The sequence below is a fragment of the Chryseobacterium glaciei genome (genome assembly GCF_001648155.1).
In the GTDB taxonomy this organism is placed as follows: domain Bacteria; phylum Bacteroidota; class Bacteroidia; order Flavobacteriales; family Weeksellaceae; genus Chryseobacterium; species Chryseobacterium glaciei.
Window position 1 is genome coordinate 3677060 of the sequence record NZ_CP015199.1, and the last position, 461373, is coordinate 4138432.

Annotated in this window: 416 protein-coding genes, 6 tRNA genes, 2 pseudogenes and 1 riboswitch (2 of these 425 only partly in view); of the genes and pseudogenes, 252 read left to right on the forward strand and 172 right to left on the reverse strand. The window is 33.4% G+C overall.

The window, feature by feature from the left end; all coding sequences use genetic code 11:
- From vgrG to A0O34_RS16600, 8 genes are all read left to right on the forward strand, one after another.
- Positions 1-292: the final stretch of a type VI secretion system tip protein VgrG gene (vgrG, locus tag A0O34_RS16565; protein WP_066757049.1), read on the forward strand. 1454 nt of this gene lie to the left of the window's left edge; only the last 292 of its 1746 coding nucleotides appear in the window; its start codon lies beyond the left edge, outside the window; it ends in the stop codon at positions 290-292.
- 2 nt (positions 293-294) lie between these two features.
- On the forward strand, positions 295-585 hold the full coding sequence (locus A0O34_RS16570; RefSeq protein ID WP_066757051.1) for a PAAR domain-containing protein: 291 nt from the start codon (positions 295-297) through the stop codon (positions 583-585).
- A gap of 146 nt (positions 586-731) precedes the next feature.
- Entirely contained in the window at positions 732-1142 is a 411-nt protein-coding gene (locus tag A0O34_RS16575; RefSeq protein ID WP_066757053.1) for a GPW/gp25 family protein, read from the forward strand.
- 88 nt (positions 1143-1230) lie between these two features.
- Positions 1231-4284 carry a baseplate J/gp47 family protein gene (locus A0O34_RS16580; protein WP_066757055.1) on the forward strand — a complete coding sequence of 1018 codons (3054 nt, stop codon included), beginning with the start codon at positions 1231-1233 and terminating at the stop codon, positions 4282-4284.
- Positions 4285-4309: 25 nt separating this feature from the next.
- On the forward strand, positions 4310-7117 hold the full coding sequence (locus tag A0O34_RS16585; RefSeq protein WP_066757057.1) for a hypothetical protein: 2808 nt from the start codon (positions 4310-4312) through the stop codon (positions 7115-7117).
- A gap of 13 nt (positions 7118-7130) precedes the next feature.
- Entirely contained in the window at positions 7131-10106 is a 2976-nt protein-coding gene (locus tag A0O34_RS16590; RefSeq protein ID WP_066757060.1) for a PKD domain-containing protein, read from the forward strand.
- 275 nt (positions 10107-10381) lie between these two features.
- Positions 10382-12850: a PKD domain-containing protein gene (locus A0O34_RS16595; RefSeq protein WP_157886047.1), complete on the forward strand. Its 2469-nt coding sequence runs from the start codon at positions 10382-10384 to the stop codon at positions 12848-12850.
- Between the two features lie 109 nt (positions 12851-12959).
- Positions 12960-13919, forward strand: a complete 960-nt coding sequence (locus tag A0O34_RS16600; RefSeq protein ID WP_066757068.1) for a hypothetical protein — start codon at positions 12960-12962, stop codon at positions 13917-13919.
- Positions 13920-13991: 72 nt separating this feature from the next.
- Here A0O34_RS16600 and A0O34_RS16605 read toward each other — a convergent pair whose 3' ends face one another.
- Positions 13992-14654 (reverse strand): S24 family peptidase, encoded by a 663-nt coding sequence (locus tag A0O34_RS16605; RefSeq protein WP_066757071.1) that lies wholly within the window; start codon positions 14652-14654, stop codon positions 13992-13994.
- 1321 nt (positions 14655-15975) lie between these two features.
- On the opposite strand from A0O34_RS16605, the gene A0O34_RS22395 reads away from it, so the two are divergent.
- From A0O34_RS22395 to A0O34_RS16715, 23 genes are all read left to right on the forward strand, one after another.
- A complete protein-coding gene (locus A0O34_RS22395; protein ID WP_157886048.1) occupies positions 15976-16137 on the forward strand; it encodes a hypothetical protein in 162 nt (53 codons plus the stop codon).
- Positions 16138-16197: 60 nt separating this feature from the next.
- The gene (locus A0O34_RS16610; RefSeq protein ID WP_066757074.1) at positions 16198-16575 is read left to right on the forward strand and encodes a hypothetical protein; all 378 of its coding nucleotides are present in this window, start codon (positions 16198-16200) and stop codon (positions 16573-16575) included.
- A gap of 324 nt (positions 16576-16899) precedes the next feature.
- Positions 16900-20196: a hypothetical protein gene (locus A0O34_RS16615; RefSeq protein ID WP_066757077.1), complete on the forward strand. Its 3297-nt coding sequence runs from the start codon at positions 16900-16902 to the stop codon at positions 20194-20196.
- Positions 20156-21001, forward strand: coding sequence for a hypothetical protein (locus tag A0O34_RS16620; RefSeq protein WP_066757080.1), 846 nt, complete (start codon positions 20156-20158; stop codon positions 20999-21001). The genes A0O34_RS16615 and A0O34_RS16620 overlap by 41 nt, the downstream gene beginning before the upstream one ends.
- A gap of 254 nt (positions 21002-21255) precedes the next feature.
- Positions 21256-21546, forward strand: coding sequence for a transposase (locus A0O34_RS22815; protein WP_066757083.1), 291 nt, complete (start codon positions 21256-21258; stop codon positions 21544-21546).
- A gap of 11 nt (positions 21547-21557) precedes the next feature.
- On the forward strand, positions 21558-22025 hold the full coding sequence (locus A0O34_RS22820; RefSeq protein WP_418219376.1) for an IS3 family transposase: 468 nt from the start codon (positions 21558-21560) through the stop codon (positions 22023-22025).
- A gap of 48 nt (positions 22026-22073) precedes the next feature.
- Positions 22074-22427 (forward strand): integrase core domain-containing protein, encoded by a 354-nt coding sequence (locus A0O34_RS22825; protein ID WP_418219359.1) that lies wholly within the window; start codon positions 22074-22076, stop codon positions 22425-22427.
- Between the two features lie 255 nt (positions 22428-22682).
- Positions 22683-23093, forward strand: a complete 411-nt coding sequence (locus tag A0O34_RS16635) for a 5-fold beta-flower protein (RefSeq protein ID WP_066757086.1) — start codon at positions 22683-22685, stop codon at positions 23091-23093.
- 334 nt (positions 23094-23427) lie between these two features.
- Positions 23428-25281: a hypothetical protein gene (locus A0O34_RS16640; RefSeq protein ID WP_066757089.1), complete on the forward strand. Its 1854-nt coding sequence runs from the start codon at positions 23428-23430 to the stop codon at positions 25279-25281.
- A gap of 422 nt (positions 25282-25703) precedes the next feature.
- Complete coding sequence (locus tag A0O34_RS16645) at positions 25704-26558, forward strand: hypothetical protein (protein WP_066757093.1); 855 nt, start codon at positions 25704-25706, stop codon at positions 26556-26558.
- Between the two features lie 474 nt (positions 26559-27032).
- Positions 27033-28856 (forward strand): hypothetical protein, encoded by a 1824-nt coding sequence (locus tag A0O34_RS16650; protein WP_066757096.1) that lies wholly within the window; start codon positions 27033-27035, stop codon positions 28854-28856.
- Between the two features lie 225 nt (positions 28857-29081).
- The gene (locus tag A0O34_RS16655) at positions 29082-29423 is read left to right on the forward strand and encodes a hypothetical protein (RefSeq protein WP_066757099.1); all 342 of its coding nucleotides are present in this window, start codon (positions 29082-29084) and stop codon (positions 29421-29423) included.
- A 239-nt stretch (positions 29424-29662) separates the two neighbouring features.
- Positions 29663-30406, forward strand: coding sequence for a hypothetical protein (locus A0O34_RS16660; protein WP_066757105.1), 744 nt, complete (start codon positions 29663-29665; stop codon positions 30404-30406).
- A 169-nt stretch (positions 30407-30575) separates the two neighbouring features.
- Positions 30576-32078: a hypothetical protein gene (locus A0O34_RS16670; protein ID WP_066757108.1), complete on the forward strand. Its 1503-nt coding sequence runs from the start codon at positions 30576-30578 to the stop codon at positions 32076-32078.
- A gap of 685 nt (positions 32079-32763) precedes the next feature.
- The gene (locus A0O34_RS16675; protein WP_082891182.1) at positions 32764-34080 is read left to right on the forward strand and encodes an ATP-binding protein; all 1317 of its coding nucleotides are present in this window, start codon (positions 32764-32766) and stop codon (positions 34078-34080) included.
- Between the two features lie 162 nt (positions 34081-34242).
- Positions 34243-34812: a hypothetical protein gene (locus A0O34_RS16680; protein WP_066757109.1), complete on the forward strand. Its 570-nt coding sequence runs from the start codon at positions 34243-34245 to the stop codon at positions 34810-34812.
- Positions 34809-35249, forward strand: coding sequence for a lysozyme (locus A0O34_RS16685; protein WP_066757111.1), 441 nt, complete (start codon positions 34809-34811; stop codon positions 35247-35249). The genes A0O34_RS16680 and A0O34_RS16685 overlap by 4 nt, the downstream gene beginning before the upstream one ends.
- A gap of 193 nt (positions 35250-35442) precedes the next feature.
- On the forward strand, positions 35443-36300 hold the full coding sequence (locus A0O34_RS16690; RefSeq protein WP_066757114.1) for a hypothetical protein: 858 nt from the start codon (positions 35443-35445) through the stop codon (positions 36298-36300).
- Between the two features lie 2 nt (positions 36301-36302).
- Positions 36303-37721 (forward strand): phage tail protein, encoded by a 1419-nt coding sequence (locus A0O34_RS16695; RefSeq protein ID WP_066757117.1) that lies wholly within the window; start codon positions 36303-36305, stop codon positions 37719-37721.
- 2 nt (positions 37722-37723) lie between these two features.
- The gene (locus A0O34_RS16700) at positions 37724-41662 is read left to right on the forward strand and encodes a hypothetical protein (protein ID WP_066757119.1); all 3939 of its coding nucleotides are present in this window, start codon (positions 37724-37726) and stop codon (positions 41660-41662) included.
- Between the two features lie 872 nt (positions 41663-42534).
- Entirely contained in the window at positions 42535-43383 is an 849-nt protein-coding gene (locus A0O34_RS16705; RefSeq protein WP_066757122.1) for a hypothetical protein, read from the forward strand.
- A gap of 14 nt (positions 43384-43397) precedes the next feature.
- The gene (locus A0O34_RS16710) at positions 43398-44417 is read left to right on the forward strand and encodes a hypothetical protein (RefSeq protein ID WP_066757123.1); all 1020 of its coding nucleotides are present in this window, start codon (positions 43398-43400) and stop codon (positions 44415-44417) included.
- A gap of 512 nt (positions 44418-44929) precedes the next feature.
- Entirely contained in the window at positions 44930-47920 is a 2991-nt protein-coding gene (locus tag A0O34_RS16715) for a pyocin knob domain-containing protein (protein WP_157886049.1), read from the forward strand.
- A gap of 313 nt (positions 47921-48233) precedes the next feature.
- On the opposite strand, the gene A0O34_RS16720 is transcribed toward A0O34_RS16715, so the two are convergent.
- The 5 genes from A0O34_RS16720 to A0O34_RS16740 all read right to left on the reverse strand — a co-directional run bounded on the left by A0O34_RS16720 (position 48234) and on the right by A0O34_RS16740 (position 54467).
- A complete protein-coding gene (locus A0O34_RS16720; RefSeq protein WP_066757128.1) occupies positions 48234-48773 on the reverse strand; it encodes a DUF3575 domain-containing protein in 540 nt (179 codons plus the stop codon).
- Positions 48774-48862: 89 nt separating this feature from the next.
- The gene (locus A0O34_RS16725; RefSeq protein ID WP_066757131.1) at positions 48863-49999 is read right to left on the reverse strand and encodes a helix-turn-helix domain-containing protein; all 1137 of its coding nucleotides are present in this window, start codon (positions 49997-49999) and stop codon (positions 48863-48865) included.
- Between the two features lie 291 nt (positions 50000-50290).
- A complete protein-coding gene (locus A0O34_RS16730; protein ID WP_066757134.1) occupies positions 50291-51727 on the reverse strand; it encodes a serine hydrolase domain-containing protein in 1437 nt (478 codons plus the stop codon).
- Positions 51728-51732: 5 nt separating this feature from the next.
- Positions 51733-53229 (reverse strand): serine hydrolase domain-containing protein, encoded by a 1497-nt coding sequence (locus A0O34_RS16735; RefSeq protein WP_066757137.1) that lies wholly within the window; start codon positions 53227-53229, stop codon positions 51733-51735.
- A gap of 101 nt (positions 53230-53330) precedes the next feature.
- Entirely contained in the window at positions 53331-54467 is a 1137-nt protein-coding gene (locus tag A0O34_RS16740; RefSeq protein WP_066757140.1) for a helix-turn-helix domain-containing protein, read from the reverse strand.
- Positions 54468-55090: 623 nt separating this feature from the next.
- Between A0O34_RS16740 and A0O34_RS16745 the strand changes: the two genes are divergently transcribed.
- The 7 genes from A0O34_RS16745 (at position 55091) to A0O34_RS16775 (ending at position 64645) form a co-directional block, all read left to right on the forward strand.
- Positions 55091-57595, forward strand: a complete 2505-nt coding sequence (locus A0O34_RS16745) for a PIG-L family deacetylase (RefSeq protein WP_066757142.1) — start codon at positions 55091-55093, stop codon at positions 57593-57595.
- A 100-nt stretch (positions 57596-57695) separates the two neighbouring features.
- A complete protein-coding gene (locus tag A0O34_RS16750; protein ID WP_066757145.1) occupies positions 57696-59387 on the forward strand; it encodes a sodium:solute symporter family protein in 1692 nt (563 codons plus the stop codon).
- 35 nt (positions 59388-59422) lie between these two features.
- Positions 59423-59941, forward strand: a complete 519-nt coding sequence (locus A0O34_RS16755) for a DUF2911 domain-containing protein (RefSeq protein WP_066759782.1) — start codon at positions 59423-59425, stop codon at positions 59939-59941.
- A 241-nt stretch (positions 59942-60182) separates the two neighbouring features.
- Positions 60183-61064: an AraC family transcriptional regulator gene (locus A0O34_RS16760; protein ID WP_066757147.1), complete on the forward strand. Its 882-nt coding sequence runs from the start codon at positions 60183-60185 to the stop codon at positions 61062-61064.
- A 60-nt stretch (positions 61065-61124) separates the two neighbouring features.
- On the forward strand, positions 61125-61931 hold the full coding sequence (locus A0O34_RS16765; RefSeq protein WP_066757148.1) for an inositol monophosphatase family protein: 807 nt from the start codon (positions 61125-61127) through the stop codon (positions 61929-61931).
- Between the two features lies 1 nt (position 61932).
- Positions 61933-62559 carry an NAD(P)-dependent oxidoreductase gene (locus tag A0O34_RS16770; protein ID WP_066757150.1) on the forward strand — a complete coding sequence of 209 codons (627 nt, stop codon included), beginning with the start codon at positions 61933-61935 and terminating at the stop codon, positions 62557-62559.
- Positions 62560-63082: 523 nt separating this feature from the next.
- Positions 63083-64645 carry an autotransporter outer membrane beta-barrel domain-containing protein gene (locus A0O34_RS16775; protein ID WP_066757152.1) on the forward strand — a complete coding sequence of 521 codons (1563 nt, stop codon included), beginning with the start codon at positions 63083-63085 and terminating at the stop codon, positions 64643-64645.
- A 96-nt stretch (positions 64646-64741) separates the two neighbouring features.
- Here A0O34_RS16775 and A0O34_RS16780 read toward each other — a convergent pair whose 3' ends face one another.
- On the reverse strand, positions 64742-66346 hold the full coding sequence (locus tag A0O34_RS16780; RefSeq protein ID WP_066757158.1) for a helix-turn-helix domain-containing protein: 1605 nt from the start codon (positions 66344-66346) through the stop codon (positions 64742-64744).
- A gap of 517 nt (positions 66347-66863) precedes the next feature.
- On the opposite strand from A0O34_RS16780, the gene A0O34_RS16785 reads away from it, so the two are divergent.
- Positions 66864-68177 (forward strand): RCC1 domain-containing protein, encoded by a 1314-nt coding sequence (locus A0O34_RS16785; protein WP_066757159.1) that lies wholly within the window; start codon positions 66864-66866, stop codon positions 68175-68177.
- A gap of 84 nt (positions 68178-68261) precedes the next feature.
- Here A0O34_RS16785 and A0O34_RS16790 read toward each other — a convergent pair whose 3' ends face one another.
- Positions 68262-69191, reverse strand: coding sequence for an IS1595 family transposase (locus tag A0O34_RS16790; RefSeq protein WP_066750472.1), 930 nt, complete (start codon positions 69189-69191; stop codon positions 68262-68264).
- A 487-nt stretch (positions 69192-69678) separates the two neighbouring features.
- Between A0O34_RS16790 and A0O34_RS16795 the strand changes: the two genes are divergently transcribed.
- Together A0O34_RS16795 and A0O34_RS16800 are read left to right on the forward strand one after the other, a co-directional pair.
- Entirely contained in the window at positions 69679-70440 is a 762-nt protein-coding gene (locus A0O34_RS16795; protein ID WP_066750474.1) for a T9SS type A sorting domain-containing protein, read from the forward strand.
- 124 nt (positions 70441-70564) lie between these two features.
- Positions 70565-70954, forward strand: coding sequence for a hypothetical protein (locus A0O34_RS16800; RefSeq protein ID WP_066750477.1), 390 nt, complete (start codon positions 70565-70567; stop codon positions 70952-70954).
- Between the two features lie 17 nt (positions 70955-70971).
- Here the strand turns inward: A0O34_RS16800 and A0O34_RS16805 are convergent, their stop codons facing one another.
- On the reverse strand, positions 70972-71172 hold the full coding sequence (locus A0O34_RS16805) for a hypothetical protein (RefSeq protein ID WP_066750480.1): 201 nt from the start codon (positions 71170-71172) through the stop codon (positions 70972-70974).
- A gap of 72 nt (positions 71173-71244) precedes the next feature.
- Between A0O34_RS16805 and A0O34_RS22830 the strand changes: the two genes are divergently transcribed.
- Positions 71245-71406, forward strand: coding sequence for a T9SS type A sorting domain-containing protein (locus tag A0O34_RS22830; protein ID WP_082891184.1), 162 nt, complete (start codon positions 71245-71247; stop codon positions 71404-71406).
- A 104-nt stretch (positions 71407-71510) separates the two neighbouring features.
- Here the strand turns inward: A0O34_RS22830 and A0O34_RS16810 are convergent, their stop codons facing one another.
- Entirely contained in the window at positions 71511-72140 is a 630-nt protein-coding gene (locus A0O34_RS16810) for a helix-turn-helix domain-containing protein (protein WP_066757161.1), read from the reverse strand.
- 638 nt (positions 72141-72778) lie between these two features.
- Here A0O34_RS16810 and A0O34_RS16815 point away from each other — a divergent pair.
- Both A0O34_RS16815 and A0O34_RS22400 read left to right on the forward strand, forming a co-directional pair.
- Complete coding sequence (locus A0O34_RS16815; protein ID WP_066757165.1) at positions 72779-73393, forward strand: helix-turn-helix domain-containing protein; 615 nt, start codon at positions 72779-72781, stop codon at positions 73391-73393.
- A gap of 312 nt (positions 73394-73705) precedes the next feature.
- The gene (locus A0O34_RS22400; RefSeq protein WP_157886050.1) at positions 73706-73882 is read left to right on the forward strand and encodes a hypothetical protein; all 177 of its coding nucleotides are present in this window, start codon (positions 73706-73708) and stop codon (positions 73880-73882) included.
- 561 nt (positions 73883-74443) lie between these two features.
- Here A0O34_RS22400 and ligD read toward each other — a convergent pair.
- Complete coding sequence (gene ligD, locus A0O34_RS16825) at positions 74444-75046, reverse strand: non-homologous end-joining DNA ligase LigD (RefSeq protein WP_082891185.1); 603 nt, start codon at positions 75044-75046, stop codon at positions 74444-74446.
- A 104-nt stretch (positions 75047-75150) separates the two neighbouring features.
- On the opposite strand from ligD, the gene A0O34_RS16830 reads away from it, so the two are divergent.
- Positions 75151-75906 (forward strand): recombinase family protein, encoded by a 756-nt coding sequence (locus A0O34_RS16830; protein WP_082891186.1) that lies wholly within the window; start codon positions 75151-75153, stop codon positions 75904-75906.
- 180 nt (positions 75907-76086) lie between these two features.
- Positions 76087-76395 (forward strand): hypothetical protein, encoded by a 309-nt coding sequence (locus tag A0O34_RS22140; RefSeq protein WP_082891187.1) that lies wholly within the window; start codon positions 76087-76089, stop codon positions 76393-76395.
- Here A0O34_RS22140 and A0O34_RS16835 read toward each other — a convergent pair.
- A tRNA-Arg gene (locus A0O34_RS16835) sits at positions 76361-76434 on the reverse strand. The genes A0O34_RS22140 and A0O34_RS16835 overlap by 35 nt on opposite strands.
- A 59-nt stretch (positions 76435-76493) precedes the next feature.
- On the opposite strand from A0O34_RS16835, the gene A0O34_RS16840 reads away from it, so the two are divergent.
- From A0O34_RS16840 to A0O34_RS16850, 3 genes are read left to right on the forward strand one after another with little or no spacing between them, the layout of a single operon-like run.
- Complete coding sequence (locus tag A0O34_RS16840; protein ID WP_066757174.1) at positions 76494-77540, forward strand: ABC transporter substrate-binding protein; 1047 nt, start codon at positions 76494-76496, stop codon at positions 77538-77540.
- Positions 77541-77582: 42 nt separating this feature from the next.
- Positions 77583-78227, forward strand: a complete 645-nt coding sequence (gene mtgA / locus A0O34_RS16845) for a monofunctional biosynthetic peptidoglycan transglycosylase (RefSeq protein WP_066757177.1) — start codon at positions 77583-77585, stop codon at positions 78225-78227.
- Positions 78228-78240: 13 nt separating this feature from the next.
- Positions 78241-80271 carry a recombinase gene (locus tag A0O34_RS16850; protein WP_066757180.1) on the forward strand — a complete coding sequence of 677 codons (2031 nt, stop codon included), beginning with the start codon at positions 78241-78243 and terminating at the stop codon, positions 80269-80271.
- On the opposite strand, the gene A0O34_RS16855 is transcribed toward A0O34_RS16850, so the two are convergent.
- Genes A0O34_RS16855 through A0O34_RS16865 form a run of 3 tightly spaced genes read right to left on the reverse strand, consistent with a single transcriptional unit; the run spans position 80249 to position 82383 of the window.
- Positions 80249-80542 (reverse strand): hypothetical protein, encoded by a 294-nt coding sequence (locus A0O34_RS16855; protein ID WP_066757183.1) that lies wholly within the window; start codon positions 80540-80542, stop codon positions 80249-80251. The two genes, A0O34_RS16850 and A0O34_RS16855, sit on opposite strands and share 23 nt — an antisense overlap.
- A gap of 2 nt (positions 80543-80544) precedes the next feature.
- Positions 80545-81624, reverse strand: coding sequence for a DNA replication/repair protein RecF (recF, locus tag A0O34_RS16860; protein ID WP_066757185.1), 1080 nt, complete (start codon positions 81622-81624; stop codon positions 80545-80547).
- A 3-nt stretch (positions 81625-81627) separates the two neighbouring features.
- Positions 81628-82383 (reverse strand): UbiA prenyltransferase family protein, encoded by a 756-nt coding sequence (locus tag A0O34_RS16865; protein WP_066757187.1) that lies wholly within the window; start codon positions 82381-82383, stop codon positions 81628-81630.
- Between the two features lie 19 nt (positions 82384-82402).
- Between A0O34_RS16865 and A0O34_RS16870 the strand changes: the two genes are divergently transcribed.
- The 17 genes from A0O34_RS16870 (at position 82403) to A0O34_RS16950 (ending at position 100953) form a co-directional block, all read left to right on the forward strand.
- Positions 82403-88285: an alpha-2-macroglobulin family protein gene (locus tag A0O34_RS16870; RefSeq protein WP_066757190.1), complete on the forward strand. Its 5883-nt coding sequence runs from the start codon at positions 82403-82405 to the stop codon at positions 88283-88285.
- Positions 88286-88329: 44 nt separating this feature from the next.
- Positions 88330-88818, forward strand: coding sequence for a serine protease inhibitor ecotin (eco, locus tag A0O34_RS16875; protein WP_082891188.1), 489 nt, complete (start codon positions 88330-88332; stop codon positions 88816-88818).
- 483 nt (positions 88819-89301) lie between these two features.
- Positions 89302-89757, forward strand: coding sequence for a DUF1569 domain-containing protein (locus tag A0O34_RS16880; protein ID WP_066757196.1), 456 nt, complete (start codon positions 89302-89304; stop codon positions 89755-89757).
- A 20-nt stretch (positions 89758-89777) separates the two neighbouring features.
- Positions 89778-90248 (forward strand): hypothetical protein, encoded by a 471-nt coding sequence (locus tag A0O34_RS16885; RefSeq protein ID WP_066757198.1) that lies wholly within the window; start codon positions 89778-89780, stop codon positions 90246-90248.
- A 2-nt stretch (positions 90249-90250) separates the two neighbouring features.
- Positions 90251-90673 carry a hypothetical protein gene (locus tag A0O34_RS16890; protein ID WP_066757201.1) on the forward strand — a complete coding sequence of 141 codons (423 nt, stop codon included), beginning with the start codon at positions 90251-90253 and terminating at the stop codon, positions 90671-90673.
- Positions 90674-90675: 2 nt separating this feature from the next.
- A complete protein-coding gene (locus tag A0O34_RS16895; protein WP_066757204.1) occupies positions 90676-91047 on the forward strand; it encodes a VOC family protein in 372 nt (123 codons plus the stop codon).
- Between the two features lie 18 nt (positions 91048-91065).
- Positions 91066-91602, forward strand: coding sequence for an SRPBCC family protein (locus tag A0O34_RS16900; RefSeq protein ID WP_066757207.1), 537 nt, complete (start codon positions 91066-91068; stop codon positions 91600-91602).
- 158 nt (positions 91603-91760) lie between these two features.
- Entirely contained in the window at positions 91761-92210 is a 450-nt protein-coding gene (locus A0O34_RS16905; protein WP_066757210.1) for a VOC family protein, read from the forward strand.
- A gap of 382 nt (positions 92211-92592) precedes the next feature.
- On the forward strand, positions 92593-93267 hold the full coding sequence (locus tag A0O34_RS16910; RefSeq protein WP_066757213.1) for a DUF2490 domain-containing protein: 675 nt from the start codon (positions 92593-92595) through the stop codon (positions 93265-93267).
- 23 nt (positions 93268-93290) lie between these two features.
- Positions 93291-94295 carry a bestrophin family protein gene (locus A0O34_RS16915; protein WP_066757215.1) on the forward strand — a complete coding sequence of 335 codons (1005 nt, stop codon included), beginning with the start codon at positions 93291-93293 and terminating at the stop codon, positions 94293-94295.
- A gap of 178 nt (positions 94296-94473) precedes the next feature.
- The gene (locus tag A0O34_RS16920) at positions 94474-96084 is read left to right on the forward strand and encodes a Na+/H+ antiporter (RefSeq protein ID WP_066757219.1); all 1611 of its coding nucleotides are present in this window, start codon (positions 94474-94476) and stop codon (positions 96082-96084) included.
- An 18-nt stretch (positions 96085-96102) separates the two neighbouring features.
- Entirely contained in the window at positions 96103-96528 is a 426-nt protein-coding gene (locus A0O34_RS16925) for an SRPBCC family protein (RefSeq protein ID WP_066757222.1), read from the forward strand.
- Between the two features lie 127 nt (positions 96529-96655).
- On the forward strand, positions 96656-97678 hold the full coding sequence (locus A0O34_RS16930; protein WP_066757225.1) for a glutaminyl-peptide cyclotransferase: 1023 nt from the start codon (positions 96656-96658) through the stop codon (positions 97676-97678).
- A gap of 145 nt (positions 97679-97823) precedes the next feature.
- Positions 97824-98849 (forward strand): glutaminyl-peptide cyclotransferase, encoded by a 1026-nt coding sequence (locus tag A0O34_RS16935; RefSeq protein WP_066757228.1) that lies wholly within the window; start codon positions 97824-97826, stop codon positions 98847-98849.
- 88 nt (positions 98850-98937) lie between these two features.
- Positions 98938-99861 carry a hypothetical protein gene (locus A0O34_RS16940; RefSeq protein WP_082891189.1) on the forward strand — a complete coding sequence of 308 codons (924 nt, stop codon included), beginning with the start codon at positions 98938-98940 and terminating at the stop codon, positions 99859-99861.
- 39 nt (positions 99862-99900) lie between these two features.
- Complete coding sequence (locus A0O34_RS16945; RefSeq protein ID WP_066757234.1) at positions 99901-100515, forward strand: deoxynucleoside kinase; 615 nt, start codon at positions 99901-99903, stop codon at positions 100513-100515.
- 87 nt (positions 100516-100602) lie between these two features.
- Positions 100603-100953, forward strand: coding sequence for an ArsC/Spx/MgsR family protein (locus tag A0O34_RS16950; RefSeq protein ID WP_066757237.1), 351 nt, complete (start codon positions 100603-100605; stop codon positions 100951-100953).
- Positions 100954-101013: 60 nt separating this feature from the next.
- On the opposite strand, the gene A0O34_RS16955 is transcribed toward A0O34_RS16950, so the two are convergent.
- Positions 101014-101319, reverse strand: a complete 306-nt coding sequence (locus tag A0O34_RS16955; protein WP_066757241.1) for a DUF493 family protein — start codon at positions 101317-101319, stop codon at positions 101014-101016.
- 42 nt (positions 101320-101361) lie between these two features.
- Positions 101362-102033: a DUF4197 family protein gene (locus tag A0O34_RS16960; protein WP_066757244.1), complete on the reverse strand. Its 672-nt coding sequence runs from the start codon at positions 102031-102033 to the stop codon at positions 101362-101364.
- A gap of 376 nt (positions 102034-102409) precedes the next feature.
- Here A0O34_RS16960 and A0O34_RS16965 point away from each other — a divergent pair, with 376 nt between their 5' ends.
- The 6 genes from A0O34_RS16965 (at position 102410) to A0O34_RS16990 (ending at position 112185) form a co-directional block, all read left to right on the forward strand.
- The gene (locus A0O34_RS16965; protein ID WP_082891190.1) at positions 102410-105244 is read left to right on the forward strand and encodes a SusC/RagA family TonB-linked outer membrane protein; all 2835 of its coding nucleotides are present in this window, start codon (positions 102410-102412) and stop codon (positions 105242-105244) included.
- 10 nt (positions 105245-105254) lie between these two features.
- The gene (locus A0O34_RS16970; RefSeq protein WP_066757250.1) at positions 105255-106676 is read left to right on the forward strand and encodes a RagB/SusD family nutrient uptake outer membrane protein; all 1422 of its coding nucleotides are present in this window, start codon (positions 105255-105257) and stop codon (positions 106674-106676) included.
- Between the two features lie 75 nt (positions 106677-106751).
- Complete coding sequence (locus tag A0O34_RS16975; RefSeq protein WP_066757253.1) at positions 106752-108140, forward strand: glucoamylase family protein; 1389 nt, start codon at positions 106752-106754, stop codon at positions 108138-108140.
- 209 nt (positions 108141-108349) lie between these two features.
- Complete coding sequence (locus tag A0O34_RS16980) at positions 108350-109057, forward strand: carboxylesterase family protein (RefSeq protein ID WP_066757256.1); 708 nt, start codon at positions 108350-108352, stop codon at positions 109055-109057.
- Positions 109058-109343: 286 nt separating this feature from the next.
- Positions 109344-111671, forward strand: a complete 2328-nt coding sequence (gene bglX / locus A0O34_RS16985; protein ID WP_066757259.1) for a beta-glucosidase BglX — start codon at positions 109344-109346, stop codon at positions 111669-111671.
- Between the two features lie 112 nt (positions 111672-111783).
- Positions 111784-112185 carry a hypothetical protein gene (locus A0O34_RS16990; RefSeq protein WP_066757262.1) on the forward strand — a complete coding sequence of 134 codons (402 nt, stop codon included), beginning with the start codon at positions 111784-111786 and terminating at the stop codon, positions 112183-112185.
- Between the two features lie 424 nt (positions 112186-112609).
- Here the strand turns inward: A0O34_RS16990 and A0O34_RS16995 are convergent, their stop codons facing one another.
- Both A0O34_RS16995 and A0O34_RS17000 read right to left on the reverse strand, forming a co-directional pair.
- On the reverse strand, positions 112610-113779 hold the full coding sequence (locus A0O34_RS16995; protein WP_066757265.1) for an iron-containing alcohol dehydrogenase: 1170 nt from the start codon (positions 113777-113779) through the stop codon (positions 112610-112612).
- Between the two features lie 67 nt (positions 113780-113846).
- Entirely contained in the window at positions 113847-114731 is an 885-nt protein-coding gene (locus A0O34_RS17000; protein WP_066757268.1) for an AraC family transcriptional regulator, read from the reverse strand.
- Between the two features lie 671 nt (positions 114732-115402).
- Between A0O34_RS17000 and purB the strand changes: the two genes are divergently transcribed.
- The 6 genes from purB (at position 115403) to A0O34_RS17030 (ending at position 123952) form a co-directional block, all read left to right on the forward strand.
- A complete protein-coding gene (purB, locus tag A0O34_RS17005) occupies positions 115403-116830 on the forward strand; it encodes an adenylosuccinate lyase (protein ID WP_066757272.1) in 1428 nt (475 codons plus the stop codon).
- A gap of 43 nt (positions 116831-116873) precedes the next feature.
- Positions 116874-117902: a hypothetical protein gene (locus tag A0O34_RS17010; RefSeq protein WP_066757274.1), complete on the forward strand. Its 1029-nt coding sequence runs from the start codon at positions 116874-116876 to the stop codon at positions 117900-117902.
- 20 nt (positions 117903-117922) lie between these two features.
- Complete coding sequence (locus A0O34_RS17015) at positions 117923-118882, forward strand: WG repeat-containing protein (protein WP_066757277.1); 960 nt, start codon at positions 117923-117925, stop codon at positions 118880-118882.
- Positions 118883-119053: 171 nt separating this feature from the next.
- Positions 119054-122749: a phosphoribosylformylglycinamidine synthase gene (locus A0O34_RS17020; RefSeq protein ID WP_066757280.1), complete on the forward strand. Its 3696-nt coding sequence runs from the start codon at positions 119054-119056 to the stop codon at positions 122747-122749.
- Positions 122727-123143 (forward strand): barstar family protein, encoded by a 417-nt coding sequence (locus A0O34_RS17025; RefSeq protein WP_066757282.1) that lies wholly within the window; start codon positions 122727-122729, stop codon positions 123141-123143. The genes A0O34_RS17020 and A0O34_RS17025 overlap by 23 nt, the downstream gene beginning before the upstream one ends.
- A 173-nt stretch (positions 123144-123316) precedes the next feature.
- Positions 123317-123952: an SGNH/GDSL hydrolase family protein gene (locus tag A0O34_RS17030; RefSeq protein ID WP_082891191.1), complete on the forward strand. Its 636-nt coding sequence runs from the start codon at positions 123317-123319 to the stop codon at positions 123950-123952.
- A gap of 111 nt (positions 123953-124063) precedes the next feature.
- On the opposite strand, the gene A0O34_RS17035 is transcribed toward A0O34_RS17030, so the two are convergent.
- Positions 124064-124420, reverse strand: coding sequence for a diacylglycerol kinase family protein (locus A0O34_RS17035; RefSeq protein ID WP_066757284.1), 357 nt, complete (start codon positions 124418-124420; stop codon positions 124064-124066).
- A gap of 196 nt (positions 124421-124616) precedes the next feature.
- Between A0O34_RS17035 and dnaN the strand changes: the two genes are divergently transcribed.
- The 3 genes from dnaN (at position 124617) to A0O34_RS17050 (ending at position 129292) form a co-directional block, all read left to right on the forward strand.
- A complete protein-coding gene (gene dnaN / locus A0O34_RS17040; protein WP_066757286.1) occupies positions 124617-125747 on the forward strand; it encodes a DNA polymerase III subunit beta in 1131 nt (376 codons plus the stop codon).
- A 420-nt stretch (positions 125748-126167) separates the two neighbouring features.
- On the forward strand, positions 126168-128570 hold the full coding sequence (gene pheT, locus A0O34_RS17045) for a phenylalanine--tRNA ligase subunit beta (RefSeq protein ID WP_066757289.1): 2403 nt from the start codon (positions 126168-126170) through the stop codon (positions 128568-128570).
- A gap of 311 nt (positions 128571-128881) precedes the next feature.
- The gene (locus A0O34_RS17050) at positions 128882-129292 is read left to right on the forward strand and encodes an META domain-containing protein (protein WP_066759786.1); all 411 of its coding nucleotides are present in this window, start codon (positions 128882-128884) and stop codon (positions 129290-129292) included.
- A gap of 49 nt (positions 129293-129341) precedes the next feature.
- Here A0O34_RS17050 and A0O34_RS17055 read toward each other — a convergent pair whose 3' ends face one another.
- The 7 genes from A0O34_RS17055 to A0O34_RS17085 all read right to left on the reverse strand — a co-directional run bounded on the left by A0O34_RS17055 (position 129342) and on the right by A0O34_RS17085 (position 136400).
- Entirely contained in the window at positions 129342-129581 is a 240-nt protein-coding gene (locus tag A0O34_RS17055; RefSeq protein WP_007845674.1) for a hypothetical protein, read from the reverse strand.
- Positions 129582-129618: 37 nt separating this feature from the next.
- On the reverse strand, positions 129619-130935 hold the full coding sequence (locus tag A0O34_RS17060) for a glycosyltransferase family protein (protein WP_066757292.1): 1317 nt from the start codon (positions 130933-130935) through the stop codon (positions 129619-129621).
- A gap of 75 nt (positions 130936-131010) precedes the next feature.
- Entirely contained in the window at positions 131011-131901 is an 891-nt protein-coding gene (locus tag A0O34_RS17065) for a 3-hydroxybutyryl-CoA dehydrogenase (protein WP_185097288.1), read from the reverse strand.
- Positions 131902-131914: 13 nt separating this feature from the next.
- A complete protein-coding gene (locus A0O34_RS17070) occupies positions 131915-132325 on the reverse strand; it encodes a hypothetical protein (RefSeq protein ID WP_066757298.1) in 411 nt (136 codons plus the stop codon).
- 122 nt (positions 132326-132447) lie between these two features.
- Positions 132448-133326, reverse strand: a complete 879-nt coding sequence (gene bla-A / locus A0O34_RS17075) for a CGA/CIA family class A beta-lactamase (protein ID WP_066757300.1) — start codon at positions 133324-133326, stop codon at positions 132448-132450.
- A gap of 62 nt (positions 133327-133388) precedes the next feature.
- A complete protein-coding gene (locus A0O34_RS17080; RefSeq protein WP_066757303.1) occupies positions 133389-135119 on the reverse strand; it encodes a cellulase family glycosylhydrolase in 1731 nt (576 codons plus the stop codon).
- A 318-nt stretch (positions 135120-135437) separates the two neighbouring features.
- Positions 135438-136400, reverse strand: coding sequence for a Gfo/Idh/MocA family protein (locus A0O34_RS17085; protein ID WP_066757305.1), 963 nt, complete (start codon positions 136398-136400; stop codon positions 135438-135440).
- A 134-nt stretch (positions 136401-136534) separates the two neighbouring features.
- Here A0O34_RS17085 and A0O34_RS17090 point away from each other — a divergent pair, with 134 nt between their 5' ends.
- The gene (locus A0O34_RS17090) at positions 136535-137188 is read left to right on the forward strand and encodes a protein-L-isoaspartate(D-aspartate) O-methyltransferase (RefSeq protein ID WP_066759791.1); all 654 of its coding nucleotides are present in this window, start codon (positions 136535-136537) and stop codon (positions 137186-137188) included.
- 190 nt (positions 137189-137378) lie between these two features.
- Here the strand turns inward: A0O34_RS17090 and A0O34_RS17095 are convergent, their stop codons facing one another.
- Both A0O34_RS17095 and A0O34_RS17100 read right to left on the reverse strand, forming a co-directional pair.
- The gene (locus tag A0O34_RS17095; protein WP_066757306.1) at positions 137379-138203 is read right to left on the reverse strand and encodes an SDR family oxidoreductase; all 825 of its coding nucleotides are present in this window, start codon (positions 138201-138203) and stop codon (positions 137379-137381) included.
- A gap of 37 nt (positions 138204-138240) precedes the next feature.
- The gene (locus A0O34_RS17100) at positions 138241-139221 is read right to left on the reverse strand and encodes a 3-oxoacyl-ACP synthase III family protein (protein WP_066759794.1); all 981 of its coding nucleotides are present in this window, start codon (positions 139219-139221) and stop codon (positions 138241-138243) included.
- A 414-nt stretch (positions 139222-139635) separates the two neighbouring features.
- Between A0O34_RS17100 and A0O34_RS17105 the strand changes: the two genes are divergently transcribed.
- On the forward strand, positions 139636-140610 hold the full coding sequence (locus tag A0O34_RS17105) for a 2-hydroxyacid dehydrogenase (protein WP_066757307.1): 975 nt from the start codon (positions 139636-139638) through the stop codon (positions 140608-140610).
- 38 nt (positions 140611-140648) lie between these two features.
- Here A0O34_RS17105 and A0O34_RS17110 read toward each other — a convergent pair whose 3' ends face one another.
- Together A0O34_RS17110 and A0O34_RS17115 are read right to left on the reverse strand one after the other, a co-directional pair.
- Positions 140649-141041 carry a hypothetical protein gene (locus A0O34_RS17110; RefSeq protein WP_066757308.1) on the reverse strand — a complete coding sequence of 131 codons (393 nt, stop codon included), beginning with the start codon at positions 141039-141041 and terminating at the stop codon, positions 140649-140651.
- Positions 141028-141573 carry an RNA polymerase sigma factor gene (locus tag A0O34_RS17115; RefSeq protein ID WP_066757310.1) on the reverse strand — a complete coding sequence of 182 codons (546 nt, stop codon included), beginning with the start codon at positions 141571-141573 and terminating at the stop codon, positions 141028-141030. Before A0O34_RS17115 ends, A0O34_RS17110 begins: the two co-directional genes overlap by 14 nt.
- A 107-nt stretch (positions 141574-141680) precedes the next feature.
- On the opposite strand from A0O34_RS17115, the gene A0O34_RS17120 reads away from it, so the two are divergent.
- The 6 genes from A0O34_RS17120 (at position 141681) to A0O34_RS17145 (ending at position 151842) form a co-directional block, all read left to right on the forward strand.
- Positions 141681-142013: a DUF6249 domain-containing protein gene (locus A0O34_RS17120; RefSeq protein ID WP_066757312.1), complete on the forward strand. Its 333-nt coding sequence runs from the start codon at positions 141681-141683 to the stop codon at positions 142011-142013.
- 95 nt (positions 142014-142108) lie between these two features.
- Complete coding sequence (locus tag A0O34_RS17125; RefSeq protein WP_066757314.1) at positions 142109-144256, forward strand: outer membrane beta-barrel family protein; 2148 nt, start codon at positions 142109-142111, stop codon at positions 144254-144256.
- A gap of 87 nt (positions 144257-144343) precedes the next feature.
- A complete protein-coding gene (locus tag A0O34_RS17130) occupies positions 144344-144637 on the forward strand; it encodes a hypothetical protein (protein WP_066757316.1) in 294 nt (97 codons plus the stop codon).
- Between the two features lie 184 nt (positions 144638-144821).
- On the forward strand, positions 144822-149021 hold the full coding sequence (locus tag A0O34_RS17135; protein WP_066757319.1) for a T9SS type B sorting domain-containing protein: 4200 nt from the start codon (positions 144822-144824) through the stop codon (positions 149019-149021).
- 242 nt (positions 149022-149263) lie between these two features.
- Positions 149264-149734 carry a hypothetical protein gene (locus A0O34_RS17140; RefSeq protein ID WP_066757321.1) on the forward strand — a complete coding sequence of 157 codons (471 nt, stop codon included), beginning with the start codon at positions 149264-149266 and terminating at the stop codon, positions 149732-149734.
- 122 nt (positions 149735-149856) lie between these two features.
- A complete protein-coding gene (locus A0O34_RS17145) occupies positions 149857-151842 on the forward strand; it encodes a urocanate hydratase (RefSeq protein ID WP_066757323.1) in 1986 nt (661 codons plus the stop codon).
- Between the two features lie 75 nt (positions 151843-151917).
- Here A0O34_RS17145 and A0O34_RS17150 read toward each other — a convergent pair whose 3' ends face one another.
- Positions 151918-153213 (reverse strand): M48 family metalloprotease, encoded by a 1296-nt coding sequence (locus tag A0O34_RS17150; RefSeq protein WP_066757325.1) that lies wholly within the window; start codon positions 153211-153213, stop codon positions 151918-151920.
- 220 nt (positions 153214-153433) lie between these two features.
- Between A0O34_RS17150 and A0O34_RS17155 the strand changes: the two genes are divergently transcribed.
- The 4 genes from A0O34_RS17155 (at position 153434) to A0O34_RS17170 (ending at position 156002) form a co-directional block, all read left to right on the forward strand.
- A complete protein-coding gene (locus A0O34_RS17155; RefSeq protein WP_066757328.1) occupies positions 153434-153775 on the forward strand; it encodes a hypothetical protein in 342 nt (113 codons plus the stop codon).
- On the forward strand, positions 153759-154058 hold the full coding sequence (locus A0O34_RS17160) for a type II toxin-antitoxin system RelE/ParE family toxin (protein WP_066757331.1): 300 nt from the start codon (positions 153759-153761) through the stop codon (positions 154056-154058). Before A0O34_RS17155 ends, A0O34_RS17160 begins: the two co-directional genes overlap by 17 nt.
- A 27-nt stretch (positions 154059-154085) precedes the next feature.
- Positions 154086-155099, forward strand: coding sequence for a cytochrome-c peroxidase (locus tag A0O34_RS17165; RefSeq protein WP_228394304.1), 1014 nt, complete (start codon positions 154086-154088; stop codon positions 155097-155099).
- 144 nt (positions 155100-155243) lie between these two features.
- Entirely contained in the window at positions 155244-156002 is a 759-nt protein-coding gene (locus A0O34_RS17170) for a Rossmann-fold NAD(P)-binding domain-containing protein (protein ID WP_066757337.1), read from the forward strand.
- 79 nt (positions 156003-156081) lie between these two features.
- On the opposite strand, the gene A0O34_RS17175 is transcribed toward A0O34_RS17170, so the two are convergent.
- Entirely contained in the window at positions 156082-157089 is a 1008-nt protein-coding gene (locus A0O34_RS17175) for a CBS domain-containing protein (RefSeq protein WP_066757340.1), read from the reverse strand.
- A gap of 271 nt (positions 157090-157360) precedes the next feature.
- Here A0O34_RS17175 and A0O34_RS17180 point away from each other — a divergent pair, with 271 nt between their 5' ends.
- Both A0O34_RS17180 and A0O34_RS17185 read left to right on the forward strand, forming a co-directional pair.
- The gene (locus tag A0O34_RS17180; RefSeq protein ID WP_066757342.1) at positions 157361-158299 is read left to right on the forward strand and encodes a tetratricopeptide repeat protein; all 939 of its coding nucleotides are present in this window, start codon (positions 157361-157363) and stop codon (positions 158297-158299) included.
- A gap of 66 nt (positions 158300-158365) precedes the next feature.
- Complete coding sequence (locus A0O34_RS17185) at positions 158366-158971, forward strand: TonB-dependent receptor plug domain-containing protein (protein WP_066757343.1); 606 nt, start codon at positions 158366-158368, stop codon at positions 158969-158971.
- A 67-nt stretch (positions 158972-159038) separates the two neighbouring features.
- Here the strand turns inward: A0O34_RS17185 and tpx (A0O34_RS17190) are convergent, their stop codons facing one another.
- Positions 159039-159608 carry a thiol peroxidase gene (tpx, locus tag A0O34_RS17190; RefSeq protein ID WP_082891263.1) on the reverse strand — a complete coding sequence of 190 codons (570 nt, stop codon included), beginning with the start codon at positions 159606-159608 and terminating at the stop codon, positions 159039-159041.
- Positions 159609-159932: 324 nt separating this feature from the next.
- Here tpx (A0O34_RS17190) and A0O34_RS17195 point away from each other — a divergent pair, with 324 nt between their 5' ends.
- The 3 genes from A0O34_RS17195 to A0O34_RS17205 all read left to right on the forward strand — a co-directional run bounded on the left by A0O34_RS17195 (position 159933) and on the right by A0O34_RS17205 (position 162904).
- Entirely contained in the window at positions 159933-161561 is a 1629-nt protein-coding gene (locus A0O34_RS17195; RefSeq protein ID WP_066757345.1) for an NADP-dependent glyceraldehyde-3-phosphate dehydrogenase, read from the forward strand.
- A 160-nt stretch (positions 161562-161721) separates the two neighbouring features.
- Positions 161722-162216 carry an RNA polymerase sigma factor gene (locus tag A0O34_RS17200; RefSeq protein ID WP_066757354.1) on the forward strand — a complete coding sequence of 165 codons (495 nt, stop codon included), beginning with the start codon at positions 161722-161724 and terminating at the stop codon, positions 162214-162216.
- Between the two features lie 85 nt (positions 162217-162301).
- Positions 162302-162904: a hypothetical protein gene (locus tag A0O34_RS17205; RefSeq protein ID WP_066757358.1), complete on the forward strand. Its 603-nt coding sequence runs from the start codon at positions 162302-162304 to the stop codon at positions 162902-162904.
- Between the two features lie 42 nt (positions 162905-162946).
- Here the strand turns inward: A0O34_RS17205 and A0O34_RS17210 are convergent, their stop codons facing one another.
- Complete coding sequence (locus A0O34_RS17210; protein WP_066757360.1) at positions 162947-164443, reverse strand: S41 family peptidase; 1497 nt, start codon at positions 164441-164443, stop codon at positions 162947-162949.
- 175 nt (positions 164444-164618) lie between these two features.
- Here A0O34_RS17210 and A0O34_RS17215 point away from each other — a divergent pair, with 175 nt between their 5' ends.
- The gene (locus A0O34_RS17215) at positions 164619-165716 is read left to right on the forward strand and encodes an MBL fold metallo-hydrolase (protein ID WP_066757365.1); all 1098 of its coding nucleotides are present in this window, start codon (positions 164619-164621) and stop codon (positions 165714-165716) included.
- A gap of 1 nt (position 165717) precedes the next feature.
- Here A0O34_RS17215 and A0O34_RS17220 read toward each other — a convergent pair whose 3' ends face one another.
- Entirely contained in the window at positions 165718-166056 is a 339-nt protein-coding gene (locus A0O34_RS17220; protein WP_228394305.1) for a GNAT family N-acetyltransferase, read from the reverse strand.
- A 289-nt stretch (positions 166057-166345) separates the two neighbouring features.
- Between A0O34_RS17220 and A0O34_RS17225 the strand changes: the two genes are divergently transcribed.
- The 4 genes from A0O34_RS17225 (at position 166346) to A0O34_RS17240 (ending at position 170058) form a co-directional block, all read left to right on the forward strand.
- A complete protein-coding gene (locus tag A0O34_RS17225; RefSeq protein ID WP_066757367.1) occupies positions 166346-166771 on the forward strand; it encodes a hypothetical protein in 426 nt (141 codons plus the stop codon).
- A 256-nt stretch (positions 166772-167027) separates the two neighbouring features.
- A complete protein-coding gene (locus tag A0O34_RS17230) occupies positions 167028-167933 on the forward strand; it encodes a helix-turn-helix domain-containing protein (RefSeq protein ID WP_066757370.1) in 906 nt (301 codons plus the stop codon).
- Between the two features lie 88 nt (positions 167934-168021).
- A complete protein-coding gene (locus A0O34_RS17235; protein ID WP_066757372.1) occupies positions 168022-169023 on the forward strand; it encodes an aldo/keto reductase in 1002 nt (333 codons plus the stop codon).
- Positions 169024-169065: 42 nt separating this feature from the next.
- Complete coding sequence (locus tag A0O34_RS17240) at positions 169066-170058, forward strand: MBL fold metallo-hydrolase (protein ID WP_066757376.1); 993 nt, start codon at positions 169066-169068, stop codon at positions 170056-170058.
- Positions 170059-170184: 126 nt separating this feature from the next.
- Here the strand turns inward: A0O34_RS17240 and A0O34_RS17250 are convergent, their stop codons facing one another.
- The 7 genes from A0O34_RS17250 to A0O34_RS17280 form a co-directional block, all read right to left on the reverse strand.
- Complete coding sequence (locus A0O34_RS17250) at positions 170185-170577, reverse strand: DoxX family protein (RefSeq protein ID WP_066757382.1); 393 nt, start codon at positions 170575-170577, stop codon at positions 170185-170187.
- A 225-nt stretch (positions 170578-170802) separates the two neighbouring features.
- On the reverse strand, positions 170803-171576 hold the full coding sequence (locus A0O34_RS17255; RefSeq protein WP_066757385.1) for a DUF1223 domain-containing protein: 774 nt from the start codon (positions 171574-171576) through the stop codon (positions 170803-170805).
- Positions 171577-171693: 117 nt separating this feature from the next.
- A complete protein-coding gene (locus tag A0O34_RS17260; protein ID WP_066757387.1) occupies positions 171694-172461 on the reverse strand; it encodes a LytR/AlgR family response regulator transcription factor in 768 nt (255 codons plus the stop codon).
- Positions 172442-173458 (reverse strand): sensor histidine kinase, encoded by a 1017-nt coding sequence (locus A0O34_RS17265; protein ID WP_066757388.1) that lies wholly within the window; start codon positions 173456-173458, stop codon positions 172442-172444. Before A0O34_RS17265 ends, A0O34_RS17260 begins: the two co-directional genes overlap by 20 nt.
- Before the next feature lie 152 nt (positions 173459-173610).
- Positions 173611-174051 (reverse strand): hypothetical protein, encoded by a 441-nt coding sequence (locus tag A0O34_RS17270; RefSeq protein WP_066757390.1) that lies wholly within the window; start codon positions 174049-174051, stop codon positions 173611-173613.
- Positions 174051-175034, reverse strand: a complete 984-nt coding sequence (locus tag A0O34_RS17275; protein WP_066757393.1) for a heme-binding domain-containing protein — start codon at positions 175032-175034, stop codon at positions 174051-174053. Before A0O34_RS17275 ends, A0O34_RS17270 begins: the two co-directional genes overlap by 1 nt.
- A 191-nt stretch (positions 175035-175225) precedes the next feature.
- On the reverse strand, positions 175226-175972 hold the full coding sequence (locus A0O34_RS17280; RefSeq protein WP_066757395.1) for an SDR family oxidoreductase: 747 nt from the start codon (positions 175970-175972) through the stop codon (positions 175226-175228).
- 103 nt (positions 175973-176075) lie between these two features.
- On the opposite strand from A0O34_RS17280, the gene A0O34_RS17285 reads away from it, so the two are divergent.
- Positions 176076-176414 carry a winged helix-turn-helix transcriptional regulator gene (locus A0O34_RS17285; RefSeq protein WP_066757398.1) on the forward strand — a complete coding sequence of 113 codons (339 nt, stop codon included), beginning with the start codon at positions 176076-176078 and terminating at the stop codon, positions 176412-176414.
- 270 nt (positions 176415-176684) lie between these two features.
- Here A0O34_RS17285 and A0O34_RS17290 read toward each other — a convergent pair whose 3' ends face one another.
- A complete protein-coding gene (locus A0O34_RS17290) occupies positions 176685-178904 on the reverse strand; it encodes an NADP-dependent isocitrate dehydrogenase (RefSeq protein ID WP_066757400.1) in 2220 nt (739 codons plus the stop codon).
- Between the two features lie 168 nt (positions 178905-179072).
- Between A0O34_RS17290 and tpx (A0O34_RS17295) the strand changes: the two genes are divergently transcribed.
- The 21 genes from tpx (A0O34_RS17295) (at position 179073) to A0O34_RS17395 (ending at position 195854) form a co-directional block, all read left to right on the forward strand.
- Positions 179073-179570, forward strand: a complete 498-nt coding sequence (gene tpx, locus A0O34_RS17295) for a thiol peroxidase (RefSeq protein ID WP_066757403.1) — start codon at positions 179073-179075, stop codon at positions 179568-179570.
- A 172-nt stretch (positions 179571-179742) separates the two neighbouring features.
- Entirely contained in the window at positions 179743-181254 is a 1512-nt protein-coding gene (locus A0O34_RS17300) for a T9SS type A sorting domain-containing protein (protein ID WP_066757406.1), read from the forward strand.
- 60 nt (positions 181255-181314) lie between these two features.
- Positions 181315-181704, forward strand: a complete 390-nt coding sequence (locus tag A0O34_RS17305; protein WP_066757409.1) for a glyoxalase superfamily protein — start codon at positions 181315-181317, stop codon at positions 181702-181704.
- Positions 181705-181844: 140 nt separating this feature from the next.
- Entirely contained in the window at positions 181845-183056 is a 1212-nt protein-coding gene (locus A0O34_RS17310) for a DUF763 domain-containing protein (RefSeq protein ID WP_066757412.1), read from the forward strand.
- 288 nt (positions 183057-183344) lie between these two features.
- Entirely contained in the window at positions 183345-183935 is a 591-nt protein-coding gene (locus A0O34_RS17315) for a Crp/Fnr family transcriptional regulator (protein ID WP_066757414.1), read from the forward strand.
- Positions 183936-184011: 76 nt separating this feature from the next.
- Positions 184012-184419, forward strand: a complete 408-nt coding sequence (locus tag A0O34_RS17320; protein ID WP_066757416.1) for a VOC family protein — start codon at positions 184012-184014, stop codon at positions 184417-184419.
- 130 nt (positions 184420-184549) lie between these two features.
- Positions 184550-185074 carry a DinB family protein gene (locus A0O34_RS17325; protein ID WP_066759800.1) on the forward strand — a complete coding sequence of 175 codons (525 nt, stop codon included), beginning with the start codon at positions 184550-184552 and terminating at the stop codon, positions 185072-185074.
- A 2-nt stretch (positions 185075-185076) separates the two neighbouring features.
- A complete protein-coding gene (locus A0O34_RS17330) occupies positions 185077-185853 on the forward strand; it encodes an alpha/beta fold hydrolase (protein ID WP_066757418.1) in 777 nt (258 codons plus the stop codon).
- 251 nt (positions 185854-186104) lie between these two features.
- Entirely contained in the window at positions 186105-186536 is a 432-nt protein-coding gene (locus A0O34_RS17335) for a VOC family protein (protein WP_066757420.1), read from the forward strand.
- A gap of 78 nt (positions 186537-186614) precedes the next feature.
- Positions 186615-187028: an SRPBCC family protein gene (locus A0O34_RS17340; RefSeq protein ID WP_066757422.1), complete on the forward strand. Its 414-nt coding sequence runs from the start codon at positions 186615-186617 to the stop codon at positions 187026-187028.
- Positions 187029-187063: 35 nt separating this feature from the next.
- Positions 187064-187300 (forward strand): helix-hairpin-helix domain-containing protein, encoded by a 237-nt coding sequence (locus A0O34_RS17345; RefSeq protein ID WP_228394306.1) that lies wholly within the window; start codon positions 187064-187066, stop codon positions 187298-187300.
- A gap of 126 nt (positions 187301-187426) precedes the next feature.
- Positions 187427-188293, forward strand: coding sequence for a VOC family protein (locus A0O34_RS17350; protein ID WP_066757425.1), 867 nt, complete (start codon positions 187427-187429; stop codon positions 188291-188293).
- A gap of 46 nt (positions 188294-188339) precedes the next feature.
- Entirely contained in the window at positions 188340-189194 is an 855-nt protein-coding gene (locus A0O34_RS17355) for a VOC family protein (protein WP_066757428.1), read from the forward strand.
- A gap of 64 nt (positions 189195-189258) precedes the next feature.
- Positions 189259-189687, forward strand: a complete 429-nt coding sequence (locus tag A0O34_RS17360; RefSeq protein ID WP_066757431.1) for an SRPBCC family protein — start codon at positions 189259-189261, stop codon at positions 189685-189687.
- A 131-nt stretch (positions 189688-189818) separates the two neighbouring features.
- On the forward strand, positions 189819-190268 hold the full coding sequence (locus A0O34_RS17365) for an SRPBCC family protein (protein WP_066759807.1): 450 nt from the start codon (positions 189819-189821) through the stop codon (positions 190266-190268).
- Positions 190269-190404: 136 nt separating this feature from the next.
- Positions 190405-190863 carry a DoxX family protein gene (locus A0O34_RS17370; RefSeq protein WP_066757434.1) on the forward strand — a complete coding sequence of 153 codons (459 nt, stop codon included), beginning with the start codon at positions 190405-190407 and terminating at the stop codon, positions 190861-190863.
- Between the two features lie 176 nt (positions 190864-191039).
- A complete protein-coding gene (locus A0O34_RS17375) occupies positions 191040-193043 on the forward strand; it encodes an alpha/beta hydrolase family protein (protein ID WP_066757438.1) in 2004 nt (667 codons plus the stop codon).
- Positions 193044-193341: 298 nt separating this feature from the next.
- Positions 193342-193896 (forward strand): RNA polymerase sigma factor, encoded by a 555-nt coding sequence (locus tag A0O34_RS17380; protein ID WP_228394307.1) that lies wholly within the window; start codon positions 193342-193344, stop codon positions 193894-193896.
- Between the two features lie 13 nt (positions 193897-193909).
- Positions 193910-194257 (forward strand): hypothetical protein, encoded by a 348-nt coding sequence (locus A0O34_RS17385; RefSeq protein ID WP_066757441.1) that lies wholly within the window; start codon positions 193910-193912, stop codon positions 194255-194257.
- 88 nt (positions 194258-194345) lie between these two features.
- On the forward strand, positions 194346-194618 hold the full coding sequence (locus A0O34_RS17390; RefSeq protein WP_066757442.1) for a hypothetical protein: 273 nt from the start codon (positions 194346-194348) through the stop codon (positions 194616-194618).
- 588 nt (positions 194619-195206) lie between these two features.
- Positions 195207-195854 (forward strand): DnaJ domain-containing protein, encoded by a 648-nt coding sequence (locus A0O34_RS17395; protein WP_066757443.1) that lies wholly within the window; start codon positions 195207-195209, stop codon positions 195852-195854.
- A 258-nt stretch (positions 195855-196112) separates the two neighbouring features.
- Here the strand turns inward: A0O34_RS17395 and A0O34_RS17400 are convergent, their stop codons facing one another.
- Positions 196113-197294, reverse strand: a complete 1182-nt coding sequence (locus A0O34_RS17400; protein WP_066757445.1) for a DcaP family trimeric outer membrane transporter — start codon at positions 197292-197294, stop codon at positions 196113-196115.
- Positions 197295-197795: 501 nt separating this feature from the next.
- Here A0O34_RS17400 and gcvP point away from each other — a divergent pair.
- Positions 197796-200654: an aminomethyl-transferring glycine dehydrogenase gene (gcvP, locus tag A0O34_RS17405; protein WP_066757446.1), complete on the forward strand. Its 2859-nt coding sequence runs from the start codon at positions 197796-197798 to the stop codon at positions 200652-200654.
- 83 nt (positions 200655-200737) lie between these two features.
- Here gcvP and A0O34_RS17410 read toward each other — a convergent pair whose 3' ends face one another.
- The 3 genes from A0O34_RS17410 to A0O34_RS17420 all read right to left on the reverse strand — a co-directional run bounded on the left by A0O34_RS17410 (position 200738) and on the right by A0O34_RS17420 (position 203841).
- Positions 200738-201157: a DUF1801 domain-containing protein gene (locus A0O34_RS17410; protein WP_066757448.1), complete on the reverse strand. Its 420-nt coding sequence runs from the start codon at positions 201155-201157 to the stop codon at positions 200738-200740.
- A gap of 65 nt (positions 201158-201222) precedes the next feature.
- On the reverse strand, positions 201223-202962 hold the full coding sequence (locus A0O34_RS17415; RefSeq protein ID WP_066757449.1) for an AIPR family protein: 1740 nt from the start codon (positions 202960-202962) through the stop codon (positions 201223-201225).
- A 123-nt stretch (positions 202963-203085) separates the two neighbouring features.
- On the reverse strand, positions 203086-203841 hold the full coding sequence (locus A0O34_RS17420; RefSeq protein WP_066757451.1) for an AAA family ATPase: 756 nt from the start codon (positions 203839-203841) through the stop codon (positions 203086-203088).
- An 837-nt stretch (positions 203842-204678) separates the two neighbouring features.
- On the opposite strand from A0O34_RS17420, the gene A0O34_RS17425 reads away from it, so the two are divergent.
- Positions 204679-205014 (forward strand): DMT family transporter, encoded by a 336-nt coding sequence (locus A0O34_RS17425; protein ID WP_066757452.1) that lies wholly within the window; start codon positions 204679-204681, stop codon positions 205012-205014.
- A 216-nt stretch (positions 205015-205230) separates the two neighbouring features.
- Here A0O34_RS17425 and A0O34_RS17430 read toward each other — a convergent pair whose 3' ends face one another.
- The 3 genes from A0O34_RS17430 to A0O34_RS17440 form a co-directional block, all read right to left on the reverse strand.
- A complete protein-coding gene (locus A0O34_RS17430; RefSeq protein ID WP_228394308.1) occupies positions 205231-205815 on the reverse strand; it encodes a DapH/DapD/GlmU-related protein in 585 nt (194 codons plus the stop codon).
- Between the two features lie 125 nt (positions 205816-205940).
- Positions 205941-206921 (reverse strand): hypothetical protein, encoded by a 981-nt coding sequence (locus tag A0O34_RS17435; RefSeq protein ID WP_066757458.1) that lies wholly within the window; start codon positions 206919-206921, stop codon positions 205941-205943.
- A gap of 2 nt (positions 206922-206923) precedes the next feature.
- Complete coding sequence (locus tag A0O34_RS17440) at positions 206924-207352, reverse strand: hypothetical protein (RefSeq protein ID WP_066757461.1); 429 nt, start codon at positions 207350-207352, stop codon at positions 206924-206926.
- A 331-nt stretch (positions 207353-207683) separates the two neighbouring features.
- Here A0O34_RS17440 and A0O34_RS17445 point away from each other — a divergent pair, with 331 nt between their 5' ends.
- Positions 207684-208616, forward strand: a complete 933-nt coding sequence (locus A0O34_RS17445; RefSeq protein ID WP_228394309.1) for a sensor histidine kinase — start codon at positions 207684-207686, stop codon at positions 208614-208616.
- On the forward strand, positions 208613-209341 hold the full coding sequence (locus A0O34_RS17450; RefSeq protein WP_066757467.1) for a LytR/AlgR family response regulator transcription factor: 729 nt from the start codon (positions 208613-208615) through the stop codon (positions 209339-209341). The genes A0O34_RS17445 and A0O34_RS17450 overlap by 4 nt, the downstream gene beginning before the upstream one ends.
- 106 nt (positions 209342-209447) lie before the next feature.
- On the opposite strand, the gene A0O34_RS17455 is transcribed toward A0O34_RS17450, so the two are convergent.
- From A0O34_RS17455 to A0O34_RS17465, 3 genes are all read right to left on the reverse strand, one after another.
- Positions 209448-210074 (reverse strand): class I SAM-dependent methyltransferase, encoded by a 627-nt coding sequence (locus tag A0O34_RS17455; RefSeq protein WP_066757471.1) that lies wholly within the window; start codon positions 210072-210074, stop codon positions 209448-209450.
- Positions 210075-210133: 59 nt separating this feature from the next.
- On the reverse strand, positions 210134-210868 hold the full coding sequence (locus A0O34_RS17460) for a DNA-formamidopyrimidine glycosylase family protein (RefSeq protein WP_066757476.1): 735 nt from the start codon (positions 210866-210868) through the stop codon (positions 210134-210136).
- Between the two features lie 77 nt (positions 210869-210945).
- A complete protein-coding gene (locus A0O34_RS17465) occupies positions 210946-211488 on the reverse strand; it encodes a hypothetical protein (protein WP_066757478.1) in 543 nt (180 codons plus the stop codon).
- Between the two features lie 167 nt (positions 211489-211655).
- Between A0O34_RS17465 and A0O34_RS17470 the strand changes: the two genes are divergently transcribed.
- Positions 211656-213011 (forward strand): deoxyguanosinetriphosphate triphosphohydrolase, encoded by a 1356-nt coding sequence (locus A0O34_RS17470; RefSeq protein ID WP_066757480.1) that lies wholly within the window; start codon positions 211656-211658, stop codon positions 213009-213011.
- A gap of 6 nt (positions 213012-213017) precedes the next feature.
- On the opposite strand, the gene A0O34_RS17475 is transcribed toward A0O34_RS17470, so the two are convergent.
- The 6 genes from A0O34_RS17475 to A0O34_RS17500 all read right to left on the reverse strand — a co-directional run bounded on the left by A0O34_RS17475 (position 213018) and on the right by A0O34_RS17500 (position 217152).
- Positions 213018-214094, reverse strand: a complete 1077-nt coding sequence (locus A0O34_RS17475; protein ID WP_066757483.1) for an NAD(P)H-dependent flavin oxidoreductase — start codon at positions 214092-214094, stop codon at positions 213018-213020.
- Between the two features lie 31 nt (positions 214095-214125).
- On the reverse strand, positions 214126-214578 hold the full coding sequence (locus A0O34_RS17480; protein WP_066757486.1) for a nuclear transport factor 2 family protein: 453 nt from the start codon (positions 214576-214578) through the stop codon (positions 214126-214128).
- Between the two features lie 2 nt (positions 214579-214580).
- Positions 214581-215312, reverse strand: coding sequence for an SDR family NAD(P)-dependent oxidoreductase (locus tag A0O34_RS17485; protein WP_066757490.1), 732 nt, complete (start codon positions 215310-215312; stop codon positions 214581-214583).
- Between the two features lie 7 nt (positions 215313-215319).
- Entirely contained in the window at positions 215320-215538 is a 219-nt protein-coding gene (locus A0O34_RS17490; RefSeq protein WP_066757493.1) for a tautomerase family protein, read from the reverse strand.
- A 252-nt stretch (positions 215539-215790) separates the two neighbouring features.
- Positions 215791-216324, reverse strand: a complete 534-nt coding sequence (locus A0O34_RS17495; protein WP_066757496.1) for a YceI family protein — start codon at positions 216322-216324, stop codon at positions 215791-215793.
- Between the two features lie 255 nt (positions 216325-216579).
- Entirely contained in the window at positions 216580-217152 is a 573-nt protein-coding gene (locus A0O34_RS17500) for a Crp/Fnr family transcriptional regulator (protein WP_066757499.1), read from the reverse strand.
- Between the two features lie 165 nt (positions 217153-217317).
- Here A0O34_RS17500 and A0O34_RS17505 point away from each other — a divergent pair, with 165 nt between their 5' ends.
- Positions 217318-218250 carry an SPFH domain-containing protein gene (locus A0O34_RS17505; RefSeq protein ID WP_066757502.1) on the forward strand — a complete coding sequence of 311 codons (933 nt, stop codon included), beginning with the start codon at positions 217318-217320 and terminating at the stop codon, positions 218248-218250.
- A 54-nt stretch (positions 218251-218304) separates the two neighbouring features.
- Here A0O34_RS17505 and A0O34_RS17510 read toward each other — a convergent pair whose 3' ends face one another.
- Complete coding sequence (locus A0O34_RS17510; RefSeq protein ID WP_066757505.1) at positions 218305-218652, reverse strand: DUF4377 domain-containing protein; 348 nt, start codon at positions 218650-218652, stop codon at positions 218305-218307.
- Between the two features lie 143 nt (positions 218653-218795).
- Here A0O34_RS17510 and A0O34_RS17515 point away from each other — a divergent pair, with 143 nt between their 5' ends.
- Positions 218796-220817: a DUF3857 domain-containing protein gene (locus tag A0O34_RS17515; RefSeq protein WP_066757509.1), complete on the forward strand. Its 2022-nt coding sequence runs from the start codon at positions 218796-218798 to the stop codon at positions 220815-220817.
- A 264-nt stretch (positions 220818-221081) separates the two neighbouring features.
- On the opposite strand, the gene A0O34_RS17520 is transcribed toward A0O34_RS17515, so the two are convergent.
- Together A0O34_RS17520 and A0O34_RS17525 are read right to left on the reverse strand one after the other, a co-directional pair.
- Positions 221082-221420 (reverse strand): Mpo1-like protein, encoded by a 339-nt coding sequence (locus A0O34_RS17520; RefSeq protein ID WP_066757512.1) that lies wholly within the window; start codon positions 221418-221420, stop codon positions 221082-221084.
- Between the two features lie 141 nt (positions 221421-221561).
- On the reverse strand, positions 221562-223232 hold the full coding sequence (locus A0O34_RS17525; RefSeq protein WP_066757515.1) for an APC family permease: 1671 nt from the start codon (positions 223230-223232) through the stop codon (positions 221562-221564).
- Between the two features lie 250 nt (positions 223233-223482).
- On the opposite strand from A0O34_RS17525, the gene A0O34_RS17530 reads away from it, so the two are divergent.
- The 3 genes from A0O34_RS17530 (at position 223483) to A0O34_RS17540 (ending at position 228421) form a co-directional block, all read left to right on the forward strand.
- Entirely contained in the window at positions 223483-226446 is a 2964-nt protein-coding gene (locus tag A0O34_RS17530) for a tetratricopeptide repeat protein (protein WP_066757517.1), read from the forward strand.
- A gap of 66 nt (positions 226447-226512) precedes the next feature.
- The gene (locus A0O34_RS17535; protein WP_066757520.1) at positions 226513-228270 is read left to right on the forward strand and encodes a TonB-dependent receptor; all 1758 of its coding nucleotides are present in this window, start codon (positions 226513-226515) and stop codon (positions 228268-228270) included.
- A 77-nt stretch (positions 228271-228347) separates the two neighbouring features.
- Positions 228348-228421: transfer RNA gene (locus A0O34_RS17540), tRNA-Arg, on the forward strand.
- Between the two features lie 320 nt (positions 228422-228741).
- Here A0O34_RS17540 and A0O34_RS22145 read toward each other — a convergent pair.
- Positions 228742-228897: a recombinase family protein gene (locus A0O34_RS22145; protein WP_082891192.1), complete on the reverse strand. Its 156-nt coding sequence runs from the start codon at positions 228895-228897 to the stop codon at positions 228742-228744.
- 52 nt (positions 228898-228949) lie between these two features.
- Complete coding sequence (locus A0O34_RS17550; protein WP_066757526.1) at positions 228950-229168, reverse strand: hypothetical protein; 219 nt, start codon at positions 229166-229168, stop codon at positions 228950-228952.
- A 137-nt stretch (positions 229169-229305) separates the two neighbouring features.
- Between A0O34_RS17550 and A0O34_RS22405 the strand changes: the two genes are divergently transcribed.
- The 17 genes from A0O34_RS22405 (at position 229306) to A0O34_RS17630 (ending at position 243251) form a co-directional block, all read left to right on the forward strand.
- On the forward strand, positions 229306-229479 hold the full coding sequence (locus A0O34_RS22405) for a hypothetical protein (protein ID WP_157886051.1): 174 nt from the start codon (positions 229306-229308) through the stop codon (positions 229477-229479).
- A 241-nt stretch (positions 229480-229720) separates the two neighbouring features.
- Positions 229721-230275, forward strand: coding sequence for a LemA family protein (locus A0O34_RS17555; RefSeq protein ID WP_082891193.1), 555 nt, complete (start codon positions 229721-229723; stop codon positions 230273-230275).
- Positions 230276-230284: 9 nt separating this feature from the next.
- Positions 230285-231427 carry a glycosyltransferase gene (locus A0O34_RS17560; RefSeq protein ID WP_066757529.1) on the forward strand — a complete coding sequence of 381 codons (1143 nt, stop codon included), beginning with the start codon at positions 230285-230287 and terminating at the stop codon, positions 231425-231427.
- Positions 231428-231430: 3 nt separating this feature from the next.
- Positions 231431-232345, forward strand: coding sequence for a hypothetical protein (locus A0O34_RS17565; protein WP_066757532.1), 915 nt, complete (start codon positions 231431-231433; stop codon positions 232343-232345).
- Positions 232346-232355: 10 nt separating this feature from the next.
- On the forward strand, positions 232356-232727 hold the full coding sequence (locus A0O34_RS17570; RefSeq protein ID WP_066757537.1) for a hypothetical protein: 372 nt from the start codon (positions 232356-232358) through the stop codon (positions 232725-232727).
- A gap of 5 nt (positions 232728-232732) precedes the next feature.
- Entirely contained in the window at positions 232733-233836 is a 1104-nt protein-coding gene (locus A0O34_RS17575) for a glycosyltransferase family 4 protein (RefSeq protein ID WP_066757540.1), read from the forward strand.
- On the forward strand, positions 233833-234444 hold the full coding sequence (locus A0O34_RS17580; RefSeq protein WP_066757542.1) for a hypothetical protein: 612 nt from the start codon (positions 233833-233835) through the stop codon (positions 234442-234444). Before A0O34_RS17575 ends, A0O34_RS17580 begins: the two co-directional genes overlap by 4 nt.
- A complete protein-coding gene (locus tag A0O34_RS17585; protein ID WP_066757543.1) occupies positions 234441-235253 on the forward strand; it encodes a hypothetical protein in 813 nt (270 codons plus the stop codon). Before A0O34_RS17580 ends, A0O34_RS17585 begins: the two co-directional genes overlap by 4 nt.
- A 547-nt stretch (positions 235254-235800) precedes the next feature.
- The gene (locus A0O34_RS17590; RefSeq protein ID WP_157886052.1) at positions 235801-236337 is read left to right on the forward strand and encodes a hypothetical protein; all 537 of its coding nucleotides are present in this window, start codon (positions 235801-235803) and stop codon (positions 236335-236337) included.
- A gap of 130 nt (positions 236338-236467) precedes the next feature.
- Entirely contained in the window at positions 236468-237055 is a 588-nt protein-coding gene (locus A0O34_RS17595; protein WP_228394386.1) for a GLPGLI family protein, read from the forward strand.
- 60 nt (positions 237056-237115) lie between these two features.
- Positions 237116-237580: a hypothetical protein gene (locus A0O34_RS17600; protein WP_066757552.1), complete on the forward strand. Its 465-nt coding sequence runs from the start codon at positions 237116-237118 to the stop codon at positions 237578-237580.
- A gap of 38 nt (positions 237581-237618) precedes the next feature.
- On the forward strand, positions 237619-238203 hold the full coding sequence (locus A0O34_RS17605) for a DUF7822 domain-containing protein (protein ID WP_066757555.1): 585 nt from the start codon (positions 237619-237621) through the stop codon (positions 238201-238203).
- Positions 238204-238321: 118 nt separating this feature from the next.
- Entirely contained in the window at positions 238322-239092 is a 771-nt protein-coding gene (locus A0O34_RS17610) for a hypothetical protein (RefSeq protein ID WP_066757558.1), read from the forward strand.
- Positions 239093-239226: 134 nt separating this feature from the next.
- A complete protein-coding gene (locus tag A0O34_RS17615) occupies positions 239227-240597 on the forward strand; it encodes a hypothetical protein (RefSeq protein WP_066757563.1) in 1371 nt (456 codons plus the stop codon).
- Positions 240598-240716: 119 nt separating this feature from the next.
- Entirely contained in the window at positions 240717-241871 is a 1155-nt protein-coding gene (locus A0O34_RS17620; RefSeq protein ID WP_066757566.1) for an immunity 26/phosphotriesterase HocA family protein, read from the forward strand.
- 68 nt (positions 241872-241939) lie between these two features.
- Complete coding sequence (locus A0O34_RS17625; RefSeq protein ID WP_066757569.1) at positions 241940-242614, forward strand: hypothetical protein; 675 nt, start codon at positions 241940-241942, stop codon at positions 242612-242614.
- 49 nt (positions 242615-242663) lie between these two features.
- Entirely contained in the window at positions 242664-243251 is a 588-nt protein-coding gene (locus A0O34_RS17630) for a hypothetical protein (RefSeq protein WP_066757573.1), read from the forward strand.
- A gap of 190 nt (positions 243252-243441) precedes the next feature.
- On the opposite strand, the gene A0O34_RS17635 is transcribed toward A0O34_RS17630, so the two are convergent.
- The 7 genes from A0O34_RS17635 to A0O34_RS17665 all read right to left on the reverse strand — a co-directional run bounded on the left by A0O34_RS17635 (position 243442) and on the right by A0O34_RS17665 (position 248422).
- On the reverse strand, positions 243442-244071 hold the full coding sequence (locus A0O34_RS17635) for a hypothetical protein (protein WP_066757576.1): 630 nt from the start codon (positions 244069-244071) through the stop codon (positions 243442-243444).
- 155 nt (positions 244072-244226) lie between these two features.
- Positions 244227-244592 carry a hypothetical protein gene (locus A0O34_RS17640; protein WP_066757580.1) on the reverse strand — a complete coding sequence of 122 codons (366 nt, stop codon included), beginning with the start codon at positions 244590-244592 and terminating at the stop codon, positions 244227-244229.
- Positions 244593-244632: 40 nt separating this feature from the next.
- Positions 244633-245250, reverse strand: coding sequence for a hypothetical protein (locus A0O34_RS17645; protein WP_066757583.1), 618 nt, complete (start codon positions 245248-245250; stop codon positions 244633-244635).
- A gap of 7 nt (positions 245251-245257) precedes the next feature.
- Positions 245258-246445 carry a hypothetical protein gene (locus A0O34_RS17650; RefSeq protein WP_066757585.1) on the reverse strand — a complete coding sequence of 396 codons (1188 nt, stop codon included), beginning with the start codon at positions 246443-246445 and terminating at the stop codon, positions 245258-245260.
- Positions 246446-246459: 14 nt separating this feature from the next.
- Positions 246460-246699, reverse strand: a complete 240-nt coding sequence (locus A0O34_RS17655; RefSeq protein ID WP_066757588.1) for a hypothetical protein — start codon at positions 246697-246699, stop codon at positions 246460-246462.
- Positions 246700-246709: 10 nt separating this feature from the next.
- Positions 246710-247711: an SPFH domain-containing protein gene (locus tag A0O34_RS17660; RefSeq protein ID WP_066757590.1), complete on the reverse strand. Its 1002-nt coding sequence runs from the start codon at positions 247709-247711 to the stop codon at positions 246710-246712.
- A 156-nt stretch (positions 247712-247867) separates the two neighbouring features.
- The gene (locus tag A0O34_RS17665; RefSeq protein WP_066757592.1) at positions 247868-248422 is read right to left on the reverse strand and encodes a hypothetical protein; all 555 of its coding nucleotides are present in this window, start codon (positions 248420-248422) and stop codon (positions 247868-247870) included.
- A 328-nt stretch (positions 248423-248750) separates the two neighbouring features.
- Here A0O34_RS17665 and A0O34_RS17670 point away from each other — a divergent pair, with 328 nt between their 5' ends.
- Both A0O34_RS17670 and A0O34_RS17675 read left to right on the forward strand, forming a co-directional pair.
- Complete coding sequence (locus A0O34_RS17670) at positions 248751-249191, forward strand: hypothetical protein (protein ID WP_066757594.1); 441 nt, start codon at positions 248751-248753, stop codon at positions 249189-249191.
- A 42-nt stretch (positions 249192-249233) separates the two neighbouring features.
- Positions 249234-249854 carry a hypothetical protein gene (locus A0O34_RS17675; RefSeq protein ID WP_066757605.1) on the forward strand — a complete coding sequence of 207 codons (621 nt, stop codon included), beginning with the start codon at positions 249234-249236 and terminating at the stop codon, positions 249852-249854.
- 119 nt (positions 249855-249973) lie between these two features.
- Here the strand turns inward: A0O34_RS17675 and A0O34_RS17680 are convergent, their stop codons facing one another.
- From A0O34_RS17680 to A0O34_RS17690, 3 genes are all read right to left on the reverse strand, one after another.
- A complete protein-coding gene (locus A0O34_RS17680) occupies positions 249974-250777 on the reverse strand; it encodes a helix-turn-helix domain-containing protein (RefSeq protein WP_066757608.1) in 804 nt (267 codons plus the stop codon).
- Positions 250778-251567: 790 nt separating this feature from the next.
- Positions 251568-252260 carry a siderophore-interacting protein gene (locus tag A0O34_RS17685; RefSeq protein WP_157886054.1) on the reverse strand — a complete coding sequence of 231 codons (693 nt, stop codon included), beginning with the start codon at positions 252258-252260 and terminating at the stop codon, positions 251568-251570.
- A gap of 111 nt (positions 252261-252371) precedes the next feature.
- Positions 252372-252713 carry a helix-turn-helix domain-containing protein gene (locus A0O34_RS17690; protein WP_066757613.1) on the reverse strand — a complete coding sequence of 114 codons (342 nt, stop codon included), beginning with the start codon at positions 252711-252713 and terminating at the stop codon, positions 252372-252374.
- A gap of 222 nt (positions 252714-252935) precedes the next feature.
- On the opposite strand from A0O34_RS17690, the gene A0O34_RS17695 reads away from it, so the two are divergent.
- The 6 genes from A0O34_RS17695 to A0O34_RS17720 all read left to right on the forward strand — a co-directional run bounded on the left by A0O34_RS17695 (position 252936) and on the right by A0O34_RS17720 (position 257320).
- On the forward strand, positions 252936-253175 hold the full coding sequence (locus A0O34_RS17695) for a hypothetical protein (protein ID WP_066757618.1): 240 nt from the start codon (positions 252936-252938) through the stop codon (positions 253173-253175).
- 241 nt (positions 253176-253416) lie between these two features.
- The gene (locus A0O34_RS17700) at positions 253417-254397 is read left to right on the forward strand and encodes a DUF5700 domain-containing putative Zn-dependent protease (protein WP_157886055.1); all 981 of its coding nucleotides are present in this window, start codon (positions 253417-253419) and stop codon (positions 254395-254397) included.
- 353 nt (positions 254398-254750) lie between these two features.
- Positions 254751-255311, forward strand: coding sequence for a Crp/Fnr family transcriptional regulator (locus tag A0O34_RS17705; protein WP_066757623.1), 561 nt, complete (start codon positions 254751-254753; stop codon positions 255309-255311).
- 67 nt (positions 255312-255378) lie between these two features.
- A complete protein-coding gene (locus tag A0O34_RS17710) occupies positions 255379-256092 on the forward strand; it encodes a dihydrofolate reductase family protein (RefSeq protein ID WP_082891195.1) in 714 nt (237 codons plus the stop codon).
- A gap of 31 nt (positions 256093-256123) precedes the next feature.
- A complete protein-coding gene (locus A0O34_RS17715) occupies positions 256124-256987 on the forward strand; it encodes an SDR family oxidoreductase (protein ID WP_066757625.1) in 864 nt (287 codons plus the stop codon).
- A 6-nt stretch (positions 256988-256993) separates the two neighbouring features.
- Positions 256994-257320, forward strand: a complete 327-nt coding sequence (locus tag A0O34_RS17720) for a DMT family transporter (protein ID WP_066757628.1) — start codon at positions 256994-256996, stop codon at positions 257318-257320.
- A gap of 597 nt (positions 257321-257917) precedes the next feature.
- On the opposite strand, the gene A0O34_RS17725 is transcribed toward A0O34_RS17720, so the two are convergent.
- The 4 genes from A0O34_RS17725 to A0O34_RS17735 all read right to left on the reverse strand — a co-directional run bounded on the left by A0O34_RS17725 (position 257918) and on the right by A0O34_RS17735 (position 260393).
- Positions 257918-258781: a helix-turn-helix domain-containing protein gene (locus A0O34_RS17725; protein ID WP_228394311.1), complete on the reverse strand. Its 864-nt coding sequence runs from the start codon at positions 258779-258781 to the stop codon at positions 257918-257920.
- Positions 258782-258987: 206 nt separating this feature from the next.
- A complete protein-coding gene (locus A0O34_RS17730; RefSeq protein ID WP_066757634.1) occupies positions 258988-259755 on the reverse strand; it encodes an SDR family oxidoreductase in 768 nt (255 codons plus the stop codon).
- Positions 259756-259783: 28 nt separating this feature from the next.
- Entirely contained in the window at positions 259784-259882 is a 99-nt protein-coding gene (locus A0O34_RS22835; RefSeq protein ID WP_418219360.1) for a DUF1569 domain-containing protein, read from the reverse strand.
- 34 nt (positions 259883-259916) lie between these two features.
- Complete coding sequence (locus A0O34_RS17735) at positions 259917-260393, reverse strand: hypothetical protein (protein WP_066757637.1); 477 nt, start codon at positions 260391-260393, stop codon at positions 259917-259919.
- Between the two features lie 576 nt (positions 260394-260969).
- Between A0O34_RS17735 and A0O34_RS17740 the strand changes: the two genes are divergently transcribed.
- Positions 260970-262028, forward strand: a complete 1059-nt coding sequence (locus tag A0O34_RS17740) for a 3-oxoacyl-ACP synthase III family protein (protein ID WP_066757640.1) — start codon at positions 260970-260972, stop codon at positions 262026-262028.
- Positions 262029-262171: 143 nt separating this feature from the next.
- Here the strand turns inward: A0O34_RS17740 and A0O34_RS17745 are convergent, their stop codons facing one another.
- From A0O34_RS17745 to A0O34_RS17815, 17 genes and pseudogenes are all read right to left on the reverse strand, one after another.
- A complete protein-coding gene (locus A0O34_RS17745) occupies positions 262172-262363 on the reverse strand; it encodes a cold-shock protein (RefSeq protein ID WP_045495811.1) in 192 nt (63 codons plus the stop codon).
- A 93-nt stretch (positions 262364-262456) separates the two neighbouring features.
- Positions 262457-262648 carry a cold-shock protein gene (locus A0O34_RS17750; protein ID WP_045495811.1) on the reverse strand — a complete coding sequence of 64 codons (192 nt, stop codon included), beginning with the start codon at positions 262646-262648 and terminating at the stop codon, positions 262457-262459.
- Positions 262649-262743: 95 nt separating this feature from the next.
- On the reverse strand, positions 262744-262935 hold the full coding sequence (locus A0O34_RS17755) for a cold-shock protein (protein ID WP_066757643.1): 192 nt from the start codon (positions 262933-262935) through the stop codon (positions 262744-262746).
- Between the two features lie 591 nt (positions 262936-263526).
- Positions 263527-264525 carry an NADP-dependent oxidoreductase gene (locus tag A0O34_RS17760; protein ID WP_066757646.1) on the reverse strand — a complete coding sequence of 333 codons (999 nt, stop codon included), beginning with the start codon at positions 264523-264525 and terminating at the stop codon, positions 263527-263529.
- Position 264526: 1 nt separating this feature from the next.
- Entirely contained in the window at positions 264527-265294 is a 768-nt protein-coding gene (locus tag A0O34_RS17765; protein ID WP_066759810.1) for an SDR family oxidoreductase, read from the reverse strand.
- A gap of 303 nt (positions 265295-265597) precedes the next feature.
- Positions 265598-265765, reverse strand: a complete 168-nt coding sequence (locus tag A0O34_RS22840) for an oxidoreductase (protein ID WP_157886057.1) — start codon at positions 265763-265765, stop codon at positions 265598-265600.
- Between the two features lie 80 nt (positions 265766-265845).
- Entirely contained in the window at positions 265846-266436 is a 591-nt protein-coding gene (locus A0O34_RS17770; RefSeq protein WP_066757649.1) for a TetR/AcrR family transcriptional regulator, read from the reverse strand.
- Between the two features lie 282 nt (positions 266437-266718).
- A pseudogene (locus A0O34_RS22845) lies at positions 266719-266928 on the reverse strand (IS3 family transposase); the annotation flags it as partial.
- Between the two features lie 32 nt (positions 266929-266960).
- Positions 266961-267368 (reverse strand): DDE-type integrase/transposase/recombinase, encoded by a 408-nt coding sequence (locus A0O34_RS22155; RefSeq protein ID WP_082891197.1) that lies wholly within the window; start codon positions 267366-267368, stop codon positions 266961-266963.
- Complete coding sequence (locus tag A0O34_RS17780; protein WP_066757651.1) at positions 267316-268419, reverse strand: metallophosphoesterase; 1104 nt, start codon at positions 268417-268419, stop codon at positions 267316-267318. Before A0O34_RS17780 ends, A0O34_RS22155 begins: the two co-directional genes overlap by 53 nt.
- 15 nt (positions 268420-268434) lie before the next feature.
- On the reverse strand, positions 268435-270168 hold the full coding sequence (locus A0O34_RS17785; protein ID WP_066759811.1) for a RagB/SusD family nutrient uptake outer membrane protein: 1734 nt from the start codon (positions 270166-270168) through the stop codon (positions 268435-268437).
- An 11-nt stretch (positions 270169-270179) separates the two neighbouring features.
- Positions 270180-273302: a SusC/RagA family TonB-linked outer membrane protein gene (locus A0O34_RS17790; RefSeq protein WP_082891199.1), complete on the reverse strand. Its 3123-nt coding sequence runs from the start codon at positions 273300-273302 to the stop codon at positions 270180-270182.
- Between the two features lie 87 nt (positions 273303-273389).
- Positions 273390-274220, reverse strand: coding sequence for a FecR family protein (locus tag A0O34_RS17795; protein WP_066757652.1), 831 nt, complete (start codon positions 274218-274220; stop codon positions 273390-273392).
- 83 nt (positions 274221-274303) lie between these two features.
- On the reverse strand, positions 274304-274876 hold the full coding sequence (locus A0O34_RS17800; RefSeq protein ID WP_082891200.1) for an RNA polymerase sigma factor: 573 nt from the start codon (positions 274874-274876) through the stop codon (positions 274304-274306).
- Between the two features lie 111 nt (positions 274877-274987).
- Positions 274988-275473, reverse strand: a complete 486-nt coding sequence (locus A0O34_RS17805) for a hypothetical protein (protein WP_066757656.1) — start codon at positions 275471-275473, stop codon at positions 274988-274990.
- Positions 275474-275569: 96 nt separating this feature from the next.
- Entirely contained in the window at positions 275570-276886 is a 1317-nt protein-coding gene (locus tag A0O34_RS17810; RefSeq protein WP_066757658.1) for a sensor histidine kinase, read from the reverse strand.
- Entirely contained in the window at positions 276887-278230 is a 1344-nt protein-coding gene (locus A0O34_RS17815) for a sigma-54-dependent transcriptional regulator (RefSeq protein WP_066757661.1), read from the reverse strand. It lies immediately after the preceding gene.
- Positions 278231-278505: 275 nt separating this feature from the next.
- Between A0O34_RS17815 and A0O34_RS17820 the strand changes: the two genes are divergently transcribed.
- The 11 genes from A0O34_RS17820 (at position 278506) to A0O34_RS17870 (ending at position 293067) form a co-directional block, all read left to right on the forward strand.
- Entirely contained in the window at positions 278506-279747 is a 1242-nt protein-coding gene (locus A0O34_RS17820) for an efflux RND transporter periplasmic adaptor subunit (RefSeq protein WP_066757664.1), read from the forward strand.
- A gap of 45 nt (positions 279748-279792) precedes the next feature.
- On the forward strand, positions 279793-280518 hold the full coding sequence (locus A0O34_RS17825) for an ABC transporter ATP-binding protein (protein ID WP_066757667.1): 726 nt from the start codon (positions 279793-279795) through the stop codon (positions 280516-280518).
- A 102-nt stretch (positions 280519-280620) separates the two neighbouring features.
- A complete protein-coding gene (locus A0O34_RS17830) occupies positions 280621-283035 on the forward strand; it encodes an ABC transporter permease (RefSeq protein WP_066757670.1) in 2415 nt (804 codons plus the stop codon).
- Between the two features lie 58 nt (positions 283036-283093).
- Positions 283094-284380 carry a TolC family protein gene (locus A0O34_RS17835; RefSeq protein ID WP_066757673.1) on the forward strand — a complete coding sequence of 429 codons (1287 nt, stop codon included), beginning with the start codon at positions 283094-283096 and terminating at the stop codon, positions 284378-284380.
- Positions 284381-284604: 224 nt separating this feature from the next.
- Entirely contained in the window at positions 284605-285735 is a 1131-nt protein-coding gene (locus tag A0O34_RS17840) for an alpha/beta hydrolase-fold protein (RefSeq protein ID WP_066757676.1), read from the forward strand.
- Between the two features lie 99 nt (positions 285736-285834).
- Entirely contained in the window at positions 285835-286644 is an 810-nt protein-coding gene (locus A0O34_RS17845; RefSeq protein WP_066757678.1) for an AraC family transcriptional regulator, read from the forward strand.
- A 76-nt stretch (positions 286645-286720) separates the two neighbouring features.
- On the forward strand, positions 286721-288397 hold the full coding sequence (locus A0O34_RS17850; protein ID WP_066757681.1) for an alpha/beta hydrolase-fold protein: 1677 nt from the start codon (positions 286721-286723) through the stop codon (positions 288395-288397).
- A gap of 278 nt (positions 288398-288675) precedes the next feature.
- Positions 288676-290094 (forward strand): NADP-dependent phosphogluconate dehydrogenase, encoded by a 1419-nt coding sequence (gene gndA / locus A0O34_RS17855; RefSeq protein ID WP_066757684.1) that lies wholly within the window; start codon positions 288676-288678, stop codon positions 290092-290094.
- Positions 290095-290106: 12 nt separating this feature from the next.
- Positions 290107-291585, forward strand: a complete 1479-nt coding sequence (gene zwf / locus A0O34_RS17860) for a glucose-6-phosphate dehydrogenase (RefSeq protein WP_066757687.1) — start codon at positions 290107-290109, stop codon at positions 291583-291585.
- A 26-nt stretch (positions 291586-291611) separates the two neighbouring features.
- Positions 291612-292322 (forward strand): 6-phosphogluconolactonase, encoded by a 711-nt coding sequence (gene pgl, locus A0O34_RS17865; protein ID WP_066757690.1) that lies wholly within the window; start codon positions 291612-291614, stop codon positions 292320-292322.
- A gap of 238 nt (positions 292323-292560) precedes the next feature.
- A complete protein-coding gene (locus A0O34_RS17870) occupies positions 292561-293067 on the forward strand; it encodes a RidA family protein (RefSeq protein ID WP_228394312.1) in 507 nt (168 codons plus the stop codon).
- Positions 293068-293132: 65 nt separating this feature from the next.
- Here A0O34_RS17870 and A0O34_RS17875 read toward each other — a convergent pair whose 3' ends face one another.
- From A0O34_RS17875 to A0O34_RS17885, 3 genes are all read right to left on the reverse strand, one after another.
- Positions 293133-293540: a VOC family protein gene (locus A0O34_RS17875; RefSeq protein ID WP_066757696.1), complete on the reverse strand. Its 408-nt coding sequence runs from the start codon at positions 293538-293540 to the stop codon at positions 293133-293135.
- A gap of 66 nt (positions 293541-293606) precedes the next feature.
- Positions 293607-294455: a universal stress protein gene (locus tag A0O34_RS17880; protein ID WP_066757700.1), complete on the reverse strand. Its 849-nt coding sequence runs from the start codon at positions 294453-294455 to the stop codon at positions 293607-293609.
- Positions 294456-294477: 22 nt separating this feature from the next.
- Positions 294478-294927, reverse strand: coding sequence for a MarR family winged helix-turn-helix transcriptional regulator (locus tag A0O34_RS17885; protein WP_066757703.1), 450 nt, complete (start codon positions 294925-294927; stop codon positions 294478-294480).
- Positions 294928-295624: 697 nt separating this feature from the next.
- Between A0O34_RS17885 and A0O34_RS17890 the strand changes: the two genes are divergently transcribed.
- From A0O34_RS17890 to A0O34_RS17905, 4 genes are all read left to right on the forward strand, one after another.
- Entirely contained in the window at positions 295625-297079 is a 1455-nt protein-coding gene (locus A0O34_RS17890) for a hypothetical protein (protein ID WP_066757705.1), read from the forward strand.
- 67 nt (positions 297080-297146) lie between these two features.
- Positions 297147-297686: a hypothetical protein gene (locus A0O34_RS17895; RefSeq protein ID WP_066757709.1), complete on the forward strand. Its 540-nt coding sequence runs from the start codon at positions 297147-297149 to the stop codon at positions 297684-297686.
- A gap of 100 nt (positions 297687-297786) precedes the next feature.
- A complete protein-coding gene (locus A0O34_RS17900) occupies positions 297787-298161 on the forward strand; it encodes a hypothetical protein (RefSeq protein WP_066757714.1) in 375 nt (124 codons plus the stop codon).
- A gap of 146 nt (positions 298162-298307) precedes the next feature.
- A complete protein-coding gene (locus A0O34_RS17905) occupies positions 298308-300152 on the forward strand; it encodes a chloride channel protein (protein ID WP_066757717.1) in 1845 nt (614 codons plus the stop codon).
- A gap of 94 nt (positions 300153-300246) precedes the next feature.
- Here A0O34_RS17905 and A0O34_RS17910 read toward each other — a convergent pair whose 3' ends face one another.
- The 3 genes from A0O34_RS17910 to A0O34_RS17920 all read right to left on the reverse strand — a co-directional run bounded on the left by A0O34_RS17910 (position 300247) and on the right by A0O34_RS17920 (position 306100).
- Positions 300247-301452, reverse strand: a complete 1206-nt coding sequence (locus A0O34_RS17910) for an MFS transporter (RefSeq protein WP_066759814.1) — start codon at positions 301450-301452, stop codon at positions 300247-300249.
- Positions 301453-301545: 93 nt separating this feature from the next.
- The gene (locus A0O34_RS17915) at positions 301546-302460 is read right to left on the reverse strand and encodes a helix-turn-helix domain-containing protein (protein WP_066757719.1); all 915 of its coding nucleotides are present in this window, start codon (positions 302458-302460) and stop codon (positions 301546-301548) included.
- Between the two features lie 298 nt (positions 302461-302758).
- Entirely contained in the window at positions 302759-306100 is a 3342-nt protein-coding gene (locus A0O34_RS17920; protein WP_066757720.1) for a DEAD/DEAH box helicase, read from the reverse strand.
- Between the two features lie 267 nt (positions 306101-306367).
- On the opposite strand from A0O34_RS17920, the gene A0O34_RS17925 reads away from it, so the two are divergent.
- Together A0O34_RS17925 and A0O34_RS22720 are read left to right on the forward strand one after the other, a co-directional pair.
- Complete coding sequence (locus A0O34_RS17925) at positions 306368-306544, forward strand: histone H1 (protein WP_054509314.1); 177 nt, start codon at positions 306368-306370, stop codon at positions 306542-306544.
- A gap of 433 nt (positions 306545-306977) precedes the next feature.
- A pseudogene (locus tag A0O34_RS22720) lies at positions 306978-308548 on the forward strand (M20/M25/M40 family metallo-hydrolase).
- Positions 308549-308563: 15 nt separating this feature from the next.
- On the opposite strand, the gene A0O34_RS17935 reads toward A0O34_RS22720, so the two are convergent.
- The 4 genes from A0O34_RS17935 to A0O34_RS17950 form a co-directional block, all read right to left on the reverse strand.
- Positions 308564-309142: an RDD family protein gene (locus A0O34_RS17935; protein ID WP_066757722.1), complete on the reverse strand. Its 579-nt coding sequence runs from the start codon at positions 309140-309142 to the stop codon at positions 308564-308566.
- A 64-nt stretch (positions 309143-309206) separates the two neighbouring features.
- Positions 309207-309842, reverse strand: a complete 636-nt coding sequence (locus A0O34_RS17940; protein ID WP_066757724.1) for an HAD family hydrolase — start codon at positions 309840-309842, stop codon at positions 309207-309209.
- A 56-nt stretch (positions 309843-309898) separates the two neighbouring features.
- On the reverse strand, positions 309899-312022 hold the full coding sequence (locus A0O34_RS17945) for a Tex family protein (protein WP_066757728.1): 2124 nt from the start codon (positions 312020-312022) through the stop codon (positions 309899-309901).
- A 130-nt stretch (positions 312023-312152) separates the two neighbouring features.
- Positions 312153-314552 (reverse strand): TonB-dependent receptor plug domain-containing protein, encoded by a 2400-nt coding sequence (locus A0O34_RS17950; RefSeq protein WP_066757731.1) that lies wholly within the window; start codon positions 314550-314552, stop codon positions 312153-312155.
- Between the two features lie 320 nt (positions 314553-314872).
- Between A0O34_RS17950 and A0O34_RS17955 the strand changes: the two genes are divergently transcribed.
- Positions 314873-315550: a YceI family protein gene (locus A0O34_RS17955; protein ID WP_066757734.1), complete on the forward strand. Its 678-nt coding sequence runs from the start codon at positions 314873-314875 to the stop codon at positions 315548-315550.
- 124 nt (positions 315551-315674) lie between these two features.
- Here A0O34_RS17955 and A0O34_RS17960 read toward each other — a convergent pair whose 3' ends face one another.
- Positions 315675-316031: a hypothetical protein gene (locus A0O34_RS17960; protein WP_066757738.1), complete on the reverse strand. Its 357-nt coding sequence runs from the start codon at positions 316029-316031 to the stop codon at positions 315675-315677.
- 72 nt (positions 316032-316103) lie between these two features.
- Between A0O34_RS17960 and A0O34_RS17965 the strand changes: the two genes are divergently transcribed.
- The 3 genes from A0O34_RS17965 to A0O34_RS17975 all read left to right on the forward strand — a co-directional run bounded on the left by A0O34_RS17965 (position 316104) and on the right by A0O34_RS17975 (position 320186).
- Positions 316104-316373 (forward strand): DUF1294 domain-containing protein, encoded by a 270-nt coding sequence (locus tag A0O34_RS17965; RefSeq protein WP_082891202.1) that lies wholly within the window; start codon positions 316104-316106, stop codon positions 316371-316373.
- A gap of 173 nt (positions 316374-316546) precedes the next feature.
- Entirely contained in the window at positions 316547-318355 is a 1809-nt protein-coding gene (gene typA / locus A0O34_RS17970) for a translational GTPase TypA (protein WP_066757745.1), read from the forward strand.
- Between the two features lie 220 nt (positions 318356-318575).
- Positions 318576-320186, forward strand: a complete 1611-nt coding sequence (locus tag A0O34_RS17975; RefSeq protein WP_066757747.1) for a glycoside hydrolase family 10-like protein — start codon at positions 318576-318578, stop codon at positions 320184-320186.
- Between the two features lie 84 nt (positions 320187-320270).
- Here the strand turns inward: A0O34_RS17975 and A0O34_RS22850 are convergent, their stop codons facing one another.
- Positions 320271-320444, reverse strand: a complete 174-nt coding sequence (locus A0O34_RS22850) for a bacteriocin-like protein (protein ID WP_418219361.1) — start codon at positions 320442-320444, stop codon at positions 320271-320273.
- 206 nt (positions 320445-320650) lie between these two features.
- On the opposite strand from A0O34_RS22850, the gene A0O34_RS17980 reads away from it, so the two are divergent.
- The 3 genes from A0O34_RS17980 to A0O34_RS17990 all read left to right on the forward strand — a co-directional run bounded on the left by A0O34_RS17980 (position 320651) and on the right by A0O34_RS17990 (position 323589).
- Positions 320651-321202, forward strand: a complete 552-nt coding sequence (locus tag A0O34_RS17980) for a ferritin (protein WP_066757751.1) — start codon at positions 320651-320653, stop codon at positions 321200-321202.
- 143 nt (positions 321203-321345) lie between these two features.
- Positions 321346-322437, forward strand: coding sequence for a redox-regulated ATPase YchF (ychF, locus tag A0O34_RS17985; protein ID WP_066757756.1), 1092 nt, complete (start codon positions 321346-321348; stop codon positions 322435-322437).
- Between the two features lie 90 nt (positions 322438-322527).
- Positions 322528-323589, forward strand: a complete 1062-nt coding sequence (locus tag A0O34_RS17990) for a hypothetical protein (RefSeq protein WP_066757765.1) — start codon at positions 322528-322530, stop codon at positions 323587-323589.
- A 57-nt stretch (positions 323590-323646) separates the two neighbouring features.
- Here the strand turns inward: A0O34_RS17990 and A0O34_RS22425 are convergent, their stop codons facing one another.
- Positions 323647-323805, reverse strand: coding sequence for a bacteriocin (locus tag A0O34_RS22425; RefSeq protein ID WP_157886058.1), 159 nt, complete (start codon positions 323803-323805; stop codon positions 323647-323649).
- 281 nt (positions 323806-324086) lie between these two features.
- Here A0O34_RS22425 and A0O34_RS17995 point away from each other — a divergent pair, with 281 nt between their 5' ends.
- Both A0O34_RS17995 and A0O34_RS18000 read left to right on the forward strand, forming a co-directional pair.
- Positions 324087-325025: a helix-turn-helix domain-containing protein gene (locus A0O34_RS17995; protein WP_066757767.1), complete on the forward strand. Its 939-nt coding sequence runs from the start codon at positions 324087-324089 to the stop codon at positions 325023-325025.
- Positions 325026-325112: 87 nt separating this feature from the next.
- Entirely contained in the window at positions 325113-325877 is a 765-nt protein-coding gene (locus tag A0O34_RS18000) for an SDR family NAD(P)-dependent oxidoreductase (RefSeq protein ID WP_066757769.1), read from the forward strand.
- 105 nt (positions 325878-325982) lie between these two features.
- On the opposite strand, the gene A0O34_RS18005 is transcribed toward A0O34_RS18000, so the two are convergent.
- From A0O34_RS18005 to A0O34_RS18025, 5 genes are all read right to left on the reverse strand, one after another.
- Complete coding sequence (locus A0O34_RS18005; RefSeq protein WP_066757770.1) at positions 325983-327131, reverse strand: methionine aminotransferase; 1149 nt, start codon at positions 327129-327131, stop codon at positions 325983-325985.
- A gap of 134 nt (positions 327132-327265) precedes the next feature.
- Positions 327266-327883, reverse strand: coding sequence for a hypothetical protein (locus A0O34_RS18010; protein WP_157886059.1), 618 nt, complete (start codon positions 327881-327883; stop codon positions 327266-327268).
- A gap of 43 nt (positions 327884-327926) precedes the next feature.
- Positions 327927-328637: a hypothetical protein gene (locus A0O34_RS18015; protein ID WP_066757773.1), complete on the reverse strand. Its 711-nt coding sequence runs from the start codon at positions 328635-328637 to the stop codon at positions 327927-327929.
- A 224-nt stretch (positions 328638-328861) separates the two neighbouring features.
- Complete coding sequence (locus A0O34_RS18020) at positions 328862-330022, reverse strand: T9SS type A sorting domain-containing protein (protein ID WP_066757779.1); 1161 nt, start codon at positions 330020-330022, stop codon at positions 328862-328864.
- Positions 330023-330149: 127 nt separating this feature from the next.
- Entirely contained in the window at positions 330150-330866 is a 717-nt protein-coding gene (locus A0O34_RS18025) for a LytR/AlgR family response regulator transcription factor (RefSeq protein WP_066757781.1), read from the reverse strand.
- A 274-nt stretch (positions 330867-331140) separates the two neighbouring features.
- Here A0O34_RS18025 and A0O34_RS18030 point away from each other — a divergent pair, with 274 nt between their 5' ends.
- The 5 genes from A0O34_RS18030 to A0O34_RS18050 all read left to right on the forward strand — a co-directional run bounded on the left by A0O34_RS18030 (position 331141) and on the right by A0O34_RS18050 (position 337400).
- Complete coding sequence (locus A0O34_RS18030; RefSeq protein WP_066757789.1) at positions 331141-333027, forward strand: DNA topoisomerase IV subunit B; 1887 nt, start codon at positions 331141-331143, stop codon at positions 333025-333027.
- 138 nt (positions 333028-333165) lie between these two features.
- Positions 333166-333615: a hypothetical protein gene (locus A0O34_RS18035; protein ID WP_228394314.1), complete on the forward strand. Its 450-nt coding sequence runs from the start codon at positions 333166-333168 to the stop codon at positions 333613-333615.
- A complete protein-coding gene (locus A0O34_RS18040; RefSeq protein ID WP_066757794.1) occupies positions 333593-336178 on the forward strand; it encodes a DNA gyrase/topoisomerase IV subunit A in 2586 nt (861 codons plus the stop codon). Before A0O34_RS18035 ends, A0O34_RS18040 begins: the two co-directional genes overlap by 23 nt.
- Before the next feature lie 13 nt (positions 336179-336191).
- Positions 336192-336752, forward strand: a complete 561-nt coding sequence (locus A0O34_RS18045; RefSeq protein WP_066757797.1) for a hypothetical protein — start codon at positions 336192-336194, stop codon at positions 336750-336752.
- 6 nt (positions 336753-336758) lie between these two features.
- Complete coding sequence (locus A0O34_RS18050) at positions 336759-337400, forward strand: rhomboid family intramembrane serine protease (protein ID WP_066757800.1); 642 nt, start codon at positions 336759-336761, stop codon at positions 337398-337400.
- A 128-nt stretch (positions 337401-337528) separates the two neighbouring features.
- On the opposite strand, the gene A0O34_RS18055 is transcribed toward A0O34_RS18050, so the two are convergent.
- Positions 337529-340030: a pectate lyase family protein gene (locus A0O34_RS18055; RefSeq protein ID WP_066757802.1), complete on the reverse strand. Its 2502-nt coding sequence runs from the start codon at positions 340028-340030 to the stop codon at positions 337529-337531.
- 390 nt (positions 340031-340420) lie between these two features.
- Here A0O34_RS18055 and rhaM point away from each other — a divergent pair, with 390 nt between their 5' ends.
- Positions 340421-340738 (forward strand): L-rhamnose mutarotase, encoded by a 318-nt coding sequence (gene rhaM / locus A0O34_RS18060; protein WP_066757805.1) that lies wholly within the window; start codon positions 340421-340423, stop codon positions 340736-340738.
- Positions 340739-340784: 46 nt separating this feature from the next.
- Here the strand turns inward: rhaM and prmC are convergent, their stop codons facing one another.
- The 4 genes from prmC to A0O34_RS18080 are packed head-to-tail and all read right to left on the reverse strand — an operon-like array spanning position 340785 to position 343733.
- Positions 340785-341636, reverse strand: coding sequence for a peptide chain release factor N(5)-glutamine methyltransferase (prmC, locus tag A0O34_RS18065; protein ID WP_066757808.1), 852 nt, complete (start codon positions 341634-341636; stop codon positions 340785-340787).
- Positions 341636-342394 carry a peroxide stress protein YaaA gene (gene yaaA / locus A0O34_RS18070; protein ID WP_066759815.1) on the reverse strand — a complete coding sequence of 253 codons (759 nt, stop codon included), beginning with the start codon at positions 342392-342394 and terminating at the stop codon, positions 341636-341638. The genes prmC and yaaA overlap by 1 nt, the downstream gene beginning before the upstream one ends.
- Before the next feature lie 4 nt (positions 342395-342398).
- A complete protein-coding gene (locus A0O34_RS18075; RefSeq protein WP_066757814.1) occupies positions 342399-343100 on the reverse strand; it encodes a CPBP family intramembrane glutamic endopeptidase in 702 nt (233 codons plus the stop codon).
- Between the two features lie 21 nt (positions 343101-343121).
- Positions 343122-343733, reverse strand: coding sequence for an L-threonylcarbamoyladenylate synthase (locus tag A0O34_RS18080; RefSeq protein ID WP_066757817.1), 612 nt, complete (start codon positions 343731-343733; stop codon positions 343122-343124).
- Positions 343734-343834: 101 nt separating this feature from the next.
- Between A0O34_RS18080 and A0O34_RS18085 the strand changes: the two genes are divergently transcribed.
- From A0O34_RS18085 to A0O34_RS18105, 5 genes are all read left to right on the forward strand, one after another.
- A tRNA-Met gene (locus tag A0O34_RS18085) sits at positions 343835-343907 on the forward strand.
- A gap of 41 nt (positions 343908-343948) precedes the next feature.
- Positions 343949-344021: transfer RNA gene (locus A0O34_RS18090), tRNA-Met, on the forward strand.
- Positions 344022-344062: 41 nt separating this feature from the next.
- Positions 344063-344135, forward strand: a tRNA-Met gene (locus tag A0O34_RS18095).
- A 41-nt stretch (positions 344136-344176) separates the two neighbouring features.
- Positions 344177-344249 (forward strand) — tRNA-Met (locus tag A0O34_RS18100).
- 136 nt (positions 344250-344385) lie between these two features.
- A complete protein-coding gene (locus A0O34_RS18105; RefSeq protein ID WP_157886060.1) occupies positions 344386-344958 on the forward strand; it encodes a hypothetical protein in 573 nt (190 codons plus the stop codon).
- Between the two features lie 53 nt (positions 344959-345011).
- On the opposite strand, the gene A0O34_RS18110 is transcribed toward A0O34_RS18105, so the two are convergent.
- On the reverse strand, positions 345012-345593 hold the full coding sequence (locus A0O34_RS18110) for a hypothetical protein (RefSeq protein WP_066757821.1): 582 nt from the start codon (positions 345591-345593) through the stop codon (positions 345012-345014).
- Positions 345594-345931: 338 nt separating this feature from the next.
- Between A0O34_RS18110 and A0O34_RS18115 the strand changes: the two genes are divergently transcribed.
- The 4 genes from A0O34_RS18115 to A0O34_RS18130 all read left to right on the forward strand — a co-directional run bounded on the left by A0O34_RS18115 (position 345932) and on the right by A0O34_RS18130 (position 350276).
- Entirely contained in the window at positions 345932-346297 is a 366-nt protein-coding gene (locus A0O34_RS18115; RefSeq protein ID WP_066759816.1) for a BlaI/MecI/CopY family transcriptional regulator, read from the forward strand.
- Between the two features lie 2 nt (positions 346298-346299).
- On the forward strand, positions 346300-348186 hold the full coding sequence (locus tag A0O34_RS18120) for a M56 family metallopeptidase (RefSeq protein ID WP_066757827.1): 1887 nt from the start codon (positions 346300-346302) through the stop codon (positions 348184-348186).
- 59 nt (positions 348187-348245) lie between these two features.
- Positions 348246-349133, forward strand: coding sequence for a GLPGLI family protein (locus tag A0O34_RS18125; RefSeq protein ID WP_066757829.1), 888 nt, complete (start codon positions 348246-348248; stop codon positions 349131-349133).
- Between the two features lie 294 nt (positions 349134-349427).
- Positions 349428-350276 carry a GLPGLI family protein gene (locus A0O34_RS18130; protein ID WP_066757831.1) on the forward strand — a complete coding sequence of 283 codons (849 nt, stop codon included), beginning with the start codon at positions 349428-349430 and terminating at the stop codon, positions 350274-350276.
- Positions 350277-350333: 57 nt separating this feature from the next.
- Here the strand turns inward: A0O34_RS18130 and fsa are convergent, their stop codons facing one another.
- Complete coding sequence (gene fsa / locus A0O34_RS18135; protein WP_066757833.1) at positions 350334-350987, reverse strand: fructose-6-phosphate aldolase; 654 nt, start codon at positions 350985-350987, stop codon at positions 350334-350336.
- A 248-nt stretch (positions 350988-351235) separates the two neighbouring features.
- Between fsa and A0O34_RS18140 the strand changes: the two genes are divergently transcribed.
- A complete protein-coding gene (locus A0O34_RS18140; protein ID WP_066759817.1) occupies positions 351236-351721 on the forward strand; it encodes a YdeI/OmpD-associated family protein in 486 nt (161 codons plus the stop codon).
- A 46-nt stretch (positions 351722-351767) separates the two neighbouring features.
- On the opposite strand, the gene A0O34_RS18145 is transcribed toward A0O34_RS18140, so the two are convergent.
- Entirely contained in the window at positions 351768-352328 is a 561-nt protein-coding gene (locus A0O34_RS18145) for a tetratricopeptide repeat protein (protein WP_066757835.1), read from the reverse strand.
- A gap of 196 nt (positions 352329-352524) precedes the next feature.
- Between A0O34_RS18145 and pepE the strand changes: the two genes are divergently transcribed.
- The 3 genes from pepE to A0O34_RS18160 all read left to right on the forward strand — a co-directional run bounded on the left by pepE (position 352525) and on the right by A0O34_RS18160 (position 356069).
- Positions 352525-353217, forward strand: coding sequence for a dipeptidase PepE (pepE, locus tag A0O34_RS18150; protein ID WP_066757837.1), 693 nt, complete (start codon positions 352525-352527; stop codon positions 353215-353217).
- 159 nt (positions 353218-353376) lie between these two features.
- Positions 353377-354750 carry a D-alanyl-D-alanine carboxypeptidase/D-alanyl-D-alanine endopeptidase gene (dacB, locus tag A0O34_RS18155; protein WP_066757842.1) on the forward strand — a complete coding sequence of 458 codons (1374 nt, stop codon included), beginning with the start codon at positions 353377-353379 and terminating at the stop codon, positions 354748-354750.
- Between the two features lie 161 nt (positions 354751-354911).
- Positions 354912-356069 carry a sensor histidine kinase gene (locus tag A0O34_RS18160; protein ID WP_228394387.1) on the forward strand — a complete coding sequence of 386 codons (1158 nt, stop codon included), beginning with the start codon at positions 354912-354914 and terminating at the stop codon, positions 356067-356069.
- A 156-nt stretch (positions 356070-356225) separates the two neighbouring features.
- Here A0O34_RS18160 and A0O34_RS18165 read toward each other — a convergent pair whose 3' ends face one another.
- From A0O34_RS18165 to A0O34_RS18185, 5 genes are all read right to left on the reverse strand, one after another.
- Positions 356226-358082, reverse strand: coding sequence for a M61 family metallopeptidase (locus A0O34_RS18165; protein ID WP_066757846.1), 1857 nt, complete (start codon positions 358080-358082; stop codon positions 356226-356228).
- Positions 358083-358366: 284 nt separating this feature from the next.
- Positions 358367-359998, reverse strand: a complete 1632-nt coding sequence (locus A0O34_RS18170) for a M1 family metallopeptidase (protein ID WP_066757847.1) — start codon at positions 359996-359998, stop codon at positions 358367-358369.
- Positions 359999-360375: 377 nt separating this feature from the next.
- Positions 360376-360879 (reverse strand): MepB family protein, encoded by a 504-nt coding sequence (locus A0O34_RS18175; protein ID WP_066757850.1) that lies wholly within the window; start codon positions 360877-360879, stop codon positions 360376-360378.
- Positions 360880-360979: 100 nt separating this feature from the next.
- Positions 360980-361807, reverse strand: coding sequence for a twin-arginine translocase subunit TatC (gene tatC / locus A0O34_RS18180; protein ID WP_185097267.1), 828 nt, complete (start codon positions 361805-361807; stop codon positions 360980-360982).
- Positions 361808-361963: 156 nt separating this feature from the next.
- The gene (locus A0O34_RS18185; protein ID WP_066757853.1) at positions 361964-362923 is read right to left on the reverse strand and encodes a KpsF/GutQ family sugar-phosphate isomerase; all 960 of its coding nucleotides are present in this window, start codon (positions 362921-362923) and stop codon (positions 361964-361966) included.
- Between the two features lie 161 nt (positions 362924-363084).
- On the opposite strand from A0O34_RS18185, the gene recQ reads away from it, so the two are divergent.
- The 7 genes from recQ (at position 363085) to A0O34_RS18220 (ending at position 370760) form a co-directional block, all read left to right on the forward strand.
- Positions 363085-365289, forward strand: a complete 2205-nt coding sequence (gene recQ / locus A0O34_RS18190; RefSeq protein ID WP_066757856.1) for a DNA helicase RecQ — start codon at positions 363085-363087, stop codon at positions 365287-365289.
- Between the two features lie 39 nt (positions 365290-365328).
- On the forward strand, positions 365329-366414 hold the full coding sequence (locus A0O34_RS18195; protein WP_066757860.1) for a glycosyltransferase: 1086 nt from the start codon (positions 365329-365331) through the stop codon (positions 366412-366414).
- An 82-nt stretch (positions 366415-366496) separates the two neighbouring features.
- Positions 366497-366847 carry a hypothetical protein gene (locus A0O34_RS18200; RefSeq protein ID WP_066757864.1) on the forward strand — a complete coding sequence of 117 codons (351 nt, stop codon included), beginning with the start codon at positions 366497-366499 and terminating at the stop codon, positions 366845-366847.
- 65 nt (positions 366848-366912) lie between these two features.
- Positions 366913-367239 carry a hypothetical protein gene (locus A0O34_RS18205; RefSeq protein WP_066757868.1) on the forward strand — a complete coding sequence of 109 codons (327 nt, stop codon included), beginning with the start codon at positions 366913-366915 and terminating at the stop codon, positions 367237-367239.
- Between the two features lie 134 nt (positions 367240-367373).
- On the forward strand, positions 367374-368777 hold the full coding sequence (gene lpdA / locus A0O34_RS18210) for a dihydrolipoyl dehydrogenase (RefSeq protein ID WP_066757870.1): 1404 nt from the start codon (positions 367374-367376) through the stop codon (positions 368775-368777).
- A 103-nt stretch (positions 368778-368880) separates the two neighbouring features.
- On the forward strand, positions 368881-369744 hold the full coding sequence (locus A0O34_RS18215) for a DUF4476 domain-containing protein (protein WP_066759820.1): 864 nt from the start codon (positions 368881-368883) through the stop codon (positions 369742-369744).
- 191 nt (positions 369745-369935) lie between these two features.
- Positions 369936-370760: a CvfB family protein gene (locus tag A0O34_RS18220; protein ID WP_066757873.1), complete on the forward strand. Its 825-nt coding sequence runs from the start codon at positions 369936-369938 to the stop codon at positions 370758-370760.
- Positions 370761-370796: 36 nt separating this feature from the next.
- Here A0O34_RS18220 and A0O34_RS18225 read toward each other — a convergent pair whose 3' ends face one another.
- Positions 370797-371846 carry a tetratricopeptide repeat protein gene (locus tag A0O34_RS18225; RefSeq protein WP_157886061.1) on the reverse strand — a complete coding sequence of 350 codons (1050 nt, stop codon included), beginning with the start codon at positions 371844-371846 and terminating at the stop codon, positions 370797-370799.
- 78 nt (positions 371847-371924) lie between these two features.
- Positions 371925-375839, reverse strand: coding sequence for a DUF7948 domain-containing protein (locus A0O34_RS18230; protein WP_066757882.1), 3915 nt, complete (start codon positions 375837-375839; stop codon positions 371925-371927).
- Between the two features lie 182 nt (positions 375840-376021).
- On the opposite strand from A0O34_RS18230, the gene A0O34_RS18235 reads away from it, so the two are divergent.
- The 4 genes from A0O34_RS18235 to A0O34_RS18250 all read left to right on the forward strand — a co-directional run bounded on the left by A0O34_RS18235 (position 376022) and on the right by A0O34_RS18250 (position 382317).
- The gene (locus A0O34_RS18235) at positions 376022-376615 is read left to right on the forward strand and encodes a TetR/AcrR family transcriptional regulator (RefSeq protein ID WP_066757885.1); all 594 of its coding nucleotides are present in this window, start codon (positions 376022-376024) and stop codon (positions 376613-376615) included.
- A gap of 85 nt (positions 376616-376700) precedes the next feature.
- Entirely contained in the window at positions 376701-378053 is a 1353-nt protein-coding gene (locus A0O34_RS18240) for a TolC family protein (RefSeq protein WP_066757888.1), read from the forward strand.
- Positions 378054-378062: 9 nt separating this feature from the next.
- On the forward strand, positions 378063-379124 hold the full coding sequence (locus A0O34_RS18245) for an efflux RND transporter periplasmic adaptor subunit (RefSeq protein ID WP_066757891.1): 1062 nt from the start codon (positions 378063-378065) through the stop codon (positions 379122-379124).
- A 4-nt stretch (positions 379125-379128) separates the two neighbouring features.
- Positions 379129-382317: an efflux RND transporter permease subunit gene (locus tag A0O34_RS18250; RefSeq protein ID WP_066757903.1), complete on the forward strand. Its 3189-nt coding sequence runs from the start codon at positions 379129-379131 to the stop codon at positions 382315-382317.
- 431 nt (positions 382318-382748) lie between these two features.
- On the opposite strand, the gene A0O34_RS18255 is transcribed toward A0O34_RS18250, so the two are convergent.
- The 4 genes from A0O34_RS18255 to metE all read right to left on the reverse strand — a co-directional run bounded on the left by A0O34_RS18255 (position 382749) and on the right by metE (position 387085).
- Positions 382749-383195 carry a KTSC domain-containing protein gene (locus A0O34_RS18255; protein WP_066757909.1) on the reverse strand — a complete coding sequence of 149 codons (447 nt, stop codon included), beginning with the start codon at positions 383193-383195 and terminating at the stop codon, positions 382749-382751.
- A 104-nt stretch (positions 383196-383299) separates the two neighbouring features.
- Positions 383300-383632: a hypothetical protein gene (locus tag A0O34_RS18260; RefSeq protein WP_066757910.1), complete on the reverse strand. Its 333-nt coding sequence runs from the start codon at positions 383630-383632 to the stop codon at positions 383300-383302.
- Positions 383629-384654: a DUF4365 and DUF1817 domain-containing protein gene (locus A0O34_RS18265; RefSeq protein WP_066757913.1), complete on the reverse strand. Its 1026-nt coding sequence runs from the start codon at positions 384652-384654 to the stop codon at positions 383629-383631. The genes A0O34_RS18260 and A0O34_RS18265 overlap by 4 nt, the downstream gene beginning before the upstream one ends.
- Before the next feature lie 115 nt (positions 384655-384769).
- Entirely contained in the window at positions 384770-387085 is a 2316-nt protein-coding gene (metE, locus tag A0O34_RS18270) for a 5-methyltetrahydropteroyltriglutamate--homocysteine S-methyltransferase (protein ID WP_066757914.1), read from the reverse strand.
- A 416-nt stretch (positions 387086-387501) separates the two neighbouring features.
- Positions 387502-387686, reverse strand: a riboswitch (cobalamin riboswitch).
- Positions 387687-387840: 154 nt separating this feature from the next.
- On the opposite strand from metE, the gene A0O34_RS18275 reads away from it, so the two are divergent.
- Complete coding sequence (locus A0O34_RS18275; RefSeq protein ID WP_066757916.1) at positions 387841-388302, forward strand: Lrp/AsnC family transcriptional regulator; 462 nt, start codon at positions 387841-387843, stop codon at positions 388300-388302.
- Between the two features lie 6 nt (positions 388303-388308).
- On the opposite strand, the gene A0O34_RS18280 is transcribed toward A0O34_RS18275, so the two are convergent.
- The 10 genes from A0O34_RS18280 to A0O34_RS18325 all read right to left on the reverse strand — a co-directional run bounded on the left by A0O34_RS18280 (position 388309) and on the right by A0O34_RS18325 (position 394947).
- Positions 388309-388731, reverse strand: a complete 423-nt coding sequence (locus A0O34_RS18280; protein WP_066757918.1) for a hypothetical protein — start codon at positions 388729-388731, stop codon at positions 388309-388311.
- A gap of 32 nt (positions 388732-388763) precedes the next feature.
- Positions 388764-389294 carry a Crp/Fnr family transcriptional regulator gene (locus tag A0O34_RS18285; RefSeq protein WP_066757921.1) on the reverse strand — a complete coding sequence of 177 codons (531 nt, stop codon included), beginning with the start codon at positions 389292-389294 and terminating at the stop codon, positions 388764-388766.
- Between the two features lie 81 nt (positions 389295-389375).
- A complete protein-coding gene (locus tag A0O34_RS18290) occupies positions 389376-389759 on the reverse strand; it encodes a VOC family protein (RefSeq protein WP_066757924.1) in 384 nt (127 codons plus the stop codon).
- Positions 389760-389860: 101 nt separating this feature from the next.
- Positions 389861-390625, reverse strand: a complete 765-nt coding sequence (locus A0O34_RS18295; RefSeq protein WP_066757925.1) for a hypothetical protein — start codon at positions 390623-390625, stop codon at positions 389861-389863.
- Positions 390626-391210: 585 nt separating this feature from the next.
- Entirely contained in the window at positions 391211-391816 is a 606-nt protein-coding gene (locus A0O34_RS18300) for a hypothetical protein (RefSeq protein WP_066757926.1), read from the reverse strand.
- Positions 391817-391830: 14 nt separating this feature from the next.
- Positions 391831-392412 carry a GDP-mannose pyrophosphatase NudK gene (gene nudK, locus A0O34_RS18305; protein ID WP_066757927.1) on the reverse strand — a complete coding sequence of 194 codons (582 nt, stop codon included), beginning with the start codon at positions 392410-392412 and terminating at the stop codon, positions 391831-391833.
- Positions 392413-392466: 54 nt separating this feature from the next.
- Entirely contained in the window at positions 392467-393039 is a 573-nt protein-coding gene (locus A0O34_RS18310; protein WP_157886062.1) for a hypothetical protein, read from the reverse strand.
- A 24-nt stretch (positions 393040-393063) separates the two neighbouring features.
- Positions 393064-393972 (reverse strand): TIGR01777 family oxidoreductase, encoded by a 909-nt coding sequence (locus A0O34_RS18315; RefSeq protein ID WP_066757939.1) that lies wholly within the window; start codon positions 393970-393972, stop codon positions 393064-393066.
- Between the two features lie 27 nt (positions 393973-393999).
- Positions 394000-394344 (reverse strand): hypothetical protein, encoded by a 345-nt coding sequence (locus A0O34_RS18320; RefSeq protein WP_066757949.1) that lies wholly within the window; start codon positions 394342-394344, stop codon positions 394000-394002.
- Positions 394345-394350: 6 nt separating this feature from the next.
- Positions 394351-394947: an HPP family protein gene (locus A0O34_RS18325; protein WP_066757951.1), complete on the reverse strand. Its 597-nt coding sequence runs from the start codon at positions 394945-394947 to the stop codon at positions 394351-394353.
- A 302-nt stretch (positions 394948-395249) separates the two neighbouring features.
- Here A0O34_RS18325 and A0O34_RS18330 point away from each other — a divergent pair, with 302 nt between their 5' ends.
- The 5 genes from A0O34_RS18330 (at position 395250) to hisS (ending at position 399348) form a co-directional block, all read left to right on the forward strand.
- Positions 395250-395954 carry a hypothetical protein gene (locus A0O34_RS18330; RefSeq protein ID WP_066757953.1) on the forward strand — a complete coding sequence of 235 codons (705 nt, stop codon included), beginning with the start codon at positions 395250-395252 and terminating at the stop codon, positions 395952-395954.
- Positions 395955-395991: 37 nt separating this feature from the next.
- The gene (locus A0O34_RS18335; RefSeq protein ID WP_066757955.1) at positions 395992-396714 is read left to right on the forward strand and encodes a hypothetical protein; all 723 of its coding nucleotides are present in this window, start codon (positions 395992-395994) and stop codon (positions 396712-396714) included.
- A gap of 321 nt (positions 396715-397035) precedes the next feature.
- On the forward strand, positions 397036-397368 hold the full coding sequence (locus A0O34_RS18340) for a single-stranded DNA-binding protein (protein ID WP_066757956.1): 333 nt from the start codon (positions 397036-397038) through the stop codon (positions 397366-397368).
- Positions 397369-397382: 14 nt separating this feature from the next.
- A complete protein-coding gene (locus tag A0O34_RS18345; protein ID WP_228394315.1) occupies positions 397383-397844 on the forward strand; it encodes an HRDC domain-containing protein in 462 nt (153 codons plus the stop codon).
- Between the two features lie 154 nt (positions 397845-397998).
- A complete protein-coding gene (gene hisS, locus A0O34_RS18350; RefSeq protein WP_066757960.1) occupies positions 397999-399348 on the forward strand; it encodes a histidine--tRNA ligase in 1350 nt (449 codons plus the stop codon).
- A 74-nt stretch (positions 399349-399422) separates the two neighbouring features.
- Here the strand turns inward: hisS and A0O34_RS18355 are convergent, their stop codons facing one another.
- A complete protein-coding gene (locus A0O34_RS18355; RefSeq protein WP_066757961.1) occupies positions 399423-400364 on the reverse strand; it encodes a ketopantoate reductase family protein in 942 nt (313 codons plus the stop codon).
- 151 nt (positions 400365-400515) lie between these two features.
- Between A0O34_RS18355 and A0O34_RS18360 the strand changes: the two genes are divergently transcribed.
- The 5 genes from A0O34_RS18360 to A0O34_RS18380 all read left to right on the forward strand — a co-directional run bounded on the left by A0O34_RS18360 (position 400516) and on the right by A0O34_RS18380 (position 404424).
- Positions 400516-401172 (forward strand): GNAT family N-acetyltransferase, encoded by a 657-nt coding sequence (locus A0O34_RS18360; protein ID WP_066757963.1) that lies wholly within the window; start codon positions 400516-400518, stop codon positions 401170-401172.
- 69 nt (positions 401173-401241) lie between these two features.
- Positions 401242-401781: a PH domain-containing protein gene (locus tag A0O34_RS18365; RefSeq protein ID WP_066757965.1), complete on the forward strand. Its 540-nt coding sequence runs from the start codon at positions 401242-401244 to the stop codon at positions 401779-401781.
- Positions 401782-401886: 105 nt separating this feature from the next.
- On the forward strand, positions 401887-402861 hold the full coding sequence (locus tag A0O34_RS18370; protein WP_082891204.1) for a PH domain-containing protein: 975 nt from the start codon (positions 401887-401889) through the stop codon (positions 402859-402861).
- A gap of 191 nt (positions 402862-403052) precedes the next feature.
- Entirely contained in the window at positions 403053-403592 is a 540-nt protein-coding gene (locus A0O34_RS18375; RefSeq protein ID WP_157886063.1) for a hypothetical protein, read from the forward strand.
- Positions 403593-403626: 34 nt separating this feature from the next.
- Entirely contained in the window at positions 403627-404424 is a 798-nt protein-coding gene (locus A0O34_RS18380; RefSeq protein WP_185097268.1) for a class I SAM-dependent methyltransferase, read from the forward strand.
- Positions 404425-404474: 50 nt separating this feature from the next.
- Here the strand turns inward: A0O34_RS18380 and A0O34_RS18385 are convergent, their stop codons facing one another.
- From A0O34_RS18385 to A0O34_RS18395, 3 genes are all read right to left on the reverse strand, one after another.
- The gene (locus tag A0O34_RS18385) at positions 404475-404711 is read right to left on the reverse strand and encodes a YtxH domain-containing protein (protein WP_066757985.1); all 237 of its coding nucleotides are present in this window, start codon (positions 404709-404711) and stop codon (positions 404475-404477) included.
- 105 nt (positions 404712-404816) lie between these two features.
- A complete protein-coding gene (locus tag A0O34_RS18390; protein ID WP_066757988.1) occupies positions 404817-405659 on the reverse strand; it encodes an isoaspartyl peptidase/L-asparaginase in 843 nt (280 codons plus the stop codon).
- Between the two features lie 577 nt (positions 405660-406236).
- A complete protein-coding gene (locus A0O34_RS18395) occupies positions 406237-407124 on the reverse strand; it encodes a cyanophycinase (protein ID WP_066759822.1) in 888 nt (295 codons plus the stop codon).
- 201 nt (positions 407125-407325) lie between these two features.
- On the opposite strand from A0O34_RS18395, the gene cphA reads away from it, so the two are divergent.
- Positions 407326-409953 (forward strand): cyanophycin synthetase, encoded by a 2628-nt coding sequence (gene cphA / locus A0O34_RS18400; protein ID WP_066759824.1) that lies wholly within the window; start codon positions 407326-407328, stop codon positions 409951-409953.
- A 94-nt stretch (positions 409954-410047) separates the two neighbouring features.
- Here the strand turns inward: cphA and A0O34_RS18405 are convergent, their stop codons facing one another.
- The 10 genes from A0O34_RS18405 to A0O34_RS18450 form a co-directional block, all read right to left on the reverse strand.
- Entirely contained in the window at positions 410048-410500 is a 453-nt protein-coding gene (locus A0O34_RS18405; protein ID WP_066757990.1) for a hypothetical protein, read from the reverse strand.
- Positions 410501-410523: 23 nt separating this feature from the next.
- On the reverse strand, positions 410524-411708 hold the full coding sequence (locus A0O34_RS18410; RefSeq protein ID WP_066757992.1) for a hypothetical protein: 1185 nt from the start codon (positions 411706-411708) through the stop codon (positions 410524-410526).
- 79 nt (positions 411709-411787) lie between these two features.
- Entirely contained in the window at positions 411788-412621 is an 834-nt protein-coding gene (locus tag A0O34_RS18415; protein WP_066757995.1) for a type 1 glutamine amidotransferase, read from the reverse strand.
- A gap of 35 nt (positions 412622-412656) precedes the next feature.
- Complete coding sequence (locus A0O34_RS18420) at positions 412657-413775, reverse strand: carboxylate-amine ligase (RefSeq protein WP_066757997.1); 1119 nt, start codon at positions 413773-413775, stop codon at positions 412657-412659.
- A 29-nt stretch (positions 413776-413804) separates the two neighbouring features.
- Complete coding sequence (locus tag A0O34_RS18425) at positions 413805-414758, reverse strand: ATP-grasp domain-containing protein (protein WP_066758000.1); 954 nt, start codon at positions 414756-414758, stop codon at positions 413805-413807.
- A 48-nt stretch (positions 414759-414806) separates the two neighbouring features.
- Complete coding sequence (locus tag A0O34_RS18430) at positions 414807-415520, reverse strand: alpha/beta hydrolase-fold protein (protein WP_066758001.1); 714 nt, start codon at positions 415518-415520, stop codon at positions 414807-414809.
- Positions 415521-415568: 48 nt separating this feature from the next.
- Positions 415569-415847 (reverse strand): hypothetical protein, encoded by a 279-nt coding sequence (locus A0O34_RS18435; protein WP_066758003.1) that lies wholly within the window; start codon positions 415845-415847, stop codon positions 415569-415571.
- 7 nt (positions 415848-415854) lie between these two features.
- Complete coding sequence (locus A0O34_RS18440) at positions 415855-417066, reverse strand: ATP-grasp domain-containing protein (protein ID WP_066758006.1); 1212 nt, start codon at positions 417064-417066, stop codon at positions 415855-415857.
- A 141-nt stretch (positions 417067-417207) separates the two neighbouring features.
- Positions 417208-418623, reverse strand: a complete 1416-nt coding sequence (locus tag A0O34_RS18445) for a leucyl aminopeptidase family protein (protein ID WP_066758013.1) — start codon at positions 418621-418623, stop codon at positions 417208-417210.
- 5 nt (positions 418624-418628) lie between these two features.
- The gene (locus tag A0O34_RS18450) at positions 418629-419750 is read right to left on the reverse strand and encodes an alpha/beta hydrolase (protein ID WP_066759826.1); all 1122 of its coding nucleotides are present in this window, start codon (positions 419748-419750) and stop codon (positions 418629-418631) included.
- A 212-nt stretch (positions 419751-419962) separates the two neighbouring features.
- Here A0O34_RS18450 and glgB point away from each other — a divergent pair, with 212 nt between their 5' ends.
- The 8 genes from glgB (at position 419963) to apaG (ending at position 431170) form a co-directional block, all read left to right on the forward strand.
- Positions 419963-421912 (forward strand): 1,4-alpha-glucan branching protein GlgB, encoded by a 1950-nt coding sequence (gene glgB, locus A0O34_RS18455; RefSeq protein WP_066758015.1) that lies wholly within the window; start codon positions 419963-419965, stop codon positions 421910-421912.
- A 10-nt stretch (positions 421913-421922) separates the two neighbouring features.
- A complete protein-coding gene (locus A0O34_RS18460; protein WP_066758021.1) occupies positions 421923-423329 on the forward strand; it encodes a glycogen synthase in 1407 nt (468 codons plus the stop codon).
- A gap of 3 nt (positions 423330-423332) precedes the next feature.
- A complete protein-coding gene (locus A0O34_RS18465) occupies positions 423333-423863 on the forward strand; it encodes an FEKKY domain-containing protein (RefSeq protein ID WP_066758024.1) in 531 nt (176 codons plus the stop codon).
- Between the two features lie 17 nt (positions 423864-423880).
- Positions 423881-425149, forward strand: coding sequence for a glucose-1-phosphate adenylyltransferase (locus A0O34_RS18470; RefSeq protein WP_066758027.1), 1269 nt, complete (start codon positions 423881-423883; stop codon positions 425147-425149).
- Between the two features lie 283 nt (positions 425150-425432).
- Positions 425433-426473 (forward strand): SRPBCC domain-containing protein, encoded by a 1041-nt coding sequence (locus A0O34_RS18475; protein WP_066758030.1) that lies wholly within the window; start codon positions 425433-425435, stop codon positions 426471-426473.
- Between the two features lie 123 nt (positions 426474-426596).
- Positions 426597-429413, forward strand: a complete 2817-nt coding sequence (locus A0O34_RS18480) for a 2-oxoglutarate dehydrogenase E1 component (RefSeq protein ID WP_066758034.1) — start codon at positions 426597-426599, stop codon at positions 429411-429413.
- A 40-nt stretch (positions 429414-429453) separates the two neighbouring features.
- On the forward strand, positions 429454-430701 hold the full coding sequence (gene odhB, locus A0O34_RS18485; protein WP_066758037.1) for a 2-oxoglutarate dehydrogenase complex dihydrolipoyllysine-residue succinyltransferase: 1248 nt from the start codon (positions 429454-429456) through the stop codon (positions 430699-430701).
- A 94-nt stretch (positions 430702-430795) separates the two neighbouring features.
- Positions 430796-431170, forward strand: coding sequence for a Co2+/Mg2+ efflux protein ApaG (apaG, locus tag A0O34_RS18490; protein ID WP_228394316.1), 375 nt, complete (start codon positions 430796-430798; stop codon positions 431168-431170).
- A gap of 209 nt (positions 431171-431379) precedes the next feature.
- On the opposite strand, the gene A0O34_RS18495 is transcribed toward apaG, so the two are convergent.
- From A0O34_RS18495 to A0O34_RS18505, 3 genes are all read right to left on the reverse strand, one after another.
- On the reverse strand, positions 431380-431934 hold the full coding sequence (locus A0O34_RS18495; RefSeq protein ID WP_066758043.1) for a 3'-5' exonuclease: 555 nt from the start codon (positions 431932-431934) through the stop codon (positions 431380-431382).
- Positions 431935-432164: 230 nt separating this feature from the next.
- The gene (locus A0O34_RS18500; RefSeq protein WP_066759828.1) at positions 432165-433133 is read right to left on the reverse strand and encodes a glycosyltransferase family 2 protein; all 969 of its coding nucleotides are present in this window, start codon (positions 433131-433133) and stop codon (positions 432165-432167) included.
- A 6-nt stretch (positions 433134-433139) separates the two neighbouring features.
- On the reverse strand, positions 433140-434024 hold the full coding sequence (locus tag A0O34_RS18505; protein ID WP_066758045.1) for a lysophospholipid acyltransferase family protein: 885 nt from the start codon (positions 434022-434024) through the stop codon (positions 433140-433142).
- A 133-nt stretch (positions 434025-434157) separates the two neighbouring features.
- Between A0O34_RS18505 and A0O34_RS18510 the strand changes: the two genes are divergently transcribed.
- On the forward strand, positions 434158-434649 hold the full coding sequence (locus A0O34_RS18510; RefSeq protein WP_228394388.1) for a thioredoxin family protein: 492 nt from the start codon (positions 434158-434160) through the stop codon (positions 434647-434649).
- Between the two features lie 37 nt (positions 434650-434686).
- On the opposite strand, the gene A0O34_RS18515 is transcribed toward A0O34_RS18510, so the two are convergent.
- The 4 genes from A0O34_RS18515 to A0O34_RS18530 all read right to left on the reverse strand — a co-directional run bounded on the left by A0O34_RS18515 (position 434687) and on the right by A0O34_RS18530 (position 440201).
- Positions 434687-436048, reverse strand: a complete 1362-nt coding sequence (locus A0O34_RS18515) for an aldehyde dehydrogenase (RefSeq protein ID WP_066758050.1) — start codon at positions 436046-436048, stop codon at positions 434687-434689.
- 42 nt (positions 436049-436090) lie between these two features.
- Complete coding sequence (locus A0O34_RS18520; RefSeq protein WP_066758053.1) at positions 436091-437653, reverse strand: MFS transporter; 1563 nt, start codon at positions 437651-437653, stop codon at positions 436091-436093.
- 238 nt (positions 437654-437891) lie between these two features.
- Complete coding sequence (locus A0O34_RS18525) at positions 437892-438938, reverse strand: HlyD family secretion protein (RefSeq protein ID WP_066758055.1); 1047 nt, start codon at positions 438936-438938, stop codon at positions 437892-437894.
- 6 nt (positions 438939-438944) lie between these two features.
- Positions 438945-440201, reverse strand: coding sequence for a TolC family protein (locus A0O34_RS18530; RefSeq protein WP_066758057.1), 1257 nt, complete (start codon positions 440199-440201; stop codon positions 438945-438947).
- 119 nt (positions 440202-440320) lie between these two features.
- Here A0O34_RS18530 and A0O34_RS18535 point away from each other — a divergent pair, with 119 nt between their 5' ends.
- Positions 440321-441220: a helix-turn-helix domain-containing protein gene (locus tag A0O34_RS18535; protein ID WP_228394317.1), complete on the forward strand. Its 900-nt coding sequence runs from the start codon at positions 440321-440323 to the stop codon at positions 441218-441220.
- 286 nt (positions 441221-441506) lie between these two features.
- On the opposite strand, the gene A0O34_RS18540 is transcribed toward A0O34_RS18535, so the two are convergent.
- The 7 genes from A0O34_RS18540 to A0O34_RS18570 all read right to left on the reverse strand — a co-directional run bounded on the left by A0O34_RS18540 (position 441507) and on the right by A0O34_RS18570 (position 448130).
- A complete protein-coding gene (locus A0O34_RS18540; protein ID WP_066758062.1) occupies positions 441507-442469 on the reverse strand; it encodes an IS110 family RNA-guided transposase in 963 nt (320 codons plus the stop codon).
- Positions 442470-442764: 295 nt separating this feature from the next.
- Positions 442765-443286, reverse strand: a complete 522-nt coding sequence (rplI, locus tag A0O34_RS18545) for a 50S ribosomal protein L9 (RefSeq protein WP_066758063.1) — start codon at positions 443284-443286, stop codon at positions 442765-442767.
- 175 nt (positions 443287-443461) lie between these two features.
- Complete coding sequence (gene rpsR, locus A0O34_RS18550) at positions 443462-443764, reverse strand: 30S ribosomal protein S18 (protein ID WP_027382072.1); 303 nt, start codon at positions 443762-443764, stop codon at positions 443462-443464.
- A gap of 29 nt (positions 443765-443793) precedes the next feature.
- Positions 443794-444135: a 30S ribosomal protein S6 gene (rpsF, locus tag A0O34_RS18555; RefSeq protein ID WP_066758064.1), complete on the reverse strand. Its 342-nt coding sequence runs from the start codon at positions 444133-444135 to the stop codon at positions 443794-443796.
- Positions 444136-444359: 224 nt separating this feature from the next.
- On the reverse strand, positions 444360-445712 hold the full coding sequence (locus tag A0O34_RS18560) for a chloride channel protein (RefSeq protein WP_066758065.1): 1353 nt from the start codon (positions 445710-445712) through the stop codon (positions 444360-444362).
- A gap of 216 nt (positions 445713-445928) precedes the next feature.
- Positions 445929-447239, reverse strand: coding sequence for a dihydrolipoamide acetyltransferase family protein (locus tag A0O34_RS18565; protein WP_066758067.1), 1311 nt, complete (start codon positions 447237-447239; stop codon positions 445929-445931).
- A gap of 63 nt (positions 447240-447302) precedes the next feature.
- Entirely contained in the window at positions 447303-448130 is an 828-nt protein-coding gene (locus A0O34_RS18570; RefSeq protein WP_066758070.1) for an SAM hydrolase/SAM-dependent halogenase family protein, read from the reverse strand.
- A 418-nt stretch (positions 448131-448548) separates the two neighbouring features.
- On the opposite strand from A0O34_RS18570, the gene A0O34_RS18575 reads away from it, so the two are divergent.
- From A0O34_RS18575 to A0O34_RS18595, 5 genes are all read left to right on the forward strand, one after another.
- Entirely contained in the window at positions 448549-449505 is a 957-nt protein-coding gene (locus tag A0O34_RS18575; protein ID WP_066758073.1) for a PhoH family protein, read from the forward strand.
- Between the two features lie 193 nt (positions 449506-449698).
- Positions 449699-450367, forward strand: a complete 669-nt coding sequence (locus A0O34_RS18580; RefSeq protein ID WP_066758076.1) for a porin family protein — start codon at positions 449699-449701, stop codon at positions 450365-450367.
- Between the two features lie 146 nt (positions 450368-450513).
- Complete coding sequence (locus A0O34_RS18585; RefSeq protein WP_066758078.1) at positions 450514-451023, forward strand: hypothetical protein; 510 nt, start codon at positions 450514-450516, stop codon at positions 451021-451023.
- A 209-nt stretch (positions 451024-451232) separates the two neighbouring features.
- On the forward strand, positions 451233-451889 hold the full coding sequence (locus A0O34_RS18590) for an outer membrane beta-barrel protein (RefSeq protein WP_066758081.1): 657 nt from the start codon (positions 451233-451235) through the stop codon (positions 451887-451889).
- Between the two features lie 87 nt (positions 451890-451976).
- Positions 451977-452621: an OmpW family outer membrane protein gene (locus A0O34_RS18595; RefSeq protein ID WP_066758083.1), complete on the forward strand. Its 645-nt coding sequence runs from the start codon at positions 451977-451979 to the stop codon at positions 452619-452621.
- 83 nt (positions 452622-452704) lie between these two features.
- Here A0O34_RS18595 and ffh read toward each other — a convergent pair whose 3' ends face one another.
- On the reverse strand, positions 452705-454063 hold the full coding sequence (ffh, locus tag A0O34_RS18600; RefSeq protein WP_066758088.1) for a signal recognition particle protein: 1359 nt from the start codon (positions 454061-454063) through the stop codon (positions 452705-452707).
- 460 nt (positions 454064-454523) lie between these two features.
- Here ffh and atpB point away from each other — a divergent pair, with 460 nt between their 5' ends.
- The 8 genes from atpB to A0O34_RS18645 form a co-directional block, all read left to right on the forward strand.
- Positions 454524-455660 (forward strand): F0F1 ATP synthase subunit A, encoded by a 1137-nt coding sequence (atpB, locus tag A0O34_RS18610; protein ID WP_066758092.1) that lies wholly within the window; start codon positions 454524-454526, stop codon positions 455658-455660.
- Between the two features lie 49 nt (positions 455661-455709).
- Complete coding sequence (locus A0O34_RS18615) at positions 455710-455928, forward strand: ATP synthase F0 subunit C (RefSeq protein ID WP_007844726.1); 219 nt, start codon at positions 455710-455712, stop codon at positions 455926-455928.
- Between the two features lie 98 nt (positions 455929-456026).
- Positions 456027-456521: a F0F1 ATP synthase subunit B gene (locus A0O34_RS18620; RefSeq protein ID WP_066758096.1), complete on the forward strand. Its 495-nt coding sequence runs from the start codon at positions 456027-456029 to the stop codon at positions 456519-456521.
- Between the two features lie 2 nt (positions 456522-456523).
- Positions 456524-457063 carry an ATP synthase F1 subunit delta gene (gene atpH, locus A0O34_RS18625; RefSeq protein WP_066758098.1) on the forward strand — a complete coding sequence of 180 codons (540 nt, stop codon included), beginning with the start codon at positions 456524-456526 and terminating at the stop codon, positions 457061-457063.
- Position 457064: 1 nt separating this feature from the next.
- Positions 457065-457496 (forward strand): hypothetical protein, encoded by a 432-nt coding sequence (locus A0O34_RS18630; protein WP_066758099.1) that lies wholly within the window; start codon positions 457065-457067, stop codon positions 457494-457496.
- A 19-nt stretch (positions 457497-457515) separates the two neighbouring features.
- A complete protein-coding gene (atpA, locus tag A0O34_RS18635; RefSeq protein ID WP_066758102.1) occupies positions 457516-459093 on the forward strand; it encodes a F0F1 ATP synthase subunit alpha in 1578 nt (525 codons plus the stop codon).
- Between the two features lie 85 nt (positions 459094-459178).
- On the forward strand, positions 459179-460048 hold the full coding sequence (gene atpG, locus A0O34_RS18640) for an ATP synthase F1 subunit gamma (RefSeq protein ID WP_066758104.1): 870 nt from the start codon (positions 459179-459181) through the stop codon (positions 460046-460048).
- A gap of 101 nt (positions 460049-460149) precedes the next feature.
- Positions 460150-461373, forward strand: the 5' portion of a protein-coding gene (locus A0O34_RS18645; RefSeq protein ID WP_066758107.1) for a hemolysin family protein. Its footprint extends 135 nt past the window's final position; 1224 of the gene's 1359 nt are visible here — the first part of the coding sequence; its start codon is at positions 460150-460152; its stop codon lies beyond the right edge, outside the window.

The following is a 461373-nucleotide window of genomic DNA, read 5'->3' on the forward strand; positions in this document are numbered from 1 at the left end:
GATTTCATACACGCTTGAAACTCCAAAAGGCAAAAAATTAATTGTAGATGAAGATGCAGACATCATTAAAATTGAAGATGAACATTCTAATATTCTTACGCTTAATAAAGACGGGATTAGTATAGAAAGTGGGAAAGACATCAAGATCAAAGCAAAAGGTGACATTACGATGGAAGGAACCAATATCAATGTAAAAGCATCTGCACAATTCAAAGCTGAAGGAAGTTCTGGCTCAGAGCTTAAATCAGGAGCAGTAACAGTCGTAAAAGGATCTCAAGTTAAAATTAATTAATCATGAAACCAGCAGCAAGAATTACAGACATGCATACTTGTCCTATGGTCACGGGAACTGTTCCACATGTAGGCGGCCCAATAATTCCGGCAGGAGAACCTACAGTACTTATTGGAGGAATGCCTGCAGCAAGAGTGGGAGACAAAGCAGTATGCACAGGTCCATTAGACACCATTGCATCAGGATCTTCAAGTGTTTTGATAGGCGGAAAACAAGCCGCAAGAATGGGAGATTCTACAGCGCATGGAGGGGTAATCACCGCAGGTGAAGCTACTGTTTTAATAGGCGGATGATATTTAAGGATAGGTTATGAGCCACCATTTAAATATGATCTAACTAAAACTAAAAATGTAAAACATCCATAACAAAACGGTTAGAACAACCAAAACTCTATGTTACAGATGCAAGATGTTACAATTAAATATAATACAAATAACGTATGAAAATAAATACAGATTTTTTAGGAATAGGCTGGAGTTTTCCGCCTGAGTTTAATGAGACTGAAGGAAAACTGTCAATGACCACCGATGTAGAAGACATCAATAATAGTCTTATTATTTTGTTGTCAACACGCCCGGGTGAACGTGTAATGTTCCCTGACTACGGATGCGATCTGCAGGAAATGCTCTTCAAACCTCTAGACTTAACGCTTATCACTCAAATGAAAGGAATCGTTGAGCGTGCTATTCTATATCATGAACCTAGAATAAACATTTTAAGTATTGAAATTGATACTCAGGAAGAACTTGAAGGAGAAGTTTTGATAGAAATTGACTACGAAGTAAGAAATACTAATACAAGAAGCAATATTGTTTTTCCTTTCTATAAAGGAGAAGCTACTGAAATATAATGAATTACGGGATGTCTGTAGCCATTTTGAATACTACCAAACATTACATAAGTATTGCATCTGACCATAGAAAGATAAATATAAACAAATGAAAAAAACAGATACATTTTCACATTATCGTGAAGGAAAATCACAAATGCAGCGCTTTTTAGCAGAATTAGATCCTAGCAATCTTGAATTACACGATTTCGATCTGTTTGATTGGCTATTATTCGCAAATAATTTTGCTAAGCGTGTAAACTACTTTGACAAAGATGATAATACAACACCACAAGGAAACTGGGGAAACTTCTTCTTGGGTGATGATACTGGTGATGCTGTTCCAAGAAGAGAAAGCGTTGAGTATAAAAGTATGAAAAAACAGGTTACAGATCTTATGTCCCAGTTTGAACAAGACAGCAATTTGACCCCACACCTGACATTATTTGTTTGCTTTTTAAAATTATTAGATTTCTCAAAAAAAGCCTTCAATAATTTAACGAAAAGGCATTTGGACTTCTATTATAATGAAATTCTCCAAATTGAAAAAAATGATGCCAAATCAGACAAAGCCTATGTGATTTTTGAATTGGCAAAAAAAGCAATTCAGGAGAAAATCCCTAGCGGTACATTGCTGGATGGTGATAAAGACGCAAATGGAAAAAAACGAATTTACAAAACAGGTGATGAGCTTATTGCCAATCAGGCAAAAGTAGTTGAAATCAAAAGTTTTTTAAACGATGTCGAAAAAAGAGAGCTGAAAATGGCTCCGGCAGCAAATACTGCAGACGGCATTGGTGATAAATTACCGGATGACAGCAACTATTGGTGGCCATTTGGATATAATTCTGATGAAACAGTTTCGAATAAATCTATTTACAAAGAACTTCCAAAAGCTAAACTAGGTTTTTCGGTGGCGTCATCATTATTTGATTTAAAAGAAGGTGAGCGAACAGTTACTCTTAGAATAGATTTTAATAAAAATTCGACTCAAAGATTACAGAATCTTTCAAAAACTGATATTGAAAATAATATCAAAGTGCTTTGTAGTGGTGAAAAAGAATGGTTATCGGGCATCGTTTTAAAATGTATTAGAAACGAAGAGCAAACATTAGAACTTTCTTTCACATTATCCAAAGATTTCCCGGCAGTCGTAAAATACGACAAGGAAGTATTGTTAGAAACATTTCAAACGGATTTTCCTGTTGTAAGGTTTATGATCGAAGGTGAAAAATACTACGATATTTATGAAGCTCTTTCAGAAAAATTAATAAAAAATATAGAAGTAGCAGTTGATGTAAAAGGAGTAAAATCGGTTCAGATAGAGAATGACAGTAGTACATTAAATTCAGAAAAACCTTATTATCCATTTACTGCTCAACCTATTAAAGGATCTAATTTTTATATCAAATGTCCTGAAATGTTTTCCAAAAAATGGCTAAATGCAGACATTACCATCAATTGGAAAAATACTCCGGAATCTATAAAAGATTTATACAATGGATATATCATTAAGCCTAATCAAAACATCAGTTTAAAAGATTTTGAAGGGTTAAAAACCTCATCAATTGTAGATTCTGATGCTTATTTTACAGCAGATACCGCATTGTTGGAAAAAGAAATCTGGCATGCTAAAGCGAATGATATTGATGTATTTAAAAAAGTAGATGGTGGGTATAAAACCCAATTTTCAATCAATAATACAAGTAATGAATCAGGCACAAGTGAGTCTATCCGGTTGACATTCAACCAATCATCATTACAGGATGTTTATCCTAAGCTGTATACACTGGCATTATCAAGTGATCCGAAAGTAGGAAAACTTATTCCGAACGAACCTTATATTCCTTTTGCTGAAGATATCGAACTGAATTACAGCGCCAAGGAAAATGCATACTCATATTTAAGTAAAGATGCTGATGGGGAAGCTTCAAAAAGTAAAGGAGTACAATTGTATCATGAAGATGCATTCGGACAATACGAAAAAGAAGTTGAAATTAAGAGTATTGTACCTGTACACCAAAATGGTGGTGAATTATACATCGGTTTGGAGGCGCTGCCACAAACGACAGTTTCACTATTAATCCAAATGCTGGAAGGAAGTGAAAATCCTTTGGTTGATACTTTCGAAGAAAAAGAGTTTATAGAATGGAATATTCTTTCAAATAATACTTGGATTGATTTGTCGGATTATATGTTGAAAAATGAAACCAGAAGATTTTTGGAATCAGGTATTGTAAAGTTCAACATTCCTAAAGATATCAACACCAACCATACAAGATTTACTAACGGATTGGTTTGGATCAGAGCGAAATCAAAAAGAAGTTATGATGCGGTTTGTAAAGTTCAGGGAATTTATACTCAGGCTGTTTTAGCAACATTCCAGAATCAGGATAACGATTTATCTCACTTAAATAACGGATTAGAAGCAAACACCATTAATAAGCTTATCACCAGAGTTCCTCAGGTAAAATCGGTTAGCCAGCCTTACAACTCGTTCGATGGTAAATATAAAGAAACAGATACAGAGTTTTACAGACGCGTAAGTGAGCGATTAAGACATAAAAATAGAGCCATTACGCAATGGGATTACGAACATTTGGTATTACAGGAATTCTCGGAAGTTTTCAAGGTAAAATGTTTAAATCATACTTCTGAAAAATCCTATATGGCTCCAGGCCATGTAACCCTTATGGTGGTACCGAATATTAAAAATAAAAATGCTTTTGACGTCTATCAACCTAGAGTAAGTAGAGCAAGTCTGAATAAAATTCAAAATTATGTGAATGAATTAAATACGATGCATGTTAACGCTCAAGTAATTAATCCAAATTATAAAGAAGCAAAAGTAGATACAAAGGTAAAATTCTTTGAACAGTATGATGAAACATTTTATACAAGACAACTAGACGAAGATATTAAAAAATATATATCGCCTTGGGCTTTTACAGATTCTAAAGATATTGATTTTAACGTGAAACTAAATGTAAATCAAATGATTAACTACTTAGAGCAACTGTATTATGTAGATTACATTGATGAAATAAAAATATTGGTGAATAATGTTTTACAAACACAATCATTAATCGAAGTAGATCCAAAATCAATTTTGGTATCTGCCAAACAACACAATGTTACTATTGCAGATCAAGTATGTATTTAATAACAAATAAGAAGAAAATATAATTATGTCAGAAAATAAGCATATTAGTATATCAAAAAATATAGAAACGGAGGATCAAACCGATTTTCATTTTCTACGCAGAACAGGTGTTGAGTACATAGAAAAGTTAGGAGGAAAACTCTGGACAGATTACAACTCTCATGATCCCGGTATTACCACTTTGGAAGTTTTAAGTTATGCCATCACAGATCTTGGTATGAGAATGAACTTAAACATGGAAGATATCTTGGCATCTGAAGACGAAAAGAAAGATATTCATACACAGTTTCTAAAGGCTACAGAAATTCTACCTTCAAGACCTTTGAACGAGGTTGACTACAGAAAGTTGTTTATAGATATCAACTTTAAGTCAGGTCATCAAAGACCAATCCGTAATTGTTGGTTGGTTCCTAAAACCGAAAAGTTATATGTTGACTGTAAAACCGGAAAATTAGACTTTAAACCTATTGGAGATAAGGTAAAAGATTTTGATGTAAAAGGAATGTATGATCTCTATGTAGATTATGCTGAAGATATTGATGTTGAGGATATTAATGGAAGAAAATGCGAGAAATCTAATGTCAATCTTAAAATATTAGACCGCTACCATACCAACAGAAGCCTTTGTGAAGATTTGGCTGAAATTAAAGAAGTCGAAACCCAAAAAGTGGCAGTGTGTGCCCGTATCGGACTTGTAAACAAAGCTGATGAAGAGCTTGTACACGCTAAAGTAACAAGAGCGATTAATAATTATTTGGCTCCGGAGGTTCATTTTTATTCACTAAAACAACTGCTTGATAAAGGTCAAACTACAGATGAAATTTTTGAAGGACCACTTTTAGATAATGGTTTTATTGATACTGAAGAACTTAAAAACAGCCAATTAAGAAGAGAGGTTCGTGTTTCGGATATCATCAGTGAACTTATGAAAATTGATGGTGTTAAAGAAATTCATGAAATTTCTATTACAGGTTGTGATAATGTCATCAAGCAAACAAACGACTGGTTGATCTGTATTGAAAAAGGTAAAAAACCTGAGCTATGCGAATTAAGTTCGTTCAGCTACAGTAAAGGTTCTCTTCCGTTAAATATCAATGATGCAAAAGTTCAGGAGTATTTAAAAACTCTTAAAAGAGAAGAAGAAGTATTGAGAGAAGATGCCAGACAAAATAAAGAATTGGTTTTACCACAAGGAACCTCATATGATATCGCAAACTATGCGACTATTTTAAATGAATTTCCGGATACTTATGGAGTCGGAATATCAGGAATTATAGGAAATCAAAACCCGGAGAGAGAAGCTTTAGCTAAACAATTAAAAGGTTATTTATTGTTTTTTGATCAAATCCTTGCAAGCTACTTTAAGCATCTTGAAAAAGTAAAAGAAGTTTTAAGTGTAAATGGGGATTTAAAGAGAACTTATTTTACACAAGCTCTTAAAAATATTAAAGGTTTTGATGAATTGGTTTCTAATTATGATGCCGAAAGTGATGATAAACTTACAGATTCATTGTACGAAGAGCTGGACAATAGTGTAGAACGTCGAAATGAAGTGTTAGATCATTTGATTTCTCGTTTTGCTGAAACATTTAGCGACTATACGTTCTTAATGAAATCATTGTACGGAAAATCTGCTGATGAAATTGTCTTAAGCAACAAAGAAAACTTCTTAAACGAGTATCAATCATTAAGTAAAGACCGAGGATTGGGCTACGATTATACATTAATTGGAGATTCAGATAATTGGAATACAGATAATATTTCCGGTGCACAGAAAAGAATTGCCCGTTTGTTGGGAATTAAAAATTATTCTCAGAGAAATTTATCTCAATCGCCAGTCTCAATCATTAAAACTGAAAACGGTGATGGTAAATATAGCTACACCTGGAAAATAAAAGATGCAACCAGCAGCAATATTGTTTTATCGTCTGTAAATACATACGAAATTGAATACGCTGCAACCAAAAATTTGAATGAAGCGATTTATCAAACCATTCAAATAGATCAGGAAGATCTTGAAAATGCATTAGAAACATTAGAAGAAGGTCAAGATTCTTATGATTTAATTGGAAATATACAAATTCGTTTTTCTGGAGGAGGTAATTATTATTTTGATATTGTAGATGATACAGATAAGAAAAATGTAATGGCTACTCATAAAAAGACCAATCCTTATCCGGATTTAAACACATTGAAAATCGGAATTAGGGAGACGGTGAAGTATTTTAAATATGATTTTACAGAAGAGGGTATTTTCCTTATTGAGCATTTGTTATTAAAACCAACAGCTAAAGATTATAAACTCATGGGTGGTATCGGCTGTATGGAGATTGGAGCAACTTTTAGAATATCATTTGACATTGAAGCAGATTATTCTATAACAGACCCGGTAAAGTATTCGGAAGCCCTCATGTCTTCTTGTGAAGAAGATTGCGAAACAGATGTTTTTGATCCTTACTCTTACCGTGTAAGCGTTGTTCTTCCTGGCTTTGCTTATCGTTTCCAGGATCCTGATTTCAGACGCTATGCCGAAACAGTTATCAGACAGGAAATTCCGGCTCATGTTTTAGCAAAAATTTGCTGGGTTGGAGATCGATTGAGCGAAAAACAAACAGCTCAAAACGACTTGTCTGAATTTGAAGTTGCTTTTAAAAAATACCTTTCAGATAAATCGAAAAACAATACAGCTAATTTAGGAAACAGCATTCAGGATTTACTGATCGCTCTTACCAATTTGAACAATATTTATCGACCGGGAAGACTCTTAGACTGTGCAATAGATGATAATGACGGCCTAGACGGAAAAATAATTTTAGGACAATCAAACATATAAAAATTGAAAAACAATGAATGCCAAATTAGATAATGTAACAACCCAATATAGAAAGTTCAACGTAAATCAAGCGTTAACAGAAGGGCAATTAAACGAATTTATAGACTATTTCGAAGATCAGGACAGGCTATCAAGAACTCGTCTGAGCGGCGTGGGTGTAGTATGTGGTTTTAGATCTGAGTACGTAGATTTTATCTTACAGCCTGAAGTTTCAAGGGAAAAAGAATCTAAACCTGGAGACTTAGATCTTGAAAATCCCCTTCAGACTATTATGATTACACAGGGTGCCGGGGTTACCACAGACGGAGACTTAATAACGCTGCGCCAAAAAGAAGATAGTCCTTCAGAAGTTACTATAGACTTCGAAGTTAAAAATTATAGATATTATAAAAATTATATTGATAAGGTCGGATATGAATATTTTCGTATTGGAGGTAATCAAATCCCTCTTGTGGAATTGTTTACAGAAAAGGAATTAAAAGCTGCCGGTGCTAATATTGCAGACTATAAACCAGTAAGCGACATCGGTAATATAAACGATAAAATTATAATTTTATATTTAGAAAGTTATTCAAACGAGGAGTCACCTTGTGAAGATGCTGATTGTGATAACACCGGAGCAGAGCAAGTGTCTAATCTTAAAGTGCTTTTAGCAGATTCAGCGTCTGTTTCAGCTCTTATTGCAAGAGGCGATGCAAAAGATACTATCTATAAGGCTCACAATGCTTATGAAGAACTTTTTGATCATTTACCTAAAGTAGAGGCAAAAAGAGTTATTCTGGATGCTGATACTACATCAGCGTCGAAATTAAAAACAAAATTTAGGGATGCTAGTGATGCGGTTGCAGAATTAAGCGATGGTTTTAATGCAATTGCAAGTAATTTTAACGTAAGTGTAAACCTTGGCGGGCAATCACTTACAGATAAATTGACTTCTTTATTGCTTCCGACAATACCGTCAAGATTAGAAGATTATCAATACCGATATGATTTGCTAAAAGATTTAGTAGATACATACAATGAGATTAAAGGCTTGATTTTACATCTAAATTTTGAGTGTTGTCCAGGGATAGCTTCATTCCCTAAACACCTTATGTTAGGGGCTGTCGGAACAACACTAGAATTAGGAAAATATGTGCCTTTCCGTCATGGTTTTTATAATTCACCTATAACCACAAATGATGATGAGAATTACGAAAAAGTAGTAATGCTTGCCAATCGTTTTGTACAGAAATTAAATGGATTTCAATCATACCTCGGACCTATTAAAATTACCCCTTCTAATCTTTATGTAAGATTGGGTGATAAAGCAATCCCGTACTACTACAATGTAGATAAACCATTATTGACTCAATGGAACTTTGAAAAAACAAAAACCGATAGAGAAACCTACAATTTAAGCTATCATACAACCAATTTGGCCGGAGAAAACTTTGTTCAAGATCCATTGAATTATAATATTGACAACAACGACTTCTACAGAGTTGAAGGTCATTTAGGATTACCTTACAAAACAGCCTTACAAAATATCAACGATCTGAAAACAAAATACGGATTAGCTTTTGATGTCATTGCGTTGGTTTTACAGAAAGGTGAAAAACCTGGTGGCGATGTTCCAAGAGAGAAAACGGTATCAATTGATGATTTAAGAAAACAATTGGTGTCGATTTCTAGTGACATCAGTAACAAAAAAAATGATTCACAAAGTACTTTACTAAACATATCTAAATTAGATGAAAAGTTAAGATTATTAAACCAGGCTGAATTCTCAAAAGAAGGATCGCCAGACGGTGTAAATGTTGTAAAACAAGATCCTAAAAAAGACGATGTTGTAAGCGAGCTTTTAAGCGAATTTTTAGAAAGAAAATCGGGCTTAGAGCATGTGGCTGGTGTAGAACCGGGTGGAACTTTTGTTTTAATTTACGAATCAGAAACAAATAACCAGGTTTTGGCAGATTTCTCATTGCCTTACTTATGTTGTTCTAAAAAAGAACCGGTCTCCCTTATATTGCCAAGCGCTAAGCTATGTCAAAAAGATGCTCCGATTGCTATGACAGTCATTCCGCCAAACGGAGAAGTAAAAGCATTTGTAAATGGTGTTCAGGTACCGGCAATTACACAATCTGCAGGTCAGAGTTACTTTGATCCAGGTTTAGTTACTTCAAGTTATTTGGAGCAGACAATTACCTTTACTGTTAATGATGATTTTGTAGAGACTCAAATGGTTGTACACAAAAATCCGGAAATCGTATCTGTATTATCTGGTACGGTAACTTATGAGGCTCCTACGACAAATCCGGATACAACAAATCCAGATGCAAAAGTTGAATTTGATGTAGTTGGAAACCTTGCAGGTTTTACGTTTACATGGAATTTTGATGATGGTACCCAGATCATACCTAACGAAGCACCGACTAATAAGAAAATTCATGTTTACAAACTAACTGCAGGGCAGGAAGATACTTTCAACCCAACACTTACGGTAACCAATAGTAACGGATGTAGTACGGTTTATAGATTAGCACCATTAAAGTTAACTGGACAATCTACGATTGCTTGTTTAACAGGTATGAGGATTCTTATTCAGTATATCCATGCAAAGGAAAATGGAAATCATACTTGTAATGCAGCAGTGTTTAATTTAAAAGGAAACGGATTAATTATAGGAGGTAATCCAAATGGAAATGTTTTCTTAAATAATGCGGGAGGCCCAGATGATAAACTGAATTATCCTGACAATTATCCACCAAATTATACAGGATTTGATAGAGCGAGTGAAATTATTATTAATCAGGATGAAGCACAGCAAATCGCAGCATTATCCCCAGACGGATTTATATCATTCTCTCTTGAATGTGCATTGGGTTACTGTCATACCGGGGTTGCCTGGACTCAGATATTCCTTGCTGATAGTCAGGTTCCGATTTATGATGATTATCCAGAGAATAATTTCTTATCAATTAACCCTTGTACAGGTGATACAAGATAATAATTCGATAAAGGAGAAATAGTTTAATAATAACTCCATAGGCAGAAATACTGTCTATGGAGTTTATTAAACTGTCTTAATAAATCATTAAAAAATTAACAATAATGAATAATCAATTAAGTAATATATCAACTCAATATCGCAAATTCAGTAAAGGACAATATATAGAACATACCCAGTTCAACGAGTTTTTGGATTTTTTTGAAGATCAGGACCGTTTGTCTAGATTGCTGCTGCAAGGAGTAGGTGTTGTATGTGGTCTCAAGCCAAATCTTATGTATACAAATAAGATTTTGAGTAGTATACAGCTTTCTCAGGGAGCAGCACTAACAACCGACGGCGATTTACTAACCTTGAATAATACAAGTGCGGTGAGTGGAGATTTGTATGTAAGTGATCTAAAAACCATTAACATAGAAAGTAAAAATTATACACATTTTAAAGTGTATGATAATTTTAAGGTAAAATATCCGTCATTTTATGATGATGACAAAAAACAGATTGAACTTTGGGAGTTAGCAACTGCTCAGGAAGCAAATTCTGATTTTCAACCCATTAGTAATCTTTCAGATGTAGAAAACAAATATTTGTTGCTGTATTTAGAGGATTACGAAAAAGAAGTTAAGCCTTGTAGAGGAGTTGATTGTGATAATCATGGAATCCAACAAATTAGAAATCTTAAAGTATTAGTTACCACGGCACAAGGAATTATTAATATTCTTGGAGATGATAGTGTTCTACCTCTACCGGATCCTATAGATGGTAGTATTACGCCAAATAGAAAAGATCGTATTCAGCCTCATCCTTTGTTTATAGAAGATATATTGAGAGCTGAAAAACAAGAGCGAGTTATTGTAGAACGACTTATTTTAGAGAAAGGAGTTGATGCAAAATTTTCTTCTTCTGATGTAAAAGGTTTGTACTCTGCTGCTTTAGAAACAAATAGTTATGGTGAGATTGTTTTTGAAAGAATCAATGCAATCTCTCAAATAATGGGACTTACAATTGTTGGCCATCAGGGCTTTAAAAGTGCATTAGAATATTGTCTTACACAGACAACAGGTTTTCAGTATGCTTATGATGTCGTAAAAGATTTAATGGATACCTATTTTGAAATTATAAAATTGCTTCCTAAATCCTTTACTAAAGGCTTTCCGGATTTGAATTCTTTTCCCAAACACATTATGCTTGGAAAATTGGTGTCGAATACCCAATTAGATTCATTTAGACATCAGTTTTATAATTCGCCTGTTTTAGATGATGAAAAAGCAACAGAAAGAGTTAAAGCATTAATTAATCGCTTTCATCAACAGGCGCAGAATTTTAGGTATTCCAGTAGTTTTGAAGATGAGGCGCAAATTAAAATCACTCCATCTCAAAAACTAAATCCTCTTAGTAATAAAGCGGTTCCTTTTTACTACCAGATTACAAAAGAACTTTTGAAAACGTGGAATTTTGATAAAACAAGCAATCGATCATTTGGAGATAATTTAGGATATGCTATCAATTTCTTTACCCCGAATACACAGATACAGGATGATTCTTTACATTTTAATATAGATAAAAATTCGTTTTATAATATAGAAGGACATCAGGGGATGGATTACCAAATGGCCTTTGAACAAATAAAGAAAATCAAAGATGAGCTGCAGCTTGGATTTGATATTATGGTTTTGTCTTTAGAGGATTTAGTAGATAATAAAGACCTTTATAAAGCGTACTTCAATGAATACTTAGAAAAACATCCTGGATTAGAACATAAACGTGGAGCTGAGCGAGGAGGTACGTTTGTCATTGTCTATGAATCATTAGAAAACCCAAAGGTTTTTGCGGATTTTTCACTTCCATACATCTGTTGTACACCAAAAATTGAAGCCGATTTAAGTTTGCCAAATACTGTTATTTGTGCTGAGGCTAGCCGTATACCTTTTAAAGTGCTTCCTCTAGGTGGTGTTGTAAAAGCTGTTGTCGATTCAGAATTGAATGGAGTAGAAATAATTGATGGAAAATATTTCTTTAATCCAAAATTAGTAAGCGATGATCTGCATGGTCAGGTAATTACCTTTACAGTAAACGGAAAGCCAACCAACTGTAGGATTAAAGTTATTGCAGAGCCTAAAGTAAAAGTGGTGGTTGATTATGTCTTCTATCCTGAAGGTAACTCAATAGCAACAACTGTAAACTTTATCGTTTCCGCAGAAAATGGACAAGATATTACGGACTATACGTATAGCTGGAATTTCTGGGATAATGATAGTTGGGTTACTCTGCAACCTGATTCTAAAGGATATGTTAAATATACTTTATACAATGTGGTTCCAACAAGAATTCCAACAATAAAGGTAAAAGTGAATGGTGGTGGATGTACTCAGGATATAGAGATAAGAGATTGGTATGATGTTCCTCTTGTGCCTTCTGTTGCAATAAAAAGTATCAGATTCTCAGATGTAAATTGTTGCCAATATACCATTCCTACTGTTACGGCTAAGGCAATGGGGCCTACAAGTGTTGGGTTAAAGGATGTTTTTTTTAAATTAAATGGCGAAGCTCAAGGGCCATCATCACTTATCTATTCATGGGCAAAATTAAAAGGTCCAATAGTAACGCTTACCGGAGTTAATACACTTGATCTTCAAGTTGATGATTTAGTGGTTGGAGAATATGAATTTCAACTTACAGCTGTGGATGTTGATAGCGGAGCATTTGCTAAATCTGACATATTGTTCGTAAACGTATATCGTTAAGGCTAATTAAAATTTTGTGTGATACATATTGTAAAGGGATGATTTGTAAACTAAAGAATCATCCCTTTTACATCAATTAACTAATAAAATAACAATAAAAAATAATATAATGGAAGCAGCAAAATGCAATGTTTTATTAAAACTAGAGTATGATTATACTCCTTCGGTTCCTATTACATCTTCAACTGCAGTCTATAAATATAGAATCAAAAATTCTATGAGTCCGTATACTGAACTTGCTAAGAACCCGGCACCCATGAGTGAAGAAGAGGTGTCTCTTCCTGACATTCAATCTGCCGGTGAATATGAGCTAAAAGTAGAATTAGCTGTAAATGGAGCTACTGATGAGGAAACATTTTTTTTTCAAGTAGACAAGTGTGATGTATCATTTTGTAAGGATCCGTCTATTGAAAAAGTATATTTGGGTGTGAATGATCAAATAATAATGGATTATACAGTAGATGAGACAGATCTTAATGCAGTAGAATATCAAATAGCTACAGATAGTCAATTTCATAATATTATTCATTTTAGGGTACTTTTAAAAAGTGATTACAAGCCCACTGAATATATTGAAATGAATGATGGAACCATTATTAATGAGACTAAATTATTCATTAGAGCAAGAAAACACTGTTCTCCATCTGGAGTTTCAGTTTGGTCAAATGTAGTTGAGTTTACATCTGGGAAATGGGGTAATCTGCCAGTTCTTTATCCTTTTGATTTTGCCTATTGTGTGTCGGGGAAATTTGAAGGTAAGGATCCAAGGGATATTGGTGAGGGCAGTATTTGTCAGTCAAGTAATAATCCATTTGCGAGAAAGGTATATCTTACTACACCTGTTCCTGAAATAGGGAGTTTTATTTATAATAGATACGTTACACCAGCAAGGCCTGCAGTAAAAGGAGATCTATTGGATTTTGATGGAGTAAATTCAGGTTTCAATGAATATGGACTAAGATGGATTAGATTTGAAAAAGATGGCATTAACCCAACTGTAATTTATGATGTAGAGCCAACCACTGGCGAAATTGTTAATATTTCTTTACGTTATAATTGTAATTTCTAATTCTACTCATCTAAAATAACTAATAAAATCCTCATTCATTGAGGATTTTATTCAGTCAAGCAGTTTTTTTAATTATCTTCTATTGTTTTTACGTCTTGTACTTATAATATTGAAAAGTTTCGCAACATCCTCCAAGTGGATTTCGAAATCATCGTAATATTCATTTAGAGAATGAAGGGTGATAATGCCTCTCTCAACATCGTGGTTGACGATTCTCTTTACCAAAATTCCCTTCTCTTTGTGAACGATTACAAAATCCCACTTGTCGTAATGCAGTTTGCTCATCCAATAATCTTGTCTGATGTTTCTGCATAAAATAATGTCGCCTTCCAGATAGCTTTCGTACGATCCGTTGTCCATGCTGTCTCCTTTTACTTCAAAACACATGTATTCGCCTCGGTGCTCTATATCGTCAGTAAAAGGAATCGTTGGTAAGCTTTCTATATACTCTTCATCTGCAAAACTATGTAAATAACCGGCTTGTGCATATTGATTTGCAAGCGGAACATTCATAATTTTTAAATTTGAAAAAACAACAGGAGATGCACTGTCATTTAGCTTCTTTTCTTGTTCCTCCAGTAAATTGGTTATAAAATAAGCAGTCGTTTCGGGTATTTTTCGTTCGCCTTTTTCCCAATATTGTACGGCTCTGGTGCCAACACCTATAGATTTTGCTATATCAGCCTGCTTCATTTTTAGTTTCTTTCGGATTTCTTTGAATTCTAAATAGTTCATTTTGATATGTTTACAGTTGTTTTTTAAAAATAAACGAAAAATATTCGCTTTTATATTTAATAATACGAACAATGTTCGTATATTTGTAATGTTGTTAAGATGGAACACTGCAAATGTACAAAATTATATTTATAATTTAATGTCATTTTGATATTTAAATGCTTTGTTTAAACTGTTTTGATTCTTATAATCAAAAAGTTAACAAATATTTTGTACAGAGTGAATTTTGAAATTAGATTTTATTTATTTTGTTTTATCCAGCGCTAATTAAAACGAAATGAATTTTTTAATCTAAAAAAATGCAAAAAATGCGTTTTTTAATTTTAATATTATAGCTTTTTGTGCATGTTGTATAATCTGATTAATGAAAAAAATGCGTTTATTTTTTTAAGAATAAAAAATAAACCAAAAAATGTAGACTAACACTACTGTTTAGCATATAAAATATCGATTAATTATAGCTATCAGTAAGATTGTTACTACATCCTAAAGGGAAAACAAATTTTGTGAAATAACCTCACTTATTTTTAAAGATAATTTAAAAGTAAAATACAGTATTGCGTTCTTTTACAACAAATTACGAGAAGTAAATGCCAGCTGTTTAATTGTTTATAAAACATAGATTTCTTATAAACATCAATAGAGTCATTTACGAAAAAGTAAAATTTAGAAGAAAGAAGCCGGGTATCATTTCTATTAGAAAATACCGGATATCAACTTCTGAAAAAATCAAAATTAAATAATCTAATTAGACATCCGTTTAAAGGCTTTAAGTAGGCCTTTAGGGTTTCTTATTGACCCAATTAAACATAAAAAATTTCAGAAACATGAAAGCTTGTCTAATTTAAAAATAAACTTTTAACCATAAAATAAACTTTTAACCACCAAATGAAACGTAGTAAAGAATTAGTAGAGAAAAGAAAAGATTTTGTGATTGACTATGTAAAACGTAATCAAGATAAACAGATGAAAGTGATTGTAACCGAGTTAACAGAAATGTTGTTTTTATCGGAAAGAACGATATATAACATTCTTCTTCAGAGTTAGTTTGAAAATAGTAAAACAAAATTCAGTTTTTGCATTTATAATGCCTTCAATAACTAACCCGATCATATTAATTAAAGAGGTTGTCCTAACATCTTTTTCAAATTTAAGTTTATACATAAAATACTAAGGTGAAACGGTTTTTGCTTTTTAGTTCTATTGTTTTAGGTGAAACATAAACCTGAAAAAAAGAAACCGTTTGACCTTGGATTGTTAGAGAAATCAATTTTAAAAGATTAAAAAAAAGCAATTGTTCATTTAATAAAACTTAGAAACCATGAAAAAAAAAGAAAAGAAAAAAAAGAAAGAAAAGAAAGAAAAACTGCAAAAGTCTAGCAAAGACATCAGTGATCTTATCGATGAATTAGCTTATGTAAATGAAAGTATTCAAAAAAGCAAAAGGTTTTTAGATGATATGTACATACTGGCTCAAGAATAATTAAACATTTAAAAGCTATGGAAAAATCAAAATTTTTAATAAATAATATATAGGAAAAAAATGAATCTGGATAGTATAAAAGCTCTATTAATCGGAACTGCAATTGCATTTTCAGGAGGATTATTAAGGGTGCTAGTTTCAATACAAAACAAAGAGAAAAAACAACCATGGGAGCACTTTGTCACATTAGCAATAGTAGTAATTGTTGGTCTTACAATGAGTTATTTAATGAATAGAGCCGAATTACACAACAAATGGTATTCAACAGGAGTATTATTTGTGCTTGGCTACGGCTATGATAAATTCTTGAAAATGATCACTACAAATCTGCCTAATTGGATTGATAAAGCAGTGAATCTTTTTATTGAAAACCGATATGGGGTAAAAACTAATAGACAAACTGATGAAGGAGAAGAGAAAAAAGACGATGTGCTTTAATAGAAAATTAAGTAATGAAAACTCTTCACTGCAACTACAGAATCCATCTCTTAAAAAGTAGATAATTCTCCTTAAAAAGAGTGAATTTTGAATATGAAAACCTGAAAACTCAAAAAACAAGAAAGCAAAAAATATAAGTGGCTCAGCATTACCTGTTTCTTATCACCAAGTTGAATAACCACTTCTAATTACTCAAATTCTTTAAAAAAAATCTACCCTACACGGTCTGATTTTTCACTTCAACAGGTATGTATAAAAGCGCAACAGTATGAGTTGCGCTTTGTATACTTTTTAAAATAATATGTAATTAAAAACACCAAGTCAATGAAAGCAGCAAAACCTGTAGAAAAAGACAATAAAGCCAACCAAAACCAAAGCAAAAAGCAAAAGCAAAAAGAGCCTATGGTTGTTCATCAATCTGAGGCAGAGGTGGCCGCTACACAAATACAAAAGACTGGCAGTCAGACTGTTGTGACCGGATCAGGAAATCCTAATAATAATTTGGTCGGTCGAAATGGTAGTAATCCAATGACTCAAACCATTTATGATCAAGGTTCAGAGATAATGTATGGAAGATTTCAGGAAAGCCTTAAACAAACCGGTGATGTCAACCATCCCGACACCAAAAAGGCTGAAAAAGATTATATGTCAACCAAAAATGTAAGTCAGGGACAAGATTATAATGACCATAAATCGGGAACTTCTCTGCCAAAGACTTCACAGGATGAGTCAACTAAAAGCAAAGCTGAAAGTCAAGAGGTCTTGTCTGAATTGATACCCGAATCAGGGGGACATGATAAAAAGAAGAAAAATGAAGGCAAAAACCAAAAGAGCAGCAATGAGAAAATAGAATCCCATTTGATTAAGATAGAACCCAATCAGCATTATGAAAATCAGTTGATATCCACGGACGAACAACTCGACCGATTTGCGGAGAACCAGATGAAACTTACTCGAAAGCTTAATTGGGGAAAATTAGGGGATGATTTTGTACAGAAACTTGTAAAAACAGGAGGTACTATCAATTATCAAATTTTGCTCAATAATGATATTGTAGCGAAAGAAATCGCCGATTTACCTGAAGAAAAGAAAAAGTTTTTACAAAATTCTGATACCAAATTACAAAGTCTTGTTTTGCTGGATTTACTTAAAGAACTCAGCCCTGCAGAAATGGCAGATTTTAAAAGCAAAACCACTGCCGAGAGTAGTAGTTCAAAAGATATTGAAAACTCTTTACGAAAGTATATACAAGATAGAAATCTACGGAAAAAAGAAAATGATCAAAGAGAATCTATCACAAGATCATTTACGGGTAGTAGTATGATAGAGGTATATCACAAGTATAAAACGTGTCAAAAATCACAGGGTGTAGTAGATGATTATCCCAAAAACAACAAGCATGAAGGAGCTGTACCTGATATTGTGTTAAAAGAAGCCCATAACGATTTTTATATTTTTGAGCAAGCAGCCAAAGCAATGGGATATACCACTAATGAGTTTATAAGTCTCATACACCAATATGAGGTTGCTTTCCGAAAAGAGACCATCCATATAGCTGAAGATGTGTTGCAAAAGTATCATCATACACTTTTTGAACAAAAAAAGAAATTACTTGAAGATGCTTTCTTAACCAATTTATTGGGAAAAATAAAAGCTTCTAAGGCTAAGGAAAGTTATAGAACAGCAAATGGTGCTAGTGCAGGAGCATCAGGTATGGCGTTTGCTGAAAAACCAACTGATAAAGAGCGTAGTTTTGGCCAAGAAATGAAAGCTCTTGCAATTTCGAAAGAAACAGAAGGAAACAATGCCATCGGTTCGCTTTCATCTACCACGCCGTTGGTACAAGACAATGGTTTCAATAAGGAAGGTTTTGCGAACGTAGAAACAAAACAAGAACTTCGCAATTTCTTGGCAAACTATATCAGCGATCAGGAAGCAAACATAGCAAGAATTATTAAAAACTTAAATGCCGACCAAGGTCTTTCGATCTATGGTTATGCAAGTTTACTTGAAAAATCAAAAGAACAACAAGGAATAGCTAAAGACAGTATTTTTGATTTAATAATAACTGATAAAGAAAGTGAAGAAAGTACTAAACATATTATAGAAGGATTATTAATAGGAGTTTTGGCAGTTGCATTAGGATTGCTTTCTTTTGGTACAGGAACAGTAGCATTATTATTAGCTGCAGGTAATTTTGCTTTAAGTGCTTATTTAACGTATGAAGAAATAGATAAATACCGTACACAGCTTGCTGCCTATAAAGTTGATATTTCACAAGATGAGCCAAGTGCTGTTTGGATAATTATTTCTGTTGTAGGTTCTGCCTTAGATGCTGCAGCTGTAGCAAAAATATCAAGTAAATTAGTAAAAGCAGGTAGAGTATTTGAAAAATCAAAGAATATAACCCAAACTAGAAAATTACTTACTGACGCGAACTTGGATCCTGCAACTCAGGAAAAAGTGATAAAGGCATTAAATGATGATTTGGCCAGAGCTAAGGCACTTGAGACTAAAATTCAGCAAAATACTGTAAAACAAGCAGAGCTAAAAGTTGACATAAAACAATCACTAAATAAAGCTCAAAAAAGTGCTTTTACAGTAAATACATTTGTAAATCCTGAGTTTGCCATCAAGCTACTACCGATAGCTGTTAAGTATGTAAAAAGTGGTGTGCTAAGCTTTGAAAAATTTTTATTTGAATTACAAGCTGCAAAAATAATTAAAGAAATAGAAAAATTATCGTCTGAAGAATTATCTTTGCTTAGAAAAACTTTTGAAGATGCAAAATCTTTAGCTAAAGAAAATGAGGAACTTGCTGATTTTGATATATCCACAATGCGGGAAATTGCCAAAAATGCAGGAGATATACATGCACAAAATATTATTAAAGGGCTTAAAGGAAAAAAAATACCACAAGATGAAATAGACCAGATAATTATACGCTGTAAATATATAGATGTCAAATTAGGGAATACACAAATGTCCGAAATAGTAGATAAATTAGCAAATAGTCATGGATTTAAAAATCCTGAAGATTTATTAGATATTTTACGTGTAGCCTTTGAAAAGCCTAATCTAAAAGGAAAAAAAATCTATGAATCTGCTGAAGTAATTAGTAAATCTACCAAAGATCTATTAAATGAATTGGAAACAGGATTGAAAGAACTAGATAAAGGACATGAGGTAATAATATCAAGAAAGATTAGGCCGGATGGTACTAGATCTGGATATGACAAATTAGAAAAAGGAGGTAATGAAATAGATGTATTAAATATTACTGAAAGAAGAATAATTGAAAGTAAACGTGTTATAGGTAGTGACGAACAAGTTAAAGTAAATATTAAAAGTATAATGGGAAAGTTCAATACGGAAACGCGACTAAGTACTGCAAATAAAGATTTATATCCAAATCATTTTGGTCAGATAAAAATTGATAATCCTAATAATTCATATTTTAATCTAAATAAGCAACAGTTTATTGATAAAATTAGACAAGACTTATTTCCTTACACATCTGTTCAAGGCGGGATTGAAAAAATAGAATTACAGAAGGCAATACAAGAATTAGAAGTTACAAATGGAAAAGGAACATTTAAAATTAATAAAGATGAATGGTAATAAAATAAATAATGTAAGTGAATATTGGAAATACATGGATTATGATGTTTCCTCATTCAAAATTAGCTGGAATACAAAAGAATCGCAAATGTTTTTGGAAGATAAGACCTCAGATTTTATTTGTTCATATATTCTTTTAACTTATAAGTATGGGATACTATTACCTCATAATATTACTGAATTAACTAACCTAAAACAGGTTGTTAATGAAATAAATGTTAAAAGTGATTCTATAGATTCTTCCATTTGGAAAAAGTTTAATTACTTATATGATTATAACAATAATTTGCTATATCACTCATTATTATTTGTTCAAAAGGAAAAAAATGAAAAAATTTTTGCAGAAAAAATTGTAAATGCAGATTTATTACTCACCTATGAGGATATTCTAAATATGAATGATAATTTTTACGCAGAGCCAACTACAATATTATTTTTTAAAAATTACTTTTTTCTTACATTTAATGCTGATACTTTTTTTGATGAACTTTCTAATGATAATTCCGATGTAATAATCGATAATTCAGAAACAGCTTATTTGAATACACCAAGATTTAATAGTTTTTTAAGAGATTTTATTATACTGTGTTTTGAATATGGAGCAACAGATTTCGAGTTTGATGATTTGGAATATGAAAATATTTCCGAACAAGGAATATTATTTGACAATGGAATAGTTTACTACGAAGATATCTACGATTCATTACCGGAAGAACATAAGTATAGACCTTTTAAGGAAATACAGGTAGAATTAGATGCCACTAATTATAAGAGATATATGGAAAACAAACATGAAATAAAATAAAATACTCTGCTTCTGAAGTTGCAAAATTCGGAAAACAGTAATATATAAGAGAGTCTACCCAAGTTTTTAAATAAACTCTTTTAATATACTTATTGCCGCATGATTTATCATGCGGTTTTTATTTTAATCACTTCTCAAACATAATTATCTTATAAAACACTATTTTAGAAAAATATAGGATGGTAAATTAAATAAAGAACTGGAGTTGCTAACTTTGTTAGGACACAATTCTTATACTCTTTAACTTTAAGAGTATGAAAAAGATCAGAAAAAATTACAGTTTAGAGTTTAAGATCCAAGCAGTATCTTTAAGCGAACAGCGAGGCAATGTATCCTTAGTAGCTCAAGAATTAGGGATTTGCAAAGAAAGTCTAGTCAATTGGAGAAAGCTTCACAAAGAAGGTAAGCTTACGAAGGAAAAACAAATTCCCTCCGATCCCATAAGAGAAGAGCTTTTGAGACTTCGCAAGGAACTTGAAGAAACAAGGCTAGAACGTGACATCTTAAAAAAGGCGGTAGGCATCTTCTCCAAGAGAGACGGGTAAGATATAAATTTATCAAAGAACACGCTAATGTGTTTCCTGTCGGGAAGATGTGTGAGGTATTAAAGGTAAGCAGGAGCAGCTTCTATCATTGGAAGAAAGGAAAATCTACTAAACTATCAGAAAGAAGAACTATTTTATCTTCAGAGATCTTCAGTATTTATCATTGGAGTCGTGGCAGATATGGAAGTCCGCGAATAACCAGAGAACTGGAAGCAAAGGGAATGAGAGCCTCACGTCCTTTTGTTGCCAAACTGATGAGAGAACGTGACCTGAGAAGTATCGTGAAGAAAAAATTTAAGAAAACCACCAATTCTTCCCACCGATACCCTGTTGTAGAGAATTATCTGAATCAAAATTTTCAGGTTAAAAACAGCAAAGAGGTCTGGGTCTCTGATATTACCTATATCCGTACAGGTCAAGGTTGGCTGTATCTCACTACGGTCATTGATCTGTTTGACAGAAAAGTTATAGGCTGGTAATTGAGTGAGACGATGAAGGCTCAGGATACTAGTATTGCCGCCTTGAAAATGGCACGACTTCACCGTCCTTTACAGGATCATGATAGCTTAATTTTCCATTCGGACAGAGGGATACAGTATGCGTGCACAGAATTTACTTCAATGGTAGGAAAAAATATTACCCGAAGTATGAGTGGAAAAGGAAATTGCTATGACAATGCTGTAGCGGAGAGTTTTTTTAAAACTCTGAAAACTGAACTTATCTATCAAAATAAATATGAAACTAGAGATCATGCCAAAAACTCTGTGTTTGAATATATAGAAACATTTTACAACACTCAGAGAAGGCATTCTGCCTTAGGAAATTTAACCATAAGAGAGTATCAAAATTTAATGTCTAATCAATCTAAAAATGTAGCATAAAGAGTATATAAATTTTGTCTCAAAAATAGTTGCAAGTTCAAAAAAATGTTACGATCAAATTTGACGCTGATCATTTTGTACCTAGATCATTATATATGCCGAAGGATTTTTTTCAATAATAGAATAAGAGCCTTGTTTTTACAAGGCTTTTTATATTTCATGAAAACTTGGTATATTGGGCAACAATATAAAAGGTGGATTATAAATAGTCCTAATCAATAAACCAAAAACAATAACCAATTTAAACTTTAAACCATGAAAAAAACACTATTTATTTGTTTCCTTCTGTTCAATCTTTCCGTTTTAAGTGCACAAACCATTGAATCTGGTAGTCATAGTACTGCAGGTTACATCAAAAGTGATGGCACAATCGAAAATAAAAGTCATTCAACGGTAGGTTACATCAAAAGCGATGGCACTATTGAAAATAAAAGTCACAGCACTATTGGCCGAATCAAAAGTGATGGAACAATAGAAAACAAAAGTGGTTCTACTGTGGGATATGTAAAAAAAGACGGAACGGTAGAAAGCAGCAGCCATTCAACGATTGGTTATATTAAAGACAATGGAACGGTAGAAAGCGGTAGTCATAGCACTATTGGTTATGCGAGTGGAATTAAAAAAGAATGGGCAGCAGTGGCTTTTTTCTTCTTTAAAATGGATTAATAATCAGCTCTGCGAAAAGAACTATTTCGCAAAATATAGTTAAAAAATTAAGGCTTGGATTTTATAATCCGAGCCTTTTTATTTGTTTAATACTATCTAAAATTTCTTTCTTCCTTAATGATTCAATTTTACGACTAAATGAATATTTAAACTAAAGAAATACAATTGTTAGCAATATTTTAAAGAAATACTCCAAGTTACTGTAACTACAGAATAGGTAGGTCAAAAAACTTTAATAAGAGTGAAAAAATAATGAATTTTGGACTTTAAAATATAAATAGGATTCAAAATCAATTAAGCTAAAAACATAAGCAGTTACGAATATTAAAGTATTATGGAAAAAAATGAAATAACCACAAAAGAGGAACTAAAAACCTATTTTGGAACAGGTAAATATCCTACACAAAGTCAATTTTCAGATTTTATAGATTCCTATTGGCATAAAGAAGAAAACATAGAGTCCCAAGAAACATTAGCAACTGTTGTTAATAGAAATAATAAGATTCCTGAGCAAGGGATTAAATTTTTACAAAATGGAACAACGCCTTCTACTAGAGTTGAATTAAGGGTCAACCCAAAAACGTGGTCTCAATGGTTTGGAAATATGAATCCGGATCATACAGGAATTTATAATCAGTCATTTGGTTACGGAGCTTTGCAGGAAATTACTACCGGAAGTGAAAATGTAGCCCTAGGAAATCATGCATTATGGAAACTTACGACCGGTATAAGAAATACCGTAGTAGGATCTGCTTCAATGAATGCTTTGAAAGAAGGGAATTGGAATGTTGTAGTAGGGCAGGCCACTTTGTATTATTTTGCTTCAGGTACAAATAATACTGCTGTTGGCCGGGTTGCGATGAGTAACTTTATAGGTGGGTACGGTAACACGGCGTTAGGTAGCCATTCAGGATTTGTGGATGGTGGAACGCTGCATACTCAAGAGTACAACTATAATACTTTTTTAGGATTCAGATCAGGCTATACAACAGATTTACCGAATAATTTAAAAGGTCATAATAATGTTACCATTGGGGCAAATGCTCCAATAGGCGGTAATACTAATAATAAATTGGTGATACATTCATCAGAAGCAGTACTAGACCATAACATCACACTTCCTCTTATAGGTGGTGATTTTGTAGAAAGAACTTTAGCTTTTGATTCTTCATTAAAAGTTCATCGGCTTCAACAGGCAGATTCTGCTTTTACCAAAAACATCGTTGCTAAACCTGATGGAACATTCGGATGGGAAGAAAAAACAGATGTGCAGACTTCAGGTGAAAATATTGCCACGGCAGATTTAACGAATACTCAGGAAAGAGTTTTTACTCAAAATGCAAATTTTACCTGGGATACTCTGGGGAAACCTTATTATTTAAAAGGATTAGCTGACCAAACAGGAAATTTAACACAGTATAATAAAGTGTTAAGAATAGACCCTGTAACTAAACAAGTTGCAATGGGAGATTCTTTCGAAGTAGCTGTAACGATACCAGATAATTTAACGATTAATGCACCAGCAATGAATGTTAATTACACAGTTAATCATGTTTATCCGGATCCTGTCCCATCTTTACCCCAAAACTTAATAGATTTAAAGAATTTTATGGCAACAATAGCAACAAATCAATATACACAAATACAAGATTCACAAGTTGTTTTTCAAAAAATAGATACAGCCGATAGAGGTTATTTTTCTAATGGAGTAGCATATATACGAAGTGGTGTTGAAAATAATGGAAATGACTATATAGCAAAATGTAGTTTTAATTTAGATGTTTTAATGCCACATGATAAAAATTGGGTATTATGTTTATCAGGAAGTAAAAGTCCACATTATGACTATGCTAGAGGTTTACAAATAGGATTTTCAAGAACTTCTTCATCTTTAGGTGTACAACAACCTGAAATAGGTACACTAAAACCTCATATATCAAATTATGGGTTAGTGGGTTATGGTATAAATGATGGAAAATATCTTGATGTGAAACCAACAGTAGTTTATACAAAAGTAGGTGAAGTTTTAAATATAACAGTTGCCTATAGTGATGGTACTACTTACTCTGTAAATACTGATGCACAAACATTTTTAGGAGATTATAGATTTGTAATAACTTCTGGAGATTATCGTGACATACAACAATATCCTTCTTTTTCAAATATAAGATATTATGTAGCGCCTTAAAAGTAAAAAAAATAGCAGAAAAATTATTAAAGGCAACAAATACAAAATTACTTCATTATATCAACTCAACAAAATTAGATCTTAACTTATCAAGAAGATACCAAAACCTCATTTTTAATACTTCACTTTTTGTTGCTTTATTTAAAATAACTGTTAAGTAAAAAATCATCCGATTCTGAAAAAATAAGTGTTGTTGCAACTACAGAATAGAGAGGCCAAAAAACTTTTATAAGAACAAAAAAAGTATGAATTTTGGACTTTGAAATTAACCAATGAATCATCCGATTCTGACAAAATAAAGATTGCTGAAGCTACAGAATAGACAGGTCAAAAAACTTTTACAGGAACAAAAAAAATAAATTTTGAACTTTAAAGTATAAATAATAATCGTAACCCAAAACATTCAAGAATATTAAAGTATTATGGAAGAAAATGAATTAACCACAAGAGAAAAGTTAAAAACCTATTTTGAAACAGGTAAATATCCTACACAAAGTCAATTTGCAGAATTTATAGACTCTTTAAAATTTAAAGAAGATGTATTGACCAATAAAGAAGTGGCAATCATTGCGAATAGTTTGGCAACAATTGATAACGGATATATTTCCTATTTCGTAAGTGGTATTGGAGATCAAAAATTCTCCGTAGTTGTAAACTCAAAGGATGAAGATGATCAAATAATCACCATGGGTAATACCAATTCCCAACAAAAACGATACTTCTTTGGTAATGCTCCTTACACTATTAAAGGAAAAGACTTCCCTACAGAAGGATTAGTGGGAACAGAATATTATTCATTAAGTTATCAAACAAATTATAGATATTCAATAAGTAGACTATTCGGGAACAATTTACCTACAATTCCTGATGGATTTGAATTCGGAATGCTGGAGGGTGATTGGCTTAACTTAAGTATTAGCAAGTTAAATTTTGAGCAACAATTAAACATTATAAACACCAAAATTAAGTTTGTAAATAAAACAGGAGTAACTATTAAATATAGAGTACAAAGTGCGTTATGGGGCGATATATCTAGAAGTGAAGATACTGTTACTAATCATTACGATATGTCGGATGATTTAAGCTTCTTTTTTAATTCAGATCTTAGAGGAGTCAATCAGTCCATAGAATGCAAGGTCTTTGATGAAGATAATGGCAGTCTTTTAATTACAGGTAATTTGAATGCCGGGGAAAACAATGAAAATGTTTGGGGCGGTCAAATAGTGGGAGTCAGAAATGTAAGAATCGAATGTAATTATTCTGAAAATGTAGACTAAAAAAACTGAAAATATTTGAACAAAACCAACATCTTAAAATGGTTTAATATATACACGGAAATTCTATACTTACAAAATCCATTTATGTGCCGTTTTCCACTTCCTTTCTCCTACATTTCCAAACTAAGCAACGGTTAAAGATTCATTCCTATATCAAACTACCATAAAAATATCTATTGTAAGGACTTTGGAACAAATACAACGCCAGATTTATAATAAGATTTCGAAAACTCCACAACTACAGGATTCACCAACACTTCACGGATGGCAATATAACGACAGTGAGAGAGCATCCTATCGTTTGTGATTTGGTTACACAAAGAAATTGCCGAAAAATAGCGACTAGGTTCTTCTATTTCAATTAGCCTAGTGTACAAGAAATTCAACTTTAACAATACCACAGTTCATTCTTTAAAACAATATGAAATTTTATAGATGATACTATTCTATAATTCTAACACAAAATAAAAATATATGTCAATACCATTAGATACAATATACAGCTACTTCAAAACCGGTAAATTTCCAACTCAGACACAGTTTCAGGATTCGTGGTCTTCATTCTGGCATAAGGGTGAAACTAATATCGCAACTGTGGATGATTATGATGAGCTAGGAAATATTTCTGAATTCGGAAATGTTTATAACAAAACTCAGAGTAATGATCAATTTATGTCATTAAGTGATTTTGTAAACAATGATCAAAAAATTCTGGCTGAAAAAATAGAAGCTTTAGGTTTAACGACTTTAATTGAAGCTGTTGAAACTACAATTTCGCAATTTGCAGACCATTCAGGTTCATATGAATTTGAGAATAATGATTTTATCGCAATTCCAGACAACAATGGCAATTTTTCATTGTACATGTTTAAAGGTGGAGCAAAAACGGATAAGACCAATTACCTTCCTACAGGAATTTCAAACGTAACAATCGGAATGGTGGAAGGATTGCAGGCCGCCCTAAATACTAAGATGAATAAACCTTCAGGAAATGGTAATTTCTTCATCAGAGGACTTGGTTCGGATCCCGTTTATGCGTCTATATCACCAGCTACTAACTATTTATTATCATGGAATGGAAGTGATTTTAAAGAATCGAACGTATATTACAATACGGGGAAACTTGGCGTAGGCACAACTTCACCCACAGAAATGCTTCATTTAAACAATGGAAGGGTTCGCTCTAAATCGGTTGTGTTGGATGAAAATAACGAAACACTGATCAATCAGATTACTAGTTTTAACCAAAAGCTTTTATTTACAGACAGTACGAGTACAAAAAAAACGGTTCTTACAGTTGAAGATTTGCCAACTGAGTTTATGACACTACCGAGTAAACTTACAGAAGCTCAAAAAACTACTTGGAAAACTGAGATGAATGGTGGTTTTAGCACTGCAAGTATGAGTGTTTTTGTAATTAATCCTGTAGTGATTAAAAAGCAAAATGGAGCTAATTATATTTCTTTACGTGGTGCTAATTTAAATTTTAATCCAGCTAATTTTCAAGTTGATATAGTTGATATGGGTGGGAATGTCGTTTTAAATGTGCCGAATTCACAGATTCAGTTGATAAGCACAGGTTTAGATCTAATTTTTTGGGTTAATTTATTTTCTTTGCCTTTTGGTAGTTACAAAGTGAAATTAAGAAACGGACTTGCTGAATATACCACAACTGTCAATTTTCAATTGGTAGACAATGTTAATAGTATTGATCCTTCGACTTTATTATGGAATACAAAAGTTTATCAAGATATTGAAACTACTAAAATGTATGCTTCTGGGAATACAGTACATTATGCTATTGATGGTAATGTTAAAGCATATGCGGATGAAGCTGTCTTTTTATTTAAAGCTAAAACACAACAGCCAATATTTTCTGCTGGAGAAGATTTTTATTTTGAGTTTGATGTTCCTGCTTTATGGGTAAATGGTAATACTTCAAGTAATTTTTTTGGTCTATCTGTTATTTCGGATTACAAAACTCTTAATAATGATATCATTGGAGGCGTTGCATTAGGAGTAAGGGGGGATTATTTGAATTGGGTAAATTTTACAAGCAATACTTCTTCATTAGAGTGGAATCAAATAGTAAATGTGATTTTGGTAAAACGTGGAAATACTTTAACTAGAATAATTACAGCAAAACGTGCTGGAGCTCTCAATCCTACAACTTTTATTGATAGTGCAACAATAGTAGATGGACAGGATTTATATATATCAGCGATATTTCAAAATAGTACTTACTACACTCAACAGAAGTTTATGGAAATGAATATTAAAGATATGTACACATTCTAATAAATCAAAAAAACAATCATGTCAATACTATTAAATATATAAATAGTGAAAATGTACAGTCTTGGAAAACAACGCTTGGAGTAGGAAATTTTCCATCCAATATAGCTACCGTAGATTATCACAATGAGTTGGGGAACATTGGTGAGTTGGGAAATGTTTTTACAAAGCTTCAGAGTAATGATATGTTCATTCCTTATGGAGATTAGATAAATAAAACTTAAAAAAATGATTGAATTATTCAAAGAACATATAGGGACTTTTCTCAGCTTAATAATTACTGGTTCGGCAGGATGGTTTTTCGGAAGACGAAAAATGGAAGCTGAAGTAGAGGGAATGGATGTGGATAACGAAGGTAAAAAGCTTGGGAATGACGAAAAACTCGTAAGTCTTTATAAACAAGCTTTGGATGATCTGGCTAATCGTTATGAAGCAAAATTTAAAGAGTTTTCAGAAATTTCCGAAAGAAAGACCAGACTTTTAGAAGAAGAAATAAATATTCAAAAGCGTATTAATGAACAATTAAAAGCAGAAAATACGATGTTAAAAGAAAAACTAAAAGAGAATTAAATATTCTTAAAATAGATAAAAAATGACGTTGGAAAAAACAATTTCAGCATTTGGATTTGCATAACGAATTATCTGATTGTTAAAAAAGTAAGAGTTACTGCAACTACAGAATGGGAGGGGTAAAAAGCTTTTATAAGAACAAAAAAAAGATGAATTTTGAACTTTAAATCAATAAATAATGATTGGATCCAGAAAGAAATTAAACTAATAACATAAGCAATAAAGAACACAAAAGTATTATGGATGAAAAAAATAAATTAACCACAAGAGAGGAGTTGAAAACCTATTTTGAAACAGGCAAATATCCTACCCAAAGTCAATTTGGACAATTCATAGATAATTATGTTCATTTAAATGAGTTTAATTTTGGACTGGATGTAAAGGCATCAGGATCTAAGAAGAAAAAATTCTATCATTTCTATCTCGCTGAAGACATCGAGAAATCAGGTAGAGGGCATCTAAATATAGAAGATAAAGAGGGAGATTTGCCAAAGCAGATGGATAAATATGTACATGTTTTAAGTAGAGATATAGCTTATAAATGTCTAAGCGTAAAATTATTAAACGAATTAGATATTGATAAATACCAGCCTAAGATCATCATAAAACGCTACAAGCAACAAAAAACACTTAAAAGTGGTTATGTTAAAAAAGCAGGTTTTTACCAAGAACTTCCATCAGATGCAGAATCTTGGGGTCGACAGTCCGAATATCCTGTAACGTCTCATGAAATGGTCATAGATATTAATCCCATTAACTATTTCAGACCTTCAGATGATTACAAGGAGTTTTTTCCATCGGGCACATTTAATAGACCGGGTTCATTTAAATATTCAAAACATCATAGAAAACCATTTTCTCTTATTCAAATGTTTTTAGAAATTGATGTTAATGGAACGAAATTCAAGTCGTCTCCCGTTAATATAAAAATTATTTTAGGATCGCGAGATGAGCGAGATTTAATCAATTACATTATTAATTAATATAACTTCAATCAAGCAAGATACTTTATAACGGGAAGCTTTTTGCCCTTGAAATATTGGAATTTTTTGATGTGCAAGCATTAGAATCTTATTAATTATTTCCAGATCAGTACAATAAGCTCTCAACCTATTTTCGCTGATCAATTCATACAACCAAACCTTCAATAACATGACAGATTTAGAAACAATATTAAGTTGGTTCCGAACCGGCGACATGCCAACACAGGAAGAATTTCAAGAAACATTTTCTTCTTTTAGGCACAATTATACAAAAATTCCGATCGCAGAAGTTGACGGACTGCAACCATCATTGGAAGAAATTCAAGATGACCTAGGTAAAAAAGTAGATACCCCTTTAGTAGATGGGAAATTTTATATTAAAAGAGAATCCGGAGTTACCAAAACGGAAGTATTAGCTGATGAGACTCTTGAATCGGTTATCAATCGGAGAAATTATTCTCCAAAAGAGATAACATTTACTGGTGATGCTGCAACAACGATAAGAGATGGTGCTTTAGGTATGAATACTACCACCTATTCAATGTATTTTGGAAATATAAATTCGGCTCATACAGGTATTTATAATGCTTCTTTTGGATATGGGGCACTACAAAATGTAACGACAGGGCAAGGTAATTCTATGTTTGGTCATTATTCTGGAGGTGCAATTATTACGGGACAGTATAATACATTTTTAGGATATTCTGCTGGATATGATTTTAATAATACTTCTAAACAAACAACAGGAAATGTAAATGTAGGGGTAGGAAATAGTGTAATGGCTGCTCTTACATCTGGTTATAAAAATATTGGAATAGGACAGTCGGCATTGGCTAGACTTACCACAGGAGCATATAATGTTGCATTAGGTCAGTCATCAATGCAATATCTTACTACACATAACAAAAGTATAGGTGTTGGGGCTCAAACAGGAGCATATGTTCAAGGTGAAAATAATGTTTTTATTGGAACAGGAGCAGGTAGAAGTAATACTGTATCTACGGTAGAGACTGTTAATAATAGATTAGTAATTCATAGTAATGTTAATCTTGCACCAAATACTACTATAGGAACAGAAAATTCAACAGATTATACAGCTTCTCATACTAATGGGCTTATTTTAGGAGATTTCTCTCAAAGATGGGTTAAATTTAATGGATACTTTGTAATAAATCCCGGAAATATGCCTAATGCTCAAGCTGATACAACTTACACAAAGAACATTGTAGCTAAAGCAGATGGTACTTTTGGATGGGAGGATAAAGTTATAGTTCCTACAGATAGAATTGTTCCAAGATTAAAGATATTAAACTTTACAACAGATGGAATTTTTTATAACTGTACAGGATTCATTGAAAACTGTAACCCTAGTGATTCTTTCAGTTCAAATCCTAATCCATTATGGGAAATAATAAGTTTAGGTTCCGGGGGATATCCATTACCAGCAGTAAACGTAGCGGGCAACATTTATGATTCCATGACTTCTAAATCAGGTATAGGTGCAAGATACTTTAATGTTTTCTTTAAAATAGAAGATCAAGGTGAAAATGCATCATTATGGAATGTAAACAAACCTATTCACTTAGTTTTTAATGGTTATAATAATTCTGATATAAATAATAACACAGTACAAACTGTAAAAAGAGTGGCAACTGGAACTTTTAAAAATTAAAATACAGCAATTCAAACAAACAAAGATGTGATTTTCAACTCTACGAGAGGGATTATTAAAATGGAAATTGATTTATACCAAAACAAGTCTCCCCAAAAAATTACTAAATGAAAATCATAACGTTAATTTAAACTAAAAACCATGAAGCCAGAATATTACAAAAATTACTTGTATTCATTTGTGAGCAACTTTTCGGTTGAGGTTTATTATAGTAAACCAATAAAATAGAGTGGAAACATCTTAAAGATGAGCTACACTATATTTTAAAAATCGAGTAAGATATTCTTTAGCAGGGATACCTTTTGCCCTTGAAATATTGGAATTTTTTAATGTGAAAACATTAGAGTCTCATCCAAGAACAGAATAATAGCTTATGGCTGAACGATTATTTTTCTTTCAAGAGTAGATAATGATTCCGTGAGAGCGGAAGATTGATTCTTTAAAAAGTAGGAATTCCAATAAGAGAAAGACTTTCTAAAAAGAACTGCTTTGGTAGTTTAGGTAAGACTTTCTAACTAATATGAGCCGTGTTTTTAGTGACAAGTTAACAAATTTTTCAAAAATTTTAAAAGATCAAAAGAGGATTAATTACTGCATGAGATAAGGCAGGAAACAAAAAATTACTAAGGGAGATAAAGAAGAGTAAATTTTGAATTTCAAAAATAAAAAAGACTAAAAAAAACCAATGGAACCAAAACAAATACAAAAATTATTTACTCATTTAGAAGAGGTTATTACATGGCGTATCAACAATTCTTCAGAAGATTTTAATATAGGAGCACCTAAATTTAAAACTAATGATCATGAAGGCTTTCAATTAGGAGACTATATTTCAGAAAAAGAGCTTGCACATCAAGAAGTTGTTATTCTTTTAATGGCTTTATTACCACGATTGGATCCATCATTGCTGAAACGCATTTATTTAGAGTCTCCAAATAGTGTGTTGTTCGACTTATGTTCAACCAATGAGAATGGCAGGCTCTTTCAACCAACGATTCAGGCTGTCCAATATATTTTAGGTGGAGATAGCATTTCAGAACGACTGAAAACGCTGGATTATTTTGGCTCAAATTCGGTGTTAATTAAAGAAGAACTTATTGTTTTTTCAAGTTCAGCTCAAGAGCATGCGCCAATGAATAGTCAAATAAGTGTTCATCAGGAAGCTTTTAATACTATAATTTTTGGTTCAGAATTATTGCCAAAAATGAGCAATGATTTTCCAGCAGAACAAATACATACCCGCCGATCGTGGACAGATTTAATACTTCCTGAAATCACATTAAACGAACTTCAAAGCATTGAGGCCTGGTACAATAGCAGTCAGACTCTTATGGAAGATTGGGATATGCAGAAAAAACTTAAGCCGGGCTTCCGGGTGTTGTTTTATGGAGAACCGGGAACGGGGAAAACTCTTGCAGCCAGTCTTTTAGGAAAATATACTCAACGCCCTGTTTTTAGGGTTGATGTTTCTATGTTGGTCTCAAAGTACATTGGAGAAACAGAAAAGCAATTAGCTAAATTATTTGATAAAGCCGAAAATAAAAACTGGATTTTATTTTTTGATGAAGCAGATGCTATCTTCGGAAAACGAACTAATGTAAAAGATGCTCATGATAAATACGCCAATCAGGAAGTTTCTTATTTGTTACAGCGAATAGAAACGTTTTCAGGGCTTATTATTTTGGCATCCAATTTTAAAAATAATATGGACAAAGCCTTTACGCGACGCTTTCATAGCTGCATAAAATTCAATAATCCAAAGCATGAGGAGCGTCTGCGTATTTGGCAACAAAACTTGCCCGAACAATTAGAACTTTCAGATATTGATTTAGAACAAATTGCCAAACGATACGAATTAACCGGTTCTAATATTATGAACGTAATACAAGATGTAAGTTTAAAAACAATTGCATCAAAAGATCCTAATTATAAGGTAAGTGTCGACATTTTATTAGAAAGTATCAAAAAAGAATATGTAAAAGAAGATAAAATATTTACATAAAAGTTTAAACTTCAATTAGGTTTTCTTTAATGAAATCTGTTGAAAAAAGCGATCGGAAGCTGGAAGAGGGAGGTTGGAAGTTATTATTAGTCTTATAACTTCCTGCTCCCAGCTCCCAACTTCTGAACCATATAACTTCGTTTAATTTCAAAAATAAAGCTGATGAAAGCAAAAATTCTGCTACTGATTATATTCAGTGGCCTCATATTGTGTTGCCGAAGTAAAACTAAAATAGCAACCACTTACAAAGAAGACAAAAAAGAAACGGAAAAAGTAAAAGTTGATTCCTTGAGCTTAAAGAGCTTACAATCTACCCAAAGTACATCCGCCGATGTTTTACTGAAAGAAGAGAAAAATGAAACATCCGGAGAAATCTTAATTAAAGGAAAATCGGATGAGTCCAATCCCTTTGTTTTTCATAATGTTGTTGGAAGCGATACCATTCAAAGTATTTCCATCATGGGAACTGCAGAATACGCAATCACTAACCATTATGCAAAGGCATCAAGCAAAAAGATCGAAAATAAAAAAGAAGAATCTACAAATAGTATTCAAGATTTATCTCAAATAGCTGTTTCAAAAGAAACAATCAAAGAAGCTAATTCAGTAATTTCTGAAGAAACGAAAAAAGTAAAAATAAACGGATTCGAACTCACTGCCTGGATTTTCATGACCATTCTTGGAATCACTCTAATCCTCGTCTTTTTCACCTATAAATATTTTAAGAAATGAAAACATCACAAAAAGGAATCAATCTGATTTTATCATTTGAAGGCTTCAGCTCCAAACCTTACCTAGATTCTGCCGGAATCCCGACAATTGGCTATGGAAATACTTATTATCCCGGAGGTAAAAAAGTAACCTTGAAAGATCCTTCAATCAGTAGAGAAAAAGGAGCAGAATTATTTTCATCTGTTTTACCAACGTATGAAAAAATAGTTAACAATAAAATTAAAGTGACTCTTACCCAAAATCAATTTGACGCTCTTGTATCGCACACATACAATACAGGAGGATCCGACACTTTATTTTCTTTAATCAATAAAAAGGCAGATCCTGAAACCATTAAAGGTTGGTTTACTTCGAGATATATTACTGCCGGAGGTAAAGTTTTAAATGGACTCATCCGTAGAAGAAAGGCCGAGGCTGACTTGTTTTTTGGGAAATAGAATTCAATAAAATATATGGTTTTTTTTGGGTGATGACCATATAAATAATTCACTAATAAATAGGATGATAAAAGAGGCATAAAATCAAAAATCCCTCAAAAAAATATAGAATCCATTTAGGGCGATCAGCCTTTCAGCTATGTAGACCTTTCCCTAACTATCAATTTTATCAAAACTAATTTTCAATAATCAAATGAGTACACCAACACCATTACATACAATTTTGAGTTGGTTTCAAACTGGAGATTTTCCAACAGAAACGCAATTTAAAGAAACGTTTTTATCTTTTTATCATAAAGAAGACTTAATCCCTATAGAAGGTATTGAAAGGTTTGAAGAAATTTTTCAATTATTTGCCATTGCAGAAGCATTTCAACAGCATTTAACTGATCCAAACGCTCATTCGGGATATTTGGCTTTACTGAATGCCAGTAATCTCACCTCAACTCATGTTAATAACTGGAAAAGTAGACTTGGAATTACCAATGTTGCTACAATTGATAGTTCTGATCAATTGGGTAATGTGTACACTAAAATACAAGTAAATGGTTTTGTTGATGAATTGAAAGATGCGGATAAAGACTTAGCATTGGAGATAGAAAAAATTAAAAATAGACTATTATCTAACGATCTGTCTTTAGACGAACTTCAGGAAATCGTTGACTATATCAAAGAAAACAGGGAGCAAATAGAATTGCTTAAAGAGGATATTATCAGAGGCAGTTCAGATGATAAAATCAATCTTGTTGGAAGTTATTCAAATTGGGGCGCAATTACGTATCAAAATAAGTTTAATGATTTGGTATATGATAAAATTAAAAATATCGAAGATGCAGCCAGTTCCGAAAAAATCAAGTATGAGGAAAGAATTAGGGGTGACTCTATGATAAAACACAATCTTGATACACTAAGTTTTGTGATTGATGCTTACGACACAGTTACAATGTTTACAATACCTCTTAAGGTGAGAAGAATAGACACCAATACTATTGAAGTGCTGTTTGATTCAATACCGCCAAATATAATTAAGTTAACAATTAAAAAAATATAATTATGGACATTAAATACGCTTATTACAGAAGCTCAGTAGGATACAAAATAGAAGGGAAAACTGACAATGATATTTTAACCGCTGGCGGTGGCACAAGGGCAATTAATTCTTTTTGGCATGATGGAAATTTAAATCCGTTAGATTATGTGCCAAAAACACGAACTTTAACAATTAACGGTACGGCTTATGATTTGTCAGCAAACCGATCATTTACAACGCCAGACACCATTACCCGTCTGAAAGGTGGTGCATCCGGTTCTTTAGTATCCGGGGATGTTACTCTTGCAGCAGGTTCTAATATGGCGATTAGTCAAACCGGGAATACAATTACATTATCGTCTACAGATACAACGTACAGTGCAGGTAATGGTTTGACATTGACAGGAACTTCATTTTCTTTGCCGGTCACTACTTCAGGTACAGGAAATGTGGTTACGGGAATTACTCAGACGACCAACGGAATAACGGTGAATCTGGGCTCTATGCCTACCTCCACGGATTTGGCTAATTATATCCCATTATCTCAAAAAGGTGCAGTGAATGGGGTTGCTATTTTGGATGCATCCGGGCAGGTTCCTGCATCTCAATTGCCATCTTACGTGGATGATGTTTTGGAAGGATATTATAAAGCTGCTGACGGAAAGTTTTACAAAGAAGCGGCATATACTAACCTCATAGCCGGGGAAACGGGTAAAATTTATGTATCTCTTGATAATAATAAAACGTACCGATGGACTGGAACAACGTTCGTTTATATTACCTCTGGAGCAGTAGATTCTGTAAATGGATTAACGGGTATTGTAGTTTTAAACAAATCTCATGTCGGCTTAAGTAATGCTGATAACACGGCAGATGCAGCGAAAAGTGTCCTTTCAGCTACAAAATGGACGACACAGCGAACGATTACACTTTCCGGAGTTACTGCAACGGCACAAACAATTGACGGTTCTGGAAATGTCGCAATCCCTATTACCGCTGTTCCTGCGACATTACTAACAGGAACTGCAGCAATCAATACAACCGGATCAGCTGCAAAACTGACAACACCAAGAACAATTTCTGCTTCAGGTGACGCTACGTGGACAACGACCTTTGACGGTTCGGCAAATGTTACCTCAGCGTTGACATTAGCTGCAACAGGAGTAACGGCCGGAACTTATGATGAGGTTACAGTAGATTCTAAAGGTAGAGTTACTGCCGGAACTAATATTGTAAAATCATACACTACTGCTATTTCCGGAACTGCAAGTGTAGCGCACAACTTAGGGACTAGAAATGTGGATGTTGCAATGTATGATACGGTGACATTTTACAAAATCGATGGTAGAATAAAATTAACCGATCCTAATAAAATAGATATTGAATTTGATTCTGCTTTACCTAATACTGTATCTATAACAGTAACCCGTAAAGATATTTAAAAATGGACATAAAATACGCATATTATAACACCTCTAAAGGCTATAGAGTGTTGGGCGGTACAGCCGCCCACTTTTTAAAGGCGGATGGTTCTTTAGACGGTACTTCATATATTCCTGTTAATACAGAAATTAATATGGGGGATAAAAATCTCAATTTTACTTCGGGTTCGTTATCTAAACTTGAAAACGGTGCAAGAATTTTTAATAAAGTTTTTCACAAGTACACAGGAACAGCTCAAACAGGAATACTTAGTATTAAATTTCCTCAAGCTTCCACAGCAGCTACTATGTTTGATGTTACTATAAAAATATTTAATTACCAAGCCACTTATTTGGGGAGTATAAGAGTAGCATTCTATAAACAAACTGCAACAGTAATACATTCAACAGGTAGAAAATGTTTAGTTGAATGTACTGATAATTTTCCATCAACTATAGTAAATGTAGGTATGGATTTATTAGGTAATGTCTGTATTAATTTAGGTGATATAAATACTGTTTGGAACTTACATACAAATATAGAAGTCGAAAGAGTTTCAGCCGTCTATACTGGTGCAGGGGCAGATTGGTCAAAAGGTTGGTCGCAAACTGTAGAAACGGTTGCCCCAGTAGTACCAACTACTTATCAAAGTTTAGTTTCTATACCAACAGAAATTTTAGCAACAAGAAGTCAAATACCATCAGCACAAAATTTATCAACAAATCCAACAAATGCTGGAACTGTTGATATTTCAGGTGGTGGGACATCAGCTTCTTTGACAAATTTAACTTTAGCATCTAAATCTGATGGTCTTGCTCGTTCAATGAGACACGAATTACAAGCTTATTATGTATCATCAGGTTCTGTTAATTATCCATCAGCAATCGGTGCAGGTATTAGGCTCGAAAGACATTCGTCTGCGGCAGATCAAAGAGGTTTAAATTTATGGACAGCAGGTGCTTCTGGACAGATTTACTTTAAAACATTTAACGGTACAGCTAATGAAAGTGCTTGGGAAATGTTTGCTTCAAGAGAATGGGCAACAGCTAATTTAGCACTGACTAATCATACACATACATTTGCTTCATTAACAGCTAAACCAACAACATTATCTGGTTATGGTATTACTGATGCAATGAGTACGTCACACCTAGCAAATGGTATAACATCAGGTTTAATAGCTAATTGGAATAATGCATTTGATTGGGGTAATCATAAAGCTATAAATCAAAACCAATGGTTAGGTTCAGATTATGCTTCGGGATATGAAAAACCTAATTCAACTTATTTTGGTTCAGGAAAATTAAAATTACAAATGCTTCATGGTAATAATGTAGGAGCAACTGATTCTTGGTATGATGTTCTTTGGATGTCTTCTTATGTAGGTGGTGATGTAAAAAAGTCAACAGCAATAATATCATCTAAATACACTAATGAAATTGGTTTTGCAAAACAAGATTATGACGCAGTTGATTGGGGTACTTATGTTAAGTTTTGGACAAGCGATAATCTTAATCCAGCAAACTTCGCAACCGTAACACAACTAAACGATCGTATTCCAAAAGCAGTTATTCCTAATAACGATTTTAATAATATAGGAGGTTATGGAGTTTCAGGTATATATAGAGCTGATGCAAATGCAGGAGGGGTTAAGTATTTGTACGCTCCGATGCTTCACATGGGCGGACAAGATACAATGTCTCAATTACAGATTAATTACAACAATGGTGGAGCTGATGCTGGAGAATTAAGTTATAGAGGTGGTTATGAAAATAATTATAGTGATTGGAGACTTTCATGGGATGATAAAAATCTACCTAATCCTTTTAGTATTTCTAAAAATGTAAATGGAGTAAATGCTAACACATTACAAGGTACAAAGCTTCATACTTCTACAGACAATTGGACAAATAAACCGTCTTGGTCAAACTCAGGTTCAGGTTCATTACTAAACATAAGCACTTATTATGATGTTCCTGAATATGGTTTTCAAATGTATATGGATACAGAGTCTGATTCAATGGGTTTCAGATCAAGACATGGATCATCTACATTTAGCGATTGGGATAAAATAATCACCAGAACTAAAGGAAAGTTCATTAATACGGTTATAGTTTCATCGCAAGGTACATCAGATTTAAATCCAGCAAATATGGGTACTAATGCTAAATTAGTATTATCTAATGGTAATGGTGAATCTCCTGTTTATGGAATGAAGTTTGGCATAGAAAATGACGGTTCTGGACATATACAGCAACAAAGGTTTGATGGTTCAGCTGGTTCTTATCCTTTGCATCTCCAACCTCTGGATAGTATGGTGACAATAGGAACTTATAACAGGACTACTACAAGAGATGTTCTTACAGCTTATGGTAAAATATCTGCTTATGGTAACGAATCTAACTCAGTAAAAACTTGGATTCATTCGAGTGGAGTTGATACGATCGTTGCAGGTCATGAATATCATTGGTATAATGATGTATGGAAAGTAGGTAGTAAAAGAGGAGGTGGTACATCAAGTGTTTTTTACAGCTTTGAATTTTCTACAGATCAAGGCGCAACTTATGTACCAAAAGTCCAAATCGATTCAGTTTACGGTAATATTTCTACTGCTAATTATGGTGATTCTAATCAATGGAATCAAGCTTATCAATGGGGAGATTATAGACAATTTGGTTTAGGAACAAGTTCAAGCAATCCTGTAAATGCTACAGATTTAAATGACATTTCAAATACATCTATCTTAAATATAAATGGTGCTACATTAAATACACCTTTCAGTTATGGATCTGTGTGGCATCATAAAAAAGAACATGTTGAATACACTCAAATGGCTATAAATGTTCTAAATGGTAATTCTTATACTCGTGGATATTCCGCAGGTTTCGGTGATACTGGTTGGAAGAAAAATTGGAATGATTCAGATTTTAATTATGAAGATTTGGCTAATTGGAGCGAAAAATTTAAAACTTTGCGTCAAGTAGGTGATTTAGATTTAGTTACTGATTCAGGAATTTATAGACAAGAATTACCATTATCAGGATATGGGTATACAACAACATTAAATTTAAATTCCAGTGATGGTCGTCAACAATTAACAATTGAACGTCAAGGTGGCGGTATGAAATTCAGAGGTGCTAATACGGGAAGTGGAAACGCTGGTTGGTCAACATGGAAAACTGTTTGGGATTCAAGTAATCTTATTAATCCAGCAACTCAAACTTGGGTTAATACTAATTTTATTCCTAAAACACATCCTGTATATAACGTAACTCAAAATAATATTAACTCATGGAATACAGCAGCAGCAAATACTCACACTCATTCTAACTTAGGCTTTTTAAATAATATTGACCAATGGTTAGGAGTAGGTCAAGCACCTCAATTCAATAGTGTAAGATTAATGAATAGTATAGGGTATGGTACATTAGCTTTAGAAGAAGATTATATTGGTGGAGAGTTAGGTCTTATAGATTTATCCAATGATGTAGTATATGCTGGTAGAGTAAATGAATATCTTAAATATGGTTCTGATGTTTATGGTTCTCAAGGATTGAATATTCATTTTGATTCACGATTAGTTACTGTAGGAAAAGAAATAACCAATCATGAGGATAAGGTTCAAATAGCAGGAAATATATCAGTAGATACTATTAATATTTCAGATGTTCCAACGGAATTAGTACTGAATCCTTTATACAATACAGATGGTGATGTAAGACGCTCAAGAAATGCTCATATCTATATTGTAACTGGAAATAGTGTGAGATTACCAGACAAACCAATATTAGGACAAAGAATTGAAATCTTTAATGATAGTAACAGTGAAATAGAAGTAGCTCATGGTAATGTAGGTACAATGTTTTATGTTCCAAGGTTTTGTAAAGTAACAGGTGTAGTTGGAGCCAGAGGATTTATATTTGATGAAAAACCAGTATCTGCTAAGAAGTATGATGTGTAATTAAAGTATTGTTTTATAATAGTTTTGCTACAGATCATAAAGATGTAAAAACACACAGTAAAATTTATATAGGAAATAAATCAAACAAGTTTATCAAAACCTCATTAGGATGGATCGTGTGTTGACAACTTAGGAAATACTACATTTAGTAAACTAAAATTCCACGGAGGAAATGAATTGAAAAACGTCCTCCAATAAATTAAAAACATCTCACATTAATTTATCATAAAGCCTACAGTTAGAGGATAACAGTCTTCTGATTGTGGGTTTCGTGTTGTATTGTATTGCTGTGAGATAGATCATTTCATTTTGGATGAAACAATTGTTTTTCAGAAAATGCTTGATAATCTGCTTGTAAATCTTACGTATATACGAATGTGAGTTCCATAAAATATTGAAACTATTATCCTACTGTAACTACAGAATAGAGAAGTCAAAAAACTTTCATAAGAATTAAAAAAAACAGAATTTTGAACATTGAAATTACAAAGCAGTATCATCCGATTTCACAAAAATAAAGGATACTGCAACTACAGAATGGGGAGGTCAAAAAACTTTTATATGAGCCAAAAAAAATGAAATTTGAGCTCTAAAGAATGTGAATCGTCATTGACTCCAAAATATTATACTAAGAGAGTAAGCAGGAAGTATTATAAAAAATGTAAGAGATGTTGTTGTATGAAATAAAAGTACAAAAACATTGACAAATGCATGTTTTTTTTGGTGATAACTGCTAACTAATAGTATGATAAGAGAGGGATGAATCAAAAATCCCTCAAAAAATATAGAATCCATTTAGGGCGATCGGCCTTTCAGCTATGTAGACCTTTCCCTAACTATCAATTTTATCAAAACTAATTTTCAATAATCAAATGAGTACACCAACACCATTACATACAATTTTGAGTTGGTTTCAAACTGGAGATTTTCCAACAGAAACGCAATTTAAAGAAACGTTTTTATCTTTTTATCACAAAGAAGAATTAATCCCTATAGAAGGCATTGAAAGGTTTGAAGAAATTTTTCAATTATTTGCCATTGCAGAAGCATTTCAACAGCATTTAACTGATCCAAACGCTCATTCGGGATATTTGGCTTTACTGAATGCCAGTAATCTCACCTCAACTCATGTTAATAACTGGAAAAGTAAACTTGGAATTACCAATGTTGCTACGATTGATAGTTCTGATCAATTGGGTAATGTGTACACTAAAATACAAGTAAATGGTTTTGTTGATGAATTGAAAAATGCGGATAAAGACTTAGCCCTGGAGATAGGAAATATTAAAAAAATACTATTATCTAGTGATTTGTCTTTAGATGAACTTCAGGAAATAGTCGATTTCATTAAAAAAAATCGTGATGACATTGAAGCTTTAAAAGCTATTCCAATAGGGGAATCAAGGGAAGATAAAGTAAAGCTTTTACTCGATTACGATTTGTTAAACAGTCCGAAAAATCAACAGGAATTTAATAAGCAAATCTATGATAAGGTTTTGCTGATCTCACAGACACCTACAAGTGCGGTGGTACAAGTTACCGGAAGTGCCGTATTTCCTAATACCCTTGAAACGGAAAATGTCATCATTCAAGCTCGGGACAGTGTTACGGGTAAAAAAATAAATATTGATGATTACGCAACCAATCAAACCATACAGATTAACATGTTACACGACACCGCTAATCCACTTAATATTCTCATTTTAAAAGTTAAACCATAAAAAAATATAAAACTATGAATAATAACGCAGTAATAAGTAATAACGCACATCAGGATAATTTTTTTGGAGAACTACAACGTACTCGATTTCACTATTTTGATACACTTCCTGATACGAGTGGAGTTCCCGCAGGTTGGATAATTGATTATAAGCATCAATTGCATCAATGGAACGGTACAGAATGGATTAATTTGGCTCAGAATTATGTACATCCTGATTATCCGCTGACCAATAATCCATTTCAGACAGATCAAACAAGCGGACTTCTATTGTTAAGTCAGATACTGACCAATAGCTCAGGGCATGTTATTAAAGTAGCGGGCCGAAATCTTACCAATGCAGATATTGTCTCTATTTTCTTGAATGATGCAACTCAGTCAGGAACATATACGTGGTCATCAAATAAGATTAGAACTTATATTGAAAACTTAGTAGGACAAAGCCTTACAGGAGCATTGATTTATCAACCGGGAGGCTATATTCCTTCTACTGTTGAAGGTTCAATGACGGCTCCGTCACCAGTTACATCCGCTACCATTAAAACAGGTATGGTGTGGGTAATTACAGCAAATGGCTGGGTTGGAAATGAACCCGTTTCTGTTGGCGACCATCTTATCGCGAATGCCGATAACGGATCAAATACTCCTGCAAATTATCAGATTATAGAAAAAGGCATTCCTGATATTGTAGATGCTACAGATACGGTGAAAGGACTTATTCAAATAGCTACAGATGTTGAAGCTATTGCCGGAGCTAATGATATTAAAGCAATGACTCCAAAATCTACGAAAGTTGTTTTGGATGCAAAAATTAAATCTAAAACATGGCAAATTGGAGATGGTTCTTCCGTTACTTTCCCAATTACCCATGGTTGGAATACCTTGAATATTGATTTTATCTGCTATCGTAATACTGATAATAGAAAAATAAATGTAAGCTGTGTACCTACATCTGCAAATGATGTACAAATAGATGTTTTAGCACCTCTTACTCCGAATGAATATAGAATTACTTTAACTGCAAGATTAGATTAATGATTGCTCCTGAATATTTCAATAATCATATTTCTATTGAAGGAAATATTTTGACAAAGAATTACGGTAGTGCTGATGAATGGTTTCAGGGGTATTTAAAGTCTCGTGCCATTGTTTCAAGAATATCTAGCTCTTATGGTGATACAACAAGAACATCTTATTTAGATGGGACATTTAATGATACTAATAGTTATGGTATAGGTATAGTAGATACAAGAATTCAAGGAAATGGTTTAGGATCTAATGGAGCATTAGATTATATACCTAATGGTTTAATAAATACATTAGACCATAAATTAACACCATTATTTCATAACACTGGTTTAGGATGGTCTTCATCTCTAATAACTAAAGGTTGGGAAGGAAATTATAAAACATGGAAATTAACAGGTCCGGCAAATGAAAATGATATTGAACAAGATTTCTATTTATCACAAACTAAAGCATCTGATGGAACTTGGTTTCCAGATAGAAAAATTTGGACAGATAGAAATTTAGATCCAGCTACTTTTGTGTCTAATACAGTATTAAACAGCTATTGGAAATTGCATTTAGAGTCTATTTACAAAGGTATTAATACAGATAGTCCTTTCACAATATTGAATAATGGGGCAGAACAAAGTATTATTGCTGGTGGTCTTACCGTTTCTAGCTCATATGTAGATTCGCAATTTCAACCCACTAATGGAATACATTCAAGAGGTTTTGTTCAATCTGATGAAGGTTTCCAAAATAGATATTGGAAAGCTGATCAAAGAAATAGAATATGGTCTTTTGCTAATTCTGATAACCATGGTTTATCTTATTTTCAAGGAAGTGGTCATGTTCTTGGTGAAGGTATTAATTTTCACTTTGGCGATACAAGTTCTACAGGATATAAAGCATTTGTACAAAATAGTGGTAGAATATTTTCAGCAGTAGATGGTAATTCAGGGGATTGGAAACATAAAGAGTATGATGCAAATAATTATCTAGGTGCAGATTATGTAGGAGGAGGGCAGGAAAAACCTAATTCAATATATTTTGGAGCGGGTAAATTAAAATTACAAATGTTGGAAGCTACTCAGATGGGTACTTCTAATTTTGGTTGGTCAGATGTTTTATGGATGTCTTCATATACAGGAGGCGATGTTAAAAAATCTACAGCTATTGTTTCATCTAAATATAGTGATAGAATAGGTTTTGTTAAACAAGACTATGATGCTGCTGAGTGGGGAACTTTCCAAGAGTTTTGGACAACTAATAATTTAACTAATCCCGCAAGTCAGACAGATTTAGATAATTATTATCATATAAATAAAGGAGGAGGTGTCTCTAATCAATCTGAATTAGTTCCAAATGGATTACAAAGTATTTCAGTAGGAAACTCAGGTTCTAATTTTGATGGTGAGTTAGCCAATAAAACAATTGAAGGAACTTTTGCAAATTTTAATGGGTATTCTAAGACATCAAAAGATTTAGGATTTACTTTATTTGCACCAACATCTACAGGACAAGGTGTTTATTATAAAACTTGGTACGGAGGTAATCAAACCCCTTGGAAAAGACTTGCTGAATATTCTGATTTATCAGGCTATGCAAAATCTTTTGAGAATGCACACGCAGTAGGTTTTTCATCAGGTTTATCAACAGCAGCACCTTATATATATCATTCAACTGATGGTTATGTATTTTTAGCTACTCAAACATGGGCTAATAGTAAGTTTGTTAATGTTGATGGTCAACAAGATATTACTGGACTTAAAATTATTAAAGGTAGAGCAAGAAATACAGGTACAGGCTGGGGTAATACGAATGCATCAGCTGAGCACTCTTTTTTAGTAGAAACTGAAAGTGGTTCAAATGCTGATAATCAGTATACAGGATCTATAGGGTTTTGCTCTAATAATGGAACACAAGCTGGCATATATGTAAGAAGTAATGACCAGAATGGTACATCTATGGCTTTTGCAACGACTAACATGTTTTCAGCAGGGCCTCAGATCGCAATGACTATTGATAATCAAGGTACTGTTGATCATGTAAGAACAAGGCCTACATTTCAAGGAAATGTAATTTGGGATGCTGGTAATCTTACGACTACTATGGTAAGCAATTGGAACGATAAGTTTAAAAATTTAAAGTATGTTGCTGATTTAAATTTAGTTTCTGAATCTGGAATTTACAGACAGGAAGGTCCAATATCAGGATTTAGTTATACGACAACTTTAAATCTAAATTCGTCAGATGGTCGTCAGCAATTAACCATTGAAAGAGGTGGAGGTGGAATGAAATTCCGAGGAACTACAACTGGTTCTGGAAATTCAAGCTGGTCCGACTGGAATGAAGTTTATCATACAGGAAATTTTAACCCAGCAAGTTATATAACACAATCTACTTTAAATAGCCAGTTAGGTAACTATGCTACCTTGGTAGGAGTACAAACATTTACTAACACTAATACTTTCTCTCAAAGCCCTATTGTACCGGCTGGTACTCTTTCGAGCCATGCCGTAAACAGAAGTCAACTTGACAATTTGCAGAATTGGGTCAGTCAGAATTATGTAGATGCTCCAGATGGTTACTCTGTAATTATTTCCGGACAAGATCTTAATAATATTAAAAATACAGGATTTTATAGAGGTTCAGGGTTAGCCAATGCTCCGAATACTGGATGGTTTTTTGTTATTGTTGAAGCGCATGATAGCAGTTGGGTTAAACAAACTGTGACTACATACGGATCAGGTAATACCGCAAATATGACTTACGAAAGAGTTATGTCTGGAGGTGCTTGGTCTACATGGCATCAGGTATGGAGTACAAGAGATTTCTCACAAAGTAATGTTAATAATTGGAATTATATGTCTAATTATGGCGTTATAGTAAACCAACAATTTACTAATAATACAGGTAATGGATTAATTGTTGTTGATGATTATGTCGGTGGAGAATCTGGTATATATAATGGAAATGATAAATCCTATTTGGCTGTATTACAAGATAAGTATTATAAATATTCAAGTAGCTATAATGATTGGGAAGGCATTAATTTCAATCTAGAAAACAAAAACATTGGTATAGGTACAGAAGCTAATGATGCGGATAAAGTAAATGTTTTAGGCTCAGTAAAGGCTACTGAAAACTTTAAATCAAACAATGAAGAAGCTAATGCTTTATTTATTCCAGACGGAAATCTAGCCTATCTTAATGATGAGATTACCAACGAAGATTATAGAATGAGATTATCTCATAAAATGATTGAACAACAGTCAGGGGTTTCTCATTATGATTCTGATAATAGAATGTTAGTCATTAGATGTACAGATCCAGGTACGAATTTTGTATTAGGAAAATGTTTTCCGGGGCAGCGAATATTGGTATTAAATGCTCACGATAGTTATGCGCAAGTATTTGAAATAAAAAATGTAGGTCGTTCATTTAAAATAAAACCATACAGCTCTATCCAGTTATTTGTTTGGGAGGACATGTCGGTTTATAAATATGCAGAAAATCAAATGTATTAAAACTGGAAATTCATAAATAAAATAACATATAGATTCAAAGCTGTGGAATGTACAATTTGTGAACTTCCCAACCTCTTATATTGTGCGTACTACGATAGGTTTCTTAAAGACTTTACAAAGTATCAATAAAATGGCGCCACTTGTTTTAAAGTGGTGCCATTTGGCTGTGTGTGACCAAAAATTTCTATGTATTTATAAACATTTACAAAAATAATCCCAACTCTGGTTGGGATTTTATTCATTCTTCAATTTTGTACTTTATCTACCGCAAACAAAAGGCTTTTTATGCTTTAGTTTTTAGATAGAGTTGATATTAAAATCGGTAGCCAATACTCAATCCATACTTTGCAACCACATCATGATCTGTTTTGTCTGCATTGAACAAAAGTTTTCCGTAGCCTGCGTTGGCTTCAAAAACAAATCCTTTTTTTGTGACCAGTTTATAACCCAGACCAGCACCTAGTGCAACATCATAAACATCTTTATTTTCAGTGAATGTCAGGTTATCTGCTGCGTATACTTTTTTTCCATCAATGGAAGTGAACGCTCCAAATCCTTCGACAAAGAAACCAGAAGCATATTTTTTTCCAAAATAATATCTGTAATACGGGGAGATGAAGTAATTAATATCCTTCTCTTTTTTATCATCATAAACAAAAAATGCAGAGATTCCCAGTGATGAATTTTTGTTGAGGTGTCGTTCAAAATTTACTTCCACAGCACCGGATAACGGCGCGATTAAATTTAATCTAATTTCATTGTTTTTCTGATAAGGATTTGCATCAGTTTCATTTTGAGCCTTGACAGAATAAAAAGCAAACAAAATGATTAATAGTAAAAAGGTTTTTTTCATAAAAAATTAATTTGAATTATTTAAATGCAAAACTCAAATAATTCAAATTAGAACGGGTTTCAAAAGCTTAAAAATGGATAAAATGGGACTTATTTGCTGCTATTTTTGTATTCATTGGGTGTCTGACCGGTAACTTTTTTAAAAGCATTGTAAAAAGTGGTTTTTGAGGTAAACCCAGATTCTAATCCCATCGTCAGCAAAGTATAGTTTTCGTATTCCGGATCTGATATCATTTCCTTGACAGCTTCCACTCGATATTGATTTATATAATGGGCAAAGTTGTCTCCTGTTATCGTGTTTACAATTTGTGAAACATATCCCGCACTTATGCCTAATTTTTCAGCGACTTTTTCTCTGTTTAATGTACTGTCGGTATAAATGTGCTGATCTTTGCAAAGAAGCTCTAGTTTTTGAAAATAAAGATTATCGGCCGTGATAGATTCCTTATATTCTTGTGGGGGATTATTTTGTACAATTTGCAGATTGGGATACGAAATAGCCGAATCATTATTTAGAAAATTGTAGATAGCATCTTTGTTTTTGGCTAGTTTATATTTATAAATCCCAATATAAGCTGTCCAATGAATGATGAATGTTGCACATAAAGCCAGGGCATTCATTGTGGAAGAAATGTCATAGTTGAGAAGTAAGCCGGCTAGAGCGGTAATAAGCCAAGCAAATAATAATAAAGAAACAAGGGTTAGTAAGGTAATTATCCATTTTTTTTCCTGTGAATCTTTTAAATGTCTTATCACAAAATAAGAGTAAATCGGCAGAAACGGAATGAATGTAACGGCTAAAAAAAGTTGGAGGAGACCAAGTATGCTGATTATAGCGATGCCTGACTCAGGAATAGTATAAATCCCAGCAACATAATCAAGATCATTTATAATATTAAGGACGGCGGAATAGGCAAATGGAATAAAATATAAGTAATTTCTTAGTTTGTGTTTTTCAGTATTATCAACCTTATTTATAATAAAAAGGAATAGGAAAGCAGGAATTAGAAATACCCACTCGATGTTGTCTATAAAACGTAGAAGAGGATAGGAGATAAATGCCTTTTGAATATCAAAAACATGAGTCAGTAATTTAATTGAAAGGGTAAATAGTAAGTATGCTAAATATTTATTTGAATTACTATTGAATAGGGAAGACCTTAAAATGACTAACCCTAAGACTATTCCTTGGAAAATCGCAATATTTAAAAGTGTTGTATAAATCAATTTTTATGAAAGTTGTTTCAAAGATTTGTTTTTGGAATATTATCGTTTAAATATAGCTCTTTCATACGAATTGATAAAACTAACTTATATTAATACTGATGACTTTTTTGACTTATCAATTTCTGTCACTAAGATTTTTTTCGGTGACAAAAAAAGCACTGTATGATATCATACAGTGCTTATAGTGACCAAGACGAGCGTGTCTTCAAACACTTTTATAGATGACTTGGTTCGTTTGAGTCAAATAAAACAAGAATTACAAAACTTTGTTTTATCAAGTAATATATATAATTATTTAGCTTTTATTTTATCGATTTTTTCTATCATTTTTTCCGCATTGCCGTTGGTTCCACCAAGAATGATTGCTTTTTTATAACTATCTAATGCTAAATCGTATTGCTTAATTGTAAAATAGGCTTCTCCTAAACTATCGAATCCATTAGCATCTTTAGAAAACTCTTTTGTGGCCAATTTAAATACTGTTATTGATTCATTGATTTTTCCAAGTTTTAATAATTCATATCCTAATTTATTAAGTTCACCTGGGTTTTCAAAGCTATATTCATTTTTAGAATTTTCTTTAAGCAAATAATAAGTCTCTATAGCTTTATTGACGTCATTGAGAGATTCCTTTCTTATCGCTTGATAAATAGATTTTTTAGGAATTTCGTAGTCTTTTCCTAACATTAAATTGTGAATAATATACCCTAAATCCCAAACTCTATTTAGATTATTGGACAATAGAATTATCGTAATATTATTTTTAAAATCGTTTAAAAAAATGGATTCAAATTTATATGATACTCCATTATGTCTCTGTAGTTCATCTTTTTCTAAGTATCTGCCAAGTGATCCACCTTCGTCAATTGCATATGGATTTTTCAAAAGAGTTTGAAAGGATTCTTTGGAAATTAAACGATTAGAATTCATCGCTTCAATCCATTTATATAGATCATTGATGTCTACCCAAAGCCACCCACTAATAAATTGCATCTCTGGGCATCGGACATTGTCAAAATCATAACAAGACGTTCGGTTTTTAGAACCAAATTTTGGATCAAATACCGAATTTGTCATTTTCAGCGGTTTAATTATATTTTTAGTGACAAATTCTTGAAATGATACTCCAGTTACCTTTTCAATTATTCTTCTTTGCAAAAAGACATTGCCATTGTCATACCTGTAATTCGTTCCCGGTTCAAACAGTAAGTTATCATTGTTTCTCAAAATCTTCCACGCCTCCTCATCATTTTTTGGTACTATTGGATCGATTCGCGGAATACCACTCGCATAATTAATAAGCTGTCTTATAGTAACTTTCTCTGACCATTTTGGCAATCCTAAATTAAATTTAGATATCGTATCATCAAGATTAAGAAGGCCACGTTCAACTAACATCATTATGGCGACAGCATTAAATTCTTTTGCAATAGAGCCAATGTTGAATATCGATTTATCGTTTAACGCAGTTTGTTTCGTTTCATCAGTAAATCCATATGATTTTTGATAGATGATTTTATCATTTTTAACGATAAGGACATTTCCATTGAACAAACCTCTTTCATAGGATTTTGCCATTAAAGAATCTATTCGGTCGATATAGACTGCATTTTGTTTAATCGATTTTTGATTTCTGTTCTTTGCCTCTTTGAAATTATTTAATTCTTGGGCAGAAAGCGTATTTGTAAATAAAACAGTTAGTAATAATAAGAAAAGTAAGTTTTTCATTTTAATTAATTTTTTGGAGAAAGGATTTGATTGATTTTTAAAAGCATTTCTTTGGCATTATCGTTATTCGGATTCAGTTCCAACGTTTTCTGATAATCCTTTTTGGAAGCATTGTAATCTTTTTTATTGAAATAAATCTCGCCCCGTGTATCGTAAATATTGGATGAATTTGGAAATTCTGAAACGGCATAATTAATAATTTTTAAAGCTTCATCAGTTTTCCTTTCGCCTAGAAATTTGTACGCTAATCTATTAAGTTCATTTTCAAAACCATTAAAATTATAAGCATCAAATTTATTTTTCTTCAGTTCTTTTAAATAAATAATTCCTTTTTCTACTGATTCTGCTTTCATTTTTTTATAAACTTCGAAGATAATTAATGGTTTAGGCAAATCAACTTTGGTATTGTATAGAACTCTGAAGACATCATCGATAATAGCTTCCAATTGTCCGCCTCTTTTACCTGCTCTGGTGTTATCAAGCAAGATTACATATATTTTGTCCTCCGGAATTCTGGCGATATTGCAGGAAAAGCCATTGATTCCGCCACTATGTGCCATGGTTGTAACATTTTTTCCTGAACCTAAAAAATTCTGATGTTTCTGAACAGACAAACCGTATGCATAATCGCCTAAACTAGGTGTGAAATATATTTTTTTGTTCTCATCATTTAGCAAAGTATTCGTGTATAAAGCATCATCCCATTTTCGCATATCATTGGCTGTGCTGTACATTCCACCCGCAGAAAATACGGCAGTTTTGATATTAATGTAATCCGTTTTTTGATAACCATCGTAGTCAAAATCATAACCCTGTGCATCATTTAAAATAATTTGTTTTGGGTTTTCAATTCCTGTATTTTTCATTCCAATGACATCAAATATTTTTTCTTTAAGAACTTCTTCATAAGGTTTTTTAGTGATTTCCTCAATAATTAATCCCAACAGATAATAGCTAGTATTGCAATAATTCTGTTTGGTTCCAGGTTCAAATCCCAGATTATCTTTAAAATATTTGACTGCAAAATCTTTCCCAGATAAATTTTCAAAAACCATTTTAGTTTTAAAATCAGGAAAATCGGTGTAATTGGGTAAGCCGGAAGTGTGCGTTAATAATTGGTGAATCGTAATTTTGCTTCCTACCGTTTTGCTAAACCAAGGCAAATAATCATTTATTTTGTCATCCAGCTTGATTTTTCCTTCCTGTTTTAACTGCATAATCAGCATGGCCGTAAACTGTTTCGTTACGGAACCAATTCTGAATTTGGTGTCAGAAGTTGCCTCTATACTCCAGCCCATATCGGCTTTTCCATAGTTTTTTTGCAAGATAATTTCGCCATTTTGAACAACCAAAGCACTTCCGTTAAAAAGGTTATAATCGTGATATTTACCAATGATTAAATCAATTTTCTTAGCTTTTTCTTTATTTGAATTGACGAAGGTTTTTTGTGCAAAAGTATTCAGAGATAAAAGCACCAGCAATGCAAAAAGGAAATTTTTCATAATCGATTCTGATTTTAGAATTTGATGCAAAGATGCTTTAAAACGCCCCAGTACACGACCGACTAAAAAAAGTCGAACGCATTTGTTAGAAAAAAAATGGATTAATTTGGATTTTTTCTAAAATCTGTCGGTGTTTTTCCTGTATGTTTTTTAAAAGAAGTACTAAACGACGATTTGGAATTGAAACCAACCTCGTAGAGAATTTCCAGAATTGTTAATTCTTTTTGCAAAGGATCTTTTAGCATTTCTTTAGCCTTTTCAATTCGATATTCATTGACGAAATCAAAAAAGTGTTTGTCCATATACAAGTTAATCAAAGTAGATAAATCTTTTACGGGCATTTTTACTTGCTCTGATAGATTTTGGATGGTTAACGAAGAATCCAGGTAGGGTTCTTTTTCCACCATAAAATCTTTTAAGAATTCGATTTGCTTATTTTTTTCTTCAGCTACCAGAAGACTAGGTTTTTGTTTTGGAACAACTTCTGTAATAGGTTTCAGACGGGAATTCACTCCTCTGAAAAATTCCGGATTGTTTAATGCGGTAAATAGATACCAGCAGGTACAGAATAAAAACGCAAACCCATCCAGGGTTACAATCCAGACTCTGACCTCTCCCAAACCAATGGTAAAACTAATCAGCCATCTTAGAAGTACTAAAAAATGTAAGAGATAATATAGAATTGTTATTTTGTAAAGTGCATTAATTACAGAAACATTCGGATTCGTATAATTCTCAAGATAGACCGTTCTAGACTTTCTAATAACCAGAAATGAAGCAATAAAATAAACCTGAAATAGCAATTCGAAAAGAAATTGAAAAAAATGGGTAATAGGCATTTGATTCATAGTCTTTATGAAATGCAATTTCATAGCTGTATTTTCAAAATAAATACCCGACATTAAATACAAATTGTAAGCAACAAAGGGAATAGCGTGTAGTAAATGTTTCGTTTTTAATCGAAAGTCAGAAAAACAAACGGACAATACATAGAGATAAAACAATGCCGGAACCAAATAGACAATACTCCAACGAAAAGCCTCAAGGCTGATGAAATTTTCAGGAATATGATGAATCAAAAATTTACAAGCATCTACAGCATTTCCGATAAGAAAAAAAGCAAAAAGGCGATTTCCTAATTTATATTTTGTTTTAACGGTAAGCAAAAACAAAGCAAGAATCAACACTAAAAATATTCCTATAAATGCTGATATTTCCAAAAAGCTGTATTTGTCCATAGTTTTTAACGTAGATGCAATTTAATATTTAAATAGGAAAGGTTAAAATAAGTATTGATGATTTTATCCAGATGTTAAAAATATTCCGCTCAAATGCTAAAAGTTGTATTGTTGTAAATATTAATAATGCCATACTATTGACTTATTTTGAAATTGTTATAGTAATTATTGAATAAGAAAGGTAGAAAAGACATTGAAGAATATACTAAAGAAACGCTAAAAAATCTCTTCAAATTCGTGGTCTCGAACTTGTAGTAAGTAAATAAAAATAGCGCCAACAGTCTTTAGTTGACGCCATTTTAGCAAATTTGTGACCAAGACGAGCATATCTTCAAACACTTTTATAGATGACTTGGTTCGTTTAAGCCAAATTAAACAAGAGCTAAAAAGCTCATTTTTATCAGTTAACTTTCTTGTTGGCTAAACTTTTTGCAATATAATTTCAAGTATTCAAGACAACCGAAGTTGGCATAGTTGATATTTGGTTTGCTTCGATTGTCTTTTACCTTCACACAAAGATTTTAGAAAAAATATAATAGAATATTCGGAGTTGCTTATTGCTTTTTCTTTTAAGGTTGAAAGAAAAACGATTTACTTATATTTGCCCCGCAAAGCAAATTCAAATGTTCAAAAAAGTAAGCACTGTATTTATTTTTGGCTTTTATACGGTTTTTTGTTCGGCCCAACAGGTTCGACCTTCAAAATCATCTGAAATTTACCGCGAACTCAAAACACTGAAACACCTGCCTAAAGTTTTATACCTTGCGGCTCATCCCGATGATGAAAATACAGGATTACTCTCTTGGTTAATCAACGACCAAAATGTAGAAACGGGTTATTTATCTTTAACCAGGGGTGATGGCGGTCAGAATTTATTGGGCACAGAACAGGGTGCTGCATTGGGTTTAATCAGAACGCATGAGCTTTTAGAGGCGAGAAAGTTAGACGGCGCCCAGCAGTTTTTTACCCGTGCGATTGATTTCGGGTTCTCTAAAAATACGACCGATACCTTTAAACAATGGGATGAAAATAGCATTATAGCGGATGTAGTTTGGGTAATCCGTAAATTCCGTCCTGATGTTATCATTTGTCGTTTTCCTCCTACTGCAGCGGCAGGCCACGGACAACATGCCGCTTCGGCCGTGGTTGCGGAAAAAGCTTTTAAGCTGGCAGGCGATAAAACTGCTTTCCCAAATCAACTAAAATATGTTAATGTATGGCAACCAAAACGTGTATTGTGGAATACTTTCCGATTTGGTGCAGTCAATACAACCGCTGAAAATCAACTGAAAGTCACGGTTGGGCAATATGATGCACAACTGGGAATGGGCTATGGTGAACTGGCTGGATTAAGCAGAAGTTTACATAAAAGCCAGGGTGCAGGAACACAGTCTGTAGCCGGCATCAAAACTGAATATTTTTCCCATGTTATTGGCGAGCCTGCAGAAGCAACATTTTTTGATGGAGTCGTTAAAACCTGGACAGCAAAAGGAAACGCTGATATTGACCAATCATTAGACAACATTATTTCCGCTTTCAATTTCAACGAGCCAGACCTCAGTTTACCTGCTTTGCTTGCTTTGCGAAAAAAGGTTGCTGCTCTTAAAGATGTAGACCTAAAAAGGGATAAACTTAAATCTCTCGACAACATCATTCTAAGCTGTGCCGGATTTATGGGCGAGGTTGTTACCAATCAGGCTGAAGCTGTTGCCGGAGACAATTACAATTTTAAATTAAATTTGATTTCAAGAGCTGAAAATCCTGTGGTTTTAGAAGATGTAAAATGGTTAAGTCAGTCAGAAAGCTTCAACAGAAAACTGTCAAAAGATTCTTTGATTACCATTCAGCATGTCATTAAGATTTCTGCAGACGCAATACCTACAGAACCTTACTGGTTGGCAAAATCTCCCACGAACGCAGCAACTTTCTCTGTTCCGAATGATACTTTAGTCGGTTTGCCTGAGGCAGAATCACCACTGAATGTTTTGATTGGTTTAAAAATAGGCTCGGACAAGTTTCAGGTTAAACTTCCTTTATCTTTCAAGAAATTAGATCCGGTGCGTGGTGATGTGGTCGAAGCTTTGCGCATTGTTCCTGCATTGGAACTGAAATTTACACAACCGCTTTATTTAGTTAAAGAAAATGAAGATTTACATTTGAGTTTAAATTTTAAGGTTAATTCCAACAAACAGTTCAGTAATGGTAAAGTTAATCTGATGTATAACGGAGAACGATTGGGCGGCAGTGATTTAAAGTCGCTCAATGGAAAAGATTTTACCGTCGATTACGTTATTCCAAAAACTAAGCTTGCCACAATAAAGTCAGGTCGTTTGCAATTGGATGCCAATTTTGTTGCAGATGGAATAACTTATAGTAAAAAACAGGTATTAATTCAGTATCCGCATTTACCTTCATTACAATATTTTACGCCTGCAACAGTCGCAGTGATGAAAGGTGATATTCAGGCGAAGGTTAAAAAAGTGGGTTACATACAAGGGGCTGGCGATTTCATTCCTGAGTTTCTGCGTATTGCGGATATTCAGGTAGATGTCCTGAAAGACGAAGATTTTTATGGAAATGTAGATGAATCTGGCGGAAACGGTAGCCAAAACAAACTGTCACAGTATGATGCTATCGTTCTTGGTGTTCGTGCCAATAACACGGAGAAAAAACTGGGTCGCTGGATGCCTTTTTTATGGTCTTATGTAAAAGCAGGAGGTAATTTGGTGATGCAGTATAACACGAATCAGGATACAACCGTTGATAAACTGGGGATGTACAATTTCAATATTGCCAATAAACGTGTTACCGAAGAAAATGCTGAGGTTAAGTTTTTAAATCCGAATCATAAATTACTGAATTTTCCGAACAAAATTACTGCGGATGATTTTAACGGTTGGGTGCAGGAACGTGGCGCCTATTTCCCTGATCAATGGGATGCAGCATATGAACCGCTTTTTGAAATGCATGATACAGGTGAAGAGCCTTTGCAGGGATCAACTTTATATGCCAAATACGGAAAAGGTAATTTCATTTATACACCGTTGGCATTTTTCAGACAATTACCTGCGGGAAATGTTGGGGCAGCTCGTTTATTTTTAAACTTTTTATCTGCACAGAAAAACTGATGAACAAGCAACTTAAAAATTGGAATACCTGGTACATACTATTAGCAGCTGCATTAGTATTGCAGATCGCATTTTATTATTTGTTTACTAAATTCTGGGCATGAGTACGATAGATTGGACAGTTCTTATTTTTACATTGGTTGCAGTGGTGGTTTACGGGGTATTTATCGGTCGTGGCCAAAAAAGCAACGAATCCTACCTGAAAGCAGATAATAAAATGCCTTGGTACATTGTGCTGATAGGTATTATGGCTACGCAAGCAAGTGCGATTACATTTCTTTCAGCACCGGGTCAGGCTTATACAGACGGTATGCGTTTCGTTCAGTATTACTTTGGTTTGCCTTTGGCGATGATTGTGATCTGCATCACTTTCATCCCGATTTTTCAGCGCTTAAATGTTTATACGGCCTATGAATATTTAGAAAACCGTTTTGACAAAAAAACAAGGGTACTCACTTCACTACTTTTTCTTTTTTCCAGAGGTTTATCAACAGGAATCAGCATTTACGCTCCGAGTATCATCTTATCAAGCGTTTTAAACTGGAATATTTACTTAACCAATGTTTTAACAGGCGGTATTCTGTTGATTTATACTTATGTTGGCGGAGCAAAAGCTATCGCTCACACCCAAAAATTACAGTTTCTCATTATTTTGGGAACAATGGCTTTTGCAGGGTATTTACTTATTCAAAATATGCCGAATGGAATTGGTTTTAACGATGCACTTTATTTAGCAGGAAAATCCGGAAAACTCAATGTAATCACAACGGAGTTCGATTGGAAAGATAAATACAATATTTGGAGCGGATTAATTGGCGGTTTTTTTCTGGCACTGTCTTACTTTGGTACTGACCAGAGTCAGGTCGGCAGGTATATTACTGCGAAAGACAATACCAATGCAAAAATGGGCTTGCTGTTGAACGGATTGGTTAAAATTCCTATGCAATTTGCTATTCTTCTGATTGGTGCTTTGCTTTTCGCCTTCTTTTCTTTAAAACCGGCTCCGATTTATTTTAATGAACGATCTTATCAACATTTAAAGGAAACAAAACCTGAACAGGCTGCGGTTTTTGAAAAAGAACATCAGGATTTACAACTAAAATTCAATGCAGAATCGAAAGAAATTTTAAAGTTAAAAGAAACTCAATCTCTCGAACTCAAAAAAACAATTCAGGATTTTAAAAAGACACAAACCCAAGTAAAAGCACTTCACGGCAGGGTAGAGGAAGCGATCAATAATTCAAACTATAATGCCGAGAAAACAGATACAAATTACATTTTCCTGTATTTCGTAAAAAACACCTTGCCTGTAGGTATGATAGGTTTACTGTTTGCTGTTATTTTTCTGGCCAGCTGGGGCTCAATTTCCGCAGCACTAAATTCTCTTGCCGCTTGTTCATTAAAAGATGTTCATTTGATATTTAAAAAAGAAATTCCTGATGATGCAACCGAATTAAAGTACAGTCGTCTGCACACTTTAGCCTGGGGTATCTTCTCAATCGGTGTAGCCATGTTTGCCACTCAAATGGGTTCCCTTATTGAAGCGGTTAATGTATTAGGTTCTCTTTTCTATGGCCCGATATTGGGGATTTTTCTTGTCGCCTTTTATTATAAAAAAATTACTGGTTCAAATGTATTTATTTCTGCAATTTTATCAGAAATTACGGTTATAGCCGTTTATAATTTCGATATCGTCTCTTTCCTTTGGCTTAACGTGATTGGGGCAGCGGCAGTAATTATATTTTCGGCAATTGGGTTACTGTTTTATAAGCAGAAAGCAGTAACTTCGTAATGCATACATACATAAATATATACAATAAGAATATTATGAAAACAATGATTAAAACTGTTGCTGTAGTTTTTGCTGCAATGACGATTTCAGTAAATGCATTTGCACAGGAAGCTAAAAAACCTGCCAGCCCGGCGGCTACTGCTACAGGAAAAATTAAAGATGCAGCCATTACAATAGCTTATAGCAGTCCTTCTGTAAAAGGGCGTACCATCTGGGGTGGTTTAGAAGCTTATAATAAAGTTTGGCGTGCGGGTGCCAATGAAGCAACTACTTTCGAAACGGATAAAGATATTACCGTTCAGGGTAAAAAACTGCCTGCAGGTAAATATAGCTTTTTCTTAATCCCTAAAGAAAGCGGAACCTGGACTGCGATTTTTAACAAAGAGCCAAAACAATGGGGTGCTTATAAATACGAAGAAGCAAAAGATGCTTTACGTGTTGATGTAAAAACAAAAGCTTTACCAGCAACACAGGAAACTTTAGTTTATAAAATAAACAATAATGGATTCACAATGGATTGGGATAAAATCTCAGTTCCTGTGGAGATAAAATAAATTTAAATATAAGATATTAAAATCCCGTTAATACGGGATTTTTTTGTTTATAATTTTGATATTGTGTAAAATATTACGATTGTAAATTCCGGTGATATTGATGCAACTCAATGTGGATAAACGGGATGTGTTTTTTTGAGAGTAAGATCATAAAGTATAGTTTGAACAACTTAAAATCATTTACTAAAATTTTCTATTATCCATTTTGCAATTAGTCAAGATATTTCTACATTTATCAATCTTGAAAAATGAAAAACATACAATCAAACATTTTGAACTTTCGCCGCAAGCAAAGGCAGGAATTGTGATTGTAAATATGGAAGATCAGGAAGTCGAAGAACACGATGTTTCTAACCCGCACCGGGATAATCACTGTCAATTGATGGTAGCGGTAAAGGGTGAATTTAGGTTAAACATTGATTTTGAAATCATTGAGTTTACTGCTCCTGCATTAATTTGTGTATTTCCTGAAGCCGTACATTATGTGTCAGAAGTAAAAGATCCAAAAGGATGGATGATCAGTTTTGATCCTTCACTCATCAATAAAGAAGTGCTGCAGCTTTTAGAAAATAAATTTAATAATCCGTTTTTACTTCATCAGGAATCCGTTTTTTTTCAGCAAATCATTATCTTGTTTGATTTAATGGAGAAAGTACAATTGCAGGATACAAATTCGTACATCCAAAAAAGCATTAATTCTTTACTAAATGCAATTTTAAGTCTTATTGCTGGAGAATTGGTTGCCAATTTACCCGCTGAAAAAGGGAAAGAAAATCGCAGCATTGCTATTAAGGAAAACTTCATCAAACTTAGCAAAGAACATTTCAAAATCTGGAAACAGCCCGCACAATATGCCTCGGCACTTTCTATCTCAACTTCTCATTTAAACGACACCGTAAAATCATTAACAGGAAGTCCGGTTTCGGCTCATATTCAGGAAGCTTCGATTATGGAAGCCAAAAGATTGCTTTATTTTACAGAACAAACTGTTAAAGAAATTGCTTACGAAGTGGGCTACAATGAGCCTGTATATTTTGGAAAATTGTTTAAAAAAATAACAAAACTTACACCTCTTGAATTTCGAAAAAAATTCCGTGATAAGGACTATCCTTCCCCTCATTGAAACTATCATTAAGGGCAATCCTGTGAGTAGATTTGCATTGTAATTAATACAATAATTAAAATGCAAAACGAAATCAATATCCCTGGCATACTCGATGCTGTAAGAAAAGTAGGGGATACCTTTCTAAAAAATTATAAAAAAAATCCTATACCGCAAAGTATGGATGAGCTTTTAAGACAATTGGAAGACTTCGATACCTTATGCCTGACTTCTTTAAAAGAAGATTTATCTCTTGAATTTCCAAATATTCCTTGGAATATTGGTGATGAGTTCGATACCGAATCACAAAGAAATCCCACCGGACAACACGAATATTGGCTGTGTGATGCAATGGATGGCGCCATACAATATCTTCAGCATATTGCGGGTTGGACGATCAATTTAGCCCTTATTCGTGATGGAAAACCTTTATTTTCTGTTATTTATGATCCGTTGGCCAACGAAATGTTTTGGGCAAAAGATGGTGAAGGTGCTTTTATGAATGATAAAGAATTAAAAATAAGTAATAAAACAGATCTGGCAGTTATGCTTGCCGTTTTTGAGTATGGACATCAGGACAAATCCAACAATCATTTGAATGGAAAGATTGGATCCACGGTCACAAAACTGTTGGATAATTTTGGAATTGTTAGAAATTATGGGCCACACGGACTGCAATTGGCTTATGTAGCTGCAGGAAGGATTGATCTGTTTATCCAAGAAGATCTCGATACCTATAATTGGATTGCTGGATTGCTTATCGCTAAAGAAGCTGGAGCTGAAATTTTAACAACCGATGGGAAATCTTGGAAATGGGGAAGTGAAAACCTCTTGGTAGCACAAAAAACGGCTGCTGAAAAATATCTTTCAATTAAATCTAAAATTTAAAATGAATATAGCAATCATAGGAGCTGGAGCCGGAATTGGATTGGAATCTGTAAATCAAGCGCTCGAAAAAGGACATACCGTAACAGCATTATCTTCAAACACAAATCATATTACAGGGCATCCGAATCTCATTAAAATAAATGGAAGTGCAACCTCACCAATTGACTTGAAAAAAGCAATTGAAAATTCCGAGGCAGTTTTGATAACTGTAGGAACAAAAAATAAAAAAGCAACAACCCTTTTTTCAGACATTGCCAAAACGCTCATTAATGTGACTGATGAATTTAATTTTTCTCCACCAATTTTGGTCATTACAGGTTTCGGGGCGGGAGAAAGTAAAAATTATTTAAGTCTCTTTATGCGAACGGTTATATCATTATTCCTAAAAGATCAATACATCAATAAAACAGAAATGGAAAAACTGATCACTAAAAGTAGTTTGAAATGGGAGATCATAAGACCCGGAATGCTTACCAACGGAAGTACAAACTCATCTTACAAAGTATTATCCGAACTTAAAAAAGGAATGAAAGTGGGAAAGATATCAAGAGCCGACGTGGCGAAATACTTAATTGATGAAGCCGAAAATCAAAGATTTATTCATCAATATGTAGCGCTAACAAATTAATCTAAAAAATAGTGATGGATGTAATTCTGTCACTATTTTTTTTAAAACCCATTACATGATACTTACTTTGAAATTTAGAATTCGCAATTTATTTGGTTAATCTTTTTTTTAGCATAGAATACTTAAAACCAACACTAAATATAAATTAATAGTGATTCTTGAATATTTAACTTAAAATGATTTTCTTATTTTTCAGATATCATGTTGTTTTAATTATTTTTAAAATACTAATAATCATTTGTTTGAATTCAATTTTGGTCTTTTTGAATAATATTTTCATTTCAATAAAAAATTATCTTTTTTTCTGAATTTATCTCATTATCTACTTGCGAGGTATATCTTTCTTAACATAATATTACCATTGTAAATGAGAGGAAGGTTCTAAAAACACATGGAAAATAATGAAACCATTAATGAATGAAAAATGTAAAGGAATATTTCCCTTGGCTAAAAAAATTTAACTCAACTCGGTATAAAATGAAATAGAATAAGATTTAAACATACAAAATAAATACAAAAACAAATGAAAATTAAATTACTAACAATTGGTATGCTTATGTTTATAGGTGTAACCATATCCGGACAGATTGGAATAAATACAGCGAGTCCAAAAACCACAATGGATGTAAGTGCCAAAAGAAGTACGGGGGGCATTATAACAGATAATTCGCAAATAATGGGGCTTCAGGCTCCACGACTTACCCTTGCAGAACTTACATCAAATACAGCAACTTATGGAATAGACCAACAGGCTGCACTCATCTATATTACAGATGTGTCAGGAGATCCTGCTACAGGACAGAGAATTAATATAAATGCTGTTGGTTATTATATATTCGACGGAGCTCTTTGGCAGAAAATCAAAATAAATGATACAAATATCTACAACACGAACGGTTTTCTTACGAGTGCCCGCACCCTTACCAATAACGGTTTTGGTCTGACTTTTCTAGGAGCCTCACAATCCACATTTTGGGCTTCTAATGGAGGTACTACTATCAGCGGTATAGGAGGTAGCAAGAGGGCAAATTTAACCCTTAGATCAAATGATAATGATAGTAATTCAATAGTTTCATCATTATTTCTTTATCAGGATCCTGAGGCTGTTGGGCAGGTATTAGTCGGGGGTGATTCACGCGGTTTAAGCCTAGGTTCTACAAGTACCACACAGCCAGCTCCTGTAACATTTATGACAAGTACAGGGAGCAATGCAAACGGGACACAAAAAATGATTCTTACAGCAAGCGGTAATTTAGGTATAACATTAAACCAGACCGTTACAGAAAAACTGGATGTTAACGGAATTACGAGAGTAAGAATACTTCCGCTAAACGGCTCAGCCAATGCAATTAATACAACCCCTTCCGGAAATTTATCTTCTGCTCAAGATCAAACCTTCACAGCAACAAGAACTGTAGTGGCAGATACAAACGGAGTTTTGGGTTATATAAACGGAATACTTGCAGGACAACCATGGAATAATGTTGCTGACAATACTTCCGCAACAGCCAATACACACAATATCTATCAAATGGGGAAAATAGGGATTATGACCAATAATCCTACAGGTTTACTTAATATATATAACAACAGTTCTTTAACCAATGCTTTAACAGTAGAATCAGACAATGCCGGATCAGATGCAGGCAATGATTCTTATTTTTATGGTTATGGTACCTCCAAAACGCCAGGACTTTTCTTTTTGTCTGCAAATGGAACAAAAGCAAGCCCAACTATTTTGGGAACAGGAAATCTTATGGGTGAATATAATTTTGGAGGATATCTTTCTTCAGGATGGAATTATAGTCTAGCCTCTGTTCGTGGAGCTTATGACGGAGACGGTACCACACTGGACAGCTCTCTTGATTTTCTGACAAGTAGTACAGTTAGAATGAAAATTTTAGCGAATGGAAATGTTGGCATAGGAACTAGCGTAGCGAAATCTAAAGTACATGTTGCAACGGGTGATGTATACATAGAGCAGGTGGGAAACGGTGTCATTATGAAATCACCTAATGGGAATTGTTGGAGAGTGACTGTTTCCAACACCGGAACATTTACTTCTGCAGCTATGACTTGCCCCTAATTTGCTCAGTCTTAATAACAATCAAAATCAAATTTTAAACTAATAAAAAAGATTGCCTACTGACAGGCGACAGTTTTTTTTAAATTAAGCAGTTATTTAATCATTTCTCAATTGCTCAATAAAATAAGAAGGAGTTACTCCTGTTTCTTTTTTGAATGCTATTGCAAATACTTCCCTGGATGCAAAACCGCAATATTCAGCAAGATAGGTGATTTTATATTCTCTGTAAATGGGCTCTTTATATAATAGTTGTATGATGTGTTGAATTCTGAGCCCGTTGATATAGTTGTTGTAATTTTTTTGCTTGTACTGTTTAATAATTTCAGAAAGATAACGAGGATTAGTTTCAAGAGAATTAGCTAAAAAAGTAAGACTGTTGTCTTTTTTAAGAAATTTTTCAGACTTTTCAAATCTGTTAAGCTTTTGCAGAATTATATTGAGAGTATGATCATGTATATTAGAACTCTTATCTGAGACTGAAACCTTCGAAATGTCGGCATTTTCTGAGACGGATGATCGTGTACGGTTGTTTTCAGCATTTTTCAACTGACTGATAATATTTTCATATCGTGAATGAAAAATTTTCTGACTTCTTCGCCATAGGAAAAATGTGAGAATGGCTAAAATAAAAATTGAAATTCCTGTAATGACTAAAATGGTAGTCATATTTTTCTGATGATCTTTTTCTTTTTCTTGAATAATATTTTTAACAGGTTCATTGATTGCTATTTGTTGAGCTTCGAGAATACTGTCATTAAGCTTCATGTAAAGTTTGGTATATCTTGAAGAATTTTGCAAATCACCTTTCTCTGAATAGGATTTATATAGTACTTCGTAAAGATCTCTTCTTATGTCTGCCTTGCTGTCGTTCCTCTCAAGAATCATCCCCTTTTGGGCATATGCAATACAACTGTCATATTTTTTCTGATCGAATAAAAGCCATGCCATTTCATTATTAACAATAACAGGTGTATCTCTTGTTATATTAAATTTTTTACAGATATCTAAAGATTTATGGAAATAATTTTCTGCCTCTTTTGTTTTCTTCTGTTTATTGCTAAGTATTCCTAGGCTAAAGTAAAGAAATGACAACATTCTACTCTTTTTACCCTCCATTTCTTTGCTATTATCAATGTTCTGAATCGCCCAAAGTTCTTTTTGATAATATATTTTAAGGTTTGGACCTGATAAGTCTCCCCTTATTGTTTCATGGAGAGCCAAAACATCATATAACATTGCTAGTTCAAAATATTTGTCATTAGTTACTGATATCTTTTTATTATATTCTAATGCTTTTTTCAGGTCATTTAAACCTTGATCATCCATCCCCAAATTCAAGTAGGCTGAACCTTGAAGCCTATAATGTCTGCAGGCAAAGAAATTGTTTTTCAAATTTTTGATTAATACTTCATTTTCTTTTGCTATGGCGATTGATTCTTTATCATTTCCTGTGATAAGGAAATTATTCATTAAAATTAAATTACAATTTACTATTCCCCAATCATATTTTATAGTTTTAGCGTGTTGCTTTACTTTTTTTAAACTATTAATAATCATTGTAGGATTCACGGAATCTCGTAAACTTTGTATTTTCTCAATTTCTTTTTTAACAGATTCCTCCGTAATGTTTTCTTTTTTTACAGGATTAGAGCATGAAATTCCGATAATGAATAGAATTAGTAAACGGAGACTTTTAATCATGTGATATAGTTTTAAGAAAAGAATTGAATACACATTAAAAATTGTTTTTTAACAAAAATTGTTTTTGTTTTTTAGTAGTTAAATAGGGAATATTTAAGGGTAATTTCGTTGTATAAATATATTATAAATTATAACATACCACAAAAAAATGTTGTCTGATAGTGTATCAAGGTTTAATTTATTATTTGATAATCAAAATCTGTCATGAGAACTTCTTATTTGATCATCCAACGATTGTGTAAGTGATGATTTGTTCTTTCGAAAAAATCTAAGTCAAAAATTGAGTTACAGCATTGAATAGCTGTTTTCAAGTTATTTTTAGTTCATAATATAATTTTCACATATTGATGAATAAAATAAAATAGGATATGATTGTAACTTTCTAATTATCAGAAGAAAAAGATATGTCTTTTTCTTAAAATTATTCATTATGTTTTCTGGAAAAGCTAACATACGATATAGTAAATCAAACAGGTTTAAGGCTTTATTTTACATAACAAATTTAAATTTTAAGGTTATGTTACAAATTGTATTTTATGGAAACGGGATAAAAAAGGCAGCATTTAGCCTGCTTATGTTCCTATTCAGTTTAAGCATTAGCGCTCAGTGTTCTTTAACTGGGTGGACGAAAATTTCTCAGGGAGAGAATTTTAGTATCGCATTAAAGCAAGACGGCACACTTTGGATTTGGGGAAGAAACCTTTACGGCATCCTTGGAAACGGTACAGGTACCAGTACTGAAATTAAACATCCTACCCAAATTGGAACAGAGACTAACTGGACAGACATATCAGTGGGTCGCTATTTTGCTTTGGGAAAAAAAGCTAATGGAGATCTGTACGGTTGGGGAGCCAATGATTACGGTCAGTTAGGATTGGGAAATAATACAAATGTTTTCACGCCTACATTAATCCAGCAAAATGTAAATAAATTCTCAGCGGGATACTTTCATACTTTAATAGTTAAAACAAACGGTACTCTGTGGGGAGCCGGATATAATGACTGGAGTGGGTTAGGAGTAGGAACAAGTGTGGGATGGTACAATACATTTCAGCAGGAATCAAGTAACGCTAGCGACTGGGAATCAGTTTGTGGTACTTATGCCAATTCATTTGCGATTAAAACAAACGGCACTCTATGGTCTGCAGGAACCAACATTGAAGGACAAACCGGTTTAGGAACACCTGCTTCTCTTGGCACAAATGAAACTGCAAATTTTACACAAATAGGCACAGATACAAACTGGAAATCAGTTGTAGGAGGTATTTATCATACTTTAGGACTGAAAACTAATGGCGAATTATGGTCTTGGGGACATAATAACAACGGAAGATTAGGAATTGGTGTTACTGGAAATATTTATTATACTCCACAACAAGTTGCGGGCGCAACATGGGCGTCTATTGGAGCAACAAATGAAGCTTCTTCTGCTCTAAAAACAGATGGTACTCTATGGACTTGGGGTAATGGAACTTTTGGTGTTTTAGGTCAAGGAACACCGTACAGTGGTGCTGTGAATGTTCCGACAAAGGTAGGAACAGCTAACAACTGGCAATCAATTCCTGTAAGATCCGGAGAAGTTTCTGCTGCAGGAATCAAAACAGGCGGTACATTGTGGTCTTGGGGCTGGGATACTTTCTGGCAATTAGGTAATGGCGACGGTGTAGCTGCTGAAAGTGGAAGTCCTACTCAGGTTACTTGTATAGATGATGCTACGTTAGCGGTAAAAGATATTGTAGCTAATACTACGAAAATTACAGTTTATCCGAATCCGGTTAAAGATAATATGTATATTAAATCTTCACAAAAAATAAATGAGGTTAAAATTTAGGCACCTACATACAATGTTACACCACTAAAAATTCTACAAAGATTCTTCTGAGTCTTTGTATTTTTTATTTATATGTAAAGTTATTTATTTTGCTTTTAGCTTCTCATAGGTTAAATTACAACCTTTGATATTTGAAATCATATGCATGAATTTTTCACTAGGACTCATTTCTCTAGTGTTATGTTTAAAGACAAATTCGTTGATATATAATTGTAAATGCTTCTTTGAAGTAACTCTATAAACACCAATAATTGCTCCTTTTACACGAGTCCAGAAATTCTCAATACAGTTTGTGCTTGCATTACCATTCACATATTCTTTCTTTCCATGATTAACTATTAAGTGATTGTAATATTTATGTAAATTTTTATATGCTGTCCATTCATCAGTAAAAACATTATCATATAAATTAACTGTTCTAAAAATAAAGGGTTCTAAATCATATCTACTAACTGTTGGAACAACTCTAGCAACTACTTTTCCACCACGCTGAATTAATCCCAATACAGGAACTTTATCTTTAAAACTACGTCCTTGTGAATGTTTTACTTTTTTGTCTGCATGACGATTTTTATTTTTCCCACCTACATACGTTTCATCAATTTCAACTTCACCTGATAATAAGTGATTATTTTCAAATGCAGAACATGCTCTTAATCTTTTAAGAATAAACCAAGTTGTCTTCTGCGTTAAATTGAGGTCTCTTTCTAATTGTTTAGATGATAAACCTCCTTTATGACTTGTGAATAACCATATTGCAATAAACCAATCTTGAAGTTTAAGATTTGAGTTCTTAAATAAACCAATATTTCTTATGGTAAAATATTTTCCTGTGTTCTTACACTTGTATTTATTGTTCTTACATTTATAGACTTTTGATGTCTTATCAAACGGTGAAACTGGATTTCCATTCCAAAAAATCTCTTCTAAGAAATTTATGCACTTCTGTTCATCTGAAAATGTTAAAATTAATTCTTTTAATGATCTAATTTTCAACCCATTAAAAATATTCATATCTTCTATTGTTAGAAGTATACTATCCGTAAATGTGTGTTTATTATAAGATGAAAGCGCTAATGTTGCGCTAAAAAAACATCAGTCATGAAAAAACTCTTTATATTTGTTCAAAATTATGGATATAGCATATCCTAATAAGACATTTTCGAACACATAGAACGCTTGTCTAACGACATTCCTCAAGAAAATCTGGTACATTTAATTGGAGGGAATATGTTAGCAACTTTCATGTCATATCTATATGGCATGGGGCTGCTGCATCTTCGACTCCAACGGTTTACCAGAACCTTCTTGATAGAATTTGCTAGTAGTCCTCATGCTTTCTTTATTTACAAATAACTCTTTTTCGGGACTGAGAAGAAATTAAATCACATTTATGATTAACTCAATTATGGATTTCCGTAAGGAAATGAACTCTTTACAAAATAGCTTTGTGAAGTCTAACACTATGAATGAAACTCTATTAAAAATCAAATTTTAAACCATGAAAAAAACATTATTATCAGGAGCTATCATAGCTTCAAATTTTGTATTCAGTCAAATAACACTTGAAAAAACATACACTTCAGAGAGCCTTCAAGTTTATACAAATACAACTGAAACAAATTATTATTCTGTTGGTCAGAATCTTACAACAATTAAGATCTATAATGCTAATCACACATTGAAAAAACAATTTTCACCAACTATTCCAACAGGATATTCAATGAATATAAGTTCTTATAACAATTTCATTCTATCTAAAAACATTTTTAATACGGATAATCTCTTAGAAATTGTTGTCGTTTTTAACAAGTATGATAATGGGTCTATAAACAAAATTGTAATCTTTAATGAAGACGGACAAATTGTGAAAGACTTTGGAGAGAATTATAGATTTGATGATGAATTTGATTTCCATGTTTATCACGATAATACAACTAATTCCAATAAATTAAGACTCTATAAAACCACAACAAACTCCACTGAAATATATAACCTACCAACAACCTCACTTGCAGCAAAAGAAGTTCAATCTCAAGGTAAATTATCCGCATTTCCAATTCCTACAAACAAAATATTGAACATTATAAATCCAGATAATGGAGCTAATAAAGTTCAAATTTATGATGCATCTGGAAAGTTGGTTATGAATAAAACTTTCAGTTCCAATGAAAATAAAATTTCTATTGATGTTGAAGCTCTAACGAAAGGCATTTATATCTATAAAATTGGAGAATTGAGTTCCAAGTTTATTAAGAATTAATATTTTCATTATAGTGTGATATGAAATACCGCTGATAAAAAAGTGGTATTTTATTATGGTTTTCCGTAATGGTGATGGCGTTTTTCTTTGTAAATTTATAGCTTAAATTATAAAATATTAAACTATGAGAAAATATCATTTATCTTATGATATAATAGATACTAAAGATAGCACACAATATAAAGAAGACAAAGAATATTTATTATATTTACTTTATTCATTAGGTTATAATTCAATTTATTCATACGCTGATTCTACAATTATTGTAGAATATGATGAAGATAAAATTACACAGACTAAATTATTTGACTTTTTAGAAAATAACGTTCAGCATAATGTCCGATACTATATATCTTTAATCTCACAAATACAAGATAAACCTATTGATTCATTCTATAATGAAAAATATTTTAACTTTTTACAAAGAGAAAGAAATACAGAATTTCAAAAAGAACTTATAAATATTGATTGGGATTATTTAAAAAAGCTTTATGGTGATAGTTTAGAATACTAAATTACTATTATAAATGTTTAATAAATATCTGTAATAATGTTTTCAAAATCAAACATTCCTTTTAATTTAAAAGCACATAAATATCCATTAACTATAGGTTGATTTTTATTATCAGTTAATTTTATTGATTTTGGTAAACATTTAAATGTTTTAAAATATTCTATTGAAATATAAATTTTCCAATAGAAATTAAATAATTTTTGTTTGATATTTTTCATAGCATATAATATTTATAAGTTATTCTTATATATTATTTGCTATGATTTTTAAGTTTTTAACTTAGTGTAACATTGTATGTAGGTGCCAAAATTTATTCTCTGAACGGAGCTTTAATAAAGACTGTTGTTAAAGTAGAAGATAAAACAGCGATAAATGTTTCAGATCTTTTGTCGGGTGTTTATATTTTGAAAATAAACAACGAATCTCAAGGGATTAAATTAATTAAAAAATAAATAATCTCTCATCAACATATTTAAAAAGTTCAGCCCCGAAACGGGGCTGAACTTTTTTTTAATTTCCATGAATTTTAAATAATCTGCATTGGTAAAACTTTTACTCAAGAAATCTCTTCCTGTTGTAAACTTTCAATAAAATAAGAAGGCGAAATATCAGTTTTCTTTTTAAAAGCTATAGTAAATACTTCTCTTGATGAGAATCCGCATAATTCGGCAAGGTAGCTTATTTTATACGCTCTGTATTTTGGTTCTTCATAAAGAAGCTTCATGATATATTCAATCCTCAAACCATTGATATATTGGCTGAAAGACTTGCCTTTATACTGCTTTAGGATTTCATTCAGATATTTTGAATTTGTACCGACATACTTGGTCAGGTATGCAAAATTGACATCTTGGCGAGTAAATTTGTTTGATTTTTCAAACTTTTCCAATTTATTAAGCAATGAAGCGATTGTTTCATCAGCAATAGTTGTAGATTTTAATGCTATATTTTCAAATTCTTCATGCTGTAAGTTTATATTTAATTTTTTTTCGGATTCTAAAGCATTATTTCTTAAACCATCAACTACTTTTTCAAATCTTTGATAGCGTATTTTTTTCTTGTGCTTCAATATCATAAAACTTATGAAAATAATAAGCGAAACCAAAATTCCGGCAAACCAAACCCTTTGTGAAAATATTTTGTTTTCTAAAATAAGAAGAAGCAAGAAAAAAATAAAGTTGAGCATAGAATTTTGTTTATCGTTGTATTAAAAAATTGACAGATAGAATATGGGCATTTAATTATCAATTTTAATAAAAAAAATCCAAATCTTCCTGTTTTTTGACCATGTGAAAATACGTAATGTCAGGTTTAATTCAGGAATCTGTCGTGATGAATTACGGAAATAATGTTGTGTCTTATTGTTTTAAATTATTTATAATCAACTGATTGTATTTTTTTTATTTTAAAGTATAAAAATTTAAATATTTCCAAAATTCTATATGGTTTTTGTCTTTACTATTTCAGGAAAACTTCTGATTATATCTTCTATGAATCTAAAATTGAAAAAATATCATTGCCTTATTTATCACCATAATTTTTTATACTTATGGCAAATGCACTCGTCTATTAATAAAAGAATTGATGATTAAATACAGGATTATCCATTAAAATTTAAATAATTACAAGTGAGATAAAATAGACTTTAAAAATCTTATTTTACAAATAAGATATATTGATAATCAGTTTGTTATTTATTTAATGGGCAAAATGATATCAGAAAAAATCTTTACAATGTTTTAGTGTGCATTTTTTAGAGTTATACTTTTACTGAAAATTACGATACAAATTCGAACAAAATTATTAGCCTAAAAACTTGAAACCATGAACAAAATTTTATCCCTGCAATTTATTTTAATTTTTGAGGTCTGCTTTTCTCAAACAAATGCTCAGTCTGAGATTAACCATGATTTTATTCATCTAAGTTTGTTTGCTAGCTTTCTATTGTCTACCTATTTGTTTTGGAAAAAAAGCCAAAAAGATTTTGCAAAACAAGTTCATGAAATTGTAAATAGTTTTGATAAAAAAAGCTATTCAGATGTAATAATAGAAAATAAAGAAGTCAATGGAAATTCTAATATTTCTTCAGAAACATTAAATGTTCTTTTAAAGAAACTGGCAAAATTTGAAAAAGAAAATAAATATCTACAAAAAGATATTACTTTGACATGGCTTGCAAGTTATCTCAATACAAATACAAAATATCTTTCAGAAACTATTCGAATACATAAAGAGAAAAATTTTAACAGTTATATTAATCAACTTAGGATAAAATACATTACCAATAAACTTTATGAAGATATACAATATAGAGAAGCTAAAATAGTTTCACTTGCAAAAGATTGTGGATATTCTTCTTCACAGGTTTTTGTAATTGCCTTCAAAAAAGAAAATGGATTCTCTCCGTCATTCTTCATTAATAATCTTAATAAAAATTAAATTGAGAGCATTTTAAAACGTGATTATTTAAATTTGGGGTTGCTACCTTTGGCATCTAGTATTGAGGATTTCGCTAAAAGTGTGCACTGATTCTCATTCCAAACTTTACACCCCGTTTTTACCATCTGGGTCAGATGGTACCTTGAAGACTGACCACTTGTGGTGAAATCTCCAGAGTAGTGCTGGAATTCTAAATTTAGTACTTAATTAATGCTGATGTGATCTAAATAAAAAGAGAATCTGATAGTTTCGCAAGCAATTTAAAAACTATTAAACACATTAAATTAATCATGATTCAAAGACAAAAATTCCTTGGATGGATCCGATGATACTTTACGTTACCGGCCGGATGGATCCGAATCTCTATATTATGAATCTCAATATGGTTATCTGTGGAGTTTGACGGAATTTGAACCCAATGCCGGAGCACAGAATGGAAGTCAGGTCAATCGATGCATATTTGCGGTTGATTTTTCTAAATATGAATAGCATAAATGCGTATTAGAGATTAAGAAATAAAAAAGAGGCTGTCTCAATGCATTTTCACTAAAAAGTGTCTAACTTTTTTGGGGCGATGCAAAAGCTCTCTTTTTATTGGTATTATATTTAGAAACAGCTAATGTACAAGTTATCTAATTGGAGTACACAGATCTGTTTTGAAAAATGTTTAATCCTGCAATTTTATTGTTTATTGTATTATAAATGATTTCAACTGAAAAGCTGGAAACTTCATACAGTGAATATTTTAAATTGTTAATTATTCTCTCATTCATTATACGTCCCTGATTGAATACTATATCACATTGAGTTTTTTTATCAGGCAGATTTTCAAAATCGTAATGAGAAATATTCATAGTTGTTAATTTTAATTGTTTTTATGTTTTATTATGAAATTTGTTTACCAAAACTTTAAAATAATAAATAATTATACTATTTTTTTATTGATTTATTTTAAAATTTTAATTATGAGATTGTACTTATGAGACATAATATATTAGAAAATTTTAATGATACATGAATTAACTAAAATAGATTGTTAAGATTTTACACTCACTGTGACTCTAATTTTTTTATTGCTGCTAACATATCAATGCCTTTTACGAGAACAGATTTGAAAAGATCGCCCTTGTCTTTTAATCTATCCAAGGAATTATAAATGTTAAAATCAGTAGGTTTTAATCCTGATTTTACTTCTTCCCATTTCAGTGGCATTGAAACTGGCGCTCCATTTTTAGGACGAAGGCTGTTGTCCCATCCTAAATACTGACTGTCAATATTTCGCTGAAGCGTTCTTGTATTCCAGTTTCCTTCAATTGAATATTCTATATACTGAATTCTTTGATTTGGATTGTCAATCCTGCTTATAATTCTATAATGAGTCCAGCTCAATTCGGTACGCACTGCGTTCCAAATTGGAAAAGAATTGAAAAAAGCTCTCATATTATTTAGATTTCTTTCATTAAAACCTTTTCCAAATTCAAGTGAAAGCTGATTTGCCAAATTTTTCAAAATAGATTTTCCATAATCAGCACGTTGTTCTCCATTTTGTTCATCTTCAATAATAATGCGGCCAATCTCCCAGTACATTTTTAGTAGTATGGTATTAGTAGTCTTGAAAACATTATTTTTTGATTCGGCTATAATTTTTGCAATCGAACTCTAAATCTTTTTCTTTCATAATTTCAAAGTTACAATTTTGAAAGGCTAATTTTCTAAAAAATCATATTATTCCACAAGCTATTGAGCAGCCATTAGATATGTCTGTCCCTGAAAATAAATTAATGCTTGCCATTTATCTATCAACGCCCGAAGTGGAGAATGATAGAAGAGCGTTAAATACTTTTCATGGAATGAGGAGAGCAAAAAAGGAAGGAAGATTAATGGGAATAGCGCCCTATGGATATATTAATAGAAGCCATGAGGACGGAAAGAAATATATCGCTATAAAACAACCAGAAGCGTCAAATTTGATTTGGGCTTTTAACGAGGTTGCTAAAGGCCATATTCCAACAGATCATGTAAGAGTTCAAATGAATAAGAGAGACGGTTCATCCATGTCACGAAGTGCATTTTCAAAGGCCATGAGAAATTCTGTATACTGTGGTAAAATTTATATTGAAAATTATAAGCAGGAGGAGGCATACCATATCGACGGTAAGCATGAAGCGTTAATTAGTGAAAGGCTTTTTAATCAGGTGCAGCTAGTAATGGGTAAAAAAAGAAAAGTAGAAGGCCCAGGAAGTAGGGTCTTAGGAAATGAACGTTTCCCTCTAAGAGGTCTACTTACCTGTCCGAACTGTGGAAAAAATCTCACGGCAAGCGGAGCCAAAGGAAAATCTAAAACTTACTATTATTATTATTATTATTATTATTATCATTGCCACTACAAATGCGGATTTAGATTTGATTCGGATAAACTTAACGAACTATTCGAAACTGAAATTTGCAAATTGGAATTTAATCCAATTATTAAAGATCTCTTAAAAAGTATACTTCTTGATAATTACAAATAGTTTACCGGCGATATTGACGAAAAAAGAAAATCAATCATAAAGGAGATTAATCTATTTAACGAAAAAGTTTCAAATGCAAGGGATAAATACCTTTTTGATAAATTAGATGAAGAGGATTACAAAGAGATCAAACAAATCACCAGATCACAAATTGAACAACTCGAAACTGAGATACGTCATATGGTTTCAGAGAAGAAAGAACTTGATATCCAAACAAAAATAGATCAAGCGTTGGATGCAATGGAGAACCTTTCAAACCTCTACAAACAGGGAGATTTTCATACAAAAAGAACGATAGGGTGTTTGATATTTCCTCAAAAAATTGAATTTGACGGGAAAAGTTTTCAAACACCTAAAATGAATATTGTTGCACATTGTATCTATCAGTATAACAGTGAATTAGGAAATAAAAAAAACCGACATCGAAGAGTGAAATCTTCAAATGTCGGTCTTGTGACCTCGACAGGATTCAAACCTGTAACCTTCTGAGCCGTAATCAGATGCGCTATTCAGTTGCGCCACGAGGCCATTGTTTCCTTGTTGTTTTAAGGTTTGCAAATATAGCACTTTTTTCTTTTCTTTGAAAGATGAAAGCAAAAATTTTACTGTTAATCACGTTTTTCACGCTAATCGCCTGTAAAAGAGAGCAAAAAAAATCACCTTCAGAATCGGTTTCTATCTCGAATTTGGTTCAGTATGATGAGAAGAATGATGCTTTGCACTTAAAATCGGGAAATTTCACTTATGATTTAAAGAAAAATCAGATTCCTTTCAAGAAAATTATCTTACTGAATGCAAGTATGGCAGGATATATTTCCGAATTGGGAGCAGAGAATTTGATTATCGGGGTCTCAAGTCCGGAATATATTTATTCTGATAAAATTCAAAATTTAATTAAAGAAGGAAAAATTCAGAATGTAGGAAGTGATCAGAAATATGATGTTGAAAAAATCATTTCATTAAAACCTGATGCGATTTTCACTAACTATATTGCAAGTTTTGACAATGCTTATCAATTATTAAAAAACAACGGAATTCAGGTGATTTTCCTTGATGAATACATGGAGCAGAAGCCATTGGAAAAAACAGCTTATTTAAAACTTTTCGGAAAACTTTTCGGGAAAGATAAAGAAGCAGAAACAAAGTATGTTGAAATTGAGAAAAATTATAATGAATTAAAACAATTGGCTTTAAAAGCTCAATCAAAACCTATTGTTTTAGCAAATGAAATGTATGGCGATATCTGGTATCTTCCGGGTGGTAAAACTTCTGTAGCAAACTTTATTTCAGATGCCAATGCAGAATATATTTTAAAAAATAATACGGACGAAAAAGCGTTAACAATGAGCTTTGAAGAAGTTTTTGCAAAATCTAACACAGTTCAATATTGGGTAAACGCTGGAAATCATACTTCAAAAAAAGAAATGCTTAGCCTGAATCCTTTTTATGGAAAATTAAATGTTTTCAACAAAGGAAAAATCTACGGAGTTATAGGAAAAGAAAGACAAAAAGCCAATGATTTTTTTGAAAGCGGAATTGTAAGAGCCGATCTTGTTCTTAAAGATTATATTAAAATTTTCCACCCGGAGCTTCTTCCGGATTATCAGTTGACTTATATGAAAGAATTGCAATAACTCAGAGTATTTGTTTATTTTTGTAGTTCCTTTTTAATAGATATGTGGAAAAAAATTAAACAGTTTATTTTTATTGTTCTCATTCTCAACGTGGTATTCATTGTTTGGGGAAGATTCTTCAATCCGCCAATCACGATTACACAAATCGGAGGGCTTTTCGAGTTCGGAAAATTGCACAGAGATTACATTTCTTATGACGAAATGGGGAATAATGTGAAAAAAGCGGTTATTGCTTCTGAAGATCAAAAGTTCTTTATACATGACGGTTTCGATTATACTGCCATCGAAAAGGCGATGAAAAATAATGAAAAAGGAAAAAAAATAAGAGGTGGAAGCACAATTTCTCAGCAAACAGCGAAAAATGTTTTTCTTTGGCAGGGTAGAAGCTGGTTGAGAAAAGGGTTGGAAGCTGTTTATACTTTCATTATTGAGAAGGTTTGGAGTAAGGATATTATTCTTGAAAGATACCTTAATTCGATTGAAATGGGGCAGGGCGTTTTCGGTGTAGAAGCTGCTGCACAGTATTATTTCGGAAAATCATCCAAAGATCTTTCGGCTTCAGATGCGGCTTGGATCGCTGCTGTTTTACCGAACCCTAAAAAATATGATCCTAAAAATCCGTCACCATATTTGAGAAAGAAACACAATTGGATCATGAGACAAATGAGGAATGTGAGTTTGAAATAGTATCTTTGTACTAATGAAGTTCTTCAATTCCAGTACAAATTTTGAATCTGTTCTTAAAAAATATTTTTCTTTTAAGAATGAAACCCTCTCTTTAGAGCCTTTTGCAGAGTTTCTAGAGAGTATAAAAAAAACAGATTTTACGGATGTTCTTAATTTTTTTAGAAACAATCCGAATTTTGCTGAAAATTTTAAACATTACATTCATAATATTTTCGCCGGAAGACCATTCAATCTGTCTTTAACAGAAGCTAATATTTTGTCTGAAAATGCTTTCTTTCCTGAGCTTAAAAAAAGGATTCTTAATAAAATATTACCACCTGTAGAAAACGAAAAAACCGTTTGGTTTATGGTGGATAATATCAGTTTGAGACCTAAAGCTGATCTAAAATATCTTCACAATCTTCCCGAAAACGAGATCAACGAATTACTTAAAATTTTTGGCGCTGCAGATTTTATCACAAAATCAAAAGTAAAAAAAGAAATGATCTTCGCAATGAGTATCCTTTCGTGGCGTGCTACAGGAATGGCGATGGAAGTGGAAGTGGTAAGAATGGCCCCGCAATACCGAAATTTCGACAATCCGTTTTTGGCTTTACAAAATGAATTGGAAGGTCTTGCCGAAGATTTGGACAAAAATCCGGATCTTCAGTTACACTCAAAAGACAGCAGATATAAGCAGATTAAAATTTATACCGAACAATGTTTGGAATTTGTAAATATTGCCTTTAAAAACTCTTCTAAATACGGTATTTCAGGAAAGATCAATCAATCTCTTTTGAAGATTCGTCAGCAAATGCAGAGAGTTTATGATATTGTAAATTTGTTGGTGATTGATACTGAAGAGGATATTTTAATTAAATCTAAACAGTTGATTTTTAATATATTAAGTTATAAGTCTCATAAAAATAATATTTCGGAACTTATTAATGACAGTACGAGATTAATTTCCCACCTTATTACGAATCATACCGCAGAAACAGGTGCACATTACATTACATCTACCCGAAAAGAGTATATGAAAATGTTCTACAAAGCCAGTGGAGGTGGGATTATCGTTGGAGCATTATGTGTATTGAAAATGCTTTACGGTTACATTCCGGGAAGTGATTTCTCCCATGCATTTTTATATTCAATGAATTATGCCATGGGGTTTGTCATGATTTATCTGATGGGCTTTACGTTGGCAACAAAACAGCCTGCAATGACAGCTGCGACGATGACCAAAGTTCTTTCCGAGGAAGGAAATACTAAAAATGACAGAACAGAATTTGCTCATTTAGTTTCAAAACTATTTAGAAGTCAGTTTATTGCGTTTGTTGGGAATGTGTTATTATCTTTTCCGATTGCGTTGGCAATTATTTATGGGTTGGATGTATTTTTCTCCCAAAATCTTGCGGTTGACCGATCTGATAAATTATTGAAAGACTTAGATCCGTTTCACTCTAAAGCTATTTTGCATGCAAGTATTGCAGGATTTTACCTTTTCATTTCGGGGATAATTTCGGGAAATATTGGAAATAATTCAGTCTTTTTTCAAATACCGGAAAGAATTGCAAAGAACCTTTCTATCAGAAGACTTTTTGGAGCAAAATTCGCCAAAGGATTATCTAAATACTATGCTAAAAACTGGCCGGGAATCGTTTCTAATTTCTGGTTTGGAGTTTTCCTTGGAGCAACAGCTCCTGTGGGATTGTTCTTCGGATTAGACTTAGATATTCGCCACATTACTTTCGCGGCAGGAAACTTTGCGATCGGACTTTACGGAAAAGATTTTTCGGTAGATTCTTATACTTTCTGGATCTCGTTTGTTACCGTTTTCCTGATTGGATTCTTTAACTTTTTGGTAAGTTTCAGCTTATCAATGTTCTTGGCATTCAGATCAAGAAAACTGAATTTTGGACAGGTAAGTGAAATTTATAAAGAAATATTTAGGTATTTTTTCAAAAATCCATTAAAGTTTTTCCTTCCAATAAGCTCTGGATTGGATAAAAGAGCTGATGATATGATGAGTAATACAATGTCTACAAAATCTGAAGATCATTAAATTTTTCCTCACCAAATTTGTCTTGAAACTTTTTAAGATAAAAACTTCTGCGCATTTTAAAATCGTTCTTCAATAAAGGAGAATTGATTTTAATGATGATACAATGATCCTCAATATTTACGCTTTGGATTTCATTAAAAAGGCTTTCATCAAGATATTCTTCGAGAAAATCTTTGATTTCAAAAGCTACAAGTTTGTGTTCAAATCCATGAATTCTCGCAAAAGATTTTACGAGTTCTGAGGATTGGTATTCTCGTTTTTTCTTCTTCATGACTAAATTTCAAAAATTATGCTTTCCTCATTAATCTTTTTCACAACGCTTTCTGTACGTTCTCTGTGTGTATCTGTAATGAAAATCTGACCGAAATTTTCCTGATTTACGAGTTCAATAAGCTGAGAAACTCTGTAGTCATCAAGCTTATCAAAAATATCATCTAATAAAAGGATGGGTGTTTTTCCTGTCAGTTCCTTAACCAGACTCATTTGAGCTAATTTTAAAGCAATAAGAAATGATTTTTGCTGTCCCTGTGAACCTATTTTTTTAATTAAAACAGAATCCATATCAAAAAGAAGATCGTCTTTGTGAATTCCTTTTGAGGTGTAGGTTAACATTCTGTCTCTCTCAATGTTATCTTTTAATAGATTTTGAAAAGAGTCATCAAATAAATGCGATTCATAGATAACAGATACAGTTTCTTTTCCACCAGAAATGATGTTGTAAAAGTTTTGAACAATAGGATTAAGCTGTGATACAAACGCTCTTCTTTTTTCAAAAATTTTAGTTCCGGATCTGGAAATCGGCTCGTCATAGATTTCTAAAGAATCTTTATCAAAAACTCGGTTTTTAGCGAAATATTTTAACAAAGCATTTCTCTGCTGAATGGTTTTTTGATATTGAATCAACTCAAAAAGATATTCAGAATTCGTCTGAGAAATCATAGAATCCAAAAATTTTCGTCTGCTTTCTCCGGAATCAGAGATCAGATTAGAATCATAAGGAGAGATCATCACACTTGGCAAATAACCGATATGATCAGCCATTCTATCATAGCTTTTATCGTTCTTTTTAATGATCTTTTTTGATTCTTTAGGTTGAGAAATTTTAATAATGTCTTCGCTGTCATTATTCTGAATTTCAGCATCTATCGTAAAAAAATCCTCGTCTTTTTTGATGTTATTAATGTCGGTATTTCCCAAAAAACTTTTCCCTACTGAAAGGTAATGAAGAGCATCCAGAATATTTGTTTTTCCAACCCCGTTATTTCCTACGAAACAATTGATCTGTGGGGAAAACTCAAATTTTTTCTCAGAATGGTTCTTGAAGTTATACAGGGAAAGCTTATTAATAATCATTCGTCAAAAATACTCCAATATTACTAGAAATAAAAAAGGAAGTGCAGAACATGTTTCAACACCGAACGAAAAATAGACGTCATTTCTCTTATTTTCAGCGAAATAAATAAAAATATAAGTTAGAATACTTGTAAGAAAAAAGGCAATTGAATAGTGATGATTTAAATAAAAACTTGCTAAAATACTGCTCACAAAAACAAGTAAATAAGCAATATGTTTTGTGCTTTGAACTCCGATTATCATTGGGAAAGTCTTGATAGTATCGCTTTTCATATCCCGAATATCGAAAGGTAGAACTAAGGCAGTAATAAAGAAAAAACTTATCAGGAAAATAGGAAGATTAAATTCATGTAAAGTCAGCCAACAGTTGACAAGAGCCCAGACAAGCCCAACATAAAATACCTTCAAAAATGGGATTTTTCGAATATAAACATCCAGAAAAAAGCTATTGTAAAGAAGTCCCAAAACAACAATGATGAACCATTTTATCAATCGGATTTCATTATGATTATGAATGATAAGAAATGCACAAATTACACCTGCAACCGCATTTAAGATTAATATTTTAAAGAAATGTTTAGTGCGTTGATATTTTGTATAAAGGTATCCACTGAAATAAGTAATGAATATCAGGATTACAGTAGGTAAACGGAACGTGTTTTGCTCTAGCATGAAAAATACTGCAAAAAGTGTTCCCATTAATGAGACATAAAGTTGACTGTCTATAACAGTTTTTTTGAGTATTTTTAAGAAATTCATTTATACAAAAATAACATATATGAAAAAATTCTCCAAGATTTTTGTGCTTTTACTTTTAATACTGAGTTCTTCAGGAGCTTTCGGGCAAAAGTATTATGACGATCAGTGGAAAAAAATAGAGGAAAATAGTAAAAAAGGTGCTTATAAATCTAATCTTCCCGTTATTTTAGACATACAAAACCATGCTATGAAAGAAAATAATACACTTCAGCTTATTCGATCTTTAAAGGCAGAATTTACGATCGTTAATCAGACTAGTGATGATGATAAAAATGATGCGGCTTCTAAGTTTTTCGTTAAACTTCAAAATTCCGATAAAAATTTGAAAGGCGAAGGGAAATTGGTTTATGATGTTCTGCTGAATGGTTTTTTCATGGATTATTATAATCAGCATTCTTGGGAGATCAATGGAAGAACGAATCTAAATTCTCAAGATGTTTCTCAGATCGAAACTTGGAGTAAGCTTGATTTTAAAAATTATTTAATTAAAAATTTTCAGGAGCTAGACAAAGAAAAGCCGGAAATGAAAAAAGTTTCATTGAATGGCTATAAAGATGCTTTTTCAAACACAAAAGATATTTCTTATTTCCCAACTTTGTTGGATTGGTATTCTTTGAAAAAAGTTAATTTCTTATCTGATAACGGACTTTTCACTAAAAATGAACTTACAGAGAATAGAACTCAGATCAATACTATTTTTGATGAATCAATTACTCAGAATACAGTAAATTCTAAACTGTATTTTATGCATCAGAAATTATCGGAGAATTGTAATTTCAATCAATGTAAAGATAAATTAGAGCTGCTTCAAAATCTTGTAAAGTCTAATCTAGATGATGATTATAAAGTTTTGATCATGGAAGAGATCATGACTGAACTTAATGGCAAAAAGAAATCGAAAGAAGCTTTAGAAGTTGCGGCTCAGGCAAAAAGCCAATATCCGAAATCTCCTTTTATAGAAAATATTAAAAACAAGGAAAATCAAATTATAAACCCTTCTTTAAATATTAAATATGAACCGCAGACACAAGGTAATCTACCAATTCATATTATTGCTGAATATAAAAATGTTTCAGAATTTTCAATCAATATCTACGAGGTAAAAGGAGAATATACTTCATTAATGCAATATGTGCAAAATTCTTACGGAGATCTGTATAGTAAGGTTAAAAAGAATTTGTTAAGAAAAGATGTATTTCAATTGTCTGATCCTAAAGATTTTCAAACTCATAAAACATCTTTGGAGGTTAAGCCTCTTCCTTCTGGAGTTTATGTGGCGGAATACTCTGTTGCCGGTTCGGATGTAAAAGATAATGAATCCAGACAAAATTTTTACTTTTTAGTTTCTGATAACAGAATTATTTATCAATCTAAAACTGATAGAAACCAACTGTCAAATGAATTAAAATTAGTCAACAGCGAAAACGGAAAACCTGTTATTAATGAAAACATTACGTTTTATGAATTTGTTTCTAATAAAACATTAACTAAAATTGAAGGAAAGACAAACGATATCGGAGTTTTCAAATTTCCAGCGACGACGAGCAAAAATTATTACAGAACTTTCCTTATTCAGCAGCCAAAATCCAATAGTTTCCAGATCATGCAGGTGTATGGGAATGATGGAAATCCAGCAGAATATAATCCGAACAAACAAACCCGTACGAAAGCTCAGATCTTTACGGATAGAGCGATTTACAGACCCGGACAAACAGTTTATTTCAAAGTAATTAATTCTAAAATTGATAAAGAAATTGAGTCTGTTGCTTCCGGTTTAAAACAGAAAATAACTTTACAGGATGCCAACGGCGAGGATGTTACTTCTCAAAACTTTACCACCAATGATTTCGGTTCGTATCATGGAAGTTTTATTCTTCCAAAAGGAAAACTGAATGGTGTATTTTTCATAAGAACAGACGGCGGAACGAATGGTAATAAAGATATTCGCGTTGAAGAATATAAAAGACCAAAATTTGAGGTGACTTTTGATCCCGTAAAAGAAGAGTATAAATATGGTCAAACCATTGAATTAAAAGGAAAAGCCATGATGTTCTCCGGTGTTGCTTTGAGCAATACAAAGGTAAATTATGAGATCAAAAAGCACAACATCAGATGGAGATATTTTGGATGGTATCCACAAGGTGATGACAATGAAAATTCAATTCTTGGAGAAGGCAAAACGAATGAAAAAGGAGAATTTGTTATACGTTTAGATCTTAAAAAAGATGAAAAATTAGAAGGAATTCAAATTGATAATTATGAAATTAATGCTTCGGTTACGGATATTAATGGTGAAACGCAGTCTGCAGACACGCAGTTGAAAGTAGCTTCGGTTTCTCATTACATTAAGGCAGAAGACATCAAAAATACTTTTGCAGATGAAAATGTAAAAATAAAAGTTGAAACGAAGAATTATAATGAACAGGATTTAAAAAAATCATATCAGGTTAAATTATCAAAATTGGAAGCTCCAAACAGGATTTTCAGAGATAATTTTAAATCAGAAATTCAGGATCTTCCGAAATATTCTAAAGAAGAGTTTATCAATAAATTTCCGCACGATTTATTTGATAAAAATGATGAAGTGAAAAACTGGAAAGTTGAAAAATTGCTCATCAATAAAACTCAGCAACCATCAACTGATCTTGATTTAGGAAAACTTGATGCCGGAGATTATCAATTAGAATTATATAATATTGAAGGAAAAGACACCATAAAATCTTCTCAGAATTTCAGTGTTTGGGATAAAAAATCTTTAAAACCAACTCAGAAAACATTCTTAACCGTTTTAGAACCTAAGAGTGAATTTTCAAGAGTGGAGAAAGCTAAGATTTATGTGTATTCTGCAATTCCTGATGCTTTAGTAAACATTTTTGTCCAGGACGGTTCGGGAAAAACAGTTTCGGAAACTCAGAAATTCAAAAATGGGATTCTTGAATATACTGCTGATATTCCAAAAGATAAAAGTGTAGCAACGTTGAATATTCAGTTTCAGGTGGTGGCATTTAATGATGTTCAGACGCAATCTGTTAATTTAAAAATAAAAGATACAGAACAGCCACTAAAAATTGAAACGGTGACTTTCAGAGATAAATTGGAACCAAATTCTAAAGAAAAATGGTCTGTAAAAGTTTTAGGAAATGACAAAGAAAAAATAAATGCTGAGGTGTTAGCAAATATGTACGATATGTCTCTCGATCAATTTGCTGCAAATAGCTTCAATTGGGAAAAATTATATACCACTTTTTCAATCGTAACTTCTTATGATATCAGACAATATCTGGAACAAAAATATTATCAGAAGAGATTGCAATATTTCAATGGTAATTATGTAGAAGTTCCTCAGTTTAACTGGTTTGATGGAGAAGTGTATTATGATAATATGGTTTACAGCAGATTAGAAAATGAAGAAGGCGTAAAAAGTGCCGGTTTTGCACCTCCACCGCCGGCTCCAATGGTTGCAGGAAGAGCTAAAATGAAAATGACCAAACAGTTGGATACTACAACAGGAGTGGTGAGTCAGGAGGGAGCCCCGGCAGCTGCTTACGATAAGAAGGTTGACGTAGTTAAGGAAGATCTGGACAAAGTCCCAGTCCGCCAAAATCTAAACGAAACAGCTTTCTTCTATCCAGATTTGAAAACCGATGCAGAAGGAAATGTAAGCTTCGAATTCACTTCTCCAGAAGCATTAACAAAATGGAAACTGATGTTCTTGGCTCACACAAAAGATGCAAGAGCAGCAATTTTAAATAAAGAAGTTGTGACGCAGAAAGAGTTTTCCGTGACACCAAATTATCCGAGATTTTTAAGAGAAGGAGATGAATTGAATCTTCAATCAAAACTATCAAACTTAACAAGCAAAAAATTAAGTGGTTCGGCAAATCTTCAAATATTAGATGCATTCACAAACGAAGATATTTCGTCTAAATTTGGGTTAAATGCAAGCACTCAGAATTTTGATTTAAATGAAAACGGAAATTCAGCATTAACTTGGAAAGTAAAGGTTCCGAACAATGTTTCGTCAATTATATTAAAAGTAGTTGCAAAAGCTGGACAATATTCTGATGGCGAACAAAAAGCGGTTGCGATTCTTCCAAACAGAATGTTGGTAACGGATGCCGTTCCTGTTTTTGTAAAAGAAGGCGAAACTAAAACGTTTGTTTTGGATAATCTTAAAGACGCTAATTCAACAACAATTTCAAATGTTTCAAATACATTGGAATTAACGACAAATCCGATCTGGGAAATCATGTTTGCGCTTCCAAGCTTGAAAAATGATCAAAATAATTCTGCGGATGTGATTTTCAATAAATGGTTTGCAGATGTGTTGGCTTCTGAGATTTTCAAAGCTAATCCAAAAATGAAAACTGTCTTTGAAGAGTACCAAAGCAAAGGATTATTAAATTCAAATCTTGAGAAAAATCAGGAATTGAAGCAATTACTATTGGAAGAAACTCCTTGGGTATTAGAAAGTAAAAATGAAGAAGAGCAAATGCAGAAATTGGCATTGTTATTTGATGCCAATACAATGAAAAATTCGATCAATCAGGATTGGGATGATTTCAAAAAATTGCAAAATCCGGATGGAGGTTTCTCTTGGTATTCAGGTTACCCTAGCTCGTATGGAACTTCTTTATATATTCTTAAAAACTTAGGAAAAATCAATTCTTGGTTAAAAGATAATGTGAAAGATTATCAAAGTTCAGAACAGAAAGATTTGGTTGCAAAATTGGTTCAGTATGTAGACAACGAGATCGCTAAATATTGGGATGTGAAAAAAGAAGACGTTTGGAACAACTGGACGTTAGATTATCTTGACACCCGAAACTATTGGGAAAAACAATATCCATTAAAAGGAAAAGGCGCAACATTGAAAGCTTTAGTAAAACAAAAAGCAAAAACAGCGAAGATCACAGATTTTACATTCTTCGGATTGCACCGTTCGGCTTTATTGATGAGCAATTATGGATTAAAAGATACTTCAGATAAATTAATGAATTATCTAAAAGAAACTTCTGTTGACACAAAAACACAAGGTATTTATTGGAAACAAAACCTTAACGATTGGGGTTGGTTCGGCTCGAAAGTGGTGAATCAGGCTGGAGCGTTGGAAGCTTTCAATACATTAAAACCGAACGATCAGAAGTTCATCGAAGACATGAAAATCTGGTTAATCACGCAAAAAGAAGTCAATTCTTGGGGAAGTTCAAGAGGAACATCGGAAGTGATTTTTACGATATTAAATTCAGGAAAATCATGGACAACCGCGGAAAGCGACAAAGCAACAATCGTTTGGGGTGGAAAAGAATTACAACCACAAACTCAGGCAACGGGTTATGTAAAATCAACCGTAAAAACTGATGTTGTTGATAAAAACTTAGGAACAGTAACGGTGACAAAACCTGGTCCAGGAATTGTTCAAGGAGGATTATTCTGGCAATATTATGAAGATTTAGATAAAATTAAATCATCAGAAAATTACATCTCGATCACAAAAGAATTGTACAAAAAAGTAAAAACGGTAAACGGAGAAGAATTACAAAAAATCTCACAAGAAACTCCATTAAAAGTAGGAGATAAAGTAACCGTAAGAATGATCTTGAACACAGATCGACCAATGGAATTCATCCACATTAAAGACATGCGTGCAGCAGGATTTGAGCCTGTAGATGTGCTTTCGGGTTATCAATGGAAGAACAACTTAGGTTACTACCAATCCACAAAAGATGCTTCAACGAACTTCTATATTCAGTACATGCCGAAAGGAAAATTTGTATTCGAATACGATTACATAGCCAACGCATCAGGAAAATTCTCCAATGGGATTACAACGATGCAAAACTATTATGCACCGCAGATGAATGCTCATACAAAAGGAACAAATGTTCAGATTTTGGAATGATTTTTGGCTATAGGGAAGTAGTAAAATATTAAAAATAGAACAAAATGAAATTTTCAAAAACAGTAATGACAGGGCTCGTAATGTTGATCGGAGTAAATGCTTTCGCACAAAAGAAAGCAGACAAATTTGAAAAATTACAGATTGAAATGTTCCCGAAAGCAAAAGAGGGTTACAAGCAGGTTTACATCCAGCTTCCAATCGCTAAAAACGAAAACGATTTAAAAGTAGAGTTTTTTGTAGGCGCAGAAAAAATGTTGGACTGTAACAAACAATTCTTGATGGGAAATGTAAAATCTCAGGATCTGCAAGGGTGGGGCTACAACTATTATGATGTAGAATCGAACGGAGAAGTTGGAAGCACATTAATGGCTTGCCCGGACAAAAAAATGACCAAAAAATTTGTCTACATCCAGCCAGAAATTGTGAGATATAACAGCAAATTGCCATTGGTGTTTTATGTCCCAAAAGATCTTGAAGTCCGTTACAGAATCTTGCGTCCGGACTCGTCTATGAAGAAAGCCGTTCAAAAATAATCTCAAACAATTTACATATCAACTCCTCACATTTTGTGGGGAGTTTTGTTTTTTAGAAGCTTAATCCAGCTATCCACTCATACTCCTCGCGCCACCACCCCCAACTCCCAAACCCTCCCACTCTAACTGCGGGGTAACCGTTCCTATCTGGGCTAGGGTATTTGTCGCCATTACCAATTTCGCTTATTGCGAGGAGCGAAGCGACGAAGCAATCTCAAATAAAACAATAATTCTAATCACAAAGTCTGTCCTCGCGAAATGATTTCACTAATTAAAACAAACAAAATTCTATTGAAGATTTCGATCAATAATTTAGCTTTTAAAATTTAAATTTTACGGATTTATCATTCATAATCAATAATTTAGAACTTAAGATTTTGAACTCATAACATTCTATTTGATAGTTGTTTACATCCTTTTTTTTAATAGGTGTAAAATGATGAAAAAAAACTGATATATTTGTTTTTTAACAATTAGAAAAAGATGGAAAACGTATTTGACGCAAAAGACGCTCAGAATTACATTGATAGAATAAATAAATTGATTGAAGATACTCACGGTTTGTGGGGGAAAATGACTGTTGATCAGATGTTGGCTCACTGTTGTATAACCTACGAAATGGTATACGAACCTGAAAAACACAAAAAACCGGGATCAATTGCAAAATTTATTTTAAAAAGATTTGTAAAGCCTAAAGTGGTGGGTGAAAAAGCATATCCAAGAGATTCTCCTACTTCTCCACAGTTTTTGGTTACAGGAAGAAAGAATTTTAATGATGAAAAGAAAAGACTGATAGGCTATATCCAAAAAACACAGCAATTGGGAGCTTCAGCTTTCGATGGTAAAGAATCTTTCTCTTTCGGAAAATTAAATTCTAACGAATGGAATAATATGTTTGCAAAACATTTGAATCACCATTTGTCGCAATTCGGAGTTTAACACAAATTAAATACACACACATGAAAAAACTTTTATTACTCCTCATTCTCGTTTCCAATTTTGCATTCTCCCAAATGCCGAATATTTCTAACGTTTGGTTAAACGACAGTAAACCTTACACAGGAACAATTGGAAGCGATAAGCAAGAAATTAAACTAAAAATCAATACTTCTGAACAAAACAAGAAAAATGATCAGCAATATCTTGTTTCAGGATATTCTCTTGTTGATAAAAACTACACGAAGTTTGAAGGTAATTTAACGATCACCAAATACAAAGACGGCAAGAAAAAAAGTACCATCTATGGTGAATATGAACTTGTTGAAGAAAAGAAAGGAAAACATTCCGGGGTTTTCAAAGGTAAGTTCATTTATACTTTCAATTGGAATAAAGCTACTGAAAAGATAGAAGCTCAATACATCGATTTCATTGGTGATTGGAAGAGCTATGACGGGACATTAGATTTTAAGACACGTTTAAAAAATCAGTAATCATGTTCAGAAGAATTTTAGCCGTTCTAGGAGGGCTTTTCTTTGGCGTTGTAACCATCACGATTGTTGAGAAACTAGGTCATTATTTCTTTCCACGACCTGTGGGAATGAACGAAAACGACATGGAAGCTCTGAAACAATATGTAGAAACAGCACCAATCATGGCATTGCTTTTTGTTATTCTTGGTTATGCTATGGGAGCTTTGATTGCCGGGTTTTCCGCTACAAAAATTGCTGGTGACAGCAAAAAAATATACGCAATTATTTGTGGAGTTATTTTCTTACTTCAAGGAATTTATATGATGTACATTCTACCAACTCCGATCTGGTTTTGGGTTCTTGGTATTGCGGTTTGGGGACTGGTTTTAGTAGGACATACATTGGCTTTAAATAAAAGAAACAATAAAAGAAACAATAAAATCTAAATATGAAATTAGGAGCATTTTCGATAAGTTTAAGTGTAAAAGATCTTCAAAAATCCAAAGATTTTTATGAAAAATTAGGCTTTAGCACTATGGCGGGAAGTACGGAGCAAAATTATCTCATTATGAAAAATGAGGAACATCTGATTGGTCTTTTTCAGGCGATGTTTGATGGAAATATGCTTACTTTCAATCCGGGGTGGGATCAAAATGCTCAGAATTTGGAAGCTTTTAATGATGTTCGTGAAATTCAGAAACATTTAAAAGAAAACGGAGTTCAGCTTGAAAAAGAAGCAGACGAAACAACCTCCGGCCCTGAACATATTTTTCTGAAAGATCCCGACGGAAATATGATTTTAATTGATCAGCACAGATAAATATAAAAAACAAATGATATGAAAATTTTAAAAAGAATTGCTATAGTTTTAGCTTCAATCCTGATTTTTTGGATGATTCTCGCAGCGTTTATTTCGGGTGACTGTAATTACGAAAAATCAATTTCCATCAATGCTCCCGTTGAAAAAATATGGCAAAATACCAATACTTTAAAATCAATGGATCAATGGAGCCCATGGAATGATCTTGACCCGAATATGAAAAAAGATTGGACAGGAACAACAGGGCAACAGGGAGAAAAAGTGTGTTGGGAAAGTAAAGAAGCAGGAAATGGCTGCCAGGAAGTGAAAAAAGTAGACCCAGCCAAAAAAAGAATTGATACAGATATTAAATTCTTAACTCCTTACGAAAGTGAAGCTCACGCTTATGTAACCGTAGTTCCGGAAGGAAATGGAAGCAAAGCAACTTGGGGATTTACTTCAAAAATTCCGTATCCTTTTACAGTAATGAAAATGTTTATGAATATGGAAGATGCCATTGGAAAAGATTATCAGAAAGGGCTTTCTCGACTAAAAGAAATGTCTGAAAAACCATAGATTTTAGCTTAAATCAAAATAAAATATTTAAACACAAATAGCACTAATATTTTAAGCACTAATATTCACAAATAAAATTAGTGTCATTTGTGAAAAGAATTTGTGTTATTCGTGTTTAAAAATAAAACTAAACTATAATTTAAAAAAAAGCACACATTATGGCATCAGTAAACGTTTATTTAACATTCAACGGAAATTGTAAAGAAGCATTTGATTTTTACAAATCAGTTTTTGGAGGAGAATATCCTTACATCGGAACTTTTGGAGAAATGCCTCCAATGGAAGGAAAAGAAGCTTCTGAGGAAGACAAAGACAAAATTATGCACGTTTCTCTTCCGATCTCAAAGGAAACTACTTTAATGGGAAGTGATACAGGCGGTGAGTGGGCTTCTAACTATAAAGCTGGGAACAATTTTTCAATTTCTATCAATGCAGATTCTAAAGAGGAAGCGGATAAATTATTCAACGGACTTTCTGCTGGTGGACAAGTAACAATGGCGATGGCAGATACTTTCTGGGGAGCTTATTTCGGAATGTTTACCGATAAATTCGACATCAATTGGATGGTAAATTATGACGATCCTGCTAAAATGCAACAACATCCATAGTATTCATATTTTGTATATGAAGCATAGGTAAAAATAACCGGCAGATCGTTCTGTCGGTTTTTATTTTAACCACAAAAGCAACAAAAGATTAACACATTAGTATTTTAAGTTAACCAATAGACCGCAAGTAAGATCACATTAGCTTTAAAAATATTTGATTTTATTGTTTTGAGAGCTTTATGTTTTAAAAACAGCTAAATTTTAAATCATTCATGGCTTTTGTATCTTTTGTGGTTAAATTTTTAATTAGTTTAAACTAAAAAGATAAATTTTCATAAAATATTTTTTTTGCTTATTATTGATAATCGAAATCACTTTTTAAATTGTGATAGATTTTAGTAATAAACTATTTTTCTAAAAATAAAATGTAAAAGAATAAATTATGAAGATTTTAAAGTCACTGGCTTTGATTATTTTCACTTTGGGAGCAGCAAAATCGTTTGCTCAGAAAAGTGATCTTGGAGCTTGGTATATGTATTTTGGGAACAATAAAATCAGTAAAAAATTAAACTTTCATAACGAGATCCAGTATCGTAATTTTGATGGGATTGGAGATTTAGAACAGCTTTTAATTCGTACCGGAATAGGATATGATTTAACGGAAAATAATAACAATGTTTTGTTAGGATATGGTTTTATTTTAAGTCAGCCTTACGTAAACGGTGAAAAAAAGGAAAATATCGAACACCGAATTTTTCAGCAATATATCACAAAACAGAAGTTTGGGAGATTCTACCTTCAGCACCGTTACCGGTTGGAAGAACGCTTTCTGCAGGACGATTTTAGGATGAGGTTCCGTTATATGTTAGGTTTAAATATTCCGATCAATAACAAAGAAATGCTTCCAAAAACTTTTTATGGATCTGTGTATAATGAGATTTTCTTAAATTTAAACAGTCCGACTTTCGACAGAAATAGAGTTTACGGAGCGTTGGGATATGTTATCAATAAAAACCTGAGAATTGAAGCAGGTTATATGAATCAGATTCAGGAAAACAAAAACCGCGGACAAGTTCAGATTGGTTTTTATAACAATATTCCGTTTAATAAAAATTAAAAACTAAAACACAAAAAACACGTATGCACTCAGGTAAAAAATTTAGCGCTGTTGAATTTATAGTCTGGACAAGAAGAAGTATCTATTGTTTAGCCATTTTAGCGGCAATTCCGACGGTATTATATTTCTTCGGATGGAAATTTCTGTATGTTCCGTGGCAGCCGATCGCAATCATGGGAACTGCGGTTGCTTTTATTGTTGGTTTTAAAAACAATGCAAGTTACAGCCGACTTTGGGAAGCCAGACAGATTTATGGCGCTATCATCAACGACAGCCGAAGTTTTGGATATATTTTGAGAGATGCTCTTTCGGGAAAAGATCCGAAGAAAGTGAAAGAAATGTTTCTGCGTCATTATGCGTGGCTCACTGCGCTTCGTTTTCAGCTTCGTGAATCGAGAGCTTGGGAAAATATGAGTACCGCACAATTTGACGAATATTCAAAAAAATATGACATCCCGGAAAGACTTTCTAAGCTGGATGATGAATTGAAAAAATATCTCTCAGAATCAGAACTTCAATATATTTTAAGTAAGAAAAACAGAGCAACACAATTGATGGCGAGTCAGAGCAAAGAGTTATCGGAAATTTATTCAAAAGGAGAAATTAATGATTTCCAATGGACGCAGATCAATCAGCAATTAGTAAAATTTACAGATAATCAGGGAAAAGCGGAGAGAATTAAAAACTTTCCTTATCCGAGAAATTTTTCTTCGATCACGACTTATTTGTTATTGTTATTCATTGTTTTTGTGCCTTTCGGATTACTAAAAGAGTTTGATAAACTGGGCGACGGAACTATTGTTGAAGGCTTTACGGTTTGGTTTAATATTCCGTTTTCGCTGTTGGTAACCTGGTGTTTTCATACATTAGATAGTGTAGGAGAGGCTTCTGTCAATCCTTTTGAAGGTAGTCCGAATGATGTCCCAATTACACAAATCAGCCGTACGATTGAGATCGATATGAGAGATATGCTGGATGAATCTGATCTTCCACCAGCAATTGTTCCGAAGAATAATATTGTACTTTAAAAAATTGAAAATAGTTAATCACACAGTAAATTAACATAGTCTTTGTCATTCCGGAGGAATCTCCATATCACAATTAAAGCATAGTATAGATTCCTGCGGAATGACAAAAATGTTCGATAAATTGAAAATATTTAATTGCGATTAACCAAAAAACATAACACTAAAAAAACAAAAATAAATGATTCACACTTACGTCATCATATCAATTGCAGTCCTATTATCTGTGATGATATTGGTAATGATCGGGCAAAAACTAAAAGTGGCTTATCCCATCTTTTTAGTGATTGCAGGTTTATTAATAAGCCTTATTCCGGGAATGCCACATATTGAGATAGAGCCGGATTTGGTATTCCTGATTTTCCTACCTCCAATTTTATTTGAAGCCGCTTGGTTTACGTCATGGCAGGATTTTCATAAATGGAGAAAACAGATATTTTCAATGGCTTTCGGGTTGGTTTTCCTTACCTCAATTGTCGTAGCTTATCTTTCTTCATCGATAATTCCCGGGCTTACGGTTGCGATGGGATTCTTGTTGGGAGGAGTGAATTCTCCGCCTGATGCTGTGGCCGCAACTTCTGTTTTAAAACACGTTAAAATTCCTAAAAAGATCACAAGTATTTTGGAAGGAGAAAGTTTGATCAACGATGCATCGAGTTTAATTGTATTTAAATTTGCCTTGGCTGCCGTGATTTCAGGGCAGTTTGTATTCAGGGATGCGGTTCAGGATTTCTTCACAATGGCGGTCGGAGGAATTGCGATCGGTGTGGCTGCCGGATTTTTATTTGGAGCATTTTTAAGACTTATTCCGTCAAATTCGAATATTGATACGGTGATTACGCTGATAGTTCCTTACATTATGTATGTTGGCGCGGAACATTTCCATTTTTCAGGAGTGTTGGCGGTGGTTGCCGGAGGTTTATTGATGTCTTATAATTCGCATTGCTACCTCAGTCATACTTCGAGAATTCAATCCGGAAACGTTTGGAGTGTTCTTATTTTCTTAATGAATACGATCATTTTCATTCTTATCGGACTTGAATTACCAATTGTCGTGGCAGCAATGAAAGATTACACTATTTCAGAAGGTATTTTTTATAGTGTCGTGATCGGAGGAGCAATTGTTTTAACGAGAGTTATTTACAGTTATACCTTAATGTATTTTCCAAGGCTTTGTTCGAAAGAATTAAGGTTAAAAGTCCCCAAACCCGATTGGAAGGAACCTTTTATTATCAGTTTTGCAGCAATGAGGGGAGTGGTTTCCTTGGCTGCAGCCCTTTCAATCCCAGCATTTTTACCAAATGGCGAAGCTTTTCCGCATCGGAATATCATTTTGTTCGTAACTTTCGTTATAATATTAATTACGTTGGTTGGACAAGGATTGTTATTGTCGCCGATTTTAAAATTATTAAAAGTAAGTGATGCCGGAAGTGAGCTTCCAGAAGAAAAACAGGAAGTTATTTTAATGAAAAAATTAAAGGAAACGGCTTTACATAAATTGGATAATGATTTTTCAGGATTGGCAGAAACAAACAGCTTGGTGCGTCATCAAAAACATAGACTTGAAAATGAAATGATGATGATGACCGATAAAGCCAACTGCATGGCGTCCACCGGAGATTATGTTACTGCGATGAATGAAAATAAAGATGTTTTAAGACAGATCATTCAGGCGCAGAGAAATGAACTTCACCGTATGAAACGTGAAAAAACATTTGATGATCATGTGATGAGAACCATCGAAATGCAACTGGATTTTGATGAAGCAAAAATCACAGGATTTGCCCATTAAATGAAAAATTAAAAGAATATGAGTACACCAATCACCGTTCAGTTTAAAATAAATGCTCCGATCGAAAAGGTTTGGAAAGCATTAACCGATAAAAACGAAATGAAAAGCTGGTATTTTGATATTCCGGATTTTGAATTGGAAGTTGGAAAACAGTTTAATTTCTACGAACCTGGAGATGAGAAAAAATATCATCATCAGGGAGATATTTTAGAAATTATTCCACATCAGAAAGTGAAACATTCTTGGACTTATCCTGAATTTTCAAATGGAAGAAGCGTTGTGACTTGGGAAATTCAACCTGATGATAAAGAAACAATCGTTACATTGATTCATGAAAATATTGAAGCTTTTGACGATTTAGGCGAAAATTTTTCAAGAGAAAGTTTCACAGAAGGCTGGAACGGAATTATCGGACAAAGCTTAAGACAATATTTGGAGAAATAATTTTAAATTTAATTTAAAGATAATTTTTAATCAAAAAAAAATCCTTTTTAGGAATGTTACAATTTGGTAAGTCCATTAGCAAAGCGGAATAAAATTTGCTATTTTTGGGGAAATATTTAGAAATTCAATGAAAAAAAATATAATTGCAGGTTTTGCAGCAATTTTGTTCTTGACATCTTGTAACAAAGATGAAAAAATTCTGAACAGCTTAAACGATTATAATAATTCTATGGAAACTAAAGGTTATCATTTTGGTGATAAACTGGAGCTTCCAAAAGATGTTGCAGAAAATGCAGAAAACGTTACCATTAGCTTCGGAGATAAAGAAACTTCAAACTTAACAATTGATCCTAAATTCTTTACTTTAGGAGATAATGCAGTAACTTTTAATATCAAAACAAAAGGCGGTGAAACCCTGAATCAGGACGCAACCATTAATGTTTTTGCGAAAAATCCTGAGAAAAAAATCTCATATCAAATCATCGCTGAATATCCTCACGATCCTAAAAATTTCGTACAAGGTTTTCAGGTAGAAGGCAATACAATCTACGAAAGTGACGGACAAAACGGATCTTCGCAAATCTTGAAATATACGTTGGGAACAACAACTCCTCTTGCTTCTACAAAACAAGCTCCGGAAGATTTTTCTGAAGGAAGTACAATTGTGGGTGATAAAATTTATCAATTAACGTGGCAGAGTAAAAAAGGGTATGTTTATGATAAAAATTCGTTAAAATTATTATCAAGCTTTGCGTATCCAAACGTATTGGGAGAAGGTTGGGGATTAACGTATGACGGTAAAAATCTTATCGCATCAGATGGAAGTAAATTATTGTATTTCCTTGATCCGAATAACCCTACAAAATTGGTAAAATATATTGCTGTTGCAGGAAGTTCTCAGGCTTACGATCAGTTGAATGAGCTTGAATTCCACAACGGATTTATTTACGCAAACGTTTGGCAGAAACCAATTATTCTAAAAATTAATCCTGCAAACGGAGAAGTTGTCGGAACATTTGATTTTACAGATATTGCAAAACAAAATACCAAAGGAAGCGACGATGTATTGAACGGAATTGCTTTCAAAGGTGAAAATATGCTGGTAACAGGTAAAAACTGGCCAAAAATTTATGAAGTTGCTGTAAAGTAATTTAAAAAAATAAAATTTGATCAAAACAGATCAGTAGAAACGGGCTTTAGTCCGTTTTTTTATTTGGTATTAGTTGAATTGACTTTAGTCAAAGCTCAGATTAAAGGAATAAATTTGCTACTTTTGGAACATATTTAAAGCATCAGTGAAAAAAAATATAATAATAGGTTTTGCCGCGGTTTTGTCATTAATTTCTTGTAATAAAGACAAGGAAATAATAAACAGTTTAAGTGATTATAACAACTCAATGGAAAGTAAAGGTTACCATTTTGGTGATAAACTACAACTTCCAAAAGATGTTACAGAAAATGCCGAAAGCATTAGCATTAGCTTCGGAGAAAAAGAAACATCTGATTTAACGATTGATCCTAAATTTTTCACATTTGGGGATAATGAAGTCACTTTTAACATCAAAACAAAAGGTGGCGAAACATTAAATCAGGATGCAACAATTAATGTATTTACAAAAAATCCTGAACAAAATATTTCATACGAAATCGTAAAAGAATATCCTCACGATCCTAATAATTTTGTTGAAGGATTTCTTATTGAAGGCAATACCGTTTATGAAAGTGACGGACTTTCAAAGGCTTCTCAATTGATAAAATACACGTTGGGAACTACAACTCCAATCATAACAGAAAAACAGCCTGCCGATATCTTTTCAGAAGGTTGTGCAATTGTTGGCGATAAAATTTATCAGTTGACGTATCAGAATAAAATAGGGTTTGTGTACGACAAAAATACCTTAAAGAAAATCTCAGAATTTCCTTTGCCTAATGAGTTTGGGGAAGGTTGGGGATTGACTTATGATGGGAAAAATCTTATCGCAGATGATGGTTCAAACAATCTGTATTTTTTGGATGTTAATGATCCTTCAAAAGTGGTGAAAACCGTTCCTGTTGGTGGATATAAAGATATTTATAATCAAATCAATGAACTGGAATATCACAATGGATTTATTTACGCTAATGTTTGGCATAAACCGATTATTTTAAAAATAAATCCTGTAACCGGAGAAACGGTCGGGAAATTTGATTTTACGAAAATCACTGAAGAAAATACAAAAAATGACAGTGAGAATGTTTTAAATGGTATTGCTTTTAAAGGTGATAATATGCTGCTAACAGGTAAAAAATGGTCTAAAATTTATGAGATTGTTGTTAAATAATAAAAAACTTTTAACAACTTCAGTGTGAATAAAATAAAGTGTGTAAATTGCTGATGTTCACAAAATTTTATCTTAGAAAAAAGAACTTTTGAAATTATTAAAATTACTATTGATTTTTCTTTTCTGTTCCTTATCTGCGCAGAAATCTATCCCTTTTGATACATTAATGTTGAAGGAGGCGAAAGATATGCTGGCGGATGATTATGGAAATTTATACATCTACAAAAACAAAGATTTCAGTTTTACAAAGTATGATTCTTTAGGAAAACAGCTTGGTAAAATGATGTTTACGGTTCCGTTTAAAGTTCAGAATGTTCAGAATCCGTTGAGTATTGCTTTTTTTTCAGAGAATGCCCAGGAAATGAAATTTGTAGATCAAAATCTTAATGATATTCAAAAAGTAGATTTTAAACAGAAATTCGGATTTATAAGAATGGCTTACGCGGAAGATCTTCAGCAGTTGTGGTTGTTGGATGACAGCATGAAGCGCTTGATTCAATATAATTTCAGAAATGAAACAACGATTAACTCTTATCCTTTTGATGCAAGTTTTGATGACTTAATGGACTTAATGGTGTTTGAAAATAAGATTTACATTTTAACTAAAAAGCAAATTAGAATCTACACTTTTAAATTTGAAAAGCTCTTTGAAGCACCCATTGAGAACGGAAAACGTTTCAGAAGAGAAAACGAATTTATTTTAGTAATAACCAATAATTCGATTTTAAAATACATTCCTGAAAAAGAAATGGTGAAAATTTTTGAAGATCCCGATGCACAAATTGTGGATAAAAATACCCTTTCTTTTTTTGAAATCAAAGCCAACAACCTTTATCTTTACAGCCTCGAAAAAAGTAAAGAAACTAAGCTACAGACAGAACCTGAACCTGAGAAAAAATCAACGGATCAGCCTGTGGAAAAAAGTGAAGAAAAGTCTTCAGAACAGCCTGCAGGAAATAATTTAGAGAAACTGATCGATGAGATTTCCGAAATTCAGAAGTTTGGTATTTAGTTATAAAAGCAATTAAACAGTAAAACATTAAGGGAAAATATGCATATTGCAGTTACAGGGAATATTGGAGCAGGAAAAACCACATTAACAACCTTGCTTTCGAAGCATTACGGATGGGATGCGCAATTTGAGGATGTAGATCATAATCCTTATCTGGAGGATTTTTACGCAGATATGAGCAAATGGAGTTTTGCACTTCAGATTTATTTTTTGGGAAGCAGATTTCGTCAGGTAAAGGAGATCAGGGAAAGTGGGAAAAACATTATCCAGGATCGTACGATTTATGAAGATGCTCATATTTTCGCAGAAAATTTAAATGATATGAAGCTTCTTTCAGACAGAGATTTCAATAATTATATTTCTGTTTTTAACTTAATGAAAGCTTTTGTTTCTGCGCCGGATCTGTTGATTTATTTAAAATCCGATGTTCCGAATCTGGTGAAAAAGATCTACAAAAGAGGGCGAGAATATGAAGCGTCAATCAGTATTGAATATCTTTCAAAGCTGAATCAAAAATATGAGAAATGGATCTCCAATTATACAGAAGGTAAGCTTTTGATCATTGAAGTTGATGATTTGGATTTTGTAGAAAAACCGGAAGATTTCGGATTTATCTTAGAAAAGATCGAAGCAGAACTGAACGGATTGTTTTAACAATAATTTACCATTAATTAAGATTCGTGTAACTTGATTTCTTACTATATTTGATAAGATCAAGTTTAATTTTTAAATATAATTAAAATGTTAGTTAAGGTTTTACATAATGGAAACTGTTCAAAATCAAATGCTGTTTTAGAGTATTTAGATGAGAATGGAGTGCCTTTTGAGATCATCAATATGACAGAAGATCCACTAAGCATTTTGGAAATTAAAACAGTCTTGAAAAAGCTTAACCAAAGCGTTTTTCATATTATCCGCAAGACTGAAAAGTTGTATATGGATCATTTTGCGAATAAGAATTATTCTGAAGAAGAGTGGGTGAAAATTCTATCTGAAAATCCTTCTCTGATACAAAGACCAATTTTAATAAAAGGTTCCGTTGCGATGTTGGGAAGACCGATTGATAACGTAAAGTTTTTTATTGAAAAGTAATTTTTAAATCAGCATTAAAAATATAAACAAAAAGTCAGCATAACGCTGACTTTTTTACTTTTAAAGAAGAATAACTCCTTCTATTTTTGCGACTTCTTTATAAATTTTAACGACCTGATTAGCATCTAAAACGAATGCGTTGATATTACAGGCTGTATATTTTCCATTTTTACTTTCGCGGTTTCCTAAAGTGAACTTGATCCCGTCAAAAACTCTGTAAATTTCAGTAAGTTTAGACTGATCAGTTGGGATTATGAATTTAAATAAATAATCTTCCGGAAAATCATGATGATCTTCCAGTTTTTCCTTTAAAGAATTATAAAACTCCTCAGGGCTTGCGTGTTGATTTCCTTGTAATATATCCATCTGCAACTTTTAATTTTATATATAAATATAGCGAAATTTTTTCTATTTTCCAAGAGGTCCTAAAAGAGCCTTAGAGTTCTGGTGCTCGTAATCTTCAATGATATTGAACAACCCATTGACCATCTGTTCAGAAGCCAACTGACTTAGACCTCCTGAACTTACCGTATTGGTATTTCCCCCTAGCAAACTTCCTAATAAATTACTTCCGGATAAAGCGGTATTGATTGTTTTCACGATGCCATATTGATTCAATTGTTCATCAACTTTAGGCATAATAGCCGCCACCAATTGTTGTTGAGTTTTTTCTTTCAATATTTGAGTAGCTGTAGTTCCCTGGATAATTCTTGTAACATCCTGAGCGCTCAGACTATTCACTGCGCCCTCTAAAATTGGTCTTGAAACATTCACTGTATAAGAAGCTGCCTGCGCAATATAATCTTTTTCTTTGGCAACCAAAGACGGAGCAATTTTTTCTAAAGTAGAATTAATATCTCTCAACTCTTTTGGTAAAGCTTTATCAACTAGGTTGTTTTGCAAAAAGGCATCTTTGTTACCATAAATTCCCATTCCTTTATTAATACCGTTTAATAGAAGTTTCTTAATAACAGAAAGTCCCAGATCAGTAGTTGCTAAAGTAGTGCAAGACTGCATGGTTGTATTGATAACTGCACCGGTACAAATGACTAAAGCAGCTGCTATGATATATTTTTTCATTTATTTTTTATTAATCTCTAATATTCTCAAATTCTGAGCCAAATTTAGCTAGTATTCTTTGTTTAACAAAATTTTAAATATAACTGCATAAATTGGGACGTTTTTTATGATAAGGTAATGGTAAATCGATTGCATTTTTTTTCTTAATATGAGATTATATTTAATAAAATAGTATTGAATTCTATTATTACTTATTCTTAATATTGATTTGTTGTTAATTTTCAGAATTTTTAAGAAAAATTAACTATGTAACATATATTTTTATAATTTTGGCTAATGTCTTTTTTTGAGAAATACGAAACGGCTCAAACAAAGATGATAAAAAGACCGAAAATCTTTTTATAAATAATTGATTGTACAAATAAATTGAAACTATATGAAACAAAGTGATTTAAAGTATTCATGTCTCATTGCTGTTCTATACTTTGGTATGAATGTCAATGCGCAGACTACTCCCAAAAAAGATACTCTGAAAGAGCAGAAGATCGAGGAGGTAGTAATGATTGGGTATGGTTCTCAGAAAAAAGAAAATGTTACCGGAAGTATTGGTCTTGTTTCTGCAAAAGATTTAGCAGATAAACCGAACGCAAACCCACTAAACTCTGTGCAAGGAAAATTGGCAGGGGTAAATATTGTGACATCAGGTACACCAGGTGGATCTCCTCGGGTGGATATTAGAGGGGTTGGATCTTTGTCTGGTAATACAGTTTTCATTGTTGATGGAATGTTAACGGAAGATATTTCTTTCCTTAATCCTCAGGATATCGAATCGATGAGTGTTTTGAAAGATCCCTCAAGTTTGGCAATTTTTGGAGCTAAAGCTGCAAATGGAGCTGTAATTATCAAAACTAAGAGTGGAAAAGGAAAACCTGTTTTTAATGTTAATTCTTATTTAGGAATTAAAACTGTTACGAATGTTCCTAAAATGGTAAATGGAGATCAGTATATAGAGCTATACAATGAAAAAGTGCGTAATGATGTGCTGAATCCTCAACCTTCTGATTTTATAACGAAAGCACAATATCCTGGTAATGCAGATTGGTTCAAAGAGATTTTGCGTACAAGCATTATCAATTCTAATGATTTTTCTGCTTCAGGAAGTCTAGGTAAACTTAATTATTATGGTAGCGTTGGGTATCTTCAGGATGAAGGGAATCTAGCTGCCGGTCAAGGAATTAATTCTGGAAGTGGTTTTAACCGATTTAATACCAAATTAAACCTTAGTTATAAGATTACAGATAATATTACGATTGGAGATAATTTTTCTTTTTCCAAAACACGTACTGATGTCGCACAAAATCCTCTATTAGATGCACGTAATGCACCTCCAGTATTTGATGTTATTAATCCTGCGAGTGGAGATTATCAGTATATTACATTATTAAACGTACCTAATCCAAGGGCAAAGCTTGATCTTTATCGTTCTCAAGTAAGACAGGAAAGATTGCTTAATAATATTTGGGCAGAAATTAAATTTTTGAAAGACTTTACTTTTAGAAGTAGTTATACCAGCGATAGTTATAGCCCGAGCCAGTATGAATATACACCAACATTACTTTATGTTCCTATTAGTAGCCAAAAACAATCAACACTAATAACTAGAAATAACAGATATAGAAACTATGTTTGGGATAACACTATTAATTGGAAAAAAGATTTTGGGAATCATAATTTGGAATTGTTAGCTGGTTTTTCCAGAATTAGAGATTCCAGATCAGAAGATGTATGGACTGCTAAAAATGTAAATTATAACGGTACCAATGGTTCTCTAAATATTGGTAATGGTACTGATATTTTTAATTATCACGATACCGCTGCTGCAGTTACCGATGGTAGACCAGAAGCAACACAAGATCAGCAAAGAATAGAGTCTTTTTTTGGAAGGATAAATTATGACTATGCCGGTAAGTATCTTTTAAATGCCTCTGTACGTAGAGATGCAAGTTCGCAAATATCAACAGACAGATATAAAACTTTTCCTGCTGTAAGTGTTGGTTGGGTAGTTTCAAAAGAAGGTTTTATGAGTGAGCAGAATGTTTTTGATTTGTTGAAATTGAGAGCAAGCTGGGGTAAATTAGGTAACCCGAGAGTTAAAAGAGATTATTCTCCGATTGTAACTAATATTGGTGGAGGTGTATATTATGGTAACACTGGATATCCAGCAGGAACGGTTGACAGAGTGATTGATCCGTCAATTGGTTGGGAAACAACAACGGGTTCAGATTTTGGTGTTGAGATGGCATTTTTAAATAATAAATTAAAAGTTGAGGGAGCTTATTATAACAAAGAATCAAAAGATATAGTTTATGCAATTAATCAAGCCACGATTTCCGGAGCTAGTAATCCGTATGATTATATCACGAATGCTTACTCTTTTAAAAATAAAGGTTTTGAAGTATCTGTAAATTATAATGCAAATCTTAGTGAAAGTGTTAAGCTTGGAGTTTATGGAAACTTCACATCTCTTAAAAATGAGATCACAAACGTTTATCAAGATTCATTCTTAGAAACAGGAGCTAGTTTATTTGGTAATTCAATTGTAAGATTACAAGCAGGGCAAGCTGTTGGCTCTTATTATGGATACGAAGTTGCAGGCGTGTTCCAAACTGACGCTGAAGCGGCTGCATCCGGGCAGAACGGAGCAAAGGCAGGATGGTTCAAGTTTACAGATCTTGATGGAAATGGAGTAATTGATACCAGAGATAAAACTTTCTTAGGTAGTCCTATCCCCAAAGGAACTTATGGATTTGGAATAAACTTGACCGTTCATTCAATTGATTTTGGAATAGATTTCCAAGGAGTTTTTGGTAATAAAATTTATAATTATAACCGTGAGCAACGTTATGGTAATGAAAGCTGGGATCTTGATATGTATAATAACAGATGGACGGGTGCGGGTACTTCCAACACCAATTCTATGATTACTTCCAACCAATCTATTATTTTACCAAGCAGCTTTTATGTAGAAGATGGCAGCTATTTTAGAATCAGAAATATTCAGGTAGGATATAATTTACCTTCATCATTAGCTCAATCTTTATCAGTTAAAAAACTGAGAATATATCTAAGTGCACAAAACCCATTAACAATTTTCAAATATAACGGATTCTCTCCTGAAATTATGAATTCTGATAGAGTACAAATGGGTATTGATAATAATATTTATCCAATTTCTGCTATTTATACAATGGGTATGAATTTAACATTTTAATTAAAAAATCATGAAAAAAATATTTTTAACAATCTCAATATTTTCAATATTTGCTAGCTGTAATAATGATTTTGTTGATATTAAACCCGAAGGGGTAGTAGTAGCAGAGGACTTCTATAAAACAGAAGCTGATGCTATGAAAGCGACGAATGCTATATACAGCTTCCTAAGAAGTTGGGAAAACTCTGGTTTTCCTGCACAGTTTGTGTTTGGAGTAACTGGAGATGACGTCGAAAAAGGATCAAATCCTGGTGATGCATCTTTTATCAATGCGTATAATAATTTTTCTTTTACAACAAGTGATGACGGAGTTAATGGATACTGGACTGGTCAATGGCAAGCCGTTCAAAGAACAAACCAGGTTATTACCAATGTTCCGAACATTGATATGGATACAGCTCTTAAAACAAGATTGGTTGCAGAAGCTAAAATGTTGAGAGCTTATTTCTATTTTAATTTGGTAAGAATATATGGTGGCGTTCCTATTTTTGATGGGATACAAATTGATTATATTAATAAACCAAGAAATACTGCTGCAGAGGTATATGCGTTTATTGTAAAGGATTTAACTGAAGCATCTGCAATTTTACCGCAAACATATCCTGCAGGTCAGGAAGGAAGAGTTACGAAAGGTGCTGCTCTGGGATTACTCTCAAAAGTTTATCTTTATATGAAAGACTACCAAAAAGCCTATGACGTTTCAACTCAAGTAAAAGGAATGGGATATTCTTTAGATCCTAGTTTTAATCACTTATTTAGACCGGCAGGTGAATTTGGAACTGAGTCAGTTTTCGAAGTTAATTGTGGTTGTTCTCCAGAATTCGGTGGGAGTCAGTATGCAGAAGTTCAGGGGGTGAGAAATCAGTACGGATGGGGTTTCTTTACGCCAACTCAAGCATTAGAGAATGCATTTGAACCTGGTGATATCAGAAAACAATTTACCATTCTTAGAGAAGGTCAAACTACACCTGAAGGTGATCTTATCAAAAAAGGAGATCCGCAAGCAGGCAATACTTGGAATTATAAAACTTACGTTCCTTCATCACTTAACAATAATGCGTGCGGATATGGATCAATCCAAAACATAAGAATCTTGAGATTTGCAGACATTCTTTTAATCAATGCCGAGGCAGCAAACGAATTAGGAAATACTGCGGTTGCGATTACAGATATCAACTTAGTAAGAAACAGAGCTCAGCTTGCGAATACAACTGCAACTAGTCAGTCCACTCTTAGAGCTGCAATTTGGCAAGAGAGAAGGGTTGAATTGGCAATGGAAAATGATAGATTTCCAGATTTAGTAAGAACAGGTCAAGCTGCTACTTTCCTTGGTCCATTAGGATTTCAGACTGGTAAAAATGAGTTATTTCCAATACCTTTAAGAGCAATTACAGATAGTAAAGGTATTTTAACGCAAAACCCCGGCTACTAAAAAACAATAATAAACTTTAGAGGAGAATGAAAGTTCTCCTCTTCTTTTAGGGATGATTTTAAAAATAAATGAATTATGAAAAGGATAACACTATCAATTGCTGTAGTATCATTATTTGCAGTTTCATGCAAAAACTCCCAAAATATAAAAAAAGAATCTACTCACAAATCAGTCGTAAAAAGCAATATCACAGATGAGCAGCTCATGGACAAAGTCCAGATGGATGCCTTAAAATATTTCTGGGATTATGCAGAGCCGAATTCTATGTTGGGAAGAGAGCGCTATCACGAAGACAATATCTATCCGGATAATGATAAACATGTAGTCACTACAGGAGGATCAGGATTTGGATTAGCAACTATTTTGGTCGGAGTTGAAAGAGGTTTTGTTCCAAGAAAAGAAGCGGTAAAAAGACTTACTACGATGATGGATTTCTTAGCAAAAGCAGACCGTCATAAAGGAGCTTGGTCGCACTGGATTAATGGAGAAACAGGAAAGACTGTTCCTTTCGGGAAGAAAGATAATGGTGGAGATCTTGTAGAGACAGCATTCCTTACTTCAGGAATTCTAATGGTTCGTGAATATTTCAAAAACGGAAATGCCGAAGAAAAAGCATTAGCCCAAAAATGTGACGAACTTTGGAAAGGTATTCAATGGAACTGGTACACCAAAGGAGGTGAAAAAGTCCTTTATTGGCACTGGTCACCGGAATATCAATGGGAAATGAACTTTCCGCTGGAAGGCTATAACGAATGCTTAATCACTTATATTTTAGCAGCATCATCGCCTACTTATTCAATCGACGCCGAAACGTATTACAAAGGCTGGACAAGAAACGGAACCTACCTTTCAAACAAAGAAAAATACGGACTTCCAATGTACGTAAAGCATAATGGAGCTGAAGAATATGGCGGTCCTTTATTCTGGACACAATATTCTTACATCGGCTTAGATCCAACCAATTTATCAGATAAATTAATTAAAAATTATTTCGATTTAAATAAAAATCAGGTTCTTATCGACTACAAATACTGCGTTGAAAATCCAAAACAATGGAAAGGTTATGGATCAAATTATTGGGGATTAACTGCAGGTTATTCAAGAAATAAAGACGGAAGCGTTGGCTACGATGCTCATTTCCCACAAAATGACCATGGGGTAATCACTCCTACCGCGGCCTTGAGTAGTTTTCCGTATTCACCAAAAGAATCAATGGACTTTTTGAGATTTATATACACTCAAAATCCTGAATTCATCGGTTCTGCAGGGCCTTACGATGCAACTTCGATCAATTATGACAATTGGACGACTCCAAGATATTTAGCGATCGATCAGGGAACAATTGCTCCGATGATTGAAAACTACAGAACAGGATTTTTATGGAAATTATTCATGAATGCTCCTGAAATCCAACAAGGATTAAAGAAATTAAGTTTCAAATCTGAAAAATATAATATTAAATAGTATTTTTTAGGAGCTTAATCCCGCTTTCCGCACTCACAAAATGAGCTCAGACAAATGCTTCAATTGGGGCTAGTTAATAATAAACAAATCCTTGTCAAGGTTTAAAACCTTGACAAGGATTACAGAAATCACATCAATAGGAACGGGGCTTAACCCGTTTGACAAAAACATAAAAATCAAACGGCTTGAGCCAAAACCTAATATTTAACATGAAAATTAAACTAAACCATTTACCACTTTTATTGCTGCCGTTTTCATTGAGTGTTAACGCTCAGGAAATAAAAGGAGAATTAAACAAAGAAGTCAAAAGGCAGGAAAAGATTTCCTACATTTTAGATTACCCTCAAAAGGTAAAAGGAAATGTCCCTTTGATCGTATTTCTTCACGGTTCGGGAGAAAGAGGAACAAATCTGGAGATCGTAAAAGCACACAGTCCGTTCACGTATAAAAACCTGATTAAGGAACCTGTTGCGATTTTGGCGCCTCAATGTCCGGAAAACATGTGGTGGGATACCGAAACGGTTTATAATTTAATTAAAGAAATTCAGAAAAAATATAAGATTGATGCTTCCAGAATTTACCTTACCGGGCTTTCAATGGGAGGTTGGGGAACGTTGAAACTGGCAATGGAGCATCCTGAAATGTTTGCGGCCGTAGTTTCGGTTTGTGCTCCGACAGATCAGGTAATGACGGCAAATATCGATCAGTACAAAGATTTAAACATGAAAATTTTTCATGGCGGAATGGACGACGTAGTTTTACCCGAAAATGCATTAAATTTTTACCAAAAAATACATCCCGTAAATCCAACCGCAGAATTAACAATTTTCCCTAATGACAACCATAATTCTTGGGATTCAACCTATTCAAATCCCGCATTGTACGAATGGATGTTGTCAAAAAGAAAAGGAAAATAATTGTTCAAATTTAATAATATTAGTAAATTTTAAAAGTCGCTATCAATTGCTGAGTGAAACGCCCTTGCGAACAAAAAATATCCACAACAATTGTAAAAAAAAGTTAGCGAACTTTGCGTTTAAAACAAAATTATTATTATTAAAAAAGTAAAGGATAAAACCTTGACTAAGTCAAACGCCCTTGCGCCTTAAAACATAAAGTTTATAAAAAGATTGTGCCTTTGCGTTTAACCAACCAAAAATTAAAACAAAAAATAGAACTATAATTTATAACGAAGATAGATTTATGAAAAAGTTAATTGTAATCGCCACTTTAGCATTGGCACCTGTGTTTTCGGCGCAGGAAATGGTAAATAAGCCCGTTCAGTCTTACCAGACGGCTCAATATCAGGCTAAAAAGAAAGCTTTTGTAGATAATCTTTTGTCTAAAATGACTTTAGATGAAAAGATCGGACAGCTGAATTTACCAAGTTCAGGTGACTTTACTACAGGTCTGGCTCAAAGTTCCGATATCGGAAAAAAAGTAGAGCAAGGCTTAGTTGGTGGACTATTCAACATAAAAGGAGCTGATAAAATTAAAGCAGTTCAAAAAGTAGCAGTGGAAAAAAGCCGTTTGAAAATTCCTTTGATTTTCGGAATGGACGTTATCCACGGTTACGAAACAACTTTCCCGATTCCATTAGGTTTAGCGGCTTCTTGGGATATGAATTTGGTTCAGCAGTCAGCAAAAGTTGCGGCAAAAGAAGCCGCTTCTGACGGAATCAACTGGACGTTCTCTCCAATGGTTGACATTTCCCGTGAACCAAGATGGGGTAGAGTTTCCGAAGGTTCTGGTGAAGATCCATATTTAGGAAGTGAGATCGCTAAAAATATGGTGTACGGTTACCAAGGAAAAGACTTGGCAAACGGAACTAATATTTTAGCTTGTGTTAAGCACTTTGCATTGTATGGAGCGGGGGAATCGGGTAGAGATTACAATACCGTTGATATGAGCCACGTGAGAATGTTTAACGAATATTTCCCACCTTACAAAGCGGCTGTTGATGCTGGAGTAGCTTCTGTGATGGCCTCTTTCAATGAAGTGGACGGAGTTCCTGCAACAGGAAACAGATGGCTTCAAACTGAGGTTTTAAGAAATAAATGGAACTTCAAAGGTTTCGTAGTAACAGATTATACAGGAATCAACGAAATGGTTGACCATGGAATGGGAGACCTTCAACAGGTTTCTGCATTGGCTTTAAAAGCTGGAGTTGACATGGATATGGTTGGTGAAGGATTTTTAACAACATTAAAAAAATCTTTAGCTGAAGGAAAAGTAACTCAGGCTGAAATCGATTTAGCAACAAAAAGAATTCTTGAATCAAAATACGATCTAGGTTTGTTTGATAATCCTTACAAACACGGAGACGCAAAATTAGCAGCGAAAGAGGTTTACAGCATGGAAAACCGTAACATCGCGAGAAATGCTGCAGCTCAGTCAATGGTTTTAATGAAAAACGATAACCAAGTTCTTCCTTTGAAAAAATCAGGAACTGTTGCGGTGATCGGCCCATTGGTTAATAATTCTTTAAACATGGCCGGAACTTGGAGTGTTGCTGCTCAACATGACAAAGCGGTTAATTTAATGCAAGGTCTTCAGGCGAACTTTGGAAAAGAAGTGAAATTCGTTTCTGCGAAAGGTGCCAACATCGATTATGATGCAAAATTAGAAGATATTTACGCAGCCCACGGTAAAAAAACTGACAGAGACAGCCGTTCAAAAGAAGCTTTATTAAAAGAAGCGGTTGACGTTGCAAGCAAAGCGGACGTTATCGTTTTAGCGATCGGAGAATCTGCAGAAATGAGTGGAGAATCTTCTTCAAGAACTGAAATTACGATTCCTCAGTCTCAGGTAGATTTATTAAATGAATTAAAAAAGACAGGAAAACCAATCGCAATGGTACTTTTCACAGGTCGTCCATTAGCTTTGACGAATGTAAAAGATACGCCTGATGCAATTCTTAATGTTTGGTTCGCTGGTTCAGAAGCTGGAAATGCAATTTCTGACGTTCTTTTCGGAAAAGTAAATCCTTCAGGAAAACTTCCGATGACTTTCCCAAGAAGTCTTGGACAGGTTCCAATTTATTATAATGCTAAAAATACAGGTCGCCCATTAGACCAAAAATTAGTTGATAAATGTGAATATCAAAGATTCCGTTCAAACTATATGGATGAGTGTAATACACCGTTGTATCCGTTTGGTTACGGGTTGAGTTATACAAAATTCAATTATTCTGATGTTACGGTTTCTAATGCCAATCCAAAAGGAAATCAGACGGTTCAGGCTTCTGTAACCGTTACGAATTCTGGAAATTATGATGGAGCTGAGGTTGTTCAGTTATACATCAGAGATATGGTTGGAAGTATCACAAGACCTGTAAAAGAGTTGAAAGGTTTCCAAAAAGTGATGCTGAAAAAAGGAGAATCTAAGAAAATTACTTTCGATATCACTCCTGAAAGCTTGAAATTCTACAACGGAGATTTAAAATTCGATTGGGAATCCGGAGATTTCGACATCATGATCGGAACCAATTCTGAGGATGTAAAACATTCAAAAATTAATTGGACAAAATAATATTTCTAAGCCACTCAAAATGAGTGGCTTTTTTTGTATCTTAGAATTTAAATTAACTAATACCATATTTTGGCACACTTTTTACCAAATTGAAAACATTTAAAATTAAAATATGAAAAAAACAGTTTTATTAGGTGCGATGTTCCTTGGTTCATTAGTTTTCGCACAGAAAGTTGGCGGAGACAGGGATGTTCACGGATGTATCGGTTCAGCAGGATATACGTATTCGCAAATTAAGAATGATTGTGTAAGAGTTTTCGAACAGAAAATTAAACTGAACGAAGTAAGCACAGATAAAAGTTATTCTACAAGAACGGCCGTTATTTTCAGTAAAAACATGCAAAAAGCTGAAATTTTTATTCCGGATGGAAGTGCAAAAAGCATAATTCTTGACAGACAAGGAAAAGGCAAACTTTGGAAAAGCGGAAAGCAGATTAAAGAGAGCTACGTTTTAGTCCCTTACAAAAAGACGGGTTATCAAATTAAAAAAGATGATGTAGTAATCTATCAATAAAATAAAAAAGCCATTCGAAAGAGTGGTTTTTTTTTTCGGGTAAAATAAAACAACACTCGAAAGTTTATTGCAAATGTCATTTCCACGAAGGAGAAATCTAATATCCGCAATCATTCAACTCTAAAATTCTCCAACTCTCAAACATCATCAGGAGCTATTTCCCGCTATCCACTGTATCTTTTTTATTACGGCCTCCGCTTCGCTCCGGCCGCAACAAAAAAGGATGTCGTTTCTATCGGGGCTAGTGATAATATTCCGAAAAAAAACCTAACAGGTTTTCAAAACCTGTTAGGTTTATTATCCTAAAATTTAAAAATTTATTTCAACATAGATAATTACTATGCTTTATAAAACATCAAAGATGTTTTTCTTAATTAAACTTAACAGCTTAAATTTTCTTAATAGTTAAATTTTAAACATAAATTTATCCTGCAACAGCAACTTCCTCAGCATAAACAACACCTTCATAACAAGCATTGTAAATCGCTTTCAATTCATCCAATGAAGGAACTCTCGGATTAAATCCTGTACAAGGATCAACCAAAGCATTGTTGGCAATATAATCTAGATTTTTATCCCAGTCTTCTCTCGAAATTCCAAATTCTTTGATCGCTGATTGATTGTTGATCTCAGAACGAAGAGTTTCAATAGCTTGTGCCAATTCTTCAGTCGTTTCTTTACCAATAACTTTCGCCAGATCTGGATAACGTTCAGTCGCCTGAGCATTAAAACGGATAACATTTGGAAGGAAAATCGCGTTCGAAGCTCCGTGAGGAATTCCGTACAAAGCACCAACTTGGTGAGACAAAGAATGGACAATTCCTAACCATGCATTGTTAAACGCCAAACCTCCCATAAAAGAAGCATCATGCATATTCTGACGAGCTTTGATGTTATTTGGATTCTCTACAACTTCTTTTAAATTATCAAAAACCAGTTCCAATCCTCCTTTAGAAAGAGCATCGGCGATATTATTTTCAATATTTGAAACATAAGCTTCTACACAGTGAGTCAATACATCAAGACCTGTATTAGCGGTAACGTGAGCCGGCATCGAAGCACAGATTTCACCGTCAATAATAGCGATATCCGGAGTTAATTCGTAAGAAACGATTGGATATTTTACCCCTTTTTCACGGTCTGTGATTACCGCCAAACCTGTAGTTTCTGTTCCTGTTCCGCTTGTAGAAGGAATTGCAATGAATCTAGCTTTATTTCTTAAAACAGGTACTGTGAAAGGCTTGATCATCGCCTCGAAATCAGCGTCAGGATATTCATAAAATACCCACATGATTTTTGCAGCATCGATCGCAGAACAACCACCTAAACCAATAATCCAGTCTGGTTGAAAACTCTGAATGACTTCAGCTCCTTTCATACAAGTTGCAGATGACGGATCTTCTTCCACGCCTTCGAAAATTTGCGTTTCGATTCCTGCTTCCGTAAGATAAGCGATCGCTTTATCCAACGTTCCGCTTTTTCTCATCGAGCTTCCACCCGTTACGATTACCGCTTTTTTACCTTTGATATTTTTTAATTCGTCAAGACTTCCCGCACCGTGGAAAACTTCTCCTGCAATAAATAATTTACTCATTTTTATTCTTTAATTATAATGATGCAAAATTAAAAAGGGCAGAAGCAGCAATGTTATACAAATAAGACTATCCGATATACATTTGCGCCAACTCTTGTTGAAGTTCTGTTGGAGTTTCCTTCAATTTTGCCTTGACGAATTTATTGAGTGCTGATGGTGAATTAAAGCCCAGATCAAAAGCGATTTCTTTATGGCTGAGGTCTGAGAATAGGAGCTGACGTTTAATTTCTATGAGAATTCGATTGTGAATAGCCTGAATAGCTGTCTCTCCACAATGTTTTTTTGTAATTGAATTTAATTTTTTCGTAGTAATGGCCAATTCTTCTGCGTAATATTGAACGGTACGCTGCTCTTTATAATGCTGATTTAATAATTTTTTGAATCTAACATATATAGGTTTGTCAGCAGTTTCTTTATGCAAAATAGGATGAAGCCCATGAACAGATTCTATCAATCCCAACAGGAAAATTTTAATATGAAATCTTGCCTGTTCCTTTTTAATAAGACTCGGTTTTTGATAAATCCCTTTGATAATTTCAATCGCATGTAAACTTTGTTCAAAATCTTCAGGAGAAAGAATGGTGCAGTTTAATTGTGTAGATAAATTCACATTATAAGTACTCAATTCGTTTTTTAAAATATCAGAACAAAACAATATCTCTTCAAACAGAATAATTTTCCCTTTCAGATCATCACTCGGTTCAGAAACAAAATGAACCTGTTCCGGGAAAACCACGGAAATTTTTCCCGACTTCAGAGAATGTACTTTATCCTCAATTTGAACTTGCAGATTACCATTCTCAATAACAATAATGAAAAAATGATCTTTTTTGTGAGGTTTTAAATAGGCTTTCAGATTTTCTGTCGTTAAATCAAAAGCCCGAAAAGATAGATTTTTATCCTCTTCTTTTTGAATGTTTTTTTTGATCTCCAGTTTCATCAAGCCTCCCATACTATTGTTATTTTAAAACGAAAACGCAAATGTAAAGTAAAACATTATTTATTTCCAAGATTTTGTAAGAGCTAAAATTTTGAAATTACATTATTAGAAGCTATTTCACGCTATCCACTCATACTCCTCGCGCCATCACACGCCAGTGCTCAAACCCACCGACGCTCAAACCCTCACTCCGGGGTAACCGTTACTATCGCGGCTAGGGCATTCGTCACCAGTATAAAAATCTGTCTTTGCGAGGAACGAAGTGACGAAGCAATCTCAATAAAAAACTAAGCACAGCGCATAACCACAAAGTTTGTCATCCTGGAAGGATCTAAAACGGCTTAAATAACATAAAGTAAAACAACGAGATTGCTTCGTCACTTCGTTCCTCGCAAAGACCCAAAACTTTGCTGAGTGAAACGCCTTTGCGAACTTAAAAAAGTGAAGCAATTCAAAAAAATCCTTGCGAACCTTGCGTTTTAAAAAAAAAATAAGCCAGAATCATTCAAAAAAATCTGTGCAAATCAGTGAAAATCTGTGGTTAAAAATAATAAAACCTAACCTAACCCCATTGAAATAAAAGTAAAAGATCAATTAATCTTAATCAAAAACTAAAACCACCTCCACAATTTTTCTCTCTCAACGAAAATCCGTATTTTTGTGCATCTAAAAGTAAAAGAAGAATGAATTCCTACAAAAATCCATTGGAAGAGCGCTACTCCAGTGAAGAAATGTTATTTAATTTCTCACATAATAACAAATTCCGTACTTGGAGACAGCTTTGGATCGCTCTTGCAGAGATCGAAAAAGACCTTGGTCTTGAAATTTCTGACGAGCAGATCGCTGAGTTGAAAGCCAATGCTGAAAACATCGATTACGATAAAGCAGCAGAGTATGAGAAAAAATTCCGTCATGATGTAATGGCTCACGTTCACGCTTATGGTGATGTGGCACCTTCAGCAAAAGGAATTATACATTTGGGAGCTACTTCGGCTTTTGTAGGAGATAATACAGACTTAATTCAAATCCGTGACGGACTATTAATTTTAAAGAAAAAATTAGTAAACGTTATGAAAAACCTTGCGGATTTTTCTATTCAATATAAAGACCTTCCAACGTTAGGATTCACGCATTTCCAACCAGCTCAGTTAACGACTGTTGGAAAAAGAGCAACACTTTGGTTACAAAGTTTGGTTCTTGACATCGAAGAACTTGATTTCTTCTTAGAAACATTACGTTTCAGAGGAGTTAAAGGAACTACAGGAACGGCTGCAAGTTTCTTAGAGCTTTTCAATGGTGATTACTCTAAAGTGAAGCATTTAGATAAAGAACTTTCAAAAAGATTCGGTTTCGATAAAGTATTTGGTGTTTCTGGTCAGACTTATGACAGAAAAATTGATGCTAAAGTAGTGGCTTTATTAGGAAACATCGCTCAGTCGGCTCACAAATTCTCAAACGATTTACGTTTACTTCAAAATCTTAAAGAAGTTGAAGAACCATTCGAGAAAAACCAAATCGGTTCATCTGCAATGGCTTACAAACGTAACCCAATGAGAAGTGAAAGAATCGGAGCATTGGCGAAATATGTAATGTCTTTAACAACAAGTTCTGCAATGGTAGCTTCAACACAATGGTTTGAAAGAACTTTGGACGATTCTGCAAACAAGAGATTAACTATTCCACAGGCATTCTTGGCTGTTGATGCGATTCTATTAATCTGGAACAATATCATGAACGGAATCGTTGTTTATCCAAACAGAATCAACAAACATATCGAAGAAGAACTTCCTTTCATGGCGACAGAATATATCATCATGGAAGAGGTAAAAGCTGGTGGCGACCGTCAGGAAATCCACGAAGTGATCAGAGTTCACTCAATGGAAGCTTCTAAAAAGGTAAAAGAAGAAGGTAAAGAAAATGATTTGATTGAAAGAATCTTAAACGATGATTCATTAAAATTAGATAAAACGAAATTAAAAGAAGTCTTAGATCCTAAAAACTTTATCGGCTTTGCTCCGATTCAGACGGAAGAATTCATCAACAATGAAGTTCAACCAATTCTGGACGCAAACAAAGATCTGATAGGTTTAGAGGCTGACCTTAAAGTATAAATCAATATGCAGTCTTTTCGGCTGCATATTTTTTTGAATTGATATGAAGTTTTACGCATTTTTTATTCTGATACTACTTCCTGTGATTGTATTTTCTCAGGATTTAAAGCCGAATAAGAAAATAAAATCTGATACAGATTTCAATCATAAAGTTTCAGGAATTACAGCTCCAATGAACTTGGGAGAATTTTCAAGAACAGCTTTGTTTACCAATTCCAAAAATGACAGTGTTTTTGCTGCTGAATATGAAAATAAAGACAATGATGCATTGTTTAAATTTAAAATTATTCCTGCCTTTCTCGATGAAGAGAGACTTTTGAATCATTATTATAAAGAGCTTAACGAAAGGAAATATACACCTCAAGAAAGAGAGAAAGTAAATAAAACAGTAGTTTTTCAAGAAGGAAAATTTAAACTTCATGGCATCAGTACCTATTTTAGCCATCTTAATAGGCTGATTAACGTAAGAGTTTATAATGTAGGATTTTGGATGTTTATCTCGGAAATAAGTCAAAAAGGTAATGATACTTTAGCTTTAGATGCAAAGCAAGATGAATTTTTGACGAAACTAATGCCTTCAAAGATTGTAGAAAAAAATCCGTTAACAAGATATTCGAATATTCTCTATGCACCTATTGCAGCTCGTGATACAGTACTGTTGAGAATTACAATGAGCAGTGCTACGAATAAAATGAAATGGATATATGAGAATATTAATAACTACGAAAGAGCGTCGGGAATTCCCGGAACTCTTCTGGATTTCCAGATTGCAGGTATTAATGGTTTTATAGATTATAAAACAGAAAAAAATCCGAGATCCATTAAAGAAGGTAATCCTACAGTAGATAAATTGATTTCTTTCTTTACGAAACTTCGAAATGACGGTTTCACAGATGAATATTTAATGGAGCAGTATTACTATTTATTGACCCCTCCAGAAAATCATCAGTTCGACTACAAAGGTTATCAAAAATGGAAATTGGACAATTCGATAGATTACAATGTTAATAAAAAATATTATATTATTGTAAATTCGCGTAAAAAAGCAGATTTAAGTAGAGAAGTAAATTAAAAATTGATATTAACCTAAGCATGAAAAAAATACTTTTATTCATTTCATTGGTACCAATGATTTCCTTTTCTCAGAAGAAGGATGTTTTAAAGTATTTCATATCGAAAGATTCTTTGGTTGGAGTAAAAAATCAAGAAGGTAAAATTATTGTTCCTGCGCAGTTCAAAATTTTCTCAAATATTGAAAATGGTGAATTAGTTGAAGGAGAAACTATCCACTTTGATGGTTCTAAAAAAGGAGAGGAAAGTGAAAAAAATGCTTGGGGATATGTCTATGACCGAAAAGGAAATTTCCTGTACCAACCTTTTTTATATGATAACGGAGCGGATTATTTCGAAGAAGGAGTAAGAAGGTTTGTTAAAAATGGAAAAGTAGGTTTTGCAGATAGAAACGGTAAAATAACAATTGAACCTATTCATGATTTTGTGTCGCAGTTTAATTTTGGTTATGCTTCGTTTTGTGACGGATGCGACTGGGAAAAAACAGACGACGAACACAAAGCTATCGTTGGCGGAGATTGGGGAATGATGAATTTTAAAGGTGAAATCGTTCAACCCATTACAAAATCCGAAAATGCTGTAGAAATTAACGGAAAATATTATCCGAATCCATTCAAATATAATGAAAAAGAGAAGAACATTCTTCAGTTTTTCGAAAAATATAATAAACAGCTTTCCGATATTTATTATGTGAATTACTATAATAAGTTATCTGAAAATGAAAAGAAATTATTCTTTGAGATTGTTGAAAGACCAAAAGAGAATTTTCCTTATTTTCAGATTAATACATATGATAACGGAAAGATGAATTCAGGATCGTCACGTTTTAATTTCATAGTTTCAGAAGACGGTAAAAATTTTTACGCTTCGGATTATGATGTTGAAAAAATTCCTTTTGAAAAATGGCTGAAAAAAGAAATGAAAGAAGCTGAAGAATTTCAGAAAGAACATCCCGATAATCCTAACAAATTAAGTAAATGAGTCTAAATTTTCATATTGTTAAGTTTTTTAATTATGAATTTTGAGATTTTTTTAGAAAATATTCAAAATGATGTTGCTTCGAATTATCGCATCGCTGATGCGACAATTTTTTAAAAGGAATAAATTTGAAAATAAAAATAAGTCTAATAATATTTAAATATCTGGCATCTAATGTCTAATAACAAAAGAATTTTCGTAGAAAAAAGAGGAATTTTCGATGTAGAAAGTCCAAAAATTTTTGATGAAGTAAAAGCGGTTGTTCCGTCGATCAAAAATGTGAAAGTGTACAATGTGTACGATATTTTCAATTTGAACGATGGTGAATTCGAAAAGGTTGTCAACAGCACTTTCGTAGACCCTGTTACTGATATTTTACATGAAGAAAATCCTGCCGAAGGAATCCATTTTGCGATGGAATTTTTGCCGGGACAGTACGATCAGCGTGCCGATTCTGCTCAGCAATGTATCGCTTTACTGACTGAAAATGAGAGGTCTAAAGTAAGAAGTGGGAAGTTGATAGAGTTTGAAGGTGCTTCTGAAACAGATTTAGCTAAAATCAAAGACCTTTTGATTAATAAAGTAGAGTCTCAGCAAAAAGATTTATCAGTTGTAAACATTCCTGCGGATGAAATTCCGTCAAGGGTTTTAATTCACGAAAATTTCATCAATTTTGATGATGCTCAACTTGAAAATTTCTACAATAATCATGGTTTTGCTTTAGGGTTGGATGATTTAAAATTCATTCAGGATTATTTTAAAACTGAAGAGAGAAATCCTACGGAAACTGAACTGAAAGTTTTAGATACCTATTGGAGTGACCACTGCCGTCACACAACGTTTGAAACAGAATTGTCAAATATTGAATTTGAAGGACAGTTTAAACATACATTGGAAACGATTTTCAATGATTATATCGAAAAAAGAAAATTCTTAGGACGCGAATTAAAACCAATTTCATTAATGGATTTGGCAACAGTTTGCGGAAGATATTTCCATAAAACAGGTGATTTGGAAAACTTGGTGGTTTCTGATGAAATCAACGCCTGTACAATCCAAATCGAAGCTGAATATGATGGAAAAAAAGAACCTTGGTATTTATTATTCAAAAACGAAACACACAATCACCCGACAGAAATTGAACCTTTTGGTGGTGCTTCAACGTGTTTAGGTGGTGCGATCAGAGATCCTTTGTCTGGACGTTCTTACGTTTTCCAGGCGATGAGATTGACGGGCGCTGCTGATGTTTTGGAACCGGTTGATAAAACGTTACCGGGTAAATTACCTCAAAAAACGATCACAAAACAGGCTGCAAACGGATATTCTTCTTATGGTAACCAAATCGGTTTGGCGACTACAATGGTTTCTGAAATCTACGACGAAGGCTACAAAGCAAAAAGAATGGAAGTTGGTTTCGTAACTGGCGCAGTCCCTGTGGATTGGGTAAGACGTGAAAAGCCTGAAGCTGGCGACTCTATCATCATTTTAGGAGGTGCAACAGGTCGTGATGGTGTTGGTGGAGCAAGCGGAAGTTCGAAAGAACAGGACGAAACTTCTATCCACACAATGAGTTCTGAAGTTCAGAAAGGAAATGCGGTTGAAGAGCGTAAAATCCAGAGATTATTCAGAAATCCTGAAGTGACGAGATTAATTAAAAAATCAAACGACTTCGGAGCGGGAGGTGTTTCTGTAGCGATCGGCGAAATTGCAGATTCTTTAGATGTTAATTTAGATGTTTTACCTTTAAAATATGAAGGTTTGAACGGAACTGAGCTTGCTATTTCTGAATCTCAGGAGAGAATGGCGGTTGTGGTTGAACCAAAAGATAAAGAGCAGTTCATTAAATTCTGTGAAGCTGAAAATATTGTTGCCGTTGAGGTTGCAAAAGTGACAGATTCAGGAAGAATGCAGATGTTCTGGAAAGGTGATAAAATTGTTGATCTTTCAAGAGAATTTTTAGATACAAATGGTTGTTCTAAAAGTCAGGAGGTTAAAATTACTCACCTCAATGAAGTAAAAGAAGAAACTCCATCATTTAATGAAGAGAATTTCTTGAAAATATTAAGCGATAAAAACGTTGCTTCTCAAAAAGGTTTGTTGGAAATGTTCGATTCGTCTATCGGTGCGACTACGGTTGCAATGCCTTTAGGAGGAAAATATCAGCAGACTTTGATGGAAGGAAGCGTTCAGACGTTGCCGATCATCGGAGCAAAAAATATTGAAACAGTTTCTTTGGCAAGTTGGGGGTTCGATGCGGAGCTTTCTAAGCAGAATTCTTTGTTGGGATCTTCTTACGCAGTAGTAGAAAGTGTTGCAAAAATCGTTGCGATGGGAGGTGATTACAAAAATATCAGATTTAGTTTTCAGGAATATTTTGAGAAATTAGGTCAAAATCCTGAAAAATGGGGAAAACCTTTAGCTTCTTTGTTGGGAGCGTATGATGCACAAATTAATTTTGGTTTGGCTGCAATCGGAGGTAAAGATTCAATGAGTGGAACGTACCAAGACTTAAATGTTCCGCCGACGTTGATTTCTTTCGCTTGTGCGAACGGAAAAAAGAAAAATATTATCTCTCCTGAATTTAAAAACGAAGGAAATAAAGTGTATTTCTTCAATCATATTGCTCAGGAAAACGGACTTCCGAATTATGACGCTTTAAAAACTGTTTTTGAATTTATTTTCAAAAATATCAAAGCAGGAAAAATCGTTTCTGTAAAAACGGTGAAAGAAGGTGGTGTTGCAGTTGCTTTAGCAAAAATGAGCTTCGGAAATAGATTAGGTGCTGAAATTACAGTTGATGAAAAAACTTTATTAACTAAAAATATCGGTAGCTTAATCATCGAATCTAAAGAAGAATTAAGTTCTACAAATCTTCAATTCATAGGAGAAGTTAAAAATTCAAATGTTATCAAAATTAATGATGCTGAATTTGCGATTGAAAAATTATTAGCCGCAAATACAAATACGTTTGAAAATCTTTTCCCGACAGTTGAAAAAGAAAAATTGACGGTTGAAATTGATGAGAAATTAAACTCAATCAATCCAAGAAATATTATCATTAAAAAACACGGAATCGCTCAGCCAAAAGTATTCGCGCCTGTATTTCCAGGAACAAACTGTGAGTACGATACGTTGAACGCTTTCGCAAAAGAAGGTGCTGCTATCAGCAGTTTACCTTTAATCAATATCAATCATCAGTTATTGGATGAAAGTATCGATGCTTGGGTAGAAGAAATCAAAACTTCTCAGATTTTGGCTTTCTCAGGAGGTTTCTCCGCGGGTGACGAGCCGGATGGTTCTGCAAAATTCATTGTAAACGTTTTGAAAAACGAAAAGATGAGAAATGCAGTTCATGAATTGCTGGACAGAGACGGAATGATTATCGGAATCTGCAATGGTTTCCAGGCATTGGTTAAATCTGGATTGTTACCTTACGGAAGAATCAAAGATCTGGATGAAAATTCTCCGACGTTGGCTCACAATGCAATCAGAAGACATATTTCTCAGATGGTGAACGTAAAGGTTCTGAATGATGAATCGCCTTGGTTAAAAGGGATGAAAGATCAGGTTTTCACGATTCCGATTTCTCATGGTGAAGGTCGTTTCATGGCTTCGGAAGAGGAAATTCAGAAATTGTATGAAAACGGACAGATTGCAACGCAATACTTAGATTTAGATGGAAACATTGCTCACGGAATGCCGTTCAATCCAAATAATTCATTGTTCGGAATTGAAGGAATTACGAGTCCATGCGGTAAAATTTACGGTAGAATGGGACATCCTGAACGTTTTGCAGAAGGGTTGATGAAAAATATTCCAACTGCGAATTATCATAATATATTTAAAAATGGAGTTGAGTACTTCAAATAACAATAAAAAGAAAATGACTGTCATCAATGGCAGTCATTTTTCAAATCTGGAAGGCTTCTACGAGGAAGTTTCTAAGGTCTTGACGAAAGATATAAATTGGAAAGTCGGCACGTTGGACGGTTTCAATGATATTTTGTATGGAGGTTTTGGATTTTTTGAGAATTATGATGAAGTTGAAATCATTTGGGAAGAGTTTCAAAAATCAAAAAAAGATTTAGGATTTGAAGCGACGAAAGAATTTTACGAAAATAAAATCAAGCAGGGAAAACCTTTTAATGTAGAATTAATTCAAGATAAATTAAATGAATTAATTGATGGAAAAGGACAGACTTTATTCGATATTTTAATTGAAATTATTGGAGAGCATAAAAATATTACGTTAATTTTGGATTAAATTGAACCATTAAGGAGAAGTTTTTAAGTTTAGTTAAGCTTTAAATTGCGACAACTAACAAAACAAGTATTAGCGATGTCATCCTGAGCGAAGTCGAAGGATCTTAATAATTCTTAACTTCTTAAATCAAATCTTAATGGTTTAAAAATCGAAATCTATAATTAAAAAAATAAATGAAGAAAATGATATACGGACTATTCTTCGGTGACAGCATCACTTACGGAGAATATGACGGAGTTTTTGGAGGCTGGGTTGATATATTGAAAAGATATGCTTTGCAACGATATAATGAAGGTAAAGCCAACGAATTGATTCTTTTTAATCTAGGAATTGGCGGCGAAACCACAGAAGGTCTGGTTAAGAGAATTCCTCATGAATTAAGTGCAAGAAATTCAGCTGAAGGAAATATTGTTTTCATCGGTTATGGTGCAAATGATTTAGCCATTAAAAATGGAACTCAGATGGTAAATCCTGAGAATTTCAAAACAAATATTTTGACTGCAATTAACGAAGCAAAACAATATTCACAAGATATTTATTTGGTAAGTATTCTTCCATTTTCTGAAAAAGTGGATGGAGTAGTGGTAGCTTCTGGAAAGTTAAGAACGAATGACGAAGTTATTATTTACAATCAGATTCTTAAAGATATTGCGATTGAAAACTCATTAATTTATATTGATTTTTATTCAGCTTTTTTACAGGATAAAGAAGTTTTACTTTCCACGGACGGCGTTCATCCAAACGAAAAAGGATATGGAATGATGGCTGAAATTGCTATCCCAATTATTGAAAAATATTTAGAATTTTAAACACAAATAATCACTAATTTTTTTCACAAATAGCACAATCATCTGTGTAAATCTGTGGGAGAAAAAAGGCTTTAGCCAAAAAGGCTAGTTTGTCTTTCCATAATGATAAAATCAATTAAAAATATACTTCCAATACACCAAAACTCCAACAACAACCGACAGAACTGCCATCAAAATAACCGCCCCCGCAGAAATATCTTTAATGAAACCAATTCTTTTATCAAATTCAGGTTGAATAAAATCACAAATTTTTTCAATTGCGGTATTGAAAATCTCAGCACTTAAAACTCCGAAAGAAACGATAAGGATTAAGACAGTATCAATATTGGAAAGTTGGAAATAGAAAATTAATATAATATTAATAATGAATGCCAGAAGCTCTAACTGAAAATTTCTTTCCGATTTCAGCATTAAAAAAACACCTCGGAAAGCATTCAAAAAACTCTTATGGACAGGTGGTTTTCGCATAATGAAAATATTATTCACAAATATAATTAATTCCTTCAAGAAAATGCTTATCTTTAGTCCTTTATGATGTTTTATCGTGAAAAAACAGAGTAGAAGTGATGAGGATAATCTTTTGATGGTTGTTAATAACTCTCAGGATTATATTTTTCAATCTATTTTCTATTTATTATATTTGTAAAAATTTATTTTTAAATCTATGAAATTTATTATTTCAAGTGGAGAACTGCAGAAGGCTTTGCAAACTGTAAGTGGCGTAATATCAAGCTCTCAATCGAGACCTATTTTAGAAAACTATCTTTTTGAGTTAAACGAAAATAATGTTACCATTACAGCATCTGATGGCGAAACAACTCTTGTAACTTCTTTGGAAGTGAAGTCTGATGATTCGGGGAAGTTTGCTGTTCCTGCTAAAATTTTTCAGGATTTTATCAAGACCTATGGCGAACAGCCTTTAACATTTTCTGTAAAAGATAATGATGAGGGAACGGGAAGTCAGCTTGAGATTTTAGATGAAAAAGATAATTTCGCGGTAGCTTTAGACAATGCGGATGATTATCCGGAATTGCCGGAATTTGATGCTGCTCAAAGCGTAACAATGTCTGCGGGAGTTTTATCTGAAGCTCTTACAAACACACTTTTTGCTACAAGTAACGATTCTCTTCGTCCTGTAATGACGGGGGTTCTTTTCCAGTTTGGAGAAAATGAAACAAACTTTGTTTCTACAGATTCTCACAGATTGGTTGTGTACAAAAGAATGGACTTAATGAATGCCGAACCAATGGAATTCATTATGCCTAAGAAACCTTTGAATATTTTCAAAAATATCTTGGCAAGTTCTAATGAAGACGTAACCATCGAATTCAACGAGAACATGGCTAAGTTTACTTTTGGTAAACATATCTGGATCTGTAGATTGATCGACGGGAAATATCCTAACTATACAGCGGTAATTCCTAAAGAAAACCCGAACGTATTGACGATCAACAGAAATCTTTTATTAGGAGCAATCAAAAGAGCGTCTATTATGTCTAATAAATCTACCAATCAGGTTAGATTTAAATTGTCTGCTAACATTCTTCACCTTCATGCAGAAGATACGGAATATGCAAACAAAGCAGATATGCAGATTCCTTGCGATTACAACGGAGAAGATATCAACATCGGGTTTAGCTCTAAGTTTTTAACTGAAATGTTGACAATTCTTGGTTCAGACGATATCACAATGAAAATGTCTCAGCCAAACAGACCTGGAATTATCGAACCTCTTGATGGTCTTGAAGAAAACGAAAATATCTTAATGTTATCAATGCCTGTAATCGGATTGTAATATTAATTTAGATAAATATGTAAAGAGGTTTTGATTTTCAAAGCCTCTTTTCTTTTTTGGGAGCTTAATCCCGCTTTTCACTATATCTTTTTGGTTACGGGCTCTGCTTCGCTCCGCCCGCAACCAAAAAGGATGCCGTTGCAATCGGGGCTAGGGTTGCAGTCTGTTAGTTAAATATTGACAAACTTAACGAAAAATCTCGCAGATGTTTACGCTTATTGATCTGTGCAAATTTGTGAAAATCTGTGGTCAATTAATAGTAATCATGATTAAAAATAAAATCTGCAAAATCTACGATTGTAAGGAAAATCATTGAGAGAAAATTAACCTCTTAAAGTATCTTATAAATTTCGGTATTTCTTAAAAAAACACGACATTTGTAACTCGAAAAATTCAAATAAAATTTTCAAAATTTAATAAATGAAGATATCAAATAACTGGCTGAAAGATTATATAAAAACGGAATTAAAACCTGAAAGAATTGGTGAATTCCTTACTGATATCGGTCTTGAGGTTGAAGGGATAGATAAATTTGAAAGTATCAAAGGAAGCTTGGAAGGGATCATCGTGGGTAAAGTTTTAACTTGCGAGAAACACCCTAATGCAGACAAATTGAATAAAACAACAGTAGACGTAGGAAACGGAAAGGTGTTGAACATCGTTTGCGGAGCTCCGAATGTTGCAGCTGGACAAACTGTTCCTGTTGCTGTTGTCGGAACCAAAATCTATGATAAAGAAGGTGGATTTTTTGAGATCAAGGAAGCGAAAATCAGAGGAGAGGTTTCTCAGGGAATGATTTGTGCTGAGGACGAATTAGGTCTTAGCAACGACCACGGAGGAATCATGGTTTTGGATGAAGAAAAATATGAAGTAGGAAAGAATTTTGCTGATTATTTTGAATTGACAAATGACGAAGTTTTCGAAATCGGATTAACGCCAAACAGAACCGATGCAATGTCTCATTACGGAGTTGCAAGAGATCTATTTGCTTTTCTTTCAACAAATAAGCAGAAGTCAGAATTTGAAAAAGTAAGTTCTGAATCATTAAATAATGAAGGTTCTCACAGCTTTACGTTAGAAGTTGAGGACGCAGAATTATGTCCAAGATATATCGGAGCAGTGATCGAAGATGTAAACGTTGCAGAATCTCCGGCTTGGCTGAAAAACAGATTAAAAGCAATCGGATTAAGTCCGATCAACAATATTGTAGACATTACGAATTATATTCTTCACGGTTTTGGACAACCGCTTCACGCTTTTGATGCAGATAAAATTGCAGATAAAAAAGTGAAAGTTGGAACCGTAAAAGAAGGAACAAAATTCACGACTTTAGATGGTGTTGAAAGAACTTTAAATGGTTCTGAAATCATCATCAAAGACGGAAAAGATAACCCGATGTGTATTGCCGGAGTTTTTGGTGGTGCTAATTCAGGTGTTTCTAACGAGACGAAGACCATTTTCCTGGAAAGTGCTTATTTCAATCCGGTAGCGGTGAGAAAAGGTGCAAAATTCCACGGTTTGAATACGGATGCATCTTTCAGATTTGAAAGAGGAGTAGATCCTAATATCACAAGAACTGCCATTACTCACGCAATCAAAATGATTCAGGAGTTAGCTGGCGGAAAATTGACAGGAGATTTGTTGGAAGAATATCCAAAGAAAATCGAAGACAATTATGTGATCATCAGATTCTCAAAAATCGAACAAATTTTAGGGACAAAAATTCACAGAGAAAAGGTAAAAGAAATTTTAAAAGCTCTTGAAATTCAGGTTTTAAATGAAATTCAAAACGGTTTTGAAATCTCAGTTCCTGCTTACAGAGCTGATGTAACAAGAGAAATCGATGTTATTGAAGAGATTTTAAGAATCTATGGATATAACAAGATCGAGGCTCCACAAAAGATTTCTTTCACACCTGTGAAGCTAAGTGCAAAAGATCAAGATGAATTGGAAAACAATTGGGCAAGAACTTTACAAGGTCTTGGTTTCAATGAAGTTATGAACAATTCATTAACTTCGGTAAAAGATGAAACTGATGCTGTAAGGCTTTTAAATCCATTAAGTAATGATTTAGCGTTCATGAGAAAGTCTTTATTGGAAGGGCTTCTTGAAAATGCTATTTACAATATCAACAGAAAAAATCAGGATATCAAATTCTTTGAATTCGGAAAAATTTATCACAAAAAAGATAAATATGAAGAAAGAAAGCAAATGGCAATTTTGATTTCAGGAAGAAATGTTGCTGAAAACTGGTTACAGCCAAAATCTGCGACAGATTTCTATAACTTAAAAGCTTACGTAAAAGTTTTATTAGAAAGATTAGCAATTGATTATAAGGAAGTTGCTTTATCTGACGATAGGTTCTCTGATGCTTTAGCGTATGAAGTTGATGGAAAAGTTTTAGTAAGAATCGGAAAAGTTGCTCCTCAGATGTTGAAAGATTTCGATATCGAGCAGGAGTGTTTCTACGCTGAAATTGAGTTGGAATTTGCTCAGGAATTGCGTTCTACAAACGAATTGAAATTCAAAGATATTCCAAAATTCAACAAAATCAGAAGAGATTTAGCTTTATTGATTGATAAGAATATCACGTATCAGGAATTGTTTGAGACGGCTAAGAAGAATAAATCTCCATTCATTAAAAACATCAATTTATTCGATGTATATGAAGGGAAAAACCTTCCGGAAGGTAAGAAATCTTATGCAATGAGCTTTGAGTTATTGAACGAAGAGAAAACATTGGAAGAAAAAGAAATTTCTCACGTAATGGATTCTCTAATCAAATCTTTCCAAAAAGAATTTAATGCAGAATTGAGATCATAATATTGATACAACATTAAAAATTATATATTTCAGAACGGACTTTTTTAGTCCGTTTTTTTTGTTTTTAAAGTAAATCAGACACAAACTTTGTCATTCCGTAGGAATCTAGACAACATTACATTAATTCAACAGTTTAGATTCCTACGGAATGACAAAATGCGAATAATAATGTACATAATTAAGCTCAATTAATTTACCCTATTTGTGAAAAAACTTTGGTGAAATTTATATTTAACGAAACAATAAAAACCTCTGAAACCCGTTTAAATAATATAATTTCCGTAAATTTGGTTAAATCAAAAAAGAAAAAAATGAAAAATCTTTTTTTAAGTATATGTGCAGCAGCGGTTTTGGCATCGTGTGGAACAATGTCTAGTCCATCTGCTTCTAAAGTAGGAAAATCTCAGCCTTCATTGGCAAATACAAAATGGACGTTGGCGGATAATGTAAAAGGAAAAGTTCCGACTTTGAACATTGAAGGTGAAAAGATCAATGGAAATGCAGGATGTAATAATTACTTCGGAACTGCCAAAGTAGATATAGCTACAGGAAGTTTTTCTGCCGGGCAAGTGGGTTCTACAAGAATGGCTTGCGACAATATGAGCGTAGAGCAGAATTTTATGGATATGGTAGGAAAGGCCAATAAATATGTGGTTTCCGGAAATACCTTAGAATTATATAAAGACAATCTTTTATTATTGAAATTCAATAAAGCTGAATAAATAAAAAAGGAACTCAATTTGAGTTCCTTTTTTTATGTTTAGATATTTCTTATTCTTCCTCTTCTTCGTCGTACTTAGCCAACTCCTCATCACACCATTTGAATGCAGCTTCTACCACTTTAGTAGCCTCATCTGCCATAGTTTCTTCATCATCACCTTCCAAATCATCTAACCACTCAACTTCTTCTTCCTCAACGTTTAAGATAAATCTTGGATATTCTGTATGAACTACGAATAAATCTTCAGGAAATTCCGAATTATCTGCTAATAAAAACTTTGGTAACTTCATTTTTTTAATGTTTTAACTTTAACCAAAGATAATAAAATTATTGATATTTGTTCTTGTCGATACTAATTTTTTGCAAAACTTTATAGCGGGTAAGGGTTGTTCTTTTTAAAGTATCTTCTGGCTTAAAAGTAAGGCTTATTTGAGGGTTTACAGTACTTATTAATTCCGCAACCTGTATCTTTTCCAAATCTTTTTCCTCGATGATAAAAAATTGTAAAGGGACTTTGTCTAATTTTTCTGACTTTAAAAATTGGGTAATTTCTTTTCTGTTTTCAAGATAATTTCCTTTTGAAAGCCATGTAAATGCTGCTCCGGAAAGTAAACTTAAAACTCCAATAACATACACTTTAAGATCAAATATTTGGAATAATTTTCTGAAATAAACGATCCAGATCGGTAAACTGAAAGGCGCCATTAATCTGTAATCTATCGGATTCACAGAATAAAAATACTGGATAAAATAAGAACAGATAATTCCAATAACACTCACGAAAACATAGAAAAATTCAGGATCTGAAAGTTTCTTTTTTATGAATAAATAAATGATCAAAAGAATATTTACAAACCCAATTCCGTAAATAATATAATTGATTTTTCCTCCTCCCGGATTGGCAATGTGAATAAACGGATTGAAGGTTGTACATAATCCTTGGAGTAATTCAACCAATAGCTGAGAAGTAGGATGGAGCCCCGTTTCCAAAAATGTTTTCACATAATCTGCATTAAAGTAATCGATAAAGAGAAATTTATATAAAACAATGAAAATACAGCCTATTGCTGCAGAAATTATAAAAGATAAAGAGTATTTTCTTTTCCAAAAAATAAGTCCGTAAAGTCCGGTTCCTGCAATGATAAACAAGGCGCTGTATCTTACGTTATAAAGAGCAATTAAAGCTAATGAAAGATAAAAAACGGCTTTCCATTTTTCTAATTTTCCTGTAATGATCAGCATTGAAGTGTATAAGAAAAGAAATACAAAAGGGAGAATCAACGCTTCACTCATCGTATACGAGTAGATCGAAAGAAAGCTGAATAAAGCACTTAAAATGATCGTTTCTCTAAAATAAAATTTCTTTTTCCATGCAAAAAAGACGATAAAAAGAAATGCTGCAATCCCTACAACTTTACTGCTCCAAAATTCATCAAACCCGAAAATGGTGAAAAATTTAATACTTAAAGGATATCCTAATGGCGTTGTCGTATTATCAATCGTCGGAAAAACATGCGCAGTTCTCATGTATCGGATAGAATCCGGATTTAAACGCCCTTTTTCATTCAGTAAAAAACGCAAAATGGTCATCACTAAAGTAGTAATGACCATTGATATCTGAATATATTTTTCTTTAAATTTCATCGGAGAAAAATAGTGAATTTTGCAATACGAGTCAATTTTTAAAATTAACTATTAACAATTCACTCATTCACCTTTTTATTTTGCAAACATTTTTGCCACTTTTTCTGCTTTTTTGCTTTCAGAATAGTCGTAGAAACCTTCTCCTGATTTTACGCCTAATTTTCCTGCCATTACCATATTTACCAACAATGGATTTGGAGCGTATTTAGGATTTTTGAAACCGTCATACATTACATTCAAAATAGCTAAACAAACGTCAAGACCGATAAAATCTGCCAATTGAAGAGGTCCCATCGGATGAGCCATTCCTAATTTCATTACCGTATCGATCTCCTCAACACCTGCAACACCGTTGTAAAGCGTCTCGATAGATTCGTTGATCATCGGCATCAAAATTCTGTTTGCCACAAAACCTGGATAATCGTTAACCTCTACAGGCACTTTTCCTAACGTTTTGCTCATATCGTAAATGATATCAAAAGTTTCTTTAGAAGTAGAATATCCCTTGATAATTTCAACCAATTTCATGATTGGAACAGGATTCATAAAGTGCATTCCGATCACTTTATCGGCTCTTTTTGTAGCAGCAGCGATTTTAGTGATAGAAATTGAAGAAGTATTGGTTGCCAGAATACAGTTTGCAGGAGCCAATTCGTCCATTTGAGCGAATATTTTTAACTTTAATTCCTGATTTTCTGTAGCTGCCTCTACAATTAGATCTGCTTCTGTTGCAGCATTTTTAAGTTCCGTGAAAGTAGTTATGTTACCTAAAGTTTCTGCTTTTTGCTCTTCAGTAAGGTTTCCTTTTGCGATGATTCTGTTCAGATTGGTTGTAATTGTTTTTAAACCTCTGTCCAAAGCATCCTGAGATACGTCTACTAAACTTACTTTAAAACCGCTTTGAGCGAAAGTATGTGCAATACCATTTCCCATGGTTCCAGCTCCAATAACTACGATGTTTTTGATCATTTTCCTTAAATTATTTTTTATAGATAGTTAAATTTCTTGCGTTGGCTAAGTCGGCTTTTTTTACAGTTTCTGTTTCTTCAAAACCTACCGTTCCGTCGTGATTTTTCTTTCTTGTATTATTTTGTGTTTCAATGGCAGATTGCAGACCTTTTGTAAAAGCAAGAGCCTGTTTTTTTGAAAAGCTATCTGTTCCGATATATAAATGGAATTCACCTTCTCTTCCCAGTCCGCCTTGTTTGTAGATTTCCAGATTTTTAATTTTATTTTTCTTCTGAAATTGGTTTACATAATTCATTACTGGGGCTGTTGATGGAGTACCGCAACAAATGCTTCCGTATCTTATCTGTAAATAGTTTTCACTTTTCTGTGCCCAAAAGAATGAAAAACTGAAAATTCCTGCGATTAATAATATTTTTTTCATGTTGATTTTTTTATTTGATAAGGAAGTCTCAATTAACGTGCCTTTGTTATTTCGTAGAAATTTCCACTGACAATTACTATTTAAACTTACTTTAAAAACGGTTTAAAAATAAGCTTTAAAATTTACTTATTAAAATGATCCCAAACAGTTTTAGAAATATCAGAAATAATCTTGCAGTTTATGGCATCGGTTTCCGTAGAATTGCTTACAAATAAGGCAATTACGTAATGTTTTCCGTTGGGTAAAGTTACAATTCCTATTTCGTTTTCGGCACCGGTAAGTCCGTCCTTATTCTTTCCGGAAGCTCCCGTTTTTCGGGCTACAGGAGTGTTTTCCGGTAATTGTTCTACCATTTTGTTTAATCCTGTTTTTGTTCCCAGCATTACTTTCATCAGATAGTCTGTAGATTTTTTAGAAAGTAGTTTTCCGTCATAGAATTTTTTAAGAACCTGAACCGCAGAATTGGTCGTACTGTAATTTTCATACTGTGCCTGCCAATCTTTATGCATCGCTTCTTCATTGAATTTTATCTGAAAACCTTTCACTCCTTTAGAATTCATGAATTTTTGAACAGTTTGCGTACCTCCAATTAAATTCAAAAGAATATCACAACCATTATTATCACTCATAGCAACAGTTTGATCGATGATTTCACTTAAAGGAACTTCCTCATTTTTATCTTTATATTTATCGCGAAGAGGTGACCATGTATTTTCTAATAAATTTGATTTATCCAGTAAAATTTTCTGATCTAAAGACAGCTTCCCTTTATCAACAAGATCTAAAACAGCTGCCGCAATATGGAATTTGAAAACACTTTGCATCGGAAGTTTTTTCTCGCCATTTTTATTAAAATTAAAATCATCTTCAAATCCTAAAACCGAAACAGCAATTGTCGCTTTTTTGTCTTTAATAATTGAATTGATCTTCTTTTCTAAAACGCTGTTTTGAGCAAAGGCAAATACTGAGATCAATAGAAATAATAGTCCTAATTTTTTCATAATATTTTGTATTAAAAAATCCCTCTTAGAAACTAAAAGGGAGTTGCAATTTAAGACAATTATTATTTTACTTCAAAATAATTAAGGTTGACTCCATCATTTTCGAAAATTATTCTGATCTTATTTTCTCCTTTTTTAAGATTAACTCCTGTAGCAGAAACGGTTTTCCATGTGTCATTTCCACCTGTTGAGTTTAAAGAAAAGGTTGCCAATTGTTTTCCTGAAATATCCTCAATTCTAACTTTTCCATTATCATTGCTGGAATATCTGATGTCAAAACTATAGCTTTTATCGGTTTTTGCATTAAATGTATATTGAATCCATTCTCCCGCTTCTGTTTTTCCGACATAATATTGATTGGTGATTTTGTCGTTACATTTATAGATGTCAACACCGTCATTTCTCATTTGATTTCCGGAATTCCATTCAGATCTTTTAGCAGGATCGCTTACCCAAAGATTGATGAAATCTTTATCTAAATAGGCCGAGCCCATTCTTCCCAAATCATAATCCGAAGCGAAAATTTTCCCCGGAACCTGATTATTTTTAAACGGTTTTGTAGATTCATCTGTTGTCTGTCTGAACATCGCATCAATCACATCATTTTTAATTTCAGTATTACTGAATTTATAATTGTCAGCAATTTTTGTTAAAGTTTTTGTTGCGAATTCTTTCGTTGGTTTTTCTCCTCCTTTCATCCAATAATCCAATAATTTTTGATATTCGGGAGTGATTTTTACGTTGGTAATTCCTGCAATATTGTCGATTTTTTTCATTGGCCAAAACGCATATCCGATGTTGTGTTTATCTAAAAGTTGAATCAATTCTGTAAACCAAACGTTAGAGTTTTCTCCTGTTTCACCCAGCCAGATCGGCATATTGTATTTTTCTCTTAAATCTAATGCATTTTTTATTGTTGCATCATCATTATAATTCCAATATTTATGGAAGCTGAAAACCATGTTATCATCCCAAATCTGAGTTAGTCCGTTGTAATTATTTCCCCATCCGTTTCCTTCAAGAATGACGATGTGTTTTTTGTCAACCTGACGAATCGCTTCTGTAATATCTTTTTGCAATTTCCAAAGGGGAGCGTTTGACATTTCATCTGTCCCGTTCGGATTTTTTCCAGTGAAATTAATATTGGGCTCGTTGATTAGATCATAACCACCAATCCACTCCTCATCTTTATATCTTTCCGCCAGTTTTTTCCAAAGAGCGATTGTCTTTTTCTGATTTTCCTCGCTTTCCCAAAGTGATGGTTTTGATTTATCATTATCAGAAATATTCACGTCATTTCCCTGTCCGCCAGGCGCAGCGTGAAGATCTAAAATTAAATACATTTTATTATCTGCACACCATTTTAAAAGATCATCCGTCATTTTAAAACCATCTTCCAACCATGTATTTTGGCCTTTTACAGATTCTTTTTCAATCGGTAAAGTGTATAAATTATAATGCATTGGAAGCCTGATCGAGTTAAATCCTGCTTTTTTCAGAAAATCAATATCCTGTTTTGTAATTCCGTTTTTTAAATAGGCTTTATAAAAGTCATTCATTCCCTTTTCACCGACTAATTCTGCAATTTTTTCTTTGATTTTATATTGTGGACCGGCAAAATCTGCAGTTTTCAGCATATAACCTTCCTGCAGCATCCATCCTCCTAAACCAAGGCCTCTTAATTGAATATTTTCACCTTTATCATTAACGATTTTCTGACCATTTGTTTTTAAAAGCTGTGATGTCCCAAATTGAGACAATAAAAAAGCGGATAATAGGAATGCTCTTTTCATAGTTTTGATTTTTAAAATATTAGGGGTTGTATTAGAATTAATTACTTTTAGATAATCACAAATATATTTAAAATTTGTTGAATAAAAATTAAAAAATAATAATCGAAATAAAAAATTCAGTTATAATCATTTAAGTTTGTCATTCTGGAAGAATCTCAACAGTTTTATTGATAACATGATTTAGATTCCTGCGGAAATACAAAATTGATTGTCTAATCAAATTCACATAAAAAACGGGCCAAGACCCGTTCCTATTGATATTTAAAGTTGTGTAATTTGTGAAAATTATTTGTGTGCTTTGTGTTTAAATTTAAAAAATTAAGAAATCAATTTCATAATCTCCAAAGCGACTTTTAAAGCTTCAGTTCCATCTTCCAACGAAACTTCTACATTTTTACCTTCTATAATGGCATCTGCGAAAGAATTTAATTCATCCAAAATTGCATTATTAGGTTGAATGTTTGGATATTCAAATAAAATCTGATTCTTTTCCCCATCAGCATTTTCAATAATCATATCAAATGGAGTAGGGTTTTCAGGAGCATCTTTCATACGGATAACTTCCGCTTTCTTCTCTAAGAAATCAATGGAAATATAAGCGTCTTTCTGGAAGAATCGGCTTTTTCTCATTGCTTTCATTGAAATTCTGGAAGTCGTAAGATTGGCAACGCATCCGTTTTCAAACTCAATTCTTGCGTTAGAAATATCCGGAGTTTTGCTTACTACACAAACTCCGCTTGCATGAATATTTTTAACTTTAGATTTTACAACACTTAATAAAATATCAAGATCGTGAATCATTAAGTCTAAAACCACAGAAACATCGGTTCCGCGAGGGTTAAATTCCGCCAGTCGGTGAATTTCAATAAACATTGGGTTTTGAATGTAATCTTTTGCTCCGATAAAAGCAGGATTATATCTTTCAACATGACCAACCTGAGCTTTTATACCATTTTCACGACATTTTTGAAGAATCTCTTCTGCCTGTTCAAGCGTGTGAGTTACGGGTTTTTCGATGAAAAAATGAAGTCCTTTATTAATCGCTTTTAAAGCATAATCGTAATGATAAATTGTTGGCGTTACAATATCCAACATTTCAATCTGATCCAAAAGATCATCAAAGTTTTCAAAATATTTATAACCTAATTCGGCTTCTAATTTTTTTCCGTTTTCTACATCTTTATCATGGAAACCTACAAATTCATACTTATCTGATTGATTAAGAAGTCTTAAATGTATCTTTCCTAAATGTCCGGCACCTACCAAACCTGCTTTTAACATAGTTGTATTAAATTTTTGTAAATATAATGATTTTAGGTATTCGGAAATAGATGATAGGTTTTAGGTTGATAAATAGTATTTGTTTTATTATTTTTGTGCAAACTACCACCAGAAACCCCAATAATTACCATCTAATGACGCAAGATTCGTTTGTACATAAAGGAAAAAGAAAGATTTTGGTTGAATATCTTCGACACAAGATCGGAATTTCGGATGAAAATGTACTTTCGGCCATGAATGATGTTCCGAGACATCTTTTTATTGAAAGTATTTTTGAAGATTTCGCCTATGAAGACCGTGCCTTTCCTATTTTGGCGCATCAGACTATTTCACATCCTTCAACTGTTGCAGAGCAATCTGAATTGCTACAGTTAAAAACAGGTGAAAAAGTATTGGAAATCGGGACAGGATGTGGTTATCAGACCGCTGTTCTTATAGCAATGAAAGGTTTGGTTTATACGGTTGAAAGGCAAAAAGATCTGTTCGATTTTTCTAAGAAAAAGTTGAGAGAAATGCATTTATATCCCAAATTTCAGAGTTTTGGGGATGGTTTTGCCGGACTTCCGACTTTTGCTCCTTTCGATAAAATTATTGTGACTTGTGGAGCTTCCGTTTTGCCTACAGAATTATTAAAACAGTTAAAAGTTGGCGGAAAAATGGTCATTCCATTGGGTCCGACCGATGAGCAGGTTTTATACAGATTCACAAAAATTTCTCCGACTGAAATTGAAAAAGAAGAATTTGGAGCTTACAAATTTGTTCCGATGCTAGGCAAAACCAATCAATAATAATTGCTGGCAAAACGCTAAGACGCAAAGATTAATAAAAAATACTTTTTTTAAGGCGCTAGAAAATCAAAGATTTTCAGTGATGTTAATATATTCAATTTTATCGAAGATAAAATCCTTGAGCCTTATTATATATAATTAAATTGAAAATTAGCGTCTTTGCGATAACCAACATTAATAACCTAACAAATTATCCCATAATATGGAAACCTCCGTCAACATGGCGGATTTCTCCTGTAATTCTTGTTTCTTTTCTGAAAAGATGAACAATTTCGTGCGCCAGATCTTCAGGTAAAGCATTTCCTAACGGACTTTTTTGATGAGCTTTTTCAACATCTTCAGCATTTAACGTTGCATTTCCCGCTTTGCTTCCCATGTATGGTGAAAAACGGATTGCATTGGCACGGATGCCGTATTTTCTGCCTAATTCATGAGCGATTTCCATGGTTAATCGTTCAAGCGCAGCTTTAGCAATACTGATATTAATATAAGGAAAAGATGAAACTTTTTCTGCAGCAATATAGCTTAGAGAAACAATAGAAGCTCCGTTTTGAAGCACATTATTTGACAGTAAAGCCTGAGATAAAGAAATCAAAGAAAACGCTGAAACATTCATCGTTTCGTTAAATTCTTCTACAGTAACCTCCAGCATTGGCTTTACGGATTTTTGTCTGATCGTTTTATCCATTGCAATGGCGTGAAGAAATCCGTTAAGTTTAATATCTTTTTGATAAAGATCTTTCGCCAGAAAATCCAAACTTTCGGGTAATGTTACATCTAAAGGAGCGGTGTAAACCTGATCTCCCAAAACTTTATGACATGCAGTTTGAAAGTCATTATAGTTTTTATCAAGAAAGGCTTGCGCTTTTTCTGAAATATTTTTGTGAAAAGGAGTCACGCCTAATCCGGCACACACAACTTTTCCGTTGTTTTCAAGGATTTTTTCGGCAGTTTTCATGGCAAGGGAATTTTCATCCGCAATGCCTGTTATAAGAAATGTCTGATCTTTCAGCATAATTTTTTCGGTATTATTTAAAAATAGAATATTGATTTTAAGCTTTATAAAGAGCTGTTCCCCAAGTCCATCCAGAGCCTACGGCTGCAAATAAAAGGATATTTCCGGGTTGTATTTTTCCACTTTTATAGGTTTCATCAAGAACGATAGGAATTGTTCCGCCCGAAGTATTGGCGTATTTATCCATGTTGGTCATTACTTTTTCAAAAGGAATATTCACTTTTCTGGCAGTTTCCTGAAGAATTCGTATGCTCGGCTGATGCGGAATTACCCAATCCACGTCATCTGCTGAAAGTTTATTAGCTTCAAGAATTTCGGTAATTGTTTCAGGCAAAACTTTGGTTGCAGTATTAAAAACTTCCTTGCCATTCATCTGAAAATAATGAAGTTTCTGTTTTAAAGTTTCTTCTGATGCAGGCATTTCAGATCCTCCGGCCGGAATGTTGAAATGATATTTTCCACGACCGTCTGCGTGAAGTTTAAAATCAAAGAAACCTTTATCTTCAGTTGTTCCCGAAAGTAAAATTGCTCCCGCACCATCTCCGAAAAAGACAGAATCTTTTCGTTCCCAATCGGTAATGGTGGAAAAAGTATCAGCTCCGATAATTAAAACATTTTGGTACATTCCCGTTTCTATGAACTGGCAACCGATTGCAATGCCATATAAACCTCCTGAACAAACTGCCGAAATATCAAAAGCCACAGCCTGATAAGCGCCCATTTTTTCCTGAACGAAACATGCTGTAGATGGAGCCTGTCTGTCCGGAGTTGAGGTTGCTACAATAATTAGATCGATATCTTCTGGTTTTAGATCTGCTTCTTTTAATGCTTCTAAGCCAGCCTTATAAGCCAGATCACTCGTTACTTCACCCACTGCAATTCTACGTTCCTTAATTCCTAAATTTTTATAGATCCACTCATCAGAAGAACCGATGGCTTCAAAAAAATCATTTTTCAATATTTTTGGAGGTACATAAGAACCTGTGCCTTTTATATAGGCATTTTTTTTAATCATCATATTTTGCGTTATGTTCATAGATTTTGATTAATTTTTGATTTTAATGTAAAAACAAAGTAAATTTAATGATAATTTTGTGAAATTAAAGTTTTGCCATTGTGTTTTTTTAATTTATTTTATGGGTGAATTTTCAGGGAATATTGGGAAATTTATCAGTATTATTAACCAAATTTAATACTGTTTCGGAATGAAAATTGTATCATTTTTATTACCAAATCATTGAAATCATCACTCGATTTTAATACTATTCAAAAAAATGCAAAACAATTCAAACTGTTGATGAAAATTTATTCTTAGCTAATCGAGACGGATATATGAAGAAATAATTTTAAATAATAAAGTTAAAAACCTCATTTTTAGTAGAAGTGAGGTTTTTTATTTTGAAAGTTTTAACTATTAATTACAAAATAAATAATGAAAGTATTCATCAATAAAAGGATTCCTGAAATAGGGATTAAAATGCTGGAAGAAGCAGGATTGGAAGTTACACTCCCAACACACGATAATTTACCTCATGAAGAATGGTTGAAATATTGCCAGAATGCCGATGCAATTTTAAATGTAGGACACAATAAATTTGACAGAGAATTTTTCGAACAATGCCCGAATGTAAAGGCGATTGCTTTGTATTCTGTTGGTTTTGATCATGTTGATATTAAAGAAGCTACTCTCAAAAATATTCCCATCGGAAATACACCGGATGTTTTAAGCAGAGCCACTTCTGACGTTGCGTTTTTGTTAATGCAATCGGTTGCAAGAAGGGCGAGTTTTAATTTCCAAAAAGTAAAAGATGGAAATTGGGGAGATTTTGATCCTCTTCATGCTTTGGGACAGGAATTATACGGAAAAACTTTAGGAGTTTTCGGGTTGGGAAGAATAGGTTTTGAAATGGCTGAAAAGTGTAAAAAAGCCTTTAATATGAAGATTATTTATCACAATCGCCATCACAATGAAGAAGCTGAAAATGAGCTGGATGCAACCTATGTTTCTTTTGAGGAATTAATTGGACAATCTGATGTTTTGAGTATTCACGCTAATTTTGTTCCGGATCAAAAAGATCTTTTCAATGCTTCGGTTTTTGAAAAAATGAAACCTGATTCTATTTTTATTAATACAGCCAGAGGTGGTTTTCACAATCAAAAAGATTTGTATGAAGCATTGGTTTCAAAACAAATTTGGGGAGCCGGTTTAGATGTCACAAATCCAGAACCTATTTTTAAGGATGATCCAATTTTAGAGCTTTCAAGTGTTTGTGTCTTGCCGCACATCGGTTCAGCAACGATTGAAGCAAGAAACGGAATGGCAAAAGTAGCATCAGAAAATATCATCGCTTTTTCTAAAGGTGAGAAAATGCCAAACTGTGCCAATCCTGAAGTTTATAAAGACTAATATTTCAAAAAATATAATTTCAAAAGAATTGGAGAATATTAATTTTCCAGTTCTTTTGATGTTAATAAACGACTACTTATCTGTATTAAAATCACGGTAATTAAAGAGAATAAGATTATAAATTTATATTTTAAAAATAATGAAATCATCATTAAAAATTGATCTTCACTAAATAAAACAGCTAAAAAACCTAAACCAATAACAACAAGCAGAGAAAATAAAGAATACATTTTTAGATTAAACTTTCGCTGTTGTTTTGCCTCAATTTTTCTAATAATTTGATTGGAAAATCCTAATGAAAATCCTTTGTCTGAAGAATTTTTTAAAGAATTATTCAGTATTTCTGAGATATTAAAATCATTTTCAGATTCATTGTAATTTTCCTGATCATCAATGAAATTCTGAGTTTTTTTATCTTTATTGGTATCCATCTTTTTTCAGTTTTTCTTTTAATAATTTTCTTGCTCGGAATAAATATCCTTTTATCGTGCCTTCAGGGAATTTTGTGACTTTTTGAATTTCCTGAATACTGAAATCATCCAAATGATACAACGTAATAACCGTTCTGTACTGCACGGGAAGTTCACTGATCAATCGGTTAATATAAATGTCAAATTCTTTTCCGATCAGCTTTGTTTCCGGAGTTTCAGAAGAGAATTGAAAGTTTGAATGATCATCAATAGTATTAAATTGATGTTTTGCATTTTTCTTGATGTAATTTACAGCAACATTGTAGGTGATTTTGGCGATCCAAGTAGACAATTTAGATTCTCTTTTGAAGCTTTTTAAATGATCGTAAACTTTAATAAAAACCTCCTGGCCTACATCTTCAATATCTTCATCATTATTCATCATTCTGTTTAAAATAGAATACACCAAATTCTGATATTGCTTTACAATATGCTGAAAAGCGCCCAGGTTTCCCTTCAGAATTTCATTAATGGTTTTTTCTTCATCAAACATATCACATTAGACAGATTTTTTGTCTTTAGGTTACAACTTTCTAATTTATTCTAATTTTTGTAACCTTTTGCTATATAACTTTGTCTATTGGCTAAATATAATTCGAAATGAAACATCTTGCACCCTTTATAGTTATGATCGCCATATTAATTGCCATCTCAGTAATTATCGTGGTGATCACCAATTACAATCTGAAGAAAAAAATACTCAATAAAGAAAATATTGATGATAAAATGTATGCAATTCTGAATAACCTCACAGGATTTAATGCGGAAATGTTGAAATGGGGAATTATTTTACTGTTTGGCGGAATTGGTCTTATCGTTTTAGAATTTCTTCCACATGATGAAAATACACCTCTTCCTTATGGAGTGATGACGGTCTTTGTTGCACTCGGTTTTCTTACCTATTATTTCATGATGAAAAATCAGAAGAAATAAGCTTCTCAATCTAATTTAATCAATAAAAATCTCGAACCGTTTTAAGGGCAAAAAACTTTGCACTCGGGATTTCTATGCCTTTTTTTTAAACAATTATGAAAAACTCAACGATACTTTCAATAATAGCCTTTATTCTGTTTATGAATAGGATTCAGGCTCAGGATACAAGAAAAGATTCAGTAACGAATGAACGAGAAACTTCGATAAAAGAAGTTGTCATCAATGCTAAAAAGCCTTTAATTAAAAGTAAAATTGACGGTTTGGTATATGATGTCCAGTCAGATCCTGAAAGCAAATCGAAAAGTCTGATAGAAATGATGAAAAAACTCCCTTTTTTATCGGTCGACAGCAATGAAAATATACTTTTCAAAGGAAATATGAATTTTAAAATCCTGATGAACGGTAAAGAGACTCAACTTCTCAACACGAATGCAAAAGAGGTCTTAAAAAGTATTCCAGCAAATACGATTCAGAGTATAGAAATTATTACAAATCCATCCTCAAAATATGATGCAGAAGGTGTTTCTGGAATTATTAATATCATCACAACCAAGAAAATGAAGGATGGTTATAATGCTTCTGTCAATTTCGGGACAAAGTTTCCTAAGCAGGAACAAAATGCAGGTTTCTCATTAAATCTTCAACAAAAAAAATTGGGTATTTCGGCTTATGGAGGAACTTTTTTAAGAAATAATCCTGAAATTGATTATCAAAATAATCAACAAACGTCATCTAATCATCTTGATCAAAATGGAAGAACTTCAAGCAAAGGAAACGGAGGATATTTTAATGTAAATGCAAGTTATGAACTCGACAGCCTAAATTTATTAAACATTCAAATAGGCTCAAATTTATCTAAAAACAAGTCTAAAGATGTACTTGATTCTTATTTTTATCAACAAAATATTCTGACGGAAAATACGGTTTCGTCCAACAATTCCAAAAGCAAAGGAAAGGGTTTTGAAGCTTCGGTTAACTATCAGATGGGCTTTAAAAAAGATAAAAGTCAGCTTTTAACTTGGTCTTATAAATTCAATAATTATGATTACAATATATCGAGTATTTCCCACATTGATAATAAAATAGAAAATTCTTCCAACAGGATTGATCAGGATAATAACAACCAAAATAGCGAAAACACATTTCAGATTGATTTTGTGAAAAACATCAAAAAAGTATACTTGGAAACGGGCTTAAAAATGATTTTAAGAAAAAATAGCAGTGTTTACGATGCTGTTCCTGAAAATGTGGTGAATTCGGATGAGTTTTTAAATCAACAAAATATTTTTGGAGGTTATTTTTCTGCAAAATTCAGTTTGTTTGATTGGAATTTTCAAACCGGTTTACGACTTGAAAATACTGAAACTAAAGTGAATTTTACTTCAACAAATACAGAAGTTGATCAGAGTTATTTTAATCTGATTCCTAATATTTCCATTAATAAAAAATGGAAAGAACATCACAATATTAATCTTGGTTTTTCACAGCGGATTAAAAGACCGGGAATTATTAGACTGAATCCTTTTGTCAACAAATCGAATCCGTATTTTGAAATTAGTGGAAATCCATATTTGAAACCGGTTATCAATAATGATCTTATGGTAAATTATTCGTTTAATAAAAAAGTAAATCTCAATGTTGGACTTTCTTATTCCTTTTCAAATAAAGTTGATCTCAAGGTTTCCACTTATGATCCTTCGACAAATATTACCAAAACGACTTTTGAAAACTCAAGTAAAGCAAGCAGATTAGGATTGGATTATTATTTTAATTATCCGGTTACCAAAAAACTGAATTTGAGTATTAATGGAAATACTGCCTTATTTTTTATTAACGGAACGGTAAATAATATTTTCGTTAAAAATGATCTTTTCACGTATTATTTTTATTTGTCAGTCAATTATCAATTTGATAATAATTGGAACGTAAACTCAAATCTGGAAGTCAATAGCAAAATGCCTGCAGGGTTACAAAGTGCGACAAATGCTTTTGTGGGTTCTTCTTTCAGTGTTAATAAAAGTGTTTTAAATAATCAGCTTTCGTTTTCGGCATCTGTTAATAATCCGTTCAGTAAATTTAGAAGATCAGTTACGGAAACTTTTGGAGATCAGTTTTATCAAAATAATTATGTGAAAGATTATTACAGATCATTTGGCGTAAGTGTTCAGTATAAATTTGGGAAATTAAAAGATGAAATTAAAACAACGCAGCGAAAAATCAACAATAATGATCTTTCGAATTAAATTTTTATTCTTTTTTCTGTTATTTAAAAATAATTGATAAGTTGGAATCATTTTTGTCTTAAAATAATCAACACTAAATATAATATTATGATACCTGAAGATAATACCAACGAACAGAACAGAAAGCTCGAACAAATGGATTATAGTCCAATTGAAGACATTTTTAATAGAGAAAAACATATTCCTTTGGATGGAGACGGAAATCCTATCTTAAATGAAGACATTGATGACGACAAAATAGATAAAGGATTAGATATTCCGGGTATTGAAGATGATGATGAAATGGAAAAAATAGGCTCCGAAGATGAAGAAAATAATTATTGGAGTACAAGTGATAATGATGATGATCATGAAGAAGCAAACGATGATGTGCTTACCTAAAATAAGAGGCCTTACTAAAATTTAGTAAGGCTTTTTTTTGTTAACTATTTGTGTGTAAGTATTTGTTTGACAGAGTAATACTATTTGTTGTTATTAATTTAATATAAATAAATCGTTATGTTTAAACATTCTATCGTTAAAAGTGCTAAATTTATCATTATCTAGTGATTAATATTTTTAACTTATGACGAAATTTTTACATATTTTACTCATATTCGTTGGAGTTTTTGCATCCTCTCAAGCGCCTGTAAACATCAAAGTGAAAGATGCTCTAGGTAATGAAAATTTCAACGTAACGTGTGCTCACGACCTCGATGCCAACGGTTGTATAGCACTGCATGTGGAATATCCTGAGTTGAAGGAAACGACAAATTATCAGGTAAGTCAGGCATCATACAGTCCGCCGATCGCGATGAATCAGGGAACAGCGCTTAATGCCAATTATGATGATCTGTTTGCCGTAAAATTGGATCTTCCGTTCAAATTTTGCTTTTATAATCAATATTTTGAAGCGGTAGTTGTGGGTTCCAACGGAATGCTCACTTTTGATGAAAGTCAGCTCGGGAACATCAATTATCCGAATGTTCAATGGCAAAATCCCAATGTGAGTCTTCCAAAAAATTCTATTTTCGGGGCGTATCACGATATGGTTTTTTCATCAAATGATCAGTCTGAAATCTATTATTCCGTGATCGGAACGGCGCCTTACAGAAAATTTATTGTTAATTTTTATGAAGGAAGAGTAGCGGGGTGTACCGATCGTTCTTCTTCGCAAATTGTACTCCACGAAACAACAAATCAAATTGAAGTATTTGTTGATAAAAAATTAACACCCTGCCCAACCCGAAAATTTGAAAATGCATTAATTGGCGTTATCAACAGCGATGGAACGGTTGGTGTTTCTCCGGCATCCAGAAATACGGGAGTTTGGCAGGCTTTGCAGGAAGGCTGGAAATTTAATCCGGTCGGAAATGTTATTCCGCCACAGGTAACATGGACAAATGCTGCGGGACAGACCGTTGCTACAGGTATACAAACGACTATTTGTCCGACACAAAATGATGTCTACACAGCCAATGTTTTATTTAATATTTGTGGAAACAGCACGCTTACTTTGACGGATGATTTTGCGATCACTTTCGATCCAACTTATCCTGTTGCGAAGAATTATACACAAAATTTTTGTGGAAATGCTTCAGTTAATTTAAGTCTAAATAGTTTTCAATCAAATCTTACTTCTCAGAATCCTGCTAACTTTAATTTCAGCTTTCATTCAACATTGCTGGACGCGCAAAATAATCAGAATGCTTTGCCCAACGCCTATGTTTTGAATGCAAATACTGTTTTATATGTAAGAATTCAGAATCCAAGTAATCCGACATGTTTCAGGGTTTCAGTTTTAACACTTAATTTTGCGTCGAAAAACCTACTGAAATCTACAGTTGAACTTTGTGATACCAATAATAATGGAGTAGAGCAAAACTATGATCTTTCTTTGCTTAATATTGAGCTTTTCCCTCCCGGAACTACAGGGATTTCATATTTTGCAACACAAGCTGATGCTCAAAATAATAATAACAGCATAACGACAGCAAATATTACGACGAATACCAATATTTGGGTGAGACTTCAGGATGTGACGTGTACTTATATTTTAGGTCCGGTTCATTTTCAGTTCAAGCCTGGGGCTAATGTCAATTCTCCACTTACATTTCCTTATACGATGTGTGATATTAATGCTAATAATCAGGAACCATTTGATTTTGGATTAAATATTGGCCCATTAATTACAACCCAAACAGGAGTTATTTTTACAGCATATTCTACCTATAATGAAGCTTATACAAATAGTGGAACTGTATTAGCAACCATTAAACCAGGACAATATAAAGTTTTTATAAGAGTTGATATTCCAAATGGCTGCTTTGCTGTAGTTGAGGTAAATATGGATATAACTTTTACTAAAATTGAAGTCAACGAAAAGCATGAATATATCTGTTTTAACGGAACGGATAATATTACGGTCAATCTAAATACGTTATCTGCCGGAATGCTGATTTCCCCAACAACAGTTCCTGTAACTGAATTTTATCCTGATGCTGCGAGTGCAGAATTGGGAGTAGGAGCCATCAGTCCAAATCAGACGATTACAACGGATGGAAATTTTGTAACCCAAACCTATTTTGTACGTTTTGAACAATCTGATATCTGTTACACAGTCAGACCTTTGAATGTACATTTGGTTCATCCTGTGGCTGTTCAGTCAAGTTTTTCAGTGTGTGATTTTAATAATGATAATTCTGAAAATGTACCGTTATCTCAGTTCAGTGCTTCGATTATTGGAAATCAGAACGCTACAACATTATTTTATCTTAGTCAAACAGATGCACAAAATGGGAATAATCCTGTAACCAACGTTACGCTTACAGGAAACCAACAGGTTTTTGTGAAAATAACTTCTTATAATTGCGTACAGATTTATCCTATCAATTTAAGCTTAAACTCAACGCCGGTGGTAAACTCTCCGGTTACGATTTCGCTAAACAATATTTGTGATAATAATAATGATGGTGCGGAAATTTATAATTTAATTCAGACTCAATCACAGATTTATAGCGGAACGGATGCTACTTTTACGTATTACACTTCTTACGATCCTGCAACGCATATTTTTTCGGGCGAAATTACCAATCCGAGTCAATATAACGTTCCGGGAAATGCAACGATTTATGTGAAGGTTAAATTTAATAACAGCGAATGTTTTTCTGCGGCTCAGTTAACGATTCAGATGACATTTTTACCTCCAGTTGTTCTTCAGACTGCACTTTTGGAGAAATGTGATGAAGATTTTAATTTAAGTGAAACTTTTCAGTTGACTGATGCGATTCCGCAATTGTTTATTGCTTCCCAAAATACACAGCCACTTTCTAATATGACGATCACGTATTACAATACGTCTGCAGAAGCAAATGCAGGAGCGTCAGGAACGCAGATAGGCAATACAATTACAACAAATATTTCATCCGTGCAGGTTTGGGCGAGATTTCAGTCTAAAACTTCGGGTTGTTATTCTGTGGCTCCGATTCAGTTGAACACGTATTTTCCTCCGAAAGCAATCAATTCAACTTTAACAGTTTGTGATGAAAACCTAGACGGATCTTATGAAGTCAACTTGCTGAATTTTACGAATTTAATGGTTGATATTCAAAATCCGGCCAATGTATTTAGTTTTTATTTAACAGAACAAAACGCTCAAAACGGAACGAATCCTATTCCTAATCCACAGAATTTTACGGAAAATCCTTTCCCAACTCAGATTTGGGTGAAAGTTCAGAATATGGCGGCTTGTGATGATGTAGCAAGTATCAGTTTTCTATTTGGATCTAAGGTTGTTCTTCAAAATGCAGGCCCTTTTAACCTAAATAATGTTTGTGATATAGGAAATGACGGAATAGAAAATGTTAATTTAACTCAGTATGAACAGCAGATTTATACAGGAGGTAACGCAACGTTTACTTATTACCCTTCTTTGGCGGATATTAATGCCAATACAAATGTTATTGCAACGCCTTCGAATTATTCATTTAATCAAAATACAGGATCAAATACAATTTATGTAAAATTAAGCGTTCCCGGATCTTGTCCTGAAAGAGTAGAGATACATTTGTCTTTAAAGCAAACTCCAATTTTCAATATTCCGACGCAGTATATTTGTCAGGATGGTTCGTTAACGTATACTGTTCATGTTGAGGGATTTAATATTGTAAGTTATGTCTGGACAGATCCAAACGGACAGGTAGTTTCAAACACAGATACCATTACAGGAGTTACTGTAATCGGAACTTATACGCTCACAGTTATTGCTGATAACGGATGTTCTTACACGGGTACTTTTGAATTGAAATATTATGATGTTCCCGTTATCCAAAAGCTTGATATTAACGGAAATAACTGTACGGTTTACGCTACAGGTTCAAAAACAATATTGTATTCGATAGACGGAATTACATGGCAGGCGAGCAATACATTCTATAATTTACCGACAGGAATTATCACTTTTTACGTGAAATATGTTGACGGAGAATGTATCGTAAAACAGGACGGGGTAATTTTGGATATTAAAAATGCCATTACACCAAACGGAGACGGTCTTAACGATAAATGGATCATAAAAAATCTCCATGTTTTCGGAAATAGAATGACCAACGTAAAAGTATTTGACCGTTATCAGGCTTTGATTTTCGAACAGAATACCAATACTCAAATCATTTGGGACGGTACAATTTTAGGAAGAGCTATTCCAACGTCGAGTTACTGGTATGTCATCACACTTCCGGACGGACGATCATTTACTGGTTGGATTCTCGTCAAAAATAATAATTAAAAAAATCATTTCTCATGAATATAACCTTACTGAATTTCGGTAAGGTTTTTTATTTTTGAAAGCTAAACACAAATTAAAAACAACAAATAATGAAAGAAATCTTAATACAAATCAATGGAGCTCCCATCCGCAGGAACTTTGTAGAACATCTATCTTACAATTTAAATGTAAAAAAGTTAATTTTTAACAGGATCTTTCAAAAGAAAATACTGAATATTACGTTTAATTCTTAAATTTGGCTCATGCGAAAGAATCTTTATCTCATCATTATATCATTTTCTCTTATTAGTTGCTATACTTATCAGGTTAAAAAACCTTTGGATACAACGATCGACAATAAGCAGGATCCTAAAAGGAATGCCACTATTGCTAATAATACTTCTCCGCAAATGACAAGTACAACGGCTGGATCCCAAAACCCAAACGGACAACAAACGCCTATCCCAGTTAATGTTCAGGAGAAACTTACACCTAACAAAAATGTTAAAATTGAGGTTGATGGCAAGTCTTATAAAGTAATAGTTGACAAGTGGGAAAGCGATAGTTTGGTTGTACATCCGGTTCATAATGCTAAAAAAACTCTGAAATTCCATAAGAACCAGATTAATGCTGAGAAAATTAAAGAAAAACGCTTTTCACAACCCATAGCTGATATTATTACTGTTGTTGCTTATGCAGGAATTGGTGTTTTAATCTACTCTCTGATCCGTTAATTTTTTAAAAATTTTTCTTTAAATTTTCGCAATTCGGAATTTTTACCGTTTAGTTGCATTGTATTTTCTAATTTGAATATCTTTAAGACTTTCAAATTAAACTCAGAACTTTATATAACAATATGACTTTCCAAGAACAAATACAGCAGGGGATTCCAAATCAATTACCTCAATCAAAACCATACGAAACCAATATAAACCATGCGCCGAAGCGTAAAGAAATTTTAGGTGAAGAAGAGAAAAAATTAGCCCTAAAAAATGCTTTACGTTATTTCGAACCACAGTTTCATGCAGAATTATTGCCTGAATTTAAAGAAGAATTAGAAAAATACGGTAGAATTTACATGTACCGTTTTCGTCCGGATTATGAAATGAAGGCTAGACCCATTTCAGAATATCCGGGAAAATCTGAGCAGGCAAAATCAATTATGTTGATGATTCAGAATAATCTGGATTATGCCGTGGCTCAACATCCTCACGAATTAATTACTTACGGTGGAAATGGTGCCGTTTTCTCAAACTGGGCTCAATATCTTTTGACAATGAAATATCTGTCGGAAATGACAGATGAACAGACGTTAACGATGTATTCAGGGCATCCGATGGGATTATTTCCTTCTCACAAAGATGCGCCAAGAGTGGTTGTAACGAACGGAATGATGATTCCAAACTATTCTAAACCGGATGATTGGGAGAAATTCAATGCACTGGGTGTTTCACAGTACGGACAAATGACAGCCGGAAGTTATATGTACATCGGCCCACAAGGAATTGTTCATGGAACAACGATTACGGTGTTAAATGCTTTCAGAAAAATCAATAAAGAACCAAAAGGTGGACTTTTCATTACCTCTGGTTTAGGCGGAATGAGTGGAGCTCAGCCAAAAGCAGGAAATATTGCAGGTTGCGTTACGGTTTGTGCTGAGGTAAATCCAAAGATTACAAAAATTCGTCACGCTCAAAAATGGATCAATGAAGTTCATGAAAATCTGGATGAATTGGTAGAAAGAGTGAAAAAAGCTCAGGAAACTCAGGAAACGGTTTCTCTGGCTTATCTTGGAAACATTGTTGAGGTTTGGGAAAAATTTGATCAGGAAAATTTAAGAATTGATATTGGTTCAGACCAGACTTCACTTCATAATCCTTGGGCGGGAGGGTATTATCCTGCAGGACAAAGTTTTGAAGAATCAAACAAAATGATGGCCGAAGATCCTGAATTATTCAAAGAAAAAGTTCAGGAAACCTTAAGAAGACACGCTGCAGCAATCAATAAACATACAGAAAAAGGAACGTATTTCTTCGATTACGGAAACGCCTTTTTATTGGAAGCTTCAAGAGCCGGAGCAGATGTAATGTCAGACAATCCGACGATTGGAAAAGAATTCAAATATCCAAGTTATGTTCAGGATATTATGGGACCAATGTGTTTCGATTACGGTTTCGGGCCGTTCCGTTGGGTTTGTACGAGCGGAAATCCGGAAGATTTACAGAAAACGGATGATATTGCGTGTCAGGTTTTAGAAGAAATGATCAAAACATCTCCTGAAGAAATTCAACAGCAGATGAAGGATAATATTCAGTGGATCAAAGGTGCGCAGGAAAATAAATTGGTTGTTGGTTCACAAGCGAGAATTTTATACGCTGATGCAGAAGGAAGAATGAAAATTGCTGAAGCTTTCAACAAAGCCATCAAAAACGGTGAGATTGGAGCGGTAGTTTTAGGAAGAGATCATCACGATGTTTCTGGAACGGATTCGCCTTACAGAGAGACTTCCAATATTTATGACGGATCAAGATTTACAGCAGATATGGCGATCCAGAATGTGATTGGTGATAGTTTCCGTGGCGCAACTTGGGTTTCCATTCACAATGGAGGTGGAGTTGGCTGGGGGGAAGTGATCAACGGTGGTTTCGGAATGTTGCTTGATGGAAGCGATGATGCCGACAGAAGATTAAAATCAATGCTTTTCTGGGATGTTAACAACGGAATTTCAAGAAGAAGCTGGGCAAGAAATGAGGGTGCCGTTTTCGCGATCAAAAGAGCGATGGAAATGGAACCGAATTTGAAAGTGACGTTGCCGAATTTTGTGGATGAGAATTTATTTTAAAGCTTTTTAGATATGATAAGACCCTGCTGTTAGGCAGGGTCTTATGTATTATGTTGAATTTTCTTTCTTCCTTTTTCAGATATCTAATCTATCTATTAAAAAGGTTTTTTTATAGGTAGGTAGATATGTTGAACCAATAGTTTCTAGTGCTTCTACATTATATGGTAAGTAATCTTTTAAGAACTGTTTAACAAAGTTATTATTATAGTTAATAATATTATTAATATTTTCAGTACCCAAACCTATTTTTTCATCTACAGATTGCCTTAATTTTTTTATTCTATCCACTGGCTTAGGATGTGTCAGTGAATAATTTATTTTAGGAAATAAATAATCTTCTATTTGATCACACATATCCAAATATGAAAAAAATAGAAATGCATTATCTACTAACTCGGTCTGATCGTATTCATTGTACAGAGTATTTATTATTGCATTTCTATCTGCTTCAAATTCACATTCTTGTTTGTAAGTATAAAATTCGAGATTATTTGTCAAATAATTAATCCTATCATGAGATTTCATTATTGTACTGTTTTCAAGATGTCCAAGATAGTGATGTGCATATTCATGCCCGATAATAAAAAGCATTTGCCAATCGGTGAAGTAATCGATTTTCTTTTTAATCGATTTAGGTAATTTCCCTCTAGTATCAATTTCAAAGTCCAAAGATTCAGTTCCTAGTCTAATACGATTAGCTAGAATGAAAGAGTGAAAGATATCAATATCTTTTATTCCTAATTGTTCTCCAAAATGAAATATGTTCATATAGAACAAAAATTGACGTAAAGAATAAGATAAAACAATTATATTTCCGAAAGGTGTTTTTATACACAGCCCATTTGCGTCATTTAGATGAATTGTTCCATGTGGAATATGCTTACATTTTTCTCTTAGGTCAGGTTTTAATTTTTTTAAATATTGCTTATATTGAGAGGATTCAAAAAAATTGGTAAAAGACCATTTTTCTCCAATTTTTTTTTGGAGTTTGCCAAAAGTTCTTTTTAACCTAATATTATTTTCAACTTGTTCAGCTCTTAATCTTAAAAGATAATCTTCTGATGATTTTATATCAAATATTTGTTTAATCTCATTCTTATTAAGAAATGGATAAAAAAAGAGTTCATCATCAGACAGGTCTTCGATTTCAGAATATTCAAATCGATTATGAATTTGTGCAAAGATGTCTAATTTTTCATCATAAATAAAGTCATTTTTGAGTATTTCATATTGTTTATGCTTTTTTAATTCTTCGAAAAAATAATCAATATATTCTTTTGGAGGGTTTTTTAAAATTTCTATGTCCAAATGATAGTTAGAATTTGGTAAATTCTTAATCATGAATTCATGTAATTCATTTTTTTGAGTCATTTTTTAACTGTTATTTTTTTATATTATAGGTAACATTTAGATTGATCTGGTGAATGGTATAAACGGTACCTATCAAATGTATAAAAGTAATTTTAAAAAAGGTTACGTATTTTCACTGAAATTTTATATTTCAAAGATTTCACAACACTTCAGTATAATATTATTTATTTTATTATTTTCTATATTTGTGTCATAAATCGATACTAAAAAACATAAAATAATGATAGAAGAAATAGAAAAATATATCGAAATTCAAAATAATATCGATGAAATTTTAAAAAATTCTCCTTTCAAAATGTCTTACATTATTGAGAAATCCGGAATTAAAAAGCCTACTTTTTTCAAAAAACTGAAAGAAAAAAGATTTACACCAGAAGAACTTCTAGTCATTTCAAAAACAATAGAAGTGAAGCAATGGAGAAATGAAACTAAAGAAGAAATTCTGGAATCTTTGAAAAAATCGGAAGAAGATATTAGAAACGGGCGTGTTTACAGCTATGAAGAGGTAAAGGAAAGATCTAAAAAAAGATTAGAAAATTACAGAAATGAAAATCCAATTTAGTAAGCAATCTTTTGATGATTTAGATGAAATTGAAGATTATCTTTTAAATAAATGGAATGATAAGGTATTGGAAGATTTTAATTTAAAACTAGATCATTGCATTAAGCTTATAATAGATGGAGTTGTCGTTTTCCAAAAATATGAAGATACCGTTTATCACAAAGTTTTAATCACTAAACATAATACGATGATTTATAGTTTGAATGAAGATACGCTTACGGTTCACAGAATTCTCCAAAACTTTCAAGATCCAGATGAAAATTATAAATCTGTGACAACATAAATTCAAAACATAAGATATCAAATTATCGTGTATTCAAAACTAAAACCTCTCGGAATTCTTTCATTATTACTATTGATGGCATTTTACAGCCTTCAGGAAATTCCGTTGGTGTATCCTTCCTATTTTCCGAAGCCGTTGTATGATTTTAAGGCAAATCCGTTGAAACGTGCTAAAATAGAGTTGGGCAGAAAACTATTTTATGACCCAATTTTATCGAGGAATAATAGTGTTTCGTGTTCTTCCTGTCATAATTCAAACCAAGCTTTTTCCCATGCAGGAAATGGTTTAAGCAAAGGAATTGAGGATGGAATAGGAGACCGTAACTCACCTGCGATATTCAATCTTGCTTGGCAGAAGAAATTCATGTGGGATGGCTCGGTTGTGAATATTGATGTTCAGGCTTTGGCACCGATCAATCATCCTAAAGAAATGGGGGAGGACATTAATGCGGTTGTCCGAAAGCTCAATAAATCAAAAGAATATAAAACGCTTTTCTACAGAAGTTTTGGTGACAGTTTAGCAACTACGGAACGAATTATGAAATCACTTTCGCAGTTTCAATTGACGAATGTTTCTGCTAATTCTAAATATGATAAAGTAAAACAGGGTAAAGCAAAATTCACTGAAGCGGAAGCGAATGGATATAAGGTATTCAAAAATAATTGCAGTTCGTGTCACACCGAGCCTTTGTTTTCCAGTTACGAGTTTGCAAATAATGGACTTCCCATCAATCCCGAACTCAAAGACTACGGAAAATGGAATAAAACAATGGAACCGGAAGATAAACTGATGTTCAAAATTCCAAGCCTCAGAAATCTTTCTTACACTTATCCTTATATGCATGACGGGAGATTTCAAACCCTGAATGAAGTGTTGGAACATTATGAAAAAGGTATAGAAAAAAGTCCAACCTTAGCAAAAGAACTTCAAAATCCGATTGTTTTTACGCCAAAAGAGAAAGAAAATTTGTTGGCTTTTTTGAGAACGCTTAACGATTCGGTGATGGTTTCAAATAAAGAATATCAAAAGATGGATAAATAAAAATGACGATTCGAAAATTGTTATACTAATCTTTGCTGAGTGAAACGCCCTTGCGAACTTAAAAACAGTTAGTAGTCAAAAAAACTTTGCGAAACTTTGCGTTAAAAAATAGATAAAAGTCTGTTTAAACAAATAAATTAAACAATGAAAAAAATAGGAATTATAGGTTGTGGCTGGCTAGGCGGTCATATTGCAGAGAGATTATCCGGTCAGTATGAAATTTTCGTAACCATCACTTCTCCATCTAAAGTAGAAGATCTAACTTCAAAAGGATATCACACAACATTGGTTGATTTTCCGAATGATCTATCCGAAACCATGACAGAATGGGAAGTTGCGCCACAATTGGATGCCGTGATTATTACAGTTCCTTTTGCCGGAGTAAGAGGTGCGGAAATTCCGTTGCAGGGAAAAGCGCAGAACCTGTTGACATTCCTTGGAGATTACAAAGGTCAGCTCTTTTTGATGAGTTCTACCGGAGTTTATCCCGAGACCGAAAAAGAATTTACAGAAGACGATCGATCTGCAGACGATGTTCCGAGTGAGAGTGTCATAAAAAGTATATTCCCTCATGTCAATATTTTGAGATTGGCCGGATTAATGGGAGATCAGCGATTGTTGAAGAATTATAATATTTCCAATTTGGATCTGTTGGTAAACCATATTCATTACGCTGATATTTGTTCGGTCGTTGAAAAAATGCTGAACAACCAATCTCAATCCAAAGTGTATAACGTGGTGGCGCCTGTTCATCCTAATAAAGAAGAAATCATCAATGCTCAGAAAGATCTGCCGTATTCGGGAGAACGTACTACTAAAGGTAGAACGATATCGTCAGCAAAATTAATTTCAGAGCTGGATTTTGAATTTGAATATCCGGATCCGAGGTATTTTCATTTGTAAATGATAAAACCTGTGTGGGGCAGGTTTTATTAAATTATATATTTTTCAAGCCTAAAATATGTAATTTAATGCAAGAAATTTATTTATGTTCTACAATAGCTTGTAAAAAATCGAGTGCTTGTCTCAATTTGGCTAAGGTATTTTCTTCCATTTCCTCAGGATTAAAATGCATTACTTCATTTCTAATTATATTTACTTCAGCAAGCATCTTTTGTAAAATAACTCTATCAATTTTAATTTCTAATTTCCTGAAAAGACTTTCATTTTCAATAATTCTTACATAATGCCCAAATGATAAATCTGATAAATGTTTAATTTCTTTATTGTATTTATCTACATCTAAAACTTTATTTATATCATCAAATATTAACTTATCATCTAAGATTCTTCGAATTAAATTTTCAATTTGCTCGATGAGTAAAAAAGGTTCTGATAGAATAAGAAATTGTTCTCCAATATCAGTAGCAGTAACTATTCCTGAAATATCTTTTTTAAAATCTTTCACTAACACAACTTCTTTGCTTAGTATTATTTTAACTGCTTTAAAAAGAGGTTCATCATAATTTAAAACTTCAACAGATTCAAAACAATCTTTAACTAACTCACATTTCTTACCCAATGCTAGTGCTTTTCCTATACTTTTCCAACTAACCAACCCATAGACTTCTTTAGAGCTTGATAAAATTGGAAGTTGTGAATAATTATGTTTTATCATTAAAGTTACTGCTTCAGTTATAGATGTCTCTTTTTTAACTGTTATTAAACCATATATGCTTTCAGAATTATTTAAGTCCGAAGATTTAATAATATTTAAGCGCGGAATTATATCAACATATTTAGCTTTTTTTAGCTCTCCATTTGATTGTATTGTAGGTTTTAATGAAATTTTCACAGAGCCATAAAAATTTGCTCTATCAAATGTTGGCTCCATTTCTAGTTCATATTTTTCTAACCAAGTATTTACATTTTCAATAACTCTCCATCCTCGTCTTGCAACTCCATAATATGATATAACAGATTTTGTGGATATTTTTTCAGTTTTTTTTTGCTTTTTTATTTCTAGCAAAAAAGCTTCAAGTTTATTCATTTGGTATATAGTTTTTAGTTAAGTTTCAAATATAAAAACAATATTCAATATTTATCAAAATATTCTATTTCAATTAAAAGTAGGAAATGTATTTTATTTATCATTACGGTTTTCCGTAATCTTAAAAATTCTAAAACAGAAAAATCCTATTTTTAATCTCCTCAAACTCTCTGCAAGCCATAACCACAATTAAAACAAACCTTCGTACATTTCCGGAGGTTTGTTTTAAGGTCATTTGTAACAAAACAACTTTTTTATATATTTGATTAACATGAAAAAATATTTTTTTAGTTTAATTTTCGCAATCATTTTTTCGGTTCCTGCTGCTGCTTGTCTGAATGGGGAAACCTTAAAACTGGAAAACGGAATAACTCTTTATGAAGACTATGACGGATTTATTCCTTATGGTCATAGTTTTTGGGGGGATCAAGAATTAAAAGAAATTTTATTATCCCTTGATAAAGATTATAAGGAAACTAAAAAGATAGAGTATTTATCAGATAAAGGTTTAATACTTATCATTCTGGGAAAATATCAGGAAGCGATTGACCTTTATAAAGGAATTGAAAAATTGCATCCGAATAGATATTCCACGGCTTCCAATATCGGAACAGCTTATGAATTAATCGGAAACAATACTGAAGCTTTGAAATGGATTAAGAAAGGAGTGCAACTTAATCCAAGTTCCCATTTTGGCTCGGAGTGGATTCATGTTAATATTCTAAAAGCTAAAATTAAAGGTGAAAAATATATAACATCACAGTTTTTACTAGAAAAAGATTTTGGAAAAGATAAAATACCTAAATCCGATATGGACAGAAGAAGTCTTTATGATTTTAGAGCAAGTCTTTATTATCAATTAAATGAAAGGATTTCTTTTGTACAACCAAAAGATAAAATTATAGCTCACCTTTTATTTGATTTAGGAAATGTTTCTTACTTATATAGAGATAAAGAAGATGCAATGGAAGATTATAAATTAGCGAAAAAATACGGTTTTAATGATCCTATTTTAGATGAAAGAATGAAACTTTATTCTCCAAAAGTTATTGATAATGTTGAAAGAAAAGTAATAAGAGAAGTAAAATATCAAATAAAACCAACAAGAAGATCTCAATTAATGGGAATGATTATTTCTGTTTTTGCTTTAATTTTTTCAGGATTAATTGTTTTCACTTTTAGAAAGAAAATTTTTACAATGCTTAAATAATTAAAAATTTAATACTGCTTTCCAACCTTTTCCAAAAACATAGCATCTTTATATAAAAGCAATGTTATGAAACTTACCATACCAAAACCATGTCATGAAAACTGGGAAATGATGACTCCCGCGGAAAAAGGAAGATTTTGTTCTGTCTGTTCTAAAACTGTTCGGGATTTTACCGTTGCTTCGGATGATGAAATTATTGAGGTTATTTCTAATGCTGCAGACAAAGATATTTGTGGTAATTTTTATGATTCGCAACTCAATAGAAATTTGCAATACTCTTATATTAATTCAATTTTTGTGAAGTTTGCAGTGGGTTTTATCCTTACAACAGGAGGATTTGTTTCCTTACAGGCACAGGAAAATAAACCTAACGTAATGATAAATAAAGTGCCGGGAGTAGTCATTAATCAGCCAAAAGATACTTTAAGCAGAAGACAGATGACGGTTGGTGGCATAAGTTCAGGTGTAAGAAATGACCAGAAAGCTTTGGTGGTATTGGATGGTAAAGTAATTAGTTTAAAGGATTTTGAAGCGCTCGATTCTAATTCAATAAAAACAGTAAATGTTCTGAAAGGAGCTTCTGCAACGGCAATATACGGTGCTCCGGCTCAGAATGGAGTCATTATTATTACAACTAAAAAGAAATTTAAAAACAGAAAAAATAAAACTTAACAGATTTAAATAAAACAAGACTCAGCACACAGCTGAGTCTTGTTATTTCTATAAAATTTAAAACGGACTATTTCACCGCCTTAATCGCTGCTTCATAATTCGGTTCATGCGAAATATCAGCAACCTGCTCTTCATAAACAATTTTTCCTGAAGGATCGATCACGATAACCGCTCTGCTTAAAAGGCCTTTCATCATAGAATCTGTAATTTCTACACCGTAAGTTTTCCCGAAATCAGAACGGAAATCAGAAAGCATTACAACATTTTTGATTCCTTCTGCGCCACAAAATCTTTTTTGAGCAAAAGGCAGATCTTTAGAAATACAAAGAACAACCGTGTTCGGAATATTCGCCGCATCTTCATTAAAATGACGTACAGAAGCCGAACAAACACCCGTGTCTACACTCGGAAAAATATTTAAGATCATGTATTTTCCTTTGTAAGAATCAAGAGTTTGATCTTTCATGGTAACGTCTGTAAGCGTAAATTTTGGAGCTGCTTTATTTACTGAGGGCAATTTAGCATAAGTATGTACAGGTTTTCCTCCCATCAAAACGGTATTTTCCGTTTTAGCATTTTGAGCAAAGCTCAACACAGAGAAAAATAATACCGTGCTGAAAATTAATTTTGAAAACATAATTTTATTTTTAGCAAAATTATTCTTTTTTCCAGTATCTAACATTAATTTTATGATGATTCGTAATTTTGATTTAATTGAAAAACCTTAGTGAACTTTGCTGAGTAGAACGCCTTTGCGAACCTTAAAAACAGTTAGTAGTCAATAAATCTTTGCGTTCTTTGCGTTAAAAATAAAATTATCAAAAACAGATGTTAATTTTAATTCAAATACCCATTAAATAGAGCGAATCTATTAATCTCCTCTTTTTAAAATCAAATTTTACGTCTACCTTTATTCTATTCAAATTTTTACACTCAAATTATTAAACAAATAAAAAGATTTATGGATTCAGCAAATAACGCATCATTTCACGAAATTTTTAAAAGCGAAAACGAAATTTCCGAAGAATATAAAGCTCCCGAAATTCACCAACGAACCTATCTTCTCAATGGCGAACTGGTAGAGTGGAGCGGAGAAGTCACCAATATTTATTCTCCCATCTGTATTCCCACAGAAAACGGTTTGGAAAGAAAACTCTTGGGAAGTATTCCAAATATCGGCCCAAAAGAAGCGATGGAAGTTCTTGAAGCTTCTGTAAAAGCTTATGACAATGGTCTTGGAGAATGGCCTACAATGTCGGTTGAAGGTCGTATCAAATGTATGCAGAAGTTTGTGTACTTAATGATCGAACAACGAGATCTGATCATTAAATTATTAATGTGGGAAATCGGAAAAACGTTACCAGATTCAACCAAAGAATTCGACAGAACAGTAGATTATATCAACCAAACCATTGATGCTTTAAAAGATTTAGACAGAGAATCTTCCCGTTTCCAACAGGCGGAAGGAACGATTGCTCAAATTCGTCGCGCTCCACTTGGCGTTGTGTTGAGTATGGGGCCATTTAATTATCCTTTAAATGAAATTTTCACAACATTGATTCCTGCTTTGATTATGGGAAATACGATCTTGTTTAAACTTCCTAAACATGGCGTTTTGGCGCATTATCCATTGTTAAATGCTTTCAAAGAAGCTTTCCCGAAAGGAACGGTGAATACTTTGTACGGAAAAGGGTCAGAGATTATCACCCCAATCATGGAAAGTGGAAAAATTAATGTTCTGGCTTTCATCGGTTCAAGTAAAGTCGCCAACGGATTGAAAAAACTTCATCCAAAGGTGAATCGTTTAAGGGCTATTTTAAGTTTAGATGCAAAAAATGCAGCGATTGTTACTAAAAATGCTGATCTGAATGTTGCGGTGAGTGAATGTATTTTAGGCGCGCTTTCTTTTAACGGTCAACGTTGCACGGCGCTTAAGTTGATATTTGTTCAAAAAGATGTTGCAGAAGAATTTACTCAAAAATTAACGGCTGCAGTTTCGGCTTTAAAAGCCGGACTTCCGTGGGAAAAGGACGTGAAAATTACACCACTTCCGGAAGTAAATAAACCACCTTATCTGAAAGAATGTATTGATGATGCTTTGGCAAAAGGAGCGAAAGTTTTAAATGAAAACGGAGGTTATAACGAAGAATCTTTCGTATTTCCAGCTGTTGTTTATCCCGTGAACAGTGATATGAAACTGTATCATGAAGAACAATTTGGCCCAATAATTCCAGTCGTTCCTTTTGAAGATATTGATGAGCCGATCGAGTATCAGGTAAATGCAGATCATGGAATGCAGGTGAGTATTTTCAGTGAAGATCCGTTGGAAGTTTCAAAATTAATTGATCCTTTTGTGAATTTGGTAAGCCGTGTTAATATTAATTGTCAGGCTCAGCGTGGCCCCGATGTTTTCCCGTTTACAGGAAGAAAAGACAGTGCAGAAGGTACGCTTTCGGTTTTTGATGCGCTTCGTTCGTTCTCGATCCGATCTTTGGTGGCTGCAAAATTAACTGACTCTAATAAAAAATTATTGAATACAATTGTAAGAGAACATGATTCTAATTTTTTAAGTACAGATTATATTTTTTAAATTAAAACTGACTAATTCTTAAATCATAAAAGAGTAAAATCTTTTGTGGAGATAAATAAAAAGTCCGATAGAATACTTTCTGTCGGGCTTTTTTTATTAATTTTCAAAAAAACTGTAACATTATTTTCAAAACTGAACTAACTCTATAGAGTAAAAAGCCATGACCTCATTAGAACAGGAATTTTTAGCTAAAATTGAAAAACATAAAGGAATCATTTTCAAGATTTCTAAAATGTATATGGATGAAAAAGACGATCGCGACGATCTTTTTCAGGAGATCACCTATCAGGTCTGGAAAGCTTATTCAAACTTTAGAGGCGAAAGTGAATTCTCAACCTGGCTGTATAGAATTGCTCTTAACACCGCAATTGTTTTCTTAAAATCAGAGAAAAAAAGAAGTTTTATTGCTAATGAAGATTTTTCCAATTACAAGATCATTCAGGATGAATATGATCATGATAAGGAAGAAAAGCTGGCTGAAATGTATAAAGCAATCAATCAGTTAAATCCAATCGATAAAGCTTTTATTTTCTATTATCTTGAAGATTTTTCAGGTAAACAAATTGCCGAACAAATGGGTGTTTCTGAGGTAAATGTGAGAGTGAAAATGAACCGCGCCAAAAATAAACTGAAAGATATCTTAAATTCAAAATAGACGAGTTGCGATATTCGGGATTCGAGTTTGATTTGAATTTGTAACCCTCGCATCTCGCAACTCATTAACAAAAAAATAACTCATTATGAATATAGACGAACTAAAAAATGCATGGAATGAAGATGACATTTTTGAAGAAACTCCCGAAATAAGCATTGAACAGAAGAATAAAATCAATCTTCCGCTGGAAAAAATGCGCAAAAATATGAGAATGGAATTTTTATCAACCATCGGAATATTTATCTTCGGATTTATGGTTGTTTGGATTCCTATTCCTGAAGCACCGTTTAAATTTAAATTTTATATCACCATATTATTGGCTTCAATGGCTATAGTGACATTTTTTTTCTTTAGTAAATTTTTCAAATTATATAAGGAAATGGGAAGCCCAATGTTGAAAACCTATGATTCTTTGAAGGATCTTCTCTATCAGTTAAATCTAAATAAACAGTACTATGTTTCATTTTATCTGAGTTTTGTGCCGTTTTTGGTTTGTGAACTCATTATCGTTATTGAGTGTATCCCTCATCCACAGCCTTTATCGGATATGCAGATTGCCACAACACTTATCGGCTCTGTTTCAATTGGATTATTCATGTTATATCTCGTTGGAAACTGGTGGTTCAAATATTTTTACGGTAAGCATATCACCAAAATTGAGAATCTTTTGAAAGAATTGAATCAATAAATAGTTTCGGCGGGCTGAAAGCCCGCCGAAACCGTTAAATTATCATTTTAAATTTTCTTTCTCTTTCTCAATTTCACTTTTTATCCAATCTAGCTGAACATCTTTTTTCTCAATAATATCCTGCAAAGTCTGCGGAATGACAATATTAGGAATAACTCCTTTTTGAGTATTAGAAAGGATAATATTCGGATTCACAAGAAGCAAACCTATCGGTAATGTCAGCCTTGAATTGGGAAGAACCTGATAAGAATAAAATCCGGCCACGCTTCCATCATTGGCTCCGCCAGTTTCTTCTCCCACCAGAGTGGCGCGTCTATCATATTTTAATTTAGAACTGAAAATGGAGGATGAAGAAAAACTTCCACCATTTACCAAAACGAAAACTTTCCCCTGAAAAGCATCTTTATTGGGTTGGGTTACGTGGTCGGCTTTAATTTTATAGTAAGATTTTCCATCTTTTCCTTTGTAGGTATTGAGGGCTTTAAGAAAAACATAGGTTGGATAAGTTACCCCTTTTACGGCATATTCTAAAGCTGAACTTTTCTTAAAGTAATTGGTTTTTAACGGAGTAAGACTTGAATTAAGCTGTGAAGGCTTTATCAACACAAAAGGCTGAGTAGCAATATAGGAATACAGTTCATTAATCTCTTCCAAAGAACCTCCGTAATTGTTACGAATATCAATGATGAGGTTTGATGTTTTAGCATCCTTTATTTCAGCGAAGGTATTTTTATAGAATTTATCAGAAGCTGAATGGGAGAATTTTTTGATTTTTAAATACGCTGTAGAATTATTTTCATCTAAAAATTTAAAACTCCTGTTGAACGAATTATTGCTTGTTGATGGCATTGTTTTTTTCTTTTCACCACACAAAATTGGTTCTTCTTCTCGATGGAGAATGAAGGTCTGTTTTTGATCGTTATAGGAAGTTTCAATTTTTGCACTGTTCAGAATTCCATTTTCTAAAGTATAGAAATGGAAGAACATATCTTTCAGATAATAAGGCTGAAAAGTGGTGTTGAAGCCGTCACTGCTTATTAATTTTTTATATTTTTCAATATAAAGAGAAACGGGAATATCATTAATGCTGATCAGCTCTGTTCCGGGTTTTATATTGTGTAAAGAATCCTTATTTTCAACAATATATAAATGATTATCCTGAATACGGTATCTGAAACGCGTAAACAAACGCTTTTTGATCTTTAAAATATCTTCCTTAGAAAGTTCATTAGGAGATTGCAGAGAAAGATGTCCCTGTCTGATACTCGTAATAATAGGTTGTAACCTGAAATAAAATTGTGTTGGGGTAAGAGGTTTATCAAGAGTTTGTTTTAAACTGTCGATTTTATGATCTAAATCTTTTTGTGAAATATACTGATAAAGCTGAGGATGCATTTGCTTGAGTTTATAATAAGCAAAATCTACATCTTGTTTAAGTTTTTCGGACGAAATATAATTATCCTGCTGATCACGCTGCTTTCTTGCAGAAGAACAGGAAGCCAGAATGATGATAATTAATATTACCGAATAGTTTTTCAATGTGTTTGAGTTTTTTTCAATCGGCTAAATTAAAAGGTTTACAATTACCATTCAATAAATGAGTAATAAATTATTCAAAATAGATTATAATTTTAGTTAAAAATAAAGGATTCTCGTTTCCCAATCGTCATGTAATATTAAAAGTTATACATTTGAACCCTATTTTTTCAAGAAAATGATCTATATAATTATCACAGTTGTCGTTTTATTAGTCGCGGCATATTTCATAGTAACCGGTCAGGAAGTTTTTGGTGAAGCGCCTAAAGGCAAGAGATTGGAACGTGTGAAACAATCTAAGTTATACAAAAACAAGCAGTTTCAAAATCTTAGTTATACTCCATCAATCACAGAAGGGTACGGAATGACAACCGTATTATATGATTTCTTTTTTGCTAAAAAAGATCCTTTATTGAAACCGTTAAAGCCTATTCCATCCGTTCATACAGACCTTAAAAGTATTCCGAAAAACGAAGATGTTTACATTTGGTTGGGGCATTCGTCGTATTATATTCAGACAGATGGCGTTTCTTTTTTGATAGACCCTGTTCTCAGTAAATATGGTTCGCCATTCAAATTTTTCAATAAAGCTTTTGCGGGATCAGATATTTTTAAGCCTGAAGATATTCCGAATATTGATTATTTAGTAATTACACACGATCATTTTGACCATCTGGATTATCCGACGGTAAAATCTATAAAAGATAGAGTAGGAAAGGTGATTCTGCCATTGGGCGTTGGTGCTCATCTTGAAAGATGGGGGTATAAAGAAAACCAAATTATTGAAGATGAATGGGGATCTTCTTTTGATTTGAAAAATGATCTCAAAATAACTTTTACGCCTGCAAGACACTTCTCAGGCAGAAATGTAAAGAGAAATGGAACACTTTGGACCTCTTATGTATTAGAAACTCCGATGAAGAAAATATTTTTAGGGGGCGACAGCGGTTACGACACACACTTTAAAATGATTGGTGAAAAATATGGACCATTTGATTACATCATCATCGAAAACGGACAATACAACGAAGCCTGGAAATACATTCACGGACTGCCGGAAGATGTAGTTCAGGCATGTTTAGACCTAAAAGCTAAAAATGTAATTCCGGTTCATTCTTCAAAATTTGCGTTGGCACTTCACGCTTGGAATGAACCTTTACAAAAAATTACAACTCTCGGAAAAGACAAAAATCTACATATTCTTACGCCAATAATCGGTGAAACTGTTGATTTAAATAAAACCGACAATCAATTTAAAGTTTGGTGGGAAGATTAATTTAGGCGTGCCAAATATCTTTATATCTGGCGGGATGATTTTCAAACTGCTGTCTTACAAAATCACATTCAGGGTCTACGAGTAGATCCTTTTCTTCGGCGTAGCGTACCAATTCATCCAGAAGCAACTTGGCAAATCCATGACCCTCATGCTCTTCATTAAGTTTAGTATAATAAACAATGAGAAGCCTGCCGTCGATTTTTATAGACATATAGCCTGCCTTTTTTCCATCAATTAATATCTGCAATTCATCTTGATATGGAGATATTTCGAATTTTATATTTTCCATAATGATTAAGATTTGGGTTGAATGAATATTGAATTCGAAATTTATTTTCAAACTTCTTTCCTTTAAAATTACAAATTTAAAATGAAACTGAAATACAAAAAGCGCAAGCATTCGTGTAATTTGTGAAAAATTTATTAATGATATTAGTATTTAAATAAAAGCACTGTTTAATTTTAAAACACTAAAACACTAAAACACTAAAACACTAAAACACTAAAACACTAAAACACTAAAGCCCCAACCCATCAGCCATTTGTGAAATGTTTAACAAAGATTGTGAAGACGTTGTATTGATTTGGCATTTTAATTGAGAATACTATTATAGTAAAATTTAAATAAAATGAAAAAGATATTATTAGCAGCGTTTTTTGTAGGAACTTTTAGTCTTAGTTATGCACAATCAGAATACTACAATGATTATAGAAGAAGTGTGACAGATGTAAATTGGCAGACCGTGGCTGTAGATTTATTATTGTCAAAAACACAGACAAACGAGTTAAATTCACTCAACGACAGGTACCACGATTATAACTCTTTTAATAGGGTATACGTAAACAATCCGGACAGATGGAAAGAAGACAGATATTCTGAAATTGAAAGGATTTTAGGTAGAGAAAAATATCAGAAATTCAAAACTAAATATTATAAAGGTCAAAACCCTACGGCTGTTTATAACAGAAATAAAAACAACGACAAACGATATAAACACATGACCAAAAAATCCAAAAATTATAAACAAGATAACGGAAAAGGTCACAAACATTAACCTATTATCAACTATATATTCAATTTTTAACTTGACTGGTCGAAAGATCGGTCATTTTTTTTATAATCATTATTAGCAATCTGATATAATCAAAAAATCTTTGTGAAATTTGCTAAGTAGAACGCCTTTGCGAAGTTAAAATCAAAGGAATCATTTATAAAAAAACTTTGCAGACTTTGCGTTAAAAAAATTATTACCAAAAGCAATATTCATTTTTTTGATACTACATCTTGTTTGAATTTTATAACTTTGAATCATGGAAACATCAGAAACAATAAGCGAATTTTACGAGCGTAATGTAAATAATATAACTTTCAAAGGCGCTACAACTCCGGGAATTGGGCATTTTAATGTCTTTAGCCGAGACGATTGTTCATTGATAACACCTTACAGCCGGAGAGATTATTATAAAATTTCATTAATCATCGGAAAAGGAAAACTTCATTATGCGGATAAGTGGATTCATGTTGACAGACCTGCATTATTGTTTTCAAATCCCGTGGTTCCTTACTCTTGGGAAGCTGATAATGAGGATCAAACGGGTTGGTTTTGCCTTTTCTCGGATCAGTTTTTGCAAAATGGAAACCGTTTGGGAAATCTGCAGGATTCTCAGCTTTTCAAAATTGGTGGAACACCGATTTTCTTTGTTGATGATGAACAAAAGAAGTCAGTTTCTGAAATTTTCCAAAAAATGATGGTTGAAATTCAGTCAGATTACATTCATAAATACGACATGCTTCGCGCTTATCTCCATCTTTTGGTACACGAAACGATGAAAATAAACCCTGCCGAAAATTTTGAACATTATCAGAATGCTTCACAAAGAGTTGCTTCATTATTTATGGAATTGCTTGAAAGACAGTTTCCAATTGATAGTCCAGAGGCTTATCTTAAACTGAAAACTCCAACTGATTATGCAGAAAGTCTTTCCATTCATGTCAATTCATTGAATCGTTCTGTAAAAGAAATTACGGGTAAAACGACAAGTCAGCAGATTACTTCAAGAATAATTCAAGAAGCAAACGCATTATTACAGCACACAGATTGGAATATTTCTGAAATTGCTTATGGATTAGGTTTTGAAGAACCTGCCTATTTCACCAATTATTTTAAAAAGCAAACCGGGCTTACTCCAAATTCATTAAGAAATTCTCTTGTTTGATTTTTATAATTCTTAGTTTGAATTCTATATAAAATATTAAAAGTTCTTGTTCTAATTTTGTTCTTATAATTTAAAATCACAATCAATTATGAAATTCAGAAAATTAGGAAACACAGGAGAGCAGTTATCTGCTATTGGTTTAGGATGTATGGGAATGAGTTTTGCGTATGGACCCGCAGACGAACAGGAAAGTATCAACACTTTACATAAAGCGTTGGATCTTGGAGTCAATTTTTGGGATACTGCTGATATGTACGCAAACGGTGAAAATGAAAAACTGATCTCAAAAGTTTTGGTTCCGAATCGTGATAAAATCTTTATTGCTACAAAATTCGGATTCAGGTTTAAAGACGGAAAAGCTAGTCACAGCGGGGCTCCCGGAACTTATTTCGATGGCTCTCCGGAATGGATCAAAAAAGCAGTAGATCTAAGTTTACAAAGATTAAAGATTGACGAAATAGATCTTTATTATGCACATAGAGTTGACCCAAATATCCCTGTCGAAGAAACAGTTGGAGCGATGTCTGATCTGGTAAAAGCAGGTAAAGTAAAATATCTTGGTTTATCGGAAGCTTCACCGGAATCGATTAGAAAAGCTAATAAAATTCATCCGATTACGGCTTTGCAGTCAGAATATTCTATTCTTACGAGAGATGTAGAGAAAGAAATTTTATCCACTATCAGAGAACTTGGAATTACGTTGGTACCTTATTCACCTTTGGCAAGAGGTCTTTTTGCTAATATCAATGAAGCTCAAAACTTCGGCGATGATGATTTCAGAAAATCTCTTCCGCGCTATCAAAATGAGAGTTTGGAAAATAATAAAAATTTAGCCAAAGAATTCAATGATTTAGCTGAATCTAAAGGAATAAAAGGAACGCAGTTGGCCTTAGCTTGGGTTCTAAATCAAGGCGAAGACATCATTCCAATTCCGGGAACAAAACGTATCAAATATTTAGAAGAAAATATTGCAGCTACGAATATTGAGCTTTCTCAATCTGATCTTGATACCATTGATTCTATCTTGAAAAAATATCCAAATATTGGTGAAAGATACAGTGAAGGTTCTATGAAGTTGGTGAATAATTAAGTGAAAATTTTAATTTGATAATTAAAAAACACCATTTAAACCATGAACAGAAGAGAACTTTTAAAAACAGGAATATTGGCGGGAACGTTGAGTATTATTCCATTTTCCAATGCTTTCGCGGCCACCAATGAACCAAAATTGAGTCTAGAAGATGATCTTTCAGGTTTTAAAAAGATAAAATTGGGGGAGCTTGATCTATTCATTTTAACGGATGGATTTATTCATGAGAAAAATTTAGAATCTTTTGCTCCGAGAGGAAATGTTTCAGAATTAAAATCAATTCTTAAAGATAATTTCCGATCCGATGAATACGTAGATATGGCGATGAATGTTCTGTTGGTGAAAACAAAAAATAAACTGATTTTACTAGATGCCGGAATAGGAATCTTCGCTGATGAAAGAACCGGATTTTTAGTTAAAAGTCTTCAAAAAGCAGGGTTTTCACCAAAAGATATTACAGATGTTTTCCTTTCTCATGCACATCCTGACCATATTGGCGGAGTGGTTGATAAACAAAATAAACTTGTTTTTCCAAACGCCAATATTTTCATTTCAAAAGTTGAACATGACTTTTGGATGCAGGCGACGATTAAAGACTTCAACAACAGTATTTTAAAAACTGTGCCAGATGTACTTAAGCAGATTATTCCGGGTATTCAGAATGTATTGAAAGCTATTCAGCCAAAGTTAAAATTTTACGATTTAAATAAATCTTTATATGATAATTTTAACTTTCAATTAGCACCCGGACATACACCAGGTTTAACGGTTATGACGATTTCTTCGGGCAACGAGAAACTACTTTATATCGCAGATTTAATTCATTCTGATGTCATTCTTTTTCCGCATCCGGATTGGGGATATTTCGGAGATACAGATCTTGATATTGCGATCGCATCACGTAAAAAACTGCTTCAGCAATTGGCTGAAACCAAAATCAGAGCTTTTGCTTATCATTTGCCTTGGCCAGGATTAGGTTTTACAAAGAAAAATGGTAATGCTTTTGAATGGTTTCCAGAAGTATTTATGAATTAAATTTTCAACCCATTATTAAAACAATAAATCCTCTCATTGCTGGGAGGATTTATTTTAACATAAGAAAAGTTGATATTGTTACATATCGTTGTGCAATAGTAGAGACGGATGAAATTTATTTTTACTTTAAATTTTTTCAAAAATTAATTCCTGAGGATAAATTTTTCTAAATAATAGGTAAGTCATTGAAAGTACTGTAAATGCCACGATCGCATCAATGGTTGAAGCAAATCCGAGAACTGCAATTTTAGAAAAGAATGCGAAAATAATATCGAAAAACATTCCTGCAAAAACCCATTCTTTCAACCTTAACAATCTGTTTGGAAGTAAAAGAACGATCACTCCCGCCAGTTTAAATATTCCAAGGATGTAAATAAAATGGGATGGATAGCCTAACTGAAGCGTAATGTCCCAAACCACAGGATTTTTTGTCAGTTCAAAAAAGCCACTCGCTCCAAACCAAAGAGACATAAAGATTGCGCCTGACCAATAGATGATTTTTGATGTTTTTGTTTTCATAATTTTTATTATTTTAAGGTTGTTTATTATTTTTATTTGTTGTTGGATAATCGCAAAGGCGCAAGGGATAGTTAATAATATTCCGTTTTAAGGCGCAAGAAAATCGGAGATTTTAAATAATTTCTTGTCACGTCGTCAATTTTATCGCAGATAAAATCTTTGCGCCTTAAAGCTGTATGAAAAGTGAAAACCTTGCGTCTTTGCGTTTAAAACCGTGAAAATTATTTATTGAAATAAAGCTTTCGTAGAGCTTACAATTTCCCCGCTTTTCGTATTCTGAACCAATCCGATTACCTCCCAATCATTCGTATTGAAATTATTAGGAAGTGGAAATTTTATAGTTCCTTCCGCGCTATTTAATAAAACCGGATATTGTTTTTGAACGATCTGCCAATGCTGTAGATGCCTGCCTTCATTTTCGCCTCCGCCAACATTGGTTGACGAATTTTTTTCTACAAAAGTGATCAAAAGCTTATTTTTAGAATTCAACGCTGAAATTTTATAATCAAAAGTGATTTCTTTAGAAATAATTTTAGCTTTTAAATCAATTGTAATGTCTTCTGAACCAAATAAAGCATTGGAAATAGCATTTTCTACAGCGTTTTTATCAGAACCTACGAATTCACTTTTTCCATTAACAACAAGTTGTGGAGTGTACACCTGAGAACTTAATTTATTGCTGTAATCTTGCTGACGTTGAGAGTTTTGAGGACTACTGAAACGATCTTTCCAGCCCAGTTTATTCCAGTAATCAACATGGTAAGCGAGAATATAAACAGGCTTGTCTTTGTATTCTTCTGCAATTTGCCCCATCAAAGCATCGGCAGGCGGACAGCTTGAGCAGCCTTCTGAAGTGAACAATTCCAGGACGGCAAAACCGTTGTTTTTGGATGATAAATTGTTATGGGATTCTTCAGTTTTATTCTTGTAAACAAAAGCGGAGACTATGAACATCAATGCTATAAAAGCGGCTGTTCCTATTAAGTTTTTTAGTATCATTTCTTTTAATTTGATTCAAAAGTAGACACCTTTTCGACGCAAAAGAATACAAAAAAGGTTCAACCGGACAAATTGCGAGGTGAACCTTGAAAATATAAAACTGAAATTTTTTAAGTATTAACGATCTTCTAGCCAAGTGAAAAAACTGTGTGATTTTTCTTTATTAATTAAGAGCTGTTCGGGAGTTTCAACGGTTAATTTAACGAGAATTTTTCGCTGAAAATAATGCTCCATTTCTTTGATTGCAGTGAAATTTATAATGTATTGTCGGTTAACCCTGAAAAATTGTTTTTGAGAAACCTGTTCTGCAACTTGTCCTAACGTTTGACTCAGCTGAAATTGCTGTTTATCAAAGGTCATAAGATGTGTAATTTCATTATGAATATAAAAATAAGCAATGTTTTCTGTTGGAATTGTTGTGTATTTTTGATTTTTAAAAACTAAAAAACTGGTTTTACCACTCGATTGTGGCTGATTAATCTTTTGCAGAAGCGCTTCCAATTCAGGTAATTCATTTTTTTGAAAAAACGTCTTTAATTCGTCTACTTTTTTTAAGGCTTCGGCAATATCGTCTCGCGAAAATGGTTTTAAAACATAATCTACGCCTTTACTTTTAAAAGCATCCAGCATATATTGGTCAAAAGCAGTACAAAAAACTACCGGAAAGGTAATTTCTACTTGCTTGAAAATTTCAAAAGAAAGTCCGTCTGAAAGTTGAATGTCCATAAAGATCAAATCAGCTTTGATGCCTTTTGATAAAGCTTCAACGCTGGTTTCAATGCTGTCGTAAACATCAATGATCTTGGAATCAGGTTTTAATTCTAACAATAAATTTTGAAGTGATTTAGCTGCTCGAAATTCATCTTCAATAATGATTATATTCATGGATAAAAGGTAGTTTTATTTGGAAAATTTTCTCGTCGTCAAGAATGTTGATCTCTTTTTCTAACAGATGTTTGTAACGCATATTGACGTTATTTAAGCCAACTCCCAAAGAATCTTCAGGAATCATTTTCCGCTGAATCGGGTTTTCAATAATGATTTTATCTTCGGTATTATAAATCTTAATATGTAAAGGTTTGCTTTTCGAAACAATATTATGTTTAATACAATTTTCAACTAATAATTGTAATGTAAAAGGCGGAATTAATGTTTTTAAAACTTCATCATTTAATTCATTAGTAAATGTAATTCCTTCACCAAAACGCGCTTTTTGCAGGAAAAGATACGAATCCAAAGTTTTCATTTCTTCCTGAACGGTGATAAGATCTAGTTTTCTGCTTTCTAAGGTAAAACGATAAAAATCAGAAAGTTTCATAATGAAATCAACAGATTCTGAATCCTGAGTTTCAACCATTGATTTTAAAGTATTTAAGCTGTTAAAAAGAAAATGAGGATTGACCTGTTGTTTTAACAATTCATATTGAGCACCAAGATTATCACTTTTCACTTTTTCCAATTCAAGCTGAACTTGTTGACCTGCATAATTGTTTTGAAGCAACGTTAAAAACATATAGCAAACAAGGTTGATTAAAATCCCACGAACCTCAATCATTAGCATAGTTGGACCAAAATTAATATGTGATAAAATAAGCTGTTGAATCCAAGCCAAACCAAACATTATAACCATCCCGAAAGCTAAAACAATCATCAATCTTGAATAAGAAATATTCTGTCTTCTTTTCCCTGAATTCCGATTTAGCATATAAATGTTGAGGTACCACATAATCACTGAAAATGCCGATGTTATAGCCGAATTAACGATAGCTTCTTTCAGGTTAAAGTCATGCGACGCCAATTGCGGAACAGAAGATAATATCCCTAAAAACAAGGAACTTATCCAAATGATGGCTTGTGAAATTTTTATTTTTTGTTGTTGCATGACAACTGTAGATTTTAAAGAGGTTAAGTTAATATTTTTAATTATTATTTTGTCAATTGTGAATAGTCAATTTGCTTCGCTCGTGAATTGTTGGAGTCTTATAGATTGACTATTCACAAGCGAAGCAAAATTCACCATTTACTAAAAAATTATTAAGGTCTTACGACGGGTTTATAACTCATGATATATTGTATTCTTTCTTCTTTATTGGGTTGAATGTTTTCAGTTTTTGACGTATTCTGTATTTGATAAGAAATTTTTCCGGTTTTATCTGTCTTAATGGTTTCTACGCTTAAAAGCTCACCGCTTATAGTTCCTCCGATGTATTGTGGATTTTCGTGATATTTCCAGGTGACTAACTTTATCACAGAACCAATTTTTGGTTGATTATTTTCACTTGATAATGATTCTAAAGCTTCTTGATTTCCATACAAAGCTGATGATGTTTCTTTTGTTATATTTAATGATGTTGAAATGAATTTCAAATTCCCCGGATCAAAAACAACACGTTTTAAATCTTTATCCGGTTCGTCAATTTTACACGCAGTGAATAAAGCGCAAACTGATAGGATGATGAATAGTATTTTTTTCATTATTTCTGAAGGTTTTTAATTAATCTTTCTATATTTACTTTCATTGGAACATCAAATAAATATCCTGTTTTTTCAGCTAATTGACGATGGCAAGCAATACATGATTCTTTGGCAAACGAAGCTGTTTTTCCTGTTGGATGAAGGTCTTTTCCTGAAAATTTTGCAAATCCCCAACCTTCGGTATCAGTATATTTTTCAGCATCTTTGACCATGAATTGAGCATTGACAAATTCTCCCGCTCTCACTTCTCCATCAGGTAATTTTTCCTGTTTCCAAACAGATTTTACAACGATACTTCCGTTTGGCCAAGGATGAAAATTTTCTGTTTCGATAGCTTTTACTGCAATATTATTTCCATAAATGACACGGATTGAATTATCGAAAAGTGTACTCATGCTAATGACTTTCCAGTTTTTGTAATCGTCTGTATATTTTACTCCGTTTGGAGAAATCAGAAATTTTGAAAATGTTTTATTTTCTGAAATTTCGATATTTTGATGAATATCTTTCAATTCGTTTTTTGCGGGAGCAACACTGGATAGTGAAAGGGTATATTTTTTAATCGTTTCAACATCTTTTGTAGTAATTTTTGCAGAAGGATGAAGTAATGTGTAATTGTGAAGTGGCATTTTTCCGCTTTGCATCATATTTAAAATGGCATACATTTTACCCTGATGTTCACCTGCAGAATAATTCCATTCCGAAAAGTTCAAAACTTCTCTGGCTCTTTTTACATCTTTATTGACTGCCCAAGAAATTGGAGCAATTTTATCATACCAACTTAAATTCGGCTGATTTGAATGACAATTAAAACAAGAGTTTTCTAAGATGGTGAGAACTTCGCGGGGCGCTTCGATTTTTTTTGCAACAGATTTCCCTTCTAAAGGTTGGTTGAAAAGCTGTAGAGCTGTAAATAGTCCTATAATCAACAAAAATGCTAGGGCTATAGGCTTTACTTTTCGTTTTTTGTTTACTGAGTCCATATTATATCATTTTTTATGGCTCAAAAGTAGAGTCTTAAGTAAGATTTTAAAATCTGAAATTAGGTGAACCGGACAAATGAATAGGTGAAAATGGAAATTTTGAGGTTTAAAAAGTAAGGAAGTTTGAAGCTGGATGCTGGAAGTTTAACGATGTGTAAAATCTTCCCTTTTCCAGCTTCCTTTCTTCCTACTTACAACAACATTCCGCCGTCAATAACGATTTCTGTTCCAGTCATGAAGCTTGAGACGTTGTCATCAGACAGATAAACAACCAACTTAGCAACATCTTCTGCCGTTCCCATTTTTTTCAAAGGAATAGTGTCGATCAGCCATTCGTTGATACCTTTCAGTTTTTCTTCATCTAAACCTGCTTTCGACATGATTTCCGTTTTTGTCGGTCCCGGACTTACTATATTTACTCGGATTTTTCTTGGTGCCAATTCCGCAGCGGCCGTTTTTGCAATTGAATTTAATGCTGCCTTACTTGCCTGATAAACCGAACTGTTGGGTTTGTAGGTTGATGCGACAATCGAAGATAATAAAACAACAGAAGCCCCTTCATTCAACAAAGGAATGAATTTATTTAATGTAAAATATGCTCCCCTGAAGTTGATGTTCATTACATTATCAAAATTCTCAACACTCATGTTTTCAATAGGAATTAAACCTCCTGTCACTCCGGCATTGATAAATAATATATCCACTTTTCCGTATTGATTTTCGACTTCTTTTTGTAATGTGTCAAGATCATCAAGATTTGACTGATCCGCCACAAAAGGAATCGCTCCCAATTCTTCAGCTGCCTTTTCAATAGCTTCTTTTCTTCTTCCTGTGATGATTACTTTTGCTCCTTCAGAGATTAATTCTTTTGCGGTCGCATAACCAATTCCACTGTTTCCACCAGTTACAATGGCTAGTTTGTTACTAAATTTGTTCATTGCTTTTAAATTTTTGACAAAGTTATTTCAAATTGATATACTTTTGTAATCAGTATCACAGAGTATATCAATATCATCAGTTATATCACGTAAATTTGCAGACATGGAAAGAGATCAAACCGAAGAGTTGAGAGCATTACAGGACACCCTTTATTTTATTGGTGGAAAATGGCGAATTCCTGTTATTAATGCCATTTGTAACGGCAACAAACGTTTTCGTGAAATTGAAAGAAGCATCCCTGGAATCACAACAAGAATGCTATCAAAGGAATTGAAAGACATGGAATTAAACAAATTGGTCAAACGAAATGTTTACCCTGAAACTCCTGTTTTAATTGAATATGAGCCGACTGAATATTGCAGAACGTTTGGAAATATTATTGCGGAAATGATTAATTGGGGAAGAGAACATCGGAAAGTGATTGTAGAGGATAAGATTTAGTTTTTAAACACAAATGACACAAATATTTTTCACAAATAGCACAATTTATAAAGGCTTTATAGCATCGGGCTTTAGCCCGTTTAAATAAAATGAAAAATCAAATTGGCTTTAGCCAAAACTTAAAATATTTGCTTAGATTCCTCCGGAACGACAAACTTCACGGTCACTTTTATTGTGTCATTTGTGAAAAATATTAGTGATTATTTGTGTTTCAATTAAACTAAAAAAGCCCCTTAAAAAGGAGCTTTTCATTTATATTAAATCTGAAAATTAAATTCCGTCAATAATTTCATTTAAAACTGTACTTGGTCTCATTGCTTCATACGTTTTGTATGTATCAGTTTTGAAGTAACCATCAATATTTTGAGGTTTACCTTGAGCACCAATTAATTCAGCATTAATTACTTCTTCGTTTTCCTGCATTGCTTCTGCAACCGGAGCAAATTGTGCAGCTAAATCAGCATCAGCAGTTTGATTTCCTAACGCTTCAGCCCAATACATTGCTAAATAGAAGTGAGAACCTCTGTTATCGATTTGTCCAACTTTTCTTGCAGGAGATTTGTCTGTCGCTAAGAATTTAGCATTTGCTTCATCCAATGCATCAGCTAAAACCTGAGATTTTGTATTCCCTTGAGTTTGTGCTAAATGCTCTAAAGAAGCCTGTAGAGCCAAGAATTCACCTAGAGAATCCCATCTTAAATACCCTTCTTCCAAAAATTGTTCAACGTGTTTTGGAGCAGAACCTCCGGCACCCGTTTCGAACAAACCACCACCATTCATTAATGGAACGATAGAAAGCATTTTTGCAGAAGTTCCAAGTTCAAGGATTGGGAAAAGATCCGTTAAATAATCTCTCAATACATTTCCTGAAACAGAAATTGTATCTTTTCCTTCTCTTGCTCTTTTCAATGTTTCCGTCATTGCGTCTTTAACATCAAGAATCTTAATATCAAGTCCGTTTGTATCATGATCAGCTAAATATTTTTCAACTTTTTTGATCATTTCTCTGTCGTGAGCTCTTCCTTTATCCAACCAGAAAATAGCAGGAGTTTCAGAAAGTCTTGCTCTGTTTACGGCTAATTTTACCCAGTCCTGGATTGGAGCATCTTTAGTCTGACACATTCTGAAAATATCTCCGTTTTCTACTTTTTGAGAAAGAAGAACATTTCCAGCTTCATCCTGAACTTCAATTGTTCCTTCAGCTGTAGCTTGGAAAGTTTTGTCGTGAGATCCGTATTCTTCAGCTTTTTGAGCCATTAAACCAACGTTCGGAACTGAACCCATTGTTGTAGGATCTAATTTTCCGTGTGCTTTCATGTCGTCAATTACAGACTGATAGAAACCTGCGTAAGAACGATCCGGAATGATACAAACTGTATCTTCTTCTTTTCCTTCCTTGTTCCACATTTTTCCTCCGCCTCTTACCAAAGCAGCCATAGATGCATCAACGATGATATCAGAAGGAACGTGGAAATTTGTAATTCCTTTGTCAGAATTTACCATTGCCACTCTTGGTCCATTTGCTAAAGCAGTTTCAATATCAGCTTTAATGTCAGCTTCCTGAGCATTTCCTTTGATTTTATCGAAAAGATCAGCAAGACCGTTGTTTGGATTCACATCTAAAGACTTGAACGTTTCAGCATATTTAGTGAAAACATCTTTGAAGAAAGTTTCTACGATCGCTCCGAAAATAATTGGATCAGAGATCTTCATCATCGTAGCTTTCAGGTGAGCAGAAAGAAGTACGTTTTTGTTTTTAGCTTCGTCGATAGCCTGTTGAACGAAAGCTCTTAAAGCGTTTAAGTTCATTACAGAAGAATCGATAACTTCTCCAGCCTGAAGACCTGCGAAATCTTTTAATAAAGTTTCAGCACCGTCATTTCCTTTGAAAACGATTTTATATTTTGTAGCATTTTCAAGCGTGGTAGAAGTTTCAGTTCCGTAGAAATCTCCGTTGTCCATGTGAGCAACGTCAGTTTTGCTATCAGAAGCCCAATCTCCCATTCTGTGAGGGTTTGCTTTTGCATAGTTTTTAACAGCTTTTGGAGCACGTCTGTCAGAGTTTCCTTCTCTTAACACAGGGTTTACAGCGCTTCCTAATACTTTAGCATATTTAGCTTTAATTGCTTTTTCGTCGTCATTTTTAGGCTCTGCAGGATAGTTTGGAATTGCGAAACCTTTAGACTGTAATTCAGCGATAGCCGCATCTAATTGAGGTGCAGAAGCTGAAATATTGGGTAATTTGATAATGTTTGCATCCGGTTGAGTAGCCAATTGACCTAATTCTGCCAATGCATCACCGATCTTCTGATCATCTTTCAAAAATTCTGGGAAGTTTGCTAAAATTCTCCCTGCCAAAGAAATATCCGGAACTGCAATCTCAATATTAGCTGATTTTGTAAAAGCTTTTACAATCGGTAAAAACGAGTGTGTTGCCAACATTGGAGCCTCATCCGTAAGGGTGTAATAGATTTTTGATTTGTCTGACATTATACTGTTATTTGTTATTTGAAATTTTAAGTTCCACAAATTTAGTTAAAATTTAATTTTTTTAGATTAATCCTAAATAAGAATTTCCACTTTAAGATTAATTTAACCTTTGTTTCATTAAAAAAGTTTTGATTTTCATTAAATTTGAAAAACCTTAAAAAATAAATTATGTCAAATATTACCTTAAAAGGAAACGCAGTAAACACAATAGGAACTTTACCATCAGTGGGAACTACCATCAGAGATTTTGCTTTGGTAGATTCTGGTTTAAATGTAAAAACATTGGAAAACTTTGACGGAAAGAAAAAAGTTTTCAATATTTTTCCAAGTATTGATACTCCGACTTGTGCATCTTCTGCAAGAAAATTCAACGAAGAAGCTTCAAGCTTAGAAAATACTGTTGTAATCAATGTTTCTAAAGATTTACCGTTTGCATTAGGAAGATTCTGTGCAGCTGAAGGACTAAATAATGTTGAAACGCTTTCAGATTTCAGAAGCAGTTTCGGTGATGATAATGAATTAACGATCTCAGATTCTCCATTGAAAGGACTTTTAAGCCGTGCTGTAATTGTAACTGATGCTGATAATAAAGTGGTTTACACAGAGCAGGTTTCAGAAATTGCTGATGAACCAAATTATGATGCAGCTCTTTCAGCTTTAAAATAATAAGGAAATAATAATTTTTCTATAGAAAGCCTTGTGAAATATCTTACGGGGCTTTTTTGTGTGAAAATAATTCGCATGTTAATTATTTGTTAATTAATATTTTGAATTGTTTCACTGTGATTGTTGCATTTTATTTGTAAAAAAGATAGTTTTGCAAAAAACTAAATAATCAATGAAACAAATTTTCACATTTTTATCAACCCTGATCTTTGCATTAGGGTTCTCACAGGACGGGTTTTTAGATACAACTTACGGAAATTCAGGATTTTATGTCCATAATAGCGGAGCTTACGGAAAATCTATTGAGATTGATGCCAATCAAAAAATGGTGATTGGTACTTATAGTACGAATAGTTCCTTTAAATTTTATAGATTCAGTTCATCAAATCAATTAGACACTACTTTTGGAATATCAGGTTCGACATCAATATCTTTAGGTGGAGAAAATGCTGTACTAAATGATATGAAAATACAGCCGGATGGAAAAATCGTAGCGGTAGGATATTGGGAAGATGCAGGAAGCGCTAACAGAAAAGATTTTATTGTTATCAGATTAAATGCAGACGGAACATTGGATACTACATTTAACAGTACCGGAAAACTTACTGTTGCTTTTGGTAGCAATGAAGATATTGCAAATGCTGTAGCAATACAAACTGATGGTAAAATTCTGGTAGCCGGGCATTCTTTCACAGGATCTTACAGAGATGTTGCGATTGCAAGAATAAATACAGACGGAACATTGGATAACACATTTGGAACCAACGGAAAGATTACAACAGATATTGCAGGAAATCATGATGCGGCAACTTGTATTGCTATAAATAACGACGGTAAATTTGCAGTTGGCAGCTATACTTACGGAGCGGGATCATCAAATATTTTTGCTGATTTTGGTATTGCGAAATACAATTCAAATGGTTCTTTAGATACATCATTCAGTTCAGATGGAAAGCATGTTGTGGTAATTGCTCCGTCATTTAATGACAAACCTGTTGCAATAGCATTTCAAAGCAATGGAAAAATCTTAATGGGTGGATCCGCATTACTTTCCACTAGCAGCAGAGATGACTTTGCCGTAGTAAGATTGAATGCTAACGGTACATTAGATACTTCTTTTAATTCAGCGGGTATTTTTACAACTGCCATAGGATCATCTGATGATACGGCTTATGCTATGAAATTGCTTTCAGACGGGAAAATTTTATTGGCAGGAACTATTACTTCAGGATCTTATAGTGATATAGGTTTAATAAGAGTTACAAGCAACGGTTATTTAGATACAACCTTCGGAACCAACGGAAAAACTCAACAGGGATACGGTAATTTATCTGTTATTCAGGATATGGATATTATGAGTGACGGAAAAATAATGGTTTGTGGATCTGCGGGGACAACTAATATTTTCCTGGCAAGATTCAATGGGTCGACGCCTTTATCTTTGGGGACTAATGATTTGACAGCAGACATAAAAGAGCTTTCTGTATATCCGAATCCTGTAAAAGATGTATTGTATTCTGATCAAAAACTGGAAAACTTTGAGTTGTATTCTGTAAGCGGAAGTTTGATAAGATCCGGGAAAAATGAAAATAGTATCAGCGTTCATGATCTTCCTAAAGGAATGTATATGCTGAAAATTAAAAATAAAGACAAAAGCATAACAAAGAAAATAATTAAAAATTAATAATAAAAAAGCATCCTGAAAAGGGTGCTTTTTCTTATTATTGGAAATAAAACCTACATTATGAGAGCTGAAAAAGTTATCCCAATTTTAAGAATTTTTGATTATCAAAAAACCATAGAATTTTATATCGACTGGCTTGGATTTGAAATCATTTGGGAACATCATTTTGAAGACAATACTCCCGTTTATATGGAGGTTAAAAAAGGCAATATTATTCTTCATTTAAGCGAGCATCACGGCGATGGAACTCCCGGAAGTCGCGTTTTCATTTGGGGTGAAGGTATTCCGGATTATCACAAAGAACTGATTGGCAAAAAATACAAATACAACCGCCCTGGATTGGAAAAAACCTTTTACGAAGCCATTTCTTTCACCGTCGATGATCCTTTCGGAAATAAAATTATTTTTAATGAAAAGTTTGATGAAGAAAAGCATAAAAATTTATTTTAAACACAAATCACACTAACTTTAGCATTAATTTTTACAAATAATTAGTGTTTATTCGTGGAAAATATTTGTGAAATTTGTGTTTAAATTAATGATTCAACTCATTAATATTTTATCATATTAAAACTAACTTTACACAATAAATGAAACGCTCCGGAACAGCAGATTTACCCCTTCACTATGGCAAAGTACCGCCATGGCTGTACGAGCGTATGTCGATTCTCGGACTTTCAATTATTGAAGTTATCTTGGCAGATTACGGAAAAGATGAAGTTCTTCGTCGACTTTCTGATCCATTTTGGTTTCAAAGTTTTGGTGCTGTGATGGGAATGGATTGGCATTCTTCAGGTATCACAACTTCCGTGATGGGCGCTTTAAAACGATCTATCAATCCTAATTCACAATCGCTAGGACTTTATATTTGTGGCGGAAAAGGAAAGTTTTCCAGAGAAACACCCTCAGAATTACTTCAAATTGCTGATAAAACAGGCTTGAACGGAACAGAGTTGGTCAGAGCAAGCAAACTTTCCGCAAAGGTTGATAATACGGCAATTCAGGATGGTTATCAATTGTATTTACACAATTTTATCGTATCAGACAACGGAAATTGGAGCGTTGTTCAGCAGGGAATGCATGAATCCGACGGAACCGCAAGACGTTACCATTGGCATTCGGAAAACATAAAATCCTTTATTGAAGAACCCCACACGGGAATTAATGGAATTTCGAGAGGAACAATTTTAAACCTGACAGATTCAGAAGCATCAGAAAACCGAAAAGGAATTTTAGATATTTCTCACACCGATTCCGCAGAAATTATGAGTGATTTTTCACGATTAATTCTTCCCAATCATCACGATGTTCAGGCTTCTGATGTAGATTTAAGACGTCTCGGAGCGCTTTTATATGTAACCCGAGAACAGCAACCGCAGAATTTCGAAGATTTATTATTGTTAGAAGGCGTCGGACCACGAACAATGCAGTCTTTGGCTTTGGTGAGCGAGGTTATTCACGGTGCGCCTTCAAGATTCAAAGATCCGGCAAGATTTTCCTTTGCTCATGGTGGAAAAGACGGTCATCCGTTTCCTGTTCCAACGAATGTTTATGATGAAAGTATCCAAATTCTTAAGTCAGGAATTGAAAAATCTAAGCTTGGCAATTCGGACAAATTAAAAACATTAAATAAGCTTCATCAAATTGTTGAAGCTACTGAAAAAGATTTTATTCCAAGTTTTGATATTCAAGAAGTTATTGAAGAGGAAAGACAAAATTCTTGGCGTTTTGGTGGGAAAACGGTTTTCGGAGATGCTCAGAAACCTTCCAGTCCAAAATCGATTCAGCTTTCTTTATTCTAATATTTTTTTCGACTTAGGAAGCGGAGACGTTAAGAAAATTATAATTTAAACCGTTAAAAAATTCCCACTGTTTGAGCGCGAGATAAATTCGGAATCGAAGAACAAATACTAAATTCGCGCGAGTTTTGGGGATTTTAGGATTAAATTTTAATTTTTAGTCGAAGTTTCCAGTCTTGAACTTTTGGTTCTTTTGCTTCAAGGTAAAAGAACAGATAAATTATTATTTAAAAGTTTCTTCATCAATTCCAATAAAAATTCTATTTTTAAAACCTAAAAAACATTGACTTGATGACAAACAAAGCCTTAGAAATCTGCTATGATTTCCCATTTTTCTTATCCGAGGAGCTTGAAGAAATATTTCTGGCTCATGAAAAAGTAGTTTTCCAGAAAGGAGATATTATTCTTGAAGAAGGAAAAACCGCCAACGAATATTATATTTTGGAGAAAGGTTTGGCTCGTTCGTTTGTCAATGATTTTAATGGAAATGATGTAACGACGCATTTTTTTGCAGAGAATGAGATCATTATTGAAGTTTCTTCACTCTTTCAAAGAATTCCGACACAGGAAAATATTGTCTGCATCACAGATTGTGAATGTTGGAAATTCGATTTTAATACTTTTCAGGAATTATTCCATAAAATTCCCAACCTCAGAGAATGGGGAAGAGCCTGGATGTCACAGCAGCTTTTCATTTACAAACAACGTTCTGTAGAAATGTTTACACTTTCTGCAACAAAACGCTACCTTAATCTTCTAGAGCAGAAACCTCAGGTTGTACAATTTGCACCTTTGAAGCAAATCGCGTCCTATCTGGGAGTTACAGATACTTCTTTAAGTAGAATTCGCAAGGAAATCGTTTCACATCCAAAGAAAATTTAAATCTTGTCTTATGGCAAGTTGATATTCGCAATGATTTGATAATTTTGGTTAAAAGTTTAATACTAAAAATTACAAAATGAAAATCAATCAAATTTACGTCAATCTTCCGGTTAAGGATATTCAAAAAACGAAAGAATTCTGGACAAAAATTGGATTTGCCATCAATGAACAATTTTCAGATGAAAAAGCTGTTTGTGTTGTGATGAGTGACAATATTTATGTGATGTTTTTGACGGAAGAGTATTTCCAGACTTTTTCCGAGAGACCTGTTCCAAAAGGTGACACTACTCAGGTTTTGGTGGCTATCGGTTTAAATAGCCGTGAAGAAGTTGATCAGGTAGTAAACGCTGCTGTCGAAAACGGAGCTTATCAACATGAAGAGCCACAAGATTACGGATGGATGTATCAAAATTCTTTTTGGGATATCAATGGACACGGCTGGAATGTAACGTTTGCAGATCTTTCTCAAATGCCGTCGGAGTAATTTTATAATTCAAATATTTCTCGCAGATCCGAGAGAGGAAAACTAAACTCAAGCCACAAATATTTTTACAAATAAACACAATCATCCGTGCAAATCTGTGAAATCCGTGGGAGAAAAAAAATCAAACACAATGGACACACCAAAATCAAAAAAATTAGACATCATCATCCCCGCATTTCGAGGCCACAGCCAAAGTTTTCTGATGGTTCTTGACGGAATTTCAGAGGAAGATGCCCTAAAAAGAATCGAAGGCAGAACCAACCACATCATCTGGATGGTTGGGAACTTTCTAGATATGCGTTACGCTTTGGGATCTGTACTTGGACTTCAAGAAGAATTTGAATTCAAAGACCTTTTCTTTCAGGGAAAAGCGTTGGATGAAAACCGAAATTATCCATCTTTACAACAATTGAAAGACGCTTTTCATAAAATTTCTCCACTTGTTTATCAAAAATTATTGGAAGCGACAGATGAAGAATTAGACAAAGCATTTCCGATGGGAATGAACATCGATTTTTTCCCTGAAACCGTTCTGAATTTCGTTGGAATGTGCATCGGTCGTGAAGATTATCTTTCCGGACAAATCGGATTAATGCGAAGAATCCTTGGTTATGAAGGAATGAAATATGATTTTGATAAAGATTTAAAATATTAACAATGAATCCTGTTGAAAAAGGTCACAAGCAAGTCAATGGAATCAAGATGTATTACGAAATCTACGGTTCCGGAAAACCTTTGGTGCTGATTCATGGTGGAGGTGGTTCGATTTTATTTGATTATAAAGAAATCATCACAAGATTAGCAAACAAGTTTCAATTAATTGGAATTGATCTTCAAAACCACGGAATGTCCGAACATCGCGATATTCCCGAAACTTTCGAACAGGATGCTCATGATGTTGCCGCTCTTTTGAAAGAATTAAATATAGAAAAAGCCTCATTTTGGGGTTTCAGCAATGGAGGAAATACCGTCATGCAAATCGCTCATCTTTATCCTGAACTTGTTGATAAATTGATCGTTGCTTCTGCATTTTACAAGAAAAGTGGAATGATGGACGGTTTTTTTGAAGGAATGATGGATGCAACTTTAGAATCGATGCCCGAACCTTTGAAAATTAATTTTCTAAACTTAAATCCGGACTTTTCAGCGCTCGAAAATATGTTTGCCAAAGACAGCAAAAGAATGCAGACTTTCGAAGACTGGAGCGAAGATATTTTGAAAGGTATAAAATCTCCGACTTTATTTATTTCCGGCGATAAAGATGTAATGAAACCAGAACATATCGTTGAAATGTGGCGTTTGGTGAAAGGTTCACAACTAATGATTCTTCCCGCAACCCATGGTTCTTATATGATGGCTGATTTTGGAGGAAATGTTGATGAAAAGCTGATTAATTTTACAGTTAATGAAATTGATAAGTTTTTGAAAAATTAATTTCTCTATCACATCTAAGATTCTTTCACATACTAAAACATTCAATCTTCGCTGAGTGAAACGCCCTTGCGAACGAAAAATATTCTCAATCATTAAAAAAACTTTGCGCTCTTTGCGTTAAAATAAAACACTAACAACACAAATTCTTTTCACAAATATTCACAAATATTCATTAGTGTTATTAGTGAAAAATATTAGTGATGATTTGTGTTTAAATAAAAACAAAAAACAACTTTAAAAAATAAAATATCATGGCTAAATTAAATCCGTACTTAAATTTTGATGGAAAAGCAGAAGAAGCTTTCACTTTTTACAAATCTGTTTTCGGTGGAGAATTTGTAGGTGAAATTCACAAAATGGGAAATGCTCCCGGAACTGAAAATTTATCAGACGAAGAAAAAAACAGAGTAATGCACATCGCACTTCCGGTTGGAGGAGATTTGTTGATGGCATCGGACATTGTTCCAAGTTTTGGACAAAAACTGAATGTTGGAAACAATAATTATGTTTCAATTTTCCCTGAATCTAAAGATGAAGCTGACAGACTTTTCAAGGGACTTTCAGAAGGTGGAAATGTAGAAATGCCAATTGAAGATCAGTTTTGGGGAGACTATTTTGGCAGCTTTCAGGATAAATTTGGTGTTCATTGGATGGTGAACTATAACGCAGAATACACAAAATAATCTTATATTTAAACTAAATTACAAAAGGGCTGCTAAACTTTAGCCGCCCTTTCAATACATCATTAAAAAATACAATTTATGGAACCTATTAAGATTGATATTGCGATTTTAGAACCTGTTCAGAAGGTTTGGGATTATTATAACGGTCCGAAACATATCACAAAATGGAATTTTGCTCACGAATCTTGGCAATGTCCAAGTGCTGAAAATGATTTAAGAGTTGGTGGAAAATTCAAAAGCAGAATGGAAGCAAAAGACGGAAGTTTTGGATTTGATTTTGAAGGAATTTATGATGAAGTAATTCCAAACGAGAGAATAAAATACCATTTGGAAGATGGACGAAATGTAGACATCGTTTTTGATAAAATTGATGAAAATACAACGAAAGTTAAGATAAACTTCGAGCCTGAGATACAAAACTCTGTGGAAATGCAAAGAGATGGCTGGTATGCTATCCTGAACAATTTTCATAAATACGTTGAAAACAATTAAATAACTTTTTGAGCATCATGATAAACTTGATAATAATGGCGAAATGTTTAAGCTCTATTTGTATGGTTAATCATGTTGTGGAAGGAGATTTTTTACGAGGTATTATTGCAATGCCCGCAAGAAGAGCTTTGGAAAAAGAGAAAATAAATTCTTTAGAAAAACTATCAGATTATTCTGAAAAAGAAATTATGCAACTACATGGTTTCGGAAAAAATGCGATGGGAAAACTGAAGACTTATATGAAAGAAAATCATGTTTCTTTTAAAAATTGAATATCCTAAACATCAATAATACTAATTTTTATTACAAATAATTCAACATATTGAATTGTGAAAATTTGTGTAAATGATTTATGCTATTCGTGTTTCCTTAAAATCAACCCTAAAATTTAAAACTATATGAACAACGATATTTTCCCATGCCTTTGGTATGACGGAGACGCAAAAGAATCAGCAGAATTTTACTGCAATATATTTGGAGGAAAAATTACAGCAGACACTCCTGTTGTGATGAATATTGATATTTTTGGTCAAAAAATAATGCTTTTGAATGGAGGACCTCAGTTTAAGAAAAATGCTTCGGTTTCGTTTATGGTGATCTGTGAAACGGAAGATGAGGTTCAGAAGTATTGGGATCAGTTAATGGATGGTGGAATGGCTTTGATGGCTTTAGATTCCTATTCATGGAGTAAAAAATATGGTTGGCTTAAAGATAAATATGATGTTACCTGGCAGATATTTTTAGGTGAAAAACAAACTGAACAGAAAATTATTCCGACTTTAATGTTTATCCATGAAAATAATGGAAAAGCAATAGAAGCAATAGAATTATATACTAACACTTTCCCAAATTCTAAAATTGGAAATATTCTAAGATATGGAGATGGAAGCGAAGGTCACCCGAGTCCTGAGCCAGCGAAAAATATTCAGCATGCTCATTTTGAAATTGATGGTTATAGTTTCTTCTGTATGGATAATTCTTACGATCATCAATTCGATTTCAATGAAGGAATTTCAATGGTTGTAATGACCGATGATCAGGAACAAACAGATAAATACTGGAATACGTTGACGTCTGATGGAGGTAGAGAAAGTATGTGCGGTTGGCTTAAAGATAAGTATGGTTTTAGCTGGCAAATTGTTCCGAAAAAGTTGATCCAATTGATGAGTGATCCAGATCAGGCTAAAGCTCAGAAAGTAGTTCAGGTTATGATGAGAATGCAGAAAATTATTATTAAAGATTTGGAAGAAGCTTATAATTCTTAAAGATATTTTGATTTATTATTTAACGTGAAACATAAAATTTAAAATCATGAATAATAATATTTCCCCATGTTTTCTCTACGAGAAAGATGCTAAAAAAGCCGCCGATTTTTACTGTAAAGTATTTGATGCAAAAATTGTTTTAGAAACAGAATTTGTTATTGATCTTGATGTTTTCGGACAAAAATTAATGCTTCTAAACGGCCCTAAAGTTGAAAAAAACGCATCAGTTTCTTTTCTGGTTAATTGTGACTCTGAAGATGAGGTTCAGAAGTATTGGGATCAGTTATTGGATGGAGGAACGGTTATGATGCCTTTAAATTCTTATCTATGGAGCAAAAAATATGGATGGATTAGCGATCAATATGGGGTTTCCTGGCAAATCATGTTACGTGAAAAAGCTGTTGAGCAAAAAATAACTCCAACGCTGATGTTCGTTAATAAAAATAACGGAAAAGCATTGGAGGGCATGGAATTTTATACCACAATTTTTCCAAACTCTAAGATTGAAGATGTTTTAAAATATAAGGATGGAGATGCAGCAAATGAAAATTCTGAAAATGTTCAGCATGCTCATTTTGTCATTAATGACTATACTTTAGCCTGCATGGATTCTTCATATGACAACAAGTTTGATTTCAATGAAGGATATTCTTTGGTTGTGATGACCGATGATCAGGAAGAAACAGATTATTTTTGGAATCATCTTACAGCAGATGGAGGTGAAGAAAGCGTGTGCGGATGGTTGAAAGATAAATACGGTTTTAGTTGGCAGATTACTCCGAAAAGACTGATTCAACTAATCAATGATCCAGATAAAGAAAAAGCTCAGAAAGCCATGCAGGCGATGATGAACATGAAGAAAATAATTTTAAAGGATATAGAAGAAGCTTATAATTCTTAAACTTATTTCGGCTTGTTGTTTGATTATATTTAAATAAATCATTTACATTTTTAAAAGAAGAAAAATGGAAAAATTATCATTTGAAATTGAAATAAATGCATCACCCGAAAAAGTATGGGACGTACTTTGGGGCGAAATCACCTACAGACAATGGACGACCGCTTTTACCGAAGGCTCATTTTATCAGGGAACTTTAGAAGAGGGAAGTATTGTGAAATTTTTTGATCCGAATAATAACGGAATGTACAGTCAGGTTGAAAAAAATATTCCTCATCAAGAAATGAAATTCTTACATCTTGGAGAAATTTACGATGGAATTGAAGTCCCAAAGGATTGGGGAGAAGCAACAGAAGCTTATATCTTAGAGGAAAATGAAGATGGTACAAAATTGAAAAGTGAAATTCAGACACCTGCAGAGTTTAAAGGATTTTTTGAAGATAAATTTCCAAAAGCTTTGGGGATTGTGAAAAATCTTTCGGAGAATCAACTTTAGTTTTAAACACAAATTTCACTAATGATTTTCACAAATAGCACAAATAATTGAATGCTATGATTTGTGTTATTCGTGCTTAAAAATTTGTGTTACTAGTGTTTAGTCAAAATCAAACCACAAAAATTAAAAATATGGAAACATTATCATACGAAACAATAATCAATGCCCCGAAACAAAAAGTTTGGGACGTTCTTTGGAATCCGGAAACTTATGGTCAATGGACGCAGTTTTTCAATCCTAGTTCCCAATCTCAAATGAAATCCGATTGGAAAGTAGGAGGAAAGACCTATTTTTTGGACATGAATAATGAAGGAATGGTTTCTACAATCGACAGTTTAGAGGAACCTAATCAAATTGTTTTCAAACATTTAGGAATGGTTGACAAAGACGGAGTAGAAGATACCGAAAGCATGGAAGTCAAGCAATGGAGTGGCTGTTTTGAAAAATATATTCTCATTGATTTTGACAGAAAAACAAAACTTCACACAGAAGTTCAGATCGAGAAAAACTGGGAAGAACATATGAATATCGGTTTTATAAAAGGTTTGGAAATTGTGAAAAATCTTGCTGAAGATAATTAATTATGAATTAAATAGTTTTCTCTCACAGATTACACAGATTTGCACAGATGTTTGCGTTACATTTATATAATTAAAAAAAATATGCATAATCATCTGTGCAAATCTGTGTAATCTGTGGGAAATAAAACAAAAAAACATGAAACTATTAACAATCCTTTTCGCGACGTTCATTCTAGCTTTGATAGGAACAAAACTCTATCAGGGAGATTGGAATTTCTTATTTTCAGGAAATCTGGGAATGGCGGTTTTCATTATTTTCACGGGATTTGCTCATTTTAAATTTCAAAAAGGAATGGCGATGATGATCCCAGATTTTGTTCCTGCAAAAATGTTTTTGGTATATTTCACCGGAATTATTGAAATCGCGGCCGGAATTGGATTAATGATTCCTTCAATTCGAGAAATAACTGCAATTTTATTAATAATTTTCTTGGTTTTAGTTTTCTTGGCGAATATTAACTCATCACAGAAAAAAGTGAACCTTTTCAAAGGAGATTATTCAGGTCCCGGAATGAGTTATCTTTATAAAGAAAGACTTCCGATGCAAATTATTTTAATCGCTTGGACTTGGTATTTCGGGATTTATTTACATTAAAATTTAAAAATCATTATAAATGGACGGATTGTATTTTACTTTCCGTTTTTTTATTTATTTTCACAAAATAGAGAATTGTTTGTAACATTTGACCCTATTTAAATGTCTTATAAAGAAGCATCAATTTTTTAATTGAAGTGAATTAATAATTCCAACACCAAATCAAAATATGAGTTATGAATCTGAATTCTAAAATTTTAACCACCGTTCACATTGTAATATCTGCGATTATGATCAATGCACAAAGTACATCGGCAAAGCTGCCGGGCGATCCTACATTAGTCTCTTCCAAGGCTACTTTAGATAAGCTTATCTCTTATGACAAAGGGAATTTTAAATATAAAGTTGAAGATTATTTTGCGAGACCAAAAGCTTCTCAATTTAAACTTTCGCCGGACGGACAATACCTTTCTTATAAGGAAAAAGATAGAGACATGAAAAATCATGTTTATGTAAAAGATTTAAAAACAGGAAAAGTTACCAAAGCTCTTGAAGAAAAAGATGATTTGATTAAAAGTTATGGCTGGCTAAACAAAAAACGTCTGTTTTATACTCAGGATAAAGGCGGAAATGAAAATCTTCATTTATACGCTGCCGATGTAGACGGTAAAAACCTGAAAGACCTTACGCCTTTTGAGGGTGTTAAAATTGGTTCTGTAAACATTATAAAAGATACTGATTTCGCTGTTGTTACGATGAATAAAAACAATAAGCAGATTTTTGAACCATTTAAAATCAATTTCGTTACAGGAGAAATGACTCAATTATTTGAGAATAAAGATCCTAAAAACCCAATTGACGATTATCTTTTTGATAAAGAAGGAAATTTAAGAGGTTATACTGTTCTCGAAAACGGTTTGACAACAAAAACCTATTATAAAGATCTGCAAACAGGCAAATTTAATCTTATTAAATCAACAGATTGGAAAGATACTTTCAATGTTATGAGGTTTAATGACAATTCAAAGAACAAAGATGAGGCGTATGTTGTGACGAATCTGGATAGTGATAAATCGAGAATTGTTCTGTATGATTTAAAGAAAAATGCAGTAATTAAAGAAGTTTATTCTAATCCTACATTTGATGTAAGCTCAGTTAGCGTTGCAGGAAAAAACAGAAATTACGAATTAGATTATATCAGTTATAACGGAATTAAAAATGAAACGATTCCTGTAAGTAATTTTTATAAAGAAGTTGATGCTAAATTAAAATCAGAATTTGGAGACAAACAATTTTATGTAGTTTCGTCCGATGATAATGATTCTAAGCTTTTAGTTGTTGTTGACAGCGATAAATTATACGGTAAATATTACGAATACAATACTAAGACAAACAATGTAAAACTCCTTTTAGATCTGATGCCTCAATTAAAAGAAGAGGATATGGCGGAAATGAGACCAATCGAATTCAAAAGCAGAGATGGGCTGACGATTCACGGATATATTACACTGCCAAAAGCTGCGGTGGATGGCAAAAAAGTTCCTTTAATTGTAAATCCTCACGGTGGTCCGCAAGGAATAAGAGATAGCTGGGGGTTCAATCCTGAGACGCAATTGTTTGCAAGTCGAGGTTATGCGACTTTGCAGGTTAATTTCAGAATTTCAGGAGGTTATGGAAAAGAATTTCAGAATTCCGGATACAAGCAAATTGGTAGAAAAGCAATGGATGACGTAGAAGATGGAGTAAAATATGCGATCGAACAAGGTTGGGTTGATAAAGATAAGGTTGCCATTTACGGAGGAAGCCATGGTGGTTACGCTACTTTGATGGGATTAATTAAAACTCCAGATTTATATTCTTGTGGAGTTGATTACGTTGGCGTTTCAAATATTTTCACATTCTTCGATTCTTTCCCGGAATATTGGAAACCTTACAAAGAAATGGTAAAACAGATTTGGTATGATTTGGATAATCCTGAAGAAGCGAAAATAGCTAAAGAAGTTTCGCCTGTTTTCCAGATTGATAAGATTAAAAAACCATTATTTGTAGTTCAGGGAGCGAATGATCCAAGAGTGAATATTAATGAGTCTGATCAGATTGTAAAAGCATTGAGAAACAAAGGTTTTGAAGTTCCCTACATGGTAAAGTACGATGAAGGTCACGGATTCGGAAAAGAAAAGAACAGAATAGAATTGTATAAATCGATGTTAGGTTTCTTTGCTGAAAACTTTAATAAATAAAACATTCAAATTTTTATAATGAATTAAACGGAGGGTAATTTTACTTTCCGTTTTTTGTTTTAAACACAAATACCACTAATTATTTTCACAAATGACATGATGTAAATTATTTGTGACATTAGTGTAAAGATTTGTGTTATTCGTGTTTATCTAAAACGTAATTATTACAAAATAAAAATAATTAAAATCCCGATCAACAAAAGAAACCCCAAATTTCAGAAAAAATATTTTAAATTTATTAAAGTAAAACAAAAAGATCGATCGTCATAGCAATATGGAGATTGTCGAAAAAATAACAATGCCGCAAAAAGAGAAAGAAAGTATCATCTCACAAACCGTTTCAAAGTACGGAGGAAAGCTGATGTCTTACATTCGTCCCAAAGTGAAAAACACGGAAGATGCGGAAGATATTCTGCAAGAAGTTTGGTATCAGTTCAGTAGCATTACGAATCTTTCTGAAATTGTAAATGTTGGTGGATGGCTTTATAGAGTAACAGCCAATAAAATAACGGACAAATACCGTAAAAAGAAAACCGAAAATCTGGAAGATTTTGTCTACGAGGATGAAGACGGAAGTTTTTCGATAAAAGACATTCTTTTGCTGGATGAAAGTGCGGGACCGGAAGTTAAAATGTTTCAGGATGAAATTTGGAAAAAGCTTTTTGAAGCGTTGGATGAACTTCCCGAAAAACAAAGATTGGTTTATGTTGAAAATGAACTAAACGACAAAACCCTCCAGGAAATAGCTGATGAACAGGGCGAAAACATTAAAACAATTATCAGTCGAAAAAACTATGCTGTGAAGCATCTGAGAAACAGATTGAGAAAATTATACGAAGATTTAAATAGTTAGTAAAAAGAAAGTTATGAATCATAATAAACACAAAAAAGGCTGGATTTTTTTATTCTTATGTCCGCCATTAATCTTACTGGGAGTTACATGGATTGTCATGTCTCTTTGGAATTGTCTGCTTCCTGATATTTTAGGAGTGAAATCGATTACTTATTGGCAGGCAATGGGAATTTTGATCTTAAGTAAAATCCTTTTCGGAGGTTTCCATTTTGGAAAAGGAATGAGAGATTTTAAAGAGAAAAAAATGATGCGAGAAAGAATGATGAGTTTATCTCCTGAAGAAAGAGAAAAATTCAAAGAAGTTTGGAAAGACAGATGCTCAGGCGGATTCTTTAACCGAAATAACAGAACAAACGAATAGTAAAAAATTTTAGAAGTAGTAAAGTAAAATTGAAACTTATTCGTCTATATAAAAAACAAGAAGTAGTAAAATTTAAAATTTTGAAAAAATGAAAAATTCAGTATTAAAAGGAGCTCTGGGAGCATTAGCCGTTGTAGGTGTAGCGTTAGTCGCTAAAAAAATGGCAGACAGAAAAAGATTTGTAAAAGGTATTTTTAACGAATACGGAATAAAGGAAAGATCTCCATTCGGTCTTGCAGACAAGATCAGAGAAATGGACGAAGAACAATATCAGGAACTGAAAGGGAAATTCAAAAAAGAATTCGCTTCAAGATGCCACCACAGAAGATTTGAAAGAAAAGAAGACATTGCGGAAGCATAATAATAGAAAGTAACTAAATTGAAATTGTTTAATTTCGGCGCGGGAAGCTCTGCTTCCCGCGCCGAAATATTTTCATATAATCATATGAAGCGAAGCGCCGAAACAATCTTAATATAAATTATAAACCTGCATTTTATTACTCATTACCTATTATTTATTACTTATGTTTTTTGAAGCTATTTCCCGCTTTTCGTTACAATCTTTTTTTTCAAAAAAGGATTTTCTCTGCAATCGGGGCTAGGGAGGTAGTCAAAAATACAAATATTCGTCAAGAAAACTGGTGGCTTCGAGAGCCTCAGCCACCAGTTTTCCAGAGCTTTTCTCAATCTCTCAACCGTCAACTATATTATTGCATCGTAACTTTACCCTCTCACTTTGTGGTTGAGGTTCTCGAAGCCACCAATCTAAACTTCCAACCTTCGCTGAGTGAAACGCCTTTGCGAACGAAAAATATCCACAATCATTTCAAAAAAAATCTTTGCGACCTTCGCGTTAAAAAAAGATATTGCTGTTACTTTTCAATGACAAAAATCCTACAAAATTGAAGACAAAAAGAAAATAAAATTCCTTATTTTTGCATAGCTATACATGAAAGATTACTACTATTTTCTCGGTATTTCACAGGATGCTTCAGAAGAAGACATCAAAAAAGTGTATAGAAAACTCTCCATAAAATATCATCCGGATAAAAATGATAACGACGATTTCTTTTCGGATCGTTTTCGTGAAATTCAGGAAGCTTATGAAACGTTGAGCGATAAAAGTAGGAGATCTGCGTATGACCAGAATTTAGAAAGTCATCAGAAAAGTTTCAGATATAATATTCCGCCAGCAATTAAGACTTTTACAGCGAATAAAATTCATGCGAAAAAAGGAGAGGAGATTATTATTAACTGGCAGACAAGTAATGCTGATGTCGTGAAAATTCTACCTTTTGGATTAGAAAAACCTTATGGAGAAAGGATTTTTAAAATAACTGAATTCAAAGATGGTAAATTTCAGCTTTTGCTTCATGTAACAAATTCGCTTTTACATAAAACTGTAGTTCAGGCCATCACGATCACAGAAGTTTTTGAAAATGATGCTGAAAAATTCAGAGATAAAACGGAAGACTTATTCAAGTCGCAGCCAAGAACGCTCATGAATCCACATGGTCAGCCCAAGATTATAAGGATAATCGGAGCGATAATAGTGTTGGCAGTTGCCATCTATTTTTTAATAAAAAGCTTTAGCTAAACTAAGCTATTTTCTTCCTTCCAGGGCACTTTTTACATCTTTTTCCTTTCTTGAATTTTTTGCAACAAGATTTCTTTTCGCAAAACATATCTTCATTATTGAAAGCAAATGCTGGAGTTAAAGCCGGAACTTTAAACGGGATAATCATATTCATGTTGCAAATATATTAATTTAGAATAAATATAGATAATAAATTTTCATAAATTATATAAGTACTGATTAATAACAGTTTATCCCGTTTAAAATGCCAGATTTAATCTAGAAACTCAGCGCTATCGATGACTGAATTCGCCATGCTTCGGCTTTTTGGTCCTGAAAATTCCTTACCCTTCCATAATTTCCTTCAACACCCATTCTCAGTTTTTTTAGAGGTTGAAAAACCAGATTAAGTCCAATATTCTGAAAGTTCTTCGCTAGATCTTTTGGAACAAAATCTTTATTACCAACTTTTGAATAACTTACATAAGCTACCGAAGACCATTCCGGATTCCACCAATGTTCGTACATCCCGACAACATTAAAAAGTGGGAGAGTTTCCAATAAATTCCTGTTTGCAGGATTAGGCACCGCATCATATTTTTCACCATTCAAATCACTGTTATTGGTTGCGTATCCGCTTCCATAAGAAGTTTGAAATCTGAAACTGTTCAGGTCATTAATATAGCGTCTTGCCGATATAATGGCACCCCAGCCAATCATGGTTTTGGTTTGATACGCGTCATCTAAGGAGTATTTTATATCATAACTTATAGGAGAAATAAGTGCTCCCATTTTTACATAATCTTTCTCGTCTCCATAGCGGTACATTGCCGTAAAAGTGGGAATAACTGCTCTCTTTTTCCAGTTTAAAGAATCGATTGGTAGTGATATACTTGGAGTATTCGGATCTTCCAATGAGAAGGATAGGTTTTCTTTTGGCGAAATTTTGGTAGAATAACGAACCTGCATTCTTCGATTGAATAATAATCCGTCAGGGCCGATAAAATCAAAAATATTAGGGAAAATGTCAGGGTCGGAAAAGTTGCTCCATGTTTGTCCGGCAATCCATTTTTTCCATTTGATGTAGCCTTGTCGGAATCTTGGAGCGGTTGTTCCGTTGGGACCATAAAGGTCAATTTCTACATAAGCAGAAAAATTATCATCACCTTTAGGATTTCTTTGTTTAATTCCCAATCCGATTTGTGATTGTTTTACACTGAAATTACTGCTTGCAATGTTACGTTGAGGAACTGTGATAGACTGCGCTGCAAAACCTTCTATCGATTTCATATCCTGAAAATCTACAGTGTAATCTGTCTGAACAAAGCCTTTGAGGTATAATTCCCATTCGTTTTGATCTTCGGCTTTACTTTTTGTAAGTGTGATTTGCGCATGAGTTTTGATGTTGAATATTAAGATAATACTCAATGAGGCCGTAAGCCTTTTTGTTGTTTTTTTCATTTGTTTGTGTTTAAAAGCTGTCTTATTTACTTATGTTTTCATCTTTATTTAATTTTAATTGGTTACTATTTTTTAGAATAAATTTTTCACATCTTTTTGGTTTGTTTAAAATAATTTCAATTGAATTAACTATTGCTTTTTTATTTTGTATTTATTTGATTAGTAATATTTTAAATGATAAAAAACGAAACTACGAAATTAATTTTTAAAGGGTATTGTTTAAAATATCTGCCAATTACTCAAATATTAAGTAAATATTTTTTAGATATTAATAATTGTTTTTAAAAATTAATATTGAATTATTAATAATTTAAAATAAAATCCATAAGAATGATAGATGAAAACTAAATTGAATTTTAATCAAAAAAATATCCGAAAGTCATTAGTTTTAAAAATGATAGAGATCAATCTTTGCTATTTCAATAATTTTAGAGTGTTGTGCAATCCTGTAAAAAATTGTAATTTTACCCATCTTTTTACAAACAAAATCTAATATAAAAAATGAATACAGAACAGTTTGTGAGCCGTCACATTTCCTTAAATGAAGCCGATAAAGAGGCGATGTTGGAAAGAGTTGGCGTTTCAAGTATCGAAGAGTTAATTTCTCAAACCATCCCTTCTTCTATCCGTTTAGAAAAAGATCTTGAAATCTCAGAACCGCTTTCAGAGTATGAAATGCTTATCCATTCTAAGGAATTGGCATCGAAGAATACTGATTATACAAGCTATATTGGTTTTGGATATCACAATACATTGTTGCCATCGGCTATTCAAAGGAATATTTTTGAAAATCCGAGCTGGTACACAGCTTACACACCTTATCAGGCGGAGATCGCTCAGGGTAGATTGGAGGCTTTGCTGAACTATCAGACTGTTGTATGCGATCTTACAGGTTTTGCATTAGCAAATGCTTCATTATTAGATGAATCTACGGCGGCTGCAGAAGCAATGCACATGTTCTTTAATAACAGAACAAAAGATCAGAAGAAAGGAGGTGCCAACAAATTCTTCGTTTCCGACCTTGTTTTACCTCAAACAGTTTCAGTTTTAAAAACTAAAGCTAAAGGATTGGCAATCGAGATCGTTGAAGGTGACCACAGAACGCACCAGTTTGACGAATCTTATTACGGAGTTTTATTACAATATCCAGGTAAAAATGGTGTTGTTCTAGATTACACAGAAAACATCGTTGAATACAAAAAATTAGACTTACAGGTTGTTGTTGCTTGTGATCCGATGGCTTTGGTTAAACTAAAATCACCTGCTTCTATGGGAGCTGACTGTGCGGTTGGTACTTCACAGAGATTTGGTATTCCATTAGGGTACGGAGGGCCTCACGCAGCATTTTTCTCTTGTAAGGAAGATTATAAAAGAGATATTCCGGGAAGAATTATCGGGGTTTCTCAGGATATGTACGGAAAACGTGCATTGAGAATGGCTTTACAAACAAGAGAGCAACATATTAAAAGAGAAAGAGCAACTTCAAACATCTGTACTGCTCAGGTTCTTTTAGCTGTAATGGCTGGAATGTACGCTGTTTATCACGGTCCAAAAGGATTAAATTATATCGCTGATCAGATTCACTTTAAAGCAAATGCTTTGAAAAACGGTCTTAAAGCTTTAGGATATGAAGCAGTTGAAGAGCCAATTTTCGATACTGTAAAAATCTTGTTGAATGAAGATGAGAAAGGAAGGTTAATGAGAATGATGCTTGATCACAGACTTAACTTAAACTATTTCACAGAAGGCGTTGTAAGTGTTGCGATCAACGAAAGTACTACATTGGACAAATTAAATGTTCTAATGGCTTCTTTCGCTCAATTTAAAGATAAGCAGACTTTCAAATTAGAAATAAAAGAAGGATACAGCATTCCTGAGGAGAATTTAAGAAAAGACGAAATTCTTACAGAAAGCGTATTCAACAAATACCATACTGAAACGGAATTGATGCGTTACATCAAACGTTTAGAAAGAAAAGATTTATCATTAACACATTCAATGATTTCTCTTGGTTCATGTACAATGAAATTGAACGCTGCTACTCAAATGTTACCACTTTCTTGGGATAACTGGGGAGCTGTTCACCCATTTGTACCGGTAGACCAAGCTGGAGGTTATCAGGAAATGATCAGAGAATTGGAGAAAGATTTAGCTGAAATCACTGGTTTCGCAGGAACTTCTCTTCAGCCAAACTCTGGAGCTCAGGGTGAATATGCTGGATTAATGGTAATCAGAGAATATCACATTTCAAGAGGTGAAGGTCACAGAAATGTTGTATTGATTCCTCAGTCTGCACACGGAACAAACCCGGCTTCTGCAGCAATGGCAGGAATGAAGATTGTTGTTGTTAAAAATCTTGAAAGCGGAGAAATTGATTTCGAAGACTTAAAAGCTAAAACAGAACAGCATTCTGAAAATCTTTCTTGTGTAATGATCACTTATCCGTCAACTTACGGATTCTTTGACGCAAACATTAAAGAAATTACAAGCTTGATTCACCAACATGGCGGACAAGTATATATGGATGGTGCCAACATGAACGCTCAGGTTGGATTCACAAGTCCTGGAAACATCGGAGCAGACGTTTGTCACTTAAATCTTCACAAAACTTTCGCTATTCCTCACGGAGGTGGAGGTCCTGGAGTTGGTCCGATCTGTGTTGCTAAACACTTGGTTCCATTCTTGCCTACCAACGCAAACATCAGAATCGGAGCTAAAGATGCTATTGAAGGGATTTCTGCAGCGCCTTACGGTTCTGGTTTGATCTTAAATATTTCTTACGCTTACATTAAGATGTTAGGAACTTCAGGATTGAAAAAAGCGACTGAACATGCAATCTTAAATGCTAATTATTTAAAAGAAATTTTAGCTGAACATTTCCCTATTTTATATTCAAATACTGAAGGTAGAGTAGCGCACGAGTGTATCGTAGATTTCAGACAGTTCAAAACGTTAGGAATTGAAGTGGCTGATGTTGCGAAAAGATTGATGGATTATGGTTTCCATGCTCCAACAGTTTCTTTCCCGGTTGCAGGAACATTAATGATTGAGCCTACAGAATCTGAAAGCAAGTCTGAAATCGACCGTTTTGCAGAGGCTTTAATCGCTATCAAACATGAGATCGATGAGATAGCTAACGGTGAAGCTGATCAAGCTAACAACGTATTGAAAAACGCTCCTCACACTGAACAATTGGTTATCTCTGATTCTTGGGATAAACCATACAGCAGAGAAAAGGCAGCATATCCGCTAGAGTGGGTGAGAGATCACAAATTCTTTGCTTCTGTTTCAAGAGTTGATGAAGCCTACGGAGATAGAAACTTAGTTTGTACTTGTGAGCCGATTGAAGCTTATATGTAATTAAGTTTTTCTAGATATAAATATAAATTCCTCTCAATTTTGAGAGGAATTTTGTTTTTTTCAGTGTTTAGATTTAGAGAAAATTACAATTCATTTACATATCGGATAATCTCTTCCAATACTTCAATATTAATGTCTTTCAACGTTTTAAACTTAATACAATATCCAGTTACACTTGCTTTTCCTAGCTTTTTTCCATAGGTTTCAGCTAAAAATTTCTTATCCTCAATGCCAAAAATATAAACAGAAATTCCCGTTGTATTTGCGTTGAAACCAATTTTATAAAACTCTTTTGTTGTTCCATCTTTATATTTTATCGTGTGAAGTCCGTATCCTATATTAGGATTGGAAACAACTTTGCCTTCATTATCTTTACCGTCTAGGAACCATAATTTGCATTCAGTTATTGTTTGCTTGATGAGATTATCCAATATCTGCATTTCACTGCGTTTTGGTTCGAATTGGCTGGCGATGTATTGGTTGATTTTTTCTTCTGTGTTCATGACAATTTTAAGACTATGTATTTTTTTCTAATGATTAAATAATAGTAATAAAAAGGTTATTATAATTATTTTTCAATTAGATATAACTCTGTTAATTTATCTAAAATTAATGATGTTGTATCTTTACGTTCTACAGCTTTCCTATCATTAAAATCAATATTCAATTCTTCACTTTCTATAAAGTTTGCTGACTCTTTAAATATATGTAAGGTTGTCGAATCATCTTTTAAAACATCTAAAATTTGTTGACATTGCTTTTGCATACGCCCCTTATCCTTTAAATTAGGTGATATTGTTTTTGTAATTAAGAACCTAAAAACCATTAATATTTGATATCTAAATCTTTTGGATTTTGGAAATAATTTATTTTCCTCAAGTAATTTATCTAAGAAAAAGTATGTTAATGAACTTATATAATAAGGAAAATAGTCATGATCTGAATTGAAAATATCTACACCTAGTTTTTCTACTAATTTACCATAATTACCAGCTACATTATGAGGATTATTTAAAAACATTGCAGAAAGAGATTTTATTTGACTCTCTCTATTGACAACTTTGTATAATGGAATGTCATCAGAATTTTTATACTGATTTGTTCTGCGCTCATAATATAATTTTAAATTATTTTTTGCCAGAGCATTGTAATAATCTTCTAAGTTTCTTTGAAAATCGGATAACGCTTCGAGCTCCACGGCATTTACTGCCGTTTGATTATTTGTAGCTCTTGTAATTTGGCTTTTAATATTTTGATCACTAGTTACAATAATTTTAACTGGGATATGCATTGCTTCAATTCCATCAATATTTCTATTTTCATAAAGAACATTACTTGTTTGACATCCATTTACAATTTGATAGTTCGATAGAGTTATTGTTTCCCCGGGTCCCGTGATCTCTTCAGCAACAATTGTTACACCATTGTTTAAAATACAAAATTGTTCTAGATTACCCTTTTGAAGAGTATTTGAGATATCTTTATTTACGGGATTACTGTCTTGTTCTAGATAATCTCTAATATTATCATCAAAAACGGATTTCATTTTTCCAGATTCATCAATAATTATTTTTTTAAATTCAGAAAATGGTAATAATCCTGAATATGCTACTGTAATTTCACTAATTGTTGGTATATTAACCTTTCTTTCAAATTTTATTGTAGCTTCAACAGGCTCTTTAGTTCTTCTATATAAATTTTGTAAAGCCTTTGAATCTATAGGGTAAATTTCTACAGAATTAAATAAATCTAAGTTTTCAATCTCTTTTTTATTATTATTTATAACACTAATTAAATTGGGATCAGCTTGCCATTTACCATTAGTGCAAAAGTATAATTTACAGATTGGACTTCTGTCTTTCATGTATTTCAAATTCGATGAATGGTAAATGAATTCACGCATTTCAATTGCATTTTTCATTTCGTCAGTAGTGAATAAATTAGCTTCTTCGCTGAAAAAATTTTTAGTCCATCTGCAAAAGTTTTCTAAATGATTGTTACTGAATGAATTGGAGGTTTTTGATTGAATAAATATAAATGTTACGGTTAACATTCTATTCATTTCCATTATCTGTTTAACTTCGCTAACATTTTGACATAATTTATTATTAATAATAATTCCTATACCATCTATGCCTTGTGTAGAATTTCCAGTACTTATTAATTTGTCATCAAATGATATAGAGTCGTATTCTTTATTTATTACACAAAAATTACAAAAATATTCAAATTTTTGACTTTCGGTAAGTTTTGAATATCCTTTTCTGTCAACAAAATCGTTTAGAAATCCTGTTGTAATTAAATCCATTGTTTTTTATATTTATGCAAGTTAAGATTATTAGGATGCTTAATTTTGAATAATTTCTAAATTCAAAACTATATTTTGATAAAAATAATGAATTTCTATTCAAAAACAATTTTTGATTTAATCCTAATAATTTTTTTTATTAAAGGGATTATTTACTACGTTGTTTAATTTAGATTTTTCTTCTTCCAACCTCTCAATCAACCTCCCTTTCGCCACCGTAAAAGCATAATCCTTCGCCTCCGCAAAAGAAACCTCATATTTCCTATCAATCTTCCTCAAATCCTCAGGAAACTTCGACAATAGATTATCATAAAAACTGTCCAAAAATTCCTTAGAAGGCATTTCATAATTAATTTTCAATTGAAAACGTCGTAAAATAGCAGTATCAATGATTTCGGGATGGTTGGTGGCGCAAAGTAAAAGCGCATTTTCAGGATAATAATCAATCAACTGAATCAAAGTATTCACAAGCCTTCTCATTTCGCCCACATCTTTATCGTCGCTGCCTCTGGCTTTTCCAATCTGATCCAATTCATCAAGAAAAAGAACAGATCTTTCGCGACCCGCTTTGTCGAATATCATTTTAATATTCTGAGAAGTTTCTCCAATTCGGGACGAAACAATATTGCTGAGGTTTAAGATCATGATATTTTTCCCCAGCGCATTGGCAATGGCTTTTGCAGTCATTGTTTTTCCACAACCTGAACTTCCCTGAAGCAGAACTTTATTATTAACAGGAAGTCCATATTCCTGAAGTTCTTTGATGTAGGTATGTTCCTTGATGAGCTGGGCAAACTGTTCCTTATTAGATTGATCAAGGAATACGTCATTAAGCGTTATTTCTTCTTTGTCCTGAATAATAAGGTCGTACAGATTCATGATAGCAGATGATTTTTTATAAATTCTCTGCAAAGATAAAACTTTCAGTTGTGGGAAAAAGAAAAGCCGAACATTACGCTCGGCTTGACTAAAAAAATATAATTAAAAATTTTGTTGCGTTGAAATAGGTTTTCGCTTTATGTTTTGTCTGCTCTTTTACTCGGGTTGAGTAAAAGAGCGCGCAATCTGAAATGCTCAGATCAAAAACATAAATAACCAATGTATAAAAGTTTTCTAGAGGCTATATCTCTTTAGAAAGCTTTAATTAGTTTTTCTCTTCTCTTCTTGCTGTTACGAAATAAGAAGCGAATACTATTAAACATGTTGCGATTCCGATGTAAGTTACCATTTTTTGTTTTATTTATAATTAATTAGAGTTTTATTGCTTATTTTTCAATTGCAATATTACTACTTTCAAACTGTATGCCAAAACAAATAATACTGATGTTTATCAGTGAGTTATGGTGTGTTATTCTTAATTTTTGTTACATATTTGTTTACATTAATTTAATATATTATAAAAGATTTTTGCCTATATTTATTGTCTTATTCGTAAAATTTTATTAATCTGATAATTGTTTTGCATCTTGTATTTAAGAGTTGATAATACAAAACAAAAGAAATGGTGTGCATAATATTGTCCTAATTAAACTTCAAAGACGTTAATTTTTTACACAAAAAGAATTTTCATGTTAAGTAGATTTATTATTTATTCTAAAAAGTGTGAATTTTGTAGGTGAATTTTTGTCAGTTTCTGTGCATAAAATGACAGTGACAATTCTACCGAAAAAAGAACTGTCAATTTTTGCTACTTTTGTATATCAAGTTTAAAAAATTATGGGACGCAGTTATATATATCTTATTTTGGCAATTGTTTTTGAAATTATTGCAACAACTTTTCTGAAAAAATCTGAGGAATTTTCAAAATTGCTTCCTTCGATAGTTACGGTAATAGGGTATTCGGCGGCGTTTTATTTTTTAAGCCTGACGCTTCGTCAAATACCGGTTGGGATCACGTATGCAATCTGGTCGGGCGTTGGGATCATATTTATTACGATCATTGGTATTGTAGCTTTTAAACAGGTTCCTGATCTCCCTGCCATCATCGGAATTGCACTGATTGTGATTGGAGTGATAATTATTAATATTTTCTCGAAAATGGGCACACATTAAATTTATTCATCAATATAGTTTTCTTAATGATTTAAATAATTAATCTTAACTATGCTTAACTCCTTAAATTATTCTTAATGGTTAAAAAAGGAAATTCTTTTTCCAAATACATGAAAATTGAACCATTAAGAATAATTTAAGGAGTTAAGAAGATTAAGTTTAGCCTAGAGTTATAGAAAGTGATGTCTTAGATGTTCCCATCTTTCACCTGTTCAATCAATTCCAGTCTTTTACAATACTTTCTTTTGGTAAAATAGTTCCCGGCGATAGAACAGCATTAGCTCCAATCCTCGAATCATCCCCAACCAACGCTCCGAATTTTTGAGTATTGGTTTTAATAATTTCAGAATTAAAGATCACAGAAATCGTTTTATCTTTTCTTTCATTATAATGATTGGCGCAGATAGATCCCGCTTCAAAATTGATACGGTTTCCGATGATGCTGTTACCAATATAATTAAAATGAGCAACGGCTGTATCGTTAAAAATAATACTTTGTTTGATCTCGCTTCCGGGCCCGATTTTCACATTTTCTGCAATATAAATCGGACCTCTTAAATAAGCATTAGCGCCAACGAAAGAATTCCTGCCAATAATGATTTTTCCTTTAAAAATTACATTCTGCTCAATGACAGCGGTTTTATGAATGGCAGTTTCTCCTGAGATTATAAAATCATCATCCAAATGAGTAAATTTTTCAACTAAAATTGTTTCCAGATTGTCAATAATTTCCCATGGTTGAAGGCTTTCGTCGGAATTAAAATCTGAGAAATTTTCAATAAAATTGGTAATGCTGATCATTTGTATAGGTGTTATTTAAAATTGAATACTAAAAACAAATTTAAATAATCCTTTGAAAAATGAAGTACTAAGTGTTTAATTTTTATTATCTCAAAAAATCTTTGATAACTTTAAAAAAATTAAAATTATTTCTTTCTAGGCTTTCCAAAAGGATTATAAGAAACTCCGACATTGAAATAAAAGGAAGGTTTTGGTTTGGCTTCAAAAATATAATCTTTGAAAGATTCTTCTTTATCAAATATTCTGGCATTTGGTACTGCCCGTATGCCTGTTTTAAAGGTTCCGATAAAGTTTGAACCTAAATTATGTTCATAAATTACTCCGGAATTAATCGCCAATTGTCTGAATTCATACGTTTTATTGGCTTGATAAAGATAAAATGACGTATTACTGATTTCCGAACCTAAAGAAATACGTCCGTTTGAAAAGACATCTTTTCTTAGCAGAAGTTTTTGAGGTAAAATAATATCGGCAACCCAGCCATTGTCGAATTTATGTTCATAAGTGAAAATTGGGATTACAGGAACCTGCGTGCTCGGATCGATCATAACAGCTAAACCTACAGTCATTTTTGTTTTGGCATTGGCTTTTAAGACGATATTTCCGGTCACCATTCCTCGGATTCTTTCAAAATGCTGATCGCTTCCATCTACCGAAGCTGTCGCGGAGTAAATGGCAATTTTATTGAATAACTTTGAAAAATAAGTAAAATTTAAAGCTTCCGAATGATAATGAAAATCTGCTTTATTACTGTTTTCATTGGAGAATAATGAGCTTGGATTCTCAGTTTCAACAGAAGTATAACGATAATTTAAAGCCGTGCTTAACATCCATTTTCTGTTCTTAATGAAATAAATATTGGCATTCGCATTTATTTGACTAAAATTTTTAACCTTGTTGTCAGGCAAGTCGGCTCCCTGAAATGCTGAAGAATAATTATAAGGTGTAACTTGAGTGTATTCAATATTCAGATCACGTGCTTGCGGAAATTTATCCGTAACAAAAGCAACCACTTTTTGTGGAATGCTATCTCTTTTTTGTGCAGAAACAATATTTTTAAAAGGAAAAAAGGCGAGTGGAACCAATGCTTTTCTAAAGTTGTTCATTGTTATTTTATTTTTTTAATTGTTGATTGAAAGAAGTTGAATAAGAATATTTTGTCATAAAATATTTCAATGCTATTTTCGATGATGAAATCTGTGTAAAGATGGGTGTTGGTATTCATTTCTTCTTCCACAAAAACAAACCATATTTCCTGCAATTGCCATTGTCTTTTAAATGATTCGTAGGCGTTGAGGTCAAATATTGAAGAATGCTTCAGATCATAAAATAAAATTCCTTTTTTAATGCCATTTTCCTCTATAATATTAATAGGATGATGGATGTAATTAATAATTTTTATTTCCGAATTGTAACACTCCATAAAATGATGAAGGTCAATAAGCTGAATTACTTTTTCTTCTTTTTGAGAATCTGTCATAAAAAAACATTCTAATGTAATTTGTTCTGTGAGTTCCTGAAAAACGGTCAATTCCATAAGCGAATAAATTATACAGGAGCAAAGGAATGGAGAATTCAGTTCGGAATTCGGGATTTTATACCAAAGCCTTTACATTTTATACCAAATCCGGGGCGTTGAAATTTTGTATAATAAAATAGCGTGTTGGTATAATATTATACTGTTTACTTCCGTTATTACTTATTTTTGTTTTGAATAAAATGATCAAATTAATATGAGATACAAATCAAGTGCGTTAAATGATACGCCCGTTATAGATTTTCTTGTAAAAGATCGGTATCGGTTTTGGCGACATTTTGTATTTATGCTGCTTTTTTTTGTCTTATTGTATTTTGCTAGGTTTTGGCAGATGTATACGGGAATTAGCCAATATTATGTTTTAAGTATTGTTTATATTTCATTATTAATCATGGCTTATATTAATATGTACGTATTAGTTCCTATGTTTTTCTTTAGAACTCGATATGTACTGTATTTTATATTATTAGTAGCGTTGGGTATAGCTGGATTGAACTTTATTTCAGTGATCATGAGTAATTTTGAAGAATATAAAATAGAAGAGTATCGTCCAAAAAAAGGCGGTCTCTATGAAGGTGTAATGATGTGTATTCCTATTATATTGGTAACAACTACGGTTAAGTTACTCCAAAAATGGATAAAAGATAATGAAAGAATTACTGAATTAAGCAATCTTACTTTAAATATGGAACTAAATGAGCTTCGAAATCAGATCAATCCTCATTTTCTATTTAATATGCTTAATAATGTGAAAGCGTTAATCAGAACCGATCCTGAAAAAGCATCAACCGTTATCATCAAACTATCAGAATTTCTAAGGTATCAATTGTATGAAAACAGCGAGGAAAAGACATTATTAATCTCCGAAATCGACTTTCTATCTAATTTCCTTAACCTTGAGAAAATAAGAAGAGAAAATTTTTCTGTGGAGATTAATAGTGAAACGGATAAAAGAATGTTGAATAGTACATTTATTCCACCCAATTTGTTCACCACTTTTGTTGAAAATGCAGTGAAACACAGCGTTGAAATTGATGATAAAGATTCTTATGTGAAGATCAAAATTGAAGTAGAAAACAAGAAATTATATTTTATCTGTACAAATTCTCAAAACCCAAATTATTCTATTTCGGATAAAAATTATGGAGGTTTGGGATTGGCAAATATCAAAAGGCGCCTGGAACTTTTATATCAGGATCAATACAGTTTAAACATCGTTTCTACAGAAAAAGAATATATCGTAAACTTAATAATTCCCGTATGAATTGCATTATAATTGATGATGAACCGTTGGCAAGAGCAGAAATGCAGTCACTAATTAATGAAGTTTCTCAACTTGAAATTCTCGGAAAATTCTCTAATGCACCCGCAGCAATCGAGTTTTTAAAAACGAATGAAGTAGACCTTATTTTTCTTGATATAGAAATGCCTTTGGTAACGGGATTGGAGTTCGCAGAAATGCTTCCAAAACAAACCTTAATCATTTTCACAACAGCGTATTCTCAATATGCCTTGAAAAGTTATGAGCTGGAAGCGGTAGATTATTTGCTTAAACCCATCGACAAACAAAGGTTAGAAAAAGCCATTGAAAAAGCTGTTCTATACAAGGAACTTTTATCCAGAGATACGGTAAAAAATACGGTAGAATCTAATACAACAGATTTTTTGTTCATTAAAGCGGACAGAAGATATTATAAAATTAATTTTTCAGAGATTAAATTTATTGAAGGGTTAAAAGATTACGTGGTCATTCATACTCAATCCCAAAAGCTGATCACAGCAATGAATTTGAAAACAATTCACCAGAAAATCTCAGAGGATATTTTTTTGAGAGTGAGTAAATCATATGTTGTCAATATCAATTTTATCGACTCGTTTGATAATCACAATATCTATATTAATGATGCCGAAATTCCTTTGGGAGAAGTGTACAGATCAGCTTTTTTCACAAGATATTCTGGTGGATCTCTAAACTTGGATGGTAATTAAATAGGTGATTAATAAGCTTCCAGTCTTGAACTTTTGGTCCGTTTGCTTCAAGGCAAAAGGACATATTAAAAAAAAGAGAAGTAGATTTTGTTGAAATTTTCAAAAATTATTTTTTTTGTCCCACAAACCTAATCACAGAACCTGTTCCATTATGAAAAACGCCTTCATTAAGCTCAATTTCAGTTTCTAATAATTCAATAATATCATAATTTGGGAAATCAGATTTAATTTCATCGATAGAAAATAATGAACCAATATCTTTAGGGCCACCAATTTTTTCATTTTTCAAGACTAGTTCAAGATGATTTTTACTGAAAGCTTCAAAAATAATAAAACCACCTTTTCGAAGATATTTGTCTAATATTTTATGAATTGATGATTTAATATCAGCCGGAAAATGGGCATAAATAAGAGCAATTGCGTCAAACTGTTCTTCCTGAAAATCCAATGTCTGCAATTCTCCAACCTGATAATCAATCTTTACGTTGTTGATTTCTGCAAGCTGTAATGCTTTATTTTTTCCTTCAGAACTGATGTCAAAAGCAGAAACATTCCATCCAAGTTGAGCTGCAAAAATGGCATTTCTTCCTTCACCTTCAGCCGGAAAAAGAATGGAGCCCGGATTTATTTTTTGTAATTGATCTTTTAAATAGTTATTAGGCTTGGTTCCGTACGCAAATTCATCATTGCTGTATCTTTCGTCCCATCTGTCGAGCCATGTGTTGTTGGTCATTGTATTGTTTTTAAGTTATATAAAAGTAAGATATTTCCTTCTTCTTAAAAACATGATTTTTAATACAATTTCTGATCTTTCTCACAGTAAAAACTGCTTCTTTTTCCAAGTCCCGTATTTTTCTGGATGAGTTTTTGTCCACAAATTGGACACGCATTTTTGCTGTAAACCTGCCAATGTTTTTTCAGAACAGACTGACTTTTCCATTTTAAGAAATCAAAACTGTAATTTCTGGCTTCGGCAATGAGTTCTTTTACTTTTTTAGGAGGTAAATTTCCAACTAAACTTTCGGGCTGAACTCCAATTCTGAACAAAGCTTCATTCTTAATAATATTTCCGACACCTGAGAAGATATCCTGATCCATCAAAGCATCGCAAACCATCATTTTAGGATTTGACTCTAATTTTTCTTCCGCTGTTTTAGTGTTCCAGTCATCGCTCATAACGTCAGCTTCCCAATCTATTTTTGATAAAAATTCGAGATCAACCAATTTTACGTTGCAGGTATAAAAGTACATTCCGCCAGTTTTGAATTGTAATCCTAAACGTAAATTTTTCTCAGATTGCAAATGTTCATCAACAATATAAGATCCGAACATCAATAAATGAATTCTAACAGCAAATTCATCAAAAACAAGATATGTCTGTTTTCCAAAAGTTTTGATTTCTCTTAAAATTTCACCCTTCAAAGGTTCTTTTTCAAAGTTGGCATCTCCGAATACATCAATAACTTTTTTACCTGCAAATTTTTGCAGATCTTCTTTCATTAGTAGGATTGTTGGACCTTCTGGCATACGCTGATTTATGCTTTCATAAATTGCAATTAGTTTGCCATGATTTTAATTTTAAATTGAATTTTGGTTTAAAATTTTCACTTATGCAAATCATTAAACATTTCAACATATTTTTCTTTAAATAGCTTTTCGGCATTTTCAGGAAAACGAAATCCATCCGGTCCCACATAGATTTGTGTTGTTTTTGTGTCTTTATCAATTAATCTTATTTGATTGTATTTTGTAAGCCAAACATCAAAATGTTCAACAAGTTTTGAAGCTTCACCCAATAATTCTGGAGGCAAAAAATGTCCGTTGTTGATTAACAGATCTCTGATGTGCTGATTAGATTTAAAAATAATTTCATCTTCATAATAAGAATCATATTCAGGAATTTTGGAATATTTATTTTGAAAGCCAAGTCCCAATCGATTCAAATGAATGTAAACTTGTCCCAATAATTCTACGGTATTTTTTCTCCATTCAAAATGGGAATTATCCTTACTCGATAATTGTTCAAATTCTCTTTTGAGAACTGCATTCTGCCTTTCTGTTCTTTTGTGAAAAAAGTATGCAATGGCTGATGTAAATAAAGCAATCACGATCGAATTGCTTATTATTTGTTTTAATAATTCTGACATGACGAGTTTTTTTGAGTTGGTTGTTAGCAATCACTAAGTTAGATTGAAAAGAAGAAAAATTTTCAGGTATTTTTACGGAAAATCATTGACTTTGAAAATGAGGTTTTTTAGAAAAAATCATCTTATTAGTTCATTAAAATTAAAATTTGAAGTAATTTTGAAAAATGATGAACTTGAATCAGATTTTTACGAATCAGCGCACAGGAAATAATCCACATACCAAAGCTTCACGAACAGATTTTCAGAGAGATTTCGACAGAATTATCTTTTCTTCGGCGTTTAGAAGACTGCAGAATAAAACGCAGGTTTTTCCGCTTCCGGGAAGTGTTTTTGTACACAACCGTCTGACGCATTCTTTGGAAGTTTCGTCTGTGGGAAGAAGTTTAGGAAGTGTTATCGGAGAATTTATTCACGATAATTATCAAAGTGATCTGACGGAAGATTCTAAAAGTTTTTATCTTCACAATTTAGGAAATGTAATTGCGGCAGCTTGCCTTTGTCATGATGTTGGAAACCCTGCGTTCGGACATTCGGGAGAAGATGCTATTGCAAGTTATTTTGATCGAAATGAAAATGATCTTAAACCTAAATTCAACGAAAAAGAATGGGCTGATCTGGTTAATTTTGAAGGAAATGCCAATGCAATAAGGGTTTTAGCTCAACAACAACAGGGAAAAGATGCGGGAGGAACTCAGTTAACGTTTGCTACGTTGGCGAGTATCGCTAAATATCCGTGTGAAGCGATTGCAAGAGATAAGAAAATTATTCACAGAAAGAAATTCGGTTTTTTTCAAAATGAAAAGGATATTTTTCTTGAAATTGCAAAAGGAACAAATTTAATCTCAGAAAGCGAAGAACCTCATATTTTCAAGCGACACCCGTTTGTTTGGCTGGTGGAAGCTGCGGATGATATCTGTTACAATATTATCGATATGGAAGATGCTCACAGATTGGGTATCGTTTCAACTGCGGACTGTCAAAACCTGTTTTTTGAGTTAGTAAAATCAGAAACCGATGATGTAGACAGAGTCAAAAGAAAGCTTGATTCTATTGGAAATGACAACGAAAAAATTTCATATTTACGAGCGAAAGTTATTAATGCTTTAATTAATAAGTCGATTTCAATGTATAAACAGAACTTTGATAAAATTCTTGAAGGAAATCTTGACAAAGCTCTGCTTGATATGTATAAAGGTGAAAATAAAGCATTACAGGATATTGCAAGCTTTTCTGTTGAGAAAATTTACAACCATAAAGCGGTTGTTGAAATTGAAAACGCCGGCTATAATGTAATGTATGAATTGTTGGATCATTTCATTCCGTCAATTTTAAAATCAGAAGAAAAAATTAAATCCTACGACATAAAAGCGTTGAAATTAATCCCAAAACAATTCATCTACGAAAACGGAACTGATTACCAAAAAGTTCTCGGTGTGATCGATTTTGTTTCGGGAATGACAGATAATTATGCCACTGATCTTTACAGAAAAATCAAAGGAATTGACATTGGAATGACCATGTAATCAATTCTATTTATTCAATATTTTAGAAGCATCTTCAATTAATGATTCCATTAATGTTGATGCTTTTTTATGTTTTAAAATTGGAGCGATTTGTCCTGACCAAAAGAAAACCAATTCGTGTTTCTTTTGTTCCAGCGCTGCTTTTCTCATGGATGAAATGAAAGTCGTCTGCAAAGGAAACGGTAAGGTTTGATCTGTTGCAGTTAAGAGTTTTCTTGTGATTTCTGTTGTAATTCCGCGTCCTAATCTTCCGGTGTACGCTCTGGAAAGGGTAGTGGATTTTGCAGCATTTGAAAAGAGAAATTCTTTGTGAATTGGCAATGCTCCGGATTCTTCGGTTGCTAAAAATGCAGTTCCGATTTGTGCGGCTTCTGCTCCTAAAGTCATTGCTGCAGCGATTCCGCGACCGTTGGCGATTCCGCCAGCAGCTACGATTGGAGTTTTCACTTTATCTCTAACCAATTGAATCAAAGCAAAAGTTCCCGTCGTTGAAAGCTCGGCTTTATCCAAAAAAGATGGTCTGTGACCGCCACTTTCAAAACCTGATGCGACAATCACGTCTACACCAGTGTTTTCCAAGGCGATGGCTTCGTCTAACGTTGTGGCATTTCCTACAACGATCGTTCCCTGATTTTTTAATCTTTCAATAATATCAGGATTTAAAAGTCCAAACATAAAGCTGAAAACTTTAGGTTTAATATCAAAAACAACCTGCAGCTGATTCTGAAATCTCGACTCAAAAGAGGGTGGAAGCGCAGGAACCTCAATATTTAAGCTGTCATAATAAGGCTTGAAAAGTTCAACCGTCTTTTTATATTGATTTTCAGTATGTTCCTGATCAATAATATCATGATCGTTTACCCAAAGATTGAGGTTGTAAGGCTTGTCTGTCTTTAATTTTATCTGTTTATCAATTTCGTAAATTTCTTCGGGAGACGATGTATAAGCTCCGAAACCGCCCAATCCACCGAGATTGCTAACTGTAGAGGTCAATTCGACCGTTGATAATCCGCCACCAAAAGGTCCCTGAAAAATTGGATATTCTATGCCCAATAAATCTGTTATTCTGTTTTTATTCCACATGATTTTGATGATTTTGGTTTAAAATTTAAAATTAAAGTTCTACATCAGTTAATGTTTTATTGACAATGAGCCATTTACCATCAATTTTATGGAAAGTTATAAAATTATAGTAATTAAAATCATACATTTTTACATTTAATTTTGCTGTAGCAATCGTGTTTATCACATCAATAGAGATGATTGTCGGCTTAAAATCTTTACCCGATTTTTGGGGACTTACTCTGCTTCCGACACCTTCAATATATTGTGTGGCGGTTTTGTAGTAAGGAACTCCTTTTATATCTCCGAAAAGCAGGGCATCTTTATGAAAAACCTGTTTCAGAAGCTCGGTATTTCCTTCATAGATTCCTTTAAAATAATATTGCTCGATGGCATTTCTTATTTCTGTTTGTTGTACTGTGTCTGTTTTCATGATCTTGATTTTTTGAGCAAAGCTGTTTACCGGAAAGATAAACAGCCATGCAAATAATAGTAGAACTTTCATTTTTACAAATTATGACCTGCGCCCATTCCTCCATCTACATTAATGATGGCGCCTGAGATAAATATATTTTTAGCAATCGCATGAACCATTTGAGCGACTTCTTGTGATTCTCCAATACGGTTGATTAAATGAATTCCCGCATTGTTGTCGATACTTTCATCGTGCATCGGTGTTCTGATCAACCCTGGTGCAACGACATTTACTCTGATATTGTCTTTTCCGAATTCTGCTGCCAGTTGCAATGTCAAAGCGTGAATTGCTCCTTTGCTTGAAATTGGTGCCGTTGACGGAGATTGTGCGATCGCATGATACACAAGTGGAGTTCCGATATTGATAATAACTCCATCTTTTTGTTTCTGCATTTGAGGAATTACGGATTGTGTGGTGAAGAATGTTCCTTTTAAATTGGTATTTAAAAATCTGTCTAAATAATCTTCCGTAACTTCTAAAAACGGTTTGTTCTCGTAAATTCCTGCATTATTAACCAGCACATCAATTAAACCGAATTTTTCAATCGCTGTTTTTGCTAATTTTTCTCCAACGGCTTTATCTGCAACGCTTCCTGCAACCATCGCAAGGTTTTCGCCTGCTCCTAATTCGTTGTAAACCTGTTGTAATTTCGATTCTGTTTGTGAATTAATTATCACATTATCACCTCTGTCAAGAAAGTAACGGGCAATTTCTAAGCCGATTCCTGATGACGCACCTGTAACGATTACTGTTTGTTTTTTCATGTCTGATTTATTGTTTTTCAGTTGAAAATCCTTGTTCTTTCAGGACAGTAACCTGTTCTCCGGCGTAACCCCAGTTGTCGTCTTCGATTTCATTGATCACGATGTGCGTCAAATGTGGATCTTTATTTAAAACTGTTGTTACAGCTTTACTTATTTCTCTGATTAATTGTTGTTTTTTTTCGCGATTAAGATCTTCGCGCAAAACATCTACTTTTATGAATGGCATGATATTAAATTTTTAAATGTTAAGTTTAATTTGAACTATTATTTTAACCGCAAAAGAGACAAAAGCTATTTGAACATTTAACCTTTATTTAATTATTAGAAAACAAAGTTTACAAAAGAAAAAATCAAATATTTTTTTAAACTTATGTGTTCTTTTTTTGCTGTTGTTAATGAGCTTAAGATAACTTATGTGTTAATCTTTTGTGGCTTTTGTGGTTGAAATAAGAATTGAAACAAATTTGTTGTTAATAAATTATTGTACGTCTGCGACTAAGTGAACATTTAGGTCAAAATTGTTGTAGATCAAAGTATCTCCAAGATTGCTGAAGAAATTTGATGATCTGAATTTGATGTTGAATTTTGTTCTGTCGATGACAATTTTAGTGTCTAAAACTGCAACGTTGTCTGTCTTCACGATCTGTAAAGTCGTTTCCAAAGAATGTGTAATTCCTTTGATGGTAAGATCTCCGGTTACGTGGTAAAAATTGTTTTCACCCGGTTCTGCGTGTTTGATCTCGAAAACTGCATCAGGAAACTGATCTGAGTTAAAGAAATCATCAGAAGCCAAATGATTGGCGAATTGTGCGTTTGTTTCAGAATCATCGATGTCAAGAATTTTAATTGATCTTATGTTGATGACAAATTTTCCTGAAGAAAGGATGTTGTTTTCAAAATTGAAATTTCCTTCTTTTACTTCGATTGTTCCGTTGTGAGCTCCGGTTACTTTTCTTCCGATCCATTCAACTAAACTGTTTTCGCTGTTTACTTTAAAATTTTTTGTATCCATTTTGATTTGTTTTAAATGATCATACAAATGTCAGCCGATTGAAGGAAAAAGTTACGTGATGTAGATCACGAAATATGGGAAAGTTTTAGAGCTGGAAGATGGGTGCTGGAAGTTAGAAGTTAGAAATTGTAGGATGGAAGATATTGATGTTTTAAAGATTTAGATTAAATTTTTAAAACAGATTTGCGTTTAATAATCAGAAATTACCACTCCAATGGTAGCTTCCAACACCCATCTTCCAACTTCCCACCATTTCTACTGATGAAGCCTGCTTAAAGTCTCTCTCGTAACTCCCAAATACGCAGCAATCAAATGTTTAGGAACTAAATTGTACAATTGAGGATAAAATGATAAAAGCTCTTCATACCTGAATTTCGCATCATTATTCATAAAGGAAAGAAGACGTTTTTGGGCTGCAACGTAGCCTTTATTCGTTCGCCACCTGAAAAAATGCTCAACTTCATGAATTTCTTTACAGATTTTTTCCCTGTCTTCATTAGAAATTGATAAAATACTTGCGTTGGTGATGCAGTCAACATTGATAGCTGCTCGGTTTTTGCTGTAAAGGGCGTCAAAATCTGTTACCCACCAGTTCGGCATGGCAAACTGCAGGATAAACATTTTCATACTGTCATTAAGGTAGAATGCTTTCAGGCAACCGTCGAGAACGAAATATTCGTGATCTACAAAATCTCCTTCCGTGATCAGCATTTGTCCTTTTTTTAATTTGATTATATTAAAATGTGAAAAAACATATTCAAACTGTTCAAAAGTAAGAGTCGTAAATTTTGAAATGTGTTCCTTTAATATTTCTCGAGCATCAACCATAATGGGTAATTAATATTCAAAAGTAAGTTTTTTATTAAAATATTTTCTCAAGAGTCTGAAAAATAATTTATGTTTTAAATCAAGTGAAAAGTGTTTTGGTTTTCAATGTATTAAATATGATTATTTTACCTATTTTTGAAAATATGGACTTTAAAAAATAAAACTATGATATATTTAGGTATTTTGGTCTTTTTCGGACTTATTACATTGTTTGCCTCTTTTTTCACTGTAAAGCAGGAATCTGCGGCAGTTGTAGAAAGATTAGGTAAATTTTTAAAAGTCAGTCACGCTGGTCTGCATTTGAAAATTCCGTTTTTGGATCAGATCTCTAAACGCTTGAATCTTAGAATTCAACAACTTGATGTTATCATTGATACCAAAACTTTGGATAATGTTTTCATTAAAATGAAAGTTTCCGTACAGTATCAGGTGATCAGAGAAAATGTAAAAGATGCATATTATCGTTTAGAAAATCCTGAAAATCAAATTACATCTTATGTTTTTGATGTTGTACGTGCAGAAGTTCCAAAAACGAAATTAGATGATGTTTTCGTAAGAAAAGATGATATTGCGGTTGCTGTAAAAAGTGAATTGCAGGAAGCAATGCAAAGTTATGGCTATGATATTATTAAAGCTTTGGTAACCGATATTGATCCGGATGAGCAGGTAAAACATGCCATGAACAGAATCAACGCTGCAGAACGTGAAAAAACTGCTGCAGAATACGAATCTGAAGCGCAAAGAATACGAATTGTTGCCGTTGCAAAAGCTGAGGCAGAATCTAAAAAACTTCAGGGACAGGGGATTGCAGATCAAAGAAGAGAGATTGCAAAAGGTCTTGAAGAGTCTGTAAAAATGCTGAATGCTGCAGGAATCAATGCACAAGAAGCTTCGGCATTAATTGTGGTGACACAGCATTATGATACTTTACATTCCATTGGAGCAAATAACAGAAGTAATTTGGTGTTATTGCCTAATTCGCCACAAGCAGCAAGCTCTATGCTGAATGAATTGGTTGTTTCTATGGCTGCAACGCAGAAAATGGATGAAGTTAATAAAGCGCAATTACCCGAACCTCCGAGAAATCATGAGCATTAAGATAGTTTGATGAAAATGTAAATCCCTTTCAATGCATATTGAAAGGGATTTTTTTTATTTCTTAGTTTTAGAAACTTCTTTCACTAAGGTATACTTGATTGAAGAACCATCCATCGGTGGATTTTCAATTTTTTCTGTTTTTACTTTTAAGACATATTCATATCCCGGTTCGTAGGTGAATCCGTTAATATTACTGTAAAAGTTGGTCCAGGCTCCTGATTGAGTTTCTTTTACCTGAAGACATTTCATAGGAGCAACTCCTGTACAATCTACAGTTTGTGGCCCGACGATAAATGTTTTTTCGTCTCCACCGGAAGCATTCGCTGCTGTTGTGCATTGCGTGATCGCAAATAAAGCTGCCGTTGCAATTGTTCCTTTTAAAATTGTTGTAATACTTTTCATAAGTCTGATTTAACTCGTAGGCGACAATTTCTGTGCCGAAATTTACAATATAGTCGTTGTTCTACTCTTGTTTTTTACTTTTTAATTAATTAATTTGAACGCCTTAATTTTAACCAAATAATACAAATATTAAAATATAAATAATGGATAATCAAATTCAAATTGAAAATTATAAGATTCAAAAACCTGAATCGTGGGCGGGAAATGTAGAAGATCAGGAGTTGATCAATAGAATAAAAGACTCTGATTTTGCTAAAAAACAAATTGAAGAAGGGAGAGATTATTGTTACTTTTTAGATAAAAAATATTATACAAGTAATACTGAAAATAGTGAATATGTCTGCATGGCTTATACCTTAAATGAGCCTGCTAATCTGGAAAGAGCATCCGTCACCGATATTGTGGTCGAAGAAAATGAAGTGTATAATATTCATCGAATCAGTGTTTTAAGAGAAGGTGTTTTGATAGATAAACTTCCTGATACTAAAATTAAAGTGCTGGACAGTGAAAATCAAAGCAGTGGAGGAGTTCTGAGCAGTAATAAGAAGATCAATATTACCATCAAAGATTTAAGATTGTACGATGTTTTAATTCTTGAAGATTCTCGTATAAAACCCTTTACAGATCGTGATTTTTTAAGAAAAGACTTCTCAAAATATGTTTGGGTAAGTCCTGACAATTATTGGGCTTATGGAAATTTTAAATTCACCTTCATTAATGATAGAGATGAGCAGATAGCCTACAAAAAAACGTTTTTCAGAGATGAAAAAGGTGATGTTTTACAACCTGAAATTAATTATTTAAAGAAAGGAGAAAAATTTATCATTGAAGAAGAGAATTACATCAATCCTGTTGATGCAGGCAGAGAAATTTTTCCTTTTGTAGATTTTGCAACAGATAAAAATTGGACAGAACTTTCTAATTATTTTGCTCCGATTTATGAGGAAATTTTTAATAAATCTTCCTTAAAAGACTTTGCTCCGAATTTGGTTGAAAAACTTGATGCAATCATTGATCAGGATGAAAAGCTTCAGTTTGCGATCGAATATGTTCAAAATAATATCTATTACATTTTCAATGCAGATGAGATGAATGGTCACAAGCCTCAGGAGCCTTCTGTAACCTTTGAAAATAAACAGGGAGACTGTAAGGCAAAATGTGTTTTACTGAAAGTTATTCTGGATTATATTGGTGTTGATTCTTCGGTTGTTTTGGTGAATTTTCATACAGATTATTACATTAAATATTATCTTCCGTCGTTGCTTTCGTTCAATCATGTTGTGGTGAAAATCAATTATAAAGGAGAAGAATATTTTGTGGATGCGACGATTCGTGATGAATTCGGATTGATTGAAAATAGAGGATTCATCTATTTTATGCACTATCTTGAAGCAAAACCCAATCAAAATTTGAGCACAAGAAAAGCTTACAAATATCCTTACTATTGTGTTGATGAAAAGGTTGAATTTAATGCTCAAAATACAACAGGTATATTAAAATTAACCACCACTTACAAAGGAAATCGCGCCAATGCGATGAGACGATATTTTAAAAATACTAATAAAAGAGAGGTTGTCGACAGCTGGAATAATTTCCTGTTTTATAGCTTGAATTATTCTAGTGACAGAAACGGAACCGACCTTAGAGATATCTTTAAGGATGCCTTAATAGACATTGTAAGTGACGATAAAAAGCTGAATGAGTTTAAAATTCATTATCACGCCAAGATTGAAAATCCATATTATGTTGATCATCAGAAAAACCGTTTCTTAATGTATTTTGACAGAAACCTTGTGAAGGCAAGCGCAAGAGATTTCATGCATAAAGATCTTCCTTTCTGGCATAATTTCGACAGTGAAAAGTATGAAATAAGTCTTTACACAGATCAAAAAATAGATACTGAAGAAAAATATACTGTTCAGGAAAGTACAATCAATAATCCATATTTTGATTTTACGAGCCGTAAAAAAATAACTAAAAACGGTGCTACAGTTAATATCGAATACAAACCTTTAGTTAATCTTGAAATTCCACAGAATGACTTTGAAACATTCAGGACAGATCATCATACGGTGGCTGATAGTAATTTTGGATTGGGAATCGATATTATTGAACCGGGGTTAATGAATATGCTTAAATTTAGCTTTAAAAAGAGGTTTAAATAGTTTAGAATTAAGAATTAGGAATTAGGAATTAATTTTTAATAATGTTCTAAACTCTCTTTAAATAGTTGGAGTTTCGGCGGGTTTGCAAAGCAAACCCGCCGAAACTGTTTTATATTATCTAAGTCTGATTTCCTATGGAATGACAAATGTTGTGGTTAATCTTTTGAATGTAAATTTTAACGCTCAGTTTGTGGAATCTAAACATAGTTATTTTATAGCGTCAAAGCTTAATTTAATCTAATCCTACAACTCTTGTGATAAAAACTATTCCCAAGGCTGCTTAGGTCTGCTAATTCCAATAAAGCTTTGCTTTCCGATCAATAACTCGAAAAACAATTTGAAATCTGAAATCAATGACCACAGCGGATATTTAAAAGTTGCAGGTTTATTCTTTTCGATCAAAGCGTGGCTTAACCAAGCGAAACCATAACCAAAAATTGGAACGTACCATAAAAATCGTTCTTTCCCTGAGCTGATTACATATCCGATCACTAGAAATACTAATAACGTTCCTATAAAATGGAAAACTCTGGTTCCCGTTCTACTATGTTCGGTAAGGTAAAATTGGTAAAATTCTTTGAATGTTTTTATTCTTTCAGACATGGCATTTTAGTTTAAGTTCTTGAGGAGTGTAAAGCAATAAGTTCGCCAACTTTTTAAGCAAGATCATTAAAAGTAAAAAGGCAAAACTGCGATCTCACAATTTTGCCTCTTCAATATATTTTATTTCTAACTTTTTGAAAGCTAAGCTTTCCTAAGTTTACTGTGTCTGTAACCGTAACAGAAATAGATAACCAAACCTAATGCGAACCACAATCCGAACCAGAACCAGTTTTCGTGGCTCATACCTGTTAAAAGATATAGACAAGAGCTTAAACCTATTAAAGGAATTAAAGAGAAATTCTTAATGAAGGTTACAACACACAGAACTAAATTGAAAATAATATAAACAACAATAGAAGCTCTAAACTCACCTTCTTTAGGATCGTTCCAATCTTTTAAACTATTGAAAAATTCCGGTTGCCATAAGTAAAAACCAATTAATCCTCCAATAAAAATAACAGGAAAAATAATCTTACCATTAATATATGGAAGGTGAAATCTACCTTTGATCTTTTCTTTAGCAGGAAGCATTAAAACTCCTGCACAAACTAAAACAAACGCGAAAATCGTCCCGATACTTGTAAAATCAAGGATAAAAGTTTTATCTGTAAATAGGATAGGAACACCCACCGCAATACCTGTGACAACGGTAGCAAACGATGGTGTCTTATATTTTGGATGCACTGTTTTGAATTTTTCAGGCATCAATCCGTCACGGCTCATCGCGTACCAAATTCTCGGCTGCCCCATTTGGAAAACCAATAATACAGTCGTAATCGCAACAATTGCAACAAAAGAAACGGTAAGTTCCATCCAGGCAACATTAGCATTCGATTTTTCAAATATAAATGAAAGTGGATCTCCGATACCGTCGAATTTTCTGTAATCAACCATTCCGGTTAACACTAAGGTTAATGCAATATAAATTACCGTACACAATACAAGTGAAATGATCATTCCTTTTGGTAAGGTTTTCTGAGGATCTTTCGTTTCCTCGGAAAGTACGCTTAACGCATCAAAACCAATATAAGCAAAGAAAACTCCGGAAACAGCACTCATAACTCCTGCAAAACCATTCGGCATGAATGATGCAACATGAGTTTCTGGGTTAACGGGCGTCCAGTTTTCAGTATTAATATAAGCAAATCCAACCAAGATAACCAAAACGATTACGGCTAATTTTAGGATAACCAAAGAGTTGTTAAAGTTCTTACTTTCTTTTACTCCAACGTAACATAACCAAGTGATTAACCCGTTGATAACCAAAGCCGGAACATCAACGATGAATTTTAAACTTCCCAATAAAGGAGCTGATTTCCAAGCATTAAGTAGTTCTTTATTTTCAGAGCCGTTCATGAAAGCTTTTTTGGCTTCAGTATAACTACAGGTTAAATAATCAGGAATATGCATTCCGAGTCGCTCGAGAAAGCTGGTAAAGTAATCTGACCATGAAAAGGCGACATAGATATTTCCGAAAGAATATTCCATAATCAGCGCCCAGCCGATGATCCAGGCGATTAATTCACCAAAACTGGCGTAAGCATAAGTATAAGCTGAACCCGCAGTCGGAATTCTACTCGCAAATTCTGCGTAGCAAAGAGCTGTAAATCCACAGGCAAAACCGCAAATCAAATATAACAAAATAACACCGGGACCTCCTCTGAATACAGCTTCTCCCAAACTGCTGAAGCTTCCCGCTCCGATAATTGCCGCAATACCAAAAAAAACGATATCCCAAACACCCAAAACTCTCAAAAGATTCGTGGAAGTATCTGTCTCTGAATAGTTTTTCCTTCTAAAAAGTTGATTCATCAATGTCTATATTTGATTTGAAAAAAACAAATGTAATTATTTCTGTGAAATAATTAAGATTTTCTTAATATTTCTTATGAGAAAGTTAATAAGTATTAAAAAATAATCCACTTACTAACAATATGTTAAAAGGCTTGTTTATACAATATCTTTTCAATATTTTCGTTGATAAATTGTGGATAAAATCTCTCTATAAATTTAAAATATTTGGCATTCACTTTAGCCTTACCCATTTTAAAATTTGATATTAATGAAATCAAAAAAAATACTTTTAGCGGCTGCTGTATTTTATTTCGGAATTTCCGAAGGACAGCAGTCTCAATACTTTACCCAGCAAGATAATTACAGGTTCAGTTTAGCCGAAAATCTTTATCAGACCAAAATATACAATGCTTCTCAGTACGAATATGCGAGACAATATTTTTATAATCAAAATTTGTCGAGGTCGAAAAAAGAGGCTGCACAGTTCTTTGATAATGTAATTGGCGTTATTCTTCAGAAAAATCATGCTGAAGAAGGATTAACCGCCTTTATGAAAGAATATCCGAACTCTGCCTATTTTGCTCAGGCAAATCTTCCTTTGGCGGATTATTATCTGGCTAAAAAAGATTTTCCGAAGGCATTGGAAACGTTGAAAAAGGTTAACCAATATCAACTTTCAAAAGAGGAAAACACGCAGTATATTCTGAAATTAGGTTATGCTAAATTCATGATGGGCGATTCTAAAGGGGCAACTGATGCCTTGGAAGAAGCCTATAAAACTGCTGATGATTCTCAAAAAGGCGACATTGCTTATATGTTGGGACATTTGTATTATTCGAACAGACAGAATGATAAAGCTTTCCAATACTTTGATTCTGTGAAAGATCAGCCAAAATATTCGAAACTGGTTCGTCCTTATTATGTACAGATGTATTATAACGACAAGGATTACGATAAAGCCATTTCAGAAGGAAATCTTTTATTAAATGAAGATATTTCTGCTGCTTATAAAGCTGAGGTTCATAAGATCATTGGTGAAAGCTATTTCATGAAAAATGATTATACTTCTGCTTATCCTCACTTAAAAGATTACTTGAGTGTTCAGCAAAATCCGTCTGAAAATGACCTTTATGAAATGGGATTTGTTGCAGCTCAGCTTAAAAAATATGATGAAGCGGTTTCTTATTATAACCAATTGTTAAACAGTAATTCAGCTTTAGCTCAAAATGCTTACTATCAGCTTGGAAATGCCTATTTGGCGGTTGATAAAAAACAGGAAGCACTTTCGGCTTTCCGTTCGTCTTATCAGATGAATTATGATCCGAAGGTTAAAAAACTGGCTCACGAACAATATGCAAAGTTAAGCTACGATATTGGAAATCCGTTTGAAAGTCCGTCTGCGGTTATTCAAAGTTATATCAATGAGAACCAAAATGCGGCGAATGCTTCTGAAATGAGATCACTTTTGGTGAAATCATATTTATATTCAGGGAATTTTAAAGAAACGCTGAATGCGATTGACAAACTTCAAAGTTCGTCTCCTGATATTGATAAGGTGGATCAGGAAGTTTCTTATTTATTGGGAACGGAAGAATTCAACAAAGGAAATTATGATGAAGCTGAGAAATATTTCTTAAGAAGTTTAGGCTTTAATATTAATAAAGAATTCAATAACAGAGCTTTATATTGGTTGGGGCAGGTTTATTATCAGAAAGGAAATTATCCGTCTGCAATCGTTCGTTATGAAAAATTGCTTACCGAAACTTTCCCTGAAAAACAGCAATTGCCTTATGATTTGGGATATGCTTATTTTAAATCTAAGAAATTTGATCAGGCAGCAACTTATTTTAAGCAGTATTTAACCAATCCAAAACCTGAGTTTAAAAATGATGCAGAACTTCGTTTAGCAGATATTTATTACGCAAATAATGATCTGAATGAAGCGATCGCGATCTACGATAAAAATGAAGATGCAACTGATTATACTTTATTCCAAAAAGCGATGGCTTTAGGATTTAAAGGAGATACTCAGGCAAAAATCACCAACTTAAAAAATCTTTTATCTAAGTATCCGGGCTCTGAATATTACGACGATGCTCAGTATGAAATGGGAACTGCTTATGCAGCTCAGGATGATTTTGCCAATTCAAATGATTTCTTCGGAAAAGTGATTAAAACTTCTTCGGATAAAGATTTAATAGCCAACGCTTCGATTTACAGAGCGCAGAATTATATCGATCAAAATCAAAATGATAAAGCTTTATCTGAGTTAAAATCTCTTGGCGATCAGTATAAAAATACAGCGTACGCAGAAAAAATCGTTCAGGCTGCAAAACCTATTTTCACGAAAAACGGTGATGTTGCAGGATATGAAAGTTTCGCTAAAAATATTGGAGTAAATGTTGATGCTTCGGAAATTGATGAAATTAACCTATCAACAGGAAAACAATATTTCACCAAGAAAGATTATAAAAATGCAATTTCTTATTACGAGAAATATTTAACGCAAAATCCGACAGGAGAGGGGCTTTATCAGGCTAAATATGAGCTTGGAGAAAGTTATTATCAAACCAACAATACGACAAAAGCACTTTTAGTTTTACAGGAAGTTGCGGATGTTCAGAATGATTATCAGGATGATGCGCAGACTCGTTTAGCTCAAATTTATGTTGCGCAAGGAAATAGCGCTGATGCTAAAAAATATTTGGAGAACCTTAAAAACTCATCAGATGTCAACATTAAAAACTACGCGAATGTAGAATTGATGAAGATGTATGCAGACGAAAAGAATTTCTCTCAAGCTGAAAAGTTAGCTGATGCTGTTATTTCAAACAATAAAAATTCGGCTGCTGTAATTGAAACTGCGAAGGTGATCAAGGCTAGAAGTTTGATGAATTCAGGGAAAGATAAAGATGCTCAGACAGCTTATACTTCTCTTGAAAAGTCTTCAAATACAGAAGTTGCGGCGGAAGCTCTTTACGCAAAAGCATTCTATCAAAACAAAGGGAAAGCTTTCAAATCTTCAAACGAAACGATCTTTAAATTGGCCAACAATTACTCTTCTGAAGAATATTGGGGTGCAAAAGCGCTGGTGTTGATGGCGAAGAATTATGTAGGCTTAAAAGACAATTATCAGGCGAGTTATACTTGTGATCAGATCATTTCTAATTACAAAGATTTCCCTGAGATCGTGGCTGAAGCAAAAGAGGTTAAAAAACAGATTAAAAAGTAAAGTAGTAAAAAGGTAGCATGATTTAGGGCTTAGGATTTAGGGACGCTACTTAAATATTGATAAATTATGATGAAATATATTCTTCCAATCATATTTCTAGGGATGTCGTCGGTTGCGTTTTCCCAGATCAAAGAAGAAAAACTGATTCTTAATAAAAAAAGAGAACCGGAAGTAAAAAAGATCGAAAAAAAGAAAACTTCTGTGGAAACAATTAAAAATTATCCACCGGAAGAGAAATCTCAGAATCCTGTAAAATATACAATTACAGACGTTCCTGCGGTTTCTGATTTCAAAACTTCAACCATTCAGGGACAGGACGTTACTCCAAAGTTTGAGGGGACAGCTCAAAATAATTATCTCCAATTCGGAATGGGTAATTATGGTAAAATTTTGGGTGATATGAATATCTCAAAAACCCTTGAAAATAAGCTAGAAGTTGGCTTGGATGCTCATTTTCTTTCTACTTTAGGGTTAAAAAAAGAATATGCCTGGGATTCTAAGCAAAGTGCAGCAACAGTTGGTGCTTTCTTGAATTCTTACGGAGAAAAAGGGAAGTTCAACTTAAATGCTGAATATGGCTTAAATAACAACAATTACTACGGGATTTATGCATTAGATCCGGGTGATGTAGATTTGGATCAAAGAGTTAATCAGTTTAAAGTAAACGGTTATTATGACTTTTATTCAAACGAAATTTTAAATGATGTAAGAGTAAAATCTTCGTTCTTAAAAGATCATTTTGATGCAAAGGAAAATCAGGTTTCTATCTTGGCGAATTTGTCTAAACATGGCGTTGAGGTCGGAGGTTCCGGAATTACGTTGAATGCAGACTTAGGAGTTGGTTTGGAAGCTGTGAAGTCGGAATTTGCGATCAGAGATAAAAACTCTTCTAACTTTTTTAATACAAGCTTAACTCCAAAAGTAACTTTCAGAAAAGGAGAGTCATATTTGATGTTAGGTTCATCTTTTTCATTTTTAAATGCTAAAAACAATAACGATTTGTTAGCAGAGCAAATGAAAAACAGTAAAACATATTGGTTCCCACAAGCTGAATTCCAGTTTGCGGCAGCGAAAGAATTTAAGTTTTATGGTGGAGTAGATGGAGGATTGAAATTAAACACTTATTCAGATCTTTTACAGCAAAATCCTTTCATCGTTTCTGATCAGTATTTAAAACCAACTGAAACCAAATATCATTTTTATGTTGGTTTAAGAGGTGATATTGATGAAACTCTTAAATATGACGTCTCTGCAGGTTATGGAAAAATGAGAGATATTATGTTCTTTAAAGCGAATAGTATTTTTGATAATATTTACACGCTTAACCGCTCTGCTTATAACTATGCAAACACGTTCTCCGCAGTTTATGATGACGGAAATGTAAGTGATATTAAAGGAAGTTTACAGTATTTCCCATTAGAAAACCTAATTGTAGATGCAGAAGTGAAGTTTACGAAGTTTGATCTAAAGAATTACGACAATATTTACAACGTTCCATTGCTTAATGCAAGTATTGGAGCTAAATATACCATGCTAGATAAAAAATTATTGCTAGGTTTCAAAGGGATTTTTGCAAGCGACAGAACAACGAATTCTTTTGCTATTGAGGGAGTTGGAAGTCCGATGATGTATCAGTCAACAGAGAATACCGACGATAAAGTTGGTGGTTATGCAGATTTAAATCTTTCCGCAGAGTACAAAATTCATAAAAATTTCAGTATTTTCGCGATTGGAAACAATCTTTTCAACTCAAATTACCAGACGTACAAAGGATATAAAGTTCTTGGTGCACAGATTTTGGGAGGTGTGAAGATTACGTTTTAGAGTTTGAGTGTAGGAGAGTTTGAGAGTAAATGAGTTGAAAAAACTCTAAAACTCTCCTACACTCAAACCCAAAAGCCGGCTTCGTAGTTCAACTGGATAGAATATCGGATTTCGGCTCCGAGGGTTGGGGGTTCGAACCCCTCCGAAGTCACTCTAAGGGGAAAGTCACTTTTATTAGTGATTTTTCCTTTTTTTTATTTTGTAAAAGGTTGTTAATTACCAATATAAAAGATAGTGCAGAGTTGATCTGGGTGTTAGAAAATTTGTTTCGTGAAATTCGAGTTTTTGAGCAAAAATCGAACACATTATCGTTTTTTTAGTTTCATTATCCCCTCTAGCATATAGCTGAGAGAGGTTTGGTAATACTTTTAGCACCTGATCAAGTTTTGTTTTGATGTCGGTGTTTTTACGATTCAGCTTTTGATTTTGTTGATCCATTTCAAATGCATCAATTTTTTTTTACTTTCATTTTTAATCATCTGAATGATCTTCAAAGATTACTTGTCCAATAGTTATTTGATTTTGAATGCAATATCTCTCCAATCTCTCATGCTGATCGCGCTGAGAGTAACCTTTGTCAGCTTGTTCGTCTGTAGAAACTCTAATGTATAAATCTGCTATTTGCATAATCGTGGGTTTGATGTTAACATTATGGCTATCAAGCTAATGTAGTAAAAATTTATTTTAAAATATAGTTTTTAATAATAAGATCTGCCAACTGGTGTGCAAAATCCATTATACTCATGACTTCGTCATCTGTTGGATTTAACCCAGATTCTGTAAGAATCTTTTTAGATCTTTCAAAGGAAACTTTTTTTAAAGTATTCTGTGAAAAGTCTATAATTCTATCCTCCGATTCGTTTTTCCGATCGCTTTTTTGTGAAGAAATCTTTTTCATAAGCACTCATCATATCTAATTTCTTATCGTTGATTTAATCTATTGACTTACATTAAATTATGAATGGTAATTATGGAGGATGTAAGTTTGACGTACGTTCGTATTATTTGTCTTTTGATGTCTTTTAATTTACATCTGTGTTCATAAAAGTATTTTACGATCCTCCGAAAAAGAATATTCAAAAAGTTTTAGAAGATTTTTATAATGCAGGCATTGCTGTGAAGATCATTACCGGAGAGAGTTCTGAAACGAAAGAAGCGATTGCAAGACAAATCTGTTTTCTATCAATTGGTTTTCCAAAACGGAAATAAAATATGCGCGAACCCTAAATATAACATTTTTGTGGGATACTGCGGTATCCACAGATTAGATGAATATTCTGAAAGGTATTATAAATAAAGTATTTAAGCCTGTGATTAAAAAGTTGAAACTAATTGCTCCTGAATAATAGCTAAATATCAGAATCTTTATAAATCTTATGGATTTTAAAGAGTTTTCGAACATTTTTTCCTTTCATTTTGGTATTTTTTTTAACTTGTGAAAAAATAAATAATGATTACAGTCGGAATTATCGTTGCCATTTTGGCTATTACTATCATTTGGGCGATCTCGGTTTACAACGGATTGGTAAATAAAAAGGTCAACGTGCAGGAAGGGTGGAGCTCGATAGACGTATTTCTGAAAAAGCGAAATGACTTGATTCCCAATCTTGTAGAAACAGTAAAAGGCTATGCATCACACGAATCGTCGGTTTTGCAAAATGTAGTAGAAGCCAGAAATCTTTCCGGCAAAGCGCAGTCTGCAAAAGAACAGGGGGTAGCGGAATCTACTATGCAAAATGCAATGATGAACCTATTTGCGGTGGTAGAAAACTATCCTGACCTGAAAGCCAACAGTAATTTCATCTCTCTCCAACAGGATTTGAACGCCTTAGAGGATGATATCGAGATGGCGAGAAGATACTACAACGGCACGGTAAAGGAGAATAATATTGCCATTGATGTTTTCCCTTCCAACGTGATTGCCAATACTTTCAAATTTGAGAAAGCGGAATTTTTTGAAATTCAAAATGCGAGTGAGCGCGAGGTGACGAAAGTTAATTTCTAACTTTAAATAATGAAATCCTACTACGCCAGTTTTGATGCTTTCCCTACCAGCAAAGGTGCATCTACTCACATCAGCCACAGTTTGCAGGCCCTTTCCGAAATTGCTGATAAAGTAGATGTGTACTGTCTGAAAGGTAATTCTGCCATAGATCTCGAACTAGCAGAAAATGTGGAAATCCATCCGTTTTATTATGAGGATGAGTCTCAAAATTATCTGGAAAGAGCCCAGCTTTTTTCTGAAAAAGTCTACAGTTGTACGAAACTTTCCGATGAAAAAGGAATTGGACAGTTTCGCGATATCTGGAGCGGATTAGGAATGATAAAACAAACTCATCTCAAAACGATTTTTGAAGTCAATGCGTTGACATCCATAGAATTGCCGGTAAGATTCCCTCTCTTAACACCCTCTCTCATTACTGAAATCCAGAATATTGAATTGACTTGCCTTGAAGCTTGTGATCATATCGTAACACCGTCTGCAGTCACAAAAAAATATTTGACAGAAAAGTTTTCGATTGACAAGGACAAAATCTCTGTTATCCCAAACGGTGCGGAAGCATTTCCAAAAAGTGAAAAACCTGTTGACCTTCCTGTAGATTATATCGTTTATTTCGGAGCGTTGCAACCTTGGCAAGGATTGGATGTTCTGCTGAAATCTTTCCAGTATTTGAAAGATTATCAAAATTTGAAATTAATCATTTGCTCTTCCGTTAAAGAAAAAGTGACAAAACCTTATCATAAATTAATTGAAAATCTAGGAATCCAAGATCAGGTCATTTTCAGATATGAATTAGGTAAGGAATCGCTCTACACCATCATCCAGCACGCAAAAGCGTCCATTGCACCGTTAAAATTTGGAGATCGTAATGTGGTGCAAGGCTGTTGCCCTATCAAAATTTTAGAATCTATGGCCTGTAAAACGCCAATTGTTGTCGCAGAATTGCCCGTAACCCAAGAGTTGCTGACGGAAGACGATGCCTACTTTTTCTGGCCGGAAGATGAACTGGATCTCAGCCGATGCATCCGTTTTGTTTTGGATAATCCAGAAATGACCAATCTAAAAGCGCAGAATGCATTCAACAGGTTCCAAAAGCAATTTACATGGAATCATCACAATGAAAAATTACAAAAAGTATATCAAAATTTAATGTAAACTATGGCAGAATATTATAATATCCAGTTGACTACGGAAGATATGGCGCCTATTGAAAGAGCGCATCTGCACCGTGGTTTCAGTTCAAAGAAAACACCTCTGAAATGGATCAGATTCTTCAGAATGTGCGTTTTGCAACGCGAACTATCCCTAAAAAAGAGAAAGAAAAAAACCAACACACTTTGGATTGCGTATTTTATTATTGCCATTGCAATGATCTTTCTGGTCCCAAGTTACTGGTTTGTAGTCAACATCATTTTGTTTGTGGTAGTTTTAGTAATGGATGTGCGAAACAGAAGAGAATTTAGAAAGAATTATACAGATGGTTATGACTTTTTCTCGGATTACTTTTCCGCCTTATTTACATTGATAGAAGAAGAACTTCCACAATTAGGAACTATCCACTTTACTGCGAATGTGAAGGAAACATTGGCAGGCGTAGAACATTTGAAATCCGCTGAGGACGCTACATTTGAAACACCAGGTTTCATCTCTGGTAAAGAGGAGTTTTATGAAAAAGAAATTGGACAGGGCTACTGCACACTGAAAGATGGTGCAGAAGTTAGCTTCAGCTTTGTGGAAAAAGTGAGAAAACGCATTATCAACAAGAAAGGACTCAGCGGGAAAAGGAAAACGAAAGAGAAATATAAATCCGTCTATCCTTTTATTCTAAAGTTAAAACTTCCGAAATCCATCTATCAGCTAAAAACCGACATTGATAAATCTGATATCCAACTGGAAGAAGATGAATCATTTTATTATATGAAAGCGCGGAGAAAATTTGATGTCAAGGACGAAAATCCAGATGATTACAGTGCCTATCAGTACAATTCCACTCCTTTATTTTCCGTAGAATATTTTTCTTTGGAGGTCGTTAACTTATTCAATATCTGCTACGGATGCTTTACCTTAAAATAAGACTGAGATTATGGATCAAAATATAAAATGTCAGGAAAAATTAGGTTTGTTTCTCGTGGACGATTGTCCTGCTGTTGCCACGGAACAATGCGCAAACTGCAACAAAAACGTTTGCAAAAATCATATCTTCCGTCAGAATGAAAATGGCAAAGATCAAAAACTTTGTCTGACGTGTAAAGCCGTTCTGGATCCCAGACTGACTTCCAAGATCGAATTATACTCGCCGGACCGATCAGTCTGGAGGAAAAAAATGATGAACAGGTTCCATACCGAATATCCATTTCTGGTGACTATGGCAAGCCAGTACGGCGCACTGTTTGACACGGTTTTGTTCACAGATTTTTCCGATCATTCCGGTGACACTTCATCTTTTGACAGCTAAATTTTATGAAACTGTTGCTGGTAACCCAAAACTATCCTCCGTCCAAAGGCGGAATGGCAGAATCCTGTGGAAGGATTGTCCGGAATCTGAAAAGAAAAGGTTGTGAAGTCCACGTCCTACACTTTTCCAACCGGCAGAAGCCTTATCTGATTAAGACGGAAACCAGCGGAAACTACAGCGCGCTTGGCATCTTTGATACAGAAGAATATACTCTGAATCTGGCGACATTATTCCTGGAAAAGAAAAAGGAATTTTTAGATGTTGATGCAATTATAGCTTTTGGTGGATATCTACCTATGATGTGGACGCCTATCATCAGCCAGTTTTTTGGGAAACCTTTGTACACTTGTATTCGGGGGAATGATTTTGACGAAGGCTTATTTTCCAAAAAGAGAAACTCACTTTTCTATGCCCTGGAACATTCGGAAGCGATATTGTCTGTCTGTATGGAGAAACAAGAAAAAATTGCAAAACTTTTCCCTTCAAAAAAAATATTTTATACACCGAACGGAATTGATGCCTCTTTTTGGAATCTTAATGAAAATGAAAAAAAGAAGACTTATCAAAGAAAGCAAGACTTAACTGCCAGAAAGGTTATTCTCATTGCAGGACAACTTAAATTCAAGAAGGGAATTCGCCATTTCATCGAGTCTTTTGATCAATTTCATTTCAAAAGTGAATACGAACTCTGGATGATTGGTGATCTACCCGAAGAAGTTAAACTTTTTATCAATACTTTTGATTTGAATGTTAAACTCTTTCCGTTTGTCTCCAAATACGAAATGCGCAGCTTTTATGATATGGCAGATATTGTTTGCATCCCTTCTTTGTATGACGGAATGCCTAATGTTTTACTAGAAGCTGGCGCGTCAAAAAGGCTGATTATTGCTTCCGAAGTTGGCGGAATTCCGGATGTTATCCAGCATAAAAAATCGGGGCTTTTATACCATCCTTTGGAAGCCAATGCATTATTGGATGTTTTGATTCACTATCATCAGTTAACTGAAAATGATAAGGAATTAATAAAAAATGAAATTTACAACACTGTCAGTCAAAAATTTACAGAACAAAACGAAATACAAAACTATCTAAACCTATTCACGTTATGAAAAAAATTACAATCCTGTTTTTAGTGTCTTTTTTAAGCTTAAATTCTTGCAAAAAGGAAACCCAGATCAGCAATCTGCCAACTACGGAGAAAATAGAAACCAAAGCCGGCAACTACTCTTCGGACTATGTTATTTCCGATAAAGACGGGAAAGCAATCGGTGGTTTTACGGTGAATCCTCCGAAAGTTCAGTTTGGGTCGGAAACTTATACTGCAAAAGAAAAAGAAGACAAAAGGAAATATTACAGCAATGGTACACAACGCTACGAAGTGAAGCTAAAAGATGATACATACAAGCTGAGAGATGCCAGTTCCAAACTCCTTTGGAAAGTAAAAACCTATCCGGACAAAATCAAAATTGCTGATAACGAAGAAAATTTGAATCCTTATGAGGTTAAAAGTAACAACGGCGCAATCGAAGTTTCTAAAGACGGAAAAGTCATTAATACAGTGAAAGTTGCAGGCAATGAAATCTCTGTAAACGGACAGCCAGCCTATAAAATTTCGCAAACGTCTGACAGCTTTGCATTGGGGATACTGAGTATAGATCAGATTCCGATGGATCAAAGATTATTACTTCTTACCGAATTTCTTTATCAGAAAAAATGATATTGATTTATGCATATGGTTCAGGATTAGGTCATCTCAAAAGGGTGACCTCCTTTCTGAAACGTCAAAATTATGCTTCTGAAAACTGTATTTTGCTGACCAATTCGGTCTTTTCGGAATTTTGGAAATCGGGGTGGAATGTGGTTCAAAAGGAAGATTTGTTTTTTTCTTCTGCTGAATTTTTGCCTTTTGTAGAAAATTTAATTTCTGAAAATAATATCCATACTTTTATTGTAGATGTTTTCCCTGCAGGATTCTATGGCGAATTGTCTTCATTATTAAGTCATTTTAAAGGGGAAAAGATATTGTTATCGAGGATTTTATCAAATTCTTATTTTGAAAAAAATCGCAGCATTCCTGATTTTAATGAGATTTTTATAATGGAAAAAGGCGTAGATCTCTCTCAACTTCGATCCGGAAAAATACTATATTTAGATTATCAGGGAAATATTTCAGAAGAAATTTCTGTAACGATTGAAACGTCTTATTTTCTCATTATTCACAGTCAGCCTTTGTCGGAAGTTCTTCATCTTTACAGGCTTGCGAAGATGTACAGGACCCATCAGAAAGTTGTTATTTTAACAGCAACTGCTATTCCGCAAGAAAATATCAGCTCTGAAGATTTGGTTTTATTTCAACAAAAGCCTTCTCCATCCTTGTTAAGCAATGCGGAGAAAATATTTTCAGGCGCAGGTTTTAATACCTTTCATATGTTGGTTCCTTCTCACAAAAAATGGATTTGTAATCCTTTTCCAAGAACATTTGATGACCAATTTTTGAGAAAGGCCATTTATTATAAAACGGACTAAATCTTGCATATTCATTTGTCACTTCAATTTCAACTAAAACTTCCAAATTTTTCCAAGTGAGTTTCTGTTCCCATATTAATTTTTGGCATTGTTAAATTAGAATAGTTTTATTATTTTCTTAAGTATGATTTTGCCAGAATATTGCTGCCAATTTTTTCTGTAACGGATTATGATATATGGTAACTCTGCAAAGATATTTATAGTTTTTATTTCCTGATTGTAAAAATGTAAACTCACCTAAAATACTCCAAAATAGAAATGAATTATTGCCAAATTTTAAATCAAAAATGAATTATTGAAGAAATATAGATGACCTATAGCAATCGTGACTCTAAGAAAATTAACTATTTTTTTTCTTATTACTTTCCATTTTTACAATTACAATGTTTGTAGGTGATCTATATTTACATCTTAATGGGAATGTGGTGAAACTTTGTAAAGTGATTTATTACGGATGTTTAGTAAATGAAACTGTTTACTAACTGCTGGTTATCACTTTAAAATTAAAATGTTCTAGCTCCGAAAATTCCTAAAATTAATTTAGACTATGAAAAAGACATTTCTTCCATTGCTCGTTTTTCCATTACTGCTCGTTTCGTGCACGATGCAGGATAAAAATCAAAATAAAAATGCGTCTGCATCCTTCATGCCAATGCAGATCGGAAACTACTGGAAAGTTGATGCTCAAAACTATACAGAAATAAAGGATACGCTAAGAATTGGCGGAAATTTATATTACGAATTCTATTCCATCATTGGTGGTGACGCTGTTTCCAAAGTTTTTCTCCGGATTGATGAGAACAAACAGTTGGTTGAATCTTGGCCTTCTTCGGAAGGCAAAGTATATGTCCGTGCTCAATTTGACGGTAAACTCAATGATAGCTTTTTTACACTTAATGATAAAACTACCAATGATTATAAGGTGACCATCGTTGAAAAATCTGACCGAAAGATGACTTTTTCATTTGATATGATATACCATGACAATTTGAAAGGGCAAACACATCAAGAAACATATATTAAGGGACAAGGATTTGATGGAAATTGGAATGAGATCAAGATAGATGGCAAAATTATTAAATAAAAGATTTATCTGAGAACAGTCTATCTATTGGAACTTTTTATATTCACATGGAAAAGAAGTTGGTTCCGATAGAATCTAATTATAGATATAGAAATCTGAAAGTTCAATTATAAAAAAATATCAAAATGAAATCAATCTTAAGTATAATAATCGAAAAGGTTTAGTGCGATATACTGTCTCCAAGAAATACCCTAAATATGAAGTGTTTTTACAAAACAGAATTATGAGGGATCAATACAACGTTATTGAAGAAAGACCGATAGTATGGAAAATAACTTCTGAAAAACTCAAGGTTGGTGACTGGAATACCCAAAAAGCAGAAACTTATTTTGCAGGAAGACATTGGTTTGCTTGGTTTACAACAGATATTCCTATTCAGGACGGTTCTTATGAATTTCACGGACTTCCCGGCCTCATTGTAAAACTGGAAGATCAGACTCAATCTCATCGATTCACCTTAAAAGCGGTAAAGAATATCAGCTCAATTCCCAAAGATGTCTTTGGAGCAAATGAAATCACAGTCAATGCCAAGCAATACAGTAAAATATTAAAGGAGTATGAGGAAGATCCTACTAGAAACCTTAGACAAGTGCATCCGGGTGGTGCTATAATGATCACGAAAGACGGACAAAATTCTAATATGAAAGAGCAAGAAGAGGCCATCAATGCAAAAATGAAAAAGGACAACAATATAATTGAACTGGTTCAGAAAGATTAGCTATAATCAGTATTAGAAGCTTATGATTATAAAATTATAAATAGATCAAATTATTAAAATATGGGATACAATATTGCAGGAATGCTTATAAAAGGTGAAACTGACCAGACTATCATCGAAGATCTTTTAGATGCAAAAATTAGTTTCCCCGAGGAAATAAATTTCGAAGATGCAACTACCGGTGACAGGGAAGAAAATACAATTGATATTTTACAAACTAATTTTGGAACTTTGATATTTACAGAATTTGGTTCCCTGTATGATATTTCCAACTTTGAAGGGGAAATTATACAATTCATAATTTCAGACATTTCAGATACCTACTACTTTGAAAAGTACATCAGGGGAAAGCTTGACAGGAAATATATCTATTCACAAGGAGAAATCTCAGAAGATGAGGGCAGTGGTATTATAAAAGAGGGCGATGATCTGGAACATGCGATCTGGCAACAGGCAGATGATTTTCTTCAAAATAATTTTACAGAAAATATGTTCGATCTTCAGTTTAAAAGATATCATCTTTGAAAATTTCGATAAAAGATTTATAACCTAAAATTATCATTATGGCAAACAGAAGCTTTATTTATACCACAGATGATTATCAGCAAAATCCGATCAAGGCTTTAGGATTTTCTGAATATGAAAATGAAGTTCATCCTCTATATCTACTAATGGTGGCGGGAGAAAGCCAAATGATTTCTTCAACTGTTGTTGAAGAAATTGAGAAGACAGCTATTGTGGGCAACTTTGATCAAGGTAAAGAATTAGTCCTTAAATTTTTAGAGCTGGTGTCAATTTATGAAGAAGCGTACCAGATCGATTCATTTAAGGACTTTGTCAAAGAGACAAAAGAAATACTGAATCAGCGAAAGGTAAAATATGTCATTCTGGAGAATTTTGAAATTGTAGAATTAAGTGGAAATAATTTTGTTTCAGACACTTTTCAAGGATTGAGTGAGATCAAACAGGAAATCGAAGAATTATATGCGAAACATCTTAACGGTAACCTTTGCGCAGAAAACATCCGAGAGTCAGAATTTTATAATGATTTTGATGATACATCTATAGAATGGGGCGAAATAGATCGCGACGATATCGACTGGACAAACTTTTGGAGTGAAAATCTATATTACAATCTTCAAAAATAAAAATAATTATCATCCAGTTCCAGCCGAAATAGAACCTTATGGTTTTCCTATATCCAAATAGATTATTTTACTCGCCGATATAAACGTGATTAATTTACAAATCCATTATTAATAAAATATGAAAAATACCATTAGAATTTGCCTTCTTTTAGCATTGTTTATCATTACCTCTTGCAATTCTCAGGATAAAAAGTTTGTTGATTTAGCAAAAATATCGAACGATTTTGATGTGTCAGGATTTTACAAAAACAAAGTAAAAAAGACCAATGAGATTATTGCGACGGAACCTAAAAGTGTCAGTAAAGAAAAGGCTCTTGAGCTTTTAGATAATGCTTTTTTTGTAAAAGATACATTAGGGTATTTTAAAACGGATGGACGATTTCCTACAGATTTGTCCTTGGAGCCAACCAATGACTGGATGGTGAGAAATAAAAAGCCAACCGAGATCTTTGGTTACGGTTATAATACTGTCGCATACGATCCGGAAAAAGATACAATTGCGATTTTAAATACCGTGCCATTTCCAAAAATGGATATGGTGGAAGACCGAAAAGGTAATTTAATGTATCTCAAAGTAGGAAAAACTTCAAAAAATATTACTGACTTTAATAAAATTAAAGAATACATCAGCAAAAACTGCAAGAAAATCACCATTGATGATGACGACCCAAACGCTTCTTATTGGGAAGGGAAATTATTCTACTATTCTCTTTCAAAAAGAGAAAATAGAGAAGAGGAGGTATCTTTCGATTCACAGGGAAATAGAATATCTAAATCGATGGATGTAACAGAAATGAAATTAATAATGTACGAAAAATCCTATATTAAGAGAATGGAAGATCTTCAGATTTATTCAGCGGGTCATCAATTTTGGAAAAAACCACTGTAAACTGCTGAAAGTAAAAATGAAAGAAATAGCTGAACTGAAAATACTTTTTAGCTTCCGATACCTTCTGCAAAGTGAATTTGAGAAAAGGATTAAGAAAATTTATAATTTAATCATTATTTAAAAGACAAAAAAATATGAAATCTGTATTTTTAATACCCTTATTATTTTTGACAATTTTTGCATTTGGACAAAAGCCAAACCTTAAAATTAAATATTCCGAACAATTGGCTGTCTTTGTATTTATTCAGAATCTCTCTGAAAATCATTCGGAAAATGTATTTAAAACTGCATTTCAAAAGTCAAAATATAATACTGATGAGTACAGAAATAAGATTTCAAAGTTTGATAAATTAGCAATTGATTACAGTTATCCATTTGAGGAGTTTCCGTACGGATCAAAAATTCCAATGCAGACGAGAGATGTTTTAAAGAAAAACCTCATTGAAACTGATCATCTGATTGATTTTAAGCTTCGCTCCATTGGGATTGTTCCCATCAAAACGCTGAATGATCTGACCGAATTGATTTCGGAGTTCACTCCCATTTATAACGAATTAATTTATGATCCAAATAAAGAAAAATTTGAAAAACAGGTCATAGAAATTACAGATTATGCCAATGACCATCAGATAGAAGAATATTTTCAGACAGGTTTATCTTTTTATCATTCAAGTTGGGATCAGTCGATCCCGTTTCAGATTGCATTCTACCCGCTGCCAGATTCAGATTACTTCACGGCACAGGCATTCTGCAATAATTTTGTAAGTGCCATTCAGACAAATTTAAAGGATTATAAAGATTTGTTGAGTGTGATGATGCATGAGATCTTTCATATCATATATAACGAACAATCGCTTGAACTGAAAATTGAGATTGATCAATCTTTTAAAGAAAATAAATCAAAATGCAGTAATTATGCTTATCAGCTTTTGAATGAACTTTTAGCTACAGCGTTGGGAAATGGGTATGTCTATGAAAAACTAGAAGGTAAACTAGATCAGAATGACTGGTACTATCATCAATATATTGATCTGATGGCAAGAAAGATTTACCCTTTGGTAAAAGAGTATATTACTGAAAAGAAATCAATGGATAAAAATTTTATTGATCGTTATATAAAGTTGTACGAAACCAACTTTCCGAATTGGATCAATGAGTTGGACAATATCATGACCTACCGGTATGTTATTTCTGAAAATGAAAATGATTTCAATATCATCAATCAACTTTTTCGTTACCGTTCCGGCGCAGAATATGAAACTCAAATTACAGAAAGAAGTATTGAGAAAATGCAAAAAACGCCACTGACAAAAGTAATTATTGTATCGAAAAATAATATTGAAAAACTCAAACTGATCAAGAGTAAATTTAAAGAGCTGACGAATTGGAAGTTTAATTCTGATCAGGATTTTACTTACAAAATTCTGTTATCCGATAAAAGTCAGCTGATCATCATTAATACAAGAAAAAAAGACTTAAAAACACTTATACAATCAATAAAATAAAAGACAGTGTCATTTTTTAGAAGCACTTATAAAATGAAGTGTTTTTTTCTTTTATTTTGAAAGAGTTTAAGATCACAAATATAGCAACACTTGCAACCAACATCTATTAAAATATTGATATGATTTTTGAATTAACCAATGAGCAACGAAAATATTTAGGGCTAATTCCTGTAGAAAGCAATTGGGAAATAGTAAAGTTAAATGATATGTATCTGTACTTTGACGGCGATACAATTAGAAAAAAAATATCAGTTACCGAAAACTCATATTTCGAACAGGAACTGAAAGAAAAGACAGCTGAAAATAGAACTATTTTACTTCCCAAAACATCAAAAGGAAAACCTAAAAAGCTCAACTTTACGGCGACGCAGTCATTTGGTTCATTTGGTGTTTATTTTAGTTTTTCAGCAGATTATTTAAGAATCGCAAATTATACCACGCAAACGACTTATCATTCGGAGAATTTTGAGGAAAAAGGTGATCTTGAAACGCTTCAGAAATGGCTGTCAAAATGGATTGACGAAACAACTGAAAAAGATTTAACAGAGATTGAGGCCTTTAAAAACGCAGAACGAAAACGCTGTAAATATAAAGAAGGTGATTTCTTTGCTTTTAAGATCGACCGAAGAAATTACGCATTTGGCAGAATCCTGATTGATGTTGCTAAACGGGTAAAAACAGAAAATCTCAAAGCGAATAAAAATTATGGTTTAACCCATTTGATGGGAAAAGCTTTGATTGTAAAACTGTATCACAAAATAAGCAATACACTTGATGTCAATTTAGACGAACTTTCAAAAACATTGGCTTTACCGTCGCAGGCTGTAATGGACAACCAGTTTTTCTATGGAGAAAAGGTGATCATAGGACATCAGCCTTTGGAAATTTCAGAATATGATATGCTGATCTCTTACAGCAAAAGCATCAGTTCTGATGATAAAAATACTGTTTATCTTCAGTATGGTTTGATTTATAAAGAGAATGATATATCCAAATTCAATAAATACCTGAAAATTGAAGATAAGGATTTACATACAGGTTACCACGAAAATCCATACAGAAATGAGTCAATTGGCTACGGTCTGGATACTGAAAAACTACAGGATTGTATTGCAGACCAGTCAAACAAACCCTATTGGGAAAGCAACCACTTCTATAACATAAAATACGATCTTAGAAACCCTATCAACATAGATATTAGAAAAGAAATATTCGATTTTTTCGGACTGGATGCAGATAAGGCCTATGAACAAAATTTAAATCTTGCAAAATAAAAAAATAAATATATTTAGCTGAACAGCTTTTAAATTTTAAGAACGAGAACGATACAAAAAAAGAAAAAATGAAACAGTTATTATTAATATTGGTTTTGCCATTCATCACTTATTGCAGCAAAGCTGAACAGACAGATTTGGCCACATTAAAGTTAAATGAACCCGTGGAAAATCTGTTAAGTGAAACTTCACTAAAAAGTATCGGGACAAACAGTGTAGAATATCCTTTCGCAATTTTGGCAGAAGATACAGACAGTACAAAATTTGTATTTTCCAACATTCCTGTGGATAAGGTCTATTTTCTTTTGCCGGCAAAAGTAAATAATGACAGTGTTATGAAAAATGGAGGAGGACGTTTCGATGGCACATTTTTTAAAACCAAAAAACAACTTGAGAATAATCTGAAAATCTTAGAAAAGCAGAATATTTCGAGTGAAATTTTTGGCTTCAGAGCTGAAATTAAAGGCAAAAAAAATCAGAATGGAGTAAAGCAATTGCTCATAAAAAAATATGGAAACGGAAAGAAAAATCCAAATACTGACAATGGTTTATATTGGAATGTCAAGAATGAAAACAAGTATATTTTCTTCGCACCGGATTATGACAGACTGATTGTTGTAAATAGTAAAAACCTGTCAAAAACCTGCTATTGGGATCTACAAAACGGCATCATCAATATCGGCGCAGAAAAATGTGATTCTGACAAATATTTTAAGGAAATGGGTATAGGAGTTAGTGAATGATAAGTTATCTAATTTTTGTGTTCAGTTTTATTTTTTAAATTAATTTCAAATGAGAAACTCAGTTTTTATTTTTAAATCTAACAATATTTATTATATTCTATTTGCTTGTATACTGAGCTGTTTCTTAAGCTGTAATGAAGATAAAAACCAAAGTCAGAAAAACAACTCTATCATTCCTGTAGTTAAGGAATTGGAAGCCAGTCAAGCTGAGGTATTTCTAACCTATATAGATTCTGTATCGAAACTCTCTGAAGCAAAATTTAATGAAGCTGGTATTCGGTCTTTAAATAAAAGATTTTTAAGTAAACTGCCATTAGTAATGCACGACCCAACGAAAGAGGAGAACGGACAAAACATAATCGTACAATATTACACGAATGAAGAAGTAAACCGTACAACAGATTCAGAAATTATTTTCCTGATTCCTGAAGCTATTACAGATTCTTTAGCTGTTGCAGATTTTACAGACTATTTTGGACACATTAAAACTGAAAAACCACTCATAGGTGTTACGGCGCAACCTCTACCGATACATATACGAGTTTCCTCAGATAGGGAAATTAAACTAACTTTTAGAAATAATGGAAACCAGAACCTAGCCGCGGTTACAACGATTGAGGTCTTAAATTACAGATGATTTGATCAGAATAAATGGAGTAGGGTGTTGAAAAAATAACAAATATAAAATTCGAAACCAATCATTAACAGGATTTTAGTAGTGGCTGTGTCTTTTCTAAAGATAATGAGGTTACATGAAGAAGAGTAGTGATATTATTCTTTCCTCTTAATGACTAATTTAAAGTCAGAAGTAATCAGCACTACGAGTTTTAATATAAATTTTTATCAGAAAATTTGAAATTCTGTAATTTCGGCAAGGGTCTGATCAATTTTGTTTTTTTTCTCTTATTTAATGGTTTTTCTGAACCTAATATTTCATCTATTTCTGTTATAATGCCTTTAATTAAATCAAAATTCATTTCGGTGAAAATTGTATTTTCGTCAGTATATCCTTTGGTCGCATTATTGGTTAACTTTTTTACATTAATCAATTCAAAATTTCCATTTTGATATTTAAAATCGTAAGTAATATTTCCACTTTTAATTTCACTCCACATTGACAAAATCCCTTTTTCAATAAAAAAACTTGGAATCTGATAGCCATTAAATTTTCCTTGATTTTCAGAAGGATACTGAGGTTCAATCATCTGGTCTGAAGAGACTGCTAAAGTCAATTTTCCGTTGGGTTTAGACAGGAATATCTGTACCAGAAATGGTCTTGTTTTATTTATTGTATCCATTTTCACTGTTATCTTGTCTGCCTTACCATCACTATTCAAGTCACCCTTTTCTTCTCTTACTAAATAATCATACTGGTCTTTATCTTTAATATTTTGAGCAGATAAATTGATTTGGAATGAAATGAAAATGAGAACGAAGTATCGATTGATGTTTTTCATAGTTTTGAGTTTATTATTTTCAATTCTTTGAAACTAAGCTATATTACTATCGCAGTAGTTTCACTATTTATTTGCGAGATAGATTGTCAAACTTTAAATTGAAAATTGTTTAGTGCTTAAAATCAAGATTGGTAGATTTTAAGTCTATTAGTTTTTCATTCCCAAGTTTCCCATTCACCATTTTGAAAGTCATATTTTGCGTATTCTCCCGAGTCTGTAAATTCAGAAGCTGTCATTCCAACTTCAAAGATCGAGTCATCATTCCAGCTTGCTCTGAAAAAAAGGGCTTCTTTTGTTAATAATGCATTCCCATAGTCTTCTTCTTGATGGTTGAACTGCAATCCAAATTCATTTTCCTCTGAGAATTCATAACCGTAACTTACCAATCTCTCTTTTAATTCTTGGAATTGCTGTGCCGTAAATGCAACCAGATTTCCCTCGTTTTCGAAAAAGTTTTCATCATCTGTTGCTTCTTCTTTTTCTTTGGTTTCGATTCTGTAGAGTGAAATGTCGTAACTCATTTTTTTAAGTATTTATAAAAACTTGTTGTGAGGATTTGACTTATTTTTCAGTATTGATTTTGTCTTTTTCTAATAACTGATCTAAAAAGTCATCAAGCTCGTTTGGTTCGTCATTCAAAAAGCTGGTATTATCGTTAGGGAAATCTTCTGTCCAACTGATTTTTTCAGTTTTAATGTCCGGATTGTCTGTTTCAGAGATTAATTCTACAACATAGCTAACTTTATTTTCACTGCTGTAATCATCGTTATCATTGTCAAAAAGCTGTTTTACGATTACTCTGTAAAATCCATTTGGGATCTTGATCTTTAGATCTTTATTGATCTTATCAGGTATTTTTGTATTTTCAAATTGCAGTGAGGAAGTTAAATCCGTCCAATTCACGAGATAAAGATTTTCATCCGTAACTTCAATACTCTGCTCAAATTGTCGAAAAGCAGTTTGATTCGTTTTTTCATTTATTAAAAATTCAAAAATCCATTCGTCTTCCCAGGCGGTTACAAAAACAATTAAATTATCTCTATTTGCCTCCAGAAAAAATTCATTGACATGCTTCCAGGTCCAATTGGTCTGGTTTTTCAATGTTTCATTATATCTTTGCGCATTGGCGATCGCAATGATTGAACCGTCTGCAATGATTTTCAATTTCTGTGTACTCATAGTTATTCTATTCCCCACGCTTGATCAAATAATCGTTTATCACTTTGCCTTCCGGTGAAATAACCAGGACTCCTGATATGTAATCGTGATCCTGCCCCGAAGCGTAGTAAACTGCGAAGCCCTCGTTGCACTTCGCCGCACTTCTGTAATTAAAAGTAACAGCAGGTTGAGACCAGATAATTGCCCCTGTTTCCACATTAAGGCTTTGCAACATTACAGGTCCATCTGTATTTGCAGTGGCGTAGGTTGCAATAATTAAATTCTTATCATCCTGATATAGTAGTTGCGGTCTGAAAAACTTGCGATTAGGTAGCACGTTGATACCGGTTGGTTTTAATGTGGCTCTGTCAAGTGTCATCTTCATCAGGTTATCAGATAAATACATATCAAACTTGAGCCAGGTATTGGGATATGTGCTGTAGATCGCTTTTTCTACTTCGTTGCGATCATTGGTAAGTAGATCTACTTTAGGTACATAATAATATTTCTGACCATCGTTTGCCATCAGATCAAAATAGTCATCATTGAGACTTATTTTAGCTATTCCGGAACTCATTTCGGGATGTTTGCTGAAAATAGATTTGGTAACATCTACAAGTTTATTATTTTTACGGTCAATTGTAAACAACTTTTCTCCTGGATAGGTCATATATATGGTCCCATCCTGATAAACTTCAAATGTACTAAAGTAATCATCCAGTCTCCTGATGCGTTCAAAGATCATATCATCTTTAAATTGCTTTTTGGTCACCGGATCGATAAAAACTGCGTGTGTATTCACATAATCTACACTGTTGTCTTTGCCAACTATACCTTCACGTCCCAGTCTTAAAAAGACAGCTTTGCCTGTGTTTGTATTCTGATATACGATCTCGCTTCCGTAATAATCATATTTTTCTTTTTCAGACTCAGCTGACGTAGCTTCTGTCGAATTTCCATTGAAATTTTTAACAACCAGAAAGAGTACAAATAATATTAATATTGTTGTAATTACTACAGCAGTTGTGTTTTTTTTTGCTGCTGTTGATTGTTGTGTACCTCGATAGGGCGTATGATTGATATTGATGTTGATGTCATCATTATCAAGGAAATATTCGGTATCACAATTGAGACAACGAAAGTGATCCGTTTTGATCTCCGTCTTTTTGATACTGCCACAATTCGGACATTTGATCGCCTTAATATTCTTCGCCATATTTAATTTGAATGTTACTGTTTAGGATGTGCTCTGTTTCCTGTTTTTTGATTGTACTCCTGCTTGTTATTTCTTAAAAAAGTGCCGTAAACGATGCTCAATATCACAATTGCCAAACCAAGTAAAATCAATGTAGCACTACTTCTAATAATGTTTTCAAGGCTGATGATCTCAATATTCCAGATGCGTAATATGATTATTCCAATTAATGCTATACTTAAGAGCGTGATAACAATTCCTATGATTTTTTTCATTTTTCAATATTTAAAATTTATCCAGCCACTCTTTCTTTTTGTTATCAAATTCTTCTTGGGTGATGATATCTTCGGTAAGCAAAAGTTTTAGCTGTTGCAATTTTGTTACAATATCAGGTGCTTCGGCATTTAATTGTTTTTCTTTGGCAACATCAAATGTTTTGCCTAATTCCATACCGACACCCAGTTGGAGACCTGCACCTGCAAGTCCGCCTTCGTTACGTGCGGCGTCACGAAGTGCTTTTAGCTTCTCCATATCAATATAGGATAATCCGCCTTCGCCCGCGGCCATTGATTCTGCAGTAATGTCAGCAATTTTACCGATTCTTTCCGTTGTTGCCTGATCGAATATTGTTCCGTTGAGTTTAAAATCAGTTAATGAAAATCCAAGGTTATGCAACTCTGGCTGCAGCTGTTCACGAATATCTTTGGACAAAGAGGGTAGTTGCGCATCAATGTGCTGATAGGAAAAGCTGCCTTGCGCAAGGACCGAAGCTAAACTCTGCGGAAATCTGCCCTGTAACAACTCCCTTGCTTCAGCCACTAAATATTGATCTCTTGAGCCTACCACATTAGAAAAAAGATACTGAGGATCAGTTATTCTGAAAGAAAAAGTGCCGTTAGCACCTAATTCTACAGGAATTCTATAAACTGGATCAACATATTTGATAGCCTGTGATGTTCCCCATCCTTGATTGACAACTTCAGAAGTCCGGTAGAAATAGATCTTTAATTTGTGCTCGCTTTCAAAGTTTGTACGAAGTTTAAGTAAGGTTGTAATAAACGGATGGTTATCACTTTCGAGATCAAAAATACCTTCCTCAGCCAAATGATCTGTTACTTTGCCTTCGTAAACTAAAATGGCTCCCTGGCCTGGAGCTACGATAAGTTTGGATGCGTTTTTAATCTCATCATTTTCAGATGGGAATTTATGAATCAAAAAATCTGGTTGCTGGTCTTTCCACTCAATAACCTGAGAAAGTTGGCTTCTGAAAAAATCTCCTAAACCCATATGTCTACTGTTTTATTATTTTAATCAATTTGCTCTCCAAAAAGAAAGTCAGAATTATACTAGCTGTACCTAATCTTCAATCTTAAACCGAATTATACTAGGTTTTCCTGTTGAAAATTAAAGTTATTATTAATTGATTTGTTTAATACTTTGCCTTTATTTATCCAAGGCTCTAATATCCGAAAATTCCGTTTCAATATGGAAGTTGCTGAACTCGTAGCCAGGGGACATATCGTGCAAACCTACACCTAGTAATCTACCGCTAAAAACGACCTCGCTATTTTCCTTAATGCGGCTCAGTTTTTCATATAATTTTCCATTTTTAGGAATAGCCTTTACCTGCATAAAAGAAAAATAATCCTGATACCCTTTGTCATAAATATTCTCCACACCAATTCTCATCACAACCGTATCGCTTGAGTAGGCATCCACTTCATCCAGATCCAGTAAGGTGATCTTTCCCTTCCAATTGTGGCAGATCCCGATGGAATCTACTATACTTTTATACTTGAGCTTAATTTCCTCAAGTTTTTTTAAATTACTGCTGTCTCTTTTTGCAAGAGCGTTAAATTTTTTGGTATCACTTAAAAGTTTTGCCTGCAGCACAGAATTATCTTTAACTGCCATTGGGTCATTTGTGATCTTTTTTTCGCACGAATTTAAGATAAGCACAAAAAATAGAACGATGACTAAAAATATCTTATTTTTCATAATTATTGGGTTTGATCTACAAACGATTTTATCCTCACGAATAATTATTCTCGGTTTCCGATAATGAGAAACTGAAATAGCTCAAACTTGCGTTAATGTAATTTCTCAAGAAATTTACAATTTTTTTAAACAAAAATACTGCTAAGAATCTGGAATAAATTGTAAAAATGGAACATTAAACATAGAAAGTATATCCTTGAGTATATTTTAAGTTACTATCAGTGTTCTTTTCTAGATGCTTTTAAATGAGTAATTTGTAAAAATAAAAACCTCTAGCAGTTGCCAGGATTTGAAAATTGATTAGATTGGTAAATGAAAATATGATCCTATGAAACAGACATTCAATCTATCAAAATCAACGTTGATTTTCTATTCGTTATTGGCACCGTTTATCATTGGAGGCTCATTTTATAATTTGTACTACGGTCTTATTTTAGGTGAAAGTTCGCATGTAAGGATTGGTGCCTGGAGCCTTTTAGGTTTTGTTATACTCCCTCTGATGCTCATTGCGACTTACCTTAGAAACAGATGCGTAATAACAGATCAATATGTGCGCATCTACAAGAGAGAATTTGGCAGATCAGAATACGATTTTACCATTTCGGAGCGGTTTTTAGCAATGAAACATAGACCTCTTTTTTCGATTTTCAGAAAGACATTCCATACTTTGACGATTACGGAAAAAACAACTGGAGATGTAGTTTTCAGTGAGGATCTAGAAACGTCTTCATCATATACTGAAAAAATTAGATCGGCATTACGCACCTGAATGATATACATATTTTTAAATCACAATTTTTTAGAATACAATATGAAGTTTCCAGATAAAAAATTACTTCACAAAGCAGTTTTCGCAGCAATCATTTGTATCACCTTTTTTCTGAGTGTTAAAGTATTTGCACAGAATGGCATCTATCAACTCAATAACAAAAATGGTTCTTATTGTTATATTTCTTTTATGAAAAAAGGGAATCAGGCGGAAGCAGAGATATTCGCATGGTGGAATACCCCAAGTGCACAGACAGGCTCATATTATGGTTCGGGTACGTTGATTTCCAATAAAGTAAGACTAAAAAGCAATGAAAATGAGTCTGACTGTGAAGTGACCTTGTCATTGGAACAGAAGAAACTATGTGTATCATTTGACAATTGCACAGTTGATCATTTGCCGGAAGATTTTAATGGATCGTACACTAAGATCACCAATGCTACAGCTGGAGATTATACCGTTTTTGCAGCTAAATCTTATTTCCATAAAGAACCAAATGCTGCTTCAAAACTCAATTCCTATGTTGTAAAGGGAAATAAAGTCGCGCTCAAGCTGGATAGGATAGAGGCGGGCAATTGGGTTTACGTTTATTATACTGATCCAAAAGGTAAAGAAACAGAAGGATACATACTGCTCACTGACCTTAGGAAGTTGGAGATATGATACTGATAAAAACTAGTCCGAAAAGTATCTGATTTAAATTAATATGGTCAACACTTTCTCTTTGATTGTATAACAAAGAAAGGAAGTTGTTGCTTCTTAAAATTGTAAAAATGGAAAGTCTAAAGATAAAGCCAAATATTTTCTTTATCTATATCAACTTTTTTAAAGAAATCACTTGGCTTCTTATCGGTCAATTCTTTAAAATGTCTGATGAAATGTGATTGGTCGAAATACAAGTTATCGTTAGACAGATCTGTAAGGTTTGCGCTGATTTTTTGATTGAGCAAAGCATTCCTGAACCGTTGGACTTTTCTGTATTCGGATGGTGTTTTTCCGACATTTTTTGAGAATATCTTGTTGATATGTTGTCTTGTGAAATTATATTTTTCGGCAATGAGCTCAAGTCTCAGGCCTGCATCAATATCTGATAAGATCTGCTCAATAATGCTAAGATCTTTTTTTGCAAATTTTGATATTAAATAATCCTCCAAAAGTTTAATCTGCTTGTCTCTGCAAGTATGGTTGAAAATCAATTCCATTTTTTCTTCAAAATCAGGAAAAGGGATGAAATCTGAAATTTGTGCTTCTTCGAAAATTTTTGGATTGTCAATAAAATGATTTATTTTGATTGGATTGAAATAGATGGTTATCTCATTGACCAGATTTTCATAAATTATTTCGATAGGCTTTGAATATCTGGAAAATAAACTAGAAACAATTTTATTTTCTTTCGAAGGTCTAATGATATAGCGATTTTTTGAAAATACTTCTTCTGCATTTTGGTATATGGAAAGAATACAGTAGTTGTTAGGGAAGGTCAAATAGCTTACGGGTGTGGAATTCCTATCCTCTGAAACAAAATAGTATCCCGCAATATGTTTCTTTAGAATATTATTTTTAGGTTTATAAAAGTCAACTTTCATTTATCAGATTTTACCTTTTACATCTTATTGAAACTTTTACGACGCAACCAACATAGTAAATTACTTCGTTTTAACGAATATACAATTATAAAGCAATCGCTTTGCCAACTTTTCTAAAAGCAGACAAGTTTTAAACCATTATTTTATTTATATGACTCATTGGCTTTAATGGGTCGCAAACAAAATATTTTTTGATTATTTTTTTTAAGGGTAGGAATGTGCAATTGGACAAGTGGAGTGAAGTTACAGTAGACTTGTTACAAGTGGCTAATAGAGAAAAACCCATCTTGGTAAATATATCATCATCCTCAAATAGGCTTAGAATTACTTTCGAAATTTTTAATCAATTACGTTATCTCATAAATTGTAAATCGTCAACAAAAAGTGCACTAATTTAGGCTCTAACTTAGGGTTGACCATAAGCCATACAGTTGGCTACGAGCTTTCACCATTGGGTAAAATATTTGTAGAAAAATAAAATCCTAGACTAGATATTGACCTGCTATATTATTTTAGCAAAGATGGAGCCCTTTCGAAAAAATTAGAAAAACTGAAGAAGAATTATTTATTTGTAAGTAGATTGCGAGTTCAATATTTGTTCGGTTTCTTAAAACTAAAACCCAGCTTTGACTACAAGTTGGGTTTTTAGTTTTCAAATATGCAGGTATTTGTATTCTATTGTGATATGTTAGGAAGAGAAGAAACACTAGCAAAGTAAAAAACTGCTTTTGATATAAAATTTCTTACTTTAATCTTCTGTAAAAAAGACTGCACTTTTTCTATCTACGTGTCAAAGCCCAACTTTTCCGTCTGCCCAAAATGGTTTTGTATATATGTTCTTGCTTTGCACACACTTCTCTTTTAAGGCTTGCCTAAATGTTTGAATGGACTTTGCGTTGCCCATTAAATAAAAATATCCGTTCTGCCATAAATCCCAAACTTTGCCATCCAATTTATTCAAGGCTTCAAGTGCGAACTTCGCTTTATCAATTGATTTTGGTACGATGTCGACTATAAGTCCAATTTTATTGAGTTCCTTTGTAGAAACAGCATCTAATTCTAAAATTCCCAAATAATTATTATCGTCATTATTTATTTCGTCTTTCAAAATTTTGAAAACACTAATGCAAGTTTCATCGCCAAAAAAGAAATGATATTTTGCTTCTTTTTTATAAATATTAAATCCCCTGGGCATACCAACTGTTACTTTGTCGCTGATTTTCAGATTGCTGATAAAATGGCTTCCTGGTCCATTACCGTGAATATGGAAAACGACTTCAAATGTTCCTAATTCGCTATCCCATTTACTTGGCGTATAATTTCTATAATTGATATCGTCAACTCGGATAATTATAGCTTGTCCAATTCTGAATTTTACATTTGGAACCGTTCCTTTAAATGTAATTGTTTTAATGTTCGGGCTTGTTTCTATAATGGAAGCAACGCTAACTTTACAGATTTTACTGCTAAATGTTAACTCCATAAAGTCGCCTATTATCTTTGGTACTGATGGCATAATTTTAAAATTTTGATTATGCAAAGTTTAAAATAAACGCCGACTTAGCTATTAAATAGAAAAAGGAAATGATTAGGATTATTCACGGAATTTTCTGCGAAATGATAGAGGTGTTTCATTACTTATTTTTTTGAATAGTCTTGAAAAATAAGAATGGTCTTCAAACCCCAAATTGTATGCAATTTCTTTTACATCATTGTCTGTATAGTACAAAAGTCGTTGAGCCTCAACAATCATCGCATTTTGTAGCCAATAGGTAACTGATTTTCCTGTATTTGAATTTACGCAGTCGTTTAAATGTGACGTGCTTATATTTAATTTTTTTGCAAAAAACGAAGGACTTTCTAAAAAGTTGTTTTGAAAGATTAGTTTTTTGAAATTGGATGAAATTCTTTCCGTTTGATTGTAAATCGTCAGCAAAAAGTGTACTGATTTAGGCTCTCACTTAAGGAGTGTTTCATAAGAGATTAATTTTTTAAATTTGATATTATGAACACCAGGAAAAAACCAACTCCTGAAACTTACATTAAAGAGATCAGGAGAAAAACCAGAAGAATCTTCACAGGCGTATCGCCAGGCGAAAATAGATGATGTCAATTATAATATCCTTACTGAAAACTATCTGAACGGGGTCGGCTTGCCTTGCTTAAGCAAAAAGAGGTTACCAAAGCTATTGATGTGTTCAGGGTGAATACCATAATATCCTACAAGGACGGTCTGGGAGAAGCTTATCTGGAAGCCGTACAAAAGGATAAAGCCAGACAGAGCTACCAAAAACTATTGGAAATGAATCCTGAAAATCAAGATGTAGCCAATATTAAAAAAAAAAAAAATATAAAAATCGACCCCTCAAAAAGAAATCCAAAGCAGTTGGTATGTTGAAAATACCTCTTTCTTTTTCAGATTGTAAAACTAAAAATAAACTCACTCCTGTTAAAATAAACTAAATCATAATAACCACTGTGCTTTTTAGTATTTTAGCCACATAACATTTCATTAAATAAATAAATCTATGATACACCGAATTCTATTAACATTATTCATTTTTCTTACGTCCCAAATACTGTATTCTCAAACCTTTGAGGACTCAACTTGTTGGGAATATTTTAAGTTGACAGACAACTTGAAAAAGGATAAGCCTCTTGATAAACAGACCTGGAATCAGTTTTTAAAAAATGAGGCCATACAGGTTTATATGAAAGATCAGGGTTTTGACAGTATTTATATAGAAAATTACAGAAAGAGCATGGAAATCGTGTATATGCCAAAAAATTCCGCTGTTTTACAGGAAAAACTGAAAAACCCAATCAAAAACTGGTGGATTTACATCGTGAACGAGTATAAAGTGAACGAAGACAACATGAAAAAATATCTTACAGATATCCAAAAAAATCCTAAAGAGTATTTTGACACCTGCTATCAGTATACTTACACCATGCTTCCGAAGAAATACCATAGAAAAGCACCTGAATTTAAAGTGACCATTATTCCTATACATAATGATGCCCACGTGGAACCTGGGTGGATGATGTTCACGCTGATGGCAGCCTATTTTCATGATGCCAATAAAATGGGGGCAATGGGAGGTCATGAGTTTCATCATGTATTGAGACCACAGCTTATATTTGAGGTAGAAGACCAGGACAAAGTGATTGTAAGCCTACTTCAAAAAATACTGAATGAAGGAAGTGCAGATTTAACAGATAAGGTCTATGAAGGAAAAACGGCGGTCAAGCTCTTGAATTTTCAAAGAGAAACGAGTTTGGAATTCCTTACAGACGGAGCGAAATCGATTAAAAATATTGATTCTATATTATCTGTAAAACCTTTAGACCGATCGAAGCTAAAGCTGAATAAACTTATTAATAACTGGAATACCAGTGGGCATGTTCCAGGATTTTATATGTCCAACATTATAGAAAAAGGAGGGTATAAAAAAGAATTAATCAAACATATTGATGATCCTTTTCAGTTTGTTTATTTATATGATAAAGCATCTAGAAAAAATAAAGATGCCTATGTTCTTTCCACAACTACAATGGACATTATTCGTGAGTTGGATAAAAAATACAGATCTAAAGCAAAAATTGATCAGTATCAGTAAAAGAGATATCTTTAGCGGATATAAAAAAGGACAGATCATTGATTCGTCCTTTATTTTTCTTAAAAATATTCACCAATAGCAGTATAATAGTTGTTAACTTTACCAATGATTTTTAATTCATATTTAAAATAACATCTATCTCAGAAGTACTTTCATCTTTGTTAATGATTCGTTCGAAATAAGACGTTTCAATATAGGTTTTCTTCCAAAAAAGGATAGATTAAAATTCCGGTGTTCCTATATTTTCTATATCGGAATCAGAAATTTTGAGTTCAGTGGTTACTTCCAATATATTTTCTAATTTTGAAAAACCTTACCAATACACTCTAGACATTTTTAACAGACCAAAGACTATGAACCCACTAATTAATAAATTTAAAGAATACGGTGAAATTCCTATTGATATTGAGCAGCAATTATTAATTGTCACAAAGAGGCAGACAAAGCAAAAGGGCGATTTTTTTATAAAACAAGGTCAATCGATTTCTAGTCTTTTTTTAATTGAGACTGGCCTAGTAAGATCTTTCTTTATCAAAGATGACCGCGAAATTAATTCTTGGTTTGGTTTTGAAGATTCTATAATGGGAGCTGCAATGCCACTTTTTTACAATGAACCTTCTTTCGAGAATATTCAGTTTTTAGAAAATTCGACGTACTATTATATTTCAAGTAAAGATCTTAACGATCTTTATAAAAAATCACACGAGATGAGTACAATAGGAAGGAAAATAGCAGAGGAATGTTGTGTAATTGTTGCAGAAAGAGCAATGTCACTACAAACCGAAAGTGCCGAACAGCGTTACAATTCGTTAAAAATTTATAAACCAGATGCCATCCAAAGAATTTCTTTGGGACATATAGCTTCATATTTAGGTGTCAAAGCAGAAACTTTAAGTCGTATTAGAAAGAAATAGACGATTTTGACTTTTGTCAAAAATACCGCTTCCTATTTTTTATTTCTTTGTATAATAAAATAAAGAAATGAAATCAAAAATTATATGCCATATGATGAGCTCGGTTGATGGTGGATTGTTGCCGGAAAGATTAAGCAAACATTTTAGAGGTAAATCAATGGATGAATTAGGAGAACTTTACTTTCAGCTGGGCGATAATTTTCAGTGTGACGCATTGTTGGTTGGCAGAAATACTTTAAATGAGTTTTTTATTCCAGCTATTTTTGCTAACAATAATTACCAACCAACAGAAAATTTTGAAACTCATATATCTATTGATGAAGGAAAAAAAACAACTATTGTATTAGATTCTGCAGGGAAAACATCTTATGAAATTAGCAATGATTATGATAATAACATCATTGCTATACTTGGTGAACAAGTTTCTGACGAATACCTAAGTCATTTACGAAACCATAATGTATCTTATTTGTTTGCAGGAAAAGACGGTAATGATCTTACTTTGGCAGTAGATAAATTACGTTTAGAATTTAATATAAATAACTTGTTGCTTGAAGGTGGCGGAATTATCAATGGAGCTTTTCTCAAAGCAGGATTAATAACTGAACTCAGTTTAATGATATATCCTGGCATAGACGGGCTAAAGGGTGCTCCTACTATTTTTGATTATTTGGGAACGCAAGATGAACTGCCAGCATTTGGGCAAGCATTAGAATATATTTCTACCGAGGTTTTAGAAGATGGAATCGTTTGGATACGATATAATTTTCATAAAATTTAAATATCATCTCATAAAATAATAGAAAGGAAATATGATATTAGTTACAGGAGCATCAGGCAATTTAGGAGGTGCAGTCATTGAAAATCTACTTAATAAAATTTCTGCTAATCAAATAGCAGGTTTATTCAGAAATCAGGAAAAAGCCAAAGCAATGGAAGCTAAAGGCATTAATGTACGAATCGGAGAGTACGGCGATAAGGTAAGACTTTTAAAAGCTTTTCAAGGAATCGAAAAATTATTATTAGTTAGTAGTAGTGGCGATGATCCGCTAACTGAACATACGAATGTAATTGATGCAGCTAAAGAGGCAGGTGTTAAACATATATATTATACAAGCGGCGCATTGAACAGAGAAGTTATCCATTCGCAGTTAGGATCTTTAGTCGATTCATATATTAACACTGAAAATTATATTCTTGAAAGTGGCTTGACCTACACTATTTTCCAAAATGGTTTGTATTCTGAAACAATTCCCTTTTTTGTTGGAGAAAATGTTTTGGAAACGGGTATATTTTTGCCTGCTGGAGAGGGCAAGGCCAGCTTTGCAACAAGAACGGATATGGCAGAAGCAATTGCAAATGTGATTGCAAGCGATGGACACGATAATAAAACATATTTGACCTCAGCTCTTTCTTCATATTCATTTAATGATATCGCAGGAATGCTTTCTGAGTTATCAGAAAAATCAATATTATATACGAATCCGGAACCCGATGATTATGAGGTGCAATTGAGAGAATCAGGTGTAGATGAAGGTAGTATTTGGTATCTTTCACTACTTGCTGCAATTATTAAAAATGGAGAATATGAGATATTTTCATCAGATTTGGAACAATTATTAGGTCGTAAACCTAAAGATCTAAATCAATATTTAAAAGAAACATACATATCTTAAATTGTTATGAAATATGTATTTCTTTCGTTGGCAATTATTTTAGAAGTAACTGGATCAGCTTTTATGAAAGCGTCTGAGGGTTTTACTAAATGGCTGCCCTCAACTATTTTTGTAATGGGTTACGCAGGTAGTTTCTATTTTCTTTCCTTAGCTTTAAAAGCAATGCCACTCAGTACAGCTTATGCAATCTGGGCAGGTTTAGGAATAGTACTTACAACCGCTGTTTCTGTAATTGCTTTCAAGCAAAAATTGGATTTGCCTGCCATCATAGGAATTGCGTTTATTGTGATAGGGGTTGTAGTTATGAACTTTTTTTCAAAAACTGCACATTAAATTTTCAAAATAGGTTATGATTTGAGGATCCAGTCAATATATACTTTATAGAAAAATAAAGCTTTCCTAATTTGGGAAGCTTTATTTTTTCTTTTGATCACAACTTTATATATTTTTTTAACATAATTATCTTATTACTTTAATTTTGAAATGATAACTTAAAAACTATATAATTCCTTCAATGCGTCTTTCAAATTTGCCGGTTTTCTACCAAGCAATTTTTCCAGATCATCTGAAACTACTTCATATTGCTTATTTTTAAAATCGGTTACAAAACCAATAGGACAAAGAAAGCCGATATGGAAAAAGACATGTCATTGCATCAATCAGTCTCGGACAGACCAGAAACTTTGATTTCAGAAAGAAAGTTATCGATTGAGGTATTCAGAGCTTCGACTAGAATGCATTTTCGAAAGTTGGTAGAGAAATCGGGTATCTTCCTTATTTGCCTTTCGTTTGCTCAATATCATTCGTTCTTAAAACTTTTAACCGGAGCTTTGTAGCAATATAAAAAGACCCCAACGTTAAGTACGTGGAAGTCGTCCGTTTTGGTAAAACTATTGTTTCTTTAAGCCCAATCTTATTCAACAAATAATTTTAGTTTAAAAATTGTCTTTTATAAACTGTAGGAAGCAGTCCTGTTTCTTTCTTAAATAAACGGGAGAAATAAGACAGATTTTCAAAACCCAGTTCATATGCTATTTCAGAGATCGTTTTATCCTTCTTTCTAAGCCTGTCTTTAGCTTCGTTTATCATAGCTATATGAATAAGTTCGATGGCAGTCTTGCCCGTTTCCACTTTTAACAAGTCGGTAAGATAGCGGGCAGAAACGTTCAACCGGTTTGCCAGATCTCCTACAGACGGCAGGCCATTCTCAAAAAGGAATCCGTCATTAATATGCTGTTGCAGGATTTTATTAAATTCTGTCACAGTTTTGCCCGAAGCCTGCTTTCGATTGATGAATTGCCTCTTATAAAACCGTTTCGCATATTTCAGCATCGAATTGATGGCTGCCAGAATGATGTCCCGGCTGAATTCATCCTCATTGTTATTGTATTCCTGTTCAATGGTGTAAAAAACATTCCATATGATCTTCTCTTCTTTCGGCGCCAGGTGGAGCGCTTCATTGGTTTCGTATTCAAAAAAAGAATACCGTTGGATGTCCTGGTACAACGGGTCGCCTGTCAAAAAATCTTCATGAAAAAAAAGAATATATCCATCCTCTTCAAACTCCAGATTCCGCATTTCCACAATCTGCCGGGGCTTCAAAAAAATCATGGACCCTGTTTCATGGTCAAATCTGGTCCTACCATACAACATGAAACCGGTTTTGACTTTTTTTAAACCTATCATATAGAAATCACTGGTGAATGCAGGATTATTAATAACGATCTCCTTATTGATCCGTATGAGTCCCAACAGCGAGTGTTCCGGCGGTGCCATATTATTGGCAAGTGCCATTTCTGTGATTGATTTAAAATGTTTTGTCATAATTATATTTAAAATCAAAATTATCGAAGAAAAAACCTGATAAGCTTATCGGCAAGACCATCATACGGGGCACGGAATAGGTTCATGCCATTCCAGCGGTCTTGGTCTTGTTTCACATAAGCTATGGCATCGAACATATGGAAAGATAAGAAATTATCGGCAATATAGGACAAACGCTATGCTTGCAAAAGGCTTGCGTTCACCTTTGGATTAAGGATTTTGAAAGTGAGCCATGGAGAAAGACGGCTAAAAATGTATAGCAATTTGGAAAGACCTACACGAATGATAAACTTGTCTTTTCTTATTCCGGTGATTAAAGCATTCACTAATTTTTCGGGAGTAATTGACTTTTGATCAATTCCAGAGGTCATTTCCGTAGCGACAACAGGGGGTGAAAGTTCAAAGACTTTCACTTTACATTTTATCAGCTGCAGGTGATTTCTTAGCGAGACAGTATAGAAGCGCACTGCCACTTTTGAAGCACAATATGTTGGGGCAAGATTTAATGGGACATAACTTAAAAGTGATGAGGTATTAATAATAGCATCTTCATTCCTGGATTTCAGCATTTCGATAAAAAGATTGTTCATCCGGATCACACCCAGGTAATTGATGTTCATTTCATTAGCTGCCACCTCAAAATGTTTGGCATCCGCGATCCCCAAATTAAGAGGTTTGCCCATCACACCTGCATTATTATATAAAATATCAATCCCTCCCATTTCTTCAATCTTATTATAAAGATTCTGAGCATCATCCGCATTGGCTGCATCACTTTTGAAAATGGTCAATGCAGGATATATATTTTTAGCTGCATCCAATTTATCCTGACTTCTGCCGGTAATGATTACGTTTGCACCAGCAGCTAAAAATTGTTTTGCTGCTTCTAGGCCTATACCGGCTGTACCACCTGTAATCAATATTGTTTTTCCTTTTATTTCCATGGTTATATATTTAAGTTGTTAAAAATAGCTAAGCATTGAACTGCTTTAAATGATAATCAATATGCACAGTCAGGAGTCTGCCCCATTCTTTTTTACCCATGAATCCGAAGTAAGGATGGGTTCCCAAGTCACAGTGTTTTTACTGTTGCACGTTTTCCTTATTATTTCCAACAATATTTTTTATTGTCCTCTAAATCAAAGCGTTCTGGCGGAGGTATCTTGAAATTTAGCGGCAGTTGCAGTCCTTTGGGCTGCTCTGATAGAAAATCTACCAATAGCCATTTGAATACTGTTCTTGACAGTAAATAACTTTTATCCGGTAGCTCATAATATCCTAATGCAGTTCCCATAGGCAAATTCAGGTGGTGCAACATTTGGTCGGGAGATATAGTGCCCCACTCCCTTTTGGATTGAGATGTAATGCCGTTAATCCTATGGGTTAATGTCAATAACATTTCCTGCGAAAAGAAGTCTTTACCTTTAATTCCCTTCACAAAAGGTTCTTTCAGCGTTGCTTTAATTATCGGACAAACGCTTCTCAGTAAATACCTGTTAATAATGCTTCTTTTAACCTTATCTTTTAATAATATTTTTTTATCAATTATTTGATACAACAAATTTAATGTTGATACAGGCATACGTTATAGTACAAAAGGGGGAATCCTTGACACAAAATGACGTAAAAAAGTGGTAATAAAAACCACAGTATAGATATTTGCCCAAATCGCTCTTAAATGAATATTAAATGGTAAAGGTTGTGCTTGGAAAATACGACTTTATTAATGGGGGAACTTTTGCTAAATAATACAAATTAACGGGTGAATTTGTGTTCAAGTTGTCTGGTTAGAATCGTCAACTTTCTTGTAAGAAACAGTCAACATATATGGAAAATCTAAGATAATAATTGCTTCATCTTCATTAGCATGTATTCTATTATGCCTTAATATTTTTGATTCCTAGTGAGTGATAATTATTTGTATTGAAATTTTTTTATAATAGTATTGATGTCTTTTTAAAATTTTAATGGTTTGTCAATTCTATTTTTTTGACTGTGCCAGCATATAGTGTTTGAGTAATGTTTGATCACGATTTGTGTTAATTTAAATATTTCCTGAGAATTTTTCACCTAAAGTTAAATAATTTTATAAATTAGCACCTTTTTTGAATTCTAGGATTAGGATAAATACTATTCATATGAAATTAAATTACATGACATGACAAGTAAAATTATTGGTGTAGGAAATTATGTACCCTTAGAGGTTATTGACAGTGTATTTTTTAATGAAAACATTTTTTTTGACGAAAATGGTAAGAAGTTAGAACAGGATAATGCTGTAATTGCAGAAAAACTCAAAGAAATCACTGGGATAGAAGAAAGGCGGTATGCTTCTAAGGAATTGGTAACTTCAGATCTGGGACTTATTGCCGCAAAAGCTGCGATACAAAATGCTCATATAGATCAGGAGACATTAGATTATATCATATTTGCTCATAATTTTGGAGATGTGCCTTATGGGGGAACGCAATCTGATGCAGTTCCCAGTTTAGCCTCAAGGGTCAAGCATCAGTTGGGAATTAAAAATAATTACTGTGTTGCCTATGATGTCATATTTGGATGCCCCGGATGGGTTGAAGGGCTTATACAAGCCAATGCATTTATTAAAGCCGGTATCGCTAAAACTTGTTTGATTATAGGAGCCGAAACTTTATCTCGTGTTACTGATATTCATGATCGGGACAGTATGATTTACGCAGATGGGGCGGGTGCTGTAGTTATTCAGGGTACAGAGGGAGATGTCGGTGTTAAATCGCATGTTTCGGCTTCTCATACCTTCAAAGAGAAAGATTATCTGTATTTTGGAAAATCTAATAATACGGAGAGCTTATCAGATACGAAATTCATCAAAATGACCGGAAGAAAAATATATGAATTTGCTCTTTTACATGTACCTGAAGCTATGAAAAAATGTCTTGATGACAGTGGATATAAGATAAACGAATTGAGCAAAATTATTATTCACCAAGCTAATGAGAAAATGGATGAAGAAATTGTAAAGCGTTTTTACAAATTATATGATACCCCAGTACCTAAAGATATTATGCCTATGATCATAAGTAAACTAGGGAATAGCAGTGTTGCAACAATACCAACTTTACTCTCAATGATTTTAAATAACGAACTTCAGGATCATGAGATCAATGAGAATGATATTGTATTATTTGCTTCGGTTGGGGCCGGTATGAATATCAATGCTTTAGTTTATAAATTTTAATCTAGAATTACCCCTCAATATTTTAGTAATTGATATTAAAAATTACAGTTGCTTTCCCTTATAAAAAAAATTAGCAGAGAATCTTTAAAGATTCTCTGCTAATTATTATATTGAGAAAGAAGCTTTTTAGCTTCCTTCTTAATTTAAGCTATTTTTACGTTAACTGCGTTAACTCCTTTTGCTCCGTTTTGTACGTCAAATGTAACGACATCATTTTCACGAATATCATTAACTAAACCTGAAGTGTGTACGAAAACATCTGGACCTCCATTAGAAGGTGTAATAAAACCAAATCCTTTGGCATCGTTAAAGAATTTTACTGTTCCTTGTTGCATTGTATTGTATTATAAAATTGTTGTATTTACTTATAAATTTTTTGGCTATTGCCATAACTGTGATGATGATTAAATCAAAACAATATTTTTAATTTAAGCTATTTTTACGTTAACCGCGTTAACTCCTTTTGCTCCGTTTTGTACGTCAAATGTAACGACATCATTTTCACGAATATCATTAACTAAACCTGAAGTGTGTACGAAAACATCTGGACCTCCATTAGAAGGTGTAATAAAACCAAATCCTTTGGCATCGTTAAAGAATTTTACTGTTCCTTGTTGCATTGTATTGTATTATAAAATTGTTGTATTTACTTATAAATCGTTTTTGGCTAGTGCCATAACTGTGATGATGATTAGATCAAAACAGTATTTTTAATTTAAGCTATTTTTACGTTAACCGCGTTAACTCCTTTTGCTCCGTTTTGTACGTCAAATGTAACGACATCATTTTCACGAATATCATTAACTAAACCTGAAGTATGTACGAAAACATCTGGACCTCCATTAGAAGGTGTAATAAAACCAAATCCTTTAGTTTCGTTAAAGAATTTTACTGTTCCTTGTTGCATTGTATTATATTATAAAATTGTTGTATTTACTGATAAATTATTTTCGGCTATTGCCATTACGGGATTGATAATTACGTCAAAACTGTAATAAATCGATTTGTAAACAAGAAAATGATGTTGGTATTTTTAGAATCTTGAAAATATTCAAGCTGGAAAAAGGTACTGCACCTGTTATATTGATGACAAAAATGTAGCGACTGAAAAAGCTAAGACTGCTAGGGAGGTGTAAACTCACAAGTTTCAGAATAAGCATCGGCAGAAGCCTGATTATTTTACAAATATACACATAATTTATTAAAAACAAGAAATTTTTTGTTTTTTATTTTTTGATGATCTGAATTATTCAAGTTTATTCAATAAAAATGTAATTTTGGGTTGATTGTAGTTTTTACAATAAGCATAGTGTATGGAAATATTGAAATAGTAATAATACTTTTTAGCGATAATAAACCTTATGCATTTTTAATTGTGAACAGTATATTCCAGATTCTTTATCTAAAGCATTATTAGAATTTAAATTGGTACACTAAGTAAACTGTTATTTTCAATAAAATTTATTTAATCTACAGTTATTCTACTCTTGTACTTTATTTATTTCACTTTTATAACTACTTTACCTTTTGCACGCCCACTTTCTACATACTGTAGAGCAGTATTTGTCTGTTCAAGAGTAAATACCTTATCAACTACAGGTTTAATGATATTAGCCTCAATCAGCTTGGTAATCTTCTCAAGCTGGCTTCCATTGGCTTTCATAAAAAGAAAATAGAAATCAACGTTGTGTTTTTTTGCTTTTCTTCTGATGCTAAAACTAAGAATTGATAATATGGTCTTCAAGTACCAAGGTAGCCCTATCTCATTAGCAAATTCCGGTGTTGGCGGACCTGAAATAGAAATGGCTTGACCTTCTGGTTTTAATATGTTGATTGATTTTTCTAATGTTTTGGTATCTTGGCTATTAAGTACAACATCATAATCTTTAAGGATAGTTTCGAAATCCTGCGTTTTATAATCAATCAGCACATCTGCGCCCAGACTTTTTAAGAAGTCAAAACTTTTTGTACTTGAAGTGGTGGCAACAGTTGCTCCCAGATGTTTTGCCAATTGGATGGCAAAAGTTCCGACACCACCAGAACCTGCCTGTATAAATACTTTCTGTCCTTTTTTCAGATTAGCACTTTCAATCAAAGCCTGCCAGGCAGTGAGTGCTACCAATGGAATAGAGGCGGCTTCCTCCATAGTAAGGGTTTTAGGTTTCAGTGCTACGTCATTTTCATTAATAGAAATATATTCGGCAAAGGTTCCAATGTGGTAATCTGCTGGTCGTGAATACACCTCGTCACCAACTTTAAATTTCGTCACATTTTCCCCTACTTGTATTATGATACCCGCCACATCGTGCCCAAGAATTAAAGGCAATTTATAGGGCAATATTAATTTAAACTCTCCTGTTTTAATTTTCGAATCCAGAAGATTTACACCAGCAGCGTGAATTTCCACCAAGACTTCATTTTCGCTAACTTTTGGAACTGGAACATCTGCAAGCTGCAGGCCTCCCTTTGTATATTTATTTATGATAAATGCTTTCATATTAATTTTTTAAAAGTTGATGATCTTTTTTCGGATTAAGTAAATTAAAGGCAGTTTTAGGTAAAAACCGATTTATTAAGCTGAATAATTTTGCATCACCTACTTTTAAAGTGTACTGATTTTTTGATAAACCTTTGATCATGCCTTTTACCATTTCTTCTGCTGAAATTTTTTTATCATTTCTTCCTGCAGTCATTTCTGTTGCAACAAGAGGTGGGATGAGTTCAAATATTTTTACACTACTCCCAATAATTTTTAAATGTTCACGAAGGGATATCGTATAAAAAGCCAGTGCTGTTTTAGATGAAGAATAAGTCGCTTCAATTAGAGAGGGAGCTTGGCTCAATATTGAGGTGGTGTTAATTATTGCAGCTTCATTTCTTGATTTAAGCATATCCAGAAAAAGATTATTCAGCCTGATTACACCTATATAATTAACTTCCATTTCGTATGCTGCGCCTTTAATATGGTTATCGTTTGCAATACCTAAATTTGATGGGGGCACGAGAACAGCAGCATTATTGTACAAGATGTCAATACCGCCCAATTCTTTTACTGTATTAAAAAGAGCTTTTGCATCTGCTTCATTTCCTGCATCACTTTGTACAGCAGTAATGAATGGGAATGATTTTTTAACTGCATCTAATTTAGCCTGATTTCTTCCGGTAATAATCACTTTTGCACCAAGCGCTGAAAATTGTTTGGCTGCTTCTAGCCCAATACCTGATGCACCACCTGTGATCAGGATTGTTTTTCCTTTTAAGTTCATATCTTTTGAGTTTAATATTTTAAAAGTATCTGTTCTGTGATTGGATTTATCAGGGAGTATATTTTTTGCTGTCTCCAACCGGAATTTCAACATTATTTTTTCTAAAGCGGTAAACGGTTCATTGGCTATTTCCGATGGTAGATTAGCCTTGACAGTACCAATTTCTGGTGAAAATCAAGTATTGATCAAAATCGGGTACACTTCGTATATCGGACTTTCATTTAACTTTTCTTTAGAGATTATTCAGATAAAAAAGTATAATCAGTATAGACTTTTTCGCCCGGTGTGTAAAACGTACTTTAATTAGGGGGATTGAGTGCTGAATCTTTTCTCAATGTATTCTGCAGTCAGTTCAGTTATAGTATGCTCCGCGTTGCCGCAACGGCTGCGAGTCATGGAAGCCATAACGATTTTGTTTTCTAATTCTAAATCGTTGAGCTGAGAAGGTTCAAATAATGATATATTACTCATAATGTAGTCTTGTTAAATTTATTTATATGAAGAAAATATATATTAAATATACTTTTTAGTTTATTTAATGATAAAAAAAATCACTGCGCATAGCGATCTAATTCTGCTTTTAAATTTTTAATTAGCGATTGCATGGGCTTCATGGTATTCATAGTCCGGCACATTACAATACCTCCTTCTGTAGCCGCAACAAGCTTAAAGGCAAAAACAGCAGGTTCGAGTTCAGAAGAGTACTCTCCATTATCAATACCTTCTTTCAAAATGGTAGTCAGTCCTTCTTGTCCCAATCGAAATATAGCTGCCACTTTTTGTTTTATCAATGGATAATTATCATCAACTTCAACAGCCGTATTGAATATCGGGCACCCTCCCGAAACATAAGTGTTAATCGGGTCTTTGTAGAAGTCAAGGAATGCAAAAATTTTAGCTCTGGTCGTTTTCGCATTTAACACAGCGAGAGACATTCTGTCAGAAACTTTTTTTAGCATCAGATCAACCACTTGCGCAGTAAGATCGTCTTTATTTTCAAAATGACCGTAAAGACAGCCTTTTGTCAGTTTAGTTTCCGCCAGCACGTCATCTATATTCACACCGGAAATACCTTTCATATTGTAAAGAGGGGCTGCTGTTTCCAGGATAAATTGTTTGGTTTTTTCTGCTTTCGTCAACATTGGTCATCAAATTATATCGCAAATATACTAAAAAGTATATTGTAAGCGATTTTTTTTTTTTGAAATTAATATATGGGAATATATTTTAAGGCAACAACATATTTAAATATCATGATTCATTTGTAGGTTTTTTAAATTTCCTTTTTCCCTCAAGGCTAAAACTTTTATTCATTAATTTAACTTCGGTTAAAGGTTCGAGAAGGGTGAATAAAATGGGCTATAAAAATAATAATTAGTCTAAATGAACTTGCAACTATTTTTGAGACAAAATTTATATACTCTTTATGCTACATTTTTAGATGGATTAGACATTAAATTTTGATACTCTTTTAGGGTTAAATTTCCTAAAGCCGAAGGCCTTCTCTGAGTGTTGTAAAATGTTTCTATATATTCAAACACAGAGTTTTTAGCATGACCTCTAGTTTCATATTTATTTTGATAGACAAGCTCGGTTTTAAGAGTTTTGAAAAAGCTCTCTGCTACAGCATTGTCATAGCAATTTCCTTTTACTCATCAATTTTTATTTAATTTAAGGTATTCTTGATGTGCTTCGCAATTCCTCTCATACTTAGGGTAATGTTTTTTCCGATTATTGACATGAATTCTGTACACGCATACTGTATTCCTCTGTCAGAATGGAAAATTAAACTATCATGATCCTGTAAATGACGGTGAAGCCGTGCCATTTTCAAGGCAGCAATACTGGTATTCTGAGCCTTCATCGTCTCACTCAATGACCAGCCGATAACTTTTCTGTCAAACAAATCAATGACTGTCGTGAGGTATAACCAACCCTGGCCTGTGCGGATATAGATAATATCAGAAACTGATGTTGCTAACTTTGTTAGGACAGGATTCTTATACCCTTTAACTTTAATATTATTCTGAAAGTTTGAAAGTAAACTCGTTTCTCGGATCTGTCTTATAGGCATTTTTTTGAGTAACCGGAGAAATACCGAAAAGAGGGGAGTACGTTTTCACTTTTACGGTTTTATTATCTGGATAGAACTCAATAATTCTTAGCCAGCCGTCACCTCCGTTGCCATCACGATGACCGCCGCCTTCACTCTGCATATCAAAAAGCATCTGATTCACGTTTTTCCCATAATTATTAGAATCTACGCGGAAACCTTCACCAGAGATATGACCACTTAACACAAGCTCAAGGTTTTGAGAAGGCTGTATCAGCTTTTGCCATATCTGTTCTCCGTTATTAGATTCCGGAAGCACGATGGTTTTGGATTTTTGAGGCACATTGTTTACTAAGAAAGGCTCATACATAAACCACGAATTAGCTTTTTCCGTTCTCTTGTCTTTCTCATTCAGAAAAGCATGGGTTATTAAAATCGATTTATGATTTTTGTATTGAGGCATATCCAACACTTTTTTAGCCCATTCTAACGTTTTATCTCTCGGCGCAAATTCAAGGCTAAGAAATAAATAGTCTTGACCATTTAATCCTTTAAGTTCCAAAACAGAATTTTCCATGCTTGGAGCACCGGCATCATTAAAAAAGTTCTGTGCTAAATATTTCTGATTTAAACTGTTAAAATTGGAAGGAAAAAACTCATTATAGCGAGAAAATCTTCTGCCTTCACCATTAATACTAAAGTCATGATTTCCTGTTGCAGCTACATACGGTACTTTTCCATTGAGCCTTCCTAAGATTGATTGTATAGATTTCCATTGATCATCTGCACTTTGATCTCCGTCATATCCTTGATTAAGAATATTATTATGTTCCACCAAATCCCCAACCTGACAGACCATTTTAATGTTAAGTGGAGAAATGTTGTCTTCAATCCATCTTACCATCAGATCTAAAATCGGCTGATTTCTGTTCCATTTCACATAGTTTTGTGTGTCCGGGATCAGAATGATGCTCCATGATTTTTGATTGTCTAATTTTGGCTCCTGAAATTTTTCCTGCCCAAAAATCACTGCAGACAGCAGTAATAGCAAGATTGATATATTCTTCTTCATATATTCTTTTTATAATTAATATCCGGGATTTTGTTTTAAATTAGGGTTCGCATCCATTTCCGATTGCGGGATCGGCCAATATTCATCTTTGTTTAGTCTGTAAACCACTTCCTGCGTAGAAAAATATCCTGAAGCCTGTGAGTGATTATAGATAGGATTTGCACTTTCATCAAAGCCGGTTATTGCTGATTTTGACCAATTGTTTGCGTTGCGGTTTAAGTATAAATATCCGTTCATCACATTATTTGCGATGCCCCAACGTCTTATGTCGTACCATCTTAATCCGTCATTTGCCAATTCTACTTTTCTTTCATATCGAAGGGCTTTTCTCAATTGAGCTTGTGACATTCCTGTACTTAAAACCGGCATTTTTGCACGTGTTCTAATCTGGTTAATCGCATCATAAACAGAATTATCCAACTGATTCGACTCAATTTTTGCTTCTGCATAAATCAATAGTAATTCCGGTAATCTGAAAATTCCGACATTTAAATCTGAATTTCCACTTACTGAAGTAGAATTAAAGTCAGCAATGTCAACCACTTTTCTCCATAGATAACCACTGAAAGAACGATACGCATTGGTAGCGTCGGCATTAGCAACTTGTGTCGGTGCTCCAACTGACCAGTAATTGTTTACTTTTACGAAAGATGTATTCGGCTCAAATTGATATCCAAGATATCTTGAGTGTGGTCGCACGGCATACATATCAAGACGCGGATCTCTGTTTTTAAACGGATTTGTTTGATCGTACAACGGGGATTCCAGTATGGATAAACCATCTGTCATTTCATAAGAATCGATAAGATTTTGAGTAGGTCCCCAGTAGCAAACTCCTTTACCCAAACGAGATGCTGCGTAATATTGCTGATTATGAAGATATCCAGGTACATTAATATTGTATTCGGCAACCCAAATCCATTCTTTGCTACTTGAAAAACCAGTATGTCCAAATATATTACTAGGATCCGGTTCTCCTACAGTATGATCTTTACCTGCATAATTTACAGAAGCATTAAATGGTGTTAAACTATAAACACCTGCTGATAAATCTAAAGCTTGCTTTGAAGTAGCTGCGGCTGCGGTGTATTGTTTCGTATAAAGTTCAATTCTAGCTTTTAACATCAAAGCCGCTATACGAGATGCACGCACATTTCCGTACTGCGATTGTGAGATCGGAAGTTGAGGTGCAACAGCTCCAAGTTCATCAATAATAAATTTCTGAATTTCTGTAACAGGTGTTCTTGGAACATTCGCATTGTCAAGCGTAACGGCTGCTTTTATTAATGGAACATCCCCATAAAGCTCGATCAATTGAGAATAGGCGTAAGCACGGATAAATCTCAATTCTGAACCAAGTTCTGCCTTTTGTGATTCGGTAAGTCCTGAAATTCCATCCAGTTTATCAAGTACTGCGTGGCATCTTGCAATGGTTTGATAATGAACTTCCCACGGTTTTATGGTTAATGCATTGGTTGTAGTAATAGAACTCGTGATAGGGGATGTATAATTGGTTCCCGGTCTTGCATATCCGATATCCGTAATATTATCCATCACGTGCCAAATAGGAGTACTGGCTGCATCCAAAGTACTTAAGTTTCTGTAAGCTGCAAAAAGACCCATTTTTCCTTCGTCATAAGAGGCGGGGAAAGTTCCGGATGTTGGCCCGTTAAGTGGTTCTAAATCCATATCTGAGCTTGAGCACGAAGTGACCGTAGCCAATAAAAATATTTTTAAAAAGTTTTTCATTTTTTTAATCATTAAAATTTAACATCAATACCGAATGAGTATGTTTTTACTTGTGGATAATAGTTTCCACCTCCCAGAGCAACACCGTCAGAACTTCCTGCATTGTAGTTGATTTCCGGATCATATCCTTCGTAGAATTTTGTGAAAGTCAAGAGGTTTTGTCCGTTCATATAGACATAAACACTCTGCAGGAATGTGTTGTCTATAAAAGATTTAGGTAATTCATATCCGATCTGTAGATTCTTAAGACGCATATAAGCTGCACTTCTCATCCACATGGTAGAGTTTTGCGTATTGTTTGTAGAGGTAAGAGAAACACGTGGAAATTGAGCATTAGGATTTTCTGGTGTCCAATAATCGAGCTGCCAAGGTTTCACGGCACTTGAGTTTACGGCAGGAATTACATAATGTGAATCCAAATATCCGTCAACTTTTCCAACACCCTGTATTAATGCTGATAATCTGAAGCCTTTATAAGAAAAATCCATATTAAATCCATACGTATATCTAGGAACTGTACTTCCGATAATGGTTCTGTCGGCATCTGTAATTTTTCCGTCCCCGATTGGATTACCATTGGCATCAAAAGCTCCGGCAATATCTTTGTATCTGATATCTCCAGGCTTTAAAGTTCCAAATTGTGTCGGTCCGGCAGCGATTTCCGCTTGATTTTGATATAATCCATCAGCGATAAATCCATAAATAGAATTCACTGAAGAGCCCACCTGCTGACGAAGAATTGTTCCCGAAGACTGACCTTTCATATCAAGAATTTCATTTTTGACGTCAGAAAGATTAAAACCGATATTCATTTTAAAATCTCCCCATTTTTCATTGTACTGAGCGCCTATTTCCCAACCTTTGTTGCTTACCGTTGCAGCGTTTTGAATGGGTGCCTGTAAACCTGTAAGCTGAGAGGTATTTAATCTTAAAAGAATTCCATCAGTTTTTTTATTGTAAACATCAAAAGTAAGGTCTAATTTTTTCCATAAGGATAAATCAACCCCAACACCAGACATAGTGGTTTCTTCCCATTTCAAATCAGGATTAGACATGATTAATTGCTGGATTGTTTGATATACCACTCCGTTCATAGAAGTACTTCCCAATGTTAATGGTTCTGAAAACGGATAATAAGAAGAACTGATATTCTGATTACCTAATTTTCCCCAAGAACCTCTCAGTTTTAACTGGCTGATTGTTCCTTTTAAACCTTCGAAAAAGTTTTCTCTTGAAACCACCCAACCGGCAGAAAATGATGGAAAAACTGCCCAACGGTTTTTACCGATAAATCTTGAAGTTCCATCGTATCTTACATTAGCTTCAAATAAATATTTTTGAGCGTAATTATAATTGAATCTCCCGAAAGCAGAAACTAACAGCCATTCGTATTCTGCTCCTCCATTATCTTTCGTCTCATTATCTGCACCAGCATCCAATACTTCATAATTATCATATAAAAAATCTCTTCTGTATCCGGATAATATTTTTTCATTATAAGTTTCTCTTGAAGCTCCTGCAAGAAGCTCAAAACTGTGCTTCCCAAATTCTTTTTTTGCGTCTGCCTGAAACTGATAAGTTCCGTAAAACTGACGTCTCGCAGATTCTGTAAGTTCTGTGAAAGTGTTGGCAGAACCTGCTTCGGTTCCATCTTCGTAATAGGTGGGTACACTTTTTCTGAAAAGATGGATATTGGTCGTGAGATAGCGTGGGGCAAAAAGACCTTTTAATGTCAGCCAATCTGTAGGTTTGTAAGAAATATTAACGTTTCCTATAAACTCTAAGTTATTTTGTTTACGATTTCCACCATTTTCAATAAAACCAACGGGATTAATTTTCACCCATCCGTCAGAATAGTTATTACCATAATAAATTGGAATATTGGTGGGCATTCTGCCAAGATAATTCCAGACGGTACCTTCATCAGCAATCTGTTTTCTGTCTTTGTTTACGAATGACATATCCAGTCTGATATTCCATTGGTCATTCGGTGTAATATCCATATTATTACGGAAAGTAAACCTCGTAAAGTCCGTGTTTTTAATAATACCTTCCTGTTTTGAATACCCAAATGACGGCGATACACTTATGATTCCTGATTTTGCTGATAACGAAAAATAATGATCCTGCAAGAATCCGCTTCCCTGAAGGATCGCTTTTTGCCAGTCATAATTGCTTGGGTCTTTCTTGTATGCTTCCGAAAAAGCATTGATGGCTTCATCACTGTAGATCTTTGTCCCATTGTCATTCATGCTGGCATCATTAAATACCTTCATGTAGGTAAGACCGTCGGTAACTTTTGGTATTGCTGTAGCTCTTTGCCATCCTGTGTACACTCGGTATTGAGCGGTAAGTTTATTTCCTTTGGCACGTTTTGTCGTTACAAGAATAACTCCACCAGCTGCTCTGGAACCATAAATTGCAGCAGAAGCAGCATCTTTTAGAATAGAGATAGACTCAATCATATTGACATCGACATCATTGATATTTCCTGCAACACCGTCAATGATAATAAGAGGATTGCTATCTGAACCTCCAAAACTGTTGATCCCTCTGATTCTGATGTTTCCGGCATCACCTCCAGGCGCACCTGTTTGTGTCGTCACCGTAACACCGGCTGCAAGACCTTGTAAAGCATTTCCGGCTGAAAGTACCGGTTGTCCTTCTGCTGTTGAACCTTTCACAACAGATACAGATCCTGTGATAATGGATTTCTTTTGTGTTCCATACCCAACAACTACAACTTCTTCTATTTTTTTCTCCTGTTGGTTTATAGTATCATTTTGAGGTTTTATTTCATTTTTATCCAAAGAATTAGTAGAAATTAATTTTCTAAGGGTTACTGTGTTGTTCTGAATTTGATAATCTAAGGGGACACTCTTTTTAAGATAATCTAAGCTTTGCTTTAATGATGAATAGTTGATTTTGCTTTCATCTACCCAGATATTTTTAAAATCTGAGGCAGAATAAAAGAATTTTGTATTGGTAGATTTCTCTAATTTTTTAAGTATTTTGACTAATGACACCTGCCTTTGATTGTTTGTAACAGGCGTGCTGGCTTGGGTTTGAGCATAATTTAGCACAGGAAGTCCCATAGCCGCGAGTAAAGCAATAGAAATTGCAGTTTTTTTCATAAATTTGATAAATTAATTTATTATTCTTTAGCGAGATTTGAATTAAATACAAGCACTGATAACGCCACATTATTGGTGCTGTTTTATTTAATAGAGAGTTATTTCATTTTCATTTTTAAAAACAGTTTTTAGGTTAAAGGGGTAATTTATAATGGAAAGAATTTCTTTTAGATTTCCTGAGAATGAGCCTGATACTTCATTTTTAGCAATGTTTTTCGGATAGGTAATTTTGGCTCCGTATGTATTTTCTATTTCAGTTATTGCATCCTCGAAGGTGGTGTCTTCAAAGGTGAAATTCTTTACCATACTCATTGCATAATAATGAAAATCACTTTTTGTCGGAGACGTGCTCCAGTTTTCATTTGGAAGGAGATAGGTTAGCTTGCCGTTGTGATCTATTTTTACTTTTCCTTCAAACAGTTTTACCTTTTTTTCTTCTGATTTCTGATCAACTGAGAATTTTGTTCCCAAAACTTCAACACTGAAACCACCTGCATTTACGATGAAAGGTCTGGATTTATCCTTTGCAATCGAGAAAAAACCTTTCCCTTGAAATTTTACATTTCTGTATTTCTTTCCAAAATCTTTATTGATGGATAATTTGCTGTAAGGTTCCAAAGTGATAACGCTATTATCGGATAATCTGAACGTTTTAGAAAATTCATTGGATTGCAATACTAATGCTGTTACCAAATCTTTTTTTGTTTCTTTTGAATAAAAATCTTTATAAAAAAACAGGATTCCAAATAGAGGCACTAAAATAGCCGCCGTCATCCAATAATATTTTCGCTTATTATTTTGCTGAATTCTCCCGTCTATTCCCCTCCAGATTCTGGAGTCGGTTGAAGAATCTATTTCCTGTTTTTCTTCGGAGACGGTTTTCCAAATTTTTTCCAAATATTTTTGAGAATCTTTCATACAATTATAATTACGCGGTAAAATAAAAATATCCACCCCGAAGAGATGGATTTAATGATTTGTTTATATTGATTAATATTGGGTTAAAATAGATTTAAGTTCGCCTTGATGTATCGGACAACTTTAGTGACTTGTTTTTCTACCGCTGTTTTTGAGATATTATTTTCTTTCGCAATCTGAGAATAGCTTATTTTCTCTAATTTGTTTTTATAGAAAAAAGTAGTGCTTCTTTCAGGAAGTTCTTCCAGAAGGTTTTGTATTTTTCGTAATTGTTCTTCTTTAAATTCAGCATCATTTTTTTCTGAATCGGCTTCATCTTTTATCAAACTTTCATCCGAAAAAGAGAAGATCATTTTATTTTTCCTGTAAAAATTAGCAACTTCCTGTTGAGCTGTTTTGAAGATAATAGCTTCTAAAGTCTGGGGATTTTTAAGAGAGGAAGAATGTTTCCAGAGATGTACAAAGATCTCCTGTACAACGTCTTCCACATCTTCCATATTGGAAATAAACTTTTTGACAAAAAAGTATACTTGATGTTTGTAATCTAAATATATTTTTTTAAAATATTCCATTATAAGGCACGACACGGTTTCAATGCTTGGCAAAAGTAATGAATTCGTGTTGTGCCAATATAAAGTATATATTAAATTTAACATCGGTTATCTCCAAAGTCGGGAGATTTCAGAGAGTAGGGGATGTTGAAATGTTTTCGAATTAAGTTAAATTAATGATTATTAGTGTTTTATAACTCATTAGCCTTAAGCGATTTATTTTTTAGGCTTCAAAGAGAAATTATCCACATAAACTGCCTGATGCACTCCATTCAGCAAAACTTTCATACCTAAATTTGAATCTTTTTTTAAAGAAATGTCAAATGTTTTTTTACCTCCCTCTATTTTAGAAGATTTAGCTATTGAAACATATGATTTTGCATCGGATGTATTATTTATAGAGAACAGTTCAAGTTTCGTTTCTCCGCCGTTGTCTGAAATATCAAAGGTTAATGTATATTTTCCGGCTTTAATTTTTGGAGTCACCAGATACATATTTTCTCCGGGGCTGCTCATCGAATAAAATATAATTTTTTTATCGCTTGCATAAAGCATTGCCTTTCCTTGTTGAGCAGTCCAGCATTTGTTGATCTCTTTCCAGGTATCAAAATTTTCGGTAAGTGTGGATACAGTTTTACACTGTGCATTTGCTGTTAGAAACCCTCCAAAAGCTATTATTCCCGCAAATACGATTTTTTTCATATGTCAATTATATATTGTGGGGTAAAAATAGTTAAAAAAGGTTGTATTGAAAAGGCTTTGCTTAATAGTATAATTAGCGTTTAGTATCAAATATGATTATTCCAAGAACCATATTTCAAATAAACTTCCTTTTTCCAAGGGTCTGTAATTTAAATACCCTTTATGGGCTTCAATAATGCTTTTACTAAGCGTCAAACCGATTCCCGAACCACTGATTCTGGTCGTGAAAAACGGAAGAAAGATTTTGTCTTTAATTTCATTTGAAACTCCGATTCCATTGTCTTCAACGCTTAAAACTGTTCTATTATTAAGTATTTTGATTTCTGTTTTAATGATTTTCTCAGCATTGTCTTCAACAGCGTAGATTGCATTTAAATAAAGGTTTATTAAGCATCTTTCGATCATTTTTTGATCTGCCGAAATGGTCTGATTTTCCAATGAATTGATGATTGTAATATTATTTTTTTCAAATTCGGGTTTTAAGAAATTAAGTGCAGATTTTACGATTTGAGTTAAAGAAATGGTTTTGAAAACAGGTTTTGGTAATTCCGCAACTTGTCGATAATCGTCCACGAAATTCAATAATTGTTTTGATTTTGAACTAATTATCGTTAAGCTTTCCTTCATTTCCTGTTGATCTTCTTTTTCAACAACATCTTGATTGGCAATGTATTCCAGATTCTGAATTAAGCTGTTGACCGGCGTCAGCGTATTCAGAAGTTCATGAGAAATTACTTTCATCAGATTATTCCATGCATGCTTTTCCTTTTGCTCGATAATCTTTTGAACAGATTCCAGACTGATGATACAGAAACGGTTTTTCACATTCTGTACTTTTTTTGTTCGCAGAGAAAACGATTGTTTTACATTTTCATTGATCGAAATATCAAAGAATTCCTGAGAATTTTCGTAATTCGCCTGTTCTATGATCTTATAAAAATTGGGAGTCTTGGATTCATATAATTCCCATGAATTGTATTTCGGAATTTGCAGAATTTCTAAAAAAACAGGATTTACATAAAATACTTCCCACTCGTTATTTTTCTCGGAAAGAATCATCAGTCCAATTTCCAATTGATTCAAAATTTCTTCATACAGAAGCTTATAGGAAGAGTACGAAAGATGTTCTTCTTTACTTTGGTAATAGAGTTTTACTGCATTGTCCAACAAAATATTTTCCTCTGTTTTGGGAAAAAGAGAGAAATCTTTTTTCTGAATGGTCAACAATATTTTTTCAGTTTTCTGAATAAATGATAACGCTGAAAGTTGGGCTAAAATAATACACGCAATAGCAATAATCGTAAATAAACCGAAATTAATCCACTTATTCTGTGAATAAAAATCAAACGCGAAAATCCCGCTAACGACTGCCAGCACGATAAAAACTAACCAAATAAGCTGTTGTTTTTTCATTTACAATTCAAATTTTTCCATTCTTCTGTAAAGTGCGGCTCTGGATAATCCGAGATCTTCGGCGGCGAGAGAAATATTTCCTCTGTGTTTTTTTAAAGCTTTTTTGATGAGAATTTCTTCCATTTCCTCAATATTTAGGTTGGTGATTGGATTGTCAGCTTCTTCATCCTGTGGCATTAGTAATTTAAGGTTTTTATCGTTAGAAAGAATTAAGCTTCTTTCAATGCAGTGATCCAGTTCACGGATATTTCCCGGCCAGGAATAATTTACTAGTTCCTCAATTAAGTTTTCGTTAAGAGTAAGCTCTGTTTTATGATATTTCTGCTTGTATTTTTCCAAGAAATAATTTCCCAACGTTGGAATATCTTCCACTCGGTCTCTCAGATTTGGAATCTGCAATTCTACGGTGTTTATTCTGTAATAAAGATCTTTTCGGAAACGGTTTTCAGATACCGCTTTTTTCAGATTTTCGTTGGTCGCGAAAATAAATCTTATGTCTAATAATCGTTCTTTACTTTCACCCAATCTGGATAATTTTCTATTTTGAATAAGACTTAGCAATTTGGTTTGAAGGTGAGACGGAAGATTTCCTATTTCATCCAAGAAAACAGTTCCGTTTTGGGCATTTTCAATTTTTCCGGAATAATCTTGATTGGCATCTGTAAAAGCACCTTTTTTGTAACCGAATAATTCCGCTTCGAAAAGATTCTCAGAAAGACTTCCTAAGTCAATGTGTACAAAAGGCTGGTTTTTTCTTTCCGATAATTCGTGAATATGTTCGGCTAAAACATATTTTCCGGTTCCATTTTCACCTAAAAGTAGCACATTAGCATCAGTTGCAGCAACTTTTGTAATTTGATCCATCACGGCCTGCATGGAAGAAGATTTTGTATCTAACTGATATTGATTGGTTTTAATACTTACATTTTCCCACTGATTCAGTTTTTTATTCTTTCGTGAAATATCCACAGCCAGATTGACGGAAGCAAATAATTTTTCATTATTCCAGGGTTTTAAAATAAAATCTGATGCCCCGTTTTTAAGAGCTTCAACAGCCAATTCAACTTCACCATAAGCCGTCATCAGAATGATCGGAAGTTGAGGTTCTAAAGTTCTGATTTCCTGCATCCAATACAATCCGTCGCGTCCGTTTTCAAATCCTTTTCGGAAATTCATGTCCAAAAGAACGGCATCGATTTGTTGCTCGGCCAAAAATTTCAAAATATTCTTTGGTTGACTGAGACAGCTTACTTCCGTGAAAAATTTCTTAAGCCAGACTCTTGCCGAAAATAAAATATCTTCGTCATCATCAACAATTAAAATATGAGCTTCTTTTTTTCGCATTGTTTTTTATTTGTATTTGGTGTGTGGTTTTTAGTGTTTAGCTTTTAGGGATTCGAATGTAATTTTTACAATAATCAAAAACCAAACACTAAACACCAACAACTAAACACTAACAACCAATTAAAATGTCCGTTTTCGCACAAAAAGTGTCCGATAATGAACAGTCCTGAAATGAATAAAATTATTTTCGTTCACATTTTCAGACTCTTACAAGATTATAAATCTCTGGTATTTGATTTGTCTAATATATTGTAAGTAAATTAGTTATCTCAAATATGGATACGAAAATAGTAAAAAAGAAGTCTAAATTAAAATTAATATTAATCATCGTTGCTTCTGCGTTGGCAGTTTCGGTTTTTGGTTGGTATTTTCTGAATCAGAAAAAAACGTATAACGTGAAGTTAGAAGACATTCAGGTGGATGAAGTTACGGTGGGAAGATTTGAAGATATGTTGATGGTAACCGCGCAGACACAATCTTTAAATTCATCATTGGTCAACGTTTTGGAAGGTGGTGCTGTAAAAGAAATCTTTGCAGAAGACGGACAAATGGTAACCAAAGGTCAGCCAATCGCACGAGTTTACAACCCGAATACGGAATTCAATTATCTGAATCAAGAAACGGGAATTATGCAGCAGATCAGCCAGATGAGAAGTACGCTTTTGGAACTTAAAAATCAGGAATTCAATCAGGATAAAGAGTTGCTTCAATCTCAGAACGATTATAATACGGCATTGCAGTCTTTCAATCTTCAGAAAAGATTATATGACGCAGAAATCGGAAAGAAAACAGATTACGATATAAGTCTTCAAAACCTAAATTATCAGAAACAGAGAAAAGTAATTGTAGAAAAAGGTGCTTCGAGTGAAAAAGCGTCCAGAAATTCTCAATTCTCAGCGATTAATAATTCTATTAATCAAATGGAAAAAAGTTTAAATATTCTTCGTTCCAACAAAAACAATTTCCTTATTATGTCGCCTGTTTCAGGAAGATTGTCATCGTTCAATATTACGCTTGGGCAGAATCTTACAAGTGGCGAAAGTATTGGAAAAGTAGATTTGATGGGCGGTTACAAACTTATTGCAAAAGTGGATGAATATTACATCAATAAACTTCAAAACGGGGTTAAAGGAAGTCTGGAAAGCAATGCAAAGCAATTCGGAGTTATTATTACAAAAATTCTTCCGGAAGTAAAAGACGGACAGTTTTCTGTAGAACTGACTTTCATTGATGCAAAACCTGAAAACCTGAAAATAGGAATGACCTTCGGAGTAAAATTAAAATTATCTGCCGATACCCAAAGTATGATGATTCCGAAAGGAAATTTCTACAAAGACACCAATGGAAAATGGATCTTTGTCTTAAAAGGTAACAAAGCTGAAAAACGCAACATCAGTCTGGGAAGAGAAAATCCACTGTATTATGAAGTAGTTTCCGGATTGAAACAGGGCGAAAAAGTGATAAGTTCTGATTATTCTGAGATTAAAAAATATGAAATGCTTGATGTTCAGAAATAAAATGAATCCTCAAGCAAAATAAACAAACTTTAAAAAATTAATAAAATGATAAATATTCAAAACATTTCAAAAGTCTATAAAACCGAAGACGTTCAAACCAACGCATTAAACAATGTAAGTCTAAGCATAAAAGAAGGCGAATTTGTAGCAATAATGGGGCCTTCAGGCTGTGGAAAATCAACCTTTCTTAATATTTTGGGGTTGTTGGACAGCGCTTCATCAGGTTCTTATAAGTTTGGAGAAACTGAGACTATTAATTTAAATGAAAGAAAAAAATCTGACATCAGAAAGAAAAATATAGGGTTTATTTTTCAGAATTTTAATTTGATTGATGAATTGACAGTTTATGAAAATATCGAACTTCCATTGATCTACAATGGAGTTTCGCCTTCCGAAAGAAAAAGACAGGTGGAAGAGATCATGGATAAAATTAATATCGCTCACAGAGCAAAGCATTATCCACAACAGCTTTCCGGCGGTCAGCAACAAAGAGCTGCCGTTGCAAGAGCGTTGGTAACGAAACCAAAACTGATTCTTGCCGATGAACCTACAGGAAATCTGGACAGCTCCAACGGAAACGAAGTTATGAATCTCTTGGCAGAGCTACATAGAGAAGGATCTACCATTGCCATGGTAACGCACTCTTCTTACGATGCCGGTTACGCCTCGAAAATTGTGAATATGAAAGATGGAGAGATCTTCTCAGAAGAACATTCTTCCCAGAGAAAAGATGTTTTCGAAAAAGCAGATGCTAAGAATTTTGGATCATAAAATTCTACAAAAAATACATTCATTCATCCTTATTTTTCAAAAATTACAGAGAGCAGTTTAGCGCTGTCTCTCTGTAATTTATCACCACTTATTACATCAATTATGATAAACAATTGGCTAAGAATTGCCTTCATCAATTATAAAAAGAATTGGCTCTCAACCATCATCAATTTGTTTGGATTGACGATTGGGTTAACCGGATTTATGCTCATCCTGATGCATTGGAATGACGAAGAATCCTTCGAAAAATGGAATCCTAAAAAAGACAGTATCTATTATTTCCAGACTTATAGTAAAAAAGATAATGTGTACGGAGCAGCCATTTCGATTCCTTATGCAGAGAATGCTTTGAAACGTATTTCGGAAGTACAGGATTACGTATTAATGACCAACACAGGTGCTTCTTATAAAATGACAACAAAGGTAAAAACTGCTTATCAGGAAAATGGTTTTCCGGTAACCGAAAGTTTCTTTAATATTTTTCCTTTCAAATTAATTTCCGGAAGCTACAAAAATGCACTTAAAAATGATACAGATATTGCAATTTCCACCGTTACTGCCAAAAATCTTTTTGGAAAAACGGATGTAGCTGGCGAAACGATCAAATTCGATAACAAAAATTATATCGTAACTGCCGTTTACGAACTGCCCAAAGGAAATAGCCAGATAAAACCTGATTTTGTTTACAAACCAGCTGAACAAATCCTGAATGACAAAGAACAATGGGGAAACTTTAATTATGCAGGTTTTTTCCTTCTGAAAAAAGGTGCAGACCCGAGAAATTTTGAGAAAAAATTTCTGGATATTATTATGATTCGTGCCAAAATAAATTCCAAAGAAGGTGGAATGACACCACAACAATACATTGATCTATACGGTCCTAACGACTCATTACTTACCCCTATTGATAAAATAAAACTGCACGCTGAGTCAACTTGGTTTGGAAAACCTGACTTCAAATCAATAATCATTCTGTTCACACTTTCAGTATTGATTGTGATTTTATCAGCTATTAATTTTATTAATCTAAAAACAGCTCAGGCTTCTCAAAGAGCAAAAGAAATTGGTGTGAGAAAAGCGATTGGAGGTACAAAATCGAGTCTTGTTCTGCAGTTTTTAATGGAAACTTTTCTTATTTGCATTGCTTCATATCTTCTTTCATTGGCATTAACAGAGCTTCTTCTACCAAGCTTCAACAAGTTTTTTGATAAGGAAATCGTAATGAATGACTGGCACATTTACTTCTATTCATTTGCAATGGTAGCTTTGGTTACTGTTATTTCCGGATTGATTCCAGCTTTATATTTATCAAATTTCGAAGCGATAGAAACTTTGAAAGGAAACTTTGCCAGAAGCAAGCACGGCGTTTGGCTGAGAAACGGGATTTTGACTTTACAATTGATTATTTCATCATTCTTTATCATTGGTGGACTGATTGTTAACCAACAGGTAAAACATATGATGAACAAAGATTTGGGTTTCAATGGAAAGCAGATTTTTCAGATTAACTTTAATGAATATAACAATGGGAAACCGTGGTTGAAATATGAAAGACTGAAAACCGAAATGGCAAAAATTAAAGGTGTAGAAAGTATTTCGTTTTCGGAAGCGCCACCAGGAACTACCAATCAGAGCAGCTCCAATATGGATTATATGAATACCAGTATTCAGGCTCGCCACGGTTCTATGGATTATGATTACCTTCAGTTTATAGGTGTGAAACTTTTAAAAGGACGCTGGCTGAATCCAAAATTATCCTCAGATACTGTTAACAGTGCATTGGTAAATGAAGCTTTTATAAGAAAATTCGGATGGACAGATGAGCAGGCAATGAAAAGAGATATCAGACCAGGATTTGACAATAAGCCTTATCACATTATTGGAATTGTAAAGGATTTCAATATCAGAAGTTTGAAAAGTGAAGTGGAGCCAATCATATTTTTCCATTACAAAGAGACTGAATGGAAAAGATTCAACGTCTTTAATATTCAGCTAAAATTAAATGAAGATGATATCGATGGTACGGTAAAGCGAATCAAAAATTACTGGAAAAAAAATGAAGAGCCTGGTTATCCTTTTAATTCTTATTTCATAGATAAACAGTTTGCCAAAACATTTGAAACCTATCAAAAACAACAGACTCTTTTCACTATCCTTAATGCGATGGTTTTGATGGTTGCATTGCTAGGTTTATTCGCTTTGTCATCATTAATGATCGAACAGAAATTGAAAGACGTTGCCATCAGAAAAACGCTTGGAGCATCAGACAGTATTTTGATTCTTGGGTTAACGAAACAGTTCCTTTGGATTACATTCACTGCCGTTGTTATCAGCATTCCGATCAGTTATTATTTAATTAATGAATGGCTGAAAGACTTTGCTTACAGGATAGATATGCCGGTTTGGCCATTTATTTTCAGCCTTATTGTTTTGCTGTTGCTTACGTTTTGTGTGGTAAGTATCAAAGCGTATCAGGCCACAAAAGTGAATCTTGTAAAATACCTCAAATACGAGTAAGCTATATATCACAAGCTTTTCTATCAATTATTAATTATCAACTGTCAGTCAATAAATTATGAAAAAATTATTCTTCATACTCATCATCAATCTTTTTTCGGCTCAGCAGGTTTGGACGCTCGACCAATGTCTGGAATATGCAGCTACAAATCATCCGTTGATAAAACAGGCTACGGTTAATATTCAGAAAAATGAGCGTCAGATTTCTGCTGCAAAAGGAATGTTGTTGCCATCGGTTGAAGCTGGAGTTAATCATAATTACAATTTCGGATTGGGGATCAATCAGAATAATAACCAAAGAGAAGCTATCAATACACAATACGATAATGTGTACGCACAAGCCAATTGGGAACTGATGAACTGGCGAAATTATCTCAATATTTCTTTATCAAAAATTAATAAAGAGAGTTCAACGTACAAAATGAAACAGGCTCAAAATGAAGTAAAACTGAATGTTATCCAAATGTTTTTCAAATATCAGAACAGCAAAAGCTGGCTGGATGTTTTGGAAACTCAGATCTCAGGAATCGAAGACCAGATTAAACGAACCGAGAAAGAAGTTGAAATAGGAAATCGACCAAAAAGCGATGTGTACGATATTAAAGCAAACCTTGGAACTTTGCAGGAACAGTGGGTTTCTGCAAAGAATGCCAGGGATCTTTCTAAAATAAATTTATTGAATGCGCTGGCCATCACAAACGATTCTTTAGATTTTAAAATGACTGAAGAAACTCTATCAGATTTTGACTTTAATGATCCTGAATTCATTAAAAACTTGCTGGAGAAAAATCCTGCTTACAAAACCGTAATTACAGAAATAAACGCTGCCGAAAAGAATATCAGTATTGCAAGATCTGCCTATTTGCCGACGCTTAATGGTTCTTACAACTGGTCGAGTTTTTACAGCAAGGTTTTGGGTGAATCTGCCGACCCTTTTTCGGATCAGTTTAAAAGAAATAAAAGTCAGCAGGTTTCTTTTGGACTTTCGGTTCCGATATTTAATAAACTGCAAGTGAAAAACAACGTTGAAATTGCAAAACTGAATGTTATTAATTATAATTATGAGAAAGAAATTGTGATTAATAATTTAACTCAAAGTATCAATTCTATCAAAGTACAATTCCAGAATTCTGAGGAAAAATATACTTTATTGAAATCAAATTTTGAAAATCAGAAATTATCTTTCCAAAAATCAGAAGAAAAGTACAAAGAAGGATTAATGGATGCGTATACGTTTTTTGTTGTGAGAAATAACTGGCTTCAGGCAAATTATAATCTGATCAACAGTAAAAATGAAGTGATGCAACAGACAGAATTATTAAAAGTACTTCAGTTTGATTATTGATCTGTCAAAATTTATCTTCTAATTTAGTAATAAATTAAAATTGGGATCTTAGGAAATAATTAATTTCATTTAAGTTTTAAATATTAAAAAGAATATTAATAAACTGCCTCAGAAAGTTAGATACTTTTTGGGGCAGTTTTTTTATATGAATAGCACTATTTATGGTCTTTTTTAAGTATAAATCCATAAATTACACAACTTTATACGATTTTAAAACGAAATAAATGCAAAATTTAAAGATAATAACTTCTATTCTTGGACTATGTTCAGTCTTGGTATTTTCTCAGGATTATAAAACTTCCTCAACTGTATTGAAAGGAAAAGAATTCCCGAAAGTTGATACAGAAAGAAAAACTCAGTTTAAAGTTTATTTTCCGGAAGCAAAATCTGTTGTATTAGATGGGGGAGATGGGATGAAAAATGTAAAATCTGTAATCGCTAAAGATAAAGACGGCTTTTGGAATGTCTCCACTTCGCCTATGGGTATTGGTTTTCATTATTATTGGTTCAATGTAGATGGTAAGCGTACCAATGATCCTAATACAGAACTTTACTTTGGTTATGGCCAGCCAACAAGCGGAATTGAAATTCCTTCCGGTGAAGATTTTTTCTTTGAGAAAAATGTAAAGCACGGAAAAATTATTAATGATAGTTTAAGTTCGAAAATTACCAGCGGAAAACGAAATTTCAAAGTGTATCTTCCACCCAATTACGGAACTGAAAATTTTCCTGTTTTATACCTTTATCACGGAACCGGTGAAGATATTACGGGTTGGGAAAAGCAAGGTTATATCAGAAATATTCTTGATAATCTTTTTGCCGAACAAAAGGCAAAAGAAATGATTGTCGTGATGGATTACGGCGTTGCCCTAAATCCTGAACAGGAAAAAATGCCTGACGATTATCCAAGAACTGTTGTTTCAACTAAAAATCTAGATAAGATCGTCGTTCAGGAATTGATTCCGTATATCGAAAAAAAATATAAAACCGACGGTAAAAAATCCATCGCAGGTCTTTCTCGCGGGAGTTATCAGGCGATGTTGATCGGAGCAAATCATCCGGAATTATTTTCAGCAATTGGTTCTTTCAGTCCGGTTATTTATGAAGGAACAGAGAGTCAGCCTTTTAAAGAGCTTCCTATCAGTAATTTATTAAAATCAAAACAAAAACCTTTCTTTTTTATCGGAATTGGAGAAAAAGAGGATGTGAAATTTTTTGAATATAATAAAACCATAATTAATTATTTAAATCAAAATAAATATCCTTATTCTCAATACAAATCTCCTCAAACATACCACGAATGGCTGACTTGGAGAAGATGTCTTTATCAGTTTGCACAGAAGGTTTTTAGGTAAAGGGGTTGGTTATTTATGATGACATACTTTATTCATATTAAATATTACGAAGTCGCATCGTTCTTAAATCACTATTTTTAAGGATAATTAAGATGAAAAATGGAAGAGATATTTGAAACTTTTACCCCTAACAATGTATTGATTAAAAAATACGTTGATTACTATTATTTGGATATAAAACCAAATAACATAATCAATGAGTTTCAATGTTTTCCTCATTTTAATAATACAATCTCGCTCTATAAATCTCATATCAGGGTAGAAGAAAGAGACGTAATTTTCAGCGAAAAAGCAAATGCATTACAGATTTTCACCCCTATCCGGCAGAAATTACTCAATGTAAAACAACAAGGGAAAGTGTATAGAATTGTAATTGTATTTCATCCTTTGGGAATTCAGCAATTTTATGAAAATCTAAACTTTGCAGATTATATTGCAAATTTTGATTTTTTTAATCAAGATGAACTTAATGAAATTTTTTCAACCATAAATCTGGATACCTTAACAGATTCACTTGATCTATTTTTAGAAAAAAGATTTAAATATTTTGACCATTCTATTTTAAATAAATCAATTCAATATATTTTTGATAATTTTGAAAATTTTACTGTTGGAAAACTTTCTGTAGTTCTGGGGATAAGCAGGCAACATCTGAACAGAAATTTTCAACATCATTTGGGTATTTCAGTTAAAAAATTCCATGAAATTGTACTATTCAGGAAGACTGTTAATAATAAATTGTTTGAGGATCCCAATAAAAGCTTTACCAAACTTGCTTATGAGTTTAATTATAATGACCAATCCCATCTTAATAAAGCCTATAAAAACCTTACAGAAAATTCACCTAAAAATTTCTTTGAAAAAGGAACTGTTTTAGGTAATCAAGACACATTTTGGAGTTTGCAATAATAATTTGGCATGTTCCATTTTTACAAGTTTTTACGCATTAGTATATATAGTTTTGTCTCATCAAATTTTAGGTTTTATGAGATATTCTATAACATTGAGTTTACTTTTAATTAGTTTTCTTGCAAGTGGGCAAGAAAGTTATTCGGTATTGACTCAAAAGGCATTAGAAACCATGTGGAGATCCAAGGATGAAATTGGTTATAAAAAAGCATTGAATATGTATGAGGAGGCTTTTAGAAAATTTCCTGATAGTATCGATGGAACCGGGCTTTACAAATCTTCTGTGATTGCTTCGGAATTAAAAGATTATGATAAAGCTTTCAAATACCTTACGCTGCTTGCCAAAATGAACACGGATGAAGATGGCTATCCTGGATGGAGTTATGTTCTTGGAGAATCTGCAGAAAGTGAATATAAAAATTTACTTGATGATCCAAAGTGGAATATTTTAAAGCAAAATGCAATCAAAGACAAGAAGACGTTTTATAAAGAGTTAAGTAAAACTGAAGAGGAGTTTTATAAAATAAAAGAATACTCTTTTAATGAAAGCGAAATGGGAAATAAGATATATGAGAAAATAAAGAATTATGATCCCTATTTACCAAAAAAACAACAGGATTATTCCATTACCTTTAAAATTAATGACTTTGCAACAACGTCCTATCATATTCATTTGCCTAAAAATTATAATCCAACAAATAAATATCCACTTCTTTTCTTTCTTCATGGCGCGGTTCGTAGTAATATATTGGTTGATTATCAAACTGCTCAGGAAAATTTAGGAGGATGGAACAGGTTTTACACTAAATACGCAGATTTAAATAATGTGATTTTAGTTTTTCCAAAGGGAAGTGAAAAATATAATTGGATGACATCCGATGACGGTTTTTTTATGATACCGGAAATGTTAAAACAGATTAAGAAAGTAATCAATGTGGACGATAATAAAGTTTTTATTTCGGGGCATTCTAATGGAGCAACAGGTTCATTTTCTTATTTAATGAAACAGCCTACACAATTCGCTGGCTTTTATGGATTTAATACTTACCCTAAAGTTTTCACAGGAGGAACTTTTGTTGAAAATATAGAAAATCGCTCATTTATTAACTTTTCTACTGATAAAGACTACTATTATCCACCCAATGCCAATGATGACTTGGTAAAATTAATGAACGGAATAACGGCAGATTATAAAGATTACCGCTATAATGGTTTTCCTCATTGGTTTCCTCAGTTTGATGAATCGGAACCTGCCTATCAAATCGTTTTCAAAGATTTAAAGAATAGAAAAAGAAATCCTTTCCCCAAAGAGATTTCTTGGGAATTTGATGATGATAAATACGGTAATATTGATTGGTTGTCTGATGTTAAGCTTGATACTCTGACATCAAAAGCTAACTGGCATAAAGAATTGAATTTTAAAATAACAAAATGGATGAGTTATGATAAAAATGATAGTTTAATTGTTGAGAAAGTTGATAGAAATGCTTTTGATTTCAAAAGAAAATCAGGGAAAATAAAGGCAAAATATGAAAATAATACTTTCCATATTGAAACGTCTCGTATACGATCTTTCTCTATTAATCTTTCACCCGAAATGATTGATGCAAATAAAAAAATTAAAGTATATGTAAATGACAAATTGTATTTCAATAAAAAGGTAAAATACGATCAAAAATTTATATTATATAATTTTGAAAAAAATAGAGACAAAGAGCAGGTTTGGATAAATTATATACATATCAAAGTATAAATCAGAATAAAGTATTATTTTAATGTTAGTTAATTTAATTTTCCATGATAATAATTTTTATTTGCTCAAAATTCTTCTGGAATAATTTTATTGAAACTAATAGCTGTTAATTTATTGGTTTTTAATATTTTATATTTAAATAAAAGCCGTTTTTAAGTAATACAAAAATTTTCATATTATTATCCTAAAGTATTTTTCCGTCCATTTATTTTTTTACTAATTAGCATTTCCGTAATTTTATACTCCGTAAAATAGAATTCATATAAATATCAATAAAAATGGATAAATATAATTACGGGATGATCGGTCTCGGAGTGATGGGGAGGAATCTTCTTTATAATATTGCCGACAATGGCTTTTCGATCGCAGGATTTGATCTTGATACCGAAAAAGTAAAAGAATTACAGGATGGTGCAACTTCGGAAATGAGGGTGAAAGGCACTGCTACTTTAGAAGATTTTGTATCTGCTTTAGAAACGCCTAGGAAAATCATTCTGATGGTTCCTGCCGGAAAACCTGTAGACGCAGTTCTGGATAGTATTACACCACTTTTAAGCAAAGGAGATATTGTTATTGATGCTGGTAATTCTTATTTCAAAGATACAAACAGACGTGTTGCCGATCTAGCTTCAAAAAACTTACATTTTATGGGAATGGGAGTTTCCGGAGGTGAAAAAGGTGCCAGAACAGGCCCGAGTATCATGCCTGGTGGAGATTTGGAAGCTTTCAATCTGCTTCAGCCAATGTTGGAAGCAATTTCTGCAAAAGTTGATAACGAAGCGTGTACAGCTTATATGGGAAAAGGTTCTGCCGGAAACTATGTAAAAATGGTACACAACGGAATTGAATATGCTATCATGCAGCTCATCAGCGAAGCTTACGATTTACTAAAAAGAGGAGCGAAACTAAATAACGATCAGCTTTACCAAGTTTTCAAAGAATGGAATAATGGCGAAATGAACTCATTCCTGATCGAGATTACCAGAGATATTTTCCAACAAAAAGATGAATTGACAGACGGTTATCTTGTAGATCAGATCCTAGATAAAGCCGGAGCAAAAGGAACCGGAAAATGGACTTCTGAGCAGGCAATGGAAATCGGGGTTTCTATCCCAACTATTGATATTGCAGTGACTTCAAGAATTTTATCGGCGTATAAAGAAGAGAGAGTTCAGGCTTCTCAATTATATGCTAAAAGTGAAATTGCAACTCCGGAAAATACAGAATTATTCATTAAAGAAGTGGGAGACGCTTTGTATTTAGCTACATTGATTAGCTATGCACAAGGTTTGGCTTTATTGGTGAAAGCGTCTGAGGAATATCAATTTGAAATTCCATTAAAAGATGTTGTGAAAATCTGGAGAGGTGGTTGTATCATTCGTTCAGTTTTACTTGAAAAGTTTTATTTAGCGTATACTAAAAATTCTAATTTATCTAATATTTTATTGGATCAGGATATTTCTGTTATCGTTAAAGATAAAATCGATTCATTAAGAAAAACGGCTGCTTTTGCTGCTTCAAACGGAGTTTCAAGCTTAGGAATTCAGACTGCTTTAGGATATTTTGATGCGTATACAACAGAATCGCTTCCTGTGAATTTAATTCAGGCTCAGCGTGATTATTTTGGAGCTCATACCTATCAGCGTACAGACAGAGAAGGTGTTTTTCACACTTTATGGCAAACTGCAACTCATTAAAAATTCGGAAAAATGACTGAAAATAAAGCCTTGCATCCAACTACAATTATCATTTTTGGTGCTACAGGAGATTTGGCAAAAAGAAAACTTTTTCCGGCGTTTTATAATTTATATATCGATGGGAGAATGCCCAAAGGTTTTAATATTGTGGCCCTTGGAAGAGCAGATAATACCAACGAATATTTTAAAAATTACATTAAAGAAAATCTTGAACATTTCTCAAGAAAAAAGATAACTTCAGAAGATTGGGCAGGTTTTCAGGCTCATATCACTTATTTTCAGCATCAATTGGATGAGGAAGATTCTTACAAAAATCTGTATCAGAAATTAAAAGATTTTGATAGAGTTTACGGAACAAGAGGGAACAGATTATTTTATTTATCAATTGGGCCTAATTTTGTTTCTACGATTTCTAATCACATCAAAAATACGTCACTAGCTTCTGATGCTAAAAAAGACAGAATCATTATCGAAAAACCTTTTGGTCATGATAAACAATCGGCAATAGAACTAAACAGCTTGTTGGCTGAGACTTTTGAAGAAGAGCAAATTTACCGTATCGACCATTATTTAGGAAAGGAAACGGTACAGAATATATTGGCATTTAGATTTGGAAATTCTATTTTTGAACCTTTATGGGATCGTAAACATATTGAATCTGTACAAATTACTGTTGCTGAGGAGGTTGGCGTTGAAACGAGAGGGAGTTTCTACGAACAGACAGGAGCATTGAGAGATATGATTCAAAATCACCTGTTACAGATCCTGTGTATGGTTGCGATGGAACCACCAGCTTCATTGGAGTCAGGTGAGATTAGAGACCGTAAAGTAGATGTTCTTAAATCGATTCGTAGAATTTCAGAAGATCAGGTTGATCATTACGCGGTAAGAGGCCAATATGGAAAAGGCGTTGTAAATGGAGTTAAGGCTAAAGCTTATCGTCAGGAAGAAGGAATTGCCGAAGATTCTAATACAGAAACTTTCGCAGCCGTAAAATTCTATCTGGACAACGAAAGATGGCAGGACGTTCCTTTCTACGTTCGTACCGGAAAGAAAATGAAGGAAAAGCATTCTTATATCACGGTTCAGTTTAAACCGCTTCCGCATTCAACTTTTTCGGAAAGTTCACAACATTTATCGGCTAACAGATTGATTATTAATATTCAACCATTAATGGATATCAGATTGCAGTTTATGGCAAAAAAACCGGGGCTTTCATTGGTTTTAAAGCCTGTTGAAATGATCTTTGATAATTTTGCCTGCCAGGAAGATACTCCGGAAGCTTACGAAACGCTGTTATTGGATGCACTTTTAGGCGATCTTACGTTGTTTATGCGTTCGGATCAGGTGGAAGAGGCTTGGGATGTTGTAAAAACGATTCAGGAAGCTTGGCAGGATGGTAAAGCATCTTTTCCAAACTATGAAGCAGGAAGCTGGGGGCCGGAAGAAAGTGTTGCTTTGGTTGAAAGACAAGGTCACAACTGGGTTTAAGATTATATTAATTTAAAAAGACGAAAATGAATATTACTGTATTTAATGATTTAGATAAATTATATAAAAAGGCAGCGGATACGTTTGTTGATCTTTCACAAAAATCTATTCAGAAAAATAACCGTTTTGTGGTTGCATTAAGCGGAGGTTCTTCTCCAAAAGCGATTTTTAATCTGTTGGCGACTCAAGAATATGCAGAAAAAATTGAATGGAATAAAGTGTACTTTTTCTGGGTTGATGAAAGATGGGTTTCTTTAAATGATGAGAAAAGTAATGCAAAAATGACATTTGAAGCACTTTTCGATAAGGTTCCTGTGAATAAAGAGCAGATTTTTCCAATGTATAAAGATGGAATTGATCCCGAAGATTATGCTAAAGAATACGAACAAAAGATTAAAAATATTCTTGGAAATGAAGGCGTTTTTGATTTTATCCTTTTAGGAATGGGGGATGACGGTCACACCGCATCTTTATTTCCGGGTGAAGCAGTTTTAGATGAAAAAGAAAAATGGGTGGCTGCTTATTATTTGAAGCCTCAGGAAATGTTCAGGATCACTTTGACTGAACCTTTGATCAATAAAGCTGAAAATATATTGGTTGTTGCCTTCGGGGAATCCAAAAAGCATGCTTTGAATGAAGTGCTGAACGGAGAATACAATCCTAAGTTATATCCGTTACAGCTTATCAATAAAAAAGAAGGTTTTCAGTTTTTCACGGATGAAAAAGCAATGAGCTAAAGCTTACAGAATATAGTTTTCATTTTGAGAAAGCTAGAATGGACGAATCGTTACAAATGATTCGTCCATTTTTTATATGTGGTTTTTCGTGATTTATATTTGATCGTTACTTTTAGTTTTACCTTACAAAAATTGAACAAATTTACTGCTACAAAAGAATGAAAACGTCAACATATGTTGATTGTTTTAAAAATTTTGGAATCTACATTTGCTTTAATTATTCAATACAAAAAATATCATGAAACGTTTATTATTCAGTTTTTGTACTCTCTGTACAGGATTTTCAGTCTTTTCACAAAGTACCAATACCAATAAAATAATGGAGAAAAATAATACAGTTACTATTAGCAACAAAAATCCAAAAGCTCTTTTTGATCCAACGCCGTTTGCTTTTTCGCACGCCACAACCAATGAAGTTGAAGGTAATTATGTATTCGTATCCGGACAAAGCGGCGGCGAAGATTTGAAGCATAATCTTTCTAAAGACTTTAGAACTCAAGTCAGTTATTCTTTAAAAAATTTGGAAACTGTGCTTGCAGATTATGGATTAGGGGTTAAAGACGTTCTTAAAATCACTATACTCATTGTTGATCACGATCAGGAAAAGCTCAAAATATGGACAGAAGAAATGCATAAAACCTGGAAAAATCATCAATTCCCGGCAAGTACTTTAATTCCGGTTCCCAGATTGGCTCTGGATGGTATGTTGATAGAAGTGGATGCTGTTGCTTTTATTAAAAAATAAAAATTGCGTCATTAATTTCTAATGACGCTGTTTTAATTCAAACTATTTTAAAATTTTAGTTGAAATCAATTTGAATTAAATTTTTCAACCGCTTCTTTTGAAATCGGTGTAAAGAAATTAACCAAATTACCATCAGGATCTCGGAATAATAAAGATTTATTTCCCCAAGGCATAACGGTAGGCTCTTGCACGATATTAGAAGAAAGGGAATCTCTTAATCGCTCAAATTCTTTGTCTACATCATCAACCAAAAACTCTATTATGGCAGAACGATTTTCCGCAGGTTGTGCTATATTTTCTCCACCAAAAAATTGCAATGTTTTTGTACTTCCAATCGCAATTGTAGCTGTAGAGGTTTTTAATTCAGCAAAATCGGGAGTATATTGTATAGCTGTAATTCCTGTTATTTGCTCATAAAATTTCACTAAACTTTCAATATTTGCTGTGATAATACGTATTGATACTAAATTCATTTTTGAAGATTTTAAATTATTCTACAAAAATAAATAAGGCTTGTGACAAGAGTCTGTCAGTAGGTTTTATTTTAATATCAAAACAGGTTGATTCACATTCTGATAAATCCCTTCCGAAATACTTGTACTTGTTAAGAAATACAGAAAACTATGTTTGCCGGGCAGCGCAATAATAAGATCTGTTTTATTTGATGATGCAAAGGTCAGAATTCCATCGACAATATTTTTATCGTAGGAATAATAGATTGTGCTTGGGATTTCAGTTAAATGTTGATGAATATATTCCTGAATTTCATTCTTTTTTTCTTCTATAATTGTTTGATTTTCTTTTGTATGAATATTTAAAAACATCAATTGAACATCCTGCTTGCGAATGATATATTTATGGTTAAACAGTCTTTCCAGTTTTGTAATACCGTTGATATCGCAGGGAATAAGAATATTTTTAATGTCGCTGTAATTGTAACCATTGGGAACAATTAGAGTTTTTACAGGGCTTGTTCTGGCAATGCTTATGATGTTTTCCGAAACAACACTGTCGCGGGAAGCTGCCTGATCGTCACTGCCTAAAACAATCAGTTCTATTGAAGGTTGTTCTCTTATAATATCATTAATACTTCTTGTCAGTGTCCAATTACTTACTGCTTTTGAGACTTTAAAATCAGGAAATTTTTCAAGAATAATATTGGATAATTTACTCAATAATAATTCCGTTTTTTCTAAAAGGCTGTTGATACTTTCTTCATTTACAAATGAATGACCTTCCGCAATATGCAGATAATCGAATTCGGATTCGTCAGAAGTTTTCAACAATATAATATGCTCATATTCATATTGTTTTGCCCATTGTGAAGCAACTTTCACGGCATTTTCTGTGGTTGAGGTAAAATCAATCGGTACCAGTATTGTTCTCATATTAGATTAATTTAAGAATTATTTATTCGAGATTTGTTGTCATTTTTTTGACTAAAAGAAGAGCGTTTTTTATTTCATTTTCACTGAAATCACCGGCGGCTTTTTCGTAAAGTTCCAATGCCCAAGGATAAACCGTTTCTACGATTTGTTTTCCTTTATCCGTAAGATAAATTTGCTTATTTCTTCTGTCGTTTTTATTTTCAATCCGTTGAACGAATTCGCGTTTCACAAGACTGTTAATGAGATAAGTTATGCTTGATTTATCCTTACTTACCTTAATGCCGATTTCCTGTTGATTGATGCCGTCATTACGGGAGAGAAGTCCCATTATTTCTATAAGTTCGAAAGAAAGATCAGGATCATATTCATTAATTTTTGCCTGAATTTTCTGTCGTAGACGGTTTTTCATTTCGCCCATTGCAAGACCTAATTCTAAGGCTAATTCTGATATAGTATTGTGGTTTGCAGACATGTTTTTAATAAATAATAAATATTAATTTAATCAAATTAAACAAGAAAAATTGTCTCTATCATTCTCTTACTCTAACAAATATACCTAAAATTAGTTTCAATTAAAACTAATTTTTCATAAAAAAGCTTCTCATATTTATCATTTAACATTCTTTTATTCAAATAAATCATATTTTTTATTGATGAGGTTTTTTCAATGGTTTTATTGGTCTTTTATTGAATTGATGTTCTTTGCATAGTTTTTAATGGTGATTCTTTGGTTTTTGAATTAAATTGTTGATTATCACAAATGTTAAGATGCCAGAGAATCGGTTATAATAAACGGTTTATGAAATATTTATTAAAGAAAATTAATCTAATTTCATTAAATATTTTGTTACTTTTGTAAATATAAAATTTATAATTAAAGAAAAATTTATTATAGTTTTGAATATTATATGAAAAATTTATTTTTTTTAAATGATTCAAGAATTTTTAATCTTAAGCTCTTTTTGCTTTTCCTCTCATGTAATCTTTTACTCTTTTCAATAGAAATATAGACCTTAAAAAATAATCGCCAGAAACTCCCCTTGAAAGTGATATTTTATTTTTTAAAACCTACTATGTTCGGTTTTCTTATCAAAAAAAGCTTGTTATTATTTTAAATTTTTTCTTGTTCATAAATTTTTTTCACCCTTTATAAAACATTTTAATAAACCATGAAAATCTTTCTACGAAGTTCGATATTTTCAGCTAATGCACTACGTTTTGTATTACCTGGAATTTTATCTTTTGCCTTTACGCAAAATTACCATGCACAGACAAGGGTTATTGTAAACCCCGGCCTTGAATTTGGTGTGGCCAATGCAACTGTTGTACAACATGATGCTAACTTTGGTTTTGGCGCTACTTTTGACGCCGGATCAACGGTTACTTCTCCGTGGTATACTTCACATCCAACTCAGGATGGAGCCTGTACGCCTGGTTTCTCAGGAGCTTGTCACCCTATTGAAGTCTGGGGAACAGGTTTCGGAAACGTAACAGCCTTCCAGGGATCAAACTTTGTTGAGCTGAATGCATATGTAAGTTCAATGATCTATCAAAATATGTATTTAGTAAGTGGAGACGTAATCAGTTTTAGCTTTAGGCACAGGGCTAGAGTAACTACAGCAGAACGTGCAGCAATGGTCATTGAAGATCAAAACCAAGTAAATATTGCTACAGTAAGACAGACAGCTTTGCCTTCTGCTACTAATGCTTGGTCGAATAATGCCGGAAACTATACTTTTACAGGTGTTTCAGGTGTCTATAGAGTTGGATTCAGGGCGATTGTAGATGGTGGTAATCCAGGAACAGGAAACTTACTGGATGATATTAGAATTACACTAAATCCACTTATTGATTTAAAATTTTCTAATGCTTTATCATCTTGTGAAGGTTCTAGCAATGGTAATTTATTCATGAGAATTAATGGCGCTGTAACTGCCGCAACTACGGTAGCTTTTCAGATGATCGATCCTGTAAACGGTACAGCTGTAGCATCAGATAATGATATTACGGTAACGGGTGTTGCCAATTCAAACGGTACACCGGTAGTAACGCACACAGCAGGAAGCAGTATTTATTTGATAACCATACCCAACGGAAACTATGATGGTGGAGCTACTCCTGGATACTCAAGTCCAACAAATGATGAAGATGGAATCACAATTAATATTGCATCTGTAAATGATACTGTTTACGAACCTGATGAAACCTTTAAGTTCGAGATCAAACAAGAGGGAACAAATGGGTCAACTAGTAATTTTGTATCAACTGCTTCTCCTATATCAGGTGATACATATTATCCCAGAACAAATGATTATTTTATACGTAGATGTGTTTGTTATAATGACGCAAATACCGCAACAACAGGAGCAGACAGTAAGGTAGGTTTTTCGCTTTTGCAAAAGGCTACGCCTAACAATGGAAATTGGCCATCAAGCAGAAAATCGGCTCACATGGTTTTAGAATCTAATAATAAAGGATTTGTAATTTCCAGACTAACGACAGCTCAGGTAACTGCTTTGGTTTCTCCACAGGAAGGAATGATGGTGTATGATACTGATGTAAAATGTTTAAAACTATATGATGGAACTGCATGGAGCTGTTTTAATACTCCAACTTGTCCGTAATTAATTTGAATTAAGAAAGTAAGATTAACGATCATTAAAAAATTTCTCCATAAAAATTAAATTAAAAATGAAAGCAATATTATCAACAATATTTATAGGAATAACTATATTTTCAAACGCTCAAATCATCATAGGAGATGCTGTTGGAACATCAACAATAAAAACTTCTGTGTTATTAGATTTTGCTCCGAACCAAAATAAAGGACTTATTTTACCTTATGTAAGAACATTACCAACTTCTCCAACAGAAGGAACATTGGTTCTTGATGCAACCGATGGCACGAAAGCTCGTGTAAAATATTATAACGGAGCGTGGGTAGATTTAAGCGGTCAGGACGCTGCCATCACAAGTACTATGGCAACTCAGGTTACCGTAGCACAATTGGCTGAAACGTCCAGTGAAAAAATAATCATTGGTGCGGCATCTACTACTGCGAATGGGGTTGTAGTTTTAGAGTCTACAACTAAAGCAATGATTTTACCAATTGTACAGGATGTGCAAAATATCCCAAGTCCTTCTCCGGGAATGATGGTTTACGTCAACAAAGCTGGGGCAAAACGTTTGGCTGTTTTTAATGGCACCAAATGGTCTTTTTGGAAACCGTAATTGAACAAGTATTTTACTGATAAAAAATTGGAGCCTTCTTTTTAAGAAGGCTTTTTTTTATATTTGTTGGAAGCTAAAAATTAATATTTTATTTTAGAAGATGAATCTGAAAAATGCTAATTTTCAATCAATTAAGATTATGAATTTTTTTTTATACGTAATGATTATATTAATAATTTTTTCTTGTGGAAAATCAGATTGTAATAGTTATAAGTCTGCATTTTACCCTGATGAATATTATTTAGTTGCTAAAGAAATAAATATTGATGAAACATGGATGAAAATTAAAGGATCAGTTCCTGTAACAAATGAAAAAGAGAAGATTATGGTGCATAATAATTGGATAATAAATTCTGATGATGTTGAGGTAGAAGATACAATTGTAAAGAAAAAAGGAGAATTAGCAATATATATTCATAAAAAAGATACTGTTATTATTTATGATTGGTATTGCAATGGGAAGCCTTATAAGTAAGTTATTTATTAGAAATACTAATTAAAAATTCTTAGAATTCTTAATTTAGGCTCAAATCATTTCAAAATCCTCTGTAAAAAAACAAAATTTAATTTCCTAAATTTACATCCCGCTTACTTAATGGTGGAATTAAAATATTCAAAGAAGTGAAAATTGATAATAAAAGAAAATACTTAAGTTTTCTAAAATTCAAAAGAGATTTTCAAAAATATGGACTTGAAAAAGTAAGAAGTTATGAACTGATTCTTCATTGGTTAAATAACAGGTTAAGCCGTAGTCAGTTTCTTGTTCTTTCGGGTGTTATTGTAGGTTGCAGTGCAGGTTTGGCGGGGGTTATACTGAAAACTCTTGTTCACCATATTCATAATTTTATTACGACTAAAGTTCATTTTGAATATCAGATATTATTCTACGTTGTTTTTCCTTTTTTAGGAATTGTTCTTACGACAAGCATTGTTCTTACGCTTTTTAAAGGTCAGGACAGAAAAGGAATTGGTGCCATTTTATACGAAATTGCTCAGAATTCGAGTATCGTTTCTTCTGTTAAAATGTATTCTCAAATCGTTCAAAGCGCAATTACAGTTGGGCTTGGAGGTTCTGCTGGATTGGAAAGTCCAATAGCAGTTACCGGGGCTGCGATCGGATCAAATTTTGCTCAAACCTATCGACTAAGCTATAAAGAACGTACGTTATTGCTAGCTGCGGGAGCAACAGCAGGTATCGCATCAGCTTTTAACGCGCCGATTGCAGGAATTATGTTTGCTTTTGAAATTTTACTGACAGGAGTTGTCTTCACAGATTTTATTCCTTTGGTTGTTGCAGCGGTTTGCGGAAGTCTTTTATCGAGAATTTTACTTCAGGAAGATATTCTTTTCAGATTTTATACGAGAGAACCTTTTAATTATAAAAATGTTCCTTATTACCTTATTTTAGGGATTGCAACGGGATTGTACGCACGATATTTTGTAATTGTCTCTCAAAAAGTTGAACATTTTATAAAAGGTTTAAATATGTCTCGCCTACGAAAAGCAATGTTTGGTGGGGCGGTTTTGTCATTGCTTTGTGTGCTTTTTCCACCGTTATTTGGGGAAGGTTATGATACGGTGAAGGCTTTTACGAATGGAAATACCCATTCAATTATTGAAAACAGTTTTTTTAGATATTTTGAAATTAAGGAATGGACGGTCATTATATTTTTGGTGTTGGTTTGTCTGTTAAAGGCTTTTGCCACGTCTTTTACCATTTTCAGTGGGGGTAATGGCGGTAATTTTGCGCCTTCACTTTTTGCAGGAGGTACGGTTGGATATTTATTTGCTTTGATTTGCCAGCATCTTGGATTTTCGGATGTCCCGGTAACTAATCTAGTTCTTGTAGGAATGGCAGGTGCGATGAGCGGCGTATTATATGCACCGCTTACGGCAATATTTCTAATCGCGGAATCGAGTTTTGGGTATGATCTTTTTATTCCTTTAATGATTGTTTCCATCATGTCATACCTCATTGCCAAATGGTTTTCTCCAATTTCTCCTGAATTAAAATCATTAGCAGATCAAGGAAAAATTTTCACGAATAAGCATGATAAGAATTTATTGTTTTCATTAAAAACAGAAGATTTTATCGACAGGTTTTCAGAAACGGTGAATGAAAATGCCTCAATAGCAGATTTATTTGAGCTTGTAAAAGATGGAACTAAAAATATTTTCGGAGTTGTTGATGATGCTAAAACATTACGCGGAATCCTTACAATAGATGATGTACGCCCGTTTTTGTTTTCGGATACAGATACTTCGGCAAGTATTATTAAAATTATGAAAGCTCCTCCAGCGATTATTCATCAGGAAGATAAGCCTTTAGAAATTCTTCAGATATTCGATGATACTGGTGTTTGGAATCTTCCGGTTGTAGATCAGAACAATAAATTTGTAGGATTTATTTCAAAATCATCTATATTAATGAGTTACAGGCAGCTTTTGAAAGACTATTCTGATTAATAAAATTAATTTTTTAACGGAAAATTATTAATAGTTTCTTTTTTATTATTACTTTTTTAAACAGGCTCTAAGAAAATAATGAAAAAAGCAGAGATTAATTCTCTGCTTTTTCTTTTTTCAATGTTTTACTCATAATAAGAATAATGCCGAAAAGTAAAGAGGCAATAATCAAGTATCGCCATCCCAGATCTTTTTGTTCGCTTACGTTTCCGCTTACTGAAATAATAAAGCTGGTAAGGGAAGTAATGATATAGACCAATCCACCCATTAATCCGCCTGCTGTTCCTGCATTCTTAGGGAAATACAACATACTTGTCGTGAAAAATGAGGTAAATAAGATTCCCGAACAAATATGGATGAAAAATGCAAAAGGAATCGTAATGTAAAGACTCTGTGCAAAGTAACTTACTGCAATTAAACTAGCAATTAAAACCAATTGTATAATAACAGGCTGTAAAATACGAGAATTAAAACCTAACGAAATTCTCTTTTTTCCAATAAATCCACCAATCATCCATGAAAATCCTAAAATCAAAGTACAATATCCAATGACAACCGGAGTGAAATGAAAAGTATTTTCAATAATAAAAGGCCCCGTAATATTAAACAACATGACAATCGAATAACTTAATCCCAAAATAAAGATACCCAACATGAATATGCGGTTCTTCAGCATCATTTGATAAAGTTTAATGTTTTCTGAAAAACTGACTTTCTTCTTTTCGGGTAAACTTTCACCACTAAAGAATAATTCAAAAATAAATATTGCTCCTGCGTAGAAAGCAAGGAAATAAAAATTCGCATGCCAGTTAAACAATTTTTCAAGATAACCGCCAAGAAACGGTGCCAAAATAGGTCCACAAGACCAGACAATTGTGAAATAACTTAAATAATGTTTCACTTTTTCAGCGTCATAAATATCTACAAAAATAGCGCGGGTCGCAACTACCAGAACAGAAACAGCTGCTCCTTGAAGGATTCGGAGAAGACAGATTAAGAAAATACTATCTGTCATTGTGATCAAAAGACTGCTGATGATCAAAAAGAATAGTGCCACTAATTTAGGTCGGTAACGTCCAATATTATCCAGAATATTTCCTACAAATAACTGACAGATCCCATAACTCAGTAAATAAGATGTTAGTGTAATTTGGATATCCTTTTCCGAAACCTGCATTCCTTTGGCCATCGATGGAAATGAAGGTAAATAAATATCCGTCACGAACCCCGAAAGCGGGATTGATATAAAGGCCATTATCGTAACTAATCTGATACGTTTTTCAGATGCTTCTTTCAACAACATGTTTATTCATTTTTTAACGATACAAAAATAGAGAAAGTATCATTAATATGAATTTTAAAAGACAAAGTAAAAATTACAAAATTCAAAGAATTAAACCATACTCTTAAATTTAAGTGGAGAAGTATTAGCGTGCTTTTTAAAAAAATTATTAAAATGAGAAGGCTCATCGAATCCTAATGTGTAGCCGATTTCCGAAATATCCCAATTGGTATATTTTAATAGATTTTTAGATTCCTCAAACATTCTTTCTTTGATGATTTGAGTGGTTGTAAGATTGGCGACTGATTTTACAGAAGAATTTAAATGATTCACATGCACGTTAAGATGCTCCGCAAAGTCAGAAGCTGTTTTTAATGATAGCGGATAAGCCGGAGAATCCAAAGGAAACTGTTTGTTGAGAAGCTCATCAAACAATCGGTATAATCTAATGTTAGCGGGAAGCTCATTGGGGTCAATATCTTCCACACGGTTTTCTAAGGCAAGGTGTAAAACGGATGCCAAGTGGTTTTTAATACTGTTGCATCGAAACGTGTAGGAAGAGTTGTTCAACTTATACATTTGCTCAAAATAGACGGTAACCAGCTGGGTTTGTTCTTCGGTTAAAAAAACAAGCGGCATGCTCCATTCTTTAAAGAGAGAGGTTTTTTTGAATAATTTAAATTCTGAATTTCCATTAAAAAACTCCTGATTAAAGAGACAAAAATAGCCTTCTTGAAGGTCTCCATCACATTCCCACGAATAAGGAATATTGGGAGACGGGAAAAATAGAGCAGGGCGATCAATGTATAATTGTTGCTGTCCATATTGAAAAGTTCCTTTACCGATAATAAAGCTGATCTTATAGTAATCCCGACGATTATAAGGACTTTTGAAACTGCAATACTTTCGCATAGAAATATTGAAATGAGATTTTCCTGTTTCAAAATCATCAGTATCAAACATTTTATTTTTGTTTTCTCTGATCCGTTTGTAGTAATCTGCTATAGTTTCTAATTGATCGCTCATGATACAAAATTATAAAAATCAAATATACTAAATGTGTTTTTATTTTTAAATTATTTTCAATGAAATCAATTTTTAATTTGATAATATATAAAAGTTAGCTGGGTTTTTTAACCACAAAAGGCACAAAAGTTTTTATTTAATCACTTTAGAGCACTTAAGTTTTAAAAGTTGAAAATCGTAAAGCTCACATGAGAAAAAAATCAAAGATTTTCAAAAAACTTAAGTGTACTTTTTAACGATATAACTTTTAACTTAAAATAACTTAAGTGTTTAAACTTTTGTCTCTTTTGTGGTTAAATTATTCCAAGATTTCCAGAAGATCACTTTTACTTAAACCTTGTAACTTTGATTCACTGGTTTTTATTAAGCCTTGGGCAAGTTTGCTTTTTTTCTTTTGAAGATTTAAGATTTTCTCTTCAATGGTATTAGAGCAGATCAGTCGAACGGCAATCACATTTTTGGTTTGTCCGATTCTGTAACTTCTGTCGATCGCCTGATTTTCCGAAGCGGGATTCCACCAAGGATCTACGAGATAAACATAATCTGCTTTGGTAAGATTAAGCCCTACACCGCCGGCTTTTAAACTGATTAAAAACACACGGATATTTTCATCGGTCTGAAAATTATTGACCTTAGTTCCACGATCTTTAGTTTGACCTGTCAGATATTCAAAGGGGATATTTTTCTTTTCTAATTCAGTTTTAATCAAATCAAGCATTCCTACAAATTGTGAAAAGACAAGGATTTTATGCTCCTTCGATTTATTTTCAATCTGTTCGGTCAGGATCTCTATTTTCACGGCATTATCCCCTGAATGACCTTCTTTCAACAAAGCAGGAGAATTACAAATTTGTCGAAGTTTTGTTAATCCTGTCAAAACATGCATGCTATTTTTAAGCGTTTCATCGTCTGTGGATGCAGAAATGAATTCACGAAGTTCACGTTCATAAGTGTCGTAGACTTTGCGTTGTTCTGAATTCATTTCACAGTAAATGACCATTTCTGTTTTCTCAGGAAGTTCTTTGGCGACTTGCTTTTTGGTTCTCCTGAGGATAAAAGGGTTTATCTTCTGCTGAAGTTCTGTTCCTCGTTTGGTATATTCAAATTTATCGATCGGAATGGCGTATGTATCTTTAAAATACTGTTTACTTCCCAATAATCCCGGGCAAGCAAAGGAAAGTTGTCCGTACAGATCAAAAGTATTGTTTTCAATAGGAGTTCCGGTCAATACGATCTTATTTCGCGACTGTAAAAGACGGGAAGCTTTATATTTTTCAGAATTTGGATTTTTAATAGCCTGCGATTCATCAAGGAAAATATAATTAAAATGAAAGGTTTTAAGAAAACGAATGTCCGAAAGCAGCATTCCGTAGCTTATCAAAACAACTTCATATTGATGCATCAACTCGGTTGTTTTCTTCCGGTCTGCTCCGTAATGAAGCAATACTTTGATGGAAGGCGCAAATTTTTCAATTTCTTCCTGCCAATTGAACAGCAAAGAAGTGGGGACAACAATCAGATTGGTCGTCGGTCCATATTTTTCCCTTTGATGCAAGATGAAAGCGATGATTTGTATGGTTTTACCTAATCCCATATCGTCAGCAAGGCAACCTCCAAAATTAAAGGTGTCAAGAAAACCTAGCCAATTTAATCCGTCTCGTTGATAATCTCTCAACTCTGCTTTTAATTCAACAGGAACTGAAATTTCAGGAATATTTTTGGTTGTTGAAAAGCGTTTTGAATACGTCGTAATTTCTGCATGTACCTCATCACTAAGAATTTCTTTTTCAAAGAGATTTGATATTTCTGTAAAATTAATTTTAGGGATCTTCAATAATTCTTCATCAATATCTCCCACCTGAAAATATCGGGTGATTTTATTGATCCATTCATCAGGTAAAATGCCCTGAGTGCCGTCATCCAGCTGAATGAACTTCGATTTGTTACGAATCGCTCTGTGAACCTGTTTTAATGAAGCTTCTTTTTTACCAAATTTCACCGCCAATTTAGCATTAAACCAATCGACACCGCTGGTGATTTGGATGTCTACTTTAGCTTTATTTGAGTTTAATTTATTATTCTTTAATTCATTGAATCCAAGAATGGTTATCCTTTCATTTCTCCATGCTTCAAAGGCTTCCAGAAACCAATTTTCATCCAAAAACTTATCTTTATGAAGGTAGAAATATTCAGTTCCGTCCATTTGTTCCTCAAATTCAGGATGTTGTTTCATAATGATGGAAGTCAAACGATCTTCTGCATCATGATTTCGTTCTATTGTGAACTGGTTTCCATTTTGGTCGGTATCAAATAATTGTTTTCGGGAATAAACAATCACCTCAACTGAACCATATTTCATAACAGGCGTAATGGACACAAAATTGCCTTTCTGCTGAAGATAGATGATTCGTTCTGTTTTAAAATCTTTTTCCGCTAATTCTACCGGAGTTGCTTGACGAATATAGCTGTAATTGATATGAATATACTGTTCTAGCGAAGATAAAACGGTTTGTAAAAATTCCTCATATTTTGATGCATGAATGATTAATATTTCGTTATTTGATTTGAAAAACTTAATCACACGAAGCATATCAGGATTATCAACCAAACTCAGCGTATTTTGAAAATAAACAAAATAATCATTTCGAATCACTACATTTTTAAAGGGAAGTGAAATATCATTGAATAATAATTCTCCCGTAATTTCGTAAAAAGGATCTTTTTTGAAAACAGTAAGTTGTATTTCTAATTTTAAAATATTTAAATGAATTGGAACTAAAGATTTTGAGGAAATAGTTTCAGCTACGTTGTGATCGTGATAATAAACATCCAACTCCAAAGGATTCTGAACGATCAGTTTCAAAGCCTGTAATTCTGCCGCGCTTTTCTCTTCGCTGTACTTATTTTGAAAGGTAAGAATGGCTGTATAAAATTTGATTTCTGCGGGCTGTTCTGCTTTCCAGATCAGTTGCATAGGATCAATGGTTGTAATGGGATTTTTAACTTTTCCTGATTGGGTAATATCAGCTTCCATCAATGAAAAATTCAGTTGATTGTAAAAACGATGTTTCCCAATGACCAATAGTTGTCTTTTATCAGTATTTTGAACTGCTAATTCATCCAATATTGAGATTCGTTGAGGAAGAAGATCTTGTTTAAAGACCTGTTCGTCTATTTGAATTAGCTCTTTTATTTTAGGCTGAATATCCAATTTTCCATCGGTATATTCAATATTAAAAAAGGCATCCAGATTTGTTTCATTTTCTAATCCAAAACCTTTGGCGACTAACATTAATGATCTTTGTCTTAAATTATGGTCAAAAAAGATTCGAAAATTTTTCTGCTCCAGAATAGAATGAATAATTTCGGACTGATGCTCGCAAAGTTTATTGGTTTCATTATCACATGAACAAGCTGTGATCAATGAAGTTCCAACCTGACTTACGGAAACGTTTGGGAAGTCAATGACAGAAGTTGATTTTGTAAATACTCCCGTGTTGCATTCCAAAGCAATAGGGTAGATGTCTCGGAAATCTTTAATTTCTATAAAATTTGCCGTTTGGGTATGCTTCAAAAGTTCATATATAGAAAGTGTACTGATATTGGTATTCGGTAAAATATATTCCTTTGGCAGCTCCATGGGTACTTACAGACAAATAATTTAGTTATTTAGCGAATTTACATAAAACCGATAAAAGGTCTTCTCGAAAATCTGATTTTTATTTTAATTAAATCTGAATCTTACCTTACATTAGCTTTTGATAGAGGAAAAAAGGCGCAAATTGGCTTAAACTTTTTTATTTTCATTCCAAATTTTAATAATTCTCGATTTTTATTAAGTTTTTTTGACCTTAACTATTGCGAAATCCACCATAAAACCTATATTTGCACCCTAAATTTTAAAATAATGAAAGAACTAATTGAAAAAATCAACGCGGAATTTGAAGCATTCACTGCTGAAGCAAACCAACAAGCAGAAAAAGGAAACAAGGCTGCTGGAACTAGAGCTCGTAAATCAGCTTTAGAACTTAGCAAATTGTTCAAAGATTTCAGAAAAGTTTCTGTTGAGGAATCAAAAAAATAATCGATCCCAAAATCGATATAAACCGGCTTCATTGAAGTCGGTTTTTTTTGTTTATAATGCATTACTCTAACTTTTTTATTTTAACCACAAAAGATACAAAAGCGAATATTTTATTCTTTTGAAAACAAAAGTTCTCAAAAGAATAAAAATCAAAGATTTTTAACAACTTATGTGCTCTTAATTTGTAGTTTATTATTAAACTTAAAATAACTCAATTATTAATCTTTTGCATCTTTTGTGGTTAGAATAAAAGGTTTACATAAGTTCATTAATATTTAGTCAAAACCTTAATCTTCTTAACAACTTAATGAATCTTAATGGTTAAAAACTAAAGTTTAAATATCAATCATAAGATAAAAATCATTCTGTTTTTCTCTTTTATCCTCTTCAATTTTCCCTGAATTCCTTTATCTTTATCCCAATCAATGAAATTATGAAGATAAATCGCTTTTTTGTAGCGCCTGCGGTAGTATTGGCGGTGCAATTTTCATGGGCTCAGGCGCAAACCGGCTCGCAAGAAAAACTGAATCCTATTGTTGAAAATTTCGTGAATGAAGTCAATAACCATTCTCAGCTTGAAGATATGGCGTATGAACTTCTTGATGGGATTGGTCCTCGTTTGGTGGGAACTCCTGAAATGCTTTCCGCCAATGAATGGACAGCAGAAAAACTTCGTTCATGGGGAGTTGATGCCAATTTGCAGCAATTCGGAACCTGGAAAGGCTGGCAGAGAGGAATTACGCATGTTGACATGACGTATCCTCGCATAAAATCATTATCAGCAACCCAATTAGCTTGGAGTCCTGCGACTAAAAAAGCAATTGAAGCCGAAGTTGTAGTGCTTCCTAAAGTTTCTTCTAAAGCTGAATTCGATAAATGGCTGCCTTCTGCAAAAGGAAAAATTGTTTTGATGGCGCAGTATCAGAAAATAGGTCGTTCTGATGAACAAATTAAGGAGTTTGCAACGCCTGAATTATATGAAAAATTAAAAGCTGAAAAAGAACAGGCTTCAAAAGATTTCCGCGATTACGTAAAGAATATCGGATATGATAACAATACGCTTCCAGAAGCTTTAGAAAAAGCAGGCGCTGCGGGAATTGCGATTTCAAACTGGACAGGAATTATGGGTGCCAATCGAATTTTTGGAGCAAAGACAAGCAAAATTCCAATGATTGATATTGATGTTGAAGATTATGGGATGCTTTTCAGAATGGCTGAAAAGGGTAATAAACCTAAAATTAAAATTGAAGCTCAGTCAAAAGTTCTTCCTGATGCTAAAACTTTTAACACCGTCGGAATTATCAAAGGAAAAGAAAAACCAAATGAATATGTCATTCTTTCTGCTCACCTTGATTCTTGGGATGGCGCTCAAGGCGCAACAGATAACGGAACGGGCGTTTTAACGATGCTTGAAACGATGCGAATTCTTAAAAAATATTATCCAAACAATAAAAGAACAATCGTTGTCGGACTTTGGGGAAGTGAGGAACAGGGATTGAACGGTTCAAGAGGTTTTGTTGCTGATAATCCTGAGATTATAAAAGGAACTCAGGCTGTATTTAACCAAGATAACGGAACAGGTCGTGTTGTGAATATCAGCGGACAAGGATTTGTAAATTCCTACGATTATATCGGGAAATGGCTAAATGGAGTTCCGAAAAAAGTAAAAGATCAAATCAAAACAGATTTCCCCGGAATGCCTGGTGGGGGGGATCCGACCATGCTTCTTTTGTTGCTGCAGGAGTTCCCGGATTCTCTTTAAGTTCGTTGAATTGGGGATATTTCGGATATACTTGGCACACTACGAAAGATACGTATGATAAGATCGTTTTTGATGAGGTGAAGAATAATGTAATTTTAACAGCATCATTGGCTTACATGGCATCAGAAGATCCGGAATTTACGAATAGAGAGAAAAGAGAAATGCCTTTGGATGATAAAGGTCAGGTTACAAAATGGCCGGAAGCGAAGCAACCGAGGAGAGATTCTAAAGATTTTAAATAAAAAAGAATGTGCGACTTAATCTAAAAGTCGCACATTCTTTTTAGGTTGTTCTTGGTTGAGTAAACTTCTAATTTCAGCTATTGTACTTTCTTTCACAATATGAGTTTTACAAATTTGATTATTTAAATGCATACTGAAATTCACTCGTGTAGCAGTTCGTTTTCCCATAGCAACCGTATTGAAAACGCATTCTGAAAACTCAGGATTGAAATTGGCTAGACATAAAATATTTCTTAATAATAATTTCAAAAAGCCAGGATAGTTCCCTTCATCATCAATAACCTTCATATTCAATATCTTCTTTCCGAGTGTTGTACCAAAGTAAGATTCATTTATAGCACCAACAACAATCACAGATGCAATAGAAAGTAAAAGACTTATAATCGCTATTTTATGAAATAGAAAGAAGAAGACTAGAAAGAAAGGCAGCATATCGATAACTTTTGCAAATAACCGCTCCCTTTCGCTTCCTTTGTAAATGGTTTGATAGGGTAAATCATATTCAAATTCATTATAAATACGGTTACCTTCCAAATCAAAATTTCGGGTCGCTCTGCGGACTGTTTTTCGCTTTTTGAGTTCAGATATTTTCAAATGGCTTTATATGTTAAAATTAAACTTTGATAAATTTAATATGGTTATTTTTATGACCTGCATATTAAATACAAAATTCCAAATCTGAAAATTTTGAAACAGAAGGTTTGTACTCTGGAATATTCAATGTTCCAAAACCATATTCACAGAAAATAAAAGATAATTCATTTGCTTTCGCAGAATCATAATCTGTCTGAGTATCGCCTATATATAATGAATTTTCAATACTTAAATGATTTCTTTCCATAATCAATTTTATATTTTCAGCTTTCGACTTTTTTGTACGACCATGAGATTCAATGTCTGTAAATAGATTGTGAATCTGATAGTATTCTAGAAATGCTTCAATATATCCATCCTGGCAGTTGCTGACAATGAATAGACTGTGTTTTTTTGCCAAATTCGTTAGGGTTTCCACAACTCCCTCATAAAGAATACCGCCATGGGCATGTAGTACCTTGTTTTCTTTCTTTACAATTTCCAAAAGAATGTCCTGCACCAGTTGATCCGAAATTCCGGGAATGATATCCTTTAAAATGTCGTCAAATAACAGACCCATGTATTGGTCCATATCTTCGGGCTTTAATTCCCTTTTTATCAGTTGACGTTTGGTTAAAACCTCATTCCAGATCTTGATGATTGTGGCTCTGGGATCCCAGAGTGTTCCGTCTAAATCGAAAATTAAATTTTTTTTGTTCAAAATGTATTGTTATTTAGTTTGATTTATACTATTGAAGAAACTTTACAAAGGACAATTTATAAAATCATACTCAACTGAATTCTTTTTCTTGCTTCATTGACTTCCGTAACTCTTACCTGAACGTGTTGATGTAACTTCACAACCTCATTCACATCAGAAACAAAACCGTCTTTTAATTGAGAAATATGAACCAGTCCGCTTTCTTTAATTCCAAGATCTACAAAGCATCCGAAAGCGGTAATGTTATTGACAATTCCGGGAAGAATCATTCCGACTTTTAGATCTGTCATCTTTTTTACACTAGGATCAAATTCAAAAACTTTCGCAGCTTTTCGAGGGTCTAAACCGGGTTTTACAAGCTCTTTTAAAATATCTTTTATTCCTAAAATTCCGATGTCTTCGGTTGTGTATTTTTCAGGTTGAATTAATTCTATTTTCTCTTTATTGGCAATTAATTCATCGGTTTTAATACCAAGATCTTTTGCCATTTTTTCAACAATTTTATAGGCCTCAGGATGCACAGCAGAATTATCTAACGGGTTTTTACCATGCGTAATCCTAATAAATGCAGCAGCTTGTTGATAAGCTTTTTCTCCCAAACGAGGAACTTTCTTTAGTTGTTTTCTATCTTCAAAAGCTCCGTTTTCAGCTCGGTAATTCACGATGTTTTCTGCCATTTTCTCTCCGATTCCGGAAACATAGCTTAATAAAGACTTACTTGCTGTATTTAAATTAATTCCGACTGAGTTTACGCATCTCATAACGGTAGAATCCAATTCATTTTTTAACTGAGTTTGATCTACGTCATGCTGATATTGTCCGACTCCAATGGATTTAGCATCAATTTTAACCAATTCAGCCAACGGATCTGCTAATCTTCTCCCGATAGAAACTGCACCACGAACAGTCACATCATAACTTGGAAATTCATCTCTTGCAATTTTACTTGCAGAATAAACCGATGCTCCAGCCTCCGAAACTACAAAAACCTGTAACGGTTTATCGAATCCTATTTTTTTAATGAAAAATTCAGTTTCACGGCTTGCGGTTCCGTTTCCGATAGAAATAGCTTCAATATTATAAGCGTTGACCATAGAACGGATCTTTTTCATCGCCATTCCCGACTCGTTTTGTGGAGCGTGAGGGTAGATGGTCTCGTTATGAAGTAAGTCTCCCTTTTCGTCGATACATACGATTTTACAGCCACTTTTGTAACCGGGATCGATCGCCAGAATTCTTTTTTCTCCTAAAGGCGGTGCCAATAACAACTGACTTAAGTTTTCAGCGAAAATTTCAATGGCTTTTTTATCTGCTTTTTCTTTGGCTTCCTGTAAAGTTTCGTTAGAAATTGCGGGTTCCAATAGTCTTTTATAACTGTCTTTTATGGCTAATACAATTTGATCTGAACTTTCATTATTTGACTTAATAATGGCATTTTCAATAAAATCAATGGCTTCTTCTTTATCAACGCCGACATTTGTTTTCACAAAACCTTCCGATTCTGCTCTTAACATGGCAAGAAGCCTGTGAGATGGAGTTTTATATAAAGGCTCATCCCACTCAAAATATTGGGAGAATTTTTGTGCGCCTTCTTCATCTTTTTTGGCTTTAACAACTTTAGATGTAATTAAAGCTTTACGTTGAAATAATCTACGCAGATTTTTACGAACGTACATGTTTTCGTTGATCCATTCTGCCATGATGTCCCTTGCTCCCTGAAGGGCTTCTTCCTCGGACGCAACATTTTCATTTAAATATTTTGAAGCTAAAAATGCCAAATCATTACTTTTCTGGCTCATAATAATTCTAGCCAAAGGTTCCAAACCTTTTTCTTTGGCAGCATCGGCTTTTGTTTTCTTACGTTTTTTGAAAGGTAGATATAAATCCTCAAGCTCCTGAATATCGAAACTTTCTTCTATTCTTTGCTTAAATTCCGGTGTTAAGGCGTTTTGTTCTTCAACAGATTTTAAAATCGTTTCTTTTCGTTTTACAATTTCTTCAAACTGCTTGCTGATCTTTGAAATTTGCTCTATCTGTACTTCATCCAAATTTCCTGTTCTGTCTTTTCTATAACGCGATATAAAAGGAATCGTACAGTCCTCAGCTAATAATTGAAGCGTTGCACTGATGCTTTTTTCGGGAGCGTTTACAATTTTCTGGATGAATTCAATATTTGTCATTCTGTAAAATTAAAGTGCTAAAATAGTGACTTTTTTTAATGAAAATTTCTAATTTATGGGAGAGTACTTTAAAATAATAGTCTAACTCCGTTGAAGTTAGACTATTATATTTTTTTATTAAAGATGTTTTTTAGGGAAGAATTTCATTATAATAAATAGGAGTATCATTATTTCTGTCAAATCCTATTATAATTACTTTATAATTTTTTGCATCATCGTTATTATAAAACTGTACACTAGTTGGTTCTTTTTCTTGAACTTCCAGATAAGGATTCCAATAAAGAACACTGCGTGTATCTTGTGAAATATCTTTGAAACTTTGGTTTTCATAATTAGGGTTATTGAAAGGACCTTCCTGATCATAACCGTTTAAAGTTATTTGTCTTAACTGTGAAGGCTTTGATGAGTCAATGATTGATCCACTGGAACCGCCTCTTCTTGTATAAATTGCAATAGCTCCACCATTTCCACCTCCAAAACCTCCTGCAAAAAATCCTTTTATCACTTTTACCATTGCAATATCAGATACGGAAAGACTTGATATTTGATCAGCTTCAATGGCCATCTCATCAAGATATATTCCTATTTTACTACCTCGTAAATAAGGAGTAGATGTTCCATTTTGTGATTGGATCTGCAAACCGGCAACTCTTCCCTGTAACCACTGTAAAATATTTGTTGAACCTTGAGCCTGAGGATCGTTTACAAAGTCAAAAATTTGTTCATTAGCACTTCTGAATAGACCACTGCTTAATTCGCTATTCAGTTTTTTTGTTTTGTCTTTTCTCTGTCCTTTTATAACGACCTCTTCAATATCTGTTATTTTTTCATTAATGACTTTTTGGGTCTTTAAAGTTGTAATTGATCGGGCTATTTCAGTTGATAATTTATCTTCTACAGTTCTTTCTGTAAGCTTTAATGCACTTGTTGGCAACTCTTTTTTATATGGAATGAAACTGAAGTTAGGTTGAAAATAAACAGATGATTCATTTTTAGATTCTTTTGAATTTAACTGATATGAAAACTTCATTGAATTCTCAAAAGCTAGATTATTTAATGTAAAAAAACCATTATTGTCAGTTTTTACCTGAAATAGTTTTGTGCCTGAGCCTGAAGCAAACATCAAATTTAGATCTGTATTGGGAGCAGGTTTCCCTTGAATATTTACTTTTCCTTTATAGGAAAGATAATTTTCAGGTTGGTATTTTATCGAAGGATAATTTCCTGATATAATGTATTTCCAATCAAAACGTTTCCATTTTTCAGAGATCAAAAGAGCATCTAAAGCATCTACGTTTCTGTTTTTAGTAAAATATTGAGAGGGATGTGATATGTTTGACGTAATGTCACCCGTAAGCCATAATGTACTAAGAAAACTTTGCTCTTCTTCTGAACTGTTTGTATTTGAATCAATCACTAAGACAGTATAATTTGAACAATTGATATCTTTAGTAATATCAAAAGAGCTTTTTTCTCGAGAACCATTTTTTATAGATAATGATTGAAGGGCAGGTTTTTTTATCTGTAATAATTGAGGCTGTACAAAAGTAAGTCTATTAGCAACAATATTTTCTTTGTCATCAAAAACGGTAAGTTGTAAAATTCCATTTATTAATTGATTATTAGGAATAGAATATTGAAGTCCGTCTGATATTTTATTAATTTTAGCCTTATAAACAAGTTGATTGTTTATGGTTCCCAATACTTTATAATATTGTGCTTCCGGTGAAATATTTTTTGTTTTTAAAGTATATTTAACATTATCGGCACTACTTACCACTTGTAGATTGAGTCCTGAAGATGAAACTTCAGGCAGATTAATAGTTTGTTTTTGTCCTTTTTTATCTTGAACAGTAAGCTGATATTTTTTTCCACTTTCCGGAGTGATATTAAATAGTCCAACGTTTTGATCAAGCCCTTTGAAAGTAATCATTTTTGTATCAGGCTTATCGATTTCTGTAACATACCCTTCCCATTCTAAAGGAGGTACATCTTTTGATTGTAAACGTACAGCAAATTTTGTATTAATACCATTTACAAAGGTTCCGCTTTCAGGATAAACAAAAGCTGACCATGCGGAATTTGTATCAGGTGTGATTTTTTCGGGAGAAGATGGATTGTAAACAATGATAGGTTTTATTAATTGAAAATCTTCACTGAAATTAGCCATCCAAGTTGTGTAGGCTCTTACATAATAAACATTTTCCTTTAATGTTTCGGGGAGTAAAATGCTGCCACTTCCTTCTCCATTTAATAGAGGAAATATTTTTTTACTTATTTGATTTTTATTATTATCGTATAATTCAACAAATAATGAGGTTGAAATATTAGAAGGGTTATAGCCTTCAAAAACAAAAGATTTAAACCAAATATTTTCTCCTGCTACATAATTCTCTTTGTTAAAGAGAAGATGGATTTTTTCCTGAGGATATTTTTGTTCAAATGTTTTTAGAGCCTGTTCTGCTTTTTCTTGAGCCTGATATGGATTGAAGACTCCAAAAATAAACAATAAAATTAGTTTTTTTGACATGGTTAGAATGTGTGTTTTTAAAATTGAAGGGTCAAAAATACATTTTTAATCATTCTGTGACAATTAATTTTGGTATCTGGTTGTTTGTTTACTTTTAATGACTGTTTTCGATGTAATATTTTTCAATTATAACAGGTTTTAACTAAAATCATTAAGTATGATTATTAAAAATTAACTTTTTTTGATTTTATTGATGTATGTTAAGATAATAAAAACATGTTTTTTCTATTTTTGGCCTATTAAAATTAAGGAATGAAATATTAATTTGATAATTTCGTTAATCTTATAATTCAGAATAATAAATTTTTACAATAAATAATATGAAAAAACTTAGTGTCATTGCATTAGTTGCTGTAGGTTTGTTTGCAACATCATGTAATAAAGAAAAATCTGCAGAATCGGCTGGTACAGCTACAGAAAAAACGGTTGCAGAAGGAAAAGGTGAAGTTTTAGCTGTTGATGCTGCGACTTCTTTAGTAAACTGGAAAGCATTCCATAAAGGTGGTTTTGCACCACGTTGGGGAACAATCAATGTAAAATCTGGTGACTTAAATGTTGAAGGAGGACAACTTTCCGCAGGTAATTTCGTTATCGATATGGCTTCTATTAAAGTAGATCCTGCATCAGTAACGGAAAAAGATAAAAAACCGGCAGATCTGGAAACTCACTTAAAAAGTGCTGATTTCTTTGACGTAACAAAAAATCCTACTTCTGAGTTCAAAATCACAAGTGTAACTGACTTAAAAGATGCACCTAAAGATGCTATCACTGGAGCTAATAAAACCGTAAGTGGAAATCTTACTTTATCTGGAAAAACAGTGAATGTAACTTTCCCTGCAAAGGTTGATGTTACAGAAAACTCAGCTGCTGTTCAGGCTAAATTTACAGTAAACAGATCAGATTGGGGAATCAAATTCGGAACTTCTGAAGCAGATCCTGCAGAATGGATGATCAGTAAAGACATCGAAATTGCTGTAGACGTAAAAGCTAAAAAATAATTGTTAGACCATAAAAATGGGGGAAGCTGCTTTTTTATTAAGGCAGCTTTTTTATTTTGAAATTTAAAATATTGTAACTTCAAAGAGAGGTTATTGAGACGTTTTTATATGAAATGTTTTTATGCTAATTTAAAAGCTCCGAATTCTTTATCCTCACACAATATTCACTTCCTAAATACAAAGGATTACCATGTTTCTCAGACCAAAAACCATCAAGTACATCCTTGCTTAAACAACGGTATACCGCAACGCCTTTATAGATTTCTTGATCATCACCTTCATAATTAAAGTTGAGGACTAAAATTTGGTCTTTATAAAACCCTGTACCGTTTTGTATATGATCACCGATAATCCATTGTGCGATAATACGGTTGTTTTCATCGATTGATAAAGTTAATATACCATGGTAAGAAGATTGGTCAGATTCTTCCTGGTTGGAGCCTTCAATAGAATAATTTCCTGCCAAATCCAGTACAGTCATTGATTTTGTTTTTATTGGACAAATTTAAGAAACTTTATTTTTTATTATTCTTTTTATATTAGATTTGTTGGAATGTTTTATTTGTTATTAATAGTCAATATTGTCACTTTCTTAGTCTTTGCTTTAGATAAAAGGAAAGCCGTCAAACATCAAAGAAGAATCTCAGAAAATACACTTTTATTCATTACATTTTTGTGCGGAACAATCGGATCTATACTCGGAATGCTTATTTTCAGGCATAAAGTTTCAAAGAAATCTTTTCTGTTGAAGTTTGGATTGGTTGTTTTAATCCAGATCTTATTAATTTACTTTCTTGAAAAATACAATATGATTACTATTTAAAACTTAATCTGTTATTATAATTTTTTTGTTTAAAATGGTGTCTAAATCTTTCAATTGTAAGGCTTTAATTATAGGTTTTATTTAAATGACTCATTATTAAATTGTTAAATAATACATAATCTTACTAATTATTTAATTAAAAAACACTATTTTTGCACCCGTAAAAATCATTCATGCAAAACATTAGAAATATTGCGATTATCGCACACGTTGACCACGGTAAGACGACTTTGGTGGACAAGATTATTCATGCTACAAACATTTTCCGAGAAAATCAGGAGAGTGGAGAATTAATAATGGATAATAACGATCTTGAAAGAGAAAGAGGGATTACCATTTTATCTAAAAATATTTCTGTTACTTATAAAGACGTTAAAATTAACGTAATCGATACTCCCGGTCACGCCGATTTTGGTGGGGAAGTAGAGAGAGTTTTAAAAATGGCTGATGGAGTTATTTTGTTGGTGGATGCCTTTGAAGGACCAATGCCACAAACAAGATTCGTACTTCAGAAAGCGTTAGAATTAGGATTGAGACCATTGGTTGTTATCAATAAAGTTGATAAACCAAACTGTCGTCCTGAGGAAGTTCATGATAAAGTTTTTGATCTATTTTTTGCTCTTGAAGCTACTGAAGCACAGTTGGATTTCCCAACATTCTACGGTTCATCTAAGCAAGGTTGGTTCAACACTTCATTAGAGCAAACAGAAGATATTTTCCCATTATTAGATGGTATCTTACAATATGTTCCAGAACCGAAAGTTGAAGAAGGAAACTTACAGATGCAGATTGTTTCTCTAGACTTTTCTTCTTTCTTAGGAAGAATTGCTATTGGAAAAGTAATCAGAGGTGAAATCAAAGAATCTCAGTGGATCGGTTTAGCTCAAGCAGACGGTAAAGTATTGAAAGGAAAAGTAAAAGAACTTTACGTTTTTGAAGGATTAGGTAAGAAAAAAGTTACAGAAGTAAAAGCTGGAGATATCTGTGCTGTTGTAGGTTTTGAAGCTTTCCAAATCGGTGATTCTTTCGTAGATCTTGAAAATCCTGAACCATTGCCAAGAACTTCTATTGATGAGCCAACGTTGAACATGACGTTCTCTATCAACAATTCACCTTTCTTTGGTAAAGACGGTAAATTCGTGACTTCAAATCACCTGAAAGAAAGATTATATAAAGAATTAGAGAAAAACTTAGCATTAAGAGTTGAACAAACTGGTGATGCAAACACTTTCCTAGTATTCGGTAGAGGTATTCTTCACTTGTCAGTTTTGATTGAAACAATGAGAAGAGAAGGGTACGAAATGACAATTGGTCAGCCACAGGTTATCTTGAGAGAAATCGACGGAGAAAAATGTGAGCCTTATGAATCATTAGTTGTTGATGTTCCTGAAGAATTTGCTTCTAGAGTTATCGATTTGGCAACTCAGAGAAAAGGAGATCTTCACATTATGGAAACTAAAGGTGAGATGCAGCATATGGAATTCGAAATTCCTTCAAGAGGTTTGATCGGATTGCGTTCTCAGATGTTGACTGCTACTGCTGGTGAAGCTATTATGGCTCACCGTTTCACAGAATACAAACCTTTCAAAGGGGCAATTCCAGGAAGAAGTAATGGTGTTTTGGTAAGTAAAAGTCAAGGTCCAGCAACTGAATATTCTATTGCGAAATTACAAGATAGAGGTAAGTTTTATGTTGATCCGGGCGAGGAGATCTATGCAGGTATGGTCATTGGTGAGCAAAACAAACCAGGAGATTTGGTTATCAATATTGTAGAAGCAAAACAATTAAATAATATCCGTGCTGCAGGTAAAGATAAAGATGGTGGAGTTGCTCCAAAAATCTTGTTCTCACTAGAAGAATGTATGGAATATATCCAAGCTGATGAAGCAATCGAGGTAACTCCAAACTTCATCCGTATGAGAAAGAAAGTGCTTTCTGAAGAAGAAAGAAGAAGAATCGAAAGATCAGGAAAAGCTTCATAAGTTTTTCTATATAAGATCAAAGCCCCGAAAAATTCGGGGCTTTTTTGTTTTCCGGTTAGTATATTCAATAGGAGCGGACTTTAGTCCGTTTTCAATATTTGTATCATCAAATTGGCTTTAGCCAAAACTTATTTTTGTGATTATAAAAATTAGTTAAAGTCATCTGATTATTTATTACATCATATAATTAAAAAAATAATTTAATGTAGTTTTGCAAACTATGAAAATGAATAATTTAAAACTCATCATATTTTTAGGCGTCCTAGCCTCGTGTAGCAGTGCAAAAACTGCTAGTAATAGTGTCGTAAAACCAATTCCAACAAAAAGTTCTACAAAACCTAACAATAATACGTCAAAGCCAAATGTGCCTGTTGTAACTACAAAACCGGCTACAAATCTGCCAACAGAAGAGATTTTTAAAGTTAATCTTCCTGAGATCAGCAGAGAATTTCGTGGTGCGTGGGTGGCAAGTGTTGCGAATATCAACTGGCCTTCAAGAAACAATTTAACCGTTGATCAGCAAAAGCAGGAAGCGATCAGCATGTTGGATATGTTGAAAGATAATAACTTCAATGCTGTTATTTTCCAGGTTAGACCTTCTGCAGATGCTTTATACACAAGTAATATTGAACCGTGGTCATATTTCTTAACAGGAGAGACGGGAACGGCTCCTTATCCCAATTATGATCCTTTACAATTCTGGATCGATGAAGCACATAAAAGAGGGTTGGAGCTTCATGTTTGGTTAAATCCTTACAGAGCGCACCATACAAACGGAGGCTCTCCCAATAGTTTGTCGATGGCTAATAAACTGTCAGATATTGTTGTAAGATTGAAAAACGGAATGTATTGGTTTGATCCTGCCAATCCGAAAACGCAAGGTCACGTTTCCAATGTCGTTAAAGATATTGTAAAAAGATATGATATTGACGCAGTACATTTTGACGATTATTTCTATCCTTATGCAACTTACAATAAAGGTGCAGATTTTCCTGATAATGCTACTTGGAATGCTTATCTAAGCAGTGGAGGAACATTATCCAGAGCAGATTGGAGAAGAGATAATGTGAATAAATTCGTAGAGCGTATCTATAAAGAAATTCATGCTGAAAAAAATTATGTAAGATTTGGGATCAGCCCGTTTGGAATTTGGAAGCCAGGATATCCTGAAGGAATCGTTGGTTCTTCTCAATATGACGAATTGTATGCTGATGCTAAATTATGGTTAAATAAAGGCTGGGTAGACTATTTCTCACCACAATTATATTGGCCAATTGAATCAAAAGGTCAGCCTTTCGGGGCGTTATTAAATTGGTGGAAATCTGAAAACACAATGAACCGCCACTTATGGCCTGGATTGAATACGGTTGAAATAAAATCTTCAGATCGTCCGACAGAAATTAAAGATCAGATCGAATTATCAAGGCAGATTTTAGGAAAAGATGCAGGCGAAGTTCATTGGAGTATTGCCGGATTGACGAAAAACTCAAATATGCTTCCGACATTAAAAAACGGACCATACAAAGAGAAAGCATTAGTTCCAAAAAGCCCTTGGATAAAAGCTGTGCCATTGCAAACTCCGACATTATTCACTAATGACAACGGAAGTTCAGTACAGGCAAGCTGGAGCAATAAAAATATAAAAGACGTTTTCCAATGGGTACTTTTCACTCAGTACAACGGAGTTTGGGAAACGCAGATTTTAACGGTAGAAAATCTTACAAAAGATATTCCTAAAAATAAAGACGGTAAAACATTAAATGCCATTGCTATCAAAGCCATCGACAGACTAGGAAACGAAAGCGATTACATGGCAAAGAAAGTAAAATAGTTTTCTTTAGTAAAATAATAAAAACCAGTTCAGAAGAGCTGGTTTTGTTTTTTTTAATGGATTTGAATTAATCAAATTCCATTTTTAATTACTCAGGTTAAAACAATCTAAATCCGGACAAAGAAGTATTTGAACTTCTGTCAAGTTAAGAAGTCCTGTGTCCGCCAGTGTGCAAAGAAGTTTGCATACAGGATCAAGTAATCCACCTCCCGAAACACTTTTCAGCTCGTCTCTGTCTAATTTTTTTAAATTTTTCATGATAATTTTGTATGGTTAATAAGATTCTAAAATAGGAATAATTGTAATAAGTCGATCTTTTTTATTTTAGAATAACTATAAATTATCAATTTAAATCAATGAATTTCAATTTATTATAAACCACTTTAATGTGTTTTGATTAAAATTAATAATCTTCTCGGAATCATTTTTGCATCATTACTATTAATCACACAAAATTATACATTATGAATACTAAAAGACTTTCCGACAATATGGAAAAAGCATTAAGCGATCAAATGAATAAAGAAATTCATGCTTCTCACATTTTTCTATCTTACGGAATTTGGGCTGATGATAAAGGCTATCAGGGAATTGCCAACTTTCTTTACAGACATTCGCAGGAAGAAAGAAACCATTCTATTAAATTTATGGAATACGTACTAAATAGAGGAGGAAAACCGAAAGTAGACGCTATTCCCGCTCCACCAAAGGATCCCGAATCTTTAACGGATTGTTTTGATGGCGTTTTTAGACATGAAGTTGATAATACAACCTCAATCTACAGGCTCGTAGATCTGTCTTTAGAAGAAAAAGACTGGGCAACGTGGAATTTCATGCAGTGGTTTGTTCAGGAACAGATCGAGGAGGAAACATTAGCTTCTAATTTAATTGATAAATTAAAAATTGCCGGCGGGGACAGAGCTACTGATGAATCTCTATTTACGTTAGATAAAACCTTACAGAATGCCCCAAACGATGTCCCTTTAGCTCAAAATGCTACAGGTGAAAACCCATAAAAGCCAATTTGGTGAAATAAAAATTATTGAAAATCTGTCAGAATATTGGCAGATTTTTTTATTATGAAACTCATACTAAATTCACTATCTTTGCACACCTTTAACGAGCAATAGTGAAAACTATTTCTAAAAGCTAAGAATATATGAAATGTGGAATCGTAGGCTTACCGAATGTTGGTAAATCAACTCTTTTTAACTGTTTAAGCAACGCAAAAGCTCAATCAGCAAACTATCCTTTCTGTACAATTGAACCGAATTTGGGAACTGTTTCAGTGCCGGATCACAGATTGTTTGAATTGGAAAAATTAGTAAATCCCGAGAGAGTTTTACCAGCTGTTGTGGAGATCGTTGATATTGCCGGTCTTGTAAAAGGAGCGAGCAAAGGTGAAGGGTTGGGAAACCAGTTCTTGGCAAATATCCGCGAGTGCGAAGCGATTATCCATGTGTTGAGATGTTTTGATAATGGAAATATCATTCACGTTGAAGGTTCGGTTGATCCAATGAGAGATAAAGAAATTATCGACATTGAACTTCAATTGAAAGATCTTGAAACTGTTGGAAAAGCAGTTGAAAAAGCTAAAAAATTCATCAAATCTGGAAAGAAAGATGATATTTTAACATACGAAACGCTTCATAATCTTGAAAAATTTATCGAAGATGGTAAAAATGCAAGAGAGTTTCCTATGGATGATTTTGCAAAATCAATTATTGATGATGTTCAGCTTTTAACAAATAAGCCTGTATTGTACGTTTGTAACGTAGATGAAAATTCTATCAAAAACGGAAACGATTGGATTGCTAAGATCGAGGAAATGGCTAAAAATGAAAATGCTGAAGTTGTTGTTTTGGCAGCTCAAATCGAAGCAGATATCAATGAATTGGAGACTTTTGAAGAAAGAGAAATCTTCCTTGAAGAACTTGGACTTACTGAGCCGGGTGTAAATCGTTTGATCAGAAAAGCATACGATCTATTAAAACTTCAGACGTATTTCACAGCTGGTGTTAAAGAAGTTAGAGCTTGGACAATCGGACAAGGATGGACTGCTCCTCAAGCTGCAGGAGTAATTCACACAGACTTCGAAAAAGGATTTATCCGTGCTGAGGTTATTAAGTACAACGATTATGTACAATACGGTTCTGAAATTAAGATTAAAGAAGCCGGAAAATTGGCTGTAGAAGGTAAAGAATACATTGTTCAGGATGGTGATATTATGCACTTCAGATTCAACGTATAATAAAAGAATATTAAAGTTAGTTATAAATGAAAGACGCTTCCAATGTATTTTGGGAGCGTTTTTTGCATTCAATCGGGAAATCTTTTACCTATGAAATTTTTATATTTTTTTGTTTTTGCATTATTTTTTTCATGTACGAAAAGTTTAGAAGAAAAATGTTTTACTAAAGGTGAAGAAAAGTCTAGTTATGTTGAGGGAAAAAATTACACAGTAAAACAAATTCTTGAAGAAAAACCAGATTATCTTGAAATTATTAATTTGAAAAAATTTATAGACTTCAAAAAAGACAGTTTATATTCTCATGAACTTAAATGGAAAAATTATGATGAAAGAATGAAGGATTATAATGTTTTTAAAGAAAAGTTTTCAGATCAGTTTATGTGTTTTGGGAAGCAGACTGTTGATGAAGTTGAATATTCCTTAGGTAGAAATAATTTAGGATATTGGCTGTTAAAAATTGAAAAAAATAAACCATCCGCTTATTTTTTAGGATTAAGTTTTAGCCATTATTATTTAAATGAAATTCAGGACAAACCTATTATTAAAGATGGTTTTCTACAAGTTGAAGGAAGTTTGGTTAAAATTATAAAAGTGGCAGGACTTCCAGGATATGATGATTATTCGGCAATGGAAGAAGGGAAACTATTTAAAATTCATTTAAAAGATTTAATAAAAGATTCTGACAGTGACGGTTACAATGATATTTTTGAAAAAAGCTTTGGTTTAAACCCCAGCAATAAAGATTCTGATGGAGACGGACTAAATGATTTTGATGATACTAATCCTATGTTTAGATCTGAAAAAAATAAGTTTAGTGAACTTTACCAAAGGTTATTGCCTGAATATGCAGGAGCTCCTGATTTCAAAAAGCTGCATTATTATTTTGAAGTCTTTGAAACGGATTGTGATTATTTTCATCAAGTAAATCCTGATTATAGAATATTATTTGCTTCGGACGAAAAAAATAAGCAGACAAGTTATATAAAAGTGACTGATGTTTTTCATCATGGAATTTCGAGGATTGAAAAGAATGAAAAAGATGCTGAACGGTTTTATATTCATACATGGGGAAGCAGTTCTTCAACAAGTTTTGTAGCAAAATATAAAAATGGAAAATGGGAGTTGAAAATGACAGGACAAATTGTTTCTTAAAAACAAAAATACCGCTCAAAACAGAGCGGTATTCCTTTTGAAAATATATTATTTTAACTACGGTAATTCTGGTCTGCATTGCAATTGTGCGCAGCTTAATGATACTTTTTTGCATCCTCCAGTCCATGGATCGATGCAGTCTAGTAATCCTCCTTTGATGGTTCTTAATTCTTTTTTGTTTAATTTTTTTCCTTTAGGAACGTTTTGATTTTTCATAGTAATTGATTTTTAGTGAGTTAGTTACTAACGAAGTTATGAAAAATTATTATTAGTAAATCACATTTGTTGGACTTTTTTAAATAATATTTGATATCATCGAAGAGAAATACGAACTCTGCTGAGTAGAACGCCTTTGCAAACGTTAGAACTTTTAGTAGTCAAAAAATCTTTGCTGACTTAGCGTTAAAAATTAAAAGAATGTTTAAAAATTATAATTCAATTGTCCCAATCTCAATTACGTAAAACTTCCTATATTTGAATTTTACAAACCAAAGGTCATGGAAAAAATTGCACACGCTTCTTTGGAAGATTTTTATAAAGAAATGACAGCCAAGCTTGGAAAAGACCTCGAAAGTATTTTTCCTAAAGGTCTTCATAAAGATATTGGTCACTTCAATGTTTTCGATATTGCTCAAACAATTGAAAAAATAAAGATTACTTCTGAAATGCCTTACAACAGAAGGAAATATTACAAAATCAGTCTTATCAGAGGGAAAAATAGGGCAGAATATGCCGATAAAGTTATTCAGATCAAAGGGAATGCTTTGTTGTTTGCAACGCCTAAAGTTCCTTATCACTGGATTCCTGAAGATCCTGATCAGTCGGGGAGTTTCTGCGTTTTTACGGAAGATTTTTTCATTAAAAATAATTCGAGAAGTTCTCTTGAAGATTTGCCGATTTTCCAGCCTGGAAATATTCCTTTGTTTGAAATTGATAATGAATTAGCTGATGAGATCGAACAGCTTTTCGTGAAAATTAAAAAAGAAATCGCTTCAGATTATATTTTTAAATATGATTTAATTCGAAATTATGTGGTAGAACTCATCCATTACGGACAGAAATTACAACCTGCCACAAAGCTGTCAACCTCAAACGATGCGTCATTAAGAGTAGTAACTTTATTTATAGAATTACTTGAAAGACAGTTTCCTATTGAGTCTAATGAACAAAGGTTACAGCTCAAAACAGCAAAAGATTATGCTGATCGATTGTCAGTTCATGTCAATTATTTAAACAAGAAATTAAAAGAAAATACAGGAAAAACAACAACTGAATTCATTGCAGACCGCATGATTCAGGAAGCAAAAATCCTTTTAAAACAAACAAAATGGAATGTCTCAGAAATCTCTTACGCATTAGGATTTGAGGAGATCGCTCATTTTTCTAACTTCTTCAAGAGAAAAACTACGGTTACACCTTTAGAATTTCGTTCGTGATTTGAATTTTGCAAATATCAGATTGATTCGAGCAAACACATCAATGGTAAATTGTCGCAACTTTGTCTCATTAAAATAAACAACAAAATGAATACACAAACAAAAATCGCATTAGTTACCGGTGGAAGCCGTGGATTGGGAAAAAATTCAGCGTTAAAGATCGCTCAAAAAGGTCTTGACGTAATCATCACTTACAGAAGCAATAAGGAGGAAGCCGATAAAGTTGTTGAAGAAATTCAGGCTTTGGGAAGAAAGGCAATTGCTTATCAATTAGATACAAAAGATATTAAAAGCTTCGACACTTTCGTAAAAACAGTTGGAGATCATCTGGAAGAAAATACAGGAAGCAGAAACATCGATTTCCTTGTAAATAATGCAGGAACGGCTTTATACGCGCCGATTTCAGAAGTTACAGAAGAGCAGTTGGATGACGTTGTAGATATTCACTTCAAAGGAGTGTTTTTCTTGACTCAAAAATTCTTGCCTTTTATGAATAATGGAGGTGGAATTGTGAATGTTTCTTCAGGATTAGCAAGATTTGCATTGCCAGGATCTTCTGTTTATGGTTCAATAAAAGCAGGAGTTGAAATGTTGACAAAATATATGGCGAAAGAATTGGGTTCAAGAAAAATCAGAGCCAATGTTGTTGCTCCGGGAGCTATTGAAACTGATTTCGGTGGCGGAAGAACGAGAGATGACAAACATATGAACGATATGGTTGCCAGCATTACAGCTTTAGGAAGAGCAGGTTTACCGGATGATATCGGTGGAGTAGTTGCTTTCTTATGTACCGACGATGCAGGCTGGGTCAACGGACAAAGAATTGAGGCTTCTGGCGGAATGTTTTTATAAAATTAAAAATATCACACAATATTTAACGACTTAGGAGATGGAAGCGTTAAAAAAAATTAGTGTTAAAAAACTAAAAAAGCAGTAGAAATTTCTACTGCTTTTCTTTTATAATTTAGACAAATTCTCAATCGCCCTTTCCAAAGTTTCCTGTTTTTTTGCAAAACAAAGGCGAATCACATTTTCATTCAGTTTATTTTTATAGAAAGAAGAAAATGGTACACTTGTGACTTTATGATTGATCGTTAATTCACTCGCGAATTCAAAATCATTTTTATCTGAAATTTTATCATATTTCAACGCTTGGAAATAGGTTCCCTCACAATCAAGCAATTCGAAAGAGGTATTGGCTAAACCTTGTCTCAAGAAATCTCTTTTTTCCTGAAAGAATTGGTTTAAATGATTGTAATGATCTTCATTTTTCATATACTCAGCCAAAGCTAATTGAATCGGAGTATTCACACAAAAAACATTGAATTGATGTACTTTTCTGAACTCATCCGTTAAAGCTTTCGGAGCGGCGCAATATCCAATTTTCCAGCCTGTAACATGAAAAAGCTTTCCGAAAGAGGCGACCAAAAGACTTCTTTCTTTTAATTCAGGATATTTGCAGATGCTCAAATGTTGCTTTCCATCAAAAACGATATTTTCGTAGACTTCATCACTCAAAATCAATATCGGAGTGTCTTTTACAATAGAAATCAGTTCCTGAATATCATTTTCCTTTAAAATCTTTCCTGAAGGGTTATTTGGATTATTTAGAATAATCATTTTTGTTTTGTCTGAAACTAAATTTTTCACAACGCTCCAATCAATTTCATAATCTGGAGCTTTCATTTCAAAACGCTTTACAATTCCTCCGAAAAGCTCTACTGTAGGCTCATAACAGTCATAGGCAGGCTCAAAAATAATCACTTCATCATCTTTTTTAATGAAAGTTGCAATGGCTGTAAAAATAGCCTGTGTTCCGCCTGCCGTAACGGTTATTTCTGAATCAGGGTGATAAACAGCTTGGTGACTGTTTTCAATTTTTCTTGCAATTTCTTCTTTTAAACCAATCATTCCGCCCAAAGGTGCATATTGATTAAAACCTTTTTTAATGAAATGATCTACATGATTTAACAATTCAGAATCGGGCATGAAATCGGGGAATCCTTGTGATAAATTAATAGCCTCATTTTCATTGGCTAATTGCGTCATCTGACTGAAAATCGTAGTTCCTACATCGGAAAGTTTAGAAAAAGGAAGTTGTATCATTAAAACAAATTTTTTACTTACATCGAATTTAATTTATTTTTTGCAATAAAAAAAGACTATCTTCTTACAGACAGCCTTTTCTTCAATTTTATGTCAAATCTGCAATAAGGATTTTATCATTAAAAAAATTATATTTACTTAATCCATTCAAATATTTTTTCAGCTTTATGGGTACTTTCAAATCCGTCTACCGGAAAATAAGTCAGGGTGTCTTTTTTTAAGATCTCCTTTTTCATCCCGGTAACTTTTCTCTGATGTTCAGACATTATAGTGATGTTGTTTATTTTTAGTTTTTTTACAATAAACTCTGAGCAATAATACTCTTTATCACTTTCATCAAAAACGTAATCAAAATTAATATTTTCTTCTTTAGATTTTTTGAGAGATTCTTTTATGCCCTCCAATTTATTTGCATTAATATCTTTAAGTTTCCAGATGGAAAGATAATTAAGGTCTTCAGGTTTGATGAAATCTGTGATGTTTTCAATAAATAGATTGTGATTGTTTTTTTTATTTTTATCAACATACACATGATAAATGATCAGATGATGATCTTCTACAAAACCGATTCCGAGGTGAGATGCATATTTATTTTTAATATTAAAATCTTTTGCAAGATTTCCTAATTTCCCTGTGGTGCCCCTTTGAATAAGATAAATACTCTGATCATTAAAATCAAGGTTTTTTATTTTATAATCTAGCGTTGGCGTTTTATGGAAAGAAAAAATTGCTATTATGAGCAAAATACTCATAATAGCAATTAAAAAGTTTATTTTCTTTTTGAGGAAGATCATATTATTTATCAGTAAATACTCCGACAATAGATCCTACAAGAATACCAATTGCTCCTCCTACAACCATTCCAACCGGGAAAGCGATGAGTCCTCCGACTGCAACTCCTACTCCAAAGCCAATCATACCGCCCCAAATAAAGTTGGGTGTTTTTCCAAATACATTTTTACTGTAATTTCCTTCTTCGTCATTTACTTTAAAATCATTCAGATTTTTGATAAGGCTTTTTTCATAACTCGGAAGAGATTTGAAATTTGAATTCACTTCCAAATTTGAAATCGACTGCATATTGATCATTTTTGCCAGAGTTTTGGCAGCAGGGGAAAGATTGGTCTGCTGTATAAGAGTATCAAATGGCGTATTCATATTGCTTATCGTAGTTGCAATAATCTGATTCACCTGATCAAGTTTTAATTGCTGATCTATAGGAATCTGGGCTTTGAGATAAAATTCATCAAGATCACTCTGTGTCAAGACGTAGTTTGCTCCTGCAGCCTTTACTTTATTTCCTATGTAATTTGCAGCAGCGTTAAAAGGATCTGAAGTTGCAAAGTAGTCTCCGTCGGTAAATTTCAACGAAAGTGTGGTTATATCAGGTAACGTGGAGGTGATTTCCTGTGCAGATTCTGCAATGGTGTTGTCTTCGCTGCATGAATAGAAGATCGCAGGTGATGTTACAAGTCCAATTACTGTTAAAAGAGTTTTTGTTTTCATATATTAATTAGTTTTGTATGATAAAGGTATCAGGAAATCAACTGTAATGATATGGCCAACAAGTAAGTATATTTAGATTTTGATTAAGTGTATTGATTTTTCAGGTAAATGATTTTAAAGAGGCTGATCTTTGATTATTTCTGAAGGTTGGCTATGCGAAAAAAGATCATCCGCAGATGATCTTTTTTAGAAGTCTGTAAAAGCTGTTTCTAAAACTTTTTACTTTATTGAATAAGCATCTTTTTAGACTCTGCCACTTTTCCGTCAACAGTCATCTGATAAACATACGAACCACTTTGAATACCTGTAATATTGATGGTTCCGTTTCCTTTATCTTTCAAAGAAATGGTCTTCACAAGCTGTCCCGAAATACTATACACGGATATAGCTGCCTGTTTAGAATTTGCCGGAAGGTAATATTTTATGTCAGTTTCTCCTTTTGCCGGATTGGGTATGTTTTGATACAGTCTTGGTCCATTAGACTCCGAGCTTAGATCTAGACTTATTTTATTTTGCTTAAGCAGATCTTTTAATTCCTGAATTTCTTTTTTAAGCTCATCAATCTGTGTCTGAATTTCTACCGGATTCTGGTTGTCAGACTGTCTGGTTATTGTACTGGTAGCAACCATTACATTTCCGTCATTATCTACGACCAGAGCACGGCCGGAGCCGCTGGGCAAACCTTGTAAACGCACAGTGCCTACAGAATGAAAATTAGCAGTGGGAGCAGTCGTTCGCACTCCTACAAACTGATCCCTGATGAGCATTGTAGATGTTCCAGACATTCCAAACATGATAGAGCGAGGTATTGTATTGGTCAATTTTGCTCCTGATGTTCCTGATCCTATCACAAAAGAACGGTCACCGGTAGTTGCCAGATCTATTCCGAAACCTCCGGAATAATAAGTTCCAAGGTCTATGCCTACACCGATTGCAAACTGATTGGTTGCTCTGATGGTATTGGCCCACCCCAGTGCCACTGATTTCCCGGCAGAGTTCAGTACGGTATTTAACTGTCCTGCAACAATATTTCCGCCGCCACTGTTAGAAAGATTATTTTCCCAACCTACAATTAAAGAACTGTCTACATTGGCTCCCAAAACATTTCCGATTCCGGCTACCAGACTTCCTTTGGCATTTACGGTATTTGAGTTATTCACTCCGTCTACCACAAAAGATCCTGAGCTGGTTAATGAGGCCTGCCCCGGGTTTGTTGTTGCTCCATTCACTCTTAGAAATAACGGGACAATTCCTGTGGTTCCAACATAGTTTAAGCTGCTTGTGGTAGCATTACCCGTGGTAAGCCATTGTCCGTTAACAAATCCGGTTGAAAATAATAGAACGGCAACAGCCAGACTTTTCATGTTTAATAGGTCTCTTTTCATAATAAGTAAACTTTGATGATTGATTTTCTCAAAAGTATCAAAGCATTATTGATGAGCCTATTAGAAGTGATTAAGTGTCTGTATTATATTGAGTATTTGTTGTTGTTTTTCATTTAATTGTGAAATATTAAACTATTTTTTGTAAAAAATCATTCTTTTTACGGACTGAAACATCCAGAACGGAATTATCAGCCATTACAACCTGTCCGCCTTTTCCTTTGATATATTCCTTGAGGTGTTCAAGGTTGATCAGATGTTTATGGTGTATTCTGAAGAAATTATGATCTGAAAGATGTTTTTCAAAGTCATACAATGTTTTAGAAACAATTACTTTGGTTTTGTCTGCAAGATAAATGAATGTATAATTAGAGTCTGCCTCACAGCGAATAATTTCATCGATATTCACCCTTTTAAAACCCTGTAATGTAGGAAGATTAATTTTGCTCTGAAATGTAGTGTTGAGCGTGACAATTTTACTTTTTCTGAAGTTTTCTAAAGCTTTATTGACTGCTTTTACAAAATCAAGTTTTTTAACAGGTTTCAGGATATAGTTGCTAACGCCCTTTTTGATAGCTTCGATGGCAGACTTTTCAGAATTGGTAATGAATATAATCTGCGAATTTTCCTGATAACGTAGAAAAAGATCACCTGTATTATCATCTATTAGTTCTGAATTCAGAAAGATTAAATCTGAAGATCTTCTCGACAAAAATTCAAAAGCCTGCAGAATATCATTGGATTTGAAGGTAATTTCAAATTCCGGAAACTCACTTTTTAATAATAAAGAAATATTATCTTCATCATCGTGCTCGTCAATAATACAAGTTTGTAAATTGTTTTCCATAATGCTTTGAGTTTGGTTTTTAGTTTTAGTTAATTTTTCATTTGATTTTATTGTTTTACTATTTTATATTGAAATTGTTTAATAAATGTCGTGTAATTTAATAAATATTAATAATAGTTTAAATTCGTTTCTCACGTTATGTTGAATAATGTAAATGTATGATTTCATTAATAATAATGCAACACTTAAAGCAAAAAAACAAGAAAAATGAATTAAAAAAATCTGGTGTATTTTTATTCAATTTCGTACTTTTGTATGTTTGCTGAAATAATATATGTCACAAGAAATAAATCCAATCTATTCCGAAGATAATATCAGAACCCTCGATTGGCAGGAGCACATTCGTTTACGTCCCGGAATGTATATCGGGAAGTTAGGAGACGGCTCATCTGCTGATGACGGTATTTATATTTTGCTTAAAGAAATTCTGGACAACTCTATCGATGAGTTCAGAATGAAGTCGGGTAAGAGAATTGAAATAAAAGTGGACGACGGTAAAGTTATGATTCGTGACTTTGGCCGTGGAATTCCATTAGGAAAAGTGGTAGACGCTGTTTCCAAAATGAATACTGGGGGTAAGTATGATAGTAAAGCCTTCAAAAAATCTGTAGGTCTGAATGGGGTAGGTACAAAAGCTGTAAATGCTCTTTCAGAATATTTCCGTGTACGATCTTTCCGTGAAGGAAAAATGAAGATGGCAGAATTTTCCCGTGGGATGATTACGGAAGATTTTGAAGAAAAAGATACCTCAGACAGAAACGGAACCGAAATTTCCTTTGTTCCGGATGGAGAAATTTTCCTTCATTTCAAATACAGAAAAGAGTATATCGAAAGGATGTTACGTAATTATGCGTATCTAAATCCGGGATTAAAAATTCTTTTCAACGGAGAAACATTTTATTCTGAAAATGGTCTTAAAGACTTATTGGAAGAGGAAGTGGAAAGTGAAATTCTTTATCCAATCGTTCACTTGAGGGATAATGATATTGAATTAGCCATCACGCATTCCGATAAATCTCAGACCGAGACCTATTTTTCATTCGTTAACGGACAAAATACAACGCAGGGTGGAACGCACTTAAATGCCTTCCGTGAAGCGTATGTAAAAACGATCCGTGAGTTTTTTAATAAGAATTTTGATGCTTCTGATATCAGAAAATCGATCATCGCAGCGATTTCCATTAATGTTGAAGAGCCTGTTTTTGAATCTCAGACGAAAACTAAATTAGGTTCAAACGATATTGGACCAAATGGGCCAACGGTTAGAACTTTCATCATTGATTTTCTGAAAAGTAAATTAGATAATTTCTTACATAAAAATCCTGAAATTTCTGAAGCGATCCAGAGAAAAATATTGATCTCGGAAAGAGAAAGAAAAGAGCTTTCCGGAATTCAGAAATTGGCGAGAGAAAGAGCTAAGAAAGTTTCTCTTCACAATAAAAAACTTCGTGACTGCAGACAGCATTATAATGATCAAAAGGCTGAAAGAAAAGGAGATACGCAGATTTTTATTACCGAAGGAGATTCTGCATCAGGATCAATCACAAAATCTAGACAGGTAGAAACTCAGGCTGTATTTTCATTAAAAGGAAAGCCTTTGAATTGCTATGGGCTTACGAAAAAGGTAGTGTACGAAAATGAAGAATTCAATTTGCTTCAAGCTGCTTTAAATATCGAAGAAAGTCTTGAAGACTTAAGATATAACCACGTAATTATTGCAACAGATGCCGACGTCGATGGGATGCACATTCGTTTGCTGATGATCACATTCTTTTTACAGTTTTTCCCTGATCTGATTAAGAATGGACACCTTTATATCCTTCAAACTCCTTTGTTTAGGGTAAGAAATAAAAAGGAAACAAGATATTGTTACTCCGAACAGGAAAGAGTGAAAGCATTAAACGAGTTGGGAAAGAACCCTGAGATTACTCGATTCAAAGGATTGGGAGAGATCTCGCCTGATGAGTTTAAACATTTCATTGGTAAAGACATTCGTCTGGAACCTGTCGTGATCGGAAAAGATCAGACAATAGAACAGTTATTAGAATTTTACATGGGTAAAAATACTCCGGACAGACAGTTGTTTATCTTGGATAACCTTGTCGTAGAAGACCCGGATATTGATAAAAAAGAAATATTGAGTGAAGCTATAGAAGAATAAATAATACAAATACAATGATGAAAAAAGACCACTTAAAACACCAAAAAACAAAACACACCAAAACACACACTAATTAATATGAGACTGAGTAACCGTAACAAAGCTTCGGTATATAACTTTGTGAATACGCTATTGATAATGGCAGTTTTAATCGGGATTGCGCTTTTTCTTCTTGAAGAATATAGATTTAATATTTTAGGATTAGAAAGCTATTTATTAATGATTATTCCTATTGCCTTACTAATAGCTTTTTACTTAAGAGGAAGACAAATTTTTGAGTACGACAGTGATGGGGAGGCCCTTAATTTTAAAAACCGAAACATTGTTCCATTTCTGGATAAGCCATTAAGTGATGAGTTCCCGAAATACAAACTGATAAACTATGAGATTATAGATGTTTTCTTTATTAAAAGACTCTATGTTACCATTTCAAGTAAAGTTAGTGGATCCACAATGTTGAAATATGAAATTTCGTACCTCACGAGAAAAGAAGTAACAGATTTAAAGTTCTCTTTAAATAAAGTCGTAAAAGCTAATAACGAGAAAAAAGAGTTAAAAATAAAAAATGACAGAAGAACACTCTCATGAAGGTGAAAGCTTAAAAAAAGTTTCCGGTCTTTACAAAGATTGGTTTCTTGATTATGCATCGTATGTAATTTTAGACAGGGCAATTCCGTCTGTTTATGATGGTTTGAAGCCTGTTCAGCGAAGAATCATGCACTCCATGCGTGAGCTGGAAGACGGTCGTTACAACAAAGTTGCCAATATCGTTGGAAATACCATGAAATATCACCCTCATGGTGATGCGTCGATTACCGATGCAATGGTAGCGATCGGCCAAAAGGAACTCTTAATAGATACTCAGGGAAACTGGGGAAATATCTATACAGGAGATTCTGCGGCGGCGGCGAGATATATTGAAGCGAGATTAACACCTTTTGCACTAGAAGTTGTCTTCAATCCTAAAACAACGGAGTGGGCAAAATCTTATGACGGTAGGAATAACGAACCGATCGACCTACCTGTAAAATTTCCATTGCTTCTTGCACAGGGAGTTGAGGGAATTGGTGTTGGGCTTTCAACCAAGATTCTTCCACATAATTTTAATGAATTAATTAATGCTTCTGTTGCCTATTTAAAAGGTAAAAAGTTTGAAATATTCCCAGATTTCTTAACCGCCGGATATTTAGATATTTCTGAATATAACGACGGTCATAGAGGGGGGAAAGTAAGAGCCAGAGCCAGAATTACGCAGACAGACAAGCATACTTTAGTGATTACTGAGCTTCCTTTTTCTAAAAATACGAGCGATTTAATTGATTCAATATTAAAAGCGAATGAAAAAGGAAAAATCAAGATCAAAAAAATTGAGGACAATACGTCTGATAAAGTAGAAATCCTTATTCATCTTCCAAATGATTCTTCGCCTGATAAAACAATTGATGCTTTATACGCATTTACAGATTGCCAGGTAACTATTTCTCCGAATGCGTGTGTAATTGTTGGTGATAAACCAATGTTCCTGAACGTTTCTGAGATTTTAAGAATGAATACTGATCACACAGTTTCATTGCTCAAAAAAGAATTGGAGATCGAACTTCACGAGTTGCAGGAAAACTGGCATTTCTCTTCATTGGAAAGGATTTTCATTGAAAACAGAATTTACCACGATATTGAAGAAGTTGAAACTTGGGATGATGTTTTATTAACAATCGACAAAGGCTTAAAACCTCACACGAAACATCTGTTAAGAGCCGTAACGCAGGAAGATATTCTTCGATTGACAGAGATCAGAATTAAGAGAATTTCAAGATTCGATTTAGATAAATTTAAAGAAAATATAGCCGCTCTTGAAGGCAAAATTGAACTTGTAAAACATAACCTGGCTCACCTTATTACCTATGCAATTGATTATTATTTAAATATTCAAAAGAAATTTGGTAAGGATAGAGAAAGAAAAACGGAGCTTAGAATTTTTGATACGATTGATGCAACGAAAGTAGCCGTAGCCAACGAAAAATTCTATGCTAATTTTGAAGAAGGTTTCATCGGAACTTCTCTGAAAAAAGATCAGTATTTATTTGATTGTTCGGACATCGACGAGATCATTACTTTCAGAAAAGACGGAAGCATGAAAGTCGTAAAAGTGGAAGCTAAAACTTTTATCGGAAAGGATATTTTGCATGTTGCAATTTTCAAGAAAAACGATAAGAGAACGGTTTACAACATGATTTACCGTGAAGGTAGAGACGGGCCATATTACATGAAACGTTTTTCCGTAACGGGTGTGACCAGAAACACAGATTATCCGTTAGCTTCAGATAAAAAATTCTCTGAAATGCTTTATTTCTCAGCAAATCCAAATGGTGAAGCAGAAACGGTATCGGTACTTTTAAAGCCAAATCCAAGAATCAGAAAAAATAAAATGGATATTGATTTCTCTGAATTAGCCATCAAAGGGCGTGATTCTAAAGGGAATTTGGTAACCAAATATTCTATTAAAAAAGTTGATCTTAAAGAAGAAGGCGTTTCTACATTAGCACCAAGAAGAATTTGGTTTGATGATACCGTTAGAAGACTAAACGCAGACGGAAGAGGAACTTTATTGGGAAGTTTTAAAGGAGACGATAAAATATTAATTGTCACGGGTAACGGAGAAGCTAAATTGATTTCTTTTGATCTAGGAAACCGTTTCGATGACGAATACCTGATCTTAGAAAAATGGAGACCTAATCAGCCAATCACATGTATTTATTATGATGGCGAAAAGGAAATTTATTTTATCAAAAGGTTCCTTTTGGAGAATAATACGAATCCGCAGGCCTTTATGCCATCAGAACATCCTAAGTCATTTATCGAAAATATAATTGTAGCGAATGGCTGTACTGCAGAAATCGCTTTTGCAAAAGATAAAGGAAAAGAACGAGATCCTGAAACAGTAAATATTGACGAATTTATTGCCGTAAAAGGGATTAAAGCTATTGGAAATCAGTTTACTAAATTTAAAGTTAAGACAATCAACGTAACCATTCCTGAACCTGAAGAGGAAGAGCCGGAAGTATATGAAGAACCTGAAAATACAGAAGGAACGGATGATGACGGAGGTGTGATAGGTGATTTGTTTGATGCAGGAGAACCTGAAAATCAATAGATTTTATAATTAAATGAAAAGAATATTATTTCCGATTGCAATTTTCGCGATCAGTTTTTCCTGCAAAGAGAAAAAAGAAAAGGTAACCGAAACAAAAGTTATTGAAACCAAAGTTGCTGATTCTGCGCAAAGTGTAGTTTCAGAAGAAATAACTGATGAAAAACCTAGAAAAGAAGATACCGACTATGAAATGGTCAGTGAAAAAGATTTCAAGCAATGGAAAGGCGAGTATCATTTAGATTATCTTGATTATGCAGGAGAGAATGACGGGACAAAGCTCAAATCGAAATTAGTATTGGACGGACCTGAAGATGGTCATTTCTATCTTTGGTATGAGAAACCAAGTGACACCGCAAAATTAGGTATGCATCATGTATACGGAAGTTTTGGTAAGGCTGATAATGAGAATACAGCCATTAAATTTTTACCCGAAATCGTTATTGAAGGAGAAAATACAGGAATTGATTTAGACTTTTTCTTATATAACAAAAACAATACGTTTTATATTAAAAGTGAGATGATTCCTTCTGAAGGAGGAGTCACAAAAGAGCTTCCGATTCAAAAAATTAAATAAAAAATTATGAATATAGTAGTTTTAGTAATCATTGCCGTGACCTGTATTATCAGTTACATGGGGCTTAATAATATTCAGTTATTTGAAAAATATAAGTTTAATATTAATGCGATAAAATCCAAAAAAGAATATATAAGATTGGTAAGTTCAGCATTTCTTCATGCGGATTTTATGCACTTATTCTTCAATATGTTGTCTTTGTATTTCTTTCAGGGAGTGGTTATTCATTTTTTTGGAACTATAGGGTTTTTAATTATCTACTTTGGATCGATGATTCTTGGAAATTTGTTTAGCTTACTTATTTACAAAAATCAACCTTGGTATTCAGCTATTGGAGCTTCTGGTGCTGTTTCCGGGATTATCTTCGCGTCAATTGCGATGGCTCCAAACGAAATTAGCGTTAATTTTTTACCAGGCTGGCTTTTCGGAACATTATATTTCGGATATTCTGTATATATGATGTTAAATCCAAAGCAATGGGATAATCTGGGACACTCTGCACATTTAGGTGGAGCATTTTTCGGATTGGTTTATTCAATCGCATTGCACCCTGATTTAGCATTAAGTAATTGGTATTTCTTAGGAGCAATGTCCCTTCCTTTAATATATTTATCTTATCAAATATTTATAAAAAAAAAGATAGGTTAAAAAATTAATTTTAAATAATATTAAAACCAATGAGCTTAAATTCTGTTCATTGGTTTTATTTTTTTTAACTAAAAAACCGCCTCAAGAGAATGAGACGGTTAAAAAAATATAATTAGCTGTTAAAAAAATTACTTCTTGATAATTTTTTGATTTACAAGTCCTTGTTTTGTTTTTATCTGAATGAAATACATTCCGGATGGAAATCCGCTCATATCAATTGATCGAGTGTTTCCTTTGATATTTTTAACAATTTCTCCCAAACCATTCATTAAAATAATATTTTCAATGGGATTTTTTTCAGAATTTGAGATGGTAAGAATTGTTTCTACCGGATTTGGATAAATCGACAGTTTCTCAACCTTATTTTCATGAGTCGCTAAAACAGCGGAAGAAGCATATTGTGTTTTAATGTAAAACAGATTCGCAACACTTCCTTTTGTAATCGAGTGTGAACCCGCATTTACCGTTGGAATCGTTACAACTCCCAAAGATGCCGTGTAAGAAATTCCGTCTACTTTTACAGTTCCGCTGAATGTTGGATCAAAAACTAAAGTTAATGAAGATGGAGCTGTTGTATTATAGTTGATTGAGGTTGCAGATTCTATTTTTAAACGTTTTGTTAAAGCTATTCCATCATAGTTTGCTGATCCATCGGTTGAATTAATATTCGCTGATGTAAATGAATAGAACGAACTGCTTAAATTAGAAGCTGTAAAGTTATGCACCTCATTTCCTTGCGGATTTGTTCCTGTTGTGGTCACTGCAATACTTCCTGTTCCAGAAACTGGAGTTCCCGAAGAACCAACCGTCGTTACTGTGAAATCTACATCCGCAGTCGGGATTCCAGATATAGTTATTGTTTTATTGGTCACATTTTTCACAAAGCTTATTCCTGAAGCGGGAAGTCCTGTTACGGTAGCATCGGTTGCTGTTCCACCCCAAGTGAAGATCATTGGTTCGATGGCACTTCCCACAGTTACATTTTGATCGTTGTTCGATGCAATAAGTAGTGTTTGAGAACTAACCGGAGTTGAAACTTCTCCCTGTACAAATACCAAAGTAGGAGTGTAGCCTTGTAATAAAGCCATCAAACCTGTATTTACCGCATCAGAAGTATCATCAACTGCATTATTGAATGTCCAATTGATATCTCCACCCGAAACTCTTCCCGAATACTGTGTTACTTTATCTTTTGCAGCCGTGGGAGAATCCGGAACCAATGAATTGATATATAATGAAGCATTAGTATCAAAATTATTATACGTTGCATTTCCCTGGAAAGCTTTGATATTAACTGTCAATGCTTCACTTCTAGTTGTTGCAACATAAGCATCAAACTGAGCGGATGCGCTTGTTGAGTTGTATGGAATAAAAGCATTTTGGTTGATCATATAATTATCAAAAGCTTTGATCATTCCGCCATTTTCGCCTGAAAAAGTTCCTGTAGAACCGTTAGCAACATCAGTTCCTTGTTTTGAAATAAGCGTCGGATATTTACAGTTTCTGAAATAATTTCCTTCAACAAAAACAGATGAACCTAACGTTGATCCGACTCCATATTTTGAGTTTCCGTCATAATAATTGTTGTAAACATGTGCCGAATAATAACGAACACGCGGATGTCTTGAATCTGAATGATCAAACCAATTGTGATGATAAGTGATGTAAAGTCCGGCTGTTGTTCCTTCGCTCAAACCAAGAAGACAGCTTTTACCATTGTCCCAAAAATGGTTGTATGAAAAAGTGATATACGTTGATTTTTTAGCATCCAAAGCTCCGTCACCTTTCGCCTGATCAGCATCTCCACCTGGTTTTCCGTAGAAAAAGTCGCAGTTGTGAGCCCAGACATAGCTGTTATCTTGTTGTAGACTTAAATTGTCACCTTCTGCAGCGTCAGTCAACATAAAACCTAGATTTCTTACTTCAACATTGGTTGCATTTTTAATTCTTACACCCCAACCATTAACAACAGCGTCGGAACCAACGCCTTCAAATGTGACTGAATTGGCCGCAAGACTTTTATTTTCAATTACAGCATCACCATTTAGCAAATAACTTGGATCTGTAATATTTCCGATTAATCTTACGACTAAAGGACGGCTGTCAATTCCTTTTTTGAAACCGTCCAAAATAGTTTGTAACCCTACACAAGGGTTTGCATTAGCGCCTGTTACGTTCAGGGAAACTGTATTTTTTGTTCCTTGAGTGATGTAAATAACTACTGCATTGGATTTTAGAGTTCCATCAAGATTGTATGCTCCAGGAATTCTTCCGTTGCTGTGAGCAAAGCCGGTTCTGTCATGAGGAAGTACAGTTACTGCATTGGACACAGCTTCCGGACCTTCCACATTATTGGTTACGGGAACAACTTTTATAGTATAATTTCCTGCACTAAGACCTAAAATATCAGCTCTAAAATAAGAACCGTAACTTCTTATTAATTGTGTATCAATAAGTTTGTTGGTTTGTCCACCACCGGTATAATAGACTTTGTAACTATCAACTCCGCTTATTGGAGTCCATTTTACGTATGCTGTTTCAAGCCAACCTGTCGCTTGGGTTATGGTAACTTGTGCTTTCAGCAAAATGGAGCTGAAGAGAAGCACAAAATAAATAAAGAATTTTTTCATGATTAATAATATTAGTTTAGTTTTAAAATTGATTTTACAACGTGCAATCGATTGCTCTCAAATATATATAAATTTTCAATATAAATCATTTTGTTGTGAAATTAATCATAAAAAAGCTTGTAAGTGGTTTATTATAAAAGGTTTTCGGTTTTTAGTTGAAAATATGTTAATCGTATAACCTTGGAATTAATGGTCTATTTTATTTTCCTAAAAAAGTGGATAATGTAACGAAAAAGAGATTTAATTGAGAAAAATAGATTTTAAATCAATTAGAAATAGTGTAATTATTAAAATCATTCAAGTTCTTTTATCTTGAAATTTGGCTGTTTTAAAAATGATACTTAGTTTTAATATTTAAAAGAAGAAAATACATTTACAAAAAAACAAATAATGAAAAAAAGAGTATCCTTCAAAATGTTTCTAAAGCCCGGTTGCGAAAACGAATATGAAAAAAGGCACAACGAAATTTGGCCGGAACTACAGGCATTATTAAAAGAATCGGGAGTGTCTGATTATACGATATATTGGGATAGAGACACCAATATTCTATTTGCCCATCAAACTATTTCGGAAGGTGCAGGTTCTCAGGACTTAGGAACTTCTGAAATTGTGAAAAAATGGTGGAATCATATGGCGGATATTATGGAAACCAATCCGGATAACTCTCCAATAAGCGTTCCTTTAAAAGAAGTTTTTCATTTAGAGTAAATAGTTGATCCTCTTTGTTTTGAAAGCTTTTTCAGTTCCGTTTGTATTATTTAATTCCAACAATAAAACGATCATTTTCAGATAAATCTTTAACAAGCTTAACTTCTGAAAACAAATCTTTATAAAGATTCAAAGTTTCCAGACCTAATTTTTGATTAATTTCTAAAAATAATAATCCGTTTTTATTTAAATATTTTTCAGAATCGTCTGCTATTTTTCGGTAAAAAATCAACGCGTCAGAAGTGGGAGAGAAGAGTGCCATTTTGGGCTCAAATTCTTTCACAGAATCGGCAATTTCGGTCTCTTCTTCAATTCCAATATAAGGTGGATTTGAAATGATAACGTCGTAATTATCAGTCAATTCAAAATTAAGATAATCCGCATGAATCAAATTGATTTTCAATTGATGAAAATCTGCATTTTTTTTTGCAACTTCTAAAGCTTTTTCAGAAAAATCGATTGATGAAACTTCGGCTTCAGGAAAATGTTTCTTTAAAACTAAAGGAATTATCCCGCTTCCGGTTCCGATGTCGAGGATTTTCAACTTGTGAATTGTGAATTGTGAATTGTGAATTTTTTGAATCGCGATTTCCAATAATTCTTCCGTTTCAGGGCGTGGAATTAGCACATTTTCATTCACAAAAAACTTCATTCCGTAAAATTCCGTTTCACCTAAAATATGCTGATACGGCTTGTTGGTTTTTAATTCTAAAATAACTTTTTGAAGCTTATTTTCATCCTCAATCAATAATTTCTGATCGGATAATCTTCTTTGATTAAAAGTATCAAGACCTAAAAAATGTTCTATAAAAATGGAGTATAAAAAAGCACTTTCCGATTCTGTATACAGCTCGGAAAGTTCATTTTGGAAGTATTGCTTATATTCTAAAATCGTCATTATCTTGTAAAAACCAATTTAGTATCTGTAGATTTTTCTTCGTTGATTCTATAACCTTCGTAGTTGAAAGCTTTTACATCATTCAATGTTTTCGCATTGGTTTCTGCGCAGAATCTTACGGCCAAACCTCTTGCGTGTTTTGTGTAAACTACGATTGTTTTCAGTTTTCCTTCTCTTAATTCGTAAAAATCAAAATCAATTACGGGGTGATTTAGCTTTTTTCTGTCGATTACTTTTCCGTATTCGTTGCTACATAAATGAAGAAGAACTTCATTTTTTTTCATCTCAGAATTCAATTGTTCGGTCACTTTTTCTTTCCAGAATTCGTACAGATTTTTATAATTTTCAAACTCGAAATTACGTCCCATTTCCAGTCTGTAAAGCATTACTTTGTCAGAAGGTTTCAACAAACCATACAATCCGGAAAGTATTCTGTAGTTTTTCTGTAAATAATCTACGGCGTTTTTATCTAAAGTTTTAGCATCCAGCCCTCTGTAAACTTCACCTGTAAAGGCAAACATGGCGGGAGCAGATTCTTTTGCGGTTGGTTTTTCTTTCCATTTTTGGTTTCTTTCCCAGTTTTCATCGGCCAGTTTTGGCGATATTTCCATGAGTTCAGAAAGATATTTTGGAGATCTATGTTTTAAATGTGATTGTAAAAGTGCTGCTTCTTCAATGAATTTAGGCGTTGTAGTTCTCAAAAGGTCTGTTGAGTTTTCTACGTTCATTAATTTAGCAGGAGATGTTATTATTTTCATGTTGTTAAAAGGCGGATAAATGTTTAATATCAATAAAATTCATGATCATTAAAGACACAAAATCAAATAGAAAATGGCACATAATGATGATTTTAATATTCGAATATAATTTATAAAATACAGCAAAAACGATCCCGATAAAGAGAGGTCCTACAACCTGACCAATCGTTCCGTATGTACTGTGAAGAATTCCAAATAAAATAGCGGAGATCATAACTCCTAAAACCGGACTGTTGTATATTTTTTCAACTCTGGGCTGGATGTAACCTCGCATTAAAACCTCTTCTACAACGCCCGCAGTTAGACACGTAAAAATAATCAAAAAATAATTATTCTTAAAAATCGATTGCAGCTGAATGAGTTTGTCGCTCATTTTTTCATGCGTAATAAGAAAGATTAACCCATTTAAAAGTGCGCCTCCAATCGCGCAAATAAAATAAAGACAAAGCACGGCACCAATATAAAAAGACATTGGATATTTTTTGTCTTTCCAAATCGTAATGGAGCTTTTCTCGATTAATTTACTGTAAAGAAAAATCAATAACAAAACGATCCAAATAACAATTCTGCTATTAAAAAACAGACCGGCTGTCATAGTTTTTGTCCCTGTAATTAAGCTCAAGAAAGGAAAAACATAAAGCATCACTAATGCAAGGAGCGCAAAAGTGAGAAGAATTCCTAAAGAATATTTTCCGTTAAAACTCATAAAATGATTGAGAAATTATAATTAAATAATTCCTTTTCCTTGTCTGATCAGTTCAGGTTCTCCGGAAGTAAGGTCTACAATTGTTGAAGCTACGTTGTCTCCATATCCTGAATCAATGACAATATCAACCAGATGGTCATATTTTTCGGCAATTAATTCGGGATCTGTAGAATATTCAATGATCTCGTCATCATCTTTTATGGAAGTTGAGGCAATCGGATGTCCTAATTTTTCAACAATAAGCTGTGGAATCGGGTGATCCGGCACACGAATACCGATTGTTTTGTGACCTTTATAAGCTAAAGGCACACTTTTGTTGGCATCCAAAATAAATGTGAAAGGACCTGGAAGATGGCTTTTTAAAAACCTGAAAACCGAAGTGTCAATAGGTCTCGTAAAATCTGAAAGATGGCTTAAATCATTACAAATAATAGAGAATTGAGCCTTCTCCAGTTTCATTTTTTTGATCTGAGCCAGTTTTTCCATGGCTTTTATATCAAAAATATTACAACCTAACGCATAAATAGTATCGGACGGATAAATGATCAATCCGCCATTATTTAAACATTTAATTACCTCATTAATAAGATTTTCCTGAGGGTTTTCCGGGTAAATTCTTAGTATTTTTGCCATAGTACAAAGATACAAATATTAAAATAGTTTTCATAAAACTCCTTTATTTAAAAGAAAAATTAGGATTTTAAGAAAATTTTCGTACATTTGCAATCCAATATCGCGGGATGGAGCAGTAGGTAGCTCGTCGGGCTCATAACCCGAAGGTCATAGGTTCGAGTCCTGTTCCCGCTACTAAGTTATAAGTGTTTTCGGTAAACACTCTAAAGATACACCGCGGGATGGAGCAGTAGGTAGCTCGTCGGGCTCATAACCCGAAGGTCATAGGTTCGAGTCCTGTTCCCGCTACTAAGTTATAAGTGTTTTCGGTAAACACTCTAAAGATACACCGCGGGATGGAGCAGTAGGTAGCTCGTCGGGCTCATAACCCGAAGGTCATAGGTTCGAGTCCTGTTCCCGCTACTAAGTTATAAGTGCTTTCGGTAAGCACTCTAAAGATACACCGCGGGATGGAGCAGTAGGTAGCTCGTCGGGCTCATAACCCGAAGGTCATAGGTTCGAGTCCTGTTCCCGCTACTAAATCAAGAGAATCACATTGTGGTTCTCTTTTTTTGTTCAATCAATTCTAAATTCCACAAAATTATTTTCAAAACATTTTCTACAGTCTTTATGTATTGATTTTTTACGCATCTTTATGATAAAATTTAATAAAATGGAAGCTGTCATTATTTCTGAGAGAAAAAAATCAGTGGTAACAGATATAATTCTTGTTACGATTTTCGGTTTAGTTCCATTATTTTTTTTTATTAAATGGTTAATATCATCGGATGATGTTGCTGGTAGCATTTGTATTAGCGTTTTGATAATAGCCATACTATTTTTCCCGATTGTTGTAATATCAGGCTACATCTGGGATGTAAAACAGAAAATAGTTTTATCTGAAGCCGGAATAAAATTATGCTACGGAAGAAATATTGTAGATATTTTACATGGTGAGGGTAGTTTCAGAATATTTCCTGATAATGAAATCCATTGGAATAAAATAACAGGCTTTGATATAAGTTCTGAAGAACGTCGGGAGGCGACTGAAGGTGGCGGTTATTCTACTACAATAAGGTATAGTCTCCTTATTAAAATCCAAAATCCAAAAGTGGTTGTATATAATGCTCAGGAGTTCAAGATAAATTACTCTACTATCAGGTTGGGGAAATTTAAGGAACCCCCTAATGAAATATTAGGAATTTGTGAACGGTTTCAAAAATCCATTCAAAATGAAAATCATTAAGTAACAATTTTATTAAATAAAAAAAAATCCCACTTTAAAAGCGGGATCATGTATTATTGAGCTATTGTAGCGTAAGGACTTAATTTGTAGTCTTCAGCATTGGTTTGATCCATAAAATCTTTTTTCTGCATTCCTTTCATTCTTCCTGCAGCATCACTTGCATTGAAATAAGCTTCACTTAGTTTAGTTGCCATTTCAGCAGGGTTAAAATCTATTTTAGTATCACCTTCTACACCCAGATATCCGTTCTTTTTAGTAAGGTAAGTGATGTAATTTTTATAGTTGATCATGGTATCTCTGAACATTCTGTTATGGTACTCCAGACATTTTTTAGATTTTTTATTTGAATTGTTTAGAATACAGCTAGACATATTTCCTCTGTACAAACGCCATTCCTGCTCTACTTTTGCATATTCTTTTCCTAAAGCGGTCTTTCCGTTAATAAGGATATTGTTGTCGCCTTCTTTAGTCGCGATTGTCTGCAAATGTCCTATAACAAGAGGAACTGTTTTTTCAATTTTTGCTTTAGTTTCTTTTAAAGTCCCAAAATCTGCTGCAGGAGAGTTTTTCTTTTGAGCAGTCGTTACATTAAAAATAAGTAGTAATAGTACAATCAATAAATTATATCTTTTCATGAGAAATTTTTAAAGCACTAAAATAAATATATTTTCTCAGTTTAAACAAATAGATTTTAATTTTATTTAATAAAAATTAACAAGTTTTAAGAATTTATGTTCTAATCCTAAATTTTACTGCCGATTAATGAGGTAATAAATTCGATCAATTAAAAATTTAACATATTTTAATAAAATTTATTTAATTGATTTTCAGAACTTTATATTAATTAATCTTTTATCACTAAGAAAATAGTTGTTGGAGTGGAATTTATTTCTACATTTGTATAACTAATTTCTTAGTGATATAGAATTTTGATACAATTTTATATCATATTTAATGATAAATGAAACAGGATATGATAATTCAGACGTTAACAAAGGCAGAAGAGCAGGTAATGCAGTATTTATGGAAACTCGAAAAAGGATTCTTAAAAGATGTCCTTGATCTTTTTCCGGAGCCAAAACCGCATACCAATACTGTTTCAACTATTTTAAAAGTGTTGAAAGACAAAGAGTTCGTAGACTACAGGGTTTACGGAAGACAGCATGAATATTTCCCGTTGATCTCAAAAGAGCAGTATTCGGGGAAGACCATGAAGAGCCTTGTGAAAAACTATTTTAAAGGTTCTTATAAAAGTGCCGTTTCATTTCTTGTAGAAAAAAATGAAATGACCGTTGAAGATCTTGAAATTTTATTAAACGAACTCAAAAAGAAAGACTAGCTATGGAAGCAATACTTCTATACTTTGTAAAAGTAATTTTATCTTCTGGTGTAATGTTTTTGTATTATCAGTTGTCTTTAAAAGACAAGACATTTCATCATTATAACAGATTTTATTTACTGTCTGCAATATTGATATCACTATTATTACCGTTGATCACGGTGGATGATTTTACGATAGAGGTAAATAATGATGTTTATAGCTTGCTGGATAAGATACAGAATTTTAATACAACCAAAAACATAGAAAATGACCACACTTATTTTAGAATTATTTTTTCAGCTTTGGGATTGGTTTCTCTCTATTTTTTAGGAAGATTCATTTACGGAATCTTTAGAATACAACAGCTTAAAAGCCAATTTCAAAAAGAAAGTTTTGATGGTATCAATTTTTACCATACAAACCTCACCGAAGCTCCGTTCTCTTACTTTAAAAACCTGTTCTGGAAGAATACAATTATATTGAATTCAGACATCGGAAAACAGATTTTAAAGCACGAAATGGTGCATATTGAGCAGAAACACTCATTCGATAAAATTTTTATTGAAGTGATTACTTCCGTTTTCTGGTTCAATCCATTTTTTCATATCATTAAAAAAGAAATAAGTTTAATTCACGAGTATCTGGCTGATAAAAAGGCCGTAAAACAATCGGACACAAAAGCATTTGCGCAGATGCTTTTAGCAAGTCACTTTTCCGGAACACAGTTACCTGCAACCAGTCCGTTTCTAAGTTCAAATCTAAAAAAACGACTCAAAATGTTACAAAAACCTAAAACCAAATTCGGATATGCGCGAAGAATCTTTGCATTGCCGGTTTTATTTTCAGTGGCTTTTGCCTATATGGTAAATGCTAAAAATAAAGAGATTAAAGAAACAAATATTGCGATTCAGGAAGCTGTTTCTCAAATAAAAAAAGACACGATAAGACCAGAAAAAAGCAAAGATATAATTGTTGCTTCCAAAGGATATAAAAAATCTGATGACGAGAAAAAAATCGCCGATCTCAGTAAAAAAATACAGGAAAAAAGTAAAGCTTTAAAAGAATTAAAACCTGAAAGCAAAGAATTTCAAAAACATGTTGACGAATTGGGAGAACTTTCTTCTGAAATAGGCAAAATTGCAAGTTCGGATAATTTTCAGAAAACAATATTGGCCTACAGAATGGATGGTTCTGAAATGAAAAATATTAATGATTTTTTCAAATCAGACGAATGGAAAAATAAAGTAAAAGAGCTTAAAAGCATGAACATTGAAATGCCGGAAATGCCCGAAATGAATTTTAACTTTCCTGACGTTCCGCCATTTCCAAAAGCTCCAAAAGCTCCAAATGCTCCGGATGCACCAAACGCTCCAAGTTCACCGAATGTATCAAAGGCAAGACTTTATAAATTTAGTGATCGACAAGACATGAAATGGAGCCCTGAAGCTGATATGACCTTTGCTGAAAGAGCTAAAGAATCTGCATCAACAGCCAAAAAAAGAGCTGAACTCGACAGAAAAAGAGCAAAACTTGAAGAAAAAAGAGCGAAGCTAGAAGGAGAGAGAGCAAAACTTGATGTAGAAAGAAGAGTCTTGGAAGGGAAAAATGGAAGAGTTTACATTCAGAGTAATAGCTTTAGTAATATTCCGAATGACAAAATGTTGAGAATCAATGCTCAGACTATGAGAATGAATAAAGGCCAAAACGATAGTTTTACAATAACAACTACTGGATCTGGAAGTGTAGTTGGTGATACTGGAGACATGAAGATTTTTATTGATGGTAAACCTTCTACAAAACAAGATATGGAAGCTTTAAAACCAAATGAAATTTCTTCAATGAATATCATGAAAAACTCAAATAACGGAAAAACAGAAGGCAGCATACAAATTCAGACCAAAAAATAAAGTTCAATAAGCTTTGTTGATATTTAAATTGGCAAAGCTTTTTATTTAATACCATAAATATGAAAAAAAATATAGTATTCTTTCTGCTTGTAAGCATATTTGCCAATGCACAGATCAACCGATTTTATTATGATTACAAATATATTTCAGATTCCACCAATAAAGCGGAAGTGAAAAGTGATATAATGCTTTTAGACATTGATAAAAATGGGTCAAAATATTATAGTCGCGAAAAATTTGTCTCTGATTCTATCTCAAAAGCTGATCTTGCAAAACAGTTGAAAGGCGGATTGGGCGGAAGCATTAACATCAAAAAAAATATAAAACCGGGAACAATTTTCGCAACCGTTACAAAAGCTTATCCCGATTATAAAGTATCACTTTCAGAAAAAATAGGACAAACAATCTATAAAGTTGTAGAAGACCAAAAGCCCGAATGGAAAATTCTTCCTGAAAAACAAAAAATAGGGGAATACAATACTCAGAAAGCGACAACAACTTTTGGAGGAAGACAATGGGTAGCATGGTTCAGTGCAGATATTCCTTTTCAGGATGGGCCATATAAATTTTACGGATTACCGGGACTGATTGTTAAATTAGAAGATAAAACGGGTTCACATATAATGACTTTAATTGGTAATAAAAAAACAGAGGCAAGTACAGAAGAGGAACTTCAATTACCGGGTGTTACAATGATTGGTTTGGGTGGTAAAGATATTGAGGTAACTAAAAAGCAATTTAAAAAAGCCTGGAAAGATTATCAGACAGATCCGACAAAAGATATGAAGCAGTCAATGAGTACTCTTCCCGCTGGTGCTGTGGTAAAAATGAGAAATCAGGATGGAAAAGATATTGGTGTGAACGAGATGTACAGGAATATTGAGAAAAGAGCAAAAGAAGAAATACAGAAAAATAATAACAAAATAGAACCTGATTTATACAAATAATCAGCCTATTTTAACATAACTAAAAATCCCGAAACTCAGTTTCGGGATTTTTTATTTTCTTTCATTAAAAAAATAAAAACGTTAGAATGGTTAATGAAAATGGTGAAAAATTATGTATAAATAAAGAAGTTAGAAATCAGAAAAAAGAAGTCAATTAAGAAAATTTTAGAAATAATAAATTCTTAGAATTAGATTTACTAAAATAAAGATAGCAAGTGTAGATTAGTTTTAGCATTTTTTTCGTTTACTAATATTGAGGATATATTTTTTATACTTTAGTGAAAATTACAACAGATGAAAAAATTGATGATTGCTTTTATTACACTTTTGGGGATACTTACTTGTGCTCAGAATCAGCGTTTTATCTATGAATATAAATTTGTAAAAGATTCTACTGAAAAAGATAAGGCTGAGACGGAGTTAATGTATCTGGACGTTACAAAAAAGGGTTCCAAATTCTACAGTATAGACACAAGGGCCACAGATTCTTTATCAATGGGAGAAGCTAAAGAAATGTCCGGAATGCAAATGGCAACAGCCATGAAAGGGCAGATTTCCTTTATTGTAGAAAAGTCTTATCCAAGCTATCAAACGATATTTTTCGACAGACTTGATAATGATATTAATAAATATAAAGTCATTGATACCAGAAAATTAAATTGGAAAATTTTACCAGATAAAGAAAAAATAGGTGAGTTTACAGCACAAAAAGCTACATTGGATTTTGCTGGAAGATTATGGACAGCTTGGTTCGTTTCTACTATTCCGATTCAGGACGGACCGTATAAATTTAAAGGATTACCGGGACTTATTGTGAAGATCACCGACAAAACAAATTCTCATATTTTTGAATTGAAAGGAATAGAAAAACTCAAAGAAAACGAAGTTTGGACTACAGAAGTTGGCAATCAATTTGAAAGAATAATCTCTGTTGATCTTAAAAAATACCGCAAACTCTTTATTGAAGATAGAAAAAATCCAGATAAAATGCTTTCGTTGCCATCTTCGGAAGGAATGACAGTAATGTTGGGGGATAACGGCGAGCCGATGAACCGCAATGAACAAATTAAAGAACTGGAAAAAATGTCCAAAGAAAGAAACGCAAAAGACAATAACGTTCTTGAACTAGATTTATTGAAATAAAAACAAACCCCTGAAAAGTAATTTTCAAGGGTTTTATATTTTAAAGTAAGCTTAATATTAAGCTAATTTCTGAGAATCTGCAATAAACTGAGCCAATCCGCTGTCTGTTAATGGGTGTCTCAACAAACTCAAGATCGGAGGAAGTGGAGAAGTAATAACATCAGCACCGATTTTAGCACAGTCAATAATGTGCATTTGGTGACGGATAGATGCTGCTAAAATTTCAGTGTCATACATATAGTTATCAAAAATTAATCTGATTTCTTGGATTAAGTTTAATCCGTCTGTAGAAATGTCATCTAATCTACCTAAGAAAGGAGAAACGTAAGTTGCACCCGCTTTTGCAGCTAAAAGAGCCTGTCCAGCAGAGAAAATCAACGTACAGTTAGTTTTGATTCCTTTATCAGAAAAATATTTTAAAGCTTTGATACCGTCTTTGATCATTGGAATTTTCACAACGATATTCGGGTGGATTGCAGCCAATTCATCACCTTCTTTGATCATTTCTTCGTAAGTTGTAGAAAGAACTTCAGCAGAAATATCTCCGTCTACGATCTCGCAAATTGCTTTATAATGATTTTTGATAGCCTCAGCTCCCTGAATTCCTTCTTTAGCCATTAAAGACGGGTTAGTTGTTACCCCATCTAAAATTCCAAGGTCTTTAGCTTCTCTAATTTGCTCTAAATTGGCAGTGTCAATAAAAAATTTCATTTGTTTAAAGATTTATTTATACAAAGATAAACAATCCTTTTTGAGTGGAAAACTTAATTAGAATTACGTTTTTGATAACATACCAAAAATTCCCCTCTTTGGAAAACGTGGTTAAAAAAGTAAGTACTATAAAACATTGTTAAACACAAATCACACTACTATTTTTCACAAATAAACACAATCATCTGTGCAAATCCGTGAAATCTGTGGGAAATAAAATAACAGCAAAATTCCTAACTTTGTTATCAATGAAAAACCACTTCACAGCCCAACTAGAAATCATAGGCATCAATCCTTTTGTTTTTATTCCTGAGAAAGTTTTAAATGAAATTTTTGAAACTTCGGAAAAAAATAAAAGTCCAATTCCGGTGAAAGGAACTGTAAATGGGAAAGAATTCAAGCAAAATTTAATGAAATATTTAGGAGAATGGCGGTTATACGTCAACTTAACCATGTTAAAAGATTCTCCCAAAAAAATAGGCGAAACAATTGAAGTTTCAATTGAATTTGATAATTCAGACAGAACGATTTCCATTCATCCTCAATTGGATAAAGCGATTAAAGAAAATCCTGTTGCCTTACAAAATTTTGAAAATTTAATTCCTTCAAGAAGATTAGAATTGATTCGCTACATCAATAATTTAAAAACAGAAGCCAGCATTCAAAGAAATATTGAAAAAATAATCAAACATTTACACGGCGAAACTGACTTTTTTGGTAAGAATATTAATTGAAAACAATAAAAAAATCCGAGAAATTTTTCCCGGATTTTACTTTATTTTATGAATTTAAAGCTTTACTCAATTTTACAGCGTCCTGATTGCTAGGGTCATACTGTATAGATTTTGCAATATGTTCTTTTGCTTTGGCAGGATCAGATTGCTGTTCTGCAAAGGCAACATAGAAATAAGCGTAAGCTAAATTTTTCTTATTTTGTTCTACTTCTTCCGGTTTTACCGTTGCAATATATTTCTCGTAAGAAAGTTTTGCGTTGGCATCATCTTTAGCAGCTTGATAAGCGTATGCCTGACTGTAATATGATGGAGCCCAATCCGGTAACAAAGCAGATATCTTTTTCCAAGTATCAACTGCATTTGTCCAGTCTGATGCTTCCTGATATGCTGTAGCCAATTTTGCTAATGATTCTGTATCCTTCGGATTTGTTTCGATTTGTTTTTTAAGTCCGTCGATCGTTGCATTGCCAGATTGAGCTGTAGCAGCCGTAGTTGTTGTACTGCTTGCAGTATCCGTTTGCGTTGTTTGTGCATTTACAAAACTTGCACTTCCTACAAGGATTAAACCTAAAAACACAGTTTTGATATTAATTTTAGTCATTTTCATAATCGTACATTTTTAAAATTCTTATTTTTAAAATTCAATAATAATTCCACAAAGGCTTAAATTTTAGAAGCTTTAAGTTTTTTTAGAAAATATTAACGGATAAATGCATTTTTTTAGCTTAATTTTTGATTCATTGATGTTTGAGTTATCTTTGTAATTCAAGTTTTATTTTTAATAATCAATATAATTTTATTATATGAACATCATATTAGCCTCAACTTCCACAATTTTTGGTGGTGAATATTTAGAATATCTAAGAGAAGAATTAATACAATTATATAAAGGTATTGATGAAATAATCTTCGTTCCTTTTGCAAGGCCGGGCGGAATTTCCCACGACGATTACACCGCAAAAGCCCGTTCTTTCTTCGAAACAATTAATATTAAAGTAAAAGGTCTTCATGAATTTGAAGATAAAAGTGAAGCTTTAAACAACGCTAAAGGATATTTTACAGGCGGAGGAAATACATTTTTATTGGTTAAAACTTTACATGAAGAAAATTTGATGTCAGTTTTAAAATCAAACGTAGAAAGCGGAAAAGCGTATTTAGGGTGTAGTGCAGGAAGTAATATTGGCGGACAAAATATGAAAACTACGAACGATATGCCGATCGTTTATCCGCCAAGTTTTGAATGTATGGGATTGGTTCCTTTTAATTTGAATCCACATTATTTAGATCCAAATCCGGATTTGAAGCATAATGGAGAAACCAGAGAAACAAGAATCAAAGAATTTTTAACGCAAAATGATCTTAAAGTTGTCGGACTTCGAGAAGGAAACTGGATCAGAAGAATTGGCGATAAAATTTCTGTTGAAGGAAGTGAACTGACAAGGATTTTTGAAAAAGGAAAAGAGCCGTACGAAATAGAATCTGGTTCAGAATTGTAATTTTAATTATATTTGATTTAAATAATAGTAAATGCTTCAACTTCGCTCAGCATAACAACGTTATAAAATGACAGTTAGTATTAGAAATGTCATGCTGAGCGAAGTCGAAGCATCTGAATGTAATGTATAAAGATTACAGGATCATAAAAACAAAATGCAATGAAAAAAACGTTTGCTGTTCTTGCGCTTTCAACTCAGCTTATTTTCGCTCAAAATATTGCCCAAAAATTGGATAAAGTAACCAAAGATTTAATGGATTCTTCGGGAGCTGTTGCCTCCAACTTATCTTTTTATGTTTCTGATGAAAGCGGAAATTTCATTTACGAATACCAAGGAAATAAAGGACTTTCAACGGCTTCTACACAGAAAATATTCACTGCAGGAGCAGCTTTGGAAACTTTAGGCAAAAATTATACATATAAAACAACTTCAAGCTATTCCGGTACTATTTCGGGAGGAAATTTGAACGGAAACCTTTTCATTTCATCAAATGGAGATCCTACCTTGGGAAGTTGGCGTTACGATGCCTACAAACCGGAAAATTTTAAAAAGAAATTTATTGAAGCCGTAAAAAAATCCGGAATTATAAAGATTTCGGGAGATTTAATTATTGATGATTCTTATTTTGACCATCAGACAATTCCCGGAGGTTGGCCTTGGGATGATCTTGGAAACTATTATGGAGCTGGAGTTTGGGGTGTGAATTGGCGAGAAAATCAGTTTGATATTAATATTAACGGAACAGATTTTAAGAATTTTTCCTATCCTTTGGAAGGCGTAAAATGGTTGAATGATTTAAAAACAGGAGGAAATTCAGATCAAAGTTTAATTTTCACAGCACCACATTCTAATGTTGCTTTGATTAACGGAACCTTACCTGCAGGAAAAGCGGTAACGGTTTCAGGATCAGTGCCAAATCCGCCACTGCAATTAGGTGTTGAAGTCAAAGATTGGTTGAAAGAATCAGGAATTGAACTTTCAGGAAAAGTTGTTACGAATTCCCAGCTCGAATTGGAAGGAAAACAGGCTCTACAAGCTCCAAAAGCAAATACAATTCTTAATTATGAATCTCCAACTTTAGACAAGATCGTTTATTGGTTTTTAAGAAAAAGTATCAATATGTATGGTGAAACTTTCATTAAAACCTTAGGAAAGGAGAAAAAAGGGGATCCAAGTTTCAAAAGTGGAGTGGCTTATCTTAAAGAATTCTGGAAATCAAAAGGAATTAATGCCAATATGATCAATTTTGCGGATGGAAGCGGACTTTCACCACAGAACTATGTTTCAGCCAAAGCGGAAGTTCAGGCTTTGTTGTATGCAAAAAAACAAGCTTGGTTTGAGGCTTATTATGACGGTTTTCCAACGCAGGATAACGGCATGAAAATGAAAAGCGGAACCATGAGTGATACAAAATCTTTCGCTGGATATCATACCGCCAAGGATGGAAAAAAATATGTGTTCTCTATTATTATCAACAATTATCAGGGGAGCGGAAGTGCAGAGTTACAGAAAATTCTGAATGTTTTAAAATAAATATAATTATCCGTAATTTGACATAATTAAAGAATCTTTGTGAACTTAGCTGAGTAGAACGCCTTTGCGAACCTTAAAAAAAGTTAGTAGTCAAAAGATCTTTGCGCTCTTTGCGTTTAAAAAGCATTATAATTAAAAAAGGATATTCAAAAAAATAAATTATCTTGAGAAAATCCATATTTGCCAGATTAAATAACTGGATTATTTTTACATTAATGACCATTGTGGTGCTCACAGTTGTTATTGCATCTACGATTTTGATTAATTTTTTACGTAAAGAAGAGATCAAAAGGGTTGATATTTTGGTGAGTGCCTTAAAACTTCAACAGGAAGTTACTAATCCTAATTTAGAAATTCAGGCATTACTTCTTCAAATTTATGGTTCAAATAGCACGATTCCTGTTATTCTTTTAGATAAGCAAGATCGAATTATGGAACATAAAAACTTGCCGGAAGACATAGGGAATGACCCTAAAAAAATAGTGACTTTAGCTAAAAAAATGTCAAAAAGTTATACTCCTATCGAAATTGAAATTGTAAAAGGAGATAAGCAGATTGTTTTTTATGATAATTCTCCTTTGTTGAATAATTTACGCTATTCTCCATTTATATTAGGATTTTTTATTTTATGTTATTTCTTGTTTTCGTTTTGGTTTTTCAGAACAATAAAGAAAACGGATGAAGGCTATCTTTGGGCAGGTCTGGCAAAGGAAACGGCACACCAGATCGGAACTCCATTATCATCAATGATCGGCTGGATGGAAATTATGAAGTTGGATGATCCGGAATCTGAAGGTATTCGCGAGATTGAAAGAGATATCGAAAGATTAAGAACTATTTCTGAAAGATTTTCAAAAATTGGATCTATTCCGGAATTGAATGACACGGATTTTAATACTACGATTCAAACGAATTATGATTATTTGAAGACCAGAATTTCAAGGAAAATAAATTTTGGACTGCATCTTCCCAATTATGACATTTCGGTTCCCCACAACAAAATTCTGATGAGCTGGGTGATCGAAAATTTAGTTAAAAATGCTGTTGATGCGATGAAAGGCGAAGGCTCGATTTCAATGTCAGTTTTTGAACGAAATAAAAATATTTTAATAGAAGTTCAAGACACTGGAAGTGGAATGACCAAACAACAGGCGAGAAATGCCTTTAACCCTGGGTATTCAACAAAGAAAAGAGGTTGGGGATTAGGATTGTCGTTGGCAAAAAGGGTAATTAAGGAGTATCATCATGGAGATATTAAAATCTCGCAAACCGAACTTGGAAAAGGAACGACTTTTAGAATTACAATTAAAAAAGCTTAAAAAATATTTTTATTAAACACGAATAACACAAATATTTTTCACAAATACACTATCAAAAATTTGTGCTTTTAGTGAGAGATATTTGTGTTATTCGTGTTTAAAAACAAAAAAAGCGAGGAAAAATTTCCCCGCTTCATTATTATAAATAGTTCTTAATTATTTCTTCCCAGTCAACCACTGATCCTGCAATTTCTTTTCTGCCGGAGTAGGGTTAGCTTTGTATTGAAGCGTTTCCATCGTCAGTTTATCAAGAATTGCTTTTCCTTTAAGGTCGATTTTATCCATTTTATCACCATTTTTTCTAAGAACAGTCACTGTTACGTTTTGTCCTTCTTTTATGGTTTTAGAATAATTGATAAAGGCCTGTACATTTTTAATATCGATAGTTTTACCGTCTAATGCAGCCACTTCATCTGTGATTTTAAATCCTATACTTTTTGAAAAAGGAGATAACGCTGAGTTTTCATCAAAAACAAACGTGTTATTTTTCTCGTTGTATCCTGTTTGGTTTGGATCCTTAATTAACCAAAAGATTGGCGGAGTTTCCTGCTTACCAATTTCCACACCTACCTGACTCAAATATTCTGCATAAGGCGTTGGCTGACTTCCTGCAATATATTTATTGTAAAAATCCTTTATTTGAGGATAACCTGTTACAGTTACCAATTCATCGATCAGTTTATCATCTTTGAAAGGTTTGTTTTCACCAAATCTCTGAGATAATTTTCTGATCATATCGCGGTAGCCCATTTCACCGTTGGATAGTTTTCTCAATTCAATATCAAGACACATCGTTAACAGCGTTCCTTTTTCGTACACATTTCGGTACTGATCTTTGTATTGATCCAGAAGAACATTTTTACTCATCACCGTAAACGGCATGGTGTCATCATAGTTCTTAGAATTGGTAATTTTTTCGTTGATTCTCTTTAAGAACTCATTTTTATCAATTAATCCTTCCTGAATCTGGAATAAATTAGCAAAATATTCCGTTCCGCCTTCATACATCCAAAGGTGTTGAGACATTTTAGGATCAGCATAATCGAAGTTGTGAATTTCCTCAGAATGTGTCTTCAATGGATTTACCGTGTGGAAAAATTCGTGAGAAACAACGTCTGTGATGGCTTTATCGATCGCATCTTTCGGCATCATTTCAGGCAATACAACACTTGTAGATTCGTGGTGTTCTAGAGCCCCGAAACCTTTGATTTGTGGGCCTTCCGTTCCTGAAAGATAAAGCAAGATCGCATATTTTTTATTGGTATTCATATCACCCAAAAATTTCTTTTGAGCAACAACCATTTTTTCTAAATTCTCCTTAAAATCTGCCGCCTTATATTTTCCTGTTGGTGAGTAAACTCCCAAAACAAGATCCATTCCTCCCGCGTTGAAGGTGATGTAATCAGGTTTTGTATACATTAACGGAGAATCGGTCACTTTTGCATAATTCGCTAGAACATAAGTGTCTGTAGATTCAGATTTATCTTGGTCAACCAAAGCTGTCGTTCCGTAAAAATCAGTTGGTTTTTGAACTACCAATTGATAAGGTACATCCTGCATATTGTCGATATATCCGATGAATCCATGCGTATTGATCATATATACCTTTCCTTGTTCGATATTAGTTCCTGATGGAGAAAATACAGCTTTATGTTTTGAAGTGTCCATTTCATCATCAAAACTGTCATTCACCAAATAAGTAACCTTAGTTAAGTTCTGAGCATTTTTAAGAGAATAGGTATTATCGTTAACTTTCGTAAAAGTTAATTCTTTTCCTTTATTGTCTAAAAATTTGATCCCTTCTATAAATCTTCCGTAATCATCCACAGAATAGGTTCCGGGAACGGTTTTCGGAAAATGGAACTTAATGTCGCCTGATTTCATTTTCGGGAATTCCATCGTAACGGCAACTTTATCGTCCTTTACATTCACAAGGTCGATGTTGGTTTTAATAGACTGAGCGTTTACTAAAACGGTAGCTAAAACGCTTAAACTTAGTGCTATTTTTTTCATTGAGTTTAAATTATAATTAAATAGTTGTCGTAAAATCCATTTTGTTACGAACTGATGTATTAAACTTTTCTTAAATTTTCAGATTAAAATTATTAAAATGTGAAAATGAATATTATTTTAACCATTAAGTTTTTTATTAAGAGGTTAAGAATATTAAGTTTGACGTTGTCTTACACTTAAAAATCTATTTGATTTTCTTAATTAAACTTAACTCCTTACATATTCTTAATGGTTCAAATAAATAAAAAAGCAAAACCGATATTTCACGATTTTGCTTTTCATATTTACTGTACTTTCTTGTAATTGATATAATAATTCTTGTTAAACTCAACCGGAGTTCCTTTTTTCAACTTTACTGTCTGCCAGTTTTCCGTTGGATTAATGGTTTGTTCTCCATCAATGATGATCGGAAGTTTAAGATTTTTGATCACATTCGTGTAACGGAATTTCAACTCTTCTCCTTTTTGAGAATATTCCAACGTCGGAATTTTTATAGTTCTTAAATATTGATTAAAAACGCTCGAAAAATCAATACCTGATTTTGATGAAATATAGTTTTCAACCTGTTCCGTTGTGACGGTTTGATGATAGAATTCTTTACTCAAACCTCTCAATATCTGCCTGAATTTTTCATCATTATTAATAATCTGACGAATCGTATGAATCATACTTGCACCTTTTGGATACATATCGCCGCTTCCTTCATTTCTTACACCATATTTCCCGATAATCGGAACGTCATTATCAATTTTACTTCTATATCCTTGAGCATAAATATCTGCGGACTTTTTATCCATGTATTTTTCGGTAAAAAGGGTCTCAGAATAGGTTGTAAAGCTCTCGTGAATCCACATATCTGCCTGATCTTTTGCAGTGATATTGTTGGCAAACCACTCGTGTCCGCTTTCGTGAACGATGATATAATCCCAGTTTAAGCCAACTCCTGTTCCAAAAAAGTCTCTTCCACGGTATCCGTTTTCATACCCGTTTCCGTACGCAACATTACTCTGATGTTCCATACCCAAATAAGGCGAATCTACCAATTTGTAAGAATCTTCATAGAAAGGATACGCTCCAAACCAATATTCAAAAGCAGAAAGCATGGGTTTTACCTGCTGGAATTGTTTTTTTGCTTTATCTAAATTATAATCTAGTACCCAATAATCTAAATCCAGCGTTCCTTTTTCGCCTTTGTAAGTGTCTTTAAAATTGACATATTTTCCAATATTCGGGATGATAGAGTAGGCGTTGATCGGGTTTTTAACCTGCCAAGTGTAGGTTGTTTTGTCTCCTTCTGTTTTTTTGTCGATTAATCTTCCGTTTCCAACTCCGACTAAATCTTTAGGCGTGATGATTTTCATTACCATTCCATTATCAGGTTCATCGCTCCAGATGTCCTTTGTAGGAAGCCATATTGAAGCCCCGATTCCTTCATCGGCAACACTCATCCACGGATTTCCTTTCTCATCTTTTGTGAAAACCCAGCCTCCGTCCCAAGGTGCATTTTTAGCAATCACAGGATTTCCGGAATAGGTCACATCAATGGTGTATTTTTCTCCTTTTTTGAAGCTTTTTTTAGTTGAAATAAAGATAAAATCTCCGTCTTGTTTATATTCTGAGATAGGGAAATTTCCTTCTACTTTATCCGCTTTCATAGGCTGTTGAAGGTCAATTTGAAAAGTAGGATTAGCAACATCTTTTATAATTTCAAAACTAATTTTGTTGATTCCTTTGATACTTTTCTGTTCGAAATTCGGTTCAACGGAAAGCTCATATTTTTTCACATCCCAAAAGTTTCTGAATTTTGTATTAGAACCTTTTAAAGTATCTTGTTTGGTGAAGTTTTCAGGCCTTTCGAAGAATTGTCCGAAAACAAGTCCTGACGCGAATAAAAGTGTATATGAAAGCTTTTTCATTTGAAATTAAATTAATCTACCCAAAAATAGAAAATTTAAAACCAACTAAGAAAAAATAAATTATAAACCTCTGTGAAGATTAGTTAAATACATAAAAAATGATTGTCATTTTGCATGAAGGAAAATACAGTGAAGAATTTATTATTATTTAAAAGCAAAGTTTTAATATAAAAAAACATATTGCTTTTAAGGAACAAAGAGATGCGACAAAGTCGCTGATGAAGGACGCTTCTTAAGAATCAATTATACTGATTCAATTCTTTGCTCCCTTAAAATTTACAGAATTAAAATAAATCTTTGCGTTAAAAAACTTTCAGCTTATGAGAGTTGAGATTCCTGCGGGATGACAAAGAGAATTTTTTACTTTATAATTCTAATTAAAGAATTTCTTCAATAATATTTTTGAATTTATTAAAATCGATATCGCTATTATCCGAGATGTCAATAAAATATTTCGTTTGCCAGTTCTTAGTTTTTTCAGCCTGCTTACTTTCAGGTTCATCCCAATTGGTGTACACCCGAAAACCTCGTTTGCCCTCTTTTTGATCGTTAGTCAGAATTTGTTTTTCGCTTAATACTTTTTTAGGGAAGATAAAAAATCCGAATTGGGTATCTTTTTCTGTGGCGATCAAATAAAAATCAAAATCATCGGAAGCGTTGAAAGGCTCTGTTTTTCCGTCAGAATTTCTTCTCCACAAAGTTACAAATTGTCCGTTTTTGGTTGGCGTAATTTTAGCTTTTCGGAACTTAATTTTAAAAGTATTAAGTGAAAAATTATGACCAAAATATTCTTCACATTCTAAATCTGTTTCAATATTTGATAGATTTAATTGTAAAGTTTTAAAAACAAAATCTTCAATTCGGCTTAATTCTTTGATCATGCTCTTTTTGTTATTTAAAAGAAAGGGATCAAAGCTTTATTTAAAAACTTTGATCCCTTTCTTGATTTAATTTTTATTGAAGTTAAAAGTCTTTCCTTAATTACTTCTGAACTGCCGGAAGATTTCCTTCACGTTTCTGAACTTTTTTATGAGTATAAGCACACATAATGATACTGAATTCATACAATAAAAGTAGCGGTAACGCAGCCATGATCATACTTAAAACGTCTGCAGGAGTAATAATTGCGGCAACAACCATAATTAAGACAATTGCATGACGACGGTATGTTCTCATGAATTTTGGTGTCAAAATTCCAATAGTCGTAAGGAAATAAATAAGGATTGGGAAAAGAAAAATAACACCCATCCCCAAAATAACCTGTAAAAATAAGGTTGTGTAATCGCTCAGGTCGTAAAGCGGAACAATAATATCTGAAATTTTGAAGATCACCCCAAAATTAATAGCAAAAGGAAGAATTAAAAAATATCCACATAAAACGCCTGTCATGAAGAGAATCCAAATCGCATTGATGATAAAGATTGAATTTTTTCTCTCCCTTGGATGCAAAGCAGGACCGATAAAACGCCACAATTCCCAAACAATATAAGGAAATGCACCTACAATTCCTCCAAAAATAGAAACAGACATCATTACATTAAACTGCTGATAAAGCCTTTGCACACGCACAGGGAACTCTTTCGGAAGGTGGATACTGTCTTCTCCCAAAATCATTCTGGAAAAGTGATTAACTATTTTAAATGTAGGGAAATCGTTTCTGGTTGGTCCAAAAAAGATATGATCCATGATCCAGTTGATGTTAAAACCAACAGCGAAAGCGGCAATTATGATCGCAATCATTGAGCGTACAAGATGACCTCTTAATTCTCCAATATGCCCAAGAAAGGACATTTCTTTACCTTCACTCACAGAATAATTTTTTAAAGTTCCAAATTTATGAAAAAAGTTTCAGTAAAGCGGGAAGATAGATGTTTAAAATTCAAGGGTTGAAGTTTAATATTCTACGGGTAAAATTTAGTTTTAAACGGTATTAAAACTTCCAGCCTCCATCTTCAAACTCCAATCTTAGTTAATCCCCTCATCCAACAACTTATGCAGATCGATAATTCCAAAATACTTTCCGTTTTCTGTTACGATAAGCTGTCCGATATTATTTTCTTTTAAAATTTTCATTGCTTCTTTTGCCAAGGCTTCTTTTTCGATTGTTTTTGGGTTGGCAGACATGATATCTTTAGCTAAAACTACAGAAACATCTTCGCCTTTCATCAACATTCGTCTTAAATCTCCGTCAGTAACAACTCCAATGATCTTATCTTCATTCGTTACAACGGTAATTCCGTGTCTTGATGCGCTGATAGAAATGATAACATCCCTCACCGTAGAATCTTCCGTAACCTGAGGTTTTTGAGAAGATAGAAAATCATCAACTTTTGAAATTAAATTCTTTCCTAAGCTTCCTCCAGGGTGAAATTTAGCAAAATCATTTTCTTTAAAATCATTTAATTCCATCAAAGCGATAGCTAAAGCATCTCCTAAAGCCATTTGTAAAGTTGTTGAACTTGTTGGAGCTAGTTTGTTCGGACAAGCTTCCATGTCAACATGAGTGTCCAATATGATTTCTGAAAATTCAGCAAGTTTACTTTTTTTATTCCCCGTCATTCCGATCAAAGCGGAAGAATAATCTTTTAAATAAGGCACAAGAGTTACGATTTCAGGAGAGTTCCCGGAATGAGAAATACATAAAACAACATCCTGTTTCTGGATCACTCCCAAATCTCCATGAATGGCTTCTGAAGCATGAAGAAACTGGGACGGAGTGCCTGTAGAGTTCAATGTGGCAACAATTTTATTTCCAACATGGGCAGATTTTCCGATGCCTACAACGATCAATTTTCCTTTGGCGGAGTGTATAATTTCTACTGCTTTTGCAAAATCATCGCCTATTCTGTTCTTTAATTTTTCAAGTTCTGAAATTTCTATTTCTAAAGTGCTTTTTGCGATTGAAATAATATTAGGTCTTTCCATTTTTACTTTTACAATTTTGTATACAAAAATCTCCTGATATAAATTTATACTTTAAAAAGAATATTTAATATAAATTTTATTTTTATAAATTCGTTCGCTTTTATTTTCAGCAAAAATTTTATAACTTTGGGATAGATGCAAATTTAGCAATACAAAATTAGATGAGCGCAAAAAAAGCCAATTTATCGGGCGAATTGAAAAAATATTTCGGGTTTTCTACCTTCAAAGGTCAACAAGAGGAGATCATTGAAAATCTACTAAACGGAAAGGATATATTTGTTTTGATGCCCACAGGAGGGGGGAAGTCTTTATGCTACCAGCTTCCAGCTCTTATTTCTGAAGGAACCGCAATTGTGGTTTCGCCTTTGATAGCATTAATGAAGAATCAGGTGGATGCTGTAAATGGCCTTTCATCTGAAAGCGGAGTTGCGCACGTTTTAAATTCATCATTAAACAAAACGCAGACCAAACAGGTTTTTGACGATATTACAAGTGGTAGAACTAAACTGTTATATGTAGCTCCGGAATCTTTGATCAAAGAAGATTATGTTGATTTCTTTAAAGATGTCAATATTTCTTTCGTTGCCATAGATGAGGCGCACTGTATTTCAGAGTGGGGACACGATTTCAGACCGGAATACAGAAACTTAAAATCTATTATCGATAAAATTGCCGATGTTCCGGTGATTGCATTAACGGCAACGGCAACTCCAAAAGTTCAGGATGATATCCAGAAAACGTTGGGAATGACCAATGCTTTAGTCTTTAAAGAAAGTTTTAACCGTGCGAATTTGTATTATGAAGTTCGTCCAAAGGTGAATGTAGATAGAGAGATCGTTAAATTTATCAATCAGAGAAAAGGAAAATCAGGAATTGTTTATTGTTTAAGCCGAAGAAAGGTTGAAGAATTTGCTCAACTTTTACAGGTGAACGGAATTAATGCACTTCCTTATCATGCCGGACTTGATCAAAAGGTACGAGTTACCAATCAGGATAAATTTTTGATGGAAGATGCCGATGTGATTGTAGCTACGATCGCATTCGGAATGGGAATCGATAAACCTGACGTACGATTTGTAATTCACTACGATTTCCCGAAATCACTGGAAAGTTATTATCAGGAAACGGGACGCGCAGGTCGGGATGGTGGCGAAGGCTATTGCCTGTCGTTTTACGATCCTAAAGATATTGAGAAATTAGAAAAATTCTTAGCTCAGAAGCCTGTTTCCGAAAGAGAAATCGGATTACAGCTTTTAAATGAAGTCGTTGGTTACGCTGAAACTTCAATGAGCAGAAGACAGTATATTCTGTATTATTTTGGTGAAATTTTTGATCCTATAACAGGTGAAGGAGCCAAAATGTGCGATAATGCATCCAATCCTCCAAAACTGAAAGATGCAACGGATGATCTGAAAAAAGTGTTGGAACTAATCAACATAAATGGAGAGAAATTCAAATCTAAAGATTTGATTTCTGTGATTGTCGGAAAGGAAAGTGCCGTTACAAAATCGTATAAATTAGAACAAACTTCTTATTTCGGTTTTGGAAAAGAAGATAAAGATAATTATTGGAAAACGATTTTAAGACAAGCTACGGTTCAGAATTTTCTTCAAAAAGATATTGAGACTTATGGTGTTTTAAAAATTTCTGAAAAAGGACAATTGGTTTTAAAAGGACAGCTTGAACATTCATTCTTAATTGCTGAAGACCGAGAATTTGATCTTTCTCAGACAAAAGCAGAAAGTGATCAGGTTCAAATGCAGGCGAATGGAAGTTTAGACCAAAAATTATTTGAACAATTAAAAGATCTTAGAAAAAAAGTCGCAAAAAAGCACGGAATTCCACCTTATACGGTGTTCATGGATCCGAGTTTGGAAGATATGACGGTTCAATATCCGATCACATTGGACGAAATCGCCAAAATCTACGGAGTTGGAGAAGGAAAAGCCAAAAAATACGGGAAAGAATTTGCAGATTTTATAAAGACTTACGTTGAAGACAATAACATAGAACGTACTCAGGATATGGTGTTGAAGCAGGTTGCGAACAAATCCAGCCATAAAGTTTTCATCATTCAGAGTACGGATAAAAAAATTGACCTTGAAGATATTGCAAGAGCCAAAAACCTATCAATAGATGATCTGTTGAAAGAAATGGAACGTATTGTATATCAAGGTACAAAGTTAAATATCGATTATTATATCGAAGATAATTTTGATGAAGATATTGTAGACGGTTTCATGGAATTCATGACCGAATCTGAAAGCGACAGTATGAAAGTCTTGTTAGACGAATTTGGAGATGAACTTTCTGATGAAGAAGTGAGAATGTTGAGAATCAAGTTTATCAGTGACGTTGCTAATTAAAAAATACAGCCTTATCCCTTTGTGGGTAAGGTTTTTACTATGACGAAAAAAATTTCTGTTATGTTTATTCTGCCGGATCTTGAAACCGGAGGCGCAGAAAGAATTGTTACCACGATAGCGAATCATCTTTCCAGAGATCGGTTTGAACCTAAGATTTTGCTTTTACGCAAGAAAGGCGGATATCTTGATCTTGTTAAAAAAGATGTTGAAATTATTGATATTAATACAGAAAGAATCAGACATTCTTTAAAGCCTATTCTTGCTGAAATTTATAGAAGAAAACCGGATATTGTGTTTTCCGGATTTGGAGAAGTGAACGCATATTTGGCATTGTTTATCAAGCTTTTTCCGAGAACAAAATTCATTGCGAGAGAAACCAATGTTGTCACTCAGCATGTAACGAGAAAGGAGATCAAGTTTTTCTATAATTTTTACAATAACTATCAGAGAATCATTGCGCAAAGTGATGATATGATGAAAGATTTAACGAGTAATTTCAATATTAAATCGAAGAAAATTATTAAAATAAATAATCCTGTTGATTTCGAATTTATTGATCAAAAACTATTAACAGCCGTAAAGCCTGAAAGTTTTAAATACAATTACAAAAACGTAGTAGCTATTGGAAATTTATCTTCCAGAAAAGGTTTCGATAACTTGTTGAAAGTTTTTTCAAGGCTTAAAAATGAAAATATTTTACTTCATATTTTAGGAGACGGAAAAGACAGGGAAATTTTACATCAAATGAAAGATTTTTTAGGATTAAAGAAAGTTTACTTTCATGGAAGACAGGAAAATCCTTATCAGTTTTTGAAATTTGCAGATCTTTTTATTCTTTCATCAAGATATGAAGGTTTTCCGAATGTTTTATTGGAAGCTGGAGCTTGCGGAACGTATTCTTTGGCGAATAATTGCCCAGGTGGAATTAATGAAATCATCCAATCTAGAGTGAACGGAGAAGTTTCTGATATTGAAAATCACGAAGATTTTTCTCAAAAAGTAATGAGCATTCTGCATGGAAGTTATGATAAAGATTCTATTAAAAATTCAATCAGATCAAGGTTTTCAAAGGATATTATTTTAGATAAATATGAAAAGGTTTTGCTTGATTTAATGAAGAAATAATCATTGTAACCTATTTTATGAGCTTTTATATTTCCTTACATTTGCTCTCCAAAATTTTATCTAAAAAGTCAATATTTCATACATGAAAAAAATCCCCAAAATTGGATGTGCTTGCGAAAAACCTACCTCCGATTATACTGAATACAGAAGTTCAGAATTAGGAATAGACCGTACTAACGGAAGAAATGCCGAAGTAACGATTCAACAATGCAAGCTTTGTCAGAGAATTTGGATTCATTATTTTGTTGAATTTGAGCATCATTCTAAATCCGGAAGATGGTATAAAGGAATTGTTACTAAAAAAGACCGTTCACAAATAACTCCTGAAAATGCCGTGGAACATCTTGAACATCTTGAATGGTATGTTTATGGAGGTTCCTATTTTGAAAATACCGGAACATTTGGAGAAGGGAAGGTTAACGTCGATGTGTAAATTCTGTTTTAAACTAAAAACACTATTAAAAATCAATTAAAATAATTGAAATTTTAAAAAAAACCATGAATGACGAATTAAAAAAAGAAATACACAGTAAGTATAAAAAATACGTCACTGAAAATTATAATGAAAAATATATTTATCGATTAATACTTCAGGAAGGTTATAATAAACAGGATGTAGATGAAGTAATGAAGGAAATACATGCTGAAAAACAGAAAGTATTAAAACAAAAAAATAAGTATCGTACTATTATTAGCATCATACTATATATAGTGGGTACTATTGTCTTTTTTTCAGGGATAGTATTAATGACTTTAGCGGGACCTAGATTTGGAATTGCTGTAATTGTTCTTGCAGTAATTATATGGATAAGGGCAAATAGATAATAACTTTTTTATATATTTTTTCAAACCTTAAATTCAATATATAAATTTGACAAATCTCACTTTCTCACGTGGTAATTAATCAGTAAATTTGTAAGAATAAAGAAATTTAATAATAAACAAATTCATAAAATAACATGAGTCAATTCGATGTTACCGTAATCGGTTCTGGTCCTGGTGGTTATGTTGCTGCAATTCGTGCTGCACAATTAGGTTTCACAACAGCAATTATTGAAAAATACCCAACTTTAGGCGGAACTTGTCTTAACGTGGGATGTATTCCGTCAAAAGCGCTTCTAGACAGCTCTGAACATTTCGAAAATGCAAAACATAATTTCGCAGGTCACGGAATCATTATCAATGAGCCTCAGGCAGACATTGCAAGAATGATCGAGCGTAAAAACGAAGTTATCAAGCAAAATACAGACGGAATCAGCTATCTAATGAACAAAAACAAAATCACTGTTTTTGAAGGTGTTGGAAGTTTCGAATCTGCTACTCAGATCAAAGTAACGAAAAACGACGGTTCTACGGAAACGATCGATTTTAAATATACAATCATTGCAACAGGTTCTAAACCAACTTCTTTACCTTTCATCACGTTAGATAAAGAAAGAGTAATTACTTCTACAGAAGCTTTAAATCTTAAGGAAATTCCTAAGCATTTAGTAGTAATTGGTGGTGGAGTTATCGGTCTAGAATTAGGTTCTGTTTACCTAAGATTAGGTGCTCAGGTAACTGTTGTTGAGTTTATGGACAAGATCATTCCTACAATGGACGGAGCTTTAAGTAAAGAATTAACGAAAGTTCTTAAGAAACAAGGAATGAAATTTATGCTTTCTACGGCTGTTTCTGCAGTGGAAAGAAATGGAGATACTGTAAAAATCACAGCTAAAGATAAAAAAGGAGAAGAAGTAACTGTTGAAGGAGATTACTGTCTAGTTTCTGTAGGTAGAAAACCTTTCACAGACGGTCTTGGACTTGAAAAAGCAGGTGTTGAGCTTGACGAAAGAGGAAGAGTGAAAACTAACGACAACTTACAGACTAACGTTGCAAACATCTATGCGATCGGGGACGTTATCAAAGGGGCAATGTTGGCTCACAAAGCTGAAGAAGAAGGAGTTTTTGTTGCTGAAACATTGGCTGGACAAAAACCTCACGTTAACTATAACTTAATTCCTGGTGTTGTTTACACTTGGCCTGAAGTTGCCGGAGTTGGTAAAACTGAAGAGCAGTTGAAGGAAGAAGGTGTAGCTTACAAAGTTGGATCTTTCCCAATGAGAGCTTTAGGAAGAAGCCGTGCAAGTGGTGATGTTGATGGTTTGGTTAAAATCCTTGCAGACGAAAAAACTGACGAAGTTTTAGGAATGCACATCGTAGGAGCTAGAGCTGCCGACTTGATCGCTGAAGGGGTAATTGCAATGGAATTCCGTGCAAGTGCAGAAGATATCGCAAGAAGTTCTCACGCTCACCCGACGTATGCAGAGGCTATCAAGGAAGCTGCATTGGATGCGACAGGTAAGAGACCTATTCATATGTAATTATAATTGATTAATTTTTAATCATTTAAATATAAAAGAGAAATCATTTTTGGTTTCTCTTTTTTTTGGCATAAAAATGGAAATTGACCTAATAAATTTAGTTATGAAAAATATTTTTATTGGTTTGATGCTTTTTGCAGGAATTTATTCATTTGCACAGGAAGCAGGAAAGGCAGGGGAACTTTTAAGAAATGAAGCTTCCACGACAGAAATGCAGTCAACAAAGACTAGAGGTTTCGATAATAGAAATAATAACTCAAATAATTCAGGTTTTAGAAATCCGAATAATCAAAATAACAATAACAAAGGAAGAAATCCGAATTATCAATGGAATCAAAATTATGGGTATTCAGAAGTTTTTCTAAGAATTCCTGAAATGGGATATTTTACGGTTGAACTTGGTGATCAGACGATTTCAAACAATTCCGGAAAGTATCGTTTTTTCGATTTACAGTCGGGTAGAGTTCCAATTTCGATTTATGATAATGGATTTTTAATTTACCGAACAACTTTACAGCTTCGAAATAATAACAGATTAGTGCTTGATTTCTTCACTAATAATGGGTTGTATTTGTTAGATTCATATCCGGTTCAAAGTCAGTCTTACGGCTTCAATGACTGGAATGATGTTTGGAATGATCTGTACGGAAATAATCAATCAGGAAATTGGAATAATTCAGGAAATGTGATGGATAATACCTTCCGACAGTTTTTTGCAATGTTTCAAAGAGAGCGATTTGATGATGGGAAAATTGCCTTGGTCAACCAACAGATGCGTAGTTCACAATTTACTTCTGAACAAATCAGAGATCTGGTGAAGTCAATAAGTTTTGATAAAAATAAACTTATGCTTGCAAAATCTATGTACAGTAAATGTGTAGATAAGAATAAATATTTTCTGGTAAGCGATGCATTTGACTACGAAAGCAGTAAGCGTGAGCTGAGGGAGTTTATAGCAAAATCATAAAATAAAAATGAAGAGAAGTTAATTTACTTCTCTTTTTTGGTTAGCAGGATATTTTCAATCATTATTAAAAAATGAGACTATTTTAATTATAATGATAGTTTTTTTGAAGCTTCAACCCTAAAACTCTCAAACACACTCACCCAAAAACTAGCAATTATTTTCCGTACCTTTGTCGCTTAATTTTATCATTAATGCAATTAGGGAAAACTCAAACTTTAAAAATTTCAGAAAAAACAAGTTCTGGATTAATATTAACGGACGAATCTGGTGAAAAAGCTTTTTTACCTAAAATTTTTGTTCATGAAGAAAAAGAAATCGATGAAGAAATTGAAGTTTTCGTATATCAGGATGATAATAAATTAAAAGCAACTACGGAAACTCCATTAGCAGAAGTAGGAGAGTTTGCAGTGATGGGCTGTGTACAGAGTCTTCCAAGTGGTGCGTTTATGGATTGGGGAATCATTAAAGATCTTTTCATTCCTTACAAACAACAGAAGTCTAAAATTCTTGAAGGAAAAAGATATCTGGTTTATCTGTATGTTGATGAAAGGCTAGATTTGATCACAGGAACTACAACATTCAAAAGAAATCCTCAGTATGAAGATCTGCCTTTCCAAAAAGGAGATAAAGTGGATCTGATTTTAATGAATGAAAGTGAATTGGGCTGGAATGTTGTGATTAACAAACAATATATTGGACTTATTTACACTTCCGACGTTTTCAAAAAATTATATCCACTATCTGAGGAAAAAGGTTACATCAAAGCAATCCGTGAAGACGGGAAAATTGATGTTTCTCTACAGCCGGAAGGTTTTGAAAACATTGACGAGTTCAAACAAAAGATTTTGGATAAATTAAATGACAATTACGGATTACTTTATCTTTCTGATAAATCTACTCCGGAAGAGATTCAGGATGCGCTTCAAATGAGTAAAAAGAACTTTAAAAAAGCCCTTGGCGGATTATATAAAGATAAGATCGTTGAGATTTTAGATGATAAGATCAAATTAGTATAAAATAAAAAGGAGCAGAATTTTCTGCTCCTTTTTTATTTATTTTTTACATTTAGAATTATATTCTTGTTCGGCTGCTATTTGTCCATATTGAACGAACTCCGACCATTTTGTACAAGCTTCTTCTTTTTTTCCTAAGGCAAAATATATGGATGCATAGTTGTAGTGAGCATCGAGGTTATATTTATTTTCTTCAGCAGATTTTTTAAAATTTTCAATTGCACAAGTATAGTTTTTGTGTTCAAAACAGTTTAACCCAAGTTTGAAAAAATGTTGTGAATTTTCAATATCATTACTATTTAAAGGTGTTCTAATATCATCATATTTTTGGGTATTGTATGCTGCTATTATGTGATTAAAAGTATTATTTGAAATATTGTATTGATGGCCAATTACTATAAAGGGCATTTTAATAAATTTATAATTTTTAACATCACTTAAATCCCAATGATTATAAGAAGTATTAAAGGAAGAAATAACCTTTTCTCTATTCTGAGGGGAAAGTTTTTCAGTATGTGTAAAATTGACTTTTATATCCTTATTTTGAATATCAAATAATAAATAGCCTTTAGCTTTAAATACTGGATCATAAGTATTTACTGGAGTATTTTTAAAAATGTCAATATTAGGTATTGGTGTTAATGCGATAGTTGTTGAAAGAGTGTCCTTATTTATATTGTTTGCTTTATCTAATTTCTGTAAAGCATCATATTTTTTTAAGTAGTATCTTATATTGGTATTGTCACTTTTTTCAGAAAAGAAATCGATAAATACTAGTTCGTTTTCAGATAATTTTTCAATTAATTTATATCTATTTTCATTAATTATAATTTTATTATTATCAACTTTGAATTTAATCGGAAATATGGAATTTTTCCTATTTGAATATTCTTTAGAAAAAAAAGAGTTTTTATCGAAAACAAATATTTCAGATGGGTTTTTTACAATTTCTTGAGAAAAATATTTACTTCCATCTTTCATTTCTTTTTTATAAATAATCCATTCTCCGTTAAGAAGGGTCATATCGATTTGAGAAAATAGGAAAGGTGATGATATTATTACAAATAGTAATGAAAGAAATTTTTGCATATTTATTAATTGCTACAAAAATATAAAAAGATAGTTGTAAAACAAAAGGAGCAGAAAATTCTGCTCCTTTTGTTATGTTTAATCTCTGTTTTTAATGAGTAACCAACCTGTGTAAACTCTTCCGTCAGAAACTTTTATGGTATACCAATAATTTCCTGTAGGTAATGGAGTTCCGTTTAATTTTCCGTCCCATTCAAGAGGTTTTTTAGAGATGATTTCTTTGAAAACAGGAAGACCTCTTCGATCGTAAAGATTGATTTCAGTTCCAGGGTAATTTTCTAGTCCAACAATCTTCCATTTATCGTTTCTTCCGTCTCCGTTTGGAGTAATCGCATTCGGAATATTAAAAATCGAAAAATTCTTTTCACCAATAATACATCCGCCCTTGGTTCTTACATATACTTTATATTCTCCAATAGTAAGATTATTAAATACATTGGAATCCTGCCAGATAAAATTATCCAACGAATATTCATAATTTCCGGTTGCAGAAAGAATAACCGTTGCGGTGCTGTTATTGATGTTTACAGAAACAATTTCAGCAAGAATAGAATATTTTACCTCAATCGTATCTATGTCTTCACATCCAAAATTGTTCGTCACTTTTACAGAATAAATTCCCGGAGTTGAAACTGTTATTGTTTGAGTCGTTGCACCGGTATTCCATAAATAAGATGCAAAACCGCTTCCAGCATCTAGTGTTACTGTTTTACCGTTACAGAATTCAATACTTTCTGGAAGTTTAATTTGAGGTTTAGGATTAAGAGTTATATTTAATCTTATAATAATAAAGCAACCGTCTGCTGTAGCAACTTTCACATGAATAATTGTTGTGCCGATATTTAAAACATAACCAGATGGATTGGTAATAATATTTCCAGTATTATCTGTGTAAGTGAAAATATAGTTATTGGGATTAGTAATGATGTCGCCTTCATAAGAATGAAGATTTACGGTCATCGTATTTGCTGTTGTTGAATTACATAATGTATCCGTAAAATCATGTGCAGGAACATTATTGGTTGAAAGTGTAACTGCAATAGCTAATTTTTCAGATTCACATCCATTTAAGGTCTGAGTAACAAAATAAGTTTGCCCATGAACAAGTGAAGTTGTTATGGGTAAAATACTTCCGGCAATATTGTAGAATACTAAAGAAGTTCCGCTTACCACCAAATTTGCTAAAGTAGGATTTGCCGAAGCACAAAAATCCTGAACAGCATTTCCTGTCGGTTTTGGAGTATTATTTACCGTAACCTGAATAGCAATTTTGTTACTTTCACAACCGTTTATAGTTTGTGAAGCGTAATAAGTCTGTCCGTTTACAAGTGGAGTAGTTAAAGGTAAAATTGTATTAGCTCCATCATACCATTTAATATTTTGACCTGTAATTTGGATGTCTGAAATTTTGGGTTGATTGGTAGCACAAAATATTTGAGCTAAATTACTTGTCGGAAGTGCAGGAGAAGTTACAATCACATTTTGGTTTTGCGTTGCAGTATTTCCGTTTCCATCATTATAAGTCCAGTGAATAACATAAGTTCCTGGAATTGTATAAGAAAGAGGATCTGTAGTGGTTGCAGTAATTGTTCCCGCACAATTATCATTTGCAGTCGGGAAATTTGAGACTAAAGTGTGACAATCTCCTGTAATATCTGCAAGAGTTGCAATATTTGGAACTGGCGCAATGTTGTCACCAACTACAACATTTACTGTAAAGCTTCCGTCGCAAGCTCCGGATCCTGAAATTTGACAAGTATAAATTCCGGCATTTGCAACTGTAGCATTTGGAATTGTAGGGTTTTGAAGATTTGATGTAAATCCGTTGGGACCCGACCAATTGTAGGTTGTTCCACCTGTAGCGTTGAATTGAAGTGTTGAATTGTTGCAGACAGGAGAGTTGGAGGTTACCATTCCGGATGATGTACAATCCTGAAATTTAGCAATGAACATATCATTTCCTCCTCCTGCTGATTGTTGAAAAGTTCCAGGAGTTGCAATACCGGAGGAGTTTCCGCTGGACATTCCTGTTAGATAAATAGAACCTTCACTATCTTTTGTAACTTCACCTTGTTGTGTTGCGCCATTTCCGGTATAATAAGTTCCCCATTCTTTTACATCATTTTGATTGTATTTAATTAAAAAGGTAGAACCATACATTGGGGGAACCCCCATATAAGCTCCGGGAGTTGAAATATCTGCTTGTCCAAAATTTTGTAAATAAAGTCCCGTAAAGAAAACATTTCCTAATGTGTCTGGATATGCTAATAATTGAGGTTCACCACTAAAAGTAAAATAACTCTTTGAAATGCTATTTGTGGCTAAATTTACCCTCCATATTCCAGGTTGTCCCGAAGGATAAGCTGTTGTTGAATATCTTCCCGGAAGAATCAGAATATCATTTACGATTCTGCCTTTTAATACAAATTCATATCCGGCATTTCCGAAATAACTTGATCTTAAAATATTGTTACCGGATTTTGAAAGCTTTACATAAATTCCGTCTGATCCTCCACCTTTTACAGGCTGAAAAGCATTTACCATAGGGATATTTGATGATTGAGTTGCTCCGATTATTTCGAGATTATCAACCGAAGACATGATTTGAAAAATGGAAGTTGAGCCGTCGCTTCTTCCAAAATATGTTGCCCAATCTATATTTCCTGTTGTTGTATTTATAGAAGCTAAAATCCCGTCAGTATATCCTGAGGGTGTAGATTTTGTTGGTTGCATTGCATTTACAGTAGGGAAATCCGAACTCAAAGCATCTCCGGCAATATATATTTGGTTTTGATTGTAAGAAACAGCATAAAGCTTATCTTGTCTGCTTGAAACAAACTCTTTTTGAAAAACCAAGCTTCCATTAGCATTAAATTTTACTAAAACAATATTTTCGTTATACGTTGCTCTTTGTACAATTCCTCCTGCGTAAATATTGAAATTTTCATCAAAGTCAACATCCATAAAATAATCAGTCATTCCGAAACCGTAGTAAGTTCCCCAAAGTTTTTGCCCGTTTTTGGTTACTTTCATAAGAAAAGCATCAGTACCTCCGGCTAAATTCTGTTGATAAGTACCGGAAGTTGCAAAATTAGTATAGCTGCTGGTTGATCCATGAACATAAACAGTGTTTTGACTATCAGTTTTAATCCTTCCATAATCTTCACCTGTTCCACCTACATAACTTCCCCAAACTCTTGTAGGAACAGGATCAATTACAATAGTTTTATTTGAAGCATCAACTGGCGAATTAAACCCAAAAGTCTGATCCCCAAGATCTTTAAATGAAACATTAATATTTTCTCTTTTTAACCCTTCTATCCAGCTATTAGGAATATTTTCATGAATTTCTCCAAAACGAACTTTCATGGCAAGCTTACCGTCTTTTATTGAAGTAAGAGCACCATTAAATTTCATTCTAATATCTGAAACTTTACCACCCGGATTGATTACGAAATTATATTCAATCGGTTTTAAAGTATCATTAGGTTTAAAAAATATTAAATCAATGTTCGGATAAATGTCTTTGTATGAAATTTTTTGATAACGATGAACATTAGTAACTCCTTTAGGTTTGTTAGGAATATTATAATAGTTATCATAATCAGAAGATTTTCCGTTTGCTATAATTTTTGAGTTTTTATTTGAATTAATAAGTTCAATATCAACTCTGTGAAAAAGATTTTCATAAGTATATTCTTCAATATTAAAATCTGTTTTGTTAAACGCAAGATTTTCTCTGTTTTTATTAAAATTTGGATTTGCTGTCTTTTTAGTCTCGTAAACATCATAAGAAAACCCATTAGAACGCAGTTGTACATTCAATCCGGCAGAGTGGAAAAGGTACTTTACATCGGCATTTTCTTTTCCGCCCTGATCAACGATCTGTCCTTTATTTTCGTAGAAAAAATATTCATTATTTTTTAAAGATTTGTTCTGGGAAAATAAAAGCACACAGCTAAAGAGTGTGAAAAGAAATAAAATTTTTCGCATCAGTTATTAATTTTCGGCAAAGATATAAAAACAGCCTGCTTATCAAAGGTTAAGTATAATTAATCTCTAACTGGATGTATAAAACATGATGCAAATCATAACAATTTTCATTAATTATTTTGTTTAACAATTTTGTCAAAACAGATGAATGGTTTATATTTGCACAAAATTGTTTAACAAAAATGTCAAAACAAGAAAAAAAAGATCAAACACAGGAATTAATAAAGGAGACCGCAAAGAATTTATTCTTTGTGAAAGGGAAATTTAACGCTACTACACAAGAAATTGCTGATGAAGCGGGAGTCAACAGAACGCTGATTAATTATTATTTTCGTTCAAGAGACAAATTGATTCAGATAATTTTTGACGAAGCGCATAGAGTAGAAAAGGAAAAATCTGAGATCATTATGACTTCTGACCTTCCTTTTAAAGCTAAAATAGCTGAGTTCATTGAAGGAAGTTTATCTACAAGTCTTCAGTATCCTTATCTTGAAACTTACATTGTTTCACAGATCAATAAAGGGAGTTGCCATGCAAGAGATGTAGAAGAAGAGGATTTGAAAAAACTTTATGAAGACATTGAAATAGAAATGGAATTGGGAAATATCGAAAAAATGGCTCCCGTTCAGTTTCTTTTGAATATGATTTCACTTTTGGTATTTCCGAGTGCGGCTCGTCCATTATTTTTAGAGAATCTCATGATCAATGATACTGAATTTGACAAAATTATTTCAGAAAGAAAAGACATTATTTTAAATATGTTATTTAAAAACTAAATATGTTAAAGTATTTTAAGAAATGATTCGTCACTTATAGATAAAGAGAATAATATACATTAAAAAATAAACGAAGTATAAAATTATGAAAAGAAAACATATAACTGCAAATAAGCTAAAAATTGGGATAGCTGCTGCATTTATGATTTTCGGCTTTTCATCCGTGTCTGCACAACAGCAGGTTTCTTTACAGGAAGCTATTAAACAGGCACTTCAAAATAAAGCAGAAGCCAAAAAAGCTGCTTTACAGATCAAAAAAGCTGAATATAAAATAGACGAAGCCAGAGCCGGAGCTTTGCCACAGATAAGTGCTACAGCGGGTTTAACTTATAATCCGATCATCCAGGAATCTTTACTTGAATTTGGTGGAGAAAGAATCAGAGCTCAACTGGGACAACCTTGGAGCTCTACAGCTTCTGTACAGGTTCAGCAGGCTATTTTTGACCAGAGAGTTTTCACAGGTCTTAAAGCTGCAAAATCAACAAGAGAATTTTACGTTTTGAATGCTCAGTTGACGAACGAACAGATCATCGAAAATGTTGCAACAGCTTATTATCAGGTTTTTGTGCAGGAAGAAAATTTGAAGACGGTAGAAGCGAGTTATGCAAACACTGAAAGAGTAAGAAATGTTATTAAAAGCTTAGTTGATAACGGTTTAGCAAAAGGGATCGATTTAGATCGTACAAATGTTCAGTTAACCAATATCGGTTCAAACAAGCAGACATTAATCAACTCTGTGGAACTTTCGAAAAATGCTTTGAAGTTTTATATGGGAGTTCCAATCGGAACTGATATTGAGCTTGAAGAAAAAACGATCGAACCAAAACCGGAATTAATCGCAAGTAATATCAATCTTGACGACCGTACGGAAGTTAAAGTTTTACAAAAAAACAGAGAGCTTCTTGTATACAACAAAAAAGCAACGGAAGCATATTTGTATCCAACAGTAAATTTGGTTGCCAATTACGGTTGGGGCGGCCAGGGAGCAAAATTCCCTCTTACAAACGGTCTTAACAACGGAGTTCTTTGGAGCGATTATTCAGCGATTGGTTTAAATGTAAACATTCCGATTTTCACGGGTGGTGCTACAAAAGCGAAAATCAATCAGGCTGAAATCGATATTCAGGATCTAGATGTGGATATTCAGAATACACAGTTAAGTTTAAGTTTAGATTATAAAAATGCAATCACCAATATGGAAAATGCATTAATTAATATCGAAAGCATGAAAGACAATGTTGGTTTGGCTGAGAGAGTTCAGAAAAACACACAGTCTAACTATCAGTACGGTTTAGCTACACTTACTGAAGTTCTGGATTCTGAAAATGCTTTAACGCAGGCAAAACAGAACTATTCAAATGCTTTGTTAGATTATAAACAAGCTGAGATCAAGCTAATTAAAGCTAAAGGAGAATTAAACACATTACAAAACCCATAATAAACTATAATGAAAAAAACTTTAATATATATCATCGTGGCAGCTGTACTTATTGGTTTAGCAGCATATAAAATTGCCGATAATAAGAAGAAACAAGAAACAGAAGTAAAGGAAGTTGCTAAGCAGGTTGACAAAATCAATGTAAACATTGTAACAGTAGCAAGAGAAAATATAGATACCGATTATACGGCAAACGGAACTTTCCTTCCAAAACAGGAAATGAATCAGTCTTCTGAAATAGCAGGACGTATTGTAAACGTTTTGGTAAAAGAAGGTTCAAGAGTTTCTGCAGGTCAGGTTTTAGCAACAATTAAAAGAGATGCGATCGAAGTTGACATTTCTCAGGCTCAAAACAACTTGCAAAATGCAGTGATCGATAACCAACGTTACGAAAACGCATATAAAACAGGAGGTGTTACAAAACAACAGTTGGATAATTCAAGATTACAATTGAAAAATGCGCAGGTTGCAGTAAGAGCTCAAGGAGTAAGAGTAAATGATACAAGTATCCGTGCAGGAATCAGCGGAACGATCAATAAAAAAATGGTTGAGCCGGGAACTGTGGTTTCTATAGGAACTTCAATGTTCGAAATTGTTAATATTAACAGCTTAAAACTTTCAGTTTTAGTGGATGAAAGCCAGATCGGAAGAATCCAGTTAGGCCAGGAAGTTCCAATTAATGTGAGTGTTTTACCGGAAGATTCTTTCAGTGGTAGAATTACATTTATTGCTCCTAAAAGTGATGCTTCTTTAAATTTCCCTGTTGAAATTGAAGTTCAGAACAGAGGAAACTTAAAAGCGGGTATGTACGCAACCGCTTTGTTTAAAACAAATCACGGTGCCGAAACTCAAAATATGTTAACCGTTCCTGCAGAAGCTTTCGTAAATGGAGTAAGTTCAGGACAGTTATTTATCGTTCAAAACGGAACTGCTAAACTTATCAAAGTAACCATCGGAAAAGTTTACGGAGATAAAGTACAGATTTTAAGCGGTCTTACTGGTGGTGAGCAGGTAATTACCAGCGGACAGATCAACTTAGAAAATGGTTCTAAAATCAATATCGTAAAGTAGACAGATGAAGTTAGCAGAAATATCCATTAAAAGACCATCCTTAGTCATTGTATTGTTTACGATACTTACGCTGGGAGGGATCTTGAGTTACTCCATGATGGGGTACGAATTGATTCCGAAATTTGAAACCAATATGGTTACTATTTCTACGGTTTATCCGGGAGCTTCGCCAAGTGAGGTAGAAACTTCGGTAACCCGAAAAATAGAAGATGCCGTTGGTGCTTTGGAAAACGTAAAAAAAGTAGAATCATCTTCATACGAAAGTCTTTCGGTGATTATGGTTCAACTAAATACAGGAGCTGATGTAAATTATGCCCTGAATGATGCTCAGCGTAAAGTAAATGCTATTCTTTCGGAACTTCCGGATGATGCAGACGCACCTTCACTTAACAAATTCTCATTAGACGATCTTCCGATCATGACAATGAGTATTTCGAGTGATAAACTGAACAATAAAGAGCTTTATGACTTATTAGATAAAAAGATCGAGCCTATTTTCTCCCGTGTAAATGGGGTAGCTCAGGTTGACCTTGTGGGTGGACAGGAGAGAGAAATTCAGGTGAGTATCGATGAGAAAAAACTGCAGGGTTATAACCTTTCAATTGGAGATGTACAGCAGGCAATTCTTTCATCAAACCTTGATTTCCCTACGGGAAGTTTAAAGTCTAGAACGACTAAATCTACCATTAGATTATCAGGAAAATACAAGTCTATTGAAGAGATGAGTAATCTTGTTCTTTCTAACAAAAATGGAGCTCAGATAAGACTTTCTGATGTTGCAACTGTATTTGACTCTCAGGAAGATGTAGAGAAAATCGCAAGATTTAACCAAAATGCAACGATTCTAATGCAGGTGAAGAAACAATCGGATGCCAATGCGGTTTCTGTTTCTGAAAGTATTAAGAAAACAGTGGATGAGGTAATGAAAAATTATGCGGTTCAGGGTGTAAAAGTTAAAATTGTTGATGACAGTACAGACTTTACATTAGAAGCGGCCGATCACGTAATTTTTGACTTAGTTCTTGCGGTAATTTTGGTGGCAATTGTAATGTTGCTATTTCTTCACAATATCAGAAACGCATTTATTGTAATGGTTTCTATACCGGTTTCATTGGTAGCAACTTTTATTGGAATGTACCTAATGGGATACACATTGAATTTAATGAGTTTACTAGGACTTTCATTAGTTGTAGGTATTCTTGTGGATGATGCGATCGTGGTATTGGAGAACGTTTACCGACACATGGAAATGGGTAAAAGCAGAATCCGTGCAGCATACGACGGTGCTTCGGAAATTGGATTTACGGTAACAGCGATCACCTTGGTAATCGTGGTGGTATTCTTACCGATTGCAATGAGTTCAGGATTAGTTTCTGATATCTTGGCGCAGTTCTGTGTGACCGTAGTTATTGCTACATCATTATCATTGCTGGCATCATTTACGATCATTCCTTGGTTGTCTTCAAGATTCGGAAAGCTGGTACATTTAACTGGTAAAAATCCATTTGAGAAATTCATTCTTTGGTTTGAAAGACAATTGGATAAATTTACCCACTGGATCACAGGAATTCTTGAATGGGCATTAAAATCAGGATTAAGAAGAATAATGGTGGTTGTAGTAACTTTCATTATATTAATTGCATCCTTTATGTTGGTGGCTTTCGGTTTCATTGGTGGAGAATTCTTCCCGAAAATGGATCGTGGACAGTTCTTGGTTCAAATTGAATTATCTAAAGATGCAACCGTTGAAAAAACGAATCAGGTTACTTTAGCTGTTGAAAAATATTTAAGAAATGACAAAGATGTAGTTGATTTGATCACTACTGTTGGTCAGCAATCTTCAGGAATGGGTGCTTCACAGGCAACTGTTTATCAGTCTGAGGTTCAGGTTAATTTAATTGATAAATCTGAAAGAGCTCAAAGTACAGATATCATCGCTGCAAAAATGAAGCGTGATCTTGAAGAAAAATTCACAGGAGTTGAGTTTAAAACAGCACCAATCGGATTAATGGGAGCAGATAATGCACCAATCGAAATGGTTGTAACCGCTGCCGATAACGCAACAGCTACAAAAGAAGCAACAAGAATCTTAGAATTATTGAAAAAAGTTCCGGGATCTGTAGATGCTGAATTGTCAACAGATACAGGAAGTCCTGAAGTAAGAGTAAATATCGACAGAGATAAAATGGCTTCTTTAGGTTTAAATCTTTCAAGTGTAGGACAGGCGATGCAAACTGCATTCAACGGAAATACAGACGGAAAATACAGAGCAGGAGAGTATGAATATGACATCAACATCCGTTTTGCAGACAACAACAGAAAATCAATTGATGACGTAAGAAATCTTATGTTTACCAATGCTGATGGTGTGCAAATCAGATTGAGCCAATTTGCAAATGTGGATATGAGTTCAGGGCCGAGTTTGCTTCAACGTAGAGATAAGTCACCTTCTGTAAAGGTACTTTCAAAAGTTGTTGGTCGTCCTGTGGGTGACGTTGCAAACGAATGGTCTGCCATGTTTATGGACAATCCAAAAACAAAACCTGCAGGAGTAAATTACATCTGGAGTGGTGATATGGAAAACCAGACCGAAGGTTTCGGTACGTTAGGAATCGCTTTGATGGCGGCTATTGTATTGGTTTATTTGGTAATGGTTTCGCTGTATGACAGTTTTGTATATCCATTCGTGGTACTATTCTCAATTCCGTTAGCATTGATTGGAGTAATGGTAATCCTTGCACTGACAGGAAATTCATTAAACATCTTTACAATGTTGGGGATGATCATGTTGATTGGTTTGGTGGCGAAGAACGCGATTATGATCGTCGATTTTGCCAATATGAGAAAAGCAGCAGGTGCGAATACACATGACGCTTTGATTCAGGCCAACCACGCACGTCTTCGTCCGATCTTAATGACAACGATTGCGATGATCTTCGGTATGTTACCAATTGCATTGGCAAAAGGAGCAGGAGCGGAGATGAACAACGGATTGGCTTGGGTAATTATCGGTGGTTTAACATCGTCATTATTCCTAACCTTGATTATTGTTCCTGTAGTATATTCATTATTTGATTCACTTCTTAGAAGAATGGGTCAAAATGAAAAAGTAGATTACGAATCTGAAATGGTTGCAGAATACGAACATAAAGAACTAAGTGAAGACGGTTACACCCCGAAACACATAGATTAATATAACAACCTTAATTAACCGAAAAAGCGCATCAGTAATGGTGCGCTTTTTTTGTCATTGCGATAAGCAAAGCGAAGAAGCAATCTCATGGATTAAAATATATATATTGAGGACTTGTGAACTCCTGTAAATACGTTAAAGATATATCCGATGAGGTCATTCAACCTAAAAAATGGGGTTCGTAACCTCAAATTTCATATCTTAAACCTCAAATTTTAGCCTGTTAGACTCATACTTTTATGTCCGTAACCAATCAAGAGACGTAATTAACCTTATCGAACGGTTTTAGAACCTCAAAAGATAAGTATTGAACCTCGCAGGATGATATAATATGTTATTTTTATTCCTGAACTTATACAATTAATCTTTTGGGCAACAAAAAAGCTTCCGAAATAAATCGAAAGCTTTCCTTATTTTTTTATGCTGAAAAATTAATCAGCCATCACTTCACCAGACTTTCTAAAGATAAAATTTCCATAGATGTGTCTTCTTGCGAAACGGCTTGGAGAATCTGCATTCACCATTTTGATATAGGTATTTCTTGGAACACCAATATATTCAAACATTTTCCCATTCAAATGCTGAACTTTCAAAATAGATTTCTCCAAATAAAAATCCTGAATATTAGATTTTGTGATGGTTTCTGTGTATTCTTCTTTATATTTTTCCTGCGTTTCTTCGTTGATGCTTACTAAAAAGTGGTACGCTTCAATGATAGATTTACTTTTTTCTTCAGCTTCCAGTTTGCCAGCTTCATCATTCACAAATTTATCAGGATGCGTATCTTTCATCGTATTCCTGTAAATTGTTTTTAATTCTTTCAACGTAACGGTTTTATCAACCCCAAGAAGCTTTCTGTGCTCACCAACTCTTTTCATACTATATAATCCTTATTTCGGGGTGCAAAATTAAGCTTTTTAATTTTAAAAATCGTAAGTTATTCAGTATTAATTTATTTGGTGGATTTTATTGTAGTCAAAAACTACTTATTATCTCCATGAAAGTATTCATAAGCAAGGCCTTCCAAATCTCCGCCTTCAGAAATTAAGTTATCTTCTTCATCATAAATTTTAAAACTTTCCTGTGAATCTCCAATACTTGCAGAGCCATCCAAACCTAATAAAATGGTATAAAAGCTATCCGTCAAAAGATCAGAAATTATTTCTTTTAATTTTTCACTCTGAACTTCATTTAGATTTAATTCTTCAATTTTTATTGAAACAAGAGTTCTGTATTCTGATTGAGTATCAAAACTTGAGTTAAGAATGTTTTGTTTTTCTTGGTAGAAATTTTTTATGAATTCTTCGGTGGTCATTCTTGATTAAATTTAAATTTAATTCCCAACACAGCAAATGCTATTTCTGAGCTTTTTTTATCATTAATTTCTTGAGAAATATTATTTAATTCACAAAATTCATTTAGCCAGTAAAAAATTTGATCTAAAAATTCAAGTTGCTGCTCTGGATCGACTTCTATAGAACGCAATTCTGGATTATCTTTATTGATATATTTATTTTTAATTGTACAAAGCATTAGCAATTTCAATCCTGTGAGATTAATAATTTTTTCTTCCATATCTAAAAAATATCCCCAATATTTAAAATCGCTTAAGACTTTCTGTGACCAAATTCTAACTTCAGGAATTTCATAAATTTCTCTAACATCATCATTATATCCATCAATAAAAAAAGATAATTTTCCTTCAGATTTTTTTATCATTTCATCATCAATTGTTAATTTGTCTAATAATTCAGTGAACCCAGAAGTATCTTGTTTTAGAATTACAGATTTATCAACATTTAACATAATTTTGCTGCTTTCTTTTAATTTATCATTTATTTCCCATTGATATTCAATTTGAGACATATAATCAACTATATCTCCAGCTATTAATTGAATTTGATTTTTATTATCTCTCGAAAATTTATTTTCTTTAGAAATATTTATTGACCAACCATTTGTTGATCTACTTGTTTTGCTTAGATTAAATTCAGTCCAATACGCATTTTTATTATTTAAATCAACAATTACGAGTAATAAGGGGTGATTATTGTTTAAATAATAATTTAAATGTTTATTTTCTCCTCTATAAGTCCATCCAGAATTTGTTTTACTTTTAAAATAAGAATCTCCTGATTTTATTTGAACCGCTATACTTTTCCCTGTAACACTATTATCTAAGCCAATGATATCAATATAACCATCAATTCCAAAATCATCTTCTAAATGAACTGGTCTGAAAATCCAATTAAATTCGTCTTCTACTATATTTCTTATAATTGAAACACCCTTATCTCCAATTTTTCTTTGTTTATTATATTTAGGAAATCCCTCCATCTGATATATTTTTATTGATAAAAGCTAATTTAATATAAATTTTTGATTAATATAATTTGTAATAAAATAAAACAGGAGCCCCAAAGGGCTCCCGAAAAAACAAATATCAATAATTTTAAAGCGTCTCCAAAGCAAACTCCTTACTCATCTCCCTCGAAGCCTCCACCATTGCAATCAAAGCTTTCTCCGTTTCATCCCAATGACGGGTTTTCAAACCACAATCTGGATTCACCCAAAGTTGCTGTGCAGGAATTACGGCTTGCGCTTTTTTCAGCAATTCTACCATTTCCTCTTTCGACGGAACTCTCGGCGAGTGAATATCGTAAACTCCCGGACCAATCTCATTCGGATATTGGAAATCAGCAAAAGCATTCAGCAACTCCATCTGACTTCTGGAGCATTCAATCGTGATCACATCGGCATCCATATCTGCGATATTTTGGATGATGTCATTGAATTCAGAATAACACATATGCGTATGAATTTGTGTCGCATCTTCCACACCGCTTGCCGATATTCTAAAGGCTTCAACCGCCCATTTCAGGTAATTTTGCCAGTCAGATTTTCTCAATGGAAGTCCTTCACGAATTGCCGGTTCATCAATCTGAATAATTCTGATTCCCGCTTTTTCCAAATCATTTACTTCATCACGAATCGCCAAAGCAATTTGTTTGCAAGTCAATGAACGAGGTTGATCATCACGCACAAAAGACCATTGAAGAATCGTCACAGGTCCTGTCAACATTCCTTTTACCCATTTTTGAGTTAAAGATTGAGCGTATTCCGACCAATAAACGGTCATTGGGTTCGGTCTGTGAACATCTCCAAAAATCACAGGTGGCTTCACACAACGGCTTCCGTAACTTTGAACCCAACCGTTTTGAGTAAATGCAAATCCTGCCAACTGTTCCCCGAAATATTCCACCATATCGTTTCGCTCAAATTCTCCGTGAACCAAGACATCGATCCCGATTTCTTCCTGCCAACGGATGGTTCTCTCGGTTTCCTGTTTCAATAAAGTATCATATTGTTCGGCATTCAGTTTTCCTTTTTTGAATTTTGCTCGCCAAGTTCTTACTTCTTTTGTCTGTGGAAACGAGCCAATTGTTGTCGTTGGAAATAATGGAAGTTGCAATACTTCTTGCTGAGTTTCTTTTCTTACATTGAACGGAGAATTTCTCTGCGCATCTTCTTTAGTTGTTACATCAACACGGTTTTTCACGTCCTGATTGTGGATTAATGTTGAAGTTTTACGGTTTTCAATCGCCTTTTTATTTTCAGCTAAAGCTTGTAAAACATTGTAATCCGGATTTTCTGACGCTAATTTTTTTAAATTAACAATTTCATAGACTTTCTGTTTCGCAAAAGCCAACCATTGTTTGATTTCAGGTGATAAAATATCTTCGTTTTTCTCAGAATTAAGATCAAAAGGAGAGTGTAGCAATGAACAAGACGGTGCAATAAAAACTCTTTCTGAACCAATTTTTTGAATGGCAGTTTTAATGATATTTAATGAGTTTTGGAAGTTGTTTTTCCAGATATTTCTTCCGTCAACGATTCCTAATGAAAGACTTAAAGTGTTTGGAATTATATTTAAAACTTCATCCAATTGTTCGGGAGAACGAACCAAATCAATGTGTAAAACATCGATTGAAAGAGAGGTTGCCAAGGCAAGATTATCTTTTAATCCATCAAAATAAGTTGCAATAATGAATTTCAGATTTGGAAATTGTTTTCTGATTTCAGCATAAATAAACTGATACGTTTCTTTCGCTTTTTCATTTAAATCTAATGCTAAAAACGGCTCATCAAACTGAATATATTTTGCACCATGATTTTCCAGTTCTTTTAAAATTTGAATGTAAACCGGAAGTAAGTTTTGAGCTAAATCTAGTTTGTCAAAACCTTCTTCTTTTTCTTTTGCTAACAATAAATACGTCAATAAACCGATAATGACAGGTTTTGCATTGATTCCTGCTTGTTTTGCGCTGATGAATTCCTGGATGATTTTATTGGAGAATAATTTGAATTCCTGATTTTTCTGAAATTCAGGAACAATGTAGTGGTAATTGGTATCAAACCATTTTGTCATTTTCATAGCGGTAATGTCCAAGCCGTCTTTTTGGAGACCTCTTGCCATTGCAAAATAAAGGTCGAGTTCATATTTTTTGAGAGCAATTTCCTGATAACGTTCAGGAATCGCTCCAACCGTTAACGTCATATCCAAAACCTGATCGTAATATGAAAAGTCGTTGCAGGGAATAAGATCGATTCCAGCTTCCTGCTGTAATTTCCAATTTTGGTGAGTGATGGTTTTTCCAACTTCCAACAATTCGTCTAAAGGGATCTTGCCTGACCAATAGTTTTCACAAGCTTTTTTAAGTTCTCTGTTGCTACCAATACGCGGATAGCCAAGTAAGTGTGTTTGCATTTCTTTTAAACTTTTAAATTAAATTTGATTTTAAAAGTTCTTCAGACACTTCGAAATGCTGCCGAGGAAAAGAATTTATGGAATAGAGTAGATACAGTGAGGACGTAATTTTTTCTTTAAATAAAAGAATTGGCTTAATATTTTTTTTGACGCAAAGTTTTAATTCAATTTTTTATATTATTTAAGCGGACAAAGAAGAATCAATAAATTGATTTTAAGAAGCGGGCGTATAAAACATAAGCTTCATCAGCGACAAAGTCGCAAATCTTTGCTCCCTAAAAATAAGAAGCCATAATAAAAAAATCTTTGCGTTTAAAAAATAAATCAAGTTAAAATTCAATTCAATTTAAAATTCAAAACCAAAATACGTTCAAAAGTATCATCTGTATGACCCAAAAGCTTCAAACCGCGAAAGCATTGTCCATTCGGAACAGGCAGGTCTCCTGACTTGTAACAGCTTTTGTCATCCTTCCCGTTTGCACAGTTGATCTACTTGGACAAAAACCTTTGGTATATTACTTACAGTTGCGCGACAGCTCGTGATTTTCACACGATTCCCTATTAATTTACCTTAAGTAAAACCTTTTCCGTTTGATGAGGTATGTTAAAGAACAAAATAGAGTTCAAAGATATTGGTTAAAGTAAATTGATTGGCTTTAACTGAAATATTAAGCAAAATATTTGGTTTTAATTATTTTTAAAAGTGAATTATACTGTAAATTTGAAAAATAGAATCAAAAAAAGAATATTATTCTGTGGAAAGACTCGACGAAAAGGATTTACAACTATTAAGAATCCTACAAAAGAATGCAAAATTGACCGTAAAAGAGTTGGCGAAAGAAGTCAATCTTTCAGCATCGCCTGTTTTTGAGCGAGTGAAAAGACTCGAACAGGAAGGTTATATTAAACATTATGCAGCCGTTTTGGAAGCTGAAAAGCTGAATCGTGGTTTTACCGTTTTTTGTCAGGTCAAACTGAAAATTCATGACCGTTCTGTAGGAAATGAATTTGTGAAAGATATTCTACAAATTGAAGAAGTTGCTGAATGTTATAATATTTCGGGCGATTTTGATTTTCTCCTAAAAGTTCAGGTTAGAGATATGAAGCATTATCAGGATTTTGTGTTCAATAAATTGGGCTCTGTAGATTCCATCGGAAGTACGCACAGCACTTTTGTGATGGCGGAGGTGAAGAATATTTATGGGGTGAATATTTAGAAAATCTTATATGAATATTGAAAAGTTTGCCCATTCAAGCTTATTTAAAAGGTTATAAATATTTGTAGGACAATTCTCACAAATTGTTTTATATTTTAATTCTTCATCAGATATTAGTGTATCAAAGGTTGTTAATTTTGTATTGCAAACTTTACAATTCCCTTTATCTACTTGATTATTTACATATTCTAATTTTTCTATTTCTTCTATAATTTGGTTTGTAAGATAATAAATAGTTTGTTTACTTTCTTCAAAGTGAAGTTTTGAGAAATTATTTAGCTCCTTACATTCAGATTTCATTTTTGTAAATGTGGTTATCCTTTTTTCGTAAGGTTCAAGAATGTATTGGCTGCATAGTATATTGATTCTCCCAAGATAGCCAGAAGCTTTAAATATTTTTTCTGAATTTGGATTTTTTCTATTTATCATTATTTATTATATAAAAAGGATTTAATTACCAATTATCTCCGACTTCTAATCCTACTCAAAGAAACAGAAGTAATTCCCAAATAAGAAGCAATATAATGCTGTGGAATCCTGCGGATAATCTCGGGAGACTGCTCAAATAATTGGTTGTAACGCTCTTCTGGCGTATCTTTTATTCTGGAAATAAATAATTTTTGATACTTTAAAAGTCTTTGCTGGAGATTGTTATAATAGAAATCTTTAATGTAAGGATTGCGTTCCATTTTTTGTTTGAAATCTTCAAGAGAAGCGCTGTAAACTGTAACAGGTTCTATTGTTTCAATATTATAAAGGCTCGGTAAACTGTAAAAAAGACTTTCCCAGGATGAAATAAAAGCACCTTCAAACATGAACTGAAAAGTAATTTCTTTTCCGTCATTATTGAGCCATCCTCTCGTAACTCCTTTTTCGATATAGTAAAATTTTCGAGCGATTTTCCCTTCTTCAATCAAGAGTTGTTTGGGACCGAATTTTTCCTGTTCAAAATCGCTAAGTATAGTAGATAAAATTTTTTCATCAAGTTGCATTACGTGTTTATTACTAAGTTATGCATACGAAATTAGGCATTTTTTAATCATCTTTTACTTAATGTGCGTATTTAGAATGATTTAACTTAAATAATTGCTGATTTCAATTAAATTTTGATCAGGATCGCGGAAATACACAGATTTTATTTTTCCCAAAGCGCCCGTTCTATCAACAATTCCTTCTATAATTTCTATATTTTTCTGTTTTAATTCTTCTAAAATATCATGAATATCAGTTACCGAAATAAAACAAAGATCTGCAGAACCAGCGGTTGGATGCACGGCTTTAGGTTCAAATTCATGACCTTTTTGATGAAGATTAATCTTTTGATTTCCAAAAGTCAGCGCTTTTCTGTTGTCTCCGAAGGTTACTACCTGAAATCCTAAAATATGAGTGTAGAATTCGATTGTTTTTTCAATATCAGCGACGGTTAATACGATATGGTCGATGTTTTGAATTTGCATGATTTTTTTATTTATCAATCAAATTTCGGAAGAAGTTTTAGATTTCTAAAACGTTTTTTTTCGATGGGATCGATCGGTGAAAGTGATAATGATATTCAGATTTATAATGATTTAAAAGGAATTATTTTTTCTTGAAGTAGTTTACCTTTCAAATTGTCAGCATATTTATGGGCAAATTTCTCTTTTTCTACTTTTGGAAGACTGAAATAAAAATCATCTCTTGCTTCCTTTAATTCATGTTCTTCATCTTCATTTCCTGGTCTTTCAACTACTTCCAAGTAATGAACATAATGTCCAAATTCATGTAATAATGTTCTGTAAAGTTGCGTGTTTCTTGAAGGTGCAGATTTTAATTCAGCAATAAATTCTCTTTTACTTTCACTGAAAATATGCCCGTCCTGTTTGAGTCTTTCAAACTCTTTTTGCTCTTCAACAGTTTGTTTTCTTGTCCAAATTAATTTTTTATTTAAATCAATTGTATCTAAAATAATGGCAGGAAAATATTCATTTTCAAATTCATAACTATAAACCAATCTTCCCCAAACTGAAGAAATGGTTTCTTCTTTTCTTTTAGACTGTCTTAGAATGATGAATTTTAAATCTCCATAATCTTCAAATGGAACGTGTTCAATAATTTTAACCAAATCATTAATAGAGCATGAATGCATTGAATTTTCGCGAGTTTCTTCAACTACAAATAAAAATTCATGATCATTAATGATTCTGATTTCCTTTTGATACTTTTCAATTCTTTCATAAAAGGATAGTAAAGTTCCGTAAGGTGTAGAGATTTTCAGCTTGTTATTTTGCCCAAAACCTTGGTTTTCGGTTCCTATATTTCTGTTTCTTCGGGTTGGATTGAACATTGTATGTTTTTTAATTTGGAAAAAACTATTCAAGATAATTTACGTTTATCAACCCTTTATTAAAGCTTACTCTAATAGTGTCATTATTTTGATATTCAAAAATAGATTTTAAATCATTTTTAGTTCTGTTTTTATTAATGTTTTCTAAATCATTTCTTTCATGAACAGAGTCCTTATTATTTAGCCAAAAAGTTTTGTAGTCTTTATGGCTAATTACATCATAGGTTTTTACAATTCTTGGCCCTTCCGTTTTTGAATTTATGTAAAGTATTGTGTTATCAATAAGGTTATGTAACCCATAATAAAAACCTATTCCATAGATTATTAATATTAAAAAAATTCTCGTAATTTGAATTGTTTTAAGTTTTTTTCTTATGATGAAAATTATTACAGTTGTAATTACAATAAAAATTGAAAGCGTATATTTCCAAGAATAATTTTTAAAATCTTTTAAGTCATCATACAGTTATTTTTCTTTTTATGGTAGGTTTTAATACAAAGTTTTGTAATAAAAATAGCACAATAAAACAGATAATAAATATGATTTGTGTCTTTGATATTTTTGCCATTTATGAAGTGTTTTTTTTACAATCTGTTTCTTCTCATTTTCCCACTTAAAAGTACTATCAAAAATGTATTGATGAAAATCAGGTAAAACCCTATTTTGATTTGGTTTACATCTTCAATGACTTCACAAGCATAATAAAGAATTATTGAAGTAATTAATAAAAAAAGATTTAAAATCCCGAGTATTTTAATGAAAGTTATTTTTTCAAAAAATGAAAGAATCAACATAGTTATTGTCGAAATAAAAAACAGCACTAATGTTAAATTTGGATAAAAACTTAAATCAAAGAATATCGATGTATTAAACTCTTTTTTACCGGATTCAAAAATCTTTAGTAAAAGACTATAAAAATTATACGTGTACTCTTTTTTTGCTTTTTGAATATTTACTTTTCGCTCTTCTAAAGCATTTTTTAAAAGTTTTTTACTTTCTTGCTTAGATAGAACTTCTATTTTAATGGTGTCATTGATAACTGTCTCCACAGTTTCACTACCTTGGGTAATCTCAGTAGGAACAGGAATTAGTTTATCTAACGATTGATCCGAACAAGTCCGTAAAAAAGGTAGAAAAAATAATAAAAGGGTTAATGAAAGTAAAGTTCTTAGTTTTAGTTTGTTTTTCATGGTTATTTGTAATTCTACATAATTTTTTTCACCCTCACATGCTGCAACAACATAATCGTCTTCGCATCCTTGATTTCACCCGAATCAATCATTGCAAGCGCATCTTCAAAAGAAAGCTCTAAAACTTCAATATCTTCTCCTTCCTCTTCCAATCCGCCGCCGTTAGTGGTTTTCATTTCCTTAGAGTATTCAGCGATGAAGAAATGTAGAATTTCAGTTACGGAACCGGGCGACATGTAAGATTCAAAAACTTTTTCAACTTTTGAGATCTTGTAGCCGGTTTCCTCTTCGGTTTCCCTTTTTATGCATTCTTCGGGATTGTCGTTGTCCAATAATCCGGCGCAGGTTTCAATAAGCATTCCGTCCGAATTTCCGTTGATATAAGTAGGTAAACGGAATTGTCTCGTTAAAATAACAGTTTTCAGATCTTGATTATACAAAAGAATTGTTGCGCCATTTCCTCTGTCGTAAGCTTCTCTGCTTTGGGTTTGTACGGAACCATTGCTGTTTATTTTTTCGTAGGTGATTTTATTTAAAGTATACCAGTTATCTGATAAAATTTCTGTTTTTAAGATCTTTACTTTGCTATTTTGCATTAGGGATTTGTTCTGTATTAAAATTTTAAACTTATATCAATAGTTAATTTTCAACTATAATTGTTGAAGATAAGTCAGTTTTGAATTTTTGATAAATTCTTCAGAAGAAGTGTCTTTTGTCGCACCTTTATTGGTTAATTCAATGATATAAATAGGTGTTCCCGGAATTTTATTATCGTTGCATACAAGCTTAAATCTCTTGATTTTTGGATCTGTGCTTAATGAAACAAGCTCATCAGAAGAATTGATTCTCATATTGTTCACATCAAAAGAAGCACGAGGATCTTTTTGAAGTTTTAAAAATCTTTTCTGGCTTTTATCTGTCGTTTCGTCAAGGAATTTTTCCATTTGATAATCGGTCAGAAGCTGTGGATAAATGAGTCCTTCCTGCAAAAATAATTTGGTGGTTTTATCAGATTTATTGTAATTAATAACCTTGTCATCAAACTGAACAAGATTATCTTTTACGATTATTTTACCTTCGAATTTTTTATAGTTTTTCTTTTTGTAATCATTTTTAAAATGTTCAACAATTGCCTTATCTTTTGAGCTTAAAGCTTCCTTTTTTTGAGCAAAAGTTGTCATAGATAATGATAAACAAAGGCTTAATGAAAATAACAGTTTCATATATTTTGTAATTTTTATTTTAATTTATTTTTTGTTGAGCAGATCTTCCAAAGCTGCTTTTAAATCAGGAAATTCAAACTGAAATCCTGCATTCTGAATTTTTTGTGAAGATGCTCGTGAACCTTCCAGCAAAGCGTCTGCCAATTCTCCAAATATCAGTTTTAAAACAAAACTCGGAACATTTGGCATAAACAGTGGTTTTTTAACGACTTCAGCGATTTTCTTAGTTAAATTTTCGTTCGTTGTATGTTGTGGTGAATTCGCATTGTAAGCTCCTTCTATATTTGAATTTTTTAAAGCAAATTCATAAATAGAGCAAATATCCTTCACATGAATCCAAGGCATATATTGTTTTCCGTTTCCGAGAGGTGAACCGATGCCTAAATTTATCGTTGGTAACATCTTTTTTAAAGCTCCTTCTTTTTCTGAAAGCACGACTGCTGTACGAATTTTCACGACTCTTTCTGCTAAATTCTGTTCTTTAAAATCATCTGTAGATCTTTCCCAAAGCACAACAACTTCACTTAGAAAGTCATTTCCGGGAGAATCGTCTTCAGTATAGATTTTTTCCGTTGTTATAGTTCCATAATAATTAATTCCTGAAGCTGAAATGAAAGACTTAAGTTTAATATTTTTCTTTCTTAATGTATCTAAAAGTAATTTTGCAGAATCTACACGGCTTGAAATCAATTCTTTTTTTCGCTCATCAGTCCAGCGTTTTTCAGAAATATTGGCTCCGGCTAAATGAATGATGTGAGAAATATTTTCAAAGGCAGATTCATCGATTGTCCCATTTTTTATGTTCCATTCGAAGTCGTTAGCACGTTGTTTTTTTCGGGTTAAAAATCGTACAGAATATTCTTTTTCAAGCTTTTTGGATAATTCCTGGGCAACCATTCCGTTGGCCCCGGTAATCAAAACAACTTCTTTCATAATAATTAAATTTAATTTTAATGTAGATTATGCTTGATTTTTTACAATCAAAACAAAATCATCTTCTAACAATTTATAGCCGTAATCATAGATAAATTTGTACTCGGAACCATTTTTATAGACTTTAAAATTGGTGAAATAATCAAAATCAAAACCCAAGCCATCTAATTTAGATTTAGGAACTTTAGTTTTCCCGTCAATATTTATTTCACCTAAAATTCTGTAATTTTTACGAAGTTTATTATTCACGTTTCGCATAAAATTATTAGAATCTTTATTCTGCTTATTATTGTAGGCATTTCGGCAGGCATCGTTGCAGAATTTTTTATCTGACCGACCGATAATTTTTTCGCCACATTCTAGACAATCCATAATTTTTTACTTTTTCATTCTGTGTGTTTGTTTTTTTCTCAATAATCTTATAAATCTGTTGTGCGTAGGGTAGCTTCTGTTTGGGGTGAGATTGTTGAAGAACAGAGCAACGATCAACAGTATAATACATCCCGACAAAACGGGAGAAATCACATACCAATAGCCTAATTCAGGAATTTTTCCTGTCGAACTCACGGCAATTAAAGCTGTCGCTCCACCTGGAGGATGCAGAGTTTTGGTGTATTGCATTAATATGATGGAAAATGCAACGGCTAACGGAGCGGATAACCAAATAATATCGGGAACAATTTTATAAACGGTAACGCCGACAATAGCAGAAAGTACATGACCGCCAATTAAATTTCTAGGCTGTGCCAACGGACTTTGAATGGCTCCATAAATTAAAACACTTGAGGCCCCAAAAGAACCGATCAAAAATACATTTTCCGCCTGCAATAGTTGATGAGATTGGATAAATGCAATAAGTCCAATTCCAAAGAATGCGCCTAAAAATGACCAGAAATGTTCTTTATAATCAACCAGCGTTTCTTTATATATTACATATTTTGAAACTCTGAATGTTCTTTTTATTGTTTTCTTCATAGATATTCAAAGATACGTAATTATCCGTTTTCAAACGACTGTGAAGAGATTTAGAGAAAATATTTTTAATACTATTTATTAATGTAATAATAGAATATAAATTTTATTTAATAATTGTATTATTGATTTAAATTTTTCGTTAATATTGATAAAATTAACAATTTATTTATATTAAAAGGCTTTAAAATTAGTAATTGTAATGTTAATTGATTTACCTTTGGTGATATTTCAACAAATTTTGAAATATTCTGATAAATTTTCCCCCTTAATTACTAATAATCAAACTTAATTTCAATTCAAACATGAAAAAAACAATACTTTTAGTTACAGTTTTGTTCTCTACATTTTATTATTCCCAAGTTGGTATTAACACTTCTAATCCTCAAGGTCAGTTTACTATTGATGCAGCTAAAGATAATCCTGCTACAGGAACGCCCAATGCTGCTCAACAATTAAATGACTTTACGGTAACATCTACAGGAAATGTAGGTATCGGAACGAATGCGCCAACGAATAAAGTTCATATAAATGGTGATTTTAGATTAACAGATGGTACGCAGGCAAATGGTAAGATCTTGGTTTCTGATGTAAATGGAGTTGGAACTTGGCAGGATTCAAGTCCAGCAGTTATTGTTACTTCTACCACGGGAACTCAGGTGCCGCTGGCTGTTGCTTTCACTTGGATCGGTTCTTCTGCAACGGTTACTATCCCGGGATATTATCTTATAAGTCCTCGTTTAATTACAGATAAAACTCCTGCAAACTGCGGAAATTTTATTGCATATAATTTAAGCAAAAGCTCTACAGCTATTTTAAATCCGGCATTCCCACTTCAGGATTCCCACTTTGCACCGGGTACTGTTACAGATTTTATTTATTCTACCAATGTTGCTTTGTTGGAAGCAGGAACATATTATATGTTTGTGCGCTACAGTGGAGGTTGTACTTCGAATACGACAAGGCTTAATGCCGGTCAGAATAGTTTTACCCTTACATTATTAAAATAACTTGCTACCTATGATTTATAAAAATAAGCGGAATAAGATGCAAACGAAAAAGAATATTGTTTTCTTAATGTTCTTTCTGTCAGGATGTGCCTTTTCCCAGACTGGTATTCATACTTCCAATCCACAAGGTCAGTTTACTATTGATGCAGCTAAAGATAATCCATCAACAGGATTGCCAACTGCGACCCAGCAATTAAATGATTTTACGGTAATATCTAATGGAAACGTAGGAGTAGGAACGAATTCTCCAACATCCAAACTACATATAAATAATAGTACAAACGGAGCCCTAAGAATTGTAAACGGAACAGAAGGAAACGGAAAACTTTTAGTTTCGGATAATAATGGAGTAGGAACCTGGCAAAATTCGTCACCTCCTGTTGTAATTAATTCGACAACTGGGGGTTCGGTTAATATAGGAACGAGTTATGCTTGGGTAGGTTCTGTTGCTACAGTAACGATTCCCGGATATTATCTTATAAGTCCTAAATTACTTACAGACAAAGCGCCTGCTGGTTGTGGGGTGTATATTGCCTATAATTTGTCAACCAGTACTACTGTTGCAGCTAATCAGCCCTATGTTCAGCAGGATGCACATTTTGCGAGCGGAACTATTTATGATTTCATTTATTCGGCGAATGTAGGTTATTTGCAGGCGGGAACTTATTACATGCTTGTGCGTAATGGCGGAGGATGTACATCAAATGTAACCCGAGTTAATGCCGGACAAAATAGCTTTTCATTAATATTATTAAAATAAGTTATCAATGCAATTATTTATAATTAAAAGGCAATAGATTCTAACAACACAAAGAAAACAAAAAATTATACAAGAAATTCCCTCTTTTTGTATAATTGAAACTCCATTAATCAAACTCATTTTTACTATATAAAAACCGTCTCTCTTAGGCGGTTTTTTGTAATTAATACCTTTTGCTTTATCCGATTGTAAACGACTACAAACGAATTTAAATAGTTTTATACCGATTCTGATTTTCGATTTCTACAACCTTTGCCACAGAGATTTGAGAAAATAGTGAACGTCTCTTATCTGAATCATTAATCTTAAAAATTATATAGTATGTCACTAAGAAACAAAGTAAAATTAATAGGCTACACAGGAAAAGAAGTAGAGGTGGTAAACTTCGATAGCGGTGCTGTCAAAGGAACTGTATCTTTAGCTACAAACGACCATTACACTAATGCAAAAGGTGAAAAAGTAGAAGAAACACAATGGCACAATTTGGTATTCTTCGGGAAAATTACTGAGATCTTTCAAAAATATGTTTCAAAAGGAAAAGAAATCGCTATTGAAGGGAAATTAACGTACAGATCTTATGATGATAAGGAAGGCGTAAAGCGATATATTACGGAAATTAGAGTAGATGAAATCTTATTATTAGGAGCTAAATAACGGCAAAAACACAAATGATGAAAGTAAAAGTTTTTAAAATAAGATTACCCGAAGAATTTCTTTATCAGGATCAGGAAATGCTTGACCGGTTTCTGGAATCTCACGAAATTATTAAAGTAGAAACCGCATTTGTACACGATGAAAATTATTGGTCTGTTGTTCTGTATTTTGAAGAATTAAGGATAAAAGAACCTTCAAATACTGTAAAAGAAACTAAAACAGCCAAATATTCTCTCGAAGATGATACCCTCAATTATGATGAAGAAAAGATTTTAAATGCTTTAAAATTATGGCGTTCGGAAAAAGCAAAAGAACAAAATCTTCCTTCTTATTTTATCGCCACCAATAAAGAATTGATGTCTGTAGCAAAATATAAACCCGTCAAAAAAGAAGAATTGCTAGAGATCAAAGGTTTTGGAAAGCATAAAATTGAAAATTATGGTGAAGAAATATTAGAAATCCTTGAAAATATCTAATTTTTTAATAGATCACTAGAGCAGAAATGATGAAAATAAAAATGAGAAGTCGGAGGATCCATTCTTCGACTTTTTTTATTGAGTTTAAAAAGTCCTTTCAATTCCTTATTTTTGCAATTATATCTATTATTAATCATCATTTATCAATTATAAAATGAAGCCAAGTTTAGCAAAAGGGACGAGAGATTTTACAGCAGAAGAAGTTTCAAGAAGAAAATATATCATTAATATTTTACAGAAAAACTTCGAATTATTTGGATTCCAGCCATTGGAAACCCCAAGCTTTGAAAACCTTTCAACATTGACAGGAAAATACGGAGAAGAAGGAGATCGTTTGATTTTTAAAATTTTAAATTCAGGAGATTATACCTCTAAAGTAAATCAGGAAGATTGGGAAAATAAAAGTCATCAAAAACTAACGTCTCAAATTTCAGATAAAGCTCTTCGTTACGACCTTACTGTACCTTTTGCAAGATTCGTAGCTATGAATCACGGGAAATTAACTTTCCCTTACAAACGTTATCAGATCCAACCGGTTTGGAGAGCAGATCGCCCTCAAAAAGGAAGATTTAGAGAGTTTTATCAGTGCGATGCAGACGTTGTAGGAAGCGAAAGTCTTTTTCAGGAAGTAGATTTGGTTCAGTTATATTTAAAATCATTTGCTGATTTAAAAGTTCCAGTGACGATCCATTTAAACAACAGAAAAATTCTTTCCGGATTGGCTGAATATGCAGGAATTACAGATAAATTAATTGATTTCACTGTTGCTCTTGACAAGCTTGATAAAATTGGAAAAGAAGGCGTTGTTAAAGAATTATTGGAAAGAGAAATTTCTCAGGAATCGATTGATAAATTAGATTTTCTATTCACTCAATCTGATGATGCATTGGAAAATCTTCTTCAATTAAAAGAAAAATTTGTTGGAAATGAAGTAGGAACAAAAGGTGTTGAAGAATTGGAATTTGTTTTAACTAAATCCATAAGTCTTGGCGTTGATATTCAAAATCTTGTTTTTGATATTACATTAGCGAGAGGATTAGATTATTATACAGGAGCTATTTTCGAGGTTAAAGCTGACGAAGTTCAAATGGGTTCCATCGGCGGCGGTGGAAGATATGACAATCTTACTGAAGTTTTCGGAGTGAAAAATATTCCGGGAATTGGAATTTCTTTTGGTCTTGACAGAATTTATCTTGTCGTAGAAGAACTAGGACTTTTCCCTGAAGAAGCTACCTCTAAAGTTGAATATCTGTTTGCCAATTTCGGAGGTGAAGAAACTTTGGAAGCTTTAAAACTGATCATGCAGTTAAGAGAAAAAGGAATTTCAGCAGAATTATATCCCGAAAATGCAAAAATCGGAAAACAATTCACATATGCAGAAAAAAAAGGAATTAAAAACCTTGTTTTCTTAGGTGAAGAAGAACTTAAAAACGGAAACGTTACTTTTAAGAATCTTGAAGCCGGAGAGCAAAAAACGGTTTCTCTTGAAGAGTTTTTAGGATAAATAATAATGTCATAAAAATGAGCCTTCTTAATATTGGGAAGGCTCATTATTTTTATCAGTTTTAAATTAAAAGCTTATTTTACTTTAGCTTTTAATTCGTCATAGAGCTTTTGAGTAGAAGGAACTTGAATTCCTAGTTCGGCTCCGTATCTTATAATAGCGCCTGCAAATAATTCTAGTTCGCTGTTGTCTTTTTTAGAATTGATATCCAATTGCAAAGAAGTTGGAGTTTCTGGCGGAAATGTAGAGGCTTTTTCAAAGGTCTTATCAATTATGTTTTCTCCGAGATGAATTTCTTTTTGGGCAGCAATTAACTGTATTTCTTTCATAATTTCAGCAGCCTCAGCTCTTTGGGAAGAATCGGCGCATACGGTTCCGATCGAAGAATTGTATTTAGCCGTTACCAAACCAAAACTTGCCACAAAAATAAATTTTGTCCAAATATCAATCAACGAATTATCTTTAAAATCAAAATCTATTTGACTGTCTTTTATGATGTTGACCACCCAATCGATAGAAGCAGAAAGATGTTGTGGATCTCTTCCTATGATTAGCTTTCCTGCTTTTCCTTTATGCTCCACAATTCCTTTTTCTTTAATATGAGAGGCAACATATAGACAAGACGGTAAAATTACATTCTCAGGGATTATTTTTCTTATTCTGTCATAAATATCAACGCCATTCATCATTGGTAACAAAATTGTTTCCTTGGTAATCACTTCCTTTAGTTGATTGCAAACTCTTTCCAAATCATATTCTTTCACACAAATCAATACCAGATCTGGATGTACAATTTCGCTGATGTTTTTGTAAATCGAGTTTGGGTGTGTTTGTTTATTGGGGTGTTCAGGAGAAATCAACGTTAATCCATCTTCTTTTACTTTTTTATAAGTTTCACCTCTTGCGATAAATGATATCGTATGTTCTTGTGAAGATTCATTGGTCTGATTAATTTTAAAACCAAAATAACCACCGACACCTCCTAGGCCTATTACAATAATATGCTTTTTATTCATAAATTTATTTTATTAATTCTAAAATTTAAGTTTCTAAATGTTTGTAAATTCCCTATCCAAAGGATTTACGAAGATTAAAGGTCGGGATTTATTTTAATATTCAAGAGATTTATGATCTATATTTGTTTTGAAAATAAAACATAATTGATACATGGAAAAGGACATTTCTAATGATATAGTGGGAAAATGGTTGAAAGCTTGGTGTTTATCAAGAGAATTACCTTCACCATCTAAATATAAATCCGGTTTTAAAGTAAATGTTAATGATGAAAAACAGAAAACCCGTTATGTTTTTGCAGAACTTAATGACGATTTTTTTCAATTAGCAAATTCAATTGAAGAGCCTTGGATTTTTCTGAAAGTCTGTACTGCTTTTGATGATTTTAAAGATAAAATCCCTGAAAAATGGAAAGTTCAGCCGCAGGGTTATATGATGTTTTGTTTTCATCGAATGAATATTCCGGATATTGATCTTCATGAAAACTACAAAATAGAATTTGATAGTTATAACTCAACTTTTGTCGTTAAAATTGTTACTAAAAATAATGAACTGGCTTCAATAGGCAGGGTTGTTATTGTTGATGATTTGGCTGTTTATGATAGGATTTCAACCGAAATTAATCATAAAAGAAAAGGTCTCGCCACTTTTATAATGAAAGAGCTTGAAAAAATAGCTTTATCGAAAGGTGTTTCCAATAACTTTTTGGTTGCAACGGAACAAGGGAAATCTTTATATGAATCATTAGGTTGGGAGCTTTACAGTCTCTATACTTCGGTTGTTATACCAACTGAAAAATCAAAATTTTAAGTTGAATTCAATTATATTTGAGGAAAATAGTAATTTAGGTTCATAAAATTATTTTAAAACTAAAAATACATGAGCGAAAAATCAAGACTTGACGAAATAAAAGAAGAACTAGAAAAGCTAGACATCAATCCTACGATTTTTGCCAGAAAAGAAATCCGTGAGTTACCGGAGATTCTTTCGAAAGACGAAAAAATAGTTTATCTCATTGAAGGTCGAAACAAAACAACCAAACACCACATTATTTTGGTGGCTACCGATAGAAGGTTGATTTTTGTTGATAAAGAATTCATGTACGGATTAAAAGTTGAAGATTTTTCTTACGATAAAGTAAGTTCAATTCAATATGAAAAAGAGTTTATGCTGGCCTCAATAGACATTCATATTTCAGAAAATGTTCTTGAGATCGATGGAGTAGGAAAGTATTATGCAGAACTGTTTTGCGAAAAAGTAAGAAATTTTATGGCTCGTCCGAAAGAAACTTTTCAACCAAAAAGTGAACCTACAGTTTTAGATCAATTGGAACAATTAGGAAGATTGAAAGAAAGCGGAGTTTTAACGGAAGAAGAATTTGCAGAGCAGAAGCAGAAACTTCTTGAAAAACTTAAATAAGTCTTTCATTCAGGTAAAAATTAAACACAAATTCGTAATTTGGATTATTCTTATGGAATTTATTTTCTGTTTGATATAATTTAAAACTATTAAACCAAAAATCAGATGGATATCATTTGCGCATTGTGCGGAACACCCTTAACGTCTATGGATACGCTTTTGGGCGAAAATAAACTGTCGGACGGCAGTATTTTATGCAATAAATGCTTCAATAAAGCGACAAATATTAATAAAGACCTTGTAAATTCAATCGGAAGTTTTAATCTTGCGGAAGTAAGAGGAATTATCCTTGGCGGAAAAGTTGATGATTTTGAAGAAAATATCGCTACACCAATTATTGAAACTCCAAAAATGGAAACACCGGTCAATACTTTTTTTGATCCGAACAGTTTTCAGGATTACGATCAGCCGACAAGACTTGATGAGATTAAAGATCAAATCGTTGCGCTTAATGCTAAACTCAGCATTTTTGTAGAAAGTGAAGTGAAAGAATTGGTGAATATTTTGGATAATGGCGAAAAAATTATCGCCATTGCAGAAGGAAAATACTTGGGTAACAACCGTGAAGGAATTGTTTTCTCTACACAAAAAAGAATCGTGTTTATCGATAAAAAATTCTTTGGAGGTGTTGTTGAGAATGAATTTATGCATGATAAAATATCTTCTGTAGAATATGATTCAGGTATTCTGACTTCTTCGATGAAGATATATACACAAGGTTCAACTGCAGAATTTAAATTATATAATAAAAGTGCAGCCAAAGCTTTTTACGATGGAATAAAAGATTACATCGGTCGTTCAGGAGCTGTTCAACAGCAATCGTTTAAACAAGAAAGTTTTCATATTTCTATAAATGATCATTCATTTAGCTCTAATAATCAATCTTCACCGTTTGATATATTTAAACAAGTTATTTCAAAGACTGAACAAACCCCCGAAAAAGCACCGGAAAATGTAAAAAAAGAACCTGCAGAAGCTATTTTTGAACAATTGGAAAAGTTGGGGAAATTGAGAGAAATGGGAGTATTAACAGAAGCTGAATTTGCAGAACAGAAAAAGAAATTATTAGAAAGGTTATGATAAAGGCATTCATTATTAGATTAATCAACGGAAAATGGTATTCGGCACCATTGATTTTTACCATTTTCACGGTATTTTGCTGGCTTTGCCTTATTATTTTACCAACGAGAGCGTTAATATGGGGTTTGTTTTTTTGTTTACCATTTATTGGTTACTTTTTCTGCTTTATTTTGGGTATTGCAAAAATGTTTATGAAAGAGTTTAAAGAGGGAATTAAACAATGTTTCTTTACTCTTATTGTTACATTTGTAGCCATGCTTTTCTTTACCGTTTTTCTTCCTACAAGTCCATACAAGGAATATAAAGGTGATGCAAAAAATCCAAATAATGTAAAAACCGAAATGCCTTTAAAGTTATCTCTTAATGAAGAAAAATCTTTGTTTAAAGTTGATAAACAGGATATCCTTTTGTATGATTATTCAATGCCGGGCAATTATAAATATCAGGTTTTTCTTAATAAAACAGAGAAAGGGAAAGTCTATTTAAAAATGTTTGACCTTGTCACAAACAGAATCCTTTCAGAAAAAGAGATTAAAAAAGACTCTCAAATAGAAGTTTATAATCCAACAGATGAATTAAAAGAGTTTGGATTGAGTAATCCAATTACTGTTGAAGAAGGTGAGTGGGGAGATTATTATGGAAGTAGAGTTGAGGTTTGGTTTCAGCCGGATGACAACACTCAGCCTGAAAGAAAATTAATCACGAAGAATTATATTATTCAAGGTCAATAATTGAGTTTAAATTCTTTAGCCTAAAATTAAAATCATGGAAAATTATCTCGAAATCAATAAAAAATCATGGAATGCCAAAGTAGAACCCCACTTGAAGTCGGATTTCTATTTTGTTGATGAATTTTTAAAAGGAAGAAATTCTCTTAATTCTATTGAGGTTGATCTTCTAGGAGATGTAAAAGGGAAAAGTATCTTGCATTTGCAGTGTCATTTCGGGCAAGATTCCATTTCCTTATCGAGATTGGGCGCAAAAGTTATTGGAGTAGATTTGTCTGATAAAGCAGTAGAAGCTGCCAACGATCTTGCCAAACAGTGTGGAACAGACACAGAATTTATTTGTTCAGATATTTATGATCTTCCAAATGTTTTAAATGAAAAATTTGATATCGTTTTTACAAGTTACGGAACTATTGGCTGGCTTCCTGATTTGGATAATTGGGCGAATGTTATTAACCATTTCCTAAAACCTGGAGGGAAATTTGTAATGGCAGAATTTCACCCTGTAATTTGGATGTTTGATGATGACTTCAACGGAATTAATTATAATTACTTTAATGAAAAACCAATTGTAGAAACCTATGAGGGAACTTACGCAGATTTTTCGGCAGATATTGTTCAGGATTATGTGATGTGGAATCATTCGCTGTCCGAAGTTTTTCAGAATTTAATTAAAAATGGTTTAGCGATTGAAAATTTTCAGGAATTCGATTGGTCACCATATCCTTGTTTTAAACATATTGACGAATTCGAAAAAAGAAAATGGAGAATCGAAAAATTCGGAAATAAAATACCAATGGTATATGCCTTGAGCGCACAAAAAAAGTCATCGTAAAAATATTTTACGATAACTTTTTTGTATATGAATGTTAAAAAAAACTAGTCTTAATTTAAAGAATCTTCAGCTTTTGTTTTTGCTTCGTCTAATTTTGCCTGAGCCTGAGAAGCTACGTCATTGGCTTTGGTTTTAAGATCATTTCCCCATTTATTAAGGTTGTCTTTTGCACTGTTGATCTTATCTTTTACTGCTTGTTGCTCCTCTGGAGTAGATTTTTTATATTTCCAATAAGCTAAAGCACCTAATCCTAATAAAGCAAGTATTCCATTTGTTTTGTTTCCCATGATTTTTATTTTTTTAATGTTATTATTAATACTAAAATTTGTTATTAATAAGTATGTAAAATACGTGCCAAAAAAATGAATTCAATTATAAATTTATGTTAAAATTTAATTAAAAACTTCAAAATTTTCACCATCAAAACTTGCAAATACCATGGTTGGATAAGAATCCTGATGATAGATATTCCCTTGTTTATCAATGGCAATGGCACCTGCGAAACCGTCAATTGTTTTTAATTCTTCAAAAGTTTTATTAAAAGCATTTTCAAGACTCATTCCGTCTGTAACTCTTATTACAATTTTTGTAGATGTAGCATTACTCACAATGTCTTCGCCAACGCCTGTACAGCTTACAGCACAGAACGAATTGGCGTAATTTCCGGCAACAGTTGCAGAATCAGAAATTCTTCCCGGAATTTCAAAACCTTTTCCTCCGGTTGAGGTGGCAACGGCTAATTTCCTGTCTTTATCAATTGCTACGCAACCAACAGTTCCTTTTCCGCCATTTGCTAATTTGGCTTCATATTCTTTTCTGCGTTGAGGAATTTCAGTTGAAAAATTCTCAAAACCGTGTTCTGTGGCATAATTTTTTGCGCCGATTCCTCCCAAAACTCTGTCATCTTCCTTCATTAAGTCTTTAGCAACGAAAATTGGGTTCTTTACATCCTGAATATTGATGACACCACTTAATTTTTGTGTTTCACCATCCATGATCGCAGCACTCATACGAATGACTCCATCACTTTGGATCTGGGAACCGATTCCGGCATTGTATAATTCATCATCCTCCAAAAGAGAAACGGCATAAGCTACCGTATCAAAAGCAGAATTTGACTGTAAATATTCAAAGGCCTTTTGAGCAATATTTTTTAACGATTCTTGTTTCGCTGTTTTTACTTCATGGCTTTGGTCACTTTCGGAGAAGAAACCGCCGTGGATGATTAATTTCATAATGTTGTATTTGTCAATTGTGAAAAGTCAATTGTCAATTTTAAAAATAAGATAAAAATTAAGGCTGGCAAAATCAACTTTTATAAACATCAATTTATTTGTCTTTCGAAATAAGTTAAACCGAAGATTATCTTTTTTTAGTCGATGAATGATATTTCGACATAGTGAAATGCCTTTTTATCATTTAAAAGTTTCATTTGTATTTTTTAACGCAAAGATTCTATTGCCTATTTTTTGATTTTTAGGAGGCAAAGGCAAATTAAATTTGCTTCGCGAAGCTTGAAAATACAGCTTCATCAAATCAACTTGGTTGATTCTTCTTTGCTCACTTCAATAAATCATTCCGTAAAATAAAACTTTGCGTCAAAAAAATGAGTAAATTATTTAATAACGAGGTTCATAGATCGTTGAATAATCTTTATATCAAAGTCAAAACGAATTAATTTTTTTAAAATTATTTAGCCTTACAATAATTAAATTGCAAAGCCAAATAAAGAAGTATATCTAAATTAATATTAATTAGTTAAATTATAATTGTCGTAGGAAAAATTCACATTTCACCATTGACAATTCACCTTTATTTATCTTGTGGAATCGGATTAAATTGAGAATTTTCAATCGTCAATGTTTTTGTCGTCAGGTCATAATGATCATTCATCGACATTACATGAACGGTTAAATTATCAATAGAAATAGGCTCTCCAAGATTGATGTTGGTAAGATTGGTGTCTTTAATAAACCTTCCGTCAACAATAATTACAAGTCCTGAACCTACGGCAGTCATTGTATCATTATGAATAAAAAGTCCGGTATCTTCACCCAAACCAATTCCCAACGTTCTCGGATTATTGACAACAGCTTGAAATAGACGACCAATTCTTCCTCTTTGTACGAAATGTGTATCGATGATTACATTATCAATTAAACCTAAACCTTGCGTAGTTTTTATTTCACCTTTCAGCAAGGCTTCAGAACTACTTCCCTGATAAATCATATTTTCAGATGCGGCAGCTGCTCCTGCAGAAGTTCCGGAGTAAATAAAATCCTGCTCCTGATATTTTAATAGAATGGTATCATGAAATCTTGTTCCGCCAAGAATAGAGGTCAGTCTTAACTGATCTCCACCTGTGAACATCACAACATCTGCTGCATTAGCTCTTGCCACCATCGCATCAGAATTGGCTTCCTCACGATTGTGGATATCAAGGATGTTTACATTTTTGGCGCCTAAAAATTCAAATGCTTTCTTATATTCCGTACCAACAATTTGGGGGATCTGAGAAGCAGTCGTAATAATTTCTATTACGGAATTTTCTTTAAGCTTAGACTCATTAATTATCTTTCTTAGAATACCTCTTTCAAAGAAATTGAGGTTTTTTTCTATATTCTGATCGAAGTCGGTTTCAGCAAAGCTGCCTTTATTTACAGCCCCTCCGATAACGATTAATTTTCCAACGGGTTTCATCATAGTGTGCAAATTTAAAAAATTATTAACATTTAGCGAAATCTATACCACATTTTAATTGACCCTGAGTATTTTAGAATTATTAATAATTTCCAATTTTATTTTGAGAAATCTACAAGTGTGGTATAGTTTTGTTTATGGTTTTACATTATCTTTGATTCTGGAATATGTTATCATTAATAAGAAAAATGCAAAATGTCTATGAAAATTGAGAAGATACAGGCTTTACGTGGTCCTAATATTTGGAGTATAAGAAGAAAAAAGCTGATACAGATGCGGTTGGATCTTGAAGAACTGGAAAATTTCCCTACCAATAAAATCGATGGTTTCAGAGAAAGAATAGAAAAATTAATGCCGTCTTTAATTACGCACAGATGTTCTGAGGGCGTAGTCGGAGGTTTTTTCCACAGAGTGGAAACCGGAACATGGATGGGGCACGTTATTGAACATATTGCTCTTGAAATCCAGACTTTATCAGGAATGGATACCGGATTCGGAAGAACACGCGAAACAAAAAGTCCCGGAATTTATAATGTAGTTTTCGATTATATTGAAGAAAATGCAGGAATTTACGCTGCCGAACAAGCCGTAGAAATTGCAGAAGCTTTAATTGAAGGCAGAGAATATGATCTGAATGCTTGTATTCATAGGCTAAAAGAGATCAGAGAACGTGTTCGTTTAGGTCCATCAACGGGAAGTATCGTTGAAGAAGCAGTTTCCAGAAGAATTCCTTGGATCAGATTGGGGACAAACTCTTTGGTACAGCTTGGTTATGGAGTTAATCAGCAGAGATTTCAGGCTACGATTACGGGTAAAACAAGCTCAATTGCAGTAGATATTGCATGTAATAAAGAATTAACCAAAAGAATGCTTCATGATGCAGCGATTCCTGTTCCTATCGGGGATTTGATCGTGGATGAAGAAGGATTGGAAAGCGTTATCAGAAAAATCAATTATCCAATTGTTTTAAAACCTTTGGATGGAAATCACGGAAAAGGTTCATCAATCAATGTAAACGATTGGGAAGCTGCAAAAATTGGTTTAGAGCACGCTCAGAAATATTCAAAAAAAGTAATTGTTGAAAAATATATTACAGGTTATGATTTCAGAGTTTTAGTAATCAATAATAAAATGGTTGCTGCTGCAAGAAGAGTTCCGGCTCACGTTGTTGGAGACGGAGAATTAAATCTTGAGCAATTAATCGAAAAAGAAAATAAAGACCCAAGAAGAGGTTACGGTCATGAAAATGTATTAACTGAAATTGCAGTTGACAAAGACACGACAGAACTTCTTGAAAAACTTCATTACACACTTGAAACGATTCCTCAAAAAGGAGAAGTTGTGTATTTAAAATCAACGGCTAATCTTTCTACTGGAGGGACTTCTATTGATGTTACAGATATGGTTCACCCGGAAAATATCACAATGGCAGAAAGAATTTCCAAGATCATTGGTCTGGATGTCTGCGGAATTGATATTATGGCCGAAAACTTAACGCAACCCTTAAAAGAAAGCGGTGGAGCCATCATTGAAGTAAATGCTGCTCCAGGTTTCAGAATGCACCTTGCTCCAAGCGAAGGTCTTCCGAGAAACGTTGCTGCTCCGGTTGTAGATATGCTGTATCCGGCAGGAAAACCATTTACAATTCCGATCATCGCGGTGACGGGAACGAACGGGAAAACAACTACGACAAGATTAATTTCTCATATCATTAAAAATAACGGTTTTAGAGTAGGTTTCACAACGTCAGACGGTATTTATATTCAGAATACAATGTTGACGAAAGGTGATACTACAGGCCCTCTTTCAGCTGAATTTATTCTGAAAGATCCAACCGTAGAATTTGCCGTTCTGGAAACTGCCAGAGGTGGAATTCTTCGTTCCGGACTTGGTTTTTCTCAATGTGATATCGGTGTTTTAACCAATATTAAAGAAGATCACTTAGGATTAAATGATATTCATAACCTGAAAGACTTAACAAAGGTAAAAAGGGTAGTGCTGGACAGCGTAAAGAAAAACGGCTGGAGCGTGATGAATGCGGATGATGAGTATTCTATGAGAATTGTGAATGATTTGCATAGTAATGTGGCAATTTTCAGTATGGATGAAAATAATCCACACATGAAGAAATTCGCAAAAGAAGGGAAAATTACCTGCGTTTATGAAGAAGGTTTTGTGACGATCAAAAAAGGTGACTGGAAAATCAGAATCGGAAAAGCAAAAGATTTCCCGATTACGATGGAAGGGAAAGCTAAATTCATGATCGAAAATGTTTTAGCAGCGAGTTTGGCGTGTTATCTTCAAGGATTAGGAATCGAGGATATTTCAAATTCTTTGAGAACTTTTATCCCAAGCGCGCAGCTTACACCGGGAAGACTGAATGTTTTCAAGTTTAAAAATTTCAAAGTCTTAATTGATTTTGCACACAATCCATCCGGATACGAAGCGATTGAAGATTATCTTAAAAATGTAGAATCTACCAAGAAAATTGGTATTATTTCCGGAGTTGGAGACAGAAGAGATGAGGATATCAGACTGTGTGGAAAAATCGCAGGAAGAATGTTCGATTACATCATCATCAGAAACGAAAAACATCTTCGTGGAAGAAAAGAAGAGGACATTAATGCATTAATTATTGATGGTATTAATGAAGCTCAAAGAGATGTAAGCTATGAGATTATTCCTAAAGAAATTGATGCCTTAAAACATGCAATGGGAATGGCCGAAGAAGGAGCTTTCATAACTGCTTTAAGTGACGTGATTTCTAATGCGATCGATCTGGTGCAGGAATATCAGGCGAGAGAATTGCTGGAAGAGGATAAGATTTAATTGGAAGTTCAGGGTTTCGGCTTCGAAGAAGCCGAAACCCTGAACTCAATACTTTTCAAAATAAAAAAACCTCCAAAATTTTGGAGGTTTTGTATTATATTCTTATCCAGTTTTTTTCTATTTTCTGTAATTTTAAAAAGTATGGAATCAGAACAGCAAGTTCAAATCTGAGCATAAAATGTTTTGTAAAGAAAGGTAAAACGATCATTACAATTCCGCAAATAATGAATCCTAAAATAGCATCAATTTTTGCAACTTTAATGCCCCAGTCTTCTTCAAACCAAAGTCCGTAAGAGGCAATTCCTTTAAAAACAAATAAAAAGCTTATAAGAATACCTGTTAAACTATAAGGCTCAGTAGTTTCTAATCCATAAAGTGACAACTCTGTATTTTTCATAAAAAATCCAAAAGCGAGGATGAATGCACCCACTACTCCTGTAAAAAAGAATAACCAAATGAAAATTTTAATCCAGACTGGTAATAAACTTCTTCGTCGTACAAAATTACTTTTTACATCAAACTCTTCAAAAGCTGATTGTTCTTCCATTGTATATTAGTTTTTATAAAATATTATTCTTCTACAAAAAACGCATTAGAACTGCCAATCCAAATCGCATCTTTCTTATTAAAGTCAACATTCACCATGGCGGCTTTTGTCATTCTTCCAAGATTTTCAAGTAGGATAGGGCGTTCGTCATTTTCTCTCCAAATATACAATAATCTGATTTCTGCTTTTGAAAATTCTCCGTTGATATCTTCAAAAAGAGGAGCATAAGTTACTTTTCTCTGTAAAATATAATTTTCTTTATCCTCGATGGCATCTGTGATTTCTTTTGTCGGATCTAAATTAACTCCACTTCCTGCAAACGAAAATAAAGGTTTTAAAACAAAGTTTTCAAGATTTTCATTTTCCGGAAACTCGTGTAAGAAATAGCTTTTCGGTACAAACTGATGTTTCAGCATTGGAAGAAGAAACTTTGAAATTTTGAAAAACCAATTAGGATGCGTAACCCAAGTTACATCTACATCTTCACGGAAATCAAATTCAGTTTTAAGATCAGGAATTCTGTCTAATTCGTCGAAAATTACTCGGTTATAAATTCTTTTGATCTCAACTAATTTTCCTTCATTTTCATAGAATAGTTTTCTTCCTTCTTTCTTTAGTTTGGTTAAACAAACGGTTTTTATTCCTAATAATTTCTCGGTCAGAACAAAATCGATTAATGTTTTTTGTTTTTCAGGGAAAATTTCAAGAAGGATTACGTTTTCAGGATTTTCATTGCCTACAATTAGATCTTTTACATAATTTCTAAATTCTTCATGAGGCATTTTGTTTTTGAGTTCATTTAAAAAAGGATAAACTTCACAAAATGTATCTTCAAAAATCTTTTGAAAAGCATACAGCGATGGAAACGCTTGGAGCTCTATTAATTGAGGTTCTATTTCTCCATTTTCACTTTTACAGATTCCAAAATCTATGGTAAAAAAATGAGGTTGATTGGTGTCATTCGGAACTTTACAGTTTTCAGGAATCGCTTTTTGTAATGTTTCAGGCGATAAAGCTTTGATCTGATCAATAATACTTTCGCTTGCGTCAATAAGCTTGTCTTTAAATTTATTCGAAAGAAACATAGGACTTTCGGAAATTCTGAAAGAAGTCTCAACACCACTTTTCTGTTTTAGAATCTCTTTAAACTGTTCATATTTTTCCTGAGAAAATTCCTGATTAAATTGTTTTCTGTATTTTGAGACCATATTCTTTTTCTTTGTGATTTTAAAAAATCGAGCAATATTGCTCGATTTCTGTATTGATAGTTTAATTTTAATGTATGCTTTAAGCCATTGCTTCAGCTCCCTTCAAAACGTTTTTTTTTGCAAATTGCAAAAATCTCGGTAGAATTTGAGCCTGTGTAAGAACGATTTTGTCTTCATCATCCATTCTGTCCACAGTTTCAAGATATTTTTCCATTCCGTAATTTTCGATCATAGCTTCTTTATTCTTTTCATCTTTCAGGTTTTCAACCATACCTTCAGGATTAGCTTCAGGGTGGAATTGAGTTCCAAAGATCTCTTCTGAAAAACGAACCGCCATAATAGCTCTCTCAAGATTAATATGCGGACGGAATTTCTCAATCGCAACGATTTTCATTCCTAATTCCTCAAAACGCTCGTGATTTGGCTCAATGAACTGAAACGCTCTAGAATCCACAGCATAGAACGGATCTGGAAGATTTTTAAATAAAAATTCCTGTTCACCTTCATCAGTTTTATGAATCGGCATTACTCCGAAAGAATAAGATTTTCTTTTGCAGATATTACCCAATTCCCAATGAATACTCGCTAATTGGAATGAATGACAAATCAGAAACATATACTTTTTATCATCATTATATTTATTATGATTATAAACGGTATCCAGAAATTCTGCAAATTTATCTTCCCATTCAAGTCCTTCTCTGTGCGGATCTCCGGGACCTCCTGATGAAATGAAAATATCAAAATCTTCAATATTTGGCATTTCATTTTTATGTCTTACATCAAAAGTTTTGATGATAACATTTTCTTCAGATTTTTTTTTGAATGCTTCCGAAATCTCTCGTATATTTTTAAAGCCTTGATTTACCTGATTGTTATTCATGTCCAGCAAAGCGATTCTAATATCCTTCATACTACTTCATATTTTTTACAAAGTTACCAAAAATATTATGAAGCGGATTGACCATGTGTTATGCCATATTCTGTTTCTGAGATCATATAATCCACAACTTTCGTAAGATCGCCTGTTTCTTCATAGACTTTAAGCTGTCTGTCTGCACCTGTTCCGTTTTCAAGAATTGTCCATGCGTATTCAACTTCTTTTCTGCATCCTAATTCGTCCACAACATCATCAATGAACTCAAGCAATTCTTTTAATAAATCAGGATAAGGAACAGATTCTTCTTTACCAAAATCAATTAAATGTGAATGTATTCCGTCTCTGGAAGCTCTCCATTTATTTTCATTTAATAATAATCTTCTATAACTTCTGAAGCTTAAATTTTGCTGATGCAATTTGTAAATTTTAGCCACTAAACTTTGCATAATAGCAGCAAGACAAACCGTTTCTTCAATTCTTAAAGGCATATCGCAGATTCTGAATTCAATCGTAGGGTAGAACGGATGAACGCGTAGATCCCACCAGATTTTCTTAGCATTATCAATTGTTCCTGTTTTAACCAAAAGATCAACATAGCTGTCAAATTCTGCCAGAGAATTGAAATAACTCGGAATTCCTGTTCTTGGAAATTTAACGAAAATTTCCTGTCTGTAAGACCTGAACCCTGTATTTCTACCAATCCAAAACGGTGAATTAACAGACAGTGCATAAACGTGAGGCAAGAAATAACGCATTACATTTTGAATTCTCACGCCTTCTTCACGATTTGGAATTCCGATATGAACATGAAGCCCGAAAATAAGATTTCCGCGGGCAACATCTCCCATATCGTCTACAATTTTGTTGTAGCGTTCGCCATCCGTGATGGTGTTGTGTTCCCAATTGGAAAAAGGGTGAGTTCCCCCTCCTGAAACACGAAGTCCCTGTTCGTGAGCGGTATTAATAAGGTGTCTTCTTAAATTTGTAAGCTCAGCCTGTGCTTCCTGAATGTTCTGGCAGATACCCGTTTCCATTTCAATCATGGATTCGTGCATTTCGTGCTTTAAGTTTTCACTTAAAACAGCTTTTCCGCCTTCAATAATTTTCGAAACATGAGAAACCAAATCACGGCTCTCAACATCTATAATTTGGTATTCTTCTTCGATACCAATCGTAAATTGATGCATTCTTTTTCGGTGTTTTTTATTTTAATGTCTTATTTTACTGAGTCTTTTACAAAAGTTCCCCAAGAGATATTTGGTTTCCCTGGAACGTATTCTTTTGCTTTTTCAATCGCTAATTTAGCAGAGTTTTCTACGATCCACGCGAAGTTTTCTTCACCGACAGAATTTCTGTCTGCATCCGGAGCCGGGTTACAGAAGTCGATTGCGTAAGGGATTCCATCTCTGATGGCAAATTCTACCGTATTGAAATCATATCCTAAAGCTTCATTCATTTTAATCGTATAATCATGAATAACCTTTAATAATTTTTTTAATTCTTCACCTTCTGTCTGATGCGTTGTTGCGTATCTCAAATGGTGCGGATTTCTCGGTTCGTAAGGCATAATATGAACATATTTCTTGCCTAAACAATATACTCTGTAATAATCTTCGAAGACGATCTCTTCCTGAACCATCATTACCAACTGCTCGGTTTCTCCTAATTTATTCCAAAGATCTTTAGGGCTTTCTACTCTGTAAACGCTTTTCCAGCCACCGCCGTCATGAGGTTTCATGTAAGCAGGGAAGCCAACATAATCGAAAATATACTCCCAATCGTGAGGGAATTTCAGGTTTCTGAAAGATGTTTCTGTAGTATCTGTAGGTCTTTCATGCGAAGGAAGCAACACTGTTTTCGGAAGAGGAATTCCCAGTTTAGACATCAATGCATTATTGAAAAACTTCTCGTCTGCACTCCACCAAAAAGGGTTGTTGATAACGTAAGTTCCGTTCAATGCTGCATTTTTAAGATAAGCTCTGTAGAAGGGAACGTCCTGCGAAATTCTGTCTATAATTACTGCATATCCGTAATCTGCGCCTTGCTCTAATTTGTCAATGCTCACTGCTTCTGCAATAATTTCTCCACCTCCTAATTCATTTACCTTGTCTATAAATGCCCAAGGAAATGTATCTTCCATCCCGAATAGAATTCCAACTTTTTTTGCCATAATTGTTGTTTTTTTAATGTTTTATATTAATAATTTGAATTTAAAAATTTAAGAGAAAAACCTTCCTATAAATGTTGGGAAAACCAATCGCCAAAGCGGCCAGTCGTGGTTGATCCATTTTCTTTCGTCATACCAGAAATCAATTCCTTTTGCACTTAAAATGTCTGCCATTTCTAAGTTTTTATCCTTGCAGATATCCTGATCCGAGGTGCTTAAAACAATGTGCATGTGTTTGTATTTCCAAGCTTCATCATTTTTAACAAACTCTCTCGGGCAATTAAAATATACCAGTTCATCAGAATATCCGTCCATAAAGTTGCGGATACTGAATGCTCCCGAAAGGCAGAATAAATGCGAAACCACATCAGGAAACCTGAATGCAAAATTGGCAGCATGATATCCTCCAAAGCTCGCTCCTGCAACCGCTACCCGGTGCGTATTATGAAGTTTTTGGATGTAAGGCACGAATTCCTGAATCAGAAACTGTACATACAATTCGTAATTTTTAATCCTTTGTTGTGGAGATATTTTTTCGTCATAGAAACTCCAGCCATCGATGGTCTGAATGTTATAAAGTTTTACTTTTCCCTGTTCAACAAACCAATTGATGCTTCCATTAAGGTGAAAATCATGGTTTTGGGTATATTGCCCCTGCGAAGTCGGAAACATGATGATGGGATGACCATAATGTCCGGTAACCTCTACTTTAAGGCTTGTTCCTAATATATTTGAATAGTAATCAGTATGTTCTATCTGCAGCATTCTTTTTCTTGTTTGGGTTTTAATATTTTATTTAATTAATATCTGAAATTATATGAATTTCACAAATTCTATTCCGCCAAGTCGTTCATCTTGTAGAATATCAAGAACAATTGTTCCTAATTTTGGATGGTTAAAAACAATATTTTCTTTAAATTGCCATTCTGCATCGGTTTTGTTAGCATTTTTTGAATCTACATATCTGTAATATGCTTTACTTTCCCAATTTCCGTTTTTAGCATTTTCCAACGTGTCTTTTAAACTTGATTTTTCTGGAATATTTAATTTTATAAGATCAATAACTTCTTGAATATTAATGTCTCTATTCATAAATTGTTTATGAGCTTGGTTTGCTTTTTGGAGGAAGAATATTCAGTAATTCTGCATGTATTTTTTCTGCAGCGCGATCCAGTCTTTCCTGTACGATGGTGGCATCGTTTGATTTGTAAACAATACCAACGTGGTAATCTATAGGTAAGAATTTTACAACTTCTTCACACTCGAATTCATTATAATCAGGCTCTCTATCTTTAATTAATGCAATAATTAATCCTGAATAATATCCTGTAGGTTTTGAAACCTCATATTTTTTACCTTTCAGAAGAGCATCTTCAATTTTCGCCCATTCTCTCCAGATATTGATATTGCTTGAAGCTTCGACCAAATCAGGAATATGTGCGCCTCCAACTCTTGATGAAGTCTCAAGGAAATAGTATTTTCCATCATCTTTACTTCGGATAAATTCTGTGTGAGTGGCACCATAAATTAACCCAAAACTGGACAAAACTTTTGCATTAACATCATCCAAAGCTTTAAATTCATCAGAATATCTTCCTAACGTTTTTGTTCTGAAAACCCCTCCTTCGTGAGAAACCTCCATCGGCGGAGCAAGATATTTTGAAGCAGAAGTGAAAACGATGTCTTTATTAAAAGTTAAACTGTCAACATGATAAACATCTCCGGGTTTGAAACTTTCTAATAAAAATAAGTGACGCTCTTCTCCAAGTTCGTTTAAAGCTTCCCAAAGTTGTTCTCTATTTGTTATTTTTTTAATTCCTGATGCGGAAGCTTCCGAACGGGGTTTCAAAACCCACGGCCCCGGAACTTTGTCAACGAAACGATTAACCTCATCGTTATTAAAAACTGACGTAAACTCTGGCACATTGATTCCTGAATCTTTCGCCTTTTGTCTCATCGCCAATTTATCTCTGAAATAGCGATGTGTGGTCTGTCCCATTCCCGGAATACGGAACGTTTCCCTAATAAGTGCAGCCTTTTCAACATCATAATCGTCCAAAGCGATCACGGCGTCTACTTTTCTGGTCTGCATTAAGTGTGAAAATCCCTGAACAAGATGATCAAGATTCCAGACAGACGGCTTCAGTTCGGGCATATAAAATACCTCGTCAATGGCTTCCCACGGCCAGTTTTTTTCCTTAAGATTTTCGGATGTCACTAAGATTATTTTATTACCGAGCTTTTTCATTTCTTCCATGAAATCATAGCCCTTGTAATAGCACGAAATACATACTATTGTTTTCTCCTCCATATAATGTTTTTTTAATTTTGATGAATATTCAAAAAAGAAAGCGATTTTTTATTGATTAATTAATGCTAAAAACCGTCTATCAGTATGTATTTGAAAATTCTTATATCAATTATACAGAGAATTTTTGTAATAAACTAATTTTTAGTGATAATTTTCGATTAAATCGGCCAATAATTGCACTCCAAAGCCTGTTGCAGCTTTTTCTTTGGCATATCCAACGTTTCCAAAGGCAACTCCGGCAATATCTAAATGTGCCCATTTTGGATGGTTTTCGATGAACTGTTCCAGGAATTTAGCAGCAATAATACAATCTCCTATTGGCTTCATAGAAATGTTCTTCATATCTGCTACATCAGACTGTATATCGTCTTTCCAAATGTCCCATAAAGGCAGATTCCATAGTCTTTGATTGGTTTTATCGCCTGTTTTTATCAAAAGATTTTTTAATTCTTCATTATTTGAAAACATGGCTCCACAAGTATCACCGAACATTCTTACGGAACTTCCCGTTAATGTTGCAAGGTCGATCATAAGATCGGTTTTGTAGTTTTTGGCCATGTAAGAAAGCCCGTCTGCAAGGATCATTCTTCCTTCTGCATCGGTGTTCAGAACTTCAATTGTTTTTCCGTTATAAGCTGTAATTACATCACTTGGTAAAAATGCGTTTTCAGAAATTGCGTTATCTGTGATCGGTAAAATTGCTACGATATTTACAGGAAGTTCCATTTCTGCGGCATAAATTAGAGTTCCTAAAACCGCCGTTGCGCCGCCCATATCAGACTTCATATAATGCATATTGTCGGGGTTTTTCAGGGAAATTCCTCCTGTGTCAAACAATACACATTTTCCTACCAAACCAATTGTTTTAGCATTTTTTGCTGTCGTTTTATATTCTAAAATTGTAAAAGCAGCATCATAAGCACTCCCTTGATTCACAGAAAGGTAAGCTCCTAAACCAAGTTCCTCACATTTTTTTCTATTGAAAACTGTGTATTTTAACTCATGTTTTTTAGCTAAATTTTTAAGATATAAATTAAAAATATCAGGATTTTTTAGATTGGCCGGCTTGTTCAGCCAATCCTGACAGGCAACTTGTCCGTTACACAAAGCCTCAGCTTTTGCACTGATTGAATCTAATTTTTTCTGACTTGCATTTTCAAAATGAATTTCAAATTTTGTATTCCAGAAAGGATGGCTTTTTTCAAAAGGGTAGTTGTAAGTTCCTATTAACAGACCTTTTGCGAATTCTTCAAATTGTTTTTCATTAAGAAAATCCGCCAAAACCAACGTGGGAACTGCTTGTAAATTCTTTTTTTGAGTTTGAGAAAATTTATTGGCAACCTGCTGAATTTCGAAATTCTGAAGACTCGATTTTCCAAGGCCGATAAAGTAAGTAATGCCTTCTTCGTGGGCATTTACAAAGATTTCGTTCTTCTTTCCTGTGAAAAAAGCTGAAATATTTTTGTTGAAATTTTTTCCAATTTTTGTCCATTCTTCTTCTGTGAATAATTGGAAAACCTGAGTATATGTTCTGTTTTTTTTATTAATTAGTTTCATAAATGTTAATTTTTAATGCTTTTTTGTTGAGGTTTCACTTCTACAGGATTTTCCCTATTGTCGTAGAACAGCCATTCGATAGCTCTTGGGAATTCCTGTGACCAGTAAAATTCGTTGTGCGTTCCTTCGGGATTAATGTTCGTTCTGAATTCAAAATCAAACAGATTTTTTTTCTCCCATCTTTTTAAATATTCTTCAAAAACATAGATTCTTTTCACCATTTTTGAACCTTCCTGAGCGCCACCATACAAATAAATTTTTGTTTTAAAAGGTGTCCTAAAGTTCATCATCGGGAAATTATTATTAGGTTCAACCCAAAGTGATGGAGAGAAAATTAATAATTTAGAGTAGACTTCTGGATAGAGAAAACCACTATAAATACTGATTAAAGCACCAAGTGAACTTCCTCCGATTCCGGTATTGTCTCTGTCTTTTTTGGTACGGTAATTTTCGTCAACGTAAGGTTTTAAAGTATCAGCGATAAAACGGATGTATTTTTTACCCTCAGAACCGTTGGCTACATTATCATTATCGAAAATATACTCTTTAATTCTTTCCTCGCTTCCGTGTTCTATGGCGATCACGATCATATCTCCACGGCCATATTCTGCAAGAATTGAGAGCTTTTTATCAATTTCCCAGTTTCCATATCCGCTTCCTTCATTGAATAGATTTTGGGCATCCTGAAGATATAAAACAGGGTAGCTTTTCTTAGAAGTATAATAATCATAAGGCAGTAAAGCCCAAACCTTACGATAACGCTCAAGTTGCGGAATGTAAAATTTTTCCGAAATAATTTCCACAATTGGAAAAAACTCTTTTTTGAATGGCCCCCAATTCAGTCTCCATTTTTCAATAATATCGGATGTTTTTCCTACTGACTTATTAATTTTCCGGTTGGGAGTAATGCTTCCGTATTTGTCGAGTTCTACGTTTTCCCATCCGCCTTTTGTGAATTTGTATTCAACAACGGAAGGCAGAATCTGATCATCAATTTCAATGGAATACCTGTGCGGATCTTGTTGTGTAAGTTGGTAGCTATAATCTTTAGGATTCCATTTATTGAAATTTCCTGTGATGTAAATAGGTCTATCGTCACTCTCTTCGGTATAAAGTTCAAACTTCATCATGTGTGTAATAAATATTAACCGATAAATTTATAAAAAATCTTTTTATTGCAATCTTTTAAATTAATAAATAATACGATTTAAAAATTTATATATTTGGTACACAAGGGTGTGAAAAAGATTAACATAATAATTATTTCAACAATAATTAACGGTGTTTGTTGATATTTTTCGTAGTTTCAAGAAATATATAAAAATTAATCAAAGTATTGATGAATTCTGTTAAAACGTATACGCTTTTCACTGAACATGATGTTTATCTCTTTAAAGAAGGTAAGCATTATAAGCTATACGATAAGTTTGGTGCACATTCTGTAGAGAAAGACGGGATTCAAGGGGTTTATTTTTCGGTTTGGGCTCCAAATGCGAAAAAAGTTTCAGTGATAGGTAACTTTAATAATTGGAACGACAAAGATCATATTTTGTTTCCAAGATGGGACGAATCAGGAATTTGGGAAGGTTTTATTGCCGGATTAACCTGGGGAACACTATATAAATACGCTATTGAAACTCCCCGCGGAGAAATTTTAGAAAAAAGTGATCCCTATGCTTTGAGCTGGGAACAAAATATTCAGGCTGCATCATTAGTTTCCACGACTTGGTATGAATGGAAGGATAAAGAATGGCTCAAAAATCGTTGGAAAAAAAATAGTTTAAATGCTCCGATCTCCGTGTACGAGATGCATTTGGCTTCTTGGCTAAGAGAAGGTGATGATCCTAAAAGATTTTTAAACTACAGGGAAATTGCCAAAAAGCTAGTTCCTTACATCAAAGAAATGGGTTTTACGCATGTAGAATTCATGCCTGTGATGGAATATCCTTACGATCCGAGTTGGGGCTACCAAATTACTGGATTTTATGCGGCTACCTCACGTTTTGGATCTCCGCAGGATCTCATGTTTTTAATTAATGAATTACATAATAATGATATTGGTGTTATTTTAGACTGGGTTCCGTCTCATTTTCCGGGTGATGCCAATGGTTTATACCGATTTGACGGTTCTTATTTATATGAACATGAAGATCCGAGAAAAGGTTTTCATCCTGATTGGAAATCCTATATTTTCAATTATGGAAGAAATGAAGTTAAATCTTTTTTAATTTCAAATGCCATGTTCTGGCTGGAACGTTATCATGCTGATGGATTGCGTGTGGATGCGGTAACTTCGATGCTTCATCTCGATTATTCCAGAAATGAAGGCGAATGGGAACCTAATATTTATGGCGAAAATGTAAACCTAGAAGCGAAAGCTTTTCTGCAGGAATTCAACACTGCTGTTTATAAAGAATTTGGCGATAATATTATCACCATTGCAGAAGAAAGTTCGGATTTTCCGATGCTTACAAAGCCTGTTCATGACGGCGGAGTTGGTTTTGGAATGAAATGGATGATGGGTTGGATGCACGATACATTGGATTATTTTAAAGTAGAGCATGCTGACCGAAAATTCAGTCATCATAAACTGACTTTTGCTTCAATGTACATGTACAACGAAAATTATATGATGCCTTTGTCTCACGATGAAGTAGTACACGGAAAAGCGAGTTTGATCTATAAAATGGTAGGCGACGAATGGCAAAAATTTGCAAATCTTCGCGTGCTGTACGTATATATGTTTACGCATCCCGGAGCGAAGCTTTTATTTATGGGTGATGAATTCGGGCAGACCAGCGAATGGAATTTCACCCAAAGTTTAGATTGGCATTTATTAGAACACCCTATTCATAAAGGTTTGCAGACTTTAGTTAAAGATTTAAATCATATATACAGATACGAAACTGCTTTTTACGAAAATCAGTTTGATAAAAGTGGTTTTGAATGGGTAGAAGCCGATGATCTTGAAAATTCGGTTATTACGTATTTAAGGAAAGGAAAAAAGAAGGATGACGTTTTTATGGTTGTTTTAAATCTTACTCCTAAAGTTTTAGATTATAAAATAGGCATCAATGCAGGAACACATTGGGAGGTTGTTTTCAATTCAGATGATGAAAGATATAATGGAAGTGGTGTAAAACCAGAAATCATTAAAGAACAGTCTGAACCATGGATGAACCGTCCTAATTCAATAATTTTAAAACTTCCTCCTCTTGCAGGAGTTGTTTTAAAAATGAAAAAAGATAAAAAGTATAAATTACACAGAATTAAATTACACAAACGATAAAAAGGTAAAAATGATTATTTATCATCTTAGTACGGAATGTTATCCGGTGGCAAAAGTAGGAGGTTTGGCAGATGTTGTAGGAGCATTGCCGAAATATCAAAACAAAATAAACGATGTAGACGCTAAGGTAGTTATGCCTTGGTACAACAAAGCTTTTGTTTATGATCATGAGTTTGACATAGTTTTTGATGGCTTCATTCATCAGGGACCAGATATGCTTCAGGTTCAGGTGTTCAAAGAGAAAACCGATGTTTTGGGATTCGAATTATACATGGTGAGAATTCCTGGACTTTTAGACAGAGATAATCCTTATGGTTATCAGGACGAAAGTTATCAGTTTTTGGCTTTTCAGCACGGTGTTTTGCATTGGTTGAGCGCGATGAAGATTCGTCCCGATGTCTTGCATTGTCATGATTATCATACAGGTTTGGTTCCTTTTATGATCGAACATTGTCCGGATTTTGAATTTTTAAAAGGCGTAAAAACCATCGGAACTATTCATAACGGCGAATATCAGGGAATGATGAGTTGGAATATGGCTAATTATATGCCTGCTTTCGACAGCTATAAATGGGGATTAATGGATTGGAATGGCTACATGAATCCGTTAGCGAGTATGATTAAATGTTCAAGCGCTTTTACAACTGTTTCGGCAGGGTATTTGGAAGAACTTTTCGTCAGTTTCAGAGGTCTTGAGAGTCTTGTTCGTGAAGAATTCGGAAAAGCATACGGAATTATCAACGGGATTGATACAGAAGTCTGGGATCCGGAAACCGATCCGATGTTGGATTTTAATTTTAATGTTAAAAATGCCATCCAGCAGAAAAAGAAAAATAAAGAGAAGCTTTGTAAAGAATATGGTTTGAAACCTGAACTTCCTTTGTTTGCTTTTATCGGAAGATTCGCAACAGAAAAAGGTGCTGACTTGCTTCCTGACGTGGTCTGGAAAAGTATTAAACAAAGTTATGGTGCTTTAAATATCATGGTTTTAGGCTCAGGAAACTCATATATTGAAAATAAACTGAAAGAATACGACTATACTTATTCCAATTTTGCGTTGGATCTTGGGTATAAAGAACATCTTTCGCATCAAATATATGCTTCGGCAGACTTTTTATTGATGCCATCAAGAGTGGAACCATGCGGATTGAATCAAATGTATTCCATGAGATACGGAACAATTCCTGTCGTAAGGTATATTGGAGGGTTAAAAGATACAGTTGAAGACATCTCAACAGGCGGAGCGGGAATCAATTTTGCCTACCCCGGGGTTGATGATATTGTCCACGCGATGAATAGAGGGTTAAGTATTTACAATGAAAAAGACGTTATGGAGAATCTTATTCACGCAAATATGAATTTTGACTTTGCATGGGAGAAATCTGCAGAAAAATACATAGCTTTATATACTAACTAAAGTATGTTGAGAGCTTTTTTTCTTGTAATAATATTTACCTCGATTATTTCCTGTAAAAAGGAACAAGAAAATTATCATGGAGGATATTATTGGATTTATGGATATGGTCTTTCAGATATAAGAATTCATGAAGCGATAGAAGGAATTTCCGAAAAATGGAAAATAAAAATTGTTGATGTTGCTGGCTGTATGATTGATTCTAAACTACAGAAAAAAGTAGATGAGACAAATAAAAAGACCTATGCAGCAATAGAAGAAAGATATGGCAAAGGCTGGAAGATAAAATACGATAAAGATATAGAAGGCTTTGCTTCTAAGAAAATTGATGTGATGGATGTTTTGATCACAAATAAACTTTTCAGAAATGAACTCAAAAAACATTATATAGAAATTGATGATGTAGATAAAGTTGTAAAAGAGCAGAACGATAATTTATATGATGTGGTGGTTTACAATGATAAGTTGAAATCAGAGAATAAAGAATGCTTTAGAGTAAGTGTAAATACGAAAAATAGAATTGTACAATTAAAATAAAAAACGCAATATAATTTATGAATCACAATGTTATTTCCATTGTTTTGGGAGGCGGAAGAGGCACGAGACTTTTTCCATTAACGTACACAAGATCAAAACCAGCTGTACCTATCGCAGGAAAGTACAGATTGGTTGATATTCCTATTTCTAATTGTTTAAATTCAGGATTGAATAAAATCTTGGTTCTTACACAGTTTAATTCAGCTTCATTGAATTCGCATATCAAAAATTCTTACCATTTTGATATTTTCAGCAAAGGTTTTGTTGATATTTTGGCAGCCGAGCAGAATGTGGAAAATGAGAGTTGGTATCAGGGAACGGCAGATGCGGTGCGTCAGTCGATGAAGCACCTTGAAAAATATGATTATGAATATATTCTGATTCTTTCAGGAGATCAATTGTATCAGATGGATTTTAAAGAAATGCTTGACTTCCATATTGAAAAAGGAGGGGACGTAACTATTGCCACAATCCCTGTAAATGCTAAGGATGCCACAGGTTTCGGAATTTTAAGTTCTGATGACGAAGGAAATATTACTTCTTTTGTTGAAAAGCCGGATTATGACATTTTAGACAGTTTAAAATCTGAAGTTTCTGAAAAGAATAAAGGCGCAGGAAAAGAATATTTAGCTTCAATGGGAATCTATATATTCACGAAAACAATTCTTAAAAAAATGTTTGAAGACGGAGCTGGAGATGATTTTGGAAAAGACATCATCCCGAATTCCATTGGAAAATACACGACATTAAGTTATCAGTTTGAAGGATATTGGACGGATATCGGAACAATCGAATCTTTCTACGAAGCTAATATTGATTTGTGCCAGGATTTTCCTCAATTTAACCTATTCTCATCTTCACCAATTTATACAAGAGCGAGAATGCTTCCACCATCTAAAATCAACGGTTCTTATGTAAGTAAAGCTGTTTTTGGAGACGGATGCATTATTATGGCAGATAAAATTGAAAATTCAGTTATTGGAAACAGAACGAGGATTGATAAAGGAAGTACGATCGTAAATTCCTACGTCATGGGAGCCGATTTTTATCAAAGCACAACAGAAATTGTTATCAATGATAGGAAAGGCCGCCCCAACATGGGAATCGGAAAATACTGCTACATCGAAAAAGCAATTCTAGATAAAAACTGCTACATCGGAGATAATGTAAGAATTATCGGCGGAAAACACTTACCAGACGGTGATTTTGGAACACATTCAGTACAGGACGGTATTGTAGTGGTGAAAAAAGGAGCTATCGTTCCTCCGGGAACTCATATTGGGTAAGTTGAGTCTGAGAGTTATATAATTGTAGAGTTTGAGAATACATCGGTGATTCAGAACGAAGCAAAGCGGAGTGAAGAATCTATTTTCAAAGGATTTATATTCGCAAAAAATAAAAACGCATCTTTTAGGAGTTGCGTTTTTTTATATTCTTGAAAAATATTGTAAGGGTGTTTCCGAAAGTCTGATGCTAGGTGTGGAAAACTTTCCGGAAGGAAAGAAAACTTATTAAAATCAAAATGACCAACATATTGGTCACTTTTTTTATTTGTCTTACTTTTGTGCGATGCGTTTTTTTAAAATCATAGCGATAGTTGCGATACTGTTGGGAGGAGCTTATGCTGCTTCCATGTATTATTTTGTGGATGAAAGCAAAAGCTTTAAAATAGAGAAAGAGGTAGACTATCCGGTGGAGAAGGTCTTTTCTCAGTTCAATAATCTGCAGAATTTCACGCGTTGGAACAATTTCTTCAAAAGTTCTAAGTCTATCGATATCGATTATTACACACCTTACGAAGGACAGGGCAGTAGTATAAGCTATGTAGATCCGAAAAACGATACAGACGGTGAAATGTTCATCAGATATGAAAATCCAAACAAAACGTTGAGATATCAGCTTTTTGAGGATAGAAATGAGAACCCAACGTTGGTTGATGTTAAGTTTAAAGCCGTTTCTGCTGAAAAAACAAAGATTATCTGGAATGTTCATACCCCAAAATTATCCGTTTGGAAAAGAGTAGAAAATTTCTGGACAGAAGACCGATTTGCTGAAAATATCAACAATAGCATGACAACTCTGAAAAATGTTTTAGGGAATAAAGTGGAAAAAGACAATCAGATGGCGGCCATAAAGTATGATAGTTTGATGGTTGAGAAGGAAGAAGACAAACTTTTATTGGGAATTAACGTCAGTACATCAAATAAAAAAGATGCGCTTTATAAAAATATCGTGATGAATTATAACAAGGTTTATAATTATATAACGATGGATCTCGGCAAAAAAGATGACGAATTTGGGTACCCAATTATGATTACGGATGCTGACAATTATAAAGATAAAGAAGTCTCTTATTTCCTCGGAATTCCTTTGTCTAAAAAATTCGGTGTTACAGATAATAACTTTAATTTCAGATCGGTAAGTCCAACACAAAACTACGTAATGTATTACCGAGGTACTTACGAAGGAAGAGTTAAAGCGGTGCAACAACTGCTACAAAAAGCTAAAAATGACGAGATGCGTTTCGGAGATATTCGCCAGACTTTTATCGAACGTCCGATGGAAGGCCAGAACGTTAATATGAAGTTGTCTTTATCTGTTTATAAGTAAATTAATTGTATTTATTTCTTTTATAGTTTTTTTAATAGTTTTGGGCTGTCCCACGTCGGTTTTTTTTATTAAATTTGAGGATTAATTCTACAAACAAAATTTAATAATAGATAAACTGTAATAATGGACAGATTTTCATTCCTAAACGCAGCTCATTCTCAATTAATTGAGGATTTATACCAACAGTATTTAAAATTCCCGGACTCTTTAGAACCATCATGGAAATCCTTCTTTCAAGGATTCGATTTTGCTTTGGAGAACTACGGTGAAGGCGATAACGTTCAATATATCCAAGCTCCGGCTAACGCTGCTCCGGCAGTTCAGCAAATTTCTCAGGCAGCCGCTAACGGCGAAGTTCCTGAGCATATCAAAAAAGAATTTAAAGTTGTAAACCTTATTGAGGCTTACAGAACGAGAGGGCATTTGTTTACAAAAACAAACCCGGTTAGAGAAAGAAGACATTACACTCCGACTTTAGATATCGAAAATTTCGGTCTTGATAAATCAGACTTAAATACAAAATTCAACTGTGCCCTTGAAACAGGGATGAAAGAACCTGCAACATTACAGGAACTTATTACGCATTTAGAAAACATTTACTGTGATTCTATCGGTGTTGAATATACGTATATCAACAATGTTGAAGAGAAAGATTTCATCAAAAAATGGTTGCAGGTAAACGAAAACCATCCAAGTCTTTCAGCTAACGAGAAAACTGATATTTTATTGAAGTTGAATCAGGCTGTAGCTTTTGAAAACTATCTTCACACAAAATTTGTGGGACAAAAAAGATTCTCTCTTGAAGGAGGTGAAACATTGATTCCTGCGTTGGATCAATTGATTTCAAGATCTTCTCAATTGGGAGTTGATGAGGTTGTTCTTGGGATGGCTCACAGAGGTAGACTTAATGTTTTATCTAATATTTTCGGAAAGTCTTACAAGCAGATTTTCTCAGAATTTGAAGGAAAAGAATTTGAAGAAGATGTATTCTCTGGTGACGTTAAATATCACTTAGGTTCATCTAAAAAAATAAAAACAGCTTCTGGAGAAGAGGTTGCAATTAACCTTACTCCAAACCCATCTCACTTAGAAACAGTATCTGCTCTTGTAGAAGGTATCTGTCGTGCTAAAATAGATGATAAATATAAAGGAGACGGTTCTAAGATTTTACCGATCGTAATTCACGGTGACGGTGCATTGGCAGGACAGGGTATTGCTTACGAAGTTGCTCAGATGATGACATTGGAAGGATATAAAACAGGAGGAACTGTTCATATCGTTGTAAACAACCAGGTTTCATTTACAACCAACTATGCAGACGCTAGATCTTCAACGTATTGTACAGATATTGCTAAAGTTACAGAATCTCCTGTAATGCACGTAAATGCTGACGATGCTGAAGCGGTAGTACATGCAATCCATTTTGCTGCTGATTTCAGAGCTAAATTTGGAAAAGACGTTTATATTGATTTATTAGGATACAGAAAATATGGTCATAACGAAGGTGATGAGCCAAGATTTACACAGCCTAATTTATATAAATTAATTTCTAAGCACCCGAATCCAAGAGAAATTTATAAAGATAAATTAATCAACGACAGCGTTATTTCTAACGACATTCTTAAGAAAATGGAAACTGATTTCAAAGCACTTTTAGATAAAGACTTTGATGCTTCTAAAGAAATCGAGAAAAACGTGATGGACTTGTTTATGTCTGATGACTGGACAAATTATCCTATCGGAAAAAGAGGTGCTGTTCAGTTACCTGTTGATACAAAATATGACTTGGCGAAGTTGAAAGAATTGGCGATCAAAATGTCAACACTTCCGGCTGATAAAAAGTTCATCAATAAAATTACAAGACTTTTCGAAAACCGTCTTAAAGCAATCGAAGGAAATTCTTTAGACTGGGCATTAGGAGAGTGGTTAGCTTATGCTACATTGCTTACTGAAGGTCACAACGTAAGACTTTCTGGGGAAGATGTGGAAAGAGGAACTTTCTCTCACAGACACGCAGTTGTAAAAACTGAAGATACTGAAGAAGAATTCATCCCGTTAAGACATGTTTCTGAAAGCAGGTTTGATGTTTTCAATTCTCACCTTTCTGAATACGGAGTGTTAGGATTTGATTATGGTTATGCTATGGTTTCTCCTAATACTTTAACAATTTGGGAAGCTCAGTTTGGAGATTTCGTAAACGGAGCACAAATTATAGTTGACCAATATTTGGCTGCAGCAGAAGAGAAATGGAAGATTCAGGATGGTTTGGTAATGCTATTACCTCACGGATCTGAAGGGCAAGGTGCAGAACACTCTTCAGCCAGATTAGAGAGATTCTTAACGCTTTGTGCAAACGAAAATATGGTAGTTGCGAACATTACGTCTCCTGCTAACTATTTCCACTTGTTAAGAAGACAGCTAAAATGGACTTTCAGAAAACCATTGATAGTAATGAGTCCAAAATCTCTATTGAGACATCCAAAAGTAGTTTCTCCATTGGAAGATTTTGCAACAGGAAGTTTCCAACCGATTTTAGACGATCCAACTGCTGATCCTAAGAAAGTAGAAAAATTAGTGCTTTGTTCAGGTAAATTATACTTCGAATTATTAGCTAAAAAAGAAGAATTAAACGCTGAAAATATTGCTTTGGTAAGATTTGAACAATTGTATCCATTACAAAATGATGCAATCGAGGCGATCTTCAATAAATATGAGAACAAAAAAGAAATTGTTTGGGCTCAGGAAGAACCGGAAAATATGGGTGCTTGGTCTTACATTTTAAGAAACTTCAGAGATACGGGAATTCAGGTAATTTCTCCTGTTCCAAGTGGTGCTCCGGCTCCGGGAAGTCATAAAATGTTTGAGAAAAACCAAAATGCAGTGATCAACAGAGTTTTCGACAGAGACGATGCTCCTGCTAAAAGACCTGTAACAGCTTAATTAAAAATAATATTCAATTAAAAAATAAAAAATACTCAATATGTCAATTTTAGAAATGAAAGTTCCTTCACCGGGCGAATCAATTACAGAAGTTGAAATTGCAACTTGGCTTGTAAAGGATGGTGATTATGTAGAAAAAGATCAACCTATCGCTGAGGTAGACTCAGACAAAGCAACGCTAGAATTGCCTGCAGAACAAAGTGGAATTATTACTTTAAAAGCGGAAGAAGGTGATGTGGTACAAGTAGGGCAGGTAGTTTGTTTAATTGATGTGGATGCTGCTAAACCAGAAGGTTCTGCTCCTGCTGCTCCAAAACAAGAAGAAGCTCCTAAAGCTGCTGAACCGGCTAAAACAGATGCTCCAAAACCAGCTGCACCAGTTGCTGCTCCTCAAACTTATGCTACTGGAGCTCCGTCTCCTGCTGCTAAGAAAATTCTTGATGAAAAGGGTATTGACGCATCACAAGTTAACGGACAGGGAAGAGACGGAAGAATCACTAAAACTGACGCTGAGTTGGCTGCTGTTCCTGCAATGGGAGGTAGTTCATTAACAGCTACAGGATCTAGAGCTTCAACGACTACTAAACTTTCTGTTCTTAGAAGAAAGATCGCTTCAAGATTAGTTTCTGTGAAGAATGAAACAGCGATGTTAACTACTTTCAACGAGGTTGACATGTCTGAAATCTTTAGACTAAGAAAACAATATAAAGAAGAATTTGCTCAAAAGCACGGAGTTGGACTTGGTTTCATGTCTTTCTTCACAAAAGCGGTTACAAGAGCATTAAAATTATATCCGGATGTAAATGCATCAATTGACGGAGATTTCAAAATTAACTATGATTTCTGCGATATTTCAATTGCAGTTTCAGGGCCTAAAGGATTAATGGTTCCGGTATTGAGAAATGCTGAAAACATGTCTTTCAAAGGTGTTGAAGCAAACATCAAAGACCTTGCTGTTAAAGTAAGAGACGGAAAAATCACGGTTGACGAAATGACTGGAGGTACGTTCACTATTACAAATGGTGGTACTTTCGGATCTATGTTGTCTACACCGATCATTAACCCTCCTCAGTCTGCAATCTTAGGAATGCACAATATCATTCAAAGACCGGTTGCGGTTGACGGACAAGTTGTAATTCGTCCAATGATGTATGTTGCAATGTCTTATGACCACAGAATTATTGACGGAAAAGAGTCTGTAGGATTCTTGGTAGCAGTAAAAGAAGGTATCGACAACCCTGTTGAAATTTTAATGGGTGGTGACGAAAGAAGAGGATTAGAATTATAGTTTTAAATAATTTAACATAAATCTTACAATCTCGCCTCAAAAAAGGCGAGATTTTTGTATATATCTAAAAAATACAAAAGTGATGTTTTCAAAAATGGCTTCGAATATCAAAGTTTCAGTAATACCTGAATACGATAGCAAAAACAGTTATCCATCCGAAAATCGATATGTTTTTAAATATAGCATAACGATAGAAAATGACGGAAGTTTTCCTATAAAAATTCTTAAAAGAAAATGGTTAATTTTTGACGTAGGATTCGGATTTACAGAGATCATAGGAGATGGTGTAATAGGATTAACACCGGAAATTCCTGTAGGTGAGAATTTTGCTTACTTTTCCAATGTAATGTTACGTTCCGGAGTAGGAAATATGAGTGGGAAATATTTAGTTAAAAATATGGATACTGAGGAAAGTTTTGAAATAGACATTCCAAAATTCAACCTACTCTCCGAAGTTTTAAGCAATTAATTCTACATAAACATTACCAAATAAGTGCTAATTAGGTGAAGTTTGACATTATCATCTGTGTAAATATGTGCAATCTGTGGGATAAAAGTACTCACTATCAATTCAAATTAAAACAACTATTTTGTCATGCTGAAAGTATCTCTACAAAACAAATGTAGATTCCTCCGGAATGACAAACTTAATGTAAAATTTGAGTGAGTTAAAAATTATTAAAGCTTTTTAATTTTCAATTTCATATAATCAGAAACTTCATCGTTGCTGGTAAGGAATAATTTTTCGAAAGCCAATAATGAAATTTTTGCACAAACTTCTGCGTCAGCACCTGCTCTATGATGTTTAAATTTTATCTGATGATATTCCGCCAAATGTTTTAAACCATATTTAGGAAGATAATTCCATGATTTCTTTGCCAGCTGAATACTACATAAATAGTCAATTTTAGGCGTAAATATTCCATAATGACTCAGACATGCTCTTAAAACTCCTGCGTCAAAACTCGCGTTATGAGCAATCATTAATGTTCCGTACATCATTTCCTGAATTTCGTACCAGATCTCATCGAAAGTAGGAGAATTTTTTACATCATTCGGTACAATTCCATGTACATCGATATTATATTGACTAAAATAAGGAAAACTAGGAGGTTTTATCAACCAGGTTTTTGTCTCTATAATCTTAGAATCCTGCACAACACAAACGCCAACTTCACAAGCTGAACTCCTGTCGTTAGTGGCTGTTTCGAAATCTATTGCGCAAAAATCCATGAAATGTAATTATAAAATTAAGTGGTATAAGATATGAATTATTTCTAATATTTTGGGCAGCTTTTTCCGCCTTCCGTTCCCGCAATTTTGTAGTTTTGCCAATGCTTTTTCCTTTCTAAAAAAACTACAAAATGTGCTCCACTCAAGTCGGGCTGCACCCTTCAACGTTCCTTAAATATTATTTATCAATACTGGAACTAAGCCCTAAAACCTAAATCCTGATACCTTTATTAAAGAAAATGTTTAAAAATCAACCATTTGGATTGATAGAAATCCCCTTTTTGATGTTTTTGACGAAGCTTCCAAGTTCCGGGAAGTTGCGCGTAGAAACCAAAATGTGCTCTTGCAACAGCCCAAAGATGTGGAAATCCGTGTTTAAATCCAAAATAAATTCCTGCAATTCCGTCTAAACACAATCTGAAAAATATTAACCAAATTAACTTAGGAAAAGGTAAATTTTTCAACATCATTGAAAGATTATTTCTGATGTTTAAATAGGTTTTTTGAGCACTTTGTTTGTTTAAAGTTCCGCCTCCAACGTGATAAACTGTAGATTTTCCTGTATAAAATATTTTCTTTCCTGAATTAATTAATCTCCAACAAAGATCTATTTCTTCCTGATGGGCAAAAAATCTTTCATCAAAACCTTTCTGTTTCCAAAAATCTTTAGAACGGATGAAAAAACAACATCCTGAAGCCCAGAAAATCTCAGTTTCATCGTTGTATTGACCTTTATCTTCTTCCAAATCATCAAATACTCTTCCTCTGCAATAGGGATAGCCTAGGTTGTCGATTAAACCACCGCCAGCACCTGCAAATTCGAATAAATTTTTAGTATTAAAAGATAATATTTTTGGTTGAATAGCCGATATTTCTGAATTTTTTTCAAATAATTCTAAAACAGGCTCTATCCAGTTTTCAGTGACTTCAACATCTGAATTGAGTAAACAGTAATATTCAGCTTGGATCTGTTTTAAACCTTCATTATAACCTCCTGCAAAACCAAAATTCTGATTGTTTTTTATGATTTGAACTGATGGAAAATGAACTCGTAAATAATCTATAGAATCGTCTGTAGAAAGATTATCAATGACATAAATATCTGCATTTTGAGAAGATTGAACAACACTTGGCAAAAATTTTTCAAGCCAGTTTTTACCGTTCCAGTTTAATATGGCAACTGCTAGTTTTTTCGACATCTCCATCTATATTTTTTCGGAATCAAAATCTTTAATAGAATCTTGATATTTCCATTTTCTGTGTGACCACAAATAATTATCGGGTCTTTTATGCAAAGTATTTTCTAACAATTTATGGAATTTTCTTACCACTTCATTTTTTGCAAATTTCTCTCCGTCAGGCATAACTCTGTGGTAATTAATTTGATAAAAACCACGTTGAACCTTCTTCATTTCACAATAAATGAAAATAAGATCCATTCTTGTGGCTAGTTTATCATAGCCTATAAATGCGGGAGTTCTTTGATTTAAAAACTCTAATCCGTAGCTGACATGAGAAAAATGTGGCGTTTGATCTGCTACAAAAAGATAAATAGAATCGCCATTATTTTTAGCTCTGAAAATATTTAAAACAACTTCATTTGCTTCCAACGCATCATTTCCAAACTTACTTCTCACTTTTTTCATCTGGTTTTCCCAAAAAGTACTGTTAACCTTTCTGTAAACCGGGTGACAGTTTGTTTGTGGTACAATAGTCGCCAAAGTATTCATCCATTCCCAATTGAAAACATGACCTGCCAATAAAATAATATTCTTTCCTTCTTCTTTAGCTTCGTGAAACAACTCTTGATTAATGTGCTGCATCCTGACCTTGGTTTCAGTTTCAGACATTGTGAAAGATTTTATTGTTTCCGCCAAATAATCTGAAAAATTTAAATAAAATTTCTTTTTAATCGCAGCAATTTCTTCTTCCGATTTTTCTGGGAAAGAGTTCTTTAAATTCTGAGTAATTACTTGTTTTCTATATCCAACAACATAATAATTTAAAAAGAAGATAATGTCCGAAAATATATATAATATTTTTAGAGGAAGTTTAGAAATTAAGTATAATATTTTGATAAGGAAATTCATAAAACGTGCAAATTTAGTGATAATAAAATTATGGTTTCATTTTTGCTGATAATAAGTATTAATTTTTTATTTTTATAGTATGAAAAAGACATCATTAAAATATTTTGTAGCCCTATTTATGGCATTTGGATCAATGGCGTATGCTCAAACAGAAAAAGTGAAGGAAGATCCGAAAGTAATAGAGCAGAAGAAAAAGGCAGCGGCAGAGGAAAAAGCAAAATTACCTAAACCTTACAACCCAAAAGCGGATGCTCAGAAAGATATTGAAGCTCTGATCGTTCAGGCTAAGAAGGAAAATAAAAACATTATGATTCAGGCGGGTGGAAATTGGTGTATCTGGTGTCTTCGTTTTAATCAGTTTGTGCAGACAACTCCTGAATTAAAGGGGATTGTAGATAAAAATTACGTGTATTATCATTTGAATTATTCACCTGATAATAAAAATGAGAAAGTTTTTAGCCAATATGGAAATCCAGGTGAAAAATTTGGATATCCGGTGTTTATTGTTTTAGATAAAGACGGAAAAATGATTCACGTACAGCAAAGTGATGTTTTGGAACAGGATAAAGGCTACAGTTTAGAAAAAACGAAAGAGTTTTTCAATCAATGGGCTCCTAAGTCATAAAAATTAAAACCGAGAAATTTTCTCGGTTTTTTTGTTTTTAAAGTAATTTTTTAATCCAGCTTAGTTTCTTTTCAGAATAAGGAGGATATTTAATATTCGGTTCTCCCCAAGTTGCTTTTTCCAGAACAGGTTTTTGATGTGAAAAGGTTTCAAAACCAAATTTTCCGTGGTAATTTCCCATTCCTGAGCTTCCAACGCCGCCAAAAGGCAAATTGTCATTTCCTAAATGCATCACAACATCATTAATACAGCCTCCGCCAAAAGAAAGCTTTTGTTTAAAAGATTCTTTCTCTTCAGAATTATTGGTGAATAAATAGGCCGAAAGTGGTTTTTCAAGTTCAATCAGATAATTTACTGTTTGATTAAAACTTTTAAATGAAATCACAGGCAAAATAGGTCCGAAAATTTCTTCCTGCATCACATCATCTTCCCAAGTTATATTAGTTAAAATCGTTGGTTCAATGTATAATTTTTCTTCATTGTAATTTCCGCCGAAATATATTTTTTCTTTATCGATTAATTTAATTAATCTCTGGAAATTCTTTTGATTAATAATTCTGGTGTATTGCTCGGAATCTGGTTCGTATTTGAATTCTTTAATTTGATTTCTCAGCATTTCCAGAAACTGTTCCTGAATAGATTCTTCAACCAATAAATAATCGGGAGCTACACAGGTTTGTCCGGCATTCAAAAATTTACCCCAAATAATTCGTTTAGCTGCGACTTCAAGATTAGCATCTTTAGTGATAATGACAGGAGATTTTCCACCTAATTCTAATGTTACTGGCGTTAAATGTTCAGCTGCGGCTTTATAAATAATTTTCCCAACTTTAGTACTTCCGGTAAAAAATATTTTATCGAATTTTAATTTTAAAAGTTCTGTCGTTTCATCAATTCCGCCTTCATAAACATACAAATATTCGGGAGGAAAATTTTCGTTGATGATTTTAGACATTGCTTTCATGGTATTTTCTGCAATTTCACTTGGTTTTAAAATACAGCAATTCCCGGCAGCCAAAGCAGCAATGATAGGAGAGAGGGATAATTGATAAGGATAATTCCATGCTCCAATTACTAAAATACAGCCTAATGGGTTTGAGTGAATTTTACTGTTGCCGATTTGATTGGAAAGGTTGGTTCTTACTTTTTTAGGTTTCGCTAAAGCATTTAAATTTTTAAGATAAAAATTGATGTCCTTTAAAATAAAAGAAATTTCAGTCGTAAACGTATCAAATTTTGACTTGCCAAAATCTTTGTAAATAGCTTCATTTAAGAGGTTTTCATTTTCAAGAATAAGATATCTTAATTTTTCAAGATACATTTTCCTGAATTTTAGATTCTTCGTTTTCTGTGTGTTGAAAAACTCTTTCTGCTTTGATACGATTTCCTGAATTTCCATAAACCAAATTTCAGAAAATAATGCAAATCTTTTGCCTAAAAATTACATTATATTTCTAATCGCAATTTTTACGGGATGATACAGCAACAAAAGCAAAGCAGTGATCAATGCTAACCAAAATAATCCAGTGAAGATTTCCATATTGGAAAGTAACATAGACTGTGCGGCAATTTTAGCTTTAAAGGCTCCTGCCGTCACCGATAATGATTCATTTACAGGAAGTTTTGAAATATTTGATCCAAAAATTTGATTCCATTGTGAATAAAAAACCGGATTTGTATCTGTCAATTCAAAACTTAATGTATCTGAATGTTTTAAGGTTAAAAACAACATCAAATTCTGCATTAAAGCGTAACCAATTGCGGTTGTCCAGAAACGGGTAGAAGTCCCTAATGCGGTGACGTTGGCAACATATTCTTCGGGCATTCCTGAAATCAAGAAGAATACCAACGGAGTAAACAATAAACCTTGTGCAAGTCCCTGTAAAAATAAAGGTGGACAAATCGTTAAAAGCGTTGTGTCAGGATAAAAAGTGTAGGTGAACCAGGCGCAATCTATCGCTAATAATAGAAATCCTGTGAAAAATACGATTCTTGAAGAAATACCTTTCATTAAACAGATTCCGGATAAAAATACACCAATCAATGTTCCCGCAACATTCCAGTATTGAATGTCTACGATATAATCCCACGGCCATTTCCAGACGGTTGCCATGATACCGTAAACATTATTTAAACCTGAACGAATTAAATAAAATATGAAGAATAAAAGCATTCCAACGATCACATTTTTTGAACTGAAAACTTCAAAGTGGAAAAGCGGACGCTTAGAATTTCTCTGTTTTAGCATAAATAATCCACCTGAAAGCAGGAATACAAACAGGCATAAAATGATGGTATCCGATTCAAACCACATCAATCTTTTTCCGTAAATAATAGCGTAAGATCCGGCCTGTAAACAAATCCAAAGAAGAAACCAACTTGTGATATCTAATTGATATAAAGGTTTTTTAGGAAAGAATCTGTTTCTGTTGAAAAGTGCAATTCCGATAATTAAAACAAAAATATGAAAGTAAAGAATCATCAAAATCATATGCTGAAAATCATAATCTTGGATGCTCGATTTTAACAAAGAAGTAGTGATTGTTCCACCTGTAAGCATGATCGTGTACATGAAAAGATAAGCAATCACTTTGGCGTGTCTAGTCTTTAATTCCGCAATGATTAACGGTAAAAATATGGCACCTTCCATTAATCCGAAAATCCCTTCTAAAAATCTGATTACTAAAATGATATGATAGTCGTTCGTGACGGATAAAACGTATAGAATAATGACTGAAATAGAAGACATCAGCAGAATATAATATTTTACACTAAAATAGGCCATAAACCGTTGTAAAACCAACATGGTTACTACGAATGTTCCGTACATCATCATTAATAAATACTGAATATCATCAGGATCTACATCCATAAATGACGAAGTGAAAGCACTGTTAGAATGCAGGATTGACAGTAACATCAAGTGCGGAAACAGTGCCAATACGAGAAGTGGTAGCTTCAGCCATTGCGGAACCCATTTATAATAAATTGAATTGTGTTGCATTTTTTTAATTAATAAAAACGAAAAGACCGAAAAGCAAAATGTAAAATAAGTAAAAGGTAAAATGGCAAAATGCGTAAGAAAAAAATGGCAATTTTGCGGCTTTGCAGTCCAGCCTTTTCGTTGAAAAAAGAACTTAATTGGTTAATTTTAAATTTGAGAAAGAGGAATTTGAAAAATTTTAAATCTAATACATTAACTCTTTTGCAAAAAAACTCTCAAACCCTCATGCTCTCAAACTCTATATCTTTTTCGCACTCACCAGAACGTTCATTCCGGAAAGTAATTTTTCGTTATTTTGATTGTTATCAAGAATAATTTTCACTGGAAATCTTTGTTCGATTTTAACGAAGTTTCCTGTTGCATTGTCTGGTTTTACTAAAGAAAACTGAGAACCCGAAGCGGGTGAGATTGATACAATTTTTCCTTTAAATTCTACATCAGGAAAGGCATCTGCAGTAATCGTAATTTCTTGCTTTTGATCAATTTGTCCAAGCTGAGTTTCTTTATAATTGGCAATGATCCATTTTTCTTTACTTACAATTTGAACCAAAGCCTGACCCTCTTTGATCAACTGACCTTCCTGAATTGTTTTCTTTCCAACCCAACCGTCATAAGGCGCTGTAACTACAGTGTAGGAAAGGAAAAGTTGAGCATTATTCAAACTTGCAGAACTTTGCTGGATCTGACTTTTTGCTGGAGCAACTTTAGTTTCCTGCTCGCTTGCGCTTACTTTCACAGCATTTTTTTGCTGTTCCAACGCTAAAAGATTGGCTTTTGCCTGATCGTATGACGCTTTTACATTTTCAAACTGCTGTTCGGTCGCGGCATCCTCTGAAACCAAGTTTTTATATCTTTTAAAATCTTGCTCAGTTCTCCAAATATCGATCTTTGCGGAAGCAATTTTTGCATCGATGATTTTGGTGTCACTTTCTTTTGTATTCACGCCACTTTGAATGGTGGTAATATTTTCAGAATTGGCGTGAAGATTGGCTTCTGCCATTTTCACTTGGTTTACAAATTCTCTGTTATCAATGATGATCAAAGTATCTCCTTTGTGAACGAATTGATTTTCGTTGAATTTTATAGTTTTAATGAAACCTGAAACTTTACTAGAAACAGGCGTAATATATTGTTCGATCTGCGCGTCGTTTGTGGTAACATTTTTTCTCGAAAAAAGATAAAAACTTGTCATCCCTGTAATCCCGCTGATAATAAGGATCCAGGCCAATAATGTGATTGTTTTATTGATTCTTTTTTCTTTTTGTGTTAATTGCTTCTGTGCCATAGTTTTTTACAGATTTCCAATCGTATATTGGAGTTGGTAATATTTAAGTTGTCGGTTTATTTTTACGGAAATAAGATTAGATTGAGCTTCCAGATTGGCATTGTCTGCATCGATAAGTTCAGTAATTAAGCTTAATTTATTGATGTATTTAGTTCTCACAATACGGTAGTTTTCTTTCGCTTGATTAATTGCTTCTTCGGCGATTTTCACCTTTTGATCGGTTTCTTCAAACTTCTTATAAGCTTCATAAACATTGTGTCTTACATTCTCATCATTTTCCTCAATTTGAAGTTTTGCCAAGCTTATATTTTCCTTTGCTTCCTGCATTTTGTATTTGTTTTTATACAGACTTTCGATAGGATAGGTTAGGTTTACTCCGATCATTCCTAAACGGTAAGCGTAAGGCTCGGGAGGGAAAAACATCATATTCGGATATTTTAAAAAATATTCTCCGCCAGCTGTTATTTTAGGTAAATAATTCGCTCTTGTTATTTTTTGATCCAATTGTTTTAATGAAAGATTTTTGTGCGTCATTTCAACAGATTCGTTCTTGATTAAGGCAGTTTCTGTTAATTCATCTACATACGGAATTTCAGCTTTATCGGAGATTAGATCTTCTGTATTGACGTGCATTTCCTGATTTTCCGGAAGAGAAAGGATCGTTTTTAATTTATGTTCCGCGATTTGAATATCGTTATCTAATTCTGTCCAGCTCATTTTGTGATTGGAAAGCTGTAAAGAGGTTCTCAGAACTTCATTCACTGTTACCACTCCATTTGCTTTTAAGGCTTTGACCTGTTTGATATTCACAGAATCTTCTTTCATTTTATCATTAATCAAACTTTGCTGTTCTTTTAAATGATGGATCTGAAGGAAGGCGGTGATGATTTCCATTGTAAGCTGTCTTTCATCCAAATGAGTTTTTAAGCTTGAAATTTCGGTGTCAATCGATGCTTTTTTCTCTGTATTTTTAATCTTTCCTCCCATGTATAAAGGAATGGATGCTGAAAGTGTAAAATCATACATTCCGTTGATCACGTCATATTTTGTAGCTTTTCCGAATAAGCCATCTTCATGTTGAAAAAGATTTGAAACCTGAGTATAGCTTGTATGAAATTCGATATCCGGTAATTTTTCCATTTTGAGATCTTTCTCTTTGGTTTCGGACATTTGTTGTTTTAAGTGACTTATCTTAATGTTTTTATTATTCTTTAGACCCAATTCTACAGCCTGTTGTAAGCTGAGAGATTGATAATCTATCATTTGTGAGTGTAGAAAGCTGCTTATCAATAATAAGCACAACGCAATGCCTTGATATCTACATGCGTTAAATATCATTTTCATAATTTAATTAAATATTTTTTGATAAATTGATTTTGATTATGCAAAGTTACGGGGTGGAGTACCAGACACGATTTGTGAAAACAGAAAAAGATTTGTTCATTTACGCCAAAGTGAAATTTTCTCCTTACCTTTATTTTATGAATGACAGTCATTTTGGAGCAGTCGAAGAAGAAGATGCCGAATTTTACATATACAACGTACTTGCAGGAAATATAACAACGGATGTTCATTATCACGGATCTGCACAATTAGTGTATGCAGAGGGCGGTATTGTGCATGTTTTTACAGATTCAAAGCATTGGTATCTTCCCGCAAGATGCTTTATGTGGATACCCGCGGGAACTCCGCATTATATTTTTAGTTCAAGCCCGAAGGTAGATTTATATAATTTTTATTTTAAAAAAGAGGAAAATGAAGATGGCTTTTTTGATGAAATTAATGTGTATTCTGTAAGTCATTTGCTTAGAGAGATGATTTTATATACCAAAGACTGGGATGGGAAAATCACAAAAAATGACAGTTCAAAATATTATTTCCTCAAAGCGCTGAAAAGTATTCTCCCTGAGAAAAGAGACAAAAATTTGGCATTTCCAGTGCAACATCCTTTTCCTAAAGATGAAACCTTATTGAAGATTGCTAAATACGTTCATGCTAACCTTGAAAAACCGCTTACGATAGAATCTACCGCCAAAGAATTCGGAATAAGTACAAGAACCTTATCAAGAAAGTTTAAAGAGATTTTAGGGATGAATTACGTTCGTTTTCTACGTGCTTTGAGAATTACTCGTTCCTTAGAGCTAATGTTGGAAGGAAAGTATAATATGTATGAGATTGCGATGATGGTTGGTTATAATAGTTTGTCTTCTTTCAGTAATATTTTTAAAAAGGTAATTGGGGTTGCTCCGAGTGAATATCAGCAGAAATTGAAAGGGAAATAGGTAAGTGGGAGTGTGTGTTTGAGAGTTGGAGTATTTTTAGAGTGTTTTTGGGGCATTGCGAGGAGCGAAGCGACGAAGCAATCTTTTAATGTAAGAAAATTTGGCTCAGCGATTGGTTTTCACGAGAGTTTGTCATTCTGGAAGAATCTCAACAGTAGATTTTACAAAAAAGAGCTTAGATTCCTATGCAATGACGAAGTGGATAGTGAAGTTGTAGCGTGGAGTTTGTTTTGAGATTGCTTCGCTCCTCGCAATGAACTGTGTTTATTTCCAAATTTATTTTAGATTATTTTAATGAATAATATTCTTTTTTAGTGGCAATGGCAAAAGCTTGCTTTAATAATTTATTTACCACTGCTATTAAAGCTAATTTTTTTGCTTTCCCTTTTTCAACGAGTCTATCGTATAAGTCTTTACATGCTTTATTACACCTTTTAGCAGACCAGGCACACAGATAAAGCATTGCTCTTACCTTACTCATCCCCATTTTACATATTTTTGATCTTCCTCTAACGCTTGTCCCGGACTCGAATATTCTAGGTGAGATTCCAACATAAGAAACAAGTTGTTTATACTTTTCAAATTTTGTAAATCCACCGGAAATTACAATTAAAAGCAAAGATGTTTTGCCTCCCATTCCTGGAATACTTCTTAATTGATCAAACATTTCCTGATGATGTGTTTTTATGATCAATTCCATTTGACATTCTATTGTCTTTATAGCTTGCTCTATTTTTTCTAAAACACAACTTATACTTGCTTCAATGGCTTCACTCTTAACAGGGTTTTGAGCAAATGCTTCTTTTTGTAAAATAAACCCTGTCCTGTTTTTATTCAACTGTTCCAGATAAGCCTGCATCTGTTTAAGTTCTAAAGTATGATTCGCCTCTGGTTCCCACAAGCCAGGATTTTCACTTCTACCGTATTCTGCAATCAGCATAGCATCTTTCTTATCCGTTTTTGCTCTACTCATTCGCATCTGAGAAAACCTTCTGATTACCAGTGCATTTATTACACAGACATTAATCTCATGAGTTGATAAAAAAGTAGCTAACTTTAAGTAATAAGAACCACTGGCTTCCATGACACAAATACATTCTGACTTATTTAAAAGACTCAATAATGAACTGAAGCCTTTTTCATTATTAGCAAATTTGTGATAGGTATACTTGTTTTCAGAATTACAAAGAGCAACATCAAAACTTAATTTCGAGAGGTCAATTCCAACATAATTTTTACTTTTTTTCATACATTTGTTTTTTAAGAAAGTAAACGGAAGAATCTGCTTAAGACTTATCAATCCTAAATACGGTCTTAATGACCAATGAACTGTCCAAGTTCAAAAGCAGAGAGAGAAAGGAACTAGCATTGCGAACAGTCTTTTAAGACCAATGACTCATATCAGCTTTTATCTTTCTCTTCTTCTGTTGAAATAAATTTAGTTATACTCAATATCTTTTCCTAGTGCAAACATAGGATGACGACATAAAAAAAACCACTTCAAACGAAGTGGTTTATATATTTGAGAAAATCTCTTTAGAATCTTAAGCTTCTTCAGAAGGAGTTTCTTCTACAGCAACTACTTTCTTAGGAGCAGCTGGTTTTGGAGCTTCTACTGGAGCGTCAGATACGATATCGAATTCGAAGTTGTACTCAACATTTCTGTGTAATCTGATGTTAGCAGTTACTTTACCAGTTCTCTTAATAGTGTTTCCTGGGATTTTGATGTATTTCTTCTCTACAGAAACTCCAGCTTTAGCAAGAGCAGCAGAAAGATCTGCATTGTTGATAGATCCGAATAATTTATCACCAGAACCTACTTTTGCAGGAATGATAACTGTAGTTTTCTTCAATTGATCTACTACACCGTTAGCTGTAGCGATTAATTTAGCTTCTTCTTCTTTTCTAGCTTCCAAAGTAGCTTCTAGAGCTGCTTTGTTTTTAGGTGTAGCTAAAAGTGCAATTCCCTGAGGAAGTAAGAAGTTTCTAGCATAACCTGGCTTTACGCTTACTGTATCGAATTCAAGACCTAAGTTTTCTACGTCTTTTTTTAGGATAATGTCCATTGTTGTTGTCCGTTTTTAGTTTTAGAGAAAAGAATAAAGAGTAAAGAAGCAAGACTTTAAAATCTTTTATCATTCATCTTTTATCTCTTATCTAAAAATCGTTAGAATTAAAATTATTTATTCAGCAACAAAAGAAGAAAGCGAGCTCTCTTCTTTTATTTATTTTTTTGTTGGCTTATTTCAACAAGTCAGCTACGTAAGGCATCAAAGCAAGGTGTCTTGCTCTTTTGATAGCAGCAGAAACTTTTCTTTGGTATTTCAAAGAAGTTCCAGTGTATCTTCTTGGTAAGATTTTACCTTGTTCGTTTACGAACTGTAATAAGAAATCAGCATCTTTGTAATCAACGTGCTTAATTCCGAATTTTTTGAATCTACAATATTTCTTTTCAGATTTTGTATTGATATCAAGTGGAGTTAAGAATTTTACTTCTGATTCTCCTCCAGCTGAGGCTTGTTTAGCCATATCATCTATTGCCATGTCTTGTCTTTTTTAATTTGGGGTTAATATTAAGCCTTAGCTGTCTTTACTTTAGTTCTTCTAGTGATAGCATACTCTACAGCGTGCTTGTCTAGTTTTGTAGTAAGGTAACGAATTACTCTTTCGTCACGTTTGAATGCCAATTCTAAGTCAGCAACTACAGTACCTTCACCTTTAAACTCAATTAAAGTGTAAAATCCGTTCTTTTTCAATTGAATCGGATAAGCTAATTTTTTTAGTCCCCAATTTTCTTTGGCAACGATTTCGCAGTTCTTTTCTTTGATAAGATCTTCGAATTTTTTCACTGCTTCCTCCACCTGAGCATCAGATAGAACGGGAGTTAAAATGAAAACAGTTTCGTAATTGTTCATAATGTTAAATGAATTTGTTAATTATTTCGAGGTGCAAAATTATGTATTTTATTTCTAATACACAATGTATAGCGTAAATATTTGTAAAAAAATATCAAATAAATCAAATAAAATTGGTGAATTGTCAATCGTAAATCGTGAATTTTTAAAAATTAATACATAATCGAATCAATATTATTTAAAAGTCAAGAATTGTATTTATTTTTAACTAAAACACTAAAACATCAATCCTCCTTTCTAATCTCCGCTAAGAAATTAACTTTTATCACATCATACAGTGAATGTCTGCTTACTAAAATCGATGCAATAGAAGAAACCATCCCCGCCAACATCAAATGAAAGATCAAAGAATGTCTGTCGGTCATTTCCAATACAATAATTGCTGATGTAAAAGGAGCTCGGGTAATTCCGGTAAGGAATGCAACCATTCCGCCTAAAATAACAACGTTGCTTTCGTTTGGCGTTAAATGTATGGCTCCCGAAATTACAGATCCGATACTTGCTCCGGCGGTCAAAGCTGGTGCGAAAATTCCGCCTGCACCGCCAGAAGTAAACGAAAGGGCAGGGCCTAGCATTCTTAAAATAGGCACATACCAATCTTCATGTTTATTTTGAGTGAAAAGCACTCTTTCCATGATTTCCTTTCCTGAACCTAAAATTTCTCTATTGATGAAATAAGCGATGGAAGCGATAAAAAGTGCACAGGCAACCAGAAAAATAACGTTTGATTTGTCAGTTTTCAGGTTTCTTTTTTTCCAGTCATTCATTTTAAGCATGGTTACGGAAAGCTGACTTGCCATAATTCCTGCAATTCCTGCGACTAAAACAATAGGAAACATCACCATTAGAGAAACATCATTGGTTTTAGGATAGCCTAAATATAAATAAGATCCTGCAAATGTCTGGGCAGTTAATCCGGCAATGATAACAGCGGTAAAAAGAGCTGTTTTAAAGTAATTAATATGCGTTTTTGAAAGTTCTTCAACAGCAAATACAATTCCACCAAGCGGAGTGTTGAAAGCGGCCGCAAGACCTGCTGCAGCTCCTGTCATAATCATGTTTTTCTTGGAAATTTTTGGCCACCAATGAGGAAGATATTCGTTCACCTTTCTGAAAACAGAACCTGCAATCTGAATGGTTGGACCTTCACGACCAACAGCACCACCGCCAATCACCAATATAACAGAGGAAAGGATTTTAAAAACAATAATTTTTAAACTTAAAAGACTTCTTATTTTTGTATGTTCCTTTGGATTAGCCAATTCAACAGCTGCCATTACCTGCGGAATTCCACTTCCTTTGGCGTTTGGGGCAAATTCTTTTACCAGCCACCATGAAAGTACAAAACCGATCGGAGCAATGATAAAAATCATCCAATCATGCCAATGAAGAATCATTTCCAAAAGCTTTTCTCCCCACGCGAAAATTTTAGCGTACATCACAGCAACAAAGCCTGTAATCACAGATCCAATCCAAAATGGAATGGCCTGAAGTAGATTATACTTCAGTTGTTCGTTTCGGATATTGTCGAAGGATTTTTTGAGACTTCTTCGAATGAGGGTGAAAATTTTCAACATTTGTTTGTTTTGAACGGTAAAATTAAGTTAAAATTGCGAAATTCATATTATCAGCAATTTTATCAGTATTAAATTTTATTTTGTCTAAAGATAAACTACTATTTTAAGCTTGTTTTAAATTTAATATTAATTAATCAAAATTCCAACAATAAAAAACCTCCGAAAAATAAATTTCGAAGGTTTAATTATATTTGATTGGCAAAAATTATTCATTATTTATACTTCCGTATTCATATCCCAGTTCTGAAGATAGTCGTGAACATGTTTCAGGAACATACCTCCAAGAGAACCGTCTACAACTCTGTGGTCATACGAGTGAGACATAAACATTAACTGACGGATTGCAATTACATCACCATCTTTAGTTTCAAGAACTGCAGGTTTCTTAACGATCGCTCCGATTGCCAAAATAGCAACCTGAGGCTGAGGAATAATAGGAGTTCCCATTAAGTTTCCAAAGCTTCCTACGTTAGAAATAGTATATGTTGCACCTTGAGTGTCCTCAGGTCTAAGTTTTTTATTTCTTGCTCTATAAGCCAAGTCATTGATTGCTTTTGCTAAACCTGAAAGAGATAATTGGTCTGCATTTTTAATTACAGGAACGATAAGATTTCCGTCTGGAAGAGCAGTAGCCATACCGATATTGATGTTTTTCTTTTTGATGATATTTTCACCGTTAATAGAAACGTTGATCATCGGATAATCCTGAATAGCCTTTACAATCGCTTTCACGAAAATCGGCATGAAAGTTAATTTTTCACCTTCACGTTTTTCGAAAATATCTTTATGCTTATTTCTCCATTTTACAACGTTGGTAACGTCTGTTTCGATGAAAGAAGTAACGTGTGGCGCAATATGTTTTGCTTTAACCATGTTTTCAGCGATAATTTTTCTCATTCTGTCCATTGGAATGATCTCGTCACCTGCAGCTACTGAAATTGGCGTTGCAACCACAGTTGTTGCCACTGGTTTTGGAGCTGATACAGCCGGAGCCGAAGCTGCCTGAGGTTGATTCCCTCTGTTAGCTACATGAGCTAAAATATCTTCTTTCGTAATTCTTCCTTCTAAACCGCTTCCTTTGATGGTTTTAAGTTCAGTTTCAGAAATGTTTTCCTGTTGAGCGATAGATTTTACAAGAGGTGACAAATAAAGGTCTCCTGAATATTCTACATGTGAAGTAGCTGTTGGGTTTAAAGCACCTTCAATCGTTTTTAATGTTTCAGCATCTGGCGCTGAAGTTGGAGTTTCCGTTTTCACTTCTTCTGACGCTGTATTTCCGCCTTCTCCTTCAATTTCTAAAATAGCAATGGCTTCACCAACTTTGGCAACTTCGTCTTTTTGCTTTAAGATTTTTACAATTTTCCCCGAAACTGGTGTCGGAACGTCTGAATCTACCTTATCTGTTGCAATTTCTACTACGGAATCATCCTCTTTTACACTATCACCTTCATTGAATAACCAAGTGATAATTGTCGCTTCCATAACACCTTCTCCCATGGAAGGAAGCAATAATTTGTATTCTGCCATTTTTAATTTTTAGATTTTGACAAATATATAAAAAAAATCGGTTTTTTTATGAAATGTATAATTTTAGAAAAATTGAATGTAAATATTCTCGCCTACGTTCAATCCAAACAAAGATTTTGCCCCGTTTTTTTTGCTCCCTTTGTAGATGGTAAGTTCTAAAAGCTGACTGTCATTGAAAATTGCAGCCGACTGTCCATGATACTCTGTCTCCCTTTCCCAGTCGGAAACCACTTCAGTATGGCTTTGAAATATCTTCGAAAGCGTTAAGTTTCTGAATTTTATAGTGAAATTTTCATACCCTTTGCCTGTACTTTCGAAAATTTCTTTGTTGATATTTGAAATTATATTTCCGAAATTATCAATGTACGTTACCTCACCGATAATCATTCTTTCCGGCTCATTATAAACGGGTTTCGGGAAGAAAAGTTCTTTTACGGTATCAATTTTTCGCCCAATAACTTCCGGAAGACCACCATTCGCCAAATGGACTGCAGCAGGAACAAAAACATCGGTTGATGTAAAATTAACCACATCATCGAATCTGTTGTTCAAGGTAATTTCGTAGATGGCTTCTGGTTTAATATCAAAAAAAACTAAACTTAAAAGTCCGTTATCTGCTGCCAGAAAATAGGAGCCATTCGCTTTATATAAAATATTTTTTCTTGATTTATGGAAAAAACTGTCTACCGCCAAGATATGAATACTGCCTTTTGGGAAGTATTTATGGGCATTTCTAACGATATAAGAAGTCTGTATAAGGTTGAATGCCTGGATATCATGGGTAATATCAATAATAGTAACCTTCGAATTCAGAGACAGAATCTTGCCTTTGACAGCCGAAACCCTGTAATCTAAATTTCCGAAATCCGAAGTAAGCGTAATAATTGACATTTTGTAATTCTAGAATGATAGTTTTTGCAAATTTATTTAAAATAAAGGGAATTAAGAGAATTTGAATCCTTAAAAATATCCTAAAAATGAATAAAATAAAGGCTTACGGTTATAAATTGATTTAAAGCTAAATATTAAAAATTTAGAATCTATATTGGATTTATGAAATTTAAAGATCAATGATTTTTAAGTTTGGATTTTAATTTTGTTTTTAAAAAGCCTGTTAAGGTTGTGATGATGTAATAAACAATTTGTTTTGTTGTTGTGATTTTAATGTGAAAATGATAATTGTTTAGTAATGTTCTATTTAGATCAGAAGATTTGTTACGATATTATTAAAATGGTTATTTGTGGATAAAAATTTAAGATCTATTTGAAAAAAAACTCTAAATTTAGATTCTAATCTAAAAATATTTGCATGTTTGAATTAACGTATGATTTGGAAGATATTGATTCAAAAATCTTCTATGGAGTTAATAACCAATATTTCAATTTAATAAAATCCAGCTTTCCGACGCTTAAAATTACGGGAAGAGATCATTATATTTTTGCAATGGGAAATCAGGAAACTCTGGATGTTTTCAGGCTAAAACTGGATGATATTGTAAAATTTATTTCTAAAAATAATTCTATCGAACTAAAAGACATTGAAAATGTTCTTAAAATAAAAAACGAGAGCGAAAAACAGTTGATTTTTGATCAGGATATTATCGTAAAAGGAGTAAACGGTAAAATTATTAAAGCTAAAACCGCCAATCTTAAAAAATTAGTAAGAGAAACTGAGAAAAAAGATATGGTTTTTGCAATTGGTCCAGCAGGAACGGGTAAAACATATACGAGTGTAGCTTTAGCGGCCAGAGCGTTAAGAGATAAAGAAGTCAAAAGAATTGTTTTAACGAGACCAGCCGTGGAAGCAGGGGAGAGCCTTGGGTTTTTACCGGGAGATCTTAAAGAAAAGCTTGATCCATATTTGCAGCCTTTATACGACGCGCTTCGCGACATGATTCCTCATGAAAAACTGGAAGGTTTTATGGAGAAAAAAGTCATTGAGGTTGCTCCGTTGGCTTTTATGAGAGGTAGAACGCTTGATGATGCTTTTGTTATTTTGGATGAAGCTCAAAATACCACTCACGCTCAGATGAAAATGTTTTTAACCAGAATGGGGATGAATGCGAAATTCATTATCACAGGAGATCCAACTCAAATTGATTTACCTCCAAAACAAAATTCCGGATTAAAAGAAGCGATGAGAATCTTAAAAGACGTAAAAGAGATTGGTTTTGTGCATCTTACGGAAGAGGATGTAGTGAGACACCCTGTCGTGAGAAAAATTATTCTGGCTTACAACGAGGAAGATAAAAGATCAAAAGATTAGATTTTTTAATTAAAATAATAGATTTTGCTGAAATTGAGCCTTGAGAAATTGAGCTTATTTCAGCATTATTTTTTTAAATCTGAAAATAAATTTTATCAATAAAATTGGTTTAAAAGATTAATTATTTTGTTAAAATTTGTTAATTAGAAAAATTTTATTAGTTTTGCGGCACAATAATTTAAAAACTAATACAATGAAAAAACTTTTACTCGTTGCAGCAATAACTGTACTAGGTGCAAATGTAAACGCTCAGGAATTTAGATTCGGACCTAAAGTAGGTTTTGCAATGTCAACAATTAAAGTTGATGAAAAGCAAGACGATTTAGAAAAAAGAAAAATGGATCCTAAATATACTTTCTACATCGGAGGTATGGCAGAATACAAAATCAATGATAAATTCGGTTTTCAGGCAGAGGTTTTATACTCTCCACTTGGAGCAAAAGAAAAGATTGATGGAGTAAATGCAGGAGGAATTTATTTTGGTGAGCAAACCAAAGTTACTTTCGGGACACTTCTAGTGCCGATTTCTGCTAAATATTTTATTACAGAAAACTTATCTGTTGCTGCTGGTGCTAACTTCGGAGTTATCCTTACTGCTAAACAAAAAACTGTAATTGGTTCAGATCTTATCAGCATAGATATAGAAGACGAGGACGGTTCAGGTGAAATCGATATTAAAGATGATATCAAAAAATTAAACATCGCTCCATTCGTAGGTGTAGAATATATGCTTGAAAACGGACTTTTCTTTGATGCAAGATATAGCTTAGGGGTATCTAACCTTTCTAACGATAACAGTGGTGGTAAAATCACTAACAGTTTCGCACAAATAGGGGTAGGCTTCAAATTCGGGAATAACTAATATTTCTAAATAGTTTAAAATATAAAAGGCAAAACAGGTTTACTTGTTTTGCTTTTTTTCGTTATATAAAGGATATTATTAATCATCCAGCTTTTAAAAAAGAAAATAATTAGTAATTTTGAGCCCAGTAATTTAAAATTATTAAAATGAAAAAATTGTTATTATTAGGAGCTTTTGCTCTTTTGGGCGGTGCTATGCAGGCTCAGGAAGGATTTAGATTGGGTGGTCATGTTGGAGCTCCGCTAGGTGATGCATCAGATGCAGCCAGCGTTACAGTAGGTATAGATGCTGCTTATATGTGGAATATTGCCAAAGGTTTGGACATTGGTGCTACGACAGGATATTCTCACTTTTTTGGAAAAGATAATGTAGATGATTTCGGTTTTATTCCAATTGCAGCTTCCGGAAAATATAAATTTGCTAAAATTCCTCTTTTCGTAGGATTGGATCTAGGAGCAGCAATTTCTACTAAAGATTATATCAATAGTGGTTTGTATATCGCACCAAGAGTAGGGTATCAAATGAAGAGAGCTGAATTGTATTTAGGATTCCAAAATATTGCAAGTAAGTATAAGAATCATGACTATTACTGGTATGGTGACAACAACTATAATTTCGGAGCGATTAACTTTGGTGTTAATTTCTTCTTAAAGTAATATATTTAAAAAGAACCTTTTTTAAGCTCCAATTGCAGAATTGGAGCTTTTTTATGAAAAAAATTGTCAAAAAAATACAAACAAACGTTTAGTGTATTTTATCTCTAAAATTGGCAATTTTTATGAATGATATTAATCACATTAACAAATTTTAATATTCGTGGTACCCGCTGTAAATTTGCTGTCAGAAAGTATTAAAATTTTATAAAATGAAAAAATTATTATTAGCGGGTGCTGTTGCACTTTTCGGTTTATCTAATGCACAGATTGCAAAAGGAACTGCATATATTTCAGGATCAGTTGGTTATTCTCAAGAAGAAAGCAATAATGGTGATCTTAAAAAAGAAAACTTCAACGTATTACCTACAGTTGGATATTTCGTAGGAACAAACTTAGCAGTTGGTCTTGGAATTGGTTACCAAACTGAAAAAAACACTGCAACTACTACAACAACTTTTCTTAACACTACAGTTGTAAACGAGAACGTAACTAAAAAGCCAGCTTTTGTTGTTGCTCCTTTCGTTAGAAAATATTGGACTTTATCTGACAAGTTGTTTGTTTTCGGACAATTAGCAGTGCCAATGCAGTTTGGAAAAACTGAAGTTGAATCTAACTCAGTTGCTACTACAGGAAGTACAGTAGTTACAAACTCTACATCTACTGAAGCTAAATACACTAAAATTGGTGTTACTGTTAAGCCCGGTTTAGATTATTTCTTAAACAAAAACTGGTCTATTGAAGCTACAATCGGTGAATTCGGTTATAGTAACTTCAAACCAAAAGATGGTGATGCAACAAACAACTATAACTTTGGATTGAACTTATCTTCTGTAACTTTCGGAGTTAAATATGTTTTCGCTAAATAATTAACGAAGCATCAAAAAAATAGAGTCCTAAGATTTATTTCTTAGGGCTTTTTGTCTATAATTAAATTAAACTATAAATTAATAAACATGAAAAAATTATTATTAGCTGGTGCAGTTGCACTTTTTGGCTTATCAAATGCTCAAATGACTAAAGGTGACTGGGTTATCAGTGGAAACACTGGTTTAGGATTCAACACGGCAAGTTCTACTGTAAAAGCTAACGGAGAATCTGAAGATGGACCTAAAATTTCTAAATTTTCTATCACTCCATCTGTTGGATATTTCGTAATCGACGGATTGGCTGTAGGAATTGATTTAGGATTTGACAACGAAACAAATAAGTTTGACGGAGATAAGGTAACTAATACTAGATTTTCTGTAATGCCAACTGCAACTTATTATTTCAAAACAGGTAGCAAATTCTTTCCTTTCGTAGGGGCTGGTATTGGATATGCTACAAACAAAACAAAGTATAGTTTTTCAAATTCAATCGTTGATCCAATATTTTTTGATGACAATACAAAAGAAGATGGTTTAACTTGGAAAGCTAAAGCTGGTGTAACTTACATGGCTACACAGTCTTTAGGAATCAACTTAGGTGTTGGTTTTGATCAATTTTATACTAAGAATACTTACTATAATACAGAAGTTAAAACAACAAGAAATAACTTTGGTGTAAACGTAGGTTTCTCTTACTTCATTAAATCTAAAGGTCAAAAATCTGATAAATAATCAATTTATTTTAGATTAAAAATAAAAAAATCCGACTCAATTTTGAGTCGGATTTTACTTTTATATAAAGTTTTCACTTTTTCTTATTTTCCCATACCGCCCATTCCTGGCATGTTTGGCATCTTGCTCATCATCTGCATCATTTGCTTACCTTGAGGGCCTTGCATCATCTTCATCATTTTACCCATTTGATCAAATTGCTTCATCAATTGGTTTACATCTTCAATTTTTCTACCAGCACCTCTTGCAATTCTCTGTTTTCTCTGAGTATTGATGATTGAAGGTCTTCTTCTCTCATCCGGAGTCATAGAATAAATGATCGCTTCGATATGTTTGAAAGCATCATCACTAATTTCAACATCTTTAATGGCTTTTCCAACTCCCGGGATCATTCCCATCAAGTCTTTCATGTTACCCATTTTTTTGATCTGATTAATTTGCTTTAAGAAATCATCAAAACCAAACTCGTTTTTAGCGATTTTTTTGTGAAGTTTTTTGGCTTCTTCCTCATCAAACTGCTCCTGAGCTCTTTCTACTAAGGAAACAACATCTCCCATTCCTAAGATTCTGTCGGCCATCCTTTCTGGGTAGAAAACATCTAAAGCCTCCATTTTTTCTCCTGTAGAGATAAACTTGATTGGTTTTTCTACAACAGAACGAATCGTTAATGCAGCACCACCTCGTGTATCACCATCTAATTTAGTAAGAACAACTCCGTCAAAATTTAAAGCATCGTTGAACGCTTTAGCCGTATTTACAGCATCCTGACCGGTCATTGAGTCAACTACAAATAGAGTTTCATTAGGTTTGATGAAATAATGAACAGATTTAATTTCGTTCATCATCTGCTCATCAATCGCCAAACGACCTGCAGTATCCACAATTACAACATCATGACCGTTTGATTTTGCAAAAGCAATTGCATTTTCAGCGATCGTAGATGGGTTTGTAGAACCTTCTTCAGTGAAAACGGGAACACCAATTTGTCCACCTAAAACTTTCAACTGCTCAATTGCAGCAGGACGATAAACGTCACATGCAACCAATAAAGGCTTTTTATTTTTTTTCGTTTTTAAATAACTCGCTAATTTTCCGGAGAAAGTTGTCTTCCCGGAACCTTGCAAACCTGCAATAAGAATAACAGACGGCTTTCCGGAAAGGTTAATTCCTTCCTGAGAACCTCCCATTAACTCTACTAACTCGTCATGAACGATTTTCGTCATCAATTGTCCCGGAGTAAGCGATGTAAGAACGTTTTGTCCCAACGCTTTATCCTGAACTCTTTTCGTAAGGTCTTTTGCTACTTTATAATTAACATCGGCATCTACCAATGCTCTACGAATCTCTTTTACGGTCTCCGCAACATTGATTTCTGTAATTTTTCCACGTCCGGAAATATTTTGAAGCGCCTTGTCTAATTTATCCTGTAAACTATTAAACATATTTATTTGTAAATTATAGGTTGCAAAAATAAGGAATTTTTAATAATATATAATAAGATAGAGTGGTGAGATTTTTTTGTTTATGAATTATAATTTTATTTTTGCAAAATGAATTTCTGGAATAGTTTTATTATAATAGCTTTATTGCTCATTTCTAATAGTATTGTATATGTAATATTTAATAAATATTTATATAACAAACCTAATGCAGGAATGAGATTTCTTGCGGTAAATATGTCTAAAGATATCATTTGGTTGATTATTTCTTTATTTATAATAGATAAAACTAAGGCTAATTTTCTTTTAATAGTGATCTGTTTTATCATTGGTTCATTCCTTATATATTACCCCATAATAAAACGCATTAACAAATCATGATTTTTTTGATGATAAAAATCAATTTTTAATATTGGTAAAGTTTAATAAAATCAATATATTTGCACACGATTAAAAAAGAGATATGAACAGAAAGATTTCTTCCTTATTTTTCGCATTTTTATTTGTGTTTATTAGCGGTTTTGCTACTGCACAACATGAGTCTGAAGGTGAAAAATCCGCTGAAAAAGTAGAGCATAAAGAAGATGGCGACAAATTCAATGCTACCAAAATGATCATGGAACACATTGGTGATTCTAATGAATGGCATTTGTGGACTACAAAAGATGATAACGGTGAAGAACACCATGTTTCTGTTCCATTGCCTATTATTATTAAAGATAATCAGGGTTGGCATAGTTTCCTTTCAAGCAGTATAGCGCACGGTCATGAACATGACGGGTATACATTAGAAGAAGGACAGGTTGTTTCAACTAAAGGAATTGAAAAAGCAACTTTGTTTTCTATTATTAGCGGAAAACAAAAATCTAATGAAGTTTTCTTTGATATTTCAATTACAAAGAATGCAGCTTCAATGTTTTTGTCAGTTATTTTTATGGCAGTTATATTCATAGGAATGGCAAGAAATTATAAAAAATCTCAATTACCAAAAGGAGCTGGGAAATTATTAGAGCCAGTAGTTGTATTTATTAGAGATGAAGTAGCTATTCCAAATATCGGTTCTGTAAAATATAAAAGATATATGCCTTATCTTTTAACGGCATTCTTCTTTATTTGGTTTAATAACCTTTTTGGATTGATTCCTTTCTTCCCTGGAGGTTCTAATCTTACTGGTAATATTGCAATCACTGCTGTATTGGCTGTTATTACTTTATTAATCACTTTATTTAGTGCTAATAAAGATTACTGGAAACATATTTTTATGCCACCAGTTCCAATATTATTGTATCCAATTATGGTTCCAATTGAAATTATTGGGATTTTCACAAAACCTTTCGCTTTGATGATGCGACTTTTTGCTAACATCACTGCAGGGCACATTATGATTCTGGCAATTATATCTTTAATATTTATATTTAAATCTCCATTTTTAGGATTCGCTTCTGTGCCATTAGCATTATTCGTTTCTGTATTGGAATTATTGGTTGCAGCATTACAGGCTTATATATTTACAGTGTTATCAGCGTTATTCATTGGAATTGCGGTTGCAGAACACGAACATGATCACGCTCATTCTCACCATGAGGAGCACGGTCACTAAAAAACAACATTTAACTTTAAAATAATTTTAACTAAATAATTTATTTATTATGGATTTATCAACTGGAGCAGGATTAATTTACGTAGGTATCGGATTAGCAGTATTAGGAGTAGGTCTTGGTATTGGTAAAATCGGTGGTCATGCAATGGATGCTATCGCTAGACAGCCAGAACAAGCTGGTAAGATTCAAGGAGCAATGCTTATTGCTGCAGGTCTTATTGAAGGTGCTGGTCTTATTGCAATTATCTTTGGTGCTTTCATCAAGTAATTATCCTCAAAAAAATATTCTTAGCAGTGAAGCGTTTGGCTGCTGCTAAGAATTTTAAAAACAATCCATAAATTACACTTTAAAAAGAATTTACAGATATGGGAATTATTGAACCTGGAATCGGACTTTTGTTTTGGATGACTCTTACTTTTGTTATCCTGTTATTTCTTCTAGCAAAATTTGCTTGGAAACCAATTGTTAATGCCGTTAATGATAGAGAAACTTCAATCGTTGATGCATTAAATCAAGCTAAATTGGCTAAAAAGGAAATGGAAGAGCTAAAGGCTGACAACGAAAGAATTATTCGTGAAGCTAAAATCGAAAGAGATGCTATCCTTAAAGAAGCTAGAGAGATTAAAGACAGAATCGTAGGTGAAGCTAAAGATGCTGCTAAAGCTGAAGGAGATAAATTAATCACAGCTGCTAGGCAGACTATTAACGATGAGAAAAATTCTGCAATGGCAGAAATTAAATCTCAAATTGGTACTTTATCTGTAAACATTGCTGAATCTATTTTGAAGCAAAAACTAGAGAACAACGAAGCTCAAAACGAGTTAGTTCAAAGTTATTTAAATAAATCAAATCTTAACTAAGAATGCTTACATCTAAAGTAGCTAAAAGATACGCGCAGGGTTTGCTTGAGTTCACTAATGAAACAGGCCAAACAGCTACTGTATTTTCTGAAATGAAAGATGTTGCGAAATTGATGTCTCAGTCTACGGATCTGAACAAATTTTTCATGACACCTTACATTGATGCTAAAAAGAAAGTAGAGGTAGCAAAAGAGATTTTCAAAAGTTTGTCAGCTTCTTCTCAAAATTTGATCACATTGGTTATCAGACATGGTCGTGAAAATCAATTGAAAAATATTGCTCAAGAATATATCAATAAAGTTGAAGATATTAATGGAGTACAGAGAGTAACTCTTACTACGGCAACTGAACTTTCGAAAGAAAATATTGATCAGATATTAGGATCTACAAACTTAGTAAAAGCAGGTTCAAACTTTGATTTGAAACTAAATGTAAATCCTGATCTTTTGGGAGGGTACATATTAAGAGTAGGAGATCAGCAGGTAGATGCCTCTGTGAAATCTAAGCTTAATCAGATTAAAAAAGATTTTCAATTAAACTAATATGAAAAAGACTTTATTTTTATCAATGCTTGTTTTTTCTTGTTTTACTTTTGGACAAAAAGTTAAAATTAAGAAGGATAAAGTATTTGTTGATGATAAAGAAATCTATCATATTGAAAATAACGATTTCAATTTTATTTTATCTGATATAAAGAATAATGAAATTGTTTCGGTTTTAGGCTCTACTTTTCAAGTTCCTAAAACGCCACCTATTTACCCAAACGAATCTCCTTATTGGACTCGTGTTATTTATACAGTAAGATTTTTAAAGAGTAACAAAGAAGCTATTACTGATTTATCTGATAAAGATATAATTAAGAACATATATAAATCAGGTATATTTGATGAAAACGGAAATGCTGATGAATCAAAAATAGACCTTTTTATAAACAAATATTCTAACGAAGATCTTAAATTGAAACTTTTAAAATAAGACAAAAAACAACCATACAATGGCAGAAATAAATCCGGCAGAAGTATCTGCGATCTTAAAACAGCAATTGGCCAACTTCGATACTCACGCAAACGTTGAGGAAGTAGGTACAGTTTTAACCATCGGTGATGGTATTGCTCGTGTATACGGGTTAGAAAACGTACAATACGGAGAGTTGGTGAAATTTTCTAGTGATGTAGAAGGTATTGTACTTAACCTTGAAGAAGACAACGTTGGTGTTGCTTTACTTGGGGAAAGTAAATTAGTAAGAGAAGGAGATACAGTAAGAAGAACAAACAGAATCTCTTCTATTAAAGTAGGAGAAGGTATGCTTGGTAGAGTAGTTGATACTCTTGGTAATCCTATCGATGGTAAAGGTCCTATCACTGGGGAATTATACGAAATGCCATTGGAAAGAAAGGCTCCTGGAGTTATCTTCAGACAGCCGGTAACTGAACCTTTACAAACAGGTATCGTTGCGATCGACTCTATGATCCCTGTAGGAAGAGGACAAAGAGAGCTTATCATTGGTGACAGACAAACAGGTAAAACTACTGTTGCAATTGATACGATCATCAACCAAAGAGAATTTTTTGATGCAGGAAATCCTGTATATTGTATATATGTTGCTATCGGGCAAAAAGCTTCTACAGTAGCACAAATCGTTAAAACTCTTTCTGATAAAGGAGCTTTAGCATATACTGTGATCGTTGCTGCAAACGCATCAGATCCAGTTCCAATGCAGGTATATTCTGCAATGGCAGGTGCATCTATCGGTGAGTTCTTCAGAGACACTGGTAGACCGGCATTAATCATTTATGATGATTTATCTAAACAAGCGGTAGCTTACCGTGAGCTTTCTCTACTATTGAGAAGACCACCGGGACGTGAGGCTTACCCTGGAGACGTTTTCTATCTTCACTCAAGATTATTGGAAAGAGCTGCAAAAGTAATCGCTGACGATAAAATTGCTAGCCAAATGAACGATCTACCTGAGTCTTTAAGACCTCTTGTAAAAGGTGGTGGTTCACTTACTGCACTTCCAATTATCGAAACTCAGGCTGGTGACGTTTCTGCGTATATTCCAACTAACGTAATCTCTATTACTGACGGACAGATCTTCTTGGAGTCTGACTTGTTCAACTCAGGGGTTCGTCCAGCGATCAACGTTGGTATCTCTGTATCTAGAGTAGGTGGTAACGCTCAGATCAAATCAATGAAAAAAGTTTCTGGTACTCTTAAATTAGACCAGGCTCAATATAAAGAACTAGAAGCGTTCGCGAAATTCGGTTCAGACCTTGATGCTTCTACTTTAGCGGTTATCTCTAAAGGAGAAAGAAACGTAGAGCTTCTTAAGCAGCCAGTAAATTCTCCACTTCCTGTAGATAGCCAAGTTGCTATGATCTATGCAGGTACAGAGAACTTAATGAGAAACGTTCCTATCAAAAAGGTAAAAGAATTCCAAATCGAATACATCGCATTCTTAAGATCTAAGCACCCTGAAACTATGGCTGCTCTTAAAGCTGGGAAAATCGATGATTCAATCACAGGTGTTCTTAAGCAGGCTGCTAATGATTTAGCTGCAAAATATAACTAAAAATTAGTTGATGATTGTTGGTTGATAGTTGACAGAATTTTCTAAAACTAGCAACCAACAACCGACAACCAACAACTAACCCAATATGGCAAACTTAAAAGAAATACGAGGAAGAATCAGTTCAATTTCATCTACGATGCAAATCACGCGTGCTATGAAAATGGTTTCCGCTGCGAAACTTAAAAAAGCACAGGATGCAATCGTAATGTTAAGACCTTATTCTGAAAAGCTACAGGAGATCATCCAGAATGTAAATTCTAGTTCAGATCCTGATCAGGTTTCTATTTATGCTCAAAAAAGAGAGGTTAAAAGAGTACTTTTCATCGCTGTAACTTCAAACAGAGGTTTGGCGGGTGCTTTCAACTCTAATGTTGTAAAGGAACTTAATATTCAGTTTCAGAAGAATGCTCAATACGAGGTTGAAGTTCTTACAATTGGTAAAAAAGCTTACGATGCTGTAAGAAAAACTCGTTCTGTTTACTCAAATGAAAGCGCCGTTTTTGATAATCTGAACTTTGAAGCAGTTTCTAATCTTACTGAAGCAGCAATGAGCAGTTTCAAAGAAGGGAAATTTGACGAAGTTTATGTAATCTACAATAAATTCATCAATGCTGCGACACAGGAAGTTACTACGGAACAAGTTCTGCCTATTTTAATGGCTGAAGTTGATCCTACAGAGCCTCAGGTGGAAACAGATTATATTTTTGAGCCAAATAGAGCTGAAATTTTAGATAATTTAATTCCAAAATCTATTAAAACTCAGGTTTTCAAAGCTGTTTTAGATTCTGTAGCGTCTGAGCACGGTGCGAGAATGACAGCAATGCATAAAGCAACTGACAACGCGCAGGAGCTTAAGAATGATTTGGTAATTTTCTACAACAAAGCAAGACAGGCAGCTATTACAAACGAAATCTTAGAGATCGTTTCCGGAGCAGAAGCCTTGAAAAATTCGTAAAGAATTAATTTAACAAAATATTAAAGCATCGATATTCTCGGTGCTTTTTTTGTTATTTTTATTTTGTATATCTTTGTACCAATTAAATATATAATTTCTAAATGGACTCGGACATAGTCAGGCTTTTACTAGCCGTATTTCTTGTATTATTAAATGGCTTTTTCGTAGCCGCAGAATTTTCAATTGTTAAAGTTCGTTACTCACAAATCCAAATAAAGGCAGCCGAAGGTAACTCCATGGCAAAGCAGGCAGAGCATATCATCAAACATCTTGATGAGTATCTATCTGCAACACAGCTTGGTATCACATTGGCGTCACTTGCTTTAGGTTGGGTTGGAGAAAGTGCTCTCCACCATGTTGTTGACAATATTTTCCATTCATTGAATGTGGAAATGGCGCAGACAACAATTACCACAATTTCAGTGGTTACCAGTTTTGTTTTAATTACGGTGATGCATATTGTATTTGGAGAATTAATTCCTAAATCAATTGCGATCAGAAAATCGGAAGCAACAACAATGGCAACAGCAGTTCCGTTGAGAGTTTTTTATACGATCTTCAAACCATTTATTTGGTTGATGAATTTGATGTCGAACACTTTCTTAAGATTGGTGAAAATTCACCCGGCATCTGAACAGGAAATCCACTCAACAGAAGAGCTTCAGCTTTTGGTAAAACAAAGTGCTGACAGCGGCGAGATTGAAGAAGAGAACTATGAGATCATTAAAAATGCGTTTGATTTTACAGATCACTCCGCAAAACAGATCATGGTTCCTCGTCAGAATATTACTTCAATTGATTTTGAGGAAGATATTAACGAAATTATCAACAAGATTATGGATAGTGGATATTCCAGAATTCCGGTGTATGTTGATTCTATCGATAATGTGATTGGTATTTTATATACAAAAGAAATCATCAGAGAGTTTGTAAAGAGAAAAGGTGAACTTAGTCATGATGATCTTAAAGAATTAATGCGTGATGCATTCTTTGTGGTTGGAAGTAAGAAAATTTCAGATCTTTTAAAGATTTTCCAACAAAAGAAACAGCATTTAGCTATTGTAATCGACGAATTTGGTGGTACAGAAGGTATTATCACATTAGAAGATATTTTGGAAGAATTGGTCGGTGAAATTCAGGATGAAGAAGATGATGAAGAAAAATTGGTAGATAAAATAGGAGATAATACCTATTGGGTACAGGCTACACAGCCTTTAGACGAGATCAATGAACATTTACCGAAGAAATTACCTCTTTCTGAAGAAAGTGAATATAATTCTTTAGCTGGTTTTATCCTTCACGAATTGGAAAATATTCCGGAAGAA

Bases quoted from the DNA above. Each gene is read 5' to 3' on its own strand.
- A0O34_RS17225 (WP_066757367.1), top strand. From the start codon at position 166,346: ATGAAAAAGATATTATTAGCAGCGTTTTTTGTAGGAACTTTTAGTCTT.
- A0O34_RS18460 (WP_066758021.1), top strand. From the start codon at position 421,923: ATGATTATTTATCATCTTAGTACGGAATGTTATCCGGTGGCAAAAGTA.
- A0O34_RS18450 (WP_066759826.1), bottom strand. From the start codon at position 419,750: ATGAAGTTTGAACTTTATACCGAAGAGAGTGACGATAGACCTATTTAC.
- A0O34_RS16650 (WP_066757096.1), top strand. From the start codon at position 27,033: ATGTCAATACCATTAGATACAATATACAGCTACTTCAAAACCGGTAAA.
- A0O34_RS18185 (WP_066757853.1), bottom strand. From the start codon at position 362,923: ATGGAAAGACCTAATATTATTTCAATCGCAAAAAGCACTTTAGAAATA.
- A0O34_RS17600 (WP_066757552.1), top strand. From the start codon at position 237,116: ATGGGATACAATATTGCAGGAATGCTTATAAAAGGTGAAACTGACCAG.
- A0O34_RS17785 (WP_066759811.1), bottom strand. From the start codon at position 270,168: ATGAAAAACTTTTTAAAAATATTTTTATTGGCTACGGTCACTTCGTGC.
- A0O34_RS17575 (WP_066757540.1), top strand. From the start codon at position 232,733: ATGAAACTGTTGCTGGTAACCCAAAACTATCCTCCGTCCAAAGGCGGA.
- zwf (WP_066757687.1), top strand. From the start codon at position 290,107: ATGACTGAAAATAAAGCCTTGCATCCAACTACAATTATCATTTTTGGT.
- A0O34_RS17230 (WP_066757370.1), top strand. From the start codon at position 167,028: ATGGAAACATCAGAAACAATAAGCGAATTTTACGAGCGTAATGTAAAT.
- A0O34_RS18320 (WP_066757949.1), bottom strand. From the start codon at position 394,344: ATGGATTGTCTAGAATGTGGCGAAAAAATTATCGGTCGGTCAGATAAA.
- A0O34_RS18240 (WP_066757888.1), top strand. From the start codon at position 376,701: ATGAAAAGAAAACATATAACTGCAAATAAGCTAAAAATTGGGATAGCT.
- odhB (WP_066758037.1), top strand. From the start codon at position 429,454: ATGTCAATTTTAGAAATGAAAGTTCCTTCACCGGGCGAATCAATTACA.
- A0O34_RS17335 (WP_066757420.1), top strand. From the start codon at position 186,105: ATGGCTAAATTAAATCCGTACTTAAATTTTGATGGAAAAGCAGAAGAA.
- A0O34_RS18510 (WP_228394388.1), top strand. From the start codon at position 434,158: ATGGCGTATGCTCAAACAGAAAAAGTGAAGGAAGATCCGAAAGTAATA.
- A0O34_RS17900 (WP_066757714.1), top strand. From the start codon at position 297,787: ATGAATCTGAAAAATGCTAATTTTCAATCAATTAAGATTATGAATTTT.
- A0O34_RS16765 (WP_066757148.1), top strand. From the start codon at position 61,125: ATGCAAAACGAAATCAATATCCCTGGCATACTCGATGCTGTAAGAAAA.
- A0O34_RS18560 (WP_066758065.1), bottom strand. From the start codon at position 445,712: ATGTTGAAAATTTTCACCCTCATTCGAAGAAGTCTCAAAAAATCCTTC.
- A0O34_RS18440 (WP_066758006.1), bottom strand. From the start codon at position 417,066: ATGGAGGAGAAAACAATAGTATGTATTTCGTGCTATTACAAGGGCTAT.
- A0O34_RS16670 (WP_066757108.1), top strand. From the start codon at position 30,576: ATGACAGATTTAGAAACAATATTAAGTTGGTTCCGAACCGGCGACATG.
- A0O34_RS18375 (WP_157886063.1), top strand. From the start codon at position 403,053: ATGAAAGAGTTTAAAGAGGGAATTAAACAATGTTTCTTTACTCTTATT.
- A0O34_RS17735 (WP_066757637.1), bottom strand. From the start codon at position 260,393: ATGCCTGTATCAACATTAAATTTGTTGTATCAAATAATTGATAAAAAA.
- A0O34_RS18075 (WP_066757814.1), bottom strand. From the start codon at position 343,100: ATGAGTTTTAACGGAAAATATTCTTTAGGAATTCTTCTCACTTTTGCG.
- atpH (WP_066758098.1), top strand. From the start codon at position 456,524: ATGCTTACATCTAAAGTAGCTAAAAGATACGCGCAGGGTTTGCTTGAG.
- A0O34_RS18425 (WP_066758000.1), bottom strand. From the start codon at position 414,758: ATGGCAAAAAAAGTTGGAATTCTATTCGGGATGGAAGATACATTTCCT.
- A0O34_RS18145 (WP_066757835.1), bottom strand. From the start codon at position 352,328: ATGAAAATGACTAAAATTAATATCAAAACTGTGTTTTTAGGTTTAATC.
- A0O34_RS16885 (WP_066757198.1), top strand. From the start codon at position 89,778: ATGAAAAAACTTTTATTACTCCTCATTCTCGTTTCCAATTTTGCATTC.
- A0O34_RS17535 (WP_066757520.1), top strand. From the start codon at position 226,513: ATGATGAAATATATTCTTCCAATCATATTTCTAGGGATGTCGTCGGTT.
- A0O34_RS16635 (WP_066757086.1), top strand. From the start codon at position 22,683: ATGAAAAAAACACTATTTATTTGTTTCCTTCTGTTCAATCTTTCCGTT.
- cphA (WP_066759824.1), top strand. From the start codon at position 407,326: ATGAAAATTGAGAAGATACAGGCTTTACGTGGTCCTAATATTTGGAGT.
- A0O34_RS17520 (WP_066757512.1), bottom strand. From the start codon at position 221,420: ATGTCTGAAAGAATAAAAACATTCAAAGAATTTTACCAATTTTACCTT.
- A0O34_RS16695 (WP_066757117.1), top strand. From the start codon at position 36,303: ATGGACATTAAATACGCTTATTACAGAAGCTCAGTAGGATACAAAATA.
- A0O34_RS17150 (WP_066757325.1), bottom strand. From the start codon at position 153,213: ATGACTCAAAAAAATGAATTACATGAATTCATGATTAAGAATTTACCA.
- A0O34_RS17100 (WP_066759794.1), bottom strand. From the start codon at position 139,221: ATGATGATTAAAAAAAATGCCTATATAAAAGGCACAGGTTCTTATGTA.
- A0O34_RS17980 (WP_066757751.1), top strand. From the start codon at position 320,651: ATGAATACTAAAAGACTTTCCGACAATATGGAAAAAGCATTAAGCGAT.
- A0O34_RS16980 (WP_066757256.1), top strand. From the start codon at position 108,350: ATGAAAATTAAACTAAACCATTTACCACTTTTATTGCTGCCGTTTTCA.
- A0O34_RS17255 (WP_066757385.1), bottom strand. From the start codon at position 171,576: ATGATACTAAAAAACTTAATAGGAACAGCCGCTTTTATAGCATTGATG.
- A0O34_RS18125 (WP_066757829.1), top strand. From the start codon at position 348,246: ATGAAAAAAAATATAGTATTCTTTCTGCTTGTAAGCATATTTGCCAAT.
- A0O34_RS16950 (WP_066757237.1), top strand. From the start codon at position 100,603: ATGTTAGTTAAGGTTTTACATAATGGAAACTGTTCAAAATCAAATGCT.
- A0O34_RS17130 (WP_066757316.1), top strand. From the start codon at position 144,344: ATGATACCTGAAGATAATACCAACGAACAGAACAGAAAGCTCGAACAA.
- A0O34_RS18370 (WP_082891204.1), top strand. From the start codon at position 401,887: ATGGATATCATTTGCGCATTGTGCGGAACACCCTTAACGTCTATGGAT.
- A0O34_RS17805 (WP_066757656.1), bottom strand. From the start codon at position 275,473: ATGAAAAAAATCGTATTTGCGGGAATAATAGCTTTTGGAGGGTTTCTA.
- A0O34_RS18340 (WP_066757956.1), top strand. From the start codon at position 397,036: ATGTCACTAAGAAACAAAGTAAAATTAATAGGCTACACAGGAAAAGAA.
- A0O34_RS22840 (WP_157886057.1), bottom strand. From the start codon at position 265,765: ATGAGTAATATATCATTATTTGAACCTTCTCAGCTCAACGATTTAGAA.
- pheT (WP_066757289.1), top strand. From the start codon at position 126,168: ATGAAGATATCAAATAACTGGCTGAAAGATTATATAAAAACGGAATTA.
- A0O34_RS17830 (WP_066757670.1), top strand. From the start codon at position 280,621: ATGATAAACAATTGGCTAAGAATTGCCTTCATCAATTATAAAAAGAAT.
- A0O34_RS17035 (WP_066757284.1), bottom strand. From the start codon at position 124,420: ATGCGAAAACCACCTGTCCATAAGAGTTTTTTGAATGCTTTCCGAGGT.
- A0O34_RS16720 (WP_066757128.1), bottom strand. From the start codon at position 48,773: ATGAAAAAAACCTTTTTACTATTAATCATTTTGTTTGCTTTTTATTCT.
- ychF (WP_066757756.1), top strand. From the start codon at position 321,346: ATGAAATGTGGAATCGTAGGCTTACCGAATGTTGGTAAATCAACTCTT.
- A0O34_RS17960 (WP_066757738.1), bottom strand. From the start codon at position 316,031: ATGACTGTACTGGATTTGGCAGGAAATTATTCTATTGAAGGCTCCAAC.
- A0O34_RS17990 (WP_066757765.1), top strand. From the start codon at position 322,528: ATGAAATTTTTATATTTTTTTGTTTTTGCATTATTTTTTTCATGTACG.
- A0O34_RS17430 (WP_228394308.1), bottom strand. From the start codon at position 205,815: ATGATCAGCATTACCAATTTTATTGAAAATTTCTCAGATTTTAATTCC.
- A0O34_RS17570 (WP_066757537.1), top strand. From the start codon at position 232,356: ATGGATCAAAATATAAAATGTCAGGAAAAATTAGGTTTGTTTCTCGTG.
- pgl (WP_066757690.1), top strand. From the start codon at position 291,612: ATGAATATTACTGTATTTAATGATTTAGATAAATTATATAAAAAGGCA.
- A0O34_RS17250 (WP_066757382.1), bottom strand. From the start codon at position 170,577: ATGAAAACAAAAACATCAAAAATCATCTATTGGTCAGGCGCAATCTTT.
- A0O34_RS18475 (WP_066758030.1), top strand. From the start codon at position 425,433: ATGCGTTTTTTTAAAATCATAGCGATAGTTGCGATACTGTTGGGAGGA.
- A0O34_RS16915 (WP_066757215.1), top strand. From the start codon at position 93,291: ATGCACTCAGGTAAAAAATTTAGCGCTGTTGAATTTATAGTCTGGACA.
- A0O34_RS17760 (WP_066757646.1), bottom strand. From the start codon at position 264,525: ATGAAAGCATTTATCATAAATAAATATACAAAGGGAGGCCTGCAGCTT.
- A0O34_RS16645 (WP_066757093.1), top strand. From the start codon at position 25,704: ATGGAAGAAAATGAATTAACCACAAGAGAAAAGTTAAAAACCTATTTT.
- rplI (WP_066758063.1), bottom strand. From the start codon at position 443,286: ATGGACATTATCCTAAAAAAAGACGTAGAAAACTTAGGTCTTGAATTC.
- A0O34_RS17315 (WP_066757414.1), top strand. From the start codon at position 183,345: ATGACAAACAAAGCCTTAGAAATCTGCTATGATTTCCCATTTTTCTTA.
- A0O34_RS17895 (WP_066757709.1), top strand. From the start codon at position 297,147: ATGAAAGCAATATTATCAACAATATTTATAGGAATAACTATATTTTCA.
- gndA (WP_066757684.1), top strand. From the start codon at position 288,676: ATGGATAAATATAATTACGGGATGATCGGTCTCGGAGTGATGGGGAGG.
- A0O34_RS18385 (WP_066757985.1), bottom strand. From the start codon at position 404,711: ATGGGAAACAAAACAAATGGAATACTTGCTTTATTAGGATTAGGTGCT.
- A0O34_RS17665 (WP_066757592.1), bottom strand. From the start codon at position 248,422: ATGAAAAATAAGATATTTTTAGTCATCGTTCTATTTTTTGTGCTTATC.
- A0O34_RS17365 (WP_066759807.1), top strand. From the start codon at position 189,819: ATGGAAACATTATCATACGAAACAATAATCAATGCCCCGAAACAAAAA.
- dnaN (WP_066757286.1), top strand. From the start codon at position 124,617: ATGAAATTTATTATTTCAAGTGGAGAACTGCAGAAGGCTTTGCAAACT.
- A0O34_RS17950 (WP_066757731.1), bottom strand. From the start codon at position 314,552: ATGTCAAAAAAACTAATTTTATTGTTTATTTTTGGAGTCTTCAATCCA.
- A0O34_RS18280 (WP_066757918.1), bottom strand. From the start codon at position 388,731: ATGATAAATAGAAAAAATCCAAATTCAGAAAAAATATTTAAAGCTTCT.
- A0O34_RS17025 (WP_066757282.1), top strand. From the start codon at position 122,727: ATGGAGTTGAGTACTTCAAATAACAATAAAAAGAAAATGACTGTCATC.
- nudK (WP_066757927.1), bottom strand. From the start codon at position 392,412: ATGCAAAATAGCAAAGTAAAGATCTTAAAAACAGAAATTTTATCAGAT.
- A0O34_RS17385 (WP_066757441.1), top strand. From the start codon at position 193,910: ATGAATCATAATAAACACAAAAAAGGCTGGATTTTTTTATTCTTATGT.
- A0O34_RS17660 (WP_066757590.1), bottom strand. From the start codon at position 247,711: ATGGGTTTAGGAGATTTTTTCAGAAGCCAACTTTCTCAGGTTATTGAG.
- A0O34_RS16580 (WP_066757055.1), top strand. From the start codon at position 1,231: ATGAAAAAAACAGATACATTTTCACATTATCGTGAAGGAAAATCACAA.
- A0O34_RS18035 (WP_228394314.1), top strand. From the start codon at position 333,166: ATGGCAGTTTTAATCGGGATTGCGCTTTTTCTTCTTGAAGAATATAGA.
- A0O34_RS18360 (WP_066757963.1), top strand. From the start codon at position 400,516: ATGGAAAAGGACATTTCTAATGATATAGTGGGAAAATGGTTGAAAGCT.
- A0O34_RS16795 (WP_066750474.1), top strand. From the start codon at position 69,679: ATGAAAAAAACATTATTATCAGGAGCTATCATAGCTTCAAATTTTGTA.
- A0O34_RS16780 (WP_066757158.1), bottom strand. From the start codon at position 66,346: ATGATTAAAAGTCTCCGTTTACTAATTCTATTCATTATCGGAATTTCA.
- A0O34_RS16960 (WP_066757244.1), bottom strand. From the start codon at position 102,033: ATGAAAAAATATATCATAGCAGCTGCTTTAGTCATTTGTACCGGTGCA.
- A0O34_RS17420 (WP_066757451.1), bottom strand. From the start codon at position 203,841: ATGAATCTGTACGACCTTATTATTCAGGACAAAGAAGAAATAACGCTT.
- A0O34_RS16895 (WP_066757204.1), top strand. From the start codon at position 90,676: ATGAAATTAGGAGCATTTTCGATAAGTTTAAGTGTAAAAGATCTTCAA.
- A0O34_RS16655 (WP_066757099.1), top strand. From the start codon at position 29,082: ATGATTGAATTATTCAAAGAACATATAGGGACTTTTCTCAGCTTAATA.
- A0O34_RS17455 (WP_066757471.1), bottom strand. From the start codon at position 210,074: ATGACCAACAACACATGGCTCGACAGATGGGACGAAAGATACAGCAAT.
- A0O34_RS17610 (WP_066757558.1), top strand. From the start codon at position 238,322: ATGAAAAATACCATTAGAATTTGCCTTCTTTTAGCATTGTTTATCATT.
- A0O34_RS16870 (WP_066757190.1), top strand. From the start codon at position 82,403: ATGAAAAAATTCTCCAAGATTTTTGTGCTTTTACTTTTAATACTGAGT.
- A0O34_RS17815 (WP_066757661.1), bottom strand. From the start codon at position 278,230: ATGCGAAAAAAAGAAGCTCATATTTTAATTGTTGATGATGACGAAGAT.
- A0O34_RS18570 (WP_066758070.1), bottom strand. From the start codon at position 448,130: ATGTCAATTATTACGCTTACTTCGGATTTCGGAAATTTAGATTACAGG.
- A0O34_RS16800 (WP_066750477.1), top strand. From the start codon at position 70,565: ATGAGAAAATATCATTTATCTTATGATATAATAGATACTAAAGATAGC.
- A0O34_RS18335 (WP_066757955.1), top strand. From the start codon at position 395,992: ATGCAAACGAAAAAGAATATTGTTTTCTTAATGTTCTTTCTGTCAGGA.
- A0O34_RS18530 (WP_066758057.1), bottom strand. From the start codon at position 440,201: ATGATAGATTATCAATCTCTCAGCTTACAACAGGCTGTAGAATTGGGT.
- A0O34_RS18045 (WP_066757797.1), top strand. From the start codon at position 336,192: ATGAAAAGAATATTATTTCCGATTGCAATTTTCGCGATCAGTTTTTCC.
- A0O34_RS16790 (WP_066750472.1), bottom strand. From the start codon at position 69,191: ATGAATATTTTTAATGGGTTGAAAATTAGATCATTAAAAGAATTAATT.
- A0O34_RS17490 (WP_066757493.1), bottom strand. From the start codon at position 215,538: ATGCCATTCATAAAAGTAGATGTTTTGCGCGAAGATCTTAATCGCGAA.
- A0O34_RS17090 (WP_066759791.1), top strand. From the start codon at position 136,535: ATGACGCAAGATTCGTTTGTACATAAAGGAAAAAGAAAGATTTTGGTT.
- dacB (WP_066757842.1), top strand. From the start codon at position 353,377: ATGAAAAAAACGTTTGCTGTTCTTGCGCTTTCAACTCAGCTTATTTTC.
- A0O34_RS18295 (WP_066757925.1), bottom strand. From the start codon at position 390,625: ATGTTCAATCCAACCCGAAGAAACAGAAATATAGGAACCGAAAACCAA.
- A0O34_RS16605 (WP_066757071.1), bottom strand. From the start codon at position 14,654: ATGAACTATTTAGAATTCAAAGAAATCCGAAAGAAACTAAAAATGAAG.
- A0O34_RS18140 (WP_066759817.1), top strand. From the start codon at position 351,236: ATGAAAAACCACTTCACAGCCCAACTAGAAATCATAGGCATCAATCCT.
- A0O34_RS17625 (WP_066757569.1), top strand. From the start codon at position 241,940: ATGAAACAGTTATTATTAATATTGGTTTTGCCATTCATCACTTATTGC.
- A0O34_RS16945 (WP_066757234.1), top strand. From the start codon at position 99,901: ATGCATATTGCAGTTACAGGGAATATTGGAGCAGGAAAAACCACATTA.
- A0O34_RS17235 (WP_066757372.1), top strand. From the start codon at position 168,022: ATGAAATTCAGAAAATTAGGAAACACAGGAGAGCAGTTATCTGCTATT.
- A0O34_RS18025 (WP_066757781.1), bottom strand. From the start codon at position 330,866: ATGGAAAACAATTTACAAACTTGTATTATTGACGAGCACGATGATGAA.
- A0O34_RS17615 (WP_066757563.1), top strand. From the start codon at position 239,227: ATGAAATCTGTATTTTTAATACCCTTATTATTTTTGACAATTTTTGCA.
- A0O34_RS17580 (WP_066757542.1), top strand. From the start codon at position 233,833: ATGAAAAAAATTACAATCCTGTTTTTAGTGTCTTTTTTAAGCTTAAAT.
- A0O34_RS17415 (WP_066757449.1), bottom strand. From the start codon at position 202,962: ATGGATTTAATTACAACAGGATTTCTAAACGATTTTGTTGACAGAAAA.
- A0O34_RS18500 (WP_066759828.1), bottom strand. From the start codon at position 433,133: ATGTCGAAAAAACTAGCAGTTGCCATATTAAACTGGAACGGTAAAAAC.
- A0O34_RS16675 (WP_082891182.1), top strand. From the start codon at position 32,764: ATGGAACCAAAACAAATACAAAAATTATTTACTCATTTAGAAGAGGTT.
- A0O34_RS16740 (WP_066757140.1), bottom strand. From the start codon at position 54,467: ATGGACAAATACAGCTTTTTGGAAATATCAGCATTTATAGGAATATTT.
- A0O34_RS17495 (WP_066757496.1), bottom strand. From the start codon at position 216,324: ATGGATACAAAAAATTTTAAAGTAAACAGCGAAAACAGTTTAGTTGAA.
- A0O34_RS18175 (WP_066757850.1), bottom strand. From the start codon at position 360,879: ATGATCAAAGAATTAAGCCGAATTGAAGATTTTGTTTTTAAAACTTTA.
- A0O34_RS16775 (WP_066757152.1), top strand. From the start codon at position 63,083: ATGAAAATTAAATTACTAACAATTGGTATGCTTATGTTTATAGGTGTA.
- A0O34_RS18355 (WP_066757961.1), bottom strand. From the start codon at position 400,364: ATGAATAAAAAGCATATTATTGTAATAGGCCTAGGAGGTGTCGGTGGT.
- A0O34_RS17285 (WP_066757398.1), top strand. From the start codon at position 176,076: ATGGAAAGAGATCAAACCGAAGAGTTGAGAGCATTACAGGACACCCTT.
- A0O34_RS16690 (WP_066757114.1), top strand. From the start codon at position 35,443: ATGAGTACACCAACACCATTACATACAATTTTGAGTTGGTTTCAAACT.
- A0O34_RS17810 (WP_066757658.1), bottom strand. From the start codon at position 276,886: ATGAAAAAACAACAGCTTATTTGGTTAGTTTTTATCGTGCTGGCAGTC.
- A0O34_RS16585 (WP_066757057.1), top strand. From the start codon at position 4,310: ATGTCAGAAAATAAGCATATTAGTATATCAAAAAATATAGAAACGGAG.
- A0O34_RS18105 (WP_157886060.1), top strand. From the start codon at position 344,386: ATGGAAGCTGTCATTATTTCTGAGAGAAAAAAATCAGTGGTAACAGAT.
- A0O34_RS18010 (WP_157886059.1), bottom strand. From the start codon at position 327,883: ATGAGTATTTTGCTCATAATAGCAATTTTTTCTTTCCATAAAACGCCA.
- A0O34_RS17375 (WP_066757438.1), top strand. From the start codon at position 191,040: ATGAATCTGAATTCTAAAATTTTAACCACCGTTCACATTGTAATATCT.
- bla-A (WP_066757300.1), bottom strand. From the start codon at position 133,326: ATGAAAAAATTAGGACTATTATTTCTATTGATCTCAGTATTTGCCTTT.
- atpB (WP_066758092.1), top strand. From the start codon at position 454,524: ATGAACAGAAAGATTTCTTCCTTATTTTTCGCATTTTTATTTGTGTTT.
- A0O34_RS18520 (WP_066758053.1), bottom strand. From the start codon at position 437,653: ATGCAACACAATTCAATTTATTATAAATGGGTTCCGCAATGGCTGAAG.
- A0O34_RS17485 (WP_066757490.1), bottom strand. From the start codon at position 215,312: ATGAAAAAACAAACAGTAATCGTTACAGGTGCGTCATCAGGAATCGGC.
- A0O34_RS17740 (WP_066757640.1), top strand. From the start codon at position 260,970: ATGACAAGTAAAATTATTGGTGTAGGAAATTATGTACCCTTAGAGGTT.
- A0O34_RS16900 (WP_066757207.1), top strand. From the start codon at position 91,066: ATGAAAATTTTAAAAAGAATTGCTATAGTTTTAGCTTCAATCCTGATT.
- atpA (WP_066758102.1), top strand. From the start codon at position 457,516: ATGGCAGAAATAAATCCGGCAGAAGTATCTGCGATCTTAAAACAGCAA.
- A0O34_RS17050 (WP_066759786.1), top strand. From the start codon at position 128,882: ATGAAAAATCTTTTTTTAAGTATATGTGCAGCAGCGGTTTTGGCATCG.
- A0O34_RS18595 (WP_066758083.1), top strand. From the start codon at position 451,977: ATGAAAAAATTATTATTAGCTGGTGCAGTTGCACTTTTTGGCTTATCA.
- A0O34_RS17715 (WP_066757625.1), top strand. From the start codon at position 256,124: ATGATATTAGTTACAGGAGCATCAGGCAATTTAGGAGGTGCAGTCATT.
- metE (WP_066757914.1), bottom strand. From the start codon at position 387,085: ATGCAAACACACTTACTTGGCTATCCGCGTATTGGTAGCAACAGAGAA.
- A0O34_RS16575 (WP_066757053.1), top strand. From the start codon at position 732: ATGAAAATAAATACAGATTTTTTAGGAATAGGCTGGAGTTTTCCGCCT.
- A0O34_RS17945 (WP_066757728.1), bottom strand. From the start codon at position 312,022: ATGACAAATATTGAATTCATCCAGAAAATTGTAAACGCTCCCGAAAAA.
- A0O34_RS16920 (WP_066757219.1), top strand. From the start codon at position 94,474: ATGATTCACACTTACGTCATCATATCAATTGCAGTCCTATTATCTGTG.
- A0O34_RS18575 (WP_066758073.1), top strand. From the start codon at position 448,549: ATGTTTGAATTAACGTATGATTTGGAAGATATTGATTCAAAAATCTTC.
- A0O34_RS17105 (WP_066757307.1), top strand. From the start codon at position 139,636: ATGAAAGTATTCATCAATAAAAGGATTCCTGAAATAGGGATTAAAATG.
- A0O34_RS18325 (WP_066757951.1), bottom strand. From the start codon at position 394,947: ATGAAGAAAACAATAAAAAGAACATTCAGAGTTTCAAAATATGTAATA.
- A0O34_RS17560 (WP_066757529.1), top strand. From the start codon at position 230,285: ATGAAATCCTACTACGCCAGTTTTGATGCTTTCCCTACCAGCAAAGGT.
- A0O34_RS17890 (WP_066757705.1), top strand. From the start codon at position 295,625: ATGAAAATCTTTCTACGAAGTTCGATATTTTCAGCTAATGCACTACGT.
- A0O34_RS17185 (WP_066757343.1), top strand. From the start codon at position 158,366: ATGAAACTTACCATACCAAAACCATGTCATGAAAACTGGGAAATGATG.
- A0O34_RS18435 (WP_066758003.1), bottom strand. From the start codon at position 415,847: ATGAATAGAGACATTAATATTCAAGAAGTTATTGATCTTATAAAATTA.
- A0O34_RS17340 (WP_066757422.1), top strand. From the start codon at position 186,615: ATGGAACCTATTAAGATTGATATTGCGATTTTAGAACCTGTTCAGAAG.
- A0O34_RS16855 (WP_066757183.1), bottom strand. From the start codon at position 80,542: ATGAAGAAGAAAAAACGAGAATACCAATCCTCAGAACTCGTAAAATCT.
- A0O34_RS17400 (WP_066757445.1), bottom strand. From the start codon at position 197,294: ATGAAAAAAACAACAAAAAGGCTTACGGCCTCATTGAGTATTATCTTA.
- A0O34_RS16705 (WP_066757122.1), top strand. From the start codon at position 42,535: ATGAGTACACCAACACCATTACATACAATTTTGAGTTGGTTTCAAACT.
- A0O34_RS17425 (WP_066757452.1), top strand. From the start codon at position 204,679: ATGGGACGCAGTTATATATATCTTATTTTGGCAATTGTTTTTGAAATT.
- purB (WP_066757272.1), top strand. From the start codon at position 115,403: ATGAATTCCTACAAAAATCCATTGGAAGAGCGCTACTCCAGTGAAGAA.
- tpx (WP_082891263.1), bottom strand. From the start codon at position 159,608: ATGTTTTCAAAATTAATTTTCAGCACGGTATTATTTTTCTCTGTGTTG.
- A0O34_RS18130 (WP_066757831.1), top strand. From the start codon at position 349,428: ATGAAAAAATTGATGATTGCTTTTATTACACTTTTGGGGATACTTACT.
- A0O34_RS17880 (WP_066757700.1), bottom strand. From the start codon at position 294,455: ATGAGAACAATACTGGTACCGATTGATTTTACCTCAACCACAGAAAAT.
- A0O34_RS16730 (WP_066757134.1), bottom strand. From the start codon at position 51,727: ATGAAAAACTTACTTTTCTTATTATTACTAACTGTTTTATTTACAAAT.
- A0O34_RS17270 (WP_066757390.1), bottom strand. From the start codon at position 174,051: ATGAAAAAAATACTATTCATCATCCTATCAGTTTGCGCTTTATTCACT.
- A0O34_RS18170 (WP_066757847.1), bottom strand. From the start codon at position 359,998: ATGAAAAAGCTTTCATATACACTTTTATTCGCGTCAGGACTTGTTTTC.
- A0O34_RS17080 (WP_066757303.1), bottom strand. From the start codon at position 135,119: ATGAAAAGAGCATTCCTATTATCCGCTTTTTTATTGTCTCAATTTGGG.
- eco (WP_082891188.1), top strand. From the start codon at position 88,330: ATGAAATTTTCAAAAACAGTAATGACAGGGCTCGTAATGTTGATCGGA.
- A0O34_RS17750 (WP_045495811.1), bottom strand. From the start codon at position 262,648: ATGCAACAAGGAACAGTAAAATTCTTTAACGATGCCAAAGGATTTGGT.
- A0O34_RS18480 (WP_066758034.1), top strand. From the start codon at position 426,597: ATGGACAGATTTTCATTCCTAAACGCAGCTCATTCTCAATTAATTGAG.
- A0O34_RS17290 (WP_066757400.1), bottom strand. From the start codon at position 178,904: ATGTCAGACAAATCAAAAATCTATTACACCCTTACGGATGAGGCTCCA.
- A0O34_RS17465 (WP_066757478.1), bottom strand. From the start codon at position 211,488: ATGTCAGAATTATTAAAACAAATAATAAGCAATTCGATCGTGATTGCT.
- A0O34_RS18410 (WP_066757992.1), bottom strand. From the start codon at position 411,708: ATGGTCTCAAAATACAGAAAACAATTTAATCAGGAATTTTCTCAGGAA.
- A0O34_RS17060 (WP_066757292.1), bottom strand. From the start codon at position 130,935: ATGAAATTTAAAGAAAAATATATTCAGATATCAATGGTCATTACTACT.
- A0O34_RS17995 (WP_066757767.1), top strand. From the start codon at position 324,087: ATGGAAAAAATTGCACACGCTTCTTTGGAAGATTTTTATAAAGAAATG.
- A0O34_RS17260 (WP_066757387.1), bottom strand. From the start codon at position 172,461: ATGAATATAATCATTATTGAAGATGAATTTCGAGCAGCTAAATCACTT.
- A0O34_RS17180 (WP_066757342.1), top strand. From the start codon at position 157,361: ATGAAAAAATATTTTTTTAGTTTAATTTTCGCAATCATTTTTTCGGTT.
- A0O34_RS17650 (WP_066757585.1), bottom strand. From the start codon at position 246,445: ATGGCGAAGAATATTAAGGCGATCAAATGTCCGAATTGTGGCAGTATC.
- A0O34_RS17795 (WP_066757652.1), bottom strand. From the start codon at position 274,220: ATGAAAGATTCTCAAAAATATTTGGAAAAAATTTGGAAAACCGTCTCC.
- A0O34_RS18580 (WP_066758076.1), top strand. From the start codon at position 449,699: ATGAAAAAACTTTTACTCGTTGCAGCAATAACTGTACTAGGTGCAAAT.
- A0O34_RS18615 (WP_007844726.1), top strand. From the start codon at position 455,710: ATGGATTTATCAACTGGAGCAGGATTAATTTACGTAGGTATCGGATTA.
- A0O34_RS18235 (WP_066757885.1), top strand. From the start codon at position 376,022: ATGTCAAAACAAGAAAAAAAAGATCAAACACAGGAATTAATAAAGGAG.
- A0O34_RS17160 (WP_066757331.1), top strand. From the start codon at position 153,759: ATGAAAATCCAATTTAGTAAGCAATCTTTTGATGATTTAGATGAAATT.
- A0O34_RS17765 (WP_066759810.1), bottom strand. From the start codon at position 265,294: ATGAACTTAAAAGGAAAAACAATCCTGATCACAGGTGGTGCATCAGGT.
- A0O34_RS17605 (WP_066757555.1), top strand. From the start codon at position 237,619: ATGGCAAACAGAAGCTTTATTTATACCACAGATGATTATCAGCAAAAT.
- A0O34_RS17685 (WP_157886054.1), bottom strand. From the start codon at position 252,260: ATGGAGTTAACATTTAGCAGTAAAATCTGTAAAGTTAGCGTTGCTTCC.
- A0O34_RS16890 (WP_066757201.1), top strand. From the start codon at position 90,251: ATGTTCAGAAGAATTTTAGCCGTTCTAGGAGGGCTTTTCTTTGGCGTT.
- A0O34_RS18630 (WP_066758099.1), top strand. From the start codon at position 457,065: ATGAAAAAGACTTTATTTTTATCAATGCTTGTTTTTTCTTGTTTTACT.
- A0O34_RS17925 (WP_054509314.1), top strand. From the start codon at position 306,368: ATGAAAGAACTAATTGAAAAAATCAACGCGGAATTTGAAGCATTCACT.
- A0O34_RS17870 (WP_228394312.1), top strand. From the start codon at position 292,561: ATGAAACGTTTATTATTCAGTTTTTGTACTCTCTGTACAGGATTTTCA.
- A0O34_RS18585 (WP_066758078.1), top strand. From the start codon at position 450,514: ATGAAAAAATTGTTATTATTAGGAGCTTTTGCTCTTTTGGGCGGTGCT.
- A0O34_RS18225 (WP_157886061.1), bottom strand. From the start codon at position 371,846: ATGCAAAAATTTCTTTCATTACTATTTGTAATAATATCATCACCTTTC.
- A0O34_RS16995 (WP_066757265.1), bottom strand. From the start codon at position 113,779: ATGAGTAAATTATTTATTGCAGGAGAAGTTTTCCACGGTGCGGGAAGT.
- A0O34_RS17000 (WP_066757268.1), bottom strand. From the start codon at position 114,731: ATGGGAGGCTTGATGAAACTGGAGATCAAAAAAAACATTCAAAAAGAA.
- A0O34_RS16925 (WP_066757222.1), top strand. From the start codon at position 96,103: ATGAGTACACCAATCACCGTTCAGTTTAAAATAAATGCTCCGATCGAA.
- A0O34_RS18535 (WP_228394317.1), top strand. From the start codon at position 440,321: ATGCAAAGTTACGGGGTGGAGTACCAGACACGATTTGTGAAAACAGAA.
- A0O34_RS17380 (WP_228394307.1), top strand. From the start codon at position 193,342: ATGCCGCAAAAAGAGAAAGAAAGTATCATCTCACAAACCGTTTCAAAG.
- apaG (WP_228394316.1), top strand. From the start codon at position 430,796: ATGGCTTCGAATATCAAAGTTTCAGTAATACCTGAATACGATAGCAAA.
- A0O34_RS16970 (WP_066757250.1), top strand. From the start codon at position 105,255: ATGAAAAAAATATTTTTAACAATCTCAATATTTTCAATATTTGCTAGC.
- A0O34_RS17480 (WP_066757486.1), bottom strand. From the start codon at position 214,578: ATGAAAGTTCTACTATTATTTGCATGGCTGTTTATCTTTCCGGTAAAC.
- A0O34_RS17800 (WP_082891200.1), bottom strand. From the start codon at position 274,876: ATGTTAAATTTAATATATACTTTATATTGGCACAACACGAATTCATTA.
- A0O34_RS17195 (WP_066757345.1), top strand. From the start codon at position 159,933: ATGGATTCAGCAAATAACGCATCATTTCACGAAATTTTTAAAAGCGAA.
- A0O34_RS18080 (WP_066757817.1), bottom strand. From the start codon at position 343,733: ATGGCAAAAATACTAAGAATTTACCCGGAAAACCCTCAGGAAAATCTT.
- A0O34_RS18290 (WP_066757924.1), bottom strand. From the start codon at position 389,759: ATGCAAATTCAAAACATCGACCATATCGTATTAACCGTCGCTGATATT.
- A0O34_RS16975 (WP_066757253.1), top strand. From the start codon at position 106,752: ATGAAAAGGATAACACTATCAATTGCTGTAGTATCATTATTTGCAGTT.
- A0O34_RS16640 (WP_066757089.1), top strand. From the start codon at position 23,428: ATGGAAAAAAATGAAATAACCACAAAAGAGGAACTAAAAACCTATTTT.
- A0O34_RS17330 (WP_066757418.1), top strand. From the start codon at position 185,077: ATGAATCCTGTTGAAAAAGGTCACAAGCAAGTCAATGGAATCAAGATG.
- A0O34_RS17515 (WP_066757509.1), top strand. From the start codon at position 218,796: ATGGATAATCAAATTCAAATTGAAAATTATAAGATTCAAAAACCTGAA.
- A0O34_RS16610 (WP_066757074.1), top strand. From the start codon at position 16,198: ATGAATCTGGATAGTATAAAAGCTCTATTAATCGGAACTGCAATTGCA.
- A0O34_RS18420 (WP_066757997.1), bottom strand. From the start codon at position 413,775: ATGCATCAATTTACGATTGGTATCGAAGAAGAATACCAAATTATAGAT.
- A0O34_RS16590 (WP_066757060.1), top strand. From the start codon at position 7,131: ATGAATGCCAAATTAGATAATGTAACAACCCAATATAGAAAGTTCAAC.
- A0O34_RS18215 (WP_066759820.1), top strand. From the start codon at position 368,881: ATGAAAAATATTTTTATTGGTTTGATGCTTTTTGCAGGAATTTATTCA.
- rpsR (WP_027382072.1), bottom strand. From the start codon at position 443,764: ATGGCAATAGATGATATGGCTAAACAAGCCTCAGCTGGAGGAGAATCA.
- A0O34_RS17645 (WP_066757583.1), bottom strand. From the start codon at position 245,250: ATGAGTACACAGAAATTGAAAATCATTGCAGACGGTTCAATCATTGCG.
- A0O34_RS17240 (WP_066757376.1), top strand. From the start codon at position 169,066: ATGAACAGAAGAGAACTTTTAAAAACAGGAATATTGGCGGGAACGTTG.
- A0O34_RS17510 (WP_066757505.1), bottom strand. From the start codon at position 218,652: ATGAAAAGTATTACAACAATTTTAAAAGGAACAATTGCAACGGCAGCT.
- atpG (WP_066758104.1), top strand. From the start codon at position 459,179: ATGGCAAACTTAAAAGAAATACGAGGAAGAATCAGTTCAATTTCATCT.
- A0O34_RS18470 (WP_066758027.1), top strand. From the start codon at position 423,881: ATGAATCACAATGTTATTTCCATTGTTTTGGGAGGCGGAAGAGGCACG.
- glgB (WP_066758015.1), top strand. From the start codon at position 419,963: ATGAATTCTGTTAAAACGTATACGCTTTTCACTGAACATGATGTTTAT.
- A0O34_RS17955 (WP_066757734.1), top strand. From the start codon at position 314,873: ATGAAAAAACTTAGTGTCATTGCATTAGTTGCTGTAGGTTTGTTTGCA.
- A0O34_RS18245 (WP_066757891.1), top strand. From the start codon at position 378,063: ATGAAAAAAACTTTAATATATATCATCGTGGCAGCTGTACTTATTGGT.
- A0O34_RS18445 (WP_066758013.1), bottom strand. From the start codon at position 418,623: ATGAAACTAATTAATAAAAAAAACAGAACATATACTCAGGTTTTCCAA.
- A0O34_RS18405 (WP_066757990.1), bottom strand. From the start codon at position 410,500: ATGGAAGAACAATCAGCTTTTGAAGAGTTTGATGTAAAAAGTAATTTT.
- A0O34_RS17530 (WP_066757517.1), top strand. From the start codon at position 223,483: ATGAAATCAAAAAAAATACTTTTAGCGGCTGCTGTATTTTATTTCGGA.
- A0O34_RS16850 (WP_066757180.1), top strand. From the start codon at position 78,241: ATGAAGTTCTTCAATTCCAGTACAAATTTTGAATCTGTTCTTAAAAAA.
- A0O34_RS17825 (WP_066757667.1), top strand. From the start codon at position 279,793: ATGATAAATATTCAAAACATTTCAAAAGTCTATAAAACCGAAGACGTT.
- A0O34_RS22815 (WP_066757083.1), top strand. From the start codon at position 21,256: ATGAAAAAGATCAGAAAAAATTACAGTTTAGAGTTTAAGATCCAAGCA.
- A0O34_RS17835 (WP_066757673.1), top strand. From the start codon at position 283,094: ATGAAAAAATTATTCTTCATACTCATCATCAATCTTTTTTCGGCTCAG.
- A0O34_RS18165 (WP_066757846.1), bottom strand. From the start codon at position 358,082: ATGAAAAAAATAGCACTAAGTTTAAGCGTTTTAGCTACCGTTTTAGTA.
- A0O34_RS17070 (WP_066757298.1), bottom strand. From the start codon at position 132,325: ATGAAAAAAATATTATTAATCGCAGGAATTTTCAGTTTTTCATTCTTT.
- A0O34_RS17620 (WP_066757566.1), top strand. From the start codon at position 240,717: ATGATTTTTGAATTAACCAATGAGCAACGAAAATATTTAGGGCTAATT.
- A0O34_RS16595 (WP_157886047.1), top strand. From the start codon at position 10,382: ATGTATACAAATAAGATTTTGAGTAGTATACAGCTTTCTCAGGGAGCA.
- A0O34_RS17140 (WP_066757321.1), top strand. From the start codon at position 149,264: ATGCGAAAGAATCTTTATCTCATCATTATATCATTTTCTCTTATTAGT.
- pepE (WP_066757837.1), top strand. From the start codon at position 352,525: ATGAACATCATATTAGCCTCAACTTCCACAATTTTTGGTGGTGAATAT.
- A0O34_RS17155 (WP_066757328.1), top strand. From the start codon at position 153,434: ATGATAGAAGAAATAGAAAAATATATCGAAATTCAAAATAATATCGAT.
- A0O34_RS17010 (WP_066757274.1), top strand. From the start codon at position 116,874: ATGAAGTTTTACGCATTTTTTATTCTGATACTACTTCCTGTGATTGTA.
- A0O34_RS16930 (WP_066757225.1), top strand. From the start codon at position 96,656: ATGAAAAAAAATATAATTGCAGGTTTTGCAGCAATTTTGTTCTTGACA.
- A0O34_RS17345 (WP_228394306.1), top strand. From the start codon at position 187,064: ATGGCGAAATGTTTAAGCTCTATTTGTATGGTTAATCATGTTGTGGAA.
- A0O34_RS18020 (WP_066757779.1), bottom strand. From the start codon at position 330,022: ATGAAAAGAGACCTATTAAACATGAAAAGTCTGGCTGTTGCCGTTCTA.
- A0O34_RS17145 (WP_066757323.1), top strand. From the start codon at position 149,857: ATGACTTTCCAAGAACAAATACAGCAGGGGATTCCAAATCAATTACCT.
- A0O34_RS17015 (WP_066757277.1), top strand. From the start codon at position 117,923: ATGAAAAAAATACTTTTATTCATTTCATTGGTACCAATGATTTCCTTT.
- A0O34_RS16680 (WP_066757109.1), top strand. From the start codon at position 34,243: ATGAAAGCAAAAATTCTGCTACTGATTATATTCAGTGGCCTCATATTG.
- A0O34_RS17350 (WP_066757425.1), top strand. From the start codon at position 187,427: ATGAACAACGATATTTTCCCATGCCTTTGGTATGACGGAGACGCAAAA.
- A0O34_RS18515 (WP_066758050.1), bottom strand. From the start codon at position 436,048: ATGGAAATTCAGGAAATCGTATCAAAGCAGAAAGAGTTTTTCAACACA.
- A0O34_RS16745 (WP_066757142.1), top strand. From the start codon at position 55,091: ATGTTCAAAAAAGTAAGCACTGTATTTATTTTTGGCTTTTATACGGTT.
- A0O34_RS16750 (WP_066757145.1), top strand. From the start codon at position 57,696: ATGAGTACGATAGATTGGACAGTTCTTATTTTTACATTGGTTGCAGTG.
- A0O34_RS18430 (WP_066758001.1), bottom strand. From the start codon at position 415,520: ATGCTGCAGATAGAACATACTGATTACTATTCAAATATATTAGGAACA.
- A0O34_RS17780 (WP_066757651.1), bottom strand. From the start codon at position 268,419: ATGAAGAAGAATATATCAATCTTGCTATTACTGCTGTCTGCAGTGATT.
- A0O34_RS17630 (WP_066757573.1), top strand. From the start codon at position 242,664: ATGAGAAACTCAGTTTTTATTTTTAAATCTAACAATATTTATTATATT.
- A0O34_RS16815 (WP_066757165.1), top strand. From the start codon at position 72,779: ATGAACAAAATTTTATCCCTGCAATTTATTTTAATTTTTGAGGTCTGC.
- A0O34_RS17725 (WP_228394311.1), bottom strand. From the start codon at position 258,781: ATGGCACTTGCCAATAATATGGCACCGCCGGAACACTCGCTGTTGGGA.
- A0O34_RS22145 (WP_082891192.1), bottom strand. From the start codon at position 228,897: ATGCAAATAGCAGATTTATACATTAGAGTTTCTACAGACGAACAAGCT.
- A0O34_RS16910 (WP_066757213.1), top strand. From the start codon at position 92,593: ATGAAGATTTTAAAGTCACTGGCTTTGATTATTTTCACTTTGGGAGCA.
- A0O34_RS17395 (WP_066757443.1), top strand. From the start codon at position 195,207: ATGAAAGATTACTACTATTTTCTCGGTATTTCACAGGATGCTTCAGAA.
- A0O34_RS17275 (WP_066757393.1), bottom strand. From the start codon at position 175,034: ATGGACTCAGTAAACAAAAAACGAAAAGTAAAGCCTATAGCCCTAGCA.
- A0O34_RS17200 (WP_066757354.1), top strand. From the start codon at position 161,722: ATGACCTCATTAGAACAGGAATTTTTAGCTAAAATTGAAAAACATAAA.
- mtgA (WP_066757177.1), top strand. From the start codon at position 77,583: ATGTGGAAAAAAATTAAACAGTTTATTTTTATTGTTCTCATTCTCAAC.
- A0O34_RS18040 (WP_066757794.1), top strand. From the start codon at position 333,593: ATGACAGAAGAACACTCTCATGAAGGTGAAAGCTTAAAAAAAGTTTCC.
- A0O34_RS22155 (WP_082891197.1), bottom strand. From the start codon at position 267,368: ATGCCTATAAGACAGATCCGAGAAACGAGTTTACTTTCAAACTTTCAG.
- A0O34_RS17850 (WP_066757681.1), top strand. From the start codon at position 286,721: ATGAGATATTCTATAACATTGAGTTTACTTTTAATTAGTTTTCTTGCA.
- typA (WP_066757745.1), top strand. From the start codon at position 316,547: ATGCAAAACATTAGAAATATTGCGATTATCGCACACGTTGACCACGGT.
- A0O34_RS16990 (WP_066757262.1), top strand. From the start codon at position 111,784: ATGAAAAAAACAGTTTTATTAGGTGCGATGTTCCTTGGTTCATTAGTT.
- A0O34_RS16880 (WP_066757196.1), top strand. From the start codon at position 89,302: ATGGAAAACGTATTTGACGCAAAAGACGCTCAGAATTACATTGATAGA.
- A0O34_RS18255 (WP_066757909.1), bottom strand. From the start codon at position 383,195: ATGAAAAGAGTTGGTGAGCACAGAAAGCTTCTTGGGGTTGATAAAACC.
- A0O34_RS17920 (WP_066757720.1), bottom strand. From the start codon at position 306,100: ATGGAGCTGCCAAAGGAATATATTTTACCGAATACCAATATCAGTACA.
- A0O34_RS17170 (WP_066757337.1), top strand. From the start codon at position 155,244: ATGAAAAAAATAGGAATTATAGGTTGTGGCTGGCTAGGCGGTCATATT.
- A0O34_RS17310 (WP_066757412.1), top strand. From the start codon at position 181,845: ATGAAACGCTCCGGAACAGCAGATTTACCCCTTCACTATGGCAAAGTA.
- A0O34_RS17640 (WP_066757580.1), bottom strand. From the start codon at position 244,592: ATGAGTTACGACATTTCACTCTACAGAATCGAAACCAAAGAAAAAGAA.
- A0O34_RS17675 (WP_066757605.1), top strand. From the start codon at position 249,234: ATGAAGTTTCCAGATAAAAAATTACTTCACAAAGCAGTTTTCGCAGCA.
- A0O34_RS18415 (WP_066757995.1), bottom strand. From the start codon at position 412,621: ATGAAGGATATTAGAATCGCTTTGCTGGACATGAATAACAATCAGGTA.
- A0O34_RS16905 (WP_066757210.1), top strand. From the start codon at position 91,761: ATGGCATCAGTAAACGTTTATTTAACATTCAACGGAAATTGTAAAGAA.
- A0O34_RS17755 (WP_066757643.1), bottom strand. From the start codon at position 262,935: ATGCAACAAGGAACAGTAAAATTCTTTAACGAAACTAAAGGATTTGGT.
- A0O34_RS17410 (WP_066757448.1), bottom strand. From the start codon at position 201,157: ATGAACACAGAAGAAAAAATCAACCAATACATCGCCAGCCAATTCGAA.
- A0O34_RS17915 (WP_066757719.1), bottom strand. From the start codon at position 302,460: ATGAGCGATCAATTAGAAACTATAGCAGATTACTACAAACGGATCAGA.
- A0O34_RS16710 (WP_066757123.1), top strand. From the start codon at position 43,398: ATGAATAATAACGCAGTAATAAGTAATAACGCACATCAGGATAATTTT.
- A0O34_RS17820 (WP_066757664.1), top strand. From the start codon at position 278,506: ATGGATACGAAAATAGTAAAAAAGAAGTCTAAATTAAAATTAATATTA.
- A0O34_RS18505 (WP_066758045.1), bottom strand. From the start codon at position 434,024: ATGAATTTCCTTATCAAAATATTATACTTAATTTCTAAACTTCCTCTA.
- A0O34_RS18495 (WP_066758043.1), bottom strand. From the start codon at position 431,934: ATGGATTTTTGCGCAATAGATTTCGAAACAGCCACTAACGACAGGAGT.
- A0O34_RS17120 (WP_066757312.1), top strand. From the start codon at position 141,681: ATGAAACATCTTGCACCCTTTATAGTTATGATCGCCATATTAATTGCC.
- A0O34_RS16785 (WP_066757159.1), top strand. From the start codon at position 66,864: ATGTTACAAATTGTATTTTATGGAAACGGGATAAAAAAGGCAGCATTT.
- A0O34_RS18540 (WP_066758062.1), bottom strand. From the start codon at position 442,469: ATGAAAAAAAGTAAAAATTATGTTGGAATTGACCTCTCGAAATTAAGT.
- A0O34_RS17790 (WP_082891199.1), bottom strand. From the start codon at position 273,302: ATGAAAAAAACTGCAATTTCTATTGCTTTACTCGCGGCTATGGGACTT.
- A0O34_RS18590 (WP_066758081.1), top strand. From the start codon at position 451,233: ATGAAAAAATTATTATTAGCGGGTGCTGTTGCACTTTTCGGTTTATCT.
- A0O34_RS17305 (WP_066757409.1), top strand. From the start codon at position 181,315: ATGAGAGCTGAAAAAGTTATCCCAATTTTAAGAATTTTTGATTATCAA.
- A0O34_RS16770 (WP_066757150.1), top strand. From the start codon at position 61,933: ATGAATATAGCAATCATAGGAGCTGGAGCCGGAATTGGATTGGAATCT.
- gcvP (WP_066757446.1), top strand. From the start codon at position 197,796: ATGAATACAGAACAGTTTGTGAGCCGTCACATTTCCTTAAATGAAGCC.
- A0O34_RS18030 (WP_066757789.1), top strand. From the start codon at position 331,141: ATGTCACAAGAAATAAATCCAATCTATTCCGAAGATAATATCAGAACC.
- A0O34_RS22140 (WP_082891187.1), top strand. From the start codon at position 76,087: ATGGTTTCAGAGAAGAAAGAACTTGATATCCAAACAAAAATAGATCAA.
- A0O34_RS17440 (WP_066757461.1), bottom strand. From the start codon at position 207,352: ATGGAATTGACCGTTTTTCAGGAACTCACAGAACAAATTACATTAGAA.
- A0O34_RS16620 (WP_066757080.1), top strand. From the start codon at position 20,156: ATGGAAAAGGAACATTTAAAATTAATAAAGATGAATGGTAATAAAATA.
- lpdA (WP_066757870.1), top strand. From the start codon at position 367,374: ATGAGTCAATTCGATGTTACCGTAATCGGTTCTGGTCCTGGTGGTTAT.
- A0O34_RS17370 (WP_066757434.1), top strand. From the start codon at position 190,405: ATGAAACTATTAACAATCCTTTTCGCGACGTTCATTCTAGCTTTGATA.
- A0O34_RS16615 (WP_066757077.1), top strand. From the start codon at position 16,900: ATGAAAGCAGCAAAACCTGTAGAAAAAGACAATAAAGCCAACCAAAAC.
- A0O34_RS18015 (WP_066757773.1), bottom strand. From the start codon at position 328,637: ATGAAAACAAAAACTCTTTTAACAGTAATTGGACTTGTAACATCACCT.
- A0O34_RS17965 (WP_082891202.1), top strand. From the start codon at position 316,104: ATGTTTTATTTGTTATTAATAGTCAATATTGTCACTTTCTTAGTCTTT.
- A0O34_RS22425 (WP_157886058.1), bottom strand. From the start codon at position 323,805: ATGAAAAATCAAAACGTTCCTAAAGGAAAAAAATTAAACAAAAAAGAA.
- A0O34_RS18565 (WP_066758067.1), bottom strand. From the start codon at position 447,239: ATGGCAGAATACAAATTATTGCTTCCTTCCATGGGAGAAGGTGTTATG.
- A0O34_RS16660 (WP_066757105.1), top strand. From the start codon at position 29,663: ATGGATGAAAAAAATAAATTAACCACAAGAGAGGAGTTGAAAACCTAT.
- yaaA (WP_066759815.1), bottom strand. From the start codon at position 342,394: ATGAAAATAATAACATCTCCTGCTAAATTAATGAACGTAGAAAACTCA.
- A0O34_RS17845 (WP_066757678.1), top strand. From the start codon at position 285,835: ATGGAAGAGATATTTGAAACTTTTACCCCTAACAATGTATTGATTAAA.
- A0O34_RS17125 (WP_066757314.1), top strand. From the start codon at position 142,109: ATGAAAAACTCAACGATACTTTCAATAATAGCCTTTATTCTGTTTATG.
- A0O34_RS16570 (WP_066757051.1), top strand. From the start codon at position 295: ATGAAACCAGCAGCAAGAATTACAGACATGCATACTTGTCCTATGGTC.
- A0O34_RS18205 (WP_066757868.1), top strand. From the start codon at position 366,913: ATGAATGACGAATTAAAAAAAGAAATACACAGTAAGTATAAAAAATAC.
- ffh (WP_066758088.1), bottom strand. From the start codon at position 454,063: ATGTTTAATAGTTTACAGGATAAATTAGACAAGGCGCTTCAAAATATT.
- A0O34_RS18285 (WP_066757921.1), bottom strand. From the start codon at position 389,294: ATGCAACTTGATGAAAAAATTTTATCTACTATACTTAGCGATTTTGAA.
- A0O34_RS17115 (WP_066757310.1), bottom strand. From the start codon at position 141,573: ATGTTTGATGAAGAAAAAACCATTAATGAAATTCTGAAGGGAAACCTG.
- A0O34_RS17770 (WP_066757649.1), bottom strand. From the start codon at position 266,436: ATGTTGACGAAAGCAGAAAAAACCAAACAATTTATCCTGGAAACAGCA.
- A0O34_RS16700 (WP_066757119.1), top strand. From the start codon at position 37,724: ATGGACATAAAATACGCATATTATAACACCTCTAAAGGCTATAGAGTG.
- A0O34_RS17590 (WP_157886052.1), top strand. From the start codon at position 235,801: ATGAAAAAGACATTTCTTCCATTGCTCGTTTTTCCATTACTGCTCGTT.
- A0O34_RS18220 (WP_066757873.1), top strand. From the start codon at position 369,936: ATGCAATTAGGGAAAACTCAAACTTTAAAAATTTCAGAAAAAACAAGT.
- rpsF (WP_066758064.1), bottom strand. From the start codon at position 444,135: ATGAACAATTACGAAACTGTTTTCATTTTAACTCCCGTTCTATCTGAT.
- A0O34_RS18115 (WP_066759816.1), top strand. From the start codon at position 345,932: ATGATAATTCAGACGTTAACAAAGGCAGAAGAGCAGGTAATGCAGTAT.
- A0O34_RS17355 (WP_066757428.1), top strand. From the start codon at position 188,340: ATGAATAATAATATTTCCCCATGTTTTCTCTACGAGAAAGATGCTAAA.
- A0O34_RS18050 (WP_066757800.1), top strand. From the start codon at position 336,759: ATGAATATAGTAGTTTTAGTAATCATTGCCGTGACCTGTATTATCAGT.
- A0O34_RS17450 (WP_066757467.1), top strand. From the start codon at position 208,613: ATGAATTGCATTATAATTGATGATGAACCGTTGGCAAGAGCAGAAATG.
- bglX (WP_066757259.1), top strand. From the start codon at position 109,344: ATGAAAAAGTTAATTGTAATCGCCACTTTAGCATTGGCACCTGTGTTT.
- A0O34_RS17020 (WP_066757280.1), top strand. From the start codon at position 119,054: ATGTCTAATAACAAAAGAATTTTCGTAGAAAAAAGAGGAATTTTCGAT.
- A0O34_RS18310 (WP_157886062.1), bottom strand. From the start codon at position 393,039: ATGAAACTGTTATTTTCATTAAGCCTTTGTTTATCATTATCTATGACA.
- A0O34_RS17320 (WP_066757416.1), top strand. From the start codon at position 184,012: ATGAAAATCAATCAAATTTACGTCAATCTTCCGGTTAAGGATATTCAA.
- A0O34_RS17585 (WP_066757543.1), top strand. From the start codon at position 234,441: ATGATATTGATTTATGCATATGGTTCAGGATTAGGTCATCTCAAAAGG.
- A0O34_RS17460 (WP_066757476.1), bottom strand. From the start codon at position 210,868: ATGCCAGAAGGTCCAACAATCCTACTAATGAAAGAAGATCTGCAAAAA.
- A0O34_RS17085 (WP_066757305.1), bottom strand. From the start codon at position 136,400: ATGTTAAAAGCAGGTTTGGTAGGTGCCGGACATTTAGGAAAGATACAT.
- A0O34_RS17030 (WP_082891191.1), top strand. From the start codon at position 123,317: ATGAAGAAAATGATATACGGACTATTCTTCGGTGACAGCATCACTTAC.
- A0O34_RS18330 (WP_066757953.1), top strand. From the start codon at position 395,250: ATGAAAAAAACAATACTTTTAGTTACAGTTTTGTTCTCTACATTTTAT.
- A0O34_RS18000 (WP_066757769.1), top strand. From the start codon at position 325,113: ATGAATACACAAACAAAAATCGCATTAGTTACCGGTGGAAGCCGTGGA.
- A0O34_RS17745 (WP_045495811.1), bottom strand. From the start codon at position 262,363: ATGCAACAAGGAACAGTAAAATTCTTTAACGATGCCAAAGGATTTGGT.
- recF (WP_066757185.1), bottom strand. From the start codon at position 81,624: ATGATTATTAATAAGCTTTCCCTGTATAACTTCAAGAACCATTCTGAG.
- tpx (WP_066757403.1), top strand. From the start codon at position 179,073: ATGTCAAATATTACCTTAAAAGGAAACGCAGTAAACACAATAGGAACT.
- prmC (WP_066757808.1), bottom strand. From the start codon at position 341,636: ATGACGATTTTAGAATATAAGCAATACTTCCAAAATGAACTTTCCGAG.
- A0O34_RS17710 (WP_082891195.1), top strand. From the start codon at position 255,379: ATGAAATCAAAAATTATATGCCATATGATGAGCTCGGTTGATGGTGGA.
- fsa (WP_066757833.1), bottom strand. From the start codon at position 350,987: ATGAAATTTTTTATTGACACTGCCAATTTAGAGCAAATTAGAGAAGCT.
- A0O34_RS17885 (WP_066757703.1), bottom strand. From the start codon at position 294,927: ATGTCTGCAAACCACAATACTATATCAGAATTAGCCTTAGAATTAGGT.
- A0O34_RS16735 (WP_066757137.1), bottom strand. From the start codon at position 53,229: ATGAAAAATTTCCTTTTTGCATTGCTGGTGCTTTTATCTCTGAATACT.
- A0O34_RS16965 (WP_082891190.1), top strand. From the start codon at position 102,410: ATGAAACAAAGTGATTTAAAGTATTCATGTCTCATTGCTGTTCTATAC.
- A0O34_RS18110 (WP_066757821.1), bottom strand. From the start codon at position 345,593: ATGAAAAGATATAATTTATTGATTGTACTATTACTACTTATTTTTAAT.
- A0O34_RS18620 (WP_066758096.1), top strand. From the start codon at position 456,027: ATGGGAATTATTGAACCTGGAATCGGACTTTTGTTTTGGATGACTCTT.
- A0O34_RS18265 (WP_066757913.1), bottom strand. From the start codon at position 384,654: ATGGAGGGATTTCCTAAATATAATAAACAAAGAAAAATTGGAGATAAG.
- A0O34_RS17975 (WP_066757747.1), top strand. From the start codon at position 318,576: ATGAAAATGAATAATTTAAAACTCATCATATTTTTAGGCGTCCTAGCC.
- A0O34_RS17205 (WP_066757358.1), top strand. From the start codon at position 162,302: ATGAATATAGACGAACTAAAAAATGCATGGAATGAAGATGACATTTTT.
- A0O34_RS16810 (WP_066757161.1), bottom strand. From the start codon at position 72,140: ATGCTCAACTTTATTTTTTTCTTGCTTCTTCTTATTTTAGAAAACAAA.
- A0O34_RS17300 (WP_066757406.1), top strand. From the start codon at position 179,743: ATGAAACAAATTTTCACATTTTTATCAACCCTGATCTTTGCATTAGGG.
- A0O34_RS22395 (WP_157886048.1), top strand. From the start codon at position 15,976: ATGAAAAAAAAAGAAAAGAAAAAAAAGAAAGAAAAGAAAGAAAAACTG.
- recQ (WP_066757856.1), top strand. From the start codon at position 363,085: ATGAGCGCAAAAAAAGCCAATTTATCGGGCGAATTGAAAAAATATTTC.
- A0O34_RS17875 (WP_066757696.1), bottom strand. From the start codon at position 293,540: ATGAATTTAGTATCAATACGTATTATCACAGCAAATATTGAAAGTTTA.
- A0O34_RS17670 (WP_066757594.1), top strand. From the start codon at position 248,751: ATGAAACAGACATTCAATCTATCAAAATCAACGTTGATTTTCTATTCG.
- A0O34_RS17505 (WP_066757502.1), top strand. From the start codon at position 217,318: ATGATATATTTAGGTATTTTGGTCTTTTTCGGACTTATTACATTGTTT.
- A0O34_RS17445 (WP_228394309.1), top strand. From the start codon at position 207,684: ATGTATACGGGAATTAGCCAATATTATGTTTTAAGTATTGTTTATATT.
- A0O34_RS16865 (WP_066757187.1), bottom strand. From the start codon at position 82,383: ATGAATTTCTTAAAAATACTCAAAAAAACTGTTATAGACAGTCAACTT.
- A0O34_RS17360 (WP_066757431.1), top strand. From the start codon at position 189,259: ATGGAAAAATTATCATTTGAAATTGAAATAAATGCATCACCCGAAAAA.
- A0O34_RS17555 (WP_082891193.1), top strand. From the start codon at position 229,721: ATGATTACAGTCGGAATTATCGTTGCCATTTTGGCTATTACTATCATT.
- A0O34_RS16685 (WP_066757111.1), top strand. From the start codon at position 34,809: ATGAAAACATCACAAAAAGGAATCAATCTGATTTTATCATTTGAAGGC.
- A0O34_RS17280 (WP_066757395.1), bottom strand. From the start codon at position 175,972: ATGAACAAATTTAGTAACAAACTAGCCATTGTAACTGGTGGAAACAGT.
- A0O34_RS18395 (WP_066759822.1), bottom strand. From the start codon at position 407,124: ATGAAACCCGTTGGAAAATTAATCGTTATCGGAGGGGCTGTAAATAAA.
- A0O34_RS18120 (WP_066757827.1), top strand. From the start codon at position 346,300: ATGGAAGCAATACTTCTATACTTTGTAAAAGTAATTTTATCTTCTGGT.
- A0O34_RS17635 (WP_066757576.1), bottom strand. From the start codon at position 244,071: ATGAAAAACATCAATCGATACTTCGTTCTCATTTTCATTTCATTCCAA.
- A0O34_RS18315 (WP_066757939.1), bottom strand. From the start codon at position 393,972: ATGAAAGAAGTTGTTTTGATTACCGGGGCCAACGGAATGGTTGCCCAG.
- A0O34_RS17705 (WP_066757623.1), top strand. From the start codon at position 254,751: ATGAACCCACTAATTAATAAATTTAAAGAATACGGTGAAATTCCTATT.
- A0O34_RS17840 (WP_066757676.1), top strand. From the start codon at position 284,605: ATGCAAAATTTAAAGATAATAACTTCTATTCTTGGACTATGTTCAGTC.
- A0O34_RS17500 (WP_066757499.1), bottom strand. From the start codon at position 217,152: ATGGTTGATGCTCGAGAAATATTAAAGGAACACATTTCAAAATTTACG.
- A0O34_RS18390 (WP_066757988.1), bottom strand. From the start codon at position 405,659: ATGAAATTAATCATCCACGGCGGTTTCTTCTCCGAAAGTGACCAAAGC.
- A0O34_RS16805 (WP_066750480.1), bottom strand. From the start codon at position 71,172: ATGAAAAATATCAAACAAAAATTATTTAATTTCTATTGGAAAATTTAT.
- A0O34_RS18260 (WP_066757910.1), bottom strand. From the start codon at position 383,632: ATGACCACCGAAGAATTCATAAAAAATTTCTACCAAGAAAAACAAAAC.
- A0O34_RS18525 (WP_066758055.1), bottom strand. From the start codon at position 438,938: ATGGCACAGAAGCAATTAACACAAAAAGAAAAAAGAATCAATAAAACA.
- A0O34_RS16830 (WP_082891186.1), top strand. From the start codon at position 75,151: ATGTCTGTCCCTGAAAATAAATTAATGCTTGCCATTTATCTATCAACG.
- A0O34_RS17525 (WP_066757515.1), bottom strand. From the start codon at position 223,232: ATGAATCAACTTTTTAGAAGGAAAAACTATTCAGAGACAGATACTTCC.
- A0O34_RS17680 (WP_066757608.1), bottom strand. From the start codon at position 250,777: ATGAAAGTTGACTTTTATAAACCTAAAAATAATATTCTAAAGAAACAT.
- A0O34_RS16755 (WP_066759782.1), top strand. From the start codon at position 59,423: ATGAAAACAATGATTAAAACTGTTGCTGTAGTTTTTGCTGCAATGACG.
- A0O34_RS18465 (WP_066758024.1), top strand. From the start codon at position 423,333: ATGTTGAGAGCTTTTTTTCTTGTAATAATATTTACCTCGATTATTTCC.
- A0O34_RS22825 (WP_418219359.1), top strand. From the start codon at position 22,074: ATGGCACGACTTCACCGTCCTTTACAGGATCATGATAGCTTAATTTTC.
- A0O34_RS16840 (WP_066757174.1), top strand. From the start codon at position 76,494: ATGAAAGCAAAAATTTTACTGTTAATCACGTTTTTCACGCTAATCGCC.
- A0O34_RS17565 (WP_066757532.1), top strand. From the start codon at position 231,431: ATGGCAGAATATTATAATATCCAGTTGACTACGGAAGATATGGCGCCT.
- hisS (WP_066757960.1), top strand. From the start codon at position 397,999: ATGAAGCCAAGTTTAGCAAAAGGGACGAGAGATTTTACAGCAGAAGAA.
- A0O34_RS18345 (WP_228394315.1), top strand. From the start codon at position 397,383: ATGATGAAAGTAAAAGTTTTTAAAATAAGATTACCCGAAGAATTTCTT.
- A0O34_RS17175 (WP_066757340.1), bottom strand. From the start codon at position 157,089: ATGAATAAACTTGAAGCTTTTTTGCTAGAAATAAAAAAGCAAAAAAAA.
- A0O34_RS16955 (WP_066757241.1), bottom strand. From the start codon at position 101,319: ATGGATATATTACAAGGAAATCAACACGCAAGCCCTGAGGAGTTTTAT.
- A0O34_RS18365 (WP_066757965.1), top strand. From the start codon at position 401,242: ATGAGCGAAAAATCAAGACTTGACGAAATAAAAGAAGAACTAGAAAAG.
- A0O34_RS18055 (WP_066757802.1), bottom strand. From the start codon at position 340,030: ATGAAAAAATTCTTTATTTATTTTGTGCTTCTCTTCAGCTCCATTTTG.
- A0O34_RS18230 (WP_066757882.1), bottom strand. From the start codon at position 375,839: ATGCGAAAAATTTTATTTCTTTTCACACTCTTTAGCTGTGTGCTTTTA.
- A0O34_RS17135 (WP_066757319.1), top strand. From the start codon at position 144,822: ATGACGAAATTTTTACATATTTTACTCATATTCGTTGGAGTTTTTGCA.
- A0O34_RS18200 (WP_066757864.1), top strand. From the start codon at position 366,497: ATGAAAAAAATCCCCAAAATTGGATGTGCTTGCGAAAAACCTACCTCC.
- A0O34_RS17095 (WP_066757306.1), bottom strand. From the start codon at position 138,203: ATGCTGAAAGATCAGACATTTCTTATAACAGGCATTGCGGATGAAAAT.
- A0O34_RS17550 (WP_066757526.1), bottom strand. From the start codon at position 229,168: ATGAAAAAGATTTCTTCACAAAAAAGCGATCGGAAAAACGAATCGGAG.
- A0O34_RS17325 (WP_066759800.1), top strand. From the start codon at position 184,550: ATGGACACACCAAAATCAAAAAAATTAGACATCATCATCCCCGCATTT.
- A0O34_RS17055 (WP_007845674.1), bottom strand. From the start codon at position 129,581: ATGAAGTTACCAAAGTTTTTATTAGCAGATAATTCGGAATTTCCTGAA.
- A0O34_RS18300 (WP_066757926.1), bottom strand. From the start codon at position 391,816: ATGAAAAACAAACTAAAACTAAGAACTTTACTTTCATTAACCCTTTTA.
- A0O34_RS17720 (WP_066757628.1), top strand. From the start codon at position 256,994: ATGAAATATGTATTTCTTTCGTTGGCAATTATTTTAGAAGTAACTGGA.
- A0O34_RS18250 (WP_066757903.1), top strand. From the start codon at position 379,129: ATGAAGTTAGCAGAAATATCCATTAAAAGACCATCCTTAGTCATTGTA.
- A0O34_RS17655 (WP_066757588.1), bottom strand. From the start codon at position 246,699: ATGAAAAAAATCATAGGAATTGTTATCACGCTCTTAAGTATAGCATTA.
- A0O34_RS17215 (WP_066757365.1), top strand. From the start codon at position 164,619: ATGATCTATATAATTATCACAGTTGTCGTTTTATTAGTCGCGGCATAT.
- A0O34_RS17265 (WP_066757388.1), bottom strand. From the start codon at position 173,458: ATGCAACAACAAAAAATAAAAATTTCACAAGCCATCATTTGGATAAGT.
- A0O34_RS17435 (WP_066757458.1), bottom strand. From the start codon at position 206,921: ATGAACAACTTTAGAAAAGCATTGGTTCCACTCGCCTTTTTTCCTTTT.
- A0O34_RS18195 (WP_066757860.1), top strand. From the start codon at position 365,329: ATGACGAAAAAAATTTCTGTTATGTTTATTCTGCCGGATCTTGAAACC.
- A0O34_RS18380 (WP_185097268.1), top strand. From the start codon at position 403,627: ATGGAAAATTATCTCGAAATCAATAAAAAATCATGGAATGCCAAAGTA.
- A0O34_RS22850 (WP_418219361.1), bottom strand. From the start codon at position 320,444: ATGAAAAATTTAAAAAAATTAGACAGAGACGAGCTGAAAAGTGTTTCG.
- rhaM (WP_066757805.1), top strand. From the start codon at position 340,421: ATGAAAAAAAGAGTATCCTTCAAAATGTTTCTAAAGCCCGGTTGCGAA.
- A0O34_RS17390 (WP_066757442.1), top strand. From the start codon at position 194,346: ATGAAAAATTCAGTATTAAAAGGAGCTCTGGGAGCATTAGCCGTTGTA.
- A0O34_RS17475 (WP_066757483.1), bottom strand. From the start codon at position 214,094: ATGTGGAATAAAAACAGAATAACAGATTTATTGGGCATAGAATATCCA.
- A0O34_RS17470 (WP_066757480.1), top strand. From the start codon at position 211,656: ATGAACTTGAATCAGATTTTTACGAATCAGCGCACAGGAAATAATCCA.
- A0O34_RS18005 (WP_066757770.1), bottom strand. From the start codon at position 327,131: ATGATACAACTTCCTTTTTCTAAACTTTCCGATGTAGGAACTACGATT.
- A0O34_RS17110 (WP_066757308.1), bottom strand. From the start codon at position 141,041: ATGGATACCAATAAAGATAAAAAAACTCAGAATTTCATTGATGATCAG.
- A0O34_RS16600 (WP_066757068.1), top strand. From the start codon at position 12,960: ATGGAAGCAGCAAAATGCAATGTTTTATTAAAACTAGAGTATGATTAT.
- A0O34_RS17730 (WP_066757634.1), bottom strand. From the start codon at position 259,755: ATGGAAATAAAAGGAAAAACAATATTGATTACAGGTGGTACAGCCGGT.